408 protein-coding genes, 1 tRNA gene, 1 other RNA gene, 3 pseudogenes and 4 riboswitches (2 of these 417 cut by a window edge) are annotated in these 448,238 nt (G+C 73.7%); of the genes and pseudogenes, 195 read left to right on the forward strand and 218 right to left on the reverse strand.

Annotated elements, in window-relative coordinates; genetic code table 11:
• The 8 genes from ACFCLZ_RS10455 to ACFCLZ_RS10490 all read left to right on the forward strand — a co-directional run.
• Window positions 1-525, forward strand: the 3' portion of a protein-coding gene (locus tag ACFCLZ_RS10455; RefSeq protein ID WP_380284558.1) for a phosphoadenylyl-sulfate reductase. It extends 177 nt beyond the left edge of the window; only the last 525 of its 702 coding nucleotides appear in the window; its start codon lies beyond the left edge, outside the window; the stop codon is at window positions 523-525.
• 57 nt (window positions 526-582) lie between these two features.
• Window positions 583-1,164: an adenylyl-sulfate kinase gene (gene cysC, locus ACFCLZ_RS10460; protein ID WP_380286131.1), complete on the forward strand. Its 582-nt coding sequence runs from the start codon at window positions 583-585 to the stop codon at window positions 1,162-1,164.
• Complete coding sequence (gene cysD, locus ACFCLZ_RS10465; protein ID WP_380284559.1) at window positions 1,161-2,099, forward strand: sulfate adenylyltransferase subunit CysD; 939 nt, start codon at window positions 1,161-1,163, stop codon at window positions 2,097-2,099. The genes cysC and cysD overlap by 4 nt, the downstream gene beginning before the upstream one ends.
• Window positions 2,099-3,424: a sulfate adenylyltransferase subunit 1 gene (locus ACFCLZ_RS10470; protein ID WP_380284560.1), complete on the forward strand. Its 1,326-nt coding sequence runs from the start codon at window positions 2,099-2,101 to the stop codon at window positions 3,422-3,424. Before cysD ends, ACFCLZ_RS10470 begins: the two co-directional genes overlap by 1 nt.
• Window positions 3,425-3,702: 278 nt before the next feature.
• Window positions 3,703-4,869, forward strand: a complete 1,167-nt coding sequence (locus ACFCLZ_RS10475) for an aliphatic sulfonate ABC transporter substrate-binding protein (protein ID WP_380284561.1) — start codon at window positions 3,703-3,705, stop codon at window positions 4,867-4,869.
• Between the two features lie 165 nt (window positions 4,870-5,034).
• Window positions 5,035-5,838: an ABC transporter ATP-binding protein gene (locus ACFCLZ_RS10480; protein WP_380284562.1), complete on the forward strand. Its 804-nt coding sequence runs from the start codon at window positions 5,035-5,037 to the stop codon at window positions 5,836-5,838.
• Entirely contained in the window at window positions 5,825-6,736 is a 912-nt protein-coding gene (locus ACFCLZ_RS10485; protein WP_380284563.1) for an ABC transporter permease, read from the forward strand. Before ACFCLZ_RS10480 ends, ACFCLZ_RS10485 begins: the two co-directional genes overlap by 14 nt.
• A gap of 10 nt (window positions 6,737-6,746) precedes the next feature.
• Window positions 6,747-7,538 (forward strand): sirohydrochlorin chelatase, encoded by a 792-nt coding sequence (locus ACFCLZ_RS10490; protein ID WP_380284564.1) that lies wholly within the window; start codon window positions 6,747-6,749, stop codon window positions 7,536-7,538.
• 4 nt (window positions 7,539-7,542) lie between these two features.
• On the opposite strand, the gene ACFCLZ_RS10495 is transcribed toward ACFCLZ_RS10490, so the two are convergent.
• From ACFCLZ_RS10495 to ACFCLZ_RS10510, 4 genes are all read right to left on the reverse strand, one after another.
• Window positions 7,543-7,854 (reverse strand): CopG family antitoxin, encoded by a 312-nt coding sequence (locus tag ACFCLZ_RS10495; RefSeq protein WP_380284565.1) that lies wholly within the window; start codon window positions 7,852-7,854, stop codon window positions 7,543-7,545.
• Between the two features lie 9 nt (window positions 7,855-7,863).
• On the reverse strand, window positions 7,864-8,139 hold the full coding sequence (locus ACFCLZ_RS10500) for a hypothetical protein (protein WP_380284566.1): 276 nt from the start codon (window positions 8,137-8,139) through the stop codon (window positions 7,864-7,866).
• 229 nt (window positions 8,140-8,368) lie between these two features.
• A complete protein-coding gene (locus ACFCLZ_RS10505) occupies window positions 8,369-8,692 on the reverse strand; it encodes a DMT family transporter (protein WP_380284567.1) in 324 nt (107 codons plus the stop codon).
• 5 nt (window positions 8,693-8,697) lie between these two features.
• Window positions 8,698-9,366, reverse strand: a complete 669-nt coding sequence (locus ACFCLZ_RS10510) for an FMN-dependent NADH-azoreductase (protein ID WP_380284569.1) — start codon at window positions 9,364-9,366, stop codon at window positions 8,698-8,700.
• A gap of 146 nt (window positions 9,367-9,512) precedes the next feature.
• On the opposite strand from ACFCLZ_RS10510, the gene ACFCLZ_RS10515 reads away from it, so the two are divergent.
• A complete protein-coding gene (locus tag ACFCLZ_RS10515) occupies window positions 9,513-10,121 on the forward strand; it encodes a TetR/AcrR family transcriptional regulator (RefSeq protein ID WP_380284570.1) in 609 nt (202 codons plus the stop codon).
• A 5-nt stretch (window positions 10,122-10,126) separates the two neighbouring features.
• On the opposite strand, the pseudogene ACFCLZ_RS10520 reads toward ACFCLZ_RS10515, so the two are convergent.
• The 4 genes and pseudogenes from ACFCLZ_RS10520 to ACFCLZ_RS10535 all read right to left on the reverse strand — a co-directional run.
• Window positions 10,127-10,372: pseudogene (locus ACFCLZ_RS10520) on the reverse strand (ricin-type beta-trefoil lectin domain protein); the annotation flags it as partial.
• A gap of 143 nt (window positions 10,373-10,515) precedes the next feature.
• Complete coding sequence (locus ACFCLZ_RS10525; RefSeq protein ID WP_380284571.1) at window positions 10,516-12,204, reverse strand: DEAD/DEAH box helicase; 1,689 nt, start codon at window positions 12,202-12,204, stop codon at window positions 10,516-10,518.
• 158 nt (window positions 12,205-12,362) lie between these two features.
• Window positions 12,363-12,566 (reverse strand): cold-shock protein, encoded by a 204-nt coding sequence (locus tag ACFCLZ_RS10530; RefSeq protein WP_327676217.1) that lies wholly within the window; start codon window positions 12,564-12,566, stop codon window positions 12,363-12,365.
• Between the two features lie 319 nt (window positions 12,567-12,885).
• Window positions 12,886-15,075: an MMPL family transporter gene (locus ACFCLZ_RS10535; protein ID WP_380284573.1), complete on the reverse strand. Its 2,190-nt coding sequence runs from the start codon at window positions 15,073-15,075 to the stop codon at window positions 12,886-12,888.
• A gap of 570 nt (window positions 15,076-15,645) precedes the next feature.
• Here ACFCLZ_RS10535 and ACFCLZ_RS10540 point away from each other — a divergent pair.
• From ACFCLZ_RS10540 to ACFCLZ_RS10555, 4 genes are all read left to right on the forward strand, one after another.
• Window positions 15,646-17,913, forward strand: coding sequence for an MMPL family transporter (locus ACFCLZ_RS10540; RefSeq protein WP_380286132.1), 2,268 nt, complete (start codon window positions 15,646-15,648; stop codon window positions 17,911-17,913).
• A 134-nt stretch (window positions 17,914-18,047) separates the two neighbouring features.
• Window positions 18,048-18,941 carry a phosphotransferase enzyme family protein gene (locus ACFCLZ_RS10545; protein ID WP_380284574.1) on the forward strand — a complete coding sequence of 298 codons (894 nt, stop codon included), beginning with the start codon at window positions 18,048-18,050 and terminating at the stop codon, window positions 18,939-18,941.
• A 195-nt stretch (window positions 18,942-19,136) separates the two neighbouring features.
• A complete protein-coding gene (locus ACFCLZ_RS10550) occupies window positions 19,137-20,018 on the forward strand; it encodes a polysaccharide deacetylase family protein (protein WP_380284575.1) in 882 nt (293 codons plus the stop codon).
• A gap of 32 nt (window positions 20,019-20,050) precedes the next feature.
• Window positions 20,051-20,944 (forward strand): DUF3592 domain-containing protein, encoded by an 894-nt coding sequence (locus tag ACFCLZ_RS10555; protein ID WP_380284576.1) that lies wholly within the window; start codon window positions 20,051-20,053, stop codon window positions 20,942-20,944.
• On the opposite strand, the gene ACFCLZ_RS10560 is transcribed toward ACFCLZ_RS10555, so the two are convergent.
• Window positions 20,916-21,617 carry an exonuclease domain-containing protein gene (locus tag ACFCLZ_RS10560; protein ID WP_380284577.1) on the reverse strand — a complete coding sequence of 234 codons (702 nt, stop codon included), beginning with the start codon at window positions 21,615-21,617 and terminating at the stop codon, window positions 20,916-20,918. The two genes, ACFCLZ_RS10555 and ACFCLZ_RS10560, sit on opposite strands and share 29 nt — an antisense overlap.
• Window positions 21,618-21,810: 193 nt before the next feature.
• On the opposite strand from ACFCLZ_RS10560, the gene ACFCLZ_RS10565 reads away from it, so the two are divergent.
• On the forward strand, window positions 21,811-22,296 hold the full coding sequence (locus ACFCLZ_RS10565; RefSeq protein ID WP_380284578.1) for a GNAT family N-acetyltransferase: 486 nt from the start codon (window positions 21,811-21,813) through the stop codon (window positions 22,294-22,296).
• A 62-nt stretch (window positions 22,297-22,358) separates the two neighbouring features.
• Here the strand turns inward: ACFCLZ_RS10565 and ACFCLZ_RS10570 are convergent, their stop codons facing one another.
• Complete coding sequence (locus ACFCLZ_RS10570; protein ID WP_380284580.1) at window positions 22,359-23,639, reverse strand: SAV2148 family HEPN domain-containing protein; 1,281 nt, start codon at window positions 23,637-23,639, stop codon at window positions 22,359-22,361.
• A gap of 454 nt (window positions 23,640-24,093) precedes the next feature.
• Between ACFCLZ_RS10570 and glgX the strand changes: the two genes are divergently transcribed.
• The 4 genes from glgX (at window position 24,094) to treZ (ending at window position 31,401) form a co-directional block, all read left to right on the forward strand.
• Window positions 24,094-26,241, forward strand: coding sequence for a glycogen debranching protein GlgX (glgX, locus tag ACFCLZ_RS10575; RefSeq protein WP_380284581.1), 2,148 nt, complete (start codon window positions 24,094-24,096; stop codon window positions 26,239-26,241).
• 126 nt (window positions 26,242-26,367) lie between these two features.
• Entirely contained in the window at window positions 26,368-27,114 is a 747-nt protein-coding gene (locus ACFCLZ_RS10580) for a hypothetical protein (RefSeq protein ID WP_380284583.1), read from the forward strand.
• A gap of 70 nt (window positions 27,115-27,184) precedes the next feature.
• The gene (treY, locus tag ACFCLZ_RS10585) at window positions 27,185-29,686 is read left to right on the forward strand and encodes a malto-oligosyltrehalose synthase (RefSeq protein ID WP_380284584.1); all 2,502 of its coding nucleotides are present in this window, start codon (window positions 27,185-27,187) and stop codon (window positions 29,684-29,686) included.
• On the forward strand, window positions 29,683-31,401 hold the full coding sequence (gene treZ / locus ACFCLZ_RS10590; RefSeq protein ID WP_380284585.1) for a malto-oligosyltrehalose trehalohydrolase: 1,719 nt from the start codon (window positions 29,683-29,685) through the stop codon (window positions 31,399-31,401). The genes treY and treZ overlap by 4 nt, the downstream gene beginning before the upstream one ends.
• 7 nt (window positions 31,402-31,408) lie before the next feature.
• On the opposite strand, the gene ACFCLZ_RS10595 is transcribed toward treZ, so the two are convergent.
• Together ACFCLZ_RS10595 and ACFCLZ_RS10600 are read right to left on the reverse strand one after the other, a co-directional pair.
• Window positions 31,409-32,302 (reverse strand): transketolase family protein, encoded by an 894-nt coding sequence (locus tag ACFCLZ_RS10595; RefSeq protein ID WP_380284587.1) that lies wholly within the window; start codon window positions 32,300-32,302, stop codon window positions 31,409-31,411.
• Between the two features lie 22 nt (window positions 32,303-32,324).
• A complete protein-coding gene (locus ACFCLZ_RS10600; protein ID WP_380284588.1) occupies window positions 32,325-33,020 on the reverse strand; it encodes a transketolase in 696 nt (231 codons plus the stop codon).
• A gap of 55 nt (window positions 33,021-33,075) precedes the next feature.
• Here ACFCLZ_RS10600 and soxR point away from each other — a divergent pair, with 55 nt between their 5' ends.
• Entirely contained in the window at window positions 33,076-33,579 is a 504-nt protein-coding gene (gene soxR, locus ACFCLZ_RS10605) for a redox-sensitive transcriptional activator SoxR (protein ID WP_380284589.1), read from the forward strand.
• Window positions 33,580-33,945: 366 nt separating this feature from the next.
• Here the strand turns inward: soxR and ACFCLZ_RS10610 are convergent, their stop codons facing one another.
• Window positions 33,946-34,215, reverse strand: a complete 270-nt coding sequence (locus ACFCLZ_RS10610; protein WP_380284591.1) for a hypothetical protein — start codon at window positions 34,213-34,215, stop codon at window positions 33,946-33,948.
• Entirely contained in the window at window positions 34,212-34,790 is a 579-nt protein-coding gene (locus tag ACFCLZ_RS10615) for an ATP-binding protein (RefSeq protein WP_380284592.1), read from the reverse strand. Before ACFCLZ_RS10615 ends, ACFCLZ_RS10610 begins: the two co-directional genes overlap by 4 nt.
• A 63-nt stretch (window positions 34,791-34,853) precedes the next feature.
• Between ACFCLZ_RS10615 and ACFCLZ_RS10620 the strand changes: the two genes are divergently transcribed.
• From ACFCLZ_RS10620 to ACFCLZ_RS10635, 4 genes are all read left to right on the forward strand, one after another.
• Window positions 34,854-35,708, forward strand: a complete 855-nt coding sequence (locus ACFCLZ_RS10620; RefSeq protein ID WP_380284593.1) for a helix-turn-helix domain-containing protein — start codon at window positions 34,854-34,856, stop codon at window positions 35,706-35,708.
• Window positions 35,705-35,914 (forward strand): DUF397 domain-containing protein, encoded by a 210-nt coding sequence (locus ACFCLZ_RS10625; protein ID WP_380284595.1) that lies wholly within the window; start codon window positions 35,705-35,707, stop codon window positions 35,912-35,914. The genes ACFCLZ_RS10620 and ACFCLZ_RS10625 overlap by 4 nt, the downstream gene beginning before the upstream one ends.
• A 68-nt stretch (window positions 35,915-35,982) precedes the next feature.
• On the forward strand, window positions 35,983-36,183 hold the full coding sequence (locus ACFCLZ_RS10630) for a DUF397 domain-containing protein (protein WP_380284597.1): 201 nt from the start codon (window positions 35,983-35,985) through the stop codon (window positions 36,181-36,183).
• A gap of 117 nt (window positions 36,184-36,300) precedes the next feature.
• The gene (locus ACFCLZ_RS10635; protein ID WP_380284599.1) at window positions 36,301-36,816 is read left to right on the forward strand and encodes a DUF6879 family protein; all 516 of its coding nucleotides are present in this window, start codon (window positions 36,301-36,303) and stop codon (window positions 36,814-36,816) included.
• 143 nt (window positions 36,817-36,959) lie between these two features.
• Here ACFCLZ_RS10635 and ACFCLZ_RS10640 read toward each other — a convergent pair whose 3' ends face one another.
• The 8 genes from ACFCLZ_RS10640 to ACFCLZ_RS10675 form a co-directional block, all read right to left on the reverse strand.
• Window positions 36,960-37,418: an RICIN domain-containing protein gene (locus ACFCLZ_RS10640; RefSeq protein WP_380284600.1), complete on the reverse strand. Its 459-nt coding sequence runs from the start codon at window positions 37,416-37,418 to the stop codon at window positions 36,960-36,962.
• Between the two features lie 329 nt (window positions 37,419-37,747).
• Window positions 37,748-38,293: a hypothetical protein gene (locus ACFCLZ_RS10645; RefSeq protein ID WP_380284602.1), complete on the reverse strand. Its 546-nt coding sequence runs from the start codon at window positions 38,291-38,293 to the stop codon at window positions 37,748-37,750.
• Window positions 38,290-39,654 carry a DUF58 domain-containing protein gene (locus ACFCLZ_RS10650; protein WP_380284604.1) on the reverse strand — a complete coding sequence of 455 codons (1,365 nt, stop codon included), beginning with the start codon at window positions 39,652-39,654 and terminating at the stop codon, window positions 38,290-38,292. Before ACFCLZ_RS10650 ends, ACFCLZ_RS10645 begins: the two co-directional genes overlap by 4 nt.
• Complete coding sequence (locus ACFCLZ_RS10655; RefSeq protein WP_380284606.1) at window positions 39,651-40,742, reverse strand: AAA family ATPase; 1,092 nt, start codon at window positions 40,740-40,742, stop codon at window positions 39,651-39,653. Before ACFCLZ_RS10655 ends, ACFCLZ_RS10650 begins: the two co-directional genes overlap by 4 nt.
• 94 nt (window positions 40,743-40,836) lie before the next feature.
• Entirely contained in the window at window positions 40,837-41,376 is a 540-nt protein-coding gene (locus tag ACFCLZ_RS10660) for a hypothetical protein (RefSeq protein ID WP_380284607.1), read from the reverse strand.
• A complete protein-coding gene (locus ACFCLZ_RS10665) occupies window positions 41,373-42,371 on the reverse strand; it encodes a DUF4129 domain-containing protein (protein ID WP_380284609.1) in 999 nt (332 codons plus the stop codon). Before ACFCLZ_RS10665 ends, ACFCLZ_RS10660 begins: the two co-directional genes overlap by 4 nt.
• Window positions 42,372-42,481: 110 nt before the next feature.
• Window positions 42,482-43,126 (reverse strand): HAD-IA family hydrolase, encoded by a 645-nt coding sequence (locus ACFCLZ_RS10670; protein WP_380284611.1) that lies wholly within the window; start codon window positions 43,124-43,126, stop codon window positions 42,482-42,484.
• Window positions 43,123-43,680, reverse strand: coding sequence for an ABATE domain-containing protein (locus tag ACFCLZ_RS10675; protein ID WP_380284612.1), 558 nt, complete (start codon window positions 43,678-43,680; stop codon window positions 43,123-43,125). Before ACFCLZ_RS10675 ends, ACFCLZ_RS10670 begins: the two co-directional genes overlap by 4 nt.
• Before the next feature lie 130 nt (window positions 43,681-43,810).
• Between ACFCLZ_RS10675 and ACFCLZ_RS10680 the strand changes: the two genes are divergently transcribed.
• A complete protein-coding gene (locus ACFCLZ_RS10680; RefSeq protein WP_380284614.1) occupies window positions 43,811-44,104 on the forward strand; it encodes a hypothetical protein in 294 nt (97 codons plus the stop codon).
• Between the two features lie 48 nt (window positions 44,105-44,152).
• Window positions 44,153-45,238, forward strand: a complete 1,086-nt coding sequence (locus ACFCLZ_RS10685; RefSeq protein ID WP_380284616.1) for a DNA alkylation repair protein — start codon at window positions 44,153-44,155, stop codon at window positions 45,236-45,238.
• Here ACFCLZ_RS10685 and ACFCLZ_RS10690 read toward each other — a convergent pair.
• Complete coding sequence (locus ACFCLZ_RS10690; protein WP_380284617.1) at window positions 45,222-45,854, reverse strand: hypothetical protein; 633 nt, start codon at window positions 45,852-45,854, stop codon at window positions 45,222-45,224. The two genes, ACFCLZ_RS10685 and ACFCLZ_RS10690, sit on opposite strands and share 17 nt — an antisense overlap.
• A gap of 273 nt (window positions 45,855-46,127) precedes the next feature.
• Between ACFCLZ_RS10690 and ACFCLZ_RS10695 the strand changes: the two genes are divergently transcribed.
• Together ACFCLZ_RS10695 and ACFCLZ_RS10700 are read left to right on the forward strand one after the other, a co-directional pair.
• The gene (locus ACFCLZ_RS10695) at window positions 46,128-46,862 is read left to right on the forward strand and encodes a class I SAM-dependent methyltransferase (protein WP_380284618.1); all 735 of its coding nucleotides are present in this window, start codon (window positions 46,128-46,130) and stop codon (window positions 46,860-46,862) included.
• An 89-nt stretch (window positions 46,863-46,951) separates the two neighbouring features.
• A complete protein-coding gene (locus ACFCLZ_RS10700; protein ID WP_380284619.1) occupies window positions 46,952-47,968 on the forward strand; it encodes a hypothetical protein in 1,017 nt (338 codons plus the stop codon).
• A gap of 37 nt (window positions 47,969-48,005) precedes the next feature.
• Here ACFCLZ_RS10700 and ACFCLZ_RS10705 read toward each other — a convergent pair whose 3' ends face one another.
• Together ACFCLZ_RS10705 and ACFCLZ_RS10710 are read right to left on the reverse strand one after the other, a co-directional pair.
• A complete protein-coding gene (locus ACFCLZ_RS10705) occupies window positions 48,006-49,100 on the reverse strand; it encodes an RCC1 domain-containing protein (RefSeq protein WP_380284620.1) in 1,095 nt (364 codons plus the stop codon).
• 165 nt (window positions 49,101-49,265) lie between these two features.
• Window positions 49,266-49,736, reverse strand: a complete 471-nt coding sequence (locus tag ACFCLZ_RS10710) for an SsgA family sporulation/cell division regulator (protein WP_380284622.1) — start codon at window positions 49,734-49,736, stop codon at window positions 49,266-49,268.
• Window positions 49,737-49,956: 220 nt separating this feature from the next.
• On the opposite strand from ACFCLZ_RS10710, the gene ACFCLZ_RS10715 reads away from it, so the two are divergent.
• On the forward strand, window positions 49,957-51,567 hold the full coding sequence (locus ACFCLZ_RS10715; RefSeq protein WP_380284624.1) for an alpha/beta hydrolase: 1,611 nt from the start codon (window positions 49,957-49,959) through the stop codon (window positions 51,565-51,567).
• 79 nt (window positions 51,568-51,646) lie between these two features.
• Window positions 51,647-52,054: a hypothetical protein gene (locus tag ACFCLZ_RS10720; protein ID WP_380284626.1), complete on the forward strand. Its 408-nt coding sequence runs from the start codon at window positions 51,647-51,649 to the stop codon at window positions 52,052-52,054.
• Here the strand turns inward: ACFCLZ_RS10720 and ACFCLZ_RS10725 are convergent.
• Window positions 52,006-53,007 carry a LysR family transcriptional regulator gene (locus ACFCLZ_RS10725; protein ID WP_380284628.1) on the reverse strand — a complete coding sequence of 334 codons (1,002 nt, stop codon included), beginning with the start codon at window positions 53,005-53,007 and terminating at the stop codon, window positions 52,006-52,008. The two genes, ACFCLZ_RS10720 and ACFCLZ_RS10725, sit on opposite strands and share 49 nt — an antisense overlap.
• Window positions 53,008-53,084: 77 nt before the next feature.
• On the opposite strand from ACFCLZ_RS10725, the gene ACFCLZ_RS10730 reads away from it, so the two are divergent.
• Complete coding sequence (locus tag ACFCLZ_RS10730) at window positions 53,085-53,828, forward strand: hypothetical protein (RefSeq protein ID WP_380284630.1); 744 nt, start codon at window positions 53,085-53,087, stop codon at window positions 53,826-53,828.
• On the opposite strand, the gene coaE is transcribed toward ACFCLZ_RS10730, so the two are convergent.
• The 4 genes from coaE to rpsA form a co-directional block, all read right to left on the reverse strand.
• Window positions 53,812-54,405 (reverse strand): dephospho-CoA kinase, encoded by a 594-nt coding sequence (gene coaE, locus ACFCLZ_RS10735; protein WP_380284632.1) that lies wholly within the window; start codon window positions 54,403-54,405, stop codon window positions 53,812-53,814. The genes ACFCLZ_RS10730 and coaE overlap by 17 nt on opposite strands.
• A 33-nt stretch (window positions 54,406-54,438) precedes the next feature.
• Entirely contained in the window at window positions 54,439-55,080 is a 642-nt protein-coding gene (locus ACFCLZ_RS10740) for an MBL fold metallo-hydrolase (protein ID WP_380284633.1), read from the reverse strand.
• Between the two features lie 76 nt (window positions 55,081-55,156).
• The gene (locus ACFCLZ_RS10745) at window positions 55,157-57,415 is read right to left on the reverse strand and encodes an MMPL family transporter (RefSeq protein WP_380284635.1); all 2,259 of its coding nucleotides are present in this window, start codon (window positions 57,413-57,415) and stop codon (window positions 55,157-55,159) included.
• Window positions 57,416-57,664: 249 nt separating this feature from the next.
• Window positions 57,665-59,155: a 30S ribosomal protein S1 gene (gene rpsA / locus ACFCLZ_RS10750; RefSeq protein ID WP_329928268.1), complete on the reverse strand. Its 1,491-nt coding sequence runs from the start codon at window positions 59,153-59,155 to the stop codon at window positions 57,665-57,667.
• Window positions 59,156-59,571: 416 nt separating this feature from the next.
• On the opposite strand from rpsA, the gene ACFCLZ_RS10755 reads away from it, so the two are divergent.
• The 10 genes from ACFCLZ_RS10755 (at window position 59,572) to ACFCLZ_RS10800 (ending at window position 68,671) form a co-directional block, all read left to right on the forward strand.
• Window positions 59,572-60,426 (forward strand): class I SAM-dependent methyltransferase, encoded by an 855-nt coding sequence (locus ACFCLZ_RS10755; RefSeq protein WP_380284637.1) that lies wholly within the window; start codon window positions 59,572-59,574, stop codon window positions 60,424-60,426.
• Window positions 60,427-60,429: 3 nt separating this feature from the next.
• On the forward strand, window positions 60,430-62,937 hold the full coding sequence (gene hrpB, locus ACFCLZ_RS10760; RefSeq protein ID WP_380284638.1) for an ATP-dependent helicase HrpB: 2,508 nt from the start codon (window positions 60,430-60,432) through the stop codon (window positions 62,935-62,937).
• Window positions 62,938-63,164: 227 nt separating this feature from the next.
• A complete protein-coding gene (locus tag ACFCLZ_RS10765) occupies window positions 63,165-64,379 on the forward strand; it encodes a helix-turn-helix domain-containing protein (RefSeq protein ID WP_380284640.1) in 1,215 nt (404 codons plus the stop codon).
• A 196-nt stretch (window positions 64,380-64,575) separates the two neighbouring features.
• Complete coding sequence (locus tag ACFCLZ_RS10770) at window positions 64,576-64,698, forward strand: hypothetical protein (RefSeq protein ID WP_380284641.1); 123 nt, start codon at window positions 64,576-64,578, stop codon at window positions 64,696-64,698.
• The gene (locus tag ACFCLZ_RS10775) at window positions 64,698-64,955 is read left to right on the forward strand and encodes a hypothetical protein (protein WP_380284642.1); all 258 of its coding nucleotides are present in this window, start codon (window positions 64,698-64,700) and stop codon (window positions 64,953-64,955) included. The genes ACFCLZ_RS10770 and ACFCLZ_RS10775 overlap by 1 nt, the downstream gene beginning before the upstream one ends.
• Window positions 64,921-65,115: a hypothetical protein gene (locus tag ACFCLZ_RS10780; protein ID WP_380284643.1), complete on the forward strand. Its 195-nt coding sequence runs from the start codon at window positions 64,921-64,923 to the stop codon at window positions 65,113-65,115. The genes ACFCLZ_RS10775 and ACFCLZ_RS10780 overlap by 35 nt, the downstream gene beginning before the upstream one ends.
• 8 nt (window positions 65,116-65,123) lie before the next feature.
• Window positions 65,124-65,621: an NUDIX domain-containing protein gene (locus tag ACFCLZ_RS10785; protein WP_380284645.1), complete on the forward strand. Its 498-nt coding sequence runs from the start codon at window positions 65,124-65,126 to the stop codon at window positions 65,619-65,621.
• Window positions 65,622-65,858: 237 nt separating this feature from the next.
• A complete protein-coding gene (gene rfbB / locus ACFCLZ_RS10790) occupies window positions 65,859-66,857 on the forward strand; it encodes a dTDP-glucose 4,6-dehydratase (protein ID WP_380284647.1) in 999 nt (332 codons plus the stop codon).
• A 33-nt stretch (window positions 66,858-66,890) separates the two neighbouring features.
• Window positions 66,891-68,015: a DegT/DnrJ/EryC1/StrS family aminotransferase gene (locus ACFCLZ_RS10795; protein ID WP_380284648.1), complete on the forward strand. Its 1,125-nt coding sequence runs from the start codon at window positions 66,891-66,893 to the stop codon at window positions 68,013-68,015.
• Between the two features lie 74 nt (window positions 68,016-68,089).
• Window positions 68,090-68,671: a formyltransferase family protein gene (locus ACFCLZ_RS10800; protein WP_380284650.1), complete on the forward strand. Its 582-nt coding sequence runs from the start codon at window positions 68,090-68,092 to the stop codon at window positions 68,669-68,671.
• Window positions 68,672-68,726: 55 nt separating this feature from the next.
• Here ACFCLZ_RS10800 and ACFCLZ_RS10805 read toward each other — a convergent pair whose 3' ends face one another.
• The 5 genes from ACFCLZ_RS10805 to polA all read right to left on the reverse strand — a co-directional run bounded on the left by ACFCLZ_RS10805 (window position 68,727) and on the right by polA (window position 75,996).
• Window positions 68,727-69,914, reverse strand: coding sequence for a glycosyltransferase (locus tag ACFCLZ_RS10805; protein WP_380284651.1), 1,188 nt, complete (start codon window positions 69,912-69,914; stop codon window positions 68,727-68,729).
• 267 nt (window positions 69,915-70,181) lie between these two features.
• Window positions 70,182-70,943 (reverse strand): GNAT family N-acetyltransferase, encoded by a 762-nt coding sequence (locus ACFCLZ_RS10810; RefSeq protein WP_380284653.1) that lies wholly within the window; start codon window positions 70,941-70,943, stop codon window positions 70,182-70,184.
• Between the two features lie 116 nt (window positions 70,944-71,059).
• A complete protein-coding gene (locus tag ACFCLZ_RS10815; protein WP_380284655.1) occupies window positions 71,060-72,184 on the reverse strand; it encodes a DUF3103 family protein in 1,125 nt (374 codons plus the stop codon).
• 220 nt (window positions 72,185-72,404) lie between these two features.
• Entirely contained in the window at window positions 72,405-73,175 is a 771-nt protein-coding gene (locus tag ACFCLZ_RS10820; protein WP_380284657.1) for a hypothetical protein, read from the reverse strand.
• A 139-nt stretch (window positions 73,176-73,314) separates the two neighbouring features.
• The gene (gene polA, locus ACFCLZ_RS10825; RefSeq protein ID WP_380286133.1) at window positions 73,315-75,996 is read right to left on the reverse strand and encodes a DNA polymerase I; all 2,682 of its coding nucleotides are present in this window, start codon (window positions 75,994-75,996) and stop codon (window positions 73,315-73,317) included.
• Between the two features lie 386 nt (window positions 75,997-76,382).
• On the opposite strand from polA, the gene ACFCLZ_RS10830 reads away from it, so the two are divergent.
• The 6 genes from ACFCLZ_RS10830 (at window position 76,383) to ACFCLZ_RS10855 (ending at window position 83,148) form a co-directional block, all read left to right on the forward strand.
• The gene (locus ACFCLZ_RS10830; protein WP_380286135.1) at window positions 76,383-76,796 is read left to right on the forward strand and encodes a PaaI family thioesterase; all 414 of its coding nucleotides are present in this window, start codon (window positions 76,383-76,385) and stop codon (window positions 76,794-76,796) included.
• A 557-nt stretch (window positions 76,797-77,353) separates the two neighbouring features.
• The gene (locus ACFCLZ_RS10835; RefSeq protein WP_380284659.1) at window positions 77,354-78,586 is read left to right on the forward strand and encodes a branched-chain amino acid ABC transporter substrate-binding protein; all 1,233 of its coding nucleotides are present in this window, start codon (window positions 77,354-77,356) and stop codon (window positions 78,584-78,586) included.
• Between the two features lie 132 nt (window positions 78,587-78,718).
• The gene (locus tag ACFCLZ_RS10840; RefSeq protein WP_380284660.1) at window positions 78,719-79,648 is read left to right on the forward strand and encodes a branched-chain amino acid ABC transporter permease; all 930 of its coding nucleotides are present in this window, start codon (window positions 78,719-78,721) and stop codon (window positions 79,646-79,648) included.
• Window positions 79,649-79,653: 5 nt separating this feature from the next.
• Complete coding sequence (locus ACFCLZ_RS10845; protein ID WP_380286136.1) at window positions 79,654-81,585, forward strand: branched-chain amino acid ABC transporter permease; 1,932 nt, start codon at window positions 79,654-79,656, stop codon at window positions 81,583-81,585.
• Between the two features lie 7 nt (window positions 81,586-81,592).
• Entirely contained in the window at window positions 81,593-82,435 is an 843-nt protein-coding gene (locus ACFCLZ_RS10850; RefSeq protein ID WP_380284662.1) for an ABC transporter ATP-binding protein, read from the forward strand.
• A complete protein-coding gene (locus ACFCLZ_RS10855; RefSeq protein WP_380284664.1) occupies window positions 82,432-83,148 on the forward strand; it encodes an ABC transporter ATP-binding protein in 717 nt (238 codons plus the stop codon). Before ACFCLZ_RS10850 ends, ACFCLZ_RS10855 begins: the two co-directional genes overlap by 4 nt.
• 56 nt (window positions 83,149-83,204) lie before the next feature.
• On the opposite strand, the gene ACFCLZ_RS10860 is transcribed toward ACFCLZ_RS10855, so the two are convergent.
• Window positions 83,205-83,867 (reverse strand): ANTAR domain-containing response regulator, encoded by a 663-nt coding sequence (locus tag ACFCLZ_RS10860; RefSeq protein WP_380284666.1) that lies wholly within the window; start codon window positions 83,865-83,867, stop codon window positions 83,205-83,207.
• A 91-nt stretch (window positions 83,868-83,958) separates the two neighbouring features.
• Here ACFCLZ_RS10860 and ACFCLZ_RS10865 point away from each other — a divergent pair.
• Both ACFCLZ_RS10865 and ACFCLZ_RS10870 read left to right on the forward strand, forming a co-directional pair.
• Window positions 83,959-84,041 (forward strand) — tRNA-Leu (locus tag ACFCLZ_RS10865).
• 102 nt (window positions 84,042-84,143) lie between these two features.
• Entirely contained in the window at window positions 84,144-84,929 is a 786-nt protein-coding gene (locus ACFCLZ_RS10870; RefSeq protein WP_380284668.1) for a helix-turn-helix domain-containing protein, read from the forward strand.
• A gap of 44 nt (window positions 84,930-84,973) precedes the next feature.
• Here ACFCLZ_RS10870 and pyk read toward each other — a convergent pair whose 3' ends face one another.
• Window positions 84,974-86,401 carry a pyruvate kinase gene (gene pyk, locus ACFCLZ_RS10875; protein WP_380284669.1) on the reverse strand — a complete coding sequence of 476 codons (1,428 nt, stop codon included), beginning with the start codon at window positions 86,399-86,401 and terminating at the stop codon, window positions 84,974-84,976.
• Between the two features lie 283 nt (window positions 86,402-86,684).
• On the opposite strand from pyk, the gene ACFCLZ_RS10880 reads away from it, so the two are divergent.
• The 3 genes from ACFCLZ_RS10880 to ACFCLZ_RS10890 are packed head-to-tail and all read left to right on the forward strand — an operon-like array spanning window position 86,685 to window position 90,182.
• Window positions 86,685-87,833 (forward strand): hypothetical protein, encoded by a 1,149-nt coding sequence (locus tag ACFCLZ_RS10880; RefSeq protein WP_380284670.1) that lies wholly within the window; start codon window positions 86,685-86,687, stop codon window positions 87,831-87,833.
• A 38-nt stretch (window positions 87,834-87,871) separates the two neighbouring features.
• On the forward strand, window positions 87,872-89,527 hold the full coding sequence (locus ACFCLZ_RS10885) for an extracellular solute-binding protein (protein ID WP_380284671.1): 1,656 nt from the start codon (window positions 87,872-87,874) through the stop codon (window positions 89,525-89,527).
• A complete protein-coding gene (locus tag ACFCLZ_RS10890) occupies window positions 89,514-90,182 on the forward strand; it encodes a hypothetical protein (RefSeq protein ID WP_380284672.1) in 669 nt (222 codons plus the stop codon). Before ACFCLZ_RS10885 ends, ACFCLZ_RS10890 begins: the two co-directional genes overlap by 14 nt.
• A 124-nt stretch (window positions 90,183-90,306) precedes the next feature.
• On the opposite strand, the gene ACFCLZ_RS10895 is transcribed toward ACFCLZ_RS10890, so the two are convergent.
• On the reverse strand, window positions 90,307-93,441 hold the full coding sequence (locus ACFCLZ_RS10895; protein WP_380284673.1) for an AAA family ATPase: 3,135 nt from the start codon (window positions 93,439-93,441) through the stop codon (window positions 90,307-90,309).
• A 684-nt stretch (window positions 93,442-94,125) separates the two neighbouring features.
• On the opposite strand from ACFCLZ_RS10895, the gene ACFCLZ_RS10900 reads away from it, so the two are divergent.
• The 3 genes from ACFCLZ_RS10900 (at window position 94,126) to ACFCLZ_RS10910 (ending at window position 97,311) form a co-directional block, all read left to right on the forward strand.
• Window positions 94,126-94,773 carry a LuxR C-terminal-related transcriptional regulator gene (locus ACFCLZ_RS10900; RefSeq protein ID WP_380286137.1) on the forward strand — a complete coding sequence of 216 codons (648 nt, stop codon included), beginning with the start codon at window positions 94,126-94,128 and terminating at the stop codon, window positions 94,771-94,773.
• 196 nt (window positions 94,774-94,969) lie between these two features.
• Entirely contained in the window at window positions 94,970-96,796 is a 1,827-nt protein-coding gene (locus ACFCLZ_RS10905) for a bifunctional metallophosphatase/5'-nucleotidase (RefSeq protein ID WP_380284674.1), read from the forward strand.
• A gap of 86 nt (window positions 96,797-96,882) precedes the next feature.
• Complete coding sequence (locus ACFCLZ_RS10910) at window positions 96,883-97,311, forward strand: hypothetical protein (RefSeq protein ID WP_380284675.1); 429 nt, start codon at window positions 96,883-96,885, stop codon at window positions 97,309-97,311.
• Between the two features lie 6 nt (window positions 97,312-97,317).
• Here the strand turns inward: ACFCLZ_RS10910 and ACFCLZ_RS10915 are convergent, their stop codons facing one another.
• Both ACFCLZ_RS10915 and ACFCLZ_RS10920 read right to left on the reverse strand, forming a co-directional pair.
• Entirely contained in the window at window positions 97,318-98,289 is a 972-nt protein-coding gene (locus ACFCLZ_RS10915) for a BtrH N-terminal domain-containing protein (RefSeq protein ID WP_380284676.1), read from the reverse strand.
• Complete coding sequence (locus tag ACFCLZ_RS10920) at window positions 98,286-99,095, reverse strand: MerR family transcriptional regulator (protein ID WP_380284677.1); 810 nt, start codon at window positions 99,093-99,095, stop codon at window positions 98,286-98,288. The genes ACFCLZ_RS10915 and ACFCLZ_RS10920 overlap by 4 nt, the downstream gene beginning before the upstream one ends.
• Before the next feature lie 232 nt (window positions 99,096-99,327).
• On the opposite strand from ACFCLZ_RS10920, the gene ACFCLZ_RS10925 reads away from it, so the two are divergent.
• Together ACFCLZ_RS10925 and ACFCLZ_RS10930 are read left to right on the forward strand one after the other, a co-directional pair.
• Entirely contained in the window at window positions 99,328-100,254 is a 927-nt protein-coding gene (locus ACFCLZ_RS10925; protein WP_380284678.1) for an NADP-dependent oxidoreductase, read from the forward strand.
• 42 nt (window positions 100,255-100,296) lie between these two features.
• Complete coding sequence (locus ACFCLZ_RS10930) at window positions 100,297-101,226, forward strand: AraC family transcriptional regulator (protein WP_380284679.1); 930 nt, start codon at window positions 100,297-100,299, stop codon at window positions 101,224-101,226.
• Window positions 101,227-101,310: 84 nt separating this feature from the next.
• Here the strand turns inward: ACFCLZ_RS10930 and ACFCLZ_RS10935 are convergent, their stop codons facing one another.
• From ACFCLZ_RS10935 to ACFCLZ_RS10945, 3 genes are all read right to left on the reverse strand, one after another.
• Window positions 101,311-102,225: an LLM class flavin-dependent oxidoreductase gene (locus ACFCLZ_RS10935; RefSeq protein WP_380284680.1), complete on the reverse strand. Its 915-nt coding sequence runs from the start codon at window positions 102,223-102,225 to the stop codon at window positions 101,311-101,313.
• A 28-nt stretch (window positions 102,226-102,253) separates the two neighbouring features.
• Window positions 102,254-103,345 (reverse strand): NAD(P)/FAD-dependent oxidoreductase, encoded by a 1,092-nt coding sequence (locus tag ACFCLZ_RS10940; protein ID WP_380284681.1) that lies wholly within the window; start codon window positions 103,343-103,345, stop codon window positions 102,254-102,256.
• An 88-nt stretch (window positions 103,346-103,433) separates the two neighbouring features.
• Entirely contained in the window at window positions 103,434-103,889 is a 456-nt protein-coding gene (locus ACFCLZ_RS10945) for a MarR family winged helix-turn-helix transcriptional regulator (RefSeq protein ID WP_380284682.1), read from the reverse strand.
• Between the two features lie 76 nt (window positions 103,890-103,965).
• On the opposite strand from ACFCLZ_RS10945, the gene ACFCLZ_RS10950 reads away from it, so the two are divergent.
• Window positions 103,966-104,535, forward strand: coding sequence for a Uma2 family endonuclease (locus ACFCLZ_RS10950; protein ID WP_380284683.1), 570 nt, complete (start codon window positions 103,966-103,968; stop codon window positions 104,533-104,535).
• Here the strand turns inward: ACFCLZ_RS10950 and ACFCLZ_RS10955 are convergent.
• The 20 genes from ACFCLZ_RS10955 to hisI form a co-directional block, all read right to left on the reverse strand.
• Window positions 104,532-105,386 carry an SAM-dependent methyltransferase gene (locus ACFCLZ_RS10955; RefSeq protein WP_380284684.1) on the reverse strand — a complete coding sequence of 285 codons (855 nt, stop codon included), beginning with the start codon at window positions 105,384-105,386 and terminating at the stop codon, window positions 104,532-104,534. The two genes, ACFCLZ_RS10950 and ACFCLZ_RS10955, sit on opposite strands and share 4 nt — an antisense overlap.
• A gap of 143 nt (window positions 105,387-105,529) precedes the next feature.
• Entirely contained in the window at window positions 105,530-106,987 is a 1,458-nt protein-coding gene (locus ACFCLZ_RS10960) for an aldehyde dehydrogenase family protein (protein WP_380284685.1), read from the reverse strand.
• Window positions 106,988-107,075: 88 nt separating this feature from the next.
• A complete protein-coding gene (locus tag ACFCLZ_RS10965; RefSeq protein ID WP_380284686.1) occupies window positions 107,076-107,942 on the reverse strand; it encodes a helix-turn-helix domain-containing protein in 867 nt (288 codons plus the stop codon).
• Window positions 107,943-108,433: 491 nt separating this feature from the next.
• Window positions 108,434-109,894 (reverse strand): glutamate synthase subunit beta, encoded by a 1,461-nt coding sequence (locus tag ACFCLZ_RS10970; RefSeq protein ID WP_380284687.1) that lies wholly within the window; start codon window positions 109,892-109,894, stop codon window positions 108,434-108,436.
• Window positions 109,887-114,488, reverse strand: coding sequence for a glutamate synthase large subunit (gene gltB / locus ACFCLZ_RS10975; RefSeq protein WP_380286138.1), 4,602 nt, complete (start codon window positions 114,486-114,488; stop codon window positions 109,887-109,889). The genes ACFCLZ_RS10970 and gltB overlap by 8 nt, the downstream gene beginning before the upstream one ends.
• 446 nt (window positions 114,489-114,934) lie before the next feature.
• Window positions 114,935-115,657 carry a VIT1/CCC1 transporter family protein gene (locus ACFCLZ_RS10980; protein ID WP_380286139.1) on the reverse strand — a complete coding sequence of 241 codons (723 nt, stop codon included), beginning with the start codon at window positions 115,655-115,657 and terminating at the stop codon, window positions 114,935-114,937.
• Window positions 115,658-115,826: 169 nt separating this feature from the next.
• The gene (gene lgt, locus ACFCLZ_RS10985; protein ID WP_380284688.1) at window positions 115,827-116,840 is read right to left on the reverse strand and encodes a prolipoprotein diacylglyceryl transferase; all 1,014 of its coding nucleotides are present in this window, start codon (window positions 116,838-116,840) and stop codon (window positions 115,827-115,829) included.
• Between the two features lie 154 nt (window positions 116,841-116,994).
• Window positions 116,995-117,858 (reverse strand): DsbA family protein, encoded by an 864-nt coding sequence (locus ACFCLZ_RS10990; RefSeq protein WP_380284689.1) that lies wholly within the window; start codon window positions 117,856-117,858, stop codon window positions 116,995-116,997.
• A 69-nt stretch (window positions 117,859-117,927) separates the two neighbouring features.
• Window positions 117,928-118,419, reverse strand: a complete 492-nt coding sequence (locus ACFCLZ_RS10995; RefSeq protein ID WP_380284690.1) for a MauE/DoxX family redox-associated membrane protein — start codon at window positions 118,417-118,419, stop codon at window positions 117,928-117,930.
• A 90-nt stretch (window positions 118,420-118,509) separates the two neighbouring features.
• Window positions 118,510-118,818, reverse strand: a complete 309-nt coding sequence (locus ACFCLZ_RS11000) for a hypothetical protein (protein WP_380284691.1) — start codon at window positions 118,816-118,818, stop codon at window positions 118,510-118,512.
• Window positions 118,819-119,032: 214 nt separating this feature from the next.
• Entirely contained in the window at window positions 119,033-119,842 is an 810-nt protein-coding gene (trpA, locus tag ACFCLZ_RS11005; RefSeq protein WP_380284692.1) for a tryptophan synthase subunit alpha, read from the reverse strand.
• 2 nt (window positions 119,843-119,844) lie between these two features.
• On the reverse strand, window positions 119,845-121,104 hold the full coding sequence (trpB, locus tag ACFCLZ_RS11010) for a tryptophan synthase subunit beta (RefSeq protein WP_380284693.1): 1,260 nt from the start codon (window positions 121,102-121,104) through the stop codon (window positions 119,845-119,847).
• Window positions 121,105-121,159: 55 nt separating this feature from the next.
• The gene (trpM, locus tag ACFCLZ_RS11015) at window positions 121,160-121,309 is read right to left on the reverse strand and encodes a tryptophan biosynthesis modulator TrpM (RefSeq protein WP_350543990.1); all 150 of its coding nucleotides are present in this window, start codon (window positions 121,307-121,309) and stop codon (window positions 121,160-121,162) included.
• Window positions 121,310-121,319: 10 nt separating this feature from the next.
• Entirely contained in the window at window positions 121,320-122,126 is an 807-nt protein-coding gene (gene trpC / locus ACFCLZ_RS11020; protein WP_380284694.1) for an indole-3-glycerol phosphate synthase TrpC, read from the reverse strand.
• A 189-nt stretch (window positions 122,127-122,315) separates the two neighbouring features.
• Complete coding sequence (locus ACFCLZ_RS11025) at window positions 122,316-122,768, reverse strand: DUF2752 domain-containing protein (protein ID WP_380284695.1); 453 nt, start codon at window positions 122,766-122,768, stop codon at window positions 122,316-122,318.
• Between the two features lie 80 nt (window positions 122,769-122,848).
• The gene (locus ACFCLZ_RS11030) at window positions 122,849-123,097 is read right to left on the reverse strand and encodes an HGxxPAAW family protein (RefSeq protein WP_380284696.1); all 249 of its coding nucleotides are present in this window, start codon (window positions 123,095-123,097) and stop codon (window positions 122,849-122,851) included.
• 163 nt (window positions 123,098-123,260) lie between these two features.
• A complete protein-coding gene (locus ACFCLZ_RS11035) occupies window positions 123,261-123,911 on the reverse strand; it encodes a TIGR02234 family membrane protein (RefSeq protein ID WP_380284697.1) in 651 nt (216 codons plus the stop codon).
• Between the two features lie 20 nt (window positions 123,912-123,931).
• Window positions 123,932-124,378: a hypothetical protein gene (locus ACFCLZ_RS11040; protein ID WP_380284698.1), complete on the reverse strand. Its 447-nt coding sequence runs from the start codon at window positions 124,376-124,378 to the stop codon at window positions 123,932-123,934.
• A 60-nt stretch (window positions 124,379-124,438) separates the two neighbouring features.
• On the reverse strand, window positions 124,439-125,953 hold the full coding sequence (locus tag ACFCLZ_RS11045) for an anthranilate synthase component I (RefSeq protein WP_380284699.1): 1,515 nt from the start codon (window positions 125,951-125,953) through the stop codon (window positions 124,439-124,441).
• Window positions 125,954-126,021: 68 nt separating this feature from the next.
• Complete coding sequence (gene hisI / locus ACFCLZ_RS11050; RefSeq protein WP_380284700.1) at window positions 126,022-126,393, reverse strand: phosphoribosyl-AMP cyclohydrolase; 372 nt, start codon at window positions 126,391-126,393, stop codon at window positions 126,022-126,024.
• 167 nt (window positions 126,394-126,560) lie between these two features.
• Between hisI and ACFCLZ_RS11055 the strand changes: the two genes are divergently transcribed.
• The 4 genes from ACFCLZ_RS11055 to ACFCLZ_RS11070 all read left to right on the forward strand — a co-directional run bounded on the left by ACFCLZ_RS11055 (window position 126,561) and on the right by ACFCLZ_RS11070 (window position 129,593).
• The gene (locus ACFCLZ_RS11055; RefSeq protein ID WP_380284701.1) at window positions 126,561-127,193 is read left to right on the forward strand and encodes a hypothetical protein; all 633 of its coding nucleotides are present in this window, start codon (window positions 126,561-126,563) and stop codon (window positions 127,191-127,193) included.
• A gap of 31 nt (window positions 127,194-127,224) precedes the next feature.
• A complete protein-coding gene (locus tag ACFCLZ_RS11060; RefSeq protein WP_380284702.1) occupies window positions 127,225-127,863 on the forward strand; it encodes a TIGR03085 family metal-binding protein in 639 nt (212 codons plus the stop codon).
• Between the two features lie 121 nt (window positions 127,864-127,984).
• The gene (locus ACFCLZ_RS11065) at window positions 127,985-128,770 is read left to right on the forward strand and encodes a VOC family protein (RefSeq protein WP_380284703.1); all 786 of its coding nucleotides are present in this window, start codon (window positions 127,985-127,987) and stop codon (window positions 128,768-128,770) included.
• A gap of 55 nt (window positions 128,771-128,825) precedes the next feature.
• Window positions 128,826-129,593, forward strand: coding sequence for a Crp/Fnr family transcriptional regulator (locus ACFCLZ_RS11070; RefSeq protein ID WP_380284704.1), 768 nt, complete (start codon window positions 128,826-128,828; stop codon window positions 129,591-129,593).
• Here ACFCLZ_RS11070 and hisF read toward each other — a convergent pair.
• From hisF to hisD, 8 genes are read right to left on the reverse strand one after another with little or no spacing between them, the layout of a single operon-like run.
• Complete coding sequence (gene hisF, locus ACFCLZ_RS11075; RefSeq protein WP_380284705.1) at window positions 129,553-130,323, reverse strand: imidazole glycerol phosphate synthase subunit HisF; 771 nt, start codon at window positions 130,321-130,323, stop codon at window positions 129,553-129,555. The genes ACFCLZ_RS11070 and hisF overlap by 41 nt on opposite strands.
• Entirely contained in the window at window positions 130,320-130,760 is a 441-nt protein-coding gene (locus ACFCLZ_RS11080; RefSeq protein WP_380284706.1) for a Rid family hydrolase, read from the reverse strand. The genes hisF and ACFCLZ_RS11080 overlap by 4 nt, the downstream gene beginning before the upstream one ends.
• On the reverse strand, window positions 130,757-131,482 hold the full coding sequence (gene priA, locus ACFCLZ_RS11085) for a bifunctional 1-(5-phosphoribosyl)-5-((5-phosphoribosylamino)methylideneamino)imidazole-4-carboxamide isomerase/phosphoribosylanthranilate isomerase PriA (protein ID WP_376083996.1): 726 nt from the start codon (window positions 131,480-131,482) through the stop codon (window positions 130,757-130,759). The genes ACFCLZ_RS11080 and priA overlap by 4 nt, the downstream gene beginning before the upstream one ends.
• Before the next feature lie 20 nt (window positions 131,483-131,502).
• Window positions 131,503-132,138, reverse strand: coding sequence for an imidazole glycerol phosphate synthase subunit HisH (gene hisH, locus ACFCLZ_RS11090; protein WP_380284707.1), 636 nt, complete (start codon window positions 132,136-132,138; stop codon window positions 131,503-131,505).
• Between the two features lie 33 nt (window positions 132,139-132,171).
• Window positions 132,172-132,324 carry a hypothetical protein gene (locus tag ACFCLZ_RS11095; RefSeq protein WP_380284708.1) on the reverse strand — a complete coding sequence of 51 codons (153 nt, stop codon included), beginning with the start codon at window positions 132,322-132,324 and terminating at the stop codon, window positions 132,172-132,174.
• Window positions 132,321-132,914 carry an imidazoleglycerol-phosphate dehydratase HisB gene (hisB, locus tag ACFCLZ_RS11100; protein WP_380284709.1) on the reverse strand — a complete coding sequence of 198 codons (594 nt, stop codon included), beginning with the start codon at window positions 132,912-132,914 and terminating at the stop codon, window positions 132,321-132,323. Before hisB ends, ACFCLZ_RS11095 begins: the two co-directional genes overlap by 4 nt.
• A 6-nt stretch (window positions 132,915-132,920) precedes the next feature.
• Window positions 132,921-134,021 (reverse strand): histidinol-phosphate transaminase, encoded by a 1,101-nt coding sequence (locus ACFCLZ_RS11105; RefSeq protein WP_380284710.1) that lies wholly within the window; start codon window positions 134,019-134,021, stop codon window positions 132,921-132,923.
• Window positions 134,018-135,325, reverse strand: coding sequence for a histidinol dehydrogenase (hisD, locus tag ACFCLZ_RS11110; RefSeq protein ID WP_380284711.1), 1,308 nt, complete (start codon window positions 135,323-135,325; stop codon window positions 134,018-134,020). Before hisD ends, ACFCLZ_RS11105 begins: the two co-directional genes overlap by 4 nt.
• Window positions 135,326-135,428: 103 nt before the next feature.
• Between hisD and ACFCLZ_RS11115 the strand changes: the two genes are divergently transcribed.
• The 3 genes from ACFCLZ_RS11115 to ybaK are packed head-to-tail and all read left to right on the forward strand — an operon-like array spanning window position 135,429 to window position 138,310.
• Window positions 135,429-137,009: an oxidoreductase gene (locus ACFCLZ_RS11115; protein WP_380284712.1), complete on the forward strand. Its 1,581-nt coding sequence runs from the start codon at window positions 135,429-135,431 to the stop codon at window positions 137,007-137,009.
• Window positions 137,010-137,059: 50 nt separating this feature from the next.
• Entirely contained in the window at window positions 137,060-137,788 is a 729-nt protein-coding gene (locus ACFCLZ_RS11120) for an LON peptidase substrate-binding domain-containing protein (RefSeq protein ID WP_380284713.1), read from the forward strand.
• Between the two features lie 27 nt (window positions 137,789-137,815).
• A complete protein-coding gene (gene ybaK / locus ACFCLZ_RS11125) occupies window positions 137,816-138,310 on the forward strand; it encodes a Cys-tRNA(Pro) deacylase (RefSeq protein WP_380284714.1) in 495 nt (164 codons plus the stop codon).
• A 110-nt stretch (window positions 138,311-138,420) separates the two neighbouring features.
• Here ybaK and ACFCLZ_RS11130 read toward each other — a convergent pair whose 3' ends face one another.
• From ACFCLZ_RS11130 to ACFCLZ_RS11155, 6 genes are all read right to left on the reverse strand, one after another.
• Window positions 138,421-139,185: a hypothetical protein gene (locus tag ACFCLZ_RS11130; RefSeq protein ID WP_380284715.1), complete on the reverse strand. Its 765-nt coding sequence runs from the start codon at window positions 139,183-139,185 to the stop codon at window positions 138,421-138,423.
• Between the two features lie 90 nt (window positions 139,186-139,275).
• Entirely contained in the window at window positions 139,276-140,088 is an 813-nt protein-coding gene (locus tag ACFCLZ_RS11135; protein WP_380284716.1) for an ABC transporter permease, read from the reverse strand.
• The gene (locus ACFCLZ_RS11140) at window positions 140,085-141,083 is read right to left on the reverse strand and encodes an ABC transporter ATP-binding protein (protein ID WP_380284717.1); all 999 of its coding nucleotides are present in this window, start codon (window positions 141,081-141,083) and stop codon (window positions 140,085-140,087) included. Before ACFCLZ_RS11140 ends, ACFCLZ_RS11135 begins: the two co-directional genes overlap by 4 nt.
• A gap of 146 nt (window positions 141,084-141,229) precedes the next feature.
• The gene (locus ACFCLZ_RS11145; RefSeq protein WP_380284718.1) at window positions 141,230-142,504 is read right to left on the reverse strand and encodes an NYN domain-containing protein; all 1,275 of its coding nucleotides are present in this window, start codon (window positions 142,502-142,504) and stop codon (window positions 141,230-141,232) included.
• 252 nt (window positions 142,505-142,756) lie between these two features.
• Window positions 142,757-143,785, reverse strand: a complete 1,029-nt coding sequence (locus tag ACFCLZ_RS11150) for an aspartate-semialdehyde dehydrogenase (RefSeq protein WP_380284719.1) — start codon at window positions 143,783-143,785, stop codon at window positions 142,757-142,759.
• Window positions 143,786-143,936: 151 nt separating this feature from the next.
• A complete protein-coding gene (locus tag ACFCLZ_RS11155) occupies window positions 143,937-144,827 on the reverse strand; it encodes a dihydrodipicolinate synthase family protein (RefSeq protein ID WP_380284720.1) in 891 nt (296 codons plus the stop codon).
• A gap of 72 nt (window positions 144,828-144,899) precedes the next feature.
• On the opposite strand from ACFCLZ_RS11155, the gene ACFCLZ_RS11160 reads away from it, so the two are divergent.
• Window positions 144,900-145,787, forward strand: a complete 888-nt coding sequence (locus tag ACFCLZ_RS11160) for a LysR substrate-binding domain-containing protein (protein WP_380284721.1) — start codon at window positions 144,900-144,902, stop codon at window positions 145,785-145,787.
• A gap of 51 nt (window positions 145,788-145,838) precedes the next feature.
• On the opposite strand, the gene dnaE is transcribed toward ACFCLZ_RS11160, so the two are convergent.
• The 3 genes from dnaE to ACFCLZ_RS11175 form a co-directional block, all read right to left on the reverse strand.
• Window positions 145,839-149,384, reverse strand: coding sequence for a DNA polymerase III subunit alpha (gene dnaE, locus ACFCLZ_RS11165; RefSeq protein WP_380284722.1), 3,546 nt, complete (start codon window positions 149,382-149,384; stop codon window positions 145,839-145,841).
• 166 nt (window positions 149,385-149,550) lie between these two features.
• Window positions 149,551-150,243, reverse strand: coding sequence for a hypothetical protein (locus ACFCLZ_RS11170; RefSeq protein ID WP_380284723.1), 693 nt, complete (start codon window positions 150,241-150,243; stop codon window positions 149,551-149,553).
• Window positions 150,244-150,446: 203 nt separating this feature from the next.
• A complete protein-coding gene (locus ACFCLZ_RS11175; protein WP_380284724.1) occupies window positions 150,447-151,067 on the reverse strand; it encodes a dienelactone hydrolase family protein in 621 nt (206 codons plus the stop codon).
• 151 nt (window positions 151,068-151,218) lie between these two features.
• Here ACFCLZ_RS11175 and ACFCLZ_RS11180 point away from each other — a divergent pair, with 151 nt between their 5' ends.
• The gene (locus ACFCLZ_RS11180) at window positions 151,219-152,853 is read left to right on the forward strand and encodes an alkaline phosphatase D family protein (RefSeq protein WP_380286140.1); all 1,635 of its coding nucleotides are present in this window, start codon (window positions 151,219-151,221) and stop codon (window positions 152,851-152,853) included.
• A gap of 100 nt (window positions 152,854-152,953) precedes the next feature.
• Here ACFCLZ_RS11180 and ACFCLZ_RS11185 read toward each other — a convergent pair whose 3' ends face one another.
• The 6 genes and pseudogenes from ACFCLZ_RS11185 to ACFCLZ_RS11210 form a co-directional block, all read right to left on the reverse strand.
• On the reverse strand, window positions 152,954-153,820 hold the full coding sequence (locus tag ACFCLZ_RS11185) for an ABC transporter permease (RefSeq protein WP_380284725.1): 867 nt from the start codon (window positions 153,818-153,820) through the stop codon (window positions 152,954-152,956).
• Window positions 153,817-156,663 carry an alpha/beta fold hydrolase gene (locus ACFCLZ_RS11190; protein WP_380284726.1) on the reverse strand — a complete coding sequence of 949 codons (2,847 nt, stop codon included), beginning with the start codon at window positions 156,661-156,663 and terminating at the stop codon, window positions 153,817-153,819. Before ACFCLZ_RS11190 ends, ACFCLZ_RS11185 begins: the two co-directional genes overlap by 4 nt.
• A gap of 101 nt (window positions 156,664-156,764) precedes the next feature.
• Window positions 156,765-157,106 (reverse strand): annotated as a pseudogene (locus ACFCLZ_RS11195) (GNAT family N-acetyltransferase); the annotation flags it as partial.
• 49 nt (window positions 157,107-157,155) lie between these two features.
• Window positions 157,156-158,094 (reverse strand): RluA family pseudouridine synthase, encoded by a 939-nt coding sequence (locus ACFCLZ_RS11200; protein WP_380284727.1) that lies wholly within the window; start codon window positions 158,092-158,094, stop codon window positions 157,156-157,158.
• A 64-nt stretch (window positions 158,095-158,158) separates the two neighbouring features.
• The gene (gene lspA / locus ACFCLZ_RS11205; RefSeq protein ID WP_380284728.1) at window positions 158,159-158,905 is read right to left on the reverse strand and encodes a signal peptidase II; all 747 of its coding nucleotides are present in this window, start codon (window positions 158,903-158,905) and stop codon (window positions 158,159-158,161) included.
• An 81-nt stretch (window positions 158,906-158,986) separates the two neighbouring features.
• Window positions 158,987-159,508 carry a TraR/DksA family transcriptional regulator gene (locus tag ACFCLZ_RS11210; RefSeq protein ID WP_380284729.1) on the reverse strand — a complete coding sequence of 174 codons (522 nt, stop codon included), beginning with the start codon at window positions 159,506-159,508 and terminating at the stop codon, window positions 158,987-158,989.
• Between the two features lie 580 nt (window positions 159,509-160,088).
• On the opposite strand from ACFCLZ_RS11210, the gene ileS reads away from it, so the two are divergent.
• On the forward strand, window positions 160,089-163,220 hold the full coding sequence (ileS, locus tag ACFCLZ_RS11215) for an isoleucine--tRNA ligase (protein WP_380284730.1): 3,132 nt from the start codon (window positions 160,089-160,091) through the stop codon (window positions 163,218-163,220).
• 147 nt (window positions 163,221-163,367) lie between these two features.
• Here the strand turns inward: ileS and ACFCLZ_RS11220 are convergent, their stop codons facing one another.
• The 16 genes from ACFCLZ_RS11220 to rsmH all read right to left on the reverse strand — a co-directional run bounded on the left by ACFCLZ_RS11220 (window position 163,368) and on the right by rsmH (window position 181,940).
• Complete coding sequence (locus ACFCLZ_RS11220) at window positions 163,368-164,723, reverse strand: DivIVA domain-containing protein (protein WP_380284731.1); 1,356 nt, start codon at window positions 164,721-164,723, stop codon at window positions 163,368-163,370.
• A gap of 59 nt (window positions 164,724-164,782) precedes the next feature.
• Window positions 164,783-165,064, reverse strand: coding sequence for a YggT family protein (locus ACFCLZ_RS11225; protein ID WP_030301231.1), 282 nt, complete (start codon window positions 165,062-165,064; stop codon window positions 164,783-164,785).
• Between the two features lie 93 nt (window positions 165,065-165,157).
• The gene (locus ACFCLZ_RS11230; protein WP_380284732.1) at window positions 165,158-165,760 is read right to left on the reverse strand and encodes a cell division protein SepF; all 603 of its coding nucleotides are present in this window, start codon (window positions 165,758-165,760) and stop codon (window positions 165,158-165,160) included.
• 227 nt (window positions 165,761-165,987) lie between these two features.
• The gene (locus ACFCLZ_RS11235) at window positions 165,988-166,794 is read right to left on the reverse strand and encodes a YggS family pyridoxal phosphate-dependent enzyme (RefSeq protein WP_380284733.1); all 807 of its coding nucleotides are present in this window, start codon (window positions 166,792-166,794) and stop codon (window positions 165,988-165,990) included.
• Window positions 166,794-167,525 carry a peptidoglycan editing factor PgeF gene (pgeF, locus tag ACFCLZ_RS11240; RefSeq protein ID WP_380284734.1) on the reverse strand — a complete coding sequence of 244 codons (732 nt, stop codon included), beginning with the start codon at window positions 167,523-167,525 and terminating at the stop codon, window positions 166,794-166,796. Before pgeF ends, ACFCLZ_RS11235 begins: the two co-directional genes overlap by 1 nt.
• Complete coding sequence (gene ftsZ, locus ACFCLZ_RS11245; protein ID WP_380284735.1) at window positions 167,522-168,754, reverse strand: cell division protein FtsZ; 1,233 nt, start codon at window positions 168,752-168,754, stop codon at window positions 167,522-167,524. The genes pgeF and ftsZ overlap by 4 nt, the downstream gene beginning before the upstream one ends.
• 411 nt (window positions 168,755-169,165) lie before the next feature.
• Entirely contained in the window at window positions 169,166-169,942 is a 777-nt protein-coding gene (locus ACFCLZ_RS11250; protein ID WP_380284736.1) for a cell division protein FtsQ/DivIB, read from the reverse strand.
• Window positions 169,935-171,041, reverse strand: a complete 1,107-nt coding sequence (gene murG / locus ACFCLZ_RS11255) for an undecaprenyldiphospho-muramoylpentapeptide beta-N-acetylglucosaminyltransferase (RefSeq protein ID WP_380284737.1) — start codon at window positions 171,039-171,041, stop codon at window positions 169,935-169,937. The genes ACFCLZ_RS11250 and murG overlap by 8 nt, the downstream gene beginning before the upstream one ends.
• Before the next feature lie 6 nt (window positions 171,042-171,047).
• Window positions 171,048-172,424, reverse strand: a complete 1,377-nt coding sequence (ftsW, locus tag ACFCLZ_RS11260) for a putative lipid II flippase FtsW (protein ID WP_380284738.1) — start codon at window positions 172,422-172,424, stop codon at window positions 171,048-171,050.
• A 121-nt stretch (window positions 172,425-172,545) separates the two neighbouring features.
• Entirely contained in the window at window positions 172,546-173,994 is a 1,449-nt protein-coding gene (gene murD / locus ACFCLZ_RS11265; RefSeq protein ID WP_380284739.1) for a UDP-N-acetylmuramoyl-L-alanine--D-glutamate ligase, read from the reverse strand.
• Window positions 173,991-175,052, reverse strand: a complete 1,062-nt coding sequence (mraY, locus tag ACFCLZ_RS11270) for a phospho-N-acetylmuramoyl-pentapeptide-transferase (protein WP_380284740.1) — start codon at window positions 175,050-175,052, stop codon at window positions 173,991-173,993. Before mraY ends, murD begins: the two co-directional genes overlap by 4 nt.
• The gene (gene murF / locus ACFCLZ_RS11275) at window positions 175,052-176,452 is read right to left on the reverse strand and encodes a UDP-N-acetylmuramoyl-tripeptide--D-alanyl-D-alanine ligase (RefSeq protein ID WP_380284741.1); all 1,401 of its coding nucleotides are present in this window, start codon (window positions 176,450-176,452) and stop codon (window positions 175,052-175,054) included. Before murF ends, mraY begins: the two co-directional genes overlap by 1 nt.
• Window positions 176,449-178,101, reverse strand: a complete 1,653-nt coding sequence (locus tag ACFCLZ_RS11280) for a UDP-N-acetylmuramoyl-L-alanyl-D-glutamate--2,6-diaminopimelate ligase (protein WP_380284742.1) — start codon at window positions 178,099-178,101, stop codon at window positions 176,449-176,451. Before ACFCLZ_RS11280 ends, murF begins: the two co-directional genes overlap by 4 nt.
• Window positions 178,102-178,107: 6 nt before the next feature.
• Window positions 178,108-180,318: a penicillin-binding transpeptidase domain-containing protein gene (locus ACFCLZ_RS11285; RefSeq protein ID WP_380284743.1), complete on the reverse strand. Its 2,211-nt coding sequence runs from the start codon at window positions 180,316-180,318 to the stop codon at window positions 178,108-178,110.
• Window positions 180,315-180,917: a cell division protein FtsL gene (locus tag ACFCLZ_RS11290; protein ID WP_380284744.1), complete on the reverse strand. Its 603-nt coding sequence runs from the start codon at window positions 180,915-180,917 to the stop codon at window positions 180,315-180,317. The genes ACFCLZ_RS11285 and ACFCLZ_RS11290 overlap by 4 nt, the downstream gene beginning before the upstream one ends.
• A 48-nt stretch (window positions 180,918-180,965) precedes the next feature.
• The gene (gene rsmH / locus ACFCLZ_RS11295) at window positions 180,966-181,940 is read right to left on the reverse strand and encodes a 16S rRNA (cytosine(1402)-N(4))-methyltransferase RsmH (protein ID WP_380284745.1); all 975 of its coding nucleotides are present in this window, start codon (window positions 181,938-181,940) and stop codon (window positions 180,966-180,968) included.
• Window positions 181,941-182,448: 508 nt separating this feature from the next.
• Between rsmH and ACFCLZ_RS11300 the strand changes: the two genes are divergently transcribed.
• The 4 genes from ACFCLZ_RS11300 to ACFCLZ_RS11315 all read left to right on the forward strand — a co-directional run bounded on the left by ACFCLZ_RS11300 (window position 182,449) and on the right by ACFCLZ_RS11315 (window position 188,094).
• A complete protein-coding gene (locus ACFCLZ_RS11300; RefSeq protein ID WP_380284746.1) occupies window positions 182,449-182,988 on the forward strand; it encodes a beta-class carbonic anhydrase in 540 nt (179 codons plus the stop codon).
• A 345-nt stretch (window positions 182,989-183,333) separates the two neighbouring features.
• Window positions 183,334-184,320 carry an AAA family ATPase gene (locus tag ACFCLZ_RS11305; RefSeq protein WP_380284747.1) on the forward strand — a complete coding sequence of 329 codons (987 nt, stop codon included), beginning with the start codon at window positions 183,334-183,336 and terminating at the stop codon, window positions 184,318-184,320.
• Between the two features lies 1 nt (window position 184,321).
• Window positions 184,322-185,644, forward strand: a complete 1,323-nt coding sequence (locus tag ACFCLZ_RS11310) for a DUF58 domain-containing protein (RefSeq protein ID WP_380284748.1) — start codon at window positions 184,322-184,324, stop codon at window positions 185,642-185,644.
• Window positions 185,641-188,094, forward strand: a complete 2,454-nt coding sequence (locus ACFCLZ_RS11315) for a DUF3488 and transglutaminase-like domain-containing protein (RefSeq protein ID WP_380284749.1) — start codon at window positions 185,641-185,643, stop codon at window positions 188,092-188,094. Before ACFCLZ_RS11310 ends, ACFCLZ_RS11315 begins: the two co-directional genes overlap by 4 nt.
• A gap of 88 nt (window positions 188,095-188,182) precedes the next feature.
• On the opposite strand, the gene ACFCLZ_RS11320 is transcribed toward ACFCLZ_RS11315, so the two are convergent.
• From ACFCLZ_RS11320 to ACFCLZ_RS11330, 3 genes are all read right to left on the reverse strand, one after another.
• Entirely contained in the window at window positions 188,183-188,572 is a 390-nt protein-coding gene (locus ACFCLZ_RS11320) for a DUF3040 domain-containing protein (RefSeq protein ID WP_380284750.1), read from the reverse strand.
• 408 nt (window positions 188,573-188,980) lie between these two features.
• Window positions 188,981-189,733, reverse strand: a complete 753-nt coding sequence (locus ACFCLZ_RS11325) for a methyltransferase domain-containing protein (protein ID WP_380284751.1) — start codon at window positions 189,731-189,733, stop codon at window positions 188,981-188,983.
• A gap of 62 nt (window positions 189,734-189,795) precedes the next feature.
• Complete coding sequence (locus tag ACFCLZ_RS11330; protein WP_380284752.1) at window positions 189,796-190,383, reverse strand: SAV_6107 family HEPN domain-containing protein; 588 nt, start codon at window positions 190,381-190,383, stop codon at window positions 189,796-189,798.
• Between the two features lie 495 nt (window positions 190,384-190,878).
• Between ACFCLZ_RS11330 and ACFCLZ_RS11335 the strand changes: the two genes are divergently transcribed.
• Both ACFCLZ_RS11335 and ACFCLZ_RS11340 read left to right on the forward strand, forming a co-directional pair.
• Window positions 190,879-191,529, forward strand: a complete 651-nt coding sequence (locus ACFCLZ_RS11335; protein WP_380284753.1) for a DUF4126 domain-containing protein — start codon at window positions 190,879-190,881, stop codon at window positions 191,527-191,529.
• Between the two features lie 10 nt (window positions 191,530-191,539).
• Window positions 191,540-193,045: a phytoene desaturase family protein gene (locus ACFCLZ_RS11340; RefSeq protein WP_380284754.1), complete on the forward strand. Its 1,506-nt coding sequence runs from the start codon at window positions 191,540-191,542 to the stop codon at window positions 193,043-193,045.
• 785 nt (window positions 193,046-193,830) lie between these two features.
• Here ACFCLZ_RS11340 and ACFCLZ_RS11345 read toward each other — a convergent pair.
• Complete coding sequence (locus ACFCLZ_RS11345; RefSeq protein WP_380284755.1) at window positions 193,831-194,727, reverse strand: hypothetical protein; 897 nt, start codon at window positions 194,725-194,727, stop codon at window positions 193,831-193,833.
• Between the two features lie 121 nt (window positions 194,728-194,848).
• Window positions 194,849-195,763, reverse strand: coding sequence for a methylenetetrahydrofolate reductase [NAD(P)H] (metF, locus tag ACFCLZ_RS11350; protein ID WP_380284756.1), 915 nt, complete (start codon window positions 195,761-195,763; stop codon window positions 194,849-194,851).
• Between the two features lie 221 nt (window positions 195,764-195,984).
• On the opposite strand from metF, the gene ACFCLZ_RS11355 reads away from it, so the two are divergent.
• Window positions 195,985-197,091 (forward strand): polyprenyl synthetase family protein, encoded by a 1,107-nt coding sequence (locus ACFCLZ_RS11355; RefSeq protein WP_380284757.1) that lies wholly within the window; start codon window positions 195,985-195,987, stop codon window positions 197,089-197,091.
• A gap of 48 nt (window positions 197,092-197,139) precedes the next feature.
• Here the strand turns inward: ACFCLZ_RS11355 and thiE are convergent, their stop codons facing one another.
• Genes thiE through ACFCLZ_RS11370 form a run of 3 tightly spaced genes read right to left on the reverse strand, consistent with a single transcriptional unit; the run spans window position 197,140 to window position 199,443 of the window.
• Entirely contained in the window at window positions 197,140-197,799 is a 660-nt protein-coding gene (thiE, locus tag ACFCLZ_RS11360; RefSeq protein WP_380284758.1) for a thiamine phosphate synthase, read from the reverse strand.
• Complete coding sequence (locus ACFCLZ_RS11365) at window positions 197,796-198,161, reverse strand: Rv2175c family DNA-binding protein (RefSeq protein ID WP_380284759.1); 366 nt, start codon at window positions 198,159-198,161, stop codon at window positions 197,796-197,798. The genes thiE and ACFCLZ_RS11365 overlap by 4 nt, the downstream gene beginning before the upstream one ends.
• A 55-nt stretch (window positions 198,162-198,216) precedes the next feature.
• Window positions 198,217-199,443: an NAD(P)/FAD-dependent oxidoreductase gene (locus tag ACFCLZ_RS11370; protein WP_380284760.1), complete on the reverse strand. Its 1,227-nt coding sequence runs from the start codon at window positions 199,441-199,443 to the stop codon at window positions 198,217-198,219.
• Between the two features lie 95 nt (window positions 199,444-199,538).
• Window positions 199,539-199,651: riboswitch (TPP riboswitch) on the forward strand.
• On the opposite strand from ACFCLZ_RS11370, the gene thiO reads away from it, so the two are divergent.
• The 4 genes from thiO to pknB all read left to right on the forward strand — a co-directional run bounded on the left by thiO (window position 199,643) and on the right by pknB (window position 203,842).
• The gene (thiO, locus tag ACFCLZ_RS11375) at window positions 199,643-200,806 is read left to right on the forward strand and encodes a glycine oxidase ThiO (RefSeq protein WP_380284761.1); all 1,164 of its coding nucleotides are present in this window, start codon (window positions 199,643-199,645) and stop codon (window positions 200,804-200,806) included. Its footprint overlaps the riboswitch before it by 9 nt.
• Complete coding sequence (gene thiS / locus ACFCLZ_RS11380) at window positions 200,803-201,024, forward strand: sulfur carrier protein ThiS (RefSeq protein WP_380284762.1); 222 nt, start codon at window positions 200,803-200,805, stop codon at window positions 201,022-201,024. Before thiO ends, thiS begins: the two co-directional genes overlap by 4 nt.
• 3 nt (window positions 201,025-201,027) lie before the next feature.
• Window positions 201,028-201,825 carry a thiazole synthase gene (locus ACFCLZ_RS11385; RefSeq protein WP_380284763.1) on the forward strand — a complete coding sequence of 266 codons (798 nt, stop codon included), beginning with the start codon at window positions 201,028-201,030 and terminating at the stop codon, window positions 201,823-201,825.
• Between the two features lie 226 nt (window positions 201,826-202,051).
• Window positions 202,052-203,842, forward strand: coding sequence for a Stk1 family PASTA domain-containing Ser/Thr kinase (gene pknB / locus ACFCLZ_RS11390; protein ID WP_380286141.1), 1,791 nt, complete (start codon window positions 202,052-202,054; stop codon window positions 203,840-203,842).
• A gap of 24 nt (window positions 203,843-203,866) precedes the next feature.
• Here pknB and ACFCLZ_RS11395 read toward each other — a convergent pair whose 3' ends face one another.
• Window positions 203,867-204,496, reverse strand: a complete 630-nt coding sequence (locus ACFCLZ_RS11395) for a molybdopterin-dependent oxidoreductase (protein WP_380284764.1) — start codon at window positions 204,494-204,496, stop codon at window positions 203,867-203,869.
• 248 nt (window positions 204,497-204,744) lie between these two features.
• Between ACFCLZ_RS11395 and bfr the strand changes: the two genes are divergently transcribed.
• Window positions 204,745-205,224: a bacterioferritin gene (bfr, locus tag ACFCLZ_RS11400; protein WP_380284765.1), complete on the forward strand. Its 480-nt coding sequence runs from the start codon at window positions 204,745-204,747 to the stop codon at window positions 205,222-205,224.
• A gap of 13 nt (window positions 205,225-205,237) precedes the next feature.
• Here bfr and ACFCLZ_RS11405 read toward each other — a convergent pair whose 3' ends face one another.
• Together ACFCLZ_RS11405 and ACFCLZ_RS11410 are read right to left on the reverse strand one after the other, a co-directional pair.
• Complete coding sequence (locus ACFCLZ_RS11405; protein WP_380284766.1) at window positions 205,238-205,516, reverse strand: bacterioferritin-associated ferredoxin; 279 nt, start codon at window positions 205,514-205,516, stop codon at window positions 205,238-205,240.
• A 174-nt stretch (window positions 205,517-205,690) separates the two neighbouring features.
• Complete coding sequence (locus tag ACFCLZ_RS11410; RefSeq protein WP_380284767.1) at window positions 205,691-207,025, reverse strand: class II 3-deoxy-7-phosphoheptulonate synthase; 1,335 nt, start codon at window positions 207,023-207,025, stop codon at window positions 205,691-205,693.
• 307 nt (window positions 207,026-207,332) lie between these two features.
• Here ACFCLZ_RS11410 and ACFCLZ_RS11415 point away from each other — a divergent pair, with 307 nt between their 5' ends.
• Window positions 207,333-209,267: an anthranilate synthase family protein gene (locus ACFCLZ_RS11415; RefSeq protein ID WP_380284768.1), complete on the forward strand. Its 1,935-nt coding sequence runs from the start codon at window positions 207,333-207,335 to the stop codon at window positions 209,265-209,267.
• Window positions 209,268-209,333: 66 nt separating this feature from the next.
• On the opposite strand, the gene ACFCLZ_RS11420 is transcribed toward ACFCLZ_RS11415, so the two are convergent.
• Genes ACFCLZ_RS11420 through ACFCLZ_RS11430 form a run of 3 tightly spaced genes read right to left on the reverse strand, consistent with a single transcriptional unit; the run spans window position 209,334 to window position 212,194 of the window.
• Window positions 209,334-210,032 carry a response regulator gene (locus tag ACFCLZ_RS11420; protein WP_380284769.1) on the reverse strand — a complete coding sequence of 233 codons (699 nt, stop codon included), beginning with the start codon at window positions 210,030-210,032 and terminating at the stop codon, window positions 209,334-209,336.
• A 40-nt stretch (window positions 210,033-210,072) separates the two neighbouring features.
• Entirely contained in the window at window positions 210,073-211,332 is a 1,260-nt protein-coding gene (gene macS / locus ACFCLZ_RS11425; protein ID WP_380284770.1) for a MacS family sensor histidine kinase, read from the reverse strand.
• Between the two features lie 37 nt (window positions 211,333-211,369).
• Window positions 211,370-212,194 carry a lysophospholipid acyltransferase family protein gene (locus tag ACFCLZ_RS11430; RefSeq protein WP_380286142.1) on the reverse strand — a complete coding sequence of 275 codons (825 nt, stop codon included), beginning with the start codon at window positions 212,192-212,194 and terminating at the stop codon, window positions 211,370-211,372.
• A 267-nt stretch (window positions 212,195-212,461) separates the two neighbouring features.
• On the opposite strand from ACFCLZ_RS11430, the gene ACFCLZ_RS11435 reads away from it, so the two are divergent.
• The gene (locus ACFCLZ_RS11435) at window positions 212,462-213,256 is read left to right on the forward strand and encodes an alpha/beta hydrolase (RefSeq protein WP_380284771.1); all 795 of its coding nucleotides are present in this window, start codon (window positions 212,462-212,464) and stop codon (window positions 213,254-213,256) included.
• 10 nt (window positions 213,257-213,266) lie between these two features.
• Window positions 213,267-214,076, forward strand: coding sequence for a hypothetical protein (locus ACFCLZ_RS11440; protein WP_380284772.1), 810 nt, complete (start codon window positions 213,267-213,269; stop codon window positions 214,074-214,076).
• A gap of 15 nt (window positions 214,077-214,091) precedes the next feature.
• On the opposite strand, the gene ACFCLZ_RS11445 is transcribed toward ACFCLZ_RS11440, so the two are convergent.
• The 5 genes from ACFCLZ_RS11445 to ACFCLZ_RS11465 form a co-directional block, all read right to left on the reverse strand.
• Window positions 214,092-214,835, reverse strand: a complete 744-nt coding sequence (locus ACFCLZ_RS11445) for an endonuclease/exonuclease/phosphatase family protein (RefSeq protein ID WP_380284773.1) — start codon at window positions 214,833-214,835, stop codon at window positions 214,092-214,094.
• 144 nt (window positions 214,836-214,979) lie between these two features.
• Window positions 214,980-215,924 (reverse strand): ROK family glucokinase, encoded by a 945-nt coding sequence (locus ACFCLZ_RS11450; RefSeq protein ID WP_380284774.1) that lies wholly within the window; start codon window positions 215,922-215,924, stop codon window positions 214,980-214,982.
• Window positions 215,925-216,116: 192 nt separating this feature from the next.
• Window positions 216,117-216,491: a DUF5304 family protein gene (locus tag ACFCLZ_RS11455; RefSeq protein WP_380284775.1), complete on the reverse strand. Its 375-nt coding sequence runs from the start codon at window positions 216,489-216,491 to the stop codon at window positions 216,117-216,119.
• Between the two features lie 179 nt (window positions 216,492-216,670).
• A complete protein-coding gene (locus ACFCLZ_RS11460) occupies window positions 216,671-217,843 on the reverse strand; it encodes an ArsA family ATPase (RefSeq protein WP_380284776.1) in 1,173 nt (390 codons plus the stop codon).
• Between the two features lie 34 nt (window positions 217,844-217,877).
• The gene (locus ACFCLZ_RS11465) at window positions 217,878-218,333 is read right to left on the reverse strand and encodes an SRPBCC family protein (RefSeq protein ID WP_380284777.1); all 456 of its coding nucleotides are present in this window, start codon (window positions 218,331-218,333) and stop codon (window positions 217,878-217,880) included.
• A gap of 343 nt (window positions 218,334-218,676) precedes the next feature.
• On the opposite strand from ACFCLZ_RS11465, the gene ACFCLZ_RS11470 reads away from it, so the two are divergent.
• Window positions 218,677-220,470, forward strand: a complete 1,794-nt coding sequence (locus ACFCLZ_RS11470) for an AMP-dependent synthetase/ligase (protein WP_380284778.1) — start codon at window positions 218,677-218,679, stop codon at window positions 220,468-220,470.
• Between the two features lie 66 nt (window positions 220,471-220,536).
• Here ACFCLZ_RS11470 and ACFCLZ_RS11475 read toward each other — a convergent pair whose 3' ends face one another.
• Window positions 220,537-221,673 carry a glycosyltransferase family 4 protein gene (locus tag ACFCLZ_RS11475; protein WP_380284779.1) on the reverse strand — a complete coding sequence of 379 codons (1,137 nt, stop codon included), beginning with the start codon at window positions 221,671-221,673 and terminating at the stop codon, window positions 220,537-220,539.
• A gap of 255 nt (window positions 221,674-221,928) precedes the next feature.
• Here ACFCLZ_RS11475 and ACFCLZ_RS11480 point away from each other — a divergent pair, with 255 nt between their 5' ends.
• Window positions 221,929-223,368, forward strand: a complete 1,440-nt coding sequence (locus ACFCLZ_RS11480) for a glycosyltransferase 87 family protein (RefSeq protein WP_380284780.1) — start codon at window positions 221,929-221,931, stop codon at window positions 223,366-223,368.
• A 22-nt stretch (window positions 223,369-223,390) separates the two neighbouring features.
• Here ACFCLZ_RS11480 and ACFCLZ_RS11485 read toward each other — a convergent pair whose 3' ends face one another.
• The 6 genes from ACFCLZ_RS11485 to ACFCLZ_RS11510 form a co-directional block, all read right to left on the reverse strand.
• The gene (locus tag ACFCLZ_RS11485; RefSeq protein WP_380284781.1) at window positions 223,391-224,329 is read right to left on the reverse strand and encodes a hypothetical protein; all 939 of its coding nucleotides are present in this window, start codon (window positions 224,327-224,329) and stop codon (window positions 223,391-223,393) included.
• 236 nt (window positions 224,330-224,565) lie between these two features.
• On the reverse strand, window positions 224,566-225,630 hold the full coding sequence (locus ACFCLZ_RS11490) for an NlpC/P60 family protein (RefSeq protein WP_380284782.1): 1,065 nt from the start codon (window positions 225,628-225,630) through the stop codon (window positions 224,566-224,568).
• 253 nt (window positions 225,631-225,883) lie between these two features.
• Window positions 225,884-227,068: an NlpC/P60 family protein gene (locus ACFCLZ_RS11495; RefSeq protein ID WP_380284783.1), complete on the reverse strand. Its 1,185-nt coding sequence runs from the start codon at window positions 227,066-227,068 to the stop codon at window positions 225,884-225,886.
• Window positions 227,069-227,078: 10 nt separating this feature from the next.
• Window positions 227,079-227,231, reverse strand: a riboswitch (cyclic di-AMP (ydaO/yuaA leader).
• 346 nt (window positions 227,232-227,577) lie between these two features.
• Entirely contained in the window at window positions 227,578-228,621 is a 1,044-nt protein-coding gene (locus ACFCLZ_RS11500; RefSeq protein WP_380284784.1) for an NlpC/P60 family protein, read from the reverse strand.
• Between the two features lie 211 nt (window positions 228,622-228,832).
• Complete coding sequence (locus tag ACFCLZ_RS11505) at window positions 228,833-230,134, reverse strand: NYN domain-containing protein (protein ID WP_380286143.1); 1,302 nt, start codon at window positions 230,132-230,134, stop codon at window positions 228,833-228,835.
• Window positions 230,135-230,494: 360 nt separating this feature from the next.
• Window positions 230,495-230,758: a hypothetical protein gene (locus ACFCLZ_RS11510; RefSeq protein WP_376084137.1), complete on the reverse strand. Its 264-nt coding sequence runs from the start codon at window positions 230,756-230,758 to the stop codon at window positions 230,495-230,497.
• A 200-nt stretch (window positions 230,759-230,958) separates the two neighbouring features.
• Between ACFCLZ_RS11510 and ACFCLZ_RS11515 the strand changes: the two genes are divergently transcribed.
• Together ACFCLZ_RS11515 and ACFCLZ_RS11520 are read left to right on the forward strand one after the other, a co-directional pair.
• Complete coding sequence (locus tag ACFCLZ_RS11515; RefSeq protein ID WP_380284785.1) at window positions 230,959-231,837, forward strand: rhomboid family intramembrane serine protease; 879 nt, start codon at window positions 230,959-230,961, stop codon at window positions 231,835-231,837.
• Window positions 231,834-232,115: an Lrp/AsnC ligand binding domain-containing protein gene (locus ACFCLZ_RS11520; RefSeq protein ID WP_380284786.1), complete on the forward strand. Its 282-nt coding sequence runs from the start codon at window positions 231,834-231,836 to the stop codon at window positions 232,113-232,115. Before ACFCLZ_RS11515 ends, ACFCLZ_RS11520 begins: the two co-directional genes overlap by 4 nt.
• Window positions 232,116-232,135: 20 nt before the next feature.
• Here the strand turns inward: ACFCLZ_RS11520 and ACFCLZ_RS11525 are convergent, their stop codons facing one another.
• The 3 genes from ACFCLZ_RS11525 to ACFCLZ_RS11535 form a co-directional block, all read right to left on the reverse strand.
• A complete protein-coding gene (locus ACFCLZ_RS11525) occupies window positions 232,136-233,536 on the reverse strand; it encodes an aminotransferase class V-fold PLP-dependent enzyme (protein WP_380284787.1) in 1,401 nt (466 codons plus the stop codon).
• Window positions 233,537-233,587: 51 nt separating this feature from the next.
• Window positions 233,588-233,705: riboswitch (SAM riboswitch) on the reverse strand.
• Window positions 233,706-233,812: 107 nt separating this feature from the next.
• Window positions 233,813-234,889, reverse strand: a complete 1,077-nt coding sequence (trpD, locus tag ACFCLZ_RS11530) for an anthranilate phosphoribosyltransferase (RefSeq protein ID WP_380284788.1) — start codon at window positions 234,887-234,889, stop codon at window positions 233,813-233,815.
• A gap of 150 nt (window positions 234,890-235,039) precedes the next feature.
• The gene (locus ACFCLZ_RS11535) at window positions 235,040-235,465 is read right to left on the reverse strand and encodes a hypothetical protein (RefSeq protein ID WP_380284789.1); all 426 of its coding nucleotides are present in this window, start codon (window positions 235,463-235,465) and stop codon (window positions 235,040-235,042) included.
• Window positions 235,466-235,857: 392 nt separating this feature from the next.
• Here ACFCLZ_RS11535 and ACFCLZ_RS11540 point away from each other — a divergent pair, with 392 nt between their 5' ends.
• The 5 genes from ACFCLZ_RS11540 (at window position 235,858) to ACFCLZ_RS11560 (ending at window position 240,700) form a co-directional block, all read left to right on the forward strand.
• A complete protein-coding gene (locus tag ACFCLZ_RS11540) occupies window positions 235,858-236,478 on the forward strand; it encodes a heme-copper oxidase subunit III (RefSeq protein WP_380284790.1) in 621 nt (206 codons plus the stop codon).
• Between the two features lie 187 nt (window positions 236,479-236,665).
• The gene (locus ACFCLZ_RS11545; protein WP_380284791.1) at window positions 236,666-237,475 is read left to right on the forward strand and encodes a c-type cytochrome; all 810 of its coding nucleotides are present in this window, start codon (window positions 236,666-236,668) and stop codon (window positions 237,473-237,475) included.
• Between the two features lie 8 nt (window positions 237,476-237,483).
• Window positions 237,484-238,542, forward strand: a complete 1,059-nt coding sequence (locus ACFCLZ_RS11550) for a Rieske 2Fe-2S domain-containing protein (RefSeq protein ID WP_380284792.1) — start codon at window positions 237,484-237,486, stop codon at window positions 238,540-238,542.
• Entirely contained in the window at window positions 238,539-240,197 is a 1,659-nt protein-coding gene (locus ACFCLZ_RS11555) for a cytochrome bc complex cytochrome b subunit (RefSeq protein WP_380284793.1), read from the forward strand. The genes ACFCLZ_RS11550 and ACFCLZ_RS11555 overlap by 4 nt, the downstream gene beginning before the upstream one ends.
• Before the next feature lie 119 nt (window positions 240,198-240,316).
• A complete protein-coding gene (locus ACFCLZ_RS11560) occupies window positions 240,317-240,700 on the forward strand; it encodes a GntR family transcriptional regulator (protein ID WP_380284794.1) in 384 nt (127 codons plus the stop codon).
• A 7-nt stretch (window positions 240,701-240,707) separates the two neighbouring features.
• Here ACFCLZ_RS11560 and ACFCLZ_RS11565 read toward each other — a convergent pair whose 3' ends face one another.
• The 4 genes from ACFCLZ_RS11565 to coxB form a co-directional block, all read right to left on the reverse strand.
• Window positions 240,708-241,964 (reverse strand): Ig-like domain-containing protein, encoded by a 1,257-nt coding sequence (locus tag ACFCLZ_RS11565; RefSeq protein WP_380284795.1) that lies wholly within the window; start codon window positions 241,962-241,964, stop codon window positions 240,708-240,710.
• 171 nt (window positions 241,965-242,135) lie between these two features.
• Entirely contained in the window at window positions 242,136-242,552 is a 417-nt protein-coding gene (locus ACFCLZ_RS11570) for a cytochrome c oxidase subunit 4 (protein WP_380284796.1), read from the reverse strand.
• Entirely contained in the window at window positions 242,552-244,327 is a 1,776-nt protein-coding gene (gene ctaD / locus ACFCLZ_RS11575) for a cytochrome c oxidase subunit I (protein ID WP_380284797.1), read from the reverse strand. Before ctaD ends, ACFCLZ_RS11570 begins: the two co-directional genes overlap by 1 nt.
• Window positions 244,324-245,178, reverse strand: coding sequence for a cytochrome c oxidase subunit II (gene coxB, locus ACFCLZ_RS11580; RefSeq protein WP_380284798.1), 855 nt, complete (start codon window positions 245,176-245,178; stop codon window positions 244,324-244,326). Before coxB ends, ctaD begins: the two co-directional genes overlap by 4 nt.
• 365 nt (window positions 245,179-245,543) lie before the next feature.
• Here coxB and ACFCLZ_RS11585 point away from each other — a divergent pair, with 365 nt between their 5' ends.
• On the forward strand, window positions 245,544-247,001 hold the full coding sequence (locus tag ACFCLZ_RS11585; protein WP_380284799.1) for a cysteine desulfurase/sulfurtransferase TusA family protein: 1,458 nt from the start codon (window positions 245,544-245,546) through the stop codon (window positions 246,999-247,001).
• On the opposite strand, the gene ACFCLZ_RS11590 is transcribed toward ACFCLZ_RS11585, so the two are convergent.
• The gene (locus tag ACFCLZ_RS11590; protein WP_380284800.1) at window positions 246,994-247,971 is read right to left on the reverse strand and encodes a carbohydrate kinase family protein; all 978 of its coding nucleotides are present in this window, start codon (window positions 247,969-247,971) and stop codon (window positions 246,994-246,996) included. The two genes, ACFCLZ_RS11585 and ACFCLZ_RS11590, sit on opposite strands and share 8 nt — an antisense overlap.
• Window positions 247,972-248,234: 263 nt before the next feature.
• Between ACFCLZ_RS11590 and ACFCLZ_RS11595 the strand changes: the two genes are divergently transcribed.
• On the forward strand, window positions 248,235-248,453 hold the full coding sequence (locus ACFCLZ_RS11595) for a hypothetical protein (RefSeq protein ID WP_380284801.1): 219 nt from the start codon (window positions 248,235-248,237) through the stop codon (window positions 248,451-248,453).
• A 126-nt stretch (window positions 248,454-248,579) separates the two neighbouring features.
• Window positions 248,580-249,314, forward strand: coding sequence for a hypothetical protein (locus ACFCLZ_RS11600; protein WP_380284802.1), 735 nt, complete (start codon window positions 248,580-248,582; stop codon window positions 249,312-249,314).
• 71 nt (window positions 249,315-249,385) lie between these two features.
• Here the strand turns inward: ACFCLZ_RS11600 and ACFCLZ_RS11605 are convergent, their stop codons facing one another.
• Window positions 249,386-249,739, reverse strand: a complete 354-nt coding sequence (locus tag ACFCLZ_RS11605) for a HesB/IscA family protein (protein ID WP_380223702.1) — start codon at window positions 249,737-249,739, stop codon at window positions 249,386-249,388.
• A 245-nt stretch (window positions 249,740-249,984) separates the two neighbouring features.
• Here ACFCLZ_RS11605 and ACFCLZ_RS11610 point away from each other — a divergent pair, with 245 nt between their 5' ends.
• Window positions 249,985-250,836, forward strand: coding sequence for a GNAT family N-acetyltransferase (locus tag ACFCLZ_RS11610; RefSeq protein WP_380284803.1), 852 nt, complete (start codon window positions 249,985-249,987; stop codon window positions 250,834-250,836).
• A gap of 66 nt (window positions 250,837-250,902) precedes the next feature.
• On the opposite strand, the gene ACFCLZ_RS11615 is transcribed toward ACFCLZ_RS11610, so the two are convergent.
• The 3 genes from ACFCLZ_RS11615 to ACFCLZ_RS11625 all read right to left on the reverse strand — a co-directional run bounded on the left by ACFCLZ_RS11615 (window position 250,903) and on the right by ACFCLZ_RS11625 (window position 253,998).
• Window positions 250,903-252,270, reverse strand: a complete 1,368-nt coding sequence (locus ACFCLZ_RS11615; protein WP_380284804.1) for a pyridoxal phosphate-dependent decarboxylase family protein — start codon at window positions 252,268-252,270, stop codon at window positions 250,903-250,905.
• Window positions 252,271-252,458: 188 nt separating this feature from the next.
• Entirely contained in the window at window positions 252,459-252,923 is a 465-nt protein-coding gene (locus ACFCLZ_RS11620) for an Lrp/AsnC family transcriptional regulator (RefSeq protein WP_344345500.1), read from the reverse strand.
• Between the two features lie 151 nt (window positions 252,924-253,074).
• On the reverse strand, window positions 253,075-253,998 hold the full coding sequence (locus ACFCLZ_RS11625) for an NADP-dependent oxidoreductase (RefSeq protein WP_380284805.1): 924 nt from the start codon (window positions 253,996-253,998) through the stop codon (window positions 253,075-253,077).
• Between the two features lie 201 nt (window positions 253,999-254,199).
• Between ACFCLZ_RS11625 and nadA the strand changes: the two genes are divergently transcribed.
• Window positions 254,200-255,384, forward strand: a complete 1,185-nt coding sequence (gene nadA, locus ACFCLZ_RS11630) for a quinolinate synthase NadA (RefSeq protein WP_380284806.1) — start codon at window positions 254,200-254,202, stop codon at window positions 255,382-255,384.
• Window positions 255,385-255,472: 88 nt separating this feature from the next.
• Here nadA and ACFCLZ_RS11635 read toward each other — a convergent pair whose 3' ends face one another.
• Window positions 255,473-255,766: a hypothetical protein gene (locus ACFCLZ_RS11635; protein ID WP_380284807.1), complete on the reverse strand. Its 294-nt coding sequence runs from the start codon at window positions 255,764-255,766 to the stop codon at window positions 255,473-255,475.
• Between the two features lie 59 nt (window positions 255,767-255,825).
• Entirely contained in the window at window positions 255,826-256,635 is an 810-nt protein-coding gene (locus tag ACFCLZ_RS11640) for a PspA/IM30 family protein (protein ID WP_380284808.1), read from the reverse strand.
• A gap of 299 nt (window positions 256,636-256,934) precedes the next feature.
• Between ACFCLZ_RS11640 and ACFCLZ_RS11645 the strand changes: the two genes are divergently transcribed.
• Both ACFCLZ_RS11645 and ACFCLZ_RS11650 read left to right on the forward strand, forming a co-directional pair.
• Entirely contained in the window at window positions 256,935-257,534 is a 600-nt protein-coding gene (locus tag ACFCLZ_RS11645; RefSeq protein WP_380284809.1) for a DUF3043 domain-containing protein, read from the forward strand.
• A 257-nt stretch (window positions 257,535-257,791) separates the two neighbouring features.
• Window positions 257,792-258,487 (forward strand): class I SAM-dependent methyltransferase, encoded by a 696-nt coding sequence (locus ACFCLZ_RS11650; RefSeq protein WP_380286144.1) that lies wholly within the window; start codon window positions 257,792-257,794, stop codon window positions 258,485-258,487.
• Window positions 258,488-258,527: 40 nt separating this feature from the next.
• On the opposite strand, the gene ACFCLZ_RS11655 is transcribed toward ACFCLZ_RS11650, so the two are convergent.
• The gene (locus tag ACFCLZ_RS11655; protein ID WP_380284810.1) at window positions 258,528-258,731 is read right to left on the reverse strand and encodes a hypothetical protein; all 204 of its coding nucleotides are present in this window, start codon (window positions 258,729-258,731) and stop codon (window positions 258,528-258,530) included.
• Between the two features lie 130 nt (window positions 258,732-258,861).
• Between ACFCLZ_RS11655 and cobU the strand changes: the two are divergent.
• The 7 genes and pseudogenes from cobU to ACFCLZ_RS11690 form a co-directional block, all read left to right on the forward strand.
• A pseudogene (gene cobU, locus ACFCLZ_RS11660) lies at window positions 258,862-259,410 on the forward strand (bifunctional adenosylcobinamide kinase/adenosylcobinamide-phosphate guanylyltransferase); the annotation flags it as partial.
• 153 nt (window positions 259,411-259,563) lie between these two features.
• Window positions 259,564-260,679 (forward strand): nicotinate-nucleotide--dimethylbenzimidazole phosphoribosyltransferase, encoded by a 1,116-nt coding sequence (locus tag ACFCLZ_RS11665; RefSeq protein ID WP_380284811.1) that lies wholly within the window; start codon window positions 259,564-259,566, stop codon window positions 260,677-260,679.
• A gap of 110 nt (window positions 260,680-260,789) precedes the next feature.
• Entirely contained in the window at window positions 260,790-261,542 is a 753-nt protein-coding gene (locus tag ACFCLZ_RS11670) for an adenosylcobinamide-GDP ribazoletransferase (protein WP_380286145.1), read from the forward strand.
• Window positions 261,543-261,840: 298 nt separating this feature from the next.
• Window positions 261,841-263,349: a leucyl aminopeptidase gene (locus tag ACFCLZ_RS11675; protein ID WP_380284812.1), complete on the forward strand. Its 1,509-nt coding sequence runs from the start codon at window positions 261,841-261,843 to the stop codon at window positions 263,347-263,349.
• Between the two features lie 407 nt (window positions 263,350-263,756).
• Window positions 263,757-265,145 carry a dihydrolipoyl dehydrogenase gene (gene lpdA / locus ACFCLZ_RS11680; protein ID WP_380284813.1) on the forward strand — a complete coding sequence of 463 codons (1,389 nt, stop codon included), beginning with the start codon at window positions 263,757-263,759 and terminating at the stop codon, window positions 265,143-265,145.
• 57 nt (window positions 265,146-265,202) lie between these two features.
• Window positions 265,203-266,993 carry a 2-oxoglutarate dehydrogenase, E2 component, dihydrolipoamide succinyltransferase gene (sucB, locus tag ACFCLZ_RS11685; RefSeq protein ID WP_380284814.1) on the forward strand — a complete coding sequence of 597 codons (1,791 nt, stop codon included), beginning with the start codon at window positions 265,203-265,205 and terminating at the stop codon, window positions 266,991-266,993.
• 202 nt (window positions 266,994-267,195) lie between these two features.
• Window positions 267,196-267,711 (forward strand): DUF4240 domain-containing protein, encoded by a 516-nt coding sequence (locus ACFCLZ_RS11690; RefSeq protein ID WP_380284815.1) that lies wholly within the window; start codon window positions 267,196-267,198, stop codon window positions 267,709-267,711.
• 30 nt (window positions 267,712-267,741) lie between these two features.
• On the opposite strand, the gene ACFCLZ_RS11695 is transcribed toward ACFCLZ_RS11690, so the two are convergent.
• Both ACFCLZ_RS11695 and ACFCLZ_RS11700 read right to left on the reverse strand, forming a co-directional pair.
• The gene (locus ACFCLZ_RS11695; protein WP_380284816.1) at window positions 267,742-268,785 is read right to left on the reverse strand and encodes a DUF2510 domain-containing protein; all 1,044 of its coding nucleotides are present in this window, start codon (window positions 268,783-268,785) and stop codon (window positions 267,742-267,744) included.
• A 129-nt stretch (window positions 268,786-268,914) separates the two neighbouring features.
• Window positions 268,915-269,424 (reverse strand): GNAT family N-acetyltransferase, encoded by a 510-nt coding sequence (locus tag ACFCLZ_RS11700; protein ID WP_380284817.1) that lies wholly within the window; start codon window positions 269,422-269,424, stop codon window positions 268,915-268,917.
• Between the two features lie 97 nt (window positions 269,425-269,521).
• Between ACFCLZ_RS11700 and ACFCLZ_RS11705 the strand changes: the two genes are divergently transcribed.
• From ACFCLZ_RS11705 to ACFCLZ_RS11715, 3 genes are all read left to right on the forward strand, one after another.
• Window positions 269,522-270,427: a TIGR01777 family oxidoreductase gene (locus tag ACFCLZ_RS11705; RefSeq protein ID WP_380284818.1), complete on the forward strand. Its 906-nt coding sequence runs from the start codon at window positions 269,522-269,524 to the stop codon at window positions 270,425-270,427.
• A gap of 450 nt (window positions 270,428-270,877) precedes the next feature.
• A complete protein-coding gene (locus ACFCLZ_RS11710; protein ID WP_380284819.1) occupies window positions 270,878-272,206 on the forward strand; it encodes an FAD-dependent oxidoreductase in 1,329 nt (442 codons plus the stop codon).
• 125 nt (window positions 272,207-272,331) lie between these two features.
• Window positions 272,332-273,564 carry a cation:proton antiporter gene (locus tag ACFCLZ_RS11715; protein ID WP_380284820.1) on the forward strand — a complete coding sequence of 411 codons (1,233 nt, stop codon included), beginning with the start codon at window positions 272,332-272,334 and terminating at the stop codon, window positions 273,562-273,564.
• 13 nt (window positions 273,565-273,577) lie between these two features.
• Here the strand turns inward: ACFCLZ_RS11715 and ACFCLZ_RS11720 are convergent, their stop codons facing one another.
• Window positions 273,578-275,338 (reverse strand): regulator, encoded by a 1,761-nt coding sequence (locus tag ACFCLZ_RS11720; RefSeq protein ID WP_380284821.1) that lies wholly within the window; start codon window positions 275,336-275,338, stop codon window positions 273,578-273,580.
• On the opposite strand from ACFCLZ_RS11720, the gene ACFCLZ_RS11725 reads away from it, so the two are divergent.
• The 8 genes from ACFCLZ_RS11725 to ACFCLZ_RS11760 all read left to right on the forward strand — a co-directional run bounded on the left by ACFCLZ_RS11725 (window position 275,249) and on the right by ACFCLZ_RS11760 (window position 282,215).
• Window positions 275,249-275,737 (forward strand): hypothetical protein, encoded by a 489-nt coding sequence (locus ACFCLZ_RS11725; protein WP_380284822.1) that lies wholly within the window; start codon window positions 275,249-275,251, stop codon window positions 275,735-275,737. The two genes, ACFCLZ_RS11720 and ACFCLZ_RS11725, sit on opposite strands and share 90 nt — an antisense overlap.
• A gap of 85 nt (window positions 275,738-275,822) precedes the next feature.
• The gene (locus ACFCLZ_RS11730) at window positions 275,823-276,584 is read left to right on the forward strand and encodes a 3-hydroxybutyrate dehydrogenase (RefSeq protein WP_380284823.1); all 762 of its coding nucleotides are present in this window, start codon (window positions 275,823-275,825) and stop codon (window positions 276,582-276,584) included.
• A 4-nt stretch (window positions 276,585-276,588) separates the two neighbouring features.
• The gene (locus ACFCLZ_RS11735; protein ID WP_380284824.1) at window positions 276,589-276,813 is read left to right on the forward strand and encodes a hypothetical protein; all 225 of its coding nucleotides are present in this window, start codon (window positions 276,589-276,591) and stop codon (window positions 276,811-276,813) included.
• Window positions 276,814-276,940: 127 nt separating this feature from the next.
• Window positions 276,941-278,884, forward strand: a complete 1,944-nt coding sequence (locus tag ACFCLZ_RS11740) for a helix-turn-helix domain-containing protein (protein ID WP_380284825.1) — start codon at window positions 276,941-276,943, stop codon at window positions 278,882-278,884.
• Between the two features lie 162 nt (window positions 278,885-279,046).
• On the forward strand, window positions 279,047-279,817 hold the full coding sequence (gene lipB / locus ACFCLZ_RS11745; protein ID WP_380286146.1) for a lipoyl(octanoyl) transferase LipB: 771 nt from the start codon (window positions 279,047-279,049) through the stop codon (window positions 279,815-279,817).
• A 154-nt stretch (window positions 279,818-279,971) separates the two neighbouring features.
• The gene (gene lipA, locus ACFCLZ_RS11750; protein WP_380284826.1) at window positions 279,972-280,925 is read left to right on the forward strand and encodes a lipoyl synthase; all 954 of its coding nucleotides are present in this window, start codon (window positions 279,972-279,974) and stop codon (window positions 280,923-280,925) included.
• Window positions 280,926-281,179: 254 nt separating this feature from the next.
• Window positions 281,180-281,446 (forward strand): hypothetical protein, encoded by a 267-nt coding sequence (locus tag ACFCLZ_RS11755; RefSeq protein WP_380284827.1) that lies wholly within the window; start codon window positions 281,180-281,182, stop codon window positions 281,444-281,446.
• 70 nt (window positions 281,447-281,516) lie between these two features.
• Window positions 281,517-282,215 carry a DUF4191 domain-containing protein gene (locus ACFCLZ_RS11760; RefSeq protein ID WP_380284828.1) on the forward strand — a complete coding sequence of 233 codons (699 nt, stop codon included), beginning with the start codon at window positions 281,517-281,519 and terminating at the stop codon, window positions 282,213-282,215.
• Window positions 282,216-282,342: 127 nt separating this feature from the next.
• Here ACFCLZ_RS11760 and ACFCLZ_RS11765 read toward each other — a convergent pair whose 3' ends face one another.
• Window positions 282,343-282,810: an RDD family protein gene (locus tag ACFCLZ_RS11765; RefSeq protein WP_380284829.1), complete on the reverse strand. Its 468-nt coding sequence runs from the start codon at window positions 282,808-282,810 to the stop codon at window positions 282,343-282,345.
• Between the two features lie 280 nt (window positions 282,811-283,090).
• Here ACFCLZ_RS11765 and glnA point away from each other — a divergent pair, with 280 nt between their 5' ends.
• Window positions 283,091-284,503, forward strand: coding sequence for a type I glutamate--ammonia ligase (glnA, locus tag ACFCLZ_RS11770; protein ID WP_380284830.1), 1,413 nt, complete (start codon window positions 283,091-283,093; stop codon window positions 284,501-284,503).
• Between the two features lie 380 nt (window positions 284,504-284,883).
• On the opposite strand, the gene ACFCLZ_RS11775 is transcribed toward glnA, so the two are convergent.
• Window positions 284,884-285,843, reverse strand: a complete 960-nt coding sequence (locus ACFCLZ_RS11775; protein ID WP_380284831.1) for a hypothetical protein — start codon at window positions 285,841-285,843, stop codon at window positions 284,884-284,886.
• Between the two features lie 436 nt (window positions 285,844-286,279).
• Between ACFCLZ_RS11775 and ACFCLZ_RS11780 the strand changes: the two genes are divergently transcribed.
• Window positions 286,280-287,449 carry a hypothetical protein gene (locus tag ACFCLZ_RS11780; protein WP_380284832.1) on the forward strand — a complete coding sequence of 390 codons (1,170 nt, stop codon included), beginning with the start codon at window positions 286,280-286,282 and terminating at the stop codon, window positions 287,447-287,449.
• Between the two features lie 186 nt (window positions 287,450-287,635).
• On the forward strand, window positions 287,636-287,863 hold the full coding sequence (locus ACFCLZ_RS11785; RefSeq protein WP_380284833.1) for a hypothetical protein: 228 nt from the start codon (window positions 287,636-287,638) through the stop codon (window positions 287,861-287,863).
• A 296-nt stretch (window positions 287,864-288,159) separates the two neighbouring features.
• On the opposite strand, the gene ACFCLZ_RS11790 is transcribed toward ACFCLZ_RS11785, so the two are convergent.
• Window positions 288,160-291,717: a hypothetical protein gene (locus ACFCLZ_RS11790; protein ID WP_380284834.1), complete on the reverse strand. Its 3,558-nt coding sequence runs from the start codon at window positions 291,715-291,717 to the stop codon at window positions 288,160-288,162.
• Between the two features lie 169 nt (window positions 291,718-291,886).
• Here ACFCLZ_RS11790 and ACFCLZ_RS11795 point away from each other — a divergent pair, with 169 nt between their 5' ends.
• The 6 genes from ACFCLZ_RS11795 to cas6e all read left to right on the forward strand — a co-directional run bounded on the left by ACFCLZ_RS11795 (window position 291,887) and on the right by cas6e (window position 297,825).
• On the forward strand, window positions 291,887-292,066 hold the full coding sequence (locus tag ACFCLZ_RS11795) for a hypothetical protein (protein ID WP_380284835.1): 180 nt from the start codon (window positions 291,887-291,889) through the stop codon (window positions 292,064-292,066).
• Window positions 292,067-292,732: 666 nt separating this feature from the next.
• Window positions 292,733-294,334: a type I-E CRISPR-associated protein Cse1/CasA gene (locus ACFCLZ_RS11800; RefSeq protein ID WP_380284836.1), complete on the forward strand. Its 1,602-nt coding sequence runs from the start codon at window positions 292,733-292,735 to the stop codon at window positions 294,332-294,334.
• Entirely contained in the window at window positions 294,331-294,882 is a 552-nt protein-coding gene (casB, locus tag ACFCLZ_RS11805; protein ID WP_380284837.1) for a type I-E CRISPR-associated protein Cse2/CasB, read from the forward strand. The genes ACFCLZ_RS11800 and casB overlap by 4 nt, the downstream gene beginning before the upstream one ends.
• Window positions 294,879-296,216: a type I-E CRISPR-associated protein Cas7/Cse4/CasC gene (locus ACFCLZ_RS11810; protein ID WP_380284838.1), complete on the forward strand. Its 1,338-nt coding sequence runs from the start codon at window positions 294,879-294,881 to the stop codon at window positions 296,214-296,216. Before casB ends, ACFCLZ_RS11810 begins: the two co-directional genes overlap by 4 nt.
• A complete protein-coding gene (cas5, locus tag ACFCLZ_RS11815) occupies window positions 296,213-297,115 on the forward strand; it encodes a CRISPR-associated protein Cas5 (protein ID WP_380284839.1) in 903 nt (300 codons plus the stop codon). The genes ACFCLZ_RS11810 and cas5 overlap by 4 nt, the downstream gene beginning before the upstream one ends.
• A complete protein-coding gene (gene cas6e / locus ACFCLZ_RS11820) occupies window positions 297,112-297,825 on the forward strand; it encodes a type I-E CRISPR-associated protein Cas6/Cse3/CasE (protein WP_380284840.1) in 714 nt (237 codons plus the stop codon). The genes cas5 and cas6e overlap by 4 nt, the downstream gene beginning before the upstream one ends.
• Before the next feature lie 361 nt (window positions 297,826-298,186).
• On the opposite strand, the gene ACFCLZ_RS11825 is transcribed toward cas6e, so the two are convergent.
• Complete coding sequence (locus tag ACFCLZ_RS11825; RefSeq protein ID WP_380284841.1) at window positions 298,187-298,654, reverse strand: pyridoxamine 5'-phosphate oxidase family protein; 468 nt, start codon at window positions 298,652-298,654, stop codon at window positions 298,187-298,189.
• A 273-nt stretch (window positions 298,655-298,927) separates the two neighbouring features.
• On the opposite strand from ACFCLZ_RS11825, the gene ACFCLZ_RS11830 reads away from it, so the two are divergent.
• Entirely contained in the window at window positions 298,928-299,569 is a 642-nt protein-coding gene (locus ACFCLZ_RS11830) for an exonuclease (protein ID WP_380284842.1), read from the forward strand.
• Here the strand turns inward: ACFCLZ_RS11830 and ACFCLZ_RS11835 are convergent.
• Window positions 299,556-300,773 (reverse strand): cytochrome P450, encoded by a 1,218-nt coding sequence (locus ACFCLZ_RS11835; RefSeq protein ID WP_380284843.1) that lies wholly within the window; start codon window positions 300,771-300,773, stop codon window positions 299,556-299,558. The two genes, ACFCLZ_RS11830 and ACFCLZ_RS11835, sit on opposite strands and share 14 nt — an antisense overlap.
• Before the next feature lie 155 nt (window positions 300,774-300,928).
• Here ACFCLZ_RS11835 and ACFCLZ_RS11840 point away from each other — a divergent pair, with 155 nt between their 5' ends.
• Entirely contained in the window at window positions 300,929-301,285 is a 357-nt protein-coding gene (locus ACFCLZ_RS11840; RefSeq protein WP_380284844.1) for an arsenate reductase family protein, read from the forward strand.
• Between the two features lie 49 nt (window positions 301,286-301,334).
• Here ACFCLZ_RS11840 and ACFCLZ_RS11845 read toward each other — a convergent pair whose 3' ends face one another.
• Window positions 301,335-301,805: a pyridoxamine 5'-phosphate oxidase family protein gene (locus ACFCLZ_RS11845; RefSeq protein ID WP_380284845.1), complete on the reverse strand. Its 471-nt coding sequence runs from the start codon at window positions 301,803-301,805 to the stop codon at window positions 301,335-301,337.
• Window positions 301,806-301,924: 119 nt separating this feature from the next.
• Between ACFCLZ_RS11845 and ACFCLZ_RS11850 the strand changes: the two genes are divergently transcribed.
• Genes ACFCLZ_RS11850 through ACFCLZ_RS11860 form a run of 3 tightly spaced genes read left to right on the forward strand, consistent with a single transcriptional unit; the run spans window position 301,925 to window position 304,557 of the window.
• Complete coding sequence (locus tag ACFCLZ_RS11850; protein ID WP_380284846.1) at window positions 301,925-302,494, forward strand: DUF1697 domain-containing protein; 570 nt, start codon at window positions 301,925-301,927, stop codon at window positions 302,492-302,494.
• 31 nt (window positions 302,495-302,525) lie between these two features.
• Window positions 302,526-304,025 carry a hypothetical protein gene (locus ACFCLZ_RS11855; protein ID WP_380284847.1) on the forward strand — a complete coding sequence of 500 codons (1,500 nt, stop codon included), beginning with the start codon at window positions 302,526-302,528 and terminating at the stop codon, window positions 304,023-304,025.
• Entirely contained in the window at window positions 304,012-304,557 is a 546-nt protein-coding gene (locus tag ACFCLZ_RS11860; RefSeq protein WP_380284848.1) for an FHA domain-containing protein, read from the forward strand. Before ACFCLZ_RS11855 ends, ACFCLZ_RS11860 begins: the two co-directional genes overlap by 14 nt.
• 36 nt (window positions 304,558-304,593) lie before the next feature.
• On the opposite strand, the gene ACFCLZ_RS11865 is transcribed toward ACFCLZ_RS11860, so the two are convergent.
• On the reverse strand, window positions 304,594-305,556 hold the full coding sequence (locus tag ACFCLZ_RS11865) for a DUF1152 domain-containing protein (protein ID WP_380284849.1): 963 nt from the start codon (window positions 305,554-305,556) through the stop codon (window positions 304,594-304,596).
• Between the two features lie 110 nt (window positions 305,557-305,666).
• On the opposite strand from ACFCLZ_RS11865, the gene ACFCLZ_RS11870 reads away from it, so the two are divergent.
• A complete protein-coding gene (locus tag ACFCLZ_RS11870) occupies window positions 305,667-306,269 on the forward strand; it encodes a DUF6891 domain-containing protein (RefSeq protein ID WP_380284850.1) in 603 nt (200 codons plus the stop codon).
• A gap of 80 nt (window positions 306,270-306,349) precedes the next feature.
• On the opposite strand, the gene ACFCLZ_RS11875 is transcribed toward ACFCLZ_RS11870, so the two are convergent.
• Entirely contained in the window at window positions 306,350-306,787 is a 438-nt protein-coding gene (locus ACFCLZ_RS11875) for a hypothetical protein (RefSeq protein WP_380284851.1), read from the reverse strand.
• Window positions 306,788-306,903: 116 nt separating this feature from the next.
• On the reverse strand, window positions 306,904-307,560 hold the full coding sequence (locus ACFCLZ_RS11880) for a TetR/AcrR family transcriptional regulator C-terminal domain-containing protein (RefSeq protein WP_380284852.1): 657 nt from the start codon (window positions 307,558-307,560) through the stop codon (window positions 306,904-306,906).
• Window positions 307,561-307,669: 109 nt separating this feature from the next.
• On the opposite strand from ACFCLZ_RS11880, the gene ACFCLZ_RS11885 reads away from it, so the two are divergent.
• Window positions 307,670-309,199, forward strand: a complete 1,530-nt coding sequence (locus tag ACFCLZ_RS11885; protein ID WP_380284853.1) for an FAD-dependent monooxygenase — start codon at window positions 307,670-307,672, stop codon at window positions 309,197-309,199.
• A gap of 74 nt (window positions 309,200-309,273) precedes the next feature.
• On the opposite strand, the gene ACFCLZ_RS11890 is transcribed toward ACFCLZ_RS11885, so the two are convergent.
• On the reverse strand, window positions 309,274-310,038 hold the full coding sequence (locus ACFCLZ_RS11890; RefSeq protein WP_380284854.1) for a hemerythrin domain-containing protein: 765 nt from the start codon (window positions 310,036-310,038) through the stop codon (window positions 309,274-309,276).
• A gap of 254 nt (window positions 310,039-310,292) precedes the next feature.
• Between ACFCLZ_RS11890 and ACFCLZ_RS11895 the strand changes: the two genes are divergently transcribed.
• Both ACFCLZ_RS11895 and ACFCLZ_RS11900 read left to right on the forward strand, forming a co-directional pair.
• Window positions 310,293-310,826: a SigE family RNA polymerase sigma factor gene (locus tag ACFCLZ_RS11895; protein ID WP_380284855.1), complete on the forward strand. Its 534-nt coding sequence runs from the start codon at window positions 310,293-310,295 to the stop codon at window positions 310,824-310,826.
• 36 nt (window positions 310,827-310,862) lie between these two features.
• Window positions 310,863-311,708, forward strand: coding sequence for a hypothetical protein (locus ACFCLZ_RS11900; protein WP_380284856.1), 846 nt, complete (start codon window positions 310,863-310,865; stop codon window positions 311,706-311,708).
• Between the two features lie 19 nt (window positions 311,709-311,727).
• Here ACFCLZ_RS11900 and ACFCLZ_RS11905 read toward each other — a convergent pair whose 3' ends face one another.
• From ACFCLZ_RS11905 to ACFCLZ_RS11915, 3 genes are all read right to left on the reverse strand, one after another.
• The gene (locus ACFCLZ_RS11905; protein WP_380284857.1) at window positions 311,728-312,822 is read right to left on the reverse strand and encodes an alpha/beta hydrolase; all 1,095 of its coding nucleotides are present in this window, start codon (window positions 312,820-312,822) and stop codon (window positions 311,728-311,730) included.
• A gap of 428 nt (window positions 312,823-313,250) precedes the next feature.
• Window positions 313,251-314,414 (reverse strand): methyltransferase, encoded by a 1,164-nt coding sequence (locus ACFCLZ_RS11910; protein ID WP_380284858.1) that lies wholly within the window; start codon window positions 314,412-314,414, stop codon window positions 313,251-313,253.
• Window positions 314,411-314,584: a hypothetical protein gene (locus tag ACFCLZ_RS11915; RefSeq protein ID WP_380284859.1), complete on the reverse strand. Its 174-nt coding sequence runs from the start codon at window positions 314,582-314,584 to the stop codon at window positions 314,411-314,413. Before ACFCLZ_RS11915 ends, ACFCLZ_RS11910 begins: the two co-directional genes overlap by 4 nt.
• A 233-nt stretch (window positions 314,585-314,817) precedes the next feature.
• Here ACFCLZ_RS11915 and ACFCLZ_RS11920 point away from each other — a divergent pair, with 233 nt between their 5' ends.
• From ACFCLZ_RS11920 to ACFCLZ_RS11930, 3 genes are read left to right on the forward strand one after another with little or no spacing between them, the layout of a single operon-like run.
• Window positions 314,818-316,065 carry a helix-turn-helix transcriptional regulator gene (locus ACFCLZ_RS11920; protein WP_380284860.1) on the forward strand — a complete coding sequence of 416 codons (1,248 nt, stop codon included), beginning with the start codon at window positions 314,818-314,820 and terminating at the stop codon, window positions 316,063-316,065.
• 16 nt (window positions 316,066-316,081) lie between these two features.
• A complete protein-coding gene (locus ACFCLZ_RS11925; protein ID WP_380284861.1) occupies window positions 316,082-316,441 on the forward strand; it encodes a hypothetical protein in 360 nt (119 codons plus the stop codon).
• 29 nt (window positions 316,442-316,470) lie between these two features.
• Entirely contained in the window at window positions 316,471-317,217 is a 747-nt protein-coding gene (locus ACFCLZ_RS11930) for an SDR family oxidoreductase (RefSeq protein WP_380284862.1), read from the forward strand.
• 2 nt (window positions 317,218-317,219) lie between these two features.
• On the opposite strand, the gene ACFCLZ_RS11935 is transcribed toward ACFCLZ_RS11930, so the two are convergent.
• Both ACFCLZ_RS11935 and ACFCLZ_RS11940 read right to left on the reverse strand, forming a co-directional pair.
• On the reverse strand, window positions 317,220-318,941 hold the full coding sequence (locus tag ACFCLZ_RS11935; protein ID WP_380284863.1) for a carbohydrate-binding module family 20 domain-containing protein: 1,722 nt from the start codon (window positions 318,939-318,941) through the stop codon (window positions 317,220-317,222).
• 208 nt (window positions 318,942-319,149) lie between these two features.
• Entirely contained in the window at window positions 319,150-321,486 is a 2,337-nt protein-coding gene (locus tag ACFCLZ_RS11940) for a M4 family metallopeptidase (RefSeq protein WP_380284864.1), read from the reverse strand.
• Window positions 321,487-322,432: 946 nt separating this feature from the next.
• Between ACFCLZ_RS11940 and ACFCLZ_RS11945 the strand changes: the two genes are divergently transcribed.
• Window positions 322,433-323,344, forward strand: a complete 912-nt coding sequence (locus ACFCLZ_RS11945; protein ID WP_380284865.1) for a phosphatase PAP2 family protein — start codon at window positions 322,433-322,435, stop codon at window positions 323,342-323,344.
• An 83-nt stretch (window positions 323,345-323,427) separates the two neighbouring features.
• Here ACFCLZ_RS11945 and ACFCLZ_RS11950 read toward each other — a convergent pair whose 3' ends face one another.
• Window positions 323,428-326,460 (reverse strand): bifunctional [glutamine synthetase] adenylyltransferase/[glutamine synthetase]-adenylyl-L-tyrosine phosphorylase, encoded by a 3,033-nt coding sequence (locus ACFCLZ_RS11950; protein WP_380284866.1) that lies wholly within the window; start codon window positions 326,458-326,460, stop codon window positions 323,428-323,430.
• Window positions 326,461-326,583: 123 nt separating this feature from the next.
• Between ACFCLZ_RS11950 and ACFCLZ_RS11955 the strand changes: the two genes are divergently transcribed.
• Window positions 326,584-327,729: an acyltransferase family protein gene (locus tag ACFCLZ_RS11955; RefSeq protein WP_380284867.1), complete on the forward strand. Its 1,146-nt coding sequence runs from the start codon at window positions 326,584-326,586 to the stop codon at window positions 327,727-327,729.
• Here the strand turns inward: ACFCLZ_RS11955 and ACFCLZ_RS11960 are convergent.
• Together ACFCLZ_RS11960 and ACFCLZ_RS11965 are read right to left on the reverse strand one after the other, a co-directional pair.
• Window positions 327,696-328,910, reverse strand: coding sequence for a hypothetical protein (locus tag ACFCLZ_RS11960; RefSeq protein ID WP_380284868.1), 1,215 nt, complete (start codon window positions 328,908-328,910; stop codon window positions 327,696-327,698). The two genes, ACFCLZ_RS11955 and ACFCLZ_RS11960, sit on opposite strands and share 34 nt — an antisense overlap.
• A gap of 177 nt (window positions 328,911-329,087) precedes the next feature.
• Window positions 329,088-330,449, reverse strand: coding sequence for a glutamine synthetase family protein (locus ACFCLZ_RS11965; RefSeq protein ID WP_380284869.1), 1,362 nt, complete (start codon window positions 330,447-330,449; stop codon window positions 329,088-329,090).
• A gap of 150 nt (window positions 330,450-330,599) precedes the next feature.
• On the opposite strand from ACFCLZ_RS11965, the gene ACFCLZ_RS11970 reads away from it, so the two are divergent.
• Window positions 330,600-332,354, forward strand: coding sequence for an NAD+ synthase (locus ACFCLZ_RS11970; protein WP_380284870.1), 1,755 nt, complete (start codon window positions 330,600-330,602; stop codon window positions 332,352-332,354).
• A gap of 43 nt (window positions 332,355-332,397) precedes the next feature.
• On the opposite strand, the gene ACFCLZ_RS11975 is transcribed toward ACFCLZ_RS11970, so the two are convergent.
• From ACFCLZ_RS11975 to ACFCLZ_RS11985, 3 genes are all read right to left on the reverse strand, one after another.
• Entirely contained in the window at window positions 332,398-333,447 is a 1,050-nt protein-coding gene (locus tag ACFCLZ_RS11975) for an endonuclease/exonuclease/phosphatase family protein (RefSeq protein WP_380284871.1), read from the reverse strand.
• 224 nt (window positions 333,448-333,671) lie between these two features.
• The gene (locus ACFCLZ_RS11980) at window positions 333,672-334,310 is read right to left on the reverse strand and encodes a TetR/AcrR family transcriptional regulator (protein WP_380284872.1); all 639 of its coding nucleotides are present in this window, start codon (window positions 334,308-334,310) and stop codon (window positions 333,672-333,674) included.
• A gap of 120 nt (window positions 334,311-334,430) precedes the next feature.
• Window positions 334,431-336,056: an MFS transporter gene (locus tag ACFCLZ_RS11985; protein WP_380284873.1), complete on the reverse strand. Its 1,626-nt coding sequence runs from the start codon at window positions 336,054-336,056 to the stop codon at window positions 334,431-334,433.
• A gap of 263 nt (window positions 336,057-336,319) precedes the next feature.
• On the opposite strand from ACFCLZ_RS11985, the gene panB reads away from it, so the two are divergent.
• The 3 genes from panB (at window position 336,320) to ACFCLZ_RS12000 (ending at window position 339,166) form a co-directional block, all read left to right on the forward strand.
• Window positions 336,320-337,192 carry a 3-methyl-2-oxobutanoate hydroxymethyltransferase gene (panB, locus tag ACFCLZ_RS11990; RefSeq protein ID WP_380284874.1) on the forward strand — a complete coding sequence of 291 codons (873 nt, stop codon included), beginning with the start codon at window positions 336,320-336,322 and terminating at the stop codon, window positions 337,190-337,192.
• Between the two features lie 136 nt (window positions 337,193-337,328).
• The gene (locus tag ACFCLZ_RS11995) at window positions 337,329-338,357 is read left to right on the forward strand and encodes an ATP-binding cassette domain-containing protein (RefSeq protein WP_380284875.1); all 1,029 of its coding nucleotides are present in this window, start codon (window positions 337,329-337,331) and stop codon (window positions 338,355-338,357) included.
• Window positions 338,354-339,166: an ABC transporter permease gene (locus tag ACFCLZ_RS12000; RefSeq protein WP_380284876.1), complete on the forward strand. Its 813-nt coding sequence runs from the start codon at window positions 338,354-338,356 to the stop codon at window positions 339,164-339,166. The genes ACFCLZ_RS11995 and ACFCLZ_RS12000 overlap by 4 nt, the downstream gene beginning before the upstream one ends.
• Before the next feature lie 66 nt (window positions 339,167-339,232).
• On the opposite strand, the gene ACFCLZ_RS12005 is transcribed toward ACFCLZ_RS12000, so the two are convergent.
• Window positions 339,233-342,607 carry a BTAD domain-containing putative transcriptional regulator gene (locus ACFCLZ_RS12005; RefSeq protein ID WP_380284877.1) on the reverse strand — a complete coding sequence of 1,125 codons (3,375 nt, stop codon included), beginning with the start codon at window positions 342,605-342,607 and terminating at the stop codon, window positions 339,233-339,235.
• 216 nt (window positions 342,608-342,823) lie between these two features.
• Between ACFCLZ_RS12005 and ACFCLZ_RS12010 the strand changes: the two genes are divergently transcribed.
• Entirely contained in the window at window positions 342,824-343,639 is an 816-nt protein-coding gene (locus ACFCLZ_RS12010) for a site-2 protease family protein (RefSeq protein ID WP_380284878.1), read from the forward strand.
• Between the two features lie 21 nt (window positions 343,640-343,660).
• On the opposite strand, the gene ACFCLZ_RS12015 is transcribed toward ACFCLZ_RS12010, so the two are convergent.
• Window positions 343,661-343,846 (reverse strand): hypothetical protein, encoded by a 186-nt coding sequence (locus ACFCLZ_RS12015; protein ID WP_380284879.1) that lies wholly within the window; start codon window positions 343,844-343,846, stop codon window positions 343,661-343,663.
• Window positions 343,847-343,993: 147 nt separating this feature from the next.
• Window positions 343,994-344,686 carry an NADPH-dependent F420 reductase gene (gene npdG, locus ACFCLZ_RS12020; RefSeq protein ID WP_380284880.1) on the reverse strand — a complete coding sequence of 231 codons (693 nt, stop codon included), beginning with the start codon at window positions 344,684-344,686 and terminating at the stop codon, window positions 343,994-343,996.
• Between the two features lie 46 nt (window positions 344,687-344,732).
• Between npdG and ACFCLZ_RS12025 the strand changes: the two genes are divergently transcribed.
• Both ACFCLZ_RS12025 and ACFCLZ_RS12030 read left to right on the forward strand, forming a co-directional pair.
• Window positions 344,733-345,338, forward strand: a complete 606-nt coding sequence (locus ACFCLZ_RS12025) for a hypothetical protein (RefSeq protein ID WP_380284881.1) — start codon at window positions 344,733-344,735, stop codon at window positions 345,336-345,338.
• A gap of 71 nt (window positions 345,339-345,409) precedes the next feature.
• Window positions 345,410-346,771, forward strand: coding sequence for an MFS transporter (locus ACFCLZ_RS12030; RefSeq protein ID WP_380284882.1), 1,362 nt, complete (start codon window positions 345,410-345,412; stop codon window positions 346,769-346,771).
• A gap of 4 nt (window positions 346,772-346,775) precedes the next feature.
• Here ACFCLZ_RS12030 and ACFCLZ_RS12035 read toward each other — a convergent pair whose 3' ends face one another.
• Entirely contained in the window at window positions 346,776-347,009 is a 234-nt protein-coding gene (locus ACFCLZ_RS12035) for a hypothetical protein (RefSeq protein ID WP_380284883.1), read from the reverse strand.
• 144 nt (window positions 347,010-347,153) lie between these two features.
• Between ACFCLZ_RS12035 and map the strand changes: the two genes are divergently transcribed.
• Window positions 347,154-347,999, forward strand: coding sequence for a type I methionyl aminopeptidase (map, locus tag ACFCLZ_RS12040; protein ID WP_380284884.1), 846 nt, complete (start codon window positions 347,154-347,156; stop codon window positions 347,997-347,999).
• 79 nt (window positions 348,000-348,078) lie between these two features.
• On the opposite strand, the gene ACFCLZ_RS12045 is transcribed toward map, so the two are convergent.
• A complete protein-coding gene (locus tag ACFCLZ_RS12045; RefSeq protein ID WP_380284885.1) occupies window positions 348,079-348,780 on the reverse strand; it encodes a bifunctional DNA primase/polymerase in 702 nt (233 codons plus the stop codon).
• 404 nt (window positions 348,781-349,184) lie between these two features.
• Between ACFCLZ_RS12045 and ACFCLZ_RS12050 the strand changes: the two genes are divergently transcribed.
• Both ACFCLZ_RS12050 and ACFCLZ_RS12055 read left to right on the forward strand, forming a co-directional pair.
• Window positions 349,185-349,415, forward strand: coding sequence for a hypothetical protein (locus tag ACFCLZ_RS12050; protein ID WP_380284886.1), 231 nt, complete (start codon window positions 349,185-349,187; stop codon window positions 349,413-349,415).
• A gap of 29 nt (window positions 349,416-349,444) precedes the next feature.
• Entirely contained in the window at window positions 349,445-349,642 is a 198-nt protein-coding gene (locus ACFCLZ_RS12055) for a hypothetical protein (RefSeq protein WP_380284887.1), read from the forward strand.
• Window positions 349,643-349,702: 60 nt separating this feature from the next.
• On the opposite strand, the gene ACFCLZ_RS12060 is transcribed toward ACFCLZ_RS12055, so the two are convergent.
• A complete protein-coding gene (locus tag ACFCLZ_RS12060) occupies window positions 349,703-350,362 on the reverse strand; it encodes a PadR family transcriptional regulator (RefSeq protein WP_380284888.1) in 660 nt (219 codons plus the stop codon).
• A gap of 180 nt (window positions 350,363-350,542) precedes the next feature.
• Between ACFCLZ_RS12060 and ACFCLZ_RS12065 the strand changes: the two genes are divergently transcribed.
• Together ACFCLZ_RS12065 and ACFCLZ_RS12070 are read left to right on the forward strand one after the other, a co-directional pair.
• A complete protein-coding gene (locus ACFCLZ_RS12065; protein ID WP_380284889.1) occupies window positions 350,543-350,941 on the forward strand; it encodes an ACT domain-containing protein in 399 nt (132 codons plus the stop codon).
• 141 nt (window positions 350,942-351,082) lie between these two features.
• Window positions 351,083-351,340 carry a Prokaryotic metallothionein gene (locus ACFCLZ_RS12070; RefSeq protein ID WP_380284890.1) on the forward strand — a complete coding sequence of 86 codons (258 nt, stop codon included), beginning with the start codon at window positions 351,083-351,085 and terminating at the stop codon, window positions 351,338-351,340.
• A 65-nt stretch (window positions 351,341-351,405) separates the two neighbouring features.
• Here ACFCLZ_RS12070 and rnpB read toward each other — a convergent pair.
• Together rnpB and ACFCLZ_RS12080 are read right to left on the reverse strand one after the other, a co-directional pair.
• Window positions 351,406-351,804: RNase P RNA component class A (gene rnpB / locus ACFCLZ_RS12075), an RNA gene on the reverse strand.
• Window positions 351,805-351,817: 13 nt separating this feature from the next.
• Window positions 351,818-353,323: an MFS transporter gene (locus ACFCLZ_RS12080; protein WP_380284891.1), complete on the reverse strand. Its 1,506-nt coding sequence runs from the start codon at window positions 353,321-353,323 to the stop codon at window positions 351,818-351,820.
• Window positions 353,324-353,611: 288 nt separating this feature from the next.
• On the opposite strand from ACFCLZ_RS12080, the gene yaaA reads away from it, so the two are divergent.
• Complete coding sequence (gene yaaA, locus ACFCLZ_RS12085; protein ID WP_380284892.1) at window positions 353,612-354,397, forward strand: peroxide stress protein YaaA; 786 nt, start codon at window positions 353,612-353,614, stop codon at window positions 354,395-354,397.
• Window positions 354,398-354,449: 52 nt separating this feature from the next.
• On the opposite strand, the gene ACFCLZ_RS12090 is transcribed toward yaaA, so the two are convergent.
• The 3 genes from ACFCLZ_RS12090 to ACFCLZ_RS12100 are packed head-to-tail and all read right to left on the reverse strand — an operon-like array spanning window position 354,450 to window position 357,216.
• Window positions 354,450-355,607 (reverse strand): bifunctional RNase H/acid phosphatase, encoded by a 1,158-nt coding sequence (locus tag ACFCLZ_RS12090; RefSeq protein WP_380284893.1) that lies wholly within the window; start codon window positions 355,605-355,607, stop codon window positions 354,450-354,452.
• Between the two features lie 5 nt (window positions 355,608-355,612).
• Window positions 355,613-356,356, reverse strand: a complete 744-nt coding sequence (locus tag ACFCLZ_RS12095) for a zinc ribbon domain-containing protein (RefSeq protein WP_380284894.1) — start codon at window positions 356,354-356,356, stop codon at window positions 355,613-355,615.
• Between the two features lie 23 nt (window positions 356,357-356,379).
• The gene (locus ACFCLZ_RS12100; protein ID WP_380284895.1) at window positions 356,380-357,216 is read right to left on the reverse strand and encodes a Nif3-like dinuclear metal center hexameric protein; all 837 of its coding nucleotides are present in this window, start codon (window positions 357,214-357,216) and stop codon (window positions 356,380-356,382) included.
• 639 nt (window positions 357,217-357,855) lie between these two features.
• Between ACFCLZ_RS12100 and ACFCLZ_RS12105 the strand changes: the two genes are divergently transcribed.
• The 6 genes from ACFCLZ_RS12105 to ACFCLZ_RS12130 all read left to right on the forward strand — a co-directional run bounded on the left by ACFCLZ_RS12105 (window position 357,856) and on the right by ACFCLZ_RS12130 (window position 367,862).
• Window positions 357,856-361,224 carry a lanthionine synthetase LanC family protein gene (locus tag ACFCLZ_RS12105; protein ID WP_380284896.1) on the forward strand — a complete coding sequence of 1,123 codons (3,369 nt, stop codon included), beginning with the start codon at window positions 357,856-357,858 and terminating at the stop codon, window positions 361,222-361,224.
• On the forward strand, window positions 361,221-363,236 hold the full coding sequence (locus tag ACFCLZ_RS12110) for an alpha/beta fold hydrolase (RefSeq protein ID WP_380284897.1): 2,016 nt from the start codon (window positions 361,221-361,223) through the stop codon (window positions 363,234-363,236). The genes ACFCLZ_RS12105 and ACFCLZ_RS12110 overlap by 4 nt, the downstream gene beginning before the upstream one ends.
• A 268-nt stretch (window positions 363,237-363,504) precedes the next feature.
• Window positions 363,505-363,648, forward strand: a complete 144-nt coding sequence (locus ACFCLZ_RS12115; RefSeq protein ID WP_153882823.1) for a VenA family class IV lanthipeptide — start codon at window positions 363,505-363,507, stop codon at window positions 363,646-363,648.
• A 123-nt stretch (window positions 363,649-363,771) separates the two neighbouring features.
• Window positions 363,772-365,508: an ATP-binding cassette domain-containing protein gene (locus ACFCLZ_RS12120; protein WP_380284898.1), complete on the forward strand. Its 1,737-nt coding sequence runs from the start codon at window positions 363,772-363,774 to the stop codon at window positions 365,506-365,508.
• 310 nt (window positions 365,509-365,818) lie between these two features.
• Window positions 365,819-367,549, forward strand: coding sequence for an ATP-binding cassette domain-containing protein (locus ACFCLZ_RS12125; RefSeq protein ID WP_380284899.1), 1,731 nt, complete (start codon window positions 365,819-365,821; stop codon window positions 367,547-367,549).
• A 145-nt stretch (window positions 367,550-367,694) separates the two neighbouring features.
• Entirely contained in the window at window positions 367,695-367,862 is a 168-nt protein-coding gene (locus ACFCLZ_RS12130) for a hypothetical protein (protein ID WP_380284900.1), read from the forward strand.
• Between the two features lie 94 nt (window positions 367,863-367,956).
• Here ACFCLZ_RS12130 and ACFCLZ_RS12135 read toward each other — a convergent pair whose 3' ends face one another.
• The gene (locus tag ACFCLZ_RS12135) at window positions 367,957-369,072 is read right to left on the reverse strand and encodes an alcohol dehydrogenase catalytic domain-containing protein (RefSeq protein WP_380284901.1); all 1,116 of its coding nucleotides are present in this window, start codon (window positions 369,070-369,072) and stop codon (window positions 367,957-367,959) included.
• 158 nt (window positions 369,073-369,230) lie between these two features.
• Between ACFCLZ_RS12135 and ACFCLZ_RS12140 the strand changes: the two genes are divergently transcribed.
• From ACFCLZ_RS12140 to ACFCLZ_RS12160, 5 genes are all read left to right on the forward strand, one after another.
• Window positions 369,231-370,595 carry a M48 family metalloprotease gene (locus tag ACFCLZ_RS12140; RefSeq protein WP_380284902.1) on the forward strand — a complete coding sequence of 455 codons (1,365 nt, stop codon included), beginning with the start codon at window positions 369,231-369,233 and terminating at the stop codon, window positions 370,593-370,595.
• A gap of 400 nt (window positions 370,596-370,995) precedes the next feature.
• The gene (locus ACFCLZ_RS12145) at window positions 370,996-371,652 is read left to right on the forward strand and encodes a class I SAM-dependent methyltransferase (protein WP_380284903.1); all 657 of its coding nucleotides are present in this window, start codon (window positions 370,996-370,998) and stop codon (window positions 371,650-371,652) included.
• A gap of 209 nt (window positions 371,653-371,861) precedes the next feature.
• The gene (locus tag ACFCLZ_RS12150; RefSeq protein ID WP_380284904.1) at window positions 371,862-373,154 is read left to right on the forward strand and encodes a hypothetical protein; all 1,293 of its coding nucleotides are present in this window, start codon (window positions 371,862-371,864) and stop codon (window positions 373,152-373,154) included.
• Between the two features lie 7 nt (window positions 373,155-373,161).
• Window positions 373,162-374,286: an N-acetylmuramoyl-L-alanine amidase gene (locus tag ACFCLZ_RS12155; protein ID WP_380284905.1), complete on the forward strand. Its 1,125-nt coding sequence runs from the start codon at window positions 373,162-373,164 to the stop codon at window positions 374,284-374,286.
• Between the two features lie 224 nt (window positions 374,287-374,510).
• On the forward strand, window positions 374,511-375,464 hold the full coding sequence (locus ACFCLZ_RS12160; RefSeq protein WP_380284906.1) for a hypothetical protein: 954 nt from the start codon (window positions 374,511-374,513) through the stop codon (window positions 375,462-375,464).
• Between the two features lie 101 nt (window positions 375,465-375,565).
• Here the strand turns inward: ACFCLZ_RS12160 and ACFCLZ_RS12165 are convergent, their stop codons facing one another.
• The 3 genes from ACFCLZ_RS12165 to ACFCLZ_RS12175 all read right to left on the reverse strand — a co-directional run bounded on the left by ACFCLZ_RS12165 (window position 375,566) and on the right by ACFCLZ_RS12175 (window position 378,886).
• Window positions 375,566-376,648, reverse strand: coding sequence for a prenyltransferase (locus ACFCLZ_RS12165; protein ID WP_380284907.1), 1,083 nt, complete (start codon window positions 376,646-376,648; stop codon window positions 375,566-375,568).
• Window positions 376,645-377,421: a class I SAM-dependent methyltransferase gene (locus tag ACFCLZ_RS12170; RefSeq protein WP_380284908.1), complete on the reverse strand. Its 777-nt coding sequence runs from the start codon at window positions 377,419-377,421 to the stop codon at window positions 376,645-376,647. Before ACFCLZ_RS12170 ends, ACFCLZ_RS12165 begins: the two co-directional genes overlap by 4 nt.
• Window positions 377,422-377,575: 154 nt before the next feature.
• Window positions 377,576-378,886: a glycosyltransferase family 4 protein gene (locus ACFCLZ_RS12175; RefSeq protein WP_380284909.1), complete on the reverse strand. Its 1,311-nt coding sequence runs from the start codon at window positions 378,884-378,886 to the stop codon at window positions 377,576-377,578.
• Between the two features lie 319 nt (window positions 378,887-379,205).
• Here ACFCLZ_RS12175 and ACFCLZ_RS12180 point away from each other — a divergent pair, with 319 nt between their 5' ends.
• The 7 genes from ACFCLZ_RS12180 (at window position 379,206) to ACFCLZ_RS12210 (ending at window position 387,255) form a co-directional block, all read left to right on the forward strand.
• Window positions 379,206-379,736 carry a TetR family transcriptional regulator gene (locus ACFCLZ_RS12180; protein ID WP_380286147.1) on the forward strand — a complete coding sequence of 177 codons (531 nt, stop codon included), beginning with the start codon at window positions 379,206-379,208 and terminating at the stop codon, window positions 379,734-379,736.
• 107 nt (window positions 379,737-379,843) lie between these two features.
• Window positions 379,844-379,909, forward strand: a riboswitch (cobalamin riboswitch).
• A 118-nt stretch (window positions 379,910-380,027) separates the two neighbouring features.
• Window positions 380,028-381,311: a hypothetical protein gene (locus tag ACFCLZ_RS12185; RefSeq protein ID WP_380284910.1), complete on the forward strand. Its 1,284-nt coding sequence runs from the start codon at window positions 380,028-380,030 to the stop codon at window positions 381,309-381,311.
• 101 nt (window positions 381,312-381,412) lie between these two features.
• Window positions 381,413-382,174, forward strand: coding sequence for an SCO2322 family protein (locus tag ACFCLZ_RS12190; RefSeq protein WP_380286148.1), 762 nt, complete (start codon window positions 381,413-381,415; stop codon window positions 382,172-382,174).
• A gap of 302 nt (window positions 382,175-382,476) precedes the next feature.
• Window positions 382,477-383,667, forward strand: a complete 1,191-nt coding sequence (locus ACFCLZ_RS12195; protein ID WP_380284911.1) for a CbiQ family ECF transporter T component — start codon at window positions 382,477-382,479, stop codon at window positions 383,665-383,667.
• On the forward strand, window positions 383,664-385,289 hold the full coding sequence (locus tag ACFCLZ_RS12200; RefSeq protein ID WP_380284912.1) for an ABC transporter ATP-binding protein: 1,626 nt from the start codon (window positions 383,664-383,666) through the stop codon (window positions 385,287-385,289). The genes ACFCLZ_RS12195 and ACFCLZ_RS12200 overlap by 4 nt, the downstream gene beginning before the upstream one ends.
• Window positions 385,286-386,182, forward strand: coding sequence for an ECF transporter S component (locus ACFCLZ_RS12205; RefSeq protein WP_380284913.1), 897 nt, complete (start codon window positions 385,286-385,288; stop codon window positions 386,180-386,182). The genes ACFCLZ_RS12200 and ACFCLZ_RS12205 overlap by 4 nt, the downstream gene beginning before the upstream one ends.
• 74 nt (window positions 386,183-386,256) lie before the next feature.
• The gene (locus tag ACFCLZ_RS12210; RefSeq protein ID WP_380284914.1) at window positions 386,257-387,255 is read left to right on the forward strand and encodes an RICIN domain-containing protein; all 999 of its coding nucleotides are present in this window, start codon (window positions 386,257-386,259) and stop codon (window positions 387,253-387,255) included.
• On the opposite strand, the gene ACFCLZ_RS12215 is transcribed toward ACFCLZ_RS12210, so the two are convergent.
• The 4 genes from ACFCLZ_RS12215 to ACFCLZ_RS12230 all read right to left on the reverse strand — a co-directional run bounded on the left by ACFCLZ_RS12215 (window position 387,228) and on the right by ACFCLZ_RS12230 (window position 389,655).
• Entirely contained in the window at window positions 387,228-388,052 is an 825-nt protein-coding gene (locus tag ACFCLZ_RS12215) for a helix-turn-helix domain-containing protein (protein ID WP_380284915.1), read from the reverse strand. The two genes, ACFCLZ_RS12210 and ACFCLZ_RS12215, sit on opposite strands and share 28 nt — an antisense overlap.
• Before the next feature lie 260 nt (window positions 388,053-388,312).
• The gene (locus tag ACFCLZ_RS12220) at window positions 388,313-388,516 is read right to left on the reverse strand and encodes a DUF397 domain-containing protein (RefSeq protein ID WP_380286149.1); all 204 of its coding nucleotides are present in this window, start codon (window positions 388,514-388,516) and stop codon (window positions 388,313-388,315) included.
• A 108-nt stretch (window positions 388,517-388,624) separates the two neighbouring features.
• A complete protein-coding gene (locus ACFCLZ_RS12225; protein WP_380284916.1) occupies window positions 388,625-388,840 on the reverse strand; it encodes a DUF397 domain-containing protein in 216 nt (71 codons plus the stop codon).
• Window positions 388,822-389,655 carry a Scr1 family TA system antitoxin-like transcriptional regulator gene (locus ACFCLZ_RS12230; protein WP_380284917.1) on the reverse strand — a complete coding sequence of 278 codons (834 nt, stop codon included), beginning with the start codon at window positions 389,653-389,655 and terminating at the stop codon, window positions 388,822-388,824. The genes ACFCLZ_RS12225 and ACFCLZ_RS12230 overlap by 19 nt, the downstream gene beginning before the upstream one ends.
• 107 nt (window positions 389,656-389,762) lie before the next feature.
• On the opposite strand from ACFCLZ_RS12230, the gene ACFCLZ_RS12235 reads away from it, so the two are divergent.
• The 7 genes from ACFCLZ_RS12235 to ACFCLZ_RS12265 all read left to right on the forward strand — a co-directional run bounded on the left by ACFCLZ_RS12235 (window position 389,763) and on the right by ACFCLZ_RS12265 (window position 396,787).
• Window positions 389,763-389,978 carry a hypothetical protein gene (locus ACFCLZ_RS12235; RefSeq protein WP_380284918.1) on the forward strand — a complete coding sequence of 72 codons (216 nt, stop codon included), beginning with the start codon at window positions 389,763-389,765 and terminating at the stop codon, window positions 389,976-389,978.
• Between the two features lie 278 nt (window positions 389,979-390,256).
• The gene (locus ACFCLZ_RS12240) at window positions 390,257-390,733 is read left to right on the forward strand and encodes an NUDIX domain-containing protein (RefSeq protein ID WP_380284919.1); all 477 of its coding nucleotides are present in this window, start codon (window positions 390,257-390,259) and stop codon (window positions 390,731-390,733) included.
• 1 nt (window position 390,734) lies between these two features.
• The gene (locus ACFCLZ_RS12245) at window positions 390,735-391,061 is read left to right on the forward strand and encodes a hypothetical protein (RefSeq protein WP_380284920.1); all 327 of its coding nucleotides are present in this window, start codon (window positions 390,735-390,737) and stop codon (window positions 391,059-391,061) included.
• A gap of 15 nt (window positions 391,062-391,076) precedes the next feature.
• Complete coding sequence (locus ACFCLZ_RS12250) at window positions 391,077-391,472, forward strand: hypothetical protein (RefSeq protein ID WP_380284921.1); 396 nt, start codon at window positions 391,077-391,079, stop codon at window positions 391,470-391,472.
• A 3-nt stretch (window positions 391,473-391,475) separates the two neighbouring features.
• Window positions 391,476-391,853, forward strand: coding sequence for a hypothetical protein (locus ACFCLZ_RS12255; protein WP_380284922.1), 378 nt, complete (start codon window positions 391,476-391,478; stop codon window positions 391,851-391,853).
• 118 nt (window positions 391,854-391,971) lie between these two features.
• Window positions 391,972-394,251, forward strand: a complete 2,280-nt coding sequence (locus ACFCLZ_RS12260; RefSeq protein ID WP_380284923.1) for a tetratricopeptide repeat protein — start codon at window positions 391,972-391,974, stop codon at window positions 394,249-394,251.
• 181 nt (window positions 394,252-394,432) lie between these two features.
• A complete protein-coding gene (locus ACFCLZ_RS12265) occupies window positions 394,433-396,787 on the forward strand; it encodes an LPXTG cell wall anchor domain-containing protein (RefSeq protein ID WP_380284924.1) in 2,355 nt (784 codons plus the stop codon).
• A gap of 82 nt (window positions 396,788-396,869) precedes the next feature.
• Here the strand turns inward: ACFCLZ_RS12265 and ACFCLZ_RS12270 are convergent, their stop codons facing one another.
• Entirely contained in the window at window positions 396,870-397,196 is a 327-nt protein-coding gene (locus ACFCLZ_RS12270) for an antibiotic biosynthesis monooxygenase family protein (RefSeq protein WP_380284925.1), read from the reverse strand.
• Window positions 397,197-397,240: 44 nt separating this feature from the next.
• Window positions 397,241-397,612 carry a cupin domain-containing protein gene (locus tag ACFCLZ_RS12275; RefSeq protein WP_380284926.1) on the reverse strand — a complete coding sequence of 124 codons (372 nt, stop codon included), beginning with the start codon at window positions 397,610-397,612 and terminating at the stop codon, window positions 397,241-397,243.
• A gap of 64 nt (window positions 397,613-397,676) precedes the next feature.
• On the opposite strand from ACFCLZ_RS12275, the gene ACFCLZ_RS12280 reads away from it, so the two are divergent.
• A complete protein-coding gene (locus tag ACFCLZ_RS12280; RefSeq protein ID WP_380284927.1) occupies window positions 397,677-398,156 on the forward strand; it encodes a MarR family winged helix-turn-helix transcriptional regulator in 480 nt (159 codons plus the stop codon).
• Between the two features lie 6 nt (window positions 398,157-398,162).
• On the opposite strand, the gene ACFCLZ_RS12285 is transcribed toward ACFCLZ_RS12280, so the two are convergent.
• Window positions 398,163-400,235 carry a DHA2 family efflux MFS transporter permease subunit gene (locus ACFCLZ_RS12285; protein ID WP_380284928.1) on the reverse strand — a complete coding sequence of 691 codons (2,073 nt, stop codon included), beginning with the start codon at window positions 400,233-400,235 and terminating at the stop codon, window positions 398,163-398,165.
• A gap of 315 nt (window positions 400,236-400,550) precedes the next feature.
• On the opposite strand from ACFCLZ_RS12285, the gene ACFCLZ_RS12290 reads away from it, so the two are divergent.
• Entirely contained in the window at window positions 400,551-401,714 is a 1,164-nt protein-coding gene (locus tag ACFCLZ_RS12290) for a peptidoglycan-binding protein (RefSeq protein WP_380284929.1), read from the forward strand.
• Between the two features lie 24 nt (window positions 401,715-401,738).
• Here ACFCLZ_RS12290 and ACFCLZ_RS12295 read toward each other — a convergent pair whose 3' ends face one another.
• From ACFCLZ_RS12295 to ACFCLZ_RS12310, 4 genes are all read right to left on the reverse strand, one after another.
• Complete coding sequence (locus ACFCLZ_RS12295) at window positions 401,739-402,326, reverse strand: TMEM165/GDT1 family protein (RefSeq protein WP_380284930.1); 588 nt, start codon at window positions 402,324-402,326, stop codon at window positions 401,739-401,741.
• Between the two features lie 244 nt (window positions 402,327-402,570).
• The gene (locus ACFCLZ_RS12300; RefSeq protein WP_380284931.1) at window positions 402,571-403,353 is read right to left on the reverse strand and encodes an ABC transporter permease; all 783 of its coding nucleotides are present in this window, start codon (window positions 403,351-403,353) and stop codon (window positions 402,571-402,573) included.
• A gap of 24 nt (window positions 403,354-403,377) precedes the next feature.
• Window positions 403,378-404,985: a dolichyl-phosphate-mannose--protein mannosyltransferase gene (locus ACFCLZ_RS12305; RefSeq protein ID WP_380284932.1), complete on the reverse strand. Its 1,608-nt coding sequence runs from the start codon at window positions 404,983-404,985 to the stop codon at window positions 403,378-403,380.
• Between the two features lie 232 nt (window positions 404,986-405,217).
• Window positions 405,218-406,558, reverse strand: a complete 1,341-nt coding sequence (locus tag ACFCLZ_RS12310; RefSeq protein WP_380284933.1) for an MFS transporter — start codon at window positions 406,556-406,558, stop codon at window positions 405,218-405,220.
• Between the two features lie 170 nt (window positions 406,559-406,728).
• Here ACFCLZ_RS12310 and ACFCLZ_RS12315 point away from each other — a divergent pair, with 170 nt between their 5' ends.
• Window positions 406,729-407,289 (forward strand): MarR family winged helix-turn-helix transcriptional regulator, encoded by a 561-nt coding sequence (locus tag ACFCLZ_RS12315; RefSeq protein WP_380284934.1) that lies wholly within the window; start codon window positions 406,729-406,731, stop codon window positions 407,287-407,289.
• A gap of 109 nt (window positions 407,290-407,398) precedes the next feature.
• On the opposite strand, the gene ACFCLZ_RS12320 is transcribed toward ACFCLZ_RS12315, so the two are convergent.
• The 3 genes from ACFCLZ_RS12320 to ACFCLZ_RS12330 form a co-directional block, all read right to left on the reverse strand.
• Window positions 407,399-409,198 (reverse strand): glycosyl hydrolase family 18 protein, encoded by a 1,800-nt coding sequence (locus ACFCLZ_RS12320; RefSeq protein WP_380284935.1) that lies wholly within the window; start codon window positions 409,196-409,198, stop codon window positions 407,399-407,401.
• 351 nt (window positions 409,199-409,549) lie between these two features.
• The gene (locus ACFCLZ_RS12325; protein WP_380284936.1) at window positions 409,550-410,179 is read right to left on the reverse strand and encodes an FxLYD domain-containing protein; all 630 of its coding nucleotides are present in this window, start codon (window positions 410,177-410,179) and stop codon (window positions 409,550-409,552) included.
• 151 nt (window positions 410,180-410,330) lie between these two features.
• On the reverse strand, window positions 410,331-410,891 hold the full coding sequence (locus ACFCLZ_RS12330) for a DoxX family protein (protein WP_380284937.1): 561 nt from the start codon (window positions 410,889-410,891) through the stop codon (window positions 410,331-410,333).
• A 180-nt stretch (window positions 410,892-411,071) separates the two neighbouring features.
• Here ACFCLZ_RS12330 and ACFCLZ_RS12335 point away from each other — a divergent pair, with 180 nt between their 5' ends.
• Entirely contained in the window at window positions 411,072-411,707 is a 636-nt protein-coding gene (locus tag ACFCLZ_RS12335; RefSeq protein WP_380284938.1) for a MarC family protein, read from the forward strand.
• A 41-nt stretch (window positions 411,708-411,748) separates the two neighbouring features.
• Here ACFCLZ_RS12335 and ACFCLZ_RS12340 read toward each other — a convergent pair whose 3' ends face one another.
• Window positions 411,749-412,291, reverse strand: a complete 543-nt coding sequence (locus ACFCLZ_RS12340; RefSeq protein ID WP_380284939.1) for an NADPH-dependent FMN reductase — start codon at window positions 412,289-412,291, stop codon at window positions 411,749-411,751.
• A 22-nt stretch (window positions 412,292-412,313) separates the two neighbouring features.
• Window positions 412,314-412,748 (reverse strand): Lrp/AsnC family transcriptional regulator, encoded by a 435-nt coding sequence (locus ACFCLZ_RS12345; protein ID WP_380284940.1) that lies wholly within the window; start codon window positions 412,746-412,748, stop codon window positions 412,314-412,316.
• Window positions 412,749-412,937: 189 nt separating this feature from the next.
• Between ACFCLZ_RS12345 and ACFCLZ_RS12350 the strand changes: the two genes are divergently transcribed.
• Window positions 412,938-413,768: a tryptophan 2,3-dioxygenase gene (locus tag ACFCLZ_RS12350; RefSeq protein ID WP_380284941.1), complete on the forward strand. Its 831-nt coding sequence runs from the start codon at window positions 412,938-412,940 to the stop codon at window positions 413,766-413,768.
• 81 nt (window positions 413,769-413,849) lie between these two features.
• Window positions 413,850-415,076: a kynureninase gene (gene kynU / locus ACFCLZ_RS12355; protein WP_380284942.1), complete on the forward strand. Its 1,227-nt coding sequence runs from the start codon at window positions 413,850-413,852 to the stop codon at window positions 415,074-415,076.
• Between the two features lie 151 nt (window positions 415,077-415,227).
• Here kynU and ACFCLZ_RS12360 read toward each other — a convergent pair whose 3' ends face one another.
• Window positions 415,228-416,685 carry a choice-of-anchor A family protein gene (locus ACFCLZ_RS12360; RefSeq protein ID WP_380284943.1) on the reverse strand — a complete coding sequence of 486 codons (1,458 nt, stop codon included), beginning with the start codon at window positions 416,683-416,685 and terminating at the stop codon, window positions 415,228-415,230.
• 273 nt (window positions 416,686-416,958) lie between these two features.
• On the opposite strand from ACFCLZ_RS12360, the gene ACFCLZ_RS12365 reads away from it, so the two are divergent.
• The 3 genes from ACFCLZ_RS12365 to ACFCLZ_RS12375 all read left to right on the forward strand — a co-directional run bounded on the left by ACFCLZ_RS12365 (window position 416,959) and on the right by ACFCLZ_RS12375 (window position 419,148).
• Entirely contained in the window at window positions 416,959-417,660 is a 702-nt protein-coding gene (locus ACFCLZ_RS12365) for a 4'-phosphopantetheinyl transferase family protein (RefSeq protein ID WP_380284944.1), read from the forward strand.
• Window positions 417,661-417,800: 140 nt separating this feature from the next.
• A complete protein-coding gene (locus ACFCLZ_RS12370) occupies window positions 417,801-418,283 on the forward strand; it encodes a hypothetical protein (RefSeq protein ID WP_380284945.1) in 483 nt (160 codons plus the stop codon).
• A gap of 31 nt (window positions 418,284-418,314) precedes the next feature.
• Complete coding sequence (locus ACFCLZ_RS12375; RefSeq protein ID WP_380284946.1) at window positions 418,315-419,148, forward strand: helix-turn-helix domain-containing protein; 834 nt, start codon at window positions 418,315-418,317, stop codon at window positions 419,146-419,148.
• Here ACFCLZ_RS12375 and ACFCLZ_RS12380 read toward each other — a convergent pair whose 3' ends face one another.
• Together ACFCLZ_RS12380 and ACFCLZ_RS12385 are read right to left on the reverse strand one after the other, a co-directional pair.
• Complete coding sequence (locus tag ACFCLZ_RS12380; protein ID WP_380284947.1) at window positions 419,149-419,568, reverse strand: hypothetical protein; 420 nt, start codon at window positions 419,566-419,568, stop codon at window positions 419,149-419,151.
• A gap of 105 nt (window positions 419,569-419,673) precedes the next feature.
• A complete protein-coding gene (locus ACFCLZ_RS12385) occupies window positions 419,674-420,678 on the reverse strand; it encodes an Lrp/AsnC family transcriptional regulator (RefSeq protein WP_380284948.1) in 1,005 nt (334 codons plus the stop codon).
• A gap of 99 nt (window positions 420,679-420,777) precedes the next feature.
• Between ACFCLZ_RS12385 and ACFCLZ_RS12390 the strand changes: the two genes are divergently transcribed.
• Entirely contained in the window at window positions 420,778-421,590 is an 813-nt protein-coding gene (locus ACFCLZ_RS12390; RefSeq protein WP_380284949.1) for an inositol monophosphatase family protein, read from the forward strand.
• Between the two features lie 41 nt (window positions 421,591-421,631).
• On the opposite strand, the gene ACFCLZ_RS12395 is transcribed toward ACFCLZ_RS12390, so the two are convergent.
• From ACFCLZ_RS12395 to ACFCLZ_RS12410, 4 genes are all read right to left on the reverse strand, one after another.
• Window positions 421,632-423,269, reverse strand: coding sequence for an acyl-CoA dehydrogenase family protein (locus ACFCLZ_RS12395; protein WP_380284950.1), 1,638 nt, complete (start codon window positions 423,267-423,269; stop codon window positions 421,632-421,634).
• Complete coding sequence (locus ACFCLZ_RS12400; RefSeq protein WP_380284951.1) at window positions 423,253-423,882, reverse strand: TetR/AcrR family transcriptional regulator; 630 nt, start codon at window positions 423,880-423,882, stop codon at window positions 423,253-423,255. Before ACFCLZ_RS12400 ends, ACFCLZ_RS12395 begins: the two co-directional genes overlap by 17 nt.
• Before the next feature lie 108 nt (window positions 423,883-423,990).
• The gene (locus ACFCLZ_RS12405) at window positions 423,991-425,448 is read right to left on the reverse strand and encodes a S28 family serine protease (RefSeq protein WP_380284952.1); all 1,458 of its coding nucleotides are present in this window, start codon (window positions 425,446-425,448) and stop codon (window positions 423,991-423,993) included.
• Window positions 425,449-425,605: 157 nt separating this feature from the next.
• Window positions 425,606-426,475 (reverse strand): serine protease, encoded by an 870-nt coding sequence (locus tag ACFCLZ_RS12410; RefSeq protein ID WP_380284953.1) that lies wholly within the window; start codon window positions 426,473-426,475, stop codon window positions 425,606-425,608.
• Between the two features lie 156 nt (window positions 426,476-426,631).
• Between ACFCLZ_RS12410 and ACFCLZ_RS12415 the strand changes: the two genes are divergently transcribed.
• Entirely contained in the window at window positions 426,632-427,504 is an 873-nt protein-coding gene (locus ACFCLZ_RS12415) for a metallophosphoesterase family protein (protein WP_380284954.1), read from the forward strand.
• 53 nt (window positions 427,505-427,557) lie between these two features.
• On the opposite strand, the gene ACFCLZ_RS12420 is transcribed toward ACFCLZ_RS12415, so the two are convergent.
• Complete coding sequence (locus tag ACFCLZ_RS12420) at window positions 427,558-430,110, reverse strand: ATP-dependent Clp protease ATP-binding subunit (RefSeq protein ID WP_380286150.1); 2,553 nt, start codon at window positions 430,108-430,110, stop codon at window positions 427,558-427,560.
• 133 nt (window positions 430,111-430,243) lie between these two features.
• Between ACFCLZ_RS12420 and ACFCLZ_RS12425 the strand changes: the two genes are divergently transcribed.
• The gene (locus ACFCLZ_RS12425; RefSeq protein ID WP_380284955.1) at window positions 430,244-431,275 is read left to right on the forward strand and encodes a 3-dehydroquinate synthase family protein; all 1,032 of its coding nucleotides are present in this window, start codon (window positions 430,244-430,246) and stop codon (window positions 431,273-431,275) included.
• Window positions 431,276-431,291: 16 nt separating this feature from the next.
• Here the strand turns inward: ACFCLZ_RS12425 and ACFCLZ_RS12430 are convergent, their stop codons facing one another.
• Complete coding sequence (locus ACFCLZ_RS12430; RefSeq protein ID WP_380284956.1) at window positions 431,292-432,188, reverse strand: hypothetical protein; 897 nt, start codon at window positions 432,186-432,188, stop codon at window positions 431,292-431,294.
• Window positions 432,189-432,378: 190 nt separating this feature from the next.
• On the opposite strand from ACFCLZ_RS12430, the gene ACFCLZ_RS12435 reads away from it, so the two are divergent.
• Both ACFCLZ_RS12435 and ACFCLZ_RS12440 read left to right on the forward strand, forming a co-directional pair.
• A complete protein-coding gene (locus tag ACFCLZ_RS12435; RefSeq protein ID WP_380284957.1) occupies window positions 432,379-433,416 on the forward strand; it encodes an aldo/keto reductase in 1,038 nt (345 codons plus the stop codon).
• Window positions 433,413-433,826 (forward strand): PPOX class F420-dependent oxidoreductase, encoded by a 414-nt coding sequence (locus ACFCLZ_RS12440; protein ID WP_380284958.1) that lies wholly within the window; start codon window positions 433,413-433,415, stop codon window positions 433,824-433,826. The genes ACFCLZ_RS12435 and ACFCLZ_RS12440 overlap by 4 nt, the downstream gene beginning before the upstream one ends.
• 53 nt (window positions 433,827-433,879) lie before the next feature.
• On the opposite strand, the gene ACFCLZ_RS12445 is transcribed toward ACFCLZ_RS12440, so the two are convergent.
• The 7 genes from ACFCLZ_RS12445 to ACFCLZ_RS12475 form a co-directional block, all read right to left on the reverse strand.
• Complete coding sequence (locus ACFCLZ_RS12445; protein ID WP_380284959.1) at window positions 433,880-435,244, reverse strand: cytochrome P450; 1,365 nt, start codon at window positions 435,242-435,244, stop codon at window positions 433,880-433,882.
• Between the two features lie 2 nt (window positions 435,245-435,246).
• Window positions 435,247-436,107: an SAM-dependent methyltransferase gene (locus tag ACFCLZ_RS12450; protein WP_380284960.1), complete on the reverse strand. Its 861-nt coding sequence runs from the start codon at window positions 436,105-436,107 to the stop codon at window positions 435,247-435,249.
• Window positions 436,108-436,114: 7 nt separating this feature from the next.
• Window positions 436,115-436,957 carry an SAM-dependent methyltransferase gene (locus ACFCLZ_RS12455; protein ID WP_380284961.1) on the reverse strand — a complete coding sequence of 281 codons (843 nt, stop codon included), beginning with the start codon at window positions 436,955-436,957 and terminating at the stop codon, window positions 436,115-436,117.
• A gap of 87 nt (window positions 436,958-437,044) precedes the next feature.
• The gene (locus tag ACFCLZ_RS12460) at window positions 437,045-438,631 is read right to left on the reverse strand and encodes a serine hydrolase domain-containing protein (protein WP_380284962.1); all 1,587 of its coding nucleotides are present in this window, start codon (window positions 438,629-438,631) and stop codon (window positions 437,045-437,047) included.
• 4 nt (window positions 438,632-438,635) lie between these two features.
• Window positions 438,636-439,709 carry an LLM class flavin-dependent oxidoreductase gene (locus ACFCLZ_RS12465; RefSeq protein ID WP_380284963.1) on the reverse strand — a complete coding sequence of 358 codons (1,074 nt, stop codon included), beginning with the start codon at window positions 439,707-439,709 and terminating at the stop codon, window positions 438,636-438,638.
• The gene (locus ACFCLZ_RS12470; RefSeq protein WP_380284964.1) at window positions 439,706-440,359 is read right to left on the reverse strand and encodes an HAD-IA family hydrolase; all 654 of its coding nucleotides are present in this window, start codon (window positions 440,357-440,359) and stop codon (window positions 439,706-439,708) included. The genes ACFCLZ_RS12465 and ACFCLZ_RS12470 overlap by 4 nt, the downstream gene beginning before the upstream one ends.
• Before the next feature lie 89 nt (window positions 440,360-440,448).
• Window positions 440,449-441,615, reverse strand: coding sequence for a DegT/DnrJ/EryC1/StrS family aminotransferase (locus tag ACFCLZ_RS12475; protein ID WP_380284965.1), 1,167 nt, complete (start codon window positions 441,613-441,615; stop codon window positions 440,449-440,451).
• Window positions 441,616-442,331: 716 nt separating this feature from the next.
• Here ACFCLZ_RS12475 and ACFCLZ_RS12480 point away from each other — a divergent pair.
• The 4 genes from ACFCLZ_RS12480 (at window position 442,332) to ACFCLZ_RS12495 (ending at window position 445,891) form a co-directional block, all read left to right on the forward strand.
• A complete protein-coding gene (locus ACFCLZ_RS12480; RefSeq protein WP_380284966.1) occupies window positions 442,332-442,610 on the forward strand; it encodes a phosphopantetheine-binding protein in 279 nt (92 codons plus the stop codon).
• Between the two features lie 19 nt (window positions 442,611-442,629).
• Entirely contained in the window at window positions 442,630-444,006 is a 1,377-nt protein-coding gene (locus tag ACFCLZ_RS12485) for an alkaline phosphatase family protein (protein WP_380284967.1), read from the forward strand.
• Complete coding sequence (locus ACFCLZ_RS12490) at window positions 444,003-444,446, forward strand: type II 3-dehydroquinate dehydratase (RefSeq protein WP_380284968.1); 444 nt, start codon at window positions 444,003-444,005, stop codon at window positions 444,444-444,446. Before ACFCLZ_RS12485 ends, ACFCLZ_RS12490 begins: the two co-directional genes overlap by 4 nt.
• Window positions 444,447-444,520: 74 nt before the next feature.
• Entirely contained in the window at window positions 444,521-445,891 is a 1,371-nt protein-coding gene (locus ACFCLZ_RS12495) for an alkaline phosphatase family protein (RefSeq protein WP_380284969.1), read from the forward strand.
• Between the two features lie 48 nt (window positions 445,892-445,939).
• Here ACFCLZ_RS12495 and ACFCLZ_RS12500 read toward each other — a convergent pair whose 3' ends face one another.
• The 4 genes from ACFCLZ_RS12500 to ACFCLZ_RS12515 form a co-directional block, all read right to left on the reverse strand.
• Window positions 445,940-446,875, reverse strand: coding sequence for an ROK family protein (locus tag ACFCLZ_RS12500; protein ID WP_380284970.1), 936 nt, complete (start codon window positions 446,873-446,875; stop codon window positions 445,940-445,942).
• Between the two features lie 41 nt (window positions 446,876-446,916).
• Entirely contained in the window at window positions 446,917-447,309 is a 393-nt protein-coding gene (locus ACFCLZ_RS12505; protein WP_380284971.1) for a VOC family protein, read from the reverse strand.
• A 54-nt stretch (window positions 447,310-447,363) separates the two neighbouring features.
• Complete coding sequence (locus tag ACFCLZ_RS12510) at window positions 447,364-447,732, reverse strand: MmcQ/YjbR family DNA-binding protein (protein WP_380284972.1); 369 nt, start codon at window positions 447,730-447,732, stop codon at window positions 447,364-447,366.
• 159 nt (window positions 447,733-447,891) lie between these two features.
• Window positions 447,892-448,238, reverse strand: the end of a protein-coding gene (locus tag ACFCLZ_RS12515) for a transglutaminase domain-containing protein (protein WP_380284973.1). It continues 607 nt past the right edge of the window; 347 of the gene's 954 nt are visible here — the last part of the coding sequence; its start codon lies beyond the right edge, outside the window; the stop codon is at window positions 447,892-447,894.

Here is a 448,238-nt window from a genome sequence, read left to right on the forward strand (position 1 = left end):
GGCGTGGACGTGGTCTTCCTGGACACCGGCTACCACTTCCCCGAGACCATCGGCACCCGGGACGCGGTGGCGGCGACCATGCCGGTCAACGTCATCACGCTCACCCCGGCGCTGACCGTGGCCGAGCAGGACGCCCGGTACGGGCCGCAGCTGCACGACCGCGATCCGGACCTGTGCTGCTCGCTGCGGAAGGTCGAGCCGCTGAACCGCGGCCTCGGCGGCTACGACGCCTGGGCCACCGGGCTGCGCCGCGACGAGTCCCCGACCCGCGCGAACACCCCGGTGGTCGCCTGGGACGCCCGGCGCCGCAAGGTCAAGATCGCCCCGATCGCCCGCTGGACGCAGGAGGACGTCGACGCCTACGTCAACGCCCACGGCGTGCTGCTCAACCCGCTGCTGTGGGAGGGCTACACCTCGGTCGGCTGCTCCCCGCTCTCCTGCACCCGCAAGCCGGGCGAGGGCGAGGACACCCGGTCCGGCCGCTGGTCCGGCTCCGGCAAGACCGAGTGCGGAATCCACCTCTAGACCCGAACACCCGTCAACTTCCGTTCTAAGGACTGCCAAGTGACCACAGCCGACACCCTGGCCGCCGCCGGAGCCGCAGGGGCGGCCCGCGCGGCCGGCCCCTGCGAGCGCGGCGCCACCGTGTGGCTGACCGGGCTGCCGAGCGCGGGCAAGACCACGCTCGCCTTCGCCCTGGCCGAGCGGCTGCGCGCCGAGGGCCACAAGGTCGAGGTCCTGGACGGCGACGAGATCCGCGAGTTCCTCTCCAAGGGCCTCGGCTTCAGCCGCGAGGACCGGCACACCAACGTCACCCGGATCGGCTTCGTCGCCGAGAAGCTCGCCGCCAACGGTGTCAAGGTGCTCGCCCCGGTGATCGCGCCCTACGCCGACTCCCGCGCCGCCGTGCGCGAGCGGCACGCCGACCACGGCACGGACTTCCTGGAGATCCACGTCGCCACCCCGGTGGAGCTGTGCGCCGAGCGCGACGTCAAGGGGCTGTACGCGAAGCAGGCGGCCGGTGAGCTCTCCGGCCTCACCGGCGTCGACGACCCCTACGAGGCGCCCGAGCGCCCGGAGCTGCGGCTCCAGACCCAGGGCCGCGCGGTCGCCGAGTCCGCCGCCGAACTGCACGCCTTCCTGACCGAGAGGGGCCTGGCATGACCACCGCGACCGGCAGCCTGCTCCGCACCGACGACAACCCCTTCGCGCTGTCCCACCTGGACGCGCTGGAGGCCGAGTCGGTGCACATCTTCCGCGAGGTCGCGGGGGAGTTCGAGCGCCCGGTGATCCTGTTCTCCGGCGGCAAGGACTCCATCGTCATGCTGCACCTGGCGCTCAAGGCCTTCCGGCCGGCCGCGATCCCGTTCTCGCTGCTGCACGTCGACACCGGCCACAACTTCCCCGAGGTCATCGACTACCGGGACCGCGTGGCGGCCGAGCACAACCTGCGCCTGCACGTCGCCTCCGTCCAGGACTTCATCGACCGCGGCGTGCTGCGCGAGCGCCCCGACGGCACCCGCAACCCGCTGCAGACGGTCCCGCTGCTCGACGCCATCGAGAAGGGCCGCTTCGACGCCGTCTTCGGCGGCGGCCGCCGCGACGAGGAGAAGGCCCGAGCCAAGGAGCGCGTCTTCTCGCTGCGCGACGAGTTCGGCGCCTGGGACCCGCGCCGCCAGCGCCCCGAGCTGTGGTCGCTCTACAACGGCCGGCACGCCGTCGGCGAGCACGTGCGCGTCTTCCCGCTCTCCAACTGGACCGAGCTGGACGTCTGGCAGTACATCGAGCGGGAGGGCATCGAGCTCCCGGAGATCTACTACGCCCACGAGCGCGACGTCTTCGCCCGCGGCGGCATGTGGCTGACCGCCGGCGAGTGGGGCGGCCCCAAGGAGAACGAGCCGGTCGAGCGGCGGCTGATCCGCTACCGCACCGTCGGTGACATGTCCTGCACCGGTGCCGTCGACTCCGACGCCACCACCATCCAGGCCGTCATCGTCGAGATCGCCGCCAGCCGCCTCACCGAGCGCGGCGCCACCCGCGCCGACGACAAGCTCTCCGAGGCCGCGATGGAAGACCGCAAGCGCGAGGGATACTTCTAATGAGCACCACCCAGGACACCACCGCCACCTCGCTGCTGCGCTTCGCCACCGCCGGCTCCGTCGACGACGGCAAGTCCACCCTGGTCGGCCGCCTGCTGCACGACTCCAAGTCGGTGCTGGCGGACCAGCTGGAGGCCGTCGAGCGCGTCTCCCTGGGCCGCGGCCAGGAGGCGCCCGACCTCGCGCTGCTCACCGACGGCCTTCGCGCCGAGCGCGAGCAGGGCATCACCATCGACGTCGCCTACCGCTACTTCGCCACGCCCCGGCGGCGGTTCATCCTCGCCGACACCCCCGGGCACGTGCAGTACACCCGGAACATGGTCACCGGCGCCTCCACCGCCGAGCTGGCCGTCGTGCTGGTCGACGCCCGCAACGGCGTGGTCGAGCAGACCCGCCGGCACGCCGCCGTCGCCGCCCTGCTGCGGGTGCCGCACGTGGTGCTGGCCGTCAACAAGATGGACCTGGTCGACTACGCCGAGCCCGTCTTCGCCGCCATCGCCGCCGAGTTCACCGCCTACGCGGCCTCGCTCGGCGTCCAGGACGTCGTCGCCGTCCCGATCTCCGCGCTCGCCGGGGACAACGTCGTCGAGCCGTCCGCGCGCATGGACTGGTACGGCGGCCCGACCCTGCTGGAGCACCTGGAGACGGTGCCGGTCGGCAGCGACCCGAGCGCCGAGCCGGCCCGCTTCCCGGTCCAGTACGTGATCCGCCCGCAGACCGAGGACCACCCGGACTACCGCGGCTACGCGGGCCAGCTGGCCTCCGGCGTGCTGCGCGTCGGCGACGCCGTCACCGTGCTGCCCTCCGGCCACACCACCACCGTCACCGCCATCGACGCCCTCGGCCGGGCCACCGACATCGCCTGGGCCCCCCAGTCGGTCACCGTGCGCCTCGCCGACGACATCGACATCTCCCGCGGCGACCTCATCTCGGCCGGCCCCGCGCCCGTCCCCACCAAGGACATCGAGGCGACCGTCAGCCACCTCAACGAGCGGCCGCTGCGGGCCGGCGACAAGGTGCTGCTCAAGCACACCACCCGCACGGTCCGCGCGCTGGTCAAGGAGATCAGCTACCGGATCGACATCGACACGCTGGAGCAGCGCTCCGGCGCCGACGGCCTGAGCGTCAACGACATCGGCCACGTGGTGCTGCGCACCGCCGAGCCGCTGGCGCTCGACGAGTACCGCGACAACCGCCGGACCGGCTCGTTCCTGCTGATCGACCCGGCCGACGGCACCACCCTCACCGCCGGCATGGCGGGCGAGGCCTTCGAGACCGTACGCACCACCGAGGCCAACGAACCCGACGAGGAGGACTGGGTCTGATGCCCAGCGAGGCGTTCTCGGGCATGGACAAGGAAGGCGGCCGCATCGGCAGCGGCGTCCTCGGCAGCGGCCAGGGCGGCCTGACGCGATGTGTGGGCCGACAGGGCTGAGAACCGCCCTGTCACCGGGCCGGCCCGCTGTCCCTCCCCACAGCAGGCACAGTGGAGCCCCGGCCCGGCTTGCCCGGCACCCCGTACGGTGCCGCAAGCGCCACCCTTGACCGACCTTCCGCCCCGAGACCGCCTCCTGACGGTCCGTCCGCGAACAGGACTCTCACCATGGCACCGAACCAGGCACTCCCGCATACCCCGGCACACCCCGGCGCCGGCCGGATCAGACGCTCCGCCGCGGCCGCCGTGGCCGGCCTCACCGCCGTCGCGCTGCTCTCCGCCTGCGGGTACGGCTCCAAGGACGACGACAAGAAGACCAACGCCGCCGGTGATTCCGCCTCCGGATCGGCCGCCGCGTCCGGCGCCAAGCTCTCCGCCGACACGGTGAAGATCGGCTACTTCGCCAACCTGACCCACGGCACCCCGCTGGTCGGCCTCCAGGACGGCATATTCCAGAAGGAGCTGGGCTCCACCCAGATCAAGACCCAGGTCTTCAACGCGGGCCCGGCCGAGATCGAGGCGCTCAACGCCGGCTCCATCGACATCGGCTGGATCGGCCCCTCCCCGGCGATCAACGGCTACACCAAGTCCGAGGGCAAGTCGCTGAAGATCATCGGCGGTTCGGCCTCCGGCGGCGTCAAGCTGGTGGCCAACCCGGACAAGGTCGCCTCGCTGGACGACCTCAAGGGCAAGAAGATCGCCACCCCGCAGCTGGGCAACACCCAGGACGTGGCGCTGCTCAACTACCTGGCGGGCAAGGGCTTCAAGGTCGACGCCGCCTCCGGCGCCGGCGACGTCAGCGTGGTGCGCAGCGACAACAAGGTCACCCCGGACGCCTACAAGCAGGGCTCCATCGACGCCGCCTGGGTGCCCGAGCCGACCGCCTCCAAGCTGGTCACCCTCGGTGCGAAGGTCCTGCTCAACGAGAAGGACATCTGGCCGGACAAGAAGTTCGTGATCACCAACATCATCGTCTCGCAGAAGTTCCTCACGGAGCACCCCGACGTGGTCGAGGCCGTGCTGCGCGGCTCGGTGAGCACCAACGCCTACATCAAGGCCAACCCGGACAAGGCCAAGGCCACCGCCAACGAGGCCATCAAGAAGGAGGCCGGCAACGCGCTGGACGCGGCCATCCTCGACCCGGCCTGGGCCGACATCGACTTCCTGGACGACCCGCTGGCCTCCACCCTGCAGACCGAGGCCGACAACGCCGTCACCGCCGGCCTGCTCAAGAAGCCGAACCTGAACGGCATCTACGACCTCACGCTGCTCAACAAGGTGCTGAAGGAGAAGGGGCAGAGCCCCGTCGCGGACGCCGGACTCGGCGCCAAGTAGCGTCCGAAGGACCGCACCACCGCACTCGGATCCCCGCGGTCCGGCCCCCGCCCCGCCCGTACCGATGCCCGCTCGATGCCCCGAGCGCGGGCGGGGCGGGGGCCCGGACCTCGGTCCTCTCCCTGACACCGCACGCCAGACCACACCACGCAGGAGGTGCCCGGAATGACCCCGGCACTGACCACCTCGGACGACGCCCCCGGCGTCGGCACTCGCGACGGCGCCCCCGCCGTCCGGATCTCGCACGTCCACAAGTCCTTCGGCCGCCCCGGCGCGCAGACGCACGTCCTGGACGACATCACCCTCGATGTCGCCCCGGGCGAGTTCGTCACGCTCCTCGGCGCCTCGGGCTGCGGCAAGTCCACCCTGCTCAACCTGGTCGCCGGCCTCGACAAGCCCACCGCGGGCAGCATCGAGGTACCCGGAGGACGCCCGGCGCTGATGTTCCAGGAACACGCGCTCTTCCCCTGGCTCACGGCCGGCAAGAACATCGAACTCGCCCTCAAGCTCGCCGGCGTGGCCCGCCCCGAGCGCCGCCCCGAGGCCGAGCGCCTGCTCGAACTCGTCCGGCTCGACGGCTCCTACGCCAAGCGGGTGCACGAGCTGTCCGGCGGCATGCGCCAGCGTGTCGCGATGGCCCGCGCCCTCGCCCAGGGCAGCCAGGTGCTGCTCATGGACGAGCCGTTCGCCGCCCTGGACGCCATCACCCGCGACGTCCTGCACGACGAGATCACCCGGATCTGGGCCGAGCAGAAGCTGTCGGTCCTCTTCGTCACCCACAACGTGCGGGAGGCCGTCCGGCTCGCCCAGCGCGTGGTGCTGCTCTCCTCCCGCCCCGGCCGGGTCAACCGCGAGTGGCGCATCGACCTCCCGCAGCCGCGCCGGATCGAGTCCTCCGGCGTGGCCGACCTGTCCATCGAGATCACCGAAGAACTGCGTGGGGAGATCCGCCGCCATGGCCAGCACTGACACCACCACCAAGGCCGGGCCGGGTCACGCGGGCACCGTCGCCGACTTCGCCAGTGTCGGGTCGGGGCTGGACGCCCTGGACGCCGTCGTCACCCAGCGCAACTCCACCACCGAGACGCTGCGGCAGAAGGTCCTGCCGCCGCTGCTCGGCGTCTTCCTGGTGATCGCCCTCTGGCAGGGCGCCTACAGCCTCCACGTCACCACCGCGTACAAGCTCCCCAGCCCGCTGGACGTCTGGCGGGCCGCCGAGGACCTCTGGTACCAGGGCACGCTGTTCTCGATCATCTGGACCAGCGTCTGGCGCGGCCTGTCCGGCTTCCTGGTCGCGCTGGTCATCGGCACCCCGATCGGCCTGGTGGTCGCCCGGGTCAAGCCGGTGCGCGCCGCGCTCGGGCCGGTCCTCTCCGGCCTCCAGTCGCTGCCCTCGGTCGCCTGGGTGCCCGCCGCCGTCATCTGGCTCGGCATCAACGACTCGATGATGTACGCGGTCATCCTGCTCGGCGCCGTCCCGTCCATCGCCAACGGCCTGGTCGCGGGCATCGACCAGGTCCCGCCGCTGTTCCTGCGGGCCGGGCGCACCATCGGCGCCACCGGCCTCACCGGCGCCCGGCACATCCTGCTGCCCGCCGCCCTGCCCGGCTACCTGGCCGGGCTCAAGCAGGGCTGGGCCTTCTCCTGGCGCTCGCTGATGGCCGCCGAACTCGTCGCCTCCTCCCCCGACCTGGGCCTCGGCCTCGGCCGGTTCCTGGAGAACCAGCGCGAGTTCTCCGACATGGCGGGCGTCCTGCTCGGCATCATCCTCATCCTGTTCGTGGGCATCGCCATCGAACTGCTCGTCTTCACCCCGGTCGAGCGCCGGGTCCTGCGCAACCGCGGCCTGCTGGCCTCCGGCAAGTGAGACCCTGCGGATGACCGACCGCCGGCTGCCCGCCGCCCCCGCCACCCCGGTGGCGGCGGGCAGCCCCGCCCTGCTGCTGATCGCCCACGGCAGCCGCGACCCCCGGCACGCCGCGGCCGTCGCCGCGCTGGTCGGACAGCTGCGGGCGCTGCGGCCCGCACTGGACGTCGCCACCGCGTACCTCGACCACTGCGCCCCGCGCATCCCGCAGGTGCTGGACCGGCTCGGTCCGGCCGCGGTGGCCGTCCCGCTGCTGCTCAACCGGGCCTTCCACGCCAAGCACGACATCCCCGCCGCCCTGCGCGCGGCCGGCGCCGACCTGCCGGTGGCCGATGTCCTGGGTCCGTCGCCGCTGCTGCTGTCGGCGCTCGACCGCCGGCTCACCGAGGCCGCCCCCGCGCTCGCCTCCCCCGCCGCGCGGGCCCGCACCGGCGTCGTGCTCGCCGCCGCCGGCTCCTCCGACCCGGCCGCCGACGCCGCCACCCGGGCGGTCGCCGCCGAGTGGCGCCGCACCCGCGGCTGGGCCGCCGTCGAGATCGCCTACGCCTCCGCGAACGGCCCGCGCGTCCCCGACGCCGTCGCCGCCCTGCGCCGCGCCCCCGCCGTCGACCGGGTCGCCGTCTCCCCCTACCTCCTCGCCCCCGGCCTGCTGCCCGACCGCATCGCCGAAGCCGCCACCGAGGCCGCCGCCGACCACCTCGCCGCCACCCTCGCCCCCACCCCCGACCTCGCCCGCCTCCTCCTCACCCGCTACGACCAGGCCCGCACCACAGCCGAGACGGCCCCGGCCCTCACCGCTTGAACACTCAGGAGGCCCTGCGGTGCTGGTACTCCGCCACCGCTGCGGTGATCACGCTGAGCGGCACCACCGCCTCCTGATCCGCGACGGCCGCCTCGATCCACTCCCGCATGATCGCCGTCGGTTTGATCCCTCGGGCCTGCGCCCGCCGCCGGACCTCGTCCATCACGGGCTTCGGCAACCTGAGCGAGGTCGTGATCATCACCGATTCGGCGGGCAGCGCCTCGGCCGGCTCGGCCTCCATGATCTCGTCCTCGGTCAGTTCGTGCGTCTCGTAGAACTCGGCCAGCGCTTCGAGGTCCGCACCGTTGTCAGTCATCTGCCACCCTCAACTCGTCCGCTTGAGGAACAAGCGCCGCTCGGAGCCGGTCATGTCCCGCGCCGTGACGCAGTACCAGCCGGACTTCACCGCCGTGCTCACCACCAACACCACCAACAGATGACGCCCGGCATCCGTCACGCCGAGGCAGAGCGTCGTCCTCTCGCGCCCCGAGGTGAACCACCTCGGACGGGTGAAGACGACCTGCTCCACCTCGTCAGGAGTCACCCCGTGCCTGGCGATGTGCTCCTCGGACCGGTCGGTCCAGTAGATCTCAGTCTGCACGACATGAAGCGTGTTGCAAACGCATTGCATCCGACCAGCCGCCGTCACCCCCACGGGCTATGCGCGCGAATGCACTCCACCGGCGCGCACATGAGAACGCACGCCGCCCAGCGATGTGGTTCCAGCATCAGGGCGCGGTGGTGACGGCTGGGCCGGGTGCCGAGCGGGACCGGCGCGCCGGTCCCCGGGGTCGTGGCGCGACAGGGTTCCGGGGCCCGGCGCGGCGGGGTCAGGGGGTGGCCGTGCCCAGGTGGACGGTGATGAGGCCGGCGGTGATCAGGGCGAGGCCGGTGAGAGCAGTGGGGGACGGCACCTCGTGGCGGACGGCGAGGGCGGTCAGGACGGTGCCGATGGTGCCGATGCCGGTGAAGACGGCGTAGGAGGTGCCGACCGGGAGGTCCTGGAGGGCGCGGGAGAGCAGGTAGACCGCGCCCAGCATGAGGACGAGGCACAGCGCGCTCTGCGGGAGCCGGGTGAACCCCCGGGTCGGTTCGATGGACTGCGCCCAGGCGACCTCCACCGCACCGGCCAGCAACAGCCAGATCCACGGCACGGCGCTCAGTCCTCCCTCGGGATGCGGTAGCCGACCAGCTTGGCGCCCAGCTCCCCCGCCCGGTACAGCGCGTCGGCGACGGACTCCCGGTGCTGGGTGATCCGGCCGGCCAGCGCCGGGTCCACCAGTGAGTTGACGAGTTCGGCGGCGATCACCTCGGTGTCCTCCACCGCGTAGTGGCCGCGGATGAAGTCGCTCAGGTAGCGGCCGTTGTGGTCGTACGGCGCGCGCGGGGTGCCGGGCCCGTAGGCGCCGCCGCGCGCGGCCAGCACCACGAACTTGCGCGGGGCGAGCACCATCTTCGGGAAGGTGACCTGGTCGATCCAGGCCTTGAGCGCCGCGGGGATGCCGAAGTTGTACATCGGCGCGCCGATCAGCACGGCGTCCGCCGCGAGGAGTTCGTCGAGCAGCGGCCGGACGTGCGCCCAGGCCTCGCGCTCCTGCTCGGTGCGGACCGCCTCGGGATAGCGGGCGATGTCGGTGATGCCCTCCCGCAGCAGGGTGTCGCAGATCCGGGTCCAGCCCTCGCGGATCGGCGGGACGGGGTCGGCGGCGAGGTCGCGGTGGGTGACCTCGCCGCCCCCGGCGTCCCAGGCCTCGGCGAAGGCCTCGCCGAGGCGGCGGGTGAAGGAGTCGGTGCGCGCGCTGCTGTCGAGGTGCAGGAGGTGGGACACGGTGAACCCCCGGGACGGTGTGGGCGGGACGGAGCCGCCGAAACAAGCGGACATCCCGTCCACTTGCCGGCACCGCCTACGCTAAAGGGAAGTGGACAGCCTGTCCACTTCCCTCCGGTGTCCGCTTCCCTCTACCGTTGACCCCCATGACGACGGAACTCCCGCTGGCCGACGGCCCGCCGCCCCGCGAACGGGCCGACGCCGCCCGGAACCGGGCCAAGGTGCTCGCCGCCGCCGCCCGGCTCTTCGCCGAGGGCGACCCGACCGCCGTCACCATGGACGACATCGCCCGCGCCGCCGGCATCGGCCGCGGCACCCTCTACCGCCGCTACCCCGACCGTGCCTCGATCGCCCGCGCCCTGCTCGACGAGCACGAGCGCGCCCTCCAGGAGCGGCTGCTGCGCGGCGCCCCGCCGCTCGGTCCGGGCGACCCCGGCGCGGCGCCGGCCCCGGCCGAGCGGCTGGCCGCCTTCTACGCGGCGATGGTCGAGCTGCTGGAGACCCATGTCCACCTGGTGCTCGGCGCGGAGACCGGCGCCGCCCGCTACCGGACCGGCGCCTACGCGTTCTGGCGGCTGCACGTCACCCACCTGGCGCGCGAGGCCGGCCGGCCGGACCCGGAGGTCCTGGCCGACCAACTGCTCGCCCCGCTCGCTCCCGAGCTCTTCCGCCACCAGCGCGACAGCGGCCTCACTCCCGAGCGGATCGCGGCGGCCCTGGCCGTCCTGGCGCGCGGCGCACTGGGCCGGGACTGAACGGATCAGGCGGGCAGGTGCCGGGCCTGCCTCTCGGCACCGTCGCAGTCCCGGATGCCCAGCTGGTCGCCGTTGGCCGTGGAGAAGCCGAGGTCGTCCGGGCAGCGGCCGGACTGCGGGTCGAGGATCGAGCCGTCGGCCCGGACCTGCCACCGCCGGGCCCCGGAGCCGTTGCAGGTGTACAGCTGCGCCTCGGCGCCGTTGGCGGTCCCGCCGCCGGAGACGTCCAGGCACTTGAGGAAGTCGCGGACGGTGCCGTCCGCCGCCCGCCGCCCGAAGAGGCCCCGCCACGGGGGGAACGCGAAACGGCCCGGCTCCCCCGTGCGGGGGGAGCCGGGCCGTCGGACGCCGGGTGGCGCCGGGGTCGAGCCGGGCGCTCAGGTCACTCGGGCGCTCAGTCGGCCTGGCGGCGCTGGCGGCCGCTGCCGTAGTTGGAGCCGGACTTGGAGCCGCTGCCGGGCTTCGCCCGGCCCGCGGCGCGGCCGATGAAGCCGGCGGCCTGGCGCGGCGCGCCGCCGCCCTGGCCACCGCCCGCACCGCCGACGCGCTGCTTGGGCCGGGGGCGGCGCGGGTTGCCGTTCATGTCGACGTCCGTCGGCAGCCCCGAGCGCTTGCCGGAGCGCCGGCGCGAACCGGACGAGCTCTTCGAGCCGGCCTTCCCGGCCTCCGCGTCGGCGGGCGCCGCCGGGGCGGGCACGGTCACGGCGACCGGCACGCCGCTGGGGGTGCGGGCGCCGGTGATCCGGGCGAGCTCGGCGTCGCCGGGGCGGATCCTGGTGGTGGTCGCGCTGATCCCGGCCACGGTCATCAGCCGGCCGACCTCGCGCCGCTGGTCGGGCAGCACCAGGGTGACGACGGTGCCGGACTCGCCGGCCCGGGCGGTGCGGCCGCCGCGGTGCAGGTAGTCCTTGTGGTCGATCGGCGGATCGACGTTGACGACCAGGTCGAGGCCGTCGATGTGGATGCCGCGGGCGGCGACGTTGGTGGCGATCAGCGCGGTGACGTGGCCGTCCCGGAACTGGTCGAGCACCCGGTTGCGCTGCGGCTGGGACTTGCCGCCGTGCAGGGCGGCGGCCTTCACGCCGTTGGCGAGCAGCTGCTTGGCGAGCCGGTCGGCGCCGTGCTTGGTGTGCACGAACATGATCACGCGCCCGTCGCGGGAGGCGATGTGGGCGGTGGTGGACGCCTTGTCGGCCTGCTCCAGCTGGAGCACGTGGTGGTCCATGGTGGTGACCGCGCCGGCCGAGGGGTCGACGGAGTGGGTCACCGGGTCGGTCAGGAAGCGCTTGACCAGCCGGTCGACGTTGCGGTCCAGGGTGGCGGAGAACAGCATCCGCTGCCCGCCCTCGGCGACCTGCTCCAGCAGCTTGGTGACCTGCGGCAGGAAGCCCATGTCGGCCATCTGGTCGGCCTCGTCGAGCACGGTGATCGCGACGTCGGAGAGCCGGATGTCGCCGCGGCCGATCAGGTCGTCCAGCCGGCCGGGGGTGGCGACCAGGACCTCGGCGCCGCGCCGCACCGCGTTGGCCTGCCGGGTGATCGACATGCCGCCGACGACGGTGGCGATCCGCAGGTTGACGGCGGTGGCGTACGGGGTGAGCGCCTCGGTGACCTGCTGGGCCAGCTCGCGGGTGGGCGTCAGCACGAGCGCCAGCGGGTGGCGGGAGTCGGCGCGCTTTCCGGCGGTGCGGGCGAGCACCGGCAGGCCGAAGGCGAGGGTCTTGCCGGAGCCGGTGCGGCCGCGGCCGAGCACGTCGCGGCCGGCGATCGAGTCGGGCAGGGTGGCGGCCTGGATCGGGAACGGCTCGGTGACGCCCTCGCGGGTCAGCGCGGACAGGATCGCCTTGGGCAGCTCCAGCTCGGCGAAGCTCGCCGCCGGCGGGCGGGAAGGGGTGCCCTGGACGACGGTGAAGTCGGCGGGCTCGGCAACCCGCGGCGCGTTGCGGCGCGGCGGGCGGGAGGTCGCGCCGGTGCGCGGGGCGGCACCGGAGCGCGCGGCGGAACCGGTGCGCGGGGCGCCGGCGCGGTTGCGGGGCTTACGGGTGCGACCGCCGTCGCGGGACGGCTGGGCAGGGGTGGTCACGGGGTTTCTCCGTCTGTAGCGCGGCAGCCCCGGTCAGGGGCTGGTCGGCCGTAGGGAGGAAGTGCGCCGCCCCGGCCGTTCGGCGGCATGGCGAGGGCCCGCACCGTGCGGTGCGGGCCCTCGCTACGCGAGATCGCGAGTCAGCTCTGAAGCCGGACTCAGATGACGCGGATGTTCTCGGCCTGCGGGCCCTTCTGGCCCTGGGTGACGTCGAACTCGACCTTCTGGCCCTCGACGAGCTCACGGAAGCCCTGCGCGACGATGTTCGAGTAGTGCGCGAACACGTCCGGGCCGCCGGTCTCCTGCTCGATGAAGCCGAAGCCCTTCTCGCTGTTGAACCACTTCACGGTGCCGGTAGCCATAACCGTCTCCTCTAACTGGGGCATCGGAGCCCACACCTCGTGGACCCCAAGTAGCCGCGATCCCCATCCGGAGACTGAAACACCGGACAAAACAAATGCGCCTGTTGGTTGGGACCAGCAGGCGCACACAAGCGTTCATGGGAACCAAAACTGCAACTGACTCGACTGTAGCACGGTCACACCCCGATTGACCGGGGATTTTCTGCCCGACAGATCACGTTTGCAGGCTCCGGGAAACGGGCAGACGGCGCCCGCCGAAGCGGGCGCCGTCCCTGGCGGCACCGGGGTGCCGCCCTGCCGTCACCGGGTGGTCGGACGGTCAGTGCCGTCCGGCCGACTCCGGCAGGCCGTACGCGCCGTGCGGGCTCTCCGGCACAATCCTGTCGCCGTGGCCGCCGCCGGTGGCGTCGCCGCCGTGGCCGGGCCACCAGGCCGCCTTGCCGACCAGCGCGGTGAGCGCCGGCGTGAAGAACATCGCCATCACGAAGGCCGCCAGGAAGATGCCGAAGGCCATGCCGAAGCCGAACTCCAGCATGAAGATGTTGCCCGCGAGCATGAACGTCGCGAACGACACCGCCAGGATGAAGCCGGCCGCCGCGACGGTCGGGCCGCCGTGGCGCACCGCCTCGCGGGCCGCCTCGCGCGGGCTGCGGCCCGCACGGGCCTCCTCGCGCAGCCGGGCGATGATCAGGATGTTGTAGTCGGTGCCGATCGCCACGACGAAGAGGTAGATGAGGATCGGCAGCATGAACATCATGCCGTGCTCGCCCTTGATGTTCTGGAACAGCAGGGTCGAGGAGCCCAGCGTGGCGGTGAAGCCGAGGCCCACCGAGGCCATCAGGTACCAGGGGGCGACCACACTGCGCAGCTGGAGTGCCAGGATCAGCAGGATCAGCAGACCCGCGATCGGGAACACCAGCTTGTAGTCGTGGCTCATCGCCAGGTTGATGTCCTTGTAGATCGCGCTGATGCCGCCGACCTTGGCCTCGGCGCCGGCCGGCACCTGGGCGTGGGCGACCTCGCGCAGCTTCGTGACGGTGTCGATCGCCTCGTTGCTGGACGGCTCGTTCTTGAGCGTGACGGTGAAGTCCGCCGTCGTGCCGTCCTTGCTGAGCTCCGGCTTCGCCTCGGCCTCGGCGACGCCGGGGACGGCGCCGAGCTTGGCGGCGTAGCCGTCGAACGCGCCCTGGTCGAGCTTGCCGCCGCCGGTCGCGGTCAGGTAGACGTGCGTCGGGTCGGCGGCGCCGGCCGAGAAGGCGCTGACCATCTTGTCCTGGACGACCATCGACTCCTTGGTCTTGGGCATGGAGCTGCCCGCGAGGTCGAAGGTGCCGTTGTAGCCGAGGGCGCCGGCGGTCAGGGCCAGCAGCACACCGCCGGAGGCGACGGCCACCAGGGCCGGCCGCTTCTGGACCATGCGGCCGAGTGCGGCGAACCGGGCGTCGCTCGGCTCGCGCATCCACTTCTTGCCGGGCCAGAACACCCCGCGGGCCGGGATGACCGTGAGCACGGCGGGGGCCAGGGTCAGCGAGGCGAAGGCGGTGACGACGACCGCGATGGCCAGCGCCGGGCCGAGCGCCTTGAACATGCCGAGGCTGGAGAGGATCAGCACCGCGAAGGCCACGGTGACCGCGCCGGCCGCGGAGGCGATGGCCTCGCCGACCCGGGCGACGGCGTTGACCACGGCCTCCTGCCGGGTGTCGCCGGCCCGCAGCCGCTCGCGGTAGCGGAAGGCGAGGAACAGGAAGTAGTCGGTGCCGACCCCGAGCACCACGACGATCAGGATCGCCGAGAGCACCGGGGTGGACTTCAGGTCGAAGGCCTTGGTGGCGTAGGCGATCAGACCGTTCGCGGTCGGCATCGCGATCACCAGCGAGAGCAGGACCGGCAGCAGGCCGGCCAGCACGCTGCGGAAGATGAGGCCGACGATGATCGCGACCAGGACGACACTGCTGATCCCGATGACGGCGTCGGCCGCGCCGGAGGACTCCTGCTGGTCCAGCTGCTGGGCGGCGGAGCCACCGAGCTGGAACTTCAGGTCGCCGCCCTGGGCCAGCACCTTGCCCTCGTCACGGATCGTCTTGGCGACCTCGCCGAACTTCTCCGAGTTCTGGGTGGCCTTGTCGATCGCGATCGGCGCCAGGGCGTACTTGCCGTCCTTGGACGTCGTCTGGTCGCTGACCGGGACGATCTGCTCGACGTGCTCGATCTTCTTGTCGGTGAGGCCCTTGATGATCTTCGCCGCGGCGTCCTTGTCGGCGGCCGTCAGCGGGGCGCCGTCGTTGCGCTCGAACAGGGCGAGCGCGGAGGGCGTGAAGCTCGCCGGGAACGCCTGCTCCTGCAGCTGCGCGGCCTGGATGGACTCGTAGTGCTTCGGGAGGAACGCGGCCTCGTCGGTCTGGGCGGTGATCTTCGGTGCCGAGGCCGCGATGGCGATCATCGCGACGACCCACGCGGCGATCACCCACCAGGCGCGACGGACGACGAATTGTCCAAGTCGGTGGAACATGCTCGTAATGCCTCCTGGGCATGGTTCACCGCAGCCCTTGGGGGACGGGACGCCGGGCGACGGATCGAGGATCGGCCCCGGCCGGTGCGGGGGCACAGGCCTAGCCGGTCGGCAGGTAAGTACGTCAGAAGGGGCCATCCTACGGTCACTTGCTTGCCGACCGGCAAGCAGTTTTCCCCACGACCCCGTTGCCGCAGGCCGCCCCCTCGGGGACGCCGCGAAGCGGCCCCGAACCATCTTCGCCCCCGTCCGACCCCCCGGACCTCGTGCTTCGGGTGGATTCAGCTCCCCCTCAGGGTGGAGCTAGCGCCCCGAACCCTGGGAGGAGATATCAGGGTTGCCGGGTAGGGAAAACCCCACCCCGCCCCCGAGGAAGACCACAGGGCGAACTCCCCCGCCAGCCGGATACCCCGTCACCTGCGGCTTCCCTAGTGTCATTGGCAACGCCGGACCGCACCCCGGCGCCCGACATCCCGGCGGCCGACCACCGCCGTAGGCCCGGCCCGCGCCCGCCACCGATCCCGGCGCCGGCCGCACTCCCAGGGGGAACCCGTGAAGACCAAGCTCGGCATGGCCGCCGCCATGGGCGCGTGGAGCGCCCGGCACAGAAAGACCGCCGTCTTCGGCTGGCTGCTCTTCGTCGTGCTCGCCGCCGTCCTCGGCGGCATGCACGGCAGCACCAAGGTCGCCGACGCCGAAGCCATGCCCGGCCAGGTCTCCCGGGCCGCCGAGATCCTCGACCAGGCCGGACTCAAGCCCCCGTCCACCGAGACCGTGCTGGTCCAGAGCAGCGGCCTGACCACCGACGCCCCCGCCTTCCGGACCGCCGTCGAGCAGGTCGTCGCCGCGGTCGACGGCACCGGCAAGGCCACCGACGTCCGCTCCCCCTACGACACCAAGGCGGTCTCCGCCGACGGCCACTCCGCCCTCGTCCAGCTCACCGTGAAGGGCGAGCGCGAGGAGGCGGTGAAGAACGTCACCGCCGTGGTCGACGCCGTCGCCGCCGTCCAGAAGCAGCACCCCGACCTCACCGTGGTCGAACTCGGCGACGCCAGCTCCGGCAAGTGGATGGACGAACAGTTCGCCGACGACTTCGCCCGCGCCGAGTGGACGGCCGTCCCGCTCGCCCTCGGCATCCTGCTGGTCGCCTTCGGCGCGCTGGTCGCCGCCGTGCTGCCGGTCGTGCTCGCGCTCACCGCCTTCATCGCGGCCGGCGGCCTGGTCGCGCTCAGCAGCGGCCTGCTGCACACCAGCAACAGCGCCAGCTCGGTGATGCTGCTGGTCGGTCTCGCCGTCGGCGTCGACTACTGCCTCTTCTACCTGCGCCGCGAACGCGAGGAGCGGGCCGCCGGGCGCGACCTGGAGACCTCCCTGCGGATCGCCGCCGCCACCAGCGGCCGGGCCGTCCTGGTCTCCGGCATCACCGTGGTGATCGCCATGGCCGGCATGTTCCTCACCGGCATCGCCGAGTTCAAGTCCATGGCGTACGCCACCATCGTGGTCGTCGTCACCGCCGTGCTCGGCTCGCTCACCGTGCTGCCCGCCCTGCTCTCGATGCTCGGCGACAAGGTCGGCAAGGGCCGGGTGCCGTTCCTCGGCAAGCTCCGCCGCGCCGACGCCGCGACCACCGGCGGCCGGTTCTGGAACGCCGTGCTGACCCCGGTGCTGCGCCGCCCGCTGGCCGCCACCGTGCTCGCCGGGGCCGTGCTGATCGGCCTGTCCGCCCCGCTGCTCACCATGCACACCGCCAACCTGACCTTCCAGCAGCAGCTGCCCAAGGGCAACGAGCTGGTCGCCGTCTCGCAGAAGATCGAGGCCGCCTTCCCCGGCAGCCCGGCGCCCGCCTCCGTGGTGATCAAGGCCGCCGACATCGACTCCCCGGCGATGACCGCCGCGATCGCCGACCTCAAGGCCCGCGCCCTGGCCAGCGGGCAGATGCACGGACCGGTCGACGTCACCGTCCACCCGCAGCAGAACGTCGCCACCGTCGACATCCCGCTCAACGGCACCGGCAACGACAAGGTCAGCAACACCGCGCTGAAGACCCTGCGCGAGCAACTGGTGCCGGCCACCGTGCTCGCCGTCCCCGGCACCGAGGCCCCGGTCACCGGCCGCACCGCCGGCTCGTACGACTTCAACGCCAAGATGACCGGCTCGATGCCGCTGGTCTTCGGCTTCGTGGTGGCCTTCGCCTTCCTCCTGATGCTCACCTCGTTCCGCTCGCTGGCCGTCGCCGGCACGGCCGTGGTGCTCAACCTGCTGTCGGTCGGCGCCGCGTACGGGGTGCTGACGCTGGTCTTCCAGCACGGCGTGGGCGCCGCGCTGCTCGGCACCGAGGGTGTCGGCGCGGTGGAGTCCTGGGTGCCGCTGTTCCTCTTCGTGATCCTCTTCGGCCTCTCGATGGACTACCACGTCTTCGTGGTCTCCCGGATCAAGGAGGGCCGCGACCGGGGGCTGCCGACCCGGGCCGCGATCGCCCACGGCATCCGCTCCACGGCCGGGGTGGTCACCAGCGCCGCGGTGATCATGGTGGCGGTGTTCGCGGTCTTCGGCACCCTGTCCATGCAGGCCATGAAGCAGATGGGCGTCGGCCTCGCGGTCGCCGTGCTGATCGACGCGACGATCATCCGCGCGGTGCTGCTGCCCGCGGTGATGACCCTGCTCGGCGAGCACAACTGGTACCTGCCGCGCTGGCTCGGCTGGCTGCCCGACCTCTCGCACGGCGAGAGCGTCCCGCCGCTCGGCAGCGGCGCCGGCGTCCAGGCCCCGCCGGTCCCCCCGCAGGCCGCGCAGGAGCCGCAGCCGCACCAGGCCCGGCACCGCCGGATCGAGGTCTGACCCTTCCCCCGGCGGTCCTCGGACCCACGGACTCCGGACAGCGCCGGGCCCCGCGTGACGCGGGGCCCGGCACCCGTTTGCCAGAATGATCGCCCACCCACACCCCGCTGTCATCCATGGAAACGGACACCCCCATGCTTCCCTTCGACGAGGAACGGGCCCGGCTGCTGCTCGCCCACGCCTGCGAGTCGGCCGGCCTGCCCGGCCCCGCCGACGCCCGGCTGATCGCCCTCGGCGAGAACGCCGTCTTCGACCTCGGCGACCCGGCCGTGGTCGCCAAGGTCGGCCGCGGCCCGGAACTGCACGAGCGCGCCCGCCGCGAGCTCGCCGTCGCCGACTGGCTGGCCGGCCACGGCGTCCCGGTGGTCCGCCCGTACGACGCGGTGCCCGTCGAACCGCAGCTCGCCCACGGCCACCCCGTCACGTTCTGGCACCGGCTGGCGCCCGCCGAGCGGCCCGCCCGCCCGGTCGACCTCGCCCCGCTGCTGCACGCCCTGCACCGGCTGCCCGCCCCGCCGTTCGCGCTCGGCCGGCGCGACCTGCTGGCGCCCGTCGAGCGCTGGCTCGCCTCCGCCGAGGGCCACGTCGATCCGGCCGACGTCGACTTCCTGCGCCGGCGCCGGGACGACTTCACCGCCGAGGCGGCCGCGCTCGTCCCGCACCTGCCGACCGGGGTAATCCACGGCGACGCGCTGCCGCGCAACGTCCACATCGGCCCGGACGGGCCCGTCCTGCTCGACCTGGAGTTCGTCGCCAACGACCTGCGCGAGCACGACCTGGTGGTGCTCGCGCTCAGCCACGACCGGTACGGCGTGCCGGGCGAGGAGTACCGGGCGTTCACCGAGGCGTACGGCTGGGACGTGCGCGAGTGGCCCGGCTTCGCGGTGCTGCGCGGCGCCCGGGAGACGGCCAGCGCCTCCTGGGTCGCCCAGCAGGCACCGGGCAACCCGGCGGCGCTGGCCGAGTTCCGGCGGCGGGTGGACTCGCTGCGGACGGGCGCCGCGGAGGTGCGCTGGTACCCGTTCTGACCGGCACGGGTCGCCGTTCCGACCGGCGCGGGGCGCCGTTCCGACCGGCGCGGGTGGCCGGAAAGCGCCGGTCGGAGGGGGTGTCGGAGGCCGGAACGGGAACCGACGGCGGTATGAAAGACGTCTTGTCGGACAGTCATCCTGACTATCCCGACCGAGGATCGGCACCGCCTCTGCCCCTCAGGAGCCGCCGCCATGCCCGAGCCCGCCGCCGCACCGCAGCGCCCCGCCCCCGCCGTCCGGCGCGGCCTTCGCCGGACGGCGGCGGGCTGCGCGGCGCTGCTCGCCGCACTGGCCCTGACCGCCTGCGGCACCGCGAACGGCGCACTCCGGCCCGAGCCGAGCACGACCGCCTCCGCGTCGGCGTCCTCCCCGACCTCGGCGTCCCCCACGGCCACGGCCACTCCGACGCCCACGCCCACCGCGGTCTCCCCCACCCCCGCCCCGCCGCCGGCCCTCTCCCCCACCACCGGCGTCCCCACCTCGGTCGTCCACGCCACCGCCTCCGGCGGCCGGACGATCGCGCTCACCTTCGACGACGGCCCCGGCCCCGCCACCGGCCAGGTGCTGGACCTGCTCGCCCAGTACGGCGCCAAGGCCACCTTCTGCATGATCGGCAAGCAGGCCGCCGCCAACCCGGCCGCCGTGAAGCGGGTCCTCGCCGCCGGCCACCGGCTCTGCGACCACACCGTGGACCACCCGCAGCCCTTCGCCGCGCTCCCCCACGACCGGGCCGTCCACGAGATCGCCGACGCCCAGCGAATGATCGTCCAGGCCGGCGGCCCTGGCACCGAGGTCAGCTGGTTCCGCGCCCCGGGCGGCGCGTTCACCCCCGACAACCAGACGATCGCCGCCGACCACGGCCTGCGCCCCCTGGGCTGGTCGGTCGACCCGCGCGACTGGTCCCGCCCGGGCACGGCGGCGATCGTCTCCGCCGTCCAGGCCCAGCTCAAGCCCGGCGGCGTCGTGCTCCTGCACGACGGGGGCGGGGACCGTACACAGACCGTCGCCGCGCTGCGCCAGCTGCTCCCCTGGCTGGCCGCCCAGGGCTACCGTTTCGACTTCCCCGCCCACTGAACCTGTCGGCCCGACCCCCTACACTCCGCCCCATGGCCACCGATCAACCCACCGCCCTCGGACCGCGCCTGAACAGCGGTCGGATCATCGGACTCGTCGTCATCTCCGCGTTCACCGCGACGGCCGGCCGGCTCACCGCCACCGGCTTCGTCCGCGCCTACGGCACCGACGCCTGCGGCGTCGAGCGGCAGTGCAACGGCCTCGGCACCGCCGGGTACCTGGCCGGCGGGATCCTGCTCTGGCTGCTGTGCCTGGTCGCCACCGCCACCACCGCGCACGGCGACGCCCCCACCACCGAGCCCTCGGCCACCTCCGACCGGGGCGTCCTGCTGGGCTGCCTCGCGCTCGGCCTGATCGGCGCGGCCCTCGCCAACGGCTCCTTCCACCCCTGGCTGCTCGTCCCCGTCCTCCCGCTCGCCCTGCTCACCGCCGTCCTCGACCGGTACGGCGCCCGCCGCTGGCGCGCCTTCCGGCTGGAGACCCGGCGCAGCGCCGACCGGCAGGACCGCCTGGAGCAGTACGGCATCACCGTCCCCGGCCGGACCACCGCCCTCGCCCACACCGGGAACACCTACAACGACTGCCCGGAACTGCGGATCACCGTCGAGTTCACCACCGCCGACGGCGAGCGCCGCACGACCACCGTCACCGACGCCTTCCCCGCCTACGACGCCCCGCGCCGGGGCGCCCCCGCCGAGGTCCGCTACGACCCCGCCGACCCGGACAACGTCCACGCCTCCCTCATCGCCGAAGCCCTCCCGGACGCCCCTGCCCCTGCCCCGGTCGCCGCCCTGGAAGTGGTCGCCGCCCTGGAACGCCTCGCCGCCCTCCACCGCGACGGCGCCCTCGACACCGCCGAGTTCACCGCCGCCAAGGCCCGCCTGCTGGGGACCGGGCTCAGCGCAGGGGCCAGCGGGGGTCTATGACGGCCTCCGGGTCCTTGCCGCGGCGCAGCCAGGACTGGAGGTCCTCGGCCCAGGCCCGGAACCACTCGACCTGGCGGGCGTGGAGCTCGGCCACCGGGACGTCGCCGACCCGGTCGGGGTAGCGCTCGGCGAGGGCGACGGCGACCCGGACGGCGGCCAGGGCGTCGCTGCCGGCCTCGTGGGCGTCGGTCAGTTCGACGCCGTACACCTCGCAGACCCGCTGGAGGGTCCGCGAGCCCTTGCGGTACTTGTCCACGGCGCGGTCGATGACCAGTGCGTCGAGCACCGGCGCGACCGGCCCGCCGAGGCGGTCGGCGAGCACCGGCAGGCCGTGCCGGCGCAGCTCGGCGTCGAGCAGCGAGAGGTCGAAGGGCGCGTTGAACGCGACCACCGGCCGCCCGGCCGCCAGCCGCTCGCACAGCGCGGCGGCTATCTCCTCCACCGCTTCCTTGGCCGGCCGCCCCTTGGCCCGGGCCAGGTCGTCGCCGATCCCGTGGATCGCCGCGGCCTCGGCGGGGATCGGCACACCGGGATCCAGCAGCCAGCCGGTGGCGCTCAGCCGGCGGGCCCCGACGGTGTCCACGAGGGCGGCCGTGACGATGCGGTCCACGGCCGGGTCGGTGCCCGTGGTCTCCAGGTCGAAGCCGACCAGTGGCTGCTGCCACCAGCTCATAGGGGTGTGTCCTTCCGTCCTCCACTGCGAAACAGCCCCTATCATCACCCGCCCCTCCGACAATCCGGCCGGTGGGGGCTCGACACCCGCGCACCGGGGCCCCCTCGGTCCCGTAGCCACCGCTCCGTCCCGGGCGGCCCGGCGGGCGGAAAACCACTGGCCCAGCCGCCCGGGCGGCTGGGACACTGCCCGGGTGACCAGCACGACCAGCACCCCCGGGTGGGCCCTGCGTCCGGGTGGGCCCGCCGATGTCGAGCCGATCGCCGAGTTGCGCGCCGAGGTGATGCGCGCCGACCTGGTCCGGCTCGGCCGCTACGACGAGCACCGCGTCCGCCAGCGGCTGCGTGACACCTTCTCCACCCGGTACACCTCGGTCGTCGAGGTCGACGGCGCCTTGGCGGGCTGCGTCACCGTCCGGCCGCACGAGCGCGGCGGGCGGCTGCTGGAGCACTTCTACCTCTCCCCCGCGCACCAGGGCCGGGGCCTGGGGACGGCCGTCCTGCGGCACGTCCTCGCGGAGGCCGACGCCGCACGGGTCGCGGTCCGGCTGGTGGTCGTGCAGGGCAGCGCCGCCCGTCGGCTGTACGAGCGGCACGGCTTCGCGGTGGAGGCGCAGGACCCGATCGACGTGCACATGGTCCGCCCGGCGGGGGGCCGGCCGGTCGGCCCCGGTGGGTGAAGCCGCCCCGGCCGGCGCCGGGGGCGAGGAGGGGCCGCGTCCCCCGCGGGGGAGCCGCGGGCTCAGGAGACCGGCCGGGAGTCGGCCCAGACCCCCTCGAACTCCTCGCGATAGACCTCCAGCAGCCCGGCGTCCGTGCCGCCCGGCTGCTGGCCGGCCCCGCCGCGCAGGACGAGGGCGGGTGACTCCATGCCGCGGGCGCGGCGCAGGTAGGGCTGGACGACGCCGAGGTCGCGGGTCTGGCGGCGGCCGCCGGGGGCGGGGGCCCCGGACGGCACGCCCTCGACCAGGTAGGCGGTGAAGCGCGGGGTCTCGTCGAACACCCGGATCTCGAAGCCGCCCTGGTCGCGCAGCGCGGCCCGGACCCGGCGCACGTGCAGGATGTTCATCTGGATCGAGCGGCCGAGCTCTCCGCGCCCGAGGCCCAGCTCGCGCTCGCGGCGGCGGACGGCGCTGCTGGCCGGGTTGAGGAAGAGCAGCCGGACCCGGCAGCCGTCGGTGGCGAGCCGGACGAGCCGCTTGCCGGTGTAGTTCTGGCAGAGCATGCCGAGGCCGATGCCGAGCGCGTCCAGCCGCCGGGCACCGTCGAGGAGGTCCTCGACCGGCAGGTCGCGCTGGAGCCGGACCCGGTCGGGGTGGACGGCGACGACGTCCGCGTACCGGCCGGCGACCAGCGACTCGACGACGTCCGCGGGCACGGCGCCGGTGCCGCCGTCGAAGAGGGCGAGCAGCCGGGCGGCGGCCCGTTCGGTCTGGGCGAGGACGGTCGGGGTGAGGACGCGGTTGCGGGAGACGACGTGCCGGGCGACCTCCAGTTCGTCGAGGGCCAGCTCGATCTCCCGGCGGTCGGCCAGGTAGGGCTCGAAGCAGGGCCAGTGCTGGACCATCAGCTCGCGCAGCTGCGGCAGGGTGAGGAAGACCAGCGGGTCGTCGTCGGCCGGGTCGAGCAGGTAGCCCTTGCGCCGGCTGACCTCGCGCACGGCGCCGGCCCGGTGCGCCCACTCCTCGCCGGCCGGGCCGGCCGCGGCGGTGACCCAGTCCTCGCCGTGGGCGGGCGCGTAGATCGGGTGCAGCACCTCGTCGACGAGCGAGCGCAGCCGCTGTTCGACCAGGTTGAGCCAGACGTAGGCGCGCCCGGAGAGGCGGACCCGCTGGTAGGCGTCCTCCCACTCGGCGCCGGACCAGGCGAGCGCGGGGACCTCGACCGGTCCGCCCTGGGCCGGGAGCAGCGAGCGCCCGCCGGTCAGGGCGGGCCGCATGACCACCGTCGGCGCCTCGCTGCGGGCGCTGCCCCGGTCGGGGCCGCCGGGCCCACCGCCACGACCGCCGGCGGGGAACACCATGCGCCACCTCACCTGGTTCCTGCTGGGAGCCGCCCGGGGCCGCTCGGAGCTGTCGTCCTGCCGTCCGGCCGGTCGGCCGCACGGCGCGCCGCCGACGCGCCGGCGGTTCGCCGCCGGTTCGCCTGATGGACCGCCACGAGCCCCGGACGGCCGGACGATCAAGGGTACTGCCCGCCGCGAACCGCCCGCAGCCGGTTGGACCACGGCGGCGCCGGGGGTGGAACCGGGGCGGAACCGGGGCGCCCCGGAGACGCCGCCCGGACACCGTGGGGACACCCGTTCGGGCGAACACGGCGCGAATGGCCCCGCCCTCGGGGAGAGCGTCGGGGAGTATGCGGACTGTGCCGCGCCCGTGTGCCGTACGTCACGGCTCCCGGCCGGCGCACTCCGCGGTCCGGCCCCGACCATCGGACTGTCCGCCAACTCTCCTTCTACGCAAGGAAGTCGAGGAACCATGCAGGTCTGGCCAGGGACCCCCTACCCGCTCGGCGCCACCTACGACGGGGCCGGCACCAACTTCGCGGTGTTCTCGGAGAGCGCCGACCGGATCGAGCTCTGCCTGCTCGGCGAGGACGGTTCGGAGACGGCCGTCGAGCTGCGCGAGACCGACGCCTTCGTCCGGCACGCCTACCTCCCCGGCGTGCAGCCGGGCCAGCGCTACGGCTTCCGCGTCCACGGCCCGTACAACCCGGGCCTCGGCCAGCGGCACAACAGCGCCAAGCTGCTGCTGGACCCGTACGCCAAGGCGATGAGCGGGCACATCGACTGGGACGAGTCCGTCTACGGCTACCACTTCGGCGCCCCCGAGCGCCGCAACGACCTCGACTCCGCCCCGCACACCATGCACTCGGTGGTGATCAACCCGTACTTCGACTGGGGCACCGACCGCCCGCCGCGCACCGACTACCACCGCACCGTGCTCTACGAGGCCCATGTGAAGGGCCTGACCAAGCTGCACCCGGGGATCCCCGAGGAGATCCGCGGCACCTACGCGGGCGTCGCCCACCCGGCGGTCATCGAGCACCTCGCCAAGCTCGGGGTCACCGCGATCGAGCTGATGCCGGTGCACCAGTTCGTCCGCGACCACCGGCTGCGTGACCTCGGCCTGGCCAACTACTGGGGCTACAACACCGTCGGCTTCTTCGCCCCGCACTCCTCCTTCTCCTCCACCGGCGACCGGGGCCAGCAGGTGCAGGAGTTCAAGTCGATGGTGAAGGCGCTGCACGCGGCCGGCATCGAGGTCATCCTCGACGTCGTCTACAACCACACCGCCGAGGGCAACCACCTCGGTCCCACGCTCTCGCTGCGCGGCCTGGACAACGTGTCCTACTACCGCCTCGCCCGGGACCAGCGGTTCTACGAGGACACCACCGGCACCGGCAACAGCCTGCTGATGCGCAGCCCGCACGTGCTCCAGCTGATCATGGACTCGCTGCGCTACTGGGTCACCGAGATGCACGTGGACGGCTTCCGCTTCGACCTCGCCGCCACCCTCGCCCGGCAGTTCCACGAGGTGGACCGGCTCTCCTCGTTCTTCGACCTCGTCCAGCAGGACCCGGTGGTCTCCCAGGCCAAGCTGATCGCCGAGCCCTGGGACCTCGGCGAGGGCGGCTACCAGGTCGGCAACTTCCCGCCGCTGTGGACGGAGTGGAACGGCATGTACCGGGACACCGTGCGCGACCTGTGGCGCGGCGAGAACGCCACCCTCGCCGAGTTCGGCTCCCGGCTCACCGGCTCCTCCGACCTCTACCAGGACGACGGCCGCCGGCCGATCGCCTCGATCAACTTCGTCACCTGCCACGACGGCTTCACCCTGCGCGACCTGGTCTCCTACAACGAGAAGCACAACGAGGCCAACGGCGAGGGCAACCAGGACGGCGAGTCCTTCAACCGCTCCTGGAACTGCGGCGCCGAGGGCCCCACCGACGACCCCGCCGTCGAGGAGCTGCGGGCCCGCCAGCAGCGCAACTTCCTCGCCACCCTGATGCTCTCCCAGGGCGTGCCGATGCTCGCCCACGGCGACGAGTTCGGCCGCAGCCAGCAGGGCAACAACAACGCCTACTGCCAGGACAACGAGCTCACCTGGGTGCACTGGCCCGAGGACGACGGGGCGCGGACCCGGCTGCTGGAGTTCACCCAGCGGATGGTCTGGCTGCGCCGCGACCACCCGGTGTTCCGGCGCCGGCGCTTCTTCCACGGCCGCCCGGTCCCGGGGCGGCCGGTCGGGGAGGGCGGGGGCGGGGGCGAGTACGAGGACCTCACCGACATCGCCTGGTTCACCCCGGCCGGGGAGGAGATGACCAAGCGCAACTGGGGCGCCAGCTACGCCAAGTCGCTCACCGTGTTCCTCAACGGCTACGCCATCTCGGAGCCGGACCGGCGCGGCGGGCGGATCGTCGACGACTCCTTCCTGCTGATGTTCAACGCGCACTTCGAGCCGCTGGAGTTCACCGTGCCGGCCGGCCACGGGCAGGAGTGGCAGGTGGTGGTGGACACCGCCCGGCCCCGGCTGCCCGCGCCGGGCTCCGGGGCCCGGGTCAAGGCCGGGGACACCCTCTGGCTCACCGACCGCTCGCTGATGGTGCTGCAGCGTCCGGCCTGAGCCACGTCCCGCCCGAGCCACGTCCGTGTCCCGGTTCGCCGACGGAGCTTGCGCACCGGCCGTCGCGCGGGCCACGGTGGTCCCCGGGAGCACCGGGGAGTACCGGGGACCGAGGGGGCGGCTGGCATGACGGGCGATCGTCCGAGCGCGACGGAGTTCTTCCTGGGGACGCTGCTCTCCGTCCCCGGCCGGATCGCCGACGCGACGATCCGCCGCCCGCCCCCGTACCGGTGGGTGCTGGCGCGCGCCCGCACCCCGCAGGCGCAGACCGCCCTGGCCGCCGAACACGCCGTGGTCGAGGGCCTGATCACGCGGCTCGGCGCGGTCGACGGGGTGGTCCACGTCGTCACCCAGGTGAACGACCGCCGGGTCCACCCCGGGCTCGGGCTCGACCCCGGCCGCCGCCTGGAGCTGATCTGCCAGCTCGCCGCGACCGCCTACTTCGCCACCGCGCTGGAGATCCCGGAGCTGCTGCGCCGGATCGACGCCGCCGAGGTCGCCGACTGGGGCGCCGGGCTGCACCACGACCCCCGCCGGCCGCACCCGCCCGGCTCGGTCGCCGACGCGCTGGCGTACTACCGGCACGGCGGCCGCCACCCGGACGGCTCGCCGCGGGACAGTCCCCGGCTGTACGCCCTGGGGACGGCCCTGTCCTGGGACGAGCCGGGCCGGCCGCCGGTCCGCGAACCGAACACGACGATGTTCAACAGCTCCTTCAGCCAGTACACGGACGACCCGGCCGCCGCGGGCCTGGTGGAGGCCGCCCGGGCCGAGCACGGCCTGATCCTGCGCCTGAGCCGCTCCGGGGCCGGCGGCCCGCAGCGGCCGGGCTACTTCACCGTGCCCCGGGGGTGGCGTCGCCGGGGCCACTGAGCACCCCCGCTCACCTGTTCGGATCAGCAACGGGTCTTGCCCCCGCGCCCCGCCGGGTAGGCATGGAGGCATGACCAACGCCGCCGAGCCCGCGCAGCCCCGCCCGGCCGCCGCCGTCCCCGCCCTCGCCCCCGCCGCCGTCCCCACCTCCGTCCCCACGGCGTCCTACCGGCTCCAGCTCCAGCCCGGCTTCACCCTGCGCGACGCCACCGCCGCCGTCCCCTACCTGGCCGCCCTCGGCGTCTCCCACCTGCACCTCTCCCCGCTGCTGGAGCCCGTGCCCGGCTCCGCGCACGGCTACGACACCGTCGACCACGGCCGGATCGCCGAGCAGCTCGGCGGCGAGCCGGCCCTGCGCGCGCTGGCCGCCGAGGCGCACCGGCACGGCCTGCGACTGCTCGCCGACGTGGTGCCCAACCACATGGCCGTGCCCGCCCCCGAGCACCTCAACCGACCGCTCTGGCAGGTCCTGCGGGACGGCCCCGACTCGCCGTACGCCCGCTGGTTCGACATCGACTGGCAGGCCCTGCCCGGCCCGCCGGACGCCCCCGAACGCGGCCGGGTGCTGCTGCCGCTGCTCGGCGACCGGCTCGGCGCCGTCCTCGACCAGCTCGTCGTCGACGGCGACACGCTCCGCTACCACGACCACGTGCTGCCGCTGCGCCCGGGCACCGAACGGCTCCCGCTGCCCGAGCTGCTCGCCCGGCAGTGGTACCGGCCGGCCTGGTGGCGGCTGGCCCGCACCGAGCTGAACTACCGGCGGTTCTTCACCGTCAACGAGCTGATCGCGGTCCGGGTCGAGGACCCGGAGGTGTTCGAGGCCACCCACGGCGTGCTGCTGCGGCTGCACCGCGCGGGCGTGCTGGACGGCTTCCGGATCGACCACCCGGACGGGCTCGCCGACCCGCGCGGCTACCTGGAGCGGCTCGCCGAGGCCACCGGCGGCGCGTACACGGTCGTCGAGAAGATCCTCACCGGTGAGGAGCGGCTGCCCGCCGACTGGCCGTGCGCCGGCACCACCGGGTACGACGCGCTGCACCGGATCGACGGGGTGCTCACCGACCACGCGGGCGCCTGCCGGCTGGCCGGGGCCTACGAGGCGTTCCTCACCGGCGCGGGCCCGGCCGGCGAACCCTGCGCCGACCCGCACCCGGCGCAGGCCGCCGCCCGGCAGGGACGGGCCGACATGACCGGGCCCGAGGGCGAGCTGGCCGCCGAGGTGGAGCGGCTGGTCCGGCTGGCCGTCCGGCTCGGCGCCACCGAGCCCGCGCACGCCGACCACCCGCCGGGGCGGCTGCGCGCCGCGCTGCGCCGGCTGCTCACCGGCTACCCCGCGTACCGGCCGTACGTGCGCCCCGGGGAGCCGCTGCCGGAGGCCTCTTCCCGGCAATTGCACGAGGCGCTCGCCTCCGACGGCGAACCCACCGACGCCACCGACCGGTTCGTCGCCGGCCTCGCGGAGGGCGCGCTCGGCCGCGGACCCGAGCAGGACGAGTTCGCCGTCCGCTTCGCCCAGACCGCCGCCGCGGTCGCCGCCAAGGGCGTCGAGGACACCGCCTTCTACCGGTGGAACGCGCTGCTGAGCCTCAACGAGGTCGGCGGCGAGCCCGCCCGGCCCGGGCTGCGGCCCGAGGACTTCCACGCCTGGTGCCACTACGTGGAACGGCACTGGCCGCACACCATGACGGTGCTCTCCACCCACGACACCAAGCGCAGCGCCGACGCCCGCGCCCGGCTCGCCGTGCTGGCCGAGCAGCCCGAGGCCTGGGCCGCCGAGGCCGCCGCCTGGTCCACCGCGGCCGGGTCCGGGCCCGCCGCCCGCTTCGACCCCGACAGCGACTGGCTGCTCTGGCAGACCCTGGTCGCCGCCTGGCCGGCCACCCCCGAACGGCTGATCGCCGCCGTGCTCAAGGCCGCCCGGGAGGCCAAGGTCCACACCTCCTGGACGACCCAGAACGTCCGCTTCGAACGCGCCCTCGCCGACCGCGTGCACGCCGTCTTCGGCAATCCCGGCCTGCTCCCCCGGATCGAGGGGTACGTGGCCGCGCTCGCCCCGTACGCGCGGTCCAACACGCTGGCCGCCGCGCTGCTGCACCTCACCGTGCCCGGCGTGCCGGACCTCTACCAGGGCAGCGAGGAACCGCTGTACACCCTGGTCGACCCGGACAACCGGCGCGCCGTCGACCTCGGGGCACTGGCGGTGCGGCTCACCGACTCGCCGGTGGCCCGCGCGGGCGACCTCGCCCGCGAGAAGCTGCACCTCACCACGACCGCCCTGCACCTGCGCCGCACCCGCCCGCTCGGCGCCCACCGGCCGCTCACCGCCGTCGGCCCGGCCGCCGGCCACCTGCTCGCCTTCGGGCGCGGACCGGACGTCCTCACCGCCGTCACCCGCCTGCCGTACGGGCTCGCCCGCGAGGGCGGCTGGCGCGGCACCGAACTGCACCTGCCCGACGGCGGCGGGTGGACCGACGAACTGACCGGCCGTCCCGTCCCGTCCGGCCCCGTGCTGGTGAAGGACCTGCTGGCCGACCTGCCGGTGGCCCTGCTGACCAGGAGGGGGCGGGCATGAGGTACGAGGTCTGGGCGCCGTACGCCGCCGAGCGGGTCGAGGTGGCCGTCGACGGCACGCGCCACCCGCTGGTGCGGGACGACGCCCGCGCCGGGTGGTGGCACGGCGAGGCGCCCGCCGGGGACCACGCCTTCGTGCTGGACGGCGGCCGCCCGCTGCCCGACCCGCGCTCGCCCCGGCAGCCGCACGGCCCCGACGGCCCCAGCCGCGCCGTCGACCACGCCGCGTTCCACTGGTCGCACACCGGATGGCACGGCCGCCCGCTCGCCGGCGCCGTCCTGTACGAGCTGCACGTCGGCACCTTCACCACCGCCGGCACCTTCGACGCGGCGGCCGCCCGGCTGGACCACCTGGTCGAGCTGGGCGTCGACTTCGTCGAGCTGATGCCGGTCTGCCCGTTCCCCGGCAAGCACGGCTGGGGGTACGACGGCGTCTCCCTCTGGGCCGTGCACGAGCCCTACGGCGGCCCCGAGGGGTTGAAGCGCTTCGTCGACGCCGCGCACCGCAAGGGCCTCGGCGTGATCCTCGACGTCGTCCACAACCACCTCGGCCCGGCCGGCAACTACCTGCCGCAGTTCGGCCCGTACTTCACCGACCGGCACCACACCCCGTGGGGCACGGCCGTCAACCTGGACGCGCCCGGCTCGGACGAGGTGCGCGCCTACCTGATCGGCAGCGCCCTCGCCTGGCTGCGCGACTACCGGATCGACGGCCTGCGGCTGGACGCCGTGCACGCCCTCGCCGACGACCGGGCCGTGCACTTCCTGGAGGAACTCGCCCGCGAGGTCGACCGGTTGGCGGTGGCCACCAACCGTCCGCTGTTCCTGATCGCCGAGTCCGACCTCAACGACCCGCGCACCACCACCCCGCGCGAGGCCGGCGGGCAGGGGCTCGCCGCCCAGTGGAGCGACGACTTCCACCACGCCCTGCACTGCGCCCTCACCGGCGAATCCCAGGGCTACTACGGGGACTTCGCCGCCGCCCCGCTCACCGCCGTCGCCAAGACCCTGACCCGCGGGTACTTCCACGACGGCACCTGGTCCTCGTTCCGCGACCGCCACCACGGCCGGCCGTTCCCGCCCGCCCACGGACACCGGCTGCTCGGCTACCTGCAGACCCACGACCAGATCGGCAACCGGGCGCTGGGCGACCGGATCTCCGCCGCTCTCTCCCCCGGCCGACTCGCCTGCGGCGCCGCACTGGTGCTCACCTCGCCGTTCACCCCGATGCTCTTCATGGGCGAGGAGTGGGGCGCGGCCACGCCCTGGCAGTACTTCACCGACCACACCGACCCCCACCTCGCCGAGGCCGTCCGCCGGGGCCGGCGGCGGGAGTTCGCCGAGCACGGCTGGGCGGCGGAGGCGGTGCCGGACCCGCAGGAGCCGGCCACCTTGCTGCGCTCCGTCCTCGACTGGACCGAGCCGCGGCGCGCGCCGCACTCCGAACTGCTGGACTGGTACCGGCGGTTGATCCGGCTGCGGCGGGAGTGCCCGGAGCTGTCGGACCCCGACCTGGCGGCGGTGCGGGTCGACGCGGACGAGGCCGCCGGGTGGCTGGTGGTGCACCGGGGGCCCTACCGGGTGGCGGTCAACCTCGGTACGGCGGTCGCGGCGCCGGCGCTGGAGGGGGAGGTGGTGGCGGCGTTCGGCGGGCACTCCGCCGCCGAGGGGCGGTTCGCGCTCGACCCCGACTCGGTGGTCGTACTGCGCACTTGACGACCCGTCACTCGATGAACGCGCCGATCCGGTCCCGCAGACCGTGCGCGTCCAGGCCGTAGGCGGCCAGGTGCTCCGGGATCGACCCGTACTGCCGGTGCTCGGTGCGCGGCACGCCGAGGCCCAGCACCCGGTGCGGGCGGTCGGCGAGCGCCTCGTGCGCCTCGTTGGCGGAGGTGCCGGCCAGGTACGGCTCGACCAGCACCACGTCCGCGCTCCGCTCGGTGGCCGCCCGCAGCGCGGCGCCGTCGAACGGCCGGACGGTGGCCGCGTACAGCACGGTGACGTCCAGGTTCGCGGTGGCGGCGAGCACGGCGTCCAGCATCGGGCCGACCGCGACCACGGCGCCCCGGGTGCCCCGCCGGACGACGGTGAAGCGGCCCGGCTCGATGGCGACGGCACTCTCGTTGCTGTGCGCGGAGAGACGGACGTACACCTTGCGGTCGCCGTCCGCCACGGCGTGGCGCAGCAGCCGCTCCGCCTCGTCCGGGTGACCGGGCACGTGCACCGTCCAGTCGGGCAGCGTGTCCAGCAGCGCGACGTCGCCCGGCGCCATGTGGGTGCGGCCGCCGGCCGGCCAGTCGTAGGAGCCGGCCGCGCTCACCAGCACCGCGCCGACGCCCTGGTGGCCGAGGTCCAACTTCACCTGCTCGAAGGGGCGCTCGACCAGGAAGCTGGCGAAGGTATGGGCGATCGGGCGCAGGCCGGTGAAGGCCAGGCCGGCGGTGGCGCCGATCAGCAGCTGCTCGCGGATGCCGACGTTGATCAGCCGGTCCGGGTGCCGCTCGGCGGCCGACTGGAAGCCGGCGGCGCTGATGTCCGCGAGGACGAGGGCGAGGCGCGGGTCCTCGTCCAGCAGGCGGGAGGTGGTCTCGATGAAGCGGTCACGCATGGTGTCCATGGGTGTTCGGGCCCTTTCCGGCTCAGGAGTTCTTCGGCTCGACGCGGGCCACCACGACCCGCGGCCGGCCCGGGTGCCCGGCGGTGTACGCCGCGTACAGCGCCTCGTGGTCGCGGCCGTCCACCGTCTGCGCCGACCAGCCCTCGGCGGCGAAGCGCGCGGCGATGCCGCCGCGCCAGCCGTGGGTGGCGGAGGAGTTGTCGATCACCAGGGCGTGCAGCCGCTCCAGCCCGTAGGCGCCGGCGAAGGCCACCGCCTCGTGATTGGAGCCCTCGTCGAACTCGGCGTCCCCGAGCAGCACCCAGACCGCCGGGTCGGTGAGCCCCTGGGCGCGCAGGCCGAGCGCCGTGCCGACCCCGATCGGCAGGCCGTGGCCGAGCGAGCCGGAGCTGATCTCCACTCCGGGGATCAGCAGGCGGTCCGGGTGATGGCCGAGCGGCGAGTCGTACGCGCCGAAGCTCGGCAGCACCGCCGGGTCGAGGAAGCCCTTGGCCGCGAGGACGGCGTAGTACGCCATCGGGCCGTGGCCCTTGGAGAGCAGGAAGCGGTCCCGGTCCTGGTCGTCGGCGGTGGCCGGGGTCACCCGCAGGACCCGGTCATACAGCACCCACAGCGCGTCCAGCGTGGAGGTGGCGGCCGGGCCGTGCTTCTCGTCGCCGGTCATCAGGGCCATCAGGCCCGGCAGCTCGGCGTAGCCGAGGGGGGTGCGGTTCGTCATGCCGTCGATGCTGCTACCTGAAGTCGACTTCAAGTCAAGCGCTACAGTGACCCCCATGAGCGCCCACAGCCCCAGCCGTCACGACCTCCTCACCATCGGCCAGCTCGCCGACCGCAGCGGCCTGGCCGCCTCCGCGCTGCGGTACTACGAGAAGCTGGGGCTGATCCACGCCACCCGCACCACCGGCAACCAGCGCCGCTACACCCGCGGCACGCTGCGCCGGATCGCCTTCGTCCGGGCCGCCCAGCGGGTCGGCCTGTCCCTGGACGAGGCCAAGGTCGCCCTCGACCGCCTCCCCGAGCACCGCGCGCCGAGCGGGGTGGAGTGGGACGGCGTCGCGCAGTCCTGGCAGAGCCGGATCGACGAGCAGATCGCCGAACTGGAGCGGCTGAAGGCCAAGCTCACCGGCTGCATCGGCTGCGGCTGCCTGTCGCTCACCCGGTGCGGCCTCTACAACGCCGCCGACCGCGCCGGCGCCGCCGGCCCGGGCGCCCGCTACCTGCTCACCCGCGACCCCGCCACCGGCCCGGAACCGGCGGGCGGCGACTTCACGGAGTGACGAAGGGTCCCGACCGCGGGGGCGGCCGGGACCCGGGGGGGTCCCCTCATCATCACGAGAACCCCCACCCCGGCGACATCCCACCCTTGTGGGGGCCGGGAGAGCCTTCCGGGCCAGGCTTCCCCGCGCCCGCCCCACCCCGGCCCCCCCACGGAGTGACCCCCACCCATGGACACGCTCCTCCTCGCCGACGGCCTCTCCGCCGCGGTGACCGCCGCCGTCCACCGCGAGGCGCTGCGCGCGCTGCGCCTGGGTGGACGCGTACAGCAACGAGCCGTGGCCGGCTGAGGTGCACCATCAGCGCCGAGGGCCGGCGCGACGACGTCCAGGTCTACCGTGCGAGCGACACCGGCGGCGGCCTCCACGTCACCGCCGCACGGGGTCCACCCGCCGCAGCCGCAGCTGAAGGGGCCCGGCCGTGAGCTCCAACAAGCCGCTTTCGTCGAGGCGTTCGGCGACGAAGCGTTCGGCGCCGGGGCCGGCGAGGCAGCATTCCAGTCGGCGCCACTCCGGCCTGCTCATGGGCTGGAAGCGGACGGCCACCCAGAGGTCGGCCAGCGCCTTGGAGAGGAGGGTGTAGGTCGTGGGCGGCATGACGCCGGGGACCTCGACGGTGACGAGCCGAGGCGGCGTCACCGGATGCGTCCGACGGGCGACTCGACCTCGGCCCACACGATCTTGCCCACGCCACCCTCGCGCGGGCAGCAACCCCACCGGTGGGCCAGCAACTTGACGATCGCGAGCCCGCGCCCGGACTCGTCCTCCCCGCCGGCCGCCCGCAACACCAGCCCGCGTTCACCCCGGGCGTCGTGCACCTCGATGCGGAGACGTCGGCGGTCGACGCTGAGGACGAGCTGAACCTGTCGCCCCATCGGCGTGCCGTGCAGAACGGCGTTGGTCACGAGCTCGCTGACGATCAACTGCCCGGTCTCGATGAAGCGTTCGCCCCCGGGCGCATTGGCGAGCAGGTTTTCGAGCAACCGGCGCGCTTCCCCCGGCGAGCGCCTGCTACGCGGGAGCCAGCTGGAGAGGGAGGGGGCGGAGGGGAGGCAGGAGGACATGGCGGTTTCACCTTCCTGGCACAGGGAGTTGAAGGCGTGATGCTGCCGATGATCACTCAGACGAATCGTCGAGTCACCGGGTGTAGCATGCACCTCGCAGCTGATTGCGCGCAAGCGCATCACACATGCAATTGCATCCTCTGCCAACATGGTTGAGGCTCCAGGAGGGGTGGCAAACTATGCAAGGAACCGAACAGCCAGGGAGTGTGACGGGTGAGCAGTCCGACCGTGCTGCGGCGTAGGCTCGGCGGCGAGCTTGGCAAGTTGCGCTCGCTACGCGACCTGAGCGCGAAGGACGTGGCTGCCGCCCTGGGGTGGTCCGCCTCGAAACTGAGCCGCATCGAGAGCGGCCTGGTCTCACTACAAGAGCGCGACGCGGCCAAGCTGTTGGCCCACTACGGAATCACTTCACCCGATGAGGTGAAGCAGTTCCTCAAGCTCACCAGGCAGAGCCGGCAACAGGGCTGGTGGCACGCCTACGGCGATGCCTTGCCGGACTGGTTCCGGGCCTACGTCGGCTTCGAGTCCGACGCAACGAAGATCGTGACGTATCAGTGCGAACTCGTCCCGGGCCTGCTCCAGACCGAGAGCTACGCCCGGCATGTCATCCGAGCGATGAAGCCGATGGAATCCGCAGAAGACGTTGAGCGTCGGGTCGCCTTCCGGATGGAACGCCAACAGATCTTTGAGCGGAGCGATCCTCCCCAGTTCTGGGCAGTCATCGGCGAGGCAGTCATAAGGCGCCCGATCGGTGATGGCCCCACCATGGCCGCCCAGTTGGAACACCTCGCCGCCATGGCACATGAACGGCCCAACATCACCATCCAGGTGCTGCCGTTCTCGGCAGGTGCACATGCCGCGATGGGAGCCTCCTTCTCGCTGCTCTCATTCAGCGACATCCCCGGCAGCGTCGCCTACTCCGAGGCTACGACCAGCAGCATCTACACCGAGCGCCCGTCCGAGGTCGCACGCCACGAGGACACGTTCCTCCGCCTCATGGCTTCCGCTGTCCAACCCGAGAAATCCATCTCATGGTTGAAGAAGGTCGCAGAGGAGTATCGCGCATGAAGCAGAACCCTTACGGTGCCGATTGGCGCAAGAGCACATACAGCAACGGCGAGGGCGACTGCATCGAAATCGCCGACGGCCTCACCGGCATAGTCCCGGTCCGCGACAGCAAGGACCCCCACGGCCCCACCCTCACCTTCACCACCACCGCCTGGCACTCCTTCCTCACCGCCATCCACAACGGCGAACTCCCCACCCACGCCTGAGCACCCCGGCAGCGCCTGTGCACCGGCACAGGCCCCGCCGGAACAAGACCCAACCCGAGGGAGCCAACATGCAAAGCACGACGGCATGGCGGAAGAGCAGCTACAGCAACGGCCAGGGTGACTGCATCGAAATCGCCGCCACCCTCACCGACACCGTCCCCGTCCGCGACAGCAAGGACCCCCACGGCCCCACCCTCGCCTTCACCACCACCGCCTGGCAGTCCTTCCTCACCGCCATCCACAACGGCGAACTCCCCACCCACGCCTGAGCACCTTCCTGCGCCCCGCCGGAAGCATCCGGCGGGGCGCAGGGCCACGGACTCGCGGCGGGCCAGCCCGCGAGGCGGCAGTGAAGATTCCCCACGACGATCTGGAGGAGGCCGTCCATGCTCCTGGATGGTGACCAGTGGCGCCGGCACTTCGACGGGTACCGGCACGACGCGTTCCGGCTCGAAGCGCAGCCCGTCTACACCATGCCGCGCGAGGCCGAGAACCTCGCGCGGTTCCTCCGGGGTGAGCCGAAGCCGGCCGATCACAACGCGGCGTGGCACGCACGGGTTCGCGGGTTCGTCTCCTCGGGCCGGACGATCGGGCGCGTCCGCGTCGTCCGGCAGCCGCTGACCGACTACCAGCGTTACCAGTTCGCCTGGGGCATCCCGGGCAACATCGCCGCCGGCGAGGACATCCGCGTCCTGGACGCCACCGAGCAGGACTACGGCATCCCGCTCCAGGACTGGTGGATGTTCGACGACTCCTCGGTCGTCCGGCTCAACTTCCGCCCGGACGGCACGCAGATCAACCGCGAACTGGCCGACGCCCAGGCCGCCGAATGCCGGGAGCTGCGACGGCTGGCACTCGCCCACGCGGTGCCCTTCGCCGCCTACGTGAAAGTCCACGGGTGACACACGAACCGGATCAGCTCGGCCGCTGACTTCGCCCGCAATCCGACTTCGCCGGAAAATGCGGGTGCCCTCCCCGGCGATTGAGGCGCCGGGGAGGGCATTCATGCGTCGTTCAGGTGCCTTTTACCTCGCGGTTGCGGGAATCAGTTCCACTTCTGGTAGTTGCCGCCGTTGCCGCCCAGGGTGTAGACGTTCCCGTTGACGTTGCTGTCCAGGTAGCCGCCGGTGGCGAGGTCACGGTAGAACCAGCCGTTGCCGCCCCACTCCTTGACCCACTTCTGGTAGCTGCCGCCGTTGCAGCCGAGGGTGTAGACGTTGCCGGCGCCGTTGCTGTCGAGGCATCGGCCGGTGGCCAGGTTCTTCAGGGTGAAGGTGTTGCCGCCCAGGTCCTCGGCCCACCAGACCTGGTAGGAGCCGCCGTTGGCGCCCAGGGTGTAGACGTCGCCGTTGCCGTTGCTGTCCAGGACGCGGCTGGTGGCGAGGTTGGTGAGGGTGACGTAGCCGGAGGCGGCGCTGGCCGAGCCGGCGGTCAGGAACGTCGCCCCGCCGGCCAGCACGGCCGTCGCGGCGGCAAGGGCGGCGGTGCGCTTGACGAGCTTCATCGCATTTCCTCCCGATGTCGACCGGCCCCTTGACCGGTCGACTCCGAACTTATCCAAAGACTCCCTTCCGGCGGGTTTCCGGATCTCCGGATATGTCCGGCTTCAGCCACTTGGAATTGAACCATCCGGATTTATTTGCCATGAATGGAATAATTCCGACCGGTTTTGTCCGGCGGGCGGTCCGGAATTCTCCGGATCCATGCTGGACAGAGTTCGCCGACGGAGCGATGTCATGGCAAGGTCAGATAGATGCGGAGGAAAGGTTCATTCCGGGCGCACCACGGACGGGAGCCGCCCACCGCCAACTTGGCCGGATCCTACGGGGGCGATCAGTTCTCCCGGCGGCGGGGGCGCAGGGTGAGGCCGAGGCCGGTGGCGGCCGTCAGCACGCCGAGCAGGGCCGGCAGGCGCGACCACTCGCCCGCGCCGGTGTCGGCGAAGGCCGCCGGGAGGACGAGCGCCGACGCCGCCAGGGCGGCGAGCGCGTGGGCGGGCCGCGGGCGCCGCCGGTCCGGGCCGAGGGCGTCGAGGAGGAGCAGGTAGGCGGTCAGCAGGACGGCGACGGCCGCGCCCCGCCAGACGGCGGGCTCGCCGACGGCGGCGAGCAGGACGCAGCCGGTCGCCAGCAGGGTGGTGCGCCGGGTGGCCAGCCGGGCCGGCCAGGTGGTGGGCCGGCGCGCCGGCTCGGGCGGCGGCGGGGCCGCCCAGGTCGCCAGGGCGAGCAGGGCCAGTAGGGCGGCCGGCCCGAAGGGCCCGACCCGGGCGGCCGCACCGTCGTCGGCGCCCACCCCGGCCGAGGCCAGCAGCAGGGCGTCGGCGACGAGGCACAGCAGGACCCGTTCCAGTCTCGGGGCCCACCGCACGGTGTCCGTCATCGGGAGCCTCCTCCGATCCGGCGGCGCAGCAGGGGTGCGAGGGCGAGGTCGAGGGCCTCGCCGGGGGTGTACCGGGCGACGGGGACGCCGCGGGCGCGCAGGGCCGCGCGCATCGCCTCCCGCTCGGCGTGCCAGAGCCGCAGGGCCAGCGCGCCCGTCTCGTCGTCCCGTTCGACCACGGGTTCGCCGACCGGGACCTCGACCACGACCAGCGGGTTGCCGTGGTCGCCGATACGGCCGAGCACCTCCAGGATCCGCTGGTCGGCGAGCGGCGTGAACGCGTAGACCAGGGCGTGGCCGGGCAGGGCGGGCAGCGGGAGCCGGGACAGCGCGGGCCCGCGGTGGACCCGGTCCTGACGGACCTCCAGCACGCTCTCGACCATCCGGTGGAACTGGCGGTCGCCGCTCCCGGCGGTGAGCCAGCGCAGTTGTCCGCCGACCGCGATCAGGCCGACCCGGTCGTGCCGGCGCAGGTAGGCGCGGGTCAGTCCGGCGGCCGCGCGCAGGCTCTCGTCCAGGCTGGACAGGCCGGTGGCCGGGTCGTGGACGTCGTCGAAGGTGTCGAGCAGGACGACGGCGTCGGAGGCCCGTTCGGCGGCGAACTGGTTGATCTGGATGCTGCCGCGCCGGGTGGTGGAGGGCCAGTGGATGCGCCGCTGGCGCTCGCCGTGCACGTACGGGCGGACACCGACCACCTCGACGCCGGTGCCGTCGTGGCGGGTGGTGTGCTCGCCGAGCCGTTCGGGCAGCCGGACCGGGATCGGGGTGAGGCGGGCCGTCGCGGGCACCGGGAAGACGTCCGCGGTGCCGAGGTCGGTGCGCACCGTGCGGCGTGCCAGGGCGCCGGCGTCGTGGACGTCGATGTCGACGGTGCCCAGGCTCCAGCGGCCCCAGCTGTCGGCGCGCAGGGCGAGGTCCACGCCGGTGGCGCGCACGGTCAGCGCCTCCAGGGCGACGCCGGGGCCCAGGGCGATGGTGGGGTCGAGCGGGCCCGTCCGCCCGTCGTGCCGGAGCTCGATGCGGGCGGTGATGCGCTCGCCCTCGAAGCAGCGCCGCGGCGCCACGGTGGCGGTGGCGGCCAGGTCGGTGGGCCGGCTGCCGCCCGGGGCGGCCAGGGCGAGCAGCACGGCCGGGGCCGCGGCCAGGGCGAGCAGCCAGGCGTGCCCGGTGAGCAGGGCGGCCGCGGCGGCGACGGTGGCGACGGAGAGCAGCCGCAGGGTCCGCTCGGCGGCCCGCCAGTGCGGCGAGGGCGGGCTGCTGGGCAGGCCGTCCGCAGTGGCCCGGGTGCTGCGGGCGAGGATCCGGGCGGTCACCGGGTCGGCGGTCACCGGGTCGGCGGCCTCGGAGGGCTCGGCGCTCACCGCGCGGCGTCCTCGCCCGGGCCGGCGGACGCCCCCGCAGGCCGCGCGGCGGCGCGCGGCACGGTCTGCGGCGCCGGAACGCCGGCGACCACCCGGGCCAGCACCTCGTCCGCCTCGACCTGGCGCACCCACAACTCCGGCTTCAGCGTGATGCGGTGGGCCAGCGCGGGGACGGCGAGCGCCTTGACGTCCTCCGGGATCAGGTAGTCGCGGCCCTCCAGCATCGCGTGGGCGCGGGCGAGTTGCACCAGCGCGAGGCCGCCGCGCGGCGAGGCGCCGACCTGGATCTGCGGATCGTTGCGGGTGGCGTCGACCAGCGCGACGACGTAGTCGACGAGGTCGTCGTCGACCTCCACGCGCTCCACCGCCGCCCTTACGGCGAGCAGTTCGGCGGGGCTGCTGACGGCGTCGAGGACCGCCTCGGGGACGGACCGGTCCAGCCGGGCCCGCAGCATCGCGGCCTCCAGGCCGGTGGACAGGTACCCCATCCGCACCCGGAGCAGGAAGCGGTCCAGCTGGGCCTCGGGGAGGGCGTAGGTGCCCTCGTACTCGATCGGGTTGGCGGTGGCGATCACCGCGAAGGGCTGCGGCAGGCGGCGGGTGGCGCCGTCGACCGAGACCTGGCCCTCGGCCATCGCCTCCAGCAGCGCGGCCTGGGTCTTCGGCGGGGTGCGGTTGATCTCGTCGGCCAGCAGCAGCTGGGTGAAGAGCGGGCCGGGCCGGAACACCATCTCGCCGCTGTGCTGGTCGTAGAACGGCGCGCCGGTGACGTCCGAGGGCAGCAGGTCGGGCGTGAACTGGATCCGGCGGAAGTCCAGGCCGAGGGTGGTCGCGAACGAGCGGGCCAGCAGCGTCTTGCCGAGCCCCGGCAGGTCCTCGATCAGCACATGGCCGCCGGCGACGATGCCCAGCATCACCAGGCGCAGCGCGTCGGGCTTGCCGACGACGGCGCGTTCGATCTCCTTGAGCACCGCGCGGGCGCGGTCCCCGGCCTGCTGCGGCGTCAGCGGGCCGGGCCCGCCCGGGGCGGCCGGGTCGGCGGCCGGGGCGGTGCCCGGGTCGGCGGGGGCCTGCGGGAGGGAGGTCATGGCTCTCCTGACGGGACGGTCGGGCCGGGCGACTGCGGGCGGCCCTGCGAGGGGTGAACGGTGCGGCGGGCGGGGGCCGGGAGCGGCCGGACGGCTACAGGGATTCCAGCCGGTCGACGAGGGCCCGCAGGACGTCCGGCGGGACGGTCGGGGCCGGGGGTTCGCCGACCGGGTCGATCCAGGGCCACAGGCGCACGCCGATCAGCTCCGCCGCCCGTTCCGGGTCGGCGGTGAGCGAGACGTGGTGGGCCTCCGACAGCCGGGCCGCGAACAGCCGCTGGAGCCGGCCGCGCAGCGGCTGGGCGTCGCCGTCCGGCGCCAGCCCCTGCCGTACGGTCCACCGCCAGTCGCCGAGACCGGGCTCGTGCGAGTCCCTCAGCCGCGGCCGGCGGCGCAGGCCCACGTCCAGCGCCCCGGCGCCGGCGACGTACCGGCCGGTGAGCAGGGCGGCGACCCCGAACAGGACCGCTCCGGCGACGACCGCCGGCCGGCCGCCGACCAGGCCGATCACCACCTCGGCGAGGACGGCGGCGGCGGTCAGTTCGACCAGGCAGTGCCGGACGGAGCCGGGCCAGGTCGACTTCCGGGCCTCCTCGGACGTCCCGGCGGTGCGGCGGGCGGGGTCACTGCTCATCGGTGGCTCCGGGGCGCGGCGGCGCGGTCGGACGCGGGCCGCCCGGCCCCGTCGGCGGGCTGCCCGTCGGCCTCCGCCAGGCGGGCGGCGATGGTGTCCAGGGCGGCGCGGGCCCGGCGCACATGGCCGTCGTCCATCGGATGGGACGAGTACCGGGCCTCCCGGAACAGTTCGGTGAGCGCGTACGCGGGGGCCCGGTCGACCCGGTCGTCCGCCACCGCCCGCTCCAGCAGCTCCGCCGGATTGTCGCTGACCTGCCGCTCCATCCCGGACTCGGCCAGTGAGGCCTCCATCGCGGCGTAGCAGGCGATCACGGCGGCCCGCGCGTCGGCGCCGTGCAGGGACCGCAGGCCGGTGGCGACGGCGGCCGCGAGGGCGTCGTCCTCGCGCCCCCGCCCGATGACGACGCCGGGGAGCGACCGCGCCCGCCGCCGGGCGCGGTACCGGACCAGCAGCATCCGGACCAGCGCCGCGGCCAGGAGGAGCGCGACGACTGCGGCGAGCCCGTACAGCAGCAGGGCGAGCAGGTTGCCGTCATCGACCGGCGGGCTGTCCTCCGGAGGTTGTGTCGGGGCCGGCTCCAGCGGGGGTTTGACCTTCGGCTCCGCGGGTCCGTCCGGCTTGCGCACCCGGCTGTGCAGGACCAGCACCAGCGCCGGGACCAGCACGGCGACGGCGCCCAGCAGCAACACGGCGGCCTCGCGCAGGCGTTCGGCCCAGGGCGTCGGCCCGACCAGGGAGCGGACCTCCTCGCGCAAGCGCGACGCGAACCAGCCGACGAGCCCCGCCCAGCCGAGGGCGATCAGCACCACGAGCCCGGTCGAGCCGACCGTCGGGGCGCCGAGCGTCCCGAGCAGGCCTCCCTCCGGACGCAGCGCCGCGGCGGCGACCAGCAGCCCGCCACCGATCAGCAGCAGCGGTACCGTCCGGCCGTCGGCGCTTCCCCCGCCCGCCCGGCGGCGCCGGAGCCCCTCCGGCGACACGTCCTCGGTCATGCAACCCCCGGTCCCCGCGCATGTGTTCGACCACGCGCGCCGAAGCGTCGCACACCCACGGCCGCGCTGTCACCCTCGTTCCGGAGGGCGGACCGCAAGGCCGGGGCGCGCTACGCCAGGCCGAGCAGCCTGGCCACCGCGCCCGCCGTCCCGGGGCCGTCCGCGTGCACCGCGGTGATGCCCAGCGCCTCGGCCGGGCCGAGGTTCACGGCGCGGTCGTCGACGAAGACGCACGCCTCGCCGGGCAGGCCGAGCCGCTCCAGGGTGAGCCGGTAGATGTCCGGGTCCGGCTTCGCCAGGCCCACCTCGCCGCTGATCACCCGGACGTCGAAGAGGTCCCAGACGCCGGTGGCGGTGTACGGGTTGTAGGGCTCGAAGCCGTAGGAGTTGGAGAGCAGGGCGACGGCGAGGCCCGCCGCGCGCGCCGCCCGCACCAGCTCCACCATCGCGGGGACGGCCCGCACCCCGGCGTGCGCCCGGCCCATCAGGTCCTCCGGGTCGACGCCGATCAGCGCGGCGGTGCGGCGGTTCCACTCGTGCTGCGAGAGCCGGCCGAGCTCCAGTTCCCCGTACAGCGCCCGCCCGGCCGGGTCCTCCACCAGGGCGCGCCGCCAGGCGTCCGGCGCGAGGCCGCTGCGCGTGCACCAGTCGCGCACGGCCGCCCCGAGCGGGGTGGTCAGCACACCCGCGAAGTCGACGATCAGGCCCCGGTACGGCGACGTCCGCTCCTGCGCGTCCGGGTGGGCCGGCCTCACTCGGCACCGTCCGTCGCCTCACGCGGGCGGCGGCGCGTGGACCGGGCCCGGTTGCCGCAGCCGACGGTGCACCACGCCTGGTCGCGGCGGCGCGCGACGAAGAACATGCCGCAGCTCGGCGCCGGGCAGCGGCGCAGCCGTGCGTGGTCGGGGCCGGCGACGAGGACGAGCGTCTCGCGGGCGACGGCCTCGGCGGGGCCGCCGCCGTGGTCCTGCTGTTCGAGCCGGCCGTCGGCGGTCACCCGCAGCACGACCGGGGCGGTGGCGGCGAGCTCGTTGAGCGCGCTCCGCGCCCCGTCGGGGACCGCGCGCTTCCCGGCGGCGGCGTCCAGGGCGGCGCGCACCGGCGCGCGCAGCTCGACGAGGTCGGCGAGCGGGAGGGCGGACAGCCGCCGGTCGGCGGCGCGGGCCCGCCAGCGCGCGGTCAGGGCGGGATCGGCGAGGACGTCGATGTCGGTGCGGTCCTGAGCCGCGCCGACGAGAACGGTGTTGGCGAGGTCGAGGACCGCGCCGTCGCCGATCCACGGCAGGTCGTAGAGGTCCCGGATGGTCACCCGGCCCAATCTACTGGATGGATCTACCGGATTCACCAGCGCGAAAGCGTGATAGCTTTCCGGGCATCGGATCACGGATTTCGGATACCGAATCCGTGACGCAAGGCCACAGCCAACGAAGGACGACACCGTGACCGCGACCATCGAGTACGTGCGCTTCGAGACCGACGACCCCACCGCTCTCACCGCCCACCGCGAGGAACTGATCGACCTGCTCCGCGAGCGGTACGGCGACGACTTCCGGGGCGCCCAGCTCGCCCGCTGCGAGGACGGCAGCATGCTCGACCTCATCGTCTGGGCCTCCCCCGAGGCCGCGCGGCGCGCCGCCTCGGAAATGCCGGGCGACCCGCGCGTCCAGGGCTTCTTCGGCCGGATCGGCGCCGTGCACGAGATGCGGCACGCCGAGGTGCTGCACAGCGCGTGACCGCGTAACGTCCAGCCCCGCCGCACCATCGAGCCCAAGGAGACCGCCGTGCCCACAGCCGCCGAGATGCTCAGCCCGGACACCGTCGCCGGACTCGCCCGCTGCCTGGCCCGCACCGGCCGCGCGGTCACCACCGATGCCCTCGACCGGTGCGGCGCGGCGCTGGACGGGCTCGGCTTCAGCGAACGCGTCGCCGCGATCCGCGACGCCGTGCTCGCCGACCTCCCGCCCGACTACCCCGCGTTCGAGCGGGTGCTGCGCGAGGCCCTGGGCGACGAGGAGTTCACCGGCTGGATGACCTTCCCCGTCGGCGAGGCCGTCGCCGTCCGCGGCCTGGACGCCTTCGAACCGGCCCTCGCCCTGCTCGCCGCGCTCACCCCGCGGCTGACCTGCGAGAGCGCCGTCCGCCCGTTCCTGCGCGCCGACCAGGCCCGCGCGCTCGCCGTCGTGCAGCGGTGGACGGCCGACCCGGACCCGCACGTCCGCCGCCTCGCCAGCGAGGGCACCCGGCCGCGGCTGCCCTGGGCGGCCCGGCTCCCGGCGCTGATCGCGGATCCGGCGCCCGCCCTGCCGGTCCTGGACGCGCTGTACCGGGACCCCTCGGAGTACGTCCGCCGCTCGGTCGCCAACCACCTCAACGACATCAGCCGCGACCACCCCGCCACCGCCGTCGGGGCCGCCGCCCGCTGGCTCGCCGACCCGGCGCCGACCACCCTTCCGCTGGTCCGGCACGGCCTGCGCACCCTGATCAAGGCCGGCCGCCCCGAGGCGCTCGCCCTGCTCGGCCACCGCCCCGACGCCCCGGTCGCCGTCGAGGGCCCGCTCGTGCGCACCGCCGAGATCACGCTCGGCGAGGAGCTGGTGTTCGAGTACGCGGTGACCAACACCCACGACGAGAGCGCCAGCGTGGTCATCGACTACGTCGTCCACCACGTCAAGGCCAACGGCGCGCGGACGCCCAAGGTCTTCAAGCTCACCACCCGCTCGCTCGCCCCCGGCGAGACCTGGCGCGCCACCCGCCGGCACGCCGTGAAGCCGATCAGCACCCGGCGCTACCACCCGGGCGTGCACCTGCTGGAGCTCCAGGTCAACGGCCGCCGCCACGGGGAGGGTTCGTTCACCCTGCACCTGTGACGGGCCGCCGCCGCGCGGACGCCGCGAGGACGGCGTCCGCCAACTCGCCGACCGAGCGGCCGTTTCCGGCGTCGAGCCCCACCAGCCCGAGCCGGTCCAGCTCGGCCGACATCAGCTCCTGGTGGCGCACGCTGCGGGCCAGGAACTTGTCCATCAGGTACCGCTGCTCCTCGCCCGCCTCCGCGTACCGCCCGCCGCGCCGGATCCGCTCCCGGATCACCGCCTCGTCGGCGGTGAGCCACAGCGCGGCGGCGGCCGGGCCGACCAGCCGCGCCACGGCGGCGGGCCGAAGCGCCGAGCCCTCCAGGACCAGGCCGGGCCCGTCGCCGTCCGCCACCCGCCCGGTGACCAGCTCCTCGATCCGGGGCCGCAGCCGCGCGTAGTGGTCGAGCACCGAGGCGATCAACTCGTCCACCGTGAGCGTGCGGTAGTGCTCGGCGACGTGCGGCGGCACGTCCCACCCCGGCACCGGCCACGGCCGGCCCGGGTGCCGCGCCAGCCCGTCCGTCGACCGGCACTCGAAGCCGAGCCGCTCCGCCACCACCCGGGCGACGGCCGACTTCCCGGTGTTCGACGTCCCCCCGATCAGCACCACCCGCAGCACCCCGTCCGCCATGCGACCGACTCCCCTCCTCCGTGAACCGAGACCGAACCTTGATCTCGAACGCCCGTTCCGGCACCTCGGCCGCGCCGCCAGGGGACCCCTTCCCGCCCGCCCGCGACGGCGCCGCCGCGCTGCGGCCCGCACTCGCGGGGGACGCGCCGGACCACCCCCGACCGCACCCGCAGCACCCCCCACGGACCTTCCGCCGCAGCGGACTTCGAGGTGAACGTGCGCCCGCGAACTCCTAGGCTCGACCTTACCGATCCCCCGCCGGAAGGGCCGCCCTTGAACCGCTCCGTCCGCTCCACCGACGACGTCCTCGCCCTGCTCGACGGGCTCTTCGCACCCACCGCCGACCGCTGGACCGACCGGGCCGCCGACTGGTGGGACGACTTCTACGCCGACCGCACCGCCGGCCGGCCGTTCTTCGTCGACGCCCCGGACGAGAACCTCGTCGCCCACCTCGACCGCGGCCTGCTCGCCCCCGGCGCACGGGTGCTGGACCTCGGCTGCGGGGCGGGCCGCAACGCCGTCCACCTCGCCTCGCGCGGCTTCGAGGTGGACGCCGTCGACCTCTCCTCCACCGCCCTCGCCTGGGCACGCGAGCGCGCGCAGACGGCGGGCGTCGCCCCGCGGTTCCACCACGGCAGCATCTTCACCGTCGAACTCCCCCTCCCCCGGTACGACCTGGTCTACGACTCGGGCTGCCTGCACCACCTGCCGCCGCACCGCCGGATCAGCTACCTCGCCCTGCTGGAGCGCGTCCTGGCGCCCGGCGGACACCTCGGCCTGACCTGCTTCGCGGCCGGCGCGATGGGCTCGGAACTGCCCGACGCGGAGCTGTACCGCACCGGACGGCTGGACGGCGGGCTCGCCTTCACCCCGGACGAACTCCGCTGGATCTTCGGCGACTTCACCGAGGCGGAGATCCGCCCGATGGTGCCGCAGCAGCCCGGCGCCCCGCTGTTCGGCCTGCCCGTGCTGCTCACCGCGCTGTTCCGCAGGCCGCCCGCCGGGTGAGAGCCGCACCGGCGCGGGGTAGGAGAAGGGGCGGGGGTGGCCGGCCGCACCGGCCAGTGGAGCAGGGCGACAAGAGGGGACGGGACGCGATGTCCGCCGACGCAACACCGTGGGACGCCGCCGTCGGGCGCGGACTGGCCTTCCTGCACGGGTCGTTGGGGCCCGACGGGCTGCCGTCCGCACGACCCGGCACCGACCCGGAGCTGCGCGCACCGCTCACCGGTGCCGACGCGCGCCGGCACCTGCTCGTCACGCACGGGGTGGACCTCGGGTTCGACCCCGACCACGAGGGCCTCTCCGCGCTGTGGGGCCTCGCGCTGCTGCGGCCGGACGGCGAACGCCCCGAGGAGCGCGCGCTGGTGGCCGTGCTGGCCCGGCAGGTCAAAAGGTACGGCCACCCGTGGCGACCGCGGTACCGCCTCTTCCCGCCCGGCGTACCGTTCGCCGCCGACACCGGCAGCACCGCGCTGGCGCTGTCCGGGCTCGCCCGACACGGCCTGATCGCACCGGACCAGCAGGACGCAGTCGCCCGTGAGCTGCTGGACACCCAGATCGGGCCGGACAACGGCCCGATACCCGCCTCCTGGGAGGACTCCGACCGCACCTCCTCGCACGGCCGCCGCTACGACGCCGTCCTCGCCGCCGACGTCCTGTCCGCGCTCCACCTCCCGGTCCCGGCAGGCCGGTTGCCGCACCCGGCGGCCGAGGCGACGCTCCGGTACGTCCAGCAGCACCTGACCGGCCCGCGCACCGGCACCCGGTACTACGCCTCCCCCGAGGCCTTCCTGCACGCCGCCGCCCGGGCGTCCACCCTCGTACCCGCACTCGCGGCACCGACCCGGCGGGCGGTCGAGCACGGGACCACCCAGTTCGCCGACACCGCGCTCGAACTCGCGCTGCTGGTGCTCGCCGCCGAGTACACGGGCGCCGACGTGGACCTGCCCGGGCTGCGCCGGCGCCTCGCCGACGCCCAACTCCCGGACGGCTCCTGGCCCGCCGCCGGATACCTCCGCCTCGGGGACGCGCCGCTGTACTTCGGCTCGCCGCACCTCAGCACGCTGTTCGCCGTCCGCGCCCTGCGCCCCGAGACCCCGCCGGGACGCTGACCACCGCAGGGCCGCCGCCGACCACCACCGGACAGGGTCAGTCCGCGAGGCTGAAGTCACCGCCGACCGGTGCGGCGATCGTGTCGGCGGCGACCAGGTCGGTGAAGGTCCGCACCGGGACGCCGCTGTCGGTCGTGCCGCCGTCGCCGAGCTGGCCGGAGCCGTTGGCGCCCCAGGAGCGGACCTCGCCGTCGGCCAGCAGGACGACGGTGTGCTCGCGGCCGCCGGCCGCCTGCCGCACGCCGGTCAGGCCCGGCACCGGCACCGGGGTGGTCCGGAAGGTCGTGCTGCCGTCGCCGAGCTGGCCCGAGGTGTTCTGCCCCCAGGCCCGGAGCCGGCGGTCGCCGCCGGTGACGGCCAGGCTGTGGTGGCTGCCGGCCGCGATCCACGCGACCCCGCCGGACCAGCCGCCCCGGGTGTGCACCGGGGTGTAGCGGTTGATCGTGGTGTTGTCGCCGAGCTGGCCGGCGGCGTTGAAGCCCCAGGCCTTCACCGCGCTCCCGCCGGTCACGGCGAGGCTGTGGTTGGCGCCGGCCGCGATCCGGGTGACCGCGTCCAGACCGGTGACCCGGACCGGCACGTTCCGGCCGGTCGAGGTCCCGTCGCCGAGCTGGCCGTTGACGTTGTGGCCCCAGGCCCACACGGTGCCGTCCTCGCGCAGCGCCAGGCTGTGGTTGAGGCCGGCGGCGATCGCGGTCACCGCGTCCAGGCGCCGGACCCGGACCGGGACGCTGCTGTCGGCGGTGCCGCCGTTGCCGAGCTGCCCGTAGGCGTTCTGGCCCCAGGCGAGCACCGTGCCGTCCTCGCACAGGGCGAGGCTGTGCGTGCCGCCGGCGGCGATGTCGGTGGCGTCGCCCAGGTTGACGACCCAGTCGGGCGCGCCGCGGCCGGAGACCGAGCCGTCGCCGAGCTGTCCCGAGCCGTTGGCGCCCCAGGACCGCACGCTGCCGTCGGTCAGCAGCGCCAGCCCGTGCCCCGTGGCCGCACCGGCCCCACCGGCGGCGGTCCTGACCACGTCGACGCCGGTCAGGCCGAGCACGGTGGTGGCCTTGGTGTGCAGGGCCGCCCAGGAGCCGTCGCCGAGCTGACCGGCCCGGTTGTTGCCCCAGGCCTTGAGCCGCTTGTCCGCCACTTGTTCTCCCGGCGTGTCGTCGAGCGGCCGCAGCGCCGCACTCACGGCTGTCGGCGGGAGCATCGCGTCCCGCACGCAGCCAAACGGACACCCACGGTAATCGCTCGGCTACGGCGGGCCAAGGACCCTCCGGCACACGGACAGGTGAAAGAAGCGCCGGCCTCCTCACGGCCCCGGTGAGGCGGCCCCGCCGTCGCACAGCCGGCGCAGGAGTCCGTCCAGGTCGAGGCGGGCGCGCTCCCGGCCGGTCGGCACCAGGCTCTCGGTGCGGGCCAGGAAGGCGCGGACGCGGTCGGCCGGCGCGCGCAGGACGACGCTGCCGCCCTCGCCGGTGAGGGTGATGAGGACGGACCCCGCGCGTTCGCCCGCGCCCGGCCGGACGCGGACACTGCCGAGGCCGGACCGCCCGCGCAGGCCCTCGGCGAGCAGCTCGCGGGCGAACACCCAGGTGATCGGCGTGGCGAGGTCGGTGTGGCTGTCCAGGAAGACGGCGTACGGGTCGGCGGCGCGGTAGCGCAGTCGGGCGGGGACGGAGAGGGTCAGGCCGGGGTGGACGACGACCCGCAGGTCGAGCGCGACGGCGCAGCCCTCGTCGGCGGCGCGCTGCGCGGGGACGCGCGGGATCTCGCCCGTCATGACCGCCCCCGGGCGCGCAGAACCGTTTCTTCACAGCCGCCACGGGCGGCAACGTCAGGGCTCACGGCAGGAACAACGAGCCACCCCGGATTCGGCAACCAGCGCCGCCGGCCGATCACCCGGGCGACGCCGGGACGGACCAGTCCGGCGGGCGGCACGCGGGCCACCGGCCTAGGCTCCGGAGCGGAACCACTCCCGGCGGCCTCGGAACGGAAGCCCCATGCACCCTGTCGTACGCGGCGCCGGAGCGCTGGGCCTGGCCGTGGCGCTGGCCGGCGGCCTCGCCGCGTGCCAGAGCGGTGGCACGGCGAGCTCCGCCAAGGTCGACCCGACCACCCCCGCGAGCACCGCCGCCTCCCCGGCCACCACCACCACGACCGCCCCGGCGCTGCCCGCCGCGCTCACCGGCCAGCAGCTCGGCTGGCAGGCCTGCCCCGCGCCGTCCCCCGCCCAGGGCGGCGGCCCGGCCCCGGGCGCACCGTGGGAGTGCGCCACCCTGAAGGCCCCGCTGGACTACGCCGCGCCGGCCGGGCGGACCGTCGACCTCGCGCTGATCCGGGCGAAGGCCACCGGCGGCGGGCCGCGGATCGGCTCGCTGATCTACAACTTCGGCGGCCCGGGCGCCTCCGGCGTCGTCACCCTGCCCGCCCTGGCGAAGGACTACGCCGACCTCAACACCCGCTACGACCTGGTGAGTTTCGATCCCCGCGGGGTGGGCGACAGCGCGGGCGTGCGCTGCCTGGACGACGCCGCCACCGACGCCTCCGCCGCCGTCGACGGCTCGCCCGACGACACCGCCGAGGTGCGGGCGCTCGACGAGGCCGTCGCCGCGTACGCCGCCGCCTGCCGGGACCACTCGGGCGGCGTCCTGCCGTACGTCGACACCGTCTCGGCCGCCCGCGACCTCGACCTCCTGCGCCAGGTGCTCGGGGACGACAAGCTGCACTACTTCGGCCTCTCCTACGGCACCGAACTCGGCGGCGTCTACGCCCACCTGTACCCGCACGACGTCGGCCGGCTGGCGATGGACGCGGTCGTCGACCCGACCCAGGACCCGGTGCAGAGCTCGCTCGGCCAGGCCAAGGGCTTCCAACTCGCCCTGGAGAACTTCATGACGGCCTGCGCCGAGCAGGCGGGCGCCGGCTGCCCGACCGGAACGGGCGGCGCGCAGGGCACCGAGCGGATCGCCACCCTCCTGCGGGGCCTGGACGCCGCCCCGCTGCCCGCCGACGGCGGCCGCACCCTCACCCAGGACCTCGCCGTCACCGGCATCGCCGCCGCGCTCTACAGCGAGGCGAGCTGGAACGCCCTCGCCGTCGGCCTCCAGGAGGCCATGCAGGGCGGCAGCGGCACCACCCTGCTCGCCCTCGCCGACGCCTACCTGGGCCGCGACGCGCAGGGCCGCTACAGCAACCTGTCCGCCGCCAACCGGGCCATCACCTGCGTCGACGACCGGCAGCGCTACACGGACGCCGAGGTGCAGGAGCAGCTTCCGGCGTTCCGTCAGGCCTCCCCGGTGTTCGGCGACTTCGCCGCCTGGGGGCTGACCGCCTGCTCCGGCTGGCCGGTGCCCGGCCGGACCGACCACCCCGAGGTCGGCGCCCCCGGCGCGGCGCCGATCGTGGTCATCGGCAACACCGGCGACCCGGCCACCCCGTACGAGGGGGCCCGCGCGATGGCGCAGCAGCTCGGCGCGGGCGTCGGGGTCACCGTCACCCTGCGCGGACAGGGCCACGGCGGCTACGACACCGGCAACCCCTGCCTCAAGCAGGCCGTCGACCAGTACCTGCTGGACGGCGTGGTGCCGCCCGACGGCACCACCTGCACGTAACAAGCCGTCACCAACCTTCCACCCCGGTCGGGGACTTCTCGGCACAACGCCCTACCGTGGGCCCCGGAAAGGGGACCACATGACCACCAACCCACCACGGCTGCAGGGCAATCGCCGCCTCCTCGACCCCGCGCGCCCGTTCTCCGAACGGGTCACCCGGCTGGTCCGGGACTGGGAGGACGACGGCCGGGCCGCCTACCGCCTGGTCGACGGGCGGGCGTTGCTCGCCCTCTACTGCTGGCACCTGGACGCCACCCGGCGCGGCACCGTCGACGACGACCCGGCCACCACCGCGTACGTCGCCGCCGCCTTCGCCGCCAACGGGGGCGCGGACGGCTGGGACGCGCTGCTGCGCGAGCGGGCCGACTGCACCTGCCACGGCCAGAGTTGGCGGCTGGAGAACATCTCGATCTGCCTGGGCTGTCTGCGCTACGTCTGCTACCGGGTCGACGGCCCCTGCTGCCCGGACGCCCGCATCGTCGGCTGAGCCGCCCGCGGCACGCCGTCCACACCAGCGGCCCGCTCCCCCGCCCCTTCCCCCGGCCGCTCCCCCGACCGCTCCCCGGTCAGCAGGTGGGCCAGCAGCGCGGCGGGCCCCTCCGGCAGGGCGCCGTGGACGAGTTCGGTGCGGTGCACCAGCCGGGGCTCACGGACCGGGACGGCCGCCACGCCCGGCGCATCGGCCAGCACGGCGGCGGGCAGCAGGGCCAGCCCGTGCCCGGCGGCCACCAGGGCGAGCAGCCCGCGGACGTCGGTGCCCAGGTAGCGGACGGCCGGCCGGTAGCCGTCGACGGCGGTGGCGGCGCGCAACCGGGCGCCGGTCGGGGCGAGGTCCGGGGCGTCCAGCCAGCGGGCGGCGGACAGGTCGGCGAGCGCCTGCCCGCGGCGCCCGGCGAGCGGATGGCCGGCCGGCAGGGCGACGGCGAGCGGCTGCTCCGCGACGGCGACGGTGACGAGCGGGCCCACGTCGGGCAGCGGGAGCGGATCGGAGGGGGCGGCCGGGCCGTCGACGAGCGCGAGGTCGACGGCGCCGGTGGCGACCTCGGCGGGCAGGGCGTCCTGGCCCAGCACCCGGAGCGTCAGGTCCACCGCCGGATACACCCGGCGCACCTCGGCGAGCGCGCGCCCCACCTCCGCCCCGAGCGCCAGCGGCGTGGCCCCGACGGTGAGACGGGCCCTGGGGGCACCCGCCAGGCGCGCGATGTCGGCGCGCGCCGCGTCGATCCGCAGCAGCAAGGCACAGGCGTGCTCCAGCAGCCGCGCGCCCGCCTCGGTCGGACCGACCGGACGGCGGTGCAGCACCGCCGTACCGAGGTCCGTCTCCAGCGCGGCGATCTGCTGGGAGACCGCGGACTGGGTGTAGCCGAGCGCGCGGGCCGCCTCGGAGAACGAGCCCAGCCGGACGACGGTGACGAAGGTGCGCAACTGCTGCGGCTCCACGCGCCATCACCTCCACTGATCAAGGAGTAAGGAATCATCGTTGGCGCTGATCCCGCGCCGCCGGTCAGGATAGCCGCATGACGCATCCCGTTCCCCGCCTCGCCCTGGTCGGCGACCGCTCGGCCGCCGTCCGCTCGCACACCCGCGTCCCCGCCCTGCTGGACGCGCTCGCCGACCGCGACCAACTCGTCCTGGACGCCTACTGGATCCCCACCGAGGACGCCGCCGCCCCCGGCGCGCTGGACGGCTTCGACGCCCTCTGGCTGCTCCCCGGCAGCCCGTACCGCAGCGAGGACGGCGCGGTGGCCGCCGTCCGCACCGCCCGCGAGCGGCGGATCCCCTTCCTCGGCACCTGCGCCGGCTTCCAGCACGCGGTGCTGGAGTACGCCCGCCACGTCTGCGGCATCGGCGCCGCCGCGCACGGCGAGAACCACCCCGACGAGGCGGACCTGGTGATCGTCCCGCTCAGCTGCTCCCTGGTGGGGCACGAGGGAGCCGTGCGCCTGACGCCCGGGTCACTGGCCGAACACGTGCTCGGCGCACCGCGCACGGTGGAGCGCTACCACTGCGCGTACGGGCTGAACCACGCCTACCTGGAGCGGCTGCGCGCGGGCGGCCTGCGGTTCAGCGGCGCGGACGACTCCGGGCAGCTGCGGATCCTGGAGCTGCCGGCCGAGGCGCACCCGTTCTTCCTGGCCTCGCTGTTCCAGCCGGAGCTGGCCGGGGACGGCACCCGGGCCCACCCGATGATCCGCGCCTTCGCCGCCGCGGCGGCCGCCCGCACCGCGGCGGCGGCCACCGGCCTCAGCGGCGGGCGGTGAGCTGCTCCCACACCTCGGCGACCCGGGGGGCGAGCTCCTCCAGCGGGCCGCTGTTGTCGATCACCAGGTCGGCGATCGCCAGCCGGTCGGCCCGGCTCGCCTGGGCGGCCATCCGGGCCCGGGCCTCCTCCTCGGTCATGCCGCGCAGCCGGACCAGCCGCTCGACCCGCACCTCGTCCGCCGCGTCGACCACGATCACCCGGTCGTAGAGCGGCCCGAGCCCGTTCTCGGCGAGCAGCGGGACGTCGTGCACCACCACCGCGTCCGGCGCGGCGGCCGCCTCCAGCTCGGCGGACCGCGCCCGGACCAGCGGGTGGACGATCGCGTTCAGCGCCCGCAGCCGCACCGGGTCGGCGAAGACGATCGCGCCGAGCGCCGGCCGGTCCAGCGAGCCGTCCGCCGCGAGCACGCCCGCGCCGAACTCCTCGACCACGGCCCTGAGGCCCGCCGTGCCGGGGGCGACCACCTCGCGGGCGATCACGTCGGAGTCCACGATCACCGCACCGTGGGCGGCGAGCAGCCGCGACACCTCGCTCTTGCCCGCGCCGATGCCGCCCGTCAGTCCGATCTTCAGCATGGCGCCAGGCTACCGGCGCGGCCCGTCGCGCGGTCACCCCAGGTCGAGGCTCTCCCCCTCGCCCAGGGTGCGCAGCTCCGCGCCGGTGCCCGGGCCGCCGGGGCCGAGCAGCCGGGTGTGCACGGCGAGGCCGATCGGGCTGAGCACCGCGTCGTGCACCGGGACGGCCTGCCGGGGTCCGGCCTCGCGGACGTAGTCGACCAGCTCGCCGACCTTGGTCCACGGCGCGGCGACCGGCAGCAGCAGGGTGTCCACCGGGGCCGGCGGCACGGTCAGCGCGTCACCGGGGTGGAAGAGCCGCCCGTCGAAGAGGAAACCGAGGTTGCGCACCAGGGGGATGTCCCGGTGGATCACCGCGTGCCACTCGCCGTGCACCGTGACGGGGATCCCGCCGATCTCGAAGGCGTCGTCCTGGCCGACCGCGGTCACCCGTCGGGCCACCCCGTCCAGCTGCCGGGCGACATCCGGGTTGGTCCACACCCGCAGTGCCGGGTCCGCCTCCAGCGCGGCCCGCAGCCGGGCCTCCTCGAAGTGGTCGGCGTGCTCGTGGGTGATCAGCACGGCGTCCGCGCCCGCCAGGGCGGCGGGATCGGTGAACGCCCCGGGGTCGACCACGACGGTCGTCCCCTCGTGCTCCAGGCGTACGCAGGCATGTCCGAACTTGGTGATCCGCATGCCTCAGCACGGTACTCCCGAACCGTGACGGCGCGGTGGCGATCACGGCGCCGCGGCGATCACCGCCCGCCGGCGATCACGGCGCGGTGGCGGCCAGTTCCTTCGGCTCGGTGGGCCGCTGGGCCGGCAGCGCCGCCGGCTCGATCTGCGGCTCGACCTGCGGCCCGACCTGCGGCCCGATCTCCGGCAGCTCGACGTGCTCGTTCAGCCCGAACCGGTCGTGCAGCCGGCGCAGCGGGGCCGGCGCCCACCAGTTGAACTCGCCGAACAGGCTCATCGCGGCGGGCACCAGCAGGCAGCGCACCAGCGTGGCGTCGACCGCCACGGCGACGGCCAGCGCGATGCCCATCTGCTTGACCATCAGCATGTCGCCGAGCGCGAAGCCGGCGAAGACGATCACCATCAGCAGCGCCGCCGAGGTGATGATCCGCCCGCTGCGCTGGACGCCCAGCTCCACCGCCCGGGTGCAGCTGTGCCCCTTGTCCCGCAACTCCTTGATCCGGGAGAGCAGGAACACCTCGTAGTCCATCGACAGCCCGAAGGCGAAGGCGAACACCAGCACCGGAATGAAGGTCTCCAGCCCGCCGGTCGGGCTGAAGCCGAGCAGTCCGCTGAACCAGCCGTCCTGGAAGACCAGGGTGAGCGCGCCGAGCGAGGCGCCCAGCGAGAGCAGGTTCATCAGCAGGGCCTTGACCGGCATCACCACCGAGCCGGTCATCAGGAAGAGCAGGATCAGCGTGCCGAGGGCCACCAGGCCGAGCGCGATCGGCCCCCGGGTCCGCAGTTCGTCCTGGAAGTCGACCACCGAGGCCGCCCCGCCGGTCACCTGGGTGGTGAGCCCGCCCCGGTCGGCGCGCAGCTCCTTGACCACCTGCTTGGCCTGCCCGCCCTGCGGATCGCCGTGCACCAGGACGTCGATGGTGGAGACGGTGTCGCTCACCGGGGTGACGGCGCGCACGCCGCTGACGCCCGGCAGCTTGGCCACCACGTCGTCGGCGTACGCCTGGGCGACGGTGGCACCGCTCTCCACGACGACCGTGATCGGGGCGGCGGAGGCCTGCGGGAAGCGCTGGTCGATCGTCTCGGCGACCTGCCGGCCGGCCGAGGAGGCGGGCAGCACGGAGGCGCCGGAGTTGCGCATCTCGGCGTGCAGGAACGGCGCGCCGGCCGCCATCAGCAGCGCGGTGCAGACGAGGACCACGGGCACCGCCCGCTTGCCGACCCGGCGCACGGTCCGGCTGAAGAAGCCCTCGTCGGGGACGGGCGCGCTGGGCGCCTTGATCCGGCTCCCGGCGAAGCCGAGCAGGGCGGGGACGAGGGTGAGCGCGGCGGCGACCGCGATCACCACGACGCTCACCCCGGCCGCGGAGACGGCGGCGAGGACCGGGCTGGTGAAGACGAACAGGCCGGAGAGCGCGACGGCGACGGTCAGTCCCGAGAAGGCGACGGTGCGCCCGGCCGTGGCGGCGGTCCGTTCGACGGCGGCGGCGATCGGGGCGCCGTGGCCGCGTTCCTCGCGGAAACGGTTCACCATGAGCAGCGCGTAGTCGATCGAGAGTCCGAGGCCCAGCACGGTCGCGATCGGCAGCACGCTGGTGTCGATGTCCATGATCCGGCTGAAGCCGAACATGGCCAGCAGTGCGCCGCCGACCGAGGCGACGGCGCCGATCACCGGCAGGCTCGCCGCGGCCAGGCCGCCGAAGACCAGGACCATGACGATCAGGGTGAGCGGCAGGGTGACGATCTCGCCGAAGCGGGTGTCCTTCTCGGTCTGCTTCTTGACCTCGTCCTGGAGCACCAGGTCCCCGCCGACGGTCACCTTCGCGCCGTCCGCCCCGGCCTCGCCAGAAATGGCGGAAAGTCGCTGGGTCACGGCGGTGGTCTGGGCGGAGGTGCTGGTGTCGGACATCCGCACCGAGACCAGGCTCGCGGTGCCGTCGGCCGAGCGGAGCGCGGCGGCGCCCGGGCCGGGGCCGTAGGCGTCGGTGGCCGAGGAGACGCCGGGCAGGGCGGCGATCTCGGCGGTGGCGCGGGTGACGGCGTCCCGGACGCCGGCGTCGTCCACCGGCCGGCCGTCCACCACGGCGGTGACGGTGCCCATGGCCGGGTCGGCGGCGGTGACGACGGCGCTGCCGCGGTCCGCCTCGGAGGCGGAGGAGGAGGCGCCGGCCACCGAGCCCTCGAAGACCCGCCCGCCGATCAGCACGCCTATCACCAGCACGACCGCCCAGAAGCCGAGCACCCAGCGACGCTGCCGGTAGCAGAACCGGCCGAGGGCGGCGAGGCGCCCGCCGACCTTCGGATCGGCGGACGGGCGGGAGGCGGCAGAGGACACGGCGGAGCGAAGGCTCATGTGCGGGGGTGCCTAGCGTGCGGGGCCGGGTGAGCGGCCCATCGGGCAACTCCTCCCAAGGTAGGCGTGAATTCCCGAATCACCCATAGACGGGCAATGAGCCCCTCATCACAAAAATCCTTCACATAAGAAACACATAATGAAGGTCGAAAAACAATGAACCCCGCTCGGAAACCGAGCGGGGTTCATCGGTGACGCTATGCGCTAGTCACGCACCAGCGGGGCAGAGCCTCAGCTCTGGCCGCCGGCCAGCTTCTCGCGCAGGGCGGCCAGGGCCTCGTCCGAGGCCAGGGCGCCGGAGCCCTCGTCGCTGCTGGACGAGTAGGAGCCACCGGCGGCGGCGGCGACGGCGTCGCCACCCTCCGCAGCGGCCTCCGCGTCGGCCTCGCGGCTCTTGATGACCTGGGCCTGGTGCTGCTCGAAGCGGGTCTGGGCCTCGGCGTACTGCCGCTCCCACTCCTCGCGCTGCTTCTCGAAGCCGGGCAGCCAGTCGTTCGCCTCGGGGTCGAAGCCCTCCGGGTAGATGTAGTTGCCCTGGTCGTCGTAGGACGCGGCCATGCCGTACAGGGTCGGGTCGAACTCGACCTCGGCCGGGTTGGCACCCAGCGCCTCGTTGGCCTGCTTCAGCGAGAGGCTGATGCGACGACGCTCGAGGTCGATGTCGATGACCTTGACGAAGATCTCGTCGCCGACCTGGACGACCTGCTCCGGGATCTCGACGTGGCGCTCGGCCAGCTCGGAGATGTGGACCAGACCCTCGATGCCCTCGTCCACGCGGACGAACGCACCGAACGGAACCAGCTTGGTGACCTTACCCGGAACGACCTGGCCGATCTGGTGGGTACGGGCGAACTGCTGCCACGGGTCCTCCTGGGTCGCCTTCAGCGACAGGGAGACACGCTCGCGGTCCATGTCGACGTCGAGAACCTCGACGGTGACCTCCTGGCCGACCTCGACAACCTCGGACGGGTGGTCGATGTGCTTCCAGGACAGCTCGGAGACGTGCACCAGGCCGTCGACGCCACCCAGGTCCACGAAGGCACCGAAGTTGACGATCGAGGAGACGACGCCGGAGCGCACCTGGCCCTTCTGCAGGGTGGTGAGGAAGGTCTGGCGGACCTCGCTCTGGGTCTGCTCCAGCCAGGCACGGCGGGACAGGACCACGTTGTTGCGGTTCTTGTCCAGCTCGATGATCTTGGCCTCGAGCTCCTTGCCCACGTAGGGCTGGAGGTCGCGGACGCGGCGCATCTCGACGAGCGAGGCCGGCAGGAAGCCACGGAGGCCGATGTCGAGGATGAGACCACCCTTGACGACCTCGATGACGGTACCGGTGACGATGCCGTCCTCTTCCTTGATCTTCTCGATCGTGCCCCAGGCACGCTCGTACTGAGCGCGCTTCTTGGACAGGATGAGACGACCCTCCTTGTCCTCCTTCTGGAGAACCAGGGCCTCGATGTTGTCGCCCACGGCGACGACCTCGTGCGGGTCGACGTCGTGCTTGATCGAGAGCTCGCGGGACGGGATGACGCCCTCGGTCTTGTAACCGATGTCGAGGAGAACCTCGTCACGGTCGACCTTCACGATGACGCCCTCGACGATGTCGCCATCGTTGAAGTACTTGATGGTCTCGTCAATCGCGGCGAGGAAGGCCTCCGCGTCGCCGATGTCGTTGACCGCGACCTGCGGGGTGGTGCTGAGGGAGGAGTCGGTGGGGCTCGTCATTAGGAAAAGGGCTCCGGTACGGACATGAAGTCGTAGGTAATGCCACGCGGAGGGCCCGTATCGCTCCCACCGAAAGCCGGACAGCCAAGAACACGGAGCACCGGGATTCCCGTGACAACGGGAGATCGGCGTCCGTCTTGCGACCGTGGGGTCTTCGACAGATGCGAGCGCGACCTGCTCCGTCCGAGGCGCGCAGGCCCGCAGCGCAACTTGTAGCATACGGGGACGGCCAGGCACGGTCAACGCCAAGAACGGCAAGACGGTGGAGCCCGGTATGGAACAGGCCATATCCTCCGATTGCGCACCTCAACGGGTGGCGGCCGCTGGAAGGACCTTCCCCGGATGCCACCGCCGGGACACCGGACCTTTCGGACCGGTTCGCGGCAGCGGCGCTTCCGCAGACGACACCCTACGCGATGGGCCTTCTCACCGTGACCGGCACCCCCCTCCCCGACCCCATTGATCTTGACGAGGACGGCGACGACGCGGTAAGGCGCTCCGCCGGCACCGGCGAGAGCAGCCGCGCCAGCCGCCGCTGGTGGGACCGCAACGCCGACGAGTACCAGGACGAACACGGCGAGTTCCTCGGCGACGACCGGTTCACCTGGTGCCCCGAGGGCCTCGACGAGGCGGACGCCCGGCTGCTCGGCGAGGTCGCCGGCCGCACCGTCCTGGAGATCGGCGCCGGCGCCGCCCAGTGCTCGCGCTGGCTGGCCGGCCGCGGCGCCCGCCCGGTCGCCCTCGACATCTCGCACCGCCAGCTCCAGCACTCACTGCGGATCGACCTCGCCCGCGGCACGGCGCCCGTCCCGGTCGTCCAGGCCGACGCCGCCGTGCTGCCCTTCGCCGACGCCTCCTTCGACCTCGTCTGCTCCGCCTACGGCGCCGTCCCGTTCAGCGCCGACACCGCCGCTCTGATGCGCGAGGTCCACCGGGTGCTGCGGCCCGGCGGGCGCTGGGTCTTCTCGGTCACCCACCCGATCCGCTGGGCCTTCCCCGACGAGCCCGGCGTCGAAGGGCTCACCGCCACCGCCTCCTACTTCGACCGCACCCCCTACGTCGAACAGGACGAGCTGGGCCGGGCCACCTACGTCGAGCACCACCGCACCCTCGGCGACCGGGTCCGCGAACTCGTCGCCGCCGGCTTCCGGCTGCTCGACCTCGTCGAGCCCGAATGGCCCGAGGGGCACGAGCAGGACTGGGGCGGCTGGTCGCCGCTGCGCGGACGGCTCATCCCCGGCACCGCGATCTTCGTCACCGAGCGGGACTGACGCGTGCACCCTTCCTGGCGCGAACTGCCCGTCCGCACCGCCCTGCCCGCGCTGCACGAGGCGCTGGACGGACCCGGCACCGCCGTCCTCGCCGCGCCGCCCGGCACCGGCAAGACCACCCTGGTGCCGCTCGCCCTGGCCGGGCTGCTCGGTTCCGGACCCGTCCGCCGCGTCCTGGTCGCCGAACCCCGGCGGCTCGCCGTCCGGGCCGCCGCCCGGCGGATGGCCTGGCTGCTCGGCTCGTCCGTGGGCCGCGAGGTCGGGTACACCGTGCGCGGCGAGCGCCGGGTCGGGCCGGACACCGTCGTCGAGGTGGTCACCACCGGCGTGCTGCTGCAACGCCTCCAGCGCGACCAGGAGTTGCCCGGCGTCGACGTCGTCGTCCTCGACGAGTGCCACGAACGCCACCTGGACGCCGACACCGCGCTCGCCTTCCTGCTCGACGTCCGCGCCGCCCTGCGGCCCGAGCTGCGGATCGTCTGCGCCTCCGCCACCTCCGACACCTCCGCCTGGGCCGAACTCCTGGGCGACGCGCCGGTGGTCGAGGCGCACGGCGTCTCGCACCCGGTCGAGGTGGTGTGGGCGCCGCCGCCGCGCGCCGTCCGGCCCGCGCACGGCACCCGGGTGGACTTCGCGCTGCTCGACCACGTCGCGGCGGTGGTTCGGCGGGCTCTGGACGAGCGGGCGGGGGACGTGCTCTGCTTCCTGCCCGGGGTCGGCGAGATCGCCCGCGTCGCCGGGCAGTTGGGCGGGGTCCCGGCCGAGGTCTTGCAGCTGCACGGGCGCGCGCCCCAGGCCGTCCAGGACGCGGCGCTCACCCCCTCCACCTCCCGCCGGGTCGTCCTCGCCACCGCCGTCGCCGAGTCCTCGCTCACCGTGCCCGGCGTGCGGATCGTGGTCGACGCCGGACTCGCCCGCGAACCGCGCACCGACCACGCCCGGGGCCTCGCCGCCCTGGTCACCGTCCGCGCCTCGCTCGCCGCCGCCCGCCAGCGCGCCGGCCGCGCGGGCCGCGAAGCCCCCGGCACCGTCTACCGCTGCTGGCACGAGGCCGAGGACGCCCGCGCCGCCCGCTTCCCCACCCCCGAGATCGCGCTCGCCGACCTGACTTCGTTCGCCCTCCAGGCCGCCTGCTGGGGCGACCCCGACGCCACCGGGCTCGCCCTGCCCGACCGGCCCCCGGCGGGGGCGATGGCCGCCGCCCGGGAGACCCTGCTCGCCCTCGGGGCGGTTTCCACCGACGGTCGGGCCACCGGGCGCGGGGCTCGCCTCGCCCGCACCGGGCTGCACCCCCGACTGGGGCGGGCGCTCGTCGACGGCGCTCCCGCCGTCGGCGCCCGCCGGGCTGCCGAGGTCGTCGCGCTGCTCTCCGAGGAGCCGCCGCGCGCCCTCGGGGACGACCTGGGTGCGGTGTGGCGCACCGTCCGCACCTCCCACGACGCCTACGCGGGCCGCTGGCGCGAGGAGGTCCGCCGCCTGCAGCGCGCCACCTCCGACGAACCCGCCACCTCCCTCACCGACGCCACCGCCACCGGACTCGTCGTCGCCCTCGCCTTCCCCGAACGCATTGCCCGCGCCCGGGTCGAGCGGCCCGCCCCCGGCGAGCGCAGCCCCTACCTGATGGCCTCGGGCACGGCGGCCGAACTTGCCCCTGGCACCACCCTCGGCGCCCTCCCCTGGCTCGCCGTCGCGACGGCCGACCGCCCGGCGGGAGCGCACTCCGCCCGGATCCTGCACGCCGCCGCCCTCGACGAGGACACCGCCCGCCTCGCCGGAGCGCCACTGCTGTCCGCCCGCGCCGAAGTCCACTGGGACACCCGGCGCAGCGAGGTCGTCTCCCGTCGGGTCGATTCCCTCGGCGCCATCGAACTCACCGAGAAGCCCCTCACCAACCCCGACCGGGCCCTCGTCCGCGCCGCCCTCCTCGAAGGCCTCACCCGCGAGGGCGTCAGCGCGCTGCTGACCTTCCCGTCCAACCTGCGCGAACGCCTCGCCTTCCTCCACACGGCGATCGGCGCCCCCTGGCCCGACGTCAGCGACGAGGCGCTGCTGGAACGGGCCGAAGAGTGGCTGGAGCCCGAACTCTCCCGCGCCCGCCGCCGCGCCGACCTCGCGAGGATCGACACCACCTCCGCGCTGCAGCGCCTCCTCCCCTGGTCCACCGGCGAGGCAGGAAGACTCGACGAACTCGCCCCCGAGCGCATCGCCGTGCCGTCAGGCTCGAAGATCCGGGTCGACTACACCACCGAACGCCCGGTACTGGCCGTCAAGTTGCAGGAACTCTTCGGCTGGAAGGCCGCCCCCGCCCTGGCCGGCGGACGAGTACCGCTCACCGTCCAGCTACTCTCCCCCGCCGGCCGCCCCGCCGCCATCACCGGCGACCTGGAAGGTTTCTGGCGCAACGGCTACCACGCCGTCCGAGCAGATCTGAGAGGCCGCTACCCCCGCCACCCCTGGCCCGAAGACCCGACGACAGCAGAGCCCACCAAACGCACCAACGCCCGGAAGTAGGAGGCGAAGGGCTCCGCCACCCGCCGATCGGGGAGCGGAGCCTCACATGACCTGCCCGGTTCCGGTCAGGCCGCCTTCGCCATCGGCCGAGCACGGTCGTACAGGTCGCGTGCGTGCCGGTTGCCCTGGTAGGGCTTGATCACGGCCATTCAAGCCGAGAGTGGCGGAAGCTGGCAGAAGTGGAAACCTCTGCTGCGCGCGGCGATCGTGGGCGTAGTGTCCGGGGTATGGCGAATGACCACCTTGGCGACCGCTTGCGCCGGTTGCGTCGTCTGGCCAACCTCACCCAGGAGGGTCTGGCTGAGAAGTCCGGTGTCTCCGTGGATGTGGTGCGGAAGCTGGAGCAACAACGGAAGCATTCGGCGCGGTTGCCAACGCTCCATGCGCTGGCGAAGGGCCTTGGTGTCGAGTTGACGGCACTGCTGGGTGACCCCCCCGCAGTGCCGTCCACAGGTGATGCTGACCCTCCCGGCCTTGTCGCTGTGCGGCGCGCCATCATGCCACCACTCTTCGCGCCGCCAGCAGAGGTGGATGGCGCTGATCGGCTGTCGCTGCCGTTGCTACGGGCGGAGATTGCGGATGCGTGGACTCTCTACCATGCGGCCGACTTTGGCAGGGTCATGGAATCGCTGCCGACGATACTGGCTGACGCTAGGCTCGCAGTCGCCGTGGGCCGTGGGCAGGACAGACTTGCGGGTCACCACGCGCTGGGCAAGGCATTGCAGTTGGGTGGGCACCTCGCGATCCGCCTAGGCAAGACAGACCTGGGGCTCGCTAGCCTGGAGCGGGCGATGTCCGCTTCTGATTCGGCCGAGGACCCATTGCTGGCGGCGATGGTCTGCAACTCGGTTGCATGGGCCTACCAGCGTCAGAATCGACTCGGAGATGCGCAGGCGCTCGCGCTTCACGCCGCTGATGGCGTGGAACGCGACCGTTCCTCCGGCGCCGAAGAGCTGCGGGTCTGGGGCGGGCTTGTGATGTCAGCGGCCACGAGTACGGCCAGGAGCGGTGACTACGACGGAGCCGCTGACATGATGGTGGCTGCCGAGCAGGCTGCGGGGCGCCTCTCGAAACTTCCGGCCAGGGTGGACGGCCGGATGGTCAGTGTGTTCAGCCGGTCCTCCGTGAGGATCGAGCGGGTCCGGCTGGCCGTGCAGTATGCACGGCCAGCCGAAGCGTTGGGTCTGGCCAAGGGAATCCGCCTCAGAGATGACACCCCGGTGTCCTGGCGCACCTGGCTACTCCTGGACGTTGCGAGGGCCTACACCGATCTCGGAGACGCCGCCGGTGCTGTCTCAACCCTCGAGCGACTTCAGCGAGTTGCACCGGGATGGATGCGGCACCACACACTCGCCGTTGCAATCGTCTCCGACCTTTGGGCGGGTTCAGCCAGGCCAGCTGGACTTCGAAGGCTTGCGCGATTCCTTGGTGTTGCTGATTAGAGCTCAGAAGTAGGACGTTCCGTCCCTGTTGGATACCCATGACTGGCGGGAGCCTCTTCGTGTCAAGACGGAGAGGAACTGCATCGTGACCGACAGTGGTATTCGTAGAGCGAGAGAGCTTTCGATCTCCACCGCATCCCCCACCAAGCTCCACGGCTACGGCGTGCGGTGGGATCCTGCAGCCCGGTGCTACCGGGTGCGCAACGAGACCTCGGGGGAGTGGCTACTGGACAACGCCGGTCTCCTCGCGGGGTTCTCCTCCTTCACCGTCGCCGAATCGGCGTACCGGGCGTTCGAGCCCCGTAGGGGGGTCGCCTGATGGGGCCGATCCTCAACCAGGCGACCGCCGATCAGCGGCGCGCGGCCGCGTACGCGATCGAGGACCTGACCACCGTCCTCACCCTCGCCGACGCCAAACTGCCCTCCCTCGAAGTCGACTGGGACTTCGGGCGCCGCACCGGCTGCTACCTCATCAGCCTCGGCGCCGCCCGCACCGAACAGATCGAGCGCATCACCGACCTCCTGCGGAAGGGACTGCGCCATGAACAGGCCCAGCGACCGGCCCACCCGCGCTGAACTCCTCACCACCATCGCCGTGTTCGCCGCCGCGAGCGTCATCGCCCACCTGGCCGCCTCGCTCGCCGACCCCCGCTCCTCCCGCCTGGTCTGGTGGCTCTTCTTCGCCGCCTCCCTCATGACCGGCTTCAACCGCACCACCAACACCACCGGAAAGTAGCCCCCGCCATGCGCACCCTCCCCCTGCGCGACCCCCGCCTGCTCGCCAAGCCCCCCGCCTGCCGGCTCGGCACCCAGGTCCTGCTGCGCACCCCCGACGGCCGCGTCCTGCTCGTCGACCCCGACTTCCTCGACGGCCACCTTCTCCCCGGCGGGGCCTGCCGCACCAACGAGCCCCCGCACCACGCCGCCACCCGCACCCTCCACGCCCAGACCGGCCTCCACCGACCCGTCACCCACCTCCTCGCCGTCGACTTCACCCCCGCCGACCGCTACCTCGAACGCCTCACCCTCGTCTTCGACGGCGGCACCCTCACCGACCGCGACACCGCCCGCATCACCGTCCCGCCCCGCCACCGCAGCAACCTCTTCGGCGCCCGCCTCGCCGACCCCCGCGACCTGCCCGCCTTCCTCAGCCCCGCCCAGCACGCCCGCACCCAACAAGCCCTCGCCACCCTCGGCCGGACCCTCCCCCTCCTCACCCACGGCCAACGCGCCGCCGCCTGAACAGGTACCGGTCCCGGGAACAGGAAATCGATGGGTCCCAACTTCCCACGCCCCACGCCCTCACCACTCTGCAGGCATGCAAGCGCGCCGAACAGCGACCCACCCTTATGACTCTCAAACCCCGTCCGGCCCGCCGGCGTCTTGCCGACGCCGGCGGCCGGGCTGACAACGGGTGCCGCCCGCCAGGACTGGCACCCCCTGTCGCGGGTGGAACCACCACGGACGAAAGGCCCAGCCATGGAAAAGGTACTGATCACCGGCGGAGCGGGCTTCATCGGCTCGCACTTCGCGAGGCGGCTGCTCCGCTGTGACGACGTGGCGCAGGTGACCGTGCTCGACGCCCTCACCTACGCCGGAAGTGTGGAGAACCTGGGCGAGGCGATGCTGTCGCCCCGACTGTCCTTCGTCCCTGGCAACATCCTCGACGCCCCGCTGGTCGAACGGCTCACCCGGAAGCACACCGCGATCGTCCACTTCGCCGCCGAGTCGCACGTGGACCGCTCTTTCTACGACACGGGGAACTTCCTCACCACCAACGTCCTGGGCACCTACACGCTGTTGGAGGCCGCCCGGAAGGCCCGCATCGACCGCTTCGTCCACGTGTCCACCGACGAGGTCTACGGGCCGCTGATGATTGGTCAGGCCACCGAGACGGACCCAGTACGGCCGAGCGTGCCGTACGCCGCCTCGAAGGCCGCCAGTGACCTCGTGGCCCTGTCCTACTTCCAGACGTTCGACCTGCCGGTGTGCGTCACCCGCTCGTCCAACAACTACGGGCCGCGCCAACACCCCGAGAAGATCGTTCCGCTGTTCATCACCCGCCTCCTCAAGGGCCACGAACTCACCCTTCACGGACACGGCCAGCACATCCGCAACTGGCTCCACGTCGAAGACCACTGTCACGGCATCGAACTCGTGCTCCGCGACGGCACTCCCGGCGAGATCTACAACATCGGCGGTGGCACCGACCTGACCAGCAAGGAACTGACCGGCATCCTGCTGCGGATGTTCGACGCCGGCTGGGAAAGGGTGCGCTACATCCCCGACCGGGCATCCAACGACCTGCGATACGCCATGGACTGGTCGAAAACCGCCGCCCTCGGCTACCGGCCCGGTAGGGACCTCAAGGCCGGTCTCACGGAGACCGTCGACTGGTACCGGAACAACCCCGACCGGTGGGCACCGCTCCTGCGCACCACCCCCGAGGCCCCCAAGCCCTTCCACCACCCCATGTGAGCCCCCACCCGCGACAACGGAAAGGACAATACGTTGAACAGCAGCACCCCCGAGTACCGGCGCAACGCGACCCCCTTCCTCTACGGCCAGGAGGACAAAGCGGTGGCCCGGGTGCTTGAGGCCGGCCAGTACGGACACACCGAGGTCACCGAGGAGTTCGAGCAGAAGGTCGCAGCGTTCCTCGGCGTGCCGGACGCGGTGGCCGTCACCTCCGGCACCGCCGCGCTGCACACCGCGCTCCTCGCTGCGGGCATCGGCCCCGGGCACGAGGTGATCGTCCCCTCGCTGACGTTCTGCGCGACCATCCAGGCGGTCCTGGCCTGCGGTGCCGCGCCGCGCTTCATCGAGGTCAGCCCCGGCACCCTGTGCATCGAGCCGGACGCGGCCGTGGAGGCGATCACCCCCGCCACCCGGGCCGTGATGCCGGTTCTGTTCGGCGGCCGGGCCATTGACCTCTCCAGCATCCGGAGCACGCTCGACGAACAGGACATCGCCGTCATCGAGGACGCCGCCCACGCCTTCGGCTCCTACAATGGCCCCGTCCGGGTCGGCGGCACTGGCGATCTGACGTGCTTCTCCTTCGGGCCGGTAAAGAACCTGACGTGCGGCCAGGGCGGGATGGTCATCCCCCGTACGCCCGAAGAGGCCGCCACAATCCGCAGGCTGCGGCTGCTCGGTGTCGTCGCGTCGCAGGCCGAACGGCAGGCCGCCACGTCCTACCGCGTGGAGGGATTCGGCCTGCGCTACCAGTTGTCCTCGATCAACGCGGCGATCGGGCTGGCCCAGCTCCCCAGGTTCAAGACCACGGAGATCAAGCGTCAGGAGCTTTGGCGAGCCTACCGTGCGGCCCTGCACCGTGCGAAGGGCATCACCCTGGTGGACGTGGACGTGGACCGGACGGTGCCGCACCTGTGCGTAGTGCGGGTCGCCGACCGCGAAGCGGTCTTCCGACGGATGCTTGCCGCGAGAATCGCAGTCGGCGTCCACTACCCGCCCAACCACCTCCAGCCCGCCTTCGCTCAGTGGTGGCGAAGCCTGCCGGTCACCGAGCAGATCGGGGAGGAGATCCTGTCGCTGCCGTTCCACCAGCACATGACCGAGGACGACGTCTACCACGTCGCCGCTGCCCTCAAGCTCGCCACTGGGAGCGGGCGGTGAGGCGCGCGGCCGTTCTTGGGAAGGGGGCTCTTGCCGTACACGCCTGCGAGACGATCACCGCTCTGACCGGCACCGTGTTGGACACGGTGATCCCGAACGCGGTCGAGCCGGACTGGGACGTGCGGCTGTCCGACTACGTCGCCGAGCGCTGGCCGGGCACCCGCATCCTGCGCTCCGGTGACTGGCGGGACCTGGAGCCGGGCCGCTGCGACCTGGTGTTCAGTGTTCTCTATGACAAGATCGTCGGACCTGAGCTGATCGCCGCCACCAAGCACATCATCAACTGTCATCCCGGCCGCCTGCCCGACTACCGGGGCGTTCGGCCGGTCAACTGGGCGCTGCGCAACCGCGAGCACCTGCACGGCATCACGATCCACGTCATCGACGCCGGGATCGACTCCGGGCCGATCCTCGCCGAGGCGGCCTTCTCCATCTGGCCGGACGTGGACGAAGTCAAGGACGTCTGGCGGCGGGCCATGGAACACGGGCGACTGCTCATCTCGGACACGCTGCCCCGGCTGGAGCGGATCGTACCCCGCCCGCAGGAGGCATCCGCAGCGGTCACCCACTACAGCCGCGACAACGCCGAACTCGGCGAGCGTAGCGGCTGGACCCGGGCAGAGTCCGCCGATGGGCCCAGCGTCCGCGGCGCCTGAGAAACCAGAGCCCGGGGGGAAGCTTCGCCCCCGGGCTCGCGGCCACAGTTGCTCGTCAGTGCCTGGCGGCGGCCGAGAGGAGCAGGTCCACCAGCCGGTCGGCGGCATCCGGCCGACCGTAGGAGCGCGCGCGCTCCGCCATACCCGTACGGTGCTGGGCATCGGTCAGCAGTGGATCCACCGCCTCACGGAGCCGCTCCGCCGTCACATCGCCGAGGAGCGCGACCGCCGCACCGGCATCGTGCAGGTGGCCGGCGTTGTGGGCCTGCTCATTGCCGGCTGAGCTGGCAAGGGGCACGAGGACCGCAGCTTTGCCCAGCGCCGTCAGCTCCGCGATCGTGCCCGCCCCGCTGCGGGAGACCACGACATCGGCCAATGCGAGGACGTCGGGCAGTTCGGGACCGACGAACCCAGTGAGCAGATACCGGGACACCAGATGCGAGGGAAGAGCCGCGGCACGGACCCGCAGGGCTTCGACGTTCGCCGGGCCGCACTGGTGGATCACGTTGGCACTGGTCAGCAGCCAGGGCAAAACGTCAGCCACCAGTCCGTTGATCTGCTCCGAGCCCTGCGCGCCACCGGTGACGTACACGGTCGGCAGATCCTGGCGGAATCCATGCAGCCCGAGTGCCTGGATCGCCTTCTCCGCATAGCCGGTCAGCACCTCGGGCCGCACCGGATTACCTGTGACGACCGCAATCGAGCGGGCCGCCTCCGGCAACAGCGGCAGCGTGGAGTCGGAGGACACCGCGATGCGAGCCGCCCGTCCCACGAGCGTGCGGTTGGCCAGGCCCAGGCGCACCGTCTGCTCGTGGACGACGAGCGGGCAATGACACAGCGAAGCGGCGATGCCCACCGGCACCGCGACGTATCCGCCCGTGGCCAGCACCACGTCAGGGCTGAACCGGGAGACCACTGCACGGGCCTGAGCGATGCCGAGCGGCACACGCGCCATGTCCCGCACGTTCGCCGGGGAGACCATCTTGATCGGGTTTCGGTGGCGTCGGATCTTCCCCGTGGCAACTGCGGCGAACTCGATCCCCTCACCTGCCGCGACACGGGACTCAAGGCTGTCCGCCGTGCCGACCCACAGAACATCCAGCGCCCGGCCGGCAGCGGCGAGTCTCGCCCGCGCTGTGCGGACCGCGGTGAGCGCCGGATAGGTGTGACCGCCGGTTCCGCCGCCCGTCACGATCAGCCTGAAGGCCCGCTCAGGGTGGCGGCCGACGGCATCGCTGATCACAGAAGCACTCCCCATCCGTTCGCGCCTGGAAAGCGGCGTCCGAACACGGCGGACAATAGCAGGCCACCATGGGGGCCAGACTCGTCGGCACTGCTCGAACTGTGTGATGCCGTGGGCAACTTCACCCCGTCGAGTGCACGTGTGCAACACCCCGCGAGCCACCACCGGTATCCCGGCGTGGGCGGCCACTCACCGCCCTGGGAGCAAGGTGACCGCCCGCCGGGCGATCCGGTCGCGAGCGCGTAGGAAGTCGGCGGATCCGACTTCCTACGCGGAGACCCACCAGGTCGCGGGGGCCGCGGCGGTGTAGCCCAGCGACTCGTACAACGGGCGGCCCAGCTTCGAGGCGGTGAGGGTGCTCGGGAGGTCCGTCAGGTGGGCGAGGGCTCCGAGCATGACGGCGCGGCCGACGCCGCGGGAGCGGAAGGCGGACGAGGTGGCGATCCAGTAGTGGCTGGCGATGCCGTCGGCCACGACGCTCACGCCGGCTCCCGCGGCCACGCCGTCGACCGAGGCGACGAACACGTCCACGCCCGGCTGTTCGATCAGGGCGGTCGGGAAGAGCTCGCCGGGGCGGTAGGGCTCGAATGCGTTCAGTTCGAAGCCCTCGATCACGATCCGCTCGGCCGCCCCGAGGTCCTCGGGCCGCCGCACCCGGGTCACCTCCAGGGCCGGGTCCTCGACGGGGCCGGGCAGGCGCAGCATGATCGGCATCTGCCAGGTGCGCAGGCCCAGGTGGCTCAGGTCGGTCGCGTCGAAGGGGTCCTCGACGAGCACCGGACCCGCGGCCCGGCGGGTCAGCTCGCTCAACTCGGCCACTTCGCCCGGGTCGAGGTCGGGTTCCTGGACCAGGATCCGCAGGCCCGCACGCTCGTCGCCATCGACGGCCACGAATCCGCGGCGCCGGATCACCTCGTGTCCCCGGCTCCGGCCGGTCGCGGTCCAGAAGGCGGCGGAGTTGCGGGCCTGGAGCGTCGGCGCCCCGGCCAGGAGAGTGGGCCGGCCGGTCGACCTGGATTCCGTAGTCATCGGGCCCACGGTAGTACGAAATCGCCCCCGTCACAGGGGGTTGATCAACTGCAGACCGACCGGGCCGACGAGGCGCAATGACGCGCGCCGCCGGCCCGGCGGTGGTGGGGCGGCTGTCAGGCCTGCTGGACGAAGTACGGCTCGACGGTCATCCAGCCGTTGGCCCGGGCGCCGTTGAGGCGGCCGGTGCTGGTGCGGGCGAGGGTGTACCAGGACTCGACGTAGTCCGGGTCGTCGGTCCACCAGGACGTCGGCAGGGCCGCCAGGACGGCGTTGACCAGCGGAATGTAGGCGCCCTGGTCGGCGATGGTGAGCAGGACGGCGGCGACGGCCTGGGCGAGGGCCAGGTAGTTGGTGTCGCCGTCGTCCTCCATCAGGACGACGTCGGCCAAGTTGTACTTGTAGTTCGACCAGTTCACCAGGATCTGGTTCGGGTAGTACACCGTGCCGTCGTACTGGAGGTACGGCATGGCGACGGAGTCGACCCGGACCTTGCCGTCCTGGCCGAAGCCGGAGACCAGGCTGAACATCTCGGCGGCGCCCTTGAACCAGGGCTCCTCGTCGTCGTTCACCTCGATCGAGGTGATCTTGGTGCCCCACCAGCCGGCGGCCTGCGCGGCGGTGGGGGCCGCCGGGGCTGCCCCATGGGCCGCCAACTCCCGCTGGAGCAGGTCGATCCCGGCGGCCAGCGCCTTGGCCGTGTCGATGTCGACCAGGTAGACCGGGCGGGTGGGCAGGGTGGCGGCGTCCAGGGCGCGGGCCCGGCCGGCGGTGTCGTAGGCGCGAACGGTGCGGGCGTGCTCGTCGGTGCCGGCGGTGGCCACCAGCGGCGCGGCGCCCGCGTCCAGGGCGGCCCGCATCGACGGGTCGGCCAGCTGGACCCGCAGCAGCGGGCCGAGGTCGGCGCCGAGGCCCTTGGCGGCGGCGATGCCGAGGTCCGCGCGGGTGGTGGTGGCGGCGAGTCCGCGGGCGGTGGCGCCGGACAGGCCGGCGGCCAGCGGGGCGAGTTCGGCGGGCGCGGAGGCGGTCGCCGAGCGCAGCCGCTCGCGCAGGGCGGGGTCGGCGAGGGAGGCGGCCAGGGTGCGGGCGACCTCGTCCTCGATCGCGGTCACCTTGGAGGCGGTGGCGGTGGCGGCGGCGGGGGCGGGGGCCGGGGCGGCCACGGCCTGGCCCGCGCCGAGCGCGAGCAGGGGCAGGACCGTCAGCGCGACCACGGCGCGCCGCAGGCGGGACTGGGACATGAGGGGATCTCCAGACTCGTCGGGTGAGGCGTCGGAGCATCGGAGCGGGTGGCACCGCGCCCACGATCAAGGGCGGCGGCGCCATGACAAGTGAAGAGGCTCCCTGACCCGGTATCAACCCCCCGGGACCACAGCGACAGACCGGCGGATCCCGGCGGATCCCGCTGGACTCCCGGGCTCGCGGACGGCGGCACGGCGGTCCGCGCCCTGCCGCCGGCGCTCAGGGCCGCTGCTCCGGCGGGACAGCGGCGGGCGGGGCATCCACGGGCACGGCGTCCAGGGGCACGGCATCCTCCGGCACGGCGTCCGCGGGGGCGGCCCGGCCGGGTCGGGCACCGGCGGGTGGGCGGGCCGCCGCCGGGAGTCCGCGCGCCGCTCGCCGGGCGGTGACGAACTCCACCGGGACTCCGGCGGGTTCCAGCGCCCGGGCGAGTTCCGCCGCCACCGCCCGGGGGTCGCCGACACCGGCGCAGTACAGCGAGCGGGGTTCGCGCACCCGCACCTCGACCTTCCACCCGTCGCCCTCCGGCCCCGGCCGGCCGGCCACCGGCCCGGTGACCAGGTGCACGATCCGCACCTCCAGGAGGTCCGCCGTCGGCCGCCACCGGCCCGCCGGACCGGGCCCGACGATCCGGAACCGGTCGGGGGCGTCGGGCGGGCCGAACTCCAGCCGGTGGAACACCCGGAGCGGGTCCCGCATCTCCCTGCTCCCCCACAGCAGGGAGCACAGGAGGTAGGCGCCGCCGACGATCGCGAGATTGGTGCGGGGGTCGAGCTCCACCAGGTACCGGAGCACCAGGATCAGCGGGATGTAGGCGGGGATCCACCACACCTGCCGGGCGACCCCGAGGGCCGCGCGGGAGAGGACGATCCACCCGGCGGACAGCCACCGTCCGCCGCCCGGACGGACCGTCAGCACCGCGGAGTTCCCGGTGCTGCGCAGGCTCAGCGCCGGCTGCTTCACCGCCTTCACCGGCATCACCACCCCCACCGCCTCAGCGTAGGAGTGGGCAGCCCCTCCGGGAAGACCGTCGGCTCGTCCGAGAAGACCGGCGGCCGGGCACCGAAAGGCCCTCCGGGCGGCGGCGGTCGGCCGCCGCCCGGAGGGCTTCCCGGTCCGTGGGGCACCGTCAGTGCGCGGCGGCCTCCCAGTCGGCGCCGACGCCGACCGAGACGTCCAGCGGGGCGCGCAGCGGGTAGGCGCCGGCCATCTGCTCGCGGACGATCGCCTCGACCGGCTCGCGCTCGCCCGGCGCCAGCTCCAGCACGATTTCGTCGTGCACCTGGAGCAGCATCCGGGACGTCAGCCCGGCCGCGCGCAGCGCCTCGTCGACCCGCAGCATGGCGATCTTGACGATGTCGGCGGCCGAGCCCTGGATCGGGGCGTTGAGGGCCATCCGCTCGGCCATCTCGCGGCGCTGGCGGTTGTCGCTGTTGAGGTCCGGCAGGTAGCGGCGGCGGCCGAGCAGGGTCTCGGTGTAGCCGGTGGCGCGGGCCTCCTCGACGACCCGGTGCAGGTAGTCGCGCACGCCGCCGAACCGCTCGAAGTAGGTGTCCATGAGGCCCTGGGCCTCGGCGGGCTTGATGCCGAGCTGCTGGGAGAGCCCGTACGCGGAGAGGCCGTAGGCCAGGCCGTAGGACATCGCCTTGATCTTGCGGCGCATCTCGGCGTCGACGGCGCTGCGCGGCACCTCGAAGACCTGGGAGGCGACGGTGGTGTGCAGGTCCTCGCCGCTGGCGAAGGCCTCGATCAGCGCCTCGTCCTCGGAGAGGTGGGCCATGATCCGCAGCTCGATCTGCGAGTAGTCGGCGGTGAGCAGCGACTCGTAGCCCTCGCCGACGACGAAGGCGCGGCGGATCATCCGGCCCTCCTCGGTGCGGACCGGGATGTTCTGCAGGTTCGGGTCCTGCGAGGAGAGCCGGCCGGTGGCGGCGACCATCTGGTTGAAGGTGGTGTGGATGCGCCCGGCCGGGGAGACGGTCTTGAGCAGGCCCTCGACGGTGGTGCGCAGCTTGGCCTGGTCGCGGTGGCGCAGCAGGATGACCGGCAGCTCGTTGTCGGTCTGGGTGGCGAGCCAGGTGAGCGCGTCGGCGTCGGTGGTGTAGCCGGTCTTGATCTTCTTGGTCTTCGGCAGGGCCAGCTCGCCGAAGAGGATCTCCTGGAGCTGCTTGGGCGAGCCGAGGTTGAACTCGTGGCCGGCCGCGGCGTGCGCCTCCTCCACCACGCGCTGGATCTCGGCGGCGAACTGGGCCTCCAGGCCGGTGAGCCAGTCGCGGTCGGCGGCGATGCCGGTGCGCTCCATGCGGGCGAGCAGGGCGGCGATCGGCAGCTCCATGTCGCGCAGCAGTTCGGTGGCGCCGGCCTCGGCGAGGCGGGTGTCGAAGAGCGCGGCGAGGTCGAGCACGGCGCGGGCCTGGAGCATCAGCGCCTGGGCGTGCGCGGCCGGGTCCTCCTCGGGGGCGTCGAAGGCGAGCTGGCCGGACTCGGCGGCGGGGGCCGGGGCGAGCGAACGGGCCAGGTACTCCTCGGCGAGCACCTCCAGGGTGAAGGTGCGGCGGCCGGGCTTCTCCAGGTAGGCGGCGAGGGCGGTGTCGGCGACGACGCCCTCGACGCTCCAGCCGCGCTCGGCGAAGGCCCGCATGACCTGCTTGGCGATGTGCAGGGCCTTGGGCGCGGCCGGGTCGGCCAGCCAGGCGGCGAAGGCCCGCTCGTCCTCCTCGGCGAGCAGCGCCGGGTCGAACCAGGCGGCGGTGTCTCCGGCGGCCAGCGCGACCTCGGTGACCTCGCCGCTGCCGAGCGCCCACCGGTAGACGGCGGCCAGCGCGACCGGGGACTTCCCGGTGGCGTGCTCCCGCAGCCAGGCGCTGAGGGTGCCGGGGTCGGTGAGCAGTTCGCCGTCGACCTCGACGCCGGGCGCCAGCTCGACGGCCTCGGGCTCGGCGGCGGCCGGGTCGATGCCGAAGACGCGGTCGCGGAAGTTGGCGTTGCGGAACTCCAGCGACTCCATGAGCGCGCCGACGGCCGGCGCGTCGAACGGCGCGCGGGCCAGGTCGCCGACGCCGAGCGGGAGTTCGACGTCGCGGACCAGCTCGGTGAGGACGCGGTTGCGCTTGACCGAGTCGAGGTGCTCCCGCAGCTTCTCGCCGATCTTGCCCTTGACCTCGTCGGCGCGGGTGACCAGCTCGTCGAAGGAGCCGAACTGGTTGACCCACTTGGCGGCGGTCTTCTCGCCGACGCCGGGGATGCCGGGCAGGTTGTCCGACGGGTCGCCGCGCAGCGCGGCGAGGTCCGGGTACTGCCGGGGGGTGACGCCGTACTTCTCGGCGACCTTCTCCGGGGTGTAGCGGGTGAGCTCGGAGACGCCCTTGGTCGGGTAGAGCACGGTGATGTGCTCGGTGACCAGTTGCAGGGAGTCGCGGTCGCCGGTGACGATGTCGACGTCGTAGCCGGCCGCCTCGGCGGCGGTGGCCAGGGTGGCGATGATGTCGTCGGCCTCGAAGCCCTCGGCGGTCAGCCGCCGCACGTTCATGGCGTCGAGCAGCTCGCCGATCAGGCCGACCTGGCTGCGGAACTCGTCCGGGGTCTTGGCCCGGTTGGCCTTGTAGTCGGGGAACTCGACCGAGCGGAAGGTCTGGCGGGAGAGGTCGAAGGCGACCGCGAGGTGGGTGGGGGCCTCGTCCCGGACGGTGTTGGCGAGCATCGAGGCGAAGCCGTACACCGCGTTGGTGGGCTGGCCGGTGGAGGTGTTGAAGTTCTCCACGGGCAGCGCGTAGAACGCCCGGTAGGCCATCGAGTGCCCGTCGAGCAGCATCAGGCGGGGCCGCGATCCGGTCCCGCCGCCACCCGGCGCGCCCTTGTCCGTACTCTGCGTAGCCACGTCAACGTCCGTTCCTGCCGATTCCACTACCGGCCACCGATCCTAGGGCCCGCCACCGACAAAAGGGGCATGCCGGGGGGCGGGTGCCCCTCGGGCGCACTCGTGCCCCGGGCGCCACACCCGCCTCCGCCCGTCACCGCCTCTACCGCCGAGTAGGACGGTCGTACGATCACAGGCAGCACGACGACGTGACCCCCGAGCGGCAGGAGCCCCCCATGACCGACCCGGCCCCCGACCCGGCCGCCGCCCCCGGCGCGGCGCCCGGCGCGACCCACGACGGCACCGCCCAGGCCCCCCTCCTCCTCGACGTCTCGCCGGAGATGCTGGAGCACTTCGCCAAGCTCGGCGTGGACCCGGCCACCTTCTCCGGCGGGCGGCTCGGCGAGAAGCTGGGCATCCGGATCGTCGAGGCCTCCGGCGACCGGGTGGTCGGCACCATGCCGGTGGACGGCAACCAGCAGCCGTACGGCCTGCTGCACGGCGGCGCCTCGGCGGCGCTGGCCGAGACCCTGGGCTCGGTCGGCGCGATGCTGCACGCCGGCCCGGGCCGGTACGCGGTGGGCGTGGACCTGAACGCCACCCACCACCGCTCGGCCACCTCCGGCCTGGTCACCGGCGTGGCGACCGCGGTCTTCAAGGGGCGCACGGCCGCGACCTACGAGATCGCGATCACCGACGACACCGGCAAGCGGGTCACCAGCTGCCGCCTCACCTGCATGCTGCGCGACCTCTGACCCGACGGTTCGTCAATTCCCTTGCCCGCCCCCTTGTTTGACCTTCGACCGCCCTGGGCAGTCGTTGGTCTGGACAAGGGGGCGGCGGCATGTCCGGGCATTTCGTCGGTGTCACGCCACCGATGTAACACTGCGTAACAAATAGGACGTCCGAGCAACTGACAGTTTCGGAGGCCGAAGCGGACGAGAACGGCCCGTCGACCCCACCGTCGTCCGATATTCGGACATCCATGCCCGGCACCAACACCCTGAACACTCCTGTTCGATTATCGGTGAGGCCAGGAGTCACCTGCCCTTCAACGCCTTACATAGGGCGAGTTGGGAACAGAACCCCCGGCACCGACGGATCGATCGGGCCGGAACGACCACATACTGAGACGACTTCTCTGTGTGCTCATAACAAGAGAATCACAGCCTCGCCGCACCACTGCCCGAGCCGCCGACCGGCATCTAGAGTCACGGCCAGTCACCGCGCCAAACGGAATGGGCCAGGCCCACCGCGCATCCAGGCTCCCGCCGTTCAGGCGCGGCGCCCTCCTGAACCGAAGGGGACCCTCGTGCGTCATCGTTCAGCAGTTGTCGTGAGCATTGCCGTCATCGGCGCCCTCACCCTCACCGCGTGCGGCTCCCGCGACGACAAGAAGTCCGGGGACAGCGGCACGGGCGGCGGCTCCACGACCGTCACCATCGGCATCGACGCCCCGCTCACCGGCGACCTCTCCGCCCTCGGCCTCGGCATCCGCAACTCCGTCGACCTCGCGGTCCGGCAGGCCAACGAGAAGAACGAGGTCCCCGGCGTCAAGTTCCAGATCAAGGCCCTCGACGACACCGGCAAGCCCGCCCCCGGCCAGCAGAACGCCACCCAACTGGTCGGCGACAAGGACGTCATCGGCGTCGTCGGCCCGCTCAACTCCAGCGTGGCGCAGTCGATGCAGCAGATCTTCAACGACGCCAAGCTCGTCCAGGTCTCCCCCGCCAACACCGGCGTCGCCCTCAGCCAGGGCGAGAAGTGGGCCACCGGCGAGAAGTCCCGCCCGTTCCAGAGCTACTTCCGCACCGCCACCACCGACGCCGTCCAGGGCCCCTTCGCCGCCGACTTCCTGGTCAAGGACGCCAAGAAGACCAAGGTCTTCCTCATCGACGACCAGAAGACCTACGGCGCCGGCCTCGCCGCCACCTTCAAGGGCCAGTTCCTCAAGAACGGCGGCCAGATCGTCGGCCAGGAGCACGTCAACCCCGACGACCGCGACTTCGCCGCCGTCGTCACCAAGGTCAAGTCCTCCGGCGCCGAAGCCGTCTACTACGGCGGCGAATACCCCGCCGCCGGCCCGCTCTCCCTCCAGCTCAAGGACGCCGGCGTCAACGTCCCCCTGATGGGCGGCGACGGCATCCAGAGCGGCGACTTCATCAAGCTCAACCCCAAGGGCCAGGGCGACTTCGCCACCGCCGTCGGCCTGCCCGTCGAACAGCTCCCCACCGCCGCCAAGTTCATCGCCGACTACAAGGCCGCCGGCTACAAGGACGCCTACGAGACCTACGGCGGCTACTCCTACGACAGCGCCTGGGCCATCATCCAGGGCGTCAAGGCCGTCGCCGCCGCCAACAGCGGCAAGCTCCCCGACAACCCCCGCGCCAAGGTCGTCGAGGCCGTCCAGAAGGTCTCCTTCGAAGGCGTCACCGGCAAGGTCTCCTTCGACGAGTTCGGCGACACCACCAACAAGCAGCTCACCGTCTACACCGTCAAGGACGACAAGTGGGCCGTGGAGAAGTCCGGCACCTTCAACGGCTGACCCGCACCTGACCCGACGTCAGAACAGCGGCAGCACACCGGAACCACCCCGCGCGGGGGCGCCACGAGTGCCCCCGCGCGCACCCGCATCCACCACCCACGGACACCCCACACGCACAACGGAGGCCCAGCGGTGCACGACCTACCGCAGCAGCTGGCCAACGGCCTGATCCTCGGCGCCCTCTACGGGCTCGTCGCGATCGGCTACACGATGGTCTACGGCATCGTCCAGCTCATCAACTTCGCCCACGGCGAGATCGTCATGGTCGGCGGCTTCGGCGCCCTGACCGCCTACCTCGCCCTCCCCGGCGGCACCACCCTGTGGCTGGCCCTACCGCTGATGCTGATCGCCGGCATCCTGGTCTCCACCCTCACCGCCGTCGCCGCCGAACGCTTCGCCTACCGGCCACTGCGCACGGCACCCCGGCTCGCCCCACTGATCACCGCCATCGGCCTGTCCATCCTCCTGCAGCAACTGGTCTTCTCCTTCTACCCGGACGCCAAGAAGGCCCGGGTCTTCCCGAAGATCCCCGGCGAACCCTTCGAAATCGGCTCCGTCGCCATCCAGCGCAGCGACCTCTTCCTCGTCCTCGCCGCCCCGCTCTGCATGATCGCCCTCGGCTGGTTCGTCACCCGCACCCGCTCCGGCCGCGCCATGCAGGCCACCAGCCAGGACCCCGACACCGCCAAACTCATGGGCATCGACACCGACCGGATCATCGTCATGGCGTTCGCCATCGGCGCCGCCTTCGCCGCCGTCGCCGCCGTCGCCTACGGCCTGCGCAGCGGCCAGGTCGACTTCCGAATGGGCTTCCTGCTCGGCCTCAAAGCCTTCACCGCCGCCGTCCTCGGCGGCATCGGCAACATCTACGGCGCCATGCTCGGCGGCATCACCCTCGGCCTCGCCGAAGCCCTCGCCACCGGCTACATCCAGCACCTGCCCGGCATGCACCTCTTCGGAGGCGGCGCCTGGAAGGACGTCTGGGCCTTCGTACTCCTCATCGTCGTCCTGCTCGTCCGACCCCAGGGCCTGCTCGGCGAGCGCGTCGCGGACAGGGCGTGAGCACCATGACCACCACCGGCACCGAAACCACCCCGGTCATCCCGCTGCCCGGCCGCACCGCCGCCCTGCTCACCGGCCTCGGCGCCCTCGCCGTCACCGGCTCCGCCCTGATGCCCTGGACCTGGACCTCCGACTACCCCGGCGACCTCACCTACTACGGCTCCCCGGCCGGCCTCCAGTGGCTCGCCCTCACCGCCGGACTGCTCACCCTCCTGCTGCTGCTCGCCACCCAGGGCATCCCCGGACTGCGCTGGGCCGCCCCCCGGCACAGCCACAACGCCGTCCTGCTCGCCGCCACCGGCGCCCTCGCCGTCGGCTGGTTCTCCGCCCTCTCCATCGCCAACGACCTCGGCGGCCTCGCCAACCTCGAACCCGGCGGCTGGGTCCTCGCCACCGGATCCCTGCTCGCCGTCGCCGGAGCCCTCGGACTGCCCCTGGACCGGCGCACCGCCGTCCCGCTGCGCATCCTCGACCGGCGGCTCTTCCTGCTCGTCCCGATCGCCCCCGCCGCCTGGTTCGCCACCCACGCGATCCCCGAGGACAAGCCGGTCGCCCCCGTCCTCACCGCCCTCGCCGGCGGCCTCGCCCTCGCCACCGGCGCCGTCCTGCTCGTCCAGCTCGGCCACCTCGCCCACACCTGGCTGCGGCTCGGCACCGTCCAGCGACCGCTGCCCGCCCCCCGCGAGCTGCCCTCCTGGGCCGAGGTCGGCCTCATCGTCGCCGCCTTCGCCGTCGGCCTGTTCGCCATCACCTTCGGCATCGACACCGAGTACGGCGAACTCTTCACCGGCTACCTGCTGCTCGCCGCCTCCGTGGTCACCGCGCTCGGCCGCTCCGGCCTGATCGCCCGGCTGCGCGCACTCACCGTCAAGTACCAGGCGGTCACCACCGGCGCCGCCTTCGCCGCCGCCGCCAGCTTCCCCTTCACCCAGACCAGCGACCAGTACACCTCGGTCGCCACCAACATCCTGATCTTCGCCACCGTCGCCCTCGGCCTCAACATCGTCGTCGGCCTCGCCGGCCTGCTCGACCTCGGCTACGTCGCCTTCCTCGGCGTCGGCGCCTACAGCGCCGCCCTGGTCTCCGGCTCCCCCGCCTCGCCGATCCACGTCCAGTTCCCGTTCTGGGCCGCCGTGCTCACCGGCGCCGTCGTCTCCATGGTCTTCGGCGTCGTCATCGGCGCCCCCACCCTGCGACTGCGCGGCGACTACCTCGCCATCGTCACCCTCGGCTTCGGCGAGATCTTCCGCATCACCATGCTCAACCTCAACGGCACCACCGGCCCCAAGATCACCAACGGCTCCAACGGCATCCCCCGAATCCCCGACCTGGAGATCCTCGGCTGGGACCTCGGCAAGCCCAGCACCGTCCTCGGCGTCGAACTCGGCCGGTTCTCCAACTACTACCTGCTGATGCTGCTGGTCACCGCCCTCGTGGTACTGGTCTTCGCCCGCGTCGGCAACTCCCGCATCGGCCGCGCCTGGGTCGCCATCCGCGAGGACGAGACCGCCGCCGAGGCCATGGGCATCAACGGCTTCCGCCTCAAGCTCCTCGCCTTCGCCCTCGGCGCCTGCCTCGCCGGCCTCGCCGGCACCGTCCAGGCCCACGTCAGCTACACCGTCACCCCCGACCAGTACACCTTCGCCGAAGCCCTGCCGCCCAACTCCGCCTTCCTGCTCGCCGCCGTCATCCTCGGCGGCATGGGCACCATCAGCGGCCCCCTCGCCGGCGCCACCCTCCTCTTCCTCATCCCGAAGAAGCTGGAGTTCCTCGCCGACTACCAACTGCTCGCCTTCGGCATCGCCCTCATCGTCCTCATGCGCGTCCGCCCCGAAGGCCTCATCCCCAACCGGCGCCAACAGCTGGAGTTCCACGAGGCCGCCATCCCCGCGCAGCCCACCGGCGACGGCGTCGCCCTCACCAAGGCAGGGGCGTGACCCCCCGATGACCACCACCAACGCCCCCGCAGCCGCCGGCACCGCACCCGCCGCCGCCGACCCCCTGCTCGACGTCTCCGGCGTCACCATGCGCTTCGGCGGCCTCACCGCCGTCAACGACGTCTCCCTCACCGTCGGCCGCGGCGAGATCATCGGCCTCATCGGCCCCAACGGCGCCGGCAAGACCACCTTCTTCAACTGCCTCACCGGCCTCTACGTCCCCACCGAGGGCACCGTCACCTACCAGGGCACCGTCCTGCCCCCCAAACCCCACCTCGTCACCCAGGCCGGCATCGCCCGCACCTTCCAGAACATCCGGCTCTTCGCCAACATGACCGTCCTGGAGAACGTCCAGGTCGGCCGACACAGCCGGATGCGCCAGGGCCTGCTCTCCGCCGTCCTGCGCGGCCCCGGCTACCACCGCTCCGAGGCCGAGAGCCGCGAGAAGGCCATGGAACTCCTGGAGTTCACCGGCCTCGCCGGCAAAGCCGACCACCTCGCCCGCAACCTCCCCTACGGCGAGCAGCGCAAACTGGAGATCGCCCGCGCCCTCGCCTCCGAGCCCGGCCTGCTGCTCCTCGACGAGCCCACCGCCGGCATGAACCCCCAGGAGACCCGCGCCGCCGAGGAACTCGTCTTCGCCATCCGCGACCGGGGCGTCTCCGTCCTCGTCATCGAGCACGACATGCGGTTCATCTTCAACCTCTGCGACCGCACCGCCGTGCTCGTCCAGGGCCAGAAGATCGTCGAGGGCGACCGCGAGACCGTCCAGAGCGACGAACGCGTCATCACCGCCTACCTCGGCGCCCCGCTCGAAGGCACCGCCCCCGTTACGGAGACCGACCAGTGACCGCACTCCTCGAGGTCCAGGACCTCCGCGTCGCCTACGGCAAGATCGAGGCCGTCAAGGGCATCAGCTTCACCGTCAACCGGGGCGAGGTCACCACCCTGATCGGCACCAACGGCGCCGGCAAGACCACCACCCTGCGCACCCTCTCCGGCCTGCTCAAGCCCACCGCCGGCAGCATCACCTTCGACGGCCAGGCCCTCACCACCGTCCCCGCCCACAAGATCGTCGCCCTCGGCCTCGCCCACTCCCCCGAGGGCCGGCACATCTTCCCGCGCATGAGCATCGAGGAGAACCTCCTCCTCGGCGCCTTCCTGCGCAGCGACACCGACGGCATCGCCAGGGACGTCGACCGCGCCTACGGCCTCTTCCCCATCCTCGGCGAGCGCCGCAAGCAGGCCGCCGGCACGCTCTCCGGCGGCGAGCAGCAGATGCTCGCCATGGGACGGGCGCTGATGTCCCGGCCCAAGCTGCTGATGCTCGACGAACCCTCGATGGGCCTCTCACCGCTGATGATGCAGAAGATCATGGCGACCATCGTCGAACTCAAGGCCGACGGCACCACCATCCTGCTCGTCGAGCAGAACGCCCAGGCCGCGCTCTCCCTCTCCGACCGCGGCTACGTCATGGAGACCGGCACCATCGTCCTCCAGGGCACCGGCGCCGACCTCCTGCACGACGAGTCGGTCCGCAAGGCCTACCTCGGCGAGGACTGACCCCGTACGACGAAGGGCCCGGCGCGCCGCCGGGCCCTTCCTCATACGCCACTGCGCTACTCCGCGGGACCCTCGGCCTCCTCGGCCTTCTTGCGGTCCTGCGCCGCGCCCTCCTCGATGACCGCCTCGGCCACCGCCGCCATCGTCATCCGGCGGTCCATCGACGTCTTCTGGATCCACCGGAAGGCGGCCGGCTCGTTCAACCCGAACTTGGTCTGCAGCACGCTCTTCGCCCGGTCCACCAGCTTCCGGGTCTCCAGCCGCTGGGTGAGATCCGCGATCTCCTCCTCCAGCGTCCGCATCTCCGTGTACCGGGAGACCGCCATCTCGATCGCGGGCACCAGGTCGCTCTTGGAGAACGGCTTGACGATGTACGCCATCGCCCCCGCGTCCCGCGCCCGGTCCACCAGCTCCCGCTGCGAGAACGCGGTCAGCATCAGCACCGGCGCCAGGTGCTGCTCATGGATCTGCTCGGCCGCGGACAACCCGTCCAGCACCGGCATCTTCACGTCCAGGATCGCCAGGTCCGGCTTCAGCTCCTGCACCAGCCGGACCGCCGTAGCGCCGTCCCCGGCCTCCCCGACGACGGTGTACCCCTCCTCCTCCAGCATCTCCTTCAGGTCGAGACGGATCAACGCCTCGTCCTCGGCGATCACAATCCGGGTGATCTGGGGCAAATCGGTCTCAAGCGGCTCGGCCTGCTCGTCGGCGGTGCTCACGGGGCTCCTCGTTCCGGCGGGGTACTGCATGCACGAGGGTACCTAGCTGCGCCGGGCGATGCGCGCAGGGTATCCTTCACGGGCGCGACTCGCCGAGTTGGTGGAAGGGCAGACACGATCGCCTCAAAAGCGATTGCCTGAAAGGGCGTGTGGGTTCGAATCCCACACTCGGCACAAGATTTTCCTCGTATTCCCAGGCCGTGGGAAGTTCATCACATCGAGCGGCTCTCGGTAGAACTCCTGACGCAGCCCGCGCCCCCGAAGAGGGTGGCGCACATGACCACGAATTCTGTGCGCGAACAGGCTGTCCACCTCCTTCGCGGAGGTATGGCCAACACCGAGGTGGCCCGCCGGTTCGGCGTCCCGCCCGGCACCGTCGCCTGGTGGAAGCACCAGGACCTCGCCAAGCGCGGGCAGCTTCCCGGCCGGAAGCGATCCACCTGTACTCACTGCTTCGGCGACGCACTCGACCGCCCGGCCTACGCCTACCTCCTCGGCCTCTACCTCGGCGACGGCCACATCACTTGGCCGGAACAGCACCGGAGCCCCAGCCTCTTCATCACCTGCGACGCCAAGTGGCCCGGCATCATCGACTCCGTCGACCAGGCCATGCGCCAAGTGATGCCGCGCAACAGACCCTGTCGGATCCGACGGACGGGCTGCTACGTGGTCAAGCTCTACTCGAAGCACCTGTACTGCTACTTCCCCCAGCACGGCCCCGGCAAGAAGCACGAGCGCACCATAGCCCTGGAGCCCTGGCAGCAGGAGATCGTCGACGCCCACCCCTGGGACTTCCTGCGCGGCCTGATCCACTCCGACGGCTGCCGCATCACCAACTGGGCCACCAGGCGGGTCGACGGCGCCGTCCGCCGCTACGAGTACCCGCGCTACTTCTTCACCAACACCTCGGCCGACATCGTCCGCCTCTTCACCGACACGCTCGACGCCGTCGGCGTGCAGTGGAAGGCCTCGATCCCCCGGCCCACCGGCCAGGTCAACGTCTCCGTCGCCCGTAAGGAGTCCGTGGCGCTCATGGACACCCACATCGGACCCAAGTACTGAGGCCGGCGCGGCCTCCTCCCGGAGGGCCGCGCCGGCGGGGCGGGTCAGTCCAGGGTCCCCACGTGGTGGACGCGGACGAGGTTGGTGGAGCCGGCGAGGCCGGGCGGGGAGCCGGCGGTGATGACGACGATGTCGCCCTTCTGGCAGCGGCCGAGGGAGAGCAGGGCGGCGTCGACCTGCTCGACCATCTCGTCGGTGGTGGGCGCGAAGGGGCCGAGGAAGGTCTCCACGCCCCAGGTGAGGGCGAGTTGGCTGCGGACGGCCGGCTCGTAGGTGAAGGCCAGGACGGGGATCGGCGAGCGGTAGCGGGTCAGGCGGCGGGCGGTGTCGCCCGACTGGGTGAAGGCGATCAGGTACTTGGCGTGCAGGAAGTCGCCGATCTCCGCGGCCGCCCGGGCGACGGCGCCGCCCTGGGTGCGGGGCTTGTTGCTCGGGGTGAGCACCGGCAGTCCGGCGGAGAGGATGTCCTGCTCGGCGGCCTCGATGATCCGCCCCATCGTGCGGACCGTCTCGGACGGGTACTTCCCGACCGAGGTCTCGCCGGAGAGCATCACCGCGTCGGTGCCGTCGAGGACGGCGTTGGCGACGTCGGAGGCCTCGGCGCGGGTGGGCCGGGAGGAGTTGATCATCGAGTCGAGCATCTGGGTCGCCACGATGACCGGCTTGGCGTTCCGCCGGGCCAGTGCGACGGCCCGCTTCTGGACCATCGGCACCTGCTCCAGCGGCATCTCCACACCGAGGTCGCCGCGGGCCACCATGACGCCGTCGAAGCGGTCGACGATGGAGTCGAGGTTCTGCACCGCCTGCGGCTTCTCGATCTTGGCGATGACCGGGACCCGGCGCCCCTCCTCGTCCATCACCCGGTGGACGTCCTCGACGTCCCGCCCGGTGCGGACGAAGGAGAGCGCGACGAGGTCGGCCCCGGCCCGCAGGCCCCAGCGCAGGTCGGCGATGTCCTTCTCGCTGAGCGCGGGCACCGAGACGGCGACCCCGGGGAGGTTGAGGCCCTTGTGGTCGGAGACCAGACCGCCCTCGACGACGGTGCAGCGGACCCGCGGTCCGGTCACCTCGACGACCTCCAGGGCGACCCGGCCGTCGTCGACGAGGATCAGCTCGCCGGCGGTGACGTCCCCGGCGAGCCCGGGGTAGGTGGTGCCGCAGCCGTTCTGGTCTCCCACGACGCCATTGTCGGTGGAGATGGTGAACTCGTCGCCGCGTTCGAGAAGTACCGGGCCCTCGGCGAAGGTTCCGAGGCGGATCTTCGGGCCTTGAAGGTCGACCAGCACGCCGACGCTGCGGCCGGTCTCGTCCGCGGCCTTGCGGACCCGGCGGTAGCGCTCCTCGTGCTCGGAGTGCGAGCCATGGCTCAGATTGAATCGGGCGATGTCCATCCCGGCGTCGACCAGGGACTTGATCTGGTCGTAGGTGTCGGTGGCGGGCCCGAGGGTACAGACGATTTTTGCTCGGCGCATACTGCTGAGAGTAGGCATTACCGGCGCGTAACGTCGATGCGGGTCCGGACAACGGGATGGCCGTTGCCGTAAGGAGAGTTGAACAATCTGACACAACGTCGGACCCGCGTGCGAGAGGTTCCCCGGAGTCGCCCGCGCCCGCTCCTCGATGCGATTCCGTGAAGGTGTGTTCACCTCCCGTTCACCGTCACTTCCGCCGCCGCACGCGGCACGGCGGGACGCTCGTCACCCCGGTGCGATGCCGGGGTCCGGAAGTGGTTCCAACGAGGGGGAAGCGTCCGGCATGAAACGCGGTGTGGTCGGGGTCCTGGTGCTCCTGCTGATGGCCGGCGGCGTGGTGTTCTGGCTGGTGAAGCCGAACGACGATCCGCCCGGCGGCACGACCGGCGGTCCGACCGGCGGGTCGAAGAGTTCGGGCGTCGTGAAGGTCACCGGCACGGTCGGTTCCGAGAAGAAAGCGTTCTTCGACGATCCCAAGGTCCAGGAGGAACTGCGGCAGCAGGGCCTGGAGGTGAGCGCCCAGAGCGCCGGCTCCTGGCAGATGAACGACGTCAAGGACGGCGCGGCGGCCGACTTCGCCTTTCCGGCCAGCCTGCCGCCGGCCGAGGCGATCCAGAAGGACCACGGCATCACGGGCACGCCGGCCCGGCCGTTCTACTCGCCGCTGGTGGTCGTCGCCTACAAGGAGACGGCGGAGATCCTCAAGAACAACGGCCTGGCGGCGCGCAACGACGCCAAGGTCTGGACGCTCACGATGGACAAGTTCACCAGCGCCCTGATGGAGGGCCGCACCTGGGAGCAACTCGCTCCGCAGAACAGGCCTCCGGAGCTCGCGGGGCGCATCTATCTGACCACCACCGACCCGGACAAGTCCTCGTCCGGCGCGCTCTACATCGCGATGGCGTCCTTCCTGCTGAACAACAAGGAAGCGGTGCAGGACGAGGCCACCGCGCAGCGGATCGGCAAGACCCTGAATGAGCCGTTCAACCGGCAGGGCGGGATGCAGTCCTCCACCGAGCAGCCGTTCGCGGACTTCGTCTCCGGCAACGGCCGCCCCCTGGTCCTCGCGTACGAGTCCCAGGCGCTCGAACTGGCGGCGCAGGGCGAGAAGGGCGAGCTGCCGGACAACATGGTGGTGCTCTACCCGGACACCGTGGTCGTCTCCGACCATTCGCTCGTGGCGTTCACCCCGAACGGGAAGAGGCTCGCCGAGGCTCTCGTGAAGGACGAGAAACTCCAGAAGCTGGCGGTCGACCACGGGTTCCGGCCCGCCACGCCGCCGTCGGTCGAGTCCCCGTTCAAGGCGCACGTGGCCGAGCTGAACAACGGTCGCACGAAGAACAACTTCGCGTTCGACCCCGATCTCAACCTGCCGAAGGTCGCGCTGCCCAAGCAGGAGATCCTGCTGAGCCTGATCAAGGCCACGAAGTGACGGGGGACATGGCAAGCACAGTCACCGGAAGGGTGAGGATGAGGAAGAGCGGTGCCCGGCAGCTGGCCGTCGGGCTGGCGCTGCTGGCGGTGACGGCGACGGCGTGCACGTCCTCGGCCGACCCGAAGCCCACGCCGAGCGATCCGACGACCGCGGCGAGCGCCCAGCCCGCGCCGACCGCGCAGCCGGGGGTGCTGCGGATCCTCGCCGGCAGTGAACTCCAGGACATGGCGCCCGTGTTGGAGGAGGCGCAGAAGGCCACCGGGGTGAGCGTGCAGTTCTCCTGGACGGGTTCGCTGGACGGCGCGGACGCCGTCGCCGCGGGCAACACCGACGGCAAGTACGACGCCATCTGGTTCCCGTCGAACCAGTACCTGCACCTGTACGACAAGAGCAAGGAGAAGCTGCTCTCGGAGACGCCGATCATGGCTTCTCCGGTCGCCTTCGGGATCCGCTCTTCGGTGCTCAACGACCTGTCGTGGGGCGACGGTTCGAAGGTGACCTGGGGCAATCTGGCGGAGGCGGCGTCCGGCGGCAAGCTGTCGTACGGCATGGCGGACCCGTCGCGTTCCAACTCGGGCTTCTCGGCGCTGGTCGCGGTCGCCTCGGCGTTCTCGGGAGCGGGGTCGGCGCTGACCGACGCGGACGTGCAGAAGGCGGCGCCGCAGCTCAAGCAGTTCTTCGCCGGGCAGAAGCTGACCTCGGGTTCCTCCGGCTGGCTGGCGCAGGCGTACGCCCGGGCCGAGCAGGGCTCGATCGGGGCGCTGGTGAACTACGAGTCGGTGCTGCTGTCGCTCGACAAGACGCTGCCCGCCGACCAGAAGCTGACCGTGGTCCGCCCGACCGACGGCGTGATCTCCGCGAACTACCCGCTGACCCTGCTGGGTTCGAGCCAGCAGCGGGAGCGGGAGTCGTTCCAGCGGCTGACCGCCTACCTGCTGCAGCCGGAGGTGCAGAAGCGGATCTCGGAGCTGACGCTGCGCCGTCCGATCGCGCCGGGGGTGACTCCGGCGGCCGGGCTGCCGACGGAGCGGGTGCACGAGCTGCCGTTCCCGGGCACCAAGGCGGTGGCGGACGGTCTGCTGTCCGCGTACCAGAACGAGCTGCGCCGGCCGTCGCGGACGGTGTACGTGCTGGACACCTCGGGGTCGATGGCCGGAGCGCGGCTGGCGTCGCTGAAGTCGGCGATGGGTCGGCTGACCGGCTCGGACGATGCCCGGGGGACGCGACGGTTCCGGGACCGCGAGGAGGTCACGCTGATCTCCTTCGCCTCCAAGGTGAAGTCGACGAAGACCCATTCGGTGCCGCCCGGCGGCGCGGCCCAGCAGGAGCTGGCGGCGATCAACGGGGACGTCCAGGGGCTTTCGCCGGACGGCGGGACGGCGGTGTACTCGTCGCTGGAGGAGGCGTACCGGGTGATCGAGCGGCAGCAGGCGACGGCCAAGGACGACCGTTTCACCTCGATCGTGCTGATGACGGACGGGGAGAGCAACGAGGGCGCGTCGGACCAGGACTTCCGGACGTTCCACGGCGGGCTCTCGCCGGCGCAGAAGTCGGTGCCGGTGTTCCCGATCCTGTTCGGCGACGCGGCGAAGGGGCAGTTGCAGGGCATCGCGGACCTGACCGGCGGCAAGCTGTTCGACGGGACGGGCTCGCTGGACGGGGCGTTCGAGGAGATCCGTGGCTACCAGTGACGGTGGCGGCGGGAGTGACGGGTGGAGCCGGGCCTGGGCCTATCTGATGTCCACCCGTCACCTCGTGGCGGGCGGGTCGAGTGTGGCCGTCGGGGCGACCACCTTCCTGCTCCGGGCGCCGACGGCCCTGCCGCCGCTGCTCGCGGTGGGGGCGTACATCGCGACGGTGACGCTGTGGCCGCCGCCCGGCGGGGAGGGGGGCCCGCCGGGGCCGCAGCCGAGGCCGGCTCCGGGGCTCGGGCCGGACCAGGAGACCCCCCGGTCCGGTCCGGGCGATCCGCCGGTGCGCCCGGCCGGGCGCACCCGGCGGGGCCTGGGCCCCGCGCCCGCGCCCGCGCCGGAGGAGGCGGAGGAGGCGAAGCCCCCGGCCGCCCCGTCGGCGGCGCGGATCTGGCCGCAGCTGGAGGAGTTGGCGGCGTTCGTCGGTTCGGCGCCGCTGCCGCCGTCGGCGAATGTGCCGGGTCTGCTGGTGCGGCTGCGCACGGCCGGGCCGGGGCCGACCACGGAGCCGATCGTCCGCCGCCGGCTGCCCCTCGCGGTGGACGGCTATCTGCGGGCGCTGACCTGGCAGCCGTGGGTGCCGGACGGGGCGGATCCGGCGGCCGAACTGGCCCGGGCGGTGGACGAGATGGCCGCTCTGGTCCCGTCGTCCTGACCGCCGGAGCGGCACGGAGCAACACGGAGCAGCACCGAGCAACAGGGAGCGGCACGGAGCGGCAGGTGCGGCCAGGCGGCCGGTCCGGGGTCACCGGGGACCGGCCGCTTCGTCGTGCCGCCGGTCAGGCGTCCAGTACGCCGGGCAGTTCGAGGCGGCGGCGCACGCCCAGTTTGCGGAAGCTGTTGGTGAGGTGGGTCTCGACCGTGCGGACCGCCAGGTGGAGCATGGCGGCGATCTCGGCGTTGGAGTGCCCGGCCGCGGCGAGGCGGCAGATGCGCAGTTCGCTGTCGGTGAGCGCCTCCGCGCCGGCGTGGTCGGCGCGGCCGATGCGGGCGCCGGAGGCGCGCAGCGCTTCCAGGGCGGCGGAGCGGTGGCGGACGGCGCCGAGGCGTTCGGCGCGCCCGGCGGCCTCGCGCAGGGCGCGGCGGGCGGCGCCGCGGCGGCCGCCGTCGCCGAGCAGGCGGCCGTAGGTGATGAGGGCGGGGATGAGTTCGGTGTCGATCTCGGCGGTGCGCAGCAGGTGGACGGCTTCGGTGGCGAGGTCGAGGCCGTGGCGTCCGCCGGTGGCGGCGGCGAGGGCGCGCAGGGCGCGGCCGACGGTGCGGGGGGTGCCCCAGACGCGGGCGAGTCGTAGTTCCTCCTCGGCGAGGGCGACGGCGGGGCCGGGTTCGCCGAGCAGGAGGTGGCATTCGGCGGCGGCGGAGCGCCAGGGGGTGACGATGGGGCTGTGGACCTGGCGTTCGCCCTGGCGGCGGCCGCATTCGAGGAGGTCGGCGAGGGCTTCGGCGGGTTCGCCGGAGGCGAGCCGGAGCAGGCCGCGGGCGTAGAGGTACTCGTTCCACTCCCAGGAGTCCTGGGCGCGGTCGGCGGCGACGGCGCGGGCGAGGCCGTGGGCCTGCCAGAGCCGGCCGGTCTCGACGAGGGCGATGACGCTCTGGGCGACCAGGTGGGCGTTCTGCTGGCCGAGGAGTTCGGCGTAGCGGCCGGGCGCGGTGTCGTCGGTGGTGGGGCCGGGGGCGGAGGTGGTGCCGGTCCACCAGGACTGTCCGGGGGTGGTGTCGGGGAGGCCGGCGCCCCAGGGGCGCAGCCGGGGCAGTCCGGGTGGTCCCCAGGGGGTGGGCTGGAGGAGTGCGGGGGCGGGTGGTGCGGCGGAGGGTGCGGGGGCGGTGAGGGCGTAGTCGTCGAGCAGGGCCTGGTACTCGCCGCGCATGATCCTGGTCTCGGCGCGGACGCTGAGCAGGCATTGGTAGCCGGGGTCGAGGGGGCCGCCGCGGTAGCCGGCGAAGCCGCGGGCGACGATCTCGTCGGCCTGGTCGAGGAGGTCGGCCCATTGGGAGAGGGTGGCGAGGGAGACCAGCAGGTAGGAGCGGCAGAGCGGGTCGACGGGTGCGTCGGCGAGGTCGCGGATGCGTTCGGCGACCTCGGTGGCGGAGAGCAGGCCGCTGGTGGCGTCGAACTCGGTGAGCAGGGAGAAGGCGGGCGGGGCGAGGCGCTGGGGGGTGCGGGTGGCGAGGCGTTGGACGCCTTCGACGACCTGGAGCCAGCTGCGGCCGTCGTGGGCGGCGATCTGGGCGGTGGCGGCCTGGACGGCGTGGAGGACGTCCTCCTGGTCGAGGAAGCGGTGGGCGAGTTCGTCCATGAGTTCGATGGCGGCGGCGGTGTCGCCGCGGGTGGCGAGGACGGCGCCGAGGGTGTTGGCGGCGCGGAAGACGCCTTCGTCGGTCTGCTGGAGGTGGACGGCCTCGGCGAGGTGGCGCAGGCCGACGGTGCGTTCGGCGGGGCCGAGGGTGACTTCGAGGCTGCCGAGTTCGGTGAGCAGCAGGCCGCGTTGGCGGTCGCTGAGGGGTTCGGCGAGGACGCGCCGCAGCAGGGCGGCGGCGTCGGCGGGGTGGTCGGCCTCGGCGGCCTGGCGGGCGGCGCGGCGCAGGGTGTCGGCGGCCCAGCGGGGGGTGGGGGCGGGGGTGAGCAGGAGGTGGCCGGCGACGGTTTCGTCGGGGGCGCCGGTGCGGTGGAGGTGTTCGGCGGCGGCGAGGTGGACCTCGGCGCGGTGGTTGGGGGCGTGGCCGGTGAGGACGGCGTCGGCGAGCAGGGGGTGGGCGAAGCGGGGCCAGCGGCCGGGTCCGGGGGTGTCGAGGTGCTGGTGGAGGGTGAGGTGGGCGAGCCAGCCGGCGAGCCGGCCGGGGTCGGCGGCGGTGAGTTCGGCGAGCAGGGGGACGGGGTCGAGGGGCGGGGTGCCGGGGGCGGGGGCGGTGTCGGCGGCGGGGTGTTCGCTCATCCGGGCGAGGACGCGGGCGACGGTGACGGCCTGGTGGCCGGCGCCGTGCAGCCAGGCGTCGACGGCATCGGCGAAGGCGCCGCCGGGCAGGGCTCCGCAGCGCTCGGGCAGGGCGGCGGGCAGGGCGGCGGGCAGGGCGGCGGGCAGCGCGGCGGGCACACCGGCGCCGCCGTCCCCGTCCGCCGGGTCCACCGGGTCCGCCGGGTCCGCCGGGTCCGCCGGGTCCGCCGCGAGGTCGGCGAGCAGCGCGGTGAGCAGCAGCGGGTTGCCGCCGCTGGCGCGGGCGCAGTCGGCGGCGAGCCCGGCGGGCGTGCCGGGCCCGAGCTGCTGCCGGGCGATCCGGACGGCGGCGGGGGTGCCGAGCGGGGCGAGCCGCAGGGTGGTGGAGAGGTCGGGGGTCAGGTCGCGGGCGAAGCGGCCGGGCGGGGTGTCGAGGGTGGCCTGCCGGTGTTCGGTGGCGATCAGCAGGGCGGGCAGCCGGTCGATGCGGCGGGCGACCTGGCGCAGCCAGCGGCGGGAGGGCTCGTCGGCGAGGTGGATGTCGTCGACGGCGAGGAGCAGCGGGTGGTGGGTGCCGTGGAGGCGGAGCAGGGACCAGAGGGTGCTCTCGGCGGTGTCGGCGTCGGCGCCCCCTGGACCGGAGTCGGAGCCGGCACCGGCGGGATGCGCGGCCGGCGACGGGGCGCCCCACGTGGACCGGCCGTAGGGGCCGGCGGGGGTCGGGCCGGTGTCGAAGAGCTGGCGGGCTGCCGCGTAGGGGGTGGCGGTCTCCTCGGTGGAACAGCGGGCGCGCAGCACGATGGTGCCCTCGGCGGCCGCGCGGCGGGCGGCCTCGGCGAGCAGCGCGGTGCGGCCGGTGCCGGTGGCGCCGGTGATCAGCAGGACGTGCCCGGTGCCGCGGCGGGCGGCGGCGGCCCGGCCGGCGATCTGCCGCAGCTGTGGTTCGCGTTCCGCGAGGTGGGTGGACGTGGTGGTGCTCATCCCCGGTTTCCCCTCTCTCCCCTTCTGCCCTTCCCGGCCGCCTGTCGGTGTCCGATCGGGCAGTATCCGCCGTTGTACCGGGAAATCGGCTTGACGTGCTAACCACGCGTTACTGGTGAGTCCGGTTCTCGCCGTGATGTGAGGGGCCCGTGTGAACACGCGTGTCGCGGTGGAAGGGCCCGGTGGGGCGCTTTCCGGCGGCGGCGCGGGCAGGCCCGCCGCCCTGTTGACCGCCTGCGGAGCCCGATGGGTTGCCCCCGCCTTTCGGCGGGGACTGCCCGGCGGGTCCGATCTCGTGGTGGACCACGATGGCCGGGAGCCTGCCCCGGCGGGAAGCATGGTGGGAGTTTCCGGGGCACGGGCAGCGCTCCCGGATCGCCGTCGAAACGGCCGGCCGTCCCGGGTGGGGCGCAACGCCCCGAGGTCCGGGGTCCGCCGGGTGGCCGGGCCGGCTTCTCCAGGAGGGGGCCAGATTTGACTGTTCTGCACACCGAGTACGACCGCCGTGGTACGGCGGTGCGGGCTTCGGCGTCCGCCACGCGTACGGTGCCGCCACAGCGACCGGTGACGTCCCGCGCGGTCGCCGTGGCCGGGCAGGTGTCGGGTGCGGCCGCGACGGCGGCCGCCCATCCTCAGGCGTCCGCCGCCGGTGCCGTCCGCGGTACGGCGGGGGCGGCCCGGCCGATCGCCGCCGCACCGGCCCGCACCTCGACGGTGCCGGTCGCCGTCCAGGCCGCCGATCCGCTCTCCCGGGCGGGTGCGGAGGCGCAGTTGCGCCGCTTCCCGGGGGTCGCGGTGGTGGACCCGACGGGTGCGGCCACCCCGGGCACGGTCACCGTGCTGGTCGCCGAGTCGGCCGACGCGGCCGCGACGGCGGCGCTGCGCCGACTGGTGCGCGGCGCCGGGCAGCGGGTGGTGCTGGTGGTCGAGCGGCTGCGCGAGACCGAGTTGATGGAGGCCGTCGAGTGCGGGGTGGCGGCGATCCTGTGGCGCCGGGAGGCGACGCCGGAGCGGCTGGGCCGGGCGGTGCTGGCTGCGGCCCGGGGCGACGGTGACCTGCCGGCGGATCTTCAGGGGCGGCTGATCGCCCAGGTGGGCCGGTTGCAGCGGTCCGTGCAGGGCATGCCGGGGCAGGCCCCGACGGGCCTGTCGGAGCGGGAGTCGGATGTGCTGCGGCTGGTCGCGGAGGGGTGGGACACCGGGGAGATCGCGGCCCGGCTGTCGTACTCGGAGCGGACGGTCAAGAACGTGCTGCACGGTCTGACCACCCGTCTGCAGCTGCGCAACCGGGCGCACGCGGTGGCCCACGCGGTCCGCGAGGGGTACATCTAGGAGCGGCGCGGCGGGCGGGCAGGTGAGCGTACGGCACCTGCCCGCCCGCGTCATGAACGAGTCGCCAAGATCTCACCTGCTGGAAAGGTCCGGGGGCTATCCATCGGGGTGACCGCACGGCAGACTTCTACGCGCGTTCCTCTACGCGCGTCACCCTTGACGGTCCGTTCGCAGTCCCCACCCGGGAGAGCTTCCAATGCCCCTGAACCGCCGTGACTTCGTCACCCGGTCCGCCGCCACCGCCGCCGGCGCCGCCCTCGCGAGCGGCACCGCCCTCGCCGCCGCCACCCCCGCCGCGGCGGCCGGACCGGACGAGGCCCGCGCCAAGGGCCGGACCAAGCGCCAGGCCTTCACCGTGATGGGCACCACCGACCTGCACGGCCGGGTGCTCAACTGGGACTACTTCACCGACGCGGTCTACGCCGACAAGGCGCACAACGAGGTCGGCCTGGCCAAGATCTCCACGCTCGCCAAGCAGGTGCGCGAGGAGAAGGGCTGGGACCGCTGCCTGCTCATCGACGCCGGTGACACCATCCAGGGCACCCAGCTGACGTACTACTACGCCCGGATCGAGCCGATCGCCACCGAGGCCGACACCGCGCCCGAGCACCCGATGGCGCTCGCCATGAACACCATGGAGTACACCGCCGCCGCGCTCGGCAACCACGAGTTCAACTACGGTATCGACACCCTGCGCGCCTACGAGGAGCAGCTGGACTTCCCGCTGCTGGGCGCCAACGCGCTGAACGCCCGCAACGACAAGCCGGCCTTCCCGCCGTACGTGATCCGCAAGCTGAAGCTGGACAACGGCCCGGCCCTCAAGGTCGGCATCGTCGGCCTGACCAACCCGGGCATCGCGATCTGGGACAAGGCCAACGTCGCCGGCAAGATGACCTTCCCGGGCATCGTCGAGACCGCGAGGACCTGGGTGCCGAAGGTCAAGGCCGCCGGCGCGGACGTCGTCGTGGTCGCCTGCCACTCCGGCATGGACGAGGCCACCTCCTACGGCGACCAGCTGCCCTGGCCGGAGAACGTCTCGGTGGCGCTGGCCGAGCAGGTGCCGGGCATCGACGCCGTCCTGGTGGGCCACGCGCACAAGGAGATCGCGCAGCGCCTGGTCGTCAACAAGCAGACCGGCAGGACCGTCGTGCTCTCCGAGCCGCTGTGCTGGGGACAGCGCCTGACCTGCTTCGACTTCGAGGTCGAGTTCGACAAGGGCGCCTGGAAGGTCGTCTCGCTCTCCTCCCGGGTGCTGAACTCCAACACCGTCCCGGAGGACCCGGAGATCGTCGACCTGATGACCGACCAGCACAAGAAGGTCGTCGCCTACGTCAACCAGGTCATCGGCACCGCCAAGATCGAACTGTCCATCGCCGACGCGCCGTTCAAGGACACCCCGATCATCGACCTGATCGGCAGGGTCCAGGCCGACGTGGTCCGCGCCGCGCTGGCCGGCGGCCAGTACGCCAAGCTGCCGGTGCTCGCCCAGGCCGCGCCGTTCAACCGCACCGCGGTGATCCCGTCCGGCCAGGTCAAGCTGCGTGACGCGGCCGGCCTGTACATCTACGAGAACACCCTGGAGGCCCGCATCCTGACGGGTGCCCAGATCAAGGACTACCTGGAGTTCTCGGCGAAGTACTACGCCCAGCTGGCCCCGGGCGCGCCGGTCGACAGGGCCACGCTGACCAACGCGCAGAACACCCCGGACTACAACTACGACGCGGTGTACGGCGTCTCGTACGACATCGACATCGCCCAGCCGGTGGGCTCGCGGATCGTCAACCTCTCCTTCGAGGGCAAGCCGATCGACCCGAGCGCCCAGTTCGTCCTCGCGGTCAACAACTACCGCGCCAACGGCGGCGGCAACTTCCCGCACGTCGCGGCCGCCCAGAAGCTGTGGGCCAACTCGGACGAGATCCGCAACGCGATGATCACCTGGGTGAAGGAGAAGGGCATCATCGACCCGGCGGACTTCTACACCGAGTCCTGGCGCCTGGTCCGGGCCGGCCGGCCGGTCTTCTGACCGGACCGAGCCGCCCACCGCACCACCACCGACCGCCCCCGGGGCCCACGCCCCGGGGCCGGTCCCCTTCCGGCTAGCCTGACGGCATGCGGACCATCGCCGTCTGGCCCCTGGACGGGCCGCCGCCGGAGAACGTGCCGGCCGAGTTCCACGCCCCCTGCGCCCGGGTCGGCCGGGACCTGCGGCACCTGCCCGCCGGCGACCGGCTCCCGGCCGGCGTCCGCTGGGAGCTCTCCGAGGAGGGCTACAGCGGCTTCCTCCTCGGGCTGGGAACCGCCCGGGGCCCGCTGTTCACCCGCGAGACGGACCCCTACCTCCCGCCCGGCCTGCTCACCGCGTACATCGCCGAGCAGGTGCAGGACCATCTGACCGGCTACGAGTTCGTCCAGTGGCCGGCCTGCCCCGGTCACACCCACCCGATGGCGCCGGCCCCGGCCGGGACGCGCGGCTGGTGGCACTGCCGGCGGTCGGGCCGCCCCCTCGCCCGGATCGGCGACCTGGCCGCGACGCCCTGAGGCCCGCTACCGCAGGCCGGCCAGCTCCCCCATCGCCTCCCGCTCGATCCGCGCCAGCTCCCCCAGCAGCCGGCCGGCCCGCTCCAGTGGCGCCGGGTCCCCGGACTCCCCTGCCGTGGCGACCAGTTCGGCCACCTCGGTCCAGCCCGCCGCGGCCTCGGCGTAGAGCTCCCGGGCGGTGCGGACCCGGGCGTCGTCGAGCAGGTCGGCGCACTCGCCGAGGAAGTCCCGGTAGAGGTTGCGGAACAGCGCGCCGCCGGTGCCGGCCAGCTCCATCATCCGCGCGGCCTGCGGCAGTTGGCGTTCGGGCTGCTCGGCCCGGGTGAGCCAGCCCGGCACCAGGGCGGCGGCCTTCTCGATGCCGCGGCAGCCGAGGTTGGCGATCGGCGGACGCAGGAAGGCCTCCGCGCACTCGGCCAGCGCCGGAGCCAGCAGCCGCCGGATGTCCGGGAGTTCCGCGTGCCGGACGAGCGTGAAGGAGCGGTTGCGGGCGGTCATCGGGCCCCGTTCGGCGCGGGCCGCCGCGAGCGAGGCCAGACCGGTGGTGACCGCACCGCCCTGCTGCGCGGTGTCCACCAGGTGCGCGTGGTGCGCGTCGTAGCCGCGCATCGCGACCACGTGCCCGCCGAAGTGGACCCTGGAGGTGAAGTACTCCAGGTGGTAGCTGTCCAGTTGGAGCCCGACCGGACGCCCGGCGTCCAGTTCGACGGCCACGTTCTGCCAAGCCCGGCGGGCGGAGGCGGTCTCCCGGACGTCCAGCTCCAGCCCGAGCCGGGCGGCCAGGGTGCGGGTCAGCTCGAAGGGCTTGACCCGGCCGCCGAGGAAGGGGAAGTCCAGCCCCTTGCCGTCCCAGTAGACGAACGACAGCCCGGCGCCCAGCCCGAACAGCATCGGCTCGGACAGCTCGACGCCCTCGTGGCGCAGCAGCACGCCGAGCGCCGTCGTCTCGCAGTGCTTCCCTTCGTACGACTCCGTCATGCCGTCTCCTCCGTCCGCTCCTCGACCCGGACCACCAGCCGGGTCGTCCACTCCTCCGCCGGGGCCTCGCCCGGCCCGACCAGGTACGCCTCCCGGACCGGCGCCAGCGGGCGCAGCCCGCGCTCGTGCACGGCGGCCAGCAAGGCGTGGTAGGCGAGCGGCAGTTGGGCGTACGGGCCGTGGTGCACCGTCTCCACCACCGGTCCGCCGGACAGCACCTCCCGCTCCAGGCCGTCCACCTCGCCCGCCTCGGCGCCGATCGCGATCCGCATCCCCTCGGCGAGGTCCAGCGGGAACAGCCCCCACAGCGGCGGCCGCCACGGCGTGCCGTCCAGGCCCGCCAGCAGCGCGCCGACGCACGCGCCGGTCCGCTCGGCCAGCTCGCCCGGCCCGGCCACCGCCCGCACGACGGCCAGCCGCCGCTGCGGCTCCCGCCCGAGGGTGATCTCGTACCCGGGCAGTCCGCCGCCCTCCGCGAGGCGTTCCAGCAGCTCCAGGCGGGCCCGGTCGCGGGTGATCCGCTCGGCGACCCGGTCGCGTTCGGCGCGCAGCAGGCGGGCCCGCTCCGGCTCGGCGGCCGCCAGGGTCGCGGCGATCACCGCGAGCGGCACGTCGAGTTCGCGCAGCAGGGCGACGGTGAGCGCGTCGCGGGCCTGGGCGGGGACGTAGTAGCGGTAGCCGGTGGCGGGGTCGACCCGGGCCGGTGGCAGCAGGCCGGTGTCGTCGTAGTGGCGGAGCTGTTTGACGCTCAGTCGGCAGAGGCGGGCGAAGCGCCCGATGGTGAGGAAGTCGTCCTGGTCTCGCACGGGCCCATGGTGGACCCTCCCGCCGTGGGAGGGTCCACCGCGGTCCGCGGTCCGCGGTCGGCCGCCGCCGCCGGCCTCCGCCGCCGGCCTCCGCTGCCGACCGCCGACCGACCCTGCCGGCCCGCGAGACGCTGGGACATCTTTCCGAGACAGCAGGATATTCAGCCGCGCGCGCGGCCTGCCTACCGTTGATCACGTCACCGAGCACGACCTTCCGAGAAGGAGCAGTCCCATGCGCGCAGTCGTCCAGAAGTCCTTCGGCGGCCCCGAGGTCCTGGAGCTCGTCGAGACCGAGCGGCCCACCCCGCTCGGCGGCGAGGTCCTGGTCCGCGTCCACGCCAGCGGCGTCAACCCGGTGGACGCGGCGGTCCGTTCGGGCGCGTTCCCGCTGCTCGGCGAGCCCCCGTTCGGGATCGGCTGGGACATCTCCGGCGTGGTCGAGCAGGCCGGTCCGGGCGCCCGGTTCAAGGCCGGCGACGAGGTGTTCGGGCTGCCGTTCTTCCCGCGCGCCGCGACCGGCTACGCCGAGTACGTCGCGGTGCCCTCCCGCCAGGTGGCCCGCAAGCCCGCCTCGCTGGACCACGTGCAGGCCGCCGCCCTGCCGCTGGCCGCGCTGACCGCCTGGCAGGGCCTGGTGGACGCGGCCCGGCTGGCCGAGGGGCAGCGGGTGCTGATCCACCGGGCGGCGGGCGGCGTCGGCCACCTCGCCGTGCAGATCGCCAAGGCGCGCGGCGCGCACGTGACCGCGCTGGCGAGCGAGCCGAAGCACGCGTTCCTGCGCTCGCTGGGCGCCGACGAGGTGCTCGACCACCGCGAGGAGGGCTTCCTGGAGCGGGTCGGGCAGGTGGACGTGGTGTTCGACTCCTCCTCGCAGGGCACCGCCTCGCTCGCGGTGCTGCCCGAGGGCGGCGTGCTGGTCTCGATCATGGAGCACTGGAACACCGAGCTGGCCGCCGAGGTCGAGGCCGCCGGGCGGCGGTTCGCGGGCATCTCGGTGGAGCCGGACTACGCCTCGCTGGAGGCGATCGCCCGGCTGGTGGACGAGGGCCGGATCCGCCCGCACATCGCCCGGACCTTCCCGCTGGAGGAGGCCGGCCAGGCGCACGAGCTGATCGCCACCGGCCGCACCCAGGGCAAGATCGTCCTGACCGTCGGCTGAAGTTCCGTAGGGTGGCCCGGGAACGGCGACCAGGGAGGGTCCGTGGACATCCTGACCGAGGCACTGAGTTCGATGCGCACGGGGCAGCCCGCCTCCGTCCGCACCGAGGGGCGGGCCCCGTGGGGGCTGCGGCTGCCCCCGGTCGCCGGCGCCGGGTTCCATGTGGTGCTGTACGGGACGTGCTGGCTGGTGCCGCTGGAGGAGGAGGGGGCGCCGATCGCGCTCAGCCCGGGGGACGTGGTGTTCCTGCGGGACGGCCGCGGCCACATCCTCGCCGACCAGCCGGGCACCCCGGCCGTCCCCGAGCAGCCCTCGCACTTCCGGCCGTCCCTGCCGATCGGCACCGTCTCGATCGGCGGGGACGGGCCGCGCACCAGCCTGCTGTGCGGCAACTACCACCTCGACCAGGCCCGCCCGCACCCGCTGGTGCGGCAGCTGCCGGAGATCGTCCACCTGCAGACCCGGCACGGCCGGCACCCGGAGCTGAGCGCGGCCGTCCAGCTGCTCGGCGCCGAGCTGGAGAACCCGCGGATCGGTTCGGCCGGCATCGTCCCGGCGCTGATCGACTCGCTGCTGCTGTACATCCTGCGGGCGTGGTTCGAGGAGCAGCCGCCCGCCACCGCGGCGGGCTGGGCGGCGGCGCTCGGCGACTCGGCGGTGGCCCCGGCGCTCACCGCGATCCACGGGGCGCCCTCGGCGGGGTGGACGGTGGAGTCGCTCGCCGCCCGGGCCGGGCTCTCCCGGGCGGCGTTCGCCCGCCGTTTCACCACCCTGGTCGGCGAGCCGCCGATGGCCTATCTGACCCGCTGGCGGATGACCACCGCGGCCCGGCTGCTGCGCGAGTCCGAGGCCCCGCTGACCACCGTCGCCGCGCAGACCGGCTACGGCTCGGAGTACGCCTTCGCGAAGGCGTTCAAGCGGGAGTTCGGCCTGCCCCCCGGCGGCTACCGCCGCGACGCCCGGGCCGCCTGAGCGCCCGTCGGCCCGCCACCCCGCGGCCGGAGTGGGAAGTCGGCCTGGCCGACTTCCCACTCCACTCCCCCGCGGGAGGCGCCCTCAGCCCTTGGCGACCGCCTCGCGGACCGCCGGGGCGATCTCGTTCGCCCAGCGGCCGAGGGCGAGCGGATCGGGCGAGCCCTGGTCGGCGGCGAAGAGCGTGAAGCCGGAGGCGCCGTGCTCCAGCACCGCGCCGGTCAGCTCGGCCACCCACTGGTCCACCGAGCCGCCGAGCCAGGTCCGCTCGCCGTCCCGCGTGTCGGCGAGCGGGCGGTCGGTGATCCGGCCCGGGAGGTTGTAGACGGTGCGGATCTCGCGCGGGTCGCGTCCGACGGCGGCGGCCGCCTCGTCGACGACCGGCCGCGAGGTGCGGTAGCGCTCGCTGAGCCAGTCCGCCGCGTGGCCGGGGATCCAGCCGTCGGCGACCCGGCCGGTGACGGCCAGCGACTTGCGGCCGTTGGAGCCCGTCCACACCGGCGGGGCGGCCACCGGCGCGGGCTCGATCCGCCGGACCCGGTAGTGCCTGCCCTCGTGGGTGACCGGCTCGCCGCCGCCGGACAGCCGCTTGACCAGGACGATCGCCTCCTCGAAGGCCTCCACCGCCTCGCCCGGGGCGAGCCGCTGCACGCCCAGGTCGGCGATCCGGTCCCAGAGCCCGCCGGCGCCCATGCCCAGCACCACCCGCCCGCCGGACAGCGCGGAGAGCGAGGTGACCGCCCGGGCCAGCAGCGGTGCGGGCCGGCTCGGCAGGTTGGTGACGTTGGCGAAGCCGCTGATCCGCTCGGTGCGCCCGAGCAGGAACCCGAGCGCGGCATAGGCGTCGACCCGCCCGCCGAAGTAGGGGTGGTCGGACAGGGAGAAGTGGTCCAGCCCGTCCCGGTCGGCCTGCTGGACGACGCTCAGCAGCTGCCCGGTGTCGGCCAGGTCCCCCGGCGCACCGAATCCGAAGACGACGTTCTCGTTCCCGACGGCCATCGTGTTCCCCTTCGCTCGTTCCGGGTTCTCAGGCGACGTTGAAGAGCTCGGCGAACCGGCCGGTGAACAGGTCGGTCCCCTTGTGCTCCACCACGGTCGCGATCGATGCCATCACCGGCCCGTCGGGGCCGGGCAGTTGGCCGACCCCGCCGCGCGGGCCCAGCGGTACCAGCATGAACGGGTGGGCCGACGGCCGGTAGTGCGCCTCGGCGGGCTCGCCGCGCAGTTGGGCGGCGATGTTCCTGACGGCCACCTCGGCGTGCTGGAGCGCGACGCCGGCCATCTTGGGCTCCTCGATGGCGGTGAGGTCGCCGACCGCGTAGACGTGCGGGTGGGCGTCCAGGGCGAGCGTGGCGCCGACCCGGACCTGCCCCTGCGCGGTGCGCTCGACGAGCCGGCCGTCGGCGAGGTAGTCGCTGTTGATCCGCACGCCGTGGGCGCGGAACCAGAGGTCGGCGGTGAGCTCCTCGCCGCTCTCCAGCGCGACGGTGAAGGTTCCCGCCCGGCCCGGCGCGACGGCGGGGTCGGCGGCCAGGCGCGTGCCGAGCCGCACGATGACGCCCAACGCGTCCAGCTGGCGGTGGAGTTCCTCGCGCAGCTCGGGCAGCAGGGCGGGCACCAGCCGGTCGGCCGGGTCGACGACGGTCACCTGCTTCTGCGGCCAGACCTCCTTGATCTCCCCGGCCAGCTCCAGGCCGACCGGCCCGCCGCCGGTGATCAGCACCCGGTCCGCGCCGGCGAGTTCCTTGTGGGTGGCGCGCAGCTGGTCGAGCGCCTCGGCCCGGGAGTCGGCGACCGGCTTGGCGGGGTAGGCGTAGCTGGAGCCGGTGGCGAGCACCAGGTAGTCGGCCTCCACGCGCCGCCCGGAGGCGAGGGTGACGCCGCCCGGGTCGGCCGAGACCACCCGGTCGCGGATCACCTCGCCGCGCGCGAGCAGGGTCTCGTACCCGAAGAAGATGGCGCCCGCCCAGTCCGGCCGGGCCAGGGCGCGCAGCGATCCGGCGGAGTTGACGAAGGCGTCGCGCGGGTCGATGAGGACGACGTCGGCCTCGGCGTCCAGCGCCTTGGCGACCGCGGACCCCCCGTAACCCCCGCCGACCACGACAACGGTACGACTCATGTTCTCTTGCCCCCAAAGCAGAAAAGAGTTGAAGTTCGCGCTACGAACATATTAGTTCGTTTCGCGAACTGCAACCCTTTGCGCAGGATCAGCCCGGCTCGCCGAAGACCGGCGGCGCCTCGTTGTCCAGCACGACCCGCCCGAGCAGCCCGGCCAGCGCCTCCCGCTCCGGCGCGGAGAGCCCGGCCGGCAGTCCGTCGATCCGCCGGCAGGTCTCCGCATGGAACCGCTCCGCCAGCACCGCCCCCTCGGCCGTCAGCGCGACCCGCACCGCCCGCGCGTCCGCCTCGCAACTCGCCCGCCGCACCAGCCCGTTGCGCTCACTGCGGTCCACCAGCCCGGTCAGGCTCGACTTGGCCAGCCGCAACATCCCCCCGAGCTCCCCCATCACGTACGACCGCCCCATCAGCACACACAGCAACTGCCCCTGCTGCGGCGTCAGCCCGTACTCACGCGCCGACTCGGCATACACCGCGTCCACCAGGAACGCCGCCCGCACCAGCGCCCCGACGACCCCGATCGCGCCATCCTCGCTCTTGTCCACCCAGCCAGCCTAACAGCCACAATTCGTGCCACGAACTACCTGCACGGTGAACCGGGCCGGGTGAGAAAATGGCCGTATGACCGGGTTCCGGATCCCCGAACGGCACGCCCAGCTGCTGGCATACGCACAGAGCCTCACCCCGCCGTCGGGCTGGAAGGTCGAGGTCTCCGGCGACGAGATCATCATGACCGCCGGCCCATCGGTGATCCACCAGCGCAACCTGCTGGTCGTCCGCCGCCGGTTCGACGCCAACTGCCCGGCCGAGCTGATGCCCAGCGAGAACACCGACCTCGCCTCGCCCCGCACCGGCAAACTCCGCAACCCGGACCTGACCTACATCCCGCTCGACACCGTCGAGCTCGGCGGCAACCGGGTGCCCGCCGAGCTGGCCGCGATCGCGGTCGAGATCGTCTCACCCTCCAACCCGGAGAACGACCTGGTCGGCAAGGTCCGCGACTACCCGCAGATGGCGATCCCGCTCTACCTGGTGATCGACCCGCGCGAGGGCACCCTCACCCTGCACTCCGAGCCCGGCGGCACCACGTACCACCAGCGGTGGACCGGGAAGTTCGGCGACGGCGTGCCGATCCCGGCCCCGTTCTCCTTCGAGCTCGCGACCGCCGAGCTGCTCCGCTACCCCGCCTAGGCCTTCTCGGCGACGGCGGCCCAGATGCCGACCTGGGAGTCGGTGGGCTGCTCGGGGGTGTCGGGGCGCCAGAGGGGGGCGGTGACCAGGCCGGGGGCGGCGAGGTCGAGGCCGTCGAAGAAGCGCAGCACCTGCTCGCGGCTGCGCATGGTCAGCTGGGCGGAGGCGCTGCGGTAGACGGCGGGGCCGCGGCCGGCCTCGGTGGTCGGGGTGAAGTCGAGGGTGCCGTGCGAGAGGACGAGGCGGCTGCCGGACGGCAGGGCGTCCACCAGGGTGCGCACGATGCCGTACGGGTCGTCCTGCTCGTCGATGAAGTGCAGGACGGCGACGAGCAGCAGCGCCACCGGCTCGCCGGAGTCCAGTGCCCGCCGGACCTCGGGGGTGGCCAGGATCGCGGCCGGGTCGCGCAGGTCGGCCTGGACCACCGAGGTGCTCTCCGGGGTGGTGCCGCTCAGCAGGGCGCGGCCGTGCACCAGCACGATCGGGTCGTTGTCGAGGTAGACCACCCGCGCGTCCGGCCGCACCCGCTGGGCGACCTCGTGGGTGTTCCCGGCGCTGGGGATGCCGGTGCCGATGTCGACGAACTGCCGGATGCCCTGGCCGGCGAGGTGGCGCACCGCGCGACCGAGGAAGGCCCGGTTGGCCAGCGCGCTGATCCGCACCATCGGGCTGATGGAGAGCACCCGCTCCGCGGCCTCGCGGTCGGCCGGGAAGTTGTCCTTGCCGCCGATGTAGTAGTCGTACATCCGGGCGGGGTGCGGGATCTCGGGGCGCAGGTCGGCGGGCGGCCGCGCCTCGTCCTCCTCGCCCCCGACGAGCCACTCCCGGCCGATCTCCTGAAACCCGGTCACCTCTGCCACCCCTTCGGTCCGTTCCGATCACACGGTCGAAAACAGTCCCCACACGATCCGACAAGGCGCAGCATAGGGCAGCCCCGGCGACCATCCGGAACCCGGCCGTCCCCTCCGCTCTCGGGGGGACGGCCGGGCCCGCGTCAGAACGGGAAGCGGCTGCGCCCGTGCTGGATCGAGATCCACTTCACCGTGGTGAACGCGTCGACCGTGGCGTCGCCGTTCAGCCGGCCCACGCCCGAGTTCTTCTCGCCGCCGAAGGGCACCACCGGCTCGTCCGCGATGGTCCCGTCGTTGACGTGGATCATGCCGGTCTCGATCCGCTGCGCGACCCGCACACCGCGCTCCACGTCGCCCGTGTGGACGGCGCCGCTGAGACCGAACGGCGTGTCGTTGGCGATCCGCACCGCCTCGTCCTCGCCGTCGAACGGGACGACCAGCACGACCGGTCCGAACAGCTCGTGCCGCAGGATCGGCGCGTCGGCCGGCAGGTCGCCGAGCACCACGGGCTCCATCAGGCTGCCCGTGGTGGTGCCGCGCAGCAGCGCGGTGGCGCCGGCGGCGATCGCCTGGTCGACCTGCGCGGTGAGGGCGTCGGCCTGGACGGGGTTGATCAGCGGGCCGAGGTGGGTGGCCGGGTCCCGGGGGTCGCCGACCTTGAGGGTGGCGACCTTGGCGACGAACTTACGGGTGAACTCCTCGGCCACAGCGCGGTCGACCAGCACCCGGTTGGCGGCCATGCAGACCTGCCCCTGGTGGACGAAGCGGCTGAACACGGCCGCGTCCACCGCGTAGTCGAGGTCGGCGTCGTCCAGCACGATCAGCGCGCTGTTGCCGCCCAGCTCCAGGACCGTGCGCTTGAAGTGCGAGGCGGCGACGGTGGCGACGTGCCGGCCGACCTTGTCGGAGCCGGTGAAGGAGATCACCTTGGGGACCGGGTGCTCGATGAACGCGTCGCCGATCTCGGCGATGTCGGTGACCACCACGTTCAGCAGGCCGGCCGGCAGGCCCGCCTCCTCGAAGATCTTGGCGATCAGGGTGCCGCCGACCACCGGGGTCTCCTGGTGCGGCTTGAGCACCACGCCGTTGCCGAGCGCCAGCGCCGGGGCGACCGCCTTCATCGACAGGAACAGCGGGAAGTTGAACGGGCTGATCACCCCGACGACGCCGACCGGCAGCCGGTAGAGCCGGTTCTCCTTGCCGTCCACCGGGGAGGGCAGCAGCCGGCCCTCGGCGCGCAGCGACAGCTGCATCGCCTCGCGCAGCATGTCCTTGGTGAGCGAGAGCTCGAACCAGGCCTTGACGGCGGTGCCGCCGAGCTCGGTCATGATGTCGCGGGTGATCTCCTGCTCGCGGTCCTCCAGGATCCGCAGCGCGCGCTCGAAGACCAGCCGGCGGGTGTAGGGGTTGGTGGCCGCCCACTCCTTCTGCGCCAGCGCCGCGGCCCGGTAGGCCTGGTCGACCTCCTCGACGGTGGCGACGGTGATGGCGGCGATCTTGTCACCGGTGTAGGGATCGACGTCGACGATGTCCCAGGAGCCACTGCCCTCGCGCCACTCGCCGTCGATGTACTGCAGCGCCAACTCGGAAAGGTACGACATCTGATCCCTCTCATTCCTACGGGAACGCACGAACCTCGTTCGCGGTCGTTCGCGATCAGATCTGATCGGGGCTCATCGTACTTATCCGTCAGAGCTCTTGGCGTACGGAGCGAAGAAGTTCTCGTGTCCGCTCGGGGGAGAGGCTGTCCGCCACCAGACCGTCCATCGCGCCCGCGTACTCGGCGACCTCCGCCGGTTTGTCCAGGTACAGGGCGGTGGTGAACTGCTCCAGGTACACGATGTCCGGCAGTTCCTGCTCGTCGAAGGCCAGCACCGAGAACGCCCCGCCCTCCGCGCGCAGCCCGCCGAAGCCCAGCGGCATCACCTGCAGCTCGACGTTCGGCAGCTCGGTCAGCTCCAGCAGCCGGTCGACCTGCGCCCGCATCAGCTCCGGCCCGCCCCAGGGCCGGCGCAGCACGGCCTCGTCCAGCACCGCGACCAGCCGCGGCGCCCGCTCCGCGGTCAGCACCTCCTGGCGCTTGAGCCGCACCTCCACCCGCCGCTCGATCTCGGCCGGCTCGGTGACGTGCCCGCCGTGGGTGATCACGGCCCGCGCGTAATCGGGGGTCTGCAGCAGCCCGTGGACGAACTGCACCTCGTAGCTGCGGATCTCGGTGGCGGCCTCCTCCAGGCCCAGGTAGTTCTGGAACCAGCCCGGCAGGACGTCCCCGTAGCCGTGCCACCAGGACGTCGCGTTGGCCGCCCGCACCAGCCCCAGCACCGAGGCCCGCTCCGGGTCCGCGTCGACCCCGTACAGCGTCAGCAGGTCGGCGACGTCGCGCTCCTTGAAGCCGACCCGGCCGAGCTCCATCCGGCTGATCTTCGACTCGGAGGCCCGGATGGAGTACCCGGCCTCCTCCCGGCTGACGCCGCGGGCCTCCCGGAGCCTTCGCAGTTGCGACCCCAGCAGCAGACGCCGCACGGTGGCACCACCACCCGCCTGAGTCGCACCCATCGCCTCAACCCTCCGCACCTCGCGCAGCCCCCCGGCCGTCGGCCGCAGTCTTCCATCAGGGACCGACAAACAACAGTCCTCGGAACGCCCTCGGCGGAGTCGCCCGACCTCCGCCCACCCTTGGCGGAGCCGCCCGGACGACCGGCGTCCGGATACGCGCGGTAGCCACCCGGTAGCTCCCCGAACGCACTCTAGTCCCCCGCCGTCGCCATGGACATCCCCAGCCCCCGTCGGACGCCCCGCACCGATGCAACTTGGCCATCGGCGCCACCGGTTGACGCCGGCCCCGCGGTGCGCCATGCGGCCCTCGGCGGGTCCGCGCCGTGCGGCCCTCGCCGGCCCCGCGCCCGGGCCCGGAAAACGCGAAAGGCGCCTGCCCCCAAACTGGTCGGGGATGTGGGCAGGCGCCATGGACCGCGGTGGCCCGGCGACGCTGACGGGGTGCGGCTCGGTACGACCCGGCGATGCGGCGCCGGGCTACCTGGACCGGATCAGACCACCAGCGGGCGGTCCGTCGGCCGGATCGGGGCGGGCAGCGGGGTCTTGCCGCCCAGGTACGTGTCGGCCGCCGCGGCGGCCGAGCGGCCCTCCGCGATGGCCCAGACGATCAGGGACTGGCCTCGTCCGGCGTCACCGCAGACGTAGACGCCATCGACGTTGGTGGCGAAGCGGCCGTCCCGGGCCACATTACCGCGTGCGTCGAGGTCCACGCCCAGCTGCTCCACCAGACCGTTCTTCACGTCCGTCCCGGTGAAGCCCATCGCCAGGGTGACCAGCTGCGCCGGGATGGCCCGCTCGCTGCCCGGCACCTGCTCGAACTTCCCGTCCTGGAACCGCACCTCGACGAGGTGCAGCTCCTGCACGTTGCCCTCCTCGTCGCCGCTGAAGTGGGTGGTGGAGACGGAGTAGACCCGCTCGCCGCCCTCCTCGTGGGCCGAGGTGACCTTGTAGGTCATCGGCATGGTCGGCCACGGCTGGTTGGCCGGCCGGTCCTCGCCGGGCCGCGGCATGATCTCCAGCTGGGTGACGGAGGCCGCCCCCTGCCGGTGCGCGGTGCCGACGCAGTCCGCGCCGGTGTCGCCGCCGCCGATGACCACGACGTGCTTGCCCTTGGCGCTGATCGGCGACTCCACGAAGTCGCCCTCCTGCACCTTGTTGGCCAGCGGCAGGTACTCCATGGCCTGGTGGACGCCCTTGAGCTCGCGCCCGGGCACCGGCAGGTCGCGGGCGGTGGTGGCGCCGGCCGCGACGACCACCGCGTCGAAGCGCTCGCGCAGCTGCTGCCCGGTGATGTCCTCGCCGACGTGCACGCCGGTGCGGAACCGGGTGCCCTCCGCGCGCATCTGCTCGATGCGGCGGTTGATGTGGCGCTTCTCCATCTTGAACTCGGGGATGCCGTACCGCAGCAGGCCGCCGATCCGGTCGGCCCGCTCGTACACCACCACGGTGTGCCCGGCCCGGGTGAGCTGCTGGGCGGCGGCCAGGCCGGCCGGCCCGGAGCCGACCACGGCGACCGTCTTGCCGGACAGCCGCTCCGGCACCTGCGGGATGACCCCGCCGCGGTCCCAGGCCTTGTCGATGATGGTGACCTCGACGTTCTTGATGGTCACCGCGTCCTGGTTGATGCCGAGCACGCAGGCCGACTCGCAGGGCGCCGGGCAGAGCCGCCCGGTGAACTCCGGGAAGTTGTTGGTCGCGTGCAGCCGCTCGATCGCGCCCTTCCAGTCGTCCCGGTAGGCGAGGTCGTTCCACTCCGGGATGAGGTTCCCGAGCGGGCAGCCGTTGTGGCAGAACGGGATGCCGCAGTCCATGCAGCGGCCGGCCTGCTTGGTGATGATCGGCAGCAGGCTGCGCTCGGCGTAGACCTCGTTCCAGTCGCGCAGGCGCACGTCCACCGGACGCCGCTCGGCCAGCTGCTTGGGCGTGGTCAGGAAGCCCTTGGGGTCAGCCATGTGCCGCCTCCATCATCTTGCGAGTGGTCTCGGCCTCGGAGAGGCCATCGCGCTCGGCGGCGTCCTTGGCGGCGAGCACGGCCTTGTAGTCGGTCGGCATGATCGTGGAGAAGCGAGAGACCCCGCTGCCCCAGTCCGCCAGGAGCTCGGCGGCGACGGTGGAGCCGGTCTCCTCGTAGTGCTGCTGCACGGTCTCGCGCAGCCATTCGCGGTCCGCGGCGCCGGGGGCCTCGATGCCCACCATGCCGCTGTTGACGTTGGCCGGGCGCAGGTCCAGCACGTAGGCGACGCCGCCGGACATGCCGGCCGCCAGGTTGCGCCCGGTCTCGCCGAGGATGACCACCCGGCCGCCGGTCATGTACTCCAGGCCGTGGTCGCCCACGCCCTCGACGACCAGGGTGGCACCCGAGTTGCGGACGGCGAACCGCTCGCCGGCCTTGCCGCGCAGGTGGATCCGGCCGCCGGTGGCGCCGTAGCCGATGGTGTTTCCGGCGATGACGTGGTTCTGCGCGTCGTTGCCGATCGCCGCCGCGTCCCGGGCCGGGCGGACCACGATCACGCCGCCGGACAGGCCCTTGCCGACGTAGTCGTTGGCGTCGCCCTCCAGACGCAGCGTGACGCCGTGCGGCACGAAGGCGCCGAAGGACTGGCCGGCCGAGCCGGTGAAGGTGACGTCGATGGTCCCCTCCGGCAGGCCCTCGCCGCGGTACCGCTTGGTCACGTGGTGGCCGAGCATGGTGCCGACGGTCCGGTTGACGTTGCGGATCGGCAGCTGGATGCGGACGGCGTCGCCGTTCTCCAGGGCGTCCTGGGCCAGGTCGATCAGCTGGTTGTCCAGGGCCTTGTCCAGCGCGTGGTCCTGCGTGGTGGTGCGGTGCAGGGCCGCGCCCTCGGGCAGCTCGGGCACGTGGAACAGCGGGGCCAGGTCGAGCCCGGCGGCCTTCCAGTGGCCGACGGCGGCCTCGGCGTCGATGTGCTCGGCGTGGCCGACGGCCTCCTCGATCGAGCGGAAGCCCAGCGAGGCCAGGATCTCCCGGACCTCCTCGGCGATGAACTCGAAGAAGTTGACCACGAACTCCGGCTTGCCGGAGAACCGCTCGCGCAGCACCGGGTTCTGGGTGGCGACGCCCACCGGGCAGGTGTCCAGGTGGCAGACGCGCATCATGATGCAGCCGGAGACCACCAGCGGGGCGGTCGCGAAGCCGAACTCCTCGGCGCCCAGCAGGGCGGCGATGACGACGTCGCGGCCGGTCTTCAGCTGGCCGTCGGTCTGCACCACGATCCGGTCGCGCAGACCGTTGAGCAGCAGGGTCTGCTGGGTCTCGGCGAGGCCGAGCTCCCAGGGGCCGCCCGCGTGCTTGAGCGAGGTGAGCGGCGAGGCGCCGGTGCCGCCGTCGTGGCCGGAGACCAGCACGACGTCCGCGTGCGCCTTGGAGACGCCCGCCGCGACCGTGCCGACGCCGACCTCGGAGACCAGCTTCACGTGGATGCGGGCCTGCGGGTTGGCGTTCTTGAGGTCGTGGATCAGCTGCGCCAGGTCCTCGATCGAGTAGATGTCGTGGTGCGGCGGCGGCGAGATCAGGCCGACACCCGGGGTGGAGTGCCGGGTCTTGGCGACCCACGGGTACACCTTGTGGCCGGGCAGCTGGCCGCCCTCGCCGGGCTTGGCGCCCTGGGCCATCTTGATCTGGATGTCGTCGGCGTTGACCAGGTACTCGGAGGTGACGCCGAACCGGCCGGAGGCGACCTGCTTGATCGCCGAACGGCGCTCCGGGTCGTACAGGCGGTCCGGGTCCTCGCCGCCCTCGCCGGTGTTGGACTTGCCGCCGAGGCGGTTCATCGCGATCGCCAGGGTCTCGTGCGCCTCGCGGGAGATCGAGCCGTACGACATGGCGCCGGTGGAGAACCGCTTGACGATCTCGGAGACCGGCTCGACCTCCTCGACCGGCACCGGGGTGCGGCCGAGCGCGTCCAGCCTGAACAGGCCGCGCAGCGTCATCAGCCGCTCGGACTGCTCGTTCACCCGGTCCGTGTACTGCTTGAAGATGTCGTACCGGCGGTTGCGGGTGGAGTGCTGCAGCCGGAAGACGGTGTCCGGGTCGAACAGGTGCGGCTCGCCCTCGCGGCGCCACTGGTACTCGCCGCCGATCTCCAGCGCGCGGTGCGCGGCCGGGATGCCGGAGGCCGGGTAGGCCTTGGCGTGCCGGGCGGCGGTCTCCTTCGCGATCTCGTCCAGGCCGATGCCGCCGAGCTTGGTGGTGGTGCCGGCGAAGTAGCCGTCCACCAGCGCGCGGGAGAGGCCGATCGCCTCGAAGACCTGCGCGCCGCGGTAGGAGGCGACGGTGGAGATGCCCATCTTGGACATCACCTTGAGCACGCCCTTGCCGAGCGCCTTGATCAGGTTCTTGATCGCCTTCTCGGGCTCGATCCCGGTCAGGAAGGTGCCCTGGGCGACCAGGTCCTCGACCGACTCCATGGCCAGGTACGGGTTGACCGCGCCGGCGCCGTAGCCGATCAGCAGCGCGACGTGGTGCACCTCGCGGACGTCGCCCGCCTCGACCAGCAGCGACACCCGGGTGCGCTGCTTGGTGCGGATCAGGTGGTGGTGGATCGCGGAGGTGAGCAGCAGCGAGGGGATCGGGGCGTGCTCGGCGTCCGAGTGCCGGTCGGAGAGCACGATGATCCGGGTGCCGTCGGCGATCGCCGCGTCGGCCTCGGCGGCGATCGCGGCCAGCCGGGCGGCCAGCGCCTCGCCGCCGCCGGCGACCTTGTACAGGCCGGACAGCGTGACGGCCTTGAGGCCGGGCTGGTCGCCGTCCGCGTTGATGTGCACCAGCTTGGCCAGCTCGTCGTTGTCGATCACCGGGAAGGTGATGCCGACCGAGCGGCAGGCCGCGGCCTCGGCGGCCAGCAGGTTGCCCTCGGGGCCGAGGTTGGACAGCAGCGAGGTGACCAGCTCCTCGCGGATGGCGTCCAGCGGAGGGTTGGTGACCTGCGCGAAGAGCTGCACGAAGTAGTCGAACAGCAGGCGCGGCTTCTCGCTCAGCGCGGCGATCGGCGAGTCGGTGCCCATCGAGCCGAGCGCCTCGGCGCCGGTCTTCGCCATCGGCGCCAGGACGACCCGCAGCTCCTCCTCGGTGTAGCCGAAGGTCTGCTGGCGGCGGGTGACCGAGGCGTGGGTGTGCGCGATGTGCTCGCGCTCGGGGAGCTTGGCGAGCTGGATCTGCCCGGCGCCGACCCACTCCTCGTAGGGGTGCTCGGCGGCCAGCGCCGACTTGATCTCCTCGTCCTCGACGATGCGGTGCTCGGCGGTGTCGACGAGGAACATCCGGCCGGGCTGCAGCCGGCCCTTCTTGACCACCCGGGTCTGCTCGATGTCGAGCACGCCGACCTCGGAGGAGAGGACGACCAGGCCGTCCTCGGTGACCCAGTAACGGGCGGGGCGCAGGCCGTTGCGGTCCAGCACGGCGCCGATCTGCGTGCCGTCGGTGAAGGTGACGCAGGCCGGGCCGTCCCAGGGCTCCATCAGGTTGGAGTGGTACCGGTAGAAGGCGCGGCGGGCCGGGTCCATGGTGGCGTGGTTCTCCCACGCCTCCGGGATCATCATCAGCACGGCGTGCGGCAGCGAGCGGCCGCCGAGGTGGAGCAGCTCCAGGACCTCGTCGAAGGAGGCCGAGTCGGAGTGGTCCGGGGTGCAGATCGGGAAGATCCGGCTCAGACCCTGCCCGTTCCTGTTGGCGGGGATGAGGTCGGTGGCGAGCTGGGACTCCCGGGCGGTCATCCAGTTCCGGTTGCCCTTGACCGTGTTGATCTCGCCGTTGTGCGCGACGAACCGGTACGGGTGGGCGAGCGGCCAGCTCGGGAAGGTGTTGGTGGAGAAGCGCGAGTGCACCAGGCCGAGCGCGGAGGCGTAGAGCCGGTCCGACAGGTCGGGGAAGAAGGGCTCCAGCTGGCCGGTGGTCAGCATGCCCTTGTAGACGATGGTGCGCGCGGACAGCGAGGGGAAGTAGACCCCGGCCTCGCGCTCGGAGCGCTTGCGGACCACGAAGGCGACCCGGTCCAGCTCGATGCCGGCCTTGCCCTCGCCGGCCAGGAAGAGCTGGCGGAAGCGCGGCATGACGCCGCGCGCGGTGGCGCCCAGCAGGTCGGGGGTGACCGGCACGTCGCGCCAGCCGAGGACGGTCAGGCCCTCCTCGGCCGCGATCGCCTCGATCCGGGCCACGGCGGCGGCGTCCTGGTCGTCGGCGTCGGGCAGGAAGGCGATGCCGACCGCGTAGGAGCCGGCCGCCGGGAGGTCGAAGGCGACCTTGGCGCGCAGGAAGGCGTCCGGGACCTGGGTGAGGATGCCCGCGCCGTCACCCGAGTCCGGCTCGGCGCCGGTGGCGCCGCGGTGCTCCAGGTTGCGCAGGACGGTCAGCGCCTGCTCGACGACGGTGTGGTCGGCGGTGCCGGTCAGCGTGGCGACGAATCCGACGCCACAGGCGTCGTGCTCGTTTCGCGGGTCGTACAGGCCCTGAGCAGCAGGTCGCGCATCCGGAACGAGCGCGTACGGCGGGCGGGTGGCGCCGGCCTGGGGCTCGTTGGCGGAGTGCATGGATGCAGACAGCATCGGCTCTCCCGTCGTCGTCTTTCGAAACTGATGCAGTAGGGACGACGTTGGCCCTGATGCGATTGAGGCACGCACGTTACATGATGCCGAAGACCCCGGGAAGCGGAAATCGAGTCCACATCGCGGACGGATCCGCAGGTCACGGGGATGATGAGGGAACGTGCCACACCGCACGTCCCGACGATTGTGCCCGGCGCTCCGCGGCCTGAAACAGGGGCGAAATCGCGTGGTGACCGAAGTCGATCAAAGCGGCCTGTGATTCCATCTCGGGAATCGATCCGTGGATGCGATTCTTCGGCCAATGGGCCCACATGGCGAGACAAGGCCAGGTGCGACCGGGCCGCCGTGTGTGCAACCTCACCCGTTCGGATGCATAACAATGCAACGGCACACTATCTGGCGGCCCGACCGCCCTCCGGTCGGCCCGGCCGTCAGCCGACCTGCCCGCCGATCAGCACGCCCAGCAGATAGGTCACCCCGGCCGCGACCCCGCCCAGCACCAGCTGCCGCAGACCGCTGTACCACCAGCTGCGCGCCGTCACCCGGGCCACCACCGCGCCGCAGGCGAACAGTCCGACCGCCGCGAGCAGCAGCGCCGGCACCAGCGAGGTCGCGCCCAGCAGGTACGGCAGCAGCGGCAGCAGCGCGCCGACCGCGAAGCACACGAACGAGGAGCCGGCCGCCACCCACGGCGAGGGCAGGTCGTTGGGGTCGACGCCCAGCTCCTCCCGGGCGTGGATCTCCAGCGTCTGCTCCGGGTCGGCGGACAGCTGCCGCGCCACCTCGTGGGCCAGCTCGGGGTCCACCCCGCGCTCGACGTACAGCTGGGCCAGCTCGGCCAGCTCGCCGTGCGGGTTGCGGCGCAGCTCCAGCCGCTCGGCCTCGATCTCGGCCTGCACCAGCTCCCGCTGGGAGGCCACCGAGGTGTACTCGCCCGCCGCCATCGAGCAGGCGCCGGCCGCCAGTCCGGCGAGACCGGTGAGCACCACGGTGCTGGTGGAGACGGCGCCGCCGACGACACCGGTCATCAGCGCGAAGTTCGAGACCAGGCCGTCCATCGCACCGAACACCGCCGGCCGCAGCCAGCCGCCGTTGACGTCCCGGTGGTGCCCGGCGGCGGGTATCCGGGGGTGGTGCCCGGTCTCGTGTTCCAGGGCGGTCGCAGTCACGGCCGTTCCCCTCCGTCCATTGGTCCGATCGCCTTACTGCATGACCGTAGCCCTCTTGAGCTGGGCATTTCCAGCAAAGTAAGGCTGTCCGAACATGACTCCGGCCGCCCTGCGCACGGGTGCGGGGGCGGCCGGGAGCGAGCGGCGGCGCAGGTCAGGCCGGGTGCTTGGCACCCTTCTCCAGCTTGTCGAGCTTCTCGGCGAGCCCGTCCGCGGGCTTGCCGTCCCGCTCCGCCTTCGGCAGATCGCCCTTCGGCAGGTCGTCCTTCGACCGGTCGGCCTTCGGCAGGTCGCCCGGCTCCTCGCCCGACGCCCCGGCCTGCGCCTCCGCCTCGGCGCGCGCCATCGGATCGATGCTCTCCGGGTCCTCACGGCCGGGCCGCTTCTTGCCGACGATCACGAAGTACGCCACGGCGCCGAGGAAGACGAAGATCGCCACCCAGTCGTTCAGCCGCAGGCCCAGGATGTGGTGCGCCTCGTCGATCCGCAGCCACTCGGTCCAGAACCGGCCCGCCGTGTACCCGGCGACGTACAGCGCGAAGGCCCGCCCGTGGCCCAGGGTGAACCGCTTGTCCGCCCAGATCACCAGCACGGCGACGCCCACGCACCAGAGCGACTCGTAGAGGAAGGTCGGGTGGTGGATCGTGGTGACCACCTGGCCGTCGGGCAGCGTCTTGGTGATCTCCAGGCCCCACGGCAGGGTGGTCTCCCGCCCGTACAGCTCCTGGTTGAACCAGTTGCCCCAGCGGCCGAGCGCCTGGGCGAGCACGATGCCCGGGGCGATCGCGTCCGCGTAGGCGGGCAGCGGGACGCCGCGGCGGCGGGCGCCGATCCAGGCGCCGACCGCGCCCAGCGCGATCGCGCCCCAGATGCCGAGGCCGCCCTCCCAGATCTTGAGGGCGTTCCAGGGGTTCTTCCCCTCGCCGAAGTACAGCTGGTGGTCGGTGATCACGTGGTACAGCCGGCCGCCGACCAGGCCGAACGGCACGGCCCAGACGGCGATGTCCCCGACGGTGTGTCGGCCACCGCCCCGGGCGACCCAGCGCTTGCTGCCGAGCCAGACGGCCACGACGACACCGAGGATGATGCAGAAGGCGTAGGCGCGCAGCGGGATCGGTCCGAGGTACAGGACACCCCGCGACGGGCTGGGAATGTAGGCGATATCCATGGCAGCTCCGACGCTACAGGGTCGGCGGCCCGTCCAGGGCACCCCGGCGGGTCACAGTCGGGCACAGATCGTCGCGCGGGCCCGCAGCGGCCCCCGCCGCCCCCTCCGGACGGGAAGGGGGCGGCGGCCGTCCCGCAGCGTACGCGCCCCCGGTTCAGCTGGCGTTGGGCGAGGGGTTGTTCGCCTCCGAGGCGGTGCTGGTGGGCGCCGGCGACTGGCCGTGGGTGCCCGGGGTGCCCAATTGCTTGCCCTGGTTGGCGGCGTCCACCCACTTCACCAGGTTGGCCGGGGTGATCTCCTCGTTGTTGAACTTCGGGTAGATCGGCTGCCCGTTGAGCAGCACCGTCGGTGTGGACTTGAAGGTGGACTTGTCGAAGTCCTGCTGCACGGCCGAGACCCAGTCGCTGAACTTCAGGTCGTTGACGCAGGCCTCGAAGGCCGGCGTGACCAGGCCGTCGACCTGCTTGGCGAGGTTGATCAGGGTCGCCTTGTTCCCGAAGGCGTCGTTGGTCTCGTCCGGCTGGTTGCGGTAGAGCACGTCGTGGTAGTCGCGGAAGTGCCCGGCGTCCTGGGCGCAGCCGAGCGCGTTGGCGGCGTACTTGGAGCCCTTGCCCGGCACGGCCCGGTCGATGAACGAGACGATGTGGTAGTTGGTGAAGATCTTGCCCGCGTCCTCCAGCTGGCTGATGGTGGGCGAGAACTCCCGCTCGAAGATGCCGCAGGCGGGGCAGCGCGGGTCCTCGTAGACGGTGAGGACGGAGGGCGCGTTGTCGGAGCCCACCGGGACGACCAGGTTCTTGTCCCCGATCGTGCCGGCCGGGGCGGCGGTGGGGGTCTCCGGTGTGGAGCGCTGGTCCTGCACCACCACGCCGGTGACCACGGCGGCGGCGATCACCGCGAGGGCCACTCCCCCGATGATCAGCTTCTTCCTCCGCCGGCCGCGGGCCTCGTCGTCGGCCCGTTCCGCCAGCATCCGCTCACGGGCGGTGCGCTTGCCTTCTCGGTTCTTCTCGCTCATCAGCCTTGGAATTCCAGGTTCGGGGGGTGGGGGGTGCGGTGGGTGGGGCGGGTCGGCGGACCGGGCGTCTCAGGCGGCCAGCCGGCCGTCCGCGGAGAACTTCGTGCGGGGGCGCCAGATCAGCCAACCGGCCAGCAGCAGGAACCCGGTGTCGCGCAGGATCTCCCGCAGGTACTCGGTCTGCGAGGCGTCGACCGCCCCGCCGCCGCCGAAGCACCCGCAGTCGATCGAGATGCCGCGCGCCCAGGCGGAGGCGATCCCGCCGATGAAGGCGAGCAGCAGCACCGCCGAGACGACCGCGACCAGGCGCACGCCCAGGCCGATCACCAGCAGCAGGGCGAGCGCCAGCTCCAGGAAGGGCAGCCCGTGGCCCACCGGTTTGACCAGGGACTCGGGCAGGATCTCGTACGCGCGCACCGCCTGGGCGGCCTCCGCCGGGTCGGAGATCTTCGCCAGCCCGGCCCAGCCCCAGACCACGGCCAGGCCCAGCCGGGCGGCCGTGCCGATCCACTCCGTCGCCGGCCCGGCCATCCGGACAACCCCCTCGGGAAACACCGTCACGCCCCTATGAACCGCTCGCGGGGACGCCGGGTTCCTCCGGTTTTCGGAGTTAAGCCAAAAGAGTGAAGGTTGATCCACTCTGATGTGATTTCACCCTAACGGGTGGTCGGGGTCGCAGCCGGGCGGCCACCCCAGGTCGTAGCGGTCGAGGTCGTAGCGGCCGGCGGCGGCCCGGGCCGGGTCGGCGAGGTCCGGTCGGCCCGGCGCCTGCGCGCGGCCGGTCCGCGCCGCCGCCTCCATCCGGACCGCCTCCGCGCACACGAAGGCGTCCCGCTCGGCCCGCTCCACCCCCCGCTTGGCCAGCGCCGGGCCGACCGCGCACTGCGCCCCGAGCGCGGCGCCGAGCGCCAGCGCGGCCGCGGCCGCCCGCAGCAGCACGGCTCGCTGAAGACCGGGCATCGGCCGACCCCTTCCGCTCGCCCCCGGGCACGTCGCTCGTGCACTCGTCCCTCCACTCAACGCCCCCCAACCGCAGGCTGGTGCGCGTGCCCGCCACTGTTCACCCGTTCGGGTCGGCGGGCTGACCGGACGGCTCGAACGGATCCGGGGACGGCGACGGCCCGCCACCCCCGGAGGGGTGACGGGCCGTCGGAACGCGACGTGGCGGGCGGTCCTACCGCCGGCGCACGCCCTGCGCCAGCTCGCCGGCGAGGGCGCGCACCGCCGCCAGCGCGGCCTGCTCGTCCCCGTCGGCGTCCAGGATCCGCTGCACGAACGCCGAGCCGACGATCACACCGTCCGCGAACCCGGCCACCTGCGCGGCCTGCTCACGGGTCGACACCCCGAGGCCGACGCAGACCGGCAGCTCGGTGGTGGCCCTGGTCCGGGCGACCAGGTCCTCGGCCAGCTCGCCGACCTGCCCCCGGCTGCCGGTCACGCCCATCACCGCGGCCGCGTACACGAAGCCGCTGCCGGCCGCCGTGACCTCGGCCAGCCGCTTGTCCCGGCTGCTCGGCGCGACCACGAACACGGTGTCCAGACCGTGTTCCCCGGCCGCCTTGCGCCACTCGTCGGACTCCTCCACCGGCAGGTCCGGCAGGATGCAGCCCGCCCCGCCGGCCGCGGCCAGGTCGGCGGCGAACCGCTCGACGCCGTACCGGTCCACCGGGTTCCAGTAGGTCATCACCAGCACCGCCGCGGCGGGGTGCGCGGCGGCGACCTCCTGGACGGTGCGCAGCACGTCCTTGATCCGCACGCCGGCCCGCAGCGCGATGTCGTCGGCGGTCTGGATGGTCGGGCCGTCCAGCACCGGGTCGGAGTGCGGCAGGCCGACCTCGACGACGTCGCAGCCGCCCTCGATCAGCGCGTTGACCGCCCGCACGCCGCCGTCCACCGACGGGAAGCCGGCCGGCAGGTAGCCGATCAGCGCGGCGCGGTCCTCCGCCTTGGCGGCGGCCAGGATGCCACTGAGCTTCGAAGCCATGGTCACTTACCCCCGTGGGCGGAGCCGGCGCCCGGCTCGTCGTAGAGGCCGAAGTACTCGGCGGCGGTGTGCATGTCCTTGTCGCCGCGCCCGGAGAGCGAGACCAGGATGGTGGCCTCGGGCCCGAGCTCGCGGCCCAGCTCCAGGGCGCCGGCCAGCGCGTGCGCGCTCTCGATGGCCGGGATGATGCCCTCGGTGCGGGACAGCAGCCGCAGTGCCTGCATGGCGGCGTCGTCGGTGACCGGTCGGTACTCGGCCCGGCCGGTGTCCTTCAGCCAGGCGTGCTCCGGGCCGACGCCCGGGTAGTCCAGGCCGGCCGAGATCGAGTGCGACTCGATGGTCTGGCCGTCCTCGTCCTGCAGGACGTAGGTGCGCGAGCCGTGCAGCACGCCCGGGTCGCCCTTGGTGAGGGTGGCCGCGTGCCGCGGGGTCTCGGCGCCTTCGCCGGCCGCCTCGCAGCCGATCAGGCGCACCCCGGCGTCCGGGATGAACTCGTGGAAGATGCCCATCGCGTTGGAGCCGCCGCCGACGCAGGCGACGACCGCGTCGGGCAGCCGCCCGGTGCGCTCCAGGACCTGCTCGCGCGCCTCCACGCCGATGACCCGGTGGAAGTCGCGGACCATCATCGGGAAGGGGTGCGGGCCGGCCACGGTGCCGAACAGGTAGTGGGTGGAGTCGACGTTGGCGACCCAGTCGCGGAACGCCTCGTTGATGGCGTCCTTGAGCGTGCGGCTGCCGGACTTCACGGCCACCACCTCGGCGCCGAGCATCCGCATCCGGGCGACGTTCAGCGCCTGGCGCCGGGTGTCGACCTCGCCCATGTAGATGGTGCAGTCGAAGCCGAACAGGGCGCAGGCGGTGGCGGTGGCCACGCCGTGCTGGCCGGCGCCGGTCTCGGCGATGATCCGGGTCTTGCCCATCCGCCGGGTGAGCAGGGCCTGGCCCAGCACGTTGTTGATCTTGTGCGAGCCGGTGTGGTTGAGGTCCTCGCGCTTGAGCAGGATGCGCGCGCCGCCCGCCTCGGCGGAGAACCGCCGCACGTCGGTCAGCGGGCTGGGGCGGCCGGTGTAGTCCTTGAGCAGCGCGTCGAGCTCGGCGGTGAAGGCCGGGTCGGCCTTGGCCTTCTCGTACTCCTCGGCGACCTGCTCCACGGCGGCGACCAGCGCCTCCGGGATGAAGCGGCCGCCGTACGCGCCGAAGTAGCCGCGCGCGTCCGGCACCTCGGCGCCGGGCAGGTAGTCCTTGTCGGACCGTTCGGACATGGTGAAGTCCCTCGGGAAGATGACGACGGTTGACGTTGACGTCTGTCGGCCGGGCTCAGCCGGACGTCGCGCGCCATCGCCGCCCCGGCACCTGCCCGGGCTCGCAGCCGATGACGTACCGCACCCGCCGCCCCAGCACTCGGCGTGCGGGCGCGCGGCAGCCGCGCGGGCGGCAGCCGGGGGCGAGACGGGTGGCGATCTTCATGGCGGCGGGATCAGTCCTTGTGCCGGATCGCCGGGTGGGCGCCGGCGGCGACCAGGTCGGCCACCGCGGCCCGCGGGTCCCTGCCGGTCACCAGCGACTCGCCGACCAGCACCGCGTCCGCGCCCAGGTTGGCGTAGGAGATCACGTCGAGCGGGCCGCGCACCCCGGACTCGGCGACCTTGACGACGCTGTCCGGGATGGCGTGGACGACGTTGCCGAAGGTGTTGCGGTCCACCTCGAGGGTCTTGAGGTTGCGGGCGTTGACGCCGATGATCCGCGCGCCGGCGTCCACCGCGCGCTTGATCTCCTCCTCGTCGTGCACCTCGACCAGCGGGGTGAGGCCGATCGACTCGGCCCGCTCGATCAGCGACACCAGGGCCGGCTGTTCGAGGGCCGCGACGATCAGCAGCGCCAGGTCCGCGCCGTGCGCGCGGGCCTCCCACAGCTGGTAGGCGGTGACGATGAAGTCCTTGCGGAGCAGCGGGGTCTCCACGGCGGCCCGGACGGCGTCCAGGTCCGCCAGCGACCCGCCGAAGCGGCGCTGTTCGGTCAGCACGCTGATCGCGGCGGCACCGCCGGCCGCGTAGTCGACCGCCAGCGACGCCGGGTCCGCGATCGTGGCCAGCGCGCCCTTGGACGGGCTGGAGCGCTTGACCTCGCAGATCACCCGGACGCCGTCGCCGCGCAGGGCCGCCACGCCGTCCTTGGCGTCCGGGGCCTTGGCGGCGAGCTCCTTGAGCTCGTCCAGCGAGACCCGGGCCTGCCGCTCGGCGAGGTCCTCGCGGACCCCTTCGACGATCGAGTCGAGCACACTCACTCGGGCGCCCCCATCATGTCTGCTAGTCCTGGTTCTGCTAGCGAGGAGCCGGACGGCCTGCAGGCCTCCGGCCCTTCGATGGTATCGGCATGGGGGAGCGCACAGCGCATCCGCCCGGCGCGCGTCTCACGGAACGGACCCCCGGGCACCGCCGCGAGCTGCGTCTTCACACCGTCGCCACCGCGCCGGTCAGACCGCCGGCGGGGCCAGGCCCGCGCCGATCGGCAGGTTGCGGACCACCGTGAAGACCAGGACGAGCAGCCCCACCAGCACCCAGCGGCGGGCCCCGAGCGCGAGCCGGGGACCGGGCAGGGCGCGCAGCGCCGCCCAGAGCCAGCGCGCCCAGAGCACCCCCAGCACGACGAACAGCAGCACGGCCACCGCGTTGTCGTGCAGCGCGCCGCTGAGGTCCCCGTGGGTCAGCGCGTGCACGCAGCGCAGTCCGCCGCAGCCGGGGCACCACCAGCCGGTGGCCGCCAGGAAGGGGCAGTCGGGGTAGTGCCCGGGGACGTTCGGGTCCACCGCGGCGATGTACCCGGCGGGGAGGGCCACGGCGGCGGCTGCGGCCAGCGGCGGCACCAGCCGGCGCGGCGCGGAGGGCCGGGCGGCGGCGGTGGGAGCGGGGGCGGCGTTCACGCCCATGATTGTGCCCGCCCCGGCGGCCGCGCGGGAGAAGCGAAACGGCGGCCCGTGGGCCGCCGTTCGCGCGAGGTGCCGGTCGGTCAGGCCGCGGCGGCCGCCAGCGCGGCCTGCTCCTCGGGGGTGTACACCATGGTGCTGGGCTGCTTGCCCATGCCCGCCATCGACATGGCCTTGCCGACCACGCCGCCGAGCAGGATGACCACCAGGCCGGCCCAGGTGAGCAGCACCGACGGCAGGATCATCGCAACGCCGGCGATGCCGAAACCGATGAACGAGATGGTCACGCCGGTCCAGGCGGCGGGGGTGTGGCCGTGTGCTGCTGCTGCCATCGGATGGTGCTCCTACGCTCTCGGGGCCCGACCGGGCCTGCTCGGCCCCTCACGGGTTGACGTGTCCCATTGACGTGTCCCATTGTGCCGGGCCACACACCGGCGTCCCAAAGGGGGTGGCGGGTCTATCGCGTCACAGTGCGCCGCGGGCCCCGCCGGCCGGTCAGCCCGCTGTCGGGTCCTCGCCCCGGTCCAGCGCCTTCCACAGGTCCGCCGGGCTCTCCCCGGCGGCCGCCCGCCGCTTCGCCGGCGCCCGGCCGGTCGGCGCCTCGTACCGGCTGCCCATGGCCGGCCAGCCGCGCCCGTACCGGGCGGTCAGCAGTCCGGCCAGCGCCAGCAGCAGCCCGCCCAGCAGCGCCACCCACGGCCAGGCGGTGTGCCCGACGCCGGTCGCGGCCGACCCGGTCAGCGCGAGCTTGCGGGCCGCCTCGGCGTCCAGCGCGGCGGTGTCCCCGGCGCCCGCCGCGGCGGAGGCCGCCGCGCCCAGCCCGGCCAGTACGGTCAGCACCCCCACCGCGAGCCGGCCGACGCCGCGCACCGCGAACACCGCGACCGCCGCCGCCAGCGCCACCAGCGCCAGCCCGGCGGGCAGTTCGGAGATCTTCCCGCCGGTGACGGAGACCTCCAGGGTCCCCGCCGTCCCCTCGGCCCAGACCCGGCCGGCGGCGGTCAGCACCAGCACCGCGCCCAGCGCGGTGAGCAGCAGCATCACCCCGAGCGCGCGCCGCCCGGCCCGCGCGGCGGGCACGGGCGCGGGCACGGGCGCGGCGGCGGGGTCGGCGGACACGGCGTCGGTAGGGGCTTCAGCGCTCACCGCCCCAGTGTCCCCCGCCCTCACCCCGTCCCCGCACCCGGGGTGGGCGGCTCGGTGGGGAAGTCGCCCGTCTCCAGCACCAACGTCCGCTCCCCCAGCGGCAGGAAGAGATCGTTCCCGAAGGGCACCCGCTCCGCCTCCCGGTACCCGGCGCCGGGCAGCGGACGGCTGTGCACCGTGCAGACCCCCTCCCCCGGATCCACCACGACGTACAGCGGGACGCCCGCGGACGCGTGGAAGCGGTGGCGGTCGACCGGTGCGGGCGCCGGGAGCACGTCCAGCACCACCAGCGCGTCCCCGGCCCGGTAGTGCCCGGCGGGGTCCGGCACCGCGCCCGGGGCGAGCAGCACGAGCGCGGCCGCCTGCCCCTCCAGCCGCACGTCCGCGAGGACGCCCCCGTGGCCGCCCGGCTGCCGCACGAGCTGTTCCCTGGCGGCGGTCACGATCCGCCGCTGCGCGTCCGGCATCCTGCTGTCCCTTCCGCTGCCGCGGCCCCGCGACCCGCGCGGGAGCCGACGTCCTGCGCCCTACGGCCTACGCAGCGTATTCGCGGTGGCGACCGCGCGCAGGACGGCGGCGGCCTTGTTGCGGCATTCGGTGTCCTCGCCGTGCGGGTCGGAGTCGGCCACCACGCCGGCGCCGGCCTGGACGTACGCGGTGCCGTCGCGCAGCACCGCCGTGCGGATGGCGATCGCGGTGTCGGAGTCCCCGGCGAAGTCCAGGTAGCCGACGCAGCCGCCGTACAGGCCGCGGCGGGTGGGCTCCAGCTCCTCGATGATCCGCATCGCCCGCGGCTTGGGCGCCCCGGAGAGGGTGCCGGCCGGGAAGCACGCGGTCAGCACGTCGAAGGCGGTCCGCCCCTCGGCGACCTTGCCGGTCACCGTGGAGACGATGTGCATGACGTGGCTGTAGCGCTCGACCTGCATGAAGTCGACCACCTCGACGCTGCCCGGCACGCAGACCCGCCCGAGGTCGTTGCGCCCGAGGTCGACCAGCATCAGGTGCTCGGCCCGCTCCTTGGGGTCGGCGAGCAGCTCGGCGGCCAGCTCGGCGTCCTCGTGCGGGGTGGCGCCGCGGTGCCGGGTGCCGGCGATCGGGTGCAGCATCGCCTCGCCGTCGGTGACCTTGACCAGCGCCTCCGGGCTGGAGCCGACCACGTCGAAGCCGCCCTCGGCGCCGCCGTCCGGGCCGGGGAAGCGGAACAGGTACATGTACGGGCTCGGGTTGGTGGTGCGCAGGACGCGGTAGACGTCGAGCGCGGAGGCCGGGCAGGGCGCCTCGAACCGCTGCGAGGGCACCACCTGGAACGCCTCGCCGGCCCGGATCCGCTCCTTGATCTCCTCCACCGCGGCCCGGTAGGGCTCCCCGCCGAACGGCGAGCGGACCTCGCCGGGGCCGCTCGGGGTGAAGGTGGCCAGGCCCGGGTCGACCGGCCTGAGCAGGTCGGCCTCCATCGCGTCGAGCCGGGCGACGGCGTCCGCGTAGGCCTCGTCCACGCCGCTGGCCAGGTCGTTGTGGTTGACCGCGTTGGCGATCAGCAGCACGGTGCCGTCGGCGTGGTCGAGCACGGCCAGGTCGGTGGCGAGCAGCAGGGTCAGCTCGGGCAGCTTCAGGTCGTCCGGGTTGAGGTCGGGCAGCTTCTCCAGCCGGCGGACCACGTCGTAGCCGAGGTAGCCGACCAGGCCGCCGGTGAGCGGGGGCAGACCGTCGTCGGCGTGGCGCGGGGTGTGCAGGGTCCGCAGCGCGGTGCGCAGCACCTCCAGCGGGTCGCCGGTGGTGGGGATGCCGACCGGCGGGGCGCCGAGCCAGCGGGCGGCGCCGTCCGCCCCCGCGGTCAGGGTGGCGGCGCTGCGCACGCCGACGAAGGAGTAGCGCGACCAGCTGCGGCCCTGCTCGGCGGACTCCAGCAGGAAGGTGCCGGGGCGCTCGTCGGCGAGGCTGCGGTAGAGGCCGATCGGGGTGAGGCCGTCCGCGAGGAGCCTGCGGGTGACCGGGATGACCCGGGTGTCGACGGCGAGCTTGCGGAAGGCTTCGAGGTCCATGACGGGCGGCACCTTACGACGGAGGGGCGGAAGGGGTTGGTCGGCCGGTCGGTCGGCCGAGCGCTCGGTCAGCCGAGCGGGAGCACATCGGCGTCGAAGCAGGTGCGGTCGCCGGTGTGGCAGGCCGCGCCGGTCTGGTCGACCTTGACCAGCAGGGTGTCGCCGTCGCAGTCCAGCGCGACCGACTTGACCTCCTGGACGTGGCCGGAGGTGTCGCCCTTCACCCAGTACTCGCGGCGGCTGCGGCTCCAGTAGGTGCAGCGGCCGCTGGTGAGGGTGCGGTGCAGCGCCTCGTCGTCCATCCAGCCCAGCATCAGCACCTCACCGGTGTCGTACTGCTGCGCGATCGCCGGGAGCAGGCCGTCCTCGGTGCGCTTGAGGCGGGCGGCGAGCTCGGCAGCCAGGGCGGTGGAACCGGGGGCGGCGGGTGTGGTGGACATGGGGCCATTCTGTCAGTCCGCTCCGGCCGGCCGGGCCGCCGTCCGGATCGCGGCCGCGCCCGTGGGCAGCGGCCGACGGGCGCGGCGGGGGCCGGGCAGACCATCCGATCGAACGAGTTGTGCCAACCCCCTGCCGGGCGGGCCCGGTCTGCGCCATTCTCATGGTCATGACCTCCGAGCAGCGCGCCGCCGGGCCCGCCGAACCCCCGGGCGACGACGACCTCCCCCGCCCGGGGGCCACCTCCGACGCCCGCCCGTCCCGGGGCCTGCTGATCGCCGTCGCGGCGGTGCTGGCGGTCCTGCTCGCGGTGGTGGCGACGGTCCTGCTGTGGCCCGAGGACGACCCGGCGCCCAAGCCGCCCCCGCCCTCCCCCAGCACGGCCACGCCGACCCCCACCCCGACGCCCACGCCGACCCCCACCCCCACTCCGACGCCGACCAGGACGGTGCCGTACACCTTCTTCCCGGTCGGCACCTGCCTGGACCACCCGCAGCTGAGCAAGACGGTCACCAAGCCGGAGGCCCGGCCCTGCGAGGAGAAGCACGACGGCGAGGCGATCGCCGACCAGCTGCTGCCGGAGGGGCTGTCCGGCGACTACCAGGTGGCCAACGCGATGCGGGACGGCTGCAAGGAGACGCAGGCCGCCGCCGAGGCCCGGCAGGGCGGCGGCGGGCCGTACTACAGCTACCCGGTGGGCCCCAACTCCACCTTCTACCAGCAGGGCTGGCGCGACTACACCTGCATCCTGACGGCGAGCAACCGGCCCGGCTCCACCAAGCTCACCGGCCGACTGCGCTGAACCCCCCTCAGGCGCACCCTAGGCTGGGCGCATGTCGAACCACGCCCTCGCCGAGCGCCACCGCCTGGCCGAACTGCTGGCCGCCGCCGGGCCGGACGCGCCCACCCTCTGCGCCGGGTGGTCCACCCGCGACCTCGCCGCCCACCTGGTGATCCGCGAGCGGCGGCCGGACGCCGCCGCGGGCATCCGGATCGGCCCGCTGGCCGGCTGGACCCACCGGGTGCAGGAGTCGTACGCCGACCGGCCCTACGAGGAGCTGGTCCGGCTGTTCCGCTCCGGCCCGCCGGTGCTCTCGCTGTTCTCGCTGCCCGGCGCGGACGAGGCGGCCAACACCGTCGAGTACTACGTGCACGCCGAGGACGTCGCCCGGGCCGGTGAGGACCCCGGGACGCAGCCCACGCCGCCCGGCCGGGCCGAGGCGCTCTGGCGCCGGCTGCCGCTGATCGCCCGGCTGGAGGCGGGCCGCCGCTCCCCGGTGCGGCTGGAGCTGAGCCGCCCGGACGGCCGGAGCCTGACCGTCGGCCCGGCCGGCCTGCCGACCGTGCGGATCACCGGCGAGCCGGGCGAGCTGCTGCTCTTCGCCTTCGGCCGCGGCGCCCGCGCCGAGCTCACGGTGGACGGCCCCCAGGAGGCCGTCGAGGCGCTGCGCCACGTCCTGCCCGTCCCGTAGCCTCCCCGGCTGCGGATGCCGGTGGCGGGGTGCAGACTCGCAGGTGGCAGGGCCGGGCGGGCCGCCGTCCGGCCCCCTGCCGCTCGTTACCGTCTCCCTCTCCCCGAAGGGACGCGACACCATGCTCACCACCGACTTCCCCGCCGGATCCCCCTGCTGGATCGACCTCGGCAGTCCGGACCCGGCGGCCGCCGCCGCCTTCTACGGGACGGTCTTCGGCTGGACCTTCCGGTCCGCCGGCCCCGAGGCGGGCGGCTACGGCTTCCTCCAGCTGAACGGGAGGACGGCCGCGGCCGTCGGCCCGCTCACCGAGGAGGGCGCGCAGTCCGCCTGGACGACGTACTTCCGCACGCCCGACGCCGAGGCCACCGGCAAGGCCGTCGAGCAGGCCGGCGGCGCCGTCCGGGTCCCGGCCCTCGACGTGATGGACGCCGGGCGGATGGCCCAGCTGACCGACCCGCAGGGCGCCCGGTTCGCGGTCTGGCAGCCCGGCACGGTGACCGGCCTGGACGTCGTCTCCGAGGACGGCGCGCTGATCTGGACCGAGCTGCACACCAGCGCGGTGGACGCGGGCTTCGCCTTCTACCGGAAGGTCTTCGGCTGGCGCTCCGAGGACTTCCCCGCGCCCGGCATGACGTACAAGGTGCTCTCCCCCGCCGAGGGCGACCTGCGGGGCACCTCCTTCGGCGGCATCGCCCCGGTGATGGGCGAGGCCCAGCCGCCCAGCTGGACGCCGTACTTCGGCGCCTCGGACGTGGACGGCGTGGTCGCCCGGGCCACCGGCGCCGGAGCCACCGTGCTGATGGGCCCGGAGAGCGTCCCGGACGTCGGCCGGATCGCCTGGCTGGCCGACCCGGCCGGTGCCCCGTTCGCGCTGATCAAGGGCGAGCCGCCGAAGGAGTCCTGACCGCTTCCGCCCTCCCGCCCCCTGCGCTAGCCTCCCCAGCGCAGGGGGTGAGGCCGTGCAGCGCGCGGAAGCGTACGGAGGCTGGCCCGAGGGCACCCTGCTGGCCGAGCTGCGGCGTGACGGCTCGCCCGCCGCGCTCGCCGCCGAGCGGGCCGTCCTGCGGCTGGGCACCCGGCGCGCGCACGGCCACGGCGAGACGCTGATCCTCGACCGGGACCTCGGCGACTTCGTCCTGCTGCTGCTGACCGGCTTCGCCAAGGCCACCGTCGAGGACGCCGCGGGCGCGACGGCCCTGCTGGACGTCCGGGCGTACGGGGACGTGGTCGGCGAGGCCGCCGCCCTCGACGGGCAGCCCCGCTCGGCGACCGTGACCGCGGCCGGACCGGTCACCGTGCGCCGGATCTCGCAGCCCGAGTGGCTGCACTGGCTCGGCGCCCACGCCCCGGCCGGCATCGCGCTGAGCCGCTGCCTGGTGCACCGCGGCCGGGCCACCACCCGCCGCCTGGTCGGCCTCGCCTCCGAACCGGTGGCGCACCGGCTCGCCGGCCGGCTCGCCGACCTGGCCCGGCGCTACGGCACCCCCGGCCCGCGCGGCGTCGGCATCACCGTCCGCCCCCGGCTGACCCAGGCCGAGCTGGCCGCCCTGACCGGCGCCGGCGAGCGCCGGGTCCACCACGCCCTGCACGAGCTGGCCGGGCTCGGCCTGCTCCGGCTGGGCCGGCGCAGCACCACCGTGCTCTCGCTGCCCGGCCTGCTGGAGCTGGCCGACGGACCCCTGGACGTCAGCGGACCGGGTGCCCGGCCTCCCGCAGCGCGTCCTTGACCTCGCCGATCCGCAGGTCGCCGAAGTGGAAGACGCTGGCGGCCAGCACCGCGTCCGCGCCCGCCTCCACCGCCGGGGCGAAGTCGGCGAGCTTCCCGGCCCCGCCGGAGGCGATCACCGGCACCGACACGGTCTTGCGGACGGCCCTGATCAGCTCCAGGTCGTAGCCGTCCTTGGTGCCGTCGGCGTCCATCGAGTTGAGCAGGATCTCGCCTGCGCCCAGCTCGGCGGCGCGCCCGGCCCACTCGACGGCGTCCAGGCCGGTGCCCTGGCGGCCGCCGTGCGTGGTGACCTCGAAGCCGGAGGCGGTCTCGGTGCCCTCGGGGCAGCGGCGGGCGTCCACCGAGAGCACCAGCACCTGGCGGCCGAACCGCCGGGCGATCTCCCGGACCAGCTCGGGGCGGACGATGGCGGCGGTGTTGACGCCCACCTTGTCGGCGCCGGCCCGCAGCAGCCTGTCGACGTCCTCGACGGCGCGGATGCCGCCGCCGACGGTGAGCGGGATGAACACCTGCTCGGCGGTGCGGCGGACCACGTCGTAGGTGGTCTCGCGGTCGCCGGAGGAGGCGGTGATGTCGAGGAAGGTCAGCTCGTCGGCGCCCTCGGCGTCGTAGAGCTTGGCCATCTCGACCGGGTCCCCGGCGTCGCGCAGGTTCTGGAAGTTGACGCCCTTGACCACGCGGCCGGCGTCGACGTCCAGGCAGGGGATGACACGTACTGCGAGGGTCACGGCTGATTGCCTTCCAGAGCGTCCAGGGTTGTGGCGAGTCCGGCGCGGTGGGCGTCGAGTTCGATCTCGACGAGCATCCGCGAGTCGACCAGGCTCTGCACCACCACGACGGCGGCCGCCGGGCGCACGGCGCCGAAGAGCTCCTGGTGGGCGCGGCCGGCCGCGTCGATGTCACGGGCGTGGGTGAGGTACACCCGGGTGCGGACCACGTCGTCCGCCGTCAGACCGTACGCGGCCAGGGCCTCCAGCGCGTTGCCGAAGGCGGCCCGGGCCTGCTCGTAGGGGTCGCCGTCGCCGTGCAGCACGCCGGCCACCAGCGGCCGGGCGCCGGCGACGTGGACGTGGTCCCCGGCGGCGACCGCCTGCGACGCGCCGAGGGTCTCCTCCCAGGGCGAGAACCCGCCGACCCGGCCGCGTACGATCCGACGTTCCGTCATCCCGAAACCGCCTCCAGCGCCTCTCCGAGGGTGAACTTCTGCTCGTAGAGTGCCTTGCCCACGATGGCGCCCTCGACTCCCTCGCCGACCAGGCCGGCGATCGCCCGCAGGTCGTCCAGCGAGGAGACGCCGCCGGAGGCGACCACCGGCTTGTCGGTGGCGGCGCACACGTCGCGCAGCAGCTGCAGGTTGGGGCCGGTCAGGGTGCCGTCCCGGTTGACGTCGGTGACCACGTAGCGGGCGCAGCCCTCGGCGTCCAGGCGGGCCAGCACGTCGAAGAGCTGGCCGCCGTCGCTGGTCCAGCCGCGGCCGCGCAGCGTGGTGCCGACCACGTCCAGGCCGACCGCGATCCTGTCGCCGTGCTCGGCGATGACCTTGGCGACCCACTCGGGGCTCTCCAGGGCGGCGGTGCCGAGGTTGACCCGGGTGCAGCCGGTGGCCAGGGCGGCGGCCAGCGACGCGTCGTCGCGGATGCCGCCGGACAGCTCGACCTTGATGTCCAGGGTGCCGGTGACCTCGCGCACCAGGTCCCGGTTGGAGCCGGTGCCGAAGGCGGCGTCGAGGTCGACCAGGTGCAGCCACTCGGCGCCGGCGTTCTGCCAGGCGAGGGCGGCGGCGAGCGGCTCGCCGAAGGAGGTCTCGGTGCCGGAGGCGCCCTTGACCAGGCGGACGGCCTGGCCGTCCCGGACGTCGACGGCGGGCAGCAGTTCGAGGCGGCTCATGATCTACAACTCTTCCGTCGTCAGAGGGTGCTGACCCAGTTGGTCAGCAGGGCGGCGCCGGCGTCGCCGGACTTCTCGGGGTGGAACTGGGTGGCCCACAGCGGACCGTTCTCGACGGCCGCGACGAACGGCTGCCCGTGGGTGGCCCAGGTGACCAGCGGCGGGTTGATCCGCGCGCTGTGCGCCTCCAGCCCCCAGCTGCGCACCCCGTAGGAGTGGACGAAGTAGAAGCGGGTGTCCGCGTCCAGGCCGGCGAACATCCGGCTGCCCTCGGGGGCGTCCACGGTGTTCCAGCCCATGTGCGGCACGACCGGCGCCTCCAGCGGCTCCACCGTGCCCGGCCACTCGTCGCAGCCGGCGGTCTCCACGCCGTGCTCGACGCCCTTCTCGAAGAGGATCTGCATGCCCACGCAGATGCCCATGACCGGACGGCCGCCGGCCAGCCGGCGCCCGATGATCCACTCCCCGCGGACCGACTTCAGGCCGCGCATGCAGGCCTCGAAGGCGCCGACGCCCGGGACGAGCAGGCCGTCGGCGTCCATCGCGGTCCGGTAGTCGGAGGTGACGGTGACGTTCGCCCCGGTCCGCTCCAGGGCGCGCTGCGCCGAGCGGAGGTTGCCCGAGCCGTAGTCGAGCACCACGACGTTCTTGCCCATGTTCAGGTGTCCAGTCTTTCGTTCGCTCGACGGTTACAGGCGCATGAGGCCGGAGCCCAGGCACATCAGCGCGCCCAGGGCGAGCACGAGGATGACGCCCTTGGACTGCTTCTGCTTCCAGAACGAGATGACGCCGCCGGCCAGGAAGAGTCCGACGAAGATGAGGATCATCGCGGAGTTGCTCACAGCGCACCCTTGGTCGACGGGAGGATGCCGGCCGCGCGCGGGTCGCGCTCGGAGGCGTAGCGCAGGGCCCGGGCCAGCGCCTTGAACTGGCACTCCACGATGTGGTGCGCGTTGCGCCCGTACGGCACGTGGACGTGCAGGGCGATCTGGGCCTGGGCCACGAAGGACTCCAGGATGTGCCGGGTCATGGTGGTGTCGTAGGCGCCGATCATCGGCGCCATGTGCTCCGGCTCGGTGTGCACCAGGTAGGGGCGGCCGGAGAGGTCGACGGTCACCTGGGCGAGCGACTCGTCCAGCGGCACGGTGCAGTTGCCGAACCGGTAGATGCCGACCTTGTCGCCGAGCGCCTGCCTGAAGGCGGCGCCGAGCGCGAGGGCGGTGTCCTCGATGGTGTGGTGGGTGTCGATGTGCAGGTCGCCGTCGGTCTTCACGGTGAGGTCGAAGAGGCCGTGGCGCCCGAGCTGGTCGAGCATGTGGTCGTAGAAGCCGACGCCCGTGGAGATATCGGTCTTGCCGGTGCCGTCCAGGTCTATCTCGACCAGGACGGAGGTCTCCTTGGTGGTGCGCTCGACGCGTCCGGTGCGGGTCATTCGGGGTCACAGCTCCTTGATCACGGTTCGGACGGCGTCCAGGAAGGCGTCGTTCTCGGCGGGGGTGCCGGCGGTGACGCGCAGCCACCCGGGGACGCCGTTGTCACGGACCAGGACGCCGTGGTCGAGGATGGCCTGCCAGACGGCGTGGGTGTCGGCGAAGCGGCCGAACTGGACGAAGTTGGCGTCCGAGTCGGTCACCTCCAGACCGAGCCCGCGCAGCGCCTCGACCAGCCGGTCGCGCTCGTCCTTGAGCCGGCCGACGTAACCGAGCAGGGTGTCGGTGTGCTCCAGGCAGGCCAGCGCGGTGGCCTGGGTGACGGCCGACAGGTGGTACGGCAGGCGGACCAGCTGCACCGCGTCCACCACCGCCGGGTCGGCGGCCAGGTAGCCCAGGCGCAGCCCGGCGGCGCCGAAGGCCTTGGACATGGTGCGCGAGACCACCAGGTTGGGACGGCCCTCGATCAGCGCCAGCAGCGAGGCGCGGTGCGAGAACTCGACGTACGCCTCGTCGACCACCACCAGGCTGGGCCGGGCGGCCTGCGCGGCCTCGTAGAGCCGCAGCACGGTGTCGGCCGCGACGGCGGTGCCGGTCGGGTTGTTCGGCGAGCAGACGAACACCACGTGCGGGCGGTGCTCGGCGATGGCCGCGACGGCCGCGTCCAGGTCGATGGTGAAGTCGGCCCTGCGCGGGCCGGAGATCCAGCCGGTGCCGGTGCCGCGGGAGATCAGCGCGTGCATCGAGTACGAGGGCTCGAAGCCGAGCGCGGTGCGGCCGGGGCCGCCGAAGGTCTGCAGCAGCTGCTGGAGCACCTCGTTGGAGCCGTTGGCGGCCCAGACGTTCTCCCGGGCGACGGCGTGGCCGGTGGTGCGGGTGAGGTACGCCGCCAGGCCCTCGCGCAGCTCGACCGCGTCCCGGTCGGGGTAGCGGTTGAGGTTCCGGGCGGCGTCGGCGACCCGCTCGGCGATCCGGGCGACCAGCTCCTCGGGGAGCGGGTACGGGTTCTCGTTGGTGTTCAGCTGGACCGGGACGTCGAGCTGCGGGGCGCCGTAGGGCGACTGCCCGCGCAGCTCGTCCCGGACGGGGAGGTCGTCGATGGTCGTCACGTGCCGGGAACCGTCCAGTCGAATCGGGCCTTGATCGCGTCGCCGTGACCGGGCAGGTCCTCGGCGTTCGCCAGGTTGACGACGTGCGCGGCGATGCCGGCCAGCGCCTCGCGGTCGTACTCGACGACCTGCACGCCGCGCAGGAAGGTCTGCACGGACAGGCCCGAGGAGTGGCAGGCGCAGCCGCCGGTGGGCAGCACGTGGTTGGAGCCGGCGGCGTAGTCGCCGAGCGAGACCGGGGTGAACCGGCCGAGGAAGATCGCGCCCGCGTTGCGGACCTCGGCGGCGACCGCGTGCGGGTCCCGGGTCTGGATCTCCAGGTGCTCGGCGGCGTAGGCGTTGACCACGGCCAGGCCCTGCTCCAGGTCGTCGACCAGGATGATGCCGGACTGCCGGCCGCCCAGCGCCTCGGCCACCCGCTCGCTGTGCCGGGTGCGGGCGACCTGGGCCTTCAGCTCGGCCTCGACCGCGTCGGCGAGCGCCACCGAGTCGGTGACCAGCACCGAGCCCGAGGTCGGGCCGTGCTCGGCCTGGCTGATCAGGTCGGCGGCGACGTCCACCGGGTCGGCGCTGTCGTCGGCGAGGACGGCGATCTCGGTCGGGCCGGCCTCGGAGTCGATGCCGATCCGCCCGGCGAAGTAGCGCTTGGCGGCGGCCACGTAGATGTTGCCGGGGCCGGTGACCATGTTCACCGGCGCGCACTCCTCGGTGCCCAGCGCGAACATGGCGACCGCCTGGGCGCCGCCGACCGCGTACACCTCGGTGACGCCGAGCAGCGCGCAGGCCGCCAGGATGGTCGGGTGCACCCGGCCACCGAAGGCCTTCTGCGGCGGGGAGGTCACCGCGATGCCGCGCACGCCCGCCTCCTGGGCCGGCACCACGTTCATCACAACGGAGGACGGGTAGACGGCCAGCCCGCCCGGCACGTACAGCCCGACGCGGTCCACCGGCACCCAGCGCTGGGTCACCGTGCCGCCGGGCACCACCTGGGTGGTGTGCCCCTCGCGGCGCTGGTCGCCGTGCACGATGCGGGCGCGGCGGATCGACTCCTCCAGCGCGGCGCGCACCTTCGGGTCCAGCTCCGCGAGCGCCTCGGCGAGCTGCTCGGCCGGGACCCGGGTGGACTCCAGCCGCACGCCGTCGAAGCGCTCGGTGATGTCGATCAGCGCCGCGACCCCGCGATGATGCACGTCCTCGGCGATCGGGCGCACCGTCTCCAGGGCGGCCGCGACATCGAAGTCGGCACGGGGCAGCAGGTCGCGAGGGTCGTCGAGCGAGCCGCGCAGATCGATTCGAGAGATCACGCCACCCAGTGTAAGGAGTGGCCGGAACCGACGGTCCCGCATTTCAGTCCGTGATACGAAGGGCGAGACGGCCGGGGGAGGCCGGGGGGAATCGGGGGGAACCATGACGGATCGGGCACCGGACGACTGGACGGCGGCCGAGCAGGCGCTCTGGCACGCGTTCCGGCTCGGCCGGACCCACGACCTGCGCAGCGGCGAGGCGGCCGAGGACGACCCCTTCGGCGAGGCCGTCTGGGGCCCCGGGCGGACCGTCCGCGCCCGGGTGGTCGCCCGGCTGCTGCTGGACGGGCCCGCCCCCGTCCCCGGCCGGGTCGCCTCGCTCAAGCTGACCGGCGCCCTGGTCACCGGGCCGCTCGACCTGGCCGGCGGCACCATCGGCCACTACGTCGAGCTGCACGACTGCCGCTTCGACCAGAAGATCCTGATCTCCGAGGCCGAGGCCGGCACGCTGCGCTTCATCAACTGCCTCATCCCCCGCCTGGAGGCCTCCCGGCTGGCCACCTCCGGGGACCTCCACCTGGCCCGCTGCCGGATCCGCCAGGGCGTGCGGCTGACCGACGCCCGGATCGGCACCGACCTGCTGATCAACCAGGCTGTCCTGGGCGGCGACCGGTTCGGCCGGGCGCTGTCCGCCGACGGCATCGCGGTCAGCCAGGACTGCGAGGCCGACCGGCTGGCGACCGAGGGCGAGGTCAGCCTGCGCACCGCCCGGATCGGCGGGCGGCTCTCGCTGCGCGGCGCCCAGCTGCGCGCCGCGCCGGGCAATCGCAACGCCCTCAACGCCGTCCGGCTGACCGTCGGCCACACCCTCTACCTGAGCGGCTCGGCCGACGGCGGCTGGTACGGGTCCCAGACCTACTACGGCTCCGGGTACGGCGAGGCCCCGCCGCCGGACGCACCGAGCACGCCGTTCCGCGCCTTCGGCCAGGTCCGGCTCTCCGACGGCCGCTTCGAGAACGCCTGTCTGCTCTCCGACGCCGAGTTCCACCTGACCGACGGCGACGAGGTGACCCTGCGCCGGATCCAGACCCCGGAGCTGCGCTTCACCTGCCGCTTCCCGGGCGGCGGCGCCGTCTCGCTGTCCCGGGCCCGGGTCGGCAACCTCGTCGACGCCCCCGGCGCCTGGCCCCGGCAGGGCGCGGTCGGCCTCACCGGGTTCACCTACGAGTGCCTGCGCCCGGCCGTGCCGTTCCCCGTCCACGAGCGGATCGGCTGGCTGGAACGCTCCTCGGTGGACTTCCAGCCCGAGTCCTACGAGCAGCTGGCCGCCGCGCTGCGCCGCGACGGCGCCGACGACGACGCCCGCGCGGTGCTCTACGCCAAGCAGCGCCGCCGGCGGCGGACCCTCCCGCCGCCGGCCCGGATCTGGGGCCGGGTCCAGGACGTCACCGTCGGCTACGGCTTCCGGCCCGGCCGGGCGGCGCTCTGGCTGCTGCTCGCCTGGGCGCTCGGCAGCCTCTACTTCGCCACCCACGCGCTCCAGCCGCTCAAGGCCGACGAGCGCCCGCACTGGAACCCGGTGCTGTACGCGCTCGGCCAGCTGCTGCCGGTCGTCGACCTCGGCCAGGGCGGCTGGAACCCCGGCGGTACCGCCCAGTGGGTCTCCTCCGGCCTGGTCGTCGTCGGCTGGGTGCTCGCCACCACGGTCGCCGCCGGCGCCAGCCGGATGCTCCAGCGCGGCTGAGGGCCTGGGCCGTGAAGGCCCGGCGGGTCCGGGGAACTACGCTGTCCGCCGTGACAGAACGGCTTCCGCTCTTCCCCCTGAACACGGTGCTCTACCCGGGCCTGGTGATGCCCCTCAACGTCTTCGAGGAGCGCTACCGCCGTCTCGTCGCCGACCTGCTGGAGGGTCCCGAGGACCAGCCGCGCCGCTTCGGCGTGCTCGCCATCAAGGACGGCCGCGAGGTCGCCCCGGTCCGCCCCGAGGACGGCCCGGCCGGCCCGCTGGACGGTCTCGGCACCGCCACCGGCGACCCGCTGGAGGCGCTCCACCACATCGGCTGCGTCGCCGACGTCACCTCCGTCCAGCCGCAGCCGGACGGCCACTACGAGCTGTTGATCACCGGCACCACCCGGTTCTGGCTCCGGTCCGTCGACGTCGGCGGCCCGTACCTGGTCGGCGAGCTCGAAGCCATCGAGGAGCGCACCGGCGAGGGTTCCGGCGCGCTGGCCGCCGAGGTCGAGCGGGTCTTCCGCACCTACCAGCGCCGGCTCGCCGGCGCCCGCGAGGCCAGCACCGTCGGCCGCCCGGAACTGCCCGAGGACCCGCAGGTGCTGTCCTACCTGGTCGCCGCGGCCGCCGTCCTGGAGGTCCCGCTCAAGCAGCAGCTGCTCGCCTGCCCCGACAACGCCCAGCGGCTGCGCGCCGAGCTGGACCTGCTGCGCCGCGAGACGGCGGTGCTCGGCTGGCTGCCCTCGCTGCCCGCCGTCAACCTCACCCGCCAGTCCTTCAGCCCCAACTGACCGACCCCACCGATTGCGGAGCCCCCCGTGGCCAAGAAGCCGAAGAAGGGCGGCCAGGGCACGCCCGCGACGGTCGCCCTGGAGACCGCCGGCGTGCCGTTCACCGTCCACTCCTACGAGCACGACCCGGCCGCCGCCTCCTACGGCGGCGAGGCCGCCGAGGCGCTCGGCGTGCCGGCCGAGCGGGTCTTCAAGACCCTGGTCGCCGACGTCGACGGCGTGCTCACCGTCGGTGTCGTCCCGGTGGCCGGCCAGCTCGACCTCAAGGCGCTGGCCTCGGCGGTCGGCGGAAAGCGCGCCGCGATGGCCGACCCGGCCGCCGCCGAACGCAGCAGCGGCTACGTCCTCGGCGGCATCTCGCCGCTCGGCCAGCGCCGCCCGCTGCGCACGGTCGTCGACGCCGGCGCCCTCACCCATCCCACCGTCTTCGTCTCCGCCGGCCGCCGCGGCCTCGAAGTCGAGCTCTCCCCCGCCGACCTCGTCGCCCTCACCGGCGCCCGCACCGCCCCCATCGCCCGCTGACCTGCACTGACCCGCACTGACCCGCGCTGACCCGCGCGGGACCGGGCCCACCCGGGACCGGCGCGGACGCACGGGGGCCGGCGCCCCTCGGGAACGCCGGCCCCACCTCCTCAGCCCTCGCGTCGGTCCTCCGGCGCAGCCCCCGCGTCCACCGCCGGCGGCCCCGGCACCCAGTACGGCGGCGGGTCCTCCTCGCGCTTCCCGAACGCCGCCGACAGCGCCAGCAGCAGCACCATCGCCGCCATCGGCCATGCCAGCACCGCCCCGTACGCCCCGAGGTCGATGTCCGCCTGGAAGTGCCCGCCGTTGCCGACCCGCCGCGCCTCGGCGACCAGGTCGCGGCCCGGGCCGAGCCACCGCCCGAGCCCCCACGCCCCGACCGAGGCCAGCAGCCCGCCGACCGCCAGTCCGACCGCCACCGCGATCCCGCCGCCCCGCTTGCGGGTGACCAGGAACGCCCCCAGCGCCGTCAGGATCCCCATCCCCAGCCCGATCAGCACGAACACGCTGTCGGCGCCGGCCCGCTGCTCCCCCTCCGGGTCCGCGTAGAGGATCTTGTTGCCGTCCACGACCAGCGGCACCTTGGGTGCCAGCCAGGCCCACAGCAGGCCCATCACGACCCCCAGCACCAGGCAGGCCAGCAGCGTGGCGGCCCCGATCCTCAGCTCGGGCAGCAGCCGCTGGACCGGCGGCTCCGCCGGCCGCGCCGAGCCGGCCATCAGGTCCAGCCCCGGCGGCAGTGCGTACGGATCACGCGCGGCATACGGATCGGGCGCGGCGTACGGAGCGGGCACGGCGTCCGCGGGTACGGCGTCCGCCACGGCATCGGTGCCGTCGGCGCGCGCGGGATCCGGAGGTGTGTTCGGTGCGGTCACGCCCCCCATCGTTTCACGGGCGCCGCCCCCGCGGCCCGGCCACCCACCGACCGGACGACCGGTCCCGCCGGGCCCGCCGGGCCCCGACGGCTACCGCCGGGTCGCCCGCCGGTACGCCCAGGTGGCCACCGCCAGCGACACCACGCCCACCCCCGCGCACACCGCGAGGTCCCCGACCACCGCCGCCCAGTCCGGCGACGGCCGGAACGTCCGGGCGAACGCCTCCACCGCGTAGGTGGACGGCAGCAGGTCGCGCAGCCACAGCACCGGCTGCGGCAGGTGGTCCACCGGCAGGACGCCGAGCAGCAGCGCCGCCGACATGCCCAGCTGCCCGAGCATGGTGGCGATCTCCTGCTTGGGCGCGAGCAGCCCGCAGGCCGCCCCGAGCCCGGCGAGCGCCGCCCCGGCCAGCGGCACCACCGCGAGCAGCACCCACAGCTGCCCCAGCGGCAGCCCGAACATCACCGCGCCGACCCCGGCCGTGACCAGCGTCCCGGGCAGGGTGAACGAGGCGAACGCGGCGGCCGCGCCGAGCACCACCGAGGCGGCCGGCACCGGCAGCGTCGCGTAGTGGTCCAACCCGCCGCTGGCCCGCAGCCGCCCGAAGTACTGGGCGAGCAGGTTGAGCGCCACGAAGGCGACCACCAGCACGCTGGAGCCGGACACCACGTACCGGGCGGCCGAGGTCTGCCCGGCGTCGACGACGCCCCGCATCATCACCAGGATGCCCAGCGACTGGAAGGTGGCCACGAACAGCAGCGGGATCCGTGCCACCCGGGCCCGGGCGAGCTGCGCCCGGTAGACGGCGGCCAGGGCCGGCAGCAGCCGGGCGGCGGGGGCCAGCGGGGCGGGCCCGCCGGCCGTGCCCGGGGTGGTCCGCGGCGGTGCCGAGAGCAGCGTCACTTGGCCAGTCCTCCATGGCGGCCGCCCAGCTTGAGGTAGGCGTCCTCAAGGCTCGGGGTGGCCAGGGTGAAGTCGTCCAGGGCGGCGAAGGCCGGGCCGGTGGTGACGGCGGCGACCAGTTCGCGGGCCTGCTCGGGGGTGGTGCGCACGGTCCAGCGGCGGCCGGTGCGCTCGGCCCGTTCGGCGAGCGCCGCCACCGCGGGGACGGCCAGCGGCGCCTCGTCCCGCCAGACCAGGTCGAGCCGGACGTCGCCGTCGACCAGCGTCTTGAGGCCGCCGGGGGTGTCACAGGCGATCACCCGGCCGTCGTCGACCACGGCGACCCGGTCCAGCACGGTCTCCGCCTCGATCACGTTGTGGGTGACCAGCAGCACGGTGGTGGAGCGCTCGGCCCGGCGGCGCTCGACCGCCGACCACACGGAGCGCCGGGCGAGCGGGTCCATGCCGGTGGTGGGCTCGTCGAGGACGAGCAGCGGCCGGTCGCCGACCAGGGTGGCGGCGAAGCAGGCGAGCCGGCGCTGGCCGCCGGAGAGCTTGGCGAGCGGCCGGTGGGCGAGCGGCTCCAGGGCGAGTTCGGTGATCACCTCGTCGGCGGCGGCGCGGGCCGCGGCCCGGCTCAGGCCGCGCAGCCGACCGGTGGTCTCGGCGGCGAGGGCGACGGTCAGCTCGTCGAGCGCGGTGGACTCCTGGCCGAGGTAGCCGAGCAGCCGGGCGGCCCGTTCGGGGTGCCGCACCACGTCGTGGCCGAGGATCTCGATGCTGCCGGAGTCGGGCCGCAGCAGTCCGGTGAGCTGGCGGACCAGGGTGGACTTGCCCGCGCCGTTGGGCCCGAGCAGGCCGAAGATCTCACCCTGCCGGACGGTCAGGGTGATGCCGTCGTTGGCCCGGATCGCGGTGGCGGAGGCGCCGCGCCCGGCGCGGTACGTCCGGACCAGGTCGCGTACGGCACAGCACGGCGAGGTCTCCTGGGGTGCCCGCCCGGCCGTCTCACTCACGACCGAGGACTCTACGCGGTGCGCCGGGCGAACCGGACAACGGGGCCCCGCCCGGCCTCCCGGGGCCGCTCCCGGTCCGGCCCCGGTCCGGCCCCGGTCCGGCCCCGGTCCGGGAGCGGCCAGGCCCCGATCAGGCCCCGATCAGGTCAGTCGTCGACGACGACCAGGTCCCCGCCGGGCACCCGGGCCGCCAGTTCCTTCCAGAAGCCCGCCCGGATCGCGTACCGGTCGTGCTCGTCGATCTGGTCGTCCTTGTGCGCGAGCAGCCCGAAGCGCGCCGCGTAGCGCAGCAGCTCGCCGTCGACCCGGTGCGGGATGCGCGGGTAGCCGGGCCACAGGACGGTCAGCCGTTCGGCGTCGCCGAGCCGGTCGGTCCAGCGGCGGGCGAAGACCTGGCCGACCTCGTGGGCGTCGCCGCCGATCGAGGTGATGTCCTCCTCGCGGTCGGCCCAGCGCTGTTCGGCGGTGGTGAGCTGGGCGAGGGTGGGCAGGCCGTCGCCGGCGGTGACGGCGGGCTCGGCGACCGACCGGTCGATCCAGCCCCGGTCGGAGGACCAACGCAGCACCGGGCCGCTCTGCTGCTGGCCGGCCTGCTGGGCGACGGCGGCCTGCCGGTCGGCGCTGCGCCCGGCGAGGTCCTTGGGCGTGGGGACGACCTTGAGCCCGGCGGCGGCCGGCTGGGGGCCCCCGTTGACGGCGGGGACGGCCACCGCGGCGACGGCGACGGCCGCGGGTTCGTCGGCGGCGGGGTGCCCCGGCATCTGGGCGGCGGGCAGCGGGCCCGGCAGGGTGGCGGGGGGCGCGGCGGGCGGCGCGGCGAGGATCTTGGCGATGTCGTGCCGGGCCCCGGGACCGGGGAAGACGCTGGAGGTGTCGCGCAGGCTGAACGACCCCTCGATCCACTCGCGGTCCAGCACCCGCCGCTCGTCGGCCTCGCCGACCAGGTCCTCGGACTGGTTGAAGTCGCCGTCGGCGGCCTGCAGCGCCCAGAGGTGGACGACGACGCCGTGCTCCTTGGCGGACATCATGCCGGGCAGCAGGTCGCCGTCGCCGGTGATCAGCACGACGTCGGCGCAGGCCCGGTTGCGGGCGAGTTCGGAGAGCTCGGCGTGCATCGCGGCGTCGACGCCCTTCTGCACCCAGCGGCCCTCCGCCCGGGTGAGCGCGCCGAGCCGCACGGTGACCCGGGGCAGCACGCGCAGCCGCCGGTGCTCGGGCATCGGGCGGCGTTCGGGCGCGGCGTCGAACCAGTAGATCCGCAGCAGCGGCAGGCCGGTCTCGGCCTCGGCCCGCTCGCGCAGGGCGGCGATCAGCGCGGTGTGGTCGACGGTGACCTTGGAGCGGGAGGGGTCACCGGCGAGCAGGCTGGCGGCGGCGCCCAGCAGGTATCCGGCGTCCACCAGGACGACACAGCGGTCCATTGCGCACCTCTTTCCGCTCGCCCTCGGGGTGGGGCTCCGCCGGGGCCGACGGTGCCGGGGTGGGCGCGGTGCGCCCGGCCCGGGCGGAGTGGGGTGAGGGGGTGCCCGCAACCGCCCGATCATTGGGTCACCTTTTTCCCCCGGATGCACCCGCCGAACCCCGGCCGTCCACCGCTTTCCCGGCAGCGACGCCGAGGGCCCCCGTCCGATTCCTCGATCCCGGACGGGGGCCCTCGTGCCGTGCGCGGCCGCTCAGCCCTTGAGCTCGGCGGCGACCAGCTCGGCCAACTGGACGGCGTTGAGCGCGGCGCCCTTGCGCAGGTTGTCGTTGGAGACGAACAGCGACAGGCCGTTCTCCACCGTCTCGTCGACCCGGATGCGGCCGACGTAGCTCGGGTCCTGGCCGGCGGCCTGGAGCGGGGTGGGGATGTCGCTCAGCTCGACGCCGGGGGCGCCGGTGAGCAGCTCGACCGCGCGCTCGGGGCTGATCGGGCGCTCGAAGCGGGCGTTGATCTGCAGCGAGTGGCCGGAGAAGACCGGGACGCGCACGCAGGTGCCGGCCACCTTCAGCTCGGGGATCCCGAGGATCTTGCGGCTCTCGTGGCGGAGCTTCTGCTCCTCGTCGGTCTCGTTGGAGCCGTCCTCGACGATCGAGCCGGCCAGCGGGACGACGTTGAACGCGATCGGGCGCCGGTAGATCTTGGGCTCGGGGAAGTCGACCGCCGAGCCGTCGTGGGCGAGCGCGGCGGCGCCGTCGACGACCTTGGCCGCCTGGTCCTGGAGCTCGGCCACGCCGGCCACGCCGCTGCCGGAGACGGCCTGGTAGGTGGAGACGACGAGGGCGGCGAGGCCGGCCTCCTCGTGCAGCGGGCGCAGCACGGGCATGGCGGCCATCGTGGTGCAGTTCGGGTTGGCGATGATGCCCTTGGGGCGGTCGGCGATCGCCTCGGGGTTGACCTCGGAGACGACCAGCGGGACCTCGGGGTCGCGGCGCCAGGCGGAGGAGTTGTCGATGACGACGGCGCCGTCGGCGGCGGCCTTGGGGGCGAGCGCCTTGGAGGTGGCGCCGCCGGCCGAGAAGATCACGATGTCCAGGCCGGTGTAGTCGGCCGTGGCCGCGTCCTCGACGGTGACCTCGGTGCCCTTCCAGGGAAGGGTGCGCCCGGCCGAGCGGGCCGAGGCGAACAGCCGCAGCTGCTCCACCGGGACGTCGCGCTGGGCCAGGATCTCGCGGACCACGCCGCCGACCTGGCCGGTGGCCCCGACAATGCCGATCTTCATCCGACTACTCCTCTTGATCTTGCTGCTCACAGCCGCACCTCGGGCGGCTCCGACCGGTTCCGCCGGGCGGGCGACGCGCACGGCCGGACTCGCCCTGCCCATCATGCCTTGTCACCGGCGCCGAGCGGCCCGGTATTCCATCCTGTGGTCCTCAGTGGTCCAGACCACTGAGGAGTTCCAGCGCCCGCGCGACCTCCGCCGCACCGGCCGGCAGCAGCGGCAGCCGGACGTCCGGCGTCGGGATCCGCCCCTGCGCGTGCAGCACGCCCTTGACCACCGCCGGGTTCGGCGCCGCGAAGGCCGCCACCGCCAGGCCGGTCAGCCGGTGGCCCAGCGCCCGGGCGCGCGCCACGTCCCCCGCCCGCCACGCCTCGGCCAGCTCGACGAAGCGCGCGGTGGCCAGGTGCGCGGAGGCCAGGATGCCGCCGTCCGCGCCCAGCGCCAGCAGCGGCGCCAGCACGGCGTCGTCCCCGCCCAGCACCGAGAACCCGGCCGGCGCGGCGGCCAGCAGTTCCACCGCCGCCTGGTCCACCCCGCCGGTGGCGTACTTGACGCCCACCACGTTCGGCAGCGCCGCCAGCTCCAGCAGCGCGGCCCCCGACAGCGCCTGCCCGGTCCGGTACGGGATGTGGTAGACGACCAGCGGCACCGAGCTGGCCTCGGCCAGGGCCCGGAAGTGCGCGAGCGTCCCGGCCTCGCCCGGCCGGACGAAGGACGGCACGGTGACCAGCGCGCCCGCCACCCCCGGCACCCGCCCGGCCAGGGCGGCCAGCTCCTCGGCGGCCGCGGCGGTGCCCGGACCGCCCGCGCCGACCAGCAGCGGAACCCCGCGCTCGGCACAGAGCGCCGCGCAGACCTCGGTGACCGCGCGCCGCTCGTCCGCGCTCAGCGCGGCCGGCTCGCCGGTGGTGCCGAGCGCCACCAGCCCGGCCGCGCCGTCGTCCAGCACCGAGCCGGCCAGCTTCTCCAGCGCGTCCAGCGCCACCGAGCCGTCGGCCGCGAACGGGGTGACCAGCGGGACGAAAATGCCCTTGAGTTCCATGCCCACGATCCTGGGGCCCGCCGATCCCGCAGGTCCAGTTCATGTTTCCGAAGCTTCTCGTAAGCTGAGCCGATGCTCGATGTCCGACGCCTGCGCCTGCTGCGCGAACTCGCCCACCTCGGCACCATCGCCGCCGTCGCCGAGGCGCTCAGCTTCAGCCCTTCGGCGGTCTCCCAGCAGCTGTCCGTCCTGGAGAAGGAGGCCGGCGTCCCGCTGCTGGAACGCACCGGCCGCCGCGTCACCCTCACCCCGGCCGGGCGCAACCTGGTCCGGCACGCCGAGGCCGTGCTGGAGCGGCTGGAGCAGGCGGACGCCGAACTCGCCCACGCCCGCGAGGGGCTGGCCGGCCCGCTGCGGATCGGCACCTACCCGTCGGCGGCCCGGGCGATCATCCCCGCCGTCCTCGCCGAACTGGCCGGCTGGCACCCGGGCCTGGAGCCGATGGTCACCGAGGTGGACCCGGCCGAGGTCGCGGCGGCGCTGCGCGCGGGCGAGCTGGACGTGGCCCTGGTGCACGAGTACGACCTGGTGCCCGCCGACCCCGAGCCCGGCCTGGCGATGACCCGGCCGATCTTCACCGAGCCGATGTACCTGGCGGCCCGCGCCCCCGCGAGCGTCGCCGACCAGCGCGCCGCGCCGTGGATCCTCGCCCCGCCGGGCACCCTGTGCCACACCATGGCCGTCCGGGCCTGCGAGGCCGCCGGCTTCGCGCCCCGGATCCGCCACCAGATCGACGACTTCGCGACCGTCCTCGCCCTGGTCGCGGCCGGTCAAGGGGTGGCGCTGGTCCCCCACCTCGGCACCGACCGGCCCCCGCCGGGCGTCGTCCTCACCCGGCTGCCGATGTACCGCCGCACCCGCACCGCCTTCCGCGCGGGCGCCGGCGCCCACCCGGCGATCTCCGCCTTCGTCTCCGCCCTGCACACCGCCGTGCCGACCCCGCTGCGCAACTCCGCGTAGCCCGCGGGGGCGCCCGCACCCGGCCGGGTGCGGGCGCCCCGCGAGGATCCGCTATCCCGCCCCGTTGCCCGCGAGGCAGCTCGGCCCGAGCAGCTGCTTCAGGTCCCCGAACAGCGCCGGATCCGACTTCACCCGGTGCCGGTCGAGCCGCAGCACCGTCGTCCTGCTCCGCGCCTCCAGCCGGACCCGCACCTCCGTGGTCCCCCGGTGGCTGCTCAGCACCTCGCCGAGCCGCGCCACCAGCGGGGGCGTCACCTTCGCGCTCGGGATGTTGATGATGATCGGCGCCTCGGCGTGCGCGTTCGACAGGTCCGGGACCGTCAGCTCCATGCCCATCAGCCGCGGCACGTCCTCCCGCTTGTCCAGCTTGCCGCGGACGAACACCACCGTGTCCTCGACCAGCTGCGAGGAGACCAGCTGGTAGCTGGCCGGGAAGAACATGCAGTCGATCGAGCCCGCGAGGTCCTCGACGGTCGCGATCGCCCAGGCGTTGCCCTGCTTGGTCATCTTCCGCTGGAGGCCCGAGATGATGCCGCCGATGGTGACGATCGTCCCGTCCGGCCGTTCGGCGAGGTCCGCGACCGCGCAGTCCGCCTTGTCGGCGAGCACGTGCTCGATGCCGTGCAGCGGGTGCGAGGAGACGTACAGGCCGAGCATCTCCCGCTCCTGGGTGAGCAGGAAGGACTTCTCCCACTCCTCCTCGGAGAACACGACGTCCAGCCCGAAGCTCGGCTCGTCGCTCGTCGTGTCGCCGCCGAAGAGGTCGAACTGCCCCTCGGCCTCCTTGCGCTTGATGCCGACGACGTTGTCGATCATCGGCTCGAACTGCGCGGTGAGGCCCTTGCGGGTGTGCCCGAGCGAGTCGAAGGAACCGGCCTTGATCAGCGATTCCACGGTCCGCTTGTTGCAGACCACCGACTCCACCTTCTCCAGGAAGTCCGGGAAGGAGGAGAACTTCCCCTTGGTCTTGCGGGTCCGGATCATCGACTCGACGACCGGGCCGCCGACGTTGCGGATGGCGGTCAGGCCGAACCGGACGGTGGTGTCACCGTGCGGGGTGAAGTCCGCGTCCGACTCGTTGACGTCCGGCGGCAGGACGTTGATGCCCATCTTGCGGCACTCGTTGAGGTAGACGGCCGACTTGTCCTTGTCGTCCTTCACCGAGGTCAGCAGGCCGGACATGTACTCGGCCGGGTAGTTGGCCTTGAGGTACGCCGTCCAGTACGAGACGAGCCCGTAGCCCGCCGTGTGCGCTTTGTTGAACGCGTAGCCGGAGAAGGGGACGAGGACGTCCCAGACCGCCTGGATCGCCGCGTCCGAGTAGCCGCGCTCCCGGCAGCCCTTCCGGAACGGGACGAACTCGGCCTCCAGGATCTCCTTCTTCTTCTTGCCCATGGCGCGGCGCAGCAGGTCGGCCTGGCCGAGCGAGTAGCCGGCCAGGATCTGCGCGGCCTTCTGCACCTGCTCCTGGTAGACGATCAGGCCGTAGGTGGGCCGGAGCACCTCCTCCAGGGGCTTCTCCAGCTCCGGGTGGATCGGGGTGATCTCCTGCTGCCCGTTCTTGCGCAGCGCGTAGTTGGTGTGCGAGTTGACGCCCATCGGGCCGGGCCGGTACAGCGCCAGCACGGCGGAGATGTCCTCGAAGTTGTCGGGCTTCATCAGGCGCAGCAGCGAGCGCATGGGGCCGCCGTCGAGCTGGAAGACGCCGAGCGTGTCACCGCGCGCCAGCAGTTCGTAGGTCGGCTTGTCGTCCAGGGGCAGATCAAGAAGGTTGATCTTGATGCCCTTGTTCTTCTCGATCGCCTTGACGGCGTCGTCCATGATCGTCAGGTTGCGCAGGCCGAGGAAGTCCATCTTGAGAAGGCCGAGGCCCTCGCAGGTGGGGTAGTCGAACTGCGTGATGGTGACGCCGTCGGTGTGCCGGGTCCAGACCGGGATGTGGTCGGTCAGCGGCTCGGCGGACATGATGACGCCGGCCGCGTGCACCCCGGGCTGGCGGATCAGGCCCTCGATGCCGCGCGCGGTGTCGATCACCTTGCGCACGTCGGGGTCGGTCTCGTACAGCCCGCGGATCTCGCCGGCCTCGCTGTAGCGCGGGTGGCTGCTGTCCGTGATGCCGGACAGCGGGATGCCCTTGCCCATGACGTCCGGCGGCATCGCCTTGGTGATCCGGTCACCCATCGCGTAGGGGTAGCCGAGGACGCGCGAGGAGTCCTTGATGGCGGCCTTCGCCTTGATGGTGCCGTACGTGACGATCATGGCGACCTTGTCGGATCCCCACTTCTCCGTCACGTACCGGATCACGTCACCGCGCCGGCGCTCGTCGAAGTCGATGTCGACATCGGGCATGGAGATGCGCTCGGGGTTGAGGAAGCGCTCGAAGATCAGACCGTGCGGGATCGGGTCGAGGTCGGTGATGCCCATGGCGTACGCGACCAGCGAGCCGGCCGCCGAACCGCGGCCCGGGCCCACCGCGATGCCCTGGCTCTTCGCCCACATGATGAAGTCGGCGACCACGAGGAAGTACGCCGGGAACCCCATCTGGATGATGGTGTCCATCTCGTACTCGGCGAGCTTCTTGTGCTCCTCGTCGTACCCGCCCGGGAAGCGCCAGTCCATGCCCTCCCAGACCTTGGACTTGAAGAAGTCCGCCTCGGACTCGAAGCCCTCCGGGATCGGGAACCGCGGCATGAGGTTGCGGAACTGGAACATGCCCTCGGTGTCGACCCGCGAGGCCACCAGCAGCTGGCTGTTGCGGCAGCCCTCCTGCCAGGCGTCCGACTGGTCCAGCGCGTACATCTCGGCGGCCGACTTGATGTAGTAGCCGGTGCCGTCGAACCGGAAGCGGTCCGGGTCGGAGAGGTTCTTGCCGGTCTGCACGCAGAGCAGCAGGTCGTGGGCGCCGGCGTCGGCCTCGGTGGTGTAGTGCGAGTCGTTGGTGACGACCGGCGGGATGCCGAGCTTCTGGCCGATCTCGATCAGCCCGTCGCGGACCCGCTTCTCGATGCCGAGGCCGTGGTCCATCAGCTCCAGGAAGTAGTTCTCCTTGCCGAAGATCTCCTGGTACTCGGCGGCGGACCGCAGCGCCTCCTCGAACTGGCCCAGGCGCAGCCGGGTCTGCAGCTCGCCGGAGGGGCAGCCGGTGGTGGCCATCAGGCCGCCGGACAGCTCGGAGATCAGCTCCTTGTCCATCCGGGGCCACTTGACCAGCCAGCCCTCGGCGTACGAGCGCGAGGTCAGCTTGAAGAGGTTGTGCAGGCCCTCCTTGTTCCGGGCCCAGATGGTCTTGTGGGTGTAGGCACCGGACGCCGAGACGTCGTCCTTCTTCTGGTGCGGCTGGCCCCACAGGATGCGCTTGGTGTTCGAGCGGGACTCCGGGGCGACGTACGCCTCGATGCCGATCACCGGGGTGATGCCGGCGGCGGTCGCCTGCTTGTGGAACTCGGCCGCGCCGTACATGTTGCCGTGGTCGGTCATCGCGACATGGGTCTGCCCCAGCCGTTCGACCTCCTTGAACATCTGCTTCAGCCGGGCGGCACCGTCCAGCATCGAGTACTCGGTGTGGACGTGCAGATGCGCGAACGGCTGATCGCTCAAGGCGGGGCCTCCGTAGGCTCGGTACAGACAGGCGGGCCGGCGAACGCGCAGGTCACGGCGGGTACCCGGAAACAGATGCGGTCCGAGCCGATAACCGGGCCCGGACCGTCATTCACGCGTTCACGTTCCCACTCTAACCTTCGGCCACTCGACTCCCCGCACGCACTCACCGCGAGGGAACCGACACCGTTGAGCCCGCTCGGGTCAGGGCCGCCAGCCGGTCCCCGGCAGCGGCCCTGACCTCTGCCGTCTCCACCTCGTCCCCCTCCAAATACCTCAACCTCTCCCTGACCTCCACACCGTCCGGAGCCCGCTCCACCCCCAGCAACCGGGCGTCCTCCTCACAGTCCCAAAGACACTCCACATAGATCCCGCCCAACCCCGCCGGATCGATCGCCGCCAGTGCCTCCAGATACCCCACCCGCTCGTGCGAGTGCGGCGTCCACAACCAGAACCGCCGCAGCAGCGACGCCGCACCCCCGGCCTCCGCCCCGAACCCCGCCAGCGCCCGCGCGGTGCGCACCGGCCCGCACCACCGCCGCTCCACCCACTCCCGCTCCAGCCGCTCCACCAGCGCCCCGACGTCCCCCTCCACCGCTACGTCCTCTTGATGCCGCCGCCCCTCGGCCTCCCCCGCCGTCTCCACCCGTACCCCGGCGTCCCGCACCAGCCGCGCCAGATACACCGCCCGCTGATCGGCGTCATCCCACCGCCAGTCCCACCGAACACACCCCTCCACCACCCCAGCAGCCCCCCGCGGATCCTCCGCCACCATCCGCGCCCCGAGCCCCCGCCCCCGCTGCACCATCCCGATCAACGACCCCGCCGGCGCATACCGCCCATCACTCATCCTCGTCACACCCCCATCCTCCCCCGCCCCGGGACCCGCACATCCAGCAGCTCTACCGGAGGTAGTCCGAGAGCGGCCGTGTCACGTCATCGACCAACGATCACGCCCACAGGCCTCGGCCGGGCCGTTTCCCGTTCTCCCCTCAGAGTCTCGATGCCCTCCCGGCGCAGGAAGTCGGCCGGGCCGACTTCCTGCGCCGGGAGGGCCACAGGCTAGGCGTCCAGCTCCGCCAGGAAGTCCAGCGCCACCGCCCAGGTCCGCTCCGCCGCCTCGGCGTCGTAGTCCGCGAGCTCCGGGTCGGTGAAGAGGTGGCCGGCGCCGTGGTAGCGGTGGATCTCGACGTCGGCGCCGGCCTTGCGCATGTTGAGGTACCAGGCGTTCAGCCAGTCCTCCGGCTCGAACGGGTCCGGCTCGGCGACGTGCAGTTGGACGGGGATGGCGGTGGCCGCGTCCTCGCGGAGGTCGGAGGTGCCGTGCAGGAGGAGCAGGCCGCGGGCGTTCTCGTCGGCGAGGGCGAGGTTCTGGGCGAGCGAGCCGCCGAGCGAGAAGCCGGCGTAGACCAGGGCGGCGCCGGAGGCCAGCAGCGGGGCGGCCGCGCCGACCGCCCGGCGCAGGAGTTCGTCGCTGCCCAGCTCCTCCTTGTACGCCATGCCCTCCTCGACGTCGTCGAAGGTGCGCCCCTCGTAGAGGTCGGGGGTGTGCACGGTGTGCCCGGCGGCGCGCAGCCGGTCGGCGGCGGCGTGGACGGCGGGGCGCAGGCCGTAGGCGGAGTGCAGGAGCAGGATCTGGGCCACGGGGGGAACTTCCTTGCAGCGGGCGGGGAACCGTCCCATCATCGCGCATGGCCGCCAGGTGGCCGCGCCCACCCGGCGGGATGGCGCGACCTCACGCACCGGTGAATCGGCGACGAACAGTCAGTTCACCCTATGGAACAGATCGTTACCCACCGGTAGCCTGTCGGCCGTGACTGACCTTGTCAATGACATGACCGCCGCCCGCCCACACCGCCGCCAGGTGCTCAAGGCCACCGCCGCCGTGGCGGGCGCCGCCGCCCTGCCGCTGACCCTCGGCGCCACGGCCCAGGCCGCCACCGCCCCGCAGTTCCTGCACGGCGTCGCCTCGGGCGACCCGCTGCCCGACGGGATCCTGCTCTGGACCCGCGTCACCCCGGCCCCCGAGGCCGTCCCCGGCTCCGGCCTGGGCACCGACACCGAGGTCCGCTGGGAGCTCGCCGCCGACAAGGGCTTCACCCGGATCGCGGCGAGCGGCACCGTGACCACCTCCGCCGCCACCGACCACACCGTCAAGGCGGACGTCCGCGGCCTCGCCCCGGACACCGCCTACTGGTACCGCTTCACCGCCGGCGCCACGACCTCCCCGGTCGGCCGCACCCACACCACCCCGGCCGCCGACGCCGCCCTCGACCGGCTCCGCTTCGGCGTCGCGTCCTGCGCCAACTGGGAGGCCGGCTACTTCTCCGCCTACCGCCACCTGGCGGCCCGCGGCGACCTCGACGCCTTCCTCTTCCTCGGCGACTACATCTACGAGTACAGGACCGGCGAGTTCTGCGCCGCCGGCTCCGTGGTCCGCCCGCACGCGCCCGCCCACGAGATCCTCACCCTCGCCGACTACCGCACCCGCCACGGCCGGTACAAGACGGACGAGGACCTCCAGGCGCTGCACGCCCAGGTCCCGGCCATCGCGATCTGGGACGACCACGAGTTCGCCAACGACGCCTGGTCCGGCGGCGCCGAGAACCACACCCCCGGCACCGAGGGCGACTGGGCGGCCCGGGTCGCCGCCGCCAAGCAGGCCTACTTCGAGTGGATGCCGGTCCGCCCCTCCATCGCCGGCACCACCTACCGCCGCCTGCGCTACGGCAAGCTCGCCGACCTGCACCTGATGGACCAGCGCTCGTTCCGCTCCCAGCAGGTCAAGGTCGGCAACGGCGACGTCGACTCGGCCGACCGCAGCATCACCGGCCGCGCCCAGATGGACTGGCTGAAGTCCGGCCTCTCCGCCTCCGACACCACCTGGCGCCTGATCGGCAACGAGGTGATGATCTCCCCGGTCGCGTTCCTCTCGCTGCCGGACTACCTGCTGCGCCCGCTGGCCAAGCTGCTCGGCCTGCCCGGCGAGGGCCTGGCGATCAACACCGACCAGTGGGACGGCTACACCCACGACCGCCGCGAGCTGCTCGGCCACCTCAAGGCGAACGGCATCACCAACACCGTCTTCCTCACCGGCGACATCCACTCGGCCTGGGCGTCGGACGTCCCGAACGAGGCCGCGACCTACCCGCTGTCGGGCAGCGCCGCCACCGAGTTCGTGGTCACCTCGGTCACCTCGGACAACATCGACGACGTCCTCAAGGTCGCGCCGCAGACCCTCTCGCTGGTCGCCGCCACCGCGATCAAGGCCGCCAACCCGCACGTCAAGTGGGTCGACCTGGACTCGCACGGCTACGGCGTCCTGGAGGTCACCCCGGCCCAGACGCAGATGGACTACTACGTCCTCTCCGACCGGACCCGCAAGGACGCCACCAGCAAGTGGACGCGCTCCTACCGCACCAAGTCCGGCACCCAGCGGATCGAACGGGTCTACTCCCCCGTCAAGTAGCCACCACCGCACCCGGCCCCGCCCTCCGGCCGCCCCCGGAGGGCGGGGCCCCTGCCGTCCGGCCGCCCGAAGCCACCGGGCGACGGCGTCCCGCGACCCCCTACGACACCACGTCCTTGCGGGTGAACCCCCGGAAGGCGAGCGCCAACAGCACCACCGCGTAGGACAGCGACAGCGAGACGCCCTGCACCATGCCGCCCCACTCCATCCGCGGCTGCAGGGCATCCGCCCACGCGTACTGCCAGTGCGCCGGCAGCCAGGCCCGCAGGTCCCCGAGCGCCGTGATGGCGTCCAGCACCCCGGTGACGATCGACGCGAACACCGCCCCGCCGACCGCCCCCAGCGGCGCGTCCGTGGCGGTGGAGAGCCAGAACGCCGCCGCGGCGATCACGATCTCGCTCAGGAAGACGAACGCCACCGCGACCGCCAGCCGGGGCAGCGCCTCCCCCGCGGTCAGGCTCGCCCCGGCGGGCAGCCGCAGGTCGCCCCAGCCGTACGCCGCGGTGCCGACCGCCAGCCCGACCAGCGGCAGCAGCGTCACGGCCGCCGCCGAGAAGAGCAGCCCCACCAGGAACTTGCGCACCAGCAGCCGCGCCCGCGGCACCGGCGCGGCCAGCAGGTAGCGCAGCGAGGACCAGCTGGCCTCCGAGGCCACCGTGTCACCGCAGAACAGCGCGACCGGGATCACCAGCAGGAAGCCGGTACCCATGAACAGCATGGTCACCGCGAAGTTCGGCCCGGACGAGGTGGCGAGCTCGATGAACGTGGTCCGGTCGGTCCGCCCGGGGGTGCCCGCGACCGCGAACGCCGCCAGGACGAGCAGCGGCATCGCGGCCAGCACCCCGCCGACCACCAGCGTCCGGCGCCGCCGCAGCTGCCGGACCACCTCGACCCGGAACGGCAGCGTCCGCCCGGCCCGGTAGCCGGCCGCGTGATCGGCCGACCCGTCAGCAATCACGGCGCTCACGCCGCACCTCCGATCAGCGACAGGAACGCGTCCTCCAGCCGGCGCTGCGGCCCGGCCGACTCCACCGGCACCCCGAGCCGCACCAGCTCGGCGAGCAGCTGACTGCCCGCCATGCCGTCCAGCCGGACGAGCAGCCCGCCCTCCACGGCCTCGGCCGACCCGACCCCGTCCAGCGCGGCCGCCTTGTCGGCCGCCGCCGCCAGCTCCGCCGCCCCGAACGAGGCGTCGGTGCCGATCAGCAGCTGCGCGCCCGCGCCGACGATCTCCGCGACAGCGCCGGTGGTGACCAGCCGGCCCCGGTCCATCACCACCAGGTCGGTGCAGCTCTGCTCCACCTCGGCCAGCAGGTGGCTGGAGACGATGACGGTCCGCCCGGCCGCCGCGTACCGGATCATCACCTCGCGCATCTCGCGGATCTGCGGCGGGTCGAGCCCGTTGGTCGGCTCGTCGAGGATCAGCAGGTCCGGCAGGCCGAGCATGGCCTGGGCGATCGCCAGGCGCTGCCGCATGCCCTGGGAGTAGGTGCGCACCGCCCGGTCCAGCGCCTCGCCGAGACCGGCGATGGCCAGCGCCTCCTCCAGGTGCGCGTCCGCCTCCGGACGGCCGGTGGCCTGCCAGTACAGCCGCAGGTTGGCGCGCCCGGTGAGGTGCGGCAGGAAGCCCGCGCCCTCGACGAAGGCGCCGACCCGGGAGAGCACCGGCGCGCCGGGCCGCACCCGGTGGCCGAAGATCCGGATCTCGCCGGCGTCCGGCCGGATCAGGCCCATCAGCATCCGCAGCGTGGTGGTCTTGCCCGCGCCGTTGGGCCCGAGCAGGCCGAGCACCTGGCCCTGCTCCACCCGGAAGCCCAGGTCGCGGACGGCGTACCGGTCGGCGGCGCCCTTGTAGCGCTTGCTCAGGCCGGTGATCTGCAGCGGCACCCCGGCCAGCTCCGGGTCGTACGCCGGTCCGTGCGCCCGGCGCGCGGCCCGGGCCGCGCGCAGCCGCGGCGCCAGCACCAGCGCGGCGGCCAGCGCGAGCGCGACCAGCGGCAGCACCCAGGTCCGGGACGGCAGCGGCGCCGCCTCGGTGACCAGCCCGTCCACGGTCGGCAGCGTCAGCGGTCCGGTGACGGCCGCCCGGTAGGTGGCGGGCTCGACGGGCGAGGCGTACGCGAGATCGGTCGAGGCGAGCACCAGCCGCAGCCGGTGCCCGGAGTCGAAGGTGTGGTCGACGGTGGGCAGCGCCACCGTGACGGTACGGCCCTCGGGTGCGTCCGCGCCGGTCACCCGCAGCGGCGCGGACAGCTGCTGCGGCAGGCTCTGCTTGCCGTCCGGGGCGACGTCGTACAGCTTGGCGAAGAGCACCGCGTCCGGCCGGTCCGCCCGCACCCTGACCTGCACGGTCGGCTGTCCGGTCAGGTGCACCGCGTCGTCCAGCGCCGCCGACTCGAAGGCGGCGAACTGCCCGGGGAAGTCCAGCGAGAGCCCGGCGCCCAGCGAGGACGCCTGGCTGAGCGCGCCGCCGAAGCCCGGCAGCGCGGAGATGTTGGGCGGTGAGCCGCCGGCCGGGTTGGCGAAGGCCTGCTCGGGCTCGCCGGTGGGGGCCTTCAGCTCGACCTGCCGCGAGCCGGTGCCTCCGAGGCCCGGGTAGGCGTCCGCGGTCGCTCCGCGCAGCACCGCCTGGAAGCCCGTCGAGTCGACCCCGCCGGTCCGGGTCACCCGGAACGCCGGGCCGGCGACGGCACCACCGTCGCCCTCCGGGCCGTCACCCTTCAGACCATCACTCTTCAAGAACCGGTCGAACCACTCCGCCACCCGGGCGTCCACCCGGTCACTGGTGTCGGTCGCGCCGTCGTGCCCGCCGGCGAACCAGTCCACCGCCACCGGGGCCCCGTTGGCGGCCACCGCCCGGGCGATCGCGTCGCCCTGGTCCAGCGGGAACAGCGAGTCCTGCTGGCCCTGGATCACCAGCGTGGGCGCCTTCAGCCGCGCGGCGACCGAGGACGGGCTGGAGCGGTCGAGCAGCGCCACGGCCTCCGGATCGGCGTGCCCGGAGGTCGCCACCCGGTCGTACATCCGGCACAGCTCGTCCAGGAACCGGCCGCAGCCGACCTGCCCGCCGCCCTGCTCGGGCGCCAGGGCCGGCCGCGCCGCACCGCCGGACGGTCCGAGCTCGCCCACCGAACCGGTGGTGAAGAAGATCCCGGCCCACAGCTTCTTGAACACGCCGTCGACCGCGCCCGAGCCGCGCACCCCCTGCGGGAACAGCGCGTCGGCCAGGTTCCACCAGGTGATCGCACTGGCGACGGCGTCGATCCGGCTGTCGTAGGCCGAGCCGAGCAGCGCCACCGCGCCGCCGTACGAGGCCCCGGTGATCCCCACCCGGGGGTCGCCGGGGCCGTCCAGCCGCACTTCGGGGCGCTGCGCCAGCCAGTCGACCAGGTGCTTGACGTCCTCGACCTCGCGGTCCGGCGCGTTCAGCCCGATCCGCCCGCCGGAGCGCCCGAAGCCGCGCGCCGACCAGGTCAGCACCGCGTACCCCTGCCGGGCGAGTTCCTGGGCGCGTTCCCGCTCGCCCTCCTTGGAGCCGCCGAAGCCGTGCCCGAGCAGGACGGCCGGGCGCGGGCTGTCGCCGGTGGTGAAGAAGGACGTGTCCAGCTGGACGACCTGCGTGCTGCCGGGCGTCTCGGGCATCGCGAGGAAACGGTCCTCCTGGCGGACGGCCCGCTCACCGCCCGCCGCGACGGCCACCGCCGTCCCTACCCCGGCCACGGCCACCAGGGCGACCGCGCCGGCCACCAGTCTCCGTCCGGCGGCCGTCCCACGGCCTCGCCACCGGCGCCACGCCCCTCCGAGCTCCATGGCGGTGATCGTAGCCGCCACCGGAGTAGGCGTCCGATAAAACCACTACAGCCACCGCCGAGGCCGCAGCCCCGCGGCACCCGGGCCCGCGGCACCCGGTCCTACAGCGCCCGGGTCATCGTCCGGTGCGGGATGCCGGCGTCGTCGTACAGCGGCCCCTCGGCCGCGTAGCCCAGGCGCTCGTAGAACCCGAGCGCCCGCACCTGCGCGTGCAGCTCCACCTCGCGCGCCCCGCGCGCCAACCCCGCGGCCTCGACCGCCCGGACCAGGTCCGCGCCGAGCCCGGTCCCCCGGGCCGTCCTCAGCACCGCGAGCCGGCCGAGCAGCACCCGCCCCTCGATCCCGCCGGTGATCTTCAGCGCCTGCTCCCCGAAGATCAGCCGGGCGGTCCCGACCGGCTCACCGTCCGGGCCGAGCGCCAGCAGGTGCTCCGAGGTCGCGTCGAGGTCTCCCCCCGCGCCACCCGGATCGTCGCCGCCGTCCCCGCGCTCCTCAGCTCTCCGAGGCGATGATGTCCAGCGCCTTCCGCAGGTCCGCGGAGTACTCGCTGGTGAACTGGACCCACTCGCCGTCCGCCGGGTGCTCGAACCCGAGCGACACCGCGTGCAGCCACTGCCGGGTCAGGCCCAGCCGCTTGGCGAGCGTCGGGTCGGCGCCGTAGGTGAGGTCGCCCACACAGGGGTGGCGCAGCGCGGACATGTGGACGCGGATCTGGTGGGTGCGGCCGGTCTCCAGCTTGATGTCCAGCAGCGAGGCGGACCGGTAGGCCTCGATGAGGTCGTAGTGGGTGACCGACGGCTTGCCCTCGCGGGTGACGGCCCACTTCCAGTCGGAGCTGGGGTGCCGTCCGATCGGCGCGTCGACGGTGCCGCTGAGCGGGTCCGGGTGGCCCTGGACCAGCGTGTGGTACTTCTTCTCGGTCACCCGGTCGTGGAACTGCCGCTTGAGGTCGGTGTAGGCGCGCTCCGACTTGGCGACCACCATCAGGCCGGAGGTGCCGACGTCGAGCCGGTGCACGACGCCCTGGCGCTCGGCGGCGCCCGAGGTGGAGATCCGGTAGCCGGCCGCGGCGAGCCCGCCGATCACGGTGGGGCCGGTCCAGCCGGGGCTGGGGTGCGCGGCGACGCCGACCGGCTTGTCGACGAGCACGATGTCCTCGTCGTCGTGGACGATGCGCATGCCCTCGACCGGCTCGGCGACGATCCGCACCGGCGCGGCGGGCGCCGGGATCTCGACCTCCAGCCAGGAGCCGGCGGTGACCCGGTCCGACTTGCCGGCGACGGCGCCGTCGAGCGTCACCTTCCCGTCGGCGGCCAGCTCGGCGGCCTTGGTCCGGGAGAAGCCGAACATCCGGGCCAGGGCGGCGTCGAGGCGTTCGCCCTCCAGGCCGTCGGGAACGGGGAGGCTACGGGTCTGCGCTGCGGTACTCACCCGTACGAGTATGCCGGACGCGCGCAGCCCCGCCGTCCGCTCCCGTCCCGGCCCCGGGCGGGCGCTACTCGGCCTGGTCGGCCTTCTCGCCCTTGTCCGGCTGCTGGTGCACGGTGCCGTCCGGGTTGCTGCCGCGGAAGGAGAGCAGGACGACGAGGATGCCGCCGCAGACGATCGCCGAGTCGGCGAGGTTGAAGACCGCGAAGTGCTGGACGGAGATGAAGTCCACCACGTGCCCGCGGAAGACGCCGGGTGAGCGGAACAGCCGGTCGGTGAGGTTGCCGAGCGCCCCGCCGAGCAGCAGGCCGAGCGCGATCGCCCAGGGCAGGCTGTACAGCCGCCGGGCGATCCGCCAGATCACCACGATGACGGCCGAGGCGATCATGGTGAAGACGACGGTCAGCGCCTGCCCCATGCCGAAGGCGGCGCCGGAGTTGCGGATCACCTGGAAGGTCACCACGTCGCCGATCACCTTGATCGCCGCGTGGTTCTCCAGCCGGGCCACGACCAGCAGCTTGCTGCCGAAGTCGATCAGGAAGGCGAGCAGGGCGACGACCAGCAGCACGCCGACCCGGCGGGGCCCCTTGGGCGCCTCGGCCGGCGCGGCCTCCCCGGTCGGGGCCGGTTCCTCGATCTGCACGGGAGCCTCCGGCTGCGCGGCGCGCGCCTCCCCGTCGGCCGGGGCCCCGGCCGCGACGTCGGCGGGCGTCGGGACGGACTCGTCCCGGGTCTGGGGGGAACCTTGCGTACTGATGATCCGCTCCGCTGCCGTGACATGGGGGGCCGAGGGCCGGTGGGAGACCCGATCCACCGAGGGGTCGGGCGACGTTACGGGGTCGAGCCTACGGCAAGCCCGACCCCCCGCGTCGCCCCGGTCGGTCACCCGGAGTCGTCAGCGGCGTTCCTGCTTCGCCTTGCACTGGACGCAGAGCGTCGCCCGCGGGAAGGCCTGCATCCGCGCCTTGCCGATGGCCTGGCCGCAGGACTCGCAGGTGCCGAAGCCGACGCCCTCCAGCCGGGCCAGCGCGCGCTCGGTCTGGGCCAGGCTGTCGCGGGCGTTGTTGGCCAGCGCCAGCTCGCTCTCCCGCGAGATGTTCTTCGTACCGGCGTCCACCTGGTCGTCGCCGGCTCCGTCGTTGGAGTCGCGCATCAGCCCGGTGATGGCGGCCTCGGCCGCGCCGATCTCGTGCTGGAGCCGCTCCAGCTCGCTGATCAGCTCGGCGTGCAGCTCGTGCACCTCCTCGGAGGTCCACGGGTCCTCGCCGGGCCGGACCGGAAGGTCGGCCGGGTCGACCGACTCCGCGCCGCCGCCGACGGGCCGGGCGGTGGTCCCGGCCGCGGCCGGGGTGCGGGTGCGGCCCGGGGCCACGAGGGCGGTGTCATTGGTGTTCTTGCGCCGTGCGGTAGTGGTCACGGTCCCCTCCCCTGGGTCGCCTGCCACGGCCTTGCGTGCCCGCTTGGTGGCGGTGCCCGCGCCGGTTGCCTTCTCAGCCATGGCTTCGACCCCATCTACGAACGAATCGAGCCGCCGGTTCCCGGCGGCCTCCAGTGCCGGAACGATAATCCCGATCAAAAACGGTCACAACATGACATACCGGCGCCCCACAATGATCCCACCCGGGAAGACGTCACACGCGCCACGCCCAGCACGCCGAACAGAGTTGTGCCCCCCGCCCCGGCGCGCCGAAACCGACTTGCGACGGCCGATACACTGGGCCTGCAAGGCACAGATGGGGACGAGTACCGCAGTACGCAGCCACCAGCGACCCGGGGACGGTGCGAGCCCGGGGGTGTGCACAGCGCGAAGATCACCCCGGAGCCGCCGGAAGAACGGTCCGCGACATCGGTCGTCGGCCCACTAGACCCGGCAGCAAGCCCAAACAAGAGGGCCGCAGCCAGTACCGCGGCCAAGGAGGGTGGTACCGCGGGACGGCAAGCCGTCTCGTCCCTCCGTCGGATCCCGCCCACGCATCCGCCGGAGGTAGACGCCCGCGATGGCCAGCTCTTACAACCCCGTCCCCGCCCAGGTGGACCTGCCCGCCCTCGAACACCAGATCCTCTCCTTCTGGCAGGACAACAAGGTGTTCCAGCGCAGCCTGGAGCAGTCCGAGGGCCGCCCGGAGTGGGTCTTCTACGAGGGCCCGCCGACCGCCAACGGCATGCCCGGCGCCCACCACATCGAGGCCCGCGTCTTCAAGGACGTCTTCCCGCGCTACCGGACCATGAAGGGCTACCACGTCGCCCGCAAGGCCGGCTGGGACTGTCACGGCCTCCCGGTCGAGCTGGCCGTCGAGAAGGAGCTGGGCTTCTCCGGCAAGCAGGACATCGAGGCGTTCGGCATCGCCGAGTTCAATGCCAAGTGCCGCGAGTCGGTGACCCGCCACACCGACGCGTTCACCGAGCTCACCACCCGGATGGGCTACTGGGTCGACCTGGACCAGGCCTACCGCACCATGGACCCGTCCTACGTGCAGTCCGTCTGGTGGTCGCTCAAGCAGATCTTCGACAAGGGCCTGCTGGTCCAGGACCACCGGGTCGCCCCCTGGTGCCCGCGCTGCGGCACCGGCCTCTCCGACCACGAGCTGGCCCAGGGCTACGAGACCGTCGTCGACCCCTCGGTCTTCGTCCGCTTCCCGCTGACCAGCGGCCCGCTGGCCGGCCGGGCCGCCCTGCTGGTGTGGACCACCACCCCGTGGACCCTGGTCTCCAACACCGCCGCCGCCGTGCACCCCGAGGTCACCTACGTGGTGGCCACCGACGGCACCGAGCAGCTCGTGGTCGCCGAGCCGCTGCTGGCCAAGGCCCTCGGCGAGGGCTGGGAGCCGACCGGCGAGTCCTTCACCGGCGCCGAGATGGAGCGCTGGGCGTACCGCCGCCCGTTCGACCTGGTCGAGATCGAGAACGCGCACTACGTCCTCAACGCCGAGTACGTCACCACCGAGGACGGCACCGGCATCGTCCACCAGTCGCCCGCCTTCGGCGCCGACGACCTCGCGACCTGCCGCAAGTACGGCCTGCCGGTGGTCAACCCGGTGCTGGCCGACGGCACCTTCGGCCCCGAGGTCCCGCTGGTCGGCGGCCAGTTCTTCAAGAAGGCCGACGAGGCCCTGGTCGCGGACCTCAAGGACCGCGGCCTGCTCTTCCGCCACCTGCCGTACGAGCACAGCTACCCGCACTGCTGGCGCTGCCACACCGCGCTGCTCTACTACGCGCAGCCGTCCTGGTACATCCGCACCACCGCCGTCAAGGACGCGATGATCCGGGAGAACGAGGCCACCAACTGGTTCCCTGACAACGTCAAGCACGGCCGCTTCGGCGACTGGCTGAACAACAACATCGACTGGGCGCTCAGCCGCAACCGCTACTGGGGCACCCCGCTGCCGATCTGGCGCTGCGAGGAGAACCACCTCACCTGTGTCGGCTCGCTGGCCGAGCTGTCCGAGCTCACCGGCACCGACCAGGGCGGCCTCGACCCGCACCGCCCGTACATCGACGAGGTCACCTTCGACTGCCGCGAGTGCGGCGGCACCTCGACCCGCGTGCCCGAGGTCATCGACGCCTGGTACGACTCGGGCTCGATGCCCTTCGCCCAGTACGGCTACCCGTACCAGAACAAGGAGCTGTTCGAGAAGCGCTACCCGGCGCAGTTCATCTCCGAGGCGATCGACCAGACCCGCGGCTGGTTCTACACCCTGATGGCCGTCGGCACCCTGGTCTTCGACAAGAGCTCGTACGAGAACGTCGTCTGCCTGGGCCACATCCTGGCCGAGGACGGCCGCAAGATGTCCAAGCACCTGGGCAACATCCTGCAGCCGATCCCGCTGATGGACCAGCACGGCGCCGACGCCGTCCGCTGGTTCATGGCCGCCGGCGGCTCGCCCTGGTCGGCCCGCCGGGTCGGCCACGGCACCATCCAGGAGGTGGTCCGCAAGACCCTCCTCACCTACTGGAACACCGTCGCCTTCCAGGCCCTCTACGCCCGCACCTCCGCCTGGGCGCCGTCCGCGGCCGACCCGGCCCCGGCCGACCGCCCGCAGCTGGACCGCTGGGTGCTCTCCGAGCTGAACACCCTGGTCCGCGAGGTCGACGCGGCCTTCGAGGCGTACGACACCCAGCGCGCCGGCAAGCTGCTCTCCGGCTTCGTCGACGACCTCTCCAACTGGTACGTGCGCCGCGGCCGCCGCCGCTTCTGGCAGGGCGACGCCGCCGCGCTCGCCACCCTGCACGAGGCCCTGGAGACCGTCACCCGGCTGATGGCCCCGCTCACCCCGTTCATCACCGAGCGGGTCTGGCAGGACCTGGTCGTCCCGGTCGCCCCGGACGCCCCGGCCTCGGTCCACCTGGCCACCTGGCCGCAGGCGGACGAGTCGCTGGTCGACGCCGACCTCTCCCGGCACATGGCGCTGGTCCGCCGCCTGGTCGAGCTGGGCCGGGCCACCCGCGCCGAGTCCGGGGTGAAGACCCGTCAGCCGCTGTCCCGCGCGCTGATCGCCGCCCAGGGCTGGGACGAGCTGCCCGCCGATCTGCGCGCGCAGATCGCCGAGGAGCTCAACGTCTCCGCCCTGGAGTCGCTCGCCGAGGTCGGGAGCTCGCTGGTCGACACCACCGCCAAGGCCAACTTCCGGGCGCTGGGCAAGCGCTTCGGCAAGGGCGTGCAGGACGTCGCCAAGGCGGTCGCCGCCGCGGACGCCGCCGAGCTCGCCGCCGAACTGCGGGCCCAGGGCACCACCTCCGTCGAGCTGAACGGCGAGAGCGTCGCGCTCTCCCCCGACGAGGTGATCATCACCGAGACCCCGCGCGAGGGCTGGGCCGTCGCCAACGAGTCCGGCGCCACCGTCGCCCTCGACCTGGCGATCACCCCCGCGCTCAAGCGCCTCGGCATCGCCCGCGACGCGATCCGCCAGATCCAGGAGGCCCGCAAGAACTCCGGCCTGGACGTCGCCGACCGCATCGTCCTGCGCTGGCGGGCCACCAGCGACGAGACCGCGGAGGCCATCGCCGAGCACGGCGCCCTCGTCGCCGAGGAGGTCCTCGCCACCGACTTCGCCGCCGGCGCCGCCGACTGGCAGTCCGACACCTTCTCCGACGACTCCCTCGGCCTCGCCTTCCAGCTCCGCAAGGCCTGACCGAACCCGCCGAAGCCGCCGCCGGTCCACGACCGGCGGCGGCTTCGGCGTGCCCGCTCCTCCAGAACCGGCGCGCCCACAACGCAGAGCGCCCCCTCCCCGACCCCGAAGGGTCGAGAAGGGGGCGCTCCCGACAGCGGCTACCGCCTAGTTGTCGCCGTCCTCGTCGATCAGGAAGCCCCGCATCGGCGCCGGCGCCTGCTGCATCGGCTGCGGCGGCTGCGGCCGCACGGCCGCCATCGGCTGGGTCATCCCGGCCGGCTGCATCTGCGGCGCGCCCGAGTTGCCACCCGAGGCCTGCCCGCCGAAGCCCTGCCCGCCCGAGTTCCCGCCGAAGGAGCCCTGCCCGCCGAAGGAGGGCTGGTTCCCGCCGAACGCCGGCTGGCTGCCGCCGAAGCTCGGCGACGGGCTGCTCATCGCGCTCGCACCGGCCGGAGCCATCGACGACGCGGCCGGCGGCAGCGACGCGGTGGCCGGGATCCGCGGCGGGGCAAGCGAGTCGTCCGCCTGCGACTCCAGCTGGCGCAGCTGGGTCTCCAGGTAGGACTTCAGGCGCGTCCGGTACTCACGCTCGAACGCCCGCAGGTCCTCGACCTTGCGCTCCAGCGTGGCGCGGGCGGACTCCAGCGAGCCCATCGCGACCCGGTGCTTCTCCTGGGCGTCCCGCTCCAGCGCGTCGGCCTTGGCGCGGGCGTCCCGCTCCAGACCCTCGGCGCGGCTGCGGGCCTCGCCGACGATCTTGTTGGCCTCGGAGCGCGCCTCGGAGATCGCCTGGTCGGCGGTCTGCTGAGCGAGCGCCAGCACGCGGGCGGCGCTGTCGCCGCCGGGGCTCTGTTGCTGCTGCTGCATCGGGGCGCCGAGCGGGCCGCCCATCTGCTGCTGCGGGCCGCCCATCGGGCCGCCCATCTGCTGCATCTGCTGCTGGCCCATGCCCTGGCCCATGGGGTTGCCCATGCCCTGCGGGCCACCGGGGCCGCCCATCGGCTGGAGCATCTGACCGCCCATCGGCTGGACCAGCTGCTGCTGGCCGCCCATGGTCTGACCCATCTGCTGCTGCGGGCCACCGGGGCCGCCCATCGGACCGCCCTGGCCGGCGGGGAGCTGCGGGGCACCTGACGGCAGGCCGAGCGGCTGGTTGCCCATCTGCTGCTGCTGCTGCGGGCCGGGACCCATCTGCTGCTGCGGACCACCCGGGCCCATCTGCTGCGGGCCACCGGGGCCGCCCTGCTGGCCAGGGACCGGCGGGCCGGATATGGCGGCCGGCACGGGGGCGCCGGGACGGGCGTCCTGCGGCGGCTCCTTGCGCATGTTGGCCTGGTTCTGCGCGGCGGCCCGGGTCGCGGCGGCCAGCTTGGCGCGCAGGTCCTCGTTCTCGCGGAGGAGACGGGTCAGCTCCGCCTCGACCTCGTCGAGGAAGGCATCGACCTCGTCCTCGTCATAGCCTTCGCGCAGGCGGACGGTCGTGAACTGCTTGTTCCGAACGTCCTCGGGGGTCAATGGCATCTCTTCACCTCAACGTGATCGTCGGCACACCGGCATCCTGTCGCATCGCTCACCTACGACTAGGGCCGCACAAGCGAGATCAGGACATACACAATGATCATCAGTACGAAGAAGGACAGGTCGAGCGCCACGCCCCCGAGACGCAGCGGCGGAATGAACCGCCGCAGAAGCTTGAGCGGCGGATCCGTGACAGTGTACGTGGCCTCCAGGACCAGGACCATGGCCTTGCCCGGCCGCCACGAACGTGCGAACTGGAACACCCAGTCCATCACCAACCGCACCAGCAGGAACACCAGGAAGACGGTCAGTGCGTAGTAGAGCACTGCCCACACGATCTCCATCGCGCTTCCCTCTCCCCTGTTCTCGGCCCTGGGGGCCGCTCTCCTGTCGCTCACTCACTGTCGATCAGATCCACACGTAAAGTCGTGGCCGGGTCAGCTCTGGTTGAAGAACCCACCCTCGGCGATCCGAGCCTTGTCCTCCGCCGTGACATCGACGTTAGCAGGCGACAGGAGGAACACCTTCTGCGTCACGCGCTCGATACTGCCGTGCAGACCGAAGACGAGTCCAGCCGCGAAGTCTACGAGTCGCTTGGCGTCGGTGTCGTCCATCTCCGTGAGATTCATGATCACGGGGGTGCCGCCGCGGAACTGTTCGCCGATGGTACGGGCCTCGTTGTAGGTCCTCGGGTGCAGCGTGGTGATGCGGTAGGGCTCTCGTTCGTTCACGACCTTGGGCATGATCACCGGGGCGCTCTTCTCCAGGTTGTGGCGGCGTTCGGGTGTGATGGACGACACTGGGGCCATCCTCGGGGTCTCCTGGCGGATCGGGACGGCGGCCGGCACCGGCTGCGGGGCGATCGAGGAGACCGGCGCGGGCACCGGCGCGGCCGGCCGGGGGATGTCCTCGGTCCGTCCGGTCCGGATCGGTTCGGGGTCCGCGTCGTAGTCGTCATCGGGGTCGTACCCCTGGCCGTCGTACGTCTCGTCCTCCACGAGGCCGAGGTAGACCGCCATCTTGCGCATCGCGCCGGCCATGCTCCTGTCTCCTCCGCTTGTGGTGGACCGGCTCCCTCCCGGCGGCCGGGCCGTGCGGCCCCGCCTGCGGATTCCGCGGTCCGCCCACGACGCTCCGTCAGGCCGACGGCCGGTCAGAGTTCGTGGGTGAGGGCCGCGGAGCTGCGATCCACGGTTGGCTAGCGCTCAGATAAGCTGCTAGCTTCTGTCCTATTTTGTCCTGCAGTCTGATCTACTACCCGGTGACGTTACCCGAGGGGTGACCGCACTCCGAGTACCGCCGTTCCGACGCGCACATGTGTCGCTCCGGCGGCAACGGCCTGCTCAAGGTCGCCGCTCATCCCTGCCGACACCATGGTGGCAGCCGGATGGGCGGTCCGTACGGCGGTTGCGATTTCCGCCAGCCGATCGAAGGCCGCGGCCGGATCGCCGGCCAGCGGCCCGGCCAGCGGAGCGACCGTCATCACACCGTCCAGGCGCAGCCCGGGCGTGTCGGCGATCGCGTCGGTCAGCGCCGCGACGTCCGCCGGGGCGACCCCGGCGCGGTGCTCGCCCGCACCGTCCTCCTTGTCCAGCGCGACCTGCACCAGGCAGCCGAGGTCGGCGCGCCCGGCCTTGCGCACCGCCGCACCGAGCGACTCCACCAGCCGCAGCCGGTCCACCGAGTGGACGTGGTCGGCGTAGCGGACGACCGAGCGGACCTTGTTGGTCTGCAGCTGTCCGACGAAGTGCCAGGCCAGCGGAAGGTTTCTGCACTGCTCCGCCTTGGGCGCGGCGTCCTGGTCGCGGTTCTCCGCGACATCGGTGACGCCCAGACCGGCCAGCAGCGCGGTGTCCTCGGCGGGGTAGGTCTTGGTGACCACGATCAGCCGGACCTCGTCGCGCGCCCGCCCGGCGGCGGCGCAGGCGTCGGCGATCCGGCGCTCGACGACCTCCAGGTTGGTGCCCAGTTCCTCGTAGCGGGCGCGCTGCCCCTCCGTCAGTGCGTCCAGCCAGCCCTTGTCCGGAAACCGCTCGGAGCCGCCCGGGAACGGTCCGTAGATGTCATTCGTCATCAGTGTTCAGAGCCCAACCAGACGTAACTCGCGAGCCGGCCCGTGCGCTGCTCGCGGCGGTAGGAGTAGTGATCGGCGGATTCGAGGGTGCAGACCGGTGAGCGCACCAGCCCGGTGACCCCCGCGGCGGCCAGCTGGGCCGCGACTCCCTCCGGCACGTCCAGCGCCGGGGTCCCCCAGGAGGTCTGCGCGTACGCGGCGGGCACCCGGTCGGCGACCTCGGCGCGCAGCTGCGCGGGCACCTCGTAACAGCGGCCGCAGACGGCGGGACCGGTGGCGGCGGTGATCCGCCCGGGCTCGGCGCCGAGCTCCAGCATCGCCCCGACCACCGCCGGGACCACCCCGGCAGCGAGGCCGGGCCGTCCGGCGTGGGCGGCGCCGACCACGCCCGCGACCGGGTCGGCCAGCAGTACCGGGGTGCAGTCGGCGGTGAGCACCGCCAGCGCCAGCGGCCGGTCGGTGACCACCGCGTCGACGGTCGGGGCCTCCCCCGCCGGCTGGCGCTCCGTCACCACGGACACGTCCGCGCCGTGCACCTGGTTCATCCAGACCACGTCGGCCGGGTCGAGGCCGAGCGCGCGGGCCGCGATCGCCCGGTTCTCCCGGACGGCCGCCGGGTCGTCCCCCACGGCGCCGCCGAGGTTCAGCTCCCCGTACGGCGAAGTGCTCACCCCGCCCCACCGGGTGGTGAAGGCGAAGTGAGCACCGTCGCGGACCGCGTGGTCGATCACTTAAGGAAATCCGGAACGTCGAGCTCCTCGGCCGGGCTCTCCACGAACGGCTGGCGGACCGGCTGCACCTGCGGCGGCACCGGGGCCGCGGTCGCGGTGGCCGGGGCCTCGGCCGGGCGGGCCGGAGCGGCGTCGCTCTCCGGGCGGGAGGTCACCGAGCCGATGCCGCCGTACGAGGGACGGCCGGCCGGGCGCTCGGGGGCGCCGCCGGACGCGGAGGCCGACGGGTTGGCCGAGGCCGCGCTCGCCTTGACCACCGGCTCGCGGACGATGGCCGGCGGCTGACCGCCGTCGAAGCCCGCCGCGATGACGGTGACCCGGACCTCGTCGCCGAGGGCGTCGTCGATGACGGCACCGAAGATGATGTTGGCCTCGGGGTGGGCCGCCTCGCTGACCAGCTGGGCGGACTCGTTGATCTCGAACAGGCCGAGGTCGGAGCCACCGGAGATGGAGAGCAGCACGCCGCGGGCGCCGTCGATCGAGGCCTCCAGCAGCGGCGAGGAGATCGCCATCACGGCCGCGGCCTTGGCGCGGTCCTCACCGCGGGCCGAGCCGATGCCCATGAGCGCCGAACCGGCGTCCGACATGACCGACTTGACGTCGGCGAAGTCGAGGTTGATCAGACCGGGGGTGGTGATCAGGTCGGTGATGCCCTGGACACCGGAGAGCAGGACCTGGTCGGCCGAGCGGAACGCGTCCAGCACGCTGACCTGGCGGTCGGAGATGGACAGCAGTCGGTCATTGGGGATCACGATGAGGGTGTCGACCTCTTCGCGCAGCGAGGCGATGCCGTCCTCGGCCTGGTTCGCACGCCGCCGACCCTCGAAGGTGAACGGGCGGGTGACCACGCCGATGGTGAGCGCGCCCAGCGAGCGGGCGATGTTGGCGACCACCGGGGCGCCGCCCGTGCCGGTGCCGCCGCCCTCGCCGGCGGTGACGAAGACCATGTCGGCCCCCTTGAGGACCTCCTCGATCTCCTCGCGGTGGTCCTCGGCGGCCTTCCGGCCGACCTCGGGGTTGGCGCCGGCGCCGAGGCCCCGGGTGAGTTCACGGCCCACATCGAGCTTGACGTCGGCGTCGCTCATGAGGAGGGCCTGCGCATCGGTGTTGATCGCGATGAACTCGACGCCCTTGAGACCGACCTCGATCATCCGGTTGATGGCGTTGACACCACCGCCGCCGATACCGACGACCTTGATGACTGCGAGGTAGTTCTGCGGTGCTGCCACGTCGAAGGCCTCTCGCCTCGAATTTCCGGGTCGGCCCGAAGCCCGATGCGGGCCGAACCGACGGATGTCGATGGGTAGGGAGCCTGGTTTCTGACGTAATGTCCGAAATGCCGACCGCCGACCCCAACCCTAAACTTGACCTTTAGGGTTAGTGCTGTGCCTCTGTCACATCACCAGGGAACACAGTCTGGTGAGACAGGACACTAGGTGGCTCCGGCCACGTGTTTCAACGAACACGCCGAGCTTCCCTTTTTCTTTTGAGCCTATGTGATCATCGACCGGTCAATGAAACCGGGGTGACCACCAAGGGTCGGGCCGACACGAAATCGCGTCAAGCCCACCCGTCGCCCGCCGCCGCCCTTTCGGCGACGCGCTTCGCGCGAACCCTTGTGCAGCAGAAAACCTACCGGATCATCCGGACACCGCAGGCGAGTCCGGGGCGCTCACGTCGAAGTTCGTACCCTTCTGAGTCAGCAACGCCACCAGGACCCGGGCTTTTCGATCGGTCTGCTCGGGACTCCCCCAGCGCACCGTCAGACCCCCGCCGAGCTGCAGCTGGATGTCGTCGTACGAGTGCACGAGGACCGCCCCGGCCCGCTGCCGGACGTCCGCCGGCAGGCCCGCGGCCACCGCCACGGCGCCCTGCACCAGCTGCGGACGGCCGATCACCGACTCGACGTCCAGGGCCTGCTGGCTGAGCTTCAGCTCGACCACCGGCACCCCCTCCGGGGCGGCCGGTTCGGTGGCGAAGCTCACGCCGCCCGCGTCGACCTGGGTGAACTGCCCGTCCTCGCCCTTGACCGCGGCGACCGCCGTGCGCTGGGCGACCTTCACCCGCAGGGTGTTCGGCCAGCCGCGCCAGACCTTCGCCCCCGCCACCCGGGGGATCGCCTCCACCCGCCGGCGGGCCTCGTCGAGGTCCACCCGGGCCAGCGGGCCGGAGCCGACCCCGCCGATCGCCGAGCGGACCTCGTCGGCCGTCAGCCGGTCGTCCCGCATCCCCTGCACCGAGACCGACCGCACCTCCAGCACCGAGGAGAAGAACACCAGCCAGGACAGCGCGCCGAGGAGCACCGCCGTCAGGGCGCCCAGCACCACCGTCCCCCGCCGGGAGAGCCGGAGCCGAGGAGCGTGCTCCTCGGCCTCGAACTCCTCGTCGAGGGGATCGGCGGGCCGGGCGTCAGCCACGACGGCGGCCGCTCCGGGCGGCCTCGATGGCCTCGTAGACCATGCCGACCAGCAGGTCGTCGGCGTCCCGGCGGCCGAACTCGGCGGCGGCCCGGCTCATGTCCCACAGTCGCTGCGGGTCGGTGAGCACCGGCAGCACGTTCTGCAGCACCCAGTCCGGGCTCAGCTCGGCGTCGTCGACCAGCAGGCCGCCGCCGGCCTTGACCATCGGCTGGGCGTTCAGCCGCTGCTCGCCGTTGCCGATCGGCAGCGGCACGAACGCGGCGGGCAGACCGACCGCGGCCAGCTCGGCGACCGTCATGGCGCCGGCCCGGCAGAGCATCATGTCGGCCGCCGCGTAGGCGAGGTCCATCCGGTCCAGGTACGGCACCGGGCGGTACGGCGGCATCCCGGGGATCTCGTCCACCTGCGGCAGCTCGTTCTTCGGGCCGACCGCGTGCAGGATCTGCACGCCGTACTGCTGGAGCCGGGGGGCGATCGCGGCGATCGTCTCGTTCAGCCGGCGGGCGCCCTGCGAGCCGCCGGAGACCAGCAGGGTGGGCAGCCGCTGGTCGAGGCCGAAGTAGTGCCGGGCCTCCGGGCGGACCGCGTTGCGGTCCAGGGTCGCGATGGTCCGGCGCAGCGGGATGCCGATGTACCGGGAGTCGCGCAGCTTGCTGTCGGGCGTGGAGACGGCGACGAAGTCGCTGTACCGGGCGCCGATCTTGTTGGCCAGGCCGGGCCGGGCGTTGGCCTCGTGCACCACGATCGGCACACCGGCCCGCTTGGCGGCCAGGTAGGCGGGCATGGCGACGTAGCCGCCGAAGCCGACCACGGCGTCCGCCTTGACCCGCTCGATGATCTCCTGGGCGGCCCGGACGGTGCCGCGCAGCCGGCCCGGGACGGTGATCAGCTCGGGCGTGGGCTTGCGGGGCAGCGGGACGGCCGGGATCAGCTCCAGCTGGTAGCCGCGCTCGGGCACCAGTCGGGTCTCCAGGCCGCGCTCGGTGCCGAGGGCGGTGATCCCGATGGACGGGTCGTGCCTGCGGAGGGCGTCCGCGAGGGCCATGGCCGGCTCGATGTGACCGGCGGTCCCCCCGCCGGCGAGTACGACATGCACCGAAATTCACCGCTCCCTGCGTGCCGGCCCGCTGGCCGGGCGCGCTGTGGTTCGTCGTCGTGGCAGCACCCGGGCCAGCTGCTTCCTGATCCGGGAGTTCTTGCTCCGGGCGGCCAGGGCCGCCTTCGCGCCCGAGCTGCTGCGTGCCAGGCAGAGCAGCACCCCGATCGCGGACATGGCCGACAGCATGGCGGAACCGCCGTAGGAGAACAGCGGGAGCGGGACGCCCGCGATGGGCAGCAGTCCCAGCGCCGACCCCAGGTTGATCACGGCCTGCGCCATGATCCAGGTGGTGGCGGCTCCCGCGGCGTACCTGACGAAGGGATCCTTCGTGCCGATGGCCACACGGATACCCGCGTAGCCTAGTGCCGCGAAGAGACCGATCACCGACAGCGTCCCCACCAGACCCAGTTCCTCGCCGGTGGTGGCGAAGATGAAGTCGGTGTGCGCCTCCGGGAGCTGGCCCCACTTCTCCACACCGGCGCCGAGTCCGGAGCCGAACAGACCGCCGAGGCCGAACGAGTAGACGCCGTGCAGGGCCTGGAAGCAGGTGCCGGCCGGGTCGAGCTTGGTCACGCCGATGCAGGAGAGCCGCTCGGCGCGGTGCGGGACGGTCACCACCAGGGCGGTGCAGACCACGACGGCCACGCCGAGGGTGGCGACGAACAGCCGCAGCGGCGCCCCGACCATCCACAGCAGGCCGAACAGCATCGCCACCAGGATCATCGAGGTGCCCATGTCGCCGCCGAGCATGATCAGCGCGAGCAGCAGCAGGGTGCCCGGGACCAGCGGGACCAGCAGGTGCTTCCACTGGTCGAGCATGCCGGTCTTCTGCTTGCGGGCCAGCAGGTCGGCGCCCCAGAGCACCAGGGCGAGTTTGGCGAACTCCGACGGCTGGAACTGGAACACGCCGAAATCCAGCCAGTTCCGGTTGCCGTTGACCTCCATGCCGATGCCCGGGATCGCGACCAGCACCATGGCGCCGATCACCGCGAACATCACCGGGTAGACGATCACCCGCAGCACGGCCACCGGCACCAGGGCGAAGCCGAGCAGCAGCGCGAAGCCGAGCACCACCGCGAGCGCCTGCTTGAAGAAGTAGAACTGGGTCGAGCGGTGCTGGCCCAGCGCGAGGATCTGCGAGGCCGAGAAGACCATCATCAGCCCGAGCACGACCAGCAGCAGCGCCGTTCCGGCGATCAGCAGGTAGGGCGTGAGCGGCCGGTCCAGGGCGTACCGCGCGCGGGCCCGGAAGGCCTGCAGACGGGCCACCGGACCGGCCGACTTGTAGGCGGTGGTGGTGGCCGAGATCACCCGCAGGGGCTCGGCCGGGCGGCCTTTCTCCGGCGCGCTCGAACCACCCGCCCTGCCGCTCCCGGCCACGCTCCGCTCTCCTTCTGTCTGTGCCTCGTTCGCCGCCGTGCCGCTCACGAGGCGGGGCGAGGCGGGCCATGGCAGGAGGAGGCGGGCCGCGGCTACGGTAGCCGGAGCCCGTCCACGTCCCCTACCGGTCCGCCAGCTCCCGGACGGCCGCGGCGAAGAGGTCGCCGCGCTCGCCGTAGTTGGTGAACATGTCCATCGAGGCGCAGGCCGGGGCCAGCAGCACCGTGTCACCCGTTCGGGCGAGCGACGCGGCAGCGCGGACCACCTCGGTCATCGCCACCGCGCCAGTCTGGCCCTCGGCCGCCTCGATCACCGGGACATCCGGGGCGTGTCGCGCCAGCGCCTCGCGGATCAGCGCGCGGTCCTCGCCGATCAGCACGGCGGCCCGCAGCCGCTCGGCCGCGCCCTGGACCAGGTCGTCGAAGGTCGCGCCCTTGGCCAGGCCGCCGGCGATCCAGACGACCGGCCGGTACGCGGCGAGCGAGGCCGCGGCGGCGTGGGTGTTGGTCGCCTTGGAGTCGTCGACGTACGTGACGCCGTCGACCACCGCGACCTCGGCGATCCGGTGCGCGTCCGGGCGGAAGGCCCGCAGGCCCTCCCGGACGGCCTTGGGCTCCACGCCGTAGGCGCGGGCCAGCGCGGCGGCGGCGAGGGCGTTGGTGATGTTGTGCGGGGCCGGCGGGAAGACGTCCTCGACCGAGCCCAGCTCGGCGGCGTTCTTGGCCCGGTCGGGCACGAACGCGCGGTCCACCAGCAGGCCGTCGACCACGCCGAAGTCCGACGGGCCGGGCGCGCCGAGACCGAAGCCGATCGCCCGGCAGCCCTCCTCGACGTCGGCCTCGCGGACCAGCGCCTCGGTGGCCGGGTCGGCCAGGTTGTACACACAGGCGACGACGTTGCCCTCGTAGATCCGGCCCTTGTCGGCGGCGTACGCCTCCATCGAGCCGTGCCAGTCGAGGTGGTCGGGCGCCAGGTTCAGCACGGCCGCCGCGTACGGGCGCAGCGAGGGCGCCCAGTGCAGCTGGTAGCTGGAGAGCTCGACGGCGAGCACGTCGTAGGGCTCCTCGGCGAGCACCGCGTCCAGCACCGAGACCCCGACGTTGCCGACGGCGGCGGTGCGCCGGCCGGCGGCGGTGAGGATCGAGGCGAGCATCTGGACGGTGGTGGTCTTGCCGTTGGTGCCGGTGACGGCCAGCCAGGGGGCGGGCTCGCCGGTGGCGGGCAGCGGCCTGCGCAGCCGCCAGGCCAGCTCGACGTCGCCCCAGACCTCGACGCCGGCCTCGGCGGCGGCGGCGAACAGCGCGCTGCTCGGCGGCCAGCCGGGCGAGGCGACGACCAGCCGGGTGCCCTCGGGCAGGGTGGACCCGTCGCCGAGGCGGACGGTGACGCCCAGCGCCTCCAGCTCGGCGGCGCGGGTCTTCAGGCCCTCGCCGGAGCCGCCGTCCACGACGGTGACGTGCGCGCCGAGGCCGTGCAGGACCCGGGCGGCGCTGATGCCGGAGACGCCGAGCCCGGCGACGGCGACCGGGAGTCCGGCCCAGTGCGGGCCGGTCGGTGCGGCGGCGGTCATCCGGTCACCCATCCCGCGTAGAAGAGGCCGAGGCCGACGGCCACGCACAGGCCCTGGATGATCCAGAACCGGACCACGACCAGGACCTCGCTCCAGCCCTTGAGTTCGAAGTGGTGCTGCAGCGGGGCCATCTTGAAGACGCGCTTGCCGGTCATCCGGAACGAGCCGACCTGGATGATCACCGAGAGGGTGATGATCACGAAGAGGCCGCCCAGCAGGACGAGCAGGATCTCGGTGCGCGAGCAGATCGCCAGACCGGCCAGCGCGCCGCCGAGGGCCAGCGAGCCGGTGTCGCCCATGAAGATCTTGGCGGGCGAGGTGTTCCACCAGAGGAAGCCGAAGCAGGAGCCCATCAGGGCCGCCGCGACCACCGCGAGGTCCAGCGGGTCGCGGACGTCGTAGCAGTTGGAGGTGGCCGAGGCCACGTAGGCGCAGCTCTGGCCGTACTCCCAGACGCCGATGAAGGTGTAGGCGCCGAAGGCCATCACCGAGGCGCCGGTGGCCAGGCCGTCCAGACCGTCCGTCAGGTTGACGCCGTTGGAGGCGGCGGCGATCAGGAAGTACGCGAAGATGACGAACAGCACCGGGCCGATCGCCCACTCGAAGTCCCGGACGAAGGACAGGTGCTCGGAGGCCGGGCGGCGGCCCGCGTTGTCGGGGAACTGCAGGGCCAGGACCGCGAAGGCGAGGCCGACGATGGACTGGCCGGCCAGCTTGGCCTTGGCGCGCAGGCCCAGCGAGCGGCGCTTGACGACCTTGATGTAGTCGTCGAGGAAGCCCACCAGGCCCAGACCGGTGGTCAGGAACAGCACCAGCAGCCCGGAGGCGGTCGGGCTCTCGCGCGTTATCGCCTTGGTGGCGAAGTAGGCGACCAGGGTCGCCAGGATGAACGCGATGCCGCCCATGGTGGGCGTGCCCTTCTTGCTGTGGTGCGCCTTGGGGCCGTCGTCGCGGATGTACTGGCCGTAGCCCTGCCGGGCGAGCAGCTTGATCAGCGCGGGGGTGCCGGCCAGCGACAGGATCAGGCCGATCATGCCGGAGAAGAGGATCTGCTTCATTACTCGGCCGCACCGTCCGCGAGGAGGGCCTCGGCCACCTTCTCCAGCCCCACCGAACGGGAGGCCTTCACCAGCACCACATCCCCCGGCCGCAGCTGACTGCGCAGCAGTTCGACCGCCGCGTCCGCGTCGGACACCAGCACCGACTCCTCACCCCACGAACCTTCGTTCCTCGCGCCCAGTTCCATGCAGGCCGCCTCGCGTCCGCCGACCGCCACCAGCTTGGTGACGTCCAGCCGGACGGCGAGCCGCCCGATGGCGTCGTGCTCGGCCAGGCTGTCCTCGCCGAGCTCCCGCATCTCGCCGAGCACCGCCCAGGTGCGGCGGCGCTCCGGGCCGCGCCCCCCCATCGAGATGAGCGCCCGCAGCGCGGCCCGCATCGAGTCGGGGTTCGCGTTGTAGGCGTCGTTGACGACGGTGACACCATCGGCCCGGTCGACGACCTCCATGCGCCAGCGGGACAGCGCACCCGCCTGGCTCAGCGCTTCGGCGGTGTCGTCGACGGTCATCCCGAGCTCCATCGCCACCGCGGCGGCGGCGAGGGCGTTCGAGACGTGGTGCTCACCGTACAGGCGCAGCTGCACGGGTGCGGAACCGGCCGGGGTGCTCAGCGTGAAGGATGGACGTCCGGTGGAGTCCAGGCGAACGTCCTGTGCCCGGACGTCGGCCTCCGCGGACTCGCCGAAGAACACCACCTTGGCCTTGGTGCGCGCGGCCATGGCGCGCACCAGGCGGTCGTCCGCGTTGAGGATCGCCGCGCCGTCGGCGGGCAGGGCCTCGACGAGTTCGCCCTTGGCCTCGGCGATCGCCTCCTGGGAGCCGAACTCGCCGACGTGCGCGGTGCCGACGTTGAGCACCAGTCCGATCCGGGGCGGGGTGATCGAGGTGAGGTACTCGATGTCGCCCTTGTGCCGGGCACCCATCTCCAGCACCAGGTGCCGGGTGGCGTCCTCGACCCGCAGGGCGGTCATCGGGTGCCCGATCTCGTTGTTGAGCGAGCCGGGCGGGTAGACGGTGTCGCCCAGGCGCTCCAGCAGCTGGGCGATGAGGTCCTTGGTGCTGGTCTTGCCGGCCGAGCCGGTCAGCGCGACCACGGCGGCGTCGGAGCGGCCCACGACGGTGCGGGCCAGCTTGCCGAGGGCGTCCACCACGCTGTCGACCAGCACGGCGGGCACGCCGACCGGGCGGGAGGCCAGCACCGCGACGGCGCCGGCCTCGACCGCGGTGGCCGCGTAGTCGTGGCCGTCCACGCGCTCGCCGACGAAGGCCGCGAACAGGCCGCCGGGGCGGACCTTGCGGGAGTCGACCTCGACCGGGGCGGTCACCAGGACGTCGGGGTCGGCGCCGGCCAGGGTTCCCCCGACTGCGGCGGCCACCTCGGCGAGGGTCAGTGCGATCACGACTGCTCTACTCCTCCGGTGCCCCGGGCGGCCGTGGTCCGCGCGATGGATTCGCGCAGCACCTCCCGGTCGTCGAAGGGGCGGATCTCGTCTCGTACGTACTGGCCGAGCTCGTGGCCCTTGCCGGCCACCAGCACGGTGTCGCCGGCCTGGGCGCGGGCGACCGCCAGCTCGATCGCCTCGGCGCGGTCGGGCACGACCAGGACGGCGCCGCGCTCGGCCTCGGGCACCGCGGCGGCGCCGTTCAGCATGGTGGCGAGGATCGCCAGCGGGTCCTCGCTGCGCGGGTTGTCGCTGGTCAGCAGGGCGGTGTCGGCGAGCCGGGCCGCGATGCCGCCCATCGGGGCGCGCTTGTGCGGGTCGCGGTCGCCGCCGCAGCCGATCACCACGTGCAGCCGGCCCTTGGTGACCTCGCGCAGCGAGCCGAGGACGGCCTGAAGGGCGTCCGGCTTGTGCGCGTAGTCCACCACCGCGACGTACGGCTGTCCGGCGTCCACCCGCTCCAGCCGGCCGGGCACACCGGGGACGGCGGCGACGCCGGCCACGACCCGCTCCAGCGGGAGCCCCGCGGTGGCGAGCACGGCGATCGCGGCCAGCGCGTTGGCGACGTTGAACGGGCCGGGCAGCGGGACGGAGGCGTCCGCCTCGGCGCCGTCCGGGCCGAGCACCCGGAAGGTCGAGCCGACCGGGCCGAGCTGGACGTCCACCGCGCGCCAGTCCGCCTCGGGGGCGCCGGTGGCGGAGAAGGTGGCGACCGGGATCTTCGCCTCGGCGGCGAGCCGGCGGCCGTAGGCGTCGTCCAGGTTGACCACGCCGGTGCGGGACTTGCCGGGCTGGAAGAGCCGGGCCTTCGCCTGGAAGTAGTCCTCCATGTCCGGGTGGAAGTCGAGGTGCTCGGGGGTGAGGTTGTTGAACAGCGCGACGTCGTAGGCCACGCCGTCGGTGCGGCCGTAGACCAGGGCGTGGCTGGAGACCTCCATGGTCACCGCGTCGGCGCCGCGCTCGCCCATCACGGCGAGGATCGCGTGCAGGTCGGTCGCCTCGGGGGTGGTCCGCTCGCTCTTGATCCGCTCGTCGCCGACCCGCATCTCGACGGTGCCGATCACACCGGGGTGGCGGTCGGCGCCGCGCAGGCCGCCCTCGACCAGGTAGGAGGTGGTGGTCTTGCCGTTGGTACCGGTGAGCCCGATCATCAGCAGCCGCTCGGACGGCCGGTCGTAGACGGCGGCCGCGAGCTCGCCCATCCGGGCCCGGGGCCGGTCGACGACCAGCAGCGGCAGGCCGGTGCCCGCCGCCAGCTCGGCGCCGGCCGGGTCGGTGAGCACCGCGACCGCGCCGGCCGCGGCGGCCTGCCCGGCGAACGAGGCGCCGTGGTGGTTGGCGCCCGGGAACGCGACGTACACGTCGCCGGGGCGGACCTCGCGGGCGTTGTGGGTGACGCCGGTGACCTCGGGCCCCTCGACGGGGTCGAGGCCCAGCAGGCGGGCGACCTCGGCGAGCGGCCGGGCACCGGTCCGGGCGGGGCGGGGCGGGCTCACGGTGATTTGATCGGGTTTCGGCACGGCGGAGAGGCTATCCGCCGAAGGGCGTCCAGGGCCAAACCGGCCCTTTTCCGTACCGGCGGCCGCACCCGCCCGGTCGTTGCTCATGGTCGATCACGGCTTCCAGTCGACGGCCAGGTTGGGCGCCTCGCTGCCGCTCGGCGGGACCTGGAGGGTCTTGAGGGTGAACTCCATCACCTGCTTGAACACCGGGCCGCACAGCTGGCCGCCGAAGTGGCCGTTGACCGGGTCCTGGATCACGCAGGAGACGGTGACCCGGGGTGCGTCGGCCGGGGCGAAGCCGATGAAGGAGGCGGTGTACCCGCGGTAGCCGCCGACCTTGGGGTCCACGCGGTTGGCGGTGCCGGTCTTGCCGGCGACCCGGTACCCCGGGATCGCGGCCCTGCCGCCGGTGCCCTGCTCGTCGGAGACGACCGACTCCAGCATCTCGGTGAGGGTCTTGGCGGTCTGCTCGCTGACCACCCGGGACTGCTCGGACGCCGGGGCCGCGGTGTACTTGCCGTCCGGCGCGGTGGTGCCCTGGACGACGCTGGGCGCCACCCGGACCCCGCCGTTGGCGATGGTCGAGAACACCGAGGTCGCCTGCAGCGCGTTGACCGACAGGCCCTGGCCGAACGGGATGGTGTACTGCTTGGACGCCTTCCAGTCCTCCGGCTTGTCGAGCAGTCCGGCGGTCTCGCCGGGGAAGCCCAGGCCGGTCTGCTGGCCGATGCCGAACTTCCGCAGGTAGTCGTAGAGCACCCGGTTCGCCTCGGGCTGGGTGGCGCCGAGGGTCTGGGCGGCCTCGATGGTGCCGATGTTGGAGGACTTGGCGAGCACGCCGGCCAGGGTCAGGTACCAGGTCTCGTGCTCGATGTCGTCCTTGAACGCCACATCGCCGCGGACCAGCGGGTACGGCACGGTGACCTTGGTGTCCCAGGTGGCCTTGCCGGTGTCCAGGACGGCCGCCATGGTCATCAGCTTGGCGGTGGAGCCGGGTTCGTAGGCGTCCTGCAGGGCGGCGTTGCCGAGCTGCGAGTTCTTGGCCGTGCTCAGGTCGTTCGGGTTGAAGCCGGGCGAGGTGGCCATCGCCAGCACCTGCCCGTTCCTCACGTCCTGGACGATCACATAGCCCTTCTCCGCCCCGGCGTTGGCCACCTGGTCGGTGATGGCGCGCTGGGCCGCCCACTGGATGTCCCGGTTGAGGGTCAGCCGCAGGTCCGTGCCGGACACGGCGGGGTCCAGCGAGCCGCCCGCGGTGGGCACCAGCCGGCCGCCGGCCTGGGCGTAGCTGCTGTGGCCGTCCTTGCCGGCCAGCAGCTTCTGGTACTGCTGCTCCAGCCCGCCGGAGCCCTCGCCCTCGGCGTTGACGAAGCCGACCAGGTTGGCGGCCAGCCCGTCGGACGGGTAGACCCGCTTCTGGGTGTCCCGGTTGAAGACGCCGGCCAGCGGGTTGACGCACTCGTTGTCCAGCCGGGTGCGGCCGCCCTCCTCGGCGGGCTTGTTCAGCAGCCGCTTCTGGGCCTGGCAGGCGCGCGAGCCGGCCTGCTTCTCCAGGCCGGACTTGAGGTCGCTGATCTGGTTCTTGACGTCCGGGCTCTGCTGGGCGGCCAGCCGCTTGTAGCGGGACTTCGGGGTGTGCAGGTCAGCGGCGATCTTCTCCTTGGGCACGCCGAGGATCGGCGCCAGCAGCGTGGCGGCCTGCTCCGGGGCGTCGGGCAGGCCGGTCGCCTCGGGGGTGAACATCGCCGGGTCGGCGGTGATGTCGTAGGCGTCGACGGTGGTGGCCAGGGCGACGCCGTCGGAGGACGTTATCGAGCCGCGCTCGGCGGTGATCGGGATGTTCAGGTAGCGGTTGGTGTTGGCGTCGGCGGCCAGCGCGTCGGAGTCCAGCAGCTGGAGCTGGACCAGCCGCCCGGCGAAGACCGAGAACACCACCGAGAGCACGATGGTGATCACCCGCAGCCGGCGGCGCGGATCGGCCAGCCGGATCCCCCGGGAGGCCGGCCGGCGGGTCGGCGGGCGGCGCTGCGGGCGCGGCCGGGGGGCGGGCGGGCGGCCGTCGGAACGGCGCTGCTGCGGGGTGCCTGCGGACCGGGGCCGGAGGGCCTGGCCCTTGGCGGCCGGCTGTTTGGCGGGCTGCGGTTTGGGGCTCTGCGCCCGGGGCGGCTGGGCCTTGGGTGCCTGGGCCTTGGGGTTGGGTGTCCTCGGGCTCTGGGCGCGGCCGGCGGACTGCCCGCGCGGGGCGTCCGGACGCGGTGCGGCGCCCTTGACGGGCCGGCGCCCGCCGGCGCCGCCTCCGGAGGGCTGACGGGGCGTGCTCATCGGCCGGCACCCCCGCCCGCGTGCGGCGACGGCTGCGACGTGCCCGGGTTGACCTGGACGGTGACGTCGCCGCCCGGCGCCGGGCCGGTCGGCGGGGCCGCGGCGGTCGGCGGCGGCGGGGCGGCCGGAGCCGTCGCCCCCGCGGCCGGCTGACCGGTCGGCGCGGGCTGCTTCCCGGGCCACGGTTCCACGGTGGACCGTTTCACCGGCGGGCTGTCCTGGGCCGCCTTGGGCGTGCCGACCACCGCGCCGCCGTTCGGCAGGTCGAGGAAGGCCATCCCGCCGCCCGGCACCATGCCCAGCTCGGCGGCCCGGCGGGCCAGCGCGTCCGGCGCGGAGTTCTGGTCGATCTGGTGCTGCAGCCCCTGCTGCTCGTCGGTCAGCACCGTGGTCTGCCGCTGCAGTCGGGACAGCTCGAAGGAGCCCTCGTTGAGCGCGGTGTTCAGCGCCAGCAGTCCGAGCAGCCCGGCCCCGAGCAGCAGCACCACCAGCACCGCGAACGGCGTCCGCCCCCGCACCGGCCGGCCCGGGCGCACGGTGATCCGCGCCCTGCCGCTCTGCCCGGGGAGTACCCGGCCCCCCGCCCCGCCTCCGGCCACCGGCCCCACCACTTCGTTCCTCCGCCCTTCGGACCGCCCCGGTGCCGGTCAGCCCCGGGTGCTTCGGTCCCTGATCCTCTCCGCCACCCGCAGCCGCACGGGCGCGGCGCGCCGGTTCTCCTCGATCTCCTCCTCCGTGGCCAACACGGCACCGCGAGTGATCAGCTTCAGCCAGGGCTGGTGCTCCTCGGGGACGAACGGCAGCCCCGGCGGGGCGGTAGTGGTCGCCCCGGCCGCGAAGTACTGCTTGACCAGGCGGTCCTCCAGCGACTGGTACGACATCACCGCGATCCGCCCGCCGAGCGCCAGGACGTCCAGCGCCCCGGGGATCGCCCGGTCCAGGACCTCCAGCTCCCCGTTGACCTCGATCCGCAGCGCCTGGAACGTCCGCTTGGCCGGGTTCCCGCCGGTGCGGCGGGTGGCGGCCGGGATGGCGCTCCGCACCAAATCGACCAGACGCGCGCTGGTGGTGAACGGTTCCTTCTCCCGCTCCCGGAGGATCACCGAGGCGATCTTGCCGGCGAACCGCTCCTCGCCGTACAGCTTGAGGATCCGGGCCAGCTGGCCGTGGCTGTAGGTGTTCAGGACCTCGGCCGCGCTGATCCCCCGGGTCTGGTCCATCCGCATGTCCAGCGGCGCGTCCTGGGCGTAGGCGAAGCCGCGGTCGGCCTCGTCCAGCTGCATCGAGGAGACGCCGAGGTCGAAGAGGATGCCGTCGGCCTTCGGGATGTCGAGGCGCTCCAGCACCTCGGGGATCTCGTCGTAGACGGCGTGCACCAGGGTGGCCCGCTCGCCGAAGGGGGCCAGCCGCTCGCCGGAGAGCTTCAGCGCCGCCGGGTCGCGGTCCACCGCGATCAGCCGGACCTCCGGAAACTGGGTGAGCAGGGCCTCGCTGTGGCCGCCGAGGCCGAGGGTGGCGTCCACCACCACCGCGCCGGGCCGGGAGATCGCCGGGGCCAGCGCGTCCATGCACCGCTGCAGCATCACCGGGACGTGCTTGGGTGCCGGATCGTTGGTGGTCATGCGCTGTGGCGCCCTTCCTCGGTGCGAAAGCCGCCCGACGTCCCGGGAGCTCCGACCCATTCTGACCCACCACGCGGCGGAGCCGTCGCACGGGCCGGGCCGCGCGGCCCGTGGTCCCCGCCCGCTCAAGGGGAAGGTCGTGACCGCCCGGCGCCGGGGAAGGTGCGCCAGGTGGCACGGAGAGCGGGTGGAGGCCACGGGCCGCGTCGGTCACCGCACGGCCAAAAAGGCCCGGTTGACGGGCCCCGGCGGGTGTGCTCCACTGCGCCGCAACTCTATCGCGCGCGCCCCGTCAGTCAATGGCCCGCTCCGGCGCACCACCCGGGCGGCGGTACGGATCTCCGCAGGTCGCGGCGGTGCTCGTGGCACATGCCAGGGGCCTTGCGGGGGCACCCGGACGGCGGACTCCGCGGCCCCCGCGCCTTGTGGACATGCCTTCGGCCACAGGCGTCCGCTCTGTAGCAATCAGCCCCACCACGAACGGGGAAATCGCACTAACGTCTTCCCCATGACAGTGACTCCCGACCGGCCCACGCCGACCGCCGCTGCCGACCCCACACCCACCATCATCGACCGCTTCGTCGCGGCCAACCGCGAGTACGCGGTGACCTTCCACGACGGCGGCATGGACGCCCGCCCGGTGCAGAGGATCGCCGTGGTGGCCTGTATGGACGCCCGTCTCGACCTGTTCGCCGCCCTCGGCCTCGAACTCGGCGACGCCCACGTCATCCGCAACGCGGGCGGTGTGGTCACCGACGACACCATCCGCTCCCTCACCATCAGCCAGCGCGCCCTGGGCACCCGCTCGATCGCGCTGATCCACCACACCGGCTGCGGCCTGCTCGGCCTCACCGAGGACTTCCGCCGCGAGCTGGAGGTGGAGGTCGGCCAGCGTCCGCAGTGGGCGGTCGAGGCCTTCGTCGACCTGGACAGCGACGTCCGCCAGTCGATGCAGCGGGTCCGCACCTCGCCCTTCCTGCTCCACACCGACGACGTGCGCGGCTTCGTGTTCGACGTCCACACCGGCCTGCTGCGCGAGATCGGCTGATCCCCGGCCGCCCGACCGGCCCGGCCGACGCCGTCCGGGCCCGGCGGGCGGCCCCGGCGCCCTCCCCCGACCTGGGCGGCCCTTCCAAGTGGTGACTTCTGACGTCCGCAGGGGGGAGAATGCGCCTGCCGGTCTGACCTCGAACCACCTGGGGCGGCCAGCCGCAGGCCGTACCCCGGCACCGGCTCCCGCACGCGGAACCGCGCCCGGAGGGGCCGCGTCCAGCATGGGGTGGGGCCGGGCTCGGACGGAGCCGGTCGTGGTGTGCCAGGGAGCGAACGGGTGACGAGCTACAGCGATCAGGCCGGTCTCGAGGGTCGTGCGGGAGGCGGCCAGGAGGCACCGGTGTACAGCCCGGTCGGCCTGCCGGAGCTCGCCGCCGTCGTCGACCGGATCCGGGCCAACATCGAGAGCGTGATCGAGGGCAAGCCGGAGGCCGTCCGGATCGCCCTGACCGTGCTGCTCGCCGAGGGCCACCTGCTGCTGGAGGACGTGCCCGGCGTCGGCAAGACGATGCTGGCCAAGGCGCTCGCCCGGTCCGTCGACTGCACCGTGCGGCGCATCCAGTTCACCCCGGACCTGCTGCCCTCGGACGTCACCGGCACCAACATCTTCGACCAGCAGCAGCGCGACTTCGAGTTCCGCCCCGGCGCGATCTTCGCCCAGATCGTGGTCGGCGACGAGATCAACCGGGCCTCGCCGAAGACCCAGTCCGCGCTGCTGGAGTCGATGGAGGAGCGCCAGGTCACCATCGACGGCACCAGCTACGAGCTGCCCTCGCCGTTCATGGTCGTCGCCACCCAGAACCCGGTCGAGATGGAGGGCACCTACCCCCTCCCGGAGGCCCAGCGAGACCGCTTCATGGCCCGGATCTCGATGGGCTACCCCAGCCCCGAGGCCGAGTTCGCCATGCTCGACGTGCACGCCGGCGCCAGCCCGCTGGAGGACCTCCAGCCGGTCGCGCACGCCGCCGACATCCTCAAGCTGATCGAGCTGGTCCGCACCGTGCACGTCGCCGACCCGGTCCGCCGCTACGCCGTCGACCTGGTCGCCGCCACCCGCAGCAGCCACGAGCTGCGGCTCGGCGCCTCGCCGCGCGCCACCCTGCACCTGGTCCGGGCCGCGCGCGCCGGCGCCGCCCTGGACGGCCGCGACTACGTCACCCCGGACGACCTCCAGCGCCTCGCCGTCCCGGTGCTCGCCCACCGCCTGATGCCGACCGCCGAGACCCAGCTCAGCCGCCGCACCTCCGAGCAGATCGTCACCGACCTGGTCGCCCGCCTGCCGCTGCCGCGCCCGCAGCAGGGCGGCACCGCCGTCCGGAGGGGCTGAGGTGGGCCCGTCCGACGAACCGTCGGGCCTGCGCGCCGGCCTGCGCGGCCTCACCACCCGGGGGCGGTCCTTCCTCGCCGCCGGACTGACCGCGGTGGTCTGCGCGTACCTGCTCGGCCAGGACGCGCTGCTGCGCGTCGGCGTGCTGCTCGCCATACTGCCGCTGGCCGCCGTGCTGCTGCTGGCCAACACCCGCTACCGGGTGGCCAGCGGACGCCGGCTCAGCCCGCACCGGGCGGTGGCCGGCCAGGAGGCCCGGGTGCACCTGCGGGTGGACAACGTCTCGCGGGTCCCCACCGGCCTGCTGCTCCTGGAGGACAAGGTCCCGTACGTGCTCGGACCGCGCCCGCGGTTCGTGCTGGACCGGGTCGAACCGCGCGGCCACCGCGAGGTCTCCTACCGGGTCCGCTCCGACCTGCGCGGCCGCTACCCGCTCGGCCCGCTCCAGCTGCGGCTCTCCGACCCGTTCGGGATGTGCGAGCTGAACCGCTCGTTCGCCGCCTCCGACGTCCTCACCGTCGTCCCGCAGGTGCTGGCGCTGCCGTACGTGCGGCTCAGCGGCGAGTGGGCCGGGCAGGGCGAGAGCCACGCCCGCGCCCTCGCGCTGGCCGGCGACGACGACGTCATCCTGCGCGAGTACCGGGCCGGCGACGACCTGCGCCGGGTGCACTGGAAGTCCACCGCCCGCTACGGCGAGCTGATGGTCCGGCGCGAGGAGCAGCCCCGCAAGGCCCGCGCCACCGTCCTGCTGGACACCCGCGAGATCGGCCACCGGGGCAGCGGCCCGGCCTCCTCCTTCGAATGGGCCGTCAGCTGCGCCGCCTCCGTCGCCGCGCACCTGCTGGAGCGCGGCTACCAGACCCGCCTGCTCACCGACACCGGCCACGCCGTCCCCGGCACCGAGGGCGGTGGCGGGCACAGCGCCGCCGACACCTCCGGCGTCATCCTGGACGCGCTCGCGGTCGTCGACCTCTCCGACGGCGCCGGGCTCTCCCGCGCCGAGGAGCCGTTGCGGGCCGGCGGCGAGGGCCTGCTGGTGGCCGTCCTCGGCGAACTCGACGAGGAGCAGACCGCCCGGCTCGCCCGGCTGCGCGGCCGCACCGGCGGCGCCGTCGTCTTCCTGCTCGACACCGGCACCTGGGCCGGCCTGCGCCTGCTCGCCCCCGACACCGGCGGCGAGGAGTTCCGCGACCGGGCTCGCCGGCTGCGCGAGGCCGGCTGGACGGTGCTCACCGTCCGCGCCGGCGACTCCGTCCCCGAGCTGTGGCGGGCCGCCGACCGGGCCGAGTCGCCCGCCCCCTACCGAGAAGAGGCCGGCGCGTGACCACCCGGGCCAAACTGACCGTGTACTCGGCGCTGGCCACCACCCTGGCCGCGCTCTGCCTGACCCCGCTGCTGACCACCAAGGGCTGGATCGCCCACGCCGTCCTGGTGGTGGCGGTCGTCGCGGCGGTCGGCGCCGGACTGCGGCGCACGCCGTTCTACCGGTGGACCGTCCCGATCGGCCAGCTGCTGGTGCTGTTCGTCATGCTGCTGCTGGGCTTCGCCGCCTCCTCGGCGGTCTTCGGCGGCGTCGTGCCCGGCTCCGAGTCGGTCCGCACCCTCGGCCGGGTCCTCGGCCAGGGGTTCAACGACGTCCGCGACTACACCATCCCCGCCCCGCCCAACCCCGGCCTGCGGCTGATCCTGGTCGGCGCGGTCGGGCTGATCGCCGTCGCGGTGGACACCGTCGCGGTCACCTACCGCCGCTCGGCCCTGGCCGGGCTGCCGCTGCTCGCGCTCTACTCGGTCGGCAACGGCCTGGCCGGCGACCAGGGCAGCTGGCTCTGGTTCGCCACCGCCGCCACCGGCTACCTGGTGCTGCTGTTCGCCGAGGGCCAGGACCGGGTCTCCCGCTGGGGCCGGATCTTCCGCGGCGCCGACCGCGGCGAGGGCGGCGGCCCGGGCGCGCTCGGCCAGAGCGGCCGCCAGGTCGGCGTGGTGGCCCTCGTGCTCGCCCTGCTGCTGCCGGCCTTCCTGCCGCACTGGGGCTCCGGCCTGCTGCACACCGGCCCCGGCACGGCCTCCGGCCGCGGCGGAGCAGGCGTCAGCAGCCTCGACCCGCTGGTCGCCCTGACCGGGGCGCTCCCCAGCCCGCGCAACGTCGAGCTGTTCACGTACTCGGCGCAGAGCCCGTCCGCCGGCTCCACCTATCTGCGCACCGGCGCGCTGGACGCCTTCGACGGCGGCACCTGGAAGCGCAGCTCGCAGGAAACGGTGCCGTTCACCGGCACCCTGCCCGCCCCCGAGGGCCTGGGCCCGGTCGACGCCCCCGAGGCCAAGACCGAGGTCCTGATCGGCAACCGGCTGGACGACGCCTGGCTGCCGATGCCCTATCCGGCGCGGAGCGTCGCCCTGCGCGACAACGGCGCCTGGCAGCTCGACGAGGACACCGCCAGCCTGATCCCCGCCAAGGAGAAGGCGATCAAGGGCCTCAAGTACACGGTCACCGGGCTGGACGTCCAGCCCACCGCCAGCGGCCTGCGCGCCGCGCCCGCCACGGCGCCCGAGCGGATCAGGTCGCGGTACCTCGCCGTGCCGCCCGGCCTGCCCGCGGTGGTCCAGCAGACGGCGGTCGCCAAGACCAAGGGCGCGACGAACCCGTACGACAAGATGGACGCGCTGCGCGCCTGGTTCACCGGCCCGGAATTCACCTACGACGTCACCACCAGGACGGACAGCGGCAGCGACGCGATGGCGGACTTCCTGGCCCGCCGCCGCGGCTTCTGCGTCCACTTCGCCTCCACCATGGCGGTGATGGCCCGGATCCTGGGCGTCCCCTCCCGGGTCGCGCTCGGGTTCACCCCCGGCAACACCAAGGGCGGGAACGTCTACTCGGTGACCGACGCGATGTACCACGCCTGGCCCGAGCTCTACTTCGAGGGCTACGGCTGGCTGCGCTTCGAGCCCACCCCGACCCGCGGCGTCCAGCCCGACTACTCGGACCCGGTCTCCTCGCCGGCCACCCGGCCGACCACCGCGCCGGCCCCGCAGCCGCAGGCCACCGCGCCGGTCCAGGTGCCGTCCAGCAACCCCGACTGCGACGCCAAGCTGCGCCGGACCGGCGACTGCGGCGACCGGCGCGACACCGCGGCCGGCGCCCACGAAGGGTTCACGCTGCCCTCCGGCAAGGCCCTGGCCGCCATGGTCGTCGGGCTGATCCTGTTCGCGCTGCTGCTCGTGCCGATGGTCTGGCGCGCCCTGCTGCGCCGCCGCCGGCTCGGCGCGGGCGGGCGGCGCCGCCCCGGCGGACCGGGTCCGGACGGGCTCACCGACGCACAGGTGCTGGCCGCCTGGGACGAGCTGATCGACTCCGCCTGGGACCTCGGCATCCCGCCGGACGAGTCGCGCACCCCGCGCGCCGCCGCCCGCCGGATCGCCGAGACCGGCGAGCTGGACGAGGACTCGGCCGCCGCCGCCGGCCGGGTCGCGCTGGCCACCGAGCGGGTGCTCTACGCCCGCTCCGCGCAGATCGGCGAGCCGCTGGCGGCGGACGTCCGGACCGCCAGGGACGGCCTGCGGGCCCGGCTCGGACGGCGGGAGCGGCTCAGGGCGGTGCTGCTGCCGCCGTCCTCCGCCCAGCTTCGGTGGCGGGTCTCGGACGCGCTGCTGACCGCCCGGCTGACGGCGGGCAGCGCGGTGGGGCGGGCGGTGGGAGCGGTCACCGGGCCGGTCCGCCGCGTGCTGACCCGGCGCCGCCCCCGCGGCGGGAGCGGCGGGGACGCGAAGTCCTGACCGCGCCCGGACGCGACGAGGGCGGGCAGTCGCCCGACTGCCCGCCCTCGTCGCGTCCGTACCGTCCGCCGGTACGGGCGGTGAGGTCTCAGAACCCGCCGGTCTGCTCGTCCCGCCGACGCTGCCAGCGCTGCTCGACCCGGTCCATCATCCCGGCCTTGCGGCGGGGAGCGGCGGCCGCACCACCGGCCTGCTGCGCCTGGCCGGCGGGCCCACGGCGCCAGCCGGTCACGGCGAACACGGCGCACCCGAGCATCACCAGGAAACCGACCACACTGACCCAGATCTGGTCGACGACCATGCCGCCCATCAGCAGGCCGATGCCGACCACGAAGCCGCCGACGGCCAGATACACCCGTCGACGGGTGTAGGTGCGCAGACCGGTTCCCTCAAGCGCCGACGCGAATTTGGGATCTTCGGCATACAGCGCTCGCTCCATCTGGTCGAGCAGTCGCTGCTCGTGCTCCGAGAGCGGCACGGAGTCCTCCTACTCGTCGGTCGCGGGTGCGACCGGTCCGCCGCCCCGGTCGGGGTGGCAAGTCCAATCAGCCTTCAGAACACGCGGTCGGACGCCTGTGCGGGGGGCCCGGGCCCGTGTCGTCCATATGCCCCGAGCATCCGGCGGTCATGCTTTCCGGCTTTACCCAGATCATACGGTCCACGGACCCTTCGCGGAGTGGTCGACCACGCGTGGGCCCGGCCACTTCGGCGGCTCCTCGCCGCACCCTCCTCAACGCGGAGGGGTGCGGACAAGTGCCCGAGCCATTGGAATCGGCCCGGACCTGGGGAGATCCCAAGGAGAAGGCGGGGAGACCCGCGGGGAACGCGCCGAGGATCCGCCGGCGAACGGCGGGAAGTCCGTCGGCGAACAGCGGGGGCCGCCCGGTCAGCCCAGGGTGGCCAGCAGGTGGAGCTGGGTCGCCACGGCGTGGAAGGCCGGCTGCCCGGCGGCGGCCTCCTCCAGCTTGAGCAGCGCGTCCAGCGCGCCCGGCTCGGTGTCCACCAGGACGCCCGGCACCAGGTCGGCGAAGACCCGCACACCGTGCACCGACTCCACCCGCAGCCCGGCCCCGGACGCCAGCCGGTCCAGCTCCTCGCCGGTGAAGCGGCGCGGCATCGGGTCGTTCGCGCCCCAGCGGCCGTCGGCCGCGCCCAGGACCGCGCGGGCGTCGTCGAAGTGACCGCCGAGCGCGCGGGCGAGCACGGCGCCGTTGCGGTTGGCCGCCAGCAGGCTCACGAAGCCGCCCCGGCGCAGGGTGCCGGCCAGGCTGCCGAGCGCCTCGGCCGGGTCGTCGACGACCTCCAGCACGCCGTGGCAGAGCACCGCGTCGACGGTGCCGGGCGCGACCAGCTCGGGGAGCGTCTGGGTGTCACCCTGCACGGCGCGGACCAGGTCGGTCACGCCGGCCTCGGCGGCCCGCCGCTCCAGCGCGAACAGCGCGTCCGGGCTCGGGTCGACCACGGTGACCCGGTGGCCCAGCCGGGCCACCGGCACGGCGAAGTTGCCGGTGCCGCCGCCGGTGTCGACCACGTCGAGCACCGGCTGGTCCAGCTCGGCCACCCGCTTCTCCAGGGCGGCGCGCACCACCTCCCACACCACGGCGGTACGCAGGGCGCTGCGGGGACGCGTCGGGTACAAGGCGAAGCTCCTTGGACGTGCAGTGTCGATCAGGTTGCCTCCACCTTAGGCCCTCCCTTCACTCACCCGGCCTCGCGCACCTCCTCGTGCCGCTGCCCGTCCAGACCGTCCAGCGGCAGCCGCGGGGCGGGCGGGGCGGCGGGCAGGCCGAGCAGGCGCTCGACCAGGCGGAGGAACAGGGCCGAGTTGCGGACCAGGTCGTCCGCGTCCCGGGCCGAGGCCGCGCCCCGGATGCCCGCCTCGGCGGCCGCCCGGCGGCGCGCGCCCGCCGCGAAGTACGGCGCCCACTCGGCGAGTTCGGGAGCCACCTCGGGCAGCACCTCCCAGGCGCTGCGGATCGCCCGGCGCCGGCGCTCGCTCTTCTCCGGGCGCCCGCGCACGGCGAGCACCGCCGCGACGGTGCGCAGCGCCGCGAGGTGCGCGGCGGCGTACCGCTCCAGCGGATCCTCCAGGGTGCGGGCCCGGGCGAGGGTGCGGTGGGCCTCGGCGAGCAGGTCGAGCGCGGCGGGCGGGGCGGCGGCGCGGCGCAGCACCGGATGCACGTCGGCACCGGCGGACGGCCGGTGGGCGGAGGAGCGCGGCGCGCTCCCCGGTCGGTAGGCGGCGGAGTGGAGGCGGGCGGTGACGGGCTCCGGGTGGCTGATGGTCATGGTCTCCCCCGTTCCGAGGCAGCACGCGGGCCGGGTGGCCCGTGCCCCTCCATGGTGAACGGCACCACTGACAATCGGGCCCGGCAGCGCCCCGTCCGGCCGCCGAAGCGCCGTCCCCCCACGGACGGCGCTTCGGAACTCCCCGGTCCCCCCGGGCGCCGGCTCCCCCGTGACCCGCACCGCCGCCCCGTGCCGGCGGTGCGCGACCTGCGGCCGGCTCCGGTGCGGACGGGCCCGTGCGCTCGCGCCGGCCGTCCGCTCCTTTGGGACGGGGCGCCCGACGCGCCGCCGTCCCGGTGCCACCACTTTGGCGTCTTCGCAGGTCGGAGGCCATCCGCGCAGATACTCAATCGGTGATCTGAGTATCCGTACTCAGACGGTCCCAACGACGCGGTCGGGAACCGGCGGCCCCGTCACCGGCGTCGGTCCCGGTACGGTACGGCGAGCCGGGCCGACTCCGGCGGGGACCGCGAGCAGGAACGGACGGGGAAACGGATGACGATCGTCCCGCTGATCTTCACCAGCGGACTGGCGAGCGGGATCAACGCCTACGCGGTGGTGCTGCTGCTCGGCCTGCTGGGCCGGTTCGCCGGGGCCGACTCGGTGCCGCCGGCCCTGGAGCGCACCGATGTGCTGCTCGTGGCCGCCGCGCTGTTCCTGCTGGAGGCGGTGGCCGACAAGATCCCGTACGTGGACAGCGTCTGGGACGTCGTCCACACGGTGATCCGGCCGGTCGCGGGTGCCACCGTCGGCGCGCTGATCGCCTCCACCGACCCCGGTTCGCTGGGCGAGGTCGCGGCGGGCGCGATGGGCGGCACGACGGCGCTGGTCAGCCATCTGGTGAAGGCCTCGCTGCGGATGGCGGTCAACACCTCGCCCGAGCCGGCCAGCAACATCGCGGTCTCGCTGGCCGAGGACGTCTCGGTGGCCGGGCTGGTCACGCTGGCGATCTTCCACCCGTGGCTGGCCGCCTCGATCGCCGCCGTCCTGCTGCTGATCGGCATCCTGCTGGTGTGGTTCGCGATCAACCGGATCCGCGCCTTCCGCGCCCGGCGGCGCGAACGCCGGGCCGCCCGGGCCGCCGGGGCTGCGGCCGGGTCTGCCGCCGGGCAGCCGGTGTCCGGGGGATCCGTCCCGCGGACCTAGGATCGGAGCCATGGCACGGATCGTCATCATCGGCGCAGGTATGAGCGGGCTCGCGGCGGCATCCCGGCTGGCGACCCTCGGGCACAAGGTGACGGTCTGCGAGGCACGCGGCACCCACGGCGGCATGGTCGGCCGCTACGAGCGCGACGGCTTCGCCTTCGACACCGGTCCCGGACTGCTCACCCTGCCCGCCGTCTACCGCGACCTCGCGCTGAAGACCGGGCGCGAGCCGCTGGAACAGCTGGTCGAGCTGGGCCCGGTCGACCCGGAGAGCCGGCACCTGTTCCCCGACGGGACGGCCGTCTCGCTGCCCAACGCCTCCCGGGGCGGCGTGGTCCAGGCCCTCGACCAGGCCTTCGGCCCGGGCGCGGGCGAGCGGTGGGCCGGGGTGCTCAACCACGGCCGCACGGTCTGGGAGGCCACCCGCCGCCCCCTGCTGGAGGAGCCGCTGCCCGCCGACCCGACGCCGCTGCACACCGACCCGTACCCCGTGCCCGCCGCGCCCCGGCGCGGCCTGTTCGGCCGGCGGCGGGGCCCGCGCCAGTGGACGCTCGCCGACGTCGCCGCCGAACAGCTCGGCGGGCACCCGGGACTGACCGCCCTGCTGCACGAGCACGCGCTGCGGTTCGGCCTCGACCCGCGCACCGCCCCCGCCGGGGCCACCGTGCTGCCGTACATGGAGCAGTCCTTCGGCGTCTGGTACGTCAAGGGCGGCCTGCGCGCGCTGGCCGACGCGGTGTACCGCCGCTGCGAGCAGCGCAAGGTGGAGTTCCGCTTCGGGACGCCGGTCGCCAAGGTGATCGTCCGCGACGGGCGGGTGTGCGGGGTGCAGACCAAGGGCGACCGGATCGACGCCGACGTGGTGGTCTCCTCGATCGACGCCCGGGTGCTGCACACCCAGTGGATGAGCGCGGCCGAGAGCTCGGACGAGTGGCCCGCCGCCGCCGACCGGCTGCACGGCGTACCGGGGCGGGTGAGCGTGCTCCTCGCGCTGCGCGGCGCCCGCCCGGAGGGCACGGCGCACCGCACGGTGGTGCACGCCGGCGACCCGGCCGCCGAGCTGGCGGGCGTCTTCGACCCCGGCGCGCCCCTGACCGACCGGCCGACCGTGCAGGTGCTGCGGCCGGACGACCCGTCACTGCACCCGGAGGGGCACGAAGCCGTGGTGCTGACCGCGACCACCCCGTCCCTGGACCTCGACTGGGGCACGCCCGGCGTCGCGGACGCCTTCGCCGACCGGATGCTCGACCACGTCGAGGCGGCCGGCCTGAACCTGCGCGAGCGGATGCTCTGGCGCGTGGTCCGCACCCCCGAGCACACCGAACGCGAGACCGGCTCCTTCTTCGGCTCCGTCCCGCCCCCGGCCCTGGCCGGCCTCGACGGCGACCTCCTCCAGGCCCCCAACGAGGACCACCCCGGCCTCTACCTCACCGGCGGCGCCGCCCACCCCGGCGGCGGCCTCGCCCGCGTCGGCATGTCCGCCTGCATCGTCGCCAACCTCATCGGCCCCGCCTGACCCCACCCCGAAGCAGAAAGTCGGCCCCGCCGACTCCCGGCACACACCCCTCCCTGCAATCTACGCGCATAGATTCGGGGCAGGAAGTCGGCCCGGCCGACTTCTCGCGCCCGCACCCTCACGCACGCGGACGCCTCCGCGAATGCGCCCGAGGGTGGAGCCCGCAAGGGGCGTGCGCGGAGCAGGAAGTCGGACGGGCCGACTTCCTGCGCACACAGCCCGACATCTACACGCATAGATACCGCCATGAGCACGGACCCGCGAGGCATACCCGGAGTGGAAAGTCGGGCCGGCCGACCTTCCGCGCACGCAGCCCCGCATCTACGCGCGTAGCTACTCCCCAAGGGTGCGCAGGGGGCAGAGCCGCAGGAGAGCCCGGCCAACTTCTCGCGCCCGCACCCCCATGCGCACGGACACCTCCGCGGATGCGCCCGAGAGCGGAGCCGCGAGGGGCGCGCGCGGAGCAGGAAGTCGGCTCGGCCGACTTTTCGCGTGCGCGGACCCGCACCATGCGCGCAGCAATCCCCTACGGGTACGCCCGGGGCGGAGCTGCGGAATGCGGAGCTGAGGGAGGTGTGCGCGGGAGCAGGAAGTCGGGCGGGCCGACTTTTGGCGCGCGCAGCTCGGCGTCTACGCGCGGAGATGCGGCTGCGGGCGCAATGCCGCGAGGCGTGGGCGGAGTGGGAAGTCGGGCCGGCCGACTTTTCGCGTGCGCGGACCCGCGATCTACGCGCGGAGATGCCTCTGTGGTGGGCCGACTGCTCGTTTGTGCCCGGGCGCCCGGGTCAGGGCTGCTGCTGCCAGGTGGGGTGCTGCTGCTGGTAGCCGTACTGGTCGTAGTGGGGCTGTTGGGGCTGCTGGGGGATGCCGGTGATGGGCTGGTCGGGCTGCTGCTCGGCCGGCTGCCACTGCTGCTGCTGGTCGTAGCCGTACTGCTGCTGCTGTTGCTGGTAGCCGGCGTACGGGTCGGGCTGCTGCTGGTAGGTGCCGTACGGCTCCTGCTGGGGGTAGCCGCCGTAGCCCTGGTCGTAGCCGAAGGCCGGCTGCTGCTGGGCGGGCTGCCACTGCTGCTGGTCATAGCCGTACTGCTGCTGCTGCTGCTGCGCCGGGTGGTCGTAGCCGGCCTGGTAGGCCTCGGTGTAGGCGTCCTGCTGCGGGACCGCCTGGAGCAGCTCGGTCTGCTGCTGCTCGTAGTACGCCGACGCGTACACGCCGTCGGCGGCCAGCTCCTGCATCTCGAACGCGGCGGTCTGCTCGACGGCCGTCTCCTCCGCCGCCGGCGCCACGGCCGGGGCCTCCTCGACGGCGCCGACCTCGCCGACCTGCTTCACCGCGACCGCCGCGGCGGCCACCGCCGCGCCACCGCCGGTGAGCGCACCGAGCAGCGGCACCTTGGCGAGCGGCCCGGGCAGGCTCCCGTCCGCCGCGCGCAGCGACCACCCGGCCGCGTAGCCGCGCTTGACCGAGAGCGTCACGAAGGTCTGGCCGACCGCGAACATCGCGGCGCCCGCGCCGATCACCGGGACGGAGCCGATCGCCATCCCGCCGGCCACCGCGAGGAAGCCGGCCAGCGCGAGGCCGCGCCAGTGCAGCGGGGCCCGGTTCTGGAACAGCAGCTCGGCGACCAGCCAGAGCGCCACCACCGCCAACGCGCCGTACAGCAGCAGGTATCCGATGCCCATCCCGCCCGCTACCTCCAGTCGCGTGCCCGCGCCCGCCGCGCGTGTGCGGCGACTGTACCGGTTCAACGTCCGGGGTACCGCATCGCGTTCCCGACCGCCACAGGAACGCGCGCGCCGCTGCTCAGCGCCGGTGCAGACCGAGGTTCTGGTAGATCTCCAGGGTCGCCGTCGAGTGGTTCAGCGTGATGAAGTGCAGCCCGGGGGCGCCCTCCGCCAGCAGCCGCTCGGACATCGCGGTGGCGTGCTCCATGCCGATCGCGCGCAGCGCCGCCGGGTCGTCGATCACCGCGCGCAGCCTGGCCTCCAGGTCCGGCGGGAAGGCCGAGCCGCTCAGCTTCGGGAACCGGTCCAGCTGCTTGGCGTTGGTGACCGGCATGATCTCCGGGATGATCGGCGTCTCGCAGCCGGCGGCCACCACCCGGTCGCGCAGCCGCAGGTAGTCGTCGACCTCGAAGAACATCTGGGTGATGGCGTAGTCGGCCCCGGAGCGGATCTTCGCCACGAAGTGCCGGATGTCGTCGTCCCAGTCGGTCGAGCGCGGGTGCATGTTGGGCGAGGCCGCCACGCCGACGCAGAAGTCGCCGATGCCCTTGATCAGCTCGACCAGCTCGTACGCGTAGGTGACGCCCTGCGGGTGACTGATCCACTCGCCCAGCGGGTCGCCGGGCGGGTCGCCGCGCACCGCGAGGACGTTGCGCACGCCCTGGTCGGCGTACTGGCCGATGATGTTGCGCAGCTCGGCGATCGAGTGGTCGACGGCGGTCAGGTGGGCCACCGGGGTGAGCGTGGTCTCGGTGGCGATCCGGCCGACCATGTTCACCGTGCGCTCGCGCGAGGAGCCTCCGGCGCCGTACGTCATGCAGACGAAGTTGGGGTCGAGCGGTTCGAGCCGCCGGATGGCGTCCCAGAGCTTCTGCTCACCGGCCTCGCTGCGTGGCGGCATGAACTCGAAGGAGAAGGACCGCTTTCCGGCCGCCAGGAGGTCGCGGACCGTCTGCGCGCGGTCCGGTCTGGTCGAAGCGATGCCGAGTGCCATGATGGCAGGTTAGCCGTCGGCGGAAGGGCGCGGACAACTCGGTCCCAGCCTGTGAGACGCCGGATGGACGAACGGTGGACTCCGGGTGGACGGCGCCGGGGCCGGGGGCGGCGTCCGCGCGAACAGCGGCCGACGCGACCGGCCGGGGGTCGTGCGTACGGCTGTTCCCCTCCGCCCCGGATACGCTTGCTGCGCACCCCAGCTACCTCCGGAGCCCCATCGTGACCTCGTCCAGCCACCGGCCGGCCAACCCGATTGACGTGGAGGACGTGCGCGAGCGCGTCAACGCCGCCCTCGTCGGCTTCATGGACGGCCAGACGGCCCTGCTCGGCAAGGTCTCCCCGCAGCTGGAGCCGGTCACCGAGGCGCTGCGCGACTTCCTGCTGGACGGCGGCAAGCGGCTGCGCCCGGCGTTCTGCTACTGGGGCTGGCGCGGCGCCGGCGGCCCGGCGGCCGGCGAGGGGATCACCCGGGCGGCGGCGGCCCTGGAGCTGCTGCAGGCCAGCGCGCTCGTCCACGACGACCTCATGGACCGCAGCGACACCCGCCGCGGCCTGCCCTCCGTGCACCGCCGCTTCGAGGCGATGCACCGCGCGCGCGGCTGGCGCGGCGACCGCGAGCAGTACGGCGCCTCGGCGGCGGTGCTGCTCGGCGACCTGCTGCTGATCTGGTGCGACGAGCTGTTCCTGAACTCCGGCCTGGACCCGGCGGCGGTGCTGGCCGCCAAGCCGATGTTCGACCTGATGCGCACCGAGGTCATGGTCGGCCAGTACCTGGACGTGCTGGAGCCGGTCGCCGGGGACTCCACCGACGAGGGCGCGCTGGAGCGCGCGCAGACCGTCCTGCACTACAAGTCGGCCAAGTACACGATCGAGCGGCCGCTCCAGGTCGGCGCGCTGCTGGCGGGCGCCCCGCCCCGGCTGGTGGAGGCGTACGGGGCGTTCGGCCTGCCGCTGGGCGAGGCGTTCCAGCTGCGGGACGACCTGCTCGGCGTGTTCGGCGACCCGGCGGTCACCGGCAAGCCGGCCGGCGACGACCTGCGCGAGGGCAAGCGGACGCTGCTGGTCGCGCACGCCATGCGGGGCCTGCCGGCCGCCGAGGCACGGCAGCTGGACGAGCGGCTGGGCGCGCCGGACCTGACCGCCGGGGAGGTCGCCGGACTGCGCGAGCTGGTGGCCCGCAGCGGCGCGCCGGAGCGGGTGGAGCAGCGGATCGACGAGCTGCTGCGCCAGGCCCTGGCCGCGCTGGAGGAGGCGCCGCTGGCGGACCCGCAGGCCCGCGCGACGCTGCTGGCGCTGGCCGAGGCCGCCACCGTCCGCAAGTACTGACCCGCGCACGGGGACGCGCGCGGGGCGGACGGCGGCGGCCCCGTCCGGTCAGAGCGCGCGCAGCCGGCGGGCGAACTCGGCGGCCGCGGCCCCCGGGTCGTCCGCGGCCGTGATGGCCCGGACCACCACGACCCGGCGGGCGCCGGCGGCCAGCACCTCGTCCAAGTTGCCGAGGTCGATGCCGCCGATGGCGAACCACGGCCGCCCGGTCCCCGGCTTCGCCGCGTACTCGACCAGGCCGAGGCCCGGCGCGGGGCGGCCCGGCTTGGTCGGGGTCGGCCAGACCGGACCGGTGCAGAAGTAGTCGACGCCGGGCTCGGCGGCGGCCGCGTCCACCTCGGACTCGGCGTGGCAGGACCGCCCGATCAGCACGTCCTCGCCGAGGATCGCCCGGGCGGCGGGCACCGGCAGGTCGTCCTGCCCGAGGTGCAGCACGTCCGGCCGAGCGGCGTGGGCGACGTCGGCGCGGTCGTTGACGGCGAGCAGCTTGCCGTGCCGGCGGCAGGCGTCCGCGAAGACCTCCAGCGCCGCCAGCTCCTGGCGGGCCTCCAGGCCCTTGTCCCGGAGCTGGACGATGTCCACGCCGCCGGCCAGCGCGGCGTCCAGGAACTCGGCGAGGTCGCCGCGCTCGCGCCGGGCGTCGGTGCACAGGTACAGCCGCCCGTCGGCGAGCCGGGCCCGGCGGTCGGTCGCGGACGGGTCCGTCACCACGCCATCGCCTGGGCGCGCCGCTTGACCTCGGTGGCCCGGTTCTCGCAGAGCGCCTGCATCGGGGTACCGGGCAGCGACGGGTCCTCGGTGAACATCCACACCAGGATCTCGTCGTCGCTGAACCCGCTGTCGCGCAGCACCGTCACCGTGCCGATCAGGTGCTTCACCGGGCCGGTCTCGTCGATGAACGCCGCCGGGACCTGCAGCGACCTGTTGGGACCGCGGCGGACGGCGATCAGGTCACCCTTCTTGACCATGTTGCGGACCTCGGTGACGACCAGGCCCCACTTCTCGGAGATGTCGGGGAGGTACAGCCACGCGGGAACCAGGGCTTCAATCTTGGCTTCGATCTCACTCACAAGCACCAGACTGCCACCTCCGCGGGCCGCCGCGCACCAACCGGCCCTTTCGCGGCTACCCGGCGAGCGCCGACTTCAGCGGGACGGCCGGGTCGGCGGCGCGGGCCGCGTCCAGCACGGCGCCGCGCTCGATCAGCCGCCGGCCCTGGGTCAGGTCGCGCGGCCGGTCGACCGCGAGCAGCGCGCGCAGGGCGCCGTCACGCAGCCAGAGCACCGACCAGTCGGCGTCGCCCGGCGCGCCGCGCCACAGCAGTTCGTCGCCCGCACCGTGCCGCCCGGCGTACTGCGCCATCCGCCCGAACTGCTCGGACCAGAAGTACTGCACCGGGTCGTACGGCGGCGCGTCCGTGCCGAGCAGGGTGCCGGCCACCGCCGCGCCGGACTGCAGCGCGTGGTCCCAGTGCTGGACGGTCAGCCGGGCGCCGGAGCGCGCCGAGGGGTAGCTGACGCAGTCGCCGGCCGCCAGGACACCCGGCACGGTGGTGCGCAGCCGCTCGTCGACCAGGACGGCGCCGGCCGCGTCCAGGGCGACCCCGGTGCCGGCCAGCCAGCCGGTGGCCGGGCGGGCGCCGATGCCGACCACCACCTCGTCGGCGGGCAGGTGCGAGCCGTCGGCGAGCAGCACCGCGCCCGGCTCGACGGCGGCGACGCCGGTGCCGCAGCGCAGGTCCACGCCCGCGTCGGCGTACCAGGCGGCCATCGCCCGGCCGACCTCGGCGGGCAGCGCGCCGGGGACGGGTGCCGGGCCGGCCTCGACGACGGTCACCTCGCAGCCGGCCGCCCGGGCGGCGGTGGCCACCTCGGCGCCGATCCAGCCCGCGCCGACCAACACCAGGCGCAGGCCGGGGCGGAGCAGGGCGCGCAGCGCCAGCGCGTCGTCCAGGGTGTGCAGCAGGTGGGCGCGCTCCGCGCCGGGCAGGGCGCGCGGCTCGGCGCCGGTGGCGATCACCAGCGCGTCGTACGGCTCGTCCCCGGCGTCGGTGTGCAGCAGGCCCGCGCCGCCGGGGCCGCCGGGGGTGAGGCCGGTGGCGCGGCGGCCGGTGAGCAGCTCGACGCCGAGTCCGGCGAAGTCGAGGTCGAGGGCGGTGCTGTCGGCCTTGCCGAGCAGGACGTCCTTGGAGAGCGGCGGCCGGTCGTACGGCGCGTGCGGCTCCTCGCCGACCAGCGTGATCCGCCCCTGCCAGCCGTCGCGCCGCAGCACCGCGGCGCACTGCGCCCCGGCCAGCCCGGCGCCGACCACGACCACCCGATCCGCCTGTCCCGTTCCGTTCAGCTCAGCCACGCCCGTCACTGTACTGAGCCCGGTCCCGGGTCCCTGGACCTGGGCCGCCCCTGTCCGGGCGCCTTCAGGGGGCGCACCGCCCGGAGTTAAGGTGGGGGCACCATCACGGGAGCCCGGCGGACCGGGCTGAGAGGCGGGCTTGCACGGCCTGCGACCGTCCGAACCTGATCCGGGTCATACCGGCGAAGGGAGAGCAGCTTTGACACGCTCGGCATCGGGCGCCCCCGCCGATGTGCTGGTCGTCGGCGGTGGGATCATCGGACTCGCCGTCGCCTGGCGGGCGGCCCAGCGCGGACTGCACGTCGTCGTGGTCGACCCGCGGCACGGCGGCGGCGCCGCCCAGGTGGCGGCGGGCATGCTCGCCCCGGTCACCGAACTCCAGTACGGCGAGGAGCCGCTGCTCCGCCTCGGGATGGCCTCCAACGAGCGCTACGCGGCCTTCGCCGCCGAGCTCACCGAGGCGAGCGGCGGCCACGACACCGGCTACCGGCAGTGCGGCACGATCGCCGTCGCCCTCGACGCCGACGACCGCGCGGAACTGCGCGAGCTGCACGCCTTCCACCAGCGCCTCGGCCTGGACTCGCAGTGGCTCACCGGCCGCGAGGCCCGCCGGCTGGAGCCGATGCTCGCCCCGGGCGTGCGCGGCGGCCTGCACGTCACCGACGACCACCAGGTGGACGGCCGCCGGCTGGCCGCGGCCCTGGTGCACGCCTGCGAACGGGCGGGCGCGGTGCTGCGCCGCGGCGAGGCCGCCGAGTTGCTGGTCGAGCACGACCGGGCGACCGGCGTCCGGCTGGCCACCGGCGAGCGCGTCACCGCCGAGCGGGTGGTGCTCGCGGCCGGCTCGCGCAGCCACCTGCTGCCCGGCCTGCCCCCGGGCGTGCTGCCCGCGATCCGCCCGGTCAAGGGCCAGGTCCTGCGGCTGAGCGTGCCCGAGGCGTACCGGCCGTTCCTCTCCCGCAACGTGCGCGCCGTCGTCCGCGGCGGCCACCTCTACCTGGTGCCGCGCGAGAACGGCGAGCTGGTGGTCGGCGCGACCACCGAGGAGCAGGGCTACGACACCACGGTCACCGCCGGCGGGGTGTACGAGCTGCTGCGCGACGCGCACGAGCTGGTCCCCGGCATCACCGAGCTGCCGCTGGTGGAGACCGGCGCCGGGCTGCGCCCCGGCTCGCCGGACAACGCGCCGCTGCTCGGCCCGACCGCGCTGCCCGGCCTGGTCGCCGCCACCGGCCACTACCGCAACGGCGTCCTGCTGACGCCCGTCACCGGCGACCTGGTGGCCGACTACCTGGCCACCGGCACCCTGCCGGAGCTCGCCCGCCCGTTCTCCCCCACCCGATTCACGAAGGTCCCGGCATGAGCCCCCGCACGAGCGACATCCCCCTGAGCGTCAACGGCGAGCCCCGCGAGGTGCCCGCCTCGACCACCCTCGCCGAGGTGGTCGCCACCCTCAGCCAGGCGCACTCCGGCGTCGCCGCCGCCCTGAACGAGGCCGTGGTGCCGCGCGCCGAGTGGCCGCGCACGCCGCTGTCGGCGGGCGACCGGATCGAGATCCTCACCGCCGTCCAGGGAGGCTGACCGATGGCCGACGACCTTCTCACCATCGCCGGGACGTCCTTCTCCTCCCGGCTGATCATGGGCACCGGCGGCGCCCCCAGCCTGGAGGTCCTGGAGCAGGCGCTCCGGGTCTCCGGCACCGAGCTGACCACCGTGGCGATGCGCCGGGTGAACGCCACCACCCAGGGCTCGGTGATCGACGTGCTGACCCGCAACGGCATCCGGGTGCTGCCCAACACGGCCGGCTGCTTCACCGCGGGCGAGGCCGTGCTGACCGCCCGGCTGGCCCGCGAGGCGCTCGGCACGCACTGGGTGAAGCTGGAGGTGATCGCCGACGAGCGGACCCTCCTGCCGGACCCGATCGAGCTGCTGGACGCCGCCGAGACCCTGGTCGACGACGGCTTCACCGTGCTGCCGTACACCAACGACGACCCGGTGCTGGCCCGCAAGCTGGAGGACGTCGGCTGCGCGGCGATCATGCCGCTGGGCTCGCCGATCGGCTCCGGCCTCGGCATCCGCAACCCGCACAACTTCCAGCTGATCGTGGAGGGCGCGGGCGTCCCGGTGATCCTGGACGCCGGCGCCGGGACCGCCTCGGACGTCGCGCTGGCGATGGAGCTGGGCTGCGCCGCGGTGATGCTGGCCTCCGCCGTCACCCGCGCCCAGGACCCGGTGCTGATGGCCGACGCGATGCGGCACGCCGCCGAGGCGGGCCGGCTGGCCCACCGGGCGGGCCGGATCCCGCGCCGGTTCCACGCCGAGGCCTCCTCCGCGATGGCCGGCCGCGCCGACCTGGACACCCGCGAGCACCCGGCCTTCTGAATCCTCGCCCGCTCGCCTCCGGGCGCTCCGGTCCGGCGCCCTGCGGCCCGGGACGGGCCCGGGGCGGGGCCGGGGCGGGGCCGGGGCGGGGCCGGGGCGGGGCCGGGGCATTCCGGATAACCGGTCCGATCATCCGCTTGGTGTCACAAACCGGGCACAGAGCGGCCCCGGGAGCGGTGCCTCCCCGGGGCCGCAGACCCCCACGCCCTAGACTCGCCGGGTGGACATGGCACTGCGCGACCCCCTGATCGGTACCCTGCTCGACGGCCGGTACCGGGTCGAGCGGCGGATCGCCACCGGCGGGATGTCCACCGTCTACCGGGGCACCGACACCCGGCTCGACCGGGTCGTGGCGCTCAAGGTGATGCACCCCTCGCTGGCCGGCGACACCGCGTTCACCACCCGCTTCATCCGCGAGGCCAAGGCCGTCGCCCGGCTCGCCCACCCCAACGTCGTCAACGTCTTCGACCAGGGCGCCGACGGCGGGCACGTCTTCCTCGCCATGGAGTACGTACCCGGCGGAACCCTGCGCGACCTGCTCAGCGACCGCGGCGCGCTCTCCATCCGGGCCGCCCTGGACATCCTGGAACCGGTGCTCGCCGCCCTCGGCGCCGCCCACCGGGCCGGCCTGGTGCACCGCGACGTCAAGCCCGAGAACGTGCTGATCACCGAGGACGGCCTGGTCAAGGTCGCCGACTTCGGCCTGGTCCGGGTGCTGAACGCCGCTGACGGCGCCACCACCTCCACCACCGCGACCGCCGGCACCGTGCTCGGCACCGTCTCCTACCTCGCGCCCGAACAGATCCGCCCGGGCGCCGAGACCGACCAGCGGGTGGACGTCTACGCGGCCGGCATCCTGCTGTACGAGATGCTCACCGGCTCCCGTCCGCACACCGGCGAGAACCCCGTCCAGGTGATGTACCGCCACCTGCACGAGGACGTCCCGGCGCCGTCCGCCACCGTCCCCGGCGTGGCGCCCGGGCTGGACGCCATAGTGGCGGGCGCCTGCGCCCGGGACCGCGCGAACCGCCCGCACGACGCGGTCGAGCTGCTCGCCGCGCTCCAGCGGGTCCGCCGCGGGCTCACCCCGGCCCAGCTGGACGCCGAACCGCCCGCCTCCACCCGGCCCGGCCCGCAGTACCCGACCGGCGAGGCGACCTCGGTGCTCACCCCGGTGCTGCGGTCCGCGCCGCCGGTCGAGCGCACCAGCGTGCTGGACGTGCCGCCGGAGCTCATGGACCAGCTGCTCACCGAGCCGCGCCCGTACGACGAGCCGCCGCCGGAGCGCGCCCCGCGTCCGCCGCGCGCCCGGCGCGCCCGCTCCGCCGCCCGCCGGCTGCCGCGCGGGCCGCTGATCTGGACGGCCGTCCTCGCCACCCTGGTCCTGCTGGTCGGCGGGGCGACGTACACGATCTCCGGCGCGGTGTACGGCACGGTGCCGGGCGTGCTCGGCAAGGACCGGAGCGAGGCGGACCGGATCCTGGACGCCGCCGGCATGCACGGGCGGGTCTTTGAGGTGTACAGCGAGTCCGTCCCGGTCGGCCAGGTGATGGCGGCCGACCCCGGAGTGGGCACCCGGACCAGGAAGAGCGACGCCGTCACCCTCACCGTCTCGCGCGGGCCCAAGCGGATCGCCGTCCCCGACGTGGTCGGCCGCCCGTCCGCGCAGGCCGCCTCGGCCCTGACCGGCGCGCAGCTGACGGCCGGCACGGTGACCGAGACCTACGACGACACCGTCCCGGAGGGCTCGGTGATCAGCAGTGCGCCGGCGGCCGGGCAGCAGGTGCCGGAGAACACGCCGGTCGCGCTGGTGGTCAGCAAGGGCATGGTGCCGGTCCCGGACGTCACCGGGATGTCCAAGGAGGCCGCCGAGAAGGCGCTCCAGGCGGCCGGGTTCGCCATGCAGAGCAGCGGGGTCAACCTGTTCGGCACCGGCAAGGTGACCGGCCAGTCCCCCGCGGCCGGCGAGCGCCGTCCGCAGCGCACCGTGGTCACGGTCAACTTCCCGTTCCTGTAGGACGGGCGGGGCGGCCGGGGAGGATCAGCGCAGCGGGCCGTCGCCCGGCTCCTCCTGGTGGGAGTAGCGCTGTTCGCGCCACGGGTCGGCCCGGTTGTGGTAGCCGCGCTCCTCCCAGAAGCCGCGCCGGTCGGCCCGCATGTACTCGATCGCCCGGACCCATTTGGGGCCCTTCCAGGCGTACAGCCGCGGCACGACCAGCCGGACCGGGAAGCCGTGCTCGGCGGTGAGCGCCTCGCCGTCGCGGTGGGTGGCGAGCAGCGTGTCGGGCGCGGCGAAGTCCGCCAGCCGCAGGTTGGCGCTGTAGCCGTACTCGGCCCAGACCATGACGTGGGTGACGCCGGTGTCCGGCGGCGCCAGGTCGAGCAGGAGTGCGGCGGCCACCCCGGTCCACTCGCCGTCGAGCACCGAGAAGCGGGTGACGCAGTGCAGGTCGGCCCGGACGGTGGTGCGCGGCAGGGCGCTGAAGCCCGCGAAGTCCCAGCTGCGCTTCTCCGCCGAGGCGGTCGCGCCGAACACCTGGAGGTCCCAGGTCAGCGGCTTGAAGCGGGGTACCGGGCCGTAGTGCAGAGCGGGCCAGCCGCGCTGGACGCGCTGGCCCGGCGGGAGCCTGGGGTCAGACGGCGGTGACGGTTCTTGTTCGGACTGACCCATGGATCCATGGTGACAGACGGCGCGCGACGCCAGGTGTGCGCCCCTTCACCGCATCGCCCGCCCCGCTCGTACGGGCCAACGTCGGAGCGGGGGCTTTCCCGGGTGCGGGGCAAATCGGATATTCCGACACATGTCCTAGTGAGTGTGAACTTACTGGAATTTCTTCCCATTGCGGTGCCAGGATGCCTGCAGCCGGAGCCGGAGGGTATACGGCCGCGATCCCGCACGCACAGCAGGAAGGCACCGCCATGAAGGGTGACGCAGAGGTCATCGAGTTCCTCAACGAGCAGCTCACCGCCGAGCTGACCGCAATCAACCAGTACTTCCTGCATGCCAAGATGCAGGAGAACTTCGGCTGGACGAAGCTCGCGAAGTACACCCGGCACGAGTCCTTCGACGAGATGAAGCACGCCGAGGTGCTCACCGACCGGATCCTCTTCCTGGACGGGCTGCCCAACTACCAGCGGCTCTTCCACGTCCGGATCGGCCAGACGGTCAAGGAGATGTTCGAGGCCGACCGGCAGGTCGAGGTCGAGGCGATCGACCGGCTCAAGCGCGGGATCGTGGTGATGCGGGCCAAGAACGACGTCACCTCGGCCAACATCTTCGAGTCGATCCTGGAGGACGAGGAGAAGCACATCGACTACCTCGACACCCAGCTCGCCCTGGTGGAGAAGCTCGGGGAGGCGCTCTACATCGCCCAGCTGATCGAGCAGCCGGAGTCCTGAGCCGGCGCGCCGGTCAGGCGGCGCGCAGCGGCGCCGACACCGGGGCCGGGGCCGCACCGCCCCCGGCGGTCTCGGCCGCCGGATCGGCCAGGCCCAGCCTGGCGGCGAGCCGGGCGGTCGGGCAGGGCCGGGCGCCGTGCTCGCCGAGCAGGGCCTGGATCCGCCGCACGCAGGAGCCGCAGTCGGTCCCGGCCTTGCAGCCCTTGGCGATCTGGCGCGGGGTGTTGGCACCGCCGTCGATCGCCTGCTTCACCTGGTCCTCGGTGACCGCATGACACATGCACACGTACATCGCGGTCTCTCCCGGGGGTGAAGCGGTGAAGCGGAGTGGATCTTGACTAAGGCAAGCCTTAGTTCAGTAAGCCTCACCTTACCCGGCCGACCGGGTACGCAAAAGCCTCTCCGGCCCGGGAGACCCCCGGACCGGAGAGGCTTCTGTCACACTCGGAGCGCCCGAAGGCGCCACTCACTGGCCGCGGTACATCTCGGCGACCAGGAACGCCAGGTCCAGCGACTGGCTGCGGTTGAGCCGCGGGTCGCAGGCCGTCTCGTAGCGCTGGTGCAGGTCGTCGACCAGCACCTCGTCGCCGCCGCCGACGCACTCGGTGACGTCGTCGCCGGTCAGCTCGACGTGGATGCCGCCCGGGTGGGTGCCGAGCGCGCGGTGCACCTCGAAGAAGCCCTTGACCTCGTCGAGCACGTCGTCGAAGCGGCGGGTCTTGTGGCCGCTGGACGCCTCGAAGGTGTTGCCGTGCATCGGGTCGCAGATCCAGACCGGCTGCGCACCGGAGGCGGTGACCTTCTCCACCAGGGTGGGCAGGTGCTCGCGGACCTTGCCCGCGCCCATCCGGGTGATGAAGGTGAGCCGACCGGGCTCGCGCTCCGGGTCCAGCTTCTCGATCAGGGTCAGCGCCTCGTCGACCGAGGTGGTCGGGCCGAGCTTCACGCCGATCGGGTTGCGGACCTTCGAGGCGAACTCGATGTGCGCGTGGTCCAGCTGGCGGGTGCGCTCGCCGATCCACACCATGTGGCCGGAGACGTCGTACAGCTCGCCGGTGCGCGAGTCCACGCGGGTCAGCGCGGTCTCGTAGTCCAGGATCAGCGCCTCGTGGGACGAGTAGAACTCGACCGTCCTGAACTCCTCCGGCGCCACGCCACAGGCGTTCATGAACGCCAGCGCGTTGTCGATCTCGCGGGCGAGCTGCTCGTAGCGCTGGCCGGCCGGCGAGTTGCGCACGAAGTCCTGGTTCCAGGCGTGCACCTGGCGCAGGTCGGCGTAACCACCGGTGGTGAAGGCGCGCACCAGGTTGAGCGTCGCGGCGGACGCGTTGTACATCCGCTTCAGCCGCTCCGGGTCCGGGATCCGGGACTCGGGGGTGAACTCGAAGCCGTTCACCGAGTCGCCCCGGTAGACCGGCAGGGTCACCCCGTCGCGGGTCTCGGTCGACTTGGAGCGCGGCTTGGAGTACTGGCCGGCGATGCGGCCGACCTTGACGACCGGCACCGAGGCCGCGTACGTCAGCACGGCCGCCATCTGCAGCAGGGTCTTGAGCTTGTTGCGGATGTGCTCCGCCGAGACACCGTCGAAGGCCTCGGCGCAGTCACCGCCCTGCAGCAGGAACGCCTCACCACGGGCCACGGCACCGAGCCGGGCGCGCAGCTGGTCGCACTCGCCTGCGAAGACGAGCGGCGGATACGAGGCGAGCTCGGCAAGGGTCTTGCGCAGAGCCTCTTGGTCCGGCCATTCAGGCTGCTGCGCCGCGGGCAGGGACTGCCAGGGGTGGAGATTCGTCACGGTCACGCGCTCAAGGCTACGGGGTGCGACAACCGATTTGTGACCACCGCCCGAGGGGTGAGACACCTGGCGGACATTCGAGTGACGGGCCTCACGCCCGGCCGGGGATCCGCTAGGCTCGGGCCCGTGAACACGCCGCGCACCTTCTCCTGGTGGTGGGCCGACCCCCTGGGTGGCCCACAGCCCGCGCGTTCCTAGACGCAGACGACCGGCCGCCCCTCGGGGCGGCCGTCGGCGTTCTCCAGCCGGCCGACAGCCCTCCCGGGAGCGGAACCCCACCCGCCGCAAGCCACCCGGAAGGACCACCGCCACCGTGACCAGCGCCGCCGACCTGCTCGCCCGCCTCACCGCCGCCGACGCACCGGCCTTCGCCCTGCTGCACCGCCGCACCCCGCGCACCGCCCCGGACACCGTCGAGGTCCTGCTCGGCACCGTCGACAGCCACGAGCGGCTGGCCGACCTTCCGGTCCGCCACGGCGTCCCCGCCGACGGCCCCGTGCACGACCTGCTCGCGCTCGTCCCCTACCGGCAGATCCGCGAACGCGGCTTCGAGGCGCACGACGACGCCACCCCGCTCCAGGCCCTCGCCGTCACCGAGCAGTACGCCCTGCCGCTCGCCGAGGTCACCGCCGCGCTCCCGCAGCTGCCGGTCGCGCTGAGCGACGGCGGCTTCGACATCGACGACGACGCGTACGCCGCGATCGTGCGCCGGGTGATCGAGGAGGAGATCGGCCGCGGCGAGGGCGCCAACTTCGTGATCCGCCGCGACTTCACCGCGACGATGGAGAACTTCTCCCCCGCGCTCGCGCTGACCCTGTTCCGCCGGCTGCTGGAGCAGGAGCGCGGTGCCTACTGGACCTTCCTGGTGCACACCGGCGAGCGCGTGCTCGTCGGGGCCTCCCCCGAGGTGCACGTCCGCCAGAGCGGCGGGACGGTCGTGATGAACCCGATCTCCGGCACCTACCGCTATCCCGCCGCCGGCGCCGGCCTCGACTCGCTGCTCGCCTTCCTCCAGGACCCCAAGGAGCTGGAGGAGCTGACCATGGTGGTCGACGAGGAGCTCAAGATGATGTGCACCGTCGGCGACCTCGGCGGCCAGGTGCTCGGCCCGCGGCTCAAGGAGATGTCCCACCTCGCGCACACCGAGTACGAGCTGCGCGGCCGCACCTCGCTGGACGTCCGCGAGGTGCTCAAGGAGACGATGTTCGCCGCCACCGTCACCGGCAGCCCGGTGCAGAACGCCACCCGGGTGATCAAGCGCTACGAGCGCGGCGGCCGCGGCTACTACTCCGGCGCGCTCGCCCTGATCGGCCGCTCGGCCAGCGGCGGCCAACTGCTCGACTCGCCGATCTGCATCCGCACCGCCGACATCGACGCCGCCACCGGCCGGCTCGCCGTCCGGGTCGGCGCCACCCTGGTGCGCCACTCCGACCCGCTCTCCGAGGTCGCCGAGACGCACGCCAAGGCCGCCGGGGTGCTCACCGCGATCGGCGCCCGACCGGCCCCCGCCCGCCCGACCGGCCCCGGCGGCCTGCGGCTGGCCGACGACCACCGCGTCCAGGCGGCGCTGGACGCCCGGCGGGCCGGCCTCGCCCCGTTCTGGCTGCGGATGCAGCAGCCGGCCCGGCCCACCGAGGCGCTGGAGACCCTGGTCGTCGACGGCGAGGACACCTTCACCGCGATGCTCGCCCACCTGCTGACCTCGCTCGGCCACCGGGTCACCGTGGTCCGCTACGACGAGCCCGGCCTGCGCGAGCGGGTCGCCGCCCACCCCGGCCCGCTGGTGCTCGGCCCCGGCCCGGGCGACCCGGCCGCCGGGGACGACCCCAAGATGGCCGTGCTGCGCCCGATCGTCGCCGACGCGCTGGCCGCCGTCCGCGACGGCCGGCGCACCGCCCCGCTGCTCGCCGTCTGCCTCAGCCACCAGCTGCTGTCCGCCGCGCTCGGCCTGCCGCTGGCCCGCAAGGCGGTGCCGTACCAGGGCGCGCAGGAGAGCATCGACCTGTTCGGGACGCGGCGCACGGTCGGCTTCTACAACACCTTCACCGCCCGCTGCACGGAGGCCGACGCCGCCCGGCTGGCCGCCGAGGGCGTCGAGGTGGCCCGCGACCCGCTGACCGGGGACGTGCACGCGCTGCGCGGGCCGGGCTTCGCCGGGCTGCAGTTCCACCCGGAGTCGGTGCTCACCCGGGAGGGCGTGGAGATCGTCGCCGGGCTGCTGCGCGGCGCGGTGGCCGCCGCCCGCTGAACCGCTGATCCGCTGCGCCGGTGCACCCGGGCGGGGCGCCGAACGTGCGCCCCGCCCGGCCGGCCGTCAGATCTCGTCGTCCAGCCCCTGCTCGATGGCGTAGCGGACCAGTTCGACCCGGTTGTGCAGCTGGAGCTTGCCCAGGGTGTTCTGGACGTGGTTCTGCACCGTGCGGTGCGAGAGCACCAGCCGGTCGGCGATCTGCTTGTACGACAGGCCCTTGGCGACCATCCGCAGCACCTCGGTCTCCCGGGCGGTCAGCTGCGGGACGACCGGCGCGGCCGGGGCGGGCGGCTCGGCGGCCAGCCGGCGGAACTCGCCGAGCACCAGGCCGGCCAGGCCCGGGGTGAACACCGCGTCGCCGACGGCGGTGCGGCGCACCGCGTCCAGCAGCTCCTCGCGCCCGGCCGACTTGACCAGGTAGCCGGTCGCGCCGGACTTCACCGCCTCCAGCACGTCCTGGTGCTCACCGCTCGCGGAGAGCACCAGGACGCGCACCGTCGGGTCGTGCGCGACCACCTGGCGGCACACCTCGGCGCCGGACAGGCCGGGCAGGTTGAGGTCGAGCACCACGACCTGCGGGGCGCAGGCACGGGCCCGGCGGACGGCCTCCTCGCCGTCACCGGCCGTGGCCACCACGTCCAGCCCCGCCTCGGCGAGGTCCCGGGAGACCGCGTCGCGCCACATCGGGTGGTCGTCCACCACCATGACCCGCACCGGCCGCCCGGCGGGCGCCTGCTGGTCGGTCGGCTGCTGGGTGGTCATGCTCGGGCCCCTTTCGCGGGAGGTGTCGGCTCGGAGGTTCTCACAGCAGGCCGGCCGGGGCGTCGGAGCCGGCGCGCGGGACCCTCAGCTCCACCTCGACGCCCTCGCCGGGCGCCGAGTACAGCTCGGCCGTGCCGCCGAGGTCCCGCAGCCGGCCGCGGATCGACTGGGAGACGCCGAGCCGGCCGGCCCGCTCCGCCTCGCCGAGCCGCCCGGGCGCGAAGCCCGGCCCGTCGTCGCGGATCGAGACGGTGACGGCCTGCGGCTCGTCCTCCACCAGGATCCAGGCGCGCGCCGCGGGCCCGGCGTGCCGGCGGACGTTGTCCACCGCGGCGCCGACGGCCGCCGCCAGCTCGCCGGCGGCCGGGGCCGGCAGCAGCACCGGGGTGCCGGGGGCGGACAGGGTGACCCGCTCGTCCGCGTGCGGGGCGAGCAGGGTGCGCAGGTCCTGCGGCTGCTCCGGGCGCCGCGCCTCGCGCGGGGCGGGCAGCGGGCCGCCGCTCATCAGCGCGCGCAGCGCGCGCTCCTGCTCACCGGCCAGCCGGCCCAGCTCGGCGAGGTCCGCGCCGGCGGACGAACCGGCGGACGAACCGGCGGGCGCGCCGCCGGACGGGGCCTCGGCGCCCCGGCGCTGGACCAGCGCGAGCACCTGCAGCACGCCGTCGTGGATGTCCCGGGAGAGCCGCTCGCGCTCCCGGGTGGCCGCCTCGACCTGGAGGGCCCGGGTGAGCGTCGCCTCACTGGCCCGGGCGAGCTCCATGACGTAGCCGATCGCGCAGCCGGCCAGCATCAGCAGCACGATGTTGTGGATGTTGTCCCCGGTCGGGCCGCCGTGGCCGAGGATGTTGGCCACCCCGATCACCGAGCCGGCCGCCGCCGCCCAGCGCCAGCCGCCCCGCCCGGCGAAGCCGAGCACGGTGCCGGCCGCCCAGATGGTGGGCAGGGTCGGCGCGCCGTGGCTGATCCGCGACGGCGCGTCGACCAGACCGCTCATCACGATGCCGGTGACGGCGAGGAGGAGGTCGGTGGCGAGCACGTACCAGGTGCAGCGGTGCGGGCCGGAGAAGGCCCGGGTGGAGGCGAGCGTCCAGAGGGTCAGCGCGCCGAGGTAGATCCAGCCGGCGACCGGGTGCACGAACTGCAGGTAGGAGTCGAAGTACCGGAGCAGCGCGTAACAGAGCGCCAGCACCCGGAAGAAGGAGATGGCCCGCCAGAGCGGCAGTTCGACGGACATGCCGCCCGCCGCCACCGCCGCGCCGACCGCGCCCGGTCCGGGCCCGGTTCTGCCGCCGTCCGTCATCCCTGCCGTCCTCCCCCCGGCGCCCGGCCGGCCCCGCTCAGGCCGACCCGGTCCCCTTCTGCTGCTCCTGCTCGGCCTTCCCGGCCTCGGCCGCCTTCTCCGCCTCCGCCTTCTCCTCGGCCTTCTCGGCCTTGGCGGCGGCCTGCTCGGCCTTCTGGACGGCCTTGCGCTCGGCGTCGGCCTTCTTCTTGTCCTCCGCGATCTGCCGCTTGGCGGCCGTCGCGTAGATGTCCACGTACTCCTGGCCGGAGAGCCGCATGATCTCGTACATCACCTCGTCCGTCACCGAACGGAGGATGAAGCGGTCGTTCTCCATGCCGTGGTAGCGGGAGAAGTCCAGCGGGCGGCCGATCCGGATGCCCGGGCGGATGCCGAAGTTCGGGATCACCTGGCCGGGCGGCTGCACCTTCTCGGTGTCGATCATCGCGACCGGGATGACCGGCGCGCCGGTCGCCAGCGCGACGCGGGCCAGGCCGCCGACCTTGCCCCGGTAGAGCTTGCCGTCGGGCGAGCGGGTGCCCTCCGGGTAGACGCCGAACAGCTCGCCGCCGTCCAGCACGGCGATCGCCGAGCGGATCGCCGCCTCGCCGGCGCCGCGCACGCCCGAGCGGTCCACCGGGAGCTGGCCGACGCCCTTGAAGAAGGCGGCGGTCAGCCGGCCCTTGATGCCCGGCGTGGTGAAGTACTCGGCCTTGGCGATGAAGGTCACCCGGCGCTTGATCAGCGCGGGGAAGAAGAAGGAGTCCGAGAAGGAGAGATGGTTGCTCGCGATGATCGCGGCACCCTCGGTGGGGATGTTCTCCTCACCCTCGATCCACGGCCGGAAGAAGATCCGCAGCAGCGGCGCGACGATCATCTTCATCAGTCGGTAGAACAACCCGGGCCTCCTGTATTGCGGACCGGTCGATCCTAATGCCCCGCGGTGGCCGCCGGTGCCCCGCCCCGCCCTGCCGGGGTGTCCGGCCCCCGGGGTGACGGGGCGTCGGGCCCGGTTCCCGGCGGGGGTGTACGCAGCGGGCGGGCACGTGGGACGATGCGAATTCCGCAGCCCCCCGCACCGGTCCGCCCCGCACGCCCCCGTCCGTACCAGCGCCACCCTCCAGCGTCCTCGCCCGCGAAGGAGTCCGCCATGCCGCTGCTGCCCGGCGCCGAACCGTACCGCCACCGGGGCGGGCCGGTGGGCGTCCTGCTCTGCCACGGGTTCACCGGCTCGCCGCAGTCGCTGCGGCCGTGGGCGGAGGACCTCGCCGCCGCCGGGTACACCGTCGCGCTGCCGCTGCTGCCGGGCCACGGCACCCGCTGGCAGGACATGCAGCCGACCCGCTGGGAGGACTGGTACGCCGAGGTCGAGCGGGAGCTGCTGGCCCTGTCGGCGGAGTGCGAGCGGGTGTTCGTGGTCGGGCTGTCGATGGGCGGCGGCCTGGCGCTGCGGCTGGCCGCGGTGCACGGTCCCGCGGTCGCCGGACTGGTGCTGGTCAACCCGTCGGTGCGCTCGGACAACCCCGCGAGTGTCATTCTGCCGGTGCTGCGCCACCTCCTCCCGAGCCTGCCCGGGGTCGCCAACGACATCGCCCGGCCCAGTGCGGTCGAGCTGGGCTACGACCGCACGCCGCTGCACGCCGCCTGGTCGCTGGCCCGGCTGTGGAAGGAGGTCCAGGCGCGGCTGCCGCAGGTGACCCAGCCGGTGCTGCTCTTCCGCAGCCCGCAGGACCACGTGGTCTCCGCGGCCAACTCCGAGCTGGTGCTGGCCCGGATATCCTCGACCGACGTGACGGAGCGGCTGTGCCAGCGCAGCTACCACGTCGCGACGCTCGACCACGACGCGGCGGAAATATTCGCGGCCGCCCAGGCCTTCATCCGACGGCTGGCCCCCGCGCACGCGGCGGGCGTCACCCCGGCGAAATCCGACCACCACCAAGGCTGAAGGGCCGGAAGTGCACGAGAGCAGCACGGCGGGCGGCGAAGACGAGACGCCCCGCGAGGAGGGCGCGACCACCGGCGGCGCGCGGCCGGGCGCCGGGCGGGCGGACGGCGAGCAGACGGGCCGCGGACCGGTCGGCGAGACGGTGGCCGACGTTCCCGGCTCCGGTGACGCCCCGGCGGCGGGCGAGGGAGCGGCGGGCCAGGGCACAGCAGGCCAGAGCACGGCGGGCCAGGGCGCGACGGGCGAGAGCGGCGCGGGCACGGCGCCCGGCCAGTCCCGGGCCCGGCGCGCGCCCGAGCGCAGCCAGGCCGAGCAGGACGAGATCTTCGCCGCGCTGATCGCCCAGTTCGACGACCCGGTCGACCTCAACAACCCGAACTGGCCCGAGATCGAGAACCTCCGGGCGCGCGGCGAGCTCAAGGGCTTCAAGGACCCCGGCGACGGCCTCCCGGGCGAGCCCGGCGACCTCTCCGACCTGGCGCCCCAGCCGCGCCCGCGCTCCACCCGGCCGGTGATGCCGGCCGCCGGCTCCGGCCCGCGCGACTTCGAGCTGGCCGAGGGGACCGACGAGGGCCACTTCGAGCCGCCGGAGCCGCCGCCGCTGCCGGAGGCCGACACCACCACCAAGTTCGCCTGGCTGGCGGTGCTCGGCGGGCCCGCGCTGCTGCTCTTCGACGCGGTCGTCTGGCGGGAGGTCTCCGGCTGGCCCGCCTGGGTCGGGGTGGCCGCCTTCCTGGGCGGCTTCGCCACCCTGGTGGTGCGGATGAAGGACCGCGACGAGGACGAGCCGGAGGACCCGCACGGCGGCGCGGTCGTCTGACGGCCGCCCCGCCGGCTACCCGGGGGGCAGTTGGAGGACGGCGAGCACCGGCAGGTGGTCGGTGGCGGCCCGCAGGTCGGCCCCGGTGACACCGGGCAGTCCGTGCGGGACGCCGCAGGCCAGCACCTCGATGCCCGGCGTGGCGAAGACGGCGTCCAGCCGCTGGTAGGGGTTCTGCGGGACGGACGTCAGCTCGCCGCCCCAGGGCGCCACCACGTGCCCGTCCTGGAGCCACCCGGCCAGCGAGCGCCAGCCCGGGCCGTCCGGGTGCTCGTTGAAGTCCCCCGCGATCACGCCGAGTTCGGCGTGCCGCAGCTGTCCGGCGAGCAGGTCGAACTGCCGCCGTCGTTCGTCCGCGTCCAGGCTGAGGTGGCAGCTGGTGACGGTGAACGGCGCCGCGCCGGGCAGCTCGACCAGCGCGGTGGCGAAGCCGCGCGCGTGCAGCCCGCGGGTCTTCGGCAGCAACCGGTCGTGGACGGCCGGCGCCCGGACGCCGGGTCGGCCGAGCAGCAGCGGCCCGGCGGCGGCCCGGCCGCCGCCGGCGAGGATCACGGTGCCGGTCCGCCGGGCCAGCCACCCGGCCTGCCCCTCGGGCCGCCAGTAGCGCGGCGACTCCTGGACGCAGACCAGGTCGGGGGCGCAGGCCCGGATCACCCGGACCAGCGCGCGCCGGTCGTCGCGCAGCGAGCGGACGTTGTAACTGAGCAGCCGCAGCCGGCCGGGCGCGGGCGGCGGCAGTTCGGCCGGTGCGGTGGTCATCGCGGTTCCTCCCCTGGACGTCCTCGGTGACGACCGTACGGCAGGACGGTGCCGGGCCGGGGGGAACACGACGCGGCCCGCCCCTCCGGGCGGAGGGACGGGCCGCGGTGCGCGGGTCGGACCGTGCGGGCCGGACCGTGCGGATCAGACCGTGCGGGCCAGGTCCGCCGCGCCGGCGATGCCGGCGGCCGAGCCGGTCGAGGCGAGCACCACCTCGGCGCGCGGGCGGTGCACCCCGCCGGTCAGGTAGTGCTCGAACGCCTTGGCGACCGGGTCGAGCAGCAGCCGGCCGGAGTCGGAGACCCCGCCGCCGAGCACGAAGACACCCGGGTCGAAGAGCGCCGCGAGGTCGGCCATCCCCCGGCCCAGCCAGTCGGCCAGCTCGGCGTAGCACTCCAGGGCGAGCGGGTCGCCCTCCTCGGCGGCCTGGGTGATGTGGATGCCGCGGATCGTCTCGGCGACACCGTCGTTGAGCTCCAGCATCCGCCGGCCGCGCACCGGGTCGGCGGCGGCCTGCTCGCGGCCGTAGCGGCGCAGCGCCCGGCCGGAGCCGTACTGCTCCCAGCAGCCCTTGCCGCCGCAGCCGCAGGGCAGGCCGTCCGGGACCATGTTGAGGTGGCCGATCTCCCCGGCCACGCCGAACCGGCCGCGGTGCAGCCGGCCGTCCAGGACGAGGCCGCCGCCGATGCCGGTGCCCACCGTGATCAGCACCATGTCGGCGTGCCCGGTGCCGGCGCCGAACCGGTACTCGGCCCAGGCGGCGCAGTTGGCGTCGTTCTCGATGACCGCGGGCAGGCCGGTGAGCTCCTCGATCCGGCCGCGCAGCGGCTCGTCCTCCCAGGCGATGTTGGGGGCGAAGATCACCGTCGAGCGGCTGCGGTCGACGAAGCCGGGGGCGCCGATGCCGGCCGCGGTCACGTCGGGGTACTGCTCCTTGAGCTCGCGCACGGCCTGCGCGATCGCGTCGACCGCCCACTGCGGGTCGGCCGGGGTGGGCACCCTGGTCCGGGCCAGGATCTCGCCGGCCTCGTCGACCACACCTGCCGCGATCTTGGTTCCGCCGACGTCGACGCCGATGGTCAGAGCCATGTGTCCCTCAGCTATTCACTCGTTCCCGCTGGACGGAACGCTACCGCCCAGCCCTGCCCCCGTACACACCGCCGCCTACATTAACCGAAGCCAATCCGCCGCCAACCCGGCCGAGCCCCTTCAAAAGTCGTACATCTTCACCGGTTGGATCCCAGGGTGAAGCCAGATCACGACCCGGAGGGCGTCAGGGGTTCACTGCTTGTCGGACGGGCCTTCAGGCGTGTCGTCCAGATCCACCCGCTCGGCGCGGGCCGGGCCGCCGGCGGTCCAGCGGTGCTCGTGGCCGACCACCGCGGCCCGGTAGGCGGCCAGCAGTTCGGACCCGGCGGCGGCCAGGCCGGTACCGGCGGCGGCGAGGTGGCCGTACACCTCGGGCTGCTTGTCGCGCAGGCGGTCGGCCAGCCCGGCCAGCGAGAGCAGGGTCTCGGCGCTCGCCTCCTGGGCCTTCTCCCCGACGACGGCGGCGAACCGGCGCACCTCGTCCACCAGCGGGCCCAACTCCGGGCCGAACGGGTGCGGGCTCCCGTCCTGCTCGGCGGTGGGCTCGGTCCGGTCGGTGGTGGTCATCGCGCAGGCCTCCTCAGCGGCGGCGACCGCGCCCGCGGCCACCCGCCCAGACGCTACCCGACCCCGGGAAGGGCCCCGGACGGCAAGCGGGCGGGACCAACGGGGGCCCGAGCCGCACAGGGGAGGCAAGCGGGCGAGTCCCCCGCCCCGAGCCGCACAAAGGAGGCGAGCGGGCGAAACTAACGCGGCCAGAGGGCCGGGTCGGGGGCGAAGCGGACGGCGAGGACGCCGTCGTGCAGGCCCGCCCCGGCGACCGTGCAGCGGCGCAGCGCCGAGGGCAGCAGGAGCACCCGCCGGTGGGCACCGAGGCCGACCACCAGTTCGTCGCCGCGCCGCACGAGGTCGAGGTCGGCGCGGTCGGCGCCGGGCAGGGCGAGGTGCCAGACCAGCAGCCCGTCCGCGGCCAGCCGGTCCTCGACCGTCCACGGCCCGGCCGGGCGCGGCTCGGGGCCGGGGCCGGCCCCGTAGAGGCGGTCGGCGACGGCCTCCAGGGTGGCCTCGGCGGGTCCGGTGGTGAGCACCGGGATGTCCTCGCAGCCGGCGGCCAGCGCGGCCAGTTCGTCCCGGCGGCGGCGGGCCAGGGCGGCCAGCCACGGGTCGGACGAGTCGGCGGCGGCGTCCGGCAGCACGCCGTGCACCACCACGGCGTCCGGGTGGTGGCCGTGCAGGGCCAGTCCGGTGCGGATCCGGCGCAGCTCGTCGAAGGGGTGGGCGTCGGCCGCGGTGACCAGCCGGACGCTGGTGCCGGGCGCGGTGATCGCGGCGCGGGCGGCGGCGAGCGCGCCGGCGGCCTTGGCGCGCGCCTCGTACAGCCAGTCGGCGGGCATCGGCACCCCGGCGAGGCCGGCCAGCAGCGGGCGCAGCGCCCGGGCGGCCTGGCGCTGCTCCGGGGCGAGCCGGACCAGGTAGCGCTCCAGCTGTTCGGGCAGGGCGAGGGTGGCGATGAGGTCGGCGGGCGGCGGGGCGAGCACCACCAGGACGTCCGCGTCGGCGGCGGGCAGCGCGCGCAGCAGGGCGAGCCGGGCGGTGCCGGGGAGGGCGGTGAGCTCCTCGGGGTCGAGCGGGTCGGCGCCGAGCAGGTCGAGGGCGGGCTTGAGCCGGCCGCCGACCTCGCCGAGGGCGTGCCGGAAGGCGGCCTGCTCGTCGGTCCGGGCCACGGCCAGGCCGGGCGCGTACGCGGTCGGTGCGGCCTCCAGCCGGACGCCGAGGGCGGCGTCCAGGGTGCGGTGCGGGTCGTCGGCCGCCAGCAGCAGGGTGCGCCGGCCCTGTCCGGCGGCGTGCAGGGCGGTGGCGGCGGCCACCGCGGGCGCCGCCCGGTCGCCGCTGACCAGGATGGTGCGTGTCGCCGTCATGCCGTGCCGCCCCCGTTCGTCCGTGCCGCCGCGCTCAGAGCGCCTTGTCGGCGGCGGTGTCCTCGACGCGCTTCTTCAGACCGGCCAGGGCCCGGTCGATGATGACCTTCTCGGCCTTGCGCTTGATCATGCCGAGCATCGGGATCTTGACGTCGACGGCGAGCTGGTAGGTGACCTCGGTGCGGTCGGCGCCGAGCGGGGCCAGGGTGTAGGAGCCGTCGAGCGAGCGGAGCATCTGGCTGCGCACCAGGGTCCAGCCGCACTCGCGGTCGCCGTCCCAGGTGTAGGCGAGCACGTGCTCGTCGCGGATGGCGCCGGCGTCGAGCACCAGCCGGACCTGGGCGGCGCGGCCGTTCTCCGCGCTCTCCAGGACCTCGATCTCCTTGACCTCACCGGTCCAGGCCGGGTAGGCGGCGAAGTCGGCGATCACGGCCATGACCTTCGCCGGGGTCGCGTCGATGGTGATGCTCGACCTGGTGTGCTCCGCCATGGAATGGCCCTCCGCGTCGTCCCTTGCTGCTGGTCCGGCCGAGCCTGCTCGGCCGGGTGCGCCCGGAGCAGGCTATCGCGCCCCGGGATCGGCCCCGTCCTTCGGTGCACCCCTGGAGCGGGCCCGGCGCGCCGCCGCGACGGGCCCGCGGGGGAAGGGTCCTGCGGCTACCGGCCGGTCACAAGCGGGCTGCCGTAGGGTGCCATTCGAACGACCCGGTCCCGACCTGGTCGGACGGGTCAAGGTGTGACACTTCGAACACCCGAGCCGACCCCCCTGGTCGAAGCTGCCTACCGGGCAGTAACGTCCTGCCGTCCCGCAGCGTCGCGAACGAGGAGCAGTCTTGCTCGACTTCAGCCTTCCGGCCCTCTACCAGGTACCGAGCGGCGGTAACCTCTCCGACCTCGTGGTCCAGAACGCCGAGCGGCACCCCGGTGTCGCGGTGCTCAGCCGCAAGGTGGACGGCCAGTGGCAGGAGTTGACCGCCGCCCAGTTCCTGGTCGAGGTGCACGCCGCCGCGAAGGGGCTGATCGCCGCGGGCGTCGGGCCGGGCGACCGGGTGGGCGTCATGTCCCGCACCCGGTACGAGTGGACGCTGCTGGACTTCGCGATCTGGACGGCCGGCGCGATCACCGTGCCGGTGTACGAGACCTCCTCCGCCGAGCAGGTCGAGTGGATCCTCGGCGACTCCGGGGCGGTCGCCGTGTTCACCGAGACCGCGACGCACAGCGCGGTGGTCGCCGAGGTCGGGGGCCGCCTGCCGGAGCTGAGGCACACCTGGCAGATCGAGGGCAGCGCGCTCGCCGCGCTGGTCGAGTCGGGAAGCGAGGTCACCGACGCCACCGTCGCCGAGCGCCGCTCGGCGGCCGGGCCCGACTCGATCGCGACCATCGTCTACACCTCGGGCACCACCGGGCGCCCGAAGGGCTGTCAGCTGACGCACGGCAACTTCCTGGCCGAGTGCGGCAACGTGGTGGAGCGCCTGGCCCCGCTGTTCCGCACCGGCGAGAGCTCCGTCCTGCTCTTCCTGCCGCTGGCCCACGTGCTCGCCCGGATCGCCGAGATCGCCCCGGCGATGGCCCCGATCAAGCTCGGCCACGTCTCCGACATCCGGGACGTCACCGCCGAGCTCGCCGCGTTCAGGCCGACCCTGATCCTGGGCGTGCCCCGGGTGTTCGAGAAGGTGTACAACACCGCGCGGGCCAAGGCGCAGGCCGACGGCAAGGGCAAGATCTTCGACAAGGCCGCCGACACCGCGATCGCCTACAGCCGGGCGCTGGACGCGGGCGGCGCCGGGCTGCTGCTCAAGCTCAAGCACGCCGTCTTCGACAAGCTGGTCTACAGCAAGCTGCGGGCCGCGCTCGGCGGCCGGGCCACCCACGCGATCTCCGGCGGCGCCCCGCTCGGCGAGCGGCTCGGCCACTTCTACCGGGGCATCGGCTTCACCGTGCTGGAGGGCTACGGCCTGACCGAGACCTGCGCGGCCACCGCCTTCAACCCGTGGGACAAGCAGAAGATCGGCACGGTCGGCCAGCCGGTCCCCGGCGCCTCGGTGCGGATCGCCGAGGACGGCGAGGTCTTCTTCAAGGGCCCGCACGTCTTCACCGGCTACTGGAACAACCCGCAGGCCACCACCGACACGCTCAAGGACGGCTGGATCGCCACCGGCGACCTCGGCTCGCTGGACGACGACGGCTTCCTCACCATCACCGGCCGCAAGAAGGAGATCATCGTCACGGCGGGCGGCAAGAACGTCGCCCCGGCGGTGATCGAGGACCGGATCCGGGCGCACGCCCTGGTCGGCGAGGTCATGGTGGTCGGCGACCGCAAGCCCTTCGTCGCCTGCCTGATCACGGTCGACGAGGACTTCTTCCCCAAGTGGAAGGAGCTGAACGGCAAGCCGGCCGGCGCCACGGTGGCCGACCTGCGCGAGGACCCGGACCTGCTGGCCGCCCTGCAGACGGCGGTGGACGACGGCAACGCGGCCGTCTCGCACGCCGAGGCGGTGAAGAAGTTCCGCCTGCTCGACACCGTCTTCTCCGAGGAGAGCGGCCACCTGACGCCCTCGCTCAAGCTCAAGCGCAACGTCGTGCTGAGGGACTTCGCGGCCGACGTCGAGGCGATCTACCGGAAGTAGCCGCTCCCCGAGCCGTCGGTGCGGCCCGCCCCCTGAACGGTGGGGCGGGCCGCACCGGCACACCTCTCAGCCCGCCAGCAGCGAGGTCAGCCGCCCGGCCAGCAGGTCCCAGCGCCAGGAGCGGTCCACCCAGCGCCGTCCGGCCTCGCCCATCCGCCGGCGCAGCTCCTCGTCCTTCAGCAGCCGCACGATCCGCTCGGCCGCCGCCGCGGGCGTGCCGCCCGGCACCACGTAGCCGGTCTCGCCCTCCAGCACCGCGTCCGGCGCGCCGCCGGAGTCCCCGGCCACCACCGGCAGGCCGGTCGCCGAGGCCTCCAGGTAGACGATGCCGAGCCCCTCGACGTCCAGCCCGCCGCGCCGGGTGCGGCAGGGCATGGCGAAGACGTCCCCGGCGCCGTAGTGCGCGGGCAGTTCCTCCCACGGCACCGAGCCGGTGAACCGGACGGCGGAGCGCACGCCGCGGGCGTCCACCAGCTTCTCCAGGTCCGCCCGGTAGGGGCCGCCGCCGACGATCAGCAGCACCGCGTCCGGCACGTCGGCGAGGATCTGCGGCATCGCCTCGACGAGGGTGTCCTGGCCCTTGCGCGGCACCAGCCGGGAGACGCAGACCACCACCGGCCGGTCGGCCAGCCCGAGCCGCTCGCGCACCGCGGCGCCGCCGGAGTCCGGGTGGAAGCTCCGCTCGTCCACGCCGGGCGGCAGCTGCACCATCCGCGCGGCCGCCTCCGGGCCGACGGCGGCGGCGATCCGGGAGCGGGTGTACTCGCCGAGGTAGGTGAGCACGTCGGTGCCGGTGCCGATCCGGCGCAGCAGCTGCCGGGCCGCCGGGAGCTGGGCCCAGGCGGCCTCGTGGCCGTGGGTCATGCCGAGCAGCCGCCCGGCGCCGGCCCGGCGCAGCGCGGGGGCCATCAGCCCGAGCGGCGCGGCGGCGCCGAACCAGACCGCGTCGCAGCCCTCGGCCCGCAGGATCTCGGCGGCCCGCCGGGTGACCCGCGGTGTGGGAACCATCACCTTCGTCCGGTCCCGGATCACCGGGAACGGCTGTTCGGCGTCGAAGCGTGCCACCTCGGTGCCGTCGCGCCACGTGGAGGCGTACACCACCACGCTTCCTGCGGGCTGACGGACGGCCATGTTGTGCACGAAGGCCTGGATGCCGCCGGGCCTCGGCGGGAAGTCGTTGGTCACGATCAAGGTCTTGTGCATCAGGCCACGGCTCGCTCGGTCGGGGGGTGCTCGGTGTACCGCTGGGTGATCCGTACGATAGGTCAACACCACGACCCGCCGGGAACGGTTCCCCACACGGCAACCGTTCCACCCCCGGGTCTGTCCTAGTACCCGGGTGGTCGGCGCGGCCGGTCGGGCCCCGTGGCGGCAGCCCGGTGCCGACCCGCCCGGGCCGCCCGGGCGCCCGTCGCACGGCGCCGCCGGCGGGACGTCCGAGACGAACGAGGGAGCGCAGTGGAGTTGGCCCCGGCCACCGAGTCCGGTACATCCAGCGGCGCCGAGGGCTCCGGCACGGCGCTCGCCGTCCGCCGCGAGCCGGCGCAGAGCACCACGCGCCCCTCCGGCCGCTCGGGTGCGCTCCTGGCGCTCGGCGCGAGCTGGGTGGCCACCCGGACGCTCCTGGTCCTGCTGATGACCGGTGTGCTGCGGATGCCCGGCGGGGACATCACCGCCGACGTCTGGCTGATCTACCACGGCTGGTACGGCGTGCTGCAGACCGGCACCTTCCCGCTGGACGACGTCACCTGGCAGTACCCGCCCGGCGCCGCCCTGGTGATCATGCTGCCGGGCCTGCTGCCCTGGTCGTACCTGGTGTCGTTCTGGGTGATCTGCGGGATCGCCGACGCGGCCGCGATGGCCCTGCTGGTGCGCACCGGGCTGCGCAAGGGCCGGGCGCTGACCGGCGCCTGGGTCTGGATGGCCGGCGTCCCGCTGCTCGGCCCGATGATCTACAACCGCTACGACGTGATCGTCACCGCGATCGCGGTGGCCGGCCTGCTCGCGCTGATCCGGCGCCCGGCGATCGGCGGCGTGCTGCTGGGCCTCGGCGGCATCGTCAAGATCTGGCCGCTGCTCGGCCTCATCGGCACCCCCTCCGGCCGGCGCACCCGCCGCTCCTGGACGGCCGCCGCCGCCTCGACCGCCGCGATCGGCTTCCTGCTGGCCGCCGGGATGAACGGCGCGTTCGAGTTCCTGACGTTCCAGAAGGACCGCGGCATCGAGGTGGAGTCGGTCGGCGCGCTGCCGATCCACTTCGCCCGGATCGCGGGGGCCTGGGACGGCAAGGTGATGATGAACTACGGCTCGGTGGAGATGCTCGGGCCGTGGGTGGAGGTGGTCAGCAAGGTGATGCTGGCCGGCACCGTGCTCGGCTTCGGCTGGCTGCTGCTGTGGCGCTTCACCGCCCGGCGGCGCAACGCGGCCACCATGTACGACGCGGCACTGGCCGCGCTGCTGATCTTCACCGTGACCAGCCGGGTGATCAGCCCGCAGTACCTGGTCTGGCTGGTCGGCGCGGCGGCGGTCTGCCTGACCGTGCGCGGCACCAGCCAGCGGCCGGTGGCGCTGCTGATCCTGGCCGCGACCCCGCTGACCCTGGTGGAGTTCCCGCTGGTCTTCGGCGACGTGGTCGCCAGCAAGCCGGCCGCGATCGTCGTGCTGACCCTGCGCAACCTGCTGCTGCTGGCCGCCACCGGAGTGTCCTGCGTCCGGCTCTGGCGCTCCACCCGGCGCGCCGAGCGGCTGCCGGAGACCGTGGTGCTGGCCCGCCCGGAGCCGGTGCCGGCGGCCGCGTTCTCGGTGCGGCCGGGCATCGCCTACGAGCAGGACCTGCTGGACGGCATCGACCGGCCGCGGACCTCCCCCGGTGAGCGGCGCCAGCGCGCCCGGCCCTAGGGCGTGTCAGGCCGCCAGGAGGTTACGGCGCCAACGTCCGGAGCTCGGCCAGCCAGAGGCGGGTGAACTCGGCCAGGCCGAGGCCCAGCCGGTCCCGCAGCAGCCCGTCCAGCCAGGCCTGCCGGTCCGCGCCCGGGCCCGCCGCGCCGGCCGCCCGGTAGAGGTCCACCAGCCGCTGCGGGCCGTACCGGCGGGCGATCAGGTCGCAGGCCAGCCAGGCCTGCTCGTAGACCTGGGCGAGGCCCTCCCCGCCGGCCGCGAAGGCGGCGTCCTCGGGCAGCGCGGCGGGCAGCCGCCCGGCGGCGACGTCCCGGGCCAGCTCCGGGGCGATCTGCCGGGCCGTACGGCCCGTGTCGCGGTAGCCGGTCCAGTCGGCGGCGCCCTCGGAGAGCCAGAGCGGCGTCCAGGCGCGGGTGTCGGCCCGGGTCGCCACGTGCACCGCCTCGTGGGTGACCACCACCTGCCGGCCGAAGTCGCTCAGGCCCGCGTAGGTCTCCGGATTGACCAGGATCCGGTCGGCCGGGGCGTTCAGCGGGGCGCCGGGCGCGGCCACGGTGACGGCGGCCATGCCGGACCAGCCGGGCCGCTCCTCCGCCAGCAGCCGGGCGAACTGCTCCCCGGTGGCGGGCAGTTCGAGCAGCAGCCGGCCGGCCCAGGCGGCACCCCAGAGCGCCTCGACGGCGGTCGCCGCCCGGTCGCCGACGGCCGCGAGCCCGGTGGGGGCGGGGGTGCCCGCGGCGTCCACCCCGAGCACCAGGCAGCGCGCGCCGGCCTCGGCCCGGACGGTGCCGAGGTCCCACAGCGGCGGCGGCCCGCCCGCGGCCTCCTCGTGTTCGACCCGCCAGCCGGCGGCGGCGCGGGCCAGCGCCAGCCGGCGCGGGTGGACCACCGGCTGCCGGTCGTACCCGGTCACCTCGACGGTCAGCTCGGCGGTGGCGGTGCACCGCCCGGCCCGGTCCACCGGGCCGAGCAGCAGGTTCCGGTACCCGGCCCGCAGCGGCAGTGCGGGCGGCCCGGCGCTCAGCGCCCGGGCCCGCGCGTCGAGCAGCGCCCGGACGGCGGCGTGCTCGTCCGAGGCCGCGGCGGCGGGCCGCGCGGGGGCGGCTCCGGGCAGCGACAGCTGGGCCAGCCCGCCGGCCGCGAGCAGCAGGGCGGTGCGCCGGGACGGCCGGTGGCCGGCGGCGGGATCCGGGCGGCTCAGAGCCGGATCACCCCCGAGACCGGCATCGCGGTGACGCTCTCGTAGCGGACCTTGGCACCCGGGTAGGGGGCGTGCACGATCACCCCGCCGCCGGCGTACATCCCGACGTGGTGCATGTCCCGGTAGAAGATCACCAGGTCCCCCGGCCGCGCTTCGGAGAGGCTGACCCGCTGCCCGGCGTACGCCTGGGCCTGCGAGGTGCGCGGCAGGGTCACTCCGGCCTGCCGCCAGGCCCAGTACATCAGACCGGAGCAGTCGAACGCCCTGGGCCCGGTGGATCCGTACACGTAGGGCGAGCCGATCATCCGCACCGCGGAGGCCAGCGCGGCGGCGCCGCGTTCGGAGGCGGGCGGGGTGCTGCCGAGGTCCAGCCGGTCGGTGCCGCGGGTGGCGCGCTGCTCCGCCTCGCGGGCGTCCTGGGCGGCGAGCCGGGCGCGCTCGGCGGTGCCGAGGCTGTTGAGCAGCCGCTGCGCCCCGGCGAGCCGCTGCTGGATCTGCTGCTTGCCCTCGGCCAGTGCCTTGCGGATCTGCTCCAGCTCGGCGAGCTTGGCGGTGGCCTCGGCCCGGCGCTGGTCGAGCACCCGCTGACGGCCCAGCACCTCGCGCAGGGTCTCGTTCTGGCGCTCGGCGGCCTGGTCGAAGGTGCGGGCCCGGGAGAGGTAGCCCTCCGGGTTGGTGGAGAGCATCAGCTGGACCGTCCGGGTCATCCCGCCGCCCCGGTACTCGGCGCCGGCCACGGTGGCGAGGTCGCCGCGCAGCCGGTTGAGCTCGTCCTGGGCGAGGGCGATCTGCTGCTGCAGCGTGCCGGTCTCGGACTGGAGCCTCTGCTGGGCCTCCTGGGCGGCGTTGAACCGCTCGGAGGCCTGCTCGGCCTCGTCGTAGAGCTGCTCCACCTGCGCCTTGACGTCCTTGCGGTCGGCCGGGGCGTCCGGCGCGACGGGAACGGCCCGGGCGCTGCCGCCGGTAGCCACGCCCAGCACGGTGGTGGCCGCCGCGGTGAGCACCAGCGCCCGGGCGAACGTGTGCGCACCTGACAGCGGGGAACGGCGGTGCACGGCCATGCGACGTCGGCTCCGATCCTGGGCCGGCCCGCCACCGCACCGGGGCGGGCGGCTGTCGAAAGCGGGCGTCCGCTGGCAGACGTTAGCGAGTCCGGGCAACCGATTCCAAACCCCTCCGAACCCGAATATTCAGACACTTATCGGACGTCAGATCGGTTCGCGGACCGAGCGTCCCGGCGTTCCCCGGGGAAAGCCGCAGGCCCGGCCTCCCGCGCGGGGAGTCCGGGCCTGACGGAACGTGCCCGACCGTCGGTCAGAGGCGCACGATGGTGTTGACCGGCATGTTGGACGCCGACTCGTAGCGGACCGACGCGCCCGGCTTCGGGGCGTGGATGACCTGGCCGCCGCCCACGTAGATGCCCACGTGGTGACGGTCGCCGTAGAAGATCACCAGGTCGCCGGGCTGGGCCTTGGAGATGTCCGAGCCGATCTGGGTACCGGCGTTGGCCTGCGCCTGCGAGGTGCGCGGCAGCGACACGCCCGCCTGGGCGTACGCCCAGCCGGTGAGGCCCGAGCAGTCGAAGGAGTTCGGGCCGGTGGCGCCGTACACGTACGGGGAGCCGAGCTTGCTCTCGGCGGCGGCGATCGCCGCGGCGGCGCGCGAGCCGTTGGCGGCGGGCGCGGCCGGCTTGGCGGCCTCGGTGGCCGGGGCCGAGGAGGCCGACGAGCCCGAAGAGGCCGACGAGCCCGAGGAGGGCGCGCTCAGGTTGCTGCGGTTGGTGTCGCGGGAGGCCCGCTCGGCCTCGGCCTTGGCCTTGGCGGCCTCGGCCTTGGCGGCGTCCGCCTTCGCCTTGGCCTCGGCGGCGGCCTTCTCCTCGGCCGCGCGGATGGCCTGGCGCTCCTGCTCGGTGAGCGTGTTGAGCAGGTCCTGGGCCTTCTGCAGCTTGCCCTGGACGTCTTCCTTGGAGGTCTTCAGCTGCTGGGTGGTGGCCTCCAGCTCGGCGAGCTTGGCCTGCGTCTCGGTGCGGTCCTGGTCCAGCCTGCGCTGCTGCTCCTGGAGCTCCTTCAGCGCGCCCGACTGGGTGGAGCCGGCCTGGTTCAGGGCGTTGGCCTGGCTGAGGAAGTTGTCCGGGCTGGCCGAGAGCATCAGCTGGACGGTCTGCGATATGCCGCCCGTGCGGTACTGCTCGCCGGCGATCTCGGCGAGGCCGCCCTGCGCCTCGGTCACCGAGGCCTGCTGACGGGCCACCTTGTCCTGCAGCTCGGCGACCTGCTTCTGCAGCTCCTGCTGCTTGGCCTGGGCGCCGTTGTACTTCTCGGTGGCGACCTCGGCCTGCTCGTTGAGCTGGTCGACCTGCTCCTTGACCTGGTCCTTGGTCGGCGCCGGGTCGGCGTGGGCGCCGGACTGCGCGGAGAGGGCGACGGCAGCGGCGGCGACCCCGGTCAGGATCGAGACCCGGGTGCGGCCGGCGGGCTTGGGACGACGATGGGACGCCACGAAGGCGGACTCCTTCTTCCTCATCCGCCTACCGGGTGAGCTGACGGGTTCGGGCGGAAGCGTGCCCTACGACGCCTCACCCGCCGCTCGCGCGGCCGGCCTGGCGCCGATTCACCCCGGAGGAACGTGGTTCCCCGGCTCCGCTCCACAGCGGACCCCCGACTGCTGGATCCTCACTCGGACGGGCCACTCGTGGCTCCGCCCCGCTGCTTCGCGAACTCGGCGGCGAACCCCGCCGCCACCCAGGCTGGGTGATCGACTGTGCGTGGTTCAAGGCACGACCCTAGTAACAGATCCGTGATCCGTTCAAATCCTTGTCAGAAAAAAGTCAGAAGAATACCCAAGTTCCTTTGTGAATATGACCGAATGTAATCACATCCCCACGACGGGCTGATCATTCTCCGTCAGGCCGGGGAGCACGCGGCCGAAACGCCAGCGCCACCCCCGAGCGGGGGTGGCGCTGATCACAGGAACCGGAACCGCCCCTTCGGGCGTGTCGTGTCGGACCGTCAGACCCGGCGGATCGTGTTGATCGACATGGCGTCGGCCTTCATCACCTTCACCACGTCACCGGTGTGCGGCGCGTGCACCACCATGCCGTTGCCGATGTACATGCCGACGTGGCTGCGGTCGTTGCGGTAGATGATCAGGTCGCCCGGCTGGGCCTCGGCGAGGGACGGCACCCGGGTGCCGTAGTTGCCCTGCGCCTGCGAGGTGCGCGGCAGCGAGACGCCGGCCTTCCCGTAGGCCCAGACCATCAGGCCGGAGCAGTCGAAGCCGCTCGGGCCGGTGGCGCCCCAGACGTACGGCGAGCCCTGCTTGCTCATCGCGTTGGCGACCGCGGCGCCGGCCATGCCGCTGGCCTGCGGCAGGCTGCCCAGGTCCGCGCGCTCGCTGCCGCGCGAGGCGCGGTCGGCCTGCTGCTGCTGCGCCTTCAGAGCCGCGCGGTCGGCGGCGCTGAGCGAGTTCAGCAGGTCCTGGGCCTCCTTCAGCTTCTTGTTGACATCGGCCTTGGACTGGTTGAGGTCCTTGGTTGTGGTGTCCAGCGAGGCCAGCACGGCGGCCGCCTCGGTCTTCTGCTGGTCGAGCCGGCGCTGCTGGTCCTGCAGGCCCTTGAGCGCCTCGGCCTGGCTGGAGCTGGCCTGCTGCACGCTGGAGGCCTTGTCCAGGTAGCCGGACGGGTCCGAGGAGAGCATCAGCTGGACGGACGGGTCGATGCCGCCGGTGCGGTACTGCTCGCCCGCCACCTCGGCCAGCCCGGCCTGAAGCTGGGTCATCTGCTCCTGGCCGCGGGCCACCTGGTCCTGCAGCTGGTCGGCCTGCTTGCGGAGCTGGTCGGCGCGCTCCTTGGCGCCGTTGTACTTCTCGGTGGCCTGCTCGGCCTCTTCCTGCAGCTGGTCGATCTGCGCCTTGACGTCGTCCTTCTTCGGCGACGGGCTGGGCGCGGCGTGGGCGGCGACCTGGGCGGAGAGAGCGACCGCGGTCGCAGCGGCAGCGGTGAGCACGGAGACCCGCGCGCGGCTCGGCTGCTTGGGACGGCGGTGGGAGGCCAAGAGACCGGCTCCTTCTTCCAATGGTCTCATCCGAACGGGTGAGAATCCGGAAAATAGGTTTGACGCCAGACCCTAGTGAAGATCCACGTTTCGCGCCACTCCCCCGATCGCGTGAACCCGAACCGCCCATCTGACTTCACAGAATTCGCACAACATCGCAATCCCGGCGCTGACCAGCCGTCATACCGGCCTGCCGACGTCCCGCGAACGACTACGGGCGGGCCAGCCGATTCAACAACAGCACCGACGCGACGGGGCGCGCGCCGGCCTTCCGCACGCCGTCCGCGACCTCCCGGTCGGTGGAGACCACCACCACCGGGCGCCCCTGCGGCTCGGCCCGCACCAGCCGGCGGATCAGCTCGTCCGCCGTCTCCCCGGTCCGGCTGAACCGCACCCGCACCCCGCGCGGCGGCGCCATGATCACCGGCACGTCCAGGTCCTGGCCGTCGAACACACAGGTGACCTCCGCCTGGGTGCGCTGCGCCAGCATCGCCAGCCCGCCCAGCAGCCGGATCCGCTGCTGCTCCAGCGGCAGCGTCGGATAGCCCGTCTTGGTCACGTTGTAGCCGTCCACCACCAGATGGACCTGCGGGATCGCCAGCAGCTGGTCCAGCAGCGCCGGATCGTCCTCGGCCAGGCCCCGCCGCGCCACGTCGTGCGGCGAGGCCGAGCCCGGCTCCACCGCCTCCACCAGGTCCGCCGGACGGATCTGGGAGACCGGCAGCGCCAGCTCCCGCTGCAACCCCTGCGCCGACTGCAGCACGGTGTCCAGCAGCAGCCGCAACCGCATGTCCTCCACGCTGCGCCCCTCGCGGGCCGAGCGGCGGCCCTGCTCGACGGCGGTCTCCAGCTCCGCGACCCGGTGCCGCAGCCGGCGCGCCTCGCTCTCCGCCGCGCTCCGCTCGGTCGCCGCCTGCGCCCGGAGCGCCTCCAGCTCGGCGGCCACCTTGCGGGTCTCCGCCTGCGCCCGGCGGGTGTCGCTCTCCAGCGACCGCAGCCTGCGGCGCAGCGAGTCCGCCTCCCGGCGGACGTCCTCCGACTCGGCCCGCTGCCGCTCCAGGTCGGAGCGCGCCGCGGAGCGCACCTCGGTCAGCTCGGCCTGCAGCTTCTCCACCAGCCGGGCCGCCTCGGCCACCGCGCCCTCGGCGCCCGCCCGCTCGGCCTCCTCGCCGGCCTCGGCCACCAGCCGGCTCCACCCGGCGGAGCGCACGAGGTAGGCGGCGGCGGCCACGTCCATCGGGTCGGCGGCGCCCGGCACGGTGCCCGACTCCAGCGCCCTGACCAGGTCCGGCTGGCCCAGCCGCAGCCGCTCCGCTATCCGCGACCGGAAGGCCGGCTCGGCCTCCAGCGCCGCCGCCAGCGCGGTCGCCGCGTACTTGGCGCGGCGCGCCGGGGTGAACTTGGCGTACTGGCGCAGCGACTGGGGCAGCTCCGCGAGCGGCAGCCCGCCGAGCGCGTCGGAGGCGAGCCCCACCACGCGCCGGCGCACGCCCTCGGGCAGCGGCCGGTCCAGCGTCTCGGCGCCGCCCGCCGCGGCGTCCCCGGTGTCCCCGGCGTCCCGCGCCGATCCGTCGACGGCTGCCGCCGGCTCGTCACCGCCGCCGGACTCCTCCCCCGCGGCCGTCTCGACCGGGGTGTCGGTACCGGAGGGGGCGGCCCCTGCCGCGTCCGGCGCCTGCGCGTCCACAGCGGGCTGCGGCCCCTGCGGCCCCGCGGGCTCCCTCGCTGCGTCCACCACGTCCTCGGCTCCGATCCTGGTCCAGCGGAGTACGGCTCCCTGCCGTCACCCCCGTCACACTCCGCGCGTTCTCCCTGCATTGTCCCGCGCGGCGGTCGGCCGTGCCCCGCACCGCCCGCCGCACGGATCAGGCGGTCAGGCCTGCTCGGGGGCCTCGGCGCCGTCGGCCGCGCCCGGGCGGGCGACCAGCTCGACCTGGTCGACCGCGTTGCACCAGCGACAGCGCACCGACTCGACGGTCTCGCTGAGGACCTGGGTCTCCTCGATCTTCGACTCGCCGGCCAGGTCGAAGTGGAGGAACTCGGTGACCCGGGCGGTCCGGGTCACGTCGAAGCGGGTCAGGTTGCCGCAGAGCGTGCAGCGCCAGCGCGTCTCGGCGGTCAGGGCGGGGACGGTCATCGGGGGTCCTCTCGGGTGGTCCCGGAACGGGCTCAGGCGCTCCCCCGGAGCCCCGGCGTCGGCGGCGGGAGGCGGGATCGCCCGCCCCAAGCCTATTGCCTGGGGCAACCTTCGCGGCCACCGGCCGACCGGCCCCCACCGGTAGCCCACCTGCCGTAACCGCACGGTGCCCGACCGGCGCCGGGGGGATGCTGGGGCCCATGGCGATCCCGGTCCTCCCCGCCCGCACCGGCGCGCGCCGCGGCCGGCCGCCCGCCACCGCCCCGGCCGTCTGCTACGCGCTGATCGCGCTCAACACCGCGGTGTTCCTGGCCGGACCGGCCGCCGGGATCAACCCGCTCTACGGCCGCGGCCAGGCCCGGGTCTGCGCGGAGCAGCGCTACGAGCAGCGCTGGGGGGCGGTCCCCGCCGAGCTGCTGACCGGGCGCCCGCTGACCGCCGGCCAGCTCGCCGAGGCCCCCGACCCGGTGCCCGGCTGCCCGGCCGCGCCCACCCCGGGCAAGCACCCGGCGCTCTCCGCGCTCAGCGCGCTCTTCCTGCACGGCGGCTGGCTGCACCTGCTCGGCAACCTGCTCTTCCTGCACGTCTTCGGCCCGACCGTGGAGCGGCGGCTGGGGCGCTCCCGGTTCCTCCTCTTCTATCTGGCGTCCGGGGCGCTGACCACCTACGGCTTCGCGCTGGCCGAGGCGCACTCGGCGGACGCGACCCGGGTGCTGATCGGCGCCTCCGGGGCGATCTCCGCCGTCCTCGGCGCCTACCTGCGGTTCCATCCGCGGGCCCGGGTCACCACGCTCGTCCCGCTGCTGCTCTTCCTGCCGCTGCGCTTCCCGGCGTGGCTGGTGCTGGGCCTGTGGTTCGCGCTCCAGTGGTGGTCGGTGCACGCCGCCGGGCCCGGGGGCACCTCCCAGCCGCCGGGCCGGGGGAGCGTGGCGTACCTGGTGCACGTGATCGGCTTCGCGGCCGGGTTCCTCTACGCCTGCACCCTGACCGGGCGCCGGACCCGGGCCACCCGCCCCCGCGACGGTGCCGTCGACGCCCGATACGCTGGCGGCACCTCACAAAGGAGTACGCCACCGTGATCACCGCCATCGTCCTGATCAAGACCAGCGTCGACCGCATCCCGGAGATCGCCGAGGCGATCGCCGCCATCGAGGGCGTCAGCGAGGTCTACTCGGTGACCGGCGGCTACGACCTGGTCGCGATGGTGCGGGTCGCCCGGCACGACGACCTCGCCGAGGTGATCCCCGGCCGGCTCAACAAGGTCCCGGGCGTGGCCCACACCGAGACCCAGATCGCCTTCCGCACGTACTCCCAGCACGACCTGGAGGCCGCCTTCTCGATCGGTCTGGACGAGTAGGACGGCGCGGGCAAAGCCGCTCAGCCCTCCCGGCGGGTGTCCGCGACGCAGCGGCCGCCCTCGTTGCGGTAGGTCCACGCCGCGCCGTCCGTGACCAGCTCGCGGACCGCGGTCAGGAACCGGTCCACGTGCTCGTCCGGGGTGCCCGCGCCGAAGCTCACCCGGATCGCGTTCAGGCTGCGCTCGCCGGGCAGCGAGGGCTCCGGCGCACCGCACTCCGAGGGCGCGGCCTCCTCGTCGCCGAGCAGGGTGCGCACCAGCGGGTGGGCGCAGAACAGGCCGTCGCGGACCCCGATGCCGTACTCGGCGGACAGCGCGGCCGAGAAGTGCGAGCTGTTCCAGCCGCGGACGACGAAGGAGAGCACGCCCACCCGGTCCGAGTCGGCGCCGAACAGGTTCAGCACCCGGACCTCCGGGATCTCGGCCAGCCCGGCCTTCAGCCGCGCGACCAGGGCCCGCTCACGGGCCTCCAGCGCGTCGAACCCGGCCTCGGTGAGCGCCCGGCAGGCCGAGGCGATCGCGTAGGCGCCGATGACGTTGGGCGAGCCGGCCTCGTGCCGGGCCGGGCCGGTGTGCCACTGCACGGCCACCGAGCCGTCGGCCTCCCGGGCCACCGTGCGGGTGGCGCCGCCGCCGGCCAGGTACGGGTCGGCCGCGTCCAGCCAGTCGGCCCGGCCGGCCAGCACCCCGGCGCCGAACGGCGCGTACAGCTTGTGGCCGGAGAAGGCGATCCAGTCGACGTCCAGCTCGCGCACCGACACCCGGTGGTGCGGGGCCAGCTGCGCGGCGTCGAGCACCACCCGGGCGCCGTGCCGGTGGGCGGTCCGGGTCAGCTCGGCGACCGGCCACAGCTCGCCGGTGACGTTCGAGGCGCCGGTGACACAGAGCAGCTTCGGGCCCTCGGGCGCCTCCGCGAGCGCGGCGTCGAAGGCGGCGACCGCCTCGGCGTGCGAGCGGGGCGCGCGCAGGTAGGTGACGGCCAGGCCGGCGTGCGCCCAGGGCAGCAGCGAGGCGTGGTGCTCGGTCTCGAAGGCGAACACCCGGGTCCCGGCCGGGAGGGCGCCGGCCAGCAGGTTGAGCGAGTCGGTGGTGGCGCGGGTGAAGACCACCTGGTCGTCCTCGCGCAGGTCGAGGAACTCGGTGACGGTGCGGCGGCTCTGCTCGAACAGGTCGGTGGAGAGCTGCGACAGGTAGCCGGCGCCGCGGTGCACGCTGCCGTAGTAGGGGGCGTAGGCGGCGACGTCGTCCCAGACCCGCTGGAGCGCCGGGGAGCTGGCGGCGTAGTCGAGCGCCGCGTAGCCGACCTTGTCGCCGTTGGCGAGCGGGACCTGGACGTCGTGGCCGAGGACGGCGAGGGGGGCGCTCGGGAGGGGCGCCGAAAGAAGGGTGGCGGCGGGCGACTGCTGGGACGAAAGGGACATGAGGATGCACTCCTGTACGGGTCTGGGACCCCGGGAGTGCGATCGGTCCGGCGTCCGCGCTTGCCACGCGGACGGCTCGCCGCGTGACCCGGTCCTCACCCAGGGCACCCCGCCACGGACGGAGGGTTGCCGGACAGCCAGCTGGGGCTTGACGCTGTCGCTCATGACCTGGCGAAGACTCTAGGTCGCGTCCGCCCCGCGGTCAAACAGCCGTCCGTATCCCGGACACCCGCGGGGGCCCACCGGGAGGATTCCCGATGGGCCCCAACTCCCGCGTCACGCCCGGGTGGTGGCCTCCGACCAGTGCTTCAGCAGATCGCGCGCGGCGCCCGAGTCGATGGCCGCGGCGGTGCGCCGCATGGCCGTCCCGAGCTGCTCGGCGAGCGGCGCGTCGGTCTGGTCGAGCGCCACCAGCGCGGCCGCCGAGTTCAGCAGCACCGCGTCACGCACCGGCCCGTGCTCCCCGGCCAGCAGCCGGCGCGCGACCTCCGCGTTGTACGCCGGGTCCCCGCCGCGCAGCGCCTCGATGCCGACCGGCTCGATGCCGACCTCGCGCGGGTCGAAGGAGGTCTCGGTGACCGCGCCGTCCCGGACGACCCAGACCCGCGAGGTGGTGGTGATGGTCAGCTCGTCCAGCCCGTCGTCGCCCCGGAAGACCAGCGCACTGGCGCCGCGCCGCGCCAGCACCCCGGCGATCAGCCCGGCGAGTCGGGTGTCGAAGCAGCCGATGGCGTGCGAGGTCACCCGGGCCGGGTTGGTGAGCGGGCCGAGGATGTTGAAGGCGGTCGGCACTCCGAGCTCGCTGCGGGCCGGGCCCGCGTACCGCATCGACGGGTGGAAGGTGGCCGCGAAGCAGAAGGTGAGCCCGACCTCCTCGGCGACCTCGGCGACCCGGCGCGGCCGCAGGTTCAGGCTGATGCCCAGCTTCTCCAGCACGTCCGAGGAGCCGCTGGCCGAGGAGGCGGCCCGGTTGCCGTGCTTGACCACCTTGGCCCCGGCCGCCGCGGCGACGATCGCGGACATGGTGGAGATGTTGACGGTCTTGGCCCGGTCGCCGCCCGTGCCGACGATGTCCACCGCCGGGCCGGGGATGGTGAGCGGCTCGGCGTGCGAGTACATCGAGTCGACCAGGCCGGAGATCTCGTCGACCGTCTCGCCCTTGGCCCGCAGCGCCACCATGAAGCCGGCGATCTGGACCGGGGAGGCCTCCCCGCTCATGATCCGGTCCATCGCCCACTCGGTGGCCGCGCGGTCGAGGTCCTCCCCCCTCAGCAGCGCCGACAGGATGTCCGGCCAGGTGCGGACCACCTGCGCGGGCTCGCTACCGCCGTTCGCAGGGTGCACGTTCACCATGGCTGACTCCAGCTCTCGCTCCCCGCGGACGGGGAAGGACGTAGGGACGCCAGTCAGCCTATCGAGCGGCGGCGCCCGGGGCTCCGCCGTTCACCCTTCTTCTCTTGTCCTGAGACGCCGGAGTGAGACGCCGGGGCCGCGGCGGGACCGCTAGCTCGCGGCGGGCGCCCGCTTGGCCAGCCGGGCCCGCAGCAGCGTGGCGACGGCCTCGGCCAGCGCCACCGGGTCCACCGGCCGGGAGATCGCCGCGTCGGCCCGGCTCCAGGCCGCCAGCCAGGAGTCCTGCGGCCGGCCGATCAGCACCAGCAGCGGCGGGCACCCGTAGATCTCGTCCTTCAGCTGCCGGGCGAGCCCGAGCCCGCCGGCCGGCACCGCCTCGCCGTCCAGGACGCAGAGGTCGACGCCGCCCTTCTCCAGCGCCTTGAGCACCGCGGGGGTGGTCGCGCACTCCAGGTAGGACAGCTCCGGCAGGTCCTCCGCGGGCCGCCGGCCGAGAGCGGTCAGCACCTGCTCGCGGGTGGTGCGGTCGTGGCTGTAGACCAGAACGGTCAACGTCTCGTCGGTCGTGTACGCCATGGGCCTGCTCCCTCACGTGTGATCCGGACCACGTTCGCCTCTCCCCGGATGCTACTCCCGATCACCCGCCGCCGAGCCCTTCCCGGGAGATCCTTCTCGCGCCGCTCCGCCCGCGACTGGTCCGGGCGGAGCAGGGCGCGTCACCCCCGCCCGCGCGGACCACCCGTACGGCGGACAGGTGGCCTCTCCCCCTACTACGGACGGCCCCGCGGGCCCGGCGCGACACGCCGTCGGGGCCCGCGAAAGCGCCTCCGAGGAACCGTCAGAAAAGGGACACGCCGCTGCTCAGTGGGGGTGGGTGCGGTCCATCGGGTGCCAGGGGGGCATACCGCACGCACCGGACACTCCGAGGGACACCCCCCGGCGTGAAGACGGAATAAGGGACCGACATAATGTCCGTCGTGGCGACAGCAACAGCAGTAGAAACCGGGCACGCGCACGGATCGGTCAACCGGCCGAACATGGTCAGCGTCGGAACGATCGTCTGGCTCAGTTCCGAGTTGATGTTCTTCGCGGCCCTCTTCGCGATGTACTTCACGCTCCGCTCCGTCAAGGGGCCGGAGTTCTGGACCGAGAAGGCGCACGCCCTCAACGTGCCCTTCTCCTCGGTCAACACCACGATCCTGGTGCTCTCCTCGCTCACCTGCCAGCTCGGCGTCTTCGCTGCCGAGCGCGGGGACGTGAAGAAGCTCCGCTCGTGGTTCGTCCTGACCTTCGTGATGGGCGCGATCTTCATCGGCGGCCAGATCTTCGAGTACACCGAGCTGGTCAAGAAGGACGGCCTCTCGCTGTCCTCCGACCCGTACGGCACGGTGTTCTACCTGACCACCGGCTTCCACGGTCTGCACGTGACGGGTGGTCTGATCGCCTTCCTGCTGGTCCTGGGACGGACGTACGCAGCCAAGCGCTTCACGCACGAGCAGGCCACCGCCGCGATCGTGGTGTCGTACTACTGGCACTTCGTCGATGTCGTGTGGATCGGCCTGTTCGCGACCATCTACCTGATCAAGTAACCAGCTGATCAGGTCGCTGGCCACCGGCCTCGGGTCCCGCCCTCACCGGCGACGGCCCGATTTCGCCGGTGCCGACGCTCCCACCGACCGACCGCGCGCGCAGCCCTAGACAGGCAGCCTCGTGCCGGCCAGACCGGCCGCCGGGTGCACCCACCAGTCGACCAGATCCTGACACCGGGGTTATTCCGTGAAAAAGCTCTCCGCACGACGGCGCCACCCACTGGCGGCGCTGGTCGTCCTACTTCTCGCCCTGGCGGCAACCGGGGGGCTGTACGCCGCGTTCGCGCCCGCCGACAAGGCGCAGGCCGACGTCGCCGCGCAGTCGCTCGCGATCGACGAGGGCAAGAAGCTCTTCGCCGTGGGCTGCTCCTCCTGCCACGGCCTGAACGGCCAGGGCACCAGCGACGGTCCGAGCCTGGTCGGCGTCGGCTCCGCCGCGGTGGACTTCCAGGTGGGCACCGGCCGCATGCCGGCCCAGCAGCCCGGCGCCCAGGTGCCGCGCAAGCCGAACATCTACTCGCAGGCGGAGATCGACCAGCTCGCCGCCTTCGTCGCCTCGCTCGGCCCCGGTCCGGTGACGCCGACCGAGGAGCAGGTCACCTCGACCAACCCCGAGGACCTCTCCAAGGGCGGCGAGCTGTTCCGCACCAACTGCGCCCAGTGCCACAACTTCGCCGGCCAGGGCGGTGCCCTGACCCAGGGCAAGTACGCCCCGTCGCTGGAGGGCGTGGACGCCAAGCACATCTACGAGGCCATGCAGACCGGCCCGCAGAACATGCCGTCGTTCCCGGACAGCATCATGCCCGAGGAGCAGAAGAAGCAGATCGTGGCCTTCGTCCGCCACACCACCAACGATGAGCCCAACCCCGGCGGTCTCACGCTCGGCAGCCTCGGTCCGGTGACCGAGGGCCTGTTCGGCTGGATCTTCGGTCTCGGAGCGCTCATCGCGGTCGCGATCTGGGTCGCCGCCCACACCACCAAGGCCAAGAAGTCATGAGCCACGACATGTCAGAAGAGAAGCTCCCGGAGTCGCACGGCTCCACCGGGCACCACGAGGTGGCCGCCCACGGCGACCCGTTCGCCGACCCCGGTCTGCCGGCCCACGAGCCGCGCCGCACGGACATCGACGAGGTGGCCGCCAAGCGGGCCGAGCGTCAGGTGTCCCTGATGTTCGTCGCGTCGATGATCGCCACCATCGGCTTCATCGCCTCGTACGTGGCCATCGACCCGGACCAGATCGTCTACATCTGGCCGCTGGGCCACGTCAGCGCGATGAACTTCGCGCTCGGCATGACCCTGGGCGCGGCGCTGTTCCTCATCGGCGCGGGCGCGGTCCACTGGGCCCGCACCCTGATGTCGGACCACGAGATCCCGGCCGAGCGTCACCCGATCGAGGCCGACGACGAGGTCCGCGCCGACGTCATCGACCAGTTCAAGACCGGTGCCGCGGAGTCCGGCTTCGGCCGCCGCAAGATGATCCGCAACACCCTCATCGGGTCGATGGCGCTGGTCCCGCTCTCCGGCGTGGTCCTGCTCCGCGACCTGGGCCCGCTGCCCGAGGACAAGCTGCAGCACACCGGCTGGGACGAGGCCACCGAGGCCAAGCCGCTGCAGCTGATCAACATGAACACCAACCTGCCGATGAAGGCCGAGGACATCATCCAGGGGTCCCTGGTCTTCGCGATGCCCGAGGGCCTGACCACGCACTCCGAGGACTTCCAGGTACGCATCGCCAAGGACTCCCTGATGCTGGTGCGCATCGCGCCGGAGGACATCAAGGACGAGAAGTCCAAGGAGAAGGGTTTCGAGGGCATCCTCGCCTACTCCAAGATCTGCACCCACGTCGGCTGCCCGATCAGCCTGTACGAGCAGCAGACCCACCACGCGCTCTGCCCCTGCCACCAGTCGACCTTCGACCTGGCGGACGGCGCGCGCGTCATCTTCGGCCCGGCCGGCCACCCGCTGCCGCAGCTGAGGATCACCACTGACGAGAAGGGCTTCCTGGTCGCCCACGGCGACTTCGACGAAGCCGTCGGCCCGAGCTTCTGGGAGCGTGCTCGATGAGCAGTACGAGCAGCACCACCTCCGGCGCCGCCAAGCCCGGCAGCACGCGCGCCAAGCCCGCGAACAAGTGGGAGCAGGCCGCTGACTGGACGGACGGCCGGCTGGGGATCTACTCCCTCGCCAAGGCCAACCTGCGCAAGATCTTCCCGGACCACTGGTCCTTCATGCTGGGCGAGATCTGCCTCTACACCTTCGTCATCATCATCCTGACCGGCGTCTACCTGACGCTGTTCTTCAAGCCCTCGATGGGCGAGGTCATCTACGACGGCTCGTACGTGCCGCTCAAGGGCCTCCCGATGTCCGAGGCGTACGCCTCGACGGTCGACATCAGCTTCGAGGTGCGCGGCGGTCTGCTGGTCCGCCAGATCCACCACTGGGCCGCCCTGGTCTTCGTCGCGGCGATGATGGTGCACATGCTGCGCGTCTTCTTCACCGGCGCGTTCCGCAAGCCGCGCGAGATCAACTGGGTCTTCGGCTTCCTGCTGCTGGTCCTGGGCATGTTCGACGGCTTCTTCGGCTACTCGCTGCCGGACGACCTGCTCTCCGGTACCGGTATCCGGTTCATGGAAGGCGCGATCCTCGCCGTCCCGCTGATCGGCACCTACGTCCAGATGTTCCTGTTCGGCGGCGAGTTCCCCGGCCACGACATCGTGCCGCGGTTCTTCACCATCCACGTGCTGCTGATCCCGGGCATCATGCTCGGCCTGCTGGTGGCGCACCTGATCCTGGTCTTCTACCACAAGCACACCCAGTGGGCGGGCCCGGGCAAGACCGAGAAGAACGTCGTCGGCATGCCGCTGATGCCGGTCTACATGGCCAAGGCCGGTGGCTTCTTCTTCCTGGTGTTCGGCATCATCGCCGCCATCTCGGCGATCGCCACGATCAACCCGATCTGGTCGGTCGGCCCGTACCGCCCGGACCAGGTGTCCACCGACGCCCAGCCCGACTGGTACATGGGCTTCTCCGAGGGCCTGATCCGCGTCATGCCGGGCTGGGAGATCGGCCTGTGGGGCCACACCCTGAACCTGGGTGTCATGGTTCCGCTGGCGATCTTCCCGCTGGTGCTGGCCTCGATCGCGGCCTACCCGTTCATCGAGGGCTGGATCACCGGCGACAAGCGCGAGCACCACATCCTGGACCGCCCGCGCAACGCCCCGGTCCGCACCGCCCTGGGCGCCGCCTGGATCAGCCTCTACCTGCTCCTGCTGGTGGCCGGTGGCAACGACCTGTTCGCCACCCACCTGCACCTGTCGATCAACTCGGTCACCTACTTCGTCCGCGTCGGCTTCTTCGTCGTCCCGGTCGTGGTCTTCATCGTCACCAAGCGCTGGTGCCTCGGCCTCCAGCGCCGCGACAAGGAGAAGGTGCTGCACGGTCGCGAGACCGGCGTCATCAAGCGCCTGCCGCACGGCGAGTTCATCGAGGTGCACGCCCAGCTGCCGCAGAAGGACCTGCACGCGCTCACCGCGCACGAGCAGGTGGAGCCGTTCGAGCTGCCGGCCGAGACGGACGAGAACGGCGTGGCCCGCAAGGCCGGCGTCCTCAGCCGGACCCGGGCGAAGCTCTCCCGCGGCTTCTACGGCGAGGGCAGCCAGATCCCCAAGCCGACCTCCGAGGAGCACCACGAGATCACCAGCGGCCACGGCCACCACTGATCCCGTACGCGTCCCCGCGTCGCACCCGAGGGCCGCTGACCAGAGTTCTTCTGGTCGGCGGCCCTCGGGCTTTGCCGTACCCGTGTCCCCCTGTCCGCAGCGAACGTCAGGAGCCCACCGTGCAGCTGTCCGTCGACCCGGCCTCCGCCACTCCCCCGTACGAGCAGATCCGCGCCCAGATCGCCGAGCAGGCCCGCAGCGGCGAGCTGGCCACCGGGCTGCGGCTGCCCACCGTCCGCGCGCTGGCCGAGCGGCTCGGGCTGGCCGCCGGGACGGTCGCCCGCGCCTACCGGGAGCTGGAGGCGGACGGGGTGGTGGAGACGCACGGCCGGCGCGGCACCCTGATCGCCGCGGTCGGCGACTCCGCGCACCGGCTGGCCGCCGCGGCCGCCGCCGAGTACGCCGAGCGGGCCCGGCGGCTCGGGGTGTCCCCGGCGGACGCCCTGGCGGCCGTGGACGGCGCGCTGCGGGTGGCGTACCGGGACGGGCCCGCGGCGGGCTGAGCGGCCCTCAGAGCTGCGGGGCGATCATCCCGGTGGCGGGCGCCCGGGTCACCGGGGCGGTCGTGTCGACGGGGGCGCCGAGGGCGCTGTGCCCGACCCACTCGCTCCAGGCGATGTTCCAGTCCCCGAAGCCGTTGCCGAACGGCTCCATGGGCTTGCCGAGGCTGTTCACCACCGTCACCAGGTCCCCCACCCGGGTGTTCTGGTAGAACCAGCGGGCGTTCTCGGTGCTCATCCCGGTACAGCCGTGGCTGACGTTCTCCACGCCCTGGGAGCCCACCGACCAGGGCGCGGCGTGCACGTACTCGCCGCTCCAGGTCACCCGGGTGGCCCACTCGACGTCGAGGTCGTAGGCCTCCTGGCTGCCCGCCGCTATGCCGATCGTCTCGCCGCTCATCCGGACCTTGCGCTCCTGGCCCAGCACCACCTTGACGCCGTTGCGGGTGTCGAAGCCGGGCTTGCCGGTGGTCACCGGCATCGTGCGGACCGCCCGGCCGTCGCGCTTGAGGGTCAGCTCGTGCGCGGCCGCGTCCACCACCGTCTCGACGCGCTGGCCGATCCGCAGGGTTAGGGCGACGCGGTCGCCGCCGTACAGGCCGTCGGAGATCCGGCTGCCGGTGGCCTCGAAGGCCAGGCTGACGGCGGTGCCGTTGGGCCAGTACTCCTGGGGGCGGAAGTGCAGGTTCTTGTCGTCCACCCAGTACCAGCCGCCGGTGACGGCGGGCTGCGAGGTCACCGTCAGCGCGCGCTCCACCTCCTGGCGGGCCTGCGGGTCCTTGACGGCCTCGGAGAGCTGCACGGTGAGCGGCTGGCCCACGCCGTAGACGCCGCTGCCGGAGGAGTCCGGGCCGAGCTTGGCGGTCAGCAGGTGCTGGGCGGCCAGGGTGGAGAAGCCGGCGGTCGTCTCGCCTCGGCCGCCGCTGCCGTCGTCGGCGGCGATCCGCACGGTGTAGGCGGTGCCGGCCTTGAGCCGGCCGGTGGTCTGCCAGCTGCGCTGGTCCTCCGAGAGCCTTCCGGCGACCACCCGCCCGTCCGGGCCGACCACGGTGACGTCGGTCAGCCGGCTGCCCGGCTCGGCGGTCACCGTGAGCGGCTGGGACGGGTCCGCCCGCTCGGTGGCGGACAGGCGCACCAGCTCGGCGGCGTCGACCTTGCGGACCGCCTCGGCGACCTCCTCGCCGCCGGAGGTGCAGCCGGCCAGCGGGACCAGTACGACGAGGGCCAGCGTGATGCCGAGACCCGCGATTCCGCGTCTGTCGGCCATGACCGCCTCCCGGGGTTTCGCACGATTGGTCAGATCGTAGGAACCGCCTCCGGTGGAGCGACAACCGAACGGGGCGCTGTTGGGCCGGCAGGGTGAGGCCGTCACTCCGGGGACGCAACAGGGCCGGGCATCCCGTGCGGGATGCCCGGCCCTGTGCGAGGGAGCCAGCGCCTACTGGTTCTGGTTCTCGCCCCGGTAGAACTCGAAGACCCAGCCGAACAGGCCGATCAGGATGATCGGGAGCGACCAGAACATCAGCCACCAGCCGAAGATCACACCGAGGAAGGCGAGCGCGCCGCCGACCGCGAGCGAGAGCGGCTGCCAGCTGTGCGGGGCGAAGAAGCCCAGCTCGCCGGAGTCGTCCGCGACCTCGGCCTCGGGGTTGTCACCCGCGCCGCTGTCCACCCGGCGGGCGGTGAAGGCGAGGTAGTAGCCGATGAACGCGCAGAGCGCGAAGGCGAGGAACAGCGCGGTGGTGCCGGCTGCCTCGATGCCGTGGTCGGAGTTGTTGGTCCACAGGCCGTAGGTGACGGCCATGGCCAGCACGAAGACCGACAGGCCCAGGAAGATCTTGCCCTGTTCCTTCATCAGACGTCACCCTCCTTCTTGCCCTTGCCCAGCTGCGGGGCGTCGTACTTCGCCGGGGTCACACCGGCGAGGTGCTTGGCCGGCTCGCCGTGGTTCTCCAGGTAGTCCAGCGCGGCGATCTCCGGGTAGTGGAGGTCGAAGGCCGGGGATTCGGAGCGGATCCGGGGCAGGGTGAGGAAGTTGTGCCGCGGCGGCGGGCAGGAGGTCGCCCACTCCAGCGAACGGCCGTAGCCCCACGGGTCGTCGACCTCGACCTTCTCGCCGTACTTCGCCGTCTTCCACACGTTGTAGAGGAACGGCAGGATCGACAGGCCGAGCAGGAACGAGCCGATGGTCGAGACGGTGTTCAGGGTGGTGAACCCGTCGGCGGCCAGGTAGTCCGCGTAGCGGCGGGGCATGCCCTCCGCGCCGAGCCAGTGCTGCACCAGGAAGGTGGTGTGGAAGCCGAAGAACAGCGTCCAGAAGGTGACCTTGCCGAGGCGCTCGTCGAGCATCTTGCCGGTCATCTTCGGCCACCAGAAGTGGAAGCCGGCGAACATCGCGAAGACGACGGTGCCGAAGACCACGTAGTGGAAGTGGGCGACGACGAAGTACGAGTCCGAGACGTGGAAGTCGATCGGCGGGGAGGCCAGCAGGACACCGGTCAGACCACCGAAGAGGAAGGTGACCAGGAAGCCGACCGTCCAGAGCATCGGGGTCTCGAAGCTCAGCGAGCCCTTCCACATGGTGCCGACCCAGTTGAAGAACTTCACACCGGTCGGGACGGCGATGAGGAAGGTCATGAAGGAGAAGAACGGCAGTAGGACCTGTCCGGTGACGTACATGTGGTGGGCCCACACCGTCACGGACAGACCGGCGATCGCGATGGTGGCCGCGATCAGGCCGGAGTAGCCGAACATCGGCTTGCGGCTGAAGACCGGGATGATCTCCGACACGATGCCGAAGAACGGCAGCGCGATGATGTACACCTCGGGGTGGCCGAAGAACCAGAACAGGTGCTGCCAGAGCAGCGCGCCACCGTTGGCCGGGTCGAAGACGTGCGCCCCGAACTTGCGGTCCGCCTCCAGGGCGAACAGCGCGGCGGCCAGCACCGGGAAGGCCAGCAGGACCAGCACGGCGGTCAGCAGGACGTTCCAGACGAAGATCGACATCCGGAACATCGTCATGCCGGGCGCGCGCATGCAGATGATCGTGGTGATGAAGTTGACCGCACCGAGGATCGTGCCGAAGCCGGAGAAGGCCAGACCCATGATCCACATGTCCGCGCCGATGCCCGGCGAGCGGACCGCGTCCGAGAGCGGCGCGTAGGCGAACCAGCCGAAGTCGGCGGCGCCCTGCGGGGTGAGGAAGCCGGCCACGGCGATCAGCGAGCCGAACAGGTACAGCCAGTAGGCGAACATGTTCAGCCGCGGGAACGCGACGTCCGGCGCGCCGATCTGCAGCGGCATGATCCAGTTCGCGAAACCGGCGAACAGCGGCGTCGCGAACATCAGCAGCATAACCGTGCCGTGCATCGTGAACGCCTGGTTGAACTGCTCGTTCGACAGGATCTGGGTCCCGGGACGAGCCAGCTCGGCGCGCATGACCAGGGCGAGGATGCCGCCGATCAGGAAGAAGGCGAACGACGTGCCCAGGTACAGCGTGCCGATCGTCTTGTGGTCAGTGGTGGTGAGCCACTTGATGATGGTGGAACCCGGCTTCCGGGTCCGCTGCGCCCCGACCGTGACGGCCCCGGCGCCCCCGCCGGCCGCGGCGGGCTCGTTGAGGATGGTCACTTCTCTTCACTTCCCATGGTCGTGATGCCGGAGGGCACCGCGCCGGTCTGACCCTTGGCCCGCAGGTCCTTCAGGTGCTGGTCGTACTCGGCACGGTCGACGACCTTCACGTTGAACAGCATGCGCGAGTGGTCGACGCCGCAGAGCTCGGCGCACTTGCCCATGTACTCACCCTTGACGGTCGGGGTGACCTCGAACTTGTTGACCACACCCGGCACGACGTCCATCTTCATCATGAAGCTGATGGGCCAGAAGTCGTGGATCACGTCACGAGAGGTGAGGCGGAACTGCACCGTCTCGTCGACCGGCAGGTACAGCGTCGGCGGCTCGCCGGGGGTACCCACCTCGTACGCGGCCTCCTGGTTGGCCGGGTCCGGGTTCTCGGTGTTCTCGTAGTTGAACGCCCAGCTCCACTGGAAGCCCACCACGTTGACGGTGTGCTGCGGCTTCTCGGAGACGGCGATCAGCTTCGACTCGTCGCGGGCGACGAAGTAGAAGAGGACCGACACGATGATGATCGGGACCGCGGTGTAGAGCGCCTCGATGGGCACGTTGTACCGGGTCTGCGGGGGGACCTGCACACCGGTGCGGCTGCGCCGGTGGAAGATCACGCTCCAGATGATCAGACCCCACATCAGTACGCCGACCACCAGCGCCGCGATCCAGGAGCCCTGCCACATGTGGAGGACCATCGGCCCTTCCTTGGTGACGGGGCTCGGGAGGCCAAGCCTGGGGAGGTCGTTGGCCGAGCAGCCGGTGGCGGTCGCGATGACGAGGCCCAGTGCCAGCGCCTGAGGCAGCTTCCGCCGCATCGTGCGCCGCGGCGAGCGGTCGGAGCCGTTGGGACTCACGTAGCGCCTTCCCGAAGTCTCGCCCGCCTTCGCGTCGCCCCGGGGAGGCTTCCCCTCCTCGGCGACCCGTCCACGGGCACGGTTTGAATGCTTATGCGGGCCAAACCCTACTCCAGCCTTATGCGCTGCTGACGGGCAGGTCCCGGTAACGCGCCGCCCGAGCACCCGATCAGGCCCGGCAGGGGCTGCGCCGCAGGTCATCCTAGGCATTCGGGGTCCGTACGCCCGATCGGGGGATGACCTCGAACAACCTGCGTGACGCCCCGTCGGACGCGGACGATCCGGACATTCGGGGTGATCGACTGACGGTCGGTGAGCCCCCGTCGGAGCCCGGAACGCACCCGGGAGTGTCGTTAAATGTCAGCGTGTACTTCGATGTGGCCTCCACCGCACCACTCCACCCCGTCGCCCGGCAGGCGCTGACCGCCGCCCTCGACGAGGGATGGGCCGACCCGGCCCGGCTCTACCGCTCCGGGCGGCAGGCCCGGATGCTGCTCGACGCGGCCCGGGAGACCGTGGCCGAGGTGCTCGGCTGCCGGGCCGACGAGATCTCCTTCACCGCCAGCGGCACCCAGGCCGTCCAGCTCGGGATGCTGGGCGCGCTGCACGGCAACCGGCGGCGCGGCCGGCACCTGGTGCACTCCGCCGTCGAGCACTCCAGCGTGCTGCACACCGCGGACCGGCACCAGGGCGCGGGCGGCGAGGTCACCGCGGTGCCGGTGGACCGGCACGGCCGGGCCGACCCGGCGGCGTTCGCGGCGGCGCTGCGGCCGGACACCGCGCTCGCCGTGCTGCAGTCCGCCAACCACGAGGTGGGCACGGTGCAGCCGGTCGCCGAGACGGCCGCGCGCTGCGGGGACGTGCCGCTGCTGGTGGACGCCGCGCAGAGCGCCGGGCGGGTGGACGTGCCGGCCGGCTGGTCGCTGCTGGCCGCCAGTGCGCACAAGTGGGGCGGGCCGGCCGGGGTCGGGGTGCTCGCGGTGCGCAAGGGCGTGCGGTACGCCTCGCCGCTGCCCGCCGACGAGCGCGAGGGCGGCCGGGTGCCGGGGTACGTCAACGTCCCGGCGATCGTCGCGGCGGCGGCCTCGCTGCGGGCGGTGCGGGCCGAGGCGGCGCGGGAGAACGCCCGGCTGCACGAGCTGGTCGAGCGGATCCGGGCCCGGGTGCCGCGGCTGGTGCCCGCGGTCGAGGTGGTCGGCGACCCGGTGCGGCGGCTGCCGCACCTCGTCACCTTCTCCTGCCTGTACGTGGACGGCGAGGTGCTGCTGGGCGAGCTGGACCGGGCCGGGTTCGCCGTCTCCTCCGGCTCCTCGTGCACCTCCTCCACGCTGACCCCGAGCCATGTGCTGGCCGCGATGGGCGTGCTCACCGAGGGCAACGTCCGGGTCTCGCTGCCGTTCGGCACCGCCGAGGCGGACGTCGAGCGGTTCCTGGCCGTCCTGCCGGAGGTGGTGGCCGGCGTCCGCGCCCCGCTGGGGCTGGACCTGGCGCCGCCGGCCGGCGGGGAGGGCCTCCCGGCCGCCGGGCCACGGGAGGGTGCCGGCGCCGGGTCGGAGCACCCGGAGACGAGCGGGCCAATCACCGACCCGCTCGTCCTGGACGCCCTCGGCAAGCGCTGCCCGCTGCCGGTGATCGAGCTGGCGAAGCGGATCGGCGAGGTGCCGGTGGGCGGGACGGTCGTGGTGCTGGCCGACGACGAGGCCGCCCGGCTGGACGTGCCGGCCTGGTGCGGGATGCGCGGCCAGGAGTACCTGGGCGAGGCCCCGGCCGCCGAGTACGGCGGCGACCGGGGTTCGGCCTACCTGGTGCGGCGGGTCAGTTGACCAGGTGCGCGCGGACCTCGGCGCCGGCCTCGTCGCCGTAGGCGGCGACGAAGCGCTGCAGGAAGTCGTGCGGGCGCAGCTCGTACTCCTGGGTGCCGACGGTCTCGATCACCAAGGTGGCGAGCATGCAGCCGAGCTGGGCGGAGCGCTCCAGCTCCAGGTCCCAGGAGAGGCCGGCCAGGAAGCCGGCGCGGAAGGCGTCGCCGACACCGGTCGGGTCCACCTTGGCGTTCTCGGGGGCGCAGCCGACCAGCACCGGGGACTCGCCCTTGCGGTCGATCCGGACGCCCTTGCTGCCCAGGGTGGTGATCCGGGTGCCGACCCGGGTGAGGATCTCCTCGGAGTCCCAGCCGGTCTTGGACTCGATCAGCGCGGCCTCGTACTCGTTGGTGAAGAGGTACGCGGCGCCGTCGACGATCTGGCGGATGTCGTGGCCGTCGAGCCGGGCCAGCTGCTGGGAGGGGTCGGCGGCGAAGGCGTAGCCGCGGGTGCGGCACTCCTGGGTGTGGCGGACCATCGCCTGCGGGTCGTCGGCGCCGATCAGCACCAGGTCGAGGCCGCCGACGCGGTCGGCGATCGGCTCCAGCTCGATGTTGCGGGCCTCGGCCATGGCGCCGGTGTAGAACGAGGCGATCTGGTTGTGGTCCTCGTCCGTGGTGCACATGAAGCGCGCGGTGTGCCGGGTCTCGGAGATGTGGACCGAGCGGCAGTCCACGTTGTTGCGCTCCAGCCAGCTGCGGTACTCCGCGAAGTCCGCGCCGGCCGCGCCGACCAGGACCGGGCGCAGGCCCAGCACTCCCATGCCGAAGGCGATGTTCGGCGCGACGCCGCCGCGGCGGATGTCGAGGGTGTCGACCAGGAAGGACAGCGACACGGTGTGCAGCTGCTCGGCGACCAGCTGGTCGGCGAACCGGCCGGGGAAGGTCATCAGGTGGTCGGTCGCGATCGAGCCGGCGACGGCGATACGCACGGGGTCTCCTCAGGATGGCGGCGGGGCCATGGGACAACGGGTGGAACCCACCCACGGTACCCGGCGGGGGCGGGGCGCCAGCAAGACAGCGGGGCGCCGCTCCCCCGTCCGCTGTCACCCGTCGGCCCCGAACGTGTACTACCAAGGGGTAGCCCTGGTGGGCTCCGGTCCGCCCGGCCTAGGGTCGCAGGAAGGGGCCTTCCCGGCCCCGCCCAGGCCGTGGCGCCGCTGCCGCGGCACCGGTGGATCGGAGTTGATGGCCGATGATGCCCAGTCACCACCCCCTGCGGGTTCCGCCCGCCCCGGTCGGCGACGCGGACGGCGAGTCGTTGGACGCGCTGGTGGACTCCTCGCGCCGGCTGCGGCGGTTCTGGCCGCTGCTGGCGACCGGCCAGCCGGACAGCGCGCCGGTCCGGTCCGGGTTCCGCGTCCCCTCCGGGGCGCAGCGGCTGGTCGCGGCGATGCCCGAGTACGGCCCCTGAGCCGCAGCTCCCCGGTCCATGGGCCGGGGGCGGCGGGTGGACGGGAACCGGAATCGTCCGGCGCACGTCACATCCGCGCGGTGCGGCCGGTACGGCGCGCCGCTGAACCCTCGGGAGGATGTGCAGATGGATCTGGAGACCATGCCCCGGCGTTCCGGCCGGGTGCGCGCGACGGCCCTGGCGGGCCTGGCGCTGGCGGTGGTGGCCGTCCTGGCCGGGTGCGGCAGCGGGACGAAGGCCGGTGCGGACGCGGTGCCCGCCGGCGCGGAGCCGACGCCGAGCGCGTCCGGCTCCCCCGGGGCGGCCACCGGCGCCGGCCAGGCCACGGCATCCGTCCCGTCCGCCCCGGCTTCGGTGACGCCGCCGCCGTCCGACCCGTCGGCCACCGCGCCCGACCCGCGGCCGGCCACTCCGGGCGCGGCCACCAGGGCCCCGGTCCCGGCCCTGACCCCGACCCCGGCGCCCACTCCCCCGGGCGCGGGCGGCAACGGCATCGCGGTGGGCGAGCCGGCGCCGAACGGGTCCGGGAACGGCTCGGCGGTACACCCGGCGGTGACCTACCGGGCGGACGGCAGCCACTTGACGGTCTGGTTCTACGGCGGGGTCTGCGAGCGGTACGCGCTCAAGGCGGACGAGTCCAAGCCGGGCCGGGTGGACATCCGGGTGACCACGGCGGCGCCGGTGCCGGCCGGGCAGGACTGCATCGCGGTGGCAGAGCGGCAGACGGTGGCGGCCGACCTGAAGCAGCCGTTGCAGGGCCGGGCGGTGACCGACCTGGCGACCGGCCGGGAGGTGCCGCTGGAGGCGGACCCGCAGATCGGCCCCGACCCGGCGGCCCCGGACATCCCGGGCGCCCCGTGACGCCGTGACCGGTGCCCGGACACGACGAAGGCGGCCCCGGGAAGATCCGGGGCCGCCTTCGCGTCAGGCCGTTAGCTGAACGAGTCGCCGCAGGCGCAGGAGCCGGTGGCGTTCGGGTTGTCGATCGTGAAGCCCTGCTTCTCGATGGTGTCGACGAAGTCGACGGTGGCGCCGCCCAGGTACGGGGCGCTCATCCGGTCGGTGACGACCTTGACGCCGTCGAAGTCCTTGAGCACATCGCCGTCGAGCGAGCGCTCGTCGAAGAACAGCTGGTAACGCAGGCCGGAGCAGCCGCCGGGCTGGACGGCAACCCGCAGCGCGAGGTCGTCCCGGCCTTCCTGCTCCAGCAGGGCCTTGACCTTGCCTGCGGCGGCATCGGTGAGGAGGATGCCACTCTCGACAGTGGTCTCGTCCTGGACGGTCATCTGCTTTCTCCCGGTCTTGGCGACGGTCTACCGCCAGTACCAACCGATGGCCGCCCGGTTTCATTTCCCGGGACGGCACGTTGTTCTCGGAGGCCTCGTGGCGGCGGGTTTCCGTGGGCCGGGCGTGCACCCGCTCCCCATACGCTCCCCATGCTCGCACACCGGCGGACCCCGGTCACCGCCCGAGCGGACCGATCGGGGGGAACCGGCCACGTGGCGGCGCCCCGACGGCCAGGATGGTGGGCATGATCCTGCGCCCGGTCCAGGACACCGCCGCCGACGCGGAGGCCGTCCAGCTCCTCGCCCGCGCCGCCTGCGGCTCCCCCGCCGCCGCGGACCGGCCGCCGGTCCACCAGCGGGCCCGGACGAGGCACCTGGCGCGCACCGATCCGCAGGGCTGCTGGCTGGCCGAACAGGACGGCGAGCCGGTCGGCGCGGTGCTCTCGCTGCGCCGCGAGGGCGTCTGGGTGCTGGCGCTGCTGGCGGTGGCCCCGCGGGCGCAGGGCAAGGGGCTGGGCCGGCTGCTGCTGGAGCGGGCCGCCGCGCACGGGCGCGGCTGCCTGCGCGGGATGCTGCGCGCGCCGTCCTCCCCGGCGGCCGTGCGCCGCTTCCGGCTCGCCGGGTTCACGCTGTACCCGGCGATGCGGCTGACCGGGCGGGTGGACCGGGCCGGACTGGTCGATCCCGGGGACATCCCGGTGCACCCGGGCGGCGCCGCCCAGCTCCACCTGCTGGACTCGGTGGACCGGCGGCTGCGCGGCTCCGCGCACGGGCCGGACCACGGGCTGCTGCTGGCCCACTGCGAGGAGCTGCTGATCGCGGACGCGCTGGCGGGCAGCGGCTACTGCTACCGGGACGGCGGTGAGGTGCGGCTGCTGGCGGCCACCTCGAAGCGGATCGCCACCCGGCTGCTGCGCGAGGCGCTGGCCCGGGTTCCGGAGGGCGTCGAGGCCCGGGTGGAGTGCCTGACCGCGGAGCAGGAGTGGGCGCTGGACGTCGGTCTCGAGGTGGGGCTGGCCGTGGAGAGCGGGGGCTTCGTGGGGCTGCGCGGGATGCGCCCGCCGGCGCCGTACGTGCCGGATCCGGCGCTGCTGTGACGAACGGCGGACCCCCGCCGGGCCGGGGCCGGGCGGGGGTCCGTCGGTGCGTGCGGCACGCCGTGGTCACGCCATGGTGTCGAGGATCTCCCGGACCATCTCCATGGTGGTGCCCGGGTGCAGGAAGGCGAAGCGGGCGACCGTCTCGCCGTCCCAGCCGGTGGGGGTGACGAAGCCGATCTGGTCCGCGAGCAGCTGCTGCGACCAGCGGTAGTAGTCGTCGTTCGTCCAGCCCTTGCGCTTGAAGCAGACCGCGGAGAGCTGCGGGTCGACCAGCAGCTCCAGGTGGTCGGTGTCGCGGATCAGCCGCGCGGTCTCGCGGGCGAGCGTGAGGCCGGCCTCGATGGCGTCGGTGTACGCCTGGACGCCGTGCACGGCGAGCGAGAACCAGAGCGGCAGGCCGCGGGCGCGCCGGGTCAGGTGGTAGGCGTAGTCGGTGGGGTTCCACTCGTCGCCCTCGGTGTGCAGGACGTCCAGGTAGGAGGCGTCCTGGGTGTGCACGGCGCGGGCGAGCTGGGGGTTGCGGTAGATCAGCGCGGCGCAGTCGAACGGCGCGAAGAGCCACTTGTGCGGGTCGACGACGAAGGAGTCGGCGTGCTCGATGCCGTTGTAGCGCTCCCGGACGGAGGGGGCGAACAGGCCCGCGCCGCCGTAGGCGCCGTCCACGTGGAACCAGAGGCCGCGCTCGCGGGCGACCTCGGCCAGGCCCTGGAGGTCGTCGACGATGCCCTCGTTGGTGGTGCCGGCGGTGCCGACGACGGCGATCACGGTCTCCGGGTTCGGGTCGGCGGCCAGGGCGGCGCGCAGTGCCTCGCCGGTGAACCGCCGGTCGACGGTCGGCACCTTGAACGCCTCGACGCCGATGATGTTGAAGGTGTTCTTGACCGAGGAGTGCACCTGGTCGGCGACGGCGATCCGCAGCCGGGCCTCCGGCCCGACGCCCAGGCGGCGGCGGGCGGTGTCGCGGGCGACCACCAGGGCGGAGAGGTTGCCGGCCGAGCCGCCGGAGACGAAGGTGCCGCCGGCCGAGTCGGGCATGCCCGCGCGGTCCGCCATCAGGCGCAGCACCTGGTTCTCGGCGGCGATCGCGCCGGCCGCCTCCAGCCAGGAGATGCCCTGGAGGGAGGCGCAGGAGACGACCATGTCGAAGAGCAGCGCGGCCTTGGTGGGGGCGCACGGGATGAAGGAGAGGTAGCGCGGGCTGTCGGCGGAGATCACCGCGCGGGAGAGCTCGTGGTCGTAGAGCTTGAGCACGTCGGCCGCGTTGTTGCCGTCCTGGTTGAGCAGGCCGGACAGCTGGGCGCGCAGGTGCTCGCCGTCACCGGGGTGGTCGAGCGGGACCGGGTCGTACTGCAGCCGCTCGCGCATGTAGTCGAAAACCAGGTCGACCAGGTCGCTGTCGGGCCGGTGCATGCGGTCGGGGGCTGCGGACACGGGGGTCCCTCTCGGCTGTGGGGTGTCGGGGAGGGTCCGGCGGCACGGGGGTCGCCACCGCACGGCCGGACGTGATCAGCGTAGGCAGCGACGGGCCCGCTCCGCGCGTCGGAACGCGGCTGGTCAGGCAGCTTTCGGGCGTCTTCGGCGGGCGGCGCGCAGGATTCCTGCGCGGGCCCCGGAGGAGGTCAGCCGATGAGCTGGGAGAGGACCACGGAGGAGCGGCTGCGCTGGACGCCGGGCTCGCGGCGGATCCGCTCGATGACCGCCTCCAGGTGCCGCATGTCGGCGGCCCGCAGGTGGACCAGCGCGTCCGGGTCGCCGGTGACCGTCCAGGCGGCGACCACCTCGGGGAACTGGCGCAGGCTGGCGAGGATCTCCTCGGGGGCGGTCCGCTCGCGGCAGTAGACCTCGACGAAGGCCTCGGTCTGCCAGCCGAGCACCGAGGGGTCGAGCACCACGGTGAAGCCGCGGACCACCCCGCGCGCCCGCAGCCGGTCGATCCGGCGGCGCACGGCGGTGGCGGAGAGGTTCACCTGGAGGCCGATCTCCGCGTAGGAGGCGCGGCCGTCCCCGGCCAGCCGGGCGAGGAGGAGGCGGTCGGTCTCGTCCAGGGAGGCCCCGACCGTCTCGTGCGCTCGGCTGCTGCTCATCGGTGCGGGGCTCCACGGGTCGTGCGGCGTCGGGAACGGCGGCGGGACGGCGGCGGCCCGCCGAAACGGTTCGGCAACCATTCTGGCGGATGTCAGGAGTGAGTCCACCGCTGACGGATGACGCAGGGGGCGTCCGCGCGTCCGCCGGCGGTCAGTCCACGAGCAGGACGATCTTGCCCCGGGTCCGGCCCTCCGCGCTGAGCGCCTGCGCCGAGGCGGCCTGGGCGAGCGGGAAGGTGGAGGCGACCGTCACGGTCAGCCGCCCGTCGTCGGCGAGCGCGGCCAGCTCGGCCAGCCCGGCGGCGTCCGGACGGACCCAGACGTACCGGCCGCCGCGCGCCCTGACGCCGAAGTCGGCGACCGAGGCGATCCGCGCCGGATCGGCGACCAGAGCGGCCGAGACCTCGACGGCGTCTCCGCCGACCAGGTCCACCGCGGCGTCCACGCCCCGCGGGGCGAGCGCCCGGACCCGGTCGGCCAGGCCCTCGCCGTGCCGGACCGGCTCGGCGCCCAGGGAGCGCAGGTAGTCGTGGTTGCGCTCGCCGGCGGTGCCGATCACCCGGGCGCCGAAGGCCCTGGCGAGCTGGACGGCCAGGTGCCCGACCCCGCCGGCGGCGGCGTGCACCAGGACGGTGTCCCCGGCGCCGGCGCCCACCGCCCGCAGCGCCTGGAGGGCGGTGAGCCCGGCCAGCGGCAGCCCGCCGGCCTGCGCCCAGTCCAGCGCGGCCGGCTTGCGGGCCAGGGTGCGGACCGGCGCGGCGACCAGCTCGGCGTAGGTGCCGTGCTCGACCGCGTCCTTGCGGACGTAGCCGTAGACCTCGTCGCCGGGGGCGAACTCGGTGACCCCGCCGCCCACCGCGCGGACCACCCCCGCCGCGTCCCAGCCCATCACCAGCGGGAAGTGCGCGTCGAGCAGGCCGTCCAGCCGGCCCTCCCGCACCTTCCAGTCGACCGGGTTCACCCCGGCCGCCCTGACCTGCACCAGGACCGAGTCCGGACCGACCTTCGGATCGGGCAGGTCGGTGTACTCGACCACCTCGGGGCCGCCGTAGCGGTGGATCGCGATTGCCTTCATGCCACCAGCGAAACCCGGACGGGTCGGGATCTCGATTCGGCCACGCCGTCGGCGCGTGGGAAGGCTCCGAACCGGCGAGCGGTTCTCGTCACATCGACAGGATGGCCATCGTCACTCTGACGCTAACCGGTTATCATAGATTGCGTCAGATAGACGAAAAGGCTGCACCGCTTGATCGGCCGCACAGAAGGGCACCCGCCCGTGACCACCACCATCACCGAGACCTACGGCGTCGACCCCACCCCGACGCCGCTCGCTCTGCTGCTGCTCGGCCGCGAGGCCGACCCGAACAGCGAGCGCGGCGTCGAGTGCCCCGGCGACCTCCCCCCGGCCTCCGACCCGGACCTCGTCGAGCGCGCCCGGGCGGCCAAGGCCGCGCTGGGCGACCGCGTCTTCATCCTGGGCCACCACTACCAGCGCGACGAGGTGATCGAGTTCGCCGACGTCACCGGCGACTCCTTCAAGCTCGCCCGCGACGCGGCGGCCCGCCCGGAGGCCGAGTACATCGTCTTCTGCGGTGTGCACTTCATGGCCGAGTCGGCCGACATCCTCACCGGCGACGCCCAGCAGGTCGTGCTGCCGGACCTCGCCGCCGGCTGTTCGATGGCCGACATGGCCACCGCCGAGCAGGTCGCCGAGTGCTGGGACGTGCTGACCGACGCCGGCATAGCCGACGTCACCGTCCCGGTGTCGTACATGAACTCCTCCGCCGACATCAAGGCCTTCACCGGCCGGCACGGCGGCACCATCTGCACCTCCTCCAACGCCAAGCGGGCGCTGGAGTGGGCCTTCGAGCAGGGGCAGAAGGTGCTCTTCCTGCCGGACCAGCACCTGGGCCGCAACACCGCGGTGCGGGACATGGGCCTCTCGCTGGACGACTGCGTCGTCTACAACCCGCACAAGCCGAACGGCGGCCTGACCGCCGAGCAGCTGCGGGACGCGAAGATGATCCTCTGGCGCGGCCACTGCTCGGTGCACGGCCGGTTCACCCTGGACTCGGTGAACGACGTGCGCGAGCGGATCCCCGGCGTCACCGTCCTGGTGCACCCGGAGTGCCGGCACGAGGTCGTCGCGGCCGCCGACATGGTGGGCTCGACCGAGTACATCATCAAGGCGCTGGACGCCGCCGAGCCCGGCTCGAAGTGGGCCATCGGCACCGAGCTGAACCTGGTCCGCCGGCTCGCCAAGGCCCACCCGGACAAGGAGATCGTCTTCCTGGACCGGGCGGTCTGCTTCTGCTCCACCATGAACCGGATCGACCTGCCGCACCTGGTCTGGGCGCTGGAGTCGCTGGTCGAGGGCCGGGTGCCGAACGTGATCAGCGTCGACCCGGAGACCGAGAAGCACGCCAAGGCGGCGCTGGACCGGATGCTGGCCCTGCCGTAGCGGTCCCGCCGCACGGGCGGCACGGACGAAGGGCGGGCCCCCTCCCCGGTGGGAGGGGGCCCGCCCCTGTGTCTGGCCGAGACGGCGACTACTCGGGAACGCCCGGGATGAGGCCGTCACCCTCGGCCCGCAGCAGCTCGCGGACCTCGTCGATGCTGGCCTCGGCGTCCGGCAGGATCAGGTCGGACGGCTCCAGGGAGTCGACCGGCAGCGGGGTGCCGAACGTCTTGACGGCCGCCAGCAGCTCGCCGAGCGCCCCGCGGAAGTGTTCCTCGTCCCCCGATTCCAGTGCGGTGAGGAGCTCCTCGTCGAGCTCGTTGAGCCGGTTGAGGTGGGACTCGCCCACCTCGAACTGCCCCTCACCCATGACCCTCATGATCATGCCGTGCGTCTCCCTGTTCCTCGGGGATGCCCCGGAAGTGCTCCGGGGCGGAGCTCAGGTCACTTGTTGTAGTTGATCCGCGGGGTGTCCTGCTGCTGCGGCGGCGCGGCGTCCTGCTGGCGGCCCTGCTCGATCGCCTGCGGGCCGGAGGCCGGGGAGCCGCCGGTGAGCTCGGCCTTCATCCGGGCCAGCTCCAGCTCGACGTCGGAACCGCCGGCCACCCGCTCCAGCTCGGCCTCGATGTCGTCCTTGCGGCCGAGACCGCTGGCGTCGTCGAGCGCGCCGGAAGCCAGCAGCTCGTCGATCGCACCGGCCCGGGCCTGCATCTGCGCGGTCTTGTCCTCGGCCCGCTGGATCGCGAGACCGACGTCGCCCATCTCCTCCGAGATGCCGGAGAAGGACTCGGCGATCCGGGTCTGCGCCTGGGCCGCGGTGTAGGTGGCCTTGATGGTCTCCTTCTTGGTGCGGAAGGCGTCCACCTTGGCCTGAAGCCGCTGGGAGGCGAGCGTGAGCTTCTCCTCCTCGGCCTGGAGCTGCTGGTACTGCACCTGCAGGTCGTTGATCTGGGACTGCATGTTCGCCTTGCGGGTCAGGGCCTCGCGGGCGAGGTCCTCCCGACCGAGCGAGAGCGCCTTGCGTCCCTGGTCCTCGTACTTCGACGACTGCTGCTGCAGCTGGGTCAGCTGAAGCTCCAGGCGCTTGCGCGAGGTGGCCACGTCCGCGACGCCACGCCGCACCTTCTGCAGCAGCTCCAGCTGCTTCTGGTACGAATAATCCAGCGTCTCGCGCGGGTCTTCCGCCCGATCCAGGGCCTTGTTCGCCTTGGAGCGGAAGATCAGCCCCATACGCTTCATGATTCCGTCGCTCATGGGCCTGGGTGCCCCCTTCTCCGGCCTGCGGTCTCTATCTCGTTACCAGACACGACGAGTGTATGTGCAGCGAGCCCGTCGCCGCAGTGCACCTGCCTGCAACAAGCCTGCTACAGGTCGGTCCCGCAAAGCCTCCTCCGCGGGGTGGATCCCGCTCTCGTTCCACCCGCCGGTCAGTGGAGTGATCCCCTACGGGGAACCCCGGGGAAACCCGGGAGCGTGCTCCCGGGACGCGATCGATATGCGTTTGGTTCCCGGGCGGCCGGAGGAAGCCGCCCCGCACCCCGTAGGCTGGTGGTGTGTTCCGACGCCGTTCAGATGATGCCGCTGCCTCCGCCGCCGTGCTGGAGAAGCAGGACGAGACGACCCAGCCCCGCGACCCGCAGGCGAAGAAGGGCCGGCCCACGCCCAAGCGCAGTGATGCCGAGGCCAACCGGCGGACCCGGGTGAGCGTGCCCAAGGACCGCAAGGAGGCCAGCCGCCAGGCCCGCGAGCGGATGCGTGCCGAGCGCGAGAAGCAGCGCACCGCGCTGCTGGAGGGCGACGAGCGCCACCTGCCGGCCCGTGACAAGGGCCCGGTGCGCAAGTTCACCCGCGACTACGTGGACGCCCGCTGGTCGCTGGCCGAGTTCTTCCTGCCGGCCGCGGTGCTCATCCTGGTGCTCAGCATCGTCAAGGTGCCGGCCCTCCAGCTGCTCTCCACGCTGCTGTTCCTGCTCTTCTTCGTCCTGGTCGTCCTGGACTTCGTCCGGCTCGGCTTCGGCCTGCGCAAGCAGCTCGCCGAGCGCTTCGCCGGGCAGAACACCCGCGGGGCGGTCGCCTACGGCCTGATGCGCATCCTTCAGATGCGCCGGCTGCGACTGCCCAAGCCGCAGGTGCGGCGCGGGGAGAAGCCCTGACCGCCGAACCGGTGGACTCCGGCTGGGCCCCTCCCGCCTGGGACGGGCCCGGCCTCTACGCGCTCCCCGGTCAGGGCGGCGGCGGCCACGACCGGGTCGCCCAGGAGCGCGACGGCCACGACCGCGGCGGGTACGAGCGCGGCGGGTACGGGCTGACCGGGTACGAGCGGCGGCTGCCCTCGCGCAGCGGCTCCTTCGCCGGCGCCGGCGCGTCCCCCGGGCGGGCCGGCTCCCTGCGCAACCTCGTCCGGCAGGAGATGGTCGCCCGGCAGCTCGCCGAGCAGCTCGCCGGCCGCGACGCGCAGCGCGTCCTGGACATCGGCTGCGGCCAGGGCACCCAGGCGCTGCGGCTGGCCCGGGCCGGCCACTACGTCACCGGCATCGACTCCGACCCGGCCGCGCTCGGCGTCGCCCAGGAGGCGCTCGCCGAGGAGGTCGGGGCGGTGCGGGAGCGGGTCCAGCTGCTGATCGGCGACGGGCACCAGTGCGGGCGCTGGTTCGGGGCGCGCAGCTTCGACGCCGTGCTCTGCCACGGCGTGCTGATGTACCTGCCGGACCCCGATCCGATGATCGCCTCGCTGGCCCGGCTGCTCGCCCCCGGCGGGCTGCTCTCGCTGGTGGTCCGCAACCGCGACGCGCTCGCCCTGCGGCCCGCCGCCGCCGGCGACTGGCGCGCCGCCCTGGACGCCTTCGAGAGCGACCGGTACTACAACCGGCTCGGGCTGGCGGCCCGCGCCGACCGGATCACCGACCTCGCCGTCACCCTCTCCGAGGTGTCCGTGCCGCTGCGGCACTGGTACGGCGTGCGGGTCTTCACCGACCACGCCCCCGACGACGCACCGCCGGTCGACGGCCGGCAGCTCGCCCAGCTGCTGGAGGCCGAGGAGCGGGCCGGCCGCACCGACCCGTACCGACGGGTCGCCGCGCTGCTGCACGTCGTCGGGATGAAGTAGCCCCGGAGCCGGCCCGGCCCCGGGGCCACCGCGCGGCGGCTCAGTCCTCGTGCAGGCTCATCGTGTAGACCTCGCGGCCGTCGTCCAGCAGCACGGCGCGGTCCACACCGTCCTCGGTGAGCTGCTTCCAGTTCTCCCCGATCCAGGTCTCCGCGTCCCCCTGGCCGGCGAACTCCTCCGCCTGACCGCTGTCCGGGGCCACCACAGTGCCGTCCGCCTTCTCGTACCGCCACGTCCAGACCATGCCCGGCTCCTCCCGCCGACGACCAGCGATGCGCTGTGAGCGCACCCTAAGCCCTCAGGTTGCCCGGCCGGATCTTCGGTATGCGCGGTGCGCGAGGATGGGGGGCATGACAGCTGACGCCCCGCTCCCCCGCACGCTCCTCCTCGGCGGCGCCCGGTCCGGCAAGTCCACCAGGGCCGAGCAGCTGCTCGCCCACCACGAGGACGTGCTGTACGTCGCCACCGGCGGCACCCGGGACGGCGACGCCGAGTGGGCGCAGCGGGTCGCGCTGCACCGGGAACGGCGCCCGGCGAGCTGGCGCACCGCCGAGACCTGCGACCTGGAGGCGGTCCTCGGCGACAGCGCCGACCCGGCGCCGGTGCTGGTCGACTGCCTGGCGCTGTGGCTCACCGCCGTGATGGACGAGTGCGGCGCCTGGGACGACGCGCGCTGGGCGGACGGCGGCGAGGCCGCGGTGCAGCGGCGCTGCGCGGCGCTGGCGGCGGCCTGGGCCGGCACCCGGCGGCAGGCGGTGGCGGTCAGCAACGAGGTCGGGATGGGCGTCGTCCCGGCCACCGCGGCCGGCCGCCGGTTCCGCGACACCCTGGGCCGGCTCAACATGGCGGTCGCCGACGCCTCCGAGCGTGTGCTGCTGGTGGTGGCGGGGCAGGTCCTCACGGTCAAGCCCGCCGTTGGCTGAACATCCTCGCCCGCTCACCTCCGTACCGCTCCGACCCGGCGCCGACGGCCGGCGGGCACGGCGCCACCTCCTTCGTCGGCGGCTCGGCCCTTCTCCCTTTCGGCACCGACGCACCCCTCCGGTGAACATCCGCGGCGTGTAGCCTTCCGGACGATGGACACGACCGTGGATCTCGATACGTTCTCCTCGCTCGTCGAGCGCCCCGACGAGAGCGCCCGGCGCGCCGCCGAGGAGCGGTGGCAGGAGCTGGACCGGCCCCGCAACGGCCTCGGCAGGCTGGAGGAGCTGGGCGCCTGGCTGTCGTCCGTGCAGGGGCGCTCCCCGGTGCGGCCGCTGTCGGCGCCCAAGGTGGTGCTGTTCGCGGCCGACCACGGGGTGGCCCGCCTCGGGGTGTCCAGGCTGCCCGCGCAGGGCGGCACGGCGGCACGGGTGCGGGCCGTGCTCGACGGCACCGCGCCGGTCGCGCTGCTCGCCCGGCGCTTCGGTGCCGGGGTGCGGGTGGTGGACGTGGCGGTCGACGCCGACGTCACCGACTTCCCCGGCGAGGTGACGGAGCACCGGGTGCGGCGCGGCTCCGGGCGGATCGACGCCGAGGACGCGCTGAGCCCCGAGGAGACCGCCAAGGCCTTCCGGGCCGGCATGGCGGTGGCCGACGAGGAGGCCGACGCCGGGACCGACCTGGTGGTGCTGGGCGACCTCGGGGTCGGCTCGACCACGGTCGCGGCGGTGCTGGTCGGCGCGCTCTGCGGCACGGACGCGGCGGCGGTCACCGGGCGCGGCTCGGGCATCGACGACCGGGTGTGGATGGTCAAGTGCGCGACGGTGCGGGACTCGCTGCGGCGGGCCCGGCCGGTGCTGGGCGACCAGCTGGCGCTGCTCGGGGCCACCGGCGGGGCGGACTTCGCGGCGATCACCGGCTTCCTGCTGCAGGCCGCGGTGCGCAAGCTGCCGGTGGTGCTGGACGGAGTGGTCTCGGCGGCCTGCGCGCTGGTCGCGCAGCGGATCGCGTTCCGGGCGCCGGAGTGGTGGCGGGCCGGGCAGACCAGCGGTGAGCCGGCGCAGGCGAAGGCGTACGACCGGCTGACCCTGACGCCGCTGCAGGAGCAGGGGATCACCATGGGCGAGGGGGTCGGCGCGCTGATGGCGCTGCCGCTGCTCCAGGCGGCGGCGGACACGCTGGCCGAGGAGGTGCCGGAGACCTTCGCGCCGGCGGTGCCGAAGGAGCCGGCGCGGCTGCCGACGGCGGCGGAGCTGCTGGGGAAGCTGTAGGAGGAGTGGGGGCCCGGGTCCCGTCGGTGATGACGGGGTCCGGGCCCTTCGGCTGTGCGCGGGGTCCCGGTGTGCTGAGTGGGCTGTGGGTGGTCGGTGTGTGGGACGGGATGCGGTTCGCGTTCGGGACCCTGTCGGTGGTGCCGGTGCGGGTGCGGCGGTGGGACCGGGCGGCCGGGGGGCGGGCGATGGTGCTCGCGCCGGTGGTCGGGGCGGTGCTGGGGGCGGTCGCGGCGGGTGCGGGGGCGCTGGTCGCCTGGCGTGCGGGCGGGCCGCTCGGGGCGGTGGCGGCGGTCGGGGTGCTCGCGGTGCTCACCCGGGGGCTGCACCTGGACGGGCTCGCGGACGTCGCGGACGGCCTGGGCAGCGGGAAGCCCGCCGAGGACGCGCTGCGGATCATGAAGCAGTCGGACATCGGCCCGTTCGGGGTGCTCACCCTCGTCCTCGTGCTGCTGGCCCAGGTCGCCGCGCTGGCCGGGCAGTTCGCCGTCTCCCCGCTGCGCGGCGCGCTCGCGGTGCTCGCGGCGGCGGTGGCCGCGCGGTGCGCGCTCGCCTGGGGGTGCCTGCGGTCGGTGCCGGCGGCCCGGCCGGGCGGGCTGGGCGCGATGGTGGCGAGCACGGTGGCGCCGGGTGCGGCCGTCGCCTCGACGGGTGCCGCGATGACCCTGCTCGCCCTCGCCGGGATCGCTGACGATTCGTCAGTATTCATGCTGCCCACGGCCGTTGCGCTGAGCGCCGGCGGCTCCTGGCTGCTGCTGCGGCGCTGTGTGCGGCGGTTCGGCGGGATCACCGGGGACGTGCTCGGCGCGATGGCGGAGACCGCCGCGACCGGGACGCTGCTGGCACTCGCGCTGCTGCGCTGAGAAGGACGCCCAAGCCCTGCGCCGAAAGGCGGTACACCGGGCGGCGCGTGATCCCACCATGCGGACTACCATGCGGGGAGCACCGCAGCCCTGCACCGCCGCAGGTCCTGCCCGTCCGGCGCACGTTGAGGCGCCGGGGCCTCTGGTGTGCGCGACCGCCGCGGCGGTGGGCGCGCGCAGCCAGGGGCCCCGGGTCCGGCGGACGCCGGCCGGTCGGCCTGGCCGGCGGACCGGGCTGCGCCGGTGCGGCACACGCGCCGCGACCGGTCGTGGACCGCGAAAGAACAGGACGTTTTACGTGACTGCATTGTCTGTGAGCACCTCCGCCGCCGCCTCGCTGCGCGCGGACGCCCTGGTGATCGGCGTGGCGAAGGGCCCCAAGGGCATCGTGCCGGCCCCCGGCGCCGAGGCCGTGGCCGAGGCGTTCGAGGGCAAGCTGGCCGAGGTTCTCAGCACGCTGGGCGCCACCGGCGCCGAGGGCGAGACCGTCAAGGTCCCCGCCCCGGCCGGCGTGAAGGCCGCGCTCGTGCTCGCGGTCGGTCTCGGCGACGCCGCCGAGGGCGGGTACGAGCTGGAGGCCCTGCGCCGCGCCGCCGGTGTCGCCGCCCGCACCCTGGCCGGCGCCAAGAAGGTCGCGCTGGCCCTGCCCGCCGAGTCGGCCGACGAGATCGAGGCGGTCGCGCTGGGCGCCCTGCTCGGCACCTACGCGTTCGGCACCTACAAGAGCAACGGCAACGGCGGCAAGGAGCCCGTCGGCGAGCTGGTGCTGCTGTCGACCCGCAAGGGCAGCAAGGACGCCAAGGCCGCCGTCGAGCGCGCCCTGGTCGTCGGCGAGGAGATGAACCGCGCCCGCGACCTGGTCAACACCGCCCCGAACGACCTGAACCCGAAGTCCTTCGCCGCGATCGCCCAGGCGGCCGCCAAGGAGCACGGCCTCAAGGTCGAGGTGCTGGACGAGAAGGCGCTGCTCAAGGGCGGCTTCGGCGGCCTGCTCGGCGTCGGCAACGGCTCGGTCAACCCGCCGCGCCTGGTGAAGGTGGCCTACACCCACCCGAAGGCCAAGGCGACCCTGGCGTTCGTCGGCAAGGGCATCACCTACGACTCGGGCGGCATCTCGCTGAAGCCGGCCGGCCACAACGAGACCATGAAGTGCGACATGGCCGGCGCCGCCGCGGTGTTCGCCGCCGTGGTCTGCGCCAAGCGCCTCGGCCTGCAGGTCAACGTCACCGCCTGGCTGGCGCTGGCGGAGAACATGCCGTCCGGCTCGGCCACCCGCCCGGGCGACGTGCTGCGGATGTACGGCGGCAAGACCGTCGAGGTGCTGAACACCGACGCCGAGGGCCGCCTGGTGCTGGCCGACGCCATCGTGCGGGCCGGCGAGGAGCAGCCGGACGCGATCGTCGACGTCGCCACCCTGACCGGCGCGATGATGCTGGCGCTGGGCAACCGCACCTTCGGTGTGATGGCCAACGCCGACGAGCTGCGCGACACCCTGCACGCGGCCGCCGGCCAGGTCGGCGAGCAGTCCTGGCCGATGCCGCTGCCGGCCGAGCTGCGCAAGGGCATGACCGAGTCGACCATCGCCGACCTGGCCAACATGGGCGAGCGGATGGGCGGCGGCCTGGTGGCCGGCCTGTTCCTCAAGGAGTTCGTGGCCGAGGGCATCGACTGGGCGCACCTGGACATCGCCGGCCCGGCGTTCCACGAGGGCGCGCCGTACGGCTACACCCCCAAGGGCGGCACCGCCTCCGCGGTCCGCACCCTGGTGCGCTTCGCCGAGCAGAAGGCGGCGGGCGGCAAGGCCTGACGGCCGGGTACGACCGAAGGACGGGGTCCGGCGCGCACGCGCCGGGCCCCGTCCGGCTTCCCGGGGCGGGTTACCTGCCGGTAGGAGGCCCGGGACACCGTCGCACCCCTGTTCGCTGCGGGCGAAACTTTGTTCCGCAGTGCGGAACCGGGGGCGTCGCAGGCGCCGCCCGTCACCGCCCCGCCTCCTGTCAACCCCACTGTGAGCTGCGACGATGCCCCTCCGCCCGGGGTGCACCCACCCCAGGGACCGCCCTCGGGGACACCCCTGGACCGGACCCGGACATCAGCCGCCGCGAACAAGTGCGAAGATGTATTTCCGGCACGACTGGGCGCCCCACAAAGGCTTCCGACCCACCGGACCGCGACCGGCCCGGCGATCCACACCCCTTGCTTGGAGGACGTGACGTGGCGAACGACGCCAGCACCGTTTTCGACGTAGTCATTCTCGGAGGCGGAAGCGGCGGTTACGCCGCGGCGCTCCGCGGCGCCCAGCTGGGCCTGAGCGTCGCCCTGGTCGAGAAGGGCGAGCTCGGCGGCACCTGCCTGCACCGCGGCTGCATCCCGACCAAGGCCCTGCTGCACGCGGCCGAGATCGCCGACGAGACGAAGGAGGCCGCCGAGTTCGGCGTGCTGGCCACCTTCCAGGGCATCGACATCAACGGCGTCCACAAGTACAAGGACGACGTCATCGCCGGCCTGTACAAGGGCCTGCAGGGCCTGGTGGCGTCCCGCAAGGTCACCTTCATCCAGGGCGAGGGCAAGCTCTCCTCGCAGACCTCGGTGGACGTCAACGGCCAGCGCATCGAGGGCCGCCACATCGTCCTCGCGACCGGCTCCGTGCCGCGCTCGATCCCGGGCCTGGAGATCGACGGCAACCGCGTCATCTCCTCGGACCACGCCCTCAAGCTCGACCGCATCCCGAAGTCGGCCGTCATCCTCGGCGGCGGCGTGATCGGTGTCGAGTTCGCCTCCGTCTGGAAGTCGTTCGGCGTCGACGTCACGATCGTCGAGGCCCTGCCGCACCTGGTCCCGCTGGAGGACGAGAACTCCTCCAAGCTGCTGGAGCGCGCCTTCCGCAAGCGTGGCATCAAGTTCGAGCTGAAGGCCCGCTTCTCGGGCGTCGAGTACACCGAGGCCGGTGTGCGCGTCTCCACCGAGAACGGCAAGCAGATCGACGCCGACCTGCTGCTCGTCGCCATCGGCCGCGGCCCGGTCTCGGCCGGCCTCGGCTACGAGGAGAACGGCGTCGCGATGGACCGCGGCTACGTCCTCGTCGACGAGTACATGCGCACCAACGTGCCGACCATCTCGGCCGTCGGCGACCTCGCCCCGACCCTGCAGCTGGCGCACGTCGGCTTCGCCGAGGGCATCCTGGTCGCCGAGCGCCTGGCCGGCCTCAAGCCGGTGCCGATCGACTACGACGGCGTCCCGCGCGTGACCTACTCCAACCCCGAGGTGGCCTCCGTCGGCATCTCCGAGGCCAAGGCCGTCGAGCTGTACGGCAAGGAGAAGGTCGTCACCCTCAAGTACAACCTGGCCGGCAACGGCAAGAGCAAGATCCTGAAGACCGCCGGCGAGATCAAGCTCGTCCAGGTCAAGGACGGCGCCGTGGTCGGTGTCCACATGGTCGGCGCCCGCATGGGCGAGCAGGTCGGCGAGGCCCAGCTGATCTACAACTGGGAGGCCCTGCCGGCCGAGGTCGCGCAGCTCATCCACGCCCACCCGACCCAGTCCGAGGCCCTCGGCGAGGCGCACCTGGCGCTGGCCGGCAAGCCGCTGCACGCGCACGACTGATCGCGCCCCCACACCCCCCATTCCAGTTCGCAAGACTTGATAGGAGTCGCTGAAACCATGGCGGTCTCAGTAACACTGCCCGCGCTGGGCGAGAGCGTTTCCGAGGGCACCGTCACCCGTTGGCTGAAGGCCGAGGGTGAGCGTGTGGAGGTCGACGAGCCGCTGCTCGAGGTCTCCACCGACAAGGTCGACACCGAGATCCCGGCCCCGGCCTCCGGCATTCTGGCCTCGATCAAGGTCGCCGAGGACGAGACCGTCGAGGTCGGCGCCGAGCTGGCGATCATCGACGACGGCTCGGGCGCCCCGGTCGCCGCGCCGGCCCCGGTCGCCGAGGCCGCTCCGGCCGCCCCGGCCCCGGTCGCGCAGGCTCCGGCCGCCGCCCCGGCTCCGGTCGTCGAGGCCCCGGCCGCCCCGGCGGCTCCGGTTGCCGCGCCGGCCGCGCCGGCCGCCGACGCCACCCCGGTGCTGCTGCCCGCGCTGGGCGAGTCGGTCGCCGAGGGCACCGTCACCCGCTGGCTGAAGGCCGAGGGCGACACCGTCGAGGTCGACGAGCCGCTGCTCGAGGTCTCCACCGACAAGGTCGACACCGAGATCCCGTCGCCGGTCGCCGGCACGCTGGTGAAGATCCTGGTCGCCGAGGACGAGACCGCCGAGGTCGGCGCCCAGCTCGCGCTGATCGGTGCCGCGGGTGCCGTCGCCGCGGCTCCGGTCGCCGCTCCGGCCGCTCCGGTCGCCGCCCCGGCCGCTCCGGCCCCGGTCGCCGCCCCGGCTCCGGTCGCCCCGGCTGCTCCGGTTGCCGCTCCGGCCGCTCCGGCCCCGGTTGCCGCTCCGGCTCCGGTCGCCGCCCCGGCCCCGGCCGCTCCGGTTGCCGCTCCGGCCGCTCCGGTTGCCGCTCCGGCCGCCCCGGTGGCCGACGCCGGTGACGCCTACGTCACCCCGCTGGTGCGCAAGCTCGCCGCCGAGCACAACGTCGAGCTGTCCTCCGTCGCCGGCACCGGCGTCGGCGGCCGCATCCGCAAGCAGGACGTCCTGGCCGCCGCCGAGGCCGCCAAGGCCGCCCAGGCTCCGGCCCCGGTCGCCGCTGCCGCCCCGGCCGCCGCGCCGAAGGCCGCCGCCGCGCCGTCCGCCCTGCGCGGCCAGACGGTCAAGATGACCCGCATGCGCAAGGTCATCGGCGACAACATGCTGAAGGCCCTGCACGAGCAGGCGCAGCTCACCAGCGTGGTCGAGGTGGACGTCACCAGGATCATGTCGCTGCGCGCCAAGGCCAAGGACGGCTTCCTCGCCCGCGAGGGCGTCAAGCTGTCCCCGATGCCGTTCTTCGTCAAGGCCGCCGCCCAGGCGCTGAAGGCCCACGCGGTCATCAACGCCCGGATCAACGAGGCCGAGGGCACCATCACCTACTTCGACACCGAGAACATCGGTATCGCGGTGGACTCGGAGAAGGGTCTGATGACCCCGGTCATCAAGGGTGCGGGCGACCTCAACATCGCCGGCATCTCCAAGAAGACCGCCGAGCTGGCCAGCAAGGTGCGCGACAGCAAGATCACCCCGGACGAGCTGTCCGGCGCGACCTTCACCATCAGCAACACCGGTTCGCGCGGCGCGCTGTTCGACACCGTCATCGTGCCGCCGAACCAGGCCGCGATCCTGGGCATCGGCGCCACGGTCAAGCGCCCGGTGGTCATCGAGGCCGACGGCGGCACCGCCATCGGCATCCGCGACATGACCTACCTGTCGCTCTCCTACGACCACCGCCTGGTGGACGGCGCCGACGCCGCCCGCTACCTGGTGGCCGTCAAGGAGATCCTGGAGGCCGGCGAGTTCGAGGTCGAGCTCGGCCTGTAGGGCCCCGGGGGTCCGCCTCCGGCACCAGCAGCACCGCAACCCCGCGCCGTCCCCGGACGGCGCGGGGTTGCGCGCGTCCGGGCCCGGACGCGCGCGGCCGCGGCGAGGGCTTCGCGCCGTTCCGGGTTTTTCGCGCGGTTCCGGGCGATTCACCCGTTCTTCGCATGCGCGCGTGCGGCCGAACAGGGATGCTGGAGCGGTGATGGACGAGACCGACTTCTGGCTGATCATCGACGAGACCCGGGAGGCCGCCGAGGGCGACCCGGACGAGCAGGCGGACCGCCTGGTGGAGCGGCTCGGTGAACTGGCGCCGGACGATGTCATCGACTTCGCCCGGCTCTTCGAGGCCCGCTTCCAGCGCGCCTACCGCTACGACCTGTGGGGCGCGGCGTACCTGCTGCTGGGCGGCGCCTCCGAGGACTCCTTCGACTACTTCCGGTGCTGGCTGATCGGCCAGGGCCGGGACGTCTTCGAGGGCGGCCTGTACGAACCGGACGACCTGGCGGACCTGCTGCCGGAGTTCGACGAGGAGGAGGACGGCGAGGCCGAGGACCTCGGCTACGCCGCCGACGAGGCGTACGAGCAGCTGACCGGGCTGCCGCTGCCCGAGGTGGGCGGGCGGCAGCCCGCGCGGCCGTCCGGGGCCGTCTTCGACTTCGACGACCCGGACGCCATGGCGAAACGGTTCCCCAAGCTCTGGGAGCGGTACGGGGATTGAGGACGCCGACACCGCACGCGGCCGGAGGGCTCAGGTGTTCGAGCCGTCCGCCGCGCTGCTGTCCTGCTTGATGCCCTTGAGGATCTGGTCCAGGAGCGAGGGGTCGGGCGCGCCCGCGGCGTCGTCCACCCCGCCCTCGAAGGCCACGTAGCCGCCGCCCTTGGCCGGGACGGCCGCCAACAGGATGTAGCCCTTGCTGCCGTCCGAGGTCACGATGTGCCAGCGCACCGCGTACCCGGCGATGCCCGCGACCGTGGTGCTGGACGAGCCGGCATCGGTGTGCGAGGCGATGTTGGTGAAGATCGCCTCCGCGTAGGCCGGCATCGCCGCCTCGGCCGCCGCGCGGGCGGTGCTGCCGGAGATGGTGTCCTTCTCGACCGAGAACTGGCCGCGGATGCAGTTGCCGCCGCCGGGGCAGGTGTACTGGCCGGTGCCGAGGAAGACCGTCGAGTGCGAGCCGCTGGTGTTCGCCTCCCAGCCGTCGAAGACCGGCACGGTGATGGCGTGCTGCGGGTCCGCCACGGTGTCCTTGAGCACCGGGGTCGGGCGCGGCGGCGTGGTGGCCGGCGGCGAGGCCGGCCTGGTCGTGGTCGGGGCCGCAGTGGTGGCGGTCGGGGTGTCGGTGACGGTCACGGTGGTCACCGGCTGGGGCGGGCCGGCGGACGGGCCGTCGCCGCCGCTGTTGAGCGCGACGGCGGCGACCACGCCGACCACGGCCAGGACCGCGATCCCGATGCCGACGGCCGTGCCGGTCTTCATCCGGTTCGGCCGGGAGGGCGGCGGGTAGGCGGTCGGCGGATAGCCGTAGGCCGGCGGGTTCGGCGCCGGGTAGCCGTAGCCCGGCTGCCCCTGGTGCGGCACGCCGTAGCCGTAGGAGGGCGGCGGGGGCGCGGCGGCCTTGCCGTCGGGGCTCTGCCAGGCGACCTGTGTCGGGGCGTCGGCAATCTGGCCGCCGCCCGCCTGGACGGGGCGCACGTCACTGGTCCAGGCCGTGCCGTCCCACCAGCGCTCATGACCGGCCGTGCCGTCCGCACCCGGAACCGGGTACCACCCGGGAGGCGTCGAATTGCTCACGGCAAGACGGTACCCGTCCGGGTGATGCTCCAGACAGGCCGGGTCTGTCACGACTCTGCACCACCCGCAGACCACCCCTGACGGACCGTCAGGGTCCGGCGGGGCGGTGCGGGCCGCCGCGCCGCGGTTTCAGCCGGCGAGGGAGCGCGCCATCCAGATGTCGTCGACATACGCACCGTCGATCAGGAACTCCTCGGCGAGCGAGCCCTCGACCACGAAGCCGCAGCGCTCGTACAGGGCGCGGGCCGGGGCGTTGTGGCCGAGGACCCGCAGGGTGATCCTGCGGGCGCCCTGGGCGCGGGCGGCCCGGCAGGCCTCCTCGACCAGTGCGGCGCCGATGCCCCGGCCGCGTGCGGAGGCGTCGACGGCGAGGCCCTGGATCTGGCGCACGTGCTGGTTGCTGGGCAGCGGGGTCGGCGGGACGACCCGGACGTAGCCGACGATCCGGCCGTCGAGCAGGGCGAGGCGGAACTGGTCCGGGGTGTGGCGCTCGTCGAACACCCCCGCGTCCTCGGCGGGCCGCGGGCCGACGTCGGCCAGCGGGGTCCAGGTGCCGCGGTTGAGGACGGCGAGTTCCGGCTCGTCCTCGGCCTGGGCCGGGCGGATGATCAGATGGTCGGTTTCGTGCATGCGCGGCATGCTAGCGAGGCGCCGCGCGGACGTACACGGAATTGACCGGGGCCGGACGGCACCGGCGCTCCCGGGCGCGCGGGCTCCCGGCTGCGAGGATGGGCGCATGAGAATCGCGGTCACAGGATCCACGGGACTGATCGGCTCGGCGCTCGTCGACTCGCTGCTGACGGACGGGCACCAGGTGGTGCGGCTGGTCCGGCACCGCTCGAAAACCGGGGCGCGGCCGGACGGCACCACCGCCATCGGCTGGAACCCGCTGCTGGGCCAGGTCGACCGGGCCGGGCTGGCCGGCGTGGACGCGGTGGTGCACCTCGCGGGCGCCGGGGTCGGCGACCGCCGCTGGAGCGACGCCTACAAGCGGGACATCCGGGAGAGCCGGGTACTGGGCACCGAGACCCTGGCCGCCGCGCTGGCCGGGCTGGACGAGCCGCCGAAGGTCTTCGTCAGCGCCTCGGCCGTCGGCTACTACGGCCAGACCGGCGACCGGGTGATCGACGAGTCCTCGCCCGCCGGGGACGACTTCCTGGCCGAGGTCTGCGTGGAGTGGGAGGCCGCCGCCGGGCCGGCCGAACGGGCCGGGATCCGGGTGGTCCACCCGCGCACCGGGCTGGTGCTCTCCGCGGCCGGCGGCGCGGGCGGCCGGCTCTTCCCGCTGTTCCGGCTGGGCCTCGGCGGACGGCTCGGCGACGGCCGGCAGTACTGGAGCTTCATCTCGCTCGCCGACGAGGTCGCCGCGCTGCGCTTCCTGATCGACCGGGAGGACCTGAGCGGACCGGTCAACCTGACCGCGCCGGAGCCGGTGACCAACGCCGAGCTGACGGCGGCGCTCGGACGGGTGCTGCACCGGCCGACGCCGTTCCCGGTGCCGAAGGCCGTGCTGGACGCCGTCCTGGGCGAACTGGCGGTCGAGGTGGTCGGCAGCCACCGGGTGGTACCGGGCCGGCTGCTGGACGCGGGCTTCCGGTTCGAGCACCCGGACGTCGACTCGGCGGCGCGGGCGGCGCTCTGAGGCGGCGCCCCGAGGCGACACTCCCGGCCAACGCCCGGAGGCAACGCCCCGAGGACGGACCGGTGGGGTTCCGGGGCCGGGCGCGCGGTCGTGTCCGGCCCCGCCGCGTAGCCGCGCTACGACGTTCACCCTGGCCAGGGGCATATGCCGGGCGGAGGCCGGGCGGCTGACGGAAGGGGCTCCGCAAGGGGGCGCACGGGAGCACACGGTGGGCGCGTCGCACGCCCCCGGTGACCGTGCGCGCCCGCCGCCCGGCATCGCGGCCGGATCGGCGCACTGTCCGTGACGGCGTCCCCGTGGATGCGCCCGCTCCCCTTTCCGACTCCGGATCGAAGCCGATGCGCTTGTCTGACCCTCACACTGACTGGGCATCACACCGATCGGACCGTGTCCCAGCACCCCGCTGCCTGCGCCGGCCCGAAACATCCGGGACCAGGGAGGGAGCCCCCCGTGCCCACGTACGACTTCACCCGCCGCACCCGCCGACAGTCCGACCCGGACGTCGTCGTGGTGGGAGCCGGCCTCGCGGGCCTCGCCGCCGCCCGCGTACTCACCGGCCACGGCCTCGCCGTCCAGGTTCTGGAGGCCGCGGACCTGATCGGAGGCCGCGCCGCCACCCACGAACTGGACGGCTTCCGACTCGACCACGGCAGCCATCTGCTGAACACCGCCTTCCCCGAGCCGCGCCGCGTGCTCGACCTCGACCGCCTCGACCTGCGTCCGCTCACGCCGGGCGTCCTGGTGCACAACGGCGGGCGCCGGTACCGGGTCGGGGACCCGCAGCTGACCACCGCCCGGCAGGCCGCCGCCCGGGCGCCGCTGGGCAGCCCGCTGGACAAGGCGCGCCTCGGCGGCTGGCTCAACCGGCTCGCCGCCACCCCGCCCGCCCGGCTGAAGGCCCGGCCGGAGACCACCGCCGCCCGGGCCCTCGGCGAACGCGGGCTCGCCCCGCGGACCGTCGACGGCCTGCTGCGCCCGCTGCTCGGCGCCCTGCTCAGCGACCCCGCCCTGGGCACCAGCAGCCGGGTCGCCGACCTGGTGCTGCGCTGCTACGCGCGCGGCCGGCTCTGTCTGCCCGCCCGGGGGATCGCGGCCGTGCCGGCCCAGCTGGCCGCCGCCCTGCCCCCCGGCACCGTCCGCACCGGGGTGCGGGTCACCGCGATCGCGGCCGACGGCGTGGAGACCGCCGGACACGGGCGGATCGGCGCGCAGGCCGTGGTCGTCGCGACCGACCCCCGCTCCGCCGCCGAGCTGCTGCCCGGCCTGCGACTGCCGGACTTCCACCCCGTCACGACCTTCTACCACGCGGCCGACCGGGCCCCGCTGGGCGAGGCCGCCCTGCTGCTGGACGGCGACCGGCCGGGCGGGCGGCCGTCGCTGGTCTCGCACTCGCTGGTGCTCAGCGAGCTGCACCCCTCCTACGCCCCGCCCGGGCAGGCGCTGATCGCCACCACCGTGCTCGGCCGCCGCGCCTTCGACGCCGGCGGGCCGGCCGCGCTGGAGCCGGCCGTGCGCGGACGGCTGGCGGAGCTGTACGGCACGCCGGCCGGCGGTTGGCAGTTCCTCAGCGTGCGGCACCTGCCGGACGCGGTGCCCGCCATGCCGCCCCCGCACAACACCCGGCGGCCGGTGCGGCTGCTGGCCGGGCTGTACGTCTGCGGCGACCACCGGGACACCAGCAGCGTGCAGGGGGCGCTGGTCTCCGGACGCCGCGCGGCCGAGGCCGTGGTCCGCGACCTCGGGGTGCCGACCACCGCCCCGGAGGCGGCGGCGGCCTGACGGTCCCGCGACGACGGGGCGCGCGGTCCGTCACCGGTCCGGCTGTCGGGCCGGTGACGGGCCGCATGCCAATATGCCGATATGACCGCTGATCGGATGACTTCCCTGTCCCCACCGGGCGCCGCGTGAGCACCGGACCCACCGCCCAGCCGCTCGCGCTGATCCTGGTCCCCGCCGCCGCGGTCGCCGCCCCGCTGCTGGCCGACCGGCTGCTGCGGTGGCTCGCCGTGCCCACCGTGGTGTTCGAGATCCTGCTCGGCATCCTGATCGGCCCCGACGGCCTGGGCTGGGTGCGGGTCGACGTCCTGCTCGACGCGCTCTCCCGATTCGGGCTGGCCATACTGATGTTCCTGGCCGGCTACGAGATCGACTTCGCCAGGCTGCGCGGCGGCCCGCTCCGCCGCGCCGTCACCGCGTGGCTGGTCACCGTGGTGGCCGCGCTCGGCCTCGGCGCCCTGGTCAACCCGGACCCGCTGGACGGCGCCTTCGCCGGGCTGGCGCTCACCACCACCGCGCTCGGCACCATCCTGCCGGTGCTGCGCGACGCCGGGGAGCTGCCCACCCCGTTCGGCTCGCTGGTCATGGCCACCGGCGCGGTCGGCGAGTTCGGGCCGATCATCGCCGTCGCCGCCCTGCTCAGCGGCAACAGCCCGGCCCGCACCGCCGTCATCCTGGCCGCCTTCGCGGTGATCACCGCCGTCGCGATCGGCGGCGCCCGGCGCCCCCGGCCCGCCTGGATGACCCGGCTGATCCGGCGCACCCTGCGCACCTCCGGCCAGTTCGCCGTGCGCACCGTCATCCTGGTGCTCGCCACCATGGTGGCCGCCGCGCTCTGGCTGGAGCTGGACATGCTGCTCGGCGCGTTCACCGCCGGGATCGTCTCCCGGCTGCTGCTCTCCGACATCCCCCGGCACACGGAGGAGGTCATCGACGCCAAGCTGGAGGGGATCGGCTTCGGCTTCCTCGTCCCGGTGTTCTTCGTGGTCAGCGGCATGAACTTCGACCTGGACGCGCTGCTCGGCGATCCGGGCACGCTGCTGCTCGTCCCGGTCTTCCTGCTCCTGCTGCTCGCCCTGCGCGGACTGCCCACCGCACTGCTCGCGCCCGCCGGGCTGGGGCGGCGCGACCGGGCCGCGCTCGGCCTGTACGGCGCGACCGCGCTGCCGCTGGTCGTGGTGATCACCACGATCGAGGTGGACGCCGGCCACCTGCCGTCCTCGACCGCGGCCGCCCTGGTCGGCGCGGGCATGCTCTCGGTGCTGCTGTTCCCGCTGACGGCGCAGCGGCTGCGCGGGGACGTCCGGCCGCCGGCCGCCGTCGGGGGCGGCCGGCCGCGGGTGAACGCCGAGAGCTGGTGAGACCTCGGGCCGGTCAGATCACCCCCGCCTGACGGGCCGTCTCCTCGAACGCGCGCGCCACCGGGCTGCCCCGGTACGGGGTGAGCCGGCGGTGGAAGTCGCGCACGTACTCCAGCGACCGGGCCGAGCGCATCTCCCCCGCCGCCCGCAGCGCGTCGGTGGCCATGCCGCAGGCCTCGTCGAGGTCCCCCATGCCGAGCCGGGCGGTGGCCAGCACCAGCCGGCAGAAGATCCGGCTGCGGGCGTACGCGGGCGAGCGCAGCCGCAGCGACTTCTCGGCGTGCTGGGCGGCCGTGCGCCACTGCTGGAGGTCCCGGTAGCAGTGCGCGAACTCGTCGGAGAGCTGCGCCTCGTCGAAGAACCGGGCCCAGGACGGCAGGTCGTCGCCGGTCCGGGCGGCCGCCAGCGCCCGCTCGGCCCGCACCAGCGCGGTGGTGCAGGAGCGGACGTCGCCGAGCAGGCCGTGCCCGCGTGCCTCGGCGGCGTGCAGCAGCGCCTGCACGGTCGGCGGCACCGCCGTGCCCACGCCCTGCTGGGCGACCCGGGCCAGCTGGACGGCCTCCCGGCCGTGGCCGAGGTGCACGGCCTGCTGGCTCATCGTCACCAGGACGTACCCGCCGAGCGCGCGGTCCCCGGCGGCCTGGGAGAGCCGCAGCGCCTGGACGAAGTAGCGCTGGGCCAGGCCGTGCGCGGCGATGTCGAAGGACGTCCAGCCGGCCAGCCGGGTGAGGTCCGCGACGGCGCCGAACAGGGCGCGGCCGATCTGCTCGCCGTAGCGGCCGCGCAGCATCGGCTCGGCCTCGCTCTCCAGGTAGCGGACCAGCGCCTGGCGGGCGTGGCCGCCGCCGTAGGCGTGGTCGAGCGCCCGGAACAGGTCGCCGACGGCGCGGATGGCGGCGATGTCGCCCCGGCCGACGCGCAGCGCCGGGCGCTGTTCGCGGCCGGGGTCGTGGTACGGCGGCTCGACGGCGATCGGCGGGCGGCGGCTCTGGGTGGGCACCCGGGCGCCGAGCGCGGCGGAGCCGGCGGCGCCGGCCGTCGGGGCGGGGCCGGTGCGGGCGGTCGGGGCGAGGCCGCGGGCCACCGGGCCGGCGGACGGGCCGGGCGGACCGGTGGGCGGCGGCGCGCCGGGTCCGGGATCGGGCCGGGCCAGGGTGGAGCCGTCCCTGGCGACCCGCTCGTCGGTGCGGCCGATCAGCCAGTCGCGGCTGGGCACCACCAGGCCGGCCGGGGTGAAGGCGATCCGGCGAAGCTCGGACTGCGGCCCGTTGTCCTTGCGCCACATGCTCGCCACGATGTCCACCGCCTCCTGCGGGGTCTCGGCGAACTCCAGGCCCGCGTAGACCGGGGCGCAGGCGTCCAGGCCGAGGTCCTGGGCGGTGAGGCGGCGGCCGAGCCGGCGGGTGAAGACCTCGGCGATCAGCGCCGGGGTGGCGCCGCGGGGCTGCTGGCCGCGGAGCCAGCGGGTGACGGAGGTCTTGTCGTAGCGCAGGTCGAGGCCGTGCTCCAGACCGAGCTGGTCGACCCGGCGGGCCAGGCCGGCGTGCGAGAAGCCGGCCTCCTCGATCAGCGCGGCGAGCTGGAGGTTCTGGGTGGCGGCGGCCGACTGGTGCCGCTCGGGCGCGTGCCGCTCGACGGGGTGGCGCTCACCGGCGTGGCGCTCAGCGGTGTGGTGCTCACCGGCGTGGCGCTCGCCGGTGCGGTGCTCACCGGCGTGGTGCTCGCCGGGGCGGTGCTCACCGGCGTGGTGCTCGCCGGCATGCCGTTCGGGCACGTGCCGGTCGGCGGGTGTGGCCTGCTCGGGCAGCCGCGGTCCGTCGGCGGCGGGCGGGGCGTCGGGGGCGTCCGGAAGGGCCCGGCCGACCGGACCCCGGTGCTGGTCGAGCGGGTCGAGCGGTCCGTACGCCGGGCTGTCGGTTGCAGGCCTTTGGGGCATAGTCAGTCAACACCTCTCGGACGCCGCACCGGCTCCACCAGCGGTTCGGCTGCCTGTGGCGACGCCCCCTGTCGGGAATTCGGCGTGAATGTAGCGAGCATTCGGGCGCTATGTGGTGGTTCTGACCGAGCAATCCTCCGAACGGGTGAAGCATCCGCGCCCATTGTGGGGAAGACACCTCAGGATGGGTTTGGCTTGGAGGACGCTCGCCGGCGACCGGCCGCGACGGCGCCGTGATAGCGGGAAACACCACAGTTCAGCGGGGTGCTGTAGGGGGCCGCCACATAGGAGCGCGGCCGCCGGATTCCTACCGTTCTCGGCCATGGACACCACTTCAGCCCGCCCGCTCGACGGCCGCACCGCCCTGGTCACCGGAGCCGCCTCGGGCATCGGCCGAGCCTGTGCCGAGGCCTTCGCCGCGGCCGGCGCCCGGGTCTACGTCGTCGACCTCGCCGCCGACCCGGCCCGCCGGCTCGCCGAGCGGATCGGCGGCGTCGCGCACGTCGCCGACCTCGCCGACCCGGAGGCGGTGGAGGCGCTGCCCGCCGACGCCGACATCGTGGTCAACAACGCCGGCCTCCAGCACGTGGCCCCGCTCCACGAGTTCCCGCTCGAGCGCTTCACACTGATGCAGCGGGTGATGGTCGAGGCGCCGTTCCGCATCCTGCGCCGCACCCTCCCCCACATGTACGCGCGCGGGTGGGGCCGGGTCGTCAACCTCTCCTCCGTCCACGGCCTGCGGGCGAGCCCCTTCAAGTCCGCCTACGTGACCGCCAAGCACGCCCTGGAGGGCCTCAGCAAGACCGTCGCCCTGGAGGGCGCCCCGCACGGCGTCACCAGCAACTGCATCAACCCGGGCTACGTCCGCACCCCCCTGGTCGAGCGCCAGATCGCCGACCAGGCCCGCGCCCACGGCATCCCCGAGGAGGAAGTGGTCGAGCGCGTCCTGCTCGACCGCACCGCCGTCAAGCGCCTCATCGAGCCCGCCGAGGTCGCCCAGCTCGCCCTCTACCTCTGCCTGCCCCACGCCTCCGGCATCACCGGCGCCTCGCTCCCGCTCGACGGCGCCTGGACGGCCCGCTGAGGAGGTGGGTGCCGGAGCCACGGCAGGACGCCCGGACAGGGCGGCCGCTGTCCCCCTGATCGCCACCGCGCCGCCGAAGGACCACGGCGGCGCGACGCCGCTCTCGGTGCACGTCGCGCTCGCGGCGCACGTCGCGCTCGCGGCGGCGGGCACGGCGCCGGCGGTGCTCCGCGGGCCGGAGGGTGCGGCGGGCCCGGCCCCGGTGGTCGGAAGGACGGCCGCGGTCTGACGGGCCGTCCGGCGGTCGGCGCGCACTACCGCACGCGCGCCGGCCCCCGACGACCGACGGGCCGAGCGGCTACGATCTCGCTTCCCTCCCCGGGCACCAACACCCACTGCCGATTGGCGGCCGCACCATGAACGACCTCCACACCGGCTCGGCGCCCGCGCTCCGCCGCCTCCTGGACCTGCTCGCCTCCGGCGCCGCCACCGAGGACTTCGCCGACGTGCTCGCCGACGCCCGCCGGCAGGGCGCGCCGGCCGCGGTGCTGAGCGAGATCGACGACGCCACCTGGCAGGCGCTGCGCGTCCACCGCACGATGCGCCAGCACCGGCGCCGGGAGGCCGAGCTGACGGCGCTGTTCGACACCGCCGGCGACCTCGCCGCCTCCCGCGACCTGGACGCCGTGCTGCAGGCGATCGTCCGCCGGGCCCGGATGCTGCTCGGCACCGACACCGCCTATCTGACCCTCCCGGACGAGGCCGCCGGCGACACCTACATGCGGGTCACCGACGGCTCGGTCTCGCCGCTCTTCCAGACCCTGCGGCTCAGCCTCGGCGACGGCCTCGGCGGCCTGGTCGCGCAGACCGCCCGCCCGTACGCCACCCCCGACTACCGCGCCGACGAGCGCTTCCACCACACCGGCAGCATCGACGCGGGCGTGCTCGACGAGGGCCTGGTGGCGATCATCGGCGTGCCGCTGCTGCTCGGCGGCCGGGTGATCGGCGTGCTGTTCGCCGCCGACCGCTCGCCGCGCGCCTTCTCCCCCGACCAGGTCGCGCTGCTCTGCACGCTGGCCGCGCACGCCGCGATCGCACTGGACACCGCCAAGTCGCTGGCCGACACCCGGGCCGCGCTCGCCGAGCTGAACAGCGCCAACGAGCTGATCCGCGCCCACGCCGCCGCCGTCCAGCGCGCCGAGCAGGGCCACGACCGGCTCACCGACCTGGTGCTGCGCGGGGCCGAGGTGCCGGACGTCGCCGCGGCGGTGGCCGCCCTGCTCGGCGACGAGATAGCCGTCCTGGACGCCGAGGGCGAGCCGCTGGCCGGACGGGCCGCCGCGCCGGGCACCGGACTGGCCGAGGCGGCGGCCGCGTCCCGGGCCGAGGGGCGTTCGGTGCGCCACGGCGAGGCCTGGGTCTGCGCGGTGCTGGCCGGGCAGGAGCAGCTCGGCACGCTGGTGCTGCGCGGCCGTCCGGACCTCGACGACGCCGACCGCCGGCTGTTCGAGCGGGCCGGTGTGGTGACCGCGCTGCTCCTGCTGCTGCGGCGCTCGGTCGCCGAGACCGAGAACCGGGTGCGCGGCGAACTGCTGGCCGACCTGCTCACCGCCCCGGACCGGGACCCGGCCGGGCTGACCGCGCGCGGCCGCCGGCTGGGTGTCGACCTCGGCCGCCCGCACCTGGTGCTGGTCGCCGAGCCGGGCGGCCCGCGGGACACCGGTGCCCGCTCCCGGCTGGCGGGCGCGGCGGGGCGGTACCTGTTCGGCTCGCGCGGCATCAGCGCGGAGCACGGGGAGGCCGTGGTGCTGCTGGTCCCGGACGGGGGCTGCGGGGCCGTCGGGGCGAGTGAGACCGGTGCGGGGGACGCCGCGCAGCGGGCCGCCGGGCAGGCCGCCGAGCGGCTCGCCCGGCTGGCCGGGTTCCCGGTCACGGTGGGCGCCGGGCGTCCCGCCGCCGGGCCGGTCGCGCTGGCCGCCGCGTACACCGAGGGGCTGCGCTGCGTCCGGGCGCTGCGGGTGCTCGGCCGGTCCGGCGAGGGCGCCTCGGCGCGGGCGCTCGGCTTCCTGGGCGTCCTGCTCGGCGACGGCCACGACGTGGCGGGCTTCGTGCGCGCGACGCTGGGCCCGCTGCTGGAGTACGACGCGCGGCGCGGCACCGAGCTGGTCCGCACCCTGCGGGCGTACTTCGACTGCGGCGGCAGCCTCACCCGGGCCAAGGACGAGCTGCACGTCCATGTGAACACCGTGGTGCAGCGGCTGGACCGGGTCGAGGCGCTGCTGGGCCGGGACTGGAACGGCCCGGAGCGCTCGCTGGAGCTCCAGTTGGCGCTGCGGCTCCAGCTGCTGTCCGGGCCGTGAGCCGGGGCCGGGCGCCTGTCCCGCCGGGCCGGGGCCGACCGGGGCCGACCGGGGCGGGACAGGGGCCCGGACGGTCCGGCGGCGGGCGGGCGTACAGTAACGAGGTTGGTCTCGAACGCCTGGCAAGGAGCAGCGGTGAGCGAGAACGTGCGGTTCATACGCATGGGCATCGGTGAGGGCGCCGTCCCCTACCAGGAGGCCTGGGAGGAGCAGCAGCGGCTGCACGCCCTGCGGGTCGCGGACGAGATCCCGGACACGGTGCTGCTGCTGGAGCACCAGCCCGTCTACACCATGGGCAAGCGCACCAACCCGGCCGACCTGCCGCTGGACGGCACCCCCGTGGTCGAGGTCAACCGGGGCGGCGAGATCACCTGGCACGGCCCCGGCCAGTTGGTCGGCTACCCGATCGTCAAGCTGCCGGACCCGATCGACGTGATCGCGTACGTGCGGCGGCTGGAGGAGGCGCTGATCCGCGCGTGCGGCGCGTTCGGCGTCGAGAGCACCCGGGTCGAGGGCCGCAGCGGCGTCTGGGTGCTGGGCCAGTCCATCCCGGACGCGGTGGTGGACCCGGAGCAGGTGGTGGACATCGGCAAGCTCACCCTGCGGATGGGCCTGCCGCTGGGCATCGACCCGCGGCTGGCCGGCCCCGAGTACGCGCCGTCCAACGCCGGGCAGCGCGGCGACGACCGCAAGCTGGCCGCGATCGGCGTCCGGGTCGCGCGCGGGGTGACCATGCACGGCTTCGCGCTGAACTGCGACCCGGACATGACCTGGTTCGACAAGATCGTGCCGTGCGGCATCCGGGACGCCGGGGTCGCCTCGCTGGCCGGCGAGCTGGCCCGGGACTTCACCGTCTCCGAGGCGCTGCCGCTGGTCGAGAAGCACCTGGCCGAGGTGCTCGCCGAACTGCCGGAGCCGGCGCCCGGCCGCTGAAGCGCGCCGCCCCCTCCCCCGTCCCCTCTCGGCCTCCGGGAATCTACCTGCCGGTAGCCCTGTTGCCCTGCGATTGCGGGGCCGCAGCCCCGGCGAAGGCCGTACAAGCACAGGCGTACCCTGGGGGTACCCCGTCTAGTTCTAGGAGTCGCACGTGTCCGCTGTCGCACCCGACGGCAGGAAGCTGCTCCGCCTGGAGGTCCGCAACAGCGAGACCCCCATCGAGCGGAAGCCCGAGTGGATCAAGACCCGCGCGAAGATGGGCCCGGAGTACAACGCCCTCCAGTCGCTGGTGAAGAAGGAGGGGCTGCACACGGTCTGCCAGGAGGCCGGCTGCCCCAACATCTTCGAGTGCTGGGAGGACCGCGAGGCGACCTTCCTCATCGGCGGTGACCAGTGCACCCGCCGCTGCGACTTCTGCCAGATCGACACCGGCAAGCCCGCCGAGTTCGACCGGGACGAGCCGCGCCGCGTCGCCGAGTCCATCGTCACCATGGACCTCAACTACGCCACCATCACCGGTGTCGCCCGCGACGACCTGCCGGACGGCGGCGCGTGGCTGTACGCCGAGACCGTGCGCCAGGTGCACGCGATGACCGCCGGCCGCGAGACCGGCCGCACCGGTGTCGAGCTGCTGATCCCGGACTTCAACGCGGTGCCGGAGCAGCTGGCCGAGGTCTTCTCGTCCCGCCCCGAGGTGCTGGCGCACAACGTCGAGACGGTGCCGCGGATCTTCAAGCGGATCCGCCCCGCCTTCCGCTACGAGCGCTCGCTGGACGTCATCACCCAGGCGCGCGCCGCCGGGCTGGTCACCAAGTCCAACCTGATCCTGGGCATGGGCGAGACCCGCGAGGAGGTCAGCCAGGCGCTGGCCGACCTGGTCGGGGCCGGCTGCGAGCTGATCACCATCACCCAGTACCTGCGGCCGTCGCTGCGCCACCACCCGGTGGAGCGCTGGGTCAAGCCGCAGGAGTTCGTCGAGCTGCAGGAGGAGGCCGAGGAGCTCGGCTTCGCCGGGGTGATGTCCGGTCCGCTGGTCCGCTCGTCGTACCGCGCCGGACGGCTGTACCGGCAGGCGCTGGAGCGCCGCGAGCAGGCCTCGGTCTGAGTCCGGTCCGAGTCCGGTCCGAGTCCGGTCCGAGCCTGGTCCGAGTCGGCCGGCTGCCGCGTCGGGAGCGCGCCTGAGCGCGTTCCGACGTGTTTGAGCCATGGGAAGGGCGGAGCCTCGGCTCCGCCCTTTCGCGTTCATCATCCTTTGACTACCAGGTCACGGACTGGTAACACGGGGTGGTGACGATGGAGTCACCACGATTGTTCGATTCTTCTCAGCCACGGCCCCGGCCGCGAGGGGAGCTGTTCGGCATGCAGATGCAGATGCGGATCCGGTCGATGGGGGCCGCGCTGCGGTTCGCCGAGAGCGTCCTGCTGGACGGCGGGCAGCGGCAGGCCCGGCGCAACGCCTGGGCGGCGGTCTGCGAGAACCGCCGGTACGCGGCCGACCGCCGGCACGACGCGCTGGCGTCGGGGGCCCTGGCGGGGGCCGCATCAGGGGCCGTGCCGGGGGCCGCGTCAGGGGCGACGACGGGGGCGGCGACGGTCAGGCCGGTGCGCCGCCGGCCGCTTCCGTAGGGGCACCCGGGTCACGGTTCGGGGCGAACGGGCACCCGGGCTTGGATATCCCGTACCCACGCCACGTACCATGAGCATTATGGCGAGGGAAACATCCGAAAACCCCGGGCGGCTGAAGCAGATCCGCCAGGCGTACACCATGACCAAGAAGGTCGACACCAAGATCGGCCTGATCATCGCCGGCGTCGGCCTGCTGACCTTCGGCGTGTTCCTCGCCATCGGCTTCGCGATCGAGCACCCTGTCTACCTGGGCATCCTGGGCTTCATCGTGGCCTTCCTGGCCATGGCGATCGTCTTCGGACGCCGGGCCGAGCGTGCCGCGTTCGGGCAGATGGAGGGGCAGCCGGGCGCCGTCGCGGCGGTGCTGAACAACATCCGGCGCGGCTGGAGCGCCAGCTCCACCCCGGTGGCCGTCACCCGTAGCCAGGACGCGGTCTACCGCGCCGTGGGCCGGGCCGGCATCGCGCTGATCGGCGAGGGCAACCCGAACCGGGTCCGCCAGCTGCTCGCGTCGGAGAAGAAGAAGATGGCCCGGGTCGTCGGCGACGTGCCGGTGCACGACATCGTGGTGGGCAACGGCGAGGGCGAGGTCCCGCTGAAGAAGCTGCAGATCCACCTGATGCGCCTGCCCCGCGCCATCACGCCCGCCCAGGTCACCGAGACCAACGACCGCCTGCGCGCGCTGGGCGACCTGCTCTCCAAGGCGCCGATCCCCAAGGGCCCGATGCCCAAGGGCGCCCGGATGCCCAAGGGCGGCCAGGTTCGCTGAGCCCCTCCCCGTCGACAGCACGAGAACGGCCCCGCTGCGGAAGCTTCCGCAGCGGGGCCGTTCGCCGTTCTCCGTTCGCCGTTCTCCGTTCGCCGGCCCTGCCGACGCCCTCGGGTCCGGGCCTCGCTCAGATCCGGACCTCGACGGTGCCGACCGCCTTGTCGTGCAGCCCGCGGGTGTCCCGGTCCCAGACCAGCGCCGGCACCAGCAGGCAGAGCAGCAGCGTGCGCAGCAGCACCTGCGGGATGGTCGCCCGGTTGCCGTCCAGACGGACGACCCGCAGCCCGAACAGCCGCTTGCCGACGGTCGTCCCGGTGGTGGCGAGCAGCAGCACCGTGACGGCGAAGAACAGCGGGGTGGTCCACAGGTTCGCCGAGGCCGCGGAGCCCTTGCCGATCAGCCCGTAGGCGACCAGGGCGACCAGCCAGCCGTCGACGAACAGCGCGCCCATCCGGCGGCCGGGGCCGGCGATCGAGCCGGGGCCCTCCTTGGGCAGTCCGAGGCGCTCACCGCGGTGGCCGAAGTCGGCACCCATCTTCTCGGCGGCCGCCTTCGGGCCGTCGATCCACGATCCCAACGCTTCTCTGGTGTCCACGAATCCACACTAACCGGGCGAACGCCGGGGACGGCCACCGCCTCCCCCGCCGGGCCCGCCACCGAAGAGTGAATCGGCCGCCGCCGACTTTCCGCCGGCGCCTTCGGTGATCTAGACCATCGAAGGCGTCCCACCTGGCGGGGCCAGGCGTTTTGTCCCGTCCCGTACGGCTTTGCCACCCGTCCGGCAGCTGCGGTTAACATTCAGGAAACGACTGGGTCACCGGTCGGAAACGGCCCGTTCCTAGGGTGTGCCCCATTCGCAACGCCGAGGAGGATGGATGTTCAACAACGCCGCCGAAGTGAAGCAGTTCATCCAGGACAACGACGTGAAGTTCGTCGACGTCCGCTTCTGCGACCTGCCAGGCGTCTTGCAGCACTTCTCCGTACCCGCGGCGACGTTCGACCCGTCCGAGATCCTGATGTTCGACGGCTCGTCGATCCGCGGCTTCCAGGCCATCCACGAGTCCGACATGGCCCTGGTCCCCGACCTCGCCACGGCCCGGCTCGACCCGTTCCGCCAGGAAAAGCACCTCAACATCAACTTCTTCATCCAGGACCCGGTGACCGGCGAGGCCTACAGCCGCGACCCGCGCAACGTCGCCAAGAAGGCCGAGGCCTACCTCGCCTCCTCCGGCATCGCGGACACCGCGTTCTTCGGCCCCGAGGCCGAGTTCTACGTCTTCGACTCGGTCCGGTTCGACACCAGCGCCAACGCGTCCTACTACCACATCGACTCCGAGGCCGGCGCCTGGAACAGCGGCTCCACCGAGGGCGACGTCCGCGGCTACAAGGTCAAGTACAAGGGCGGCTACTTCCCCGTCCCGCCCGTCGACCACTTCGCCGACCTGCGCGCCGAGATGTCCCTGGAGCTGGCCGCGGCCGGCCTGGAGGTCGAGCGCCAGCACCACGAGGTCGGCACGGCCGGCCAGGCCGAGATCAACTACAAGTTCAACACCCTGCTGCACGCCGCCGACGACCTGATGCTGTTCAAGTACATCATCAAGAACGTCGCCTGGCGGAACGGCAAGACGGCCACCTTCATGCCGAAGCCGATCTTCGGCGACAACGGCTCGGGCATGCACGTCCACCAGTCGCTGTGGAGCGAGGGCTCGCCGCTCTTCTACGACGAGCAGGGCTACGCCGGCCTCTCCGACATGGCCCGCTACTACATCGGCGGCCTGCTCAAGCACGCCCCGTCGCTGCTCGCCTTCACCAACCCGTCGGTGAACTCCTACCACCGCCTGGTCCCCGGCTTCGAGGCCCCGGTCAACCTGGTCTACTCCCAGCGCAACCGCTCCGCCGCGATCCGCATCCCGATCACCGGCTCCAACGCCAAGGCCAAGCGCATCGAGTTCCGCGCCCCCGACCCCTCCTCCAACCCCTACCTGGCCTTCTCCGCCATGCTGATGGCCGGCCTGGACGGCATCAGGAACAAGACCGAACCCCTGGAGCCGGTCGACAAGGACCTCTACGAACTGGCCCCCGAGGACCACGCCAACGTCCCCCAGGTCCCCGCCTCCCTCCCCGCCGTCCTGGAGGCCCTCGAAGCCGACCACGAGTACCTCCTCGCCGGCAACGTCTTCACCCCCGACCTCATCGAGACCTGGATCGACTTCAAGCGCACCCAGGAGATCGCCCCCATCGCCCTCCGCCCCCACCCCCACGAGTTCGAGCTCTACTACGACCTCTAAAAGCGCCTCTGACCTGCGGAAACGCAGTTCGATCTCCCATCGTTTCCGCAGGTCAGCGCCTCGCTGACCTGCGGAAACGCGGTCTGGCCGACTCGTATCGAACGCTCTGGGGCTCGAGCAGATTCGAAACGAGCAGCGCCGACGCCAGCAACAGCTCGACCAGCCCGCGGGCGGCCAAGCCATCGAACCCGGCGAGTAGACCCAGAGTGGGCTCAGCCGCAGGTTCAGCGAGGGCAGGCACAGCAGCCGGTACGCGCAGTGTGGTGGGAAACTCCGGATGTTCTGCGGGCTGCGGCGCTTTCTTGGCCGCCGGCTTCTTCCTCGCCACCCTGCCCGGACCTGTGCCGATGGTCGGCGGCCCGGGCAGGCACGGGTCGGGATTACTCCGTAGAAGGTTCGGGAATACGCCAGAGGATGGGGAAGCGGTCCGCGTCCGGCAGGCTGAGCGGACCGACTGGGCCTATCTGCTTGATCAGATAGCCGAAGACCATGTGGTGGGCCTCCTCGGACACGTCGTCCCAGGTATCCGGGGTCACGATCATGACCTCTCTCATCAGGCTCAGGTCAGACTCATTCTCGATCATCTCCGCCCGGTCGTCCCGGTCCATCGTTTCATCGGCCCGCATCGCGCGGATCGACTCTGCGAGGAGGTTGGGTTCCGCTTTCAAGCGGCGGCGCACCTCCTGGCAGCCGTAGTGGAAGGCCGCATATGAATCCATCGCCTCCCGATCCATGTCCTGGTAGCCGTATGGCGTGCCTTCGGTGGCTCCGATGTAGTCGCCCTTCAGCGTGTGCAGCAAGACCCTCAGCACGTGCTCGGCCCCGTCCTCTTCGATGAACTTCTCCATCGCCCGGATCCACACGTCCTCGGAAATGATCGGTTCGTGCGGGGCGGCGAGCCCGGGGGCTATCTGGATGGCGCTGAACGGGTTGACCAGGATGCCCATGACCATCTCGGGTGTCCACTTGCCGTCCTGGCCGCCCCAGCCGCTGTTGGCCAATTCCTGGAACGACTTCCGGACGCCCTTCTCTCCTTCGCGGCCTGCCCGCCACAGCAGCAGGAACCGTCCGACCTCGGCTTCCTCGTCCCGAGGGGGGCTGCACAGGCTCGCCAGCACCATGACGATGTCGTGCAACGTCTCCCAACGTCGTATCCGCTGCCCGTTGATCGCGGACCGCACGGTCTCGTGGCTGGGTCCGGACAACGGGTTCTCCCGCTCGCGGATCAGCGTGCTCACCTTGCGGAAACTCACCTGACCTGTTGCCCGGTACAACTCCTGTAACGCGTCGACCAGTTCCTGGTGCCATCTCTCCGGCTGCGACTCGTCCGGGGTATCCACTACTTGGATCCTCCTGCTTCGGGGCCAGTGCACGGGCTCCGGCCAGGGGTGTCAAGCTTCGCTGCCGCAGCGTACGACGCAGTCAGCTTCCGTCAAGTTCGCCACCAAGCCTTCCGCTTGGTGACCAGCTACTGAACGCCCGGGTGAGCATGGTGAGGACACCAACGGAGCACGACACCCCAGGAGTTCGCCCGTGCACATCCCTGTCTACGCATACGGCACAATCCGTACCGCCCTAGCCGCAGTACCAACGGGTCGGCAGATGGCGAGCCTGGACTGCTCCGTGTGCGGTGCCCCGTTCGGCCGGGATCTCGGGGCAGTACCGCTCGGCCCCGCCCCAGAGGCCGGTCTGTCTGGGTGCCGCCCGTGTCTGAGCCGACTGGTCTCCCGGGCGCGGGAGACCCGGGACGCCGCACTGGCACGGAACGCCGAGCAGGTGCGCAAGGATTCCAAGGCATGGGAATCGGTCCGCGACCACTACATGGCCCGGCTGGACGCGATCCGGCAGGCCGCAGAGGAAGTCGCCGAGTTGGCCGCGAACGCGGAGGTCCCGGCGTCACGGATCGCCTGGCTGTCGATATCGCTGGAGTCGGCCTACACCTGGATCCCCGACACTCCGGTGCCTCCGGCCACAGTCGACCGGGAGGACCATCTGCTGACGAACGCAGAGATGCTGCTGGGCAGCGCCATGATCACGGCCCGCGGGGCCGTGGCCAACAGGCTCGTCTACCACCTGGTCAATGAGGCGCAGCCCGAGGAACCGGAGATGTGCGAGGAACTGGAGTGCGCCGAGGACTGCTCGGGACGGCATGACACATCGCACATCGACTGCGGACCGGATGCCATTTTCGAGGACCTCCTGGAGCACGACATCACCATCGAGGAGCCCGGCCCGGCTCCCCTGTCCCCGCGGCTCGCCACGCTCATCGCGCCACGGCCCGAGGAGCCGCCTCCGTTGTTTCCGGGGTTGGAGGAGCATGCATCGGCCGCGCTCCCTCGTCTCGGGATCGATCCAGACGACCCGGAGGTCCTGCTGAGCGCAGCGGCAGCCGGACTGGCCGCTGGGGCCCTGTTGAACGAACCGCTCGACGCGATCCGTGCGGCACCCGGTGGGCCCAACGCCGGCGATGTCTTCGCACAGGGCGTCGACTTGTACCGTCGGGCCCGCAAGGCGCTCGTCGCCGCCCGTGACAGCGGGCCCGAACGACTGAGTGCATTCACCGCCATCGCCTCGGACCTGGACCTTCCGTGGGCAGGCGGCTCCCGGTTCACGCTGCGATCCGCGTCCGGGCCAGTGGCCGACTTCATCCGAAACATCGAGGAACAGGTCTGGATCACTGAGGAAATGATGCGTCGGCAGGGCTGGCGCGACGCCCTCCTGCACCGGGCGTTCGCAGCTGCGTCCAAAGCCACGCACCACTTCGGCATGCCTGGGTGGCCAGCCGTCGTCGAGGCCGCGATGAAGCGCTTCGCCTCGCTGGACCGGGTGTCCGCACCTTCGGAACTCGCCGATCTCGGTGAGGTGGAGACTGCGCTACTCCAGGAGCCGGACCGGTTGGGAGTGAACGCCCTCGGGTGGCTCGTCCGTCATGCCGTCCTCGGTTAGCGGCATGTGGCCTCACCGGCCGCGGAGCCAGTCGTTCCTGCGGGACACGCAGAGTGTCGATATGCCCAGGGCTCTGATCGGAATCCTCGGCCTCATCCGGCCGCGCCCTTCTGACAAAGAATCGACCGCAGTCCTGATCATGTCACGCCGGGGTGAGTCAGGGATCCGGGGAGCAGGTGTCGCGCGATGAGCTGGGATCGGGTAACCCTGTTCGTGCTCGCATCATTCGGCTGCCTCACCCTGTTGCTGACACAGATCAGTGAAGTGCTGTCGAGAGTGCCTCCGATCATCCGTGCTTGGCGACGGGTCCAGAACGAGCTGCGCCGCAACGACCATGACCGCTCGGCCGCCGACTGGTCAGACCCGGAAGGGGAGGGAGAAGAGAGCAGCGGCGGCACGACGGAACAGGGCTGAGGTGAGCGGCCCCGGCCGCTGGCAGTCGGCCGTCAAGGCCATCGAGCCCCTCACTCGACACTTCTCACCGCATCTCATCGTCATTGCCGCCGGGTGTGCACTGGTTGTGAAATGATCTTCCCTGAGGCCCATGTTTCCGCAGGTCAGAGGCATGTTCGATCAGAACTACGACCTGTAGAACCCCCTCCGACCTGCGGAAACGCAGTTCGACCCGGTGTCGGTCGGGCACAGAGCGATGGCTGCCACCCCGAACGGGGTGGCAGCCATCGGTTCAACGGGCCCTCGTGCCCCGCCGCTCAACCGCCGCGCAGCGACCGGAGGCCATCTGCTGCGGCCGCCCTGACCGGTATACCGGCCCGACCGTGGCGATCGAGTACTTCGACCACCGCATGCAGCGCGGCCGCATCGGTGCGGCCCAGCAGGGGCAGTGCCCGGTACCAGCTGTCGGTACCCAAGGCTCCGACGACGAGCTCGGACGCCAAGGGCACTCCCCCGGCTCCGGCCGGACGCAGTTGGTGCGCGAGGACACGGAACACGGACAGCATCCAGTTGTCCTCGTCCCCGGCCACGTCCAGGTACGCCGGGACGCCCGACAGACACCCGGCGACGGTCGCCTGCGCGACGCCTCTGGCGGCAGGATCCGGTACCTCTCCGACCGTACGGCACGCGCCCGCGCCATCACCGCGCACGGCTTGCAGCAGGGCGAGTCCGGTGGCAAGCAGGGGCTCGGCCGCGAGGCGGGTGCGTGCCAGTGTCCGCAGGGACGCAATGCGGGCCTCGACCTGTGCCCCCGAGGCAAGGCTGCGGAATGCCTCGACCAGGTCGCTTCCGGTGGCGGAGAGCCCGCCACCCGGCAAACCCTCGGCCACAACCTCGGCGACGAAGGCCGCCGGTTCGAGACCCGCCCGAACGGCCAGGGCGGCTCGCCGATAGGGAATGCCCGCCCTCCCGAAGGGCCGTCGTCCGGAAGGGGGCTGGGCCCATGAGGCGGCCCGCTCGGCCTCACCTGCGTGCGCGAACGCCTGAGCCACCAGCGCTCGTGCCTCGGGCGGCTGCGGATCCAGGCACGCGACCGTCCTTGCCGCTTCCGTTGCGCACCGCACCGCCGCATCCTGACGCCCGCCCTCGGCATGCGCCCTCGCGGCTGCCGCCAGGCACCGCACCTGCAGTAGCGAGCCACCCCCCTTCGCCGCTGACAGGACGAGGGCCGAGCCCGCCTCGTCGTCCGTGCCGGCGAGGGCTTCGGAGAGGTGAGGGAGCCACGCGACCTGGGCCTCCCCCGCGGCCGAGGTGCTGAGGTAGCGATCGAGATCGCTCCTCAGCTGCGGGCCGTCCCCAAGTTCGGACGAGCACCGCACCCGGTGGAGCAACGCCACCTCCGCCTCCGCGTCGCCCGTCTGGTCCTCATCGGTGGTGGCGTCGCCGTCGAGCAAGGACTCGGCCCGGGCTGCGATCTGTGCGGGAAACCCGGCGAGCATGCCGCGTATCCCCGTGGGCAGTTCTCCGAGATCGAGCAGGGCCTGCACCAACAAGGCCAGCGATCCACTGAGTTCGTCCGGCCATGCGGCGTCCAGGGCTCCCAGCACCGCGCTCCTCGCGGTATCCGCCAGCTCGCGGGCCTGCTTCCACGTCTCTCCGGGGCCGTCCTCCGGTGCCGACCGGGCCAACGCGGACGCCGTGACGGCACAGCAGTCCGCTGCGGCGAGCCCCGGACGAACCACCGCGAACCCTTCGGAGAACGTCCTCATCCTCGCCAGGGCCCGGTCGCCGCGTCCGGGATCGTGCGCGGCCACGGACGCCCAGATCTCGACGGCGAGGACCGGGTCGCCCTCCGCCGACTCGGCCTGGTTCTCCGCTTCGAGCAGCAGTTCCTCCGACACCCGGTCGGAGAAGGCCCGGTCGGCTCCACGCAGCAGCCCCGCAGCCCTTGCCAACGGCTCGACGTTCTCCGGTCGGCGGATGTCCACGCAGCTCAGCAACCGGACCGCCTCGTCCGTCAGACCCACTTCGGCCAGCACGACGGCGGTGCACGGGACGATCGGCCCGGCGTCCCACTCGGATGCGACGGAGAGGGAGCCGGGCTGCCGCTCCGACCGCTCGGCCCAGCCGGCCGCCTCCCGCGCGAAGCGCACCGCCTTTCCCGCCGCATCCGGCGTCTTCAAGACCGAGAGAGCCCGGACCACCTCGGCGAGCCGTGCCGCCTTGGAGGCCGGGTCCCCCGCGCCCAGCGCCAGAGACCGCGCCCGCTCGCTGTCACCGACCAGGCACAACGCTCGCAGCACCTCGTGCGGGACCGGCCTGGCCCCCGTCGCCAGGAGCGAGCCCGACGCAGCCGCCGAGGCGAGGACGGCGGGGGTCGGCAGCTCCTGTGCCAGTTGGTCGACCGCGGAGAGCGCGAGATCGGTGCGGCCTGCGGCGGCGAGTAGCGCCAGCCGACGGTGGTCGAGCGTGAAGGCGGCACGACGCTCGACGTCATCCGTGCGCGCCAGGAGGTCCAGGTAGCGGTGAAGCAGGTACCCGGGGGTGGTGGCGGGCCACCCCTCCTCCCGGAAACCGTCGGCCCAAGCATGGAGCCGATGGAGGAGCGCGGAGCACATGGGGGAGCCCAATCCGGCCAGGGCCTCCCGGTACAGGTCCTTGTGGGCCAGGACGAACTCGTCGGGCTCCAGGTCCTCCAGGCAGACCCCTCGACCGGCCACGCTGTGCAGCCGCATGGCCAGGTCGTAGGGGATCGGCATGTCGTCGTGCCCACCGGTTCCTACCAGTTGCATCAGCGCCGGCTCGGTGAGGCCGCCGCCGGCCACCGCCAGGAATCCGACGATCTCGCGCCCCCAGGCACCGCTGTCACGGAGCAACACCTCAAGGTCCCGACGCACCACACCGCGCAGGACGGCGGCCTCGGGTGAGGGGCGGATGCCGGTGATCGGATAGGCGTCGCGCAGGGGATGGTCCGACGGAACATCGTCGGGCAGGGGCGGGTGCCGGCGACGGGAGACCAGGACGACCAGCCCCGGGTAGGGCCTCGGCGGCAGGAGCGAGGCGATGCTCTCCTCGATCTGCCCGTCCCGCGTACCCACGGCATCCTCGTCGAGCCCGTCGATCAACAACAACAGTTTGCGGCCGCACTCCACGCTCTTCCTGGCTGCCGCGTCGTACAGCTCCAGAAGGGTGCCGGTGTCCCTGGAGGCAGGACGCTTCCCCACGTGCCCGCTCAACACGCGAATCATGGTGTCGCGGAAGTACCGAGCCGTGTCACTCCCGGTCTTCCAGCGGACGAAGTAGGCGACGAGGTCGGTGTCCGGCAGCGTGCAGGTCGCGGCGAAGGTGGCGAGCAGCGCGGTCTTGCCCGCCCAGGGTGGCCCCACCAACGACAGGTAGCCGGACCTGCTGCCGACCAGCTCATGCAACCGGGCGAGCTCCTTCTCACGCCCCTTCAGCTCCTGCGGCCGGTACTGGTCGGCAGTACGGCAGTGCCGCAGAGGCGGGAGGGGCGTGGGGCGGTATGTCGTCGCCGACCGCCCTCCCTTGTTCCTCCGAGCCTCCTCCCTGGCGCCGCGCAGGAGCTCGTTCCACTGCTGTGGCGTGCGCACAGGGCTGCCGACACACCTCTCCAGGAAGGAGATGACACGCCAGGCCACCTCGTCCGACGACGGCCTGTCGACGCCGGTGAACCACGCGCTGAGCCTTTTGCTGAGCTTCCTGCCGTCCTCGCCCGGCACCTCCGCACAGATCTGCCGGTTCGTGAGGGGACGGCCCGCGCTGCTCTCTGCCCGGGCACGCAGGTCCTTCAGGGCAGCGGTGAGCTTCGCCCGGGCTTCCCACCGCGGATCCGGCCCGGTCCCGCCGACTGTCATTCCGCCCGCCTCCCCTGTACGTCCCCGGATGTGAAATTTCCGACCTCCCACCAGCGGAAACGCGGCCGGACCGGCGGTCCGACCTCGCAGGAAACGTGCCGGACAGGAGATGAATACCGCACCAGTCGACCTTGAGTATCCGGTCGACCCGTCCGGGAGGGAACCCGTCATGTCCGCACTGCCTGTCCCACTGACCGCTGCCACGGTGCTGGCCGCCGCCACGGGACTCGTCTACACGGTCACGCTGTTCGGCGTCGTCCTGGCCTCGATCGTCTCCCGCTCCCCGGCACGCCGCCGCGACGCACGGGCGACCCTGGCGATCCTGATCCGGCGGGCGCCCAAACCGTGACCGTGCCCGGCTCTTCGCCGGCCGCACGGGCACCCCGTCGCACCGGAGCCGGAGTCAACCCGGTGGGGTTCCTTGAAGGGGATTCCCGATTCGCCTGACAACACCAGGGACCGGGTGCCACGCTTTTTTCTGACGGGGCGTCAGCACTCTTCCGGCTTCCGGTTCCCAGGCGCGCGCCTGGGAACCGGATCCGGGAGGAGTGACCGCGTGAGCAGCCCCGCCGGAGGTTGGCTGAAGGCCCGTCTGGTCAGCGGAGGGAGGTGGTTTCGGGAACACAGGGAAGACTTGGCCTACCTGACGGTGCAGGCCGTCATCTCGGCAGTCGTCTCACGTCTCATCATGCTCAGGTGAAAGAGCCTCTCCCGGCACTGGTATTGCCGGGAGAGGCCGCCCAAGGCCCCGGGCCGGTGCCGCGCCGGACGATCGGCAGCGCCACCACGGCCACACAGGGGGTGCCGGACACGATAGCGCAGGCGCTCACTGCGCCACCGGATCCTGCACCAGCAGGGATGCCCCTCCGGTGGGTCTTTCTTGACGACCGTCCCACAGCCTCTTCCCCGCCTGCCGCGGGGCCGACCGCGCCTCCAGGCGATGCGAGCAGGCGAGCCACCGGCAGCCACTCGGCCCCCTCCAGGGGCGAACGACGATCCTCCGAGGTCCGACGTCATGCATCAGGTTCCCCCTCCGACATCCGACGAGGCCGCCGACGGGCCCCGCTGGGACCCTCGGGAACACACGTTCGTCCTTGCCTATGGGCTCGACGGTGCCGTGGTCGGGCGGCGGCTGACGGACCTGTTCTCCCAGGCGGACGCCTTGACGGACGTGGACGGCGAGACCCCCGGGGAGAAGGTCGCCGTCATCGAATTCCTGCTGGCCCTCTGCTACGCCTCCGGCACGTACCCGACCTCGGCCGAGGAATGGCAGCAGTGGGTGCAGTCGGAGCACCCGCTGGACGGGGTCGCCTCCTGGCTGGCGGAGCAGCCGGACGACGACTGGAATCTGTTCCATCCCGCCCGTCCGCTGGGGCAGAACGCGCTCCTTCGTGAGTTCCTGGCAGAACACGGGACGGGCCCGGCTCAGCTGGTGCTGGAACACAGCGGGGATTACAGCCAGTTCGCCGATCACCATCATCTCGATCACCCCGACCCGCTGCCGGCCGCCAAGGCTTACCGGGCTGTACTGACCCAGCACCTCTTCGGGCTCTCCGGCCGCGCCCGGATCTCGGGCAAGGAGACTCTGGGACCGACCATCACCAACCTCGCCACCGGGCGGCTCGGCGGCCGCGTCCGGGTACTCGCTCTGGGCCGGACTCTGGGCCACACCTTGCGGCTGAACCTGACCCCGACCACGGATGATCCACGGGTGCTCAACCTGACCTGGACCCAGGGCCCGGTTGAGCGGCGCGGCTTCAAGAGCAAGCCGCCGCCCCGCACCGTTGCGGGCTATGCGGACCTGCACAGCTACCTGGGCCGGTCGGTTCTGCTGCGCCCCACACCGGGGCTCTCCGGTGTCCTGGCCGGCGTCGACCGTGTTCTGATCGGCGCCGGCGAACTCCTCGAACTGGAGGCGGCGAAGCACCTCCAGGACGCGGTGATGTCGGAGACGCGCAACGGGGTATCCAAGCCCCTGTGGCCTTCGGCCACACGTGACTTGTGGCGTGAGGCGCACGCCCTCTACGCGGCGGTCGAGAGGCGGTCGGGCGGCCTCTACAAGCGCCTCGCGCGGCTGCCGAAGGAGGACGGGGAGGCGAGCCGCTCCTTCAAACTGCTCGCGGTCGGCCTCCTTTCGGCGAAGTCCACGCCCATCGGCTGGGTGACCAGCGTGTTCCCCTTCGCCCCGGGGCAGGCCCCGGCGCTGTACCAGGCGTCGCTGAGAGGCTCGCAGGTGGCGGAGCATCTGGCCCGGTCGTTGGACCGAGCCGCATTCAAGGCGTGGGAAGTCATGTTTCCCAACCCCAAGCCGTCCGACAAGAAGGCGCAGATCGCCCGCTTCGACGCACGCGCGGAGCAATGGAAGGCCACCGAACTCCCCTTCCACACACTGCTCGCCGATGTCGCCGACGGGGCACCGGTCGCCGATTGCATGCCCGAATACACGCGGTGGCTCGTGGAGACGGCGGAAGAGCTCCTGACACAGCGCCTCGACGCGCTGCCGGGGAACGGCCAAGGGCGCCGGGCCCGGGCGGCGGCACACCGCGGGTTCACGGACTTCCTCACCGGCCCCAAGGCGCCGCCCGACATCCGCGACCTCACGAACGGAGAAGCATGACCGATCCGGATGAGCCGGAGTCCCTGGAGTCGAGTGCCGCTCAGCTGACGGCCTGGCTGATGGCGCTGGTGCGCAACCGGCAGTACGGCGACCTCGCGCAGCTGCGACGCGTCACCGCGGGCAGCAGCGCCAGGTACCGGGCCGGCTGGTTGGCCGCGGACCAGGAGAAGAGGGAAGTCTACGAGCAGGTGGCCTTCCTGTTCGCCGTGTACCACCGGGGCGTCAGGATTCCCACTCCGGGCTACGGCAGCTTCGGCGTTGCTGCCCGCAGGATCGGCCCGCCCACAGCCCGCGGACCCGAGGACCCCGGTGCGACGCGGCTCGTCGACCGGATCGTGTCCGGTCGGCGCATCCCCTGGCGCCACCTCCATCACGGTGTCGCCCGGCTGCGCTCCTGCGAGCAGCAACCGCCGTCCTGGACCCGCCTCGTCGTCGACCTCGGTCAGTGGAACGACCGGAAGGCCCGCGTGGCGGACCGCTGGGCAGTCGACTTCCACGAACCGCAGGTCCTCCGCCGGACCGTTCGCCAGAAGGGCAGCAGTACATGACCGGACCATCGACACCGCGCGCACAGTTCCTCTCCCTCCACCTGCTCGAAACCTTGGCGGCGGTCCTCCCTGTCCGCGATGAGAACAATGCCCCGAAGACCATCGTCTACGGCGGCTTCGAGCGGCACATGATCACCAGCCAGGCGAGGCGACGGGCCGAACGGATGCACGCCCGCAATCGGGCGAACGTCGGCGTCGGCCCGCTGGCCGGCCGTACCATGGGCCAACGCACCCGGGAATGGGCCCTGGTCACGGCACGGGTCCTGGAGAAGGAACACGGCTGGGAGAAGGACGAGTCCGTGAGCACGGCACGGGCGGTCCTGGAGGCCGTGGGGTTGAAGTTCGGCGACGCGTCGAAGAAGACCGTCGCGAACCTCACCAAGGTCCTGCTGTTCGCGCCCGCCGACACCGGTGAGCGGATCGCGGCCCACATCGCGACGCACGCCGTGGAACTGCGGTACTGGCGGGATGAGTACCTCAAGGCCCAGGCCTCCGCAGCGAAGCCGAAGCGGGGCACCCCCGCGGCGGCCGAGGAGTCCGAGAACGACGGGGGCGACGGATCGGGGGGCAAGAACCTGCCGTCGCTTCCGAAGGAGTCGCGCGCCGCGGTACTCACCGCACTGGCGCCGCGCGATGCCATCGACATCGCGCTCTACGGCCGGTTCCTCGCGGAGATCGCCGACTCCCCCAATGTGGACGGCGCGGTCCAGAGTGCCCACGCCTTCACGATCCAGGAAGCCGAGACGGTGGACGACTTCTACGCCGCCGCAGACGACGTCAAACTCGACCGCAAACAGAACGCACTGGACTTCTTGGACGCCACAGACGACGCGGGGGCCGGAATGACGGGGTACCAGTCGCTGATCTCCGGCACCTTCTACCGGCACGCCGTCCTCGACCGGACCCAGCTGAGGACCAACCTCCGGGCTGCCGGGATGTCCGAGGCCGAGGCGGCCGAGACGGCCGTCGCGGCGGAGCAGGAGTTTGTCACCGGATTCGTCGAGGCCTTCCCCCAGGCGAAGAAGAACTCCACGGCCTCCACCGGCTCGCTCCCCGCTCTGGTCCTGGCCTTCGAGGGCGAGCGGCCCTACAACTACGCGGCGGCCTTCCAGAAGCCCATCGACGAGGACCCCGAGGACCGGGGAGGCGAAGGGCCGGCCGGCCTGGCCGGGGTGACGCGGCTGCTCCGCCACCACACGTTCGTCGGAAGGCGTCGCCCCGACATCGCCAGGGCCCGCCTGCTCACGTACGACCCTCAGGTCGACGCGCTCCTCGATGAACTGCGGCCTTCGGAGGCAACCCGCGTGGAGACCGTCGAGGGCCTGACTTCATGACGTACGTCCTGCTCATCCGGCTGGCCGGACCCCTTCAGTCGTGGGGCGTCGCCAGCCGCTTCCCCGCCCGACGGGACTCTCACAGCCGACCCACCAAGTCGGCCGTGATCGGCATGTGTGCGGCGGCCATGGGCCTGCCGCGCTCCATGCCCCTGGAGGAGCCGAAGGAGTCGGCGTCAACGCGACCGGGCAGGCCGACAGCTCTCGGAGAGCTGGCCCGAACGACGTTCGCCGTGCGGGCCGACCATCCCGGCGTCCCGGTCCGCGACTACCACACCGTGGGAGCCGGCACCTACCCGCTGCGACCTCGTGATCTGATCCTGGACCACCGGCGGGCCGCGGCCGTCTCGGCCTCGCTCGACGCGGGCACCGGCGGCAGGTTCGGGCACCACCCGCTGGCGCACTGGTACGGCGCGCCCAAGAAGATCACTGCCGACCCGGCCTCCGGGGTGCTGGTCTCCGCCGAGCTGACCCGCTCGGGCCTCATCACGGAGCGGTGGTACCTCTCCGACGCGGCCTTCCTGGTAGGTCTCCAGCACGAGGACGAGGACTTCCTGGCCTCGGTGGGCCACGCGCTGGAACATCCGCGGCACCTGCTGTGGCTGGGGCGCAAATCCTGTCCCCCGTCCGGGACCCTCTTCCTGGGTACCTTCCCCGGTGACCTGGACACCGCCTTCCGCAGGCACCGGCTGCTTCCTGGCCCCGACGGATCCGGGCCTCCGCGGGACCGCGCCTGGGCCTGGTTACAAGTCCCGCCCTCCGAACCGGGAGCCACGCCCGTTCAAGACCAGCCAGTGGGCTTCTCTCCTTTGAAGCCCGAGCACACCACGCGCTGGGAGATCGCCCGCAGGATCACGATCGCCCCGGACGCAGCCGAATGGAGGGGCATCATCCCGTGAGCGATGCAGCACGGCTCCGTACGACGACGGCACGCTTCGTCGCCTCCCACTCGGTGCTGACCCTGGACGCCCGCCATCCCTACGTGGCGAAGTCGTTGGTCGACGCCCAGGAGATGCACCGCACTGTGATGAGCGGCTTCCGCGGTTGGGTCGACGACGGCAGCTCCGACGCCCGCGCTCAAATGGGCATCCTGTCCACCTGGTCGATCAACCTCAAAGAGGCCGCGCTGGTCCTCGTCGTGCAGTCCAAGGTGGCAGCGGACTGGGGACAGCTGCCCAATGGCGTCCTACGAGAGGCGCCGCACTCCATCACGGTCGACCGCACCTTCCGCATCGGCGACACCGTCGGCTTCCGAGCGGTCGTCAATCCGACCTACAGCAAGCGGCAGACCGCTCCCGGCCGGGAACAGACTCGCGGTCGGCGGGTGGCGCACACCAATCCCGACGGTGTCAGGAGGTGGTGTGCCCGTCACTTCGGAGACGGGCACGGATCCGTCGGCGGCACAGGCGGCACCGCCGACCCCGGGACCATCTCAGTGCGGATGCTGCCCACGGTGTCCAGTTCCACATCCCACAAGGGCCTGAAGATCACTCGCGCCGAGTTGCGCGGCGCCCTGACCGTCACCGACCCCACGGCGTTCGTCACCGCTCTCTCCGACGGTGTGGGCCATGCGCGAGCATACGGCTGCGGTCTCATCCTGGTCCGCTGACCGGCCCGCGGCACCGATGGGGGCGCTGAGCGGCATCTGCCTCACCGGGAACAGCGCCGGCCCCCACCGCCCCGCCCCTCCTCCGACAATCAGCCCGAGTGGCGTGCCGGAGGAGGGCGCGGCTCAGGTGGTGGCGCGGGTGAGGAGGGTGGTGATGTGGGACTCGACGTCGGGGGTGAGGGTGGTGAGGGCGTAGGCGGTGGGCTCCATCTCGGCGATCTTGGCGAGGACGTCCTGCTCGCCGTCGGCCTTGGCGGTGCGGGGGCTGCGGCGGGCAGCGGCCTTGAGCTCCTTGGCGTGCAGCCGTCGAAGGTCCGGGTGGTGTTCGTCATGGTGGGAGTCCTTTGCGGTGAGGTGTCGGTCAGGGCCGCGGTGCCGGTCGGTCGAGCCAGTGGCCGTCGGACATCAGCTCGCGGCCGGCCAGTTCGTTCGACTCGCGCCAGGACCGGACGCCGCGGGGCGTGACTCGGAACCAGCTGTAGGACGGGGCCGAGACGCGTGGGTCGAAGCCGGTGCGGGCGGCGAAGCGGTCGCCGCGCTCGCGCGGGAGGGCGTCGAGGTCCAGGACCTCGACCTCGCCCTCGATCAGGCAGACGTCCCGGGTGTGGCCCAGGGCCAGGCGGGCGGTGCCGGTGGCGGCGAGGTTGCGGCCGGTCGGGCTGCCGGGCGGGGTGGCGAGCAGCAGCGTCTCGCCGTCCCAGTCGAAGGAGAGCGGGACGAGGTGGGGCGTGCCGTCCGGCGAGGCCGTGGCCACCCAGACATCGATGTCGTGGGCGAGGCGCTGCTCGGCGTCGTGCCGGCGCTGGGCGCGGGAACGCGGTGCGGCCATGGTCACTTCACTCCTGTCGTATCCGGCGGGGTCGCTCACAGCCTCCCGCGGATGGGGGCCGGGCCGCATCCGTACCGACTACGGAGAGCACCACGGACGGCACCACGGAGGCGACCCGCACGCCTGCGCGCCGTCGCGGCGGCCTTCGCCGCCGCCGGCTGCCGCTACCGGTCCGCCCGCACCCTGGACCTCGCGGGCCGAGGACGGGCCGGGCCCGGACGGGACCGGCGAAACCCGGTGGCCAAGGACGTGCCGGGGCCCGAGACTTGGCGCATGGGGACGAGGAGCGGGGCGGCGGGCAAGGTCACGCCGACGGTGTACGTGTCGGTGGACGTCGAGGCGGACGGGCCGATCCCCGGCCCGTACTCGATGGTCAGCTTCGGCGCGGTGGTGGCCGGGTGGCACGACGCGGACGGCTTCCGGCCCGCCCCGGCCACGGCGGCGGGCTTCTACCGCGAACTGCGGCCCGTCTCCGACACGTGGGTGCCCGAGGCGCTGGCCGTCTCCGGGCTGGACCGGGCGGCGCTGCTCGCCGGCGGCACCGATCCGGCCGTCGCCATGGGCCAGTTCGCGCGCTGGCTGGAGCAGCTGCGCACCGGCCCGGACGGGCGGCGGTACCGGCCGGTGATGGTGGGCTACCCCGCCGTCTACGACTGGCAGTTCCTCTACTGGTACCTGGTCCGCTTCACCGGCTCCAGCCCGTTCGGCCACTCGGGCTGCCTGGACGTCAAGACGCTGTACGCGGCGCGGGCGGGCGTGCCGTTCGCCGGGATCGGCAAGCGCTCGATGCCGGCGGAGCTGCTGCCCGACCTGCCCCACACCCACCATGCCCTCGACGACGCACGCGAGCAGGCGCTGCTCTTCGCCAACCTGATGGAGTGGGACGGGCCGCACGAGCGGGTCAGCGGACGGTGACGGGAAGGGTCTCGTAGCCGCGCAGGACGAGGCGGTCGCGGCGGGTGGGGACGCCGCCGGGGGCGAGACGGGGGAACCGGTCGAGGAGGGCGGGGACGGCGATGTCGGCCTCCAGGCGCGCGAGTTGGCTGCCGAGGCAGAAGTGCGAACCGCCGCCGAAGCTGAGCGGCTGGCTGTCGGTGCGGGTGGGGTCGAAGCGGTCCGGGCGGGGGTAGCGGGCCGGGTCGTGGTTGGCGGCGCCCAGCATGGTGAAGACGACGGTGCCGGTCGGGGTCGGCAGGCCGGCCACCGCGAGATCGGGGGCGGTGGAGATCCGGGAGGTCACCTGGACCGGGGAGTCGTAGCGCAGCACCTCGTCGGTGAAGAGCGAGGGGTCGAGGGCTCCGGTGCGCAGGCCCTCGGCGGCCTCAGGGTGGCGGAAGAGCAGGGCGAGGCCGTTGCCGAGGAGGTTGGTGGTGGTCTCGAAGCCGGCCACCAGGAGGAGGGCGAGGTTGCTCAGCAGTTCCTCGCCGGAGATCCGGTCCGCGGAGTCGGCGGCGATCCGGACCAGCTCGCTGACCAGGTCGTCGGTCGGGCGGGCCAGCCGCTCGGCGGTCAACTCGGCTAAGTAGGCGGAGAGTTCCTCGGCCGCGAGGTCGGCGGCGGCCAGTTCGCCGAGGTCCTGGATGAGCTCCAGCGCGATGGTGAGGTCCGAGGCGAGGCCGCGGAAGCGGTGGCGGTCGGCGGCGGGGACGCCGAGCAGTTCGCAGATCACCTCGACCGGGAGGCGGAAGGCGAAGGCGTCCATGAAGTCGACGGGCGAGCCGTCGGAGCCCCGGTCGGCCAGTTCGTCGAGCAGCCGCTCCACCGTCGCCTCGATCGCCGGCCGCAGGGCGGCGACCCGGCGGGCGTTGAAGGCCGAGGCGATGAGCGAGCGGACCCGGCCGTGGTCGGGGGCGTTGCGCTGGAGGATCGAGCGGCCGAAGAGCTCGATGGAGGGGTGGGCGAACAGTTCCGCGTGGTCGGCGGCGAGGCTCTTGGTGTCCTCCAGGGCGAAGGCCGGGTTGCGCAGCACCTGGTTGGCGGCGGCGTGCCCGACCACCAGGACCGCCCCGGGGCCCGCCGGCACGGCCGCGCCGAGTTCGTGCGCCCGCGCGTACAGCGGATAGGGGTCGAACCGCCCCTCGGTCGTCATGAGCTGCTCGATGATCGACGCGCCGTCCATCCGGCCTTCCCCTCCGTAGATCCAATCCCCTGACGGACAACTGTTGGTGGCCGGAGGGGAGTTCCCGGGCAGGGGGCAGATCCGGCCGGGCGCGGGCCGGGCGGTGCGGGGCGCGCGGGCGGAGCCGGACGGGGACGGGTCGGTAGGCTGGCGGGATGGAGATCTGGATCAACCCCCGCTGCGGGAAGTGCCGTACCGCGCTGAGCGAGCTGACCGGCGCCGGCGTCACGTACACCGTGCGGCGCTACCTGGAGGACCCGCCGAGCGTCGCCGAGCTGGAGCAGGTGCTGGAGCGGCTGGGCCTGGAGCCGTGGGACATCACCCGGCCCGACGAGCAGGTGGCCAAGGACCTCGGCATGAAGCAGTGGGGCCGGGAGGCGGGCGACCGGGCGCGCTGGCTCGCGGCGATGGCCGAGCACCCGATCCTGATCCAGCGCCCGATCATCACCGCGGACGACGGGCACACCGTGATCGCCCGCACCCCCGAGGCGCTCAGGTCCGTCCTGCCGTAACGGCTGCCGTCCTGCCCCGACGGCCGCTGTCCCGCCCCGACGGCCGCCGTCAGCGGCGTTCGAACCGCCGCACCTGCTCGCCCGGGCGCCAGGAGCTGATCCGCACCGCGTCGCCCTCGACGGTGGTGTGCACGACCTGCTCCAGTTCCAGCCGGAAGGCGTGGTACGGGCCGGGCGGCGGCTCGGGCAGCTCTGCCTCGTAGCCGGCGATGTCCGTCGCGTCGGTGAGTTCGACGGCCCGACCGGACAGCTTGGAGTCGCCCTCGGCCAGCGTCGCGTCGCTCGGGTTGCTGTGCAGCGCGAAGCGGGCGTCGCGGCGCAGGTCCAACGCCTTGACCGCGCCGCGCATCGACCCGAGCATCACGTCGGCCCCGATGAAGTCGACCTCGGTGCCGCTCACCCGGGGCGAGCCGTCCTTGCGGAGCGTCGCCAGGACGTGGTGCTTGTTGGCCTCGAAGCGGGCCCGCACGGCGGGGGCCAGGTCCGGTGCCTCGTGCTCGAAATCCTGCCAGGTAGCCATGGCGCCAGTGTGGCACCGGGCACCGACAGCCGCCGTCCGGTGCCGGTGCCCGCTGCCGGTGCCCGCTTCGGTGCCCGGAGACGGTGCCCGCTGTCGGTGCCCGGTGCCACACTGGCCGGGTGACCTCTACCACCACCTACATCGCCTTCCTGCGGGCCGTGAACGTCGGCGGCCGGACGGTGAGGATGGAGCGCCTGCGCGCGCTGTTCGGCGAGCTCGGTCTGGAGCGCGTCGGCTCCTACATCCAGAGCGGCAACGTCTTCTTCACCGCCGATGCCGCCGACGCCGCCGACACGGCGGGCCGGGCCGCGCTGACCGGGCGGATCGAGCGCCATCTGGAGGAGCGGCTGGGCTACGCGGTGCCGGTGCTGCTGCGCACGGTGGACGAGGTCCAGGCGGTGCTGGACGCCGAGCCGTTCGCGGGCGTCGAGGTGACCCCGGAAGTCCGGCTCACGGTGAACTTCCTCTCCGAGCCGCTGCCCGCCGACTTCCCGGTCCCGTACACCTCGCCGAAGGGCGACTACGAGGTGATCGGCGCCGACCCCGGCACCGCGTACGTCGTGGTGCACCTGAAGGACGGCAAGTGGGTCACCACCGGTGCGCTCTTCGGGAAGTCCTACCGGGGCTTGGCGACCTCGCGGTTCCTGCACACCACGGCCAAGATCGTGGCCGCGGCGCGGAAGGCCTGACCTTTCGCCCACGACGACCCGGAGGCCCCCGTTGGCTCGATCCGCACTGGACGCCTACGCCGCGCTGCTCGACCGCTCGTTCGTCCGGATCGCGGAGGCGGCGGCCGACGGCCGGACCTTCGACCGCGCGGCGGTCGTGCGCTGTGCGGACGTCTGGGACAACAACACCTTCCCGCTGGCCGCCACCGCGCTCCGCCGGACCGCGCTGCGCCGGGAGCGGGCCGCGCGGGCCGGGCTGCGGTGGATGGCCGGGCTGGGCGAGGCGCGGTACGCGTGGATGCTGGAGCAGTCGGCGGCGGCCGGGCACCCGGTCGCGGGGCTGATACCGGCGCCGGAACCGGACGACCGCCGCCCCTACCGGGGGTACGGCGGGACGCTCTTCCCGGTGGCCGCGCCGCTGACCGAGCCGGCCGTGGACGGGTACGACCTCTCCTGCGGCCGCCTGCTGTGGCTGGAGGCCGAACTGTCCGGCACGCGGCTGCGTGCGGCCCTGGGCGTGGAGGTGCCGCGCACCTACGAGCTGCCGCGGCGGGACGGGACGACGGGGCAGGACGGGACGACGGGGCGGCCGGCACCGCGGCTGCTCCTGTCGCTGGACGAGGTGTCGGTCGCGGAGTTCGACGCGGGACCGTCCGCGACGGGCCCGCTGGAGTGGCGGGTGAACGCGGACGGGGTGGAACTGCGGGTGGCCGGGGTCGGGCTGCTCCGGGCGGCCCGGGCGACGGTGGGGATCGAGGATCCGTTCTGGCACCTGACCGGGGCCGGGCGGGCGGCGGACGCCGCGACACCGGTAGCGCGGCGGTCCGCACGGTTCGGCGGGCGAAGGCCCGGTCCGCCGTTCACCGTCTTCGACGGCGGGGCGCACCGGCCGGCGGCGCTCCTCGTGCAGCGCGCGATGCTGGACATCCGGATGGCGCGGCACCCCGAACACGTCTCCCGCGGCGCGATCCTGGAGCTCTGCCGGATCTTCGAGGGCGCCGGAACGGACCTGCTGGCGGCGGCACGGCGGGGCGAGGCGGGCGGGCGCGCCCTGATCGAGCGGTGGGTGGCGCGCGGCGGCGACGCCTGGGCGGGCTGGTTCGCGGAACAGCTCTCCTCGCGGAGCCGGCCCGGCCGGGCCGGGGAGTGGGCGGAGCACCTGGCCGACCGGCTGCGGGCGGTACCGGGGCCCGCCGCCGGGCCACGACCGAGGCCGAAGCCCGAACGGGCGGCGGTGCGACTGCTGGCGGTCCGCTTCGACGGCCACGGCCACGGCCGCGACCCGGACGAACCCGCCTCGGCGGTCGTCCACCTCGCCGTGCCGCCCGAGGAGGCCGGACCGTGGGGGCTGGTCGTGGCGAAGGCCGAGCGGCTGAAGCGGTTCCGGCTCGGCCCAGCGGCATTCGGCCCAGCGGCGTTCGGCACGGCGGGGGCGGTACACAAGGACGGCGGACGGCTGACGGTGGGCGCCGGCTTCGCACTGGAGCGGCGGTCCGGGGAATCTGGACAGGTGGGCGGGGGCGGTCGAGAATCGGTCCATGACGTCGCGTGAGAACCTGACCCGGGTGGTCCGGCCGTCCGAGGCCGAGCGGGACCGGGCCCTCGGGGTGCTGCGGGAGGGCGCGGGGAACGGCCGGCTGTCGCACGACACCTTTCTCGGCCGGCTGGACCTCGTCCTCCACGCGGGCAGCCGCGCCGAGTTGAACGCGGTGACGGCGGACCTGCCGGCCGGGAACCCGGTGGGGCGCTTCGTGCTGCGCGCGGTCGGGCAGGCCTCCGCGTTCAGGGTCCGGCTGGGCGAGGCGTGGAGGGCCGAGCGGCTGCCCGGGCTGAGCCTCCCGGAGGCCGGGGCCGGGCAGTTGACGATAGGCCGGATCCCCGGGTCGGGGCTGCGGCTGAACGACACGTCGGTCTCCCGGCACCACGCCGAGCTGCGCCGGGAGGGCGACGGCTGGGTGCTGTACGACCTCGGGTCGACCAACGGCACGCACGTCAACGGGTTCCGGATCGTCGGCGGGGTGCGGGTGCGGCCGGGCGACCAGGTCCGGTTCGGCAACCTGGAGTTCCGGCTCGCCTCGGGCTGAGCGGCCGCCGGTGCGGGAACCGGTGGCGCGGGAGCGTCAGTGCGGGAACTGGCGGGGCTGACGCTGGGCCGGCAGCGAGTCCTGGAAGTCCGCTATGACGCTGCTGATCTGACGCATCAGGACGGTCCTTTCGAGCCGGTCGAGGTAGCGGTGCTCGGCGACCAGCGCCTCCACCGTGACACCGAAGTAGAGCGTCATCAGCGGGTTGACGAAGAGGCTGCCGCCCTCGGTCCGGGTGGTGAACCGGACGTCGCCGAACTCGCCGCGCAGCGCGGCCGCCACCGAGCCGTGGACGATGCTCGGGTGCTCCGGGAACGCCGCCCTGGCGTGCTCGACCGCGTCCAGGTAGAGGACGCCCTCACGGCTGTCGCGCGGGACCGAGAAGGCGCCGAGGTAGCCGCCGGCCCGGTCGAGCGCGGCCAGGTTCTCCAGCACCAGCGCGTGGTTGACCCCGTGGTAGGCGTCGATGCCGAAACCGAGGCAGGCGACCAGGCGCTCGGGGATCCCGGTCAGGCCGGCGACCGCGGCGAGGCTCGCCATGTCCTCCTCGGGCGTGCCGAGGCCCGTCTCGTCGCCGCGCATCAGGATGTCGGTCCCGCCGTCGACCAGCAGGACGGCGTCGATGCCGAGCCGGTCGGTGAGGGCCCGGTAGGCGGCGCGCAGTGGCCGCACGCCCGTCCTGGGGAACGCCCAGACGGCGTCGGGCATGCCGTGCAGGCGGAGCCAGCGGGCCAGCGTCCGTTCCGGGAAGTAGCCCTCGGGGGCGGGGGTGTCGGGGCCGATGAGGGCCAGGTCGGGCTCCTGCCAGACGTCGATGGGCAGGGCGTCGAGCGCGCTGAAGGAGAGGTTGGCGAGGTGCACCTGCTTGCCGGCCGCGCGCAGGGCGAGGGCGAGCGGAAGGCCCGCGTAGACGTCGAAGCCGCCGCCCGCGCCGGCGATCAGGATGCGCTCGGCGGCGAGCAGACGGGTGATCAGCGGGGGCTGGAGGAGGGAGGCCACCGGGGGACGGTAGCACCGCGGACGGCGGCGGGAGCGGGGCGGACCCGGACCGGAACCGGGGCGTGACCGGGCGGGCCGGACTTGTCAGTGGCGGGTGCTTGGATGCGGGTATGGACCAGGACACCGTGCAGAGCACCCTTGCCGCCGAGGTACTGCGGGACGCCGAGGAGCGGGCCCGTGAGCTGATCCGGTGTGGCTTCCAGGAGCCGGACGAGATAGCCGAGTCCCTGGTCGATGACCTCGACGACCAGGGGCTGACGGTGGAGGAGGCGGAGCGGATCGTCGCTCCGCTGTGGCGGGAGCGTCTGCGGGAGCAGGCCGCCTGGCCGGAGACGACCGACATCGACCGGCTGGAGGCCGCCTTCGACGCCCTGGAGGAACTGGGCATCGTCGCCGCGATGGACTTCACCTGTTGCGCGAACTGCGGTTACGCCGAGATCGGGGGCGAGGCCGAGGAGGACTCGCGCGGCTTCGTGTTCTTCCATCAGCAGGACACCGAACGGGCCGCCGAGGGCGGCGCGTTGCTGCTGCGGTACGGCGGGTTCCAGGTGGACGGCGAGCCGACGGAGGCGGCCGTGCGGCGGACGGCCGGGGTCGGGCGTGACGTCGCCGCCGCGCTGACGGCCGCCGGGCTTCCGGTGGAGTGGGACGGCTCGCCGGAGACGGCGATCGCGGTCACGCCGATCACCTGGCTCAACCGCCTGCCGGAGTAGCGGCCGCACGCCGGACGCCGCGGCCGCCTGCCCGGGCAGGCGGCTCGGGCAGGCGGCCCAGGCAGGCGGCCCGGACGGGGTCAGCGGACGACGTGGAGTTCGGCGGTGTGCTCGCGCGCGTTCGCGTGGTGCAGGGTGATCGTCGCGGCGCCGATGACGGTCGCGGTGTCCTCGGTCAGGGTCTTGGTCTCGTCGCCGAGCTTGACCTCGGCCGTGGTGTCGGTGATCCGGCCGACGGTCAGCTTGAGGGTCTTGTCCCCGCCGAAGACCTCGACGGCGTGCGTGGAGTCGGCGGTCTCGGTGCGGACGGCGACGGTGCAGCTGTTGTCGTCGAGGCAGAGCGAGACGCCGCCCTTGCAGGCGGTGAGCCCGGCGCCGAGCAGCAGCGCGGCACCGACCGCGAGGGCGGCCGAACGGACGGCGGGCGCCCGGCGGCGGCCGGGCCGCGGACCGGGGCGACGGGTCGGAGGCGGGGTCGGGTGATGGTCCTGGTGGCGGGCGGTGGGCGCGCTGGTCATGGCACCGACGGTAGGCGGGCGCCGACCGTCGGGCATCGGCCCGCGGCGGTACCCGGCCCCTGGCCCGCCCCGGAGGCCGAGGGCCGCCGCCACCCCCGGGCCGGAGGGGTAAACCCCTAGGGGTTGACAGGAGTTGACGAGACCGGCAGCGAGGCCTCGATGCCGGCCAGCACGATCGCCAGACCGCGCTCGAAACGCTGCTCGAAGTCGTCGAAGAGTTCCCGGCTCGCCGCGGCGGCGAGGGCGTGCCCGGGGTCGATGTCGGCGGCCCGCCGGTCCGGGTCGTAGCCGGGCGCCCGCTCCCCCGGCACCGGGTGGACGGCCTGCTCCTCGATCACGAAGCCGATGGTGAACGCGTACGCGGTGGTGAAGGCCAGGACGGCGTCGCCGAGTTCGAAGCCCGCCCGGCCGAACACGGCGAGCAGGGCGTGCTGCCGCTCGGTGTGGCCGGAGTCGGTGAGCCGGGTGCCGCTGAAGACCTTGGCGCCGTCCCGGTAGCCGAGCAGCGCGGCGCGCAGAGCGCGGCAGGTGCCGGCGACGGCCTCCCGCCAGCTCTCCGGTACGGCGGGCGACCCGGCGGACATCCGGCGCAGCATCTCGGTGGCCATCTCGTCGAGCAGCGCCTGCTTGTTGGCGAAGTGCCAGTACAGGGCGGGGGCCTTGACGTCCAGCTCGGCGGCGATCCGGCGCAGCGTGAGCCCGTCCAGCCCGGTCTCGTCGAGCAGGCGCAGGGCGGTGTCGACCACCTGGGCGCGGTCCAGCTTCGGCGGCATGTCGCACGTCCCTCCGGGTGGCTGCTGTCGTTCCGGCATTGACAATTTAACACCGTTAAGCCGATGCTTCTGGACGTCCACCACTTAACAACGTTAAGGAGAGTGTGCGATGGCGCACGCCCAGAACCGGAACCGGACCGATGTGCTCATCGTCGGCGCCGGGCCGACCGGACTGACCCTCGCCTGCGACCTGGCCCGGCGCGGGGTGTCCGCACTGTTGGTCGAGCAGGCCCCGGCGCTGTTCCCCGGCTCGCGCGGCAAGGGCCTCCAGCCCCGCACCCAGGAGGTCTTCGAGGACCTCGGCCTGCTCGCCGCCGTCCACGCCGCCGGCCGCCCCTACCCGCGCATGCTGAACTGGGAGAACGGCGAGCGGCAGGGCGAGTGGGACCTCGTCGGGCACGCCGAGCCGGACCCGACCGTGCCGTTCCCGGCGGTCTGGATGATCCCGCAGTGGCGCACCCAGGAGCTGCTGCACGAACGGCTGCGCGAGCTCGGCGGCGAGGTCGCCTTCGGCACCGCGCTGAGCGGCCTGGACCAGCACCCCGACCGGGTCGAGGCCCGGCTGACCGGGCCCGACGGCACCGGGCGCACGGTCACCGCCCGCTACCTGGTCGCCGCCGACGGCGGCCGCTCCACCGTCCGCAGGGCGGTCGGCATCCCGATGGCGGGCGAGCAGGTCGACCCGCGGCCCGCCCTGGTCGCCGACGTCGAGATCGACGGCCTGGACCGCGAGAACTGGCACGTCTGGCCGAAGGCGCCCGGCGGTCCGCTGCTGCTCTGCCCGCTGCCGGGCACCACCGCGTTCCAGCTGTTCGCCCGGTTCGGCGCGGCGAGCGACGACGCCCCCGACGGGAGCGACCCGGCGCAGCCCGACACCTCGGCGGAGGGCGTCCGGCGGACCGTCGCCGCCCGCACCCACCTGCCGGAGTCCGCAGTCGGCGCCGTGCACTGGGCGTCCGACTTCCGGCCGCGCGCGGCGCTCGCCGAGCGGTTCCGGGAGGGCCGGGTCTTCCTGGCCGGCGACGCGGCGCACATCCACTCCCCGGCCGGCGGCCAGGGCCTCAACACCAGCGTCCAGGACGCCTACAACCTGGGCTGGAAGCTCGGCCAGGTGCTGCGGCACGACGCCGACGAGGCACTGCTGGACAGCTACGAGCAGGAGCGCCTGCCGATCGCCGCCGAGGTGCTGGAGATCTCCACCCGGCTGCACCGCGCGGGCGGGGTCCGGGCCGGCGGGCTGCGGCGCGGCCCGCGCACCGAGCAGCTCGGGCTGGGCTACGAGGACGGCCCGCTGACCGTGGAGGCGCGCCCCGGCCTGCCCGAGGACGCGCTGCGGGCCGGCGAGCGCGCACCCGACGCCCCGCTGGACGGCGCCGGGCTGGACGGCGCGCCGGCGAACGCCCTGGCCGGGCGCCGACTCTTCGAGCTGCTGCGCGGCCCGCAGGTCACCGTGCTCGCGATCGGCCGCGCCCTGCCGCGGCTGCCCGCCGGGGTGCGCGGGCACCGCGTCGACGGCGGCGTCGTGGAGCGGGCGTACGGGCAGGGCCTGTTCGTCGTCCGGCCGGACGGCTACCTGGGCCTGGCCACCTACGACCCGGCCGACCTGCCGGGATACCTGGCCCGGTTCGGCCTGCGCTGACCCCGCAGGCTCATGGCATACGCCAACGGCATTTGCCACGCGCGTAGATCAACGCCCGCGAGAAGGCGCGTCGCTCAGTCGACCGGCGCCTCCCACGCCCCGGGCGCCCCCCACAGCGGCGCCGTGCACCGCTGGTAGGTGGCCTGCCAGTGCGGCCAGTGCCGGGCCACCAGGTCGTCGCAGTCCGCGAGCAGCCGCTCGACCACCGCCGGCTCGACGCCGTCCAGCAGCCAGGCGAGCGCGTCCGGGCTGCCCGGTCCCTCGGCCGAGTGCAGCACGTCCAACAGTTCGGGCAGGCTGCCGACCCGCGAGTTGTCCGCGAAGACCCCCTCCATCCGCGGCAGCAGCTGGCGCTCCTCGATCCGCAGGTGGGTCTCCAGCCGGGCCGCCAGGTCCTCGATGGCGTAGGCCACCGGCCAGACCGAGCCGGTGTCCCGGCTGGCGATCCGGACCAGGGTGGTGACCCGGGTGAACGAGTGGTCGAGGTTGTGGTGGTCCGACTCCAACCAGTTCAGCAACAGCCGCAGCTCGGGCGCGAACCGGCGCACGATCGGCCAGATCCGGGTGTCCTGCTGCTCGTGGTGACAGGTCAGCATGGCGGTGACGAAGGTCCAGTGCCGCAGCAGCGCGGCGCCCTTCTCGTCCTCGCCGGGCTGCAGCAGGCGCAGCGCGTTGGGCAGTCTGGCGAGGTCCCGGCGCAGGGCGGAGTGCACCAGCCGCAGTCCGGCGAAACGGACGGCCTGCGGTTCCTCGTCGGCGACGCGCTCGTGCGTGGGAGCGCCCTGGGCGGGCACGGCCGGCGAGGCCGGGGACGCTACGGGCAGCAGGTGGCTGGGCATGGCACTCTTTTCACGCTCGGACAGCTTGGCTCGACCTGGCACAACCGGCGGGCTGGCTCTCCCACCACAGTGGTGGGAGAACATCAGAGGCGAATCAATGTCCGATTGACGTGCAGCTCAGCGGCCGTTCGGCCGGTTCCGGCGGGCGGGCCGGCGAACGCGGCGCAACATTTCGCCGCGCCCGTCCCGTGTATCAGGACGAGGGTGCGTCACACGCCGCACCGGGGAGCCGACGAGGAACAGCGAGGCGCCGGATGTCACCGGATCAGGAGCGGACGTTCGACGAGTTCGTCGCGGGCCGGTACGCCGCGCTGCGCCGCACCGGGTACCTGCTCTGCGGCGACTGGCACCTCGCCGAGGACCTCGTGCAGACCACGCTGGTGAAGCTCTACGCCCGCTGGCCGCGGCTGCGCGAACCGGAGGCGGCGTACGGCTACGCCCGGACGACGCTGGTCCGCGCCTACATCGACACCCGACGGCGGCGGGGCTCGCACGAGCTGACCGCGCCGGAGCCGGCCCTGCTCGTGGAGGACGGCCGCAACGGCGGGCGGGCGGCCGGGCCGCAGGCCGACCCGGAGCGGCGGCTGGCGTTGCTCACGGCGCTGGCCCGGGTCAGCCCGGCCTACCGGGCGGTGCTGGTGCTGCGGTTCTGGGAGGACCAGTCGATCGAGTCGACGGCGGCGGCACTGCGGCAGAGCTCCGGCGCGGTGAAGTCCGCGACCAACCGTGGCCTGACCCAACTGCGGGCGATCCTCGGTGACTCGGTGCACGAGATCGCCGCGGGCTGACCCGACCACCGCGAGCTGACGAGGAGAGGGAGGGCCATGGGCCAGGAGGACCGGGAGGACCGGGAGTTCGGCGCCGAGCAGGTGGGCGCGCTGTTCCGCACGGTGCTGGAGCAGCCGGAGCCCGCCGTACCGGCGGTGGGTCCGCAGGTGAAGCGGGCCGGCGGCCGGCTGCGGCGGCGGCGGCGCCTGGTGGCCGTGACGGCGGCGGCGGTCGCGGTGACGGCGGTCGCCACGGCAGGGGTCGCGGTGACCGGCCGCTCCGGACCCGGCGCCCCGGCCGCGGCCCCGACCACCGGCCCGGCCCCGTCCACCGCCGTCACCCCGAGCACGCCGGGCACGCCAAGCACGGCGGACACACCGAGCGCCGAGGACCCGCAGGCCGCCGACCGGCGGCTCGACGCCGTCGGCCACGCCGATCTGCTCCGGTTCCTGCGCGACCACCCGTTGCCGGGCATCACCGGGATCGACGAGAACCCGAGCTCCCGCGAGTTCACGATGCAGCGCCCGGACGCCGGCCGGGTCAGGTTCATGCGGGAGTTCGAGGGACCCGCCACCTCCCCCGACGAGCGGCAATCGCCCTGCGCCGCCCGGACGCTCCCGAACGGCGGGACGGCGGACCCCGACGGCGCCGACTGCCTCACCGTGCCGCTGCCCGACGGCGCAGTGGCGTGGGTCCTGCACCCGGGCCACCGCGACCGGCCGACGTCGGTCTGGATCCGGCTCATCACCGCGCAGGGGCGGAAGTTCACGCTGAGCTTCGACTCGGCCCCGGTCGCCGGCGTCCACACCACCGTGCCGTTGGAGGCGGTGCGGGACCTCGCCGCGACGCCCGGGTTCGTCCGGGCGGTCGACGAGGGCTGGCGGGACTCGGCGGTCCGCTGAGCCCGCCGGCCCGCCCCCGTCAGTCGCTCTGCGGCCCCGCGAGGTTCTTGCTGAGCCACTGCAGGGTGTCCGGGATCATCTTCTTGAAGTCGCTGGTCAGGTGCTTCCCGCCGGGCTGCTCCCAGTACTCGACGGTGAGCGGCGGCGCGGCCTTGGCGACCCAGGCCTTGACCAGCTTCATCTCGTACCCGTTGGCGCCGCCAGCGGTGGCCAGCATCCGCACGTCGGCCTTGCCCTGGGCGACCAGCAGGTCGGGGCTGTTGGCCTGGCGCTCGCTGTCGTAGCCCTTCCAGAGCGGCGAGTCGGGGTTGAAGTAGCCGTCGATCGGGACGGCGGCCTTGAACTTGTCCGGGTGCTGGAGGGCCAGCTTGGCGCTGCAGAACGCGCCGGTGGAGGCGCCCATCAGGCCCCAGCCGTCGCGGCCCTTCACGGTGCGGAAGTTGGCGCGGACGAAGTCGGGGATGTCCTCGGCCATCCAGGTGCCCATCTTGGGCTGGCCCGGGATGTCGGCGCACTCCAGGGCCTTGGCCTCGTTGGAGTCCAGGTTCTGCACCGGCATGATCATGATGAACGGGTGCGCCTTGCCCTGCTTGGCGAGGTCGGCGTCGAGCTCCTGGATCGGCAGCTGGTTGTCGGTCCAGGTGTTGTAGCCGGCGCTCTGCCCGCCCGCGTACAGGGTGAGCACCGGGAAGCCGGTCTTCGCGTACTTGGGGTCGTTGTACTCCGGCGGGAGCCAGACCCAGACCTTGCCGGTGACCCCGGACTTCGGACCGGTCAGCGTGGTCATGGTGATCTGGCCGGCGGCGGTGTCCCTGGCCTTGCTGAACGCGGCCTGCGGGCCGGTGGGCATCAGCACCTTGCCGGACGGCGCGGGCGGCGCGGGCGGCGCGGTCGTGGCCGGGGCGGCCGCGGACGAGCTCGACCCCGCCGCCGGGGACCCGGGCGCGGACGAGGAGCCGCCGGCCCCCGCCGAGGCGGTGCCGCCCTTCGCCGCGTCCCCCGACTTCCCTGCGTTCCCGCCGTCCGCGCTGCCGCAGGCCGCCAGCGCGGCGGCCAGGGTGAGGACGGTGGCGCCGGTCAGCACGGCGCGGAAACGGGAGGACTGCGGCTGCACGGTGAGAACTCTCCGACCAGTGTCGCGCCCGCTCCCACGGAGCCGGGCGGTGGCCCCCGGGTGGGGCCGGACAAGCCCGGGGCGCGGCTGTCTGCGAGACCCCCGGGAGGCTGCGCACCACCCTCGCGGGGGCACGCCGTCCTGCGATCCTATGACGTGGCCCACCGCGCCCCGGTTGCGCGTTGGCCAGCACCTATCCAATGTTTGTTCCCGATCGGGTAAAGCCCCCCACCACCCCTCCCAACCGGCGGGGCCCCCTCCCCCGCCGATCGACGGGGGGCCATCCGAGCTGCCGGGCTTGCAGCGCTGGCGGGGCGCGCCCGGGGTACCGCGCACCCCCCCAGAGGACGCCTGGCTCGCCATTCGGAGCAAAGCGCCGCCCTCGAACTCGGCGAACCGTTGGCGCCCTCGCCCGCAGGTTGTTCTTCTCAGAACGTCCAAGCGTTGCCGGGATCGTCCAACCACACCCGATGGCTGCCGTCGGCGGCAACCGTCAGGCCGAATCGCGCCGGGCCGGGGCGGCCATTGCTCAGCCACCACCGGTGAGCGGCCTCCACCTCATCCCACAGACGCCGACTGCCGTGTTGGTAGACGGCAAACCCGCCGTTGCCGGATACGTCGACGGCCGCCCAGGACGTCGCGTCGGTGGTGGCCACCCATAGCCGGCGGACGACCCCGTCGACCGGTTCGTCCTGCCAGGCGCGCCAGACATCGGCGAGCCACATGCCCACGGCGAACGCCGCGACCGGCTCGCCGGTCACCACTTCCGGGTCGAGTGCTGACAAGGACTCGACCGGTACGTGCTCATCACGCACCACGTCACGGAAGATGCGAAGGTCCACGCGCTGGCCACGCATCAGCATGAACGCACTGTGCGGGCTGAACCTCCCTTCCGCAGTGCCACCGGAAACCTCCAGACGAACCAGGCCCCAGCAGATCCAGGGGTTGTCCCATGGGGTGAGGATCAGCCCGCCCGGCCTGGTCTGCCTCAGCCACGCACTGGGTACTCGGCGCACTGAGCAGGTGGCCAGAAGCCGATCGTACGGGGCGCGGATGCCCCAGCCCAGGCTCCCGTCGCCGCAGACGACTTCCGGGTACCGGCCGGCCGTGCTGAGGTGGGTGCGGGCGGAATCGGCCACCTCGGGGTCCACCTCGATACTGGACACCTGGCCGTCCCCCAACCGGTGGGCGAGCAGTCCCGCGTTCCAACCGGTCCCGGTGCCGATCTCCAGGACCTTCATGCCGTCCTCAACCGCCAGTTCTTCGAGCATGCGGAACACGACCGACGGCGCCGAGGCCGACGACGACGGCCAGGGTTCGTCCTCGGGGAGTCGGCCGTCGTTGACCTGCGTGACCACCGGCGCGTTGGCATAAGCGGCTTCGTACCAGCGCTCCGGCTCGCTCCGGAGATCGCAGGGGCTGTACCCGTCACCGTCGAGCAACCAGACGCGCTCGGGCAGGAAGTGGTGGCGGGGGACGGCCCGAGCTGCGTCCTGCCACTCGGGGGCCACAGAGTGGCCGAGGTCGACGCTGACAGCCCGGAGCAGGCCGCACGTGGCGGCCTGCTCCGGCCGGTGCTGGTTGGCGGTCACGCGTGCTTGCCGCCCGTATCGGACTTCTGGGTGTCAGGGCTCGGCTTACTGGTGCCCGGGTCCTTGTTGCCGGCGTGCTTGCCCGTGCCTCCGTCATTGCTGCCGGAGCCACCGCCCTGCCCACCGCCGGACTGGCCTCCGCTGCCGCCCTTACCGGTTCCCCATGCCATGCGAATCTCCTCCTACTGGTCGCTGCTGGTACCGGTCGGGATCGGACCGGGGTCCGGCGGCCCCGGGGTCTGCGGCTTTTCGATGGGCGTGGTCATGCTCTCTGCTCCTGGGTTCTTGCTCAGTGAGGCAAACCCAGTGAATGGCAGGACAGTTGCGGTAGCCCAGAGCATCGGCAACGCAGAAACCAGGCATAATCGGCGCACTGTCGGCTCCGACCTCGGAGAACGTCCGGATGAAGCGGTTACGGCTGTCGCAGCGTCGCAGGGAACTGGGCTACAGTCAGGAGAAGTTCGCCGAACAGCTCCAGGTCGCCACCTCGACCATCGTGAGGTGGGAGCGCGGCGAGACAACGCCGCAGCCCTATCAAAGGCCCAAAGTCGCCCGGCTCCTCCAGGTCACTCCGGCCGAGCTGGATGTTCTTCTGGCGCCGTCGCCGTCGACACACGCCGCCGAGGCGGGCCCCGAGGATCCTCCGACCACAGGCGAGGCCGATGACATGAAGCGTCGCGACTTCCTGAGCCTGTTGACGGTCACCGCGACGTTGGTCGCTCTGCCGCCGACCGACGCTCTGGCTCAGAACGCCCTGTCGGGGCGGCCGGCCGAGTCCGGCGCCGAGGTGAACGCCCACCTCTGGAAGGTCTTCGGTCTCACCGAGACCAAGCAGGCGGCGTACCCGCTGGTCCGGCATCAGCTCGGTTCGCTGGTCAAAGCACTGGCGACTACCCGGGACGCAGCCGAACACCGTGTGCTCTGCACCCTTGCGGGTGATCTCTACCAGCTCGTCGGTGAGATCTTCTTCGACGCGAACAGGTACACCGACGCCGCCCACAGCTACACGTTGGCGGCCAACGCCGCGCGGCAGGCCGGAGCGTTCGACCTGTGGGCGTGCGCGATGACTCGGCACGCCTTCGTCGAGCTGTACGAAAAGCGCTTCACCACCGCGGCGCCGATACTGTCGGCGGCGGCGCTGGTGGCTCGGCGTGGTGACGGCGAACTGTCGACCTGGTACTGGATCGCCGCAGTGCAGGCCGAAGCGTACGCGGGACTCGGCGATCTCGACGGCTGCATGCGGGCGTTGGATACGGCGGACCAGGTGCACGCTCTCGGCGGAACGGTCCAGAACGGCGGGTGGCTTCGGTTCGACGGGTCACGGCTGGCTGAGGAACGCGGGACGTGCTACCTCGCTCTGGGTCGCCCGGATCTCGCGGAGCCGTCGTTGACGGCCGCGCTCCGGCAGGAGCTGTCGCCTCGGCGGCGGGGCGCGGTCCTCGCGGAGCTCGCCGTCCTCGGCGCGCAACGGCGGGACATCGATCAGGTGGTGGAGTACAGCGCCGCCGCGATCGACCTCGCAGGGCAGACCGGCTCCGGGTACATCGGGAGGAAACTGGAAGCGGTCCGGGACAGTCTTGCGCCAGCGGCTGCGGATGGCCGAGTGTCGGAGCTGCGCCGGCGGATCGCGGCGCTGTCCGGCACGACCTAATGATCAGGGAGCAAGAATGACGGACGATGGCGGGCGGCTCTTCCGAGAGGCTTGGATCGCGGGCGTGAAGAAGCACTTCCCCGGTGAGCCGAAGCCCGGATACATCACGCCGTGGGAGGACACCCCGGAGTGGGAACGGCAGTCGGCCGCGGCCGTGTTCGGGCAGGTGCGGGACTTCGTCCAGGTGAGTGCGGGCACCACGGCCAAGCTGACGCGCGAGCAGAAGGGCCGTTTCGTCGCGCTCTGCTGGATCGCGCAGATCCACAAGCACATCCCGGAGCCGAAGTCGTCCTATGTGGCGGACTGGGCCGAACTTCCCGGCTGGCAGCAGGAAACCGACGCTGACATCTTCGAGCGGATCGAGCAGTCCGTCTGAGTCCGCAGCGCCGAACCGAGGAGCCCGCCATGTTGGAACGCGTCGCCGTCGTCACCGGGGCCGGGAGTGGGATCGGGCGGGCTGTCGCGCGTGAACTCGCCGCTGGGGGATGGCGGGTGGTGCTGGCCGGGCGGCGGGAGGAGGCGTTGGCGGAGACCGCACGGCTGAGTGGCAACAAGAACGCCCTCGTGGTGCCGACCGATGTCACGGATCCGGTCGCCGTGGACGCGCTGTTCGGGGCCGCCGTCGAGCGGTTCGGGCGGGTGGACCTGCTGTTCAACAACGCCGGGACGTTCGGCCCCGCGGCCACCGTGGACGAGTTGGACGTCGACGCGTGGAGGGCGGTGGTCGACCTCAACCTCACCGGCACCTTCCTCTGCGCCCGCGCCGCGTTCCGGCAGATGCGGGCGCAGCGGCCGCAGGGCGGGCGGATCATCAACAACGGGTCGATCTCCGCGCACGCCCCGCGGCCGCGCTCGGCCGCGTACACCGCGACCAAGCACGCCGTCACCGGGCTGACCAAGTCGCTCTCTTTGGACGGCCGTCCGTACCGGATCGCCTGTGGGCAGATCGACATCGGCAACGCCGCCACCGAGATGACGGCCGCGATGAGCAGCGGTGTGCCGCAGGCGGACGGGCGGGTCGCGGTGGAGCCGACCATGGACGTCGCCGACGTGGCCCGCACGGTGCGGCACATGGCCGAGCTTCCGCTGGAGGCCAATGTGCAGTTCGCGACGGTGATGGCGAGCGCCATGCCGTACATCGGCCGCGGTTGATCCTACGGGCGCCAGGTGTCGTTCAAGGCGACCTTGCCCGAGGCCGGCACGGTCGCGGTCCGGTTGGCGCCGGACTCCCAGGTGACCGCGCCCGAGGCGTCCTTGCGGATGTACTTGTACTCGAAGGCCGTACCGGCGGGCATCGTCACGTCCGCCTTCCAGACCGGGTAGGCCGCCGAGGAGAGCGGCAGCGCCCCGGCCGTGTTCCAGTTACCGAGAGCCGCGGTGTTACCGACCACGTAGATGTTCTGCCCGTAGACGGTGGTCGCGTTGACGGCGAAGGACGCGCCGCCGGTCACCGCCGGGCCGCCGCCGGGCGCGCCGACGTACAGCGCGACGGCGTCGCCCGCGCCGACGGTGGCGGTGAACCGGCCGTCCGCGCCGACCGTGTAGGACGGGCCGGTGCAGCCGCCGGACGCCGGGTCGCCGTGCTGGACGTCGCAGTAGGAGCCGGCCGGCAGCGAGGTCCGGAAGGTCTGGGTGACCGGGCCGCTCTCCCGGTTGATCGCCACGAAGCCCTTGCTTCCGCGGCCGAAGGCGATCGCGTTGGCGCCGTTGGACCACCAGTCGGTGAGCGCGGTGCCGGCCACCGCGTTGCGGAAGCCGACCATGTTGGCCACCTGCCGCCAGGCGTGGGTGCAGTTCCAGCCGTCCTGGTAGCAGGCGTTGACGGTGCCGCCGTTCGGCGGGCCGTCGTCGTGGCCGGTGAAGGCGTAGCCGGAGTGGACGTTGGGCGCGCCGTACGGGTGGGCCAGCATGAAGACGTTGGCCAGGGTGTACGGGGAGCCGTCCTTGTAGGTGAGCGTGGAGCCGTTGCGCTCGGTGTCCCAGTTGTCGACGAAGGTACGGGCCTTGCCGGTGGGCAGCAGGCCGCTCCCCCAGCCGGACAGGTCGGCGAGCCTGCCGCCCTGGAAGGCGCTCTTCAGCCAGGTGCCGGAGCGGAACTCGTCGACGTCGCCGGTGCCGGTGTACTCGGCGGGCTGGATCGGCTCGCCGGCGCCGTAGATGACCTCCTGCACCCAGTAGGCCTGGGGGTTGGCCGTCTTGGCCTTGATGGCGGCGAGGTCGGTGGCGGCGATGTGCTTGGCGGCGTCGATCCGGTAGCCGTCGACGCCGAGCGAGGCCAGGTCGTCGAGGTAGCGGGCGACGGTCTGCTGGACGTAGCCGCTGCCGGTGTCCAGGTCGGAGAGGTCGACCAGCTCGCAGTTCTGCACGTTCGAGCGGTCGTTGTAGTTGCTGATCGCCGTCCGGCAGGAGTGGAAGTCCCCGTCCTGGTAGGAGCCGGGGTAGCTGTACTTGCCGTACACGGTGCCGCCGGTGCCGGTGCCGGAGCCCGCGGACATGTGGTTGATCACCGAGTCGGCGATCACCTTGACGCCGGCCGCGTGGCAGGTGTCGATCATGCGTTTGAAGGCCGTCCGGTCGCCGAGGCGCCCGGCTATCTTGTAGCTGACGGGCTGGTAGGAGGTCCACCACTGGCCGCCCTGGATGTGCTCCTGGAGCGGCGAGACCTCGACGAAGCCGTAGCCCTTGGGGCCGAGGGTGTCGGTGCAGGCCTTGGCGACCGAGTCGAAGCGCCACTCGAAGAGCGTCGCCGTCACGTCCTTGCCGGCGCCGGGCGGGGCGGCCTGGGCGGCGGGGGCGGCGCCGAAGGCGGCGGTGAGGGAGAGCGCGAGGGCCGCCGAGGCGGTGAGCGCGCCGACTGCGCGGGCGGTGGTGACCACGTTGTCTCCTGTGGGGGGTGGCCGGGTGGGGGAAGTCCGGGGTCCACGCGTGAAGGCTTGCTGAAACCTTTCAGAAACTTGCAGCGCTGAACCTAGAGGCCCGGCCGGGGACCGTCAATACCCCGCGCACGACACAGGGCCCGGCGGTCGCACCCGCCGGGCCCTGCCCCTGTCTCACCTGGTTTCCGCCGGCTTCACCGGCGCCGGGTCAGCTGGTCGCGATGGAGGTGTCGTCGATCACGAAGCTGGTCTGCAGCGAGACGTCCTCGGTGCCGGTGAACTTGAGGGTCACCGTCTGGCCCGCGTAGGCCGACAGGTCGAAGGTCCGCAGCTGGTAGCCGGCGGCCGCGTCGACGTTCGAGTAGGTCTTCAGCGTGGTGCCGTTGACCTGGACCGACAGCTTGTCGTACGCCGTCGTGCCGGACTCACCGGTGTCGATGTGCAGGTAGAAGCTCAGCGTCGCCCTGCAGCCCGCCGGGATGCTCACCGACTGGGACAGCGTGTCACTGTGCGTCGACCCGTAGCCGTTCAGCCACGCCTTCCACGAACCGCCGTGCGGCGCCTGCGAGGACGAGCTGTCGACCACACCACTGGAGGCGGTCCACGGCGCGGCCGTACCCGTCTCGAAGCCCGCGTTGCCGAGCAGCTGCGCCGGGGTGCAGCTGCTGTTGGGGTCGGTGACCGCCCAGGTGAAGCCGGTGGTCCCGGTCTTGCCCGCCGAGTCCTTGGCGGTCACGGTGACGTTGGAGTTGCCGATGGTGGTCGGGGTGCCGCTGATCACGCCGGTGGAGGCGTTGATCGACAGGCCGGCCGGCAGGCCGGTGGCCGAGTAGGTCAGCGCGCCGGTGCCGCCGTTCGCCTTGACGGACAGGTTCACCGCGGTGCCGGCCTTGGTGCTCTGGTTGCCCGGGTTGGTGACGGTGACGCCGCCCGGGTCCGGCGGCAGGGTGCCGACGTTGACGGCGGCCCACGCGGTGCCGACCGCGATCACCTCGGGGCTGCCCGCCCCGTAGAGGTCCTTGGCGGCGTTCTCCGTCGCGGTGCGGGCCGCGGCGTAGTTGGTGGTGGAGGTCATGTACGTGGTCAGCGCCTTGTACCAGACCTGCAGCGCCTTGTCCCGGCCGATGCCGGTGACGGTGATGTTGTTGACGGTCGGGCTGTTGTAGCTGACGCCGTTGATCACCTTGGCGCCGCTGCCCTCGGCCAGCAGGTAGAAGAGGTGGTTGGCGACGCCGGACGAGTAGTGCACGTCCAGGTTGCCGACGCCGGAGTACCAGGAGTCGGCCGAGCGGCCGTCCTTGGAGGGCTTGTCCATGTAGCGCAGCGGCGTGCCGTTGCCGTTGATGTCGATGAGCTCGCCGACCAGGTAGTCCGGGTTGTCCTTCGGCAGGTTGGCGTAGAACTCGACCGCGTTGCCGAAGATGTCCGAGGTGGCCTCGTTGAGGCCGCCGGACTCGCCGGAGTAGTTGAGGTTGGCGGTGGCGGAGGTGACGCCGTGGCTCATCTCGTGCCCGGCCACGTCCAGCTCGGTCAGCGGGTGGGTGTCACCGGAGCCGTCACCGTAGGTCATGCAGAAGCAGCTGTCGTCCCAGAAGGCGTTGACGTAGCCGGTGTCGTAGTGGACCCGGCTGAAGGCGCCGACGCCGTCGTTGCGGATGCCGCTGCGGCCGAAGGTGTTCTTGTAGAAGTCCCAGGTGGCGGCGGCGCCGTACTGGGCGTCGACGGCCGCGGACTCGCCGTTGCTGGCCTGGCCGTTGCCCCAGGTGTCGCTGGTCTTGCTGTACAGCGTGCCGTTGCCGGACGTGCCGTGGTTCATGTTGGTGGTGTACTGACCGCCGCGGGTGCCGTCCTTGAGCTGGTAGTTGGACCCGCTCTGGGTGGTGGTCAGCGGCACGGTGCCGACGAAGACGCCGGTGCCGGTGCCGGTCTTGATGCCCTCGGCCTTGTTCAGCACGGCGCCGGTGGCGGCGTCGGTGACCACGTGCAGCCGGCTCGGGGTGCCGTCCGACTCCTTGCCGGAGACGACGGTCTCCCAGGCGAGCTTCGGGGTGCCGTCGGCGGCCCAGACGACCAGGCGCGGGGCGGTGTCGAGCGCGGAGCCGGCCTCGGCGGCCAGCGCGGCCTCCTGGGCCTTCGGCGCGGCGAGCTTCGGCGTGGTGTTGACGCCGCTCAGCACGGCCTCGCTGGCCTTGGTCACGCCCGTGGTGGCGCCGGTGGCGTCCTGGTGGACGATCAGGTCGCCGCCGAGCACCGGCAGGCCGGCGTAGGTGCGCTCGTAGCGCAGGTGGCGGGCGCCGTTGGCATCCTGGACGACGTCCTTGGTGACCAGCTTCTCGTCGCCGGTCAGGCCCAGGGTCTGGGCGATGCCGACGGTCTGCTGGTTCGCGGAGGCGATCAGCTCGGCCCGGCTCGCCTGCTGCGCGGCGACGGCCGCCGGCGCGTCAGGGGTGACCGCCTGCGCGATGACCGGGATGCCGGTCACCAGCAGCGCGGTGGTTGCGGCCATGACAACCGCTGCCTTCCGGGCGTGGGCGTAACGGGACATGCGGACTCCTTTTCCGACCGCCGCGGGGTTCGCGGGCGGTGGAGAGAACCTGGCCGCGGGGTTGCGACTCAGTGGGGGCCCCCGCCGCCGATACGCGGCGCGGGTGCGGTTGCGGAGAACAAGGTGGTCGAGCGGTTTTCCGGCAGGGGACGCGCCGTTCCTCACCTCGGACAGCTGCACCGGGAGGTGGGGTCCCCTCGTCTGCAGCCGGAGGAATCGTGGCAGCAAACGAGCCGTTAATGACAGATGCATGCCATGGATTGGCCGATTAGCTACCGGCCCGTACATCCGTCAGGGCGTCAGCAGTGTTACGACGGTAAGAACTTCCGAAGATCGTTTTCATTCTCGCCGAAAAGGTTTGGTCACCCCCGGCGGGCACTGACCAGCGCTCAGGACCAGCGCCCGGCCCGAACGGCGGCCGACAGCGCCGGACGGGCGCGGCACGTCACCTTTCCGGCCGTGCCACGGGAGGTTTTCGGACAACTCCATACATTGAATGGAACCGGAAGCACCGTGAAACGGTCCGGACCCCGAACCGCCGGAGACGGCACGGGGCCCGGTGGGGAACGGTCTGCGGCAGCAGGTGGCCGGCCCTTGTCGGCCGGGTCGATGCCGTTGCGGGGGTGAGGGCGGTCGGGTTGCCGAGAGGTTGCCGAGGGGTTGCCGAGACGCCGGCGGCCCGCAATATGTTTCAGAAAGATGCAGAAAACGGTTTCGAGCAGGGACGACGGCCGCTCCCTGCTGCTTGCCCACCCCCGATTGCGCCACCCTGGCCCCCCGGCATGACAATGGGACGTATGCCCGTCCCACCGGTCCGCACCAGACCCGATCGCACCCTCTCCCCCGGTGGGAGCCACCCCCTACCTCTCAAGGGGGACAGCCGGTGAAGAATCCACTTCCGGAGGATGAGCGGACGGCTACGGAACGTCTGGCAGACTTCTCGTCCATGGGGGAACCGACCGAGATTCAGCAGAACGGCGGCCGCATGCCCGACGGAGCCACCCGTGCCGCCCAGACCCGGACCGCCACCCTGCGCGCGCGTGTCCGCGAGCAGCGCCGTTCGCCGGCCCGGCCGAGGATCTGGTTCGAGCTGGCACTGATCGGCCTCAGCTACTGGATCTACTCGCTGGTCCGCAACGCCGTCCCCGAGCAGGAGTCGGTGGCGCAGAAGCACGCCGGCTGGATCTGGGATCTCGAACACTCGCTCGGCATCGCCGTCGAGCGCTCGATCAACCACTCGATCGACAGCGTCGGCTGGCTGATCACCGGGATGAACTACTACTACGCGACGCTGCACTTCGTCGTGACCATCGGTGTCCTGGTCTGGCTCTACCGCCGGCACCCGGGCCGCTACGTCGCGGTGCGCACCGTGCTGTTCGTCACCACCGCGATCGCGCTGGTCGGCTTCTACTTCTTCCCGCTGGCGCCGCCCCGGCTGATGACCGACGGCGGCTTCATCGACACCGTGAAGACCCACAGCACCTGGGGCTCGATGGCCTCCGGCCCGGCCACCCACGTCTCCAACCAGTTCGCCGCGATGCCCTCGATGCACATCGGCTGGTCGATGTGGTGCGGTCTGACCATCTTCTTCCTGGCCCGCCGGACCTGGGTCCGGGTGCTCGGCCTGCTCTACCCGGCGGCCACCCTGGTGGTGATCGTCGCGACCGCCAACCACTTCTGGATGGACGCCGTCGGCGGCGAGCTGTGCCTGCTGGTGGGCTTCCTCGCCGCCCGCTGGTTCTACCACTCCTGGGTCTACCGGCTCCCGCAGGTGCCGGCCCGGGAGGAGAAGCCGGCCGAGCCGGTGGTCGTGCCCGAACAGTGGAGCGAACCCGCGGTGAGCAGCGCACGGCGCTAGCGACCGCACGGACGAACAGACACGGACAGAGACGAGCAGAGGGGCCCCGGACACCACCGGGGCCCCTCTTGCGTCGCCTTCGGTCACCCGTAGAACAGCCGCTCCACCACCGACCGGGCCCGCCGGGTGGTGCGCCGGTAGTCGTCCACCAGCTCGCCGCTGTGCCCGACCCCGTAGCCCAGGTAGCGGGCCACGCCCGCCAGCTCCCGGGCGTCCGCCGGGAACGAGTCGCCCGCCCGGCCGCGCACCAGCATCACCGCCGAGCGCACCCGGGAGGCCAGCACCCAGGCCGCGTCCAGCACCTCGGCGTCCTCCGCCCCGACCAGCCCGGCCCCGGCCGCCGCCGCCAGCGCCGCCCTGGTCCGGGTGGTGCGCAGCCCCGGCAGGCCGTGGCCGTGCTGGAGCTGGAGCAGCTGGACGGTCCACTCGACGTCCGCCAGCCCGCCCCGGCCGATCTTGGTGTGGGTGGTCGGGTCGGCGCCGCGCGGCAGCCGCTCGGCCTCGATCCGCGCCTTGATCCGGCGGATCTCCAGCAGGTCCCGCTCCGGCACCCCGGCGCCCGGGTAGCGCAGCGGGTCGATGAGCTGCCGGAACCGCTCGCCCAGCTCCGGGTCGCCCGCCACCGGCTCGGCCCGCAGCAGCGCCTGGCTCTCCCAGGCGTGCGACCAGCGCCGGTAGTACGCCGCGTACGAGGCCAGCGAGCGCACCAGCGGGCCGTTGCGCCCCTCCGGCCGCAGGTCGGCGTCCACCTCCAGCGGCGGTTCGGTCGACGGCGCGGCCAGCAGGGCGCGCAGTTCGAGGCAGACCGCCTGGGCGGCCCGGGCGGCGTCCTCCTCCAGCGAGCCGAGCGGCGGGTCGTGGACGAAGAGCACGTCCGCGTCCGAGCCGTAGCCCAGCTCGTGCCCGCCGAACCGGCCCATCGCGATCACCGCGATCCGGGTCGGCAGCGCGCCGTTGCGGGCCTCCCAGCCCGCCACGCAGGCACGCAGCGCGCCCTGCAGGGTGGCGGCGTTCAGCGCGGTGAGCGCCTCGCCGGCGGTGTCCAGCGCCTCGGCCGGATCCTCGCCGAGCCGGCCGAGCACATCGGCGGCCGCGGTACGGAACAGCTCCCGGCGGCGCACCGAGCGGACGGCGGCCACCGCGGCGGCGGTGGAGTCGGCCCGGCCGACGGCGGCCAGCACCTCCCGCTCCACGGCGGCCCGCCCGCGCGGCGCCAGGCCCTGCGGGTCGCCGAGCACGGCGACCGCCTCGGGCGCGCGCAGCAGCAGGTCGGGGGCGAGCCGGCCGGCCGACAGGACCCGCGCCAACTGCTCGGCGGCGGCGCTCTCGTCGCGCAGCAGCCGCAGGTACCAGGGGGTGCGGCCGAGCGCGTCGGAGACCTGGCGGAAGTTGAGCAGCCCGGCGTCCGGGTCGGCGGAGTCGGCGAACCAGCCGAGCAGCACCGGCAGCAGGGTGCGCTGGATGGCCGCCTTGCGGCTGACCCCGGAGGCGAGCGCGGTCAGGTGGCGCAGCGCGGCGGCCGGGTCGGCGTAGCCGAGCGCCTCCAGCCGGGCCCGGGCGGCGTCCGGACGCAGGCCGGCCGCGCCGGGCGGCAGTTCGGCGACGGCGTCCAGCAGCGGCCGGTAGAACAGCTTCTCGTGCAGCCGGCGCACCTCGACCGCGTGCCGCTTCCACTCCCGCTGGAGCGCGGCCACCGGGTCGGCCCGGGTGTCGTCGTTGATCAGCGGCGCGAGCGAGCGGGCGAGGCGGCGCAGGTCCTCCTCGCCGGTGGGCATCAGGTGGGTGCGGCGCAGCCGGTGCAGCTGGATCCGGTGCTCCAGCGAGCGCAGGAACCGGTAGGCGGTGTCCAGCGAGGCGGCGTCGGCGCGGCCCACGTAGCCGCCGCGGGAGAGCGCGGCCAGCGCCTCCAGGGTGTTGCCGCTGCGCAGCGCCTCGTCGGTGCGGCCGTGCACCAGCTGGAGCAGCTGGACGGAGAACTCGACGTCGCGCAGCCCGCCGGGGCCGAGTTTGAGCTGGCGGTCCAGTTCGGTGGCGGGGATCGAGTCGATCACCCGGCGGCGCATCTGCTGCACGTCCGCGACGAAGTTCTCCCGGGCGGCGGCCTGCCAGACCATCGGCGCCAGCGCGGCGGTGTACGCCTCGCCGAGCTCCGGGTCGCCGGCCACCGGGCGGGCCTTGAGCAGCGCCTGGAACTCCCAGGTCTTGGCCCAGCGCTGGTAGTACGCCAGGTGGCTGGCCAGGGTGCGGACCAGCGGGCCGTTGCGGCCCTCGGGGCGCAGATTGGCGTCCACCGGCCAGATGGTGCCCTCGCCGGTGGTGTCGGCGCACAGCCGGGTGAGCGCGGCGGCCAGCCGGGTGGCGGCCCGGACCGCCTCCTGTTCGTCGACGCCCTCGCGCGGCTCGGCCACGTAGATGACGTCCACGTCGGAGACGTAGTTGAGTTCGCGCCCGCCGCACTTGCCCATGCCGATGACGGCGAGCCGGCAGGCCGCGGCGGCGTCCGGGTCCTGGGCGGCGGCCAGGTCGAGGGCGGTCTGCAGGGTGGCGCCGGCCAGGTCGGCGAGTTCGGCGGCGGTCTGGGCGAGGTCGGTGGTGCCGGTGAGGTCGCGGGCGGCGACGGCCAGCAGGCAGCGGCGGTAGGCGACGCGCAGCGCGTCGGCCGGGCGCCCGGCGGGGTCGGCGTCCGCGGCGGCGACGGCCTCGGCGAGCGCGCGGCGGAAGTCCTCCGGGCCGGGGTGCATGTCGCGCAGCTCGAAGGTGACCAGGACGTGCCAGTCGTGCGGGTGCCGGGCCAGGTGGTCGGCGAGCGCGGTGGAGGCGCCGAGCACACCGAGCAGCCGGTCGCGCAGCGGCTTGGAGGTGGTGAGGGTGTCCCGCAGGGTATGCCGGTCGGCCGGGTCGGCGGCTTCCAGCAGCCGGGACAGGCCGAGCAGCGCGAGGTCGGGGTCGGCGGTGGCGGCGAGCGCGTCGAGCAGCAGCGGGTCGCCGGCCAGGCCCTCCAGCGCCGGTTCGGCGAGCAGCCGCAGCGCCCGCGCCGGATCGGTGAACCCGCGCCGCACCAGCCTGATCTCCGGCCGGCTCACCCGGCTTCCGGCCCGCTGTTCCTCCACCGCCATCGCCCCTCCGTCCGTCCGCCCCAGCAGGCTACGCGCCCGAACCCCGCCGCGCCGTCCGTGACCCCGCGCCCGGCGCACTCGTTCACCCGGCGTCGCCCCCTCCCCTCCCGCCCGGAGCGCCCGATGCCCAGCCGTCTGCCCTCGCTCACCGGGCTGCGCTTCTGGGCCGCGCTGCTGGTGGTGCTCTACCACCTGTCGCGCAAGCTCGGCGAGCTGCCGGTGCTCGGACCGCTCGCCTGGTACGGGCGCTCCGGCGTCACCTTCTTCTTCGTCCTCTCCGGCTTCGTCCTCGCCTGGACGTACGAGGCCTCGCCCGCCCCCGCCCGGTCCTTCCTCCGCCGCCGGTTCGCCCGGATCTGGCCGTTGCACGCGCTGGCCACGGTCCTCTCCCTGGGCGCGGACGCCGCGATCGGCCGGGCCGTCCTTCCGGTGGCCGCGCTCTGCTCGCTGCCGCTGCTGCACACCTGGGCGCCCGGGACGGTCCTCGGGGGCAATCCGGCGTCCTGGTCGCTGGGCGCCGAGGCCTGGTTCTACCTGCTGTTCCCGCTGCTGCTGCGGGTGCTGGCGCCGCGCCGCCGCGGCTGGCTGCCGCTGGCGGCCGGGTGCGCCGCGCTGGGACCGGCGCTCTGGGCGGCGGGCGCGCTGCTGCCGGCCGACCCGGCGCTGCGCGGCTGGCTGCTGGACTACCTGCCGCTGACCCGCACCCCGCAGTTCGTGCTCGGGGTGGTCACCGGACTGGCGGTGCGGCACGGGCTGCTGCCCCGGGTTCCGCTGGGGGCGGCCGCGGCGGCGGTGGCCGGCTGGCACGCGCTGCTGGTGCCCTGGCACGCGGCCGTGCCCGACACCCTGTGGTGGGGCCCGTACAGCGCCGCCCAGCTCGTCCCGGCGCCGCTGTTCGCCGCCCTGCTGGCCGCCGCCGCCCGGCGCGACCTCGGGCCGGGCGGCGGGCCGCGGCTGCTGGCCGGGCGGACGGCGGTGCGCCTCGGCGAGTGGTCCTACGCCTGGTACCTGGTGCACGAGATCGGCATCCGCTGCTGGCTGTGGACGGTCGGGCGACCGTCCGGGACGCCGGCGCTGCTCGCCGTCGACCTGCTGCTCGGCGCGGCGACCCTGGCCGCGGCGGGCGTGCTCCACCGCTGGGTCGAGCGCCCCTGCGAGCGGCTGCTGCGCGGAACGCCGCCGCCGCGCCCCCGGGTGCGGGTGGCGCGGCAGCGGCGTTCGTCGGTGACGCCGGATCAGCCCTCCAGCGAGTTGTCCAGGTTCACGTAGGCGTAGAAGACGCCGAGGTCGTAGCCGTCCTTGTCGGTGTCGAACTTGATGGTGATGCTGGTGTCACCGTTGCGCAGGTACGGCGAGATGTCCCAGCGGTTGGAGTCGTACCCGAAGTTGTTGCGGTTGTACGGGTTGCGGACGAACTGGTCGGCCGGGGTCAGCTCCTCGATGGTGGAGTTGAACGCGTCGTTGGACGCGTGGTTGGGGTCCGAGAAGATCGCCTCCGGCCCGTTGGTGGACTTCATCGCCAGGGTGTCGCCGGTCCACTTCAGGTCGCCGTCGTAGACGACGAAGCCCAGCTTGCCCGCGACCTGCCCGGTGGCCGGGGTCTGCAGCCCGTTGAGGTCGAACTGACGCGGCGGGCTGTCCGGCAGCTCCACCCGGAAGCCGTCCCACAGGTGCACGTGGCGCAGCGGCTTGCACTCGTTCTCGTACGCGACGACGATCGTCCAGCCGCCCCAGCTGTGCGGCTTCACCACCGAGTCCATGTTGGCCACGGTGTAGCTGCCGTTGCCGGACCGCTTGACCAGGTCGGTGATGTCGGCGGAGGCCTGGTAGCTGCTCTCCTCGGTGGTGGTGATGTAGCCGATGGACGGCTGGTCGTTCGCGATGTTCCGGTACTCGTTCTCGCCCGGGACCTTCAGGTAGACCTCGTCGATCTGGTTCTCCGGCAGCACGGTGTCGCCGATGCCCCGGGTCCCGCCCCAGTACAGCCGGGCGTACTTGACCCTGGAGCCCTCGATCAGCCCGAGGTCGGCCGAGCTGGCCGAGTAGATCGGGTCGCCGAGCGGACCGATGCTGCCCGGGTCGATGTTGATGTACTTCATCTGGTAGTTGTTGTTGATCGGCCGGCTGCCCTCGCCCTTGCGGGCGTCCACACACGGCGGCTGCGCGGGGTCGACCGGCGGCTGGGTCTCGTCGCAGGTCATCAGGGAGTTGCTGATCCGGGTGATGGACCCGTGGAAGTCGCCCTCGAAGCGCGTGGTGAACGGCAGCTGGTTCTCGGCGAGGGTGGCGGCGTTGCGCTGCAGCGGCCCCTTGGGCCCCGAGCCGCGGGCGTCCGCGAGCGGGGCGGAGAGCAGCTGTCCGGCGATGGCGACGACGGCCACACCCGTGATCCCGATCCGGCGGGCGAGCAGGCGGGCGATGGCGGCGCGGCTGACGGTGGAGGAGGGCATGAGGTCCTCTCAGGGGGAGGGGGATCGATCTCGCTTATCGGATCACAACGCAACGTCACAATCCCCTCACATACAGCCATCGGTGAGCGCGCCAACCCAAACGGCGGGCCCGCCGTCATCCATTGGGACGACGGCGGGCCCGGTCGCTCTTGACGAGGGGTCAGCCCCCGGCGGCGGTTACAGCACCTGGAGGTTCTTGCGCAGCTCGAAGGGGGTGACCTCGGAGCGGTACTCCTCCCACTCCTGCTTCTTGTTCCTGAGGAAGAAGTCGAACACGTGCTCGCCGAGGGTCTCGGCGACGAGCTCGCTGCGCTGCATCAGGTCGATGGCCTCGCCGAGGTTCTGCGGCATCGGCTGGATGCCCAGGGCGCGGCGCTCGGCGTCGGTGAGGGCCCAGACGTCGTCGTCGGCGCCGGGCGGGAGCTCGTAGCCCTCCTCGATGCCCTTGAGGCCGGCGGCCAGGGTGACGGCGTAGGCGAGGTAGGGGTTGCAGCCGGTGTCGAGGGAGCGGACCTCGACCCGGGTGGAGCCCTGCTTGCCCGGCTTGTACATCGGGACGCGGATCAGCGCGGAGCGGTTGTTGTGGCCCCAGCAGATGTAGGACGGGGCCTCGCCGCCGGCGCCGGCGGTGCGCTGGGAGCCGCCCCAGATCCGCTTGTAGGAGTTCACCCACTGGTTGGTGACGGCGGCGGTCTCGGCGGCGTGGCGCAGCAGGCCGGCGATGAAGGAGCGGCCGACCTTGGAGAGCTGGAACTCGGCGCCGGACTCGTGGAAGGCGTTGCGGTCGCCCTCGAACAGCGAGAGGTGGGTGTGCATGCCCGAGCCGGGGTGGTCGGAGAACGGCTTGGGCATGAAGCTGGCGTAGACGCCCTGCTCCAGCGCGACCTCCTTCATCACCAGCCGGAAGGTCATGATGTTGTCCGCCGTGGACAGCGCGTCGGCGTACCGCAGGTCGATCTCCTGCTGGCCGGGGGCGCCCTCGTGGTGGGAGAACTCCACCGAGATGCCCATCGACTCCAGCATGGTGATCGCCTGGCGGCGGAAGTCGTGGCCCACCCCGCGCGGGGTGTGGTCGAAGTAGCCGGAGTGGTCGGCGGGGATCGGCGCGGTGCCGTCGCCGGGCAGGTTCTTCAGCAGGAAGAACTCGATCTCGGGGTGGGTGTAGAAGGTGAAGCCCTGGGCGGAGGCCTTCTCCAGGGTGCGCTTCAGCACGAACCGGGGGTCGGCGTAGGAGGGCGAGCCGTCCGGCATCAGGATGTCGCAGAACATCCGGGCGGTGCCCGGGGTCTCCGAGCGCCACGGCAGGATCTGGAAGGTAGTCGGGTCCGGCTTGGCGATCATGTCGGACTCGTAGACCCGGGCGAACCCCTCGATCGCCGAGCCGTCGAAGCCGATGCCCTCCTCGAACGCCTGTTCCAGCTCGGCCGGCGCCACCGCGACCGACTTCAGGAACCCCAGGACATCGGTGAACCACAGCCGGACGAACCGGATGTCACGCTCTTCGAGCGTCCGAAGCACGAACTCCTGCTGCTTGCCCATGGGGACAGTCTCACCTCTGCTCTTTACGTTCGTGTTACGCCCGGGACCCGTCCGGGAGCGACTGTCCCCATCATGGCGGATCATCGCCACCGGGGGCAGCGGCGACCCCGGCCGAGACATTGCGTCAGATCGACGATTAGACTCGGTGGCATGCCCAATCTCCGTCTCGCCCTCTGCCAGACCGACCCGTGGGTCGGTGACATCGCACGCAACAGCGATGAGGTGGTGCACTGGACCAAGCAGGCCGTCGAGTCCGGCGCCCAGCTGGTCGCGTTCCCCGAGATGGCCCTGACCGGGTACCCGGTCGAGGACCTCGCCCTGCGCCGCTCGTTCGTCGAGGCGTCGCGGGCCGGGCTGGTCGAGCTGGCCGCGCGGCTCGCCGCGGAGGGGCTCGGCGAGGTGCCCGTGGTGGTGGGGTACCTCGGGCGCTCCGAGCAGGCCTCGCGGCGGTTCGGCCGGCCGGCCGGCTCGCCGCAGAACTGCGCCGCGGTGCTCTTCCGGGGCGAGGTGGCCACCCGGTTCGCCAAGCACCACCTGCCGAACTACGGCGTGTTCGACGAGTACCGCTGGTTCGTCCCCGGCGACCAGCTGCCGGTGCTGCGGCTGAACGGGGTGGACGTCGCGCTGGCGATCTGCGAGGACATCTGGCAGGACGGCGGCCGGGTGACCGCCGCCCGCGAGGCCGAGGCCGGCCTGCTGCTGGTGATCAACGGTTCGCCGTACGAGCGGAACAAGGACGACGCCCGGCTGGAGCTGGTCCGCCGCCGGGCCGCCGAGGCCGGCTGCGCGCTCGCGTACGTGAACATGGTCGGCGGCCAGGACGAGCTGGTCTTCGACGGCGACTCGATCGTGGTCGCCCCGGACGGCGAGGTGCTGGCCCGCTCGCCGCAGTTCGAGGAGCACCTGCTGGTGCTGGACCTCGACCTGCCGGCCGCCAGCAGCGACCACACCGACGGGCTGCTGCTCGCCGACGGCCTGCACCTGGTCCGCGCCGAGCTGGGCGGCGAGCCCGCCCCGGCGCCCGCCGCGCCGGTGTCCGCCGGGGTCGCGCCGCGGCTGAGCGACGAGGCGGAGATCTGGTCCGCGCTGGTCTCCGGCACCCGGGCCTACGTCCGCAAGAACGGCTTCCGCTCGGTGCTGATCGGCCTGTCCGGCGGCATCGACTCGGCCGTGGTGGCCGCCCTCGCGGTGGACGCGCTCGGCGCCGGGAACGTGTACTGCGTCGCGATGCCGAGCCGCTACTCCTCGCAGCACTCCCGGGACGACGCGGCCGAGCTGGCCCGCCGCACCGGGCTGAACTTCCGCACCGTGCCGATCGCCCCGATGTTCGACGCCTACCTGGCGGCCACCGAGCTGACCGGCCTGGCCGAGGAGAACCTGCAGTCCCGGCTGCGCGGCACCCTGCTGATGGCGATCTCCAACCAGGAGGGGCACATCGTGCTCGCGCCGGGCAACAAGAGCGAGCTGGCGGTCGGCTACTCGACCCTGTACGGCGACTCGGTCGGCGCGTACGGCCCCATCAAGGACGTCTACAAGTCGCTGATCTTCCGGCTGGCCCGCTGGCGCAACGAGGAGGCCGAGCGGCTCGGCGAGGTGCCGCCGATCCCGGAGAACACCATCTCCAAGCCGCCGTCCGCCGAGCTGCGGCCGGACCAGAAGGACACCGACTCGCTGCCCGACTACGACCTGCTGGACACCGTCCTCGACCTGTACGTCGAGGGCGACCAGGGCCGGGACGCGATCGTGGCGGCCGGCTTCGACCCGGCCGTGGTGGACCGGGTGGTGCGGCTGGTGGACACCGCCGAGTACAAGCGGCGGCAGTACCCGCCGGGCCCGAAGATCTCGGTCAAGGGCTTCGGCCGGGACCGCCGGCTGCCGATCACCAACCGGTGGCGCCGGGGCTGACGGCCTTGACTGTTCGCCCCTCGCCTCCGGGGCGGCGCAGGGCTCACTGGTAGCGGTAGGTGGCGGCCACCGCGAGGTGGTCGCTGCCGTCCCGCTCCAGGGTCCGCGAGTCGGTGGGCTTCAGCCCGCCCTTGCTCATGATCTGGTCGATCCGGGCCATCGGCAGGGACGCCGGCCAGCTGAAGCCGAAGCCGTCGCCGGCCGCGCCCTGGGCGGAGCGCATCTGCGAGGTGACCGGCGCCAGGCTGCGGTCGTTCATGGTGCCGTTGAGGTCGCCGAGCAGCAGCACCTTCTTCAGCGGCTCGGCCTGGATGGCGTCGCCGAGCGCCTGGGCGCTGACGTCCCGCTGGTTGACGGTGAAGCCGCCCCCGGCCCTGAGCCGGACCGACGGCAGGTGCGCGACGTACACCGCGACCGGGCCCTGCGGGGTGCTCACCTCGGCCCGGAACGCCCGGGTCCAGCCCATCTTGATGTCCACCACCCGGACGTCGCCGATCGGGTACTTGGACCAGAGCCCGACGGTGCCCTCCACCGCGTGGTACGGGTAGCTGTCGGCCAGCCCGGACTCGTAGGCGCGCAGCGGCCGGCCGGCCAGCTCCTGCAGCGCGACGATCTGCGCGCCGGACCTCTCCAGCATCCGGACGGTGCCCTGCGGGTCGTCGTTGGCGGCGGCCACGTTGTGGCTGACCACCGTGAAGTCGCCGGTGCCGCCGCTCTTGTCGGTGAGCAGGCCGCCGAACATGTTGGCCCAGACCACCGCCGGCACCAGCAGCGCGAGCAGCGCGGTGGCGGAGCGGCGCAGCAGCGCGGGGACGAGCAGCACCGGCACGGCCAGGCCCACCCAGGGCAGGAAGGTCTCCAGCAGGCTGCCGAGGTTGCCGATGCTGTTCGGCACCTCGGCGTGGAAGGCCAGCAGGGCGCCGGCGAGCAGGGCCAGGACGGCCAGCGCCAGGCCGCGCCGCCAGGTGGTGGCGCCGCGGGCGTCCCGGCCCCAGCCCCGCACTCCGAGGAATCCGGGCGCGGGGCGCCGACCGGACCCCGGGTCGCCGGCCTCTGCCGTGGACACCCGGTCCGCCCTGTCCGCCTGCGCCATGCCGTGGCTCCCGTCCCTCGTTCGCGCCGTCCGCCCTGCGCCGTCGGCCCGGTGCGGCCCGCCGCCGGGCGGGCGGAGGGCGTGCCGGACTGGTGCGGGTTTGGTCGGATTCCCGGCTCAGCCTATGCCGGGACAGACGCCCGGCCGGTGGACCGGGGTTCCGGCGTGGCCCGGTTGGTGAGCCAGGCCACTGCGCGCAGGGCGGCGGGAGAACGGGGCGGCGGTCAGGCGGGCACGGGCCGCAGGGCCGGGCCGGCCAGGCCGCCCAGCAGCGCGTCGACCATCCGCTCGGCCAGCTCGGGGTCGTCCAGGTCGGAGTCGTCCCACAGGATGCTGCGGGCGAGGATGGGGCCGATCAGCAGGTCGCCGAGCAGTTCCTCGTCGAGGTCGGCGCGCAGCTCGCCCTCGGCGACGCCCCGGCGGATGACGTCCCGGGCGGCCTCCCGGCGCGGCACGATCACCCGTTCGCGGTAGGCGGCGTGCAGCTCGGGCCAGCTCTGCATCTGGCCGAGCGCCGCCTTGAGCACCCAGCGGGAGCGCTTGGCGAGGCCGCGCAACCGCATGTACTCGATCATCGCGACCAGGTCGCCGCGGATCGAGCCGGTGCCGGAGGGCAGCGGCTCCTCCAGTCTGCTGACCATGTCGACCAGCAGCGCCTCCTTGTTGGGCCAGCGCCGGTAGATGGTGGCCTTGCCCACGCCGGCGGCGGTGGCGATGCCCTCGATGGTCAGCTCGGACAGGCTGGTGCCGGTCGCCATCTGCTCCTCGACGGCGGCGAAGATCGCCTGCTCGGCGGCCTCGCTGCGGGGCCTGCCCCGGCGCGGGCCGGTGCAGGGCGGCGCGGCCGTCGGCTCGGTCTTCATCTCACATCTCCCGGTTGGGGCCCCGCCCGGAGGGAGGACGGGGTCGCACGCGCTCGTTGGGCCCTGTCACCGGCGGGTTCCCGGTGCCAGGGCCCCATTCTCGCTCAGCGCGGTCGCGGGTCAGGCGTCCGCCACCGCCGCCTTGCGGGCCGTCTCGTCCGGCCGGGCGGCCGGCACGGCGCCGGACGGCCCGGCGGGCCCGTCGGCCGGGGCCTTGCCGGGCAGCAGGAACCACGCCAGCAGCGCGCCGACCACGGTGATCCCGGCCGAGAGCGCGGCCACCACGTGCATGGCGTGGATGAAGGCGTCGTTGGCCGGGGCGATCAGCTCCTTGCCCCGGTCGCCGAGCCGGGCGGCGACCGCCAGGGTGGCCTCCAGCGACTCGCCGGCCTTCTCCCGCAGCTCCGGGCCGGGCAGCCGGGCGAGCTCGTCGGACATCCCGTCGCGGTAGACGGTGGAGAGCACGGCGCCGAGCACCGCGACCCCGAGCGAGCCGCCGACCTGGCGGAAGGTGTTGTTGACCGCCGAACCGGCGCCCGCCTTCTCGCGGGGCAGCGAACCCATGATCGCGACGGTGATCGGCGGCATGACGTGCGCCATGCCGGTACCCATCAGCAGACCGAGCACGACCAGCACCCAGATCGGGGTGGTGGCGCCCAGCAGCAGGTAGCCGAGGAAGCCGACCGCGATGAACAGCATGCCGACGGCGCAGGTGGCGCGGACGCCGAAGCGGTCGACCACCAGCCGGGCGCGCGGGGCGAACACCAGCTGGGCGGCGGCCAGCGGCAGCATCAGCACACCGGCCTCCAGCGCGCTGTAGCCGCGCACGCTCTGGGTGTAGAAGACGCCGAAGAACGAGACGCCCATCAGCGCGAAGAAGACCACGCCGATCACGACCACCGAGGCGCTGAACACCTTGTTGCGGAACCAGTCGACGTCCAGCGCGGGGTGCGCGGTGCGGCGCTCGTGGAGCACGAAGGCGGCCAGCGCCAGCACGCCGACGAGCACCGGGCCCCAGGCCCCGACGGCAGTGAAGTCGGCCAGCTCGCCGCCCTTGATGATGCCGTAGATCAGCGCCACCAGGCCGATGATGGACAGCAGCACGCCGACCGGGTCCATCCGGCCCGGGTTCGGGTCCTTGGACTCGGGGACCAGCAGCGTCATCGCGACCAGCGCCACGACGACGATCGGGACGTTGACCAGGAAGACCGAGCCCCACCAGAAGTGCTCGATCAGCAGGCCGCCGGTGATCGGGCCGATCGCGATGGCCAGGCCGACGGCGCCGGCCCAGATGCCGATCGCCTTGGGCTGCTCGGAGCGCTCGAAGACGTTCATGATGATGGCGAGCGTGGCCGGCATGGCCAGCGCGCCGCCGACGCCCATCAGCGCGCGGTAGCCGATCAGCTCGCCCGGCGTAGTGGCGAGCGCGGAGAGCAGCGAGGCGAGGCCGAAGACGGCCATGCCGGCCAGCAGGGCCCGCTTGCGGCCGAACCGGTCGCCGAGCAGGCCGGAGGTGAACAGCAGGCCCGCGAAGACCAGCGTGTAGGAGTTGATCGACCATTCCAGGTCGCTCTGGCTGGCGCCGATACCGGTGGGCGCCGGGGAGGCGATGGTCTTCATCGCGACGTTGAGGATCGAGTTGTCGAGCACGACGACGAGCAGGGCGAGCACCAGGGTGCACAGGATCGCCCAGCGGCGGCGGTGGATGGCTTCCGGCACACGGGGTGGCGCGGCGGCGGTGGTCATGGGTTCTTCCCGTCGTGGTACGGCGTGGCACAGGCGGGCATTTCGAGCCGCGTTCGTCTCGTAAACCCCCCGCGGTCAGCGTAGCGGGATTTTCGATACGAGACGAATCCGTATCGTAAAGCGGGGGCAAAGACCCGCCGACGGGGGCCGCAAGCGGAGTGACCCCCGCCCCTTTTGCAGCCGCGCCGGGCCGTGCAAGCATGGAGGTGATCCGGGGACGCCGCACGGCGCCACGAGACGACAACCCTTCAGGAGCCTGTTCGATGAACGCTTCTTCGCCCTCGCCTGCCCAGAACCGGGCGACGACGACCGCCACCCTCTACGGTGGGGTCACCAACCGCCGCGTCACCGTCCGCGACCTCGCCACCGCCAAGCAGCGCGGCGAGAAGTGGTCCATGCTGACCGCCTACGACGCCCTCACCGCCGGCGTCTTCGACGAGGCCGGCACCCCCGTCCTGCTGGTCGGCGACTCCGCCGGCAACTGCCACCTCGGCTACGAGACCACCGTGCCGGTGACCATGGATCAGATGGTGATGCTCGCCGCCGCCGTCGTCCGCGGCACCAAGCGGGCCATGGTCGTCGCCGACCTGCCGTTCGGCTCGTACCAGGAGTCCCCGGCCCAGGCGATGCACAACGCGGCCCGGCTGATGAAGGACGCCGGGGTCGGCGCGGTCAAGCTGGAGGGCGGCGAGCGCAGCGCCCGCTCGATCGAGCTGCTGGTCGAGGCCGGCGTCCCGGTCATGGCCCACATCGGCCTCACCCCGCAGTCCGTGCACGCGCTCGGCGGCTACCCCGTCCAGGGCCGCGGCGACGAGGCCGCGCACCAGCTGCTGCGCGACGCCAAGGCGGTGCAGCAGGCGGGCGCCTTCGCGGTCGTGCTGGAGGCGGTGCCCGCCGAGCTGGCCCGGCAGGTCACCGAACAGCTCACCGTCCCGACCGTCGGCATCGGCGCCGGTGCGGACTGCGACGCCCAGGTGCTGGTCTGGACCGACTTCGCCGGGATGACGGCGGGCCGGGTGCCCAAGTTCGTCAAGCAGTACGCCAACCTGCGGGCCGTCCTCGGCGACGCCGCCCGCGCCTTCGCCGAGGACGTGCGCACCAGCGCCTTCCCGGCGGCGGAGCACACCTTCCACTGACGCCCACCGTCACCGGGGCCCGGCCACGGCCGGGCCGGGCCCCGGTGACAGCGGCGTGACAGCGGAGCGACAGCGCACCGCCGCACCGGCGCACCCCTGACAGCGGGCTGACAGCCGGGGCGGACAGTCTTGGGGCATGACACGAATCTCCACCGCCCCGAACGACCGGGGGCCCGCCGCGGGGAACGCCGTCGAGGTGCACGGCATCGTCAAGCACTTCGGCACCACCAAGGCCCTCGACGGCGTCGACCTCACTGTGCGCGAGGGCACCGTCCTCGGTGTGCTCGGCCCCAACGGCGCCGGCAAGACCACCCTGGTCCGCGTCCTGTCCACACTGATCCGGCCCGACGCCGGCACCGCCTTCGTCGGCGGCTACGACGTGCTGCGCCAGCCCAAGCAGCTGCGCCGCACCATCGGCCTCACCGGCCAGTACGCCTCCGTCGACGAACTGCTCTCCGGCTACGAGAACCTCTACCTCATCGGCCGGCTGCTCGACCTCTCCCGCCGGGACGCCAAGGCCCGCGCCACCGAGCTGCTGGAGCGTTTCTCGCTCACCGAGGCCGCCAAGCGGACCGCCAAGACCTACTCCGGCGGCATGCGGCGCCGCCTCGACCTGGCCGCCTCGATGATCGGCCGTCCCAAGGTGCTCTACCTGGACGAGCCCACCACCGGCCTCGACCCGCGCACCCGCAACGAGGTCTGGGACGAGGTGCAGCGGATGGTCGCCGAGGGCTCCACCGTGCTGCTCACCACCCAGTACATGGAGGAGGCCGAGCAGCTCGCGGGCGAGCTGACCGTCATCGACCGCGGCCGGGTGATCGCGGCCGGCGGCATAGCCGAGCTCAAGGCCCAGGTCGGCGGCCGGACCCTGCAGGTCCGCCCGGTGCACCCGGCCGAGCTGCCCGAGATGGCCCGCTGCCTCCAGGACACCGGCGTCACCGCGACCTTCTCCGCCGACACCGGCCTGCTCTCGGTGCCGATCACCGCCGACGAGCAGCTGACCACCGTCATCGGCGTGCTCGGCACCCGCGGCTTCGCGGTCGCCGGCATCGACACCAAGCTGCCCAGCCTCGACGAGGTCTTCCTCACCATCACCGGCAAGCCCGCGGACCGCCCGGCGCCCGCGGACACCGCCCCCAGCCTCGCCAAGGAGCCCGTCGCATGACCACCGCCACGCTCGCCCCCGCCCGGGCCGAGGACACCGGGATCGGCCTGGCCGGCCACCTGCGGCACGTCGGCGCGCTGACCCGCCGCAACCTGATGCGGATCAAGGCCGACCCGGAGTCGATGTTCGACGCCGTCCTGATGCCGGTCATCTTCACGGTGCTGTTCGTCTACGTCTTCGGCGGCGCCATCTCCGGCGGCCAGGACGCCTACAAGCAGTACATGATCCCCGGCCTGCTCGGGCAGACCGGGCTCACCCTGGCGATGGCCGTCGGCACCGGCCTCAACAGCGACTTCCAGACCGGCGTGATGGACCGCTTCCGCACCCTGCCGATCGGCCGCTCCTCGGTGCTGCTCTCCAAGATCGCGGCCGAGACCTGCCGCGCCCTGCTCTCCTTCACCATCCTGATCCTCTTCTCGCTGATCCTCGGCTTCGAGGTGAAGGGCGGCCTGCTGAAGCTGCTGGCGGCGGTCGGCCTGTCGCTGGTGTTCGGCATGTCGATCGTGTGGATCTCGATGCTGCTGGGCATGGCCCTGCGCAGCGCCCAGGCCGTCCAGGGAGTCGCCATGCTGGTGCTGATGCCGATGCAGTTCGGCAGCTCGATCTTCGCCCCGACCGACACCATGCCGGGCTGGCTCCAGGCCTTCACCAAGGTGAACCCGCTCTCCGGGCTGGCCGACGCCTGCCGGGCGCTGATGAACGGCCAGGGCGCCGTCGCCCACCCGACGTTCGTCGTACTGGCCTGGTCGCTCGGCATCACCGCGGTCTTCGCGCCGCTCGCCGTCGCCCGGTTCCGCAAGCGGACCTGAGCCGTGACCGCGCGGCGGGGCCCCGGGGTGCGCGAGGCGCACACCCCGGGGCCCGGCGCGTCCCGGTCAGCCGACCAGCCGGTCGAGCAGCGCACCGGCCTCCAGCAGCGACAGCGCGCGCCCCTCGGTGACGGCCGCCTCGAACACCGCGTCACCGAGCAGCCCGCGCAGACTCAGCTCGGCCCGCTCGCGCTCCACCCGGTCGAGGAAGTTGTTGTGGGGCCCGTTCATCCCGGAGTGCGCGCCGAACAGCACGGCGGCCCGCCGGGCCACGTCCAGGTCCCCGTCGCGCTGGGCGAAGGCCTCCAGCACCCCGACCACCGGCGGCAGCAGCATCACCGACATCTGCTCGACGAACCCGCTCGCGCTCGACTGCACCGCACGCAGCAGCCGCCGCCCGTCGTGAACCAGTTCGAGGCCGCCCTCCGGATCGCCGCCGCGGGCGGTGATCCAGCCCCGGGTGACGGTCAGCATCCCGCCGACCACGTCCGGGGCGAACGCGCCGACCCGCGTCCAGCTCAGCGCGTCCAGCTCGGCCAGCGCCGCCACGTGGTCGCCGCGCACGGCCTGGATGCCGCAGAGCATCAGGTGCCCGAAGAGCAGCGCGCCGTTGGTCGCCTGGTTGTCGCCCGGCTCGATCCCCGCCAGCGCCTCGCGGATCCGGCGCTCCCCCGCGTCCAGGTCCTCCGCCAGCATCGCCGAGCCCAGGTGCACCCGCAGCATCGGCACCTCCTGCGGCGCGCCCAGCTCCTCGGCCAGCTCGATCGCCCGCCGGTAGGCCTCGACGGCCTCCGCCGAGCGGCCCTGGTTGGCCAGCGACTCGCCGCGCGCGGACAGCGCCTGGGACATCCCCCAGAGGTCACCGGCCCGGCGGTACAGCTCCAGCGACTCCTCGCCGTCCACGGTGCTCTGCAGCGCCCCGTCCGGCCAGTCGTTCATCATCTTGGCCCGGATCTGCAGGATGAAGGCCAGGTCACTGGAGTCGCCGTACCGCCGGCAGCCCTCCACCGCGTCGTCCAGCAGGTCCTTCATGGCGTCCAGCTGCCCGACCAGGAAGGCGCCGAAGACCCGCATCAGCCCCGGGAAGCGGTAGGCCTGCGGCAGGTCCGGGGTGTAGACCTCGGTGACCTTGCGGGCCATGGCGACCGCCTCCGGGTCGGCCAGCACGTCCAGGTTGCCCTCGAACAGGCTGACCAGCCGGTAGATGACGACCGCCCGGCGGGCCTCCGCGGCGGCCTCCGGCGGCATCGGCAGCGGGTACTCCAGCACGTGCCGCTCCAGCGGCACCGGCCGGGCGTCCGGGCCGAACGGGTCCGGGCCCAGCCCCAGCACCGCCTCGTACCAGCGGCGGGCCTCCTGGCTGAAGCCGCGCAGCGACCAGTACCAGCTCATGCCCAGCGCCAGCACCAGCGCCTCGCCCTCGTCCCGGCGGTCGACGGCACGGCGCAGCGCGGTCCGGATGTTGTCGTGCTCCCGCTCCAGCACCGCCAGCCAGTGCAGCTGCGCCGGACCGTGGACGTTCAGGTGGGCCGTACGGACCAGCTCGCGGAAGTACTCGACGTGCCGGCCCTCGGTCCCGGCGGTCTCCCCCGCCTCCGCCAGCCGCTCGACCGCGTACTCGTGGATGGTCTCCAGCATCCGGTAGCGCGGCGGGCCGTCCCCGTCCAGGTCGGCGACCAGCAGGGACTTGTCGACCAGCGAGAGCAGCAGGTCGGCGACCTCCTCGCCGGGCACCCCGGCACCGTCCGAGCAGACCGCCTCGGCGGCCTCCAGCGTCCAGCCGCCGGCGAACACCGCGAGCCGGCGCAGCACCGCGCGCTCCTGCTTGCCGAGCAGGTCCCAGCTCCAGTCGACCACCGCGCGCAGCGTCTGCTGGCGCGGCAGCAGGGTGCGGCTGCCGGCGGTGAGCAGGGCGAACCGGCCGTCCAGCCGGTCGGCGATCTGGCGGGCCGTCATCACCCGCAGCCGGGCGGCGGCCAGTTCGATGGCGAGCGGCAGTCCGTCCAGCCGGCGGCAGATCTCCGCGCAGGCCTCCGGGTCGCTCCGCGGGTCGAAGCCGGGGCGGGCGGCGGCGGCCCGTTCGGCCAGCAGCCGCAGCGCCACCGGGTCGGGCAGCGGCTCCACCGGCAGCACGGTCTCCCCCGGCACGCCCAGCGGCTCGCGGCTGGTGGCCAGCACGGTCAGGCCGGGGCACTCGGTGAGCAGACTGTCGGCGAGGTCGGCGGCGGACTGGATCAGGTGCTCGCAGTTGTCCAGGACGAGCAGCATCCGGCGGCGCCCGCAGTGCTCGATCAGCCGGCGCACCGGGTCGTCGTTGCGGCCCTCGATCACCTCGACGACCATGTTGGCGCCGGTGTGCAGGACGGTCTCGCGCAGGCCGAGCGCCGAGACCACCGCGCCCGGCACCGCGTCCGGGCGCTCCACCGGGGCCAGCTCGGCCAGCCAGACGCCGTCCGGCCAGTGCCCGGCGCCCTGCTCCAGGCGGCCGGCCTCGACCGACAGCCGGGTCTTGCCGGAGCCACCGGGGCCGGTCAGGGTGACCAGCCGGCTGGTGGCCAGTACCGAGCGCAGGGCGGCGAGGTCGCTCTCGCGGCCGACGAAGCTGGTGAGCCGGCCGCGCAGGTTGCCCGCGGCGCGGGCCGGCGGCGTCGGGGCGGCGGGTGCGGGTGCGGGTGCGGGTGCGGGTGCGGGTGCGGGTGCGGGTGCGGCGATAGCGGGGGCCGCGGGGACGGGGGCCAGCAGCTCGGCGTAGAGGGTTTGGAGCTTGCGCCCCGGGTCGACGCCCAGCTCGTCCGCGAGGGCGCGCCGGGTGCGCTCGTAGTGGCGCAGCGCCTCCGCCGTCCGGCCGCTCTCGTGCAGCGCCCGCACCATCAGGTACTGCGACGGCTCGTCCAGCGGCTGCCCCTCGTACAGCTCGGCGAGCTCGGCCACCAGGTCGGCGGCCCGGCCGAGGCCGAGGTCCGCGGTGATCCGGTGCCGGCGGACCTCCTCGCGCTGCGCCTCCAGCCGGGTGGCCGGGCCGCTGCGGTCCGGCAGGTCGGCGAGCGCCGGGCCGCGCCACAGCGCGAGCGCGGCCCGCAGCCGCTCGGCGGCCTCGGCGTGGTCGCCCCGCTCCAGCGCCCGGCGGCCCTCGTCGGCCAGCCGCTGGAACTCGGCGAGGTCGGTCACCGGGTCGGTCAGCCAGTACCCGGCCGGGCCGGAGCCCACCCGGTCGCGGCCGATGGTCCGGCGCAGCCGGCCGACCAGGGTCTGCAGCGCCGCCGAGGAGTCCTGCGGCGGCTCGGCGTCCCACACCTCGTCGACCAGCAGGTCGGCCGGCACCGGCCGCCCCTGCCGCAGGGCCAGCGCGGCGAGCAGGGCGCGCAGCCGGGCGCCGCCGAGCGGTACCGGGGTGCCGTCGTCGTGGTGGGCCGTGGTGGTGCCGAGGATGCCGTAGTGCACCGAACCATTCTGGTGGATCGGCGCCGCCGCCCACGCACATTTGTCCGGCCCTGCACCCTGACCCGACCCTGAGCCGCCCCAGACTCCGCGGCCCCGCCGGAACCGGTGCGGGCTTCCGTACGTTCATCCGGGGCCGCTTGTCCGACGCGGGCCCACCCGGCATGATCGGCCTCTGCCCAGTCCCCACGCGCCCCCGACCACCGGAGCACCCACACCATGACCTTCGCCGCCACGCAGCGCTCCCGCAGCGAGGACCGCCGGATCAGTCCGGTGTTCTGGGTGCTGCTCGCGATCTTCGCCACCTCCGCCGTGGCCGTCCACCAGGGGTACGGCAACGCCAGGTTCGGGGTCTTCCTGTTCGTGGTGGCCGGCTGGATGGTCTCGCTCTGCCTGCACGAGTACGCGCACGCGCGGACCGCGCTGCACGGCGGCGACATCAGCGTCGGCGCCAAGGGCTACCTGACCCTCAACCCGTTCAAGTACGCCAACGCGCTGCTCAGCTTCGTGCTGCCGATCGTCTTCGTGCTGCTCGGCGGCATCGGCCTGCCCGGCGGCGCGGTCTGGATCGAGCGGCACCGGGTGCACGGGCGGCTCAAGCACAGCCTGATCTCGGCCGCCGGTCCGCTGGTGAACCTGCTCGCCGCCGTGCTGCTGCTGGTCCCCGTCGGCGCGGGCTGGCTCGACGACCCGGCGGTGCACGCGGTCTGGAACGGCTACGAGCTGAACGTCTCGCCGTTCGCGCTGGCGCTGGGCTTCCTCGGCATGCTGCAGCTGAGCGCGACCCTGCTCAACCTGCTGCCGGTGCCCGGTCTGGACGGCTACGGGATCGTCGAGCCGTGGCTGTCGCACAAGACCCGGCGGGCGATCGAGCCGTTCGCGCCGTACGGCATGCTGGCCGTCTTCGCGCTGCTCTGGCAGCCGGAGGTGAACCACTGGTTCTTCGAGGCCGTGTACGGCGTGATGGACCTGCTGGGCGTCGACCGCGCCTACCCGCAGGTGGGCCACGAGCTGTTCACGTTCTGGAAGGACTGACCGGCGGTCCCGGCGACGGGCTCAGGACTGCTCGGCGGCCGCCCGGGCCAGCTTCTCGCGGCGCAGGTTCATCCAGAGCACATTGCTGGCGATGCCCGCCATCGGGAGCCAGATGAGGCCGAGCCACCAGCCCTGCAGCAGCGAGACCACGGCGGCGGCCACGGCGAGAACGGCGACGATCGAGGCGAGGACGGACGTGCGGGGCATGGCGGCGGACTCCTGGGGCCGGTGGACGGACGGCCCCCATTGTCGCCGACCTCACCTCCGGACCGGGTCCAGGGGTGAGGCCGGCGCGCCAGTGATCGGACGTCGGTGATCAGAGGTCGGTGATCAGAGGTCGGTGATCGGACGCGATCAGACGTCGGTGATCCGCAGGCCCGCGTGGGCCTTGTAGCGGCGGTTGACCGAGATGAGGTTCGCCACCAGCGACTCCACCTGGTGCGCGTTGCGCAGCCGGCCCGCGAAGACGCCGCGCATCCCGGGGATCCGCCCGGCCAGCGCCTGCACGATGTCGGTGGCGGCCCGCTCCTCGCCGAGCACCATCACGTCGGTGTCGATCCGCTCGATCGACTCGTCCTGGAGCAGCACCGCCGACAGGTGGTGGAAGGCGGCGGTCACCCGGGAGTCCGGCAGCAGGGCGGCGGCCTGCTGGGCGGCGCTGCCCTCCTCCGGGACGAGCGCGTAGGCGCCCTGCTTGTCGAAGCCGAGCGGGTTGACGCAGTCCACCACGATCTTGCCGGCCAGCTCCTCGCGGAGCGCGGTGAGCGTGGCGCCGTGGCCGTCCCAGGGCACCGCGACGATCACGATGTCGCTCTCGCGGGCGGTGGTGGCATTGTCGGCGCCGCGTACGCCGTGGCCGATCGCGTCCGCCGAGGCCTGCGCGCGGGCCGCGTCGCGCGAGCCGATGATCACCTGCTGGCCGGCCTTGGCCAGCCGCAGGGCCAGCCCCCGCCCCTGGTCGCCGGTGCCGCCGAGGACACCGACCACGAGCTGCGAGACGTCCGGCAGTTCGTGGGCCGGGTTTGTCGCTGAATCGAGGGAAGTCATGGGCCGATCCTGCCAATCACCGGCCCTCCGCGTCATCCTGTCGGCCATGGACGCGGTGAGAGTTTCGGCACTACGGGAGCGGCTGGCCGGAAGCGGCTGGCTGGAGGCCGTCGGCGGCTTCGCCGGCGAGCTGCGGCAGGCGGTCTCCCGGCGCGGCGCGGGCGAACTGCTACTGGTCGGCACCGAGGCGTACGAGCCCTGGCACCTGGCCGCCCACCTGAAGGACGAGGCCGCCTGGTCGGACGTGCCCCGGCTGGCCCCGACCCTGCTGCGGCACCGGGTCCCGGCGCAGGCGCCGGCCCACCTGGCGCACGGCCTGGGCCGGCTGGCCGAGGCCGGGCGCGGGGCGACCGTGCTGGTGGTCGCGCCGACGGCGGCCGGGGCGACGCTGCTGGAACGGGTGCACGACGCCCGCCGGCACGGCGCGGCGGTGCTGGCGCTGGACGGCGCCGGGCCGGGCGAGGCCGCCGGGCTCGCCGACCTGGCCGGGCTGGCGCACCAACGGCTCGCCGTCGGCACGGCCGAGGAGGAGCCGTTCGACCTGGCCCAGCACCTGCTCAGCGCCGCCGCCGGGCAGCGGCCCGCGCGGCGCCCGCTGCTGGACCGGCTGGCGGCGCTGCTCACGGCGCAGCCGACGGCCAGCCGCTGGTAGGTGTGCGGCAGGAGCGGGAGGAGTGAAAATCCGTTGCGCCCCGGCCGAACGCGCCCGCAGGATGGTCGCTCGTGAACAACGCCGACCCGCCCCCGACCGGTCGGGCGAACTCCCTGCTGCGCGCGGTCACCCCCGACCTCTCCCCCTGGCGCTCCTCCCGGGACTTCCGCCTGCTCTGGCTCTCCGGCTGCGTGACGAGCTTCGGCAGCTTCCTCACGTACGTCGCCGTACCGCTGCAGATCAAGGAGCTGACCGGCTCGTCCTTCGCCGTCGGCCTGGTCGGCGCCTTCGAGCTGGTCCCGCTGATCGTCTTCGGCCTCTGGGGCGGCGCCCTCGCCGACGCCCTGGACCGCCGCCGCCTGGTGCTGTTCGCCGAGGCCGGCCTCGGCGTGCTCAGCGTGCTGCTGCTGGTCAACGCCCTGCTGCCGACGCCCGTGCTGTGGCCCGTCTACCTGGTGGCCGCGCTGGTCGCCGCCGCCGACGGCCTGCAGCGCCCGTCGCTGGACGCCCTCACCCCGCGGGTGGTGCGGCACGACCAGCTGGCCGCCGCCTTCGCCCTCAACTCGCTCTACCGCAACGTCGGTTCGGTGGCCGGCCCGGCACTGGCGGGCGTCGTGGTGACGTTCGCCGGGGTGCAGACCGCGTACGCGCTGGACGTCGTCACCTTCGGCGCCTCGCTGCTGCTGCTCGCCAGGATCCGCGCCGTCCCGCCGCCGACCGGCGCCGACAAGCCGTCGGTGCGGGCGGTGTTCACCGGGCTCCGGTACGCGTGGAGCCGCAAGGACCTGCTGGGCACCTACGCGATCGACCTGTGCGCGATGCTGTTCGCCTTCCCGGTGGCGATCTTCCCGTTCCTGGCCGCCGAACTGCACGCCGACTGGGCGCTCGGCCCGATGTACGCCGCCTCGGCGGCCGGCGCCCTGCTGGTCTCGGTCACCGGCGGCTGGACGTCCCGGATCCACCGGCACGGTCGGCTGCTGCTGGCCGCCGCGCTCGGCTGGGGCGCGGCGATCGCGCTGGCGGGACTGTCCGGCTCGGTCTGGTGGGTGCTGCTCTGCCTGGCGCTGGCCGGGGGCGCCGACGAGATCAGCGGCATCGCCCGCTCCACGTTGTGGAACCAGTCGATCCCGGACGGGCTGCGCGGCCGGATGGCCGGGGTCGAGCTGCTCAGCTACTCGGTCGGGCCGCAGCTCGGCCAGGTCCGGGCGGGCGGCATGGCCGGGCTGGTCGGCGTCCGGGCATCGGTGTGGGTCGGCGGCGTCGCCTGCGTGGTGGGCGTGCTGGCGCTGGCCACCGCGCTGCCGCGGCTGCTCTCCTACGACGACCGCACCGATCCGCACGCGGCCGCCGTCCGCGCCGAGCACGAGCGGACGGCGGCGGAGCGCGCGGCCGCCGAAGGGACGGCGGCGGAACAGGCCGCGGGCGCGTCCTGACCCGCTACTCGCCGGGCGCGTCCTGCGGCTTGTCGCTCCAGCGCGGGTCGTTCGTCCACTCCCGGTTGCGCAGCTCGGCGGTCTCCAGCGCGTGCGCCGCCTCCTCCCGGGTGGCGTACGGGCCGAGGCGGTCCTTCGCCGGGCACTCCGGCCCCTCCTCGACCTTGCCGTGCTTGATGCAGTAGAACCACTCACCGGGCCGGCCGGTCGGCTTGCTGCGGCGGAATCCCAGGGGCATGGTGTGGTCACCTCCGTGTCGGCGGTCGCGGCTCGCGTTCCCCGCGTCGTCCCGATCATTCCCCGCGACGGCGCCGCCCGCACACCCGCCCCGGCCCCGGCGCCCGGGCACGCCGCGCGAGCCCTGCCAACTAGACTCGCCGCCATGGCACTCGTTCCCGGCATCCAGTCCCCCACCCGCAAGGTCCCGGCGCACATCGCGCGTCCCGAGTACGTCGGCCGGCCCGCCCCGGCGGCGTACACCGGGCCCGAGGTGCAGACCGCCGAGACCGTCGAGAAGATGCGGATCGCCGGCCGGATCGCCGCCCGCGCGATGGCCGAGGCGGCCAAGCTGATCGCGCCCGGCGTCACCACGGACGCGCTGGACGCGGTCGCCCACGAGTACATGTGCGACCACGACGCCTACCCGTCCGACCTCGGCTACCGGGGCTTCCCCAAGTCGGTCTGCACCTCGATCAACGAGGTCATCTGCCACGGAATCCCGGACTCGACCGTCCTCCAGGACGGTGACATCGTCAACATCGACGCCACCGCGTACATCCACGGGGTGCACGGCGACCTCAACGCCACCTACCTGGTCGGCGACGTGGACGAGGAGTCCCGGCTGCTGGTCGAGCGGACCCGGGAATCGCTCGACCGGGCGATCAAGGCGGTCAAGCCCGGCCGCCGGATCAACGTCATCGGACGGGTCATCGAGTCCTACGCCAAGCGCTTCGACTACGGCGTGGTGCGGGACTTCACCGGCCACGGCATCAACACGTCGTTCCACTCCGGCCTGATCGTCCCGCACTACGACAGCGAGCGGGCCACCGAGGTGATCAAGCCGGGGATGACGTTCACCATCGAGCCGATGCTGACCCTGGGCACCTACGACTACGAGATCTGGCCGGACGGCTGGACCGTCGTCACCAAGGACCGCAACCGCACCGCCCAGTTCGAGCACACCCTGGTCGTCACGGCGGACGGCGCGGAGGTCCTCACCCTGCCGTAGCGGCGCTGCCCGCTGCCGTGGCGGCGGCCGGCGCGCGCCCAAGGGGCGCCCCGGAGGCGGGCGGGCGGGCAACCGCCGATCACCCGATGAGCCACTGCTCCTCGGCGACGGCGCCCACCTCGGTGCAGGCGTCGGTCAGCACGTCCAGCACGCGCAGCGGGTCGGGCAGCGGCTGCTCGGGCGCGCGCAGCCACCGCACCTCGGAGCCGTCCGGCAGCGCGGCCGGCGGCAGCAGGGTGTACGAGCCGCGGCAGTGCCAGCGCAGGCCGGGGTGCTCGGACATGGTGTCCGGCGTGGAGTCCAGGGCGCTCGGCCACCACTCGTCCTCGTCCACCGGGGTGCCCCGGGTGGCGGTGAAGAACAGGTAGCGGTCCTCGCCGACGGCGGCCACCGGGCCCTCGACGCCGAGCGCGCCCAGCCGCTCCAGGGCGAGCCGCCCGGCCTCGGCCGGCACGTCCAGCACGTCGTGGACGCGGCCGGTGGCGGTGACGAAGTTGGCCTGCGGATCGCGGGAGAGCCAGCGGGCGAGCTGCTCGGGATCGGTGGTGGCCTGGGTCTGCCAGGCGAAGGAGACCGGGTGCTGGGCGGGAGCCGGACAGGCGACCCGGTCGCAGGAACAGCGGTAGCCGGCCGGATGGGCGGCGGGGGCGAGCGGGAACCCGGCGCGGACCGCGCCGAGCAGTTGGTCCAGTCTGGCCGCGGGGCTGTCCTCGGCCGCCGACCGTCCCCGCTCACGATCACGCTTCTGCCACCAGGCCGTCCACCTGCCGCCGGATTCCATCGGGCCCCTTCCGCGCATTGCCGTGCCTGGTGTGACACAGCGTTCGACGTACCACTCCGACGCAACGCACGGCGCCCCCCGCTGCTTCCCGGGTGGTGCTCGGCCCTGCAGTCCCGCGCCCTGCCGACCGGAGCCGGGTGTGCCGGACGGCCGACGCCGGGGTCACGGTACGGAGTCACTGCGGCACGACGGCTGCGGCTCGGCGGCCCGGCGGGCACGGTGAGGTGCGCCTCGCCCGGCCCGTACGGGCCCGCTGACCCGGGTGGACCCCGAGGGCGTAACAGGAAGGATAAGGGTGCGCGGGCCCTGTGGATGACCGGGGGCGGTGCCTCTCCGGTCACACTCCTGCCACCCGGCCCCCACACCGCCTCCGCCGCGCCGCCGCGGGGTGAGACCCTGGTGGGGTGAAGAGCGCGGACACCGAATTCGTCGGCGGCCCCCTGGACGGCCGGATCCTCCCCGTCCCGCTGGGGCCGATGTACGGCGTGCCCAAGAAGTACACCGTGCCGGTCCCTTCGCACGGGGACACCCCGGCGCGCACACTGGTGTACGTCCGGGCCAAGCAGCAGCGGGGCGCCCGCTGGTACTGGCGTTACGAGTACGACGAGGCGGCCACCGCCCGCGCCTGCGGGTGACGGCCGCCTCCCCTCGCGGGAGGACGGCGATGGCGAGAACCGTACGGCACCCCAGAACCCGGGCCGAGGCCGTGGCGCACCACAACCGGCAGGTGGCCGCGGTCACGGTCGGCCTGCTGGTGGTGATCAGCGCCTACAGCGCGGTGCTCGGCTCCAACGGCTGGCTCTGGTTCGGCTGGGTGGTGCTGCTGCTCGCGTGCGTGGCGCTGTTCGCCGTCCGCGCCTGAGCAGCAGCACCCTGCACCCCGGCCGGTCCGGCCGGTTCGCCGGTTTCCCGGTTCGGCCGGTCAGGCGTCCTCGGCGAGGACCAGGTACAGCTTCTTGCGGGCCTCGTTGAGCACCTCCAGGCCCTTGGTGCGCTGGGCCTCGCTGCCCGTCGTCATGACCTGCCGGACGGCGTTCTCCACGGCGCCGAGCGCCTGGCCGACCTCCTGGACCGCGGCCCAGTCGATCTCCTGGCCGGCCTCGGCCCACGGCTCGTCCGGCCCGGCCTCGGCCTCGGCCCGGCCCGCCTCGGTGAGCGAGACCAGCCGCTTGCCGCCGGTCTCCTCCGCCGTGACCAGGCCCTCCTCCTCCAGCAGCTGGAGGGTCGGGTAGACCGAACCGGGGCTCGGCCGCCACGCCCCGCCGGACCGCTCGGCGATCTCGGCGATCATCTCGTAGCCGTGCATCGGCCGCTCCTTGAGCAGCGCCAGCAGCGAGGCACGCACGTCCCCGCGCCGGGCCCGCCCACCGCGCCGGCCGCGGGCCCACGGCGGCGGCCCGCCGAAACCACCCCGGGCCCACGGCGGGCCCGGCCGTCCACCCGGCCCACCGCCGAACGGCGGCGGACCGAAGGGGCCGAACGCTCCCCGGCCCTCGTAGCGCTCGCCGGGCATCCCGACGAACTCCGGCCCCGGGCGGCAACCGCCGGGACCTCCCTCTCCACGGAATCGTCCTGGGCGCATCGCACCCACCTCCCGATCGGGCCGCTCCGAGGCGGCCCCCTAGTCGATCACCAGACGATCGTTCGAGACAGTCGAGTCACTGTCCCGATATCTCGACGATATATCGGTGACTGTCGACCGTCAACGCCTTCCGATACACCGTCCACCACTGTCCGCCGCCCGGCCGCTACGGTGCGGGGCATGGCCGGAGAACGAGACCTCGCGACACTGCTGCGCGACCTGCGCCCCACGCTCAACCCGGGGCGGTACGTCTACTGCACGCTGCCCACCAAGGTGCCCGCCGGACTGCGGCCGGTGGCCACGGTCGCCGAACCCGAAGGGGTGACGGTGGTGGTCGCCCAGGAGGAGGCCGACGCGCTCGGCCTGCGCTACACGTACGTCGCCGCCTGGATCACCCTGCGGGTCCACTCGGCGCTGGAGGCCGTCGGCCTGACCGCCGCCGTCGCCACCCGGCTGGCCGAGGACGGGATCAGCTGCAACCTGATGGCCGGCTACCACCACGACCACCTCTTCGTCGCCGCCGACGACGCCGACCGGGCCGTCCGCGCCCTGGAGGACCTCTCCGCCCGCGCCGCCTGACCGGGCCCGCCGGGTGGCCGCCCCACCGGGGCCCCGGAGACTGGTGGGACCGGGCACCCGCCCGGTCCCACCAGCCCCCGTCCCCCCGTCCCTCCGCCCCTCCGCCCCTCCGCCCCTCCGCCCGGAAGGAAGTGCGCCGCCATGGCCATCTGCGTCACCTGCGGCAACGACTACTGGCTCGCCTTCGAGATCAAGACGATCACCGGCGACGTCTACACCTTCGACAGCTTCGAGTGCGCGATGGAGAAGCTCGCGCCGCGCTGCGAGCAGTGCAGCGTCCGGATCGTCGGCCACGGCGTCGAAGTGGCCGGCATGTTCTTCTGCGGCGCCCACTGCGCCCGCGTCAGCGGCGGCCTCGGCGGCCAGGTCCGCGACGCCGTCGGCGCCCACCCGGGGTGATCCGGTACGACGAAGGCCCCTGACCTGCTGTTTCGCAGGTCAGGGGCCTTCGCCCAAGTCGGCGACGGAAGAGTCGGCCTGTACGCCGGGTTCTGTCACCCGGGCTGCTTGCGCGGCCCGGGGAGACGGCCATCCATCTAGGGCTGCCGTTGCCGACAGCCTCGTGCGGTCTACCCGCGGACTCGGGCGAGCAGCCCTCGGTCATCCGCGCACGGCGCCGTGCGGCGCCGATCTTGACCTTGCTCCAGGTGGGGTTTACCGAGCCGGCCGAGTCACCCCGGTCGCTGGTGGTCTCTTACACCACCGTTTCACCCTTACCCGTCGCCGAAGCGGCAGGCGGTCTGTTTTCTGTGGCACTGTCCCGCGGGTCACCCCGGGTGGGCGTTACCCACCACCCTGCTCTGTGGAGCCCGGACGTTCCTCGGCGGGCCCTGAGGACCCGTCGCGACCGCCCGGCCGGCTCTTCCGCCGTAGTGGTCATGGTAGCCGCTCGGGCGGGGCCTCCCGCACCCCGGGGCGGGTGAGGGGCGGGTCGCCGCCGAGGCCGGCGGCCACCCGGGCGGCGGTGGCGGTGCCCCAGGCGGAGGTGGTGACCAGGCCGAGGAGCCCGATCGTGGCGCCCAGGCCCGCCACGATGTACCAGCCCGCGTGGCTGGCCGGGGCGAAGCCGGAGGCGACCGTGCCGACCACCGACGAGGCGACCACGGTGCCGATCACCGCGACGCCGAGCGACTGGCCGACCTGCCGGCTGGTGGAGGCGACGGCCGCCGCCACCCCCGCCTGGGCTCGCGGCATGCCGGAGACGGCGGCGTTGGTGATCGGCGCGTTCACGAAGCCGAAGCCGAAGCCGAACAGCCCGTACGCGGCCAGCAGCAGGCCCGGCGGGGAGTCCGCGGCCAGCCGGGTGAGCAGCAGACCGCTGGCGACCAGGCCGAGGCCGGCCAGCACCAGCGGCAGCCGCGGGCCCCGGGCGCCGACGATCCGGCCCGAGAGCGGCGCGCAGACCAGCATCATCCCGGCCATCGGCAGCGTCCACAGGCCCGCCTCCACCGGGCTGTAGCCGCGGACGTCCTGGAGGTAGAGGGTGTTCAGGAAGAGGAAGCCGCCGAGCGAGGCGAAGGCGCAGACGGCCGTCACGGTGGCGCCGGTGAACGGCGCGCTGCGGAAGAACCGCGGGTCGACCAGCGGCTCGGCGACCCGCCGCTCCCACAGCGGGAAGGCCACCAGCGCGGCGAGCGCCGCCGCGGCCAGGCCGAGGATCAGCGGGGACGTCCAGCCGTGCGCCGGGCCCTCGATGATCGCGCCGGTGCCGCAGCCGAGCAGCACCATCATCAGCACCTGCCCCACCGGGTCCAGCCGGCGGGCCCGCGGCGCGCGCGACTCGGGGACGTAACGGGCGGTCAGCAGGCAGGCCAGCAGGCCGACCGGAACGTTGATCAGGAAGATCGCCGGCCAGCCGGCAGCATGCACCAGGAAGCCGCCGAGCAGCGGTCCGAGCGCCATCGAGATGCCGACCACGCCGCCCCAGATGCCGATCGCCCGGGCGCGTTCGCGCGGCTCGGTGAAGGTGTTGGTGATGATCGACATCGCGACCGGGTTGAGCATCGAGCCGCCGACCGCCTGCACCGCCCGGAACGCCACCAGCCACCCCAGTCCGGGCGCCAGGCTGCACAGCAGCGAGCCGAGCACGAAGACCAGCAGGCCGGTCTGGAACACCCGGCGGCGGCCGAAGCGGTCGGCCAGCGAGCCGAACAGCATCAGCAGCGAGGCCAGCACCAGGGTGTAGGCGTCGATGATCCACTGCAGCCCGGAGGCGGGGGCGTCCAGGTCCCGCTGGATCTGCGGGAGGGCGATGTTCACCACGGTGTTGTCGAGCCCGACGATGAACAGGCTCAGGCAGCAGATCGCCAGGATCAGCTGCCGGCGGCGCCGGTCGGGACCGGGGCCGGCGGACGGCGGACTCACGGAGGTCGCTTCGGGCACGGCTCGATCCTCCCACCGGAAGGGTCGTCGGACGCCGACGAAGCGACCCGTCCGGGTGGCGGGGTCGGCGCTCGCGAGCCGGTCGGCGGTCCGCGCGCCGGGCGCCCGGTACGGCACTGCGAGCCGCCCGGCCGGCGGTGGGGCCGACGGGGCGCGCTCCTCGGTCGTCGCTTCCCGTGCCGGCCGGCGGCAGGGCCGGCGGGGCGGTGGTGACCAGCCGTTTTCCGGGCTGGGGGTGGGTTGCGTAGGGTGGCGTGGTCGGTGCCGTGGAGTGTGGAGGAGTCCGTCGTGCTGGTGCTGTTGCCGCCCTCGGAGGGGAAGGCCGCGTCCGGGGACGGTGGGCCGGTGGCGCTCGACGGGCTGTCGCTGCCCGGGCTGACGGCGGCGCGGGCGGAGGTGCTGGCGGCGCTGGTCTCGCTCTGCCGCGGGGACGAGGACGCCGCCGCCGAGGTGCTGGGCCTGAGCCCGGGGCTGCGCGGCGAGGTGGCACGCAACGCGGGGCTGCCGACGGCGGGGGCGCTCCCGGCCGGGCAGGTCTACACGGGTGTGCTGTTCGACAACCTCGGGCTGGCGACGCTGGACGAGGCCGCGTACGGCCGGGCCGAGCGGAGCCTGCTGGTCTTCTCCGGGCTCTGGGGCGCGGTGCGGATCGGTGACCGGATCCCGCCCTACCGCTGCTCGATGGGGGTGAAACTCCCCGGCCCGGGGGCGCTCGGCGCGTACTGGCGGCGCGCGACGGCGGAGGTGCTGCCGGAGGTCGCCGACGGCCTGGTGCTGGACCTGCGCTCCTCCGCCTACGCGGCGGCGTGGAAGCCGGCCGGCGAGGTGGTGTCCCGGACGGCGACCGTGCGGGTGCTCCAGGAGCGGGACGGCCGGCGCACGGTCGTCAGCCACTTCAACAAGGCCACCAAGGGCCGGCTGGTCCGCGACCTGCTGGTGGCGGGCGCCGAGCCGAAGACCCCCGGCGAGCTGCTGGACGCGCTGACCGGGCTGGGCCACCGGGTGGAGGTCGCCGCCGAGGGCACCGCGCGCAAGCCGTGGCAGCTGGACGTGGTGGTCACCGAGGTGCACTGAGCGCTGAGCACGCCGGGGCCGGTCGTTTCCGACCGACCGGCCCCGGCGGCCGTCAGCGCAGGTGCCCGGTGTCGTTGAGCAGCCGCAGCGAGGCGTTGCCGTCCGCGTAGTACTGGACGGCGCAGAACGAGGCGGCGGAGAGTTCCATCCGGTACAGCGAGTCCGGCGGGGCGCCGAGCGCCAGCCGGACCAGCGTCTTGATCGGGCTGACGTGCGAGACCACCAGCACGGTCTTGCCGGGGTAGCGGGCGAGGATCTTGTCCCGGGCCACCCCGACCCGGTGGGTGAGGGTGGCGAAGCTCTCGCCGCCGCCGGACGGCTTGGCCTTCGTGGAGCCGAGCCAGGCGGTGAGGTCGTCCGGGTAGCGCTCCCGCGCCTCGGCGAAGGTCAGCCCCTCCCAGGCGCCGAAGTCGACCTCGCGCAGCCCCTCCTCGTAGCGGACGTCCAGGCCCAGCCGGGCGGCGACGGCCTCCGCGGTCTGCCGGGTGCGTCGCATCGGCGAGGCGACCACGGCCTGGATCGAGCCGCGCGCGGCGAGCGCCTCGGCGGCCCGTTCGGCCTGCCAGCGGCCCTTCTCGGAGAGCTCCGGGTCGGTGCCGCCGCTGCCGGAGAACCGCTTCTCCGGGGTGAGGTGCGTCTCGCCGTGCCGGAGCAGGACGAGGGTGGTCGGGGTGCCGAGGTCCGCCGGGGCCGCCCAGCCCGCCTTGGGCACGGCGGTCTCCAGCGGCTCCGGTTCCCCGGCGGCGGGCGCGGCGGCCTGCGCGGAGGCGGCGGCCCGGGGCTCCCACTGGCGGCCGGCCTTGCCCGCGTCCATCGCCTCGTTGGCGAGCCGGTCGGCCTCCTTGTTCTTCTCGCGCGGGATCCAGCTGTACCGGACCCGCCCGCGCGGGAAGACCTCGCGGGCCTCGGCGGCGAGCGGCTGCATGTCCGGGTGCTTGATCTTCCAGCGGCCGGACATCTGCTCGACGACCAGCTTGGAGTCCATCCGCACGTCCACCGAGGCGTCCGGGTCGATCTCCCGGGCCGCGCGCAGCCCGGCGATCAGCCCCTTGTACTCGGCCACGTTGTTGGTCGCGTGCCCGATGAACTCGGCCGCCTCGGCGAGGAGCTGCCCGGTGTCGCCGTCGCGGACCACCGCGCCGTAGCCGGCCGGCCCCGGGTTGCCCCGGGACCCGCCGTCCGCCTCGACGACGAACCTGCGCGCCGCCACCGGACTCAGACGCCGGAGTCGGCGGTGCGGACCAGGATCCGCGAGCAGTTCTCGCAGCGGACCACCTTGTCGGCGGGCTCGGCCTTGATGGAGTTGAGCTCGGTGATCGAGAACTCGGTGCGGCAGCCCTCGCAGCGGCGCTGGTAGAGCCGGGCCGCGCCGACGCCGCCCTGGGTCTCGCGCAGCTTGCTGTAGACCTTCATGAGGTCGGCCGGGATGACGGCGGCGACGGCCTCGCGGTCGCGCTTGACCTTCTCCGCCTCGGCGTCGATCTCGGCGTACGCGGCGTTGCGGCGGCCCTCGGCCTCGGTCAGCACGACGGTGGAGTGCTCCAGGCGCGCGCCCAGCTCGGTGACCCGGGTCTGGGCGGACTCCAACCGCTCCATGACCTCCAGCACGACATCCTCCAGGTCGCCCTGCCGCTTGGCGAGCGAGCCGATCTCGTGCTGGAGGTTCTCGAGGTCCCTGGGCGAGGTGATCGCACCGGAGTCCAGGCGCTGCTGGTTGCGGGCGGCCCGGGCGCGGACCTGCTCCACGTCCTGCTCGGCCTTGGTGAGCTCACGGGTGGTGTCGCCGTGCTGGGCCTGGGCGGCGACCACCAGGTCCTTGAGGGCGGTGTGGTCGGCGTTGACCTTGTCGATCTCGGCGTGCTCGGGCAGGCTGCGCCGCCGGTGGGCCAGCTGGTCGAGCTTGGAGTCGATGGCCTGGAGGTCGAGCAGGCGGATCTGGTCGGCGGGCGCGGCGTTCAAGCGGAGAGCTCCTGTGAATCGGGTCAGGCGGGGAAGGACATGGGGGCGTGCGCGGTCCACGGGTCGGTGACCGTGTGGGAGACCCGGGTCTCCACGGTCCAGCCGTGCGTCTCGGCGGCGCCGTGCAGCGCCCGCTCGGCCAGCGGCAGCCAGGGCCACTCGGTGGCCCAGTGCGCGGCGTCGACCAGGGCGACCGGCGCCGCCTCGGCGGCCTCGGAGGCCGGGTGGTGGCGCAGGTCGGCGGTCAGGTAGGCGTCCACGCCCGCCGCGCGCACCTCGGCGAACAGGCTGTCGCCGGAGCCGCCGCACACCGCGACCCGGCTGACCAGGCGGTTCGGGTCACCGGAGATCCGCACGCCGGCGGCGGTGGCCGGCAGCCCCTTGGCGACGTTCGCGGCGAACGCGGCGAGGGTCAGCGGAGGCTCCAGCAGGCCGACCCGCCCGGTGCCGCGCCGGCCCAGCGGGTCGGTCGGGTCCGGGACGAGCGGGCCGGTGACGGTCACGCCGACCGCCTCGGCGAGCGCGTCCGAGACGCCGGGGTCGGCGTGGTCGGCGTTGGTGTGCGCCACGTGCAGGGCGATCCCGTTGCGGATCAGGGTGTGCACGACGCGGCCCTTGAAGGTGGTCGCGGCGACGGTGGTGGTGCCGCGCAGGTACAGCGGGTGGTGGGTGACCAGCAGGTCGGCCCCCCACGCGACGGCCTCGTCGACGACCGCCTGCACGGGGTCGACGGCGAACAGCACGCGGCGGACCTCGGCCTGAGGGTCTCCGCAGACCAGGCCGACGGCGTCCCAGGACTCCGCCCACTGCGGCGGGTACAGCTCGTCGAGGGCGGTGATGACGTCGGACAGTTTCGGCACCTGTCGAGACTACCGTGCGCGCGGGTGGAGGCGGTCCGCCCGGTTCTCCTCGCCGCTTCCCCCGGCGGCGGTTCCCCGCGGCGGGCGGGGCGCACGGATGCGCGTCAACCTGCGGTGCGGCGGGCGCGGGCGGGCGGCGCGGCCGCGTTCGACCGGCGCGCGGGGGCGGTTCGCGCCGGGCCACGGGGCGCGCGCCGCGCACACCGGGCCGTTCGCACGAATTCGAAACGGCGCCCGGATCACCCTTACGAGTGAAGTGACCGGCTTCGGATTGAGCATCCCTCGCTACCGAAAGTAACTTCACTTCTGCGAACGGGAGTTGCCCGACCAGGGGGTCGGGGAGGCGCTCCGCCGGACGTACGGGCCCAGGTGAGCAGGACGGACCGGGCCCGCGGCGGACGCGGCCGGGGCGGTGCCGACGGCGTCGGCGGCCGCCGGGCAGCACACCCGGGCGAACCCGAGGAACCGATTTCAGGCCGTGGCCGCGCGCCCCGGTGCCGGAGCAGTGGGCACCGGAGGGGCGCGCCGGCACCAGACGAAGGGATGTGGTGGCGAATGGGGGCGGGCACATCGCTGCGTGCGGCCGGAGGGGCGGACTCGGCGGACCACGGGCCGGACGCGGCCGGCCGGTGGCCGGAGATGACGCGGACGGCACTGGCCGCCGCCGGAGGCCGGGGAGGCGGCGGGGATGCGGGGACCGACGGGCAGGTCGGTTGGCGGGTCACCGTCGAGGGCTTCTGGTGCACGGCCAGGCCGTCCGCGGGCGAGCTGCCCGACGAGGGCTGGAAGCTCCACGTCAGCGCCGCCTCGGCGGTCGGCGGCGCGGTGCTCGCGGCCGTCACCGAGGTGCTCGCCGAGGACCCGTGCGCGTTCAAGTTCGCGGCCGGCCCGGCGCAGCTCCACCAGCTCAACTCACGGAACAGCGACCGGGGTTCGGCGGGAAAGTTCATCACCGTCTACCCCGGCGGCGAACCGCAGTTCCGGCGGCTGGCCGCCGCGCTGCACCGGGCCACCGACGGGCTGCCCGGTCCCGTGGTGCTCTCCGACCGCCCGTACCGGCCGGGCAGCCTCGTCCACTACCGGTACGGGGCCATCGCGGCCCGCGCCGAGCTGGGCAACGACGGCGGGTACCGGTCGATGCTGCGCGGGCCGGGGGGCGAGCGGGTCGAGGACGTGCGCGGGGCGACGTACCGGTGCCCGCCGTGGGCGCGGGACCCGCTGGCCGTCGACGGGCCGGGGGTACTGGGTGCGTCGGAGGTATCGGGTGCGTCGGGGGTATCGGGTGCACCGGGCGTTTCGGGGGCACCGGGCGTTTCGGGTGTTTCGAACGCATCAGAGGCCTCGGACGCACCGGAGGGGCGGCGCGGGTACGGCTCCGCGCCCGGGTACCGGCCGGGCGCGGGCCGGCCGGTACCGCGTCGGCGCGGCAGCGGCGGGGTGCTGCTCGCCGGGCGGTACGTGGTCACCGGGGCGATCCGGCACGGCGCCAAGGGCGGCGTCTTCCTCGGCCGGGACACCGACGGCGGCGCCGAGGTCGTGGTCAAGCAGGCCCGCGCGCACATCGAGGTGGACCGCGCCGGCACGGACGCCCGCGCCGCGCTGCGGCACGAGGCCGCCCTGCTCGCCCGGCTGGAGGGCCAGGAACTGGCGCCGCGCCCGGTCGAACTCGTCGAGCAGGACGACTCGCTCTTCCTCGTGCAGGAACGAATCGCCGGGCAACCGCTGGGCAGCTGGGTCGCGGCCCGGCTCCGCCGTGACGGCAGCCCCGACGTCGACTGGGCCGAGGCCGGACCGATGGCCGACGCCCTGCTCGACCTCGTCGAGCGGGTCCACGAGCAGGGCCTCGTGCTGCGCGACCTCTCCCCCGGCAACGTCCTCGTCCAACCGGACGGCTCGCTGCGGCTGGTCGACCTGGAGCTGGCCGCCGAGGCCGGCACCCGGGCCGGCTCGGCCGGCACGCCCGGCTACCGGGCCCCCGAGCAGGGCCCGGGGCGGCTCGCGCCGGTCGCCGAGGACGGCCCCGCCGCGCCGGGCCGACGGGCCGGCGGGCCCTTCGCGGGCCTCGCGGCGGGCCGCAGCGGCGACGGCGTCCGCACGGCGGAACCGGAGGCGGACCTCTACGCGCTCGGCGGGCTGTTCTTCCTGCTCGCCACCGGCCACGACCCGCTGCTGCCCGAGGACCTCCCGCAGGCCCGCCCGGTCGCCGACCGGCTGGGCCGCTGGCTCACCCTGGCCGCCCGCTGCGGCGCCACCGCCCGCCGGCTCGCCCCGGCCGTCCTCGGCCTGCGCGCCGAGGACCCGCGCCACCGCTGGGGCCCGGCCCGGGTACGGGAGTCCCTGGCGGGTGCGCCCGGCCCGGATGCACCCGGTCCGTGGCCGGAGGCGTCGGGCGAGGACACCGTGCGGCGGATGCCGGTCCCCGACGCCCCGCACCGTGCCGCCGCGGCCCCGGCGCCCGACGGCGGCGGCGCGTCGCCCGCCGAGTCGGCGCCCGACGGCGGCGGCGAGGCCGGGCCCTCCTCCTCCTTCTGGGACACACCGCGCCCGGACACGGCCGGGAACGGCGGCGACGGCCGGGGCGCCGACCCCACGGCGCCCTCCCCCGGCACGCCCCGAACCGACGGCCCGCCCTCCGTCCACCCGCCGCGCACCGGCACCGGCACCGGCACCGGCACCGGCGCGAGCGTCGACCAGGAGGCGGCCGTCCTCGACCGGGTCCTGCACGACGGACTGCGGCAGCTCGCCCGCACCGCCACGCCGTCGCGGCCCGACCGGCTCTGGCCCGTGGTGCCGGCCGGCGAGCGGTCGGACCCGTGCAATGTGCAGCACGGCGCGGCCGGTGTGCTGGCCGTGCTCGCCCGGGCCGCCGCGACCACCGACCTGCCCGGGGACGTCCGGGAGAGCGCCCGGACCACCGCCCGGACCGCCGCCGAGTGGATCGAGCGCCGGTGCGCCGCCGAGCCCGTGGTCCTGCCCGGCCTGCACTTCGGCCGCTCGGGCGCCGCCTGGGCACTGCTGGACGCCGCCCGGGCACTGGGCGACCACGCCCTGGCCGGCCGGGCGGCCGAGCTGGCGGCCCGGATAGCCGTCGAGTGGCCCAACCCGGACGTCTGCCACGGCGCCGCCGGCGCCGGCTTCCTCCAACTCCGCTTCGCCGCCGAGCATCTGCCCGGATCCGCGATCGACTCGGCCGCCTTCCTCGACCGGGCCGCCCGCTGCGGCCACGGCTTGCTGGCCACCGCGCGGCAGGCGCCGTACGGCACGGTGTGGCCGGTGCCGCAGGACTTCGACTCGGCGTTGGCCGGGATCACCCACCTCGGCTTCGCCCACGGTGTCGCGGGGGTCGGCGCGTTCCTGCTGGCCGCCGCCGGGGCCACCGGCGACCGCGCGCTGCTCGACGGAGCCCTCGCGGCGGGTCGCACGCTCGCCGCGACCGCCCGCCTCGACCCGGTCGCGGACGACTCGGTCGCGGACGGTCCGGCCGCAGGCGGCTCGGTCGCCTGGTGGCCGCAGAGCGCCGACGACCCGGGACACGTCCGCCTCGCACACTGGTGCAGCGGCTCCTCCGGCGCCGGAACCTTCCTCCTCCGGCTCTGGCGCGCCACCGGCGACGCCGACGCGCACCGACTGGCCCTGGCCGCCGGCCGGGCGGTGACCGCCGGACGCTGGCACAGCGGCACCACCGCCTGCCACGGCCTGGCCGGAGACGGCGAGTTCCTGCTCGACCTCGCCGAGGCCACCGGTGATCCTGAATTCCGCTCCACGGCCACCGGGTTGGGATCGCTCATCGCCGCCCGTTCGGCCCTGCGCGAGGGCCTGCTGGTGCTGCCGGACGAGACCGGCACCGGGTCCGCCCCCGCCTACGGAACCGGGACGGCGGGTGCGCTGGCCTTCCTGCTGCGGCTGCGCCACGGCGGTCCGCGGCTCTGGGTGGACCCCGCCCCGTACGCCGGCGGACCCTCGACCGGGCCTGCCGCCCCGGGCCCGACCGGGGTGGTGACGCCATGAACGTGGCCACCCGCGCCACCACCCGGGCACTGCGCCGGCTGAGTTTCGCCTTCGCCGCCGACGGCGGCCACGCCGCCTGCCTCGCCTCCGCGGCCGACGGCGGCTGGTACGTGGAGAGTTGGCACCTCCCGACGGACGGACCCGCCGTCCCGACCGGACTGCACCTGCCGGGCAACCGCTTCGAGAGCTTCCGCTCGCAACTCGTCGCCCTGCCGGACGGCTCGGTGCTGGTCTGCCGGCACGACGGCGAACGACACGACCTGGTGACGCTCCACCCCGCCACCGACCCCGACGGCCGACCCGTCACCGCCGAACGGCCGTTGGCGAACCTGCGGATGCCCGGCCTGCGCCTCCTGCCGCTCCCGGCGGGCGCGCCGTCCGGCCCCGGGGCGCCGGTCGCCCTGGCCCTGGGCAGCGACACCCGGCCGGCCACCACGGTCTGGCTGGTGCGGGCCGACGGCTCCGCGCCGCAGCAGGTCGCCGAGATCCCGGGCCTGCACGGCGGCGGCGTCTGGCTGGACCACGCCGGCGCGCTGCTGGCGCTCGACCGGGTGCGCGACGGCCTGGTCCGCACGGTGGTGCTCGACCTGCGCAGCGGCACCGTCACCCCGCTGCTGGAGATCGGCGAGCGCAGCAACGACCGGCTGGTGCTGTTCGACCCGGACAGCCGGTTCGCGATGGTGCGCAGCGACGCACCCGGCACCGACCGGATCGGCTGGGGCGTGCTGGGCGGCGGGGAGCCGCTGCGGTTCCCCGAAGCCCTGCACGTCGCGGGCATGTTCCTGCGGCCCGTGGCGATGCGGGCGGGCGCCGGCCCGGCCCGGGTGGCCGTCCAGGTCGACCACGGCGCGGGCTGCTCGCTCGCCGTGTGGCAGCCGGCCGCCGGACGGCTGGACCCGCTGCCCGTCCCGCCGGGGCGGCTCGGCGCGGTGGCGCACTGGTCGGCGGGCGGGCTGCGGATGCCGTACTCGGCGCCCGACCACCCGGCCGCGCTCGCCACCCTGGACGTGGACGCGCTGCTGGCGCACGGCCCGGCCGCCCCCGCGTCCGGCCCGGCGCCGGTGCCGCTGCCCCTGCAGCTGGCACCGCTCGGCTCCGGCCTGCCCGGGCCCTGGCGGGACACCGTCCTGCCCTGGCGGCCCGGCGCCCTCGGCCGCGCCAACCCCGCCGCACCGCCCAGTGGTTGGCGGCTGGACGGCTCCGCCGAGCCGGGCGACGGGGGCCGCTGGCATCCCGCGCAGAGCCTCGAACTCGCGGGCCCGGCCGGACCGTTGGAGGCGGTGGTGTACGGCGGGGACGCCTGGCTGAGCAGCCCGCACCTGGTACTGGCGCTGCACGGCGGCCCGGCGGACGCCTGGCGGCTGGAGTTCGACCCGGCGCTGCAACGGATGGCGGCCGAGGGCCTGGCCGTGCTCGCACCGAACCAACGCGGCTCCACGGGCTACGGGTTGGCGCACGCGATGGCCATCCGGGGCTCCTGGGGCGGTCCGGACCTCGACGACGTGCTGCACCTGCTGGAGGCCGTCGCCGGTCAGCGCGCCGCGCTCGGCCTGGAGCCGCCGGCCCTGTTCGGGGTCAGCTACGGCGCGTTCCTCGCCCTGCTGGCGGCGGCGCACGCACCGGCCGGGCACCTGACGCGCTGCGCGGTCGTCGCACCGTTCCTGTCGGGCGCCCGGCTCCTGGCCGAAGCCTCTTCCCCCGTAAGGGCGTTGACCACCCGGCTGGGCGGCGGCGAGCCGATCGCGGACGCCCGCGGGCCGCGCGACGTGCTCCAGCTCGCACACCGGATCGGCGCGCCGCTGCTGATCGTGCACGGCGACCGGGACGAGGTCGTCCCGGTGAGCCAATCGCGTTCGCTGCGGCACGAGTTGCTGCGGATCGGGCGCACGGAGGGGGCGGACTTCCGCTACGTCGAGGCGGCGGGGTCCGGGCACGAGGTACTGGCCGAGGAGGGCGGGGCGGTGCTGCACGAGCTGCTCGCCGCGTTCCTGCGCACCGGGCGCCCGGGGTAGCTCCGGCGGCGCCGCGCCCTTCACCGGAACCACTTCACCGGAACCGCTTCATCAGAACCACTTTGCCGGGAACCGCTTTGCCGGAGCCGCATCGTCGGAACCGCTTTGCCGGAACCCACGGACTCCCGGGCCCTTCGCGGCCCGGGCCGCCCGGCCCTGCGCGGCCGGGAACACCCCGCGGTGGCGGACCGAGCCGCCCGGGGAGCACCACCCGACGCCCGTACCGCAGGTCGCGGCGGGCGCGACCGTCAAGGGGAGGAACCCGATCATGGAGAACATGGTGGACTTCGAGACCGACCTCGCGGCCCTGCAGGAGCTGCCGGAGACCGAGTCCGTCGAGCTGACCGGCCACGGCGGCGGCTGCCAGTACACCTGTCTCATCCTGACCTGTCTGATCTTCACCATCAGCTAGTGGTGGCGATCGGCCGGTAGCGCACGCGCGAAGGTGCCGTCTTCGCCTGTCCGGACAGGCGAAGACGGCACCTTGCTGCTCCGGCCCCGCCCTCCCCGTCCCTTCGACGAAAGCCCACCGCCCATGTCCCGCCGCCGACCCACCGGCCGACCCTCCGGCCAGACTGTCGCCCTGGCCGTCGCGCTGCCGGTCGGAGCCGCCGCCGCGCTCGCCCTGCCGGCCGCCCTCGCCGGGGCCGTCGACGCCGCGCTCGACCACGGCTCCGGCGGCACGCCGGCCACCTGGCCCGGCGCCCTGGCCCGGCTCGCGCTCGTCCTGGGCGCGGCCGCCGGCGCCGACGCGCTCGCCGCCGCGACCGGTCCGGCCTGCGCCGCCGAAGCCACCGCCGCCCTGCGCGGACGGCTCGTCCGCCACCTGCTCGCACTCGGCCCGGGCGGCCGGCTCACCCACGGCGGACCGCCGCCCGGCGACCTCGCCGCCCGCCTCACCGGCTCCGCCGCCGACGCCGGCGGCCGCCTGCCGGCCGTCCTCGGGGCCACCACCGCCCTGCTCGGCTCGGTCGGCGCGATCGTCGGACTCGGCGTGCTGTCGCCCTGGCTGGCACTCGCCTTCGTCGGCGGGGTGCTGCCCGGGGCCGTCCTGATCCGGCTCTTCCTGCGTGACGCCGGGCCCGTCTTCCTCCGCTACCAGGAGGCCCAGGCCGCCGTGGCCGCCGACCTCACCGCCGCGCTCGCCGGCCTCGCCAGCATCCACGCCGCCGGCGCCGAGCACCGCGAGGCGCACCGGCTGCTCGGTCGCCCGCCCCACGGCCCCGGGCCGGCGGCGGAGCCCGGCGGGTTGGCGGACCTGTCCGCGGCCGGGCACGCGCTGTGGGCGGCGCAGCGGCGGACGGCATGGCAGGCGATGGTGCTGGTCGCCGTGGTCGAGGTGGCGGTGCTGGCCACCGCCGGAACCCTGGTCGCGGGCGGGCGGCTGGCGCCCGGCGGGCTGACCGCCGCGGCCGGGTGGGCCGCGCTCGGCGCCGGGTTGTTCGAGCAGGTGGAGGCGCTGGTCGGCGTGGCGCACGCGCGGGCCGGACGGACCCGGGTGGACGCGGTGCTGGCCCTCGAACCGGCCCCCGTCGGCACCGCCGTACCGCCCGCCGACGGTCCCGGCACGCTCGTCTTGCGGAGCGTCGTGGTGCGGGACGGCGACGGCCGGGCGCTGCTCGGCCCCCTCGACCTCACCCTCCCGGGCGGGGCGACGGTCGCGCTCGTGGGCCGGTCGGGTTCCGGGAAGTCGCTGCTGGCCGCGCTGCCCGGCCGACTGCGCGATCCGGACGAGGGCGTCGTCCTCCTCGACGGTGTCCCGGTGACCGCACTCGCCCCCGAGGCCCTGCGCGAGGCCGTCGGCTACGCGTTCGCCCGCCCGGCCCTGGTCGGGCGGACGGTGCGCGACGCACTGGACGGCGCGGGCCCCGAGCAGGCGGCCGCCGCGTGTGCGGACGGCTTCCTGCGTCGGCTGCCGCGCGGCTGGGACACCCCGCTGGACGCACTACGGCTCTCCGGCGGGGAACTCCAACGCCTCGGCCTGACCCGCCTGCTGGCCCGCCCCACCCGGGTGGTGGTGCTGGACGACGCCACCTCGGGGCTCGACCTCGCCACCGAGTACCAGGTCGGCGAAGCCCTGGACCGAGCCACCCGGGGCCGCACCCGCCTGGTGGTCGCCCACCGCGAGGCGGCGGCCGCCCGCGCGGACCTGGTCGCCTGGCTCGACGACGGCCACCTGCGCGCCCTGGCCCCCCACCGCACCCTGCTCACCGACCCGGACTACCGCGCCACCCTCGCCGGCACGGCGCTCGAAGCGGCGGTCGCCCGATGACCCACCGATCTCCTGCTCCCCGGCACTCCCCCGGGCAGCACGTCGCACGTGAAGTGGTCGCCGGGATCCGCCGCACAGGAAGTCGGGCGGGCCGACTTTCCACTCCGCCGCACGCTCGCCGATGGCGGGTCGGGCCCGGAGCGGGGGTCGGCTGATGGGGCGCCACAGCGCCGGGCACGTCGTCGGCGTTCGCCGCGCCGGACGTCGGGCGGGGAGCCGGGCAGGAAGCCGGGTGGGCCGACCCTCCGCTCCGTGGCACTCTCCCGGCTGGGCCTTGCTCGGGCGGCAACTTGCGGATACCAGAAGGCCATTGGCGCGGCTGGCCGGCTGGTCGGCCGTGGAGGCGGTTCCGGTGGTGCTGTCCGGGCTTCTGGTCTCGGCCGCCGTGGACCAGGGGTTCCTCGCCGGGCGGACGGGGGCCGGGGTGGGCTGGCTCGCGGGGTTCGGGCTGGCGACCGGCGTGCGGGCGTATGCGGCGCGGGCCGGGTTTCCGCACCTCGCGGCGGTGGTCGAGCCGTTGCGGGACGCACTGGTGACACGGGTCGTCCGGGCCGCGCTCGCCCGGCCGCACGGCGATCCGGCCGATGTCGTCCGACTGATCGAACAGGTCGAATCGGTACGGCAGTTGACCGCGACGCTGCTCCGCACGCTGCGCGGGGTGGGGGTCACCCTGGTCGCCGCGCTGGTCGGGCTGGCGGTGCTGGCCCCGGTCGCGCTGCCGCTCGTCCTGCTGCCGCTGCTCGCGGCGGGGGCCCTGTTCGCCCGGCTGCTGCGACCGCTGGTGGCGCGGCGGCGGGCGGTGGTGCTGGCCGAGGAGCGGCTGGCGGCCGAGGCCGGCCGCACGCTGGGCGGGCTGCGCGACGTCCAGGCGACCGGGGCGCAGCGGCGGACGGCCGACGCGCTGGCCGCGGCGGCCGAGGCGAGCGCCGCCGCCTCGCGGGCACTCGGCCGGGCGGCGGCGCTGCGGTCGCTGGTGGTCGCGCTCGGCGGGCGGCTGCCCGTTCTGGCCGTGGTCGCCGCGGCACCGTGGCTCCTGGACGGGGGCGGGCTCACGACCGGGGAGCTGCTGGGCACGGCCACCTATCTGGTGCAGCAACTCGACCCGGCGGTACGGACGTTGGCGGGCACGGTGGGCGGCTGGCTGCTGAACCTCGCGGTCGTCCTCGACCGGCTCGCCACGTCCACCGCGACCACGACCGACACCACGACCGCGACGACCGCGACCGACACCACCGCCGGCCCTCCCCCGTCACCGCCGCAGCGGCCGGCGCTACGCGCCACCGGCCTCGGCTACGCCCACGGCCCGCACGCCGAACCGCTGTTCACCGGGCTGGACCTGGCACCGGAGCCGGGCGAGCACCTGGCCGTGGTCGGCCCCAGCGGCACCGGGAAGTCCACGCTCGCCGCACTGCTGGCAGGCGTGCTCGCCCCGTCGTCCGGCGCGGTGACGGTGGGCGGCGTCCACCCGCACGCCCTGCCCGGAGCCGAACGCGCCCGCCTGGTGGCCCTGCTGCCGCAGGAGGCGTACGTCTTCCCCGGAACCGTCCGCGACAACCTTGCCTGGCTCACCGACAAGCCCCTCACGGACGAGCAACTCATCAGCACCGCACGCCTGTTGGGCGCCGAGGAGCTGCTTACCCGGCTCGGCGGCCCGGACGCCCCACTCCCCGGACCGGAGGCGCTCTCGGCCGGCGAACGCCAACTGCTCGCCCTGGTACGGACCTACCTCTCGCCCGCTCCGGTCGTCGTCCTCGACGAGGCCACCTGCCGGCTGGACGCGGCGGCGGAGGAACGGGTCGAACAGGCCTTCGCCGAGCGCCCCGGGACGCTCATCGTCGTGGCACACCGGATCAGTTCGGCGCTGCGGGCCGATCGCGTGCTGCTGCTGGACGGCGGTCGCGGGGTGTCGGCCCGGCACGGCGACCTCCAGGTGCTCGCGCCGCTCTACCGCGAGCTGGTCGGCCACTGGCTGGGGACGGCCGGGTCGGCGTCACGTTCGGGGCGCTCCGGGGCCGCGCCGTTCCCCGGGCGGCCGTCATGATCTCGATAGGATCTCGCCCGCTCCGGCGGTTAAGGTGACGGCCGGGGTACGGGCCGCGACCACCGGCCAGGCCCCGACCGCGCCCGCGATGTGCACCGGCCGGGCGCCGAAACACCTGCACCCTCGCAAGGAAAAGACGATTCTGATGTCCGACACCCTCACCGACACCACCGGACCCGTCCACGGGACCGACGCCGACGGGACCACGGCCGAGGACACCGCGTCGCACGGTCGCCACCGCGGCCGGTCCGCCGCCGACGACAGCCCCGAGGCCGACCCGCACGGCCGTCACCGCGCCGGCGGCCAGGGCTGACCGACCGCGCGGTGGGGCCCGTCGGTGCGTCCGGCGGGCCTCACCGCGTTCGGCCCCTCGATGCCCGGCCCCTCGGTGCCCGGCCCCGTGACGCTCAGCCCAGCGTCACCACCGTCCGAAGCGCCTCGCCGCTGCGCATCTGCGCGAGCGCGTCGTTGACCTCCGCCAGCCCGACCCGGTGCGTGATCATCCCCTCGAGGTCGATCCGCCCGGCCCGCCACAGCTCCACCACCAGCCCGACGGTGCGCGACAGCGGCGCGCCGCCGTACAGCGAGGGCAGCAGCCGCTTCTCGTTGAAGAACAGCTCGCCCATGCTGAAGCTCGCGAGGTCGTCCTGCGCCCCGGCGCCGATCACCACGAGCGCCCCGCCGCGCCGGGCCGCGCCGTACCCGGCCCGGACGGTGGCCGAGCGGCCGACCGCCTCGAAGACGTAGTCGAAGCCGCCGCCCGGCAGGGCCTTCGCGACCGCCTTGAGCTCCTCGGGGGCGAGCGCCTCGGTCGCGCCGAAGGCGAGCGCCCGCTCCCGGCGGGAGACCACCGGGTCGACCACGGTGATCCGCGCCGCGCCGCAGACCCGCGCGCCCTGCACGGCCGCGACGCCGACGCCGCCGGCGCCGATCACCGCGACCGACGCGCCCGGCTCGACCCGCGCGGTGTGGACGGCCGCGCCGATGCCGGTGGTCACGCCGCAGCCGATCAGCGCGGCCAGTTCGTACGGGAGGTCCGCGGGCACCGGGAGCACCGCTTCGCGCTCGACCACGACCTCCTCGGCGAAGGTGCCGGTGCCGTAGAAGCCGGACGCCTCGCCGCTGCCGCCGGCCGCGCCGTCAGCCCCGTCAGCGCCCTCCGCGCCGTAGCGGAAGCCGGGCGTGCCGAGCCGCCGCAGGCTGGCCGCGCAGAGGTGCGAGCGGCCGCGCTCGCAGTGCGCGCACCGGCCGCAGGGCGCCATCCAGCAGAGCACGACGCGGTCGCCGACGGCGATGTCCGTCACGCCCTCGCCGACCTCGACGACGTCCCCGGCGCCCTCGTGCCCGGGGACGAACGGCGCGGGCTGGGGCAGGACGCCGCTCATCGCCGAGAGGTCGGAGTGGCACAGGCTGGCGGCGCGCAGCCGGACCCGCACCTTGCCGGGGCCGAAGCCGACGGCCTCGACGTCGTCACGGACGTCGAGCGTCTCCTGACCGGTCTTGTGCAGGATGGCTGCGCGCATGGGGCTGCTCCCGGGTCCGTCTCGGATCGCTGGTCGGGCCGATTCTGGCACGGCACGCCGGGCCCGAGTAGAACACGTTCCACTCTCTCCTGGCCGGTGGAACCCGCGCCGGATCCGAGGGTTCCCCCGGCCCGCGATGCCTGGCATGATCATCCGCCGTGCCGAACCCCGCCGCTTCCCTGTCCCCCTCGCCCGCGCCGCCGACGTCGTCGCCGTCCACCTCCTCCGACCGTCGCCGCTCCTGCCCGACCTGCTCCGGCCCGGTCGACCCCGACCCCCGGTTCACCGCCTGGTGCCCGGCGTGCGAGTGGAACCTCGTCCCCGCCGAGGAGGCCGCCGAGGACTGCGCCAAGTCCGCGAAGGACCTGGCCCGGGAGCGGGCGGCGGCCGAGCGGACCGAGCGGCTGTTCGAGGAGGTCGCCGCCGGCCGCACCGACATCACCCGCCGGGACTGGCTCGCCGCCTCCGCGCTCGCCCTCCCGGTCCACGCCGTCACCCTTGCCGTGGCGGGGGCGGCCGGCTGGCTGCTCGTCACGGGCAACACCCCGCTGCGCTGCCTGGGCGCCCTCCTCCTCGCCGTCGCCTTCCTGCTCCGCCCCCGGCTCGGCCGGGTACCGAGCGGCACGTGTGTGCTGGCCCGGTCCGAGGCGCCCGCGCTGTACGGGCTGGCCGACCGGGTCGCCGCCGAGCTCGGGGCGCCACCGGTCGGGGTGATCCGGGTCACCGAGGACTTCAACGCGAGCATGGCGGTGGTCGGACTGCGCCGCAGGTCGGTGCTCACGGTGGGCCTGCCGCTCTGGGAGGCGCTGGACGACCAGCAGCGGATCGCGCTGCTCGGGCACGAGTTCGCCCACCACGTCAACGGCGACAACCGGCGCGGCCTGTGGCTCGGGTCGGCGATGCGGGCGCTGGCGCACTGGTACGAGCTCGCCCGACCGAGCGAGCGGCCCCGGGGCGGGTACGGCGTGATCGCGCTGCTGTCGCTGATCGGGGACTACCTGAGCAACGCGTTCCTGCACCTCGTCAGCCAACTGCCCTACCGGGCCTACCTGTTGCTCGACCGGCTCACGGCCCGCGCCGGGCAGCAGGCCGAGTACCGCGCCGACGAACTCGGTGCCCGGGTCGGCTCCACCGAGGCGGCGCGCGGGGCGATGGGGGCGATGCTGCTCGGTTCGGCGGTCGGGACGGTGACCATGCGGCTGCGCGCCGAGATCCAGTCGCGACCCCGGGCCGGCCGGCGGGAGGCCGCTCCGGGGCCGGACGTCAGCGCGCTCTGGCCGCAGCTGCGCGAGCACCTGGCCGCGATCCCGCCGCTGGAGCGCGAACGGCTGCTCCGCCGCTCGCGGCGCTACGGCCACGCCGTGGACGCCTCGCACCCGCCGACCCACCTGCGGCTGGCGCTCCTCGCCCGGCGCGCACCGCTCCCGGCGGCCATCACCTGCTCGCCGAACGAAGCCGCCGCCATCGCCGCCGAACTCGCCCCGCACCGCACCCGCATCGCCCGCACCCTCCTCGCCGGCTGAACTACCGCTGCTGCCCGGAGTAGGAAGTCGGCCGGTCCGACTTCCTACTCCGGGCTCCGCCGCAGCGGGCCGTCGCGAGGCAGAAATATGTCGACCGGTCTACTGATTGCAGCGTGAATATCTAGACCGGCCTACATATTTCTGCCCGATATAAGTGGACCGGTCTACATATTCTGTCGTGGGGCCGGGGCGGGCGAGGTGCTCGAGGCAGAGAAGGGCGAGCCCCGGGCCGGCGGGGCGAGGCCGGGGGCAACGGACCAAGGAAGGGGGCGAGCGAGCGGCTCGGGGCAGGAGTAAGGGCGAGCCCCGGGGCGAGGGCGCGAGGTGGGGTGGGGGCGTACTGTCGAGTAGGGTCCGACGGCGAGCAGGAACACCGGAACACCCGTCGAGGAGCAGCACCATGTCCGACCTCCTGGAGACCACGCGCCCCCAACCCGAGGTGCTGGCCGCGTTCGAGGGCGCGACCGGGTTCATGCCCGTCGACGAGGGCCTCGCGCTGTACGCTGCCGCCGTGGCCGCCGTGCGCCGGACCGGGCTGCCCGTGCTGGAGATCGGCACCTACTGCGGCCGCTCCGCGATCCTGCTGGCCGCCGCCGCCCGGGAGGCCGGCACCGTGGCGCTGACCGTCGACCACCACCGCGGCTCCGAGGAGCAGCAGCCCGGCTGGGAGTACCACGACCCGACGCTGGTCGACCCCGAGGTCGGCCGGATGGACACCCTCCCCCGGTTCCGCCGCACGCTGCACGCGGCCGGGCTGGAGGACCACGTGGTCGCCCTGGTCGGCCGCTCGCCGCAGATAGCGGCCCTGTGGGGCGGTCGGCTCGCCCTGGTCTTCATCGACGGCGGCCACACCGACGAGCACGCGACCGCCGACTACGAGGGCTGGGCGCCGCACCTGGCGCCCGAGGGCCTGCTGGTGGTCCACGACGTCTTCCCCGACCCCGCCGACGGCGGCCAGGCGCCCTACCGGGTGTACCTGCGGGCGCTGGCCGAGGGCTTCGAGGAGGTCTCGGTGACCGGTTCGCTGCGCGTCCTGCGCCGCCGCACCACCGGCTGAGCCCGGGCCGGCCGGGGTGTCCGGAATCGGCCGCCCCGCCCCACGGGCGATCACGGATGCTCTAACGTCGTGCCGGGGCTGCCCGGGCGGGGGCGCGAACGATACGGTGTCCGCGCGGTCACGGACGCCCGCGATCGCGGCACGGCCGTATGAGACCAGCAGAACATCCGGGCGGAGCGCACCCGGGCCGACCGTGGGGGCCAGCACAGATGACGGACCAGCAGAACACCGCTCCGGCGGTCTGGGACCCGACCGCCCGGGGCGGTGCGGGCGGCTGGGTGCGCGGTCCCCAGCAGCCCTCCGTCCCGACGGCTCCCGCCACGCCCGCCACTCCCCCCGCCCCGCCGCGCCCCCAGCAGTTTCCGGCCGGACCGCCCGCCGACGACGCCCCGACGGCCTTCATCCCCCAGCCGGTGCCGCCGCAGCCCGCCGCACCCGGCTCACTGCCGCCCCGGACCGCCCCGGCGTTCCCGCAGGCCGCCCCGGGCGCCGACCCGTCCTACGGCGCGCCCCACAACCCGCCGCAGCAGCCCGCGTTCCCGCCCCCACCCCAGCAGGGGTACGGCGGCCAGGCCCCGTACGGCCCGCCCGGCCACAGCCGGCCCGGCTACGACCAGCCCGGCTACGGCCAACCCGGTCACAGCCAGCCCGGCTACGAGCAGGCGCCCCCGTACGGTCACCCCGGCAACCCCGGTCACGCCGGCCACCCCCAGTACGACTATCCGACCGGCTATGCGGAGCCCGAGAACGAGGACGAGGGCGCCCCCGGCAGCAAGCGCGCGCCCCTGCTGATCGCGTTCGCCCTCCTCTTCGTGCTGGCCCTCGGCGGCGGCGTCCTCTGGGCGGTCCGGGACAAGGGCTCCTCCACCGACGAGGCCGGCCCCGCAGCCCCGTCCACCGCCGCCACCGGCAGCGCGAACGCGTCCGGCAACCCGCCGCCCGCCCCGGCCCCCAACGGCTCCGCCGGTGCGCCGACCCCGGGCGCGTCCGACAGCACGGCGGCCGGCGCGACCCCCGGCCCGACCGACGCCGCCGGCGGCCCGAACGCGCAGTCCCAGGCCAAGGCCCTGGACGAGCTGCTCGGCCAGGGCGAGCTCGCCAAGTCCCCGATCGGCAACGCGGTCGCCAAGGTGAACAGCTGCCCGGCCAAGCCCGAGATCGACACCGCCGCGCAGACCTTCGACAACGGCGCCAAGCAGCGCGACCAGTTGCTCACCAAGCTGGCCACCCTGAGTGTCACCGACCTGCCGGGCGGCGCGGACGCCGTCCAGTCGCTGAAGTCCGCCTGGCAGCTGTCCGCCGACATCGACCGGGCGTACGCGAGCTGGGCCCGGACGGTCGCCACCCAGGGCTGCTCGGGCAGCGCCCCGAACACCGCCGACAAGAAGCGCGCCGACGAGCTCAACCCGCAGGCCACCCAGGCGAAGAAGGACTTCGTGACGAAGTGGAAGGCGATCGCCGACCAGTTCGGACTCACCGCCCGTACCCAGGACCGGATCTGAACCACCCGTGACTCGCACCACCCACCACCCGGCCGAGCCGGTCGAACCGATGGCACCGATGGCACCGGTCGACGCCGCGCCCCCCGAGGACACCGCGACCGCGGCCGCCGCACCGGACGACCGCACAGCCGACGAGCGCACAGCCGACGGCCGCACGACCGGCGGCACCGCCCGCTCCCCCCGCCCGCGCCGCCGGTCCGCGCTGCGGCGCACCGTGACCGTGGTCGGCGTGCTGGCCCCGCTCGGCCTGGCCGGCTGGCTCGGCTGGCAGGCCGTCGGCAGCCCCGACCGGGGCACACCCGACGCCGCGCCGCCGTCCACCGCTCCCAAGGCCACCGCCCCCGAGGCCACCACCCCGGCCACCGCCACCCCGGGTACCGCCACCCCCGGGGCGACGGCGCCCGGCGCCCCCGCCGACCCCGCGTTCCCCGCCCCGGCCCCCGGCGCCCCCACGGCCACCACCCTCACCGGCCGCACCGTCCTGCTCGACCCGGGCCACAACACCGGGAACTCCGCCCACACCACCGAGATCAACCGCAAGGTCGACATCGGCAACGCCCGCAAGGAGTGCGACGCCACCGGCACCGCCACCAACGCCGGCTACACCGAGGCCGAGTACTCGCTGGACGTGGTCCACCGGGCCCGCGCCATCCTCGTCGCCCGGGGCGCCACCGTGGTGCTGGTCCACGACGGCGACCGCCCCTGGGGCCCGTGCATCGACGAACGCGCCCGGGCCGGCACCACCGCCCACGCCGACGCGGCGGTCTCGGTGCACGGCGACGGCGGCCCGGCGAGCGGCAGCGGCTTCCACGTGATCATGCCCGCCAAGGTGGTCGCCGGGAAGGCGAACACCTCGGCGATCGTCGACCCCTCGCACCGGCTCGGCCTGCTGCTGCGCGAGAACTTCCACGCGGCGACCGGCGAGCCGTACGCGGACTACACCGCGAGCCAGGGCCTGGACACCCGCTCGGACCTGGGCGGACTGAACCTTTCGACGGTACCCAAGGTGTTCATCGAGTGCGGTAACATGCGCAACCCGACGGACGCCCGCCGGATGACGGATCCTCAGTGGCGCCAGCAGGCCGCCCAGGGGATCGCCGACGCGCTGACGGCGTTCCTGACCAGCCGGTAGGAGCACCGCCGGAGCCCGGCGACCGAGGTCGGAACCGCGCGGTTTGCAACGACTTCGCCCCATTCCCGAGCCCTGCCGTGCACCCGCGCTGCCGTTGGCCCTAGGCTTCTTGTCCGTTCGGGGTTTTCCGGCCGGTCAGCCGACCGGGCGGGCGCCGACAGCACACCGGCCGAGCGCCGAAAACGAAAACCGCCGACCACGACACACCAACGAGGGGAACGTTAGTGAATCTGCGCGCTCTCACCAAGGGAGACGCCGCCGTCGCAGGTGCGGCCGTCCTGCTCTTCATCGCCTCCTTCCTGCCGTACTGGACCGTCGACTGCAAGGGCAAGTACTGCGGCGACACCTCGACGAACGCCTGGGACAGCGTCCTGTTCCCCGTCCTGCCCTCGGTCTTCCTGCTCGGCATCCTCGCCGCGGCCCTGATCCTGGTCCAGCGCTTCCAGGGCCAGGCGGCCGCGAACCGTCAGATCCTCGGCCTGCGCCTGGACCAGTGGGGCATCGCCTTCTCGGTGGCCGCGCTCTGGGCCGCGCTGTGGTCGCTCGGCGGCGGCCTGGAGGGCATCGGCCACGGCATCGGCGCCTGGCTCGCCGTCATCGCGCTGATCGTGCTGGCCGGCGCCGCCGCCGGCGGCCAGCTGGTCCCGGCGCTCAAGACCCCGCTGGTCACCGACCGCCCGGCCGCCCCCGCCGCCTTCCCGGCCGGCGGCTACCCGGCCCCCGGTCAGCCCGGTCAGCCCGGTCAGCCGGGCCACTACGGCTACCCGGGCCCGGGCCAGGACCCGAACCAGGCGCCCGCCCCCGCGTTCGGCGGCCAGCCCTCCGGCTACGGCTACCCGACCCCGCAGGCCGGCCAGCACGGCCAGCCGGTCCCCGGCCAGCCGCAGGACGTCGCCGCCCAGCAGGCCGCGGCGGCGCAGGCCGCCGAGGCCGAGGCCGCCCGTCAGGCCGCGCAGCCGCAGCCGGCCCCGGCCGCCGACTTCGCGCCGTTCTGGTTCGCCGTCCCGGCGCCGCGTCAGCTGGCCCCGAAGGACAACCCGGCCGGTGCGCCGATCGGCGAACTCGTCCCGGGCACCTGGTACCTGGCGGTCGAGCAGCGCGGCACCGCGCTGGTCGCCCAGTTGCAGGACGGCACCCAGGGCGTGCTGGCCGACACCTCGGGCATCCAGCGCGGCTGACCCCGCGGGGCGCACACCGCCCGTGCCATCGATGCCGAAGGGGCGGGACCGGATCTCTCCGGTCCCGCCCCTTCGGCGTCGGGCGTCCGCCGCGCGGGCGGTCAGCAGCAGTCCTGGACCACCAGCCCGGCCGGCAGTTCCTCGCCCCCGAACACCGCCACCGTCGCCGGGTCGCCGCCGAGCGCCGCGACCGCGAGCAGCAGCGCCCCCGCCGTCCAGGTGGTGCGCTCCTCGGGCCAGATCGCGTCGTCCTCGAAGACGTACCCGGTCCAGTACGAGCCGTCGCCGTGCCGCAGGTGCTTCTGGATCCAGCGCAGGATGTCCACCGCGCGGTCGGACTCGCCGACCGCCCAGAGCGCCAGGGCCAGCTCGGCGCTCTCGCCGCCGGTGACCCAGGGCCGGTCGCTGACGCAGCGCACGCCGAGGCCGGGGACGACGAAGCGGTCCCAGCCCTCGGCGATCCGCTCCAGCGCGGCCGGGCCGCGCAGCGCGGTGCCGAGCACCGGGTAGTACCAGTCCATCGAGTAGCGGTCCTTGTCGAGGAACCGCTCGGGGTGGTGGGCGACGGCGTGCCGCAGCCGGCCGGCCGCGAGCTCCCAGTCGGGCTGCGGCTCCTCCAGGTAGTCGGCGACGGCCAGTCCGCAGCGCAGCGCGTGCAGGATGCTGGACGAGCCGGTGAGCAGCGCCTCGTCGCTGGCCGTGCCGTGCTCGTCGACCCGCCAGGCGATCGGGCCGCCGGGCAGCCGCTGGGCGACGATGAAGTCCAGCGCGCGCCGGACGGTCGGCCACATCCACTCCAGGAAGGCGTCGTCGCCGGTGGAGAGGTGGTGGTGCCAGACGCCGACGGCCACGTAGGCGCAGAAGTTGGTCTCCTTGGCGGCGTTGCTGACCGCGCCGTCGGCGTGCTCCGACTGCCCGTAGGCGTAGGCGGCGTACCAGGAGCCGTCCGGGTTCTGGCGCCCGGCCAGCCAGCGGTAGGCGGCCTCGGCGGCGGCGTGCTCGCCGGCGGTGTCCAGCGCCATCGCCGCCTCGGTGTGGTCCCAGGGGTCGAGGTGGTGGCCGCGGAACCACGGTATGGCGCCGTCGGGCTGCTGCTCGGCGAGGATGCTGCGCACGGTGCCGGCGGCCTGTTCGGCGTCGAGCACCCCGTCGAGCAGCAGGGCCTCCGGGACGGCGGCGGTCACTGCGCCCCGCCCGTTGCCGGGTCCGCCGCGCCGCGCCCCGCCGCCCCGGCCCGGTGGGGCTTGGTGGCGTAGGCGACGAAGCTCTTGCCGATGACGGGGTTGAGCGCCCGTTCGGCGGCCTTGGTGAGGGTGCTGATGACGGGGGTGCCGACGATGTCCCAGACCAGCAGCTGGTGGAACGCCTTGACCGGCAGCGCCTTGTCGTTGTCGACGCCGACCGCACACTTGATCCACCAGTACGGCGAGTGCAGCGCGTGCGCGTGGTGGGTGCCGTACGGCTCCAGGCCGGCGTCCTTGAGCTTGTCGAGCAGTTCGTCGCCCCGGTAGATCCGGATGTGGCCGCCCTCGACCTCGTGGTACTCGTCGGAGAGCGCCCAGCAGATCTTCTCGGGCAGCCAGCGCGGCACGGTGACGGCGAGCAGGCCGCCGGGCTTGAGGACCCGGAACATCTCGGTGAGCACGCCCTTGTCGTCCGGGATGTGCTCCATCACCTCGGAGATGATGATCTTGTCGAAGTGGTCGTCCTCGAACGGCAGGGCCAGCGCGTTGCCCTCCATCGCGACCGCGGACGCGCCCTCGGGCGCCTCGCCGGCCTGCTCCATGGCGGCGAACCACTTCCTGACCTCGGCGATCTCCTCGGCGTTCTGGTCGAGGGCGACCACGTTGGCCCCGCGCCGGTAGCACTCGAACGCGTGCCGCCCCCCGCCGCAGCCCAGGTCGAGCACCCGGTCGCCGGGGGCGAGCGGGAAGCGCGAGAAATCAACGGTCAGCACTGCGGACTCCCATTCCTTCGGTACCCAAGGTTCCTGACGCCGAGTCAGCAAAATCGCGGGGCGCACGGCGCGCGTGCGGGGCGGGCGGGGCGGCGCGCACCACCGGAAGACGGGTGCGGCCGGTCGCCACCCGGCCGTCGCCGGGGACGCGCCGTCAGGCCACGTAGCGCCAGCCCGGTCCGGAGCGGGCCGCGCTCCCGGCGCCGGTGGCGATCGCGGCCCGGTAGCCCTCGACGGTCAGCTCGGCCGCGCGCGCCCAGGTGAACCGGGCGAGCACCCGCTCCCGGCCCGCCGCGCCGAGCGTCGCGCGCAGCTCCGGGTCGTCCAGCAGCCGGCCGAGCGCCGACGCGAGCGCGTCCGGGTCGCCCGGGGGCACCGCCAGGCAGCTCTCCCCGTCCGGGCCCGCGACCTCGGGGATCGCCCCGCCGGTGGTGGCGACCAGCGGGGTCCCGGTGGCCATCGCCTCGGCGGCCGGCAGCGAGAAGCCCTCGTACAGCGACGGCACGCAGGCCACCTCGGCCGAGCGGTAGAGGTCCACCAGCTCCTGGTCGGTCAGCCCGTGCCGGAACTCGATGTACGGCTCCAGTCCGAAGGCGCGCACCGCGCGGGCGATCGGCCCGTCCTCCTTCTGCGGCTTGCCGACCACGACCAGGTGCGCGTCCCGTTCGGTGCGCACCTTGGCCAGCGCCCCGACCAGGTGCACCAGGCCCTTCAGCGGGACGTCCGCGCTGGAGGTGGTGACGATCCGTCCGGGCACCCGGGCGACCGTCTCCGACGGCGACCAGAGCCGGGTGTCGGCGCCGATCGGCACCACCGAGACGGCGTGCGGCGCGGCGCCCAGGTGCTCGGCGATCTCGCGCTGGGAGGTGCCGGAGACGGTGATGATGTGATCCAGCCGGGCGGCGACCCGGCGCTGCATCCGGGTGAAGGCGTACCAGCGGCGCAGCGACAGCCGCTTGAGCCGGCCGGCGGCCGCGTCCAGTTCGACCTGCCGGTCCACGGTGATCGGGTGGTGGATCGTGGTGACCAGCGGGAAGCCGTGCCGGCCGAGGCCCAGCAGCCCGTAGCCGAGGGTCTGGTTGTCGTGCACGACGTCGTAGCGGCCGCGGTGGCGGGCCAGGTACCGGCGAGCGCGCAGCGAGAAGGTCAGCGGCTCGGGGAAGCCGCCGGTGCGCATGGTCAGGTACTCCAGGACGTCCACCGGCCCCCGGTACTCCTCGCGGGCCGGGGTGCGGAAGGGGTCGTCGGCCCGGTAGAGGTCCAGGCTGGGCAGCTCGACCAGCCGCACCGAGCCCGGCCCCTCGACCTCGTCCAGGACGGGGTACGGCTGGGCGCCGATCACGTCCACGTGGTGGCCGAGGCGGGCCAGCTCGCGGGAGAGGTGCCGTACGTACACGCCCTGGCCGCCGCAGAACGGGTCGCCCCGGTACGAGAGCAGGGCAATCCGCAGCGGCTGCGCGGTCATCGTCGGCCCTCATCTCTGCTGCTGTCTGTGCTGCCGGTCGGTAAAGTAGATCAGGTTTCAGTGGGTGTGGAGTCCACCGGTGACCATGTGAACAATGAGAGACCTCGAAGATACCGGCCCGTAGCTTCCGCTCAGGATCCAGGGCTGGTGATTCGCGCCACGCCCGGGAGCGTCCTTGCCGTCACCATCGTCACCGCCCTCACCCCCGCCGCCGCCGGCCCCGCAGGCTCAGGCGCCACCAACCCCGCCGGCACCGCCGGCACCGCCCGCACCGCAGGATCCGCCGCTCACCGCACGGCAGGCGGAGCGGCGGCGGCGGATCCTGCGGACCGCGACCGCGCTGGCGGCGCGCGGTGGGTACGACGCCGTCCAGATGCGGGAGGTCGCGGAGGGCGCGCAGGTGGCCCTGGGCACGCTCTACCGGTACTTCCCGTCCAAGGTGCACCTGCTGGTGGCGGTGATGCTGGAGCAGTTGCGCGGCCTCCAGGAGCAGGTCCGGCGGCACCCGCCGACCGAGCCGGAGCCTGCGCCGCGGGTCGCCGAGACGCTCACCCGGGCGTTCCACGCGCTGCAGCGCGAGCCGCTGCTGGCCGAGGCGATGGTCCGCGCGCTGTCCTTCGCCGACCGCTCGGTGGGTCCCGAGGTGGACCAGGTCTCCGCCGCCACCGGGCAGCTCATCCTGGACGCCATCGGGCAGTCCGGACCACCCACCGAGGCGCAGCGCGCCGCCGTCCGGGTGATCGAGCACACCTGGCACGCGGCGCTGGTCGCCTGGCTCTCCGGCCGCGCGTCGCTCGCCGAGGTGCGGGCCGACCTGCGCACGGCGGCCCGGCTGCTCACGCTGCCCTGAGGCGGGTCGAACTGGAACCTGTTCTCACCCGGCCCGCGCCCGGGCGCCACGCCCGGCGGCTAGAGTCGACGGGCAGGACAACTCCATCCGCCCCTCCTCCGGGGAAAGCCGGTGCGAATCCGGCGCTGACCCCGCAACCGTGAGCCCGGCGCCCGTCCGCCGGGCGAGTCGGAGTGCCCGGGGAGGGGCGAGCGGCCCCGCGCGCGGCGGACCTCCGCCGGGCAACCGTCGAGGACTACGGAACGGCCCGCCCGGGCCGGCACCCGCTCACCGAAAGGCACACCTCCGATCATGCTGACCGCCGCCCGTCTGGGCGCCGCCGCCCTGACCGCCGCGCTGCTCACCGGCACCGCAGCCGCCCCGGCCCTGGCCGACACCCCCGGCACCGGCACGGCCTCCGCCGCCGCGGTCCCCGACGGCCTGTACGGCAAGGGCGACCCGACCTACGACGGCGTCTGGCGGCAGTCGCTCGCGCTGACCGCGCTGACCACCGCCAAGGTGACCCCGGCCGACTCCGCCGTCGCCTGGCTCACCGGCCAGCAGTGCGCGGACGGCGGCTGGCCCTCCTACCGGGCCGACGCCTCGGCCGCCTGCGACACCGCGACGCAGGACAGCAACGCGACCGCCGTCGCGGTCCAGGCGCTGGTCGCCCTCGGCGGGCACCAGGACGCCGTGGACAAGGGCGTCCAGTGGTTCAGGGCCAACCAGAACGCGGACGGCAGCTGGGCCTACAACCCGGGCAACCCGGGCGACGCCAACTCGACCGGCCTCGCGGTCAACGCGCTGATCGCCGCCGGGACCGACCCGGCGACCGTCGCCAAGGCCGGCCGGAACGCCTTCGACGGGCTCGCCTCCTTCCAGCTCGGCTGCGCCGCCCCCGCCGAGCAGCGCGGCGGCTTCGTCTACCAGACCTCGCCGGACGGCACCCCGGCCGACGCCAACGGCCTGGCCGGCGGTCAGGCCTCGCTCGCCGCCGCCGGCGGCAGGCTGCCGGTGGCCAACACCAACCGCACCGACGCCGCCCCCAAGGCCCTGGCCTGCCCGGAGGGCGGCGCCGGCGCCACCGCCGTGCCGCGCGCCGACTCCGGCGAGGCGGTGGGCGCGTACCTCACCGCGCGGCTCGCGGCGGGCGGCCGGCACCTGACGCTGACCCTGCCCGGCGCCGCGCCCGCCCCCGACTACGCGGCCACCGCCTGGGCCGCGCTCGGCCTGGTCCAGGGCGGCCACCCGCAGCAGGCCGCGGGCGCCGTCGACTGGCTGGCCGAGGAGGGCGGCACCTGGACGAAGGGCGGCACCGACGCCGCCGCCACCGCCACGCTGCTGCTGGTCGCCCAGGCCGCGCAGCGCGACCCGGCCGCGTTCGGCGGGACCGACCTGGTCAAGCAGCTGACCGCGCTCGGCCCGGCGCCCAAGGCCACCGGCGGCGCGTCCGCCCCGGCGAGCGCCTCCGCGCCGGCGAAGAAGGACGACGGCGGCAGCCTCAACAAGTACTGGCCGCTCGGCATCGGCCTGCTGATCGGCGTCGGCGGCGGCCTCCTGCTGAGCCTCCAGCGCAAGCGCGGCGCGAAGCTGTGACCACCCCCGGCCGGGCCCCTCGGCCGGTCCCGCCGGCGGACGCCACCGCCACTGCCGCCACTGCCGCCACTATCGGCACTGCCGCCGAGACCCGGCGGCGGGTGGTGCGGGCGGCCGTGCGGTTCGCGGCCGGGGTGATCACCGGGGTACTGATCCTGCTCGTGCTCGGGGCGGCGCCGGCGGAGGCCGCCGGGTACCGGTACTGGTCGTTCTGGCGGTGGTCCGACGGCGGCTGGGCGTACCAGCAGCAGGGGCCGGCCGTGCACGTCCCTGCGGACGGCGCGGTGGACGGCTGGCGGTTCGCCGTCAGCCCGGACGGCGGGCAGGAGGCCGCCCGGCCCGCCGCGGCCGGGGGCTTCGACGCGATCTGCGCCGGGACGCCGGCGGAGGACGGGCGCAAGCGGGTGGCCGTGGTCCTGGACTTCGGCAGCGCCGCCGACGCGCCCGGCGGCGAGAACCCGCCGGCCCCGCGCACGGCGTGCGCGGTCGTCGGGCCGCGCGCCAGCTCCGCGGAGGTGCTGGCCACCGTCGCCCCGCCGCTGCGGTACGACGGGAACGGCCTGCTGTGCGCGATCGCCGGGTATCCGCGCGCCGGGTGCGGCGACCAGCTCGGCGCGGGCGCCGCCACCGGACCGGGCGCCGGGCCGGGCGACGGGCCGGGCGACGGGCCGGGCGACGGGCCGGGCGACGGGCCGGGCGCCACCGCCGGACCGGACGGCGGACGCTCCTCGGACGCCGCGAGCGCCGCCCGGGCCTCGTCCTCCCCCGGTGGGAGCGGCCCCGTCCTCGGGGTGGGCGCCGGCCTCGCGCTCGTCGTCGCGCTCGGCGCGGGCGCCGCCTGGCAGGTGCGCCGCCGCCGATGAGGATCACGCTGCCCGGTTCCGCCCCGCGTGCGCCGCAGCCCTCACGCGCCGCCCCGCTCGCCCCGCACCCCCTGCACACCCCGTGCTCCGCTCCTACCCCGAGCCCCCTCCGCGCCACGGGCCGGATTATGACGACCGGTCTACTGATTCGCCGCCGCTATGTAGACCGACCGACATATTCCACGCCTCCCCCAGCCAGCGAATAGACCAACCGGTCTACAGAAAACCCAGAGCCCCGGCGCAGGAAGTCGGCCCGTCCGACTTCCTGCGCCGAACCGACCGCCCCACCCCTGGACCCCACCGTGCCCACACCCCGCGCCGCCCGTCACCGGCCCCCCGCCGGCCCCCGCCACCTCCACCCCGGGGCCTGGTGGCTGTGGGCGCTCGGCCTCGGCGCGGCAGCCACCCGCACCACCAACCCGCTGGTCCTGCTCCTGCTCGCCGCCGTCGCCGGCTACGTCGTCGCCGCCCGGCGCGGCGACGCGCCCTGGTCGCGCTCCTACGGCGCGTTCCTGCGCCTCGGCCTCCTCGTCCTCGGCATCCGCCTCGCCTTCGCCGTCCTCCTCGGCTCGCCGATCCCCGGCACCCACGTCCTGTTCACCCTCCCCGAGGTCCCGCTCCCCGTCTGGGCGCAGGGCGTGCGGATCGGCGGACGGGTCACCGCCGAGGGCCTGCTCGCCGCGCTCTACGACGGACTGCGGCTGGCCACCCTGCTGGTCTGCGTCGGCGCGGCGAACGCCCTCGCCAGCCCGGCCCGCCTGCTGCGCACGCTCCCCGGCGCGCTCTACGAGGCGGGCGTCGCCGTCGTGGTCGCGATGACCTTCGCGCCGAACCTGGTCGCCGACGTGCAACGGCTGCGCGCCGCCCGCCGCCTGCGCGGGCGCACCGACCGCGGCGTCGCCGCCGTGCTCAGCGTCGGCCTGCCCGTCCTGGAGGGCGCGCTGGAGCGCTCGGTGGCGCTGGCGGCCGCGATGGACACCCGCGGCTTCGGGCGCACCGCCGCGGTCCCGCGCCGGCTCGCCGTGCTCACCGCCGCCCTCACCCTCGCCGGCCTGCTCGGCATCTGCCTGGCCGCGTACGGGCTGCTGACGGCGGACGGCAGCGGGTGGGCGGTACCGGTGCTGGTGATCGGCGTGGCCGCGGCCTTCGCCGGACTGCTGCTCGGCGGCCGGCGCTCCGTCCGGACGCGCTACCGGCCCGACCCCTGGGCGCTGCCCGAGTGGCTCACCGCCGGGTCCGGCATCGCGGTCGCCGTGTCGACGACCTGGCTCGCCTCGCTCGACCCGGCCGCGTTCGCCCCCACCGTCGTCCCGCCGACCGCGCCCGTCCTGCCTGTCGCCGCCGCCGCGGCCGTCCTCCTCGGCCTGCTCCCGGCGTTCGCGGCCCCGCCCCCGCCGTCCACCACCGCGGACCCCCGCCCCTCGCCCGCCCCGACCGACCGGACCACCCAGACCGCCCCGACCGCTCCGACCGAGCCCCGGAGGATCTCGTGATCACCTTCGAACAGGTCGGCGTCCAGTACGCCGACGCCGAGGCCCCCGCGCTCAGCGGCGTCGACCTGACGATCCCCGAGGGCGAACTCTGCCTGCTCGTCGGCCCGTCGGGCTCCGGCAAGTCCACCCTGCTGGGCACGGTGAGCGGCCTCGTCCCGCACTTCACCGGCGGTGTCCTGCACGGCCGGGTCACCGTCGGCGGGCGCGACACCCGCGGGCACCGCCCGCGCGACCTCGCGGACCTGGTCGGCACGGTCGGCCAGGACCCGCGCGCGCACTTCGTCACCGACACCGTCGAGGACGAACTCGCCTACGGCATGGAGTCGTTGGGCCTGCCCCCGGACGTGATGCGGCGCCGCGTCGAGGAGACCCTCGACCTCCTCGGGCTGGCCGACCTGCGCCGACGCGCGCTCACCTCGCTCTCCGGCGGCCAGCAGCAGCGGGTCGCGATCGGCTCGGTGCTCACCGTCCACCCGCGCGTGCTGGTCCTGGACGAGCCCACCTCCGCGCTGGACCCGGGCGCCGCCGAGGAGGTGCTGGCCGTGCTCCAGCGGCTGGTCCACGACCTCGGCACCACCGTGCTGATGGCGGAGCACCGGCTGGAGCGCGTGGTCCAGTACGCCGACCAGGTCCTGCTGCTGACCCCCGGGACACCGCCCGTCCTGGGCGAGCCGGCCGAGGTGATGGCGCACTCGCCGGTGCACCCGCCGGTGGTCGGGCTCGGCCGACTGGCCGGCTGGCGCCCGCTGCCGCTCACCGTCCGCGACGCCCGCCGCCGGGCCGCCGGGCTGCGCACCCGCCTGGACGGCCACCGTCCGCCCGCCCCGCCCGCCGCGCGGCACAGCGCCGACCGCGGCGCACCGCTCGCCGCCGCCGACCGCCTGGTGGTCCACCGCGGCCCCGTCCCCGCCCTGCGCGGGGTCGACCTCACCCTCCACCCGGGCGAGGTCACCGCCCTCATGGGCCGCAACGGCGCCGGCAAGTCCACCCTGCTCGGCGCCCTGGTCGGCCTGCACGCGCCCGCGTCCGGCGCGGTCACCGTCGGCGGCCGCACCCCGCACCGCACCCGCCCCGCCGAGCTGATCCGCCAGGTCGGCCTCGTCCCGCAGGACCCGCGCGACCTGCTGTACGGGGAGAGCGTCACCGCCGAGTGCGCGTCCGCCGACCGCGACGCGGGCGCCGCGCCCGGCACCTGCCGCGCCCTGGTCGAACGGCTGCTGCCCGGCCTCGCCGACACCGCCCACCCGCGCGACCTCTCCGAGGGCCAGCGCCTCACCCTCGCCCTGGCGGTGGTGCTCACCGCCCGCCCGCCGCTGATCCTGCTCGACGAGCCCACCCGGGGCCTCGACTACGCGGCCAAGACCCGGCTGGTGGAGATCCTGCGCGGCCTCGCCGCCGACGGCCACGCCGTCCTCCTCGCCACCCACGACGTCGAGTTGGCGGCCGAACTCTCCCACCGCACGGCCGTCCTGGCCGACGGCGAGATCGTCGCGGACGGGCCGACGCCCGAGGTGGTGCTCGGCTCACCGGCGTTCGCCCCGCAGGTGGCCAAGATCCTGGCGCCGGGCCCCTGGCTCACCGTCCGCCAGGTCGCCGACGCCCTCGCGGAGGCCGCCGAGTGACCACTCCACTGGGCCGCCCCGTCCCGCTCGGCCGCCGCTCGCTGGCCGCCCTGGCCCTGGCCTCCCTGGTCGGCGTGGCCGGCTTCGGCTGGCCCCTGCTCGCCTCCACCCGGTCGGCCCTGGTCGGCCACGCCGCCGACGCCCCCTGGCTGTTCGCCCTGCTCCTCCCGCTCCTCCTCGCCGTCGTCGTCGCCCAGATCTCCGAGGGCCGCGCGGCGGGCGGCGGCGCCCCCGGCCTGGACGCCAAGTCGGTGGCCCTGCTCGGCGTGCTGGCCGCGGCCGGCGCCGCCCTGCGCCCGCTCGGCGCGGGCACCGCCGGGCTGGAGCCGATGTTCTTCCTGATGGTGCTGGCCGGCCGGGTGCTCGGACCGGGCTTCGGCTTCGTGCTCGGCGCGCTGTCGATGTTCGCCTCCGCCCTGCTCACCGGCGGCGTCGGGCCCTGGCTGCCGTTCCAGATGCTCGCCATGGGCTGGGTGAGCCTCGGCGCCGGCCTCCTCCCCGGCCCGGCCCGCCTGCGCGGACGCCGCGAACTCGTGGTCCTCGCCGCTTACGGAGCGATCGCCTCCCTCCTCTACGGCGTGGTGATGAACCTCCAGGGCTGGCCCTACATCGCGGGCCTCGCGAGCTCGATCTCCTTCGTCCCGGGCGACCCGCTCCCCGACAACCTGGTCCGCTTCGCCGCCTACTGCCTCACCACCTCGCTCGGCTGGGACCTCCCGCGCGCCGCCCTCACCGTCGTCCTCTGCCTCACCCTCGGCACCCCCGTCCTGCGCGCCCTGCGCCGGGCCACCCGCCGCGCCGCCTTCGCCGCCCCGGTCGCCTTCCACCCGCCGGCTCACCCGGCCGGCAGCACCCCACCGTCCGAAGGGGTGAACCACACCGCCCGGCCGTGACGGGCGGCCCCCACACCACCGGGACCTCCACGAAGATGCTCGACCGCAGCCCCCGAGGAAGTGGAGTCGAGCCCATGCACCCCCTCAAGCGACGCCTCGCCCGCACGGCCACCGTCGCCACCACGGCCCTGGCCCTCGCCGGCGCCTTCGCCCAACCCGCCGCCGCCGTCACCTTCATCGGCCGCGACGTGCCCACCACCGTCACGATCGCCCCGGGCGAGAGCGCCGCCGTCCCGTGGACGTACCAGAACACCGGCGGCGCGGGCAGCCTCCCCGCCTCCGGCATGACCGCCGTCTTCACCGCCCCGGGCAGCACCACCTTCGCCCCGCAGACCACCGTGCCCACCCAGTACAGCGGCGACGGCTCGGCCTGGGGCAACAACAACGTCGGTCTGCGCAACTGCGCCCTCAGCAACGGGAACCGGACCCTCACCTGCGAGGGCTACGGCCGCAACGGGGGCAACAGCGGCTGGCCGGCCAAGGGCTACTTCCGCTTCTCCCCGCAGGTCACCGTGGACGGCGGCGCCCCCGCCGACACCGTCCTTCCACGCGGCAACGGCAGCTTCCGGTACACCAACCCGGGCAGCGGCACCGAGTACACGATCACCGACGGCACCCTGACCGTCGCCACCCCGCCCCGACCGCCGTCCGGCATGTGCCTGGACGTCGGCAACACCCGCTTCAACGCGGACAACGTCCGCCTCTGGCAGTGCCTGGACCACACCAACCAGCGCTTCGTCATCGACGACGGCCGGATCAAGGTCGCCGACACCGTCGGCACCGGCGGCCCCGAGATGTGCCTCGACGCCGACAACACCGGCACCAACGGCGACAACGTCCGCATCTGGGCCTGCGAGTACACCCAGGCCGCCGACGCCAACCAGTCCTGGCTGCTGCGCCGGGGCCTGGTCGTCCTGGAGTCGACGGTCGGCTCCGCGCAGGAGATGTGCCTGGACGTCGGTGGCACGCGCGACAACGGCGACAACGTCTTCCTCTACGAGTGCGGCGCCGCCAACCCCAACCAGAGGTTCCTGGTCGAGAACGGCTACTTCAAGGTCCGCGACACGGTCTGATCCCCTTCGCAACCGGCGCACAACTCCCCCGCCCCGGCGACGGGACGGCCGCACATGCCGTCCCGCCCCGGGCACTCGTGACGCCTCGGGCGCGGCACGGCCACCGCGCCCCTGCCCCACGGAGCGGGCGGCACTTTCGTCAACCGCCCACCGAGGACCGCCGCGACGCTGTGGGTCAGCTGCCCCGGCAGCGGCGCGGACAGGACGCCCAGCAGTGCGTCCGCCGACCAGCCGCCCGCCAACAGGCCCTCCACCCGAGCCGCCTGGTCCACCAGTGGCTTGCCCGCCAAGGCCAACGCCGGGTCTCGCCGTCCGAGTTCGAGCAGCAGGCCCATGCCTTCTGTCATGCGAGGCGCTGCCATCACCGGAAGGACGGAAGGTTCCTTGCGCTCCACCGTCCTTACCCTCAAGGAGGGGCTTCCCGCCTTCCCGACGCCGGGCGCCCCGGCGGCCGGAGATGCGGGAAGCGGCGGCAACGTGTGAACCGCCTTGTCCGCAACGGGAACTTCATGCACGGAGACCACCGTCCTGACCCGCCCGGTCACGGGGTCGCGCACGGTCCGCCGCACGTAGTGGCCGGCCACCTCCAGCTCCCGCAGCGCGCGGGCGACCGTCGCGCGCCCCTCAACACTCTTCGCTGCCAGAGTCCGTACGTCCTCACGGGCGCCGTCCGGCAGGCTGAGCAGGTAGACCAACAGTCCTCGGGCAGCCCACGACAGCGCGTGCTTCCGCACGACATGCCGGTTGTCCAGGATCGTGTACCCGGGCGTGTGGTCGGGGATACGATGAATTCGCATCGTGGAGTCCTTTTCACTCCTGGTGCCAATCCCCGGGGTGTTGGCGCACCGCCGGGGCTTTCCATGTCGGCATCACGGTAAGCACGGCCACCGACCCCCCGGCCCCGAATCAGCCGATCTCCCCTCCGGATCACCCGTTTTGGGGGCGCGAAGGCGCACGCCCCAGCGCGACACACAGCAGCGCACCCCAGTCCGACCTGAGGCTGACCGCCCTGGTCACGGAGTAGCGGGGCCCCGGCGGCAGGCGCGTCCAACCCGCATCAGACGGTGCCGAACTCGCCTGCCTGGACGGCACCGACGAACGCCCGCCACGCGTCGGCCGGGAAGATCAGCGCGGGGCCGGACGGGTCCTTGGAGTCACGGACCGGGACAGCACCCGGGATGCTGTCCGACACCTCGACGCACTGTCCCGCCTGGGCAGTGTATGAACTCTTCCGCCAAGTGACGCCACTCAGATCATCCATGATCAAAGCCCTTCCGCACGTCGCTGATGAACTCAATACCAGCGAGGCCCCACCACCCAGGTCAAGGGGTAGCGAGGCCTCGGTCGCCAGCGCGTTCAACACGCCGCATCACACGGTGCCGAACTCGCCCGCCTGAACAGCGCCAACGAACGCACGCCACGCGTCAGCCCGGAAGACCAACGCGGGACCGGACGGGTCCTTGGAGTCACGGACCGGGACAGCACCAGGCAGGCCGCCCGACACCTCGATGCACTCGCCGCCATTGCTGCTGAAAGAGGACTTAAACCACTCAAGGTCACATGGAGTCAAGATAGTTCCTTCCATTGCTCGCGGATCATCGCTAGTGAGTCCGCCTGCGAAAGAGCCTGGCCCTGAAGCTGATAGTAGGCCGTGAGCATAGGTAGCACTGCCTCGGTGTCCTGCTCAAGGTGTCCCTTTTGCGCGCTCTCGGCGTAGGACATCAGCGACCTGTCCCGCATGGTCAGGATGTAGACGGGCAGGTCGAACGATCGACGCTCCCCGAGGTGGTACGGGGCAAGCTGGAGCAGGTTGTTCGGTCCGCTGGCGAAGGCGAGAAGGTGCTCCAACTGGGCCGCCATGACAGCGTGCCCACCCACCGGACGCCGGATGCAGCTCTCATCCAACACAGCATGCACCAGCGGCGGCGGGGTCCGACGCACGCTTGCTTGGCGGCCTGCGAGGACGCGCACCCGCTTCTCCGCCTGGTCCGAAGTAATACTCCCGCGCCCTACAGCCCCCGCTGCGATGGCCTTTGCGTACGCAGTTGTTTGCAGCAACCCGGGGACGATGCCAAGCGTGAAGAGACGTAGCTCCACCGCACGCCGCTCGTGCTCAACATACTGCGCGAACCCGGCGAGCAGAGCCGAGTGCTTGACGTCACTTGCCCTCTGACGGAAGACCGCCTCCTCCGATGTGTCAAAGACTCTGTCAAGTGCTGCCGCGATCCGTGGCGTTGGATTCCTCCGCCCATTTTCGAGGGCCGAGATGTGACCCGGAGTGCAACCAAGCAGCCCTGCAAGGTGCTCCTGCGTCCACCCCCGCAGCTCCCGCGACGTGCGGAGGAAGGCGCCGAACCCTGCGGCGGGCGAGGCATCGGCATCAAGCTCGTTCAGATTCATGCGAGTTATTCCTACTAATCAACCAGCCCAGCCATGTTGAACAGGCCTCGGAGCCTACGCCACAGTGATGCCCCTCGGTAGCGAATTGACTACGGAAGGGAACGGCCATGGCTGCACAGTCGACGGAGCCGGCCAGACGGCACAAGGCCTACCAACCCCGCCTGCACGAGCCGGTGCGGGACATGGACAGCGGCAAGGTCGGCGCCTACATGGGCACCGAGGGCGGCCTGGTCCACCTGCGGCGGCCCGAGGGCGGCTGCGAGTGGACGGTCAAGCCCACCCGGATCGAACCGATCCCGGAGCCCACGAGCACCGCAGCGTAACCGAGCTGCCCGATCCCCAAGTTCCCGCCCCGCACGGCCCCCAACACCCGGTGCGAGGGCGGGCACCAACCCCCAACGAAACCCCCTGAAAGGGCGGCGTTGGGGATGCACCCGGCAGTCACCTTCCGACGTGACGCACCACGCCGGGTGGTGGCTCCGCCTGCTCCGGTCCCGTGGGGCAGGCGGAGCCCACAAACCCCGCCCCGTGTTCATCCACCCTCCCCGACACGGGGCGGGGCACCCCACACTTCCCCCCACCCCCACCCCGGAGCCCCGTCATGGCACATTCCGTTCGCCTCGATGCCGACGTCCTGGTCCTCAACTCGACAGGCACATCCATCCTCCTGATCCACCCGACCTACCGTCCCGACTGGGTCCTGCCCGGCGGCGGGATCCGCCCCGGCGAGTCCGTGGCCGTTGCCGCGAGACGTGAACTGCGCGAAAAGCTGGGGCTGAACAGGCTGATCACCCACGGCCTGGCCGTCGACCAGGTTCCGGCCGACCCCGACACGGGAACCCCCAAGAACCTGACCGTCGTGTGCGACGGCGGGACCGTGAGCATCGGAACCGCACTGGCACCGCCGATCGAGTCCGCGCGAGAGATTCGCGCCGTGGAATGGGTGCCGCTGGACACCCTGTCCGACCACTGCGAGCCGTTCATGCAGCGCCGGATCCGGGTCGCCGTAGCCGCGGTCATGCACGGCACCCGGATCCCCCTCCTCTACCGGGGCGAGCCGGCGACCCCCGCCGCATGACGTGCGGCACTCCGAACAGATCGCCCCGCTCCCCTACTCGCGCATCGAAAGCACCCTCTGGACAAGGGACTTCGAGGCCCACACCAGCAACTGCCAGTGCCCGTGGCGGGCCTACCGCGGATGCGTCGACGACCTCCCCCTACCGCCCCGCCTCGGCCTGTACATCCACCCCGACGGACGCCGCGGCAACCTCGTTCGACGCTCGCGTCGACACGACCCGGACACGCTGGCGGTCGTCCAGACGGCCGTGGTGTTCCGGCACCACAACGCCGACGGCTCGGTCGTCGAGTGGTCGTTGAAGTGCGCGCGGTTGGGCCCTGCCGCATAGTCCCACCGATCCCGATTGGACCCTGCGTTGTCCTTCCTCTCCGGCCCCGGCCGGCTCACCATGTCCTGGTCCGCCGAGTACTTCTTCCGGGGGCAGCCCGGGCTCCCCGGCACCTCCGACCTCCCCGGCCTCGGACTTCCCGATGTACGCGGATGGACGACCGCCGAGCACTTCCCCCGACTCGCCGTGCAGGTGCTGACGGTCGCTGCGCGCCGATGGTGGTCGCCCGACGTGCCACCTGCGGTGATGGACTTCGGGGAGGCCCTGCTCCGCGGTGCACAGGAGGTGGCCGAGCGCGAGGGGCAGTGGCACTACGAACCGTCCGACCGGCACGACTGGGCGGAGGTGACCGTGACCTACCACCCGGTCGGCGAACCCCCGCCGGAGCCGAGGCAACCGCTGCCCCATTGACCCGTGCGCACGGGGGTGACAGGAAGACACCAAGGCCTACCCGCGCCCCACAGGCCTCGCCCTGCCGGTCATCCGGCAGGGCGAGGCCAGTCACTCGGACCACTCAGCCCGAGGCCCGCGGCCACCGAGGAGATCCACCTGATCTACCGCACCCACGTCACCCCGGATGTCCCCGCCACCCTGGCGACCCGGGAGTTCGACGAGCTGCCCGGCGGCGGCCACGAGGTCGGCAGCATCGAGTGGATCGACCACCGCAAGGTCAGCGACCTGCCCCTGTTCCCGCCGATCGGCAAGGTCCTCGCCCAGCTCCCCTCGCCGCACGCGCCCCTGCCGACGTTCGAGCCGGAGCCGGTCACCGACCGGAACTACACCTGGATCTGACCCACCCCACCGCCGCGCCGTGACTCGCCCAGCGGAGCGCCCGGGGCTCGTATCATGCTCTCCGGGGACGACGGGGCTCGGGACGGAGAACCGGCACCGTCCGGCGCGAGGGGGACCGATGGTGAACGTGATCGAGAGCGGGATCTTCCTCAGCACCGTCGTCCAGGGCCGCGACATCACCGTCCGGCTGCCGCCGCGGATCACCCCGGCCCTGTCCGGGCTCCCCTCGCCGACCTCGACGTTCACCGGACGCGACGACGCGGTGGACGACCTCCTGCGGGACCTCGCCCCGGAGCAGCCGCACTCCCCCGTCCTGGTCACGGCGATCGCGGGCCTGGCCGGCGTCGGCAAGACGGAGCTCGTCCTCCAGACCGCCACCCGGGCGCTCCGACGGCCGGACTGGTTCCGCGGCGGCGTCCTGTTCGTCGACCTGCTCGGCTACGACGACGACCGCCGGGTCGCTCCCGAGCAGGCCCTCGAAGGATTCCTCCGCGCCGTCGGGATCCCGCCCGAGCACATCCCGCCCGACCTCCAGGACCGGGCACGCCTCTACCGGTCCGTGGTGAGCTGCTACGCGGAGCACGGGCAGCGGCTGCTCATCGTGCTCGACAACGCCTGCGCCCCGTGGCAGGTGACCCCGCTGCTCCCGGCGGAGGGGACCGCCGACACCCTGGTGACCTCCCGTCACACGCTCGCCATCGACGCCCGGCTGCACGATCTGGACGTGCTCGACGCCGCCGCGTCGACCGAGCTGATCCGCCGCTGCCTGCGGCGGGCCCGGGGCGCGGACGACACCCGGGTGGACGACGACCCCGGCTCCGCCGCGCGGATCGCCGAGCTGTGCGGACACCTCCCGCTGGCCCTTCAGATCTGCGCGGCCATCCTCGCCGACACGCCCCGGCAGCCGCTTCGCGCCTTCGCCGACTCCCTGGAGGCGACCCGCAACCGGCTCGACCGGATCAGCCGCGAGCACCTCGCCGTCCGCTCGGCCTTCGACCTGTCCTACCGCCAGCTGCCGCCGCGGCAGGCCACCCTGTTCCGGCTGCTGTCCGCCAACCCCGGCCCCGACCTCTCCAGCGAGGCGGCCGGGTACCTGCTGTCCGCCGACACGGACGAGGCCGAGTCCCTCCTGCGGGACCTCGCCCGCGCCCACCTCGTGGAGCCCGGCCAGGCCTGGGGCCGCTGGCGCCTGCACGACCTGGTCCGGCTCTACTCCGACCAGCTCGGGCGGGAGACCGCGGAGGCGGACGGCCGCACGACGGCCCGGGACCGCCTGTTCTGGCACTACCTGCACTGCGTGTCGGCCGCGGCGACCCACCTCCGGCCGGCGAAGAACACCGAGCTCTCACCGCATTTCGAGCACCAGGACGAGGCCACCACCTGGCTGGAGAACGAGCGCCGGAACCTGATCGCCATGGTCGAGGCCAGCGAGGACTCGGGGGTCGCCTTCCGGGTGGCCTTCACCATTCCGGACTACTTCGAGAAGAACCGGCTCTTCGAGGAGTGGCTGATGCTCTGCGAGGCGGGCATGCGCAGCTTCCGCAGGTCCGACGACCGGCACAGCGAAGCGATGGCCGTGGACAACTCCGGTATCGCGTTGGGCAAGTTGAGGCGATACGGCGAAGCCCTCGCCCGGCACCGGCTGGCGGTGGCCATCTTCGCCGAGCTGGACGACCGCCGCTGCGGCGGGATCGCGCACACCAATCTGAGTGATTCGCTCAACGACAACGGGCGCTTCGACGAGGCCGTCACCGTCGGCAGGCAGGCGCTGGACAACGCGCGGGAGTTCTCGGACCGCGACCTCGAGTACAAGGCACTGCTGAACATCGGCCACGGTTTCGGGGGCACCGGTCGGCACGAGGAGGCGGTGCGGTTCCTCGGCGAGGCCGAGAGCCTCGCCAGGGCTACCGGGGACCGCAACAGCGAGGCCGGCGCACTCAACGACAAGGCCATCGCCCTGGACGAACTCGGGCACACCAAGGAGGCCCTCAGGGCGCTCACCCGGGCCGCACGGCTGTTCGCCGAGACCGGCGACCGCTACGGCAAGGCCTGCGCGCTGACCAACCGGGGCGCCATGATGATGCGTTCCGGCACTGCCGCCAGGAAGGCGGTCGCCCTGCTCGCACAGGCCGTGGAGATCTTCACGGTCTCGGACGATCCCCACCGGCTCGCGACCGCCTGCACGAACCTCTCGCTGGCCCTCGCCGCGACGGGGCGCTTCGAGGCCGCGGCGGCCGAGGCGGCGAGGTCCGCCGAGGCGTTCCGCGCGGCCGGTGAGGAGGCCGCCGCCGCGAAGGCCGACCTCCGCACCCGGGCCCTGGAGGCCCAGGAATCCCACCCGCCCGCACCCCGCCGCTCGTCCCCGGCCCGCCGCCGGGCCCGGGCGGCTGACGCCTGATCCGTTCTCCCGTCGGCGGCGGGCGGGGAGGCCGACGAAGCGGCCCCCGTGCGCGTCGCCGGACGAGCCGTCACTTTCTGTTGCCCCAGCCGTGTGAAGGTGCCGCCGGTCAGGATTCGGCGCCGGTCGGTGCAGGTACGAGGTTCTGCTGTCAGCGTCACCTCCCGACAGCGAGGTTCCCGTGTCCCCTGTCCGACGACTGCGGCCGCGCCCGCCGTACGTCCTGTCCGCACTGCTGGCGGTGGTGCTCGGTGCGGGCGCCGCCGCGCTGACCGATCCGGCCCCGGTGGCCCTGGCGGAAACAGCGAGGGCCGACCACGTCCGGCCGGCCTCGAAACCGGCGGCCAAGGCCGCGCCGAAGCCGCGGGGGGCCGGGACGCAGCGTCCGATCGGCCCGGACCCGGTGGTCGACCTGCTGGCGCACGGCAACCTCACCATGGCCTCCAACTCGGTGCTGACCTGCGACGACAGCGACGGCACCGTCTGCTCGGACACCGAGGGGTCGAACAACGGCCGGACCAAGTTCGTCAAAATCGACCCGAACGCGCCGGGGCCCAACGCCTCCTCCGCGCAGCTGCTGCTGCCGCCCGGGGCGAACGTCCTGTCGGCCCGCCTGTACTGGCAGTTCAACCCGACCAACACCAGCACCGCGGGCGGCACCTCCGGGGACATCAACCTGGGCAACCTGGTCTCCTGGAAGGTCCCGGGCGCGAGCGGCTACCAGCAGGTGACCGCGGACACCTATGACTGGTTCGACCAGATGGTCGGCGGGACCCCGCCGGAGCCCCTGCTGGCCGCCGGGGCGGTCAAGGACGTGACCGCGGAGGTCAAGGCGGCCGGCCCCGGCAGCTACACCGTCGCGGACATCCAGGCGTGCGCCGGGCGCTCCTCCGCGCAGAACTTCGGCGGCAACAACGTCGGCTGCTGGGGCGGCTGGTCCCTGGTGGTCGCCTACGAGGACCAGGCGGAGCCGCTGCGCTACCTCCAGGTCTGGGACGGCTACCAGCTGCTGCGCGACCCCAACAACTCGACCACGCTCACGCTGGGGGGCATCCGCACCCCCGCCACCACGGCCCCGCGGGCGATCATGGGGATCACCGTGGGCGACGGCGACGCGCCGATCGCCGGGGACAACCTGTCCGTCGGCTCCGCGGCGGACAACCTGACGCTCGTGCCGATGCCCGGCCCCACCGGGGTCGCCACCGACAACGCGTTCACCAGCCGCATCGACCACGTCGCGACGGACGGGACCGGCACCAACATCACCACCCGGGACCCGGCGCCGATCAACAACTACGGCTACGACGCCCGGATGATCGACGTCACCGGCAAGATCCCGGCCGGCAGCAACCAGGCCCTGGTCCGCATCAGCGGCGCCGGCGACGCACTGGAGCCGCAGGCGGTCTTCCTGGCGCTCGACGCGCTCGAACCCGACCTCCAGATCACCAAGGCCAACACGCCGCCCGGCAGCCCCGACGACAACCCGCCCGGCCTGGTCGGCCCGGGACAGACCATCACCTACTCCTTCACGGTGGCCAACCGGCACCAGGACGGCAGCAGCACCGACCTCGACACCGCGACCGGCGTCACCGTGAGCGACCAGATCCCGGCCGGCACCACCTTCGTCGCCGGGTCCAACCCCGCCTGCCAGGCCGCCGGACAGACCGTCACCTGCACGGTCGCCGACCTGGCCCCGGGCGCCGAGACCATGCTCGCCTTCCAGGTCACCGTGGACGACGGGACCGCCGTCGGCACCCACCTCGACGACACGGCCACGCTCCACTTCCGGGGCAGCCAGACCCAGCGGACCCAGGACCGCACCAGCAACACCGTCCGCAACACCGTCGCCGAGGTCCCCGGCTACACCATCGTCAAGACGGCCACCCCCACCAGCGCCCGGCCCGGTGACACCGTCCGCTACCGGATCCAGATCACCAACACCAGCCAGGTCAACGCGCCCGGCATCACCCTCACCGACGACCTGTCGGGCCTGCTGAACTCGGCCGCGTACAACAACGACGCCGTCGCGGACCGCGGCAGCGTCACCTTCGCCGGCAGCACGCTGACCTGGACCGGGGACCTGGCCACCGGGGCCAACGCGACGATCGACTACTCCGTCACCGTGCACTCCCCGCTGGCCGCCGACGCGGTGCTGCGCAACGCCGTCACCTCCGGGACCTTCACGAACAACTGCCCGCCCGGCTCGACCGACCCGCGCTGCCGCGCCGAGGTCCCGGTCACCGTTCCCAGTCCGAGCCCGAGCCCGAGCCCGACGTCCTCGCCGAGCCCAACCTCCTCGCCCAGTCCGACCCACAGCCCGAGCCCCAGCCCCAGCCCCAGCCCGAGCCCGACCCACAGCCCCAGCCCGAGTCCCAGCCCGACCCACGCACCCCCGACCAAGCCCCCGCACCACGGCGGCCACCTGCCCGAGACCGGGAGCAACGCGTCCCGGCTGCTGCCCCTCGTCGGGCTCGCCGCACTCGGCGCCGTCGCGGCGGGAGCGCTCCTGATGATCCGGGCCCGCCGCACCCGCTGAGTCCCGTAGGGACGACGCCCCGACGGCGGACACCACGGCCGCGCCCACGCACCCGCGTGGGCGCGGCCCCGTGCGTGTGGCCTCAGGCCTTCGGGCCGGTCGCCTGGACGACGTCGAAGGACCAGAGGGTGGAGCCGGTGGCGGCGGGGCGCTGCGGCGCCTCGCCCCCGGGGGCGGCCGGGCGGTGGGCGGCCTGCATCGGGCCGGAGAGCCAGGCCTGGAAGGACTCCTCGTCGCGCCAGCGGGTGTAGACGAGGTACTGGTCGGTGCCCTCGACCGGGCGCAGCAGCTCGAAGTACTCGAAACCGTCGGAGTTCTCCACCGCGCCGGCGCGGGCGGCGAAGCGCTTCTCCAGTTCCTCCCGCTGCTCAGCGGGGACGGTCAGGACATTGATCTTGACGACGGACACGCCGTACCTCCTCAGGTTGTTCTGAGAAGGCAGTCTGCTACACCTCACACGATCCACGGCGGGGCGACCCTGTCCCCGGTGTCCAGGTTGTGGGCCGTGGACGGCGCCGGGGAGGCGACCACGGCGGTGAAGCCCTCGTCGGAGCGCAGCCGGCGCGGGGCGTCGGCGGGCAGCACGAGGGTGTCACCGGCGCCGAGGGCGAGTTCCTCGCCGGCCAGCTCGACGACGGCGGAGCCGGTGAGGAAGGTCCACACCTGCTCGGTGTCCATGGCGTGCCGGGGGCCCGTGCGGGCCCGGTCCATCTCGACGCGCCACATCGAGAGGCCGGTACCGCCCTGGGTGGGCGAGGCGCAGGTGGTCATGACGGCGTTGGGGGTCTCGGTGCGGCGGGCGTCGGTGCGGCGGATGACGGACAAGGGTGGGTGGCTCCTCTAGAATGGACAATCAGGTTGTCTATATGGTCAATGAGGTTGTCTATCAATGTCAAGGGAGCAGGCCACGCCGGGGTACGAGCTGCCGCTGCGGCTGCTGTTCGCGTTCCGGGTGATCATCGACGAACTGCACGAGCGGATCGCCCGCGAGGGGCACCCGGACCTCCGGCCGATGCACGGGTTCGTGTTCCAGGCGATCGGGCCGCACGGCACCACCGCCGTCGAGCTCGGGCGCAGGCTCGGGGTGTCCAAGCAGGCGGCGGGCAAGACCGTCGAGCAGCTCGAGGGGCTCGGGTACGTCGAGCGCGGCGCCGATCCGGCGGACGCCCGCCGCAAGGTGGTCCGGCTGACCGCGCGCGGGGTCGACGCCCTGGTCCGCTCGGCCCGGATCTTCGACGAGCTGCGGGCGGAGTGGGTCGTGCGGCTGGGCGGCGAGGAGCCGCTGCGGGAGCTGGAGGAAGCGCTGCGGACGCTGGCGCCCGGGGACCCGTTGCGGCTGGACACCCCGCGCTGGTTCGGGACCGCGTAGGAGGCGTCAGAAGGACCGGCCCTCACCGTGGTACGGGGGCTCGTGGCCGGGCGGGTCGGGACGGTCGCGGCGGTCGGCGCAGAGGTCGGAGGCCAGCCGGGTGAGCAGGTCGGCGAGGTCGGCGTACTGCTTCTCGTCCCAGTCGCCGAGGAGTTCGGCGAGCTGCGTGCGCCGGGCGGCGACCAGTTGGAGGGCCGCCGCCTCGCCCGGTTCGGTGAGGCGCAGCGGCAGCCCGCCGGTGCGCGCGGCCAGGCCGCGGCCCTCGACCTCCCGCACCGCCTCCTCCACCACCGCGAACGGGACGATCCGGCGCTCCGCCAGTTCGGCGGGCTCGATGGAGCCGTGGTGGTGCATCTGGAGCAGCATCCAGCTGGAGGCGGGCTTGAGGTCGAGGCCGGCGGTGGCGGTGATCCGCCGGTAGAGGTCGCGCCGCGCCTCCCGGCCGCTCAGCACGGTCAGGGCCCGGCTGATCTCGTCCAGCGAGGTGCGCTCCACCGGGTTGACGCCGATCGACTCGCCGAGGTCGGGGGCGGTCACGGTGCTGCGCAGCTTCTGCTCCCGCAGGAACAGCGAGAGGACGAAGGCGACCGCGGCCACCGGCACCGCGTAGAGGAAGACCCGGGTGATCGACTCGGCGTAGGCGTGGTGGATCGCGTCCTGGACGGCGGCGGGCAGCGTGTCGATGACCCGCGGGTCGGAGCTGATCACCCCGGGGTCGAAGCCGGGCGGCAGCGGGACGCCGGCCAGGGCGTCGCGCAGCCGGCTGTTGAGGCCGGAGGCGAAGACCGTGCCGAAGACCGAGACGCCGACGGAGGCGCCGATGGAGCGGAAGAAGGTGGCGCCGGCGGTGGCGACGCCGAGGTCCTGGTAGCCGACCGAGTTCTGCACGATCAGCACCAGCACCTGCATCACCAGGCCGAGGCCCAGGCCGAAGACCAGGAAGTAACAGCTCATCACGAAGGTGCTGGTGTGCTCGTCGAGCAGGGAGAGCAGCAGTAGGCCGACGACGGTGATGGCGGTGCCGGCGATCGGGAAGATCCGGTAGCGACCGGTGCGGGCCACGATCTGACCGGAGCCGATCGAGGTGACCAGCATGCCGATCACCATCGGCAGCATGTGGATGCCGGACATCGTCGGCGAGACGTTCATGACGACCTGGAGGAAGGTCGGCAGGTAGGTGAGCGCGCCGAACATCGCGAAGCCGACCACGAAGGAGATGACGGCGACCAGGCTGAACGTCCGCGAGCGGAACAGCCGCAGCGGCAGGACGGGTTCGGCGGCGGTCCGCTCCACCAGGACGAAGGCCAGCAGCAGGACCAGGCCGAGCACGCCCAGGCCGATGATCTGCCAGGAGTCCCACGCCCAGGTCGTGCCGCCGAGCGAGGTCACCAGCACCAGGCAGGTGGCGACGGCGGCGATCAGCGTGGTGCCGAGGTAGTCGATCCGGTGCCGGCGCCGGCTCTGCGCCCCGTGCAGCACGGTCGCGATCACGGCGAGGGCGACCACGCCGATCGGCAGGTTGATGTAGAACACCCAGCGCCAGCTGAGGTTGTCGACGAACAGTCCGCCGAGCAGCGGCCCGAGCACGCTGGTGACGCCGAACACGGCGCCGAAGACACCCTGGTACTTGCCCCGGTCCCGGGGGGCGACGAGGTCCCCGACGATGGCCTGGGAGAGCACGATCAGGCCGCCGCCGCCCAGGCCCTGGAGCGCGCGGAAGGCGATCAGCTCGCCCATGTTCTGGGCGATGCCGCACAGCACCGAGCCCAGGAGGAAGATCACGATGGATGCCTGGAAGAAGACCTTCCGGCCGTACATGTCGCCGAGCTTTCCCCAGAGCGGGGTGGCCGCGGTGGAGGCGAGCAGATAGGCGGTGACCACCCAGGAGAGGTGCTCCAGGCCGCCGAGGTCGCTGACGATGGTGGGCAGGGCGGTGGAGACGATGGTCTGGTCGAGCGCCGCGAGCAGCATCGCCAGCAGCAGGGCGCCGATCGGCACCCACAGATTCCCCGCGGTGGCCGGGGGCGCGCCGGGTTCGCCCGCCGGGACCCGGTCGGACGCGGCGATCGGATCCGTCATGGCGTCTCCGTATCCGTAGCAGCTCGGCGGTGATCACTCCCGGCTCACCATGCTGTCAGAAATACACCGATTCGCGCGTTTTGAGTTGAGCCGAACGTAAGACCGTCAGGTCGTGCGACGTTCAGGTCGACACATCGACCGTTCCCCGGTCCCCAACCCCCACCAACCGGCACAAGGCCCCCACAGCGGGCCGGACGCCCCTGTCCCCCCTCAGGGACGTCCTGCATAATCAGGCCCGTCCCCGTCCGACACCCGAGTCCCACCGCAGCCCGAGTCCGAGAGCGCCACCGACCGAGAACCGAGGAGGGCCGGCCGATGCCGGACCAGCACTGCCCGACGTGCGGCACCGCACGCTCCACCGGGTGCGGCTGCTTCGTCCCGGACGGCAGCCTCGACGAGACCGCCGTCCTGCCGCACCTGGAGGGCCCGCCGCTGGTCCGCCCGTACGTGCCGCAGGCCGTCGGCCAGGTCGTGCACGGCCCGCCGGTCGGGGTGGCCGTCGAACCGGGGCCCGCTCCGCCGGCCACCGACCCGTTCGGCACGGCGGTGCTGCCTCCGGCCGTTCCCCCGCTGGGCCCGGACGCCGACGCCTACGCGACCACCGTGCTGCCGCCCGTCGCCTCCGCCCCGACGTTCCCGCCGCAGCCGCCGCCCCAGCAGCCCCAGCGGCCGGCCGCGCCCACCGGGAACGAGGACGAGGACGAGCTCGGCGTCTTCCCGTTCGCCCACGCCGCCCCCGCGCCCGCCCCCGAGGGCGGCCGGGCCGCCCGGCGCGCGGCGGAGCAGCAGGACGCCCGCGGCCCGCTCGTCCGCCGCAAGGGCCTGCTGATCGCGGCCGGCGCCGCCCTGCTGGCGGTCACCGTGGGCCTCGCCTACGCGATCACCCCCTCCTCCGAGCCGGACGACCGGGCCGCCCCCGTGCCGACCGCCACCCTCGGCCTCGCGCCGGTGGACCCGACCGTCCCGGCCCTGCCGAGCCCGAGCGCACCGCCGCCCACCACGGACACCCCCTCCGCGACGCCGACCCCGACCCGGACCGGCGCCAAGCCCTCCCCGGCCCGGACGACGGCCGGCAGCCCGCCCCCGGCCGCGCCCGCCACCACGGTGGCCGCCGCTCCCCCGGCGCCGGCGCCGGTACCGGTGCCCGACCCGGCGACCGCGCCCCCGGCGACGGCCCCCGCCACCCCGGCCCCGGCGCCCACCACAACGGCGCCCGCCCCCGCCCCGACCGCCACCCCGACGCCGACGCCGACGGTGCGCGTCCTGGAGTACGGCATGGAGGGGCCCGACGTCCAGGCGCTCCAGCGGAAGCTCAGCGTCATCATCTGCTGGGAGAAGGTGCCCCCGACCGGCAAGTACGACGACCGCACCAGGCTCATCGTCACGTACTTCCAGGACATCAACGGCATCCGGGGCGACACCCGCGGCGTCTACGGCCCGAGCACCCGCGCCGCCCTGGAAGCGCGGACCGGCTGCTGAACGGGCGCCGGGCCGCCCGCCGCGTCAGCCCTTGATCGCCTGGAAGATGCTGAACCCGGCCATCAGCACCATCACGCCCGCCGCGACCCGGATGATCATCTTCATCGGCACGTGCTTCAGCAGCTTCTGCCCGCCCAGGATCGCGATCCCCGCGACCGCGCACAGCGCCAGCCAGGCGCCCAGGCCCACGGCGAGCGGGTCGGCGTACTTGGCGGCCAGGTTGGCGGTCATGATCTGGGTCAGGTCGCCGAACTCGGCGATCGCCACGACCACGAAGCTGGCCCCGGCGACCTTCCAGAAGCTGTTGGCGGACGGCTCCTTGGCGGCGTGCCCGTCCTCGTCGTCGCCCCCGCCGTGGAAGAGCAGCATCGCCGCGCCGGCCAGGAACAGCAGGCCGGTGACGAGCTCCACCCAGCGGTGCGGCAGCAGCGAGAGCAGGTGCCCGGCGACCAGGGCGATGCCCACCTGCAGGGCGAAGGCGGCGGCGATCCCGGCGAAGACGTAGCTCGCCCGGTACTTGGCGCCGAGCATCAGGCTGGCCAGGGCGGTCTTGTCGGGCAGTTCCGACACGAAAATGATGCCGAACGTGATCGCGGCGACGGTCAGACTCATCGGGGGTGGTGTCCCTCGGGTTCGGGCTGCCGGCCCGCAGCAGCTCCGTCAGGGGTCGCTCCGGCCCGACAGCACTGGTTGGCAATCCACGGGACGCGCACGACGCGCGCCCGCACACACAGCACTGCGGCCGAAGGTCTCGCCGGCACCGTCCGCAGAACCGCGGTGCCCCGGGCGCCGGGCCCCGAGGGGCCAGTATGTCGACGGTCCGGTGGAGGGCTACTCCCCTTCAACGCGGACCAGCCTACCCGATCACGTCTCCCGGCCGCCCGGCCCGCACCAACCCCCGGCCGACCAGCTCCAGCACCACCACCACCGCCACCGACTCCACCGCCAGCAGCGCGACCAGCACGAACAACTGCACCGCGCCCGCCTGGACCGGCGAGGCCCCGCCGAGCAGCATGCCGACGAAGGCGCCCGGCAGGGTGACCAGGCCCACCGTCCGGGTCTGGTCGAGCGCCGGGACGAGCGAGGTGGCGGCGGCGGTGCGGCAGATCTCCATCCGGGCGTCCCGCTCCTCGAAGCCGAGCGCCAGCGCCGCCTCGACCTCGCCGTGCCGCTGGCGCAGCTCGTCCAGGGCGCGCCGCCCGGCCAGCGAGGTGGCGGTGAGCGCGCCGCCGATCAGGATGCCGGCGACCGGGATGACCGACAGGCCCTTGGGCGGCAGCAGCCCGCTGCCGAGCAGCAGCACCAGCACCGGCAGCACCCCGGCCCCGATCGGGGCGGCCGCCCACAGCCACCCGGGCCCGGGGGCCGGCACCATCCGCCGCCCGGCGGTGCGCACCGCGACGGCGAACATCAGCAGCACGAAGAGCCCCGACCACCAGAGCGAGGCGACCACCCAGCTGATCACCAGCGCGACGGCGGCGAGCTGCGCCACCGCGCGCAGTCCGGCCCGCAGGACGGCGCGCCCCTGGCCGAGCCGCCCCCACCCGGCGACCGCGACGCCGGCCAGCAGCAGGACGGCGGTGACCGCGCCCAGCCCCGGGGTGACCGGCAGCAGCTGCCCCGCGGCGGCGAGCGGCACGACGGACCCCCCGCCGGACACCGGTCAGATCCAGCTGGTGAACCACATCCGGTCCTGCCAGGACGTCATCGGGATCACCTCCGCCGTGTACAGCGGGTAGAAGAAGGCGAAGCAGGCCATGATCGCCAGCACGATCAGCCCGGCGCCGACCGCACCGATCCGGCGCCGCTCGGGCGGGCAGCCCGCCGGGCCGAGCATCGCCCCCAGCATCTGCGCCACGGCCAGGCAGAGGAAGGGGACGAGCACCACCATGTAGAAGGAGAAGACCGTCCGCTCCTGGTACTGGAACCACGGCAGGTAGACGCCGGCCACGCCGCAGAGCACCGCGCCGGAGCGCCAGTCCCGGCGGAAGGCCCAGCGCCAGAGCAGGTAGACCAGCGCGAAGCAGGCCGTCCACCAGAGCAGCGGGGTGCCGAGGCCGAGGATCTGCGCCGCGCAGCCGCCGGAGTCGGTGCAGCCGCGCTGGCCGGCCGGCACCTGCTCCCAGTACATGGAGACCGGCCGGCCCTGGACCAGCCAGCTGAACGGGTTGGACTGGTAGGTGTGCGGGCTGCTCAGACCGGTATTGAAGTCGTACATCTGGGCGTGGTAGTGCCACAGGCTGCGCAGCGGCGCGGGCACCCAGCTCATCGAGACCTGCGGCAGCCCGATGCCGAGGACGCTGTCCGGGGACAGGCCGGCCCGGTCGTCGGCCCAGTGGCGGTCGAAGCCGCCGCCGGTGAACAGCCAGCCGGCCCAGCCGCCGACGTAGACGACGAACGCGGAGCCGACCATGGCGAGGAAGGCGGGCAGCGCGTCGAGCCGGAGCATCGCGCGCCAGGGGCGGCGGGCACCGGCCCAGCGGCGGCCGGAGCGGTCCCACAGCACGGTGAGCAGGCCGAAGGCGGCGAGCACCATGACGCCGTTCCACTTGACCCCGGTGGCGGCGCCCAGGCAGAGCCCGGCGGTGATCCGCCAGGGCCGCCACCCGAGCCGGACGGTGTCGCCGCCGCCGTCGGGCAGTACGGCGGCGAGCCGGGCGCGGGTGTGGTCGCGGTCGATCAGCAGCGCGCCGAAGGCGGCCAGGACGAAGAACATCTGGACGCCGTCGAGCAGGCCGACCCGGCTCATCACCAGCTGGAGGCCGTCGACGGCCATCAGCAGGGCGGCGGTGCAGCCGATCAGGGTGGAGCCGAAGAGCCGGCGGCCGATCCGGGCGAGCATCAGCACGGTGACGGTGCCGAGCAGCGCGGTCATGAACCGCCAGCCGAAGGGGTGCAGGCCGAAGGCCCACTCGCCGAGTGAGATCACCCACTTGCCGAGCGGCGGGTGGGCGATGAACTCGGGGGCGGAGGTGAGCGGGATCTGCTGCGGGACGGCCAGGATCTGCTCGTTCGCGTGCTCCGACCAGGTGCCCTCGTAGCCCTGCCCGAGCAGGGACCAGGCGTCCTTGGGGTAGTAGGTCTCGTCGAAGACGAAGGCGTTGGGGTAGCCGAGGTTCCAGAACCGCAGCAGCCCGGCGAAGAGCGCCACGGCGATCGGTCCGAGCCAGTCGGAGCGGCCCGCCGCCCGGCGCAGCAGCCCCCGCCGCTCCGGTGCCGGGCCGGGCGGGGCCGCTGCCGCCGGGGGGTGGGTGAGCGCCGCTTGCGTCATGGTGTCGGTAGCCTCGCCGGTTCGCCTGTCTCGTTGTGCCGGCCGCCGGCACGATCTGCCGGTGGCCGCGGCCTGCCCGCGCCGGCCGAGGGGCGGCCTCAGCCGGCCCGGGTGACCGCGGCCGGACGGCCGACAGCCACCGACACTATGTGCCGGTGGGCGCGAAACCAAGCGCGACGGGCGCCGGACAGGTGACCTGTCCGGCGCCCGTCGGGGCATGTCCGCCCGGGGGTCAGGCGGCCGCCTGGAGTTCGCGGACCGGCCGGGCCGGGGCGCGGACCGGGGCCGCGGGGGCCTGCTCGTCCCCGGCGGAGCGGTCGGGCGCGTTGTCCTGGGCCGCGGTGAGGTACGGCCGCAGGCGCCGCGCCAGGACGACGATCAGCACGGTGCAGCCGGCCATCGCCGCCAGGTAGAGCGGCCAGGTGCCGGAGCCGACCAGCAGGACGCCCACCGCCGGGCCGACGGCGACCGCGATCTGCTTCACCAGGGCGTACCCGGCGTTGTAGGTGCCGAGCAGCCGCGCCGGGGCGAGGTCCGCGACGATCGGGCCCATGGTGGGGGCGAGCAGCGACTCGCCGACCCCGAACAGGGCGTAGATCGCGACGATCGCGACCGTGGCGGCCATCGCCTCGGTCCGGATCAGGCCGGCCACCAGGGCCATCGCCCAGGCGCCGAGCCAGACCACGCCGGCGGCGGCCATCGCGGTGGTGCGCCGGCCGCGGGCGGTGATCCGCACCACGAACATCTGCAGCACCACGATGGTCAGCGCGTTGGCGCCGATGGCGATGCCCAGGGTGGACGGGGCGGTGCCGACGGTGTCGGTGGCGAAGGCGGCGACGCCGGACTCGAACTGGCCGTAGCAGGTGAAGAAGATCAGCCCGGCGAGGATGCTGAGCCGGACCATGGCCTTGTCGGCGAGCAGGGCGCGCAGGCCCTGCGGGCCGTCGCTCTTCTCGTGCACCAGCAGCGGCGCGGCCTTCGGGATCCGGGCGGTGCCGGTCACCAGGGCGAGGCCGAGGAAGGTCACGGCCTCGATGGTGAACAGCCGGGTCAGGCTGGCCGGGTCGGCGACGTCCACGATCTGCCCGCCGACCAGCGCGCCGATGCCCATGCCCAGGTTGACCAGGGTGAACTGCAGCGCGAAGGCGTGCGAGCGGGTCGCCGCGGTGGAGCAGCGGACGATCATCGTGGCGAGCGCCGGCTGGCAGGTGGTGACACCCGCGCCGAACAGGAAGGAGGCGACCAGCAGCGCCGGGGTGCCGGTGGCGTGCCCGAAGGCGAACGCGCCGGTGGAGGCCAGCGCGGCGCCGATCAGCAGCACCGGGCGCGGCCCGTACCGGTCGATGCCGCGGCCGGTGAACGGCAGGACGGCGAGCGCGGCCAGCGCGAAGACGGTGAACACCATCCCGGCGGCGAGCGAGCCCAGCCCTCGCACCTGGTCCACGTACACGAACATGTACGGCATCGTGAATCCGCTGCCGAACGCGCTGAGCGCGTTGCCGATCTGGACGCGGCGCAGCGGGCCGCCCACCCCGCCTCGCCGCTGCCTCTGCTGCTTCACCGTGCCGGTCACCGTGCACACCCCTTCACTGCGGTCGGAGCCGTCAGGGCTCCGTCAGTTTTCGTTGCGTACTCTTAAGGGAAGAAGACTTAAGAGCTAAAGTTTGACCCTAAAGTCTTAGCATCGGAAGAGTGCTGAGTCAAAGGCTTAAGGAGTGCATCTCGCATGGGAGACTGGTCCGCATGACTGCAGAGAAGCCCGCGCCGGCCACCCCCCGCGAACTGGGCATCGCCGAGCAGGTGGCCCTCTACCAGCGGGAATTCCCCACTGTCGACCCCCAGGTGGAGACCATCGTGCAGACGCTCTCCCGGGTCGCCCGGCGGATGGCCGTCGCCTACGACCGGCAGCTGACTGTGCTCGGAATCACCTCCGCCGAGTGGGAGGTGCTCAAGGCCCTGGTGGTCGCCGGCAGCCCGTACCGGCTCGGGCCCGGCGAGCTGGCCAAGCGGCTCGGGCTCACCCCCGCCGCGATGACCCACCGGATCGACCGGATGGTCACCGAGGGGCTGGTCACCCGGGAGCGGGACGAGGCCAACCGGGTCCGGGTGATCATCGAGCTGACCGAGCTCGGCCGGGACAAGTGGCTGGAGTCGATGCGGATGGCCGCGGTCTTCGAGGAGGAGTTGCTCCAGGACGTCGTCGGCGAGGACCGCACGGTGCTCTCCGGGATGCTGGCCCGGATGCTGCGCCGGATCGAGGAGAGCCGGCCGGACGCCCCCGCGCGCACCGCCGACCAGGGCTGAGCGGCGCGCACCACAGACAGAAGTCCGGCCCGCCGGGGACTCCCCGGCGGGCCGGACTCTTCGTGCGCGGTGCGAGGGTCCGTCAGGCCCTCATCCGATCAGTGGTGGGTCAGCAGGGACCGTTGTCGGTCCAGACGCCCCAGGAGCCGCTGGCGCTCGGGTCGTCGCCCTTGGTCCACCACTTGTTGGTGTAGAAGCGACCCTTCCAGGAGACCTTGGTCGGGGTCGCGTAGGTGGCGGCCGAGTCCCAGCTCGGGGCGCCCGCGCAGCCGGCCGGGGTGGTCGGCGGCGTGGTCGGCGGAGTCGTGGGCGGGGTGGTCGGCGGCGTGGTGGGCGGCGTGGTCGGCGGGGTGGTCGGCGGGGTGGTCACCGGCGGGGCCGGGCAGCCCGCGGCCGAACCGTTGGTCGCCTCGACCATCTTGTTGAACAGCGCCGGCTTGTTGCCGAGGCTGTACAGCGAGAAGGCGAAGGAGCCGCCGAGGCCGTTGCAGTGCGCGTAGTCCAGCTTGGCCTGGATCGAGCGGGTGTCCTCACCGGACCAGAAGACGTTGCCGTCGTAGAAGTAGCTCGCCTTGGCGTCCTCGTCCCAGTAGGTCTTCGCCGGGTTGTCGACGAAGCCCGCCAGCTCCTTGTACATCTGGATGCCGCCGACGTTGCCCGACAGGGCGGAGCCCGGGGCCGGGCCGGTGGCGGACTGGAACAGACCGTTCTTGCCGTTGTTCTGGACGCCGGTCCAGCCGCGGTAGTAGAACGGCACACCCACGTTGATCTTCTTCGCGGGGAAGCCGCCGGCGATGCCGTACTGCGGGTCGCCCACGGTGTAGGCCTTGATGGCGTCGTCGACCGAGTACTTGCCGGTGCCACCGGGGATCGGGGTCATCGGGTCGTTCGGGCCGGAGTAGAGCGGGGCCTGGTGGTTGGTCGGGCCCTTGGCATCCCAGGCGCCGTGCATGTCGTACGTCATGATGTCGAGGAACGACAGGTACTGACCGATCTTGTCGGTCTCGACGTTCTTGATCTTGTCCTGGCCGGCGCCCACCGCGGCAGCGGTGTGGTAGGTCTTGCCGTCGGCCTTGCCCTGCGCGTCGAGCTGCTCACGCAGCTCCTTCAGCAGCAGGGTGAAGTTCTGCTTGTCGTTCGGGCTCGCCCCGTTGCCGAGGTGGCCGCCACCGCCCGGGTACTCCCAGTCGATGTCGATGCCGTCGAAGATGCCGGCCGCCGCGCCCGGGCCGCCGTAGCCGGCGTCGACCGGCAGGTTGCCCTTGATGAACATGTCGATGCAGGACGAGACCAGCTTCTTGCGCGAAGCGTCCGTCGAGGCCGCCGCGGAGAAGTACTTGGAGTACGTCCAGCCGCCCAGCGAGATCAGGATCTTGAGGTTCGGGTTCTTCGCCTTCAGCTTCTTCAGCTGGTTGAAGTTGCCCGCGATCGGCTGGCCCCAGGCGTCGCCGACGCCGTCGACCGAGATGTCCGGGCCGAAGCTCTTCTGGTAGTCGGCGAACGCGTCCGCCGCACCGTCACCCGCGTTCGGGTTGTTCTCCTCCTGGCTCGCGGCCTTGGTGGCCTGGAAACAGGTGAGGTTGGTGGGGTGGATGTTGGCGAACGAGTAGATCATGTAATCCAGGTTCGCGGCGACGCCGGTGTCCTGGATCGTCTTGGGGTAGTAGGCGTTCGCGTAGATCGACCACTGGTCGTAGTAGGCGACCTTGATGCCACCGCTGGTGGCGGGCGCGCCGGTGCTGTTGCCGACGGCGGCGTTGGCGGTGGCGCCGCCGCTGAGCGCGAGGCCCGTGCCGAGCAGCAGGGAGGCCGTGGTACCGGCGGCGATCGCGGTCAGGCTCTTGGACCGCTTGCGACGGCCGCCCTCCTGAACCGGGGCCCCGGCCCTTTCGATGCGTGAACGGAGCATGGGTGCGTGACTCCTGGGTGTGGGGGGATTCCGACCTGTCCCGGGGCGCAGGTACGGGGTGGGGCCGTACGACCGGGACATGACAGAACGGGATGGGGGAATCGAGCGGAACATGCCTTGACGGACGCCGGGATATGCCGAACCGGCGTCAGCGGCGAACCGCTGACGCCGGCTCAGGGGCTCCCTGCACCTGGGCACTAAAATGGACTAGACCAACTACCCCGTCAAGGGGTGATGTTGAGCCTTGAGCCGCCGTTAAGGTTCCCCGGGAGCCCGTACGCCCCCGCTGACCTGCGGGTCAGCGGGGGCGTACGGGGTGCGGCGGGCCGCCCGGCGCGGGGCCGGCGGCGCTCAGTAGCGGACGGCGTTGGCGACGACGGCCTTCACCGAGCCCGAGAGGTCGCGGTTGCTCTGCGCCTTCGCCTCCGTGCTCTGACCCGCCGCCAGGTCCGGCACGGTCACCGCGGTCACGTCCAGCACATTGCCGCTGTCGTCGGTGAAGTTGACCTGGATCACGTACCGGCCGGCCTGCTGCCCGTGGTTGGTGACGGTCAGCGACGCCTCGGCCTTGTCGTTGACGATGGACACCGCCCCGACCGCGATGTCCCCCTTCGCGTCCAGCCCGCCCTTGATCCCGGCGATCGCCGAGGAGGCCTTCGCCTGCGCCGAGGCGACCGCCGAGGCGGCGGTCGAGGAGAGCCCGGTCGCCGCCGTGCCCAGGGCCGCGCTGGCCGCCGAGGCCGCGGCGGAGGCGGCGCCGGCGATCGCCGAGCCCGCCTGCGCGGCGGCCGAGGAGGCCGCGCTGCCGGTCGCGCCCCCGCTGCCGTCGGAGGAGCAGCCCGCCAGCGCGGCCCCGCCGAGCAGGGCGGCGACCAGGGCGGCTGTCAGCGCTCGGCGCGGGCGGCGGACGACGGGGGTGTGCGGGTCCGCGGCGGTCGGCCGGGGCGGGGCCGCGGGGCTGCGGGTCGACTGGCGGTCCATCGGATTCCTCGATTCTTCGCCGGTGGCGGCTGGCCGGCGCGGGGTGTCCGGCGTGCCTCCCCGCCCACCTTCCGGGGCGCGGACGGCGCCCGCCAACAGGGCTGCGGCGTTCGGGTGAGCCCGGGCCGGGAGGGGGCGGGGCGGGAGGGGCTCAGGAGAGTCCCGAGCCCTCCTGCGTCTGCGCCTCCACCGCCGCGCGCTCCTCCGCCAGCCGGACGGCGTGCCGGCGGCGGGCCACCACCCCGTACGCCGAGGCCGCGCTCGCCGTGAAGGCCAGCAGGCCGGTCCACGGCTGGTTGAAGGCGTGCCCGGTCAGGTGGTCCAGCGAGTACCGGCCCGGCCCGGCCAGGCCCAGCGCCAGACCGGTCGCGCCGAGGAACGCCGGGTACTCGTAGCCGCCGGACATCGCGAAGAACCCCGACGGGGCGTGCACCGCGACCGCGCCCGCCATCGTCCCGGCCACCACCGCGCCGGCCACCGGTGTGGCCAGCCCGGCCACCAGCAGCGCGCCGCCGCCCGCCTCGCCGAGGCCCGCGGCCAGCGCGCTCTGCCGCGGCGGGTGGAAGCCCATCGCCTCCATCGCCTTGGTGGTGCCCTCCAGGCCGCCACCGCCGAACCAGCCGAACAGCTTCTGGGTGCCGTGGGCGATCAGCACCCCGCCCACGGCACCACGCAGGGCCAGCAGCCCCAGGTCGCTACGGTTCAGAGCCATGTCCTCGTCCCCTTCGGGAGCCCTCCGCCGCGCGGAGGGACGGTCCGGCTTCCATGGCAGCCGAAACCGCCCGCCGGCTCGACCCGGGGCATCCGTTCGGGCGAATCGCGGGACGAACGGGAATAATCCGGGCAGGCGTGGCAGCCGGGCGGTGGTGATCGTCGCGGCCATGCTTGGCGCATGTTCGTCTTCGACCTGAGCAGCGCCTTCATCGCCTTCTTCGCCGTGGTCGGCCCACCGAAGGTCCTGCTGTCCTTCGCACGGCTGGCCGGCACCCGGAGCACCGGGGAGCTGCGGCGGCTGGCGGCCTGGAGCACGGTCATCTCGGCGGTGATCGGGGCGCTCCTCGCCTTCAGCGCCGACTTCGTCACCTCGCTGTTCCACATCAGCGACCAGTCCTTGCAGCTCGCCGGCGGACTGATCTTCTTCGTCTACGCGGTCGCGCTGGTCTTCGGCGTCCACCTCGGCTCCGGCGCCGACGAGGCGGACGAGCACCTGGCCGGCCCGCTGGTGGACGGCATCCGCGAGCTGATGCTCCCGTACCTGGCCAGCCCGCTCGCCGTCACCGCGGTCCTGGTCGGTTCGCTCACCAAGGACGACTGGGGCTGGCGCGCCACCGTGGCCGGCGCGTACGCCGCCGTGGTGGTGATCAACTTCGTCTGCGTCGCCGCGCTCGCCCCGCTGATGCTGCGCACCCACCGGACCTCGCTGGAGGTGGTCGCCCGGCTGCTCGGCCTGCTGCTCGCGGCGGTCGGCGTCGAGCTGTTCCTCGAAGGGCTGTCCGGGCTCGGCGTGCACCTGCCCGAGGGGCACTGAGCCGCGCTGCGGCGCGGCGGGGCGGGCGGCGGCACGCCGGCTCAGCCGGCCGCGGCCAGCCGGACCAGCGCCTCCCCGATCCGGTCGCGCACCAGCGGGTCGGCGACCAGCCCGTCCGCGCCGACGTCCCCGCGCGCCAGCGGCAGCCGGACGCAGGCCGCCTCGACCACGGCCGCCCCCGTGTAGCGCAGCACCGTGCCCAGCGCCGCCTCGGCGCCCAGCCCGCGGCCGGTCCCGGCGGCGTTGATCCAGGCGGTCGGCTTGTCCGCGATCTCGATGCCCCCGACCGTCCAGTCCAGCAGGTTCTTGAAGGCCCCGGGCAGGGTCCCGGCGTACTCGGGCGTACAGATCAGCAGGGCGTCGGCGGCCTCGACCGCCGCCCGCAGCGCGGCGACCGGCTCCGGCAGCGGATCGGTGTCGAGGTCCGGGTTGAAGTGCGGCAGCCCCGCCAGCCCGGTGTAGTAGGTGGTCGCGACCCCCTCGGTGGCCAGCGCCACGGCGGCGGCGGTGCGCAGCACGGTCTCGTTGACGGACCCGGCGCGCAGGCTGCCCGGGAGCAGCAGGATGTGACGGTCGTTCGGCATGGGCAGGAACCTATCGGCCCGCTCAGGGCACGACCACCGGCCGCCAGGGAACGGGACTGGAGAGGATCATCGAGCTGGCCGGCTGCCCGTAGCCGCCCAGGCGGTCGATGAGGGCCTCGAAATCGGCCATCGCCGGAACGGCGACCAGCAGCACGCAGCAGGCTCCGCCGGTGACCCGGTGCAACTGGAGCACCTCCGGCCAGCCGGCCACCGCCGGGTCGCGCAGCACGCAGCGCGGGCCGTAGCACTGGAGCTGCACCAGCGCGGTGATCGGCAGGCCGGAGCGGGTGAGGTCGACGTGGGCGTGGTAGCCGCTGATCACCCCGTCCGCCTCCAGGCGGCGGACCCGTTCGGCCACGGCGGGTGCGGACAGGCTCACCCGGCGGGAGAGTTCGTTGTAGGAGAGCCGCGCGTCGGCCTGCAGCTCGGCCAGCAGTCGGCGGTCGACGGCGTCCACGGCGGCTCCTGAGGGTGTGGTCCGGTTGGCTGGATCCCGCTGCTTTGCGATCGTGAAGAGGATCGGGAAAACACCTCTCGTACGACAGGCGCGGCCGCGGTTGCCGTGCCCGCCGCCCATTCAAATGCGGGACGGGCCGCCGCACAATGGGGCCCCGGTACTCGCCGATGACGTCTGGAGGGATCGGGCATGGGGCACGACACGGTGGAGAGGCCCAACCTGTCGTTCGGGCGGGGCGGCGAGCCGGAGCGGGGCACCCCGTACGCGCGCTACGTCCGGCTGGACGAGCTGCACAGCCTGCAGCACCCGCTCAGCGAGGCGCCCGCCGAGCTGTCGTTCATCGTCACCACCCAGGTGATGGAGCTGCTGTTCGGCCTGCTGCGGCACGAGTGGACGCTCGCCCAGCACGCCCTGCGCGCGGACGACCTGCCCGGCGCGCTGGCCGCGCTGCGCCGGGGCACCCACGTCCAGGACGTGCTGGTGGAATCCTGGGACCTGCTGGCCACGCTCACCCCGCAGGAGTTCAACGCCTTCCGCCCGCTGTTCGGCGAGGCCTCGGGCTTCCAGTCCTCGGCCTTCCTGCACCTGGAGTTCCTGCTCGGCAACAAGAACGCCGCGCTGCTGAACATGTACCGGGACAGCCCGCGGACCCACGCCGAGCTGGACGACGCGCTGCGCTCCCCCGGTCTGTACGACGACGCCCTCGCCCTGCTGGGCCGCCGCGGCCTGGCCGTGCCGGACACCGTCTCCGCGCAGCGGCACCAGGCCGACGAGGCGGTCGCGGCCGCCTGGCGGCGGGTCTACACCGAGGAGGAGCACGCCGGGCTGCTGCCGCTGGCCGAGGCGCTGCTGGACGTCGCCGAGCGGGTGACCCGCTGGCGCCAGCGCCACCTGGCGGCGGTCAAGCGGTCGATGGGCGGCAAGCCGGGCTCCGGCGGCTCCAGCGGCCTGACCTGGCTGCGCCGCTCCGCCGAGCAGGACGTCTTCCCCGAGCTGTGGGCGATCCGGGACGGGCTGTGACGGCGCCACGCGCAGCGGGCATGAACAGGCAGCGGGCATGAACAGGCAGTGGGCAGGGGCGACACGATGGAGGGGCAGGGCATGATCACGCGCGAGGAGTGCGCGGCGCTGGACGCCGCCGACCCGCTGGCGGCGTTCCGCGAGGAGTTCGCCCTGCCGCCGGGGGTGATCTACCTGGACGGCAACTCGCTCGGCGCGCTGCCGGTCCGCACCCCCGAGCGGGTGCGGACGGTGGTCGAGCAGGAGTGGGGCCGGGAGCTGATCCGCAGCTGGAACGACGCCGGCTGGTTCGAGCAGCCCTACCGGCTGGGCCGGCGGATCGCCCCGCTGGTCGGGGCGGCCCCGCAGGAGCTGGTGGTCTGCGACACCACCTCGGTGAACCTGTTCAAGGTGCTGGCGGCGGCGCTGCGGCTGCGACCGGGCCGCTCCGCCGTGCTGGGCGACCGCGCGGCCTTCCCGACCGACCTCTACATCGCCGAGGGCGTGACCGGGCTGGTCCCGGGCGCCCGCAGCGTGCTGATCGACCCGGCCGAGCTGGACGCGCACCTGGACGGGGACGTCGCCGCGGTCGTCCTCTCGCACGTCGACTACCGGACCGGCGAGCTGCTGGACATGCCCGGGATCACCGCCCGGGTGCGCGCCGCCGGGGCGCTGATGATCTGGGACGTCTGCCACTCGGTGGGCGCGCTGCCGGTCGAACTCGCCGCGAGCGGCGCCGACTTCGCGGTCGGCTGCACCTACAAGTACCTGAACGGCGGCCCCGGCTCGCCGGCCTTCCTGTACGTCGCCGAGCGGCATCTGGCGGCCGGGGCACCGCAGCCGCTGAGCGGCTGGTTCGGACACGCCCGCCCGTTCGCCTTCGAGCCCGGGTACGCGCCGAAGGAGGGCATCGGCCGCTTCCTCACCAGCTCGCCCTCGCTGCTCGGCCAGGCCGCGCTGGAGGCCTCGCTGGACGTCTGGGAGCGGGCCGACCGGGCCGCCGTCCGGGCCAAGAGCCTGGCGCTGACCGATCTGTTCATCGGCCTGGTGGAGGGCCTGGACGGCATCGAGGTGGTGACCCCGCGCGAGCACGCCCGGCGCGGCAGCCAGGTCGCGCTGCGGCACGCCGACGGCTACCCGGTGGTGCAGGCGCTGATCGCCCGCGGGGTGATCGGGGACTTCCGGGCGCCGGACCTCATGCGCTTCGGCTTCACCCCGCTGTACCTCTCGCACACCGAGGTGTGGGACGCGGCCCGGCACCTGGCGCGGGTGCTGGAGAGCGGCGAGTGGAAGGACGAGCGCTTCTCCCGGCGCGGCGAGGTGACCTGAGGCGGGGCCGCCGACGTCACGGCGCCGTGCGCTCCTGGATCGGCCGGCCCGGGCGCGCGGGGGCGTGCACGCGTCGGGCCGCCCGGTCGGGGAGACCGGGCGGCCCTGGTGGCCGCGGGCCGAGAGCCGCGGCCGACTGCGGCTACGGCTGCTAGCTGTGGCGGCCGCGGCGACGGGCGGCCAGGACGGCGAGGCCGCCGAGGGCGAGCAGGCCGGCACCGGCGAGGCCGAAGACCACGGGGGCGTTGCCCGCGCCGGTCGACGGCAGCTGGCCGCCGCCCCCGCCGCCGTGGCTGGGCGTCGGGTGGTGGCTGGTCGGGCCGTGACTGGTGGGCGCGGCGCTGGACGAGCTGGCCGTCGCGGTCGGGCTGGTCGGGGCCGCGGAGGTGGTGGTCTCGGTGGGCGTCGGGGAGGTCGGCGCCGGGGACGTGGTGGTCGGGGTCGGCGTCGGGGAGGTCGGCGCCGGCGAGGTGGTGGTCGGGGTCGGCGTGGGGGACGTCGGCGAGGGCGACGGCGAGGTGGGCGACGGGCTCGGCGTGACCTCGCAGTCCGGCAGGTCGCCGTCGAACGGGTAGCTGTGGATCTCGTAGCCGCCGTTGCCGGTCTGGATCAGGTTGCCCGCCAGGTACACCCGGCCGTTCATGCCCGGCATGTCGATGGTCGTGGTGCCGGCCGGGTTGCCCGCCATCACCGCGCCCTGGAACTGCGCGCTGCCGTTGATCTGCGCGCTGGTGGCCGTGGGGAAGTTCCACATCAGCTTGGAGCGCATCTCGGTGGTCGGATCGCCCGGCAGACCGGTGCCGGTGTACGTGTTGATGACCGGATCGGCCGACAGCATGTTGACCACGACGGTCGCGCCGGCCGGGATGTTGGTGAACACCAGGCCGATCTGCCCGCCGGACGGCGAGGCGAGGTTCCCGGTGACGTTGAAGACCTGCTTCATGCTGGTCCCGTCGCCGGTGAAGGTCGCCTCGCTGCTGGTGAGCGCGACGGTGCCGGTGGCGGCGGCCCGGCCGACGCAGGCCGAGACGTCCTCGATCTGGGTGAGCACCGACTGGTAGGGGGCGGCGGCGTTCGCGTCCTGGATCGCCTGGCCGGTCGGGTCGATGGCGACCGTGCCGGTGAGCGCGCCCGCGTACCGCAGGTTGCCGAAGGCCTGGCCCCGGGAGTCGCTGCCGCCGATCAGCAGGGAGTTTCCGGTCAGCACGGTGACGTTGCCGCCGACGGTGAGGAAGTCGCTGCCGTTCGGCGGGACGACCCGCGAGCCGACGCCGACCACGCCCGCGTTGAAGGCGCCGCCGCCCTGGCTCTTGTCGACGGTGAAGTCCCCGAGGGTGACGATCTTGCCCTCGGCCTCGGCGGCCCGGCCGGTGACCGTGTAGTAACCGCCGGTGAAGACGTTGATGGTGGCGTCCCGGCCCGGGAAGTCGCCGTTGTTCGGCGGCGGCCAGGTGGCCGGGCAGTCGGGCCCGCTGCACGCGCCGAGCGGCGGGGCCAGCGGCGCGGCCGAACCCACCGTCAGCACCGCCGCGAACGGCAGCACGGCGGCGGCGGTCGCCACCGCGATCCGGGCGTTGCGGCGGCCGCGGGGGGCGGGGGGCCGCTCCACGGTGGCTCTTCTGTGACCGGGCGTACCGGTTCCCTGACCCATCGACACATTCCTCCGCGCAGAGAAAAGGCAGGCGGGAGAGAACGCCTGCCGCGTTCCAGTTGATCCTGGCTCATCCCGGTCGATTCCCAGAGAATCCAGAGATTCGGGATATCCGACACCAAATCGGACGAACCATACCCTACAGACCATCAGCGCCGATCCGAAAATCATCCGACCCGGCGAGGTGATCGTGTCCTCCCCGGCCGCCCGCCGCCCCGCTAGGTTGGAGGCATGACTTCCGCGGGCATGACTTCCGACGCGATCGCCACCGTCGCCACGAGCGCCGACGTGCTGCGCCACCCCGGGGCGGGCGAGCACCTGCTCACCGCCGTGGAGAAGGAGCGCGCCGCCCGCTTCCGGCACGAGTCCGGGCGGGTCGACTTCATCGCCGCGCACGTACTGGTCCGGCTCTGCGCCGCCGACCTGCTCGACGTCCCGGCCACCGCGGTGACCCTCGCCCAGCACTGCCCCGACTGCGGCAAGGGCGACCACGGCAAGCCCGGCCTGCCCGACCACCCCGGGATCGAGGTCAGCCTCTCGCACACCAAGGGCGTGGTCGCCGCCGCCGCCGGGCACCGGCCGATCGGCGTCGACGTCGAGCTGACCGACCGCGGCGGAAGCCTGCTCGACGTCGCGCCCCGGGTGCTCGCCGAGGCGGAGCTGCGGCAGGTGCGGGAGCACGCCGACCCGGCGCGGGCCTTCCTGCGGCTCTGGGTCCGCAAGGAGTCGCTGATCAAGATCGGCCGGACGACGCTCGACGGCCTGGCCGCCGTCGACCTCTCCGGGCTCCCGCTCGACCTGCCCGGCGGCCGGCCGCTGCTCAGCCCCTTCGAGGGCCTCCAGCTGCTCGACTGGGTGGACGAGGCGCACGGCGCCGCCGTCGCGGCGGTCTGCGAGGTCGCGCCGCGGGTGGTGGCGCTGGACGCCCTCTGAGGCCCGGCCCGGACGGGGGTGGAGGCCGGTCGGATAAGCGGTGTTAGCGTCCTGGACGGGGCGGGAGAACCGTCCGCCCCGGCTGCCCGCACCGCGACCGCCGACGGGCCGCCCCCGTTGAGTCGCAAGGGTGCCCCGCCATGGCCAAGTTCCTGCTGAGCCTGCACGTCCTCGCCTCGGTGCTGTTCATCGGCCCGGTGGCCGTGGCCGTCAGCATGTTCCCGCGCCGGGCGAAGGCCGCGCTGGCGGGCGGGCCCGAGCAGGCCGCCGACGCCGGCATGCTGCGGCTGCTGCACCGGATCACCCAGGTCTACGCGCTGCTCGGGGTCGCCGTGCCGGTCCTCGGCATCGGGGTCGCCCAGGTGATGGACGTGCTCGGCCAGTCCTGGATGATCGCCTCCATGGTGCTGACCGGCGTCGCGGCCCTGGCGCTGCTGCTGTTCGTGCTGCCCGCGCAGCAGGCCGCGGTGGACGCGCTCGGCCTGGAGGCCGGCTCGGAGGACCACGGCAAGGCGGTCAAGGGGCTCGCCCTGCTCCCGATGACGGCGGGCGTCTTCAACCTGCTCTGGGCGGTCGTCGTGGTGCTGATGATCGTCCGGCCGGGCTCCACCACCGGCGCCTGACGCCCCGGCCCTCCGGTAGTACTGTCCGGCCATGACGATCACGGTGGGGATGGGGCCCCAGGCCGCCGGGACGGGCGTCGGCGTGCTGCTGCGCGGCTGGCGGGAGCGGCGCCGGCTCAGCCAGTTGCAGCTGGCCCTGCGGGCCGACTCCTCGGCCCGGCACATCAGCTTCATCGAGAACGGCCGCGCCCGGCCCAGCCAGGAGATGGTGCTCCGGCTCGCCGAGCACCTCGACGTCCCGGTCCGCGAGCGCAACGCGCTGCTGCTGGCCGCCGGGTACGCGCCGCACTACCCGGAGAGGCGGCTGGACGACCCCGCGATGACGGCCCTGCGCTCCGGGATGGAGCGGCTGCTCGCCTCGCACGACCCGTACCCGGCGCTGGTCGTCGACGGGACCTTCCACGTCCTCGCGGCCAACCGGGCGCTCGCCCTGCTGCTCTCCGGGGTCGCCCCGCACCTGCTGGAGCCGCCGCTCAACGCGATGCGGATCACCCTGCACCCGGAGGGGATCGCGCCGCGGATCCTGAACCTGCGGCAGTGGCGGCGGCACCTGCTGGAGCGGATGGGGCAGCAGGTCGGGCTGGTCCGCTCGCAGCCGCTGCGGGCGCTGCTGGAGGAGGTCCGGGCCTACCCCGAGCCGCCCGGCGCGGCGGCGGACGGGGCGGAGGACATCACCGAGCTGTTCCCGTTCGCGCTGCCGCTGCGGATCGCCCACGAGGGGCGGGTGCTGTCGTTCCTGTCGACGATCGCGACCTTCAACACGCCGATGGACGTGACCGTCTCCGAGCTGGCCATGGAGACCTTCCTCCCGGCCGACCCGGAGACGGCCGCCTATCTGCAGGCCGCCGTGGGGGCGGTGCGGTAGTCACGCGGGCAGGCGGCGCAGGGTGGTGAGCTGGAGGGTGGCGAAGAGGGCCACCGTGGCGGCCTGGAGCGGGATCCAGACGTAGCCGGCGGTGGTCGGCTCGAACCACAGCTCCATGGCCACCACGCTGAGCACCGTCCAGGCCAGGTTGATGCCGATCACCGCCCGCACCGCCGGCCCCGGCGGCTGCGGGCGGGCCGCCAGCAGGCCGACCGCGAGGCCGAACACCGCCAGGACGGCGCCGAGTTCGAGCAGGGTCGAGCGGCCGACGCCCAGCAGCTCGCCGAGCGGGCCGGGGAAGGCCAGGTAGGCGAGGCCGTTGCCGCCGCTGACGACGGCGTCGAGGGCGAGCCACCGGCGCAGGGCCGTCCGGGAGGCGGGGGCGGTGCGGCGGGCGGTGGTCAGGGTGTGCGCGGACACGGCGGATCGGCCTCCGGAACTGGGGTGGGGTCCCGGTCGGCACTGCCGCCGCCGGGTGAGCACCACTGTGCCGGGGTGCGGAGCGGGCGTCGATGACCTCCGAGGTCATGCCCGGGCGCGCGGGCGCCGCAGCGTGACGCCCGCCCGTTTGACGGCCCGCGCCACGATCGTGGTCTCGGCCCGGCCGACGCCGAGCGGGCCGAGGGTGTCGGTGACGAACCGGTAGAGCCCGGCGTGGTCCGGGCAGAACACCGCGGCCATCAGATTGGCCGGCCCGCTGGTCGCGAGGACGCCGTGCACCTGCGGATGGCGGGCCAGCGCCGCGCCGACCGCCGCGAGCCGGCCCGGCGGCACGTCCAGCCACAGGTTGGCGTCCACGGCGAGGCCCAGCAGCCGCGGGTCGACGGTGGCGTGGGTACGCAGCAGCCCGGCGCCGTCCAGCCGGTGCAGCCGGCGCCGGACGGTCGACTCGGGGGTGCCGACGGCCGCCGCGAGCGTCGCGTGGGACTGCCGGGCGTCCTCGCCGAGCCGGGCCAGCAGCGCGCGGTCCAGTTCGTCCGGCTGGTCCCGCGGTACGCCGCCCGGGCCGGGCCGGGCGGCCGGGGGGTCGGCGAGCGCCGCCGCCTCGGCCTCGCCCAGGTGGCCGGAGCGCCACTGGCCGGCGTCCGCGAAGGCGTGCAGCACGGCGTGGACGGTGGTCTCGGCGACGGCGGCGGTGGCGGGCAGCTGCCCGTACAGCAGGCGGTCGCGGGCGCCGGTGTCGCTGAGCATCACCGCGCCGATCTCCTGGCCGCCGAGCATGACGTCGACGAACGGCACGTCCGGCCGGTCGGCGAGGGCCCGGGCGACGGTGTCGGCCTTGCCGCGCAGCACCCGGATCCGCAGCAGCAGCGCGCCGACCGCGGCGTCCTGGGGGTCGGGCATCCGGACCACCCGGACCAGGCCGGTCCGCTGGAGCCGGGTGAGCCGGCGGGTGACGGTGCGCGGGGAGACGCCGAGCACCTCGGCGATCCGTCCGGCCCCGGCCCGGCCGTTCACCTGGAGCGCGCAGACCAGCCGGCGGTCCAGGGTGTCCAGCACGGTGTCCGGATCAGCAGCTGTGACGTCCATGGTGTCCGATCTCCGTCGCTCCGTCGCCGTTCGGCGTCCTGTCCGGCCGCTCCGACGGTACTCCTGGACCAGGCGACCGGGACGAACGGGAGAGGGACGATGGGCGACGACGAGGTGCGGGAACTGCGTGAGCTGCTGACGGGCGCGGAGGCGGCGGTCCGGGAGGTCGGCGCGCGGCTGGCCGCCCGCCGCCCGGCCGGGCCGGACCCGGCGTTCACCCTGGCCGGGGCGAGGGCCCGGTTCGAGGCGCTGGACGGCCCGGCCTCGGCCGAACTGCGCTCCCGGCTGGGCGGGTTGCGCCCGCGGGCGGGCTGGGTGGACGACGAGCTGGGCGGCGCGGTGCCGGCCGGGGGCGAGTGGTGGGTGTGCGACGCCACCGACGGCGCGGTGCAGTTCCTGCTCGGGATGCCGCAGTGGGCGGTGACCGCGACGCTGGTGCGGGACGGCGCGGCGGTGCTGGCCGTGGTGCACGCGCCGCACCTCGGGGCCACCTACCGGGCGGTGCGCGGCGGCGGCGCCGAGCTGGACGGGCGGCCGATCGCGGCCGTGGACCGGGAGTTGGCGGCGACGGTGGCCGGGACCAGCCAGCCGCCGCTGGTCGCCCGCGACCCGGTGGCGCTGCGCCGGGCCGGTGCCTCGCTGTCGGCGGTGGCGGGCGCGGTGCTCGCGGTGCGCAACCTGGGGCCGACCTCGCTCCAGGTGGCCCAGGTCGGCTCCGGACACCTCGGCCTGTTCTGGGAGTTCGGGCCGGACGCGCCCAACCTGCTGCCGGGCGCGCTGATCGCGGCGGAGGCGGGCGCGACGGTGACCGACGCCGCCGGCGCCCCCTGGACGCCCGCCGCGGACGGCTTCCTGGCGGCCGCGCCCGGCCTGCACGCCCGGGCGCTCCCCCTGCTCAGTGGCCTCGACTGAGCGTCATGTCGCCGCCCGTGCGGCGACGGGGTCGGGCGCGGTCATGCGGCGGGCACCGGACGGGCGCGGTCGATGATCGCCGCGACGTCCGGGCCGGGCGGCAGGGTGCCGAAGGCCGCGCCGTGGTCGCCGCCGAGCCGGGAGGCGCAGAACGCGTCGGCGACCGCCGGGTCCCCGTACCGGACGAGCAGCGCGCCCTGGAAGGCCAGCGCCATCGCCTCCACCAGCCGGCGGGCGCGGTACTCCAGCAGGTCGAGGTCGGTGAGCTGCTTGCGCAGGGCGGCGACCGCCGCGTCCAGCCGGCGGTCGGCGCCCGCGGCGGCGTCCAGCTCGCCGAGCAGGGCGTCGACGCTCTCCGGGTGCTTGGCCATGGCGCGCAGCGCGTCCAGGGCGGCGACGTTGCCGGAGCCCTCCCAGATGGAGACCAGCGGCGCCTCGCGGTAGAGCCGGGGCATCCCGGACTCCTCGACGTAGCCGTTGCCGCCCAGGCACTCCAGCGCCTCGGCGGCGTGCGCCGGACCGCGCTTGCAGACCCAGTACTTGGCGACGGCCAGGCCGAGCCGGCGCACCAGCGCCTCCTGCTCGTCCCCCGCGAGCGCGGCGTCGGTGGCCCGGGCGAGGCGCATCGCCACCGTGGTGGCCGCCTCGGACTCCACGACCAGGTCGGCGAGCACGTTGCGCATCAGCGGCTGGTCGACCAGCGCCCTGCCGAAGGCGCGGCGGTGCAGGGCGTGCTGGACGGCCCGGGTGGCGCCGAGCCGCATGCCGGAGGCGGCGCCGATGGTGCAGTCCAGGCGGGTCGTGTTGACCATCTCGATGATGGTCCGCACGCCCCGCCCCTCCTCGCCGACCAGCAGGCCGTAGGCCTCGTCGTACTCGATCTCGGCGGAGGCGTTGGACTTGTTGCCCAGCTTGTCCTTGAGCCGCTGCAGGCGCAGCCGGTTGCGGGTGCCGTCCGGCAGGACGCGCGGCAGCAGGAAGCAGCTGAGCCCGCCGGGTGCCTGGGCGAGGGTGAGGAAGAGGTCGGACATCGGCGCCGAGGTGAACCACTTGTGGCCGGTCAGCCGGTAGCCGCCGTCCGGGTGCGGGACGGCGGTGGTGGTGTTGGTGCGGACGTCGGAGCCGCCCTGCTTCTCGGTCATCGACATGCCGGCGATCAGCCCGCGCTTGCCGTGCGGCTCGCGCAGCCCGAAGTCGTACTCGGTGGCGGCGAGCAGCGGCTCGAACTCGGCGGCCAGCGCGGGGGTGGCGCGCAGGGCGGGGACGGCGGCGTAGGTCATCGAGACCGGGCAGGTGTGGCCGGCCTCGACCTGGCCCCAGACGAAGAACTTGGCGGCGCGGGCGGTGTGCGCGCCGGGGCGGTCGTCGCGCCAGGGGGCGGCGTGCAGGCCGTGGCCGACGGCGGTGCGCATCAGCTCGTGCCAGTACGGGTGGAACTCGACCTCGTCGATCCGGTGGCCGAAGCGGTCGTGGGTGCGCAGCACGGGCGGGTTCTCGTTGGCCAGCCGGCCCCACTCGGCGGCCTGCTCGGAGCCGGCCAGCCGGCCGAGGGCGCGCAGTTCGGGCTCGGCCCAGCCGGCGCCGGCCCGGTGCAGGGCGGCGAGCAGCGCGGGGTCGGCGGCGGTGTCGTGGCCGTACGGGAGCGGGACCTGGTTGGTGACCTCATGCGTCGCTGTCATCGCGTCCTCCGAGGGATCGCAGGGTGAAGGTGACCAGGGCGGGGACCACCGCGTCGGGGGTGGTCCGGGGGGCGGGCCGGGGTGCGGCGGCGAGCGGGCCGGTGAGGGCCTCGGCGGTCGCGCCGACGATCGCGGCGGCGGTCAGCTGCGGGTCCTGGGGCGGCAGCTCGCCCGCGGCGAGGGCGGCGGCGATCTCGGCGGCCAGCACGTCGCGGAAGGTGCGGCGGAAGACCAGCCGCTCGGCGTCCACCGCGCTCTCGGCCGGTTCGACCAGCAGGGCGTGGGCGAGCCGGGGGGCGCGCAGGGCGCGGGCGGCGAAGGTCTCGACGACGGCCGCGATCCGCTCCCGGGGGGTGTCGTGGCGGGCGACGGCCTCGTGCACGGCGGCCACCTCCCGGGTGACCACCCGGCGGAAGAGCTCGACGGACAGCTCGGCCTTGCTCGCGAAGTGCCGGTACATCGAGCCGGTGGCGATCCCGGCGCGCTCGGCGACCGCGGCCATGCTGCAGCCGCCGTAGCCGCGCTCGGCGAGCAGGCCGACCGCGGCCTGGAGCACCGCCTCGCGCTGGGCGTCCAGGCGGGCTTGCACGGCGGGGGTGCGGCGGTAGGCCATGCAAGAAGTGAAGCACTGATTCACTGCTTCGGGAAGGGGCCGCGCGGGCCCGGGAACGGCGAAGGGCCGCCCGGTGCCGGGCGGCCCTCGCGGTGGTACGGGTGGCGACTACAGCCGGACGCGGTCCTGCCGCAGCCCCGCCTCGTCCAGCGGGCCGATCGGCGGCACCTGGTACCCGCCGCTCAGGGCGCGGGCGGCGTCGGAGCCGAGGCCGGCCCACTCCAGCACCTTGGCGGTGGCCGCCGCGGACTCGGCGGCCGGCAGCTTGGAGATGTTCGAGCCGTGGTTGCCGCCGGGCACGGTGTAGACGTAGCTGTCCTCGCTGCCCCGGCCGAGGCGGAACGGCTCGGCGCCCCACGGGTCGTTCTGCCCGTAGACGTAGATGATCCGCTCGGCGGAGGTGCGCACCCAGCGGTCGATGTCGCGCATCGCGGACGGGTCGAACCGCATCGGGATGCTGCGCGGCACGTAGGTGCGCGGGGCGTACAGCTCCTTGTAGTCGTAGTGCAGCAGGCCCTTGAGCGCCGAGACGTCGAAGGAGGGCGAGCCCAGCTCGGTGCCGGCCTGGTAGTAGTACGCGGTGTACCCGGCGAGCGACTGGTCGCTGTTGCCGGTGATGCCGGACTGCGCGTCGAGCCAGGCGTACAGCGCGTCGTCGGTGCCGGCGGCGCCCGGGACGTTCACGCAGTCGGCCGCCAGGCTGTACTGCCAGAACGCCCACACCGAGTCCAGCACGGCGAGCTCGTAGGCCCGGTCGGCGCTGCCGATGGTGGTGAAGGTGGAGCCGGCGGCGGCGTTGTCGGCGGCGTAGCGGGCCTCCAGCCGGTCACGGCGGGCCAGCAGTTCGCGCTGGGTGGCGGTCAGCGCGGCGCGGCACTCGGGGGTGCCGACGTTCTGGAAGAACCGGCTGTACGCGGAGTCCTCGCGGTCGTTGACGTCGTTGGGCGCGACGTAGGCGACGGTGCCGGCCACGTCGTCCGGGAAGAAGCGGCGGTGGTAGGTGGAGGACATGCCGCCCTTGGAGGCGCCGGTGGAGAGCCACTCCTGCTGGTAGATCCGCTTCAGCGCGGTGATCAGCCGGTGCGCGTCGGTGGCCGCCTGCTCGATGCCGGCCTTGGACCAGTCGGCGGGCGCGGGCCGCGACGGCGTGAAGTAGCGGTACTCGATGGAGACCTGGTTGCCGTCGACCAGCCGGGCCGGCTCGGTGCGGGTGGGCGTGGTGCGCAGCGTGTAGCCGTTGGTGTAGAAGACGGTCGGCCGGTCGTAGCCGCGGTGGAGCACGCTGAGCCGCTGCTGGAAGGTGCCCAGCCAGGGGCGCTTGTGGTCGATCGGCTGGGTGTAGGTGAGCAGGAAGTAGCGGTGGCCGGTGGTGGTGGGCTGCTCCTCGGTGACGGTCATCCCGGGGACCGCCGCCAGGCGGTCCTTGATGTCGGCCGACGGGTCGTCGGCCGCAAAGGCCGCCACGGGCGCGTCCGTCCCGGCGGCCAGCGCCGTCGGGGCCAGGCCGAGGCCGAGCAGCGGTATCAGCAGAACGGCGACCAGCAGCCTTCTCATCGTGGTGGTCATCAACTCTCCATCGGGTCAACGGAACTGGATGGTGCTGTGGTCCGTACCACTCTCCGCAGGCCGGTACACGGCCACCGGGAGGCGGACCGGCCGTCCGGTAGACGGCCGAATGGGCCACCCGCCGGTCGCGGATGGCCCATCAGGGCGAACCTGCTGGTCAGGGGCGGGGCAGGGTGCAGCCGGCCCGGGTCAGGTCGAGCTTGTTCCCGGTGCCGAAGCAGGCGGGGATGAGGTAGGTCTCCTGGGCGTAGCCGATGCCCCGGCGGACCGTCACCGCGCCGTTCTGGTCCACCTCGCACGGGTTGTTCAGGGTGCAGCTCTGGCCGCTCTCGTTGATGGTGTTGTTCACCGCGACGACCTGGCCGCTGGCGGCGTCGACGACCGGGGAGCCGGAGGTGCCGCCGATGACGTTGCAGGTGGAGGTGTAGCGGAGGGAGTCCTTGAAGGTCCAGTCCGCTTCCTTGAGCCGGTAGGCGAAGCCGTCGGCCGAGCAGGAGTAGATCTTCTTCCAGTACCCGGAGACGACCTTGATCGAGCTGCCCTGGACGGGGTGGGTGGCCGCGACGGTCAGCGGGGCGATCCCGTAGCTCGACTGGATGGCGGCGTAGGTGGTGTTCAGCTGGTAGATCGACACATCGGTGTCGGTCATGGTGCCGTAGACCATCCGGTTGGCGCGCAGGGTGCCCGCCGATCCGCCGCTCGCGTTCAGCAGCGTGAAGGTGCGGCTGGAGGCCTGGTTGACGACCACCTGGCCGGGGCCGGGCATCCCGGTCTCCAGGCAGTGGCCGTTGGAGAGCACCAGCGCCGGGTCATTGGCGGCGGAGGCGGGGAAGCGGATGAGCGAGCCGGAACAGTTGCTGAGGGCCACCGTGCCGGCGAAGGTGACGGCGGCGACCTTGCCGGCCTGCGCCGATTGCGCACCCGCCGTGGTGGCGGCGGTGGTGGCGGTCGCGGCGGGTGCTCCGGCGAGGGCGGTCGCCCCGGCGGTCAGGAGCGCGGCCAGCGTGCCTATGAGCGGCTTCTTCATGAGAGACCTCTCGGTGTGGGGGTGCCCCAAAGCTGGCGCGGACATGACGCCCTGTCAAGGGATCCGGCAGCGGGCAAAGATCCCGGCACCGTGTTCCGGCCGCCGGACCCCGGTACTGTGGCCCGGACGCTAGGGACGACCACCAGGGGGACCGACATGGCCGGTGACAACCACGCGGACGGCACGCGGCGGGGAGGGACCGGGGGCCGGCTGCTCGCCGTGAGTGACCTGCACGTCTCCTACCAGCAGAACCGCGACCTGGTCGAACAGGTGCGGCCCGGATCGCCCGAGGACTGGCTGATCGTGGCCGGTGACGTCGCCGAGTCCACCACCACCATCCGCTGGGCCCTGGGCCTGCTCGCCGAGCGCTTCGCCAAGGTGATCTGGGCCCCCGGCAACCACGAGCTGTGGACCCACCCCAACGACCCGGTCCAGCTGCGCGGCGTCGAGCGCTACGAGCACCTGCTCGGCATCTGCCGCGAGCTCGGCGTGGTGACCCCCGAGGACCCCTACCCGGTGTGGACCGGCGCGGGCGGCCCGGTCGCCGTCGCCCCGCTGTTCCTGCTGTACGACTACTCCTTCCGGGCCCCGGGCACCACCACCAAGGAGGAGTCGCTGGCCGCCGCCTACGAGTCCGGCGTGGTCTGCGCGGACGAGCGCTTCCTGCACCCGGACCCGTTCCCGGACCGCGACTCCTGGTGCCGCGAGCGCGTGCGGCTGACCGAGAAGCGGCTCACCGAGCACGACCCCGGGCTGCCGCTGGTCCTGGTCAACCACTACCCGCTGGTCCGGCAGCCCACCGAGGTCCTCTGGTACCCCGAGTTCGCCCAGTGGTGCGGCACCGAGCTGACGGCGGACTGGCACCGCCGGTTCAACACCGCCACGATGATCTACGGGCACCTGCACATCCCCCGGCGCACCGTCTACGACGATGTCCCGTTCGAGGAGGTGTCGCTGGGCTACCCGCGCGAGTGGGGCAAGCGCGGTGTGCCGGACCCGCTGCTGCGCGAGGTCTTCCCGGACGCCTGACCGCGGCGGACGGCGCGCCGGGGTCCCCGGCGCGCCGTCCGACTCCCGTCCGGCTATCCGCCCGACTCCGACCCGGCCTTCGACTTCGCCTCCGCCTCCGCCTCCGCCTCCTCGAAGGTCGCCGAGCGCTCCGGACGCGCCAGCGCCACCGTCAGCTCACCGTCCGACACCTCCGCGAGGAGGGTGTCCCCCTCCCGCACGGTGCCGTCCAGCAGCAGGTTGGAGATCCGGTTGTCCAGCTCCTGCTGGATCGTCCGGCGCAGCGGCCGGGCGCCGAACTCCGGCAGGTAGCCGCGGTTCACCAGCCACTCCTTGGCCCCCTCCGTCACCTCCAGCCCGACGTCCTGGGCCTTGAGCCGGCGCCGGGAGCGGTCCAGCAGCAGGTCCACCACCTGGAGCAGGTCCTTGCGGGTGAGCGCGTGGAAGACGATCACCTCGTCGATCCGGTTGAGGAACTCCGGGCGGAACTGCCCGCGCAGGTCCCGCATCAGGTCGTCCCTGATCTCCTCGACGGCTCCCACGTGGTCGAGGATCCGCTGCGAGCCGATGTTGCTCGTCATGATCACCACGGTGTTGCGGAAGTCGACGGTGCGGCCCTGGGCGTCCGTCAGCCGGCCGTCGTCCAGCACCTGGAGCAGCAGGTTGAAGACGTCCGGGTGGGCCTTCTCCACCTCGTCGAAGAGCAGCACGCTGTACGGCTTGCGGCGCACCGCCTCGGTGAGCTGGCCCGCCTCGTCGTAGCCGACGTACCCGGGCGGCGAGCCGACCAGCCGGGAGACGGTGTGCTTCTCCTGGAACTCGCTCATGTCGAAGCGGATCATCCGGTCCGGGTCGCCGAACAGCAGCGCGGCCAGCGCCTTCGCCAGCTCGGTCTTGCCGACCCCGGTCGGGCCGAGGAACAGGAAGGAGCCGGTCGGCCGGTCCGGATCGCCCATCCCGGCCCGGCCCCGGCGCACCGCCTGGGCGACCGCGGTGACCGCCTGGTCCTGGCCGATCACCTTCTCGTGCAGGTGCTCCTCCAGCCGCAGCAGCCGCTCGCGCTCGGTCGCGTTCAGCTCGGCGACCGGGATGCCGGTGCGGCGGGAGAGCACCTGGGCGATGTCGTCCGCGGTGACCACGACGACCTCCTCGCGGGACTCCGCGATCGCGGCCAGCTCGTCCTCGGTCTGCCGCAGCTCGGTCTTCAGGTTGGCGGCCCGGACGAACTCCTCGTCCGTCACCGCCTCCTCCAACTCGCGGCGCAGCTTGGTGATCCGGTCCTGGACCGGCATCGCGACGGTGGAGCCGCTCAGGCTGCGCAGCCGCACCCGGGCGCCGGCCTGGTCCAGCAGGTCGATCGCCTTGTCCGGCAGGAAGCGGTCGCTGACGTAGCGGTCGGAGAGGGTGGCCGCCGCGTCGAGCGCCTCGTCGGTGAACCGCACCTGGTGGTGCGCCTCGTAGGCGTCGCGCAGGCCCTGGAGGATCTCGACCGTCTCCTCGACGCTCGGCTCCGGCACCAGCACCGGCTGGAAGCGGCGCTCCAGGGCGGCGTCCTTCTCGACGTGCTTGCGGTACTCGTCCAGGGTGGTCGCGCCGACCACGCTCAACTCGCCGCGGGCCAGCGCCGGCTTGAGGATGTTGCCCGCGTCCATCGAGCCCTCGCCGCCGCTGCCGGCGCCGACCACGGTGTGCAGCTCGTCGAGGAACAGGATCACGCTCTGCTCGGCCTCGGTGACCTCGTCGATCACGCTCTTCAGCCGTTCCTCGAACTCGCCCCGGTACTTGGAGCCGGCCACCAGCGCGGTGAGGTCCAGGGCGACGACCCGCTTCTCCTCGAGGCTCTGCGGGACGTCCCCGGAGACGATCCGCTGCGCCAGGCCCTCGACGATCGCCGTCTTGCCGACCCCCGGCTCGCCGATCAGCACCGGGTTGTTCTTGGTCCGGCGGGAGAGGATCTCGACGGTCTGCTCGATCTCCTCGGCGCGGCCGACCACCGCGTCCAGCCGGCCCGCCCGGGCCTCCTCGGTGAGGTCCCGCCCGTACTCGTCGAGCGTCGGCGTCCGGCTCTGCCGGTCGTCGCCCCGGCCGCGCTCGCCGCCCACCCCCCGGCCGTCCAGCACGGTGCGCAGCGCCTCCTGCGAGGGCGCGACGTTGCGCAGCGCGGCGCCGGCGCCCGAGCGCTCCTCCTCCAGCAGCGCGCCGAGGATGTGCTCCGGCCCGATGTACGAGGCCCCGGCGCCCTGCGAGCGGGCGTGCGCGGCCAGCAGTGCCCGCTTGGCGGACGGGGTGAGCGCGGGCTGCCCGTCCGGCGCCGGCGGCCCGTCCCCGGAGGGCAGGACCTTCTCCAGGTCGCCCGCCAGCCGGTCCGGGTCGATCCCGGCCCGTTCCAGCATCCGGCGCGAGGGCTCCACCCGGGTGGCCGCCCAGGCCAGGTGCGCGGTGTCGAGATCGCCGCTGCCGTCCTCGGCGGCCCGCTGGGCGGCGGCGGTGAGCAGTTCCTGGGCCGACTCGCTGAGCAGCCGCCCGATCGGCACCCGCTGCACGGCGGGCGGGGAGGCGAGCGGGCTCATTCCGAAGAACCGGCTGAGCAGATCGGAGAAGGGGTCGTTCGAACCGAACGGCGGCATGGTCACGGAAGGTCACCTCTCCCAAACGGTTGGTGCCCACACAAACACACCCCGCGAGGCCCCGCCCGCCGAACGGGACGGGGCCGGCGGAGGCCCCCTGTTCAGCGGCGGCCGGAGTCGGCACGCTGTGGACATGACGACTCCGCGACGGATCGACGTACAACTGGGTGACCGCTCCTACCCCGTGCACATCGGCCCCGGCGTCCGGCACCTGCTCCCCGGGATCGTGGCCGGCACCGGGGCGGCCCGGGCGGTGGTGGTGTCGGCGCGCCCGCCGCAGGAGGTGCCGGACCCCGGCGTCCCGCACCTGCTCGTCCCGGCCCAGGACGGCGAGCACCGCAAGACCCTGGCCACCGTGGAGGAGCTGTGCCGGGCCTTCGCGGGCCACGGCCTGACCCGCGGCGACGTGGTGGTCTCCTGCGGCGGCGGCACCACGACCGACACCGTCGGCCTGGCCGCGGCGCTCTACCACCGGGGGGTCGCGGTGATCCACCTGCCCACCACCCTGCTGGCCCAGGTGGACGCGGCGGTCGGCGGCAAGACCGCGGTCAACCTGCCCGAGGCGAAGAACAAGGTCGGCGCCTACTGGCAGCCCCGGGCCGTCCTCTGCGACACCGACCACCTGCGCACCCTGCCGCCGGTCGAGTGGGCCAACGGCTACGGCGAGATCGCCCGCTGCCACTTCATCGGCGCCGGGGACCTCAGCGGGCTGCCGGTCCACGAGCAGATCGCCGCGAGCGTGGCCCTGAAGGCCTCGGTGGTGGCCGCCGACGAACGGGACGGCGGGCTGCGGCACATCCTCAACTACGGGCACACCCTGGGCCACGCCCTGGAACGGGCCACCGACTTCGCGCTGCGGCACGGCGAGGGCGTGGCGATCGGCACGGTGTTCGCCGGGCGGCTGGCCGGCGCGCTGGGCCGGATCGGCCCGGAGCGGGTGGCCGAGCACCTGGCGACCGTCCGCGGCTACGGGCTGCGCGAACGGCTGCCGGCCGGGGTGCGGACGGCCGAGCTGATCGCGCTGATGCGGCAGGACAAGAAGGCCGTGTCCGGCTCCGGGCTCGCCTTCGTGCTGGACGGGCCGCGCGGCGTCGAACTGGTGCCGGACGTCCCGGAGCCGGTGGTGGCCCGCGTCCTGGACGCGACCGAGCGCGAGCCCGGCTGAGGGGCGCGCCCGCGCCCTAGAGGCGGCCGTGGGCGCGCAGCGTGCGCAGCGCCTCCAGGGTGACGACCGGGCGCCACTCGGCGGCCGAACCGGGCGCCCACAGCCGCCAGTTGACCGGCCAGCCGCCGTCCTCCCGCTGGAGGGAGGCCAGCCGGTCCAGGCCGGCGGCGACCTCGCGCTCGGTGAACCACGCGCGGGCCAGCGTCCGGGGGGTGCGCAGCACGTCGGTCACGTAGTGGTACTCCCCCGGCGCGTAGCCCGGGCCGATCGGGAAGTCCTCCTCCCGGGCCGGGTCGGTCACCAGCAGCCGCTGGTCCCGGACGAGTTCGCCGAGCCGCCGGCCGGCCTTCTCGGCCCGGCCCCGGTCCGGGACGCCGTCGAGGAAGACCAGGGCGGCCTCCACCTCGTACGGGTGGGAGCGGGTCAGGCGGTCGACCGCCGCCCAGCAGAACTCGGTGGCGGGCTCCAGCCACGGGTCCTCGATGCCGTTGCGGTGCAGCAGCCCGGCCACCACCCCGGTGGCCATCAGGCTGCCCGGCGGGTCCGGCCGCACCGCGAGGACGGCCGAGGACGGGTAGCCGGCGATGCCCGGGTGCAGGGTCGGCAGGCCCCCGTCGGGCGCGGTCAGGCTCGGCAGGTGGGCGCGCAGCCGGGCGGTCCGCGCGGCGTCGCACCGCCCGACCTCGGTCAGCACCTGGAGCGCGGCGGCGGCCGCCAGCGGCTGCGAGGCCGGGCCGCGCACGTCCGGCTCCAGGGCGTACGCGTAGCCGCCGTCCGGCCGGGCGTAGGCGGCCAGCGCGCTCTCCACGGCCTCGGCCGGGCCGCCGAGGAAGTGGTGGGCGAAGCGGTGCTGCTCCAGCGGACGGGCGCAGAGCCAGACGAACCATTCGGCACGGTCGAGGACGGTACGCACGCGGGGCCTCCCGAAGGGCGGTGCAGAAAGGGACTTGACGAACAGTCAGCCGACGGGCGGGGCACACGATACCAGCCGGAGTGCAGAGAAAACGGACATCTCGCCGCAGGCGCCCTGGCGTGCCCGACGGCGGCCGGGTCACAGTGGACGTGCACATCCGAGCAGTCCGACGACGGAGGGCACACGTCGCATGAGGCGCAGGATTCTGGGCGGAACCGGCATATCGGTCAGTGAGTTCGCCCTCGGGGCCATGATGTTCGGCTCCTGGGGCAACACCGACGCCGAGGAGGGCGTCCGGACGATCCGGCTCGCCCTGGACGCGGGCATCAACCTGGTCGACACCGCGGACATCTACGGCGCCGGCGGGTCCGAGCGGATCGTCGGACGGGCGATCCGCGGCCGCCGGGACGGCGTCGTCCTGGCCACCAAGTTCCACAGTCCGATGGGGCCGGACGCCAACCAGCAGGGCAATTCCCGGCGTTGGATCGTCCGGGCGCTGGAGGGCTCGCTGCGCCGGCTCGGCACCGACCACGTCGACCTCTACCAGGTGCACCGGATCGACCCCGACACGGACATCGACGAGACGCTCTCCGCGCTCTCCGACCTGGTCCGGGCCGGCAAGGTCCGCGCGATCGGCACCTCCAACTTCCCCGCCGACCAGCTCGTCGAGGCCCAGTGGGCCGCCGAGCGGCGCGGTCATGTGCGGTTCCGCAGCGAGCAGCCGCAGTACTCGGTGCTCGCCCGCGCCGTGGAGACGCACGTGCTGCCCACCGCGCAGCGGCACGGCGTGGGGGTGCTGCCCTGGGGCCCGCTCGGCGCGGGCTGGCTGACCGGGCGGGAGATCCGCCCCGGCGTCGGCCGGGCCGTCCTGGAGCAGCGCAAGTTCGACCTGTCGGTGCCGGAGAACGCCGCCAAGGCGCACGCGGTGACCGAGCTGCGCAAGGTCGCCGCCGACGCCGGCCTGTCGCTGACCCACCTCGCCCTGGCGTTCGTCAACGCGCATCCGGCCGTCACCTCCGTGCTCCTCGGCCCGCGCACCCCCGGGCAGCTGGCCGACCTGCTGGGCGCGGCCGGGGTGGATCTCGACGACGAGGTGCTCGACCGGATCGACGCGATCGTGCCGCCCGGTGTCGACCTCAACCGGGCCGACCACCACTGGGTGCCCCGGGTGCTGACCGACGCCTCGCTGCGCCGCCGCCCGCTCCCCCGCGGCCGGGGGACGGCATGACGACCCGCGTCCCGCTCTCCGAGCGCACCAAGGACCTGCTGTCCGGACCGGTGTTCGCGGTGGTCTCCACCCTGCGGCCGGACGGCACGGCGCACCAGTCCGTCGTCTGGATCGGCCACGACGGCACCGACCTGCTCTTCGGGATCGAGCGCGGCAGCCACAAGGAGCGCAATCTGCGGCGCGACCCCCGGGTCTCGATCCTGCTGCACCCGGCCGACCAGCCCTACACCTACGTGGCGGCGCGCGGGGTGGCCGACTTCGAGCCGGTGGCGCGGCACGAGGGCCTGATGGACGCGATGTCCCACCGGTACACCGGCAAGTCGCACGCCGACTTCCTGGGCGACCTGCTGCCCGCCGACGAGGACCTGCTGGTCGTCCGGGTCGCGGTGGACTACCTGCTGGACCGCTGAACGGGTGCCGGGCCCCGGGGAGCGTTCCCCGGGGCCCGGCACCGCCTCGGCGTTCAGCGCCGCAGGGTCACCATCGGCAGGTCCCCCATCCCCACCAGGGCGCGCGGCTTGGGGTGGACGGGCGTGTCCGAGGTCGGCCGCAGCCGCCACTCGGCCGCGATGGTCGCGAGGGCCAGGGTGGTCTCCGCCATCGCGTAGTCGTCGCCGATGCACTTGCGGCTGCCCGCGCCGAACGGGATCATCGCGCCGCGCGGCACCTCGCCGATCCGCTCGGGCGACCAGCGGTCCGGGTCGAAGCGCTCCGGGTCCGGGAACAGCTCGCCGTTGCGCTGCAGCGCGTACGAGCTGTAGAAGATCACCGAGCCGGCCGGCAGCCGGACGCCGCCGAGTTCGGTGTCGACGGTGACCACCCGGGTGACCAGCCACCCCGGCGGGTAGAGCCGGAGCACCTCGTTGACCACCTGGCGGGTGTAGTCCAGACCGTCCCGGCCGTGCGAGTCGACCCCGCCCGAGGCGGCGAAGGCGTCCGCCTCCTCCTGCAGCCGGCGCTCGCAGTCCGGGTGCCGCCCGAGCAGTTGCAGCGCCCAGGCCAGAGCGGTCGCGGTGGTCTCGGTGGACGCGGTGAGGAAGTTCATCACCTGGTCGTGGATCTCCTGGTCGGACAGCCCCCGGCCGTCCTCGTCGCGGGCCGCGAGCAGCCCCGACAGCAGGTCGCCGTGGTCCTCGGCGGAGCCCCGGTAGTCGCGGATGATCGAGTCGATCAGGTCCCGCAGGTCGGCCAGCGCGGCGTCGAAGCGGCGCTGTTCGGGCGCGGGCAGCCGGTACACCAGGCCGACCGGGGCGACCATCCGCTTGTACATGCCCCTGAGCACGATCGGCAGGCCGCGCAGGATCCGGTCGACGTGGCCGACGCCGATGTCGGTGGAGAGCAGCACCCGCGCGCCGATCCGCGCCGTGACGGCGTGCATCCGGTCGTTGGCCTCGATGGTCCCGCCGGGCCGCCAGTTCGCCGTCTCGGCCGCCATCTCCTCGCGCATCACCCGGGGGTAGGTCGCGATCCGCTCCCGGCGGAAGGACGGCTGGACCAGCAGCCGCTGGCGCCGGTGGTCGGCGTAGGGGCAGTTGCCGAGGCTGTTGCCCATCAGCAGCTTGGTCTTCTCGTAGAACGGCCCGCCGCGGTCGAAGGTCCGCGGGTCCTTGAGCACCTGGGCGATCAGGTCGGGGTGGCAGACCATGTGGACGGTGCGCCGGCCCATCCTCAGCTCGACCACGTCGCCCCGCTGGGGCAGCGAGGTGAGGAACTCCAGCGGGCGGCGGCGCAGCGGCACCAGGTGCCCCAGCAGCGGCAGGCCGCCCGGCGCGGTGGCCGCCGTCCAGTCCGCGGCGGCGCCCGGTCCGGCCCCGGTCGTCAGTGCCATCGTCAGCGACTCCCTTCGCGGGCGGCGGCGTCGTCCGGCTTGCGGACGGTGACCACCGCGTAGCCGAGTTCGGTGATCGCGCCGAACCGGGCGAGGTCCTCCACCATGTAGCGGAACTCCTCCTCGGAGACGTGGGCGCGCAGTTTCTCCCCGTTGCGGGCGAGGTTGTGCCCGACCACCCGGTAGGACGGGCGGACGTGCTCGCCGATGTCGGTGAAGTCGACGACCTCCAGGCCGGCGGCCCGCACGCAGGCCTCGTACTCCTCCTGGGTGAGCATCGGGCCCTGCTGGTAGTTCTTGATGGCCCCGGCGACCAGGGCCCGGTGCTCCTCGCTCTCCAGCGGGCGCAGCAGGACGAAGTCGGTGACCACCAGCAGGGCGCCCGGCCGCAGCACCCGGGCGAGCCCGGCGAAGGCCTCGGTGCGGGTCTCGGCGTGGCAGATCGACTCGATCGCGAGGGCCGCGTCGAAGGAGGCGTCCGGGAAGCCGAGCGCCATCATGTCGTGCACCTCGAAGTCCAGCGCGTCGGCCAGGCCCAGGGCGGCGGCCAGGGCGGCGGACTGCCGGACCTGGTACGGGCTGAGCGTGATGCCGGTGAGGTGCACGCCGTGCCGGGCGGCGATCCGGGCGGTGGCCTTGCCGTTGCCGGAGCCGACGTCCAGGACGCGCTGCCCGGGGGCGAGGCGCAGCCGGTCGGCGACGAAGTCGGTCAGCCGGTCGGCCGCCTGCTCGACGGCGTCCGGGTCGACCGGCTCGTCCCAGTAGCCGCCGTGCAGGTAGCCGCCCATGGCCTCGGCCAGGGCGTCGTTCACCCGGTCGTAGAAGGTGCCGAGGCCGTCCCCGGTCCCGGGGGCTCCGCTCATCGCCGGCTCACTTCCCGTTCCGGGTGGCGACCACCAGCAGGTGGCCGAACTCGGCGACGTCGATCATGTCGTGCGGGTCGAACTGCTCGACCAGCTCGGCGCCGTGCGCCTCGGAGAGCGCGTCGGCGGAGCCGCCGATCCGGGCCGAGAGCTCGACGAAGGTGCGGCGCAGGGTGGGCTCGCTGATGTCGGTCAGCTCCTCGAAGCGGAAGCCGGCCGAGCGGAGCATCGGCGGGTAGTCCTCGGCCTGGATCATCGTCATCAGGAACTCCCGCAGATAGCGGTCGACGGCGGCCCGGCCGGAGTCGGGGATCGGCGCGCGCTCGAAGAAGTCGGTGAGCACCAGCCGTCCGCCCGGGCGCAGCACCCGGGCGACCTGCTCCAGCACATGGGCGCGGTCCGGCATGTGGATGATCGACTCCAGCGCGATCACCGCGTCGAAGGAGGCCTCGGCGAACGGCAGGTCCATCGCGTCGGCGTGCTCGAAGCGGGCCCGGTCGGCCACGCCGAGGGAGGCGGCCAGGGCGTTGGCCCGCTCGACCTGGCGGCCGCTCACCGAGATGCCGGTGACCTGCGCGCCGGTGCGGCGGGCGATCCGGGTGCCGGGGGCGCCGGTGCCGCAGCCGAGGTCGAGGACCCGGGCGCCGTGGCCGATGGCCAGCCGGTCGGTCATCAGGTCGGTCAGCCGGTCGGTCGCCTCGGCGAGCGGGACGGTGCTGTCCGGGGTGTCCCAGTAGCCGAAGTGCAGGCTCTCGCCCAGGGTGGCGCTGCCCAGGTCGGTGTAGCGGTCGTAGAGCCGGCCCACCTCGGCCGGATCGGGGAGGAACGGGAGCGCGGGCTGCTGTGCCATCGGGCGCCTTCCTGGCTGGGGCCGGCCTGGTGCGGGCCGGGACGGGAGAGTGGGGGGGGCGGGTCGGGCGGGTCCTTGGGACGTCCGTCAGGCGAGGCCGAGGTCCTGGTAGACGGCGTCGGCGATCCGGACGATGCGTTCGCGGTGGCGCTCGTGCTCGACCTTGCCGTTCAGGTGGACGGCCACCACCAGGTCGGCGTCCGGGTCGGCGAAGGCGACGGCGGTCCACAGGCCGTCGTGGCCGAAGGACCGGGGCGAGGCGTGGGTGCCGAAGCTGGTGTACGCCGGGCCGAGCGTGCGGCATTCGAGTCGCAGGCCGAAGCCCCAGTCGGCGTTGCCGTAGCGGTCGTGCAGCCCGGTGCGGTGGCGGGCGGTCAGCGCGGCCACCGTGGTGGGCGCGAGGACCCTTCCGCCGGCGGCGGCGCCGTCGGCCAGCAGCATCTCCAGCAGCAGGCCGAGGTCGGCGAGCGGGCCCCGGGTGTTGACCCCGGGCACGCAGCGGGTGGTGGCGCCGCGGGTGGACCAGAACCAGGTGGGCTGCGGGGTGTCGCCGAGGTTGCTGACGTGGATCAGCGGCAGGCGGTCGCCGAACGCGTCGTAGTCCTCCGGGGAGAGGTGGACCCTGGTGCGGTCCATCCCGCAGGGGCGCAGGATCTCCTGCTCGACGTACGCCGGGTAGTCGCGGCCGTCGATCGCGGGCAGCAGCCCGGCCAGCACGTACCAGGCCCACCACTGGCTGTAGTTGATGCCGGGGTCGGCCGGGCGCGGGCCCACGGCGGCGGCGTAGGCGCGGCGGCTGCGCTCCTCGTCGGGGCCGGTGACCACGCCGTGCAGCGGGTCGGCGCCGGTGGGCACCGGGCCGGTGTGGGTGAGCAGTTCCATCGAGGTGATCGCCGACTTGCCCGCGGTGCCGAACTCCGGCAGGTAGTGGGCGACCGGGAGGTAGGGGTCGAAGTCGCCGGCCTCCCAGAGCCGGCCGAGCGCGACCGAGAGCAGCGGTTTGGCGCAGCAGTACCAGAGCGGCGCCGAGCCGGCCGACATGGCGACCCCGGGGCGGGCCAGCCCGAGTCCGACGTCGGCCAGCGGGCGGCCGTGCTGCGAGGCGTAGAACTGGGCGCCGGGCGTGGAGGCGCCGACCTCGCGGCGCAGCTCCCGCAGGGTGCGCGGCAGGTTCCCGGCGGCCCGGTCGAGCGCGTCGGCGTCGGCGTCCGAGTCGGCGGGGGCGCCGGGCGAGGCGGGCTCCGCGCCGGTGGCGCGGACGGCGCCGGGCGGCGGGGCCGCGGTGCCGTCGCGCAGCGCGGCGGCGTGGCCGGACCGGTCGCGCTCCAGGGCGGCGTCGACGAAGAACAGCAGGCTGAAGTTGCCGAGGACGGTGACGTCGCCGCGTTCCAGGATCTCGGCGCGGGCCCGGGCCGGGCCGAGCAGCAGGGTGTAGGCGGCGGCGTACGGCAGGTCGATCAGCAGGCCCGGCGGGTCCCCGGCGGCGGCGGTGACCGCGAGGCGGCCGCCGGCCAGGTCGACCAGGACGTCGGCGGCCGCGGCGGTGCCGGGCGGCGGGTCGGTGACCCGCAGCCGCAGGCCGACGGTGCTGCGCGGGGCGGGGTCGGGGGCGGCGAGCCGGCCGGCGGTGCCGGCCAGCCAGTCCGCGGAGAGGAAGGCGGGGGTGGACGGCACCGGCTCACCCCTCGCCGACGGGGACGGGGACGGGCGCGGGCACGGCCGGGCCGGGCACCGCGGGGGCGACCTCCGCGGCGAACCGGCGCAGGCCGGCCGTCCCGGGGTAGTCGCGGAACCAGAGCAGGAACTCCCCCACCCCGGCCTCGGTGTAGCGGGTGGCCCGCTCGACCAGCTGCTCCGGCGTCCCGTACAGGCTGCGGCGGGCCAGCAGGTCCGGGTGGTGGCTCCAGAACACCACGATGTGCGGGGTGGAGAGCCAGCGGTCGCGCTCCACCCGGTCCTCGAAGACCCGGCTCTCGGCGGCCAGCGCGTGCCGCACCCCGGCCGGGTCCAGGCCGAGCCGCTCACGGCGGCGGCCGTACTCCGGGATCGCGGCGGCGAGGTCGCCGGGCTCGCCCTGCCACTGGACGACGGCGCACTCGCGCACGGCGGCCTCGGGCAGCCGGGCGGCGGCCCCGGGCACGGCGGCGTCCACCCGGACGGCCAGCGGGAGCCGCGGCTGGGCGGGGACCGGTACCGCGTGCGCCCCGGCGAGCGGGACGGCGGGGCCGGGCGCGTCGGTGCGGGCGCCGGACCACAGGGCGCGCAGCGCCGCGATGGTCTCGGCGAGCACGGCGTCGGTGCCGTCGCCGTCGGGGGTGTCGGTCGCGGCGGTCAGCGCCGAACCGGGCACGGTGCCGGCCGCGACGTGCTCGGGCAGCGCCCCGGCGGTGGTCAGGCCGAGCGAGAGCCGGCCGCCGGAGATGATGTCGGCGCAGGCCGCCTGCTTGGCGAGGACCACCGCGTTGCGGTGCGGCGGGGCCGCGGCGAGCAGGCCGAGGTCGATGCCGGGCACGGTCGCCGCGAGCGCGCCGAGGGCCGTCCACGCCTCGACCACCGGCTGCGGCTCGCGGCGCGGCAGGGTGTCGGTGCGGTCCTCCAGCCAGAACGCGTGGTACCCGCAGTCCCGGGCCAGCGCGGCGGTGTCGGCGACGGTCCGCCAGGCCTCGGCGCCGCCCAGGCCGGCCAGTTCGAGGCCGGTGCCCTGCGGGGCCGCGACGCTCCAGCGCGGCCCGTCGGCCGCTGCGGCGCTCACCGGGTGCCCCCGGGCACCAGGGCCAGCAGTTCGGTCGGCTTGGCGAGGACGAAGTCCGGCTTCTCGGCGAGGAGTTGGTCGGTCTCGGTCTCGCCCCACAGGGCCGCCGCGGTGGCCGTCCCGGCGGCCCGCCCGCTCTGGATGTCGATCACCGCGTCGCCCACCATCACGGCGTCCGCGGGTTCGGCGCCGAGCCGGCGAAGCCCCTCGCGGACGATGTCGGGAGCGGGCTTGGGCCGGTCCACCTCGTCACTGCCGACCACGGCGTCCAGCAGCGGCAGCAGGCCGACCACGTCCAGGACGGCGCGCGCCCGGTCGCCGGACTTGCCGGTGGCGATCGCGGTGCGGACCCCGGCCTCGCGCAGCCGCGCGAGCAGCAGCGGCACGTCCGGATACACCTGGACCTCGTGGATCAGCCGGTGGCTGGCCTCGACGAAGGGCCGTTCCATCGCCCCGGGCAGGCCCATCAGCCGCATGATGTCGGGGAAGTAGCGCCCCTGGTGGGTGCGGTACTCCTCGAACGGCGGCTCGCCGTCGCCGACCACCTCGCGGTAGGCGACGGCGAACGCCTGCCGCATCACGCCGAAGCTGTCGATGAGCACGCCGTCCAGGTCGAAGACCACTGTGGGGAACGCGTGGTGCGCCGTCATCTGCTCCCGCTTCCTGGGTGGTTGGGCCGTGCGGACCGGACGGGCGGCCCGCGCGGCGGCGTCGGTGCGGCAGGCGGTGCGCGGCGCCGTCAGCGCGCGGCGAGGACGTCCGCGAAGACCTCGGCGAGCCGGTCGAGGACGGGGGTGTCGGCGAGCAGCACCCGGTGGTGCAGCCAGAGGCAGTCGTTGCCGACCTCCTCGGAGACCGGGCAGCGCTTGGCGATCTCGTCGACGTCGCCGATGGCCGGGCCCTGGAAGTAGCCGGCGGTGCGGTAGACCGGCGGGAAGGCCACGAACGCCGGGATGCCGTGCGCGATCAGCGCGTCCACCACGGCGAGCCGGCGCTCCTGGGTGATGCCGGGCAGCCGGACCATCGCCATGTAGTGCGAGTTGCGGTCGCAGCGTTCGTCGCGGCCCTGCGGGACGACGCCGGGGATCTGACCGAGCAGCGCGTCCAGGTGCCGCGAGCGCTCCTCGCGCAGCGCCACCTGGGCCTCCAGCCGGGTGAGCTGGCCGCGCAGCACGGTGGCGGAGAACTCGTTCATGCGGAAGTTGGAGCCCTGGGTGAGGTGGGCGTAGAGCCGGTCGCCCGGCGGGCGGCCGCAGCCGTGCCGCAGGTACGCGTCGTGGTGGGTCTCGTCGTCCGGCAGCAGGACGGCCCCGCCCTCGCCGGCCGTCATCAGCTTGCCGTTCTGGAAGCTGAAGGCGGCGATCGTGCCGAACTCGCCGACCCGGCGGCCGCGCCAGCGGGCCGAGTGGGCGTGCGCCGCGTCCTGGAGGATCGCCACCCCGGCGGTCTCGGCGAGGTCCGCCAGGGCGTCCATGTCGGCGATCTGGCCCGCCATGTGGACCGGCATCACCGCCTTGGTGCGCGGGGTGACCAGCCGGGCGGCGGCCTCGACGTCGAGACAGTAGGTGTCGGGGCGGATGTCGCAGGGCACCGGCACGGCACCGACCCGCTGGACGGCCAGCGAGGAGGCGATGAAGGTGAAGGCCGGGACGATCACCTCGTCGCCCGGACCGACGCCCAGCACCGACAGGGCCAGCTCCAGCGCGTGGGTGCCGTTGGTGGTCGCGATGGCCCGGTGGGCGCCGTGCAACTCGGCGAACTCCCGCTCGAAGCTGTCGACTTCACTGCCCCCGTTGCGCCACCAGCCCTCCTGCTCCAGGACGCGCAGCAGTCCTTCGCGCTCCTCGGTGCCGTGCTGCGGCCAAACGGGGAAGGTCAGGAACGGCTGGACCGGAATCGATGACATGGATCGGGCCTCTCGGTCGTGTGCGGCATGGGGGCAGGCCGCCGCACCGGGGGCGGCCCTGCTGCAACCGGTCGATCCGTCGGGCGCAGCCGCCGGGTACGGGATGTGGCGCGACCCGTCGGACTGCCGCTCGGACGTGGGCGTGGCCGCCGGTCGGGAACCTGGGACCGGCCTGCCTCGGGCGTACTGCTCCGTGGGAAAAACGGCCGGCAGGGAGGGGCGGAAAGACCGTTCGCTCAGCCACGCAAATCATGTCCAGCTCGGCCCGAACACGTCAACACCGTGTCCGCGCCCGGGTCGGGGCGTCTTCGGCACCGTCGGTTTCACGCCACTCGCGGACGCGGCGGCGTACGACCGGAACGCCGCTGCGCAGAAGCGTCCGCGCTCCGTTCGCCGCCGCTCGTTTCGGCCGTGGGGGAGCGCGGTAAATGGCCAGAAGCACATGCCCGGCACACAAAAGTCGGTCCCGCACAGTGGTACGCCGCCGGGAAATGAACCATGCTCAGGAGCGCGCCGTTCCGCACATCCCGTCCGGCCCCGGCTGCCCCGCCCGCCAGATCACCGGGCCCACTCACGGGAATTTTCGATCATTTCCGATCGCACGGATCATCAATATCGATCATTCGAACGCGCTGGCGATCCTCCGTGATCTCCGGCGATTCCGGTGATCTTTCCGGCCGTCCCCGCCCACCGCCCCTCGAAAGGAATGCCCGCCCGTGGAAGAGATCAAGGCCCGACTGCGCAAAGTCCTCGTGGACTCGCTCGAACTCTCCCTCGCCCCGTCCGAGATCCCGGACCGCGGGCTCGTCGAGGCGCTCGGACTCGATTCGATCAACACCATCGAGTTCCTGATCTGGGTGGAGAGCGAATTCGGCGTCGAGATCGCCGACGAGGACCTCTCGATCAAGCTGATCGACGACCTCGACCTGCTCGCGGAGTACGTCCACGGCCGGACGGCCGGTGCCGGCGCCGGCTCCGGCGCCCCGGCCGCCTGACCCCGGGAAGGCGGCAGACATGGCAGAGCGCGCCCTCGCCATCGGGCTCGACGGCATGCCCCGCACCCTGCTCGCCGAGCTCGCCGCCGACGGGGTCATGCCCCGCCTCGGCGCCCTGCTCGCCGAGGGGTACTGCGCCCCGCTGCGCGCCCCCGTCCCGGAGATCAGCTCCACCTCCTGGGCCACCTTCCTGACCGGGACCAACCCCGCCCGGCACGGCATCTTCGGCTTCACCGACCTCGTCCCCGACGAGGGCTACCGGATCTGCTTCCCCAACCTCCTGCACCTGCGCGAACCCGCCCTCTGGGCCCTCGCCTCCGCGGCCGGGCGGCGCACCGTCTGCCTCAACGTGCCCGGCACCTACCCCGCCCCCGCGGTCGACGGCGTGGTGGTCTCCGGGTTCGTCGCCCCGCGGATCGAGAACGCCGTCACCCCCGACCGCCTGCTGCCCGAACTGCGGCGCTTCAAGTACGAACTGGACGTCGAGGTCGGCGACGTCGCGGGCGACCCGCCCGGCTTCCTGGCCCGCGCCGAACGCGCCCTGCGGGCCCGCACCGACGCCATGGTGCACGTCCTCACCCAGGAGCCCTGGGACCTCGGCATCGCCGTCCTCACCGAGACCGACCGGGTCCACCACTTCCTCTGGCGGGCCGTCGCCGACCCCGCCGATCCGCTGCACGGCGCGGTCCTCGACTTCTACCGGCTGGTCGACGAGTGCGCCGGCCGGCTCGCCGACCTCTGCCGGCCCGAGGACGAGCTCTTCCTGGTCAGCGACCACGGATTCGGCCCCGTCGACCGGCAGTTCTACCTCAACGCCTGGCTCCGGGAGGCCGGCCACCTCGCCGACCCGGAGACCACCGGCCGGCTCGTCGACCTCGACGACCGCAGCCACGCCTTCGCGCTCGACCCGGCCCGGATCTACCTCCACCGCAAGCACCGTTTCCCCCGCGGCGGCCTCACCGACGCCGAGGCCGACGCGCTCGCCGAGGAGATCGCCGACGAGTTGCTGCGGCTGCGCGGCGACGGCACCCGGGTCGGCACCGACGTGGACGGTCCGCTGCTGGTCAGCGCCGTCCACCGGCCCGCCGAGCTGTACCACGGCCCGCTGCTCGACCACGCCGCGGACCTGCTCGCCCTGCCCGCCCCGGGGGTCCAGCTGCGCGGCGCCTTCGGCGGCGCGGCGCCGCTGCGCAGCGACACGCTCACCGGCACCCACACCCGCGAGAACGCGCTGTTCTACCGCCGCGGCGCCACCGCGCCGCCCGCCGGGCCGGACGGACCGGCCTCGCTGGACATGCTCGACGTCGCCCCGACCCTGCTCGCCGCCGTGGGCGTCCACCCGCTGGGCCTCGACGGCACGGTCGCCCTCGGCGCGGGCGGCGGGGGTGGCCGGTGAGCGAACTCCTGCTGCTCAACGGCCCCAACCTCGGCACCCTCGGCACCCGGCAACCGGAGATCTACGGCACCACGACGCTGGCCGAGATCGAGGCCGCCGTCGCCGAGGAGGCCGCCGGCCGCGGCTGGAAGGTCGTCTCCGCCCAGCACAACGGCGAGGGCGAGCTGATCGACGTCCTCCAGCGGCACGGCCACGTCGCCGGCGCCGTGGTCAACCCGGGCGCCCTGATGATCGCCGGCTGGGGGCTCCGCGACGCGCTCGCCGACTTCGCCCCGCCCTGGATCGAGGTGCACCTGTCCAACGTCTGGGCGCGCGAGGGCTTCCGCCACAGCTCGGTGACGGCCCCGCTGGCCGCGGGCGTGGTGATGGGCCTGGGTGCGCTCGGCTACCGGCTCGCCGCCCGCTCGCTCACCCTGCTGGTGCCCGACGACCGCCCCTGACCGCCCCCGACCAGACTTGACCGCACTTGACCGCACCTGAGCCCATCGCCCCATCGCCCCGAGGGAGGACCCAGATGCCACACCCCGGCCGGGTGGCCGTGATCGGACTCGACTCGGCGACCCCGCAGTTGCTGTTCGACCGGTTCGCCGACGACATGCCCGTGCTCACCGCCCTGCGCCGGCGCTCCCTCTGGGGCCCGATGCGCAGCGTCGACCCGCCCATCACCATGCCCGCCTGGTCCTGCATGATGTCCGGCCGCACCCCGGGCGAGCTGGGCGTCTACGGCTTCCGCGACCGCGCCGCGCACGACTACGGGCCGCTGGCCTTCGCCACCTCGCACAGCATCAAGGCGCCGCGGATCTGGGACGAGATGACCGCGGCCGGCCGCGACAGCGTCGTGCTCGGGGTCCCCGGGACGTACCCGACCACCCCGATCCGGGGCGCCATGGTGTCCTGCTTCCTCGCGCCGTCCACGAAGGCCCAGTACACCTCTCCCCCGGACCTGCGCGACGAGATCGAGAAGCTCACCGGCGGCTACGCGCTGGACGTGGAGAACTTCCGCTCGCCCGAACTCGCCCGGGTCTCCCAGCAGATCTTCGACCTGAGCGAGCAGCGCTTCCAGGTCGCCCGGCACCTGGCCACCACCCAGGACTGGGAGTTCCTGTCGTTCGTCGACATGGGGCCGGACCGGCTGCACCACGGCTTCTGGAAGTACTGCGACCCGGAGCACCCCCGGCACGAGCCGGGCAACCCGTACGTGAACCTCTTCCGCGACTACTACCGGGCGCTGGACCGGCACATCGGCGAGTTCCTGGCCTGCCTGCCGGAGAACACCACCGTCATGGTGGTCTCCGACCACGGCGCCCAGCCGATGGTCGGCGGGCTGTTCATCAACGAGTGGCTGCGCCGGGAGGGCCTGCTCGTGCTCGCCGAGGAGCCGGCCGGGCCCACCCCGATGAGCAAGGCGAAGGTGGACTGGAAGCGCACCACCGCCTGGGCCGAGGGCGGCTACTACGGCCGGATCTTCCTCAACGTCGAGGGCCGCGAGCCGCACGGCACGGTGCCCGCCGGGGAGTACCAGGACACCCTGGAGCGGATCGCCACCGCGCTGGAACGGCTCCCCGACGACGCCGGGCAGCCGATGGGCACCCGGGCGCTGCGGCCCGACCAGCTCTACCCGGAGGTCAACGGCATCGCCCCGGACCTGCTGGTCTACGTGGGCAACCTGCGGTGGCGGGCGCTCGCCACGCTGGGCATGGGCCAGGGGCTGTACACCACGGAGAACGACACCGGCCCGGACCACGCCAACCACGGGGACACCGGGGTCTTCCTGCTGGACTCCCCCGGCGTCACCCCGGGCCGGGCGGAGGGCCTGTCCCTCTACGACGTCGCGCCCGCGCTGCGCGAGCTGCTCGGCCTCCCCGGCGGCCGGCTGCCGCACTGAGCGCGCGGCGGCGGGCCCGGCGGACCGCATCGGTCCGCCGGGCCCGCGTCACTCCCCGTCGGCGGTGCGCCGGGCCAGCAGGAGGGCGCCGTGCAGGGACGCCCGGGCGCCGCAGCGGGCCCGGCGGACGGCCGGCGGGGCGACCCCGGGCCGGGCCAGCCGGCGGGCCTCCCGCCGCACCCGCGCGACCAGCCCCGGCACCCCGTGCCCGAACCCGCCGCCGAGGCGCACCTCGGCGCACTGCAGCAGCTCGCCGAGGTTGACCACCGCCACCGCCAGGGCGGCCGCCGTCTCCTCCAGCGGTCCGACCGCCCAGGCCCGGCCCTGTGCCAGCCCGGCCCGGAAGTCCGCGGCGCCGACCGGCCCGCCCCGGGCCGCGGCGGCCCGGGCCAGCGTCGCCGACCCGGAGGCCACCGCCTGGAGGCAGCCGGAGCGCCCGCAGACGCAGCCGGCGCCGCCGGGGTCGACCACCAGGTGGCCGATCTCGGCGGCGCCGCCGTACGGGCCGGTGTGCAGCCGGCCGCCGAGCACCAGCCCGCCGCCGACGCCCGTCCCCAGGCCCAGGTAGGCCAGGTCGCGGACGCCGCCGCGGTCCGCCTCGGCGAGCGCGGCGAGGTTGCCGTCGTCCTCGTACCGGACCGGGACGCCCGGCAGGATCCGCTCCAGCACGGTGTCCAGCCGCAGCCCGGTCCAGGAGGGCCGGGAGGGCCAGGTGGTGAGCCGGCCGTCCCGGACGGTGGCCGGCAGCGCCAGGCCTGCCGCCCGGACGCCGCCGGGGCCCTGCGGTCCGGCGATCCGGGCGACCGCCGCGGCGAGCGCCGCCAGATCGGCCTCCCGGTCCGCCTCCCGGTCCGCTTTGCGCCCGCCCGCCCGGCCGGTCCGGTGCGGCCAGTCGAAGCGGGCGTGCACCGGCCCGCGCAGGCCCGGGCGCTCCAGGACCAGGGCGGTCTTGGTGCCGCCGATGTCGATCCCCAGCAGTGTCACGGACCGGGCCTCCCCGGGGAGTTCGGTGACGTTACGGAGTCCTACAGCACGCTGTAGAGGTCGACGGCGTTGCCGTCGGGGTCGAGGACGATCGCGTAGTGCTGGCCCCAGACGGCGTCCCAGGGCTCCTTGTGGCCCACGTAGCCGGCGTCCACCAGCTCCCGGAACTTGGCGTCGACGCCCGCCGCGTCCGGGAACTCGAAGGCGACCGCGAAGCGGTTGCTGCCGGTCGGCGCCTTCCACTCCTCGTCGAAGCTGTGGATGGTCTCGACCGGGTCCCAGGCCAGCCTCAGGCCGCCGGGCAGGACCACCTCGACGTGCGGGGCGGTGTCCGCCTCGGCCGGGATGTCGAGCCCGAGGCGGCGGTAGAACGCCAGGGACTTGGCCAGGTCGTCGGCGACGATCGCGAACAGGGTCAGCTTCGGGACTGCCATGAGCAGTGCTCTCTCTCGGTCGGTTGTCGTGCGGGGGGATGCGTCCGGTCCGGCTCAGCCGCGCTGCAGCGTGAGCCGGTCGCGGGCCGCCTTGGGCATGCCGGCGACCACGCGGTCCCAGGAGTGCTCCACCATCTCCTGCACTTCGGGGGTCGGGACGGTGGAGTCGAGGACGACCGTGTTCCAGTGGCGCTTGTTGACGTGGTACCCGGGCCCCACGGCCGGGTACTGGTCGCGCAGGTGGAGCGCGAGGTCCGGTTCGCACTTGAGGGTGACCTGGGCCGACTGGTCCGGCGTCTCGTCCTGGAGGATGGCGAAAACCTTGCCCTCCACCTTGAACACCGTCGCGCCGGGGCCGAACGCCTCGTCGTCGGTGGTGCCCGGCAGTTCCAGTGCGAAGTCGGACAGCTCTTGCGGAGTCATTGCCCCATCCTTCCGTCTTCCTCAGAGAGTTGGGGCCCCAGTGGCACCAGGGGACGGGTCCAGCCTAGGCCGTGTGCGCAGTCCTCACCGCCACGACACAGGGCCGGACGGGGAGATGTCCGAAATCAGCCTGTCGTCCGTGCAGGCCGGTCGGCCGGTTCACCCAGCACCCGCCCCGTCCGCCCCCGCGTCCCCGTCCAGCCGCTCGGTGGGGATCGACACCGGGGCCCACACCCCGGCATGGCTGACCACCTTGGTGAAACGCGCTGACAGCCGGTGGAACAGCGCCCCGGGCCGGCCGTCCGGCGGGACGTCCCGGGCGTCCAGGCCGCCCCAGTCGTTCAGCGCCCGGACCAGCAGCGGGTCCACCGGCACCCACACCCCGTCGACCAGGAACTCCGCCCAGCAGTGCGGGGTGGAGTACGGCTGGGCCACCAGCACGCCGAAGGAGAACCGGGTCCGCAGACCGCGCCGCTCGCCCTCGGACACCAGCCAGGCGGCCGCCC

The sequence above is a fragment of the Kitasatospora purpeofusca genome (assembly GCF_042691725.1).
Classification (GTDB): domain Bacteria; phylum Actinomycetota; class Actinomycetes; order Streptomycetales; family Streptomycetaceae; genus Kitasatospora; species Kitasatospora purpeofusca_B.

What these genes read in the sequence shown, in the direction of transcription:
- cysD (WP_380284559.1), top strand. Translation starts at nt 1,161, where the DNA reads ATGACCACCGCGACCGGCAGCCTGCTCCGCACCGACGACAACCCCTTC.
- ACFCLZ_RS10470 (WP_380284560.1), top strand. Translation starts at nt 2,099, where the DNA reads ATGAGCACCACCCAGGACACCACCGCCACCTCGCTGCTGCGCTTCGCC.
- ACFCLZ_RS10475 (WP_380284561.1), top strand. Translation starts at nt 3,703, where the DNA reads ATGGCACCGAACCAGGCACTCCCGCATACCCCGGCACACCCCGGCGCC.
- ACFCLZ_RS10480 (WP_380284562.1), top strand. Translation starts at nt 5,035, where the DNA reads ATGACCCCGGCACTGACCACCTCGGACGACGCCCCCGGCGTCGGCACT.
- ACFCLZ_RS10485 (WP_380284563.1), top strand. Translation starts at nt 5,825, where the DNA reads ATGGCCAGCACTGACACCACCACCAAGGCCGGGCCGGGTCACGCGGGC.
- ACFCLZ_RS10490 (WP_380284564.1), top strand. Translation starts at nt 6,747, where the DNA reads ATGACCGACCGCCGGCTGCCCGCCGCCCCCGCCACCCCGGTGGCGGCG.
- ACFCLZ_RS10495 (WP_380284565.1), bottom strand. Translation starts at nt 7,854, where the DNA reads ATGACTGACAACGGTGCGGACCTCGAAGCGCTGGCCGAGTTCTACGAG.
- ACFCLZ_RS10515 (WP_380284570.1), top strand. Translation starts at nt 9,513, where the DNA reads ATGACGACGGAACTCCCGCTGGCCGACGGCCCGCCGCCCCGCGAACGG.
- ACFCLZ_RS10530 (WP_327676217.1), bottom strand. Translation starts at nt 12,566, where the DNA reads ATGGCTACCGGCACCGTGAAGTGGTTCAACAGCGAGAAGGGCTTCGGC.
- ACFCLZ_RS10535 (WP_380284573.1), bottom strand. Translation starts at nt 15,075, where the DNA reads ATGTTCCACCGACTTGGACAATTCGTCGTCCGTCGCGCCTGGTGGGTG.
- ACFCLZ_RS10540 (WP_380286132.1), top strand. Translation starts at nt 15,646, where the DNA reads ATGGCCGCCGCCATGGGCGCGTGGAGCGCCCGGCACAGAAAGACCGCC.
- ACFCLZ_RS10545 (WP_380284574.1), top strand. Translation starts at nt 18,048, where the DNA reads ATGCTTCCCTTCGACGAGGAACGGGCCCGGCTGCTGCTCGCCCACGCC.
- ACFCLZ_RS10550 (WP_380284575.1), top strand. Translation starts at nt 19,137, where the DNA reads ATGCCCGAGCCCGCCGCCGCACCGCAGCGCCCCGCCCCCGCCGTCCGG.
- ACFCLZ_RS10555 (WP_380284576.1), top strand. Translation starts at nt 20,051, where the DNA reads ATGGCCACCGATCAACCCACCGCCCTCGGACCGCGCCTGAACAGCGGT.
- ACFCLZ_RS10560 (WP_380284577.1), bottom strand. Translation starts at nt 21,617, where the DNA reads ATGAGCTGGTGGCAGCAGCCACTGGTCGGCTTCGACCTGGAGACCACG.
- ACFCLZ_RS10570 (WP_380284580.1), bottom strand. Translation starts at nt 23,639, where the DNA reads ATGGTGTTCCCCGCCGGCGGTCGTGGCGGTGGGCCCGGCGGCCCCGAC.
- glgX (WP_380284581.1), top strand. Translation starts at nt 24,094, where the DNA reads ATGCAGGTCTGGCCAGGGACCCCCTACCCGCTCGGCGCCACCTACGAC.
- ACFCLZ_RS10580 (WP_380284583.1), top strand. Translation starts at nt 26,368, where the DNA reads ATGACGGGCGATCGTCCGAGCGCGACGGAGTTCTTCCTGGGGACGCTG.
- treY (WP_380284584.1), top strand. Translation starts at nt 27,185, where the DNA reads ATGACCAACGCCGCCGAGCCCGCGCAGCCCCGCCCGGCCGCCGCCGTC.
- treZ (WP_380284585.1), top strand. Translation starts at nt 29,683, where the DNA reads ATGAGGTACGAGGTCTGGGCGCCGTACGCCGCCGAGCGGGTCGAGGTG.
- ACFCLZ_RS10595 (WP_380284587.1), bottom strand. Translation starts at nt 32,302, where the DNA reads ATGGACACCATGCGTGACCGCTTCATCGAGACCACCTCCCGCCTGCTG.
- ACFCLZ_RS10600 (WP_380284588.1), bottom strand. Translation starts at nt 33,020, where the DNA reads ATGACGAACCGCACCCCCCTCGGCTACGCCGAGCTGCCGGGCCTGATG.
- soxR (WP_380284589.1), top strand. Translation starts at nt 33,076, where the DNA reads ATGAGCGCCCACAGCCCCAGCCGTCACGACCTCCTCACCATCGGCCAG.
- ACFCLZ_RS10615 (WP_380284592.1), bottom strand. Translation starts at nt 34,790, where the DNA reads ATGTTGGCAGAGGATGCAATTGCATGTGTGATGCGCTTGCGCGCAATC.
- ACFCLZ_RS10625 (WP_380284595.1), top strand. Translation starts at nt 35,705, where the DNA reads ATGAAGCAGAACCCTTACGGTGCCGATTGGCGCAAGAGCACATACAGC.
- ACFCLZ_RS10630 (WP_380284597.1), top strand. Translation starts at nt 35,983, where the DNA reads ATGCAAAGCACGACGGCATGGCGGAAGAGCAGCTACAGCAACGGCCAG.
- ACFCLZ_RS10635 (WP_380284599.1), top strand. Translation starts at nt 36,301, where the DNA reads ATGCTCCTGGATGGTGACCAGTGGCGCCGGCACTTCGACGGGTACCGG.
- ACFCLZ_RS10640 (WP_380284600.1), bottom strand. Translation starts at nt 37,418, where the DNA reads ATGAAGCTCGTCAAGCGCACCGCCGCCCTTGCCGCCGCGACGGCCGTG.
- ACFCLZ_RS10645 (WP_380284602.1), bottom strand. Translation starts at nt 38,293, where the DNA reads ATGACGGACACCGTGCGGTGGGCCCCGAGACTGGAACGGGTCCTGCTG.
- ACFCLZ_RS10655 (WP_380284606.1), bottom strand. Translation starts at nt 40,742, where the DNA reads ATGACCTCCCTCCCGCAGGCCCCCGCCGACCCGGGCACCGCCCCGGCC.
- ACFCLZ_RS10660 (WP_380284607.1), bottom strand. Translation starts at nt 41,376, where the DNA reads ATGAGCAGTGACCCCGCCCGCCGCACCGCCGGGACGTCCGAGGAGGCC.
- ACFCLZ_RS10665 (WP_380284609.1), bottom strand. Translation starts at nt 42,371, where the DNA reads ATGACCGAGGACGTGTCGCCGGAGGGGCTCCGGCGCCGCCGGGCGGGC.
- ACFCLZ_RS10690 (WP_380284617.1), bottom strand. Translation starts at nt 45,854, where the DNA reads ATGGCGGACGGGGTGCTGCGGGTGGTGCTGATCGGGGGGACGTCGAAC.
- ACFCLZ_RS10700 (WP_380284619.1), top strand. Translation starts at nt 46,952, where the DNA reads ATGTCCGCCGACGCAACACCGTGGGACGCCGCCGTCGGGCGCGGACTG.
- ACFCLZ_RS10710 (WP_380284622.1), bottom strand. Translation starts at nt 49,736, where the DNA reads ATGACGGGCGAGATCCCGCGCGTCCCCGCGCAGCGCGCCGCCGACGAG.
- ACFCLZ_RS10715 (WP_380284624.1), top strand. Translation starts at nt 49,957, where the DNA reads ATGCACCCTGTCGTACGCGGCGCCGGAGCGCTGGGCCTGGCCGTGGCG.
- ACFCLZ_RS10720 (WP_380284626.1), top strand. Translation starts at nt 51,647, where the DNA reads ATGACCACCAACCCACCACGGCTGCAGGGCAATCGCCGCCTCCTCGAC.
- ACFCLZ_RS10730 (WP_380284630.1), top strand. Translation starts at nt 53,085, where the DNA reads ATGACGCATCCCGTTCCCCGCCTCGCCCTGGTCGGCGACCGCTCGGCC.
- coaE (WP_380284632.1), bottom strand. Translation starts at nt 54,405, where the DNA reads ATGCTGAAGATCGGACTGACGGGCGGCATCGGCGCGGGCAAGAGCGAG.
- ACFCLZ_RS10740 (WP_380284633.1), bottom strand. Translation starts at nt 55,080, where the DNA reads ATGCGGATCACCAAGTTCGGACATGCCTGCGTACGCCTGGAGCACGAG.
- rpsA (WP_329928268.1), bottom strand. Translation starts at nt 59,155, where the DNA reads ATGACGAGCCCCACCGACTCCTCCCTCAGCACCACCCCGCAGGTCGCG.
- ACFCLZ_RS10755 (WP_380284637.1), top strand. Translation starts at nt 59,572, where the DNA reads ATGGGCCTTCTCACCGTGACCGGCACCCCCCTCCCCGACCCCATTGAT.
- ACFCLZ_RS10765 (WP_380284640.1), top strand. Translation starts at nt 63,165, where the DNA reads ATGGCGAATGACCACCTTGGCGACCGCTTGCGCCGGTTGCGTCGTCTG.
- ACFCLZ_RS10775 (WP_380284642.1), top strand. Translation starts at nt 64,698, where the DNA reads ATGGGGCCGATCCTCAACCAGGCGACCGCCGATCAGCGGCGCGCGGCC.
- ACFCLZ_RS10780 (WP_380284643.1), top strand. Translation starts at nt 64,921, where the DNA reads ATGAACAGGCCCAGCGACCGGCCCACCCGCGCTGAACTCCTCACCACC.
- ACFCLZ_RS10785 (WP_380284645.1), top strand. Translation starts at nt 65,124, where the DNA reads ATGCGCACCCTCCCCCTGCGCGACCCCCGCCTGCTCGCCAAGCCCCCC.
- rfbB (WP_380284647.1), top strand. Translation starts at nt 65,859, where the DNA reads ATGGAAAAGGTACTGATCACCGGCGGAGCGGGCTTCATCGGCTCGCAC.
- ACFCLZ_RS10810 (WP_380284653.1), bottom strand. Translation starts at nt 70,943, where the DNA reads ATGACTACGGAATCCAGGTCGACCGGCCGGCCCACTCTCCTGGCCGGG.
- ACFCLZ_RS10815 (WP_380284655.1), bottom strand. Translation starts at nt 72,184, where the DNA reads ATGTCCCAGTCCCGCCTGCGGCGCGCCGTGGTCGCGCTGACGGTCCTG.
- polA (WP_380286133.1), bottom strand. Translation starts at nt 75,996, where the DNA reads ATGCTGCTCGACGGGCACTCGATGGCCTACCGGGCGTTCTACGCGCTG.
- ACFCLZ_RS10830 (WP_380286135.1), top strand. Translation starts at nt 76,383, where the DNA reads ATGCTGGAGCACTTCGCCAAGCTCGGCGTGGACCCGGCCACCTTCTCC.
- ACFCLZ_RS10845 (WP_380286136.1), top strand. Translation starts at nt 79,654, where the DNA reads ATGACCACCACCGGCACCGAAACCACCCCGGTCATCCCGCTGCCCGGC.
- ACFCLZ_RS10850 (WP_380284662.1), top strand. Translation starts at nt 81,593, where the DNA reads ATGACCACCACCAACGCCCCCGCAGCCGCCGGCACCGCACCCGCCGCC.
- ACFCLZ_RS10870 (WP_380284668.1), top strand. Translation starts at nt 84,144, where the DNA reads ATGACCACGAATTCTGTGCGCGAACAGGCTGTCCACCTCCTTCGCGGA.
- pyk (WP_380284669.1), bottom strand. Translation starts at nt 86,401, where the DNA reads ATGCGCCGAGCAAAAATCGTCTGTACCCTCGGGCCCGCCACCGACACC.
- ACFCLZ_RS10880 (WP_380284670.1), top strand. Translation starts at nt 86,685, where the DNA reads ATGAAACGCGGTGTGGTCGGGGTCCTGGTGCTCCTGCTGATGGCCGGC.
- ACFCLZ_RS10885 (WP_380284671.1), top strand. Translation starts at nt 87,872, where the DNA reads ATGAGGAAGAGCGGTGCCCGGCAGCTGGCCGTCGGGCTGGCGCTGCTG.
- ACFCLZ_RS10895 (WP_380284673.1), bottom strand. Translation starts at nt 93,441, where the DNA reads ATGAGCACCACCACGTCCACCCACCTCGCGGAACGCGAACCACAGCTG.
- ACFCLZ_RS10905 (WP_380284674.1), top strand. Translation starts at nt 94,970, where the DNA reads ATGCCCCTGAACCGCCGTGACTTCGTCACCCGGTCCGCCGCCACCGCC.
- ACFCLZ_RS10910 (WP_380284675.1), top strand. Translation starts at nt 96,883, where the DNA reads ATGCGGACCATCGCCGTCTGGCCCCTGGACGGGCCGCCGCCGGAGAAC.
- ACFCLZ_RS10915 (WP_380284676.1), bottom strand. Translation starts at nt 98,289, where the DNA reads ATGACGGAGTCGTACGAAGGGAAGCACTGCGAGACGACGGCGCTCGGC.
- ACFCLZ_RS10925 (WP_380284678.1), top strand. Translation starts at nt 99,328, where the DNA reads ATGCGCGCAGTCGTCCAGAAGTCCTTCGGCGGCCCCGAGGTCCTGGAG.
- ACFCLZ_RS10935 (WP_380284680.1), bottom strand. Translation starts at nt 102,225, where the DNA reads ATGGCCGTCGGGAACGAGAACGTCGTCTTCGGATTCGGTGCGCCGGGG.
- ACFCLZ_RS10940 (WP_380284681.1), bottom strand. Translation starts at nt 103,345, where the DNA reads ATGAGTCGTACCGTTGTCGTGGTCGGCGGGGGTTACGGGGGGTCCGCG.
- ACFCLZ_RS10950 (WP_380284683.1), top strand. Translation starts at nt 103,966, where the DNA reads ATGACCGGGTTCCGGATCCCCGAACGGCACGCCCAGCTGCTGGCATAC.
- ACFCLZ_RS10960 (WP_380284685.1), bottom strand. Translation starts at nt 106,987, where the DNA reads ATGTCGTACCTTTCCGAGTTGGCGCTGCAGTACATCGACGGCGAGTGG.
- ACFCLZ_RS10965 (WP_380284686.1), bottom strand. Translation starts at nt 107,942, where the DNA reads ATGGGTGCGACTCAGGCGGGTGGTGGTGCCACCGTGCGGCGTCTGCTG.
- ACFCLZ_RS10970 (WP_380284687.1), bottom strand. Translation starts at nt 109,894, where the DNA reads ATGGCTGACCCCAAGGGCTTCCTGACCACGCCCAAGCAGCTGGCCGAG.
- gltB (WP_380286138.1), bottom strand. Translation starts at nt 114,488, where the DNA reads ATGCACTCCGCCAACGAGCCCCAGGCCGGCGCCACCCGCCCGCCGTAC.
- lgt (WP_380284688.1), bottom strand. Translation starts at nt 116,840, where the DNA reads ATGGATATCGCCTACATTCCCAGCCCGTCGCGGGGTGTCCTGTACCTC.
- ACFCLZ_RS10990 (WP_380284689.1), bottom strand. Translation starts at nt 117,858, where the DNA reads ATGAGCGAGAAGAACCGAGAAGGCAAGCGCACCGCCCGTGAGCGGATG.
- ACFCLZ_RS11000 (WP_380284691.1), bottom strand. Translation starts at nt 118,818, where the DNA reads ATGCCCGGTCTTCAGCGAGCCGTGCTGCTGCGGGCGGCCGCGGCCGCG.
- trpA (WP_380284692.1), bottom strand. Translation starts at nt 119,842, where the DNA reads ATGGCTTCGAAGCTCAGTGGCATCCTGGCCGCCGCCAAGGCGGAGGAC.
- trpB (WP_380284693.1), bottom strand. Translation starts at nt 121,104, where the DNA reads ATGTCCGAACGGTCCGACAAGGACTACCTGCCCGGCGCCGAGGTGCCG.
- trpM (WP_350543990.1), bottom strand. Translation starts at nt 121,309, where the DNA reads ATGAAGATCGCCACCCGTCTCGCCCCCGGCTGCCGCCCGCGCGGCTGC.
- ACFCLZ_RS11025 (WP_380284695.1), bottom strand. Translation starts at nt 122,768, where the DNA reads ATGGGCGTGAACGCCGCCCCCGCTCCCACCGCCGCCGCCCGGCCCTCC.
- ACFCLZ_RS11030 (WP_380284696.1), bottom strand. Translation starts at nt 123,097, where the DNA reads ATGGCAGCAGCAGCACACGGCCACACCCCCGCCGCCTGGACCGGCGTG.
- ACFCLZ_RS11040 (WP_380284698.1), bottom strand. Translation starts at nt 124,378, where the DNA reads ATGCCGGACGCGCAGCGGCGGATCGTGACCGCCGCCAGGGAACAGCTC.
- ACFCLZ_RS11045 (WP_380284699.1), bottom strand. Translation starts at nt 125,953, where the DNA reads ATGGACCTCGAAGCCTTCCGCAAGCTCGCCGTCGACACCCGGGTCATC.
- hisI (WP_380284700.1), bottom strand. Translation starts at nt 126,393, where the DNA reads ATGTCCACCACACCCGCCGCCCCCGGTTCCACCGCCCTGGCTGCCGAG.
- ACFCLZ_RS11055 (WP_380284701.1), top strand. Translation starts at nt 126,561, where the DNA reads ATGACCTCCGAGCAGCGCGCCGCCGGGCCCGCCGAACCCCCGGGCGAC.
- ACFCLZ_RS11060 (WP_380284702.1), top strand. Translation starts at nt 127,225, where the DNA reads ATGTCGAACCACGCCCTCGCCGAGCGCCACCGCCTGGCCGAACTGCTG.
- ACFCLZ_RS11065 (WP_380284703.1), top strand. Translation starts at nt 127,985, where the DNA reads ATGCTCACCACCGACTTCCCCGCCGGATCCCCCTGCTGGATCGACCTC.
- ACFCLZ_RS11080 (WP_380284706.1), bottom strand. Translation starts at nt 130,760, where the DNA reads ATGACGGAACGTCGGATCGTACGCGGCCGGGTCGGCGGGTTCTCGCCC.
- priA (WP_376083996.1), bottom strand. Translation starts at nt 131,482, where the DNA reads ATGAGCCGCCTCGAACTGCTGCCCGCCGTCGACGTCCGGGACGGCCAG.
- hisH (WP_380284707.1), bottom strand. Translation starts at nt 132,138, where the DNA reads ATGGGCAAGAACGTCGTGGTGCTCGACTACGGCTCGGGCAACCTCCGC.
- hisB (WP_380284709.1), bottom strand. Translation starts at nt 132,914, where the DNA reads ATGACCCGCACCGGACGCGTCGAGCGCACCACCAAGGAGACCTCCGTC.
- ACFCLZ_RS11115 (WP_380284712.1), top strand. Translation starts at nt 135,429, where the DNA reads ATGACGGATCGGGCACCGGACGACTGGACGGCGGCCGAGCAGGCGCTC.
- ACFCLZ_RS11145 (WP_380284718.1), bottom strand. Translation starts at nt 142,504, where the DNA reads ATGGACCGCTGTGTCGTCCTGGTGGACGCCGGATACCTGCTGGGCGCC.
- ACFCLZ_RS11150 (WP_380284719.1), bottom strand. Translation starts at nt 143,785, where the DNA reads ATGAAGATCGGCATTGTCGGGGCCACCGGCCAGGTCGGCGGCGTGGTC.
- ACFCLZ_RS11155 (WP_380284720.1), bottom strand. Translation starts at nt 144,827, where the DNA reads ATGGAACTCAAGGGCATTTTCGTCCCGCTGGTCACCCCGTTCGCGGCC.
- ACFCLZ_RS11160 (WP_380284721.1), top strand. Translation starts at nt 144,900, where the DNA reads ATGCTCGATGTCCGACGCCTGCGCCTGCTGCGCGAACTCGCCCACCTC.
- ACFCLZ_RS11175 (WP_380284724.1), bottom strand. Translation starts at nt 151,067, where the DNA reads ATGGGACGGTTCCCCGCCCGCTGCAAGGAAGTTCCCCCCGTGGCCCAG.
- ACFCLZ_RS11180 (WP_380286140.1), top strand. Translation starts at nt 151,219, where the DNA reads ATGACCGCCGCCCGCCCACACCGCCGCCAGGTGCTCAAGGCCACCGCC.
- ACFCLZ_RS11190 (WP_380284726.1), bottom strand. Translation starts at nt 156,663, where the DNA reads ATGGAGCTCGGAGGGGCGTGGCGCCGGTGGCGAGGCCGTGGGACGGCC.
- ileS (WP_380284730.1), top strand. Translation starts at nt 160,089, where the DNA reads ATGGCCAGCTCTTACAACCCCGTCCCCGCCCAGGTGGACCTGCCCGCC.
- ACFCLZ_RS11220 (WP_380284731.1), bottom strand. Translation starts at nt 164,723, where the DNA reads ATGCCATTGACCCCCGAGGACGTTCGGAACAAGCAGTTCACGACCGTC.
- ACFCLZ_RS11225 (WP_030301231.1), bottom strand. Translation starts at nt 165,064, where the DNA reads ATGGAGATCGTGTGGGCAGTGCTCTACTACGCACTGACCGTCTTCCTG.
- ACFCLZ_RS11230 (WP_380284732.1), bottom strand. Translation starts at nt 165,760, where the DNA reads ATGGCCGGCGCGATGCGCAAGATGGCGGTCTACCTCGGCCTCGTGGAG.
- ACFCLZ_RS11235 (WP_380284733.1), bottom strand. Translation starts at nt 166,794, where the DNA reads ATGACGAATGACATCTACGGACCGTTCCCGGGCGGCTCCGAGCGGTTT.
- murD (WP_380284739.1), bottom strand. Translation starts at nt 173,994, where the DNA reads ATGACCGCCGCCGCACCGACCGGCCCGCACTGGGCCGGACTCCCGGTC.
- mraY (WP_380284740.1), bottom strand. Translation starts at nt 175,052, where the DNA reads ATGAAGCAGATCCTCTTCTCCGGCATGATCGGCCTGATCCTGTCGCTG.
- ACFCLZ_RS11280 (WP_380284742.1), bottom strand. Translation starts at nt 178,101, where the DNA reads ATGAGCAACGACCGGGCGGGTGCGGCCGCCGGTACGGAAAAGGGCCGG.
- ACFCLZ_RS11285 (WP_380284743.1), bottom strand. Translation starts at nt 180,318, where the DNA reads ATGAGCACGCCCCGTCAGCCCTCCGGAGGCGGCGCCGGCGGGCGCCGG.
- rsmH (WP_380284745.1), bottom strand. Translation starts at nt 181,940, where the DNA reads ATGACCACCAACGATCCGGCACCCAAGCACGTCCCGGTGATGCTGCAG.
- ACFCLZ_RS11300 (WP_380284746.1), top strand. Translation starts at nt 182,449, where the DNA reads ATGACAGTGACTCCCGACCGGCCCACGCCGACCGCCGCTGCCGACCCC.
- ACFCLZ_RS11330 (WP_380284752.1), bottom strand. Translation starts at nt 190,383, where the DNA reads ATGACCATCAGCCACCCGGAGCCCGTCACCGCCCGCCTCCACTCCGCC.
- ACFCLZ_RS11335 (WP_380284753.1), top strand. Translation starts at nt 190,879, where the DNA reads ATGACGATCGTCCCGCTGATCTTCACCAGCGGACTGGCGAGCGGGATC.
- ACFCLZ_RS11340 (WP_380284754.1), top strand. Translation starts at nt 191,540, where the DNA reads ATGGCACGGATCGTCATCATCGGCGCAGGTATGAGCGGGCTCGCGGCG.
- ACFCLZ_RS11345 (WP_380284755.1), bottom strand. Translation starts at nt 194,727, where the DNA reads ATGGGCATCGGATACCTGCTGCTGTACGGCGCGTTGGCGGTGGTGGCG.
- metF (WP_380284756.1), bottom strand. Translation starts at nt 195,763, where the DNA reads ATGGCACTCGGCATCGCTTCGACCAGACCGGACCGCGCGCAGACGGTC.
- thiS (WP_380284762.1), top strand. Translation starts at nt 200,803, where the DNA reads ATGAGCCCCCGCACGAGCGACATCCCCCTGAGCGTCAACGGCGAGCCC.
- ACFCLZ_RS11385 (WP_380284763.1), top strand. Translation starts at nt 201,028, where the DNA reads ATGGCCGACGACCTTCTCACCATCGCCGGGACGTCCTTCTCCTCCCGG.
- pknB (WP_380286141.1), top strand. Translation starts at nt 202,052, where the DNA reads ATGGCACTGCGCGACCCCCTGATCGGTACCCTGCTCGACGGCCGGTAC.
- ACFCLZ_RS11395 (WP_380284764.1), bottom strand. Translation starts at nt 204,496, where the DNA reads ATGGGTCAGTCCGAACAAGAACCGTCACCGCCGTCTGACCCCAGGCTC.
- bfr (WP_380284765.1), top strand. Translation starts at nt 204,745, where the DNA reads ATGAAGGGTGACGCAGAGGTCATCGAGTTCCTCAACGAGCAGCTCACC.
- ACFCLZ_RS11405 (WP_380284766.1), bottom strand. Translation starts at nt 205,516, where the DNA reads ATGTACGTGTGCATGTGTCATGCGGTCACCGAGGACCAGGTGAAGCAG.
- ACFCLZ_RS11420 (WP_380284769.1), bottom strand. Translation starts at nt 210,032, where the DNA reads ATGACCACCCAGCAGCCGACCGACCAGCAGGCGCCCGCCGGGCGGCCG.
- macS (WP_380284770.1), bottom strand. Translation starts at nt 211,332, where the DNA reads ATGACGGACGGCGGCAGAACCGGGCCCGGACCGGGCGCGGTCGGCGCG.
- ACFCLZ_RS11430 (WP_380286142.1), bottom strand. Translation starts at nt 212,194, where the DNA reads ATGAAGATGATCGTCGCGCCGCTGCTGCGGATCTTCTTCCGGCCGTGG.
- ACFCLZ_RS11435 (WP_380284771.1), top strand. Translation starts at nt 212,462, where the DNA reads ATGCCGCTGCTGCCCGGCGCCGAACCGTACCGCCACCGGGGCGGGCCG.
- ACFCLZ_RS11445 (WP_380284773.1), bottom strand. Translation starts at nt 214,835, where the DNA reads ATGACCACCGCACCGGCCGAACTGCCGCCGCCCGCGCCCGGCCGGCTG.
- ACFCLZ_RS11450 (WP_380284774.1), bottom strand. Translation starts at nt 215,924, where the DNA reads ATGGCTCTGACCATCGGCGTCGACGTCGGCGGAACCAAGATCGCGGCA.
- ACFCLZ_RS11455 (WP_380284775.1), bottom strand. Translation starts at nt 216,491, where the DNA reads ATGACCACCACCGACCGGACCGAGCCCACCGCCGAGCAGGACGGGAGC.
- ACFCLZ_RS11460 (WP_380284776.1), bottom strand. Translation starts at nt 217,843, where the DNA reads ATGACGGCGACACGCACCATCCTGGTCAGCGGCGACCGGGCGGCGCCC.
- ACFCLZ_RS11465 (WP_380284777.1), bottom strand. Translation starts at nt 218,333, where the DNA reads ATGGCGGAGCACACCAGGTCGAGCATCACCATCGACGCGACCCCGGCG.
- ACFCLZ_RS11475 (WP_380284779.1), bottom strand. Translation starts at nt 221,673, where the DNA reads ATGCACAAGACCTTGATCGTGACCAACGACTTCCCGCCGAGGCCCGGC.
- ACFCLZ_RS11490 (WP_380284782.1), bottom strand. Translation starts at nt 225,630, where the DNA reads ATGGCCGTGCACCGCCGTTCCCCGCTGTCAGGTGCGCACACGTTCGCC.
- ACFCLZ_RS11510 (WP_376084137.1), bottom strand. Translation starts at nt 230,758, where the DNA reads ATGACCGTCCCCGCCCTGACCGCCGAGACGCGCTGGCGCTGCACGCTC.
- ACFCLZ_RS11515 (WP_380284785.1), top strand. Translation starts at nt 230,959, where the DNA reads ATGGCGATCCCGGTCCTCCCCGCCCGCACCGGCGCGCGCCGCGGCCGG.
- ACFCLZ_RS11525 (WP_380284787.1), bottom strand. Translation starts at nt 233,536, where the DNA reads ATGTCCCTTTCGTCCCAGCAGTCGCCCGCCGCCACCCTTCTTTCGGCG.
- trpD (WP_380284788.1), bottom strand. Translation starts at nt 234,889, where the DNA reads ATGGTGAACGTGCACCCTGCGAACGGCGGTAGCGAGCCCGCGCAGGTG.
- ACFCLZ_RS11535 (WP_380284789.1), bottom strand. Translation starts at nt 235,465, where the DNA reads ATGGCGTACACGACCGACGAGACGTTGACCGTTCTGGTCTACAGCCAC.
- ACFCLZ_RS11540 (WP_380284790.1), top strand. Translation starts at nt 235,858, where the DNA reads ATGTCCGTCGTGGCGACAGCAACAGCAGTAGAAACCGGGCACGCGCAC.
- ACFCLZ_RS11550 (WP_380284792.1), top strand. Translation starts at nt 237,484, where the DNA reads ATGTCAGAAGAGAAGCTCCCGGAGTCGCACGGCTCCACCGGGCACCAC.
- ACFCLZ_RS11555 (WP_380284793.1), top strand. Translation starts at nt 238,539, where the DNA reads ATGAGCAGTACGAGCAGCACCACCTCCGGCGCCGCCAAGCCCGGCAGC.
- ACFCLZ_RS11565 (WP_380284795.1), bottom strand. Translation starts at nt 241,964, where the DNA reads ATGGCCGACAGACGCGGAATCGCGGGTCTCGGCATCACGCTGGCCCTC.
- ACFCLZ_RS11570 (WP_380284796.1), bottom strand. Translation starts at nt 242,552, where the DNA reads ATGAAGGAACAGGGCAAGATCTTCCTGGGCCTGTCGGTCTTCGTGCTG.
- ACFCLZ_RS11595 (WP_380284801.1), top strand. Translation starts at nt 248,235, where the DNA reads ATGATGCCCAGTCACCACCCCCTGCGGGTTCCGCCCGCCCCGGTCGGC.
- ACFCLZ_RS11600 (WP_380284802.1), top strand. Translation starts at nt 248,580, where the DNA reads ATGGATCTGGAGACCATGCCCCGGCGTTCCGGCCGGGTGCGCGCGACG.
- ACFCLZ_RS11605 (WP_380223702.1), bottom strand. Translation starts at nt 249,739, where the DNA reads ATGACCGTCCAGGACGAGACCACTGTCGAGAGTGGCATCCTCCTCACC.
- ACFCLZ_RS11610 (WP_380284803.1), top strand. Translation starts at nt 249,985, where the DNA reads ATGATCCTGCGCCCGGTCCAGGACACCGCCGCCGACGCGGAGGCCGTC.
- ACFCLZ_RS11620 (WP_344345500.1), bottom strand. Translation starts at nt 252,923, where the DNA reads ATGAGCAGCAGCCGAGCGCACGAGACGGTCGGGGCCTCCCTGGACGAG.
- ACFCLZ_RS11625 (WP_380284805.1), bottom strand. Translation starts at nt 253,998, where the DNA reads ATGAAGGCAATCGCGATCCACCGCTACGGCGGCCCCGAGGTGGTCGAG.
- ACFCLZ_RS11635 (WP_380284807.1), bottom strand. Translation starts at nt 255,766, where the DNA reads ATGATCATGAGGGTCATGGGTGAGGGGCAGTTCGAGGTGGGCGAGTCC.
- ACFCLZ_RS11640 (WP_380284808.1), bottom strand. Translation starts at nt 256,635, where the DNA reads ATGAGCGACGGAATCATGAAGCGTATGGGGCTGATCTTCCGCTCCAAG.
- ACFCLZ_RS11650 (WP_380286144.1), top strand. Translation starts at nt 257,792, where the DNA reads ATGGTCGCCCGGCAGCTCGCCGAGCAGCTCGCCGGCCGCGACGCGCAG.
- ACFCLZ_RS11655 (WP_380284810.1), bottom strand. Translation starts at nt 258,731, where the DNA reads ATGGTCTGGACGTGGCGGTACGAGAAGGCGGACGGCACTGTGGTGGCC.
- ACFCLZ_RS11665 (WP_380284811.1), top strand. Translation starts at nt 259,564, where the DNA reads ATGGACACGACCGTGGATCTCGATACGTTCTCCTCGCTCGTCGAGCGC.
- ACFCLZ_RS11670 (WP_380286145.1), top strand. Translation starts at nt 260,790, where the DNA reads ATGCGGTTCGCGTTCGGGACCCTGTCGGTGGTGCCGGTGCGGGTGCGG.
- sucB (WP_380284814.1), top strand. Translation starts at nt 265,203, where the DNA reads ATGGCGGTCTCAGTAACACTGCCCGCGCTGGGCGAGAGCGTTTCCGAG.
- ACFCLZ_RS11690 (WP_380284815.1), top strand. Translation starts at nt 267,196, where the DNA reads ATGGACGAGACCGACTTCTGGCTGATCATCGACGAGACCCGGGAGGCC.
- ACFCLZ_RS11700 (WP_380284817.1), bottom strand. Translation starts at nt 269,424, where the DNA reads ATGCCGCGCATGCACGAAACCGACCATCTGATCATCCGCCCGGCCCAG.
- ACFCLZ_RS11705 (WP_380284818.1), top strand. Translation starts at nt 269,522, where the DNA reads ATGAGAATCGCGGTCACAGGATCCACGGGACTGATCGGCTCGGCGCTC.
- ACFCLZ_RS11730 (WP_380284823.1), top strand. Translation starts at nt 275,823, where the DNA reads ATGGACACCACTTCAGCCCGCCCGCTCGACGGCCGCACCGCCCTGGTC.
- ACFCLZ_RS11740 (WP_380284825.1), top strand. Translation starts at nt 276,941, where the DNA reads ATGAACGACCTCCACACCGGCTCGGCGCCCGCGCTCCGCCGCCTCCTG.
- lipB (WP_380286146.1), top strand. Translation starts at nt 279,047, where the DNA reads ATGGGCATCGGTGAGGGCGCCGTCCCCTACCAGGAGGCCTGGGAGGAG.
- ACFCLZ_RS11755 (WP_380284827.1), top strand. Translation starts at nt 281,180, where the DNA reads ATGCAGATGCAGATGCGGATCCGGTCGATGGGGGCCGCGCTGCGGTTC.
- ACFCLZ_RS11760 (WP_380284828.1), top strand. Translation starts at nt 281,517, where the DNA reads ATGAGCATTATGGCGAGGGAAACATCCGAAAACCCCGGGCGGCTGAAG.
- glnA (WP_380284830.1), top strand. Translation starts at nt 283,091, where the DNA reads ATGTTCAACAACGCCGCCGAAGTGAAGCAGTTCATCCAGGACAACGAC.
- ACFCLZ_RS11785 (WP_380284833.1), top strand. Translation starts at nt 287,636, where the DNA reads ATGAGCTGGGATCGGGTAACCCTGTTCGTGCTCGCATCATTCGGCTGC.
- ACFCLZ_RS11790 (WP_380284834.1), bottom strand. Translation starts at nt 291,717, where the DNA reads ATGACAGTCGGCGGGACCGGGCCGGATCCGCGGTGGGAAGCCCGGGCG.
- ACFCLZ_RS11795 (WP_380284835.1), top strand. Translation starts at nt 291,887, where the DNA reads ATGTCCGCACTGCCTGTCCCACTGACCGCTGCCACGGTGCTGGCCGCC.
- ACFCLZ_RS11800 (WP_380284836.1), top strand. Translation starts at nt 292,733, where the DNA reads ATGCATCAGGTTCCCCCTCCGACATCCGACGAGGCCGCCGACGGGCCC.
- casB (WP_380284837.1), top strand. Translation starts at nt 294,331, where the DNA reads ATGACCGATCCGGATGAGCCGGAGTCCCTGGAGTCGAGTGCCGCTCAG.
- ACFCLZ_RS11810 (WP_380284838.1), top strand. Translation starts at nt 294,879, where the DNA reads ATGACCGGACCATCGACACCGCGCGCACAGTTCCTCTCCCTCCACCTG.
- cas5 (WP_380284839.1), top strand. Translation starts at nt 296,213, where the DNA reads ATGACGTACGTCCTGCTCATCCGGCTGGCCGGACCCCTTCAGTCGTGG.
- ACFCLZ_RS11825 (WP_380284841.1), bottom strand. Translation starts at nt 298,654, where the DNA reads ATGGCCGCACCGCGTTCCCGCGCCCAGCGCCGGCACGACGCCGAGCAG.
- ACFCLZ_RS11830 (WP_380284842.1), top strand. Translation starts at nt 298,928, where the DNA reads ATGGGGACGAGGAGCGGGGCGGCGGGCAAGGTCACGCCGACGGTGTAC.
- ACFCLZ_RS11835 (WP_380284843.1), bottom strand. Translation starts at nt 300,773, where the DNA reads ATGGACGGCGCGTCGATCATCGAGCAGCTCATGACGACCGAGGGGCGG.
- ACFCLZ_RS11840 (WP_380284844.1), top strand. Translation starts at nt 300,929, where the DNA reads ATGGAGATCTGGATCAACCCCCGCTGCGGGAAGTGCCGTACCGCGCTG.
- ACFCLZ_RS11845 (WP_380284845.1), bottom strand. Translation starts at nt 301,805, where the DNA reads ATGGCTACCTGGCAGGATTTCGAGCACGAGGCACCGGACCTGGCCCCC.
- ACFCLZ_RS11860 (WP_380284848.1), top strand. Translation starts at nt 304,012, where the DNA reads ATGACGTCGCGTGAGAACCTGACCCGGGTGGTCCGGCCGTCCGAGGCC.
- ACFCLZ_RS11870 (WP_380284850.1), top strand. Translation starts at nt 305,667, where the DNA reads ATGGACCAGGACACCGTGCAGAGCACCCTTGCCGCCGAGGTACTGCGG.
- ACFCLZ_RS11875 (WP_380284851.1), bottom strand. Translation starts at nt 306,787, where the DNA reads ATGACCAGCGCGCCCACCGCCCGCCACCAGGACCATCACCCGACCCCG.
- ACFCLZ_RS11880 (WP_380284852.1), bottom strand. Translation starts at nt 307,560, where the DNA reads ATGCCGCCGAAGCTGGACCGCGCCCAGGTGGTCGACACCGCCCTGCGC.
- ACFCLZ_RS11885 (WP_380284853.1), top strand. Translation starts at nt 307,670, where the DNA reads ATGGCGCACGCCCAGAACCGGAACCGGACCGATGTGCTCATCGTCGGC.
- ACFCLZ_RS11890 (WP_380284854.1), bottom strand. Translation starts at nt 310,038, where the DNA reads ATGCCCAGCCACCTGCTGCCCGTAGCGTCCCCGGCCTCGCCGGCCGTG.
- ACFCLZ_RS11895 (WP_380284855.1), top strand. Translation starts at nt 310,293, where the DNA reads ATGTCACCGGATCAGGAGCGGACGTTCGACGAGTTCGTCGCGGGCCGG.
- ACFCLZ_RS11900 (WP_380284856.1), top strand. Translation starts at nt 310,863, where the DNA reads ATGGGCCAGGAGGACCGGGAGGACCGGGAGTTCGGCGCCGAGCAGGTG.
- ACFCLZ_RS11915 (WP_380284859.1), bottom strand. Translation starts at nt 314,584, where the DNA reads ATGGCATGGGGAACCGGTAAGGGCGGCAGCGGAGGCCAGTCCGGCGGT.
- ACFCLZ_RS11920 (WP_380284860.1), top strand. Translation starts at nt 314,818, where the DNA reads ATGAAGCGGTTACGGCTGTCGCAGCGTCGCAGGGAACTGGGCTACAGT.
- ACFCLZ_RS11925 (WP_380284861.1), top strand. Translation starts at nt 316,082, where the DNA reads ATGACGGACGATGGCGGGCGGCTCTTCCGAGAGGCTTGGATCGCGGGC.
- ACFCLZ_RS11930 (WP_380284862.1), top strand. Translation starts at nt 316,471, where the DNA reads ATGTTGGAACGCGTCGCCGTCGTCACCGGGGCCGGGAGTGGGATCGGG.
- ACFCLZ_RS11940 (WP_380284864.1), bottom strand. Translation starts at nt 321,486, where the DNA reads ATGTCCCGTTACGCCCACGCCCGGAAGGCAGCGGTTGTCATGGCCGCA.
- ACFCLZ_RS11945 (WP_380284865.1), top strand. Translation starts at nt 322,433, where the DNA reads ATGGGGGAACCGACCGAGATTCAGCAGAACGGCGGCCGCATGCCCGAC.
- ACFCLZ_RS11950 (WP_380284866.1), bottom strand. Translation starts at nt 326,460, where the DNA reads ATGGCGGTGGAGGAACAGCGGGCCGGAAGCCGGGTGAGCCGGCCGGAG.
- ACFCLZ_RS11955 (WP_380284867.1), top strand. Translation starts at nt 326,584, where the DNA reads ATGCCCAGCCGTCTGCCCTCGCTCACCGGGCTGCGCTTCTGGGCCGCG.
- ACFCLZ_RS11960 (WP_380284868.1), bottom strand. Translation starts at nt 328,910, where the DNA reads ATGCCCTCCTCCACCGTCAGCCGCGCCGCCATCGCCCGCCTGCTCGCC.
- ACFCLZ_RS11965 (WP_380284869.1), bottom strand. Translation starts at nt 330,449, where the DNA reads ATGGGCAAGCAGCAGGAGTTCGTGCTTCGGACGCTCGAAGAGCGTGAC.
- ACFCLZ_RS11970 (WP_380284870.1), top strand. Translation starts at nt 330,600, where the DNA reads ATGCCCAATCTCCGTCTCGCCCTCTGCCAGACCGACCCGTGGGTCGGT.
- ACFCLZ_RS11975 (WP_380284871.1), bottom strand. Translation starts at nt 333,447, where the DNA reads ATGGCGCAGGCGGACAGGGCGGACCGGGTGTCCACGGCAGAGGCCGGC.
- ACFCLZ_RS11980 (WP_380284872.1), bottom strand. Translation starts at nt 334,310, where the DNA reads ATGAAGACCGAGCCGACGGCCGCGCCGCCCTGCACCGGCCCGCGCCGG.
- ACFCLZ_RS11985 (WP_380284873.1), bottom strand. Translation starts at nt 336,056, where the DNA reads ATGACCACCGCCGCCGCGCCACCCCGTGTGCCGGAAGCCATCCACCGC.
- panB (WP_380284874.1), top strand. Translation starts at nt 336,320, where the DNA reads ATGAACGCTTCTTCGCCCTCGCCTGCCCAGAACCGGGCGACGACGACC.
- ACFCLZ_RS11995 (WP_380284875.1), top strand. Translation starts at nt 337,329, where the DNA reads ATGACACGAATCTCCACCGCCCCGAACGACCGGGGGCCCGCCGCGGGG.
- ACFCLZ_RS12000 (WP_380284876.1), top strand. Translation starts at nt 338,354, where the DNA reads ATGACCACCGCCACGCTCGCCCCCGCCCGGGCCGAGGACACCGGGATC.
- ACFCLZ_RS12010 (WP_380284878.1), top strand. Translation starts at nt 342,824, where the DNA reads ATGACCTTCGCCGCCACGCAGCGCTCCCGCAGCGAGGACCGCCGGATC.
- ACFCLZ_RS12015 (WP_380284879.1), bottom strand. Translation starts at nt 343,846, where the DNA reads ATGCCCCGCACGTCCGTCCTCGCCTCGATCGTCGCCGTTCTCGCCGTG.
- npdG (WP_380284880.1), bottom strand. Translation starts at nt 344,686, where the DNA reads ATGACTTCCCTCGATTCAGCGACAAACCCGGCCCACGAACTGCCGGAC.
- ACFCLZ_RS12025 (WP_380284881.1), top strand. Translation starts at nt 344,733, where the DNA reads ATGGACGCGGTGAGAGTTTCGGCACTACGGGAGCGGCTGGCCGGAAGC.
- ACFCLZ_RS12035 (WP_380284883.1), bottom strand. Translation starts at nt 347,009, where the DNA reads ATGCCCCTGGGATTCCGCCGCAGCAAGCCGACCGGCCGGCCCGGTGAG.
- map (WP_380284884.1), top strand. Translation starts at nt 347,154, where the DNA reads ATGGCACTCGTTCCCGGCATCCAGTCCCCCACCCGCAAGGTCCCGGCG.
- ACFCLZ_RS12045 (WP_380284885.1), bottom strand. Translation starts at nt 348,780, where the DNA reads ATGGAATCCGGCGGCAGGTGGACGGCCTGGTGGCAGAAGCGTGATCGT.
- ACFCLZ_RS12055 (WP_380284887.1), top strand. Translation starts at nt 349,445, where the DNA reads ATGGCGAGAACCGTACGGCACCCCAGAACCCGGGCCGAGGCCGTGGCG.
- ACFCLZ_RS12060 (WP_380284888.1), bottom strand. Translation starts at nt 350,362, where the DNA reads ATGCGCCCAGGACGATTCCGTGGAGAGGGAGGTCCCGGCGGTTGCCGC.
- ACFCLZ_RS12065 (WP_380284889.1), top strand. Translation starts at nt 350,543, where the DNA reads ATGGCCGGAGAACGAGACCTCGCGACACTGCTGCGCGACCTGCGCCCC.
- ACFCLZ_RS12070 (WP_380284890.1), top strand. Translation starts at nt 351,083, where the DNA reads ATGGCCATCTGCGTCACCTGCGGCAACGACTACTGGCTCGCCTTCGAG.
- ACFCLZ_RS12105 (WP_380284896.1), top strand. Translation starts at nt 357,856, where the DNA reads ATGACGCGGACGGCACTGGCCGCCGCCGGAGGCCGGGGAGGCGGCGGG.
- ACFCLZ_RS12110 (WP_380284897.1), top strand. Translation starts at nt 361,221, where the DNA reads ATGAACGTGGCCACCCGCGCCACCACCCGGGCACTGCGCCGGCTGAGT.
- ACFCLZ_RS12115 (WP_153882823.1), top strand. Translation starts at nt 363,505, where the DNA reads ATGGAGAACATGGTGGACTTCGAGACCGACCTCGCGGCCCTGCAGGAG.
- ACFCLZ_RS12120 (WP_380284898.1), top strand. Translation starts at nt 363,772, where the DNA reads ATGTCCCGCCGCCGACCCACCGGCCGACCCTCCGGCCAGACTGTCGCC.
- ACFCLZ_RS12130 (WP_380284900.1), top strand. Translation starts at nt 367,695, where the DNA reads ATGTCCGACACCCTCACCGACACCACCGGACCCGTCCACGGGACCGAC.
- ACFCLZ_RS12135 (WP_380284901.1), bottom strand. Translation starts at nt 369,072, where the DNA reads ATGCGCGCAGCCATCCTGCACAAGACCGGTCAGGAGACGCTCGACGTC.
- ACFCLZ_RS12145 (WP_380284903.1), top strand. Translation starts at nt 370,996, where the DNA reads ATGTCCGACCTCCTGGAGACCACGCGCCCCCAACCCGAGGTGCTGGCC.
- ACFCLZ_RS12150 (WP_380284904.1), top strand. Translation starts at nt 371,862, where the DNA reads ATGACGGACCAGCAGAACACCGCTCCGGCGGTCTGGGACCCGACCGCC.
- ACFCLZ_RS12175 (WP_380284909.1), bottom strand. Translation starts at nt 378,886, where the DNA reads ATGACCGCGCAGCCGCTGCGGATTGCCCTGCTCTCGTACCGGGGCGAC.
- ACFCLZ_RS12185 (WP_380284910.1), top strand. Translation starts at nt 380,028, where the DNA reads ATGCTGACCGCCGCCCGTCTGGGCGCCGCCGCCCTGACCGCCGCGCTG.
- ACFCLZ_RS12210 (WP_380284914.1), top strand. Translation starts at nt 386,257, where the DNA reads ATGCACCCCCTCAAGCGACGCCTCGCCCGCACGGCCACCGTCGCCACC.
- ACFCLZ_RS12215 (WP_380284915.1), bottom strand. Translation starts at nt 388,052, where the DNA reads ATGCGAATTCATCGTATCCCCGACCACACGCCCGGGTACACGATCCTG.
- ACFCLZ_RS12220 (WP_380286149.1), bottom strand. Translation starts at nt 388,516, where the DNA reads ATGGATGATCTGAGTGGCGTCACTTGGCGGAAGAGTTCATACACTGCC.
- ACFCLZ_RS12225 (WP_380284916.1), bottom strand. Translation starts at nt 388,840, where the DNA reads ATGGAAGGAACTATCTTGACTCCATGTGACCTTGAGTGGTTTAAGTCC.
- ACFCLZ_RS12230 (WP_380284917.1), bottom strand. Translation starts at nt 389,655, where the DNA reads ATGAATCTGAACGAGCTTGATGCCGATGCCTCGCCCGCCGCAGGGTTC.
- ACFCLZ_RS12235 (WP_380284918.1), top strand. Translation starts at nt 389,763, where the DNA reads ATGGCTGCACAGTCGACGGAGCCGGCCAGACGGCACAAGGCCTACCAA.
- ACFCLZ_RS12240 (WP_380284919.1), top strand. Translation starts at nt 390,257, where the DNA reads ATGGCACATTCCGTTCGCCTCGATGCCGACGTCCTGGTCCTCAACTCG.
- ACFCLZ_RS12260 (WP_380284923.1), top strand. Translation starts at nt 391,972, where the DNA reads ATGGTGAACGTGATCGAGAGCGGGATCTTCCTCAGCACCGTCGTCCAG.
- ACFCLZ_RS12280 (WP_380284927.1), top strand. Translation starts at nt 397,677, where the DNA reads ATGTCAAGGGAGCAGGCCACGCCGGGGTACGAGCTGCCGCTGCGGCTG.
- ACFCLZ_RS12285 (WP_380284928.1), bottom strand. Translation starts at nt 400,235, where the DNA reads ATGACGGATCCGATCGCCGCGTCCGACCGGGTCCCGGCGGGCGAACCC.
- ACFCLZ_RS12290 (WP_380284929.1), top strand. Translation starts at nt 400,551, where the DNA reads ATGCCGGACCAGCACTGCCCGACGTGCGGCACCGCACGCTCCACCGGG.
- ACFCLZ_RS12295 (WP_380284930.1), bottom strand. Translation starts at nt 402,326, where the DNA reads ATGAGTCTGACCGTCGCCGCGATCACGTTCGGCATCATTTTCGTGTCG.
- ACFCLZ_RS12305 (WP_380284932.1), bottom strand. Translation starts at nt 404,985, where the DNA reads ATGACGCAAGCGGCGCTCACCCACCCCCCGGCGGCAGCGGCCCCGCCC.
- ACFCLZ_RS12315 (WP_380284934.1), top strand. Translation starts at nt 406,729, where the DNA reads ATGACTGCAGAGAAGCCCGCGCCGGCCACCCCCCGCGAACTGGGCATC.
- ACFCLZ_RS12320 (WP_380284935.1), bottom strand. Translation starts at nt 409,198, where the DNA reads ATGCTCCGTTCACGCATCGAAAGGGCCGGGGCCCCGGTTCAGGAGGGC.
- ACFCLZ_RS12325 (WP_380284936.1), bottom strand. Translation starts at nt 410,179, where the DNA reads ATGGACCGCCAGTCGACCCGCAGCCCCGCGGCCCCGCCCCGGCCGACC.
- ACFCLZ_RS12330 (WP_380284937.1), bottom strand. Translation starts at nt 410,891, where the DNA reads ATGGCTCTGAACCGTAGCGACCTGGGGCTGCTGGCCCTGCGTGGTGCC.
- ACFCLZ_RS12335 (WP_380284938.1), top strand. Translation starts at nt 411,072, where the DNA reads ATGTTCGTCTTCGACCTGAGCAGCGCCTTCATCGCCTTCTTCGCCGTG.
- ACFCLZ_RS12340 (WP_380284939.1), bottom strand. Translation starts at nt 412,291, where the DNA reads ATGCCGAACGACCGTCACATCCTGCTGCTCCCGGGCAGCCTGCGCGCC.
- ACFCLZ_RS12350 (WP_380284941.1), top strand. Translation starts at nt 412,938, where the DNA reads ATGGGGCACGACACGGTGGAGAGGCCCAACCTGTCGTTCGGGCGGGGC.
- kynU (WP_380284942.1), top strand. Translation starts at nt 413,850, where the DNA reads ATGATCACGCGCGAGGAGTGCGCGGCGCTGGACGCCGCCGACCCGCTG.
- ACFCLZ_RS12365 (WP_380284944.1), top strand. Translation starts at nt 416,959, where the DNA reads ATGACTTCCGCGGGCATGACTTCCGACGCGATCGCCACCGTCGCCACG.
- ACFCLZ_RS12370 (WP_380284945.1), top strand. Translation starts at nt 417,801, where the DNA reads ATGGCCAAGTTCCTGCTGAGCCTGCACGTCCTCGCCTCGGTGCTGTTC.
- ACFCLZ_RS12375 (WP_380284946.1), top strand. Translation starts at nt 418,315, where the DNA reads ATGACGATCACGGTGGGGATGGGGCCCCAGGCCGCCGGGACGGGCGTC.
- ACFCLZ_RS12385 (WP_380284948.1), bottom strand. Translation starts at nt 420,678, where the DNA reads ATGGACGTCACAGCTGCTGATCCGGACACCGTGCTGGACACCCTGGAC.
- ACFCLZ_RS12390 (WP_380284949.1), top strand. Translation starts at nt 420,778, where the DNA reads ATGGGCGACGACGAGGTGCGGGAACTGCGTGAGCTGCTGACGGGCGCG.
- ACFCLZ_RS12395 (WP_380284950.1), bottom strand. Translation starts at nt 423,269, where the DNA reads ATGACAGCGACGCATGAGGTCACCAACCAGGTCCCGCTCCCGTACGGC.
- ACFCLZ_RS12400 (WP_380284951.1), bottom strand. Translation starts at nt 423,882, where the DNA reads ATGGCCTACCGCCGCACCCCCGCCGTGCAAGCCCGCCTGGACGCCCAG.
- ACFCLZ_RS12405 (WP_380284952.1), bottom strand. Translation starts at nt 425,448, where the DNA reads ATGACCACCACGATGAGAAGGCTGCTGGTCGCCGTTCTGCTGATACCG.
- ACFCLZ_RS12410 (WP_380284953.1), bottom strand. Translation starts at nt 426,475, where the DNA reads ATGAAGAAGCCGCTCATAGGCACGCTGGCCGCGCTCCTGACCGCCGGG.
- ACFCLZ_RS12415 (WP_380284954.1), top strand. Translation starts at nt 426,632, where the DNA reads ATGGCCGGTGACAACCACGCGGACGGCACGCGGCGGGGAGGGACCGGG.
- ACFCLZ_RS12420 (WP_380286150.1), bottom strand. Translation starts at nt 430,110, where the DNA reads ATGCCGCCGTTCGGTTCGAACGACCCCTTCTCCGATCTGCTCAGCCGG.
- ACFCLZ_RS12425 (WP_380284955.1), top strand. Translation starts at nt 430,244, where the DNA reads ATGACGACTCCGCGACGGATCGACGTACAACTGGGTGACCGCTCCTAC.
- ACFCLZ_RS12435 (WP_380284957.1), top strand. Translation starts at nt 432,379, where the DNA reads ATGAGGCGCAGGATTCTGGGCGGAACCGGCATATCGGTCAGTGAGTTC.
- ACFCLZ_RS12440 (WP_380284958.1), top strand. Translation starts at nt 433,413, where the DNA reads ATGACGACCCGCGTCCCGCTCTCCGAGCGCACCAAGGACCTGCTGTCC.
- ACFCLZ_RS12445 (WP_380284959.1), bottom strand. Translation starts at nt 435,244, where the DNA reads ATGGCACTGACGACCGGGGCCGGACCGGGCGCCGCCGCGGACTGGACG.
- ACFCLZ_RS12450 (WP_380284960.1), bottom strand. Translation starts at nt 436,107, where the DNA reads ATGAGCGGAGCCCCCGGGACCGGGGACGGCCTCGGCACCTTCTACGAC.
- ACFCLZ_RS12455 (WP_380284961.1), bottom strand. Translation starts at nt 436,957, where the DNA reads ATGGCACAGCAGCCCGCGCTCCCGTTCCTCCCCGATCCGGCCGAGGTG.
- ACFCLZ_RS12470 (WP_380284964.1), bottom strand. Translation starts at nt 440,359, where the DNA reads ATGACGGCGCACCACGCGTTCCCCACAGTGGTCTTCGACCTGGACGGC.
- ACFCLZ_RS12475 (WP_380284965.1), bottom strand. Translation starts at nt 441,615, where the DNA reads ATGTCATCGATTCCGGTCCAGCCGTTCCTGACCTTCCCCGTTTGGCCG.
- ACFCLZ_RS12485 (WP_380284967.1), top strand. Translation starts at nt 442,630, where the DNA reads ATGGCAGAGCGCGCCCTCGCCATCGGGCTCGACGGCATGCCCCGCACC.
- ACFCLZ_RS12495 (WP_380284969.1), top strand. Translation starts at nt 444,521, where the DNA reads ATGCCACACCCCGGCCGGGTGGCCGTGATCGGACTCGACTCGGCGACC.
- ACFCLZ_RS12505 (WP_380284971.1), bottom strand. Translation starts at nt 447,309, where the DNA reads ATGGCAGTCCCGAAGCTGACCCTGTTCGCGATCGTCGCCGACGACCTG.
- ACFCLZ_RS12510 (WP_380284972.1), bottom strand. Translation starts at nt 447,732, where the DNA reads ATGACTCCGCAAGAGCTGTCCGACTTCGCACTGGAACTGCCGGGCACC.